The sequence below is a fragment of the Paenibacillus silviterrae genome, from assembly GCF_030167925.1.
GTDB lineage: Bacteria > Bacillota > Bacilli > Paenibacillales > NBRC-103111 > Paenibacillus_G > Paenibacillus_G silviterrae.
The window spans coordinates 1,672,474-2,133,846 of the sequence record NZ_JASKUT010000001.1 but is presented as its reverse complement, the minus strand read 5'-3'; the positions used below and the strand labels follow the sequence as shown (position 1 = coordinate 2,133,846).

Genomic DNA, 461,373 nt, shown 5'->3' with positions numbered 1-461,373 from the left:
GCAAGGAATCATTACATGGTCTACGATTCTTCAATGTCTCCCGTATGTATTGCTGGCCGTTCCGGTTGTGCTGCTGGCACATAAGACCGGGAAAACCCTGATCAGGACGGAAGCGAGGTCGTCGGTCCTATGAAGAAAGCTTCCGCAAAAAAAGAGGCCATTCTCAAAGCGGCTCTGGAATTGTTTGCAGAGCAAGGCTTCGCCGCTACAACTACCAAGGACATTTCCTTTCGGAGCGGAGTGGCGGAAGGGCTCATGTACTATTACTTTCGCGATAAGCGGGAGCTGTTAAGAGAGGTCATTCGCACGCATTCCTTCTTCGAAGCGGTCAAAGCCAAACAGAGTGAGCTGCTGCAGCTGGAAGGCGTTACAGCGCTGGAGGAATACGCAAGCCTGTACTTGTCTTTCCTCCAAGAGCACAGCTCCTTCCTGCTTCTTGTGTGGTCACCCGAGCTGCTGCGGGATGAGGAAATATCACAGGAGGTGGGAGATTTAATAGCGCAGATGGTACAGCAAGCGGCGATGATTTTGTCCCGTGCAGCAGGAGCCCACTCGATTCGGTCCGGAGCTGTGCAGACTGGGGCATCAATGCTGCTGTCGTCGCTGCTGACCTATGCCGTTGTTCAAAGCAGAATGCCGGCGGAGGAGAGCTCCACTAATCAAGACTATATTCACGAAGTGATCAAGATCGTAATCCGCGGTCTGTCCAAGTAACTATATCTGCCATACGGCCCATCCCGTTCATCTCGGGATGGGTTTTTTGCCTATGAATCGGTAACATTCGTAGTACACATTCACTATATTCGACAAAATATATATTTTTTGTGAAAGAAATGTTGAATCACCTTTTAAAATTGTATTTATATGTTATAATACGTGACATACATATTACACTTGCAGCGTTTATATTAAAGGAGGAGCAGCTATGTTTGACTGGCTGGGTTTCAAAACGGGCTTCCCGTTATGGTGGTCCTTCCGATGGAATCGGCATCTGAAAGCGGACGTAGAAGAAATATTCGAAGGAATTGCGCATACCCGGAGGCAGATTTTAGTCAGCTGGGCGGAAGAATACTGGTCTCACTTGGATCGCCTTCAGCATGTCCTGCAAGCCAACGGACTCTCGCTCAACGAGATTCGATCGGACAGCGCCAAGGTGGAGCAGATATTCACAGATACGGCCAAGCGGGGGGCCGACTTCTCGGAGCTGTTCGTGCTGGACGGGCAGTCGGAAGTCATTTATTCCACGTATGCCGCTCATAAAGGAACCTCCTATGAGGGCAGAAACTCCCTTCTCTCCAAGGGTTTGCAGGAAACGCAGTCCGGCCTTACAAAGTGCCTGTTGGGTCCTTACGCCGATCCGCTGACTTTACGAATCGGACCAAGCACCTCTTCTTTTCATGATGCGGTCACGCTGCTATTCATTCTTCCGATTATCCAGGACGGACGATGGCTGGGAGCCATTTGCGGACGGGTGCCGAATGATGTTATCGGGGACTTGATTCAACGGGAATCAGGGCATGTGTACCCCGATTCGGGTGATAATTACATATTCATGGCGAAGCCGAGCTTCAATAAACATATTGCACCGGGAACGGCGCTTTCCCGCAGCCGATTTGAGGATCTCACCTTCACGCACGGCGACAATCTGAAAGAAGGCGTTCGAACGGATTACGGGATCGTAAGAGTGAAGGATCATACGGAGCTGGAGCTGATTTTCACGGATCCTGCGACAGGGAAGCTGCATCCAGGCGTTCAAAATACGATCGATAACGGAAGCAATCTCTTCGTGGAATTTCCCGGCTATTCCGACTATCGCCACATCCCCGTCATCGGGAAGGGGATCACATTCCAGCTTCCGCACTGCCCGGACGTATGGGGGATGATGTGCGAGGGAGATCTGGAGGAGGTATACCGCATCCGCGGCATTCATTCCAGGGTCAGCCGAATGCATTGGTGGCTGGTGAGCGGAATGGTTGTGCTGAACGCTGCCTTATTCGCCGCTTTGTCCTCGGTGCTTTCCGGCGTGCTGGGTGGGGTGCTCCTGGGCCTTATCAATCTTCTGTTCGGTGCCATCGGCGTGTCCGCCATCGGCCGGAAGGTGCTGAAGCCTACGGAATCCCGGATTCATCAGATCAACCGGTTTATCCGGATCAACGCGGAGGGGCAAGGCGACCTTACCCAGCGGCTGCAAATTTCCGATTTCGATAACGACGAAACAAAGGAGCTGGCCAAGTGGATCAATAATATGATCGATTCCTTGGAGGGCGTTATGCTCCGTGTGAAGCAAGCAGCCGGTGAGGTTCAATCCAGCCAGCTGATGCTGACAGATTCCACGGTGTCAACCGGAGAATCCACCCAGCGTCTTAGCGACAAGGTGGGAGGGATGATCCGCGGCATAAGGCATCAGTTGAAGGACCTCGATGTGGCTAAGGATGTATCGCTCCATATGAGCAGCACGCTGCGCGACCTGGAGCAGAAGGCAGCGGGACAGATCGCCGTAGCTCAGGATGAGGTGGAGAGAATCGGCGGAAAGATGCAGAGCATACAAGCGAAGGTGGACGAAACGAACGATACGATCCGCACTTTCCTGAAGACAACCGAGGAAATCGGCGAGCTGCTGCAGGTGATCGAGGAAATTTCGGCACAGACGAATTTGCTTTCCCTGAACGCTTCCATTGAGGCGGCCAGGGTAGGCGAACACGGCAAGGGCTTCGCCGTTGTAGCGGGTGAAATTCGCAAGCTGGCCGACCTGACCAAGCAGTCGACCGCCCGAATCAGCGATACACTGCAGCATATCGGGCAGCAAGCGGAAGTGGCGTACCATTCGATGGAGGAAGGCTCGAGGGTGGTTACCGAGGGAACCCGAATGGTCGCGACAGCTGCCGAGATTTTAACTCAGGCCGGTACCGAGGATTCGCTGAAAACCCAGGTGGTGGAGGAGGTCGTCGGCCTTATGGAGAAGATCGCCGCCGTAAGCATCGAGAATCGCAAAATTTCCACCGAGGTAGAAAGCACGGTGCAGGATTTGCAGGATAACATGCGTTATGTGAGGGATACGGCCGGAGATGTATCGTCCATCACGAACTCGCTTCTGCTTGTCGTGAATCAATTCAAGCTTACCGAGCATCGCAAAAGATAACTCAAAAAGGAGCTTTACAGATCGATACGGTCTGTAAGCTCCTTTTTTCATGACGAAATTCGTCTTCTGTGATAAAGATCACAGTCCGCCTTGCTAAAATATGGCAAACTTATCTTGGCTAGAGGATAGGGTCCTGCTTACGGAAGGTTCCGGCCAAATTCTCTGCGTCGCGGTCACGATGGTTCTGCTCGTAATCCTCCAGCACATCGATCAAATATTCTTCTCCATGCTTCCGCGCTTGGAAGATGAATTTCTCGCGGTCGACGATCCCGCTAATGTCGTGCCCGCATTCCCGGAGGCATTGCTCGAAGTCCTGCGCGGTAGGCACCGCATGATCTTCGAGGAACAAGAGGCCCCGCAGCTGCTTTACTTCGCCGCCGCGGATCACCTTGAAATGAACCGTATGCTCTTTGGTCATCCTTACCACCTCACTTTTAGGTATCGTTCAAGCGGCTGAGCATCATGTTTTTTTTACACATGTGGACAGCTTCTTATGGATAGAATAATGCGAATATGAGTAAAAATGCAATGGGAGGGAACATGATGGAGGTACATCCCCTCTTATCGGTCGAACAGCTCGCGCTGAAAAAGCATAAGATCTATAAGCAAAGCAAGCTGCGCTACCTGTCCCGATCCATGCTGGCCAGCATGTTCATCGGCTTCGGTGTCATCGTAGCGTTCAAGACTGGCAACTTTTTTTATCTGGAGCATTCACCGCTGACGTATCCTATGGCTGCGCTCACATTCGGAGCGGCCATTATCCTCATCGCTTATGGCGGAGGCGACCTATTTACCGGGAACACCTTCTATTATACCTTTGCCGCCCTGCGCCGCAACATGCGCTGGACGGAGGTGGTGAAGCTGTGGGTTACCAGCTATGCAGGCAACATTCTAGGAGCCGCGGTTTTTGCTCTGCTGATCTACCTCACAGGACTGTTCGCCGATCCGAAGGTGAATGGATTTCTGCTCAGCGTAGTATCGGCGAAAATGCAAGCCCCTGCGTGGGAGCTGTTCTTTCGGGCGATTTTATGTAACTGGCTTGTTTGTTTGGCCTTCTTCATCCCGATGTCGCTGCAAGGAGACGGTCCCAAGCTGTTCGCCATGATGCTATTTGTGTTCTGCTTCTTTATCTCCGGCTACGAGCACAGTATTGCCAATATGTGTACCTTCGCCATAGCCCTTGTTCTGCACCACCCGGGTACCATCTCTTGGGGCGGCGTAATACATAATCTGATCCCCGTCACTTTGGGGAACCTGATCGGCGGATCCCTGCTAATGGGTGTCATGTACCATTACGTTAATAAACCATTTATGGAAGAGGAGCATTAATATGAAAAAAACAAGAATTGTTGTCATCGGCGTCGGAGCGGTAGGCTCTACGACAGCTTATACGTTATTGCTGCGCAACCGCGCGGATGAAATCGTGCTGATTGACGCCAATCAGGACAAAGCGGTAGGCGATGCACTGGATATGAACCACGGCATTCCGTTTATCGGAAAGAGCCGCGTGTGGGCCGGAACGTATGAGGATTGCCGGGAGGCGGACATCATCATCATCACGGCCGGCGCTGCGCAAAGACAAGGGGAATCCCGCATCGACCTGCTTAAGCGCAATGTATCGATCTTCGAGAGCATCATCGGAGAGGTGCTGAAGGTGAATTCCGACGGTATTTTGCTGATTGCGAGCAATCCGGTCGATATCATGAGCTACTTCTCTTTGAAAAAATCGCAGTGGCCCGTCCAGCGCGTCATCGGTTCGGGAACGCTGCTCGACAGCGCCAGGTTCCGGTACTTGATCGGAGAGCACTTGAACATTGACCCGCGAAGTGTGCATGCGCACATTGTCGGAGAGCACGGAGATTCGGAGCTGCCGCTGTGGAGTCTTGCGAATGTTGCCGGCACGGAGCTGGTTATCGATCAGGAGGACAAAGAGCAAATTTTCGCCAATACGCGCGATGCCGCCTATCAGATCATTAATGCCAAGGGAGCTACCTACTATGCGATCGCTCTCGCTCTGGATCGGATCTGTACGGCCATCCTTCGGGATGAAGGCGCGGTGTTGAACGTATCCACGCTGCTTGATAATTATCATGGCATTTCGGATGTGTACCTCGGTGTTCCATGCGTGGTGGACCGCCAAGGCGTACGCGAGGTGCTGAAGCTGAACATTTCGGAAGAGGAGAAGGAGCAGCTGCACCGTTCGGCGAACAAGCTGAAGGAGATTATCGCATCGATCTAACATAAAGAACGGAGCCGTGACGGGAAGCATAAACTGGTACCCATACACTGGACACTTAGAAAAAAGTGTTTAGTGTGTGGGTACCTTTTTGTTTGCAGGCTACTTGTTTTTTCATCCAGTTCCAGTGGCATGACATCTTGTTCCCACGACCAACGATAAGATGGTCATATTTTCACGGACTTATGGGAGAGCCCCTTCGCTTTTGTCCCACATACACCGTGTCCACAAGGCATATATATGAGGAGAGTGGAAAGGGATAAGGATGGGGGAGAGCCATATGCAGACCAAGCAAACGTTCGTCAAAGGGACGATACTTCTCACGCTCTCGGCCTTTATTACGAGAATACTGGGCTTTGTGAATAGCATCGTGCTGGCCCGATTCCTGGGTCCCGAAGGGATCGGGCTTCTGATGATGGCGCATCCGCTCGTACCGATGCTCGTTACCCTGACGAGTCTAGGCTTGCCGGTAGCCATTTCGAAGCTGGTGGCGGAAGCGGAGGTTCGGAAGGACCGAGCCAAAATTCGTAAAATCATGACGGTCTCTCTGTCCATTACGGGCACCATGAGCATCGTGCTGACCTTGCTGGCTGTGCTCGGAGCGGATCATCTCGCGGGATGGCTTTTAACGGATTCCAGGGCGTATTATGCGATGCTGGCTACCTTGCCGATTGCACCGCTGGTCGCCGTTTCCGCGGTTCTTAAGGGATACTTCCGGGGCAAGCAAAACATGAAGCCTTTGGCCCTATCGGATGTGATCGAGCAAATCATTCGTGTGACGCTGATTGCCGCATTGGTGCAAATGCTGCTTCCCTACGGGGTGGAATATGCCGCGGCGGGGGCGATGATCAGCTCGGTTATCGGGGAAGGAGCCGGTTTGCTCTATTTGATCGTATCGATCCGTTTGCATCAGCATCAAACGCGGAGCAGAACCGCTATTGCAAGGGAACAAGCCGACGGAGAAGTACGGGGAACGGCCAAGGAGCTCCTTCAGATCGGGCTGCCGACAACAGGGGAAGGCTTTATTCATTCGATATATCGGGCCATTCAGCCGATGCTGATCACCAAGAGTATGGCTATAGCCGGAATCAGTACGGTGGTTGCTACGAAGCAGTATGGGCTTCTGGTCGGATATGCGTTTCCGCTGCTCATGTTCCCCAGCTTCATCATGCATTCGCTGGCGACCGCACTTGTACCGGCGATCAGCGAAGCCAATGCGCTTCGTCAGCGTGCGCTCATCCATGACCGGATTGATCAGGCCATACGAATCGCCGTAATGATCGGTGCGCCATGCTCTCTGATTTTGTATGTGTGGGCGGTACCGCTTACCACCATGGTATATCATGTGCCGGAAGCAGGGCCGCTGCTGCAGCTTCTGGCGCCGGTGTTTCTGCTGCAGTACATCGAGCCGCCGCTCCATGCCGTATTGCTCGGAATGGGTCAGGTTAAAGCGGTCATGCGCAATTTTATTTTGACCACGGTTCTGAAAGCAGCCGCCATTTTCTATCTCGGCTCTCAGCTCGGAATTGTCGGCGTCGTGTGGGGAATCAATATCGGGCTGATCTTGATCACCTTCCTGAATATGCTGTCGATTTCCCGATGCATCGGCTTTTCATTGGATTTGCGCAGCTTAGTCAAAACGGCGCTTTGTTTAGCCGCAATGCTGCTCGCAGGGCAGGTTACCCTATATATTGCCCGTCATGCAGGGATTCCATTACCATGGTCGGTCGTCTCCGCTATTCTTGCTTCCCTGTGCACCTACATCTATTCCCTTATTGCCACGAATACGATCAAACGTCGCGACATGAGAAAAATTCCCGTTCTTCGTCGTATGTTTACCTAATTATTCAAGCTTGCGAAAGAGACTGCTTCGGCAGTCTTTTTGTGCTGTCCAGGGTCCGAATTAGTAACCAATAAAAATTTGATTTGCTGTCAAAAAAATTGTGTTATACTAGCGTTGTTGTTTACAAAACGTTTACGGGAATTACATGAAAAATTAATATTGGACGTGTGGTGAGTATATGGGGGATCTTCAGCTGCTGCTTAGAGAAACCGGGCTGAGAGCGGCCCGCCGTTTGCCTCTATTTTTATGGTCGGTTTGGATTGTATTGCTTGTAGAGCTGCTTAGCAGAGGGCAGTGGGGAGCTGCTTTCAGCTGGACCTTTCACAAAATACCGGAGCTTTCCTTGAATGCTTTGGTTGTACTGAGTTTAATGCTCTTATTCACTTCCATCATTTCGAATGTTCGGATATCGTTTTGGCTGGTGGCAACGGTTTGTTTGGCCTTTGGCCTCATAAGCGGCGTGAAGCTGTCCATCCTCGGGGTACCGTTCGTTCCGTGGGACCTGTTGTTGACTAGCGAAACCAAAGACATGGCACAGTATATCGGCGGGCTGCTCAATTTTACAACCATCTCCGGGCTGCTGTCATTCATTGGAATAAGCTTATTGCTCCTTTACAAGCTGCCGCCGGTGCGTCTCGTTTTTCGCTGGAAGCAGCGGCTCATTATGGGGGTAAGCTCGCTGATTCTGCTGTCTGCTATTTACAGCGACGACTTTCTATCGCTCAAGAAAATGGTGAACGTGCAGAATTTGGCATGGGACCAGACGGAAAATGTAAAAACCAACGGGTTTCTTCTTTCTACCATCATGAACTTGAAGTTTTTGATTCAAAAGGAGCCCGACGATTACAATGAAGAATCGATCCGGTCGATCGCCTCTTCGATTCCTCCCGTCGTTACGGAGCCGGGGGAAAAGAAACCGAATATTATTGTCGTTTTGAGCGAATCCTTATTCGATATCACGCAAATCAAGAGCTTGAAATTCAGTCAGGATCCGCTGCCCTTCTACCATTCCTTAATGGAGAAATACACCAGCGGCACAATGCTTTCTCCGCAATTTGGCGGAGGTACGGCGAATGTTGAATTTGAAGTACTGACCGGTAATACCATGCGGTTCCTGCCGCAAGGCTCTGTGCCGTATAATCAGTATGTCGATAAAGGGATTGATTCGTTAGCCAGCATTTTGGCGCGGCAGGGCTACGAGACGACAGCCATCAACCCGTTCCATTCCTGGTTTTATAACAGTAAGCACGTGTACGAGAACATGGGCTTTGCCAAGTACATTTCGCAGGAATTTTTCGAACCGGACTATGAAGGTCCCTATATCGCCGACCGAGCTGTAGCAAAGTACATTACGGAAACGACGTCGTCGACCTCAGGACCGGATTTTATATTCGCGAATACGATGGAAAATCATTATCATTACTACCCCGGCAAATTCGAAAAGAACACGATCGAGGTTACCGGTGTCACGGAGTCGAAAGGACTTTTCGAAACGTACGCTCAGGGACTGCTCGGTGTGGATGATATGCTGAAGCGCCTCGTGACGTATTACGAAAACTCGAACGAGCCGACGATTCTGCTGTTCTTCGGCGATCATCTGCCAAGTCTCGGTGACGATTACCTGGCTTACAAAGAAAGCGGTTATCTGAAGGAGAACGATCCTGATTTTGTCAACAAAATGCATCGTGTACCTGTGCTGATTTGGGATAATTATTTGCCGCGGGACCGCAAGGAGCACATCAACATGGACACCTCCTTGATCGGCTCGTATCTTCTAAAGCTGGCGGAGCGGCCGGGCAGCTATTATACCGATTTCTTATATCACCTTAGTCAGCAAACCCCGATTCTGCCTTCAAAGCAGGAAAGCGCAAGGGACGAACGGATGAAGGTGTATGAGAAGCTTCAATACGATATATTGTTCGGCAAGCAATATGCTTATGGGGACATGAAGAACAATATTAAGAAAGAAAATTATGTCATCGGTCTTGGGAAAATGTATGTACGCGATGTCAAGCTGGAAGGCTCAGGCAGTGAGCAGACCCTGAAGGTGCAGGGGGAAAATCTGCCGTATGGCAGCATCCTGCAGGTCAACGGCCAGCCGCTGGAAACCAAATGGCTCGGAACGGGCGAGATCACGGCGGTCGTAAAGAAGGAGCTGCTGACGCAAGCGCCGATGCGGATCGAGATCCTTGTGAAGGATTCGAAGGATGCCGTCGTTGGTAAATCGAACGATTATGTATATACCGGCACAAGTCTGACAACCGCACAGCCTGATACGTATTAATAACGATTCAAAAAGCCGCGATATTCCACGGGAATACGCGGCTTTTTTGTTCATTCGGCGGGAGGCCGCAAGCCCTCCCCAGCGTAAGAAATCAGCGGCGAAATTTCCAGCCTGTCGTCGGACCAATTTCTTGTGTCCACCCCCGCTGCCTGCCGCCAGCGTTTGTGGACGTCCAGTACCTGACGTGTTGCCGTTTCCGGGCTGTCTTCTCCCGTCCTGTTTTTCACCGGAGCGAACTCCTCCTTCCGGTCCATGACAAGCACCGTCATTTCGTCTGCCAGAGGGAAGTAGTCGAAAATAAACTGCTCCAGCTTATACCCGTTCGGTGATTCCGGCATCATAACCTGTCCGGCTTCATCGACCGTCTGCAGCTTTTTGTGCGCGGCATGATACGAAAGCGGATGACCCAGATGACGCTCAACAAAATCCATCCGGAACAGGTGAATGGATAAATTCCCAAGCCCGTATAAATACTGTCCGTCGGCATCGCGCTGCTGAGTCAAGGAGAAGGGAACTTCCGTATATTCCAGAACAGCCGGCCGCCCCTCCCGCTTGCAAAGAATGCCGACCTTCTCTTCGGGAGAGACCTTGTAAGCCGCCTTGGTGGCGATGGGACGGCCATAATGAGCCGCAACACCGACGAAACGCGGGTCGGCTATCTTAATGATGGCATTGTCTACGTTGTAATAAAACAGCCATTCCACGCCTCGTCGCTTGAGCTCCTGAAGGATCCCGGAACGATCCAAAGCATGGAAGGCTTCCCCGTTGCCGCTCGGGGACAGATTCAGCCGATCCTTCTCGGCGAGCAATACTTTCCCTTGTTCATCCATAGCAGGAAGCTCACCCTGTATAAAAAAGAACAGGTCCTTAGGGGAGTAACCAAAATACCGGTGATTTTCAAAAAAACGCACCGTCTCCTCATGGTTATCCGGGCTGGTCATGATACACCATGGAATCGGGCAGCCAGCCCGCGCTGCCAAATTCAGAAGACGCTCCGCCTGAAGCTGAAATAGGGACTTGCCGGAAGGCAAACCGATGCTGAAGGTGCCTTTCGGTCCCGGATGTCCCAGACGGCTTCCTTGCCCTCCTGCAGCCACGATGGCGACAACCTTGCCCATCCGCAGCTTGCTCCAGCCAAGCTCCTCGAAGTACCGCTTCTCTTTCGGAGAATAAGTCTCCCAAGGATAAGCTTCCATTGGGGAAAGCTCTCCCGGAACGGAAGCTTCCTTCCCCAGGGTTTCCTTTGTCAATCGCTGAAGCCGTGCCCAATCCATGCTTTCGACCTGGTCCAGCAGCATCTTGCGGGAGCTGTCAGATAACTCGTGATAAAACCGCAGGATGTGTTCTTGACCCCTCATAAGAAGCTCATGATAAAGTACTTCGTATCTTGAGTTCATGCGGCAAACCTCCGATAAAGTAAGATAAGGATTATTTTACAGCAATTTAATGAAATGTCATCACCTTCCGCAAGCATGAAAAACATTCTTTCTTGTCAATTGGTGTAAAACATATTACAATAGTCCTAGATCAAAAGTCTCCTAAAATTATATGACACCAACCGATAACGGCAAACCATTCGAAAGGATGGGACGCAAAGCCACAGGCCTAAAGAACGCGTGTTCCACGGCAGCTGGGTTACCGAAGAAGGTAAGGTATTCTCATTTTGAAGCCGCTTCCTGTTTTCGGGGAGCGGTTTTTTTATCATGTCAAGCCAAGGTGGGAAACAACAATGTATCAACGTTATATCTTACAAGTCTTGCTCAGCAGCCTGTTGCTTCTGGTTCCGATTCTGCATTTTGCCGATGTTTTTCCTTCCGATGTTTTACAGTTGGTTGTTGGGCTTGCGTTTGGAGGGATTGGGGCGGCAATTGTGATTCGGCTTAGCAAGCGAACAGCAATCATGGAAGAGCATACGCAGCGCTATCAATCGCTGTTCCTACATAATTCAGATGCTGTTTTTATGATGGATTTAAACGGCAGGTTTACGAGTGCCAATAAGGCATGCGAGGTAATTTCCGGTTACTCGTTACATGAATTTCTCAAGCTAACCTATCATCAACTCATTTCACCGGAAGATCTTGAGCGGGGAATGACTTATTTCAACGCCAGCCTGCTAGGGGAAAAGTCGACCTACCAGATGTCGATTCATAGTAAAACGGGTGTCAGGGTGGAGCTCAGCGTTCGCAATGTGCCTATTTATGTTCATGGCAGGCTTGTGGGCGTTTACGGGATTGCACGGGATATATCAGAGACCGTGAACCTGCAGAAGGAGCGCGATGAGGTTCAGCTCTATTACCAATCACTTTACCGAAACAGTCCGGACGCCATCTTCGCTATCAACCTGAAAGGTCAATTTATCAGCTTCAATCCGGCGGCGGAAGTGATTACCGGTTACAGCAGCAGCGAGATGCTCGGACAATCCTTACTAAACTTGCTTAAACGGCAGGATGCGTCTGTAATGGAAGAAGCCTTCCGCGAGCTGAGAACGGGCTCTCCTTGTTCCGAGGAAGTCAAGATTGTTCATAAGACGGGAAGAGACGTAATTGTGCAGGTTGTGGCTGTTCCGCTGCAAATCGATAATGAGCTTGCCGGCATGATCGGTATCGCCAAGGATGTTACCGCCTATAAGCAGTCATTAGAACGTATCGAATATATGGCCTATTATGATTCCTTAACGGGGCTGCCTAACCGCAGCCGGTTCATTGAAGCTACGGATCAAATGATTGTATCTGCGGAAAGCCAACCTGGGAAAGTGGCGGTGTTTTTTATCGATTTGGACCGGTTTAAGGGGATTAATGACTCTCTCGGTCATCAAGCGGGCGATTTCTTCCTGCAGGAGACGGCCAAAAGACTAAAGGAATCCATTCCGGGTTCCGGCATCATCTCCCGATTCGGCGGAGACGAATTTACGGTTGCCCTTCCGGTAACCGATTCGCAAGAGGCAAGTCAAATCGCCGAGCGCATTCGGGAGAACATATCGGAGCCGTATCGCTTTTTGCGGAAATCGTATTATTTGTCTCCCAGCATTGGCATCAGCTTATTCCCGGAGAACGGCGAGCAGACCGTTTCCTTGATCCAGCATGCCGACACGGCGATGTTCTATGTCAAGCAGCAAGGGAGAAATCACTACGAATTTTATAAATCCGAGTATCACACAAAGCTCAGCAAAAAATTACAGATTGAGCAGCTGATGCGCGAGGCATTGCAAAAAGAGGAATTTGAGCTTCATTACCAGCCGATCGTTCATGCGGCAACCCAAGAGATCGAAGGAGTGGAATGCCTGCTTCGCTGGCACAGCCCCGAGCTGGGGCCTATGGCTCCTTCGGAATTCATTCCGATTGCTGAGGAGTCCGATTTGATAGCGGAGCTGGGTGAATGGGTGCTGCGCAAAGCTTGTCGTCAAGCCAAGCGGTGGCAGCTTATGGGACTGGAGCCGATGAGGATCTCCGTCAACCTATCGATCCGACAGTTTGAGCAGGCGGATTTAATCGATAAGGTGGCCGGCATCTTGAAGGAAACGGGATTGGAGCCGAGATGGCTGGAGCTTGAAATTACGGAATCGATGACCATGGATATCTCGAAAGCTATGACGGTTCTGCAGAAGCTGAAGCTGCTTGGCGTCGCTGTTTCCGTCGATGATTTCGGCACGGGCTACAGCTCGCTTAACTATATTAAGAAGCTTTCGATCGACCGGCTCAAGATTGATCAATCCTTCATTCGAGGCTTGCCTACTAGCGAGGAGGATGCCGCGATCGTTGCAACCATTCTGACGCTGGCGGACCGGCTGAGCTTAACGGTTGTTGCCGAGGGCGTCGAAACCGAACAGCATGCCCGTCTTCTGCAGGAGCTGGGGTGCGGCTACATTCAGGGCTACCTCATCAGCCGGCCGGTGCCGGCGCACAAGCTGGAGAGAATGCTTGCCAAGACCATACATAAGATCGGTTAAGGGCTGCCTGCGGGCGGCTCTTTTTTCTATGGAAAAGAAGCCAGATTATTAGCAATGACGATGGCCAAGTTATCATAGTATACTCAGTCTCGTAGCAAATGATACACGCAAGCGGCAAGCCGAGAATGACCCACAAATCCAACAACAAACGGAGGAATTACACCTATATGAAAAAAAGCGCAGCTTTGATTTTGTCCCTGGCAATGGCCTTCTCGATGTATTCTTCCGCTGCATTCGCAGCGGCTTCAGGAACAAAATCGGCTACGACCACAGGTGTGAAGTCCATTGCGGATTTTACCGATTTGCAGCAGCTGGATGCGGCTGCGAAAGCCAAGTTCGAGGCAATGATCGCTGCGGGCGTGTATAACGGATTGACAGATGATACCTTCGGCTTAAAGGAAAAGATGAACCGCGCGCAATTCGCTAAGGTTGCGGCATTGATTTTCGGTTTGGACGTGGATATGAGCTTGAAGAGCTCCAGCTTTAAGGATGTTACGGGCCAGGACCCTGCGAACGGCTATGCACTTCCCTATATCGAAGCGATCGTAAAGGCAGGCATTACGGACGGCGTAGCGCCCGGCATGTATGATCCGGCAGGGGAAGTGACGAAGGAACAGCTGGCGGCGTTCTTAATCCGCGGTCTTGGGCTGGAGTCGCAGGTAAAGGCACCGGCTGAGAAGGCTGACAAGACCATCAGTGACTGGGCTCGCGGCTATGTAGCCCTGGCCCTCGAGAAAAAGCTGCTTTCTAATGGAGAAGACGGAACTTTCGGCGGTACAAGCTTTGCTCTTCGTGAACAGCTTGTGTTATCTTCCTATGAAGCGAAGCAGCAGTTCAAGCCTGTATTTACAGGCAATTATGCAATAGCTTCCTTGAAGGCGACGGATGCCAATGTGTTGTCTGTGGAACTGAACGGGGCCGTTGAGGATCCGAAAGCGGTGAAGCTGGATATCACGAAGAACGGGGCCGTATTGACCGGCGGTTTCACCACAAAATGGAGCGAAGACAAGAGGACGGCGGTGCTGACCTTCGATTCCAAGCTGGATGCCGCGGAATGGACGGTAACGCTTGGCGGACTCTCCAAATTGGACGAAGCGGGGAAGACAGCGAAGCTGAAGACGGATAAAGAAAAAATCAGCAAGCTGGAATTCGTGACGGCTGGAGACATGATGCCGAACAGCCCGGGCAAGAAGCTTCGCGTTGAATTTAAAGCGACCAACCAGTACGGAACCCAATTCTCTTCTCCGGCAAGCGATTTTACCATCTACACCAGCAGCGGGACGGCGGCTCCGATCGGCGGTGAGCAAGCCTTCTACGTGACGCCGGGTGAGGGTTTGAACCGAGGGGCCACCGTATCGATTTCCATTCTTCACAGCGCTTCCGGCAGTCAGGCCAATAAAGTATTTACTGTCGGGGAGCAGCAGCTCATCTCGAAGCTGGAGCTTGGCGAGCTGGTGAACGGCTCCGGCCAGAAGGTAACTACGCTTGATGCTAAAGGCTTTGCTTACCTTGACGTGAAGGCTTACGATCAATATGGCTTCCGGGTGGAAGACAGGAATGACTTGAACAGCGGAATCACGGTAACAACGACGGATATCGACCTGGAAAAAGGCAATCCTGGAGAGGTCGGAGGCTTCGTAGAGAATGCCGTTGGCGATTCCGGTGCGGATCTCAAAATTCGCTCGGTCGGCGACAAGTCCAAGGAAGTGAAAATTTCTTTGGTCGCTCACGGTTCGGGGCAATCGGTTGAAAAGAGCATTGCGATTGTTGCTGCGGGTGTACCGGCAAGCGTGCAATTCGGCGCGTATAACCAAACGCTGGCGAAAGGCGATGTCGTAACGGGCGATGATGCCGTCGATGCAAAAATGTATGTACCTATCATCGTAAAGGATGCTCAGGGGAATGTCCTTACAGCGCAGCAAATTTATGATAACCGCGATAAATTTATGGTGATGGCCAGCGGCGGGGTGACCTTAGCGGATCAGCCGATCTCGGGCAGCGGTAAGTATAAAGGGATGATTGCTTTGAAGAATGCTACCGCAGTCTCCCCGGTTACATTAACGGTGCAGTTGAAGGATTACCCGCAGGGCATGGTGCAAGCGAACCTTGCGGTGAAGGAAGAACGGAAAGCAAACGCAATTCGTTTTGCTCAGACTCCGAAAAATTATATGACGGCAGGGGCCGAGAATGAACTGAAGGTAAAGCTGTACGATCAATATGGCGAAGAGCTGAAATATGATACGAATAAGCAGTATTTGGTACGATACGCTTTAACGGCAAATACCGGTGATGCCGCTACATTGGCAGCCACAAGCTTGTCGAGCAAGCAGCGTGTTGAACCGAACCCGGCGTCGGGCAGAAAGTATGTGCTGCAGCCTACAACTTTAGGGTCCACAGTAACGCATGACTTTATGCTGGCGCAAAATAGCTCCGACCTCTCGGTGGATTCCGTATTCGACAAAGCGTTTGTCTTTACAGCAGGTCCGAATGCCAAGTCCGCAAGCTACACAATGAAAGCGACTCTGTATAAAGAAAGCACCGCAGGTGTGACCGTAAATGGGAAAACTTATGCCGAAGTTAACAGTCTCTCGACAACGATGGAAGTGATTGATGCGGCGGATACCAGCCAGAAGCTGACCTATGAGGTATACATGGATTCCCCGAATCAAACGCTCCTTGCTGCCCATGATTATTTTGCAACAGGCTTGGGGGCGGCAGGCGCTGCAAATGTATTCGATCATTACAAAGGCTTTGCGAAGCAAGTGAAGGTTCGTGCGAAGAAATCGAGCGGAGAAGAGGTTCAGGTACCTTCGAATATCGTATCGGTGTCGTCTACAGATACTCAAGTGGCGGATACAGCCGGTCTTTCCGCCGATGCCGACGGTTTGCGATATGTAGTTGGGGGCAAGGCGGGAACAGCCAAGCTGACCGTAGTATACCGTGTAGGCGGCGGCAATATGCAAACGGCGACGCTTGATGTGACGGCAAAGAACGAGGGTCCGGCAGTAAGCGGCATGACTTTGCAAAGCACGGCGAAAACAGTAAGTGCCTCTGACTTGACGAACGGCGGCAGCGGCTTGTATATGTGGGATGCGAAGCTGGCAGAAAAAATGGTGGTAAAGGATCAATTCGGCGATGAATTTACTGCGATAAACGCTCCGGGCTCCTTGAACGAGGAAGGTCACCTGAACGAACAGGGCTTGGTCAAGGCTCCGGCTCAAGCGGGCTACAACACCAATGAGCTTCTGAAGCTGAGCTTCTTCGTTTCCGATATTACGGGAACGAACCCGGCTGCCATTACGGTGGACGCGAAGACGGGTCTAGTGAACTATACCGGCGCAGCGGGAGATGTCACCAGCTTCAAGCTGAATGTTCTGGCACCGAGCGGTGTGAAAGCTACCTTTGATGTAACCGTCAAATAAGATGAGCTTGGAAAGGGGCTGTCTCATCAGTCCGTGAAAATATGACCATCTTATCGTTAACCGTGGGAAAATACCTTCAGCCTAAGCTCAAACACTTGGTTGCCGTCAATAGATTAGATTTTTATGGAAATGACGGCAATCCAAAACTCGCGCTAAAGCTATTTTCCCACTGACTCGCAGATGAGTCCTATTTTCAAGGTTCCTAGGCCAGCCCTATTTTAGGGAAATAAAAAAAGAGCGATTTTGGTAAAAGGGGCTGTCCCATATGGACAGCCCCTTTTTTAAAACTATAAGAAAATGCCCTTCACCGCGGGCAGTGGGCAAAGGGCAAAGTGATGTTAAGCGTTGACCCCGTTCTGCCGGGCCAGCACTATCGTACTTAGCCAGGCTACCTCCGTTACGGTCAAATCCTTGCGGTAGGCGCGCTCCGCCCAACGGTAATCGGTAAGCAAGCCTTTTTTATACAACCCGTCAAGCGCATCTCCAAGCTGTTTCCACTGCCAATCATGCTCAAGTCTCATCGGAATCCAACCCCCTTCTTCAGCAGCCTGCACGTCAAGCTCATAAAGACGATACCTTTCGATGATGCTGATTAGCTTCGCAGCGTATTGCGGGTCGGTTGCATAACCTGCCGTTTGGAGAGCCCGGGCCGCACCCTGATAGTCCAATTCCCGGCTCCGTTCGAAGAAGCCCGCTCGGGCATAGATTTGATTTTGCTGAAGAAACAAGCTGTGATCCTTCACGCTGTCCGTCCAGCTGTTGTACACGCGAAAGCCGTCCACGATCTCTACCCAGCGTCCGTTCAAATACTCGGATGTGCTGTGCCTCAGCGCCTCTTCATCAATCCCCGTTGCTTTGATGCCGAACAAGTTATTTCCTTTGGCGTATTTTCCGTAGCCGGTCTCTAGGGCGGCTTGCGCAATCGTGATGGACGCCAGCACTCCGGTTTCCACTTGGTCTCTGATGACGGCGGGTGTCAAGGCATCGATAAATTCCTGCGGTGTCAAGCAAGTCACCTCCTCGCAAAGCTATGGCTTTACCATAGTATGCTGGCAGCTGCCCAGAGGTGTTAGTGAGTGTATCGTGTCCGATGAGCGTAGATCCAGTTTTTTTTCATATCCCTGACAAGACCTTCATGACCTCGCAGTACACGACCGACATAAAGATCGAAGGTTGCGAACTCCTGCGGAGTCGGCTCCGTCCAGCGGATTCCCTTAACCGTTTCGTATTGCAGCAGCAATCCGTGTTTTCCTGCAAGGTAGTGCGTAATATGCATCAGGAGGAAGTCCTCCCACGTTGTGGCATCGATCTCCCGTGTGAAACGCCATTCTGCGGGCTGTTCTTCAGCCGAAATGCCGTGAATGGACATCAGGTATTCCGGCTGAAGGAGATAACCTTCCGCGGTGCGTCGAACGGTCAAATCCCAGGCTTCGCTAAAGAGCTGAAGCTCGTCCGCCAGCTCGTAATCCCCTTTAGGCACAATGATAGTAATCATGCATGATTCCTCCCCAACAGATAAAAGTAGATGTGACTTATCATACCACAGCCGGAAGAAAAGCTATATCCTTCCAGTAAGCGAATGAGGTATGATAAATGACAAAAGCAACCAAACGGAAAGGTGGGATTCAGATGCCGGACTGGTCGTATCAAACCTTATTTCGGCCGCTGCTATTTCGTTTGCCCGCAAGGGTGGCGCGCGGTTTCACATTAGGAGCTATGGGGGCGCTGAGCCGCTTGCCGGGGGGAACCTTCGTCATTCGAACGCTCGGCCACATGGAGCTGTCTCCTCTGCTGGAGAGCCGCCGCCTCGGGGTGCCGCTGCGCTACCCGATCGGACTCAGCGGCGGAGTGGATCCGCAAGGGATTGCCCAGAAGGCGCTGTCGCCATTTGGCTTCGGATATTTTGAGGTGGGTCCGATCACTGTAGATGGCTTGGAAAGAAAGGGAACCGTACGGCTGGAGAGGGAGTCGGAGGCGATCCTTTATCAGGACCGATATGGGAATGACGGCCTCGAGCGGATCAGCGAGCGCCTTCGGCAAAAGCAAGGCCACACGGTTCCCCTGATGCTTCGCTTGCGCCACGGCCCGGATCGTACACCGGCTGAGGCTCTCGGCGAGTATGTTCGGATGATGGAGATAACAGCGCCTCATGCCTCCGGTTTTTTCCTGGACTCCATAGACGAGCGTTGGACGATAGCCGAAACGGTGGCATTGCTCGAAGAAGTGGCCGACAGAGCCTTACTCCATAGGAAGCCTATGCTTCTCTATGTTCCGCTTGGCATGTCATTGGAGAAGCTGGTGCCGATAGCTGCCGGCGTCAGGCATGATCGCTGGACAGGATATGTCATTGGGGACACCTTGTACGGACCGGAGGGAGACGTCGTAGGCAAGGACGGAAAGGTTCCGGGACTGATGAAGTTAGAAGCTCTTAGGCAATGGGTCGGCAGTGAGCCGATCATCATTACGGGCGCCGGCATTCACGAGCCTCAGGATGCATTGGAGGCGTTATCCCACGGGGCGGATTACGTTCAGCTGCATAGCGGCTTGATCTATTCAGGTCCCGGTTTGCCTAAGCGGATCAATGAAGCGATTTTGTATCAACGCGTGATGGCGTCCGAGGAAGAGGCTGCCGCCAAGCCACTATCCTTCTGGCATAGCTGGGGCTGGATGTGCTTGCTGGGGGTAGGAATGGTGATCGGCGGGATCCTGGCCTGGTGGATTGCGGCAACGAGTATATTGCTCCCTTACGATGAAGCCTTCTTAGGTATGACGAGGCAGGAGATCGGGCTGGTGAGCGAGAGGCTGCTGCACTTTATGTCGCATGACCGGATTACGCTTGCCGGAACGATGATTTCCATCGGTATTTTATATTTTTTTCTTGGCAGGTTCGGTTTGCGCGAGCAGCAGCATTGGGCCAAGACGGCACTGATGGCCTCCGGGACGGTAGGCTTCTCCAGCTTTTTCTTATTTCTTGGCTACGGTTATTTGGACCCGCTTCATGCGCTTGCCGCTGCGGTGCTGCTCCCGATGTTTATTCTGGCGATGCGAGGGCCCGCGGAGCGTCCGCCCCGCGAGAAGCCGAATCTGCATAACGATGCGTTATGGCGCCGCGCCCAGTGGGGACAGCTGATGCTGGTAGCGCTAGGCTTCGCATTGTCGATAGGGGGGATGACCATCTCCTTGATCGGGATCACGAACGTTTTCGTGCCGGAAGACCTGATGTACTTACAACTGACGCCGGGCATGCTGGATGCCGTTAATCCGCGCTTAATTCCATTGATCGCTCACGACCGGGCAGGCTTTGGCGGAGCGCTTCTGTCCGACGGGATTGCTCTGACGGCGGCGGCGCTGTGGGGGATAAGCCAAGGCCGGCGCTGGCTGTGGTGGATGCTTTTGCTTGGCGGTATTCCGGGCTTTGCGGCAGGCTTCGGCGTCCATGGGGCGATCGGCTATATGGATGTTTGGCACTTGCTGCCGCCGGCGATCGCGGTTTTACTTTATGCAGCAGGGCTGATATTGCTGTATCCGTATATGGCAAAGAAAGGATGACGGCGGCGTATTAGCTTCCTTTGGAGGCAAGAAGTCGAACCGCAGAAGGCAGCTCCTTCATGGACTTGACGGTCACATCAGCAAGATGGAGGCCGTCTGTGGCGACGAGTGAGCCCGGCGGACAATACCAAATGGTTCGGATTCCGGCAGCCCGGGCACCTGCGATATCCTTCTGAAGATCGTTGCCTATCATGATGCATTCGGCAGGGCTGAAGCCTATTTTGGCGAGTAGTGATGAGAAGAACAGAGGCTCCGGCTTGGCCGCACCCAGCTCGCTGGATGTATAAGCGTAACGGAATAGATGTCGTACATGGACGCGCTCCAAAGCTTGACACATGAGCTCGGCGTTGGAATCTCTGGCGTTGGAGGCGATACAGAGAGTGTAGTCCTTATGGAGCTGGAGCAGCGCAGGGTGGATGTAGGGTACAAGACGGACCTCCTCCCACGTTACCATAGGTTCATGCTTGGCGGGATCGTCCGCCATCACGGTGTCCCCCCAATCGAATAGAAGTGCTTTGATGGTGTGGGGCATAGGACTTCCTCCTTATAAGTTGCATTAATATACATGATTATGAATTAATATACATAGCATAGGTTGAGAAAGCAAGACTCATATTGAGCAGTATAAGGCCGATTTGCTTTGTGCCATGCCGGATGGTAGGGTGATAGAAGAGTGTACATAAGAAAGATAGACTACGAAGGAGAGTTTCTATGTTGCTTGATATCAAATCAAGAATGCAGGAAGAAAGCGTCCTGGAGCTAATGGAGTATGCCGTACTGGCCGACTCGGGAGAGCTGGAGCAGGTAACTGCGGAGTATCGGGAGGATGAGAGCTTGGGCCTCTTCGGCTACGTGGAGGAAGAGGATACCATCGGTGTCATCGGCTTCCGTAAAACGGGGGACGAGCTGCGGATCAAGCATATGGCGGTGCAGCCCGAGTACCGCGGCATGGGGTACGGCAGGGGACTGCTGCTGGAGCTTATGCTGCTGACAAAGCCGGAGAAGGTGGTTTGCGAAGCCTATGCGGATGCGGTTGATTTTTACCGGAACCTGGGCTTTGAAGTAATAGCCATAGATGAAGGTCCGGGCGGGGAGCGGTTTGTATGCACCTATGAGGTGCATGCGGAAGAAGAGGAGTGAGCAGGCAAGGCGATAAGCGGTGAGTAGTGATAAGCGTGCAGCAACACCAAGAAGCCGCAGCAGCCTCGAAAGGCCGCTGCGGCTTCTTGCGTGTTACCCGTGTGCGCGGCCGCGGATCCACACGCGCTGAAGCTCCAGCTCGCGGCTGAGCAGCACCGCGTCGGCCTGCTTGCCGGCGGCGAGCTCGCCCGTTACGCCGCTTAGGCCGAGCACGCGCGCGGGATTGCCGCTCGCCATGCGGCTCGCCGCCGGCACGGACACGCCCGCCTCGCGCACCGCGAAGCGAAGCGCGGCGTCCATCGTCAGCGTGCTGCCGGCGAGACTGTCGCCCTGCTTCAGGCGGGCGACTCCGCTGCGGACGACCACGTCGAGGCCGCCCAGCGAATAATCGCCGTCCCCGAGTCCGGCGGCGGAGATGGCGTCGGTGATCAGCACGAGGCCGCGATCACCCTTCGCTTGAGCCAGCAGCCGCACGCCCGCGGCGTGCACGTGATGCCCGTCGGCGATAACCTCCGCCGTGATGCGCTCGTCGGTGAGCACCGCACCGACGGTACCGGGCTCGCGATGGTGCAGTCCCCGCATCGCGTTGAACGTATGGACAGCGTGGCTCAGCCCGCTGTCCGCCGCCGCTTGCACCTGCGCATACAGCGCGTCGGTGTGGCCGCAAGCGGCGACAATGCCGTGCTGCACGAGCGCACGGATATAATCCGGCGCCCCGTCCGTCTCGGGCGCCAGCGTCTGCATCCGCACCAGGCCGGGGTAGCGGGAGGTCCAATCGTCCAGCCAGGTCGTCTGCGGCGGGACGATGAAGGCCGGGTTCTGAGCGCCGGGCCATTTCACGCTGATGAACGGGCCTTCGAGGTGCACGCCGGCAAGCTGTGCATAAGGCATGTCACCGCTGCGGTAGTCGGCTACGCGCTCAAGGACGCCGTCGATGGCTTCCTTCGAAGCCGTGACCGTCGTAGCGAGCATGGTTGTCGTACCGTGGGAAGCATGGAAGCGGGTGATGGCATCCAAACCCTCACGGCCGGCATCCATAAAGTCGTGGCCGTAGCCGCCATGGACATGGATGTCGATGAAGCCGGGAAGCACCCAGCCGCCGCCGGCATCCACCGACTCCCCGGCGCCTTCAGGCAGCGGATCGGATGAGCTTCCGATCTCCCGGATCAGCCCGTTCTCCAGCAGCAGCCAGCCGCCGGAAATCACGCCTTCCGGTGTGACAATATCACCATTATGAATGAGTGTGCGTACCTGCGACATCGCGCATCAGCCTCCCCGCTTCGGAATCGAGCAGCACTACGAGATTCGCATGCGTTTGCAGCAGGGAAGCCGGGCAATCCGTAGTGATCGGACCGCACAGGGAGCGGTGCACAATCTCCGCTTTATCGGCTCCTTTGGCGATAAGCAGAATCGTCTTCGCCTGCAGAATACCGCCGACGCCCATCGTCAGCGCGTGCGTCGGAACCTCCGCTTCGCTTGAGAAGAAGCGCGCATTGGCCTTCCGCGTATTCTCGGCCAGCTCGACAACATGAGTCTTGCCGACCAGCTCGCTGCCAGGCTCGTTAAAGCCGATATGCCCGTTATGGCCAACACCTAGCAGCTGCAAATCAATGCGTCCGGCGTCCTCCAGCAGGGCATCGTATCGGTCGCATTCCTGCTCCGGATCCGGAGCGGAGCCGGAAGGAATATGGATGCGGTCCGGAGAAACATCGATATGACGGAATAAATGCTGCTCCATATAGTATCGGTAGCTTTGCGGATGATCCGCCGCGAGACCGACATATTCGTCAAGATTAAAGGTCGTCACGCCGCGAAAGCTAAGCTGACCCTGGGCGAAACGGCGTACCAGCTCCTCATAAATCCCTACCGGGGTTCCCCCTGTCGCCAGACCGAGAACGGCACGCGGATGGCTGCGAACGAGATCGGCTACAATCGAGGCGCCGGTATCGTTCAGTTCCTCTGCAGTGCGGCAAATGTGAATTTGCATAGACTCCTGCCTCCTTGATGATAGTTTTCTTAAAAATCACCTGTATTTATGATTGAAAAAATCATAATTATGATTTAAAATTTCATTATCTTGATTATATGATCGCAAAAATTGGATGTCAATGTACATTTCCAACGGTTCAATGAAAAGGGGCTGAAACAAGATGAGCGATACTCCCGTATCGAAGGGCGATCAGCGCCGTCAACAAATCATGACGTATTTGAAGCTTCATGGAAGAATAACCATACAAGATATGATTCAACACTTCGGCTGCTCCGAAGCAACGGCAAGGCGCGATTTGGATTTGCTGGAGAAGAAGAGCGGACTTGTAAGAACTATCGGAGGCGCGCTTCTCGAGAGCTTTCCGGTCGTGAAGGAGACCTCCTTCAGGGAACGCTCAGGGCGTCTGTGGGCGGAGAAGGAAGCGATTGCCGCCAAGGCCATGGAGCTGATCGAGGAAGGCGACATCATTGCGCTTTCCGGGGGTACGACGAACTACTTAATCGCACGTAACCTGAAGGAACGGAAGGCGCTCACGGTAGTGACCAATGCCGTCAATATCGCTATGGAGCTTGCCGAAAGCGAGCATATTCAGGTAGTCGTTACCGGCGGGGTCATGCGCAATAAGAGCTTTGAGCTGTGCGGGCCCTTAACGGAGAAGCTGATCGAACACCTGAACATCGGCAAGCTGTTCCTCGGGGTCGACGGATTGTCCGAGCAGGGCATCAGCACGTTCTCCGAGCTTGAGGCCGCTACCGCCCGAACACTGATCCGTAAAAGCCGGCAGACGATCATCGTTTTCGACCATACGAAGGTCGGCAAGCCGTCCTTGTTTCATATTTGTCCGTTAAGCGACCTGGACGGATGTGTCACCGACCGGCCGCTGCAGGCGGATTATGAAGAGCATTTAATGAAGTACGGCGTACAGATTCATGTAGCTCAAGGACAATTACCAACATCCAACGATTGAAGGGAGCTTGGCCCGAATGAATTATGTCATCGGCTTTGATATTGGCGGAACGAATATAGTAGGCGGAATTTTGAACGAAAAGCTGGAGCTGCTGCAGCAAAAAAAGATATCGACGGAAGCGGACAAAGGTCTTGAGCATGTGATCAACTCGTTAACCCAGCTGGTGGATCGTTTACTGCAGTCCGTCGATGCGGGCAGGGAGGAGCTGCTTGCCGTCGGAATCGGCACACCGGGCTTGGTCGATCCGGTAAAGGGTGTCGTAATCTTTGCAGGAAACCTCGGTTGGCACCATGTCCCGCTGGCGGAAAAGCTTCAGGCGCTGCTTCAAGTCCCGGTCACCATTGATAACGATGTCAGAATGTATGGCTATGGAGAGAAGCTGAAGGGAGCCGGACAAGGAGCGGAATGTATGCTAGCGGCTACCCTCGGTACGGGAATTGCGGCGACGGTCATCGATAAGGACGCTATCTTTTATGGCAGCGGCTTCATGGCGGGTGAGATGGGCCACATTCCGATGCCGGGCGAATCGACAACCTGTGTTTGCGGGTTAACCGGCTGTCTCGAAACGGTGGCTTCAGCTACCGGAATCGAGCGACAAGTTCAGGAGGCGCTGGATGCGGGTGAGACGAGTCTCTTAAGCGAGCTTCGGCAGGAGCACGGACGTATCACGGCCGCCATGGTATCCCAGGCCTACGATCAAGGAGACGCGCTGGCTGTTCGTGTTCTTACTCATACCGCGCATGTGCTGGCCCGAGGGCTTTCCTGCGTGATCCCTATGATCAGTCCCGATGTGATTGTACTGGGAGGAGGCGTTTCCTTAGCCGGTGACCGATTGTTTGCACCGATGAGAGAGGAGCTTTCCAGACTGGTGTATCGCGGCTACTTGGAGCGTTTGACAATTGTGCCCGGGCAGCTGATTGATACGGGCGGGGTCATCGGCAGTGCGGCCTTGGCTTACCATAAACGAAACATTTAGCCATCCGGTTCTCTCGGATGAGCCATACTTGGGAGTACGTTTTATGAAGCGTATTCCTTAGGTAGGGCTTCATCTGAGGAGAACCGGATTTTTTTTATAAAATCCCGCTAGAATTGACATTGGAGAAGCAGGAAAATCCTTCTTCCTTGAAGAAAGGATTACACGTCTGAAACCATGGGATCGGAGTTGCTATGGAAGCCGATGAAACGGGATATCGGGTTGGAGCTGAACACAGAGCTATACCAGAATGCTTTTGACCATGCGGCAATCGGTATGGCGCTTGTTGCATTGGATGGCCGATGGATTAAAGTAAATCGTGCATGGTGCGATATGGTAGGGTATAGCGAGCAAGAGCTCCTTTCCATACAGGACGTAAGCATTACGCATGAGGAGGACCAAACGCTAGGAGAAGATTTTGTCGGAAGGACGCGCAGAGGCGAGCTGTCCCAGTTCCGGTTGGATAAACGGTATATCCATAAATCCGGGGGCATCCTCTGGGTACAGCTGAACGCTTCTGCGGTGCAAAATCAAACCGGTGAGGTGCTGTGCATTTTCGCCCAGCTGCAGGACATTACAAGTCTCAAACGAATGGAGCAGCAATACCGCTCTCTCATCGCTTATAATCCCGCGGGCATTTGCTCCCTTGACCGGGCGGGTATCATTACCGGGGTGAATCCTTCGATGGAAGCAGTCACCGGCTTTTCCGAGAAGGAGCTGGTGGGGAGGTCCTTCCGGAGCCTGCTCATGAATCCCGATTCATGCCCGAATTTGCCTACAGCAGATAAGGAAGAAGAGATACATCCCAGTAATATGGAAATGGCGGTTCGGGATAAGCTCGGCCGTCGCGTAGAGCTGGGAATAAAAAAAGTGCCTATTCTGATTGACGGCCGGTCGGAAGGCTTATATCTCATTGCCCGGGATATTACCCCGGACAAGGCAGCCGAAAAAGCGCTGCTCCACATCCAGCAGGACTTTCAGGAGGTCGTCCGCCAGCAGCAGGGAATGACCTTTAAGTTTACCGAGAAGAACGGCAAGTTCATTCATACCTTATGCGACGGGGAGCTGATGTATCGGCTGGGGCTGCGCTCAGAGGACGTCGTAGGTAAGGACCTGAGCAGAATTCTCCCTCCCGAGCAGGTCGACATCAAGGAGCAGTACTACCGCCGCGCCTGGGAAGGCGAAGAAAAGGTGCAATATGAAGGGACGCTGAACGGTATCACTTATATTGCCTCCTTGCGGCCGATTATGAGGGACGGACGTGTTGTTGAGGTCATCGCCTCCTGTGTGGATATTACGGATCGTAAACGCGCGGAAGAGCTTCTCCGCAAATCGGATCGATTGGCCGTCGCCGGGCAGCTGGCAGCGGGACTTGCTCACGAAATCCGCAATCCCCTGACATCCTTGAAGGGCTTTCTGAAGCTGATTCAATCGAAGGAAAGAAACCAATCGCAATTTTTCGAGCTGATGAGGGTCGAGCTGGATCGGATACATTTTATCGTAAGCGAGTTTCTCGTCATTGCGAAGCCGGAGGCCATCAAGCTGGAGTGTAAGAAGCTATCGGACATTCTGGACGATGCGGTTGCAGCGATAAAGCCGGAGGCTATTGTCAACCAGGTGGACATTCAATGGACCGCCCATCCGGCACTGCCTGTAATGGAATGCTCGGAGATCCAGATCAAGCAAATGCTGCTTCATTTATTTCAAAATGCCATCGAAGCGATGCCGGGCGGAGGCGTCCTAAGAATCGAAGCCGGATATCAGTCCGGGCATGCGGTCATTTGTATTCGGGATAACGGGAAGGGGATGTCGGAGGAACGATTAAAAACGCTGGGTGAGCCGTTCTATACAACCAAAGAGAAGGGTACCGGTCTTGGACTTATGGTATGCTTCAAAATTATAGAAGCCCATAAAGGGAGCATTAGCTTCCGCAGCAAGCCGAATGCAGGCACTGAAGTGGCAGTGATGCTTCCTTGTACAGAACAGAGGGATGTTTAATGGAAACTAGAGTATATATAAGAGACGCGCTGGAGCAGGGGAAACGAAATATTGTCGGGCGCTGGCTTGATGCGGTTGATGCTGAGTTTCCGGGGGTGTACGATAGAAAGCAGCTTGAAAAAAACGGAGGCCTCTACTTTGAGCTGCTGGCGGACGCACACATTCCTTTAAAGGAGCATCCTGATGTTTCGTTCCTAAGAAGCTTGTGCGAATATCATTCGGGTATTGGGACACCGCTGGTGCACATGCTGCACAGCTCCCACATATGGCGCAAATGTGCCATGGACGAAATTCTCCGTCACGATGCCGTTAGCATAGAGCGGAGCGGACGAATCCTCATGGAGCTCAATAATCGGATCGATGAAATCCAGCGGCACATCTGCGATATTTATTGGGACTTTGCCCAGCAGGGATTAGCCGACCGCGATCAGCAAATCCAGGAGCTGCACCATGACCGTCTGAATCTGGTGGGCAAAATGGCGGCAAGCCTGGCTCATGAGCTGCGCAATCCGCTTACTTCCATCGGCGGCTTCCTGAAGCTGATACGCGCCAAGCTGCCAAGCGAGACGGACAAGCAGGTAAACAAATATTTAGATGTCATCGAGCATGAATTTGCCAGCTTTCAGATGCTGATTACGGGCTTCCTAAGCTTCTCCCAGAAGCGCGCTTCCGAGGAGCCGTTCATTACCGTGTCTGCCGCGGAGCTGCTTCGCCCTGTGCTGACGCTGATCGAACCGCGGCTCATCAATGAGAATATTGAGCTTAAGGTGCTGGAGCAGGACCGTATTCTTCTGAATGTGCAGAAAATGGCGCTGCAGCAAGTCATTTCGAATATATTGAACAACAGCATTGATGCTCTGCTCGAGTCCGTCAAGCCCACTAGGGGAATTGTTATTCGCTTTTGGGAAGATGAGATCACATCCTATATCGGGATCAGCAACAACGGACCGCGAATTCCGGATCACATCCGGGACCGGTTGTTTGCCCCTTTTGTAACCGGCAAGGAAACGGGGACCGGTCTCGGTCTCACCATATGCCAGAAAATTATGGCTCAGAACAACGGAGAAATTTCGTATGCCTCTACAGAGGAGGAGACGACCTTTGTGCTTGCGCTTCGCAGACAATAAACACAAGGTGCGGCCCCAGGTTTGACTTTCATCTGGTACAATTTGTATAATCATACCGATTCTGCCACAGGGAGTGAGAAGCGTTGAACATTTTGTTTCATGGACATTCCTGTTTTCAGATCAGTGATGGTGAGCATTCGTTACTGATTGATCCGTTCATTTCGGGCAATTCTCTGGCCGTCACGAAGCCGGAGGAGATCAAGACAGAGTACATCCTGCTGACCCACGGCCACCCGGATCACATTCTGGACACGGTGCCGATCGCCAAAGCGAATGATGCCAATGTCATTGCGACCTTCGAGCTTTCCACCTACATGGGATGGCAAGGGCTGAAGACCCGGGCCGTCAACATCGGAGGGCGGCTGTCGCTCGGTTTTGCAGAGATTCAGATGGTACAAGCCTTTCACAGCTCCGGCATTATTGATGAAAAGGAGCAAAAGATCATTTATGCCGGGATGCCGGGAGGCTTTCTCATTCATTGGAACGGGAAAACGATCCTGCACACCGGAGATACCAGTCTGTTCTCGGATATGAAGCTGATTGGCGAGCGCAATGCTATCGATGTGGCGTTTATCCCGATCGGTGACGTCTTTACCATGGGACCGGAGGATGCCGCTGTTGCGGCGGAGTGGCTTCAGGCCAGATGCGTGGTACCGATGCATTATGATACGTTTCCGCCGATTGCACAGCAGCCGGACCGTTTCGTTCAGCTCCTGAGCGAACGGGGAATCGCGGGCAAGGTGCTCCAGCCGGGACAATCGTTGAAGCTGTAAATGCAGGAGGGCCGTCTTCAAAGGCGAAGAGGCTCTCTTTTTTAAAATTGACTTTTTAAACTAATATGTTTATTATATATATAAAGTAATCATTACATATTGAGGAGTGTGACGCTTCCATGTATGATGTTGCGATTATAGGTGCCGGTCCGGCCGGAGCCAGTGCAGCGCTGTTTACGGCCAAGGCAGGCAAGAAAACGCTCGTTATCGACAATGATAAGAGCATCACCAAAAGGGCTTGGGTTGAGAATCATTATGGCGTCATGGAGATCACAGGACCTGATCTTGTGGAGATAGGGAAGAAGCAGGCAGCCAAATTCGGAGCGGACTTGATTGCCGCTACTGTGAACCATATTACGAAAACCGATGCGGGCTTTACCGTAGAAACGGATCAAGGCGCGTATGAGGCGGCCCATGTGATCGTGGCAACCGGCTTGTCCGTGGATCTGGCGGATAAAACGGGAATCAAGACCAAAGAGGGCACGGAGCCCCGAATCAAAACCGTGTTCGATGTGGATGTACAGGGCAAAACGAACATTCCAGGCATCTGGGCAGCCGGTACGATTGCGGGCGTGAGCATGCATACCATCATCACCGCAGGCGACGGCGCCAAGGTAGCGATCAACGTCATCAGTGAGCTGAACGGCGAACGGTATGTCGATCATGACGTGCTGAAGTCTTAAATCGAATTAGCAGCATTTCTCGATCCGCAGGGCGATAGCCTGGCGGATCGTTTGCATTTCATCGTTATAACGATTCTCGGTCTTGACGGAAAGAAGCCGCACGTGCCATCATATAGGTTACGTTAAGGAGAGGGGAAGAAACGCAGCATGAAGAAATCTACATTAAAGATCATTCCTGTTCAAACGATAGAGCAGCTGGAGGAATGCTTTTCGATCCGGTTTAAGGTATTCGTGGAAGAGCAGCAGGTGCCAAGGGATTTGGAAATCGATGAATATGATGCTTCCCCGGAGGCTTGCCGTCATTTTGTACTTCGAGACGGTGAGATTCCTGTGGCTACCGGCCGATGGAAGCCGTTCGAAGGGAATGCTGCCAAGCTGCAGCGCATTGCCGTTCTGCCGGATTATCGCGGTCAGGGGGTAGGAAGACTGGTGCTCCGGGCGTTGGAGGAAGATGCCGCCGCCAGTGGCTGTACTTCCGCCGTATTGGACGGACAGATTCAAGCGGAGGCCTTTTACCGGAAGCTAGGGTATGAAACGATATCCCCGGAGCCTTTCCTCGATGCGGGGATTTGGCATGTACGTATGAAGAAAACAATAGGCTAATAGGAGCCTTCATCAGTTAGGGGGAGAAGCCAGAGCCATGAAGAGGTTTTCCAAAATACCGGTCGGCGAGTACAGCCGGTTATTGAAGCAGTACTTGCAGTCCCAAAGGAAGAGCATCATTTGGCTGTCGGTGCTGCTGCTAAGCGGCATCCTGCTGCAGCTGGTGCACCCCCAGATCATTCGGTACTTTATCGATACGGCCCAGTCTCAAGGCAGTATGGAACCGCTTTGGTATGCAGCCCTTCTGTTTCTTGGCGCTACGCTTGTGCAGCAGCTGGTGTCGGTTGCCGCCGCATATGTAGGGGAGAACGTAGGCTGGGTGGCCACGAACCAGCTTCGGGGCGACGTCGCCGCGCATTGCCTGAAGCTGGATATGTCGTTCCATAAATCGCATACCTCGGGGGCGATCATTGAACGAGTGGACGGCGACATTAATAACCTGGCGAATTTCTTCTCCAATTTTGTTATCTCGCTGCTGAGCAATCTGGTGCTCGTGATCGGCATGCTTGTGCTTCTTTTCCGCGAGGGCTGGCAGATCGGAACGGGGATGCTGGCCTTCGTCGTGTTTGCCCTTCTGTCGATCAACTACATCCGTAAGTTTGCCGTACCTCACTGGGGACAGCTGCGGCAGATGAGCGCGAAGTTTTTCGGGTTTCTGGGCGAGCATTTGGAGGGAACGGAGGACACCCGGGCGAACGGGGCTACAGGTTATGTGATCCGCAGGTTTCATGCCCTGCTGCGAGAGTGGCTGCCTCTGAGGGTCAAGGCTTTCATGGGCTGGGCAGCGATGTGGATTACGACCATTGTCGTATTTACGATCGGGAATGCCGTTGCTTTCGCGGTATGCGCTTACTTGTGGAACAAGGGCTCGATTACACTGGGAACGGTGTATATGGTGTTTTATTATACCGAGCTCATGGCGAAGCCGATCGAGAAGATTCGGACACAGATGGAGGATCTGCAAAAAGCCGATGCCAGCATTACTCGTGTAAGGGAGCTCCTGCAGACGCAGTCCGCCGTTCAGGACGGGATCGGTGCCCCTATTGCGTCGGGAGCCTTGTCGGTTACGTTTGACAAGGTATCGTTCGGATATGAGGACAACCGTGCGATTTTGCACGAGGTGGATTTTCATTTGGAGAAGGGCAAGGTGCTCGGTTTGCTCGGCCGCACGGGCAGCGGGAAAACGACAACGGCACGGCTGCTGCTTCGCTTCTATGATCCGCTGCAGGGAACAATCCTGCTTGAGGGCACGGACGTGAAGAAGGCAAAGCTTCATGAATTGCGCAAACGTGTCGGCATGGTAACGCAATCGATTGAGATCTTCCAAGGGACCATTCGCGACAATCTTACGTTTTTTGATGAGAAGGTGGAGGACACCCGTGTGATTGCTGTTCTGGAGGAGCTTGGCATGGGCGCTTGGTACCGTTCTTTGCCAAACGGCTTGGATACGCAGCTTGAATCCGGAGGCGGCGGTCTGTCGGCCGGGGAAGCCCAGCTGCTGAGCTTCGCGAGAGTGTTCCTGGCCGATCCGGGGCTCGTCATTCTGGATGAGGCTTCGTCCCGGCTCGATCCCGCAACGGAGCAGAGGATCGAACGTGCCATAGGGCGGCTTCTGCAGGACCGAACCTGCATTATTATCGCTCACCGGCTCGCCACGATTGAGCGGGCAGACCGCATTATGGTGCTGGATAACGGCCGGATTGCGGAATACGGCGACCGGAAGGCGCTTGCAGCGGATCCGTCATCGGCTTACAGCCGGCTGCTCGAAACGGGGATGGAGGAGATGCTCGTATGAGTACTTGGTCGTTTCTATGGAATTTGACCCGATACCGGCTGGGGATGTACACGCTGAATGCACTGGCATGGACGCTAATCTATTTGGCGCCGATCGTTCCCGGTTTGCTGACGAAACAGTTTTTCGATACCTTATCGGGACAATCTCCTTATGAGCTCGGGGTCTGGGCTCTGATCGGGCTGCTGCTTGCAGCAGCGCTGGGGCGGGTAATGCTGATCATTTTCGGGTTTATTACCGATGTTCAGTTTCGTTTCCGCGTCGGAGGCCTGCTGCGCCGCAATCTGCTCGTGCATGTGTTGAAGGAGCCGGGAGCTCGCGCGATTCCTTGCTCTCCGGGGGAGGCAATCAGCAGCTTTCGCGATGATGTCGATCAAGCGGAGGAGACGATCAGCTGGTCGGTGGATGCGTTCGGGATGACGTTCTTTGCCATCGTGTCCTTCTTCATTCTCATTCAAATCCATGTCCAGATGACGCTGTGGGTGTTTCTTCCGTTGGTTATGGTAGTGACCGTCGCCCAGCTGTCCACAACCTTACTGCAGAAGTACCGTGCTGCCAGCCGGGAGGCTACTGCGCAGGTGACCGGAGCGATCAGCGAGATGTTCTCCGCCGTGCAGTCGATACAGGTTGCCGGGGCGGAGGATCGGGTAATCGGCCGGTTCCGCCGGCTTAACGAGCAGCGCCGTGAGGCGACAGTGAAGGATAAGCTGCTGACCTCGACGCTCGACTCCGTGTTTTCCAATACGGTCAATTTCGGAACGGGATTCATTCTGCTGCTGGCCGCATCGGAAATGCGCAGCGGGACGTTCTCCGTCGGGGACTTTGCCCTGTTCGTCTATTATTTAACCTTTGTCACTCAATTTATCCAAAATTTTGGTAAATTCATTACGTATTACAAGCAAAGCAGCGTTGCCAAGGACCGGCTGGTGGGGCTGCTTCAGGGAGCCGATCCGCACCGGCTGACGGAGCATCATTCGCTTCATCTTCGCAGCGCCGGCAAGGAGCAGGAGGAACCGGCGAATGCCGGAAGCATGGCGGCTTCCGATCCTCTGGAGCGGATGGAGGTGCGGGGGCTGACGTACCGTTATCCCGATACGGGCCGGGGCGTCGAAGGAATTAGCCTGAGTCTCCCGCGCGGCTCCTTCACGGTTGTTACCGGACGAATCGGCTCCGGCAAAACGACCTTCGTCCGCGCGCTTCTCGGCCTGCTGCCGATGCAGTCGGGCGCCATTTATTGGAACGGGAAGCAGGTGGAGGCGCCGGGCGACTTTTTCATTCCTCCGCACAGCGCTTATACTCCGCAGGTGCCAAGGCTTTATAGCGATACGCTGCGCAATAACATTATGCTGGGACTGTCGGCTGACGAAGCGAGGCTGGAGCGGGCGCTGCACTCCGCGGTGCTGGAGCCGGACCTGGAGCGGCTTCCCTCCGGGCTGGAGACGGTCATCGGCCCGCGCGGGGTGAAGCTGTCCGGCGGCCAAGCGCAGCGAACGGCAGCGGCGCGGATGTTCGTTCGCGAAGCGGAGCTGCTCGTGTTCGACGACCTATCCAGTGCGCTCGATGTGGATACGGAGCGCAAGCTGTGGGAGCGTCTGGATGAGCAGCGCCAAGGAGCGGCTTGCCTTGTCATTTCCCACCGGAAGGCCGCACTTGCGCGTGCGGATCAGATTGTGGTGCTGAAGGACGGCCAAGTGAACGGCATAGGCACGCTGCAGGAGCTGCTCAAAGAGAACGAGGAGCTGCAGCGGCTTTGGCACCGGGAAGAAGGGTGACGCCCTTTGGATTTGATTTCAGGTGCTAACCGCATTTCCCGGGCAAGCGCACAGATTGACAAAAATCCCGAGCATTCGTCTTTGAAGGACCGAATGCTCGGGATTTCGTCGTTATAAGCAGCCGGATAGCCGCACCTTATCGCAATGCATTCACCAGAAACGGAGCCGTATCCGATTCTGCAATCACCTGCTCCTTCGAATCGATTACCTTCACCTGTACGGAATGCAGCCCTGCGCGAGTCAGAATGTCCTTCGGCACTTCGGCGCTTAGAGTCCCCTCGTCATGCCACTTCGTTGTAAGCTTCTTGCCGTCCATGAACAGCGTGCTGCCTATGCCGAAGCGATGGCCTCTTACCACCATAACCGAACGGCCATGCTCCGTGCGGAACGATTCACCCAGCATCACCGAATTTGGCGATACGGAGTCAATGGCCTGCTCATAGCCGTGCTGATACCCTGGCGGATCAATCAAACCGGCGGCTCCGCCGATCTCCGCTTGAAGCCCCGCTTCCTGCAGCATCCGATATTCCTCCACCAAGCTCCGATCCACGCTATATTCGGCATAGTGGCTCTCCGGGGGCACAATCGGCATCCGCTTGGATAGCTGTTCCAAATAATCGGTAAAGGCATTTCCTTGCCGGCCCGCTGCCTTCAGGACGTAAGGTCCGAGGAAGGAGGGACTCATATTCAGTGTCTCTGTCGGAAGCGTAACCGCGTTACTCCATACGAGCAATGGAACGCGGTGCATTTTTTCCAGAAAATCAGGATCGTTCTCCCCGCTGATATAGTGCGTGTCACGATAGATGAAATAGTCCTTATCGAAGTACGGCAGATGATCGCCGAACCACACCAGCACCACCGGCTCGCCGGACCGGTTGAAATAATCGACAAGCTCCTGCAGCATGTGATCCGCACCGGAGCTGCCTTGCGCATACGTCTCCAGCACTCCTCGGGCCTCACGTCCCAGGCTGCCTTTCACGTCGATCGTGTTTTTGTCAAACTTGCCTTCAAAGTAATGATAGTGGTTCTCCATTGTGTTAGCAAAAATAAAATCGGGCCCCTCGGTCTGCCGGGTTTGCTCGATAATCCGTTTGGCTACTGCGTGATCTCCGATATACGGGCCTACGAATTCGTCGGGGTTGAAGTAGTCATAGCTGATGAACCGCTGGAAGCCTAGATGCTTGTACACCTCGGAGCTCCCCAGATGCCAATGATGGTAAGAACTAATGGCGGCGGTGGAATATCCCTGACCGGCCAAAATATGTGCAAGCGAGCCTGTAGGCTGCTTGATGACGGTTTCATAAGGATTCGAGCCATCCTCGAAGAACCGGTACGATTTGCCTGTCAGCACCTCCAGCTCCACATTTGCCGTTCCGCCGCCGAACATGGGGGAAAGCATCGTTCCGCTCGGGTATAGCTCCGCCAGCCGGCGAAAGGTTGGGATCGGATCCCGGGAAAATTTCACGTTCGGCAGCCGGGTCATGTCCCAAAAGGTTTCGCTTAGTACGATGATGATCGTCGGCTCCTTAGACAGCGGTCCCGTCGGGACTACGGTCGTATCGAAGCTGGTCGGTGCTGCGGTCGGCGATTTGGCCGCTTTGTTCAAAATGGAGGAGGATTCTAAGGTGAGCAGTGCAACAGCACAGGTGATGATTGTCAGCAAGCGTAAATAAAAGGGCATCCACGGCCACCCGCTTCATAGGAAATGAACTTTCATGAGTGACATTATATCATGTCCGGTCGGAGGTGGGAATTCCTCGGCAGGCCGGTTTGAGGCAGGTTATTCTTGGATAAAATGAGGAGACGGCAACGAACCCTACTACAATAAGGAGTGTTGAACTGTGGAAAGAACCTTCCTGATGATCAAGCCGGACGGAGTGCAACGAAAGCTGGTCGGCAAGCTTGTACAGCGATTTGAAGAGAAGGGCTTCGAGCTGCTGGGGGCCAAGCTGATGCATGTAACAAGAGAGCAAGCGGAAGCCCATTATGCGGAGCATCGCGAGAAGCCGTTTTTCGGTGAGCTGGTGCAGTTTATTACGTCGGCTCCTGTGTTCGCGATGGTATGGCAGGGGACTAATGTTATCCAGCTGTCCCGAGCAATGATGGGGAAGACGAATCCGCTTGACGCCGCTCCGGGAACCATCCGGGGAGACTTTGCCGTAGAGGTGGGCTCCAATGTGATTCACGGCTCGGATTCCAGAGAAAGCGCCGAACGGGAAATTGCGAATTTCTTCCCTGAAGCAGCATATAATCAGCCTATACCTACAGAACATGGTATCAGTGAAACAGGCCTTCCTCTTCAATAGGAGGCCTTTTTTTATATGGTTATGTGCGCCCACTGGTGATGGTTTGAAGCAATGTGTGTGGGGTGCAATGCTGTTACACAAGACAATTTCATAATAATATTGACTTCAATCGCACCAATTGAGCTTTGGCAGCGCAAATCTGCTTGCGACTTCTGCCCATTAAGATGATTTTCATAACGTTACAAGGAGCATTACCGACCCGATATAAGCGCTAGACGCCTGTAACGCGATTTTTTCATTTTACGGTGGCAGATGAACACATTTTTGGTACAGTAAGATGATTTCATAACGTTACAAGGAGCGTTACCGGGCCGTGTTAAGCACCATACGCATTGTAACGCGATTTTTTCATCTTACAGTGGCAGATCAACACATTTTTGGTACAGTAAGATGATTTCATAACGTTACAGAGAGCATTACCGGGCCGTGTTAAGCGCCAGACGCCCTGTAACGCCATCTATCTGCCACAGGTAACCGATTTCGAGTTGTACAATTAGTTCGAGATCGACAAAAGCCCGTTTTTTTGCGCCTTCGTGTTGCCCATGACATTTGGTAACCTTAGCTTCGAGAATGTGGGGAGGTACTCCTGCTTTTGTATGCCGAATAACCTTATTCCACAAGGGTTTTCTAATTATGTAATTGACTTATACTGCAGAAATCAACGATCCTAAATGAGGCTCATAACGGGATTTGTGACAATAGGCATCTTTTTGAGAAGCACAACTGCTTGAAACGAGTCAAACGGTGTTGGCATGTTGTATATTCGCAGAAATCTTCGTGCTCTGCAACCTCCTCTTCACGTGGAAATGTGCATCTGCCGCTGTCCATCCGTACAATCCACCTCCCTTCCTCCTTCATATCATGAATTATCTTGAGTCGAGGAGGTGATACATGTGGACTTTACTCGCATTGCCCGTATTTGCTTACGTCCCCTTCGTTCACGCCGCCGTGTTTGCTTAACCTTCTCCGGTCGCGGAGATGTCGCCTATCTTCGCAGGGTGGTGAGAAAGCTTCGCCGTCTTGGACTTCTTCGCCTCCTGCTGGTAGCGATTTTGACTGGAGATGTGCTCGGCATTCGCCGCATCCTGGCACTTGTCAGCCGTTTCCCTGTCCGCATTCGCTTCACATCCGGGAGAACCGTTCGGATTTTCTTCTGCCGTAACGGCGTCGAATTCGCCGTACTTCGCGTAGGCGTAACCTTCGTTCGCAGCTCGAATCGCAGCTGCTAAGACAGGTTCTAATCGAGAGGGCTTGCTTCCTGATCTTTACAGGGGGCAGGTCCTTTCTTCGCATTTCATTTGAAGTTTTTGTGAAAATTGGGTACAGTGAAGAGTAGAATTTGTAATGAAACCTTGAAGGAGGGATCATATCCCATGCGAGATCCAAGACTTAAAACATTTGCCCGCAACCTGATCCGGTATTCGGTTGATCTGCAGCCTGGAGAAACGATTTTGCTTGAAATGATCGGACTTCGCGATTATGAATTGACCAAGTGTTTAATAGAAGAGGTTTACGCCGCAGGCGGCTATCCTATCGTAGAATATCGTGATCCTGCCGTAACCCGCAGTATTATGCTGGGTGGCTCGGAGGAGCTGTACCGTCGTATGGCGGAGCTTGAGCTTCACCGCATGAAGCAAATGGACGCCTACCTTGGCGTGCGCAGCGGCGACAACATTACCGAGACATCGGACGTTCCTTCCGACAAAATGCAGCTGTTCACCAAGCTGTATCAGCGGCCGGTTACGGATCAGCGCGTCAACCACACCAAATGGGTGATCATGCGTTATCCGAGCCCTTCCATGGCTCAGCAGGCCAATACGAGCACCGAGGCGTTCGAGGACTTTTACTTTCAAGTATGCAACCTGGATTACAGCAAAATGTCCGAGGCCATGGAAAGCCTCGTAGAGCTGATGAATCGTACGGACAAGGTTCGTCTGGTGGGACCCGGAACCGACCTCAGCTTCTCGATCAAGGATATTCCTGCCATCAAATGCGCAGGCAAGCTGAATATTCCGGACGGCGAGGTGTTTACGGCACCGCTGAAGGAATCGGTCAACGGAGTCATTACATATAACGCCCCGACGATTTATGCAGGGACTTCCTTCGAGAATATTATGCTTCGCTTCGAGAATGGGAAAATCGTAGAAGCTACGGGAAGCGACACGCAGCGGCTGAACGAAATATTGGATACGGACGAGGGAGCGCGGTATATCGGCGAATTCGCGATCGGCGTCAATCCGTATATCAAGAAGCCGATGAAGGATATCTTGTTCGATGAGAAGATTGACGGCAGCATCCATTTCACGCCGGGTAATGCCTATGAAGAGGCGGATAACGGGAACCGTTCCTCCGTCCATTGGGATATGGTGCTGATCCAGCGCCCGGAGTACGGCGGCGGAGAAATTTACTTTGACGACCGTCTGATCCGTAAGGACGGACGCTTCGTAGTGCCGGAGCTGGAGAAGCTGAACCCGGAAAACTTAATCTAATCAGCAGGAGAACCCCTTTCGGCATTTGGGCCGGAAGGGGTTGCTTTGCCTGCTTATGCGAAAGGGGAGGGAGCAGTGATGCTGCGTTTTTTGGAAACGGTTCTCATTACAGTCGTCTTTGGGCTGCTCTTTACTTGGCTTCGTGTACCGCTAAGCTGGATGCTCGGACCGCTTGCCGGAGTGCTTCTCTGGACCGGCTTCACCCGCCGCCAGCTCAGCTTCCCGCTATGGCTTCGTAACGTCGGACTGGTGCTGCTCGGTTATGCAATGGGACTTGCCTTCACGGCCGATAGCGCCCGTCAGATCGTGACGCAGCTGCCTTGGATGCTTCTCGCAACCGTGCTGACGGTCGGCTTCAGCCTCCTGATGGCTGGATTGCTGACTCGTTTTACAGGAATTGATGCCGCTTCAAGCGTCATCGGCTCGATCCCCGGCGGATTGTCCCAGATGGTGGTTTTGGCGGAGGAAGTGCAAGGGGCGGATCAGACGGTGGTAGCTTTTCTGCAGACGATCCGGCTGCTTACGGTCATCTTCGTCGTTCCTTTCTTGGCGGTGCATTCCCTGACAAACGGTCCAGACGATCTCAGCACTTCTTCGCCCGCATCGGCAAGCGGGGTTTCATCGATCTTCGGCGAGCCCTACACCTGGGTGCTGCTCGCGGGCTTCGTCCTGGCGGCTGCCTTGCTATCGGTTCGACTGAAGCTGCCGACGCCATGGTTCCTAGGACCGCTGGCTGCAGCCGCGCTGCTTACGGTATCCGGGTTTCCGCCGCCTCATCTGCCAAGCCCGATGATTCTTGCCGCACAGTGGTGCCTCGGCGTGTACCTGGGCCTCGGTATCAAGCTAACGTCGCTTGCGGGCTGGCGCAGGCTGCTGCCGCTTTCGGTCATCAGCGGACTGTTCATTGTCGGTTTCTCGCTGGCGCTGAGCTTCTGGTTCAGCAGCATGCAGCAGATGAGTGTGGCTACTGCCTTCCTGGGCACATCCCCCGGCGGGATGACGGAGATGGGGGTTACGGCAACGACGGTTCACGCCGATGTTTCCCTTGTGGTCGCGTATCAAATGTTTCGCATTCTTTTTATTTTATTTATTGTTCCCTATGGGCTAAGGTGGGCGTTTCGCGCAAGAAGCACCCGGTCGGAGAACGAGTAGCCCTGCTCATGAAACAAGCCGCTCCAAACCCAATGATCAGGGATGGAACGGCTTGTTGTTTTGCTAGGACTTACCGTCAATCAAGAGCAGGACGATGGACGTCAGACCGAAGCATGTATTGATCAGGCAAAGGAACAGTACTACCTGCTTTGGATTCAGTCCGGTTCGCAGCAGACGATAATGCGCTTGGGTGGCGTCCGCCTGGTAGATCGGCTTTCCGGCAAGCAGTCTTTTTACAACGACAAAGACATTGTCAAAAATCGGTACGCCCAGCGCCAGAATCGGGATGAACACCGAGAGCACCGTCGCCCCTTTGAAGGCGCCGTCCAAGGCGACGACGCCCAGCATAAATCCAAGGAAGGTCGCGCCGGCATCGCCCATGAAGACCTTAGCCGGAGGCTTGTTGTACTTAAGATAGGCTATAGCGGCGCCAACAAGAATGATCGCAATCATCGCCGATTCCGATTGACCCTTGGCCAGAGCAACGACGAAGAGCGTTATGGCCGAGATAGCCGAGATGCCTCCGGCCAGTCCGTCCATGCCGTCGGTAAAGTTGATGACGGTAGTCACTCCGAAAATCCACAGCACCGTCAAAACAAACTGCAGCCAGGCGGGTAGAAGGACATCGGTCCCCGTCAGCGGGTTCGAGAAGCCGTAGAAAACAATGCCCGATTGGTACACAAGTACGGCAGCCGTCATCTGCACGAGCATTTTCGGCAGCGCCGGGAATTCCTTGCCATGAGTTTTGAACCAATCGTCCACCATGCCGATTCCGAGCACCAGTAAGCCGCCGCCTAAGACAGCCCCTGTTCTCAGCCAGCTTTCTTCTTGCACGAAGATAACGAAGCTCACGACGAACCCGATAAAAATGGCGATGCTCGCCGTAAGCGGGATGGGCTCCCGGTGAATTTTGCGCTCAACCCCCGGCTTGGGCTTGTCCACAAAGTCGATGCGAAAGGCCAGCCTGCGAAGCGGGGGAATGAAGAGGAGGACGATGGTAAAGGATAACAAAAATGCGGCCAAGTAACTGATAATGCATCCCTCCCAGGAAAATAAAACCACAGGTAGGATCATTATAGCACGGCCGCCATACATGAGATCATGATAGAATGCTGATAAATGACTGATTATCGGGAATGCTTGCGAAAGTGGATCGGGGTCTGCTTCGTCAGCTTTTTGAACATTCGGCCGAAGTGGGCGATATTCTCAAAGCCGACCGCCTCGGCAATGCGGATGATTTTGAGATTCGTCTCCTTCAGCAGCCGCTGCGCTTCCTTGATTCGGGTCGTGTTGACATATTCGATGAAGGTAAAGCCAGTCACATCTTTAAAGGCGCGGCTTAAATAATAAGGGCTCATAAAAAAGCGCTCCGACATCGCCGACAAGGTCATCGGTTCGCTGTAATGCTCATTAATGTAACGGACGATTTCCGATATTTTCTTATGCATCGGGCTGGCATGCTCGAAGGAGACGGCCTCCTGACGCTCGGCATAACGGCTGGAGAACAGCAGCAGCTCGGCGAGCAGCAGCTTGACATACGTTTCGTAGCCCGAGGCGCGCTCCTTCAGCTCCTTCGTCATCTTGTTCATAATGGTCTGCACGAACAGCTGATCCGGCAGCTTGAGGCTGAATACATTTGTTGGCTGCTGAAATACGGCGAATAAAGCCGGATGGAACAAAGGATGATCCGCTCCGATAAACTTATCGCTGAAGTTGATGACGATCCGCTCGTAGCCGGAGGGTCCGACATCGGAGGTTTTATGCACATCATGCTTATTTATAAACACCAGATCGCCGGGCGAAATAAGGTAGGAGCGGTCCTTAATGAAGTATGCCCGCTGACCGGCCATGAGGTAGAAGATTTCGTAGGTTCCGTGAAAATGATTCGTCCGCTCGAACGGCTCGGTACGCTTCACGTGCTGAAAGTAAAAGTCGCCTTCCTCGGCGCCATAGGTAAGCGGCATCGGTTCATTCATTGTTCAGGCACCTCCTGTGTAGACTTTGCTCTCATTGTATCAAAAATCACTATCAAGTCAACGCAAGAAATGCATACATTCTTATTTTTTAAGCAAAAATAGCGAAGATTATCATCTTATTTTGCATTAAAATCGAGATGAGAGAATACCGGTATGTCCTACAAACCAAGGACACCGTAACATTAAAGGAGGACCCCGATCATGGGTAAGTTCCAATTCGTCGCGGAAGCGATCCAGCAAGGCCAAACACCACAAGACAACGCACAAGTGAAGGTATATCCATTGTCCGTCTCCAGCGCTAACGGCACCTCGCTCGTTATGGTGAAGGATAAGGAGCAGCACGGCAAATATTTGATCGCCGTAGGCGAAGGCCCGCTGTTCGATGAGCTCGAGGGCGAGGTGGAAGGCGGCTACAAGGCAGCTCCGCTGTCCCATGCTAACCGTCTGGTACTGAACAAGTACTTCGATTACACCGTTCCGCGTGCTTTCGGTACGCAAATTGCTACCATCGGTCTCGGCGACCGTCTGGGCATTGCTTCTCCAGGCCACATCCAAACCGTACGCGGCCGTAACGTGCGTCCGATTCTGGCACAGCAAAGCATCCGTGAGCTGAACCTCACAGGACGAGACTACAAGCAAGTCGTAGATGCCGCTTGCTTCGCAGCATTCCAAGAAGGCTACAAGGACGGCTTCGGTGCCGACGGCGACCACTTGAAGGTGGAAGCGGACATCGAGATGGCGCTGGGCCTTGGCTTCACTATGCTGACGCTCGACTGCTCCGAGAAAATCGACAACACGGTAGAAGGCACGGATGCAGCGGCACAAGCAGCAAAATATGCACAGCTTCCCGAATCCGTACGTAATCACTATGAATCTCGTTACTTGAACCAAACGTTCGAGGTAGCCGGAACTTCCATCACGTTCGATCGCGAAACGCTGATCAAGAACGTGCTGATCTACGGCGCCGCGGTCGACTTCATGGAGCACATTTACGTTACTTATATCAAGAACGCTTCCCGCGAAGTGGACTTTGAAATTTCCATCGACGAAACAGCTACGCCTACTGCGCCGGAATCCCACTTCTTCGTTGCAAAGGAGCTGTACAGCCGCGGTCTGACGATCTACAGCATGGCGCCGCGCTTCATCGGCGAGTTCCAGAAGGGTATCGACTACATGGGCGACATCGAGCAGTTCGAGAAGGAGCTTATCATTCATGCCGGTATCGCCGACGACTTCGGCTACAAGCTGAGCATCCACTCCGGAAGCGACAAGTTCAGCGTGTTCCCGATTATCGGCAAATACACCAAAGGCCGCTTCCACGTGAAAACGGCCGGAACCAACTGGCTCGAAGCTGTTCGTACGGTAGCCAAAGTAAATCCTTCCTTATACCGCCGCATGCATCAGTATGCGCTGGAGCATTTTGAAGAAGCTACTGCTTACTATCATGTAACAACGGATCTCAGCAAGATCGCACCGCTGGATAAAGTGTCCGATGCGGATCTGGCGGATGTGTACATGAACGAAGACAACGCGCGCCAGGTAATCCACATTACGTACGGCATTCTGCTGCAAGCGAAGGATGCGCAAGGCAACTCGCTGTTTAAGGATGAGTTCTTCCGCACGCTGAGCGAGCAGGAAGAGGCTTATGCGGATTCTCTCAAAGCCCACATCGGCAAGCACTTGGATTTGCTCGGTAAGTAAGACCAGCGTCACTACTCCAAATTAGAGGTGAGTTCCTTGGCTAGAGCGTTCCTGGACGATAATTTCTTGTTATATAACGATACGGCCGTTAAGCTTTATCATGAGTTTGCTAAAGCGATGCCGATCATTGACTATCACTGCCATTTAAGCCCGCAGGAAATTTACGAGAACAAAACGTATAAGAACATTACCGAGGTTTGGCTGTATGGCGACCACTACAAGTGGAGAGCGATGAGAGCGAACGGCTGCGAGGAGAAGCTGGTAACCGGCGGTGAGGGCGTAAGCGACTACGACCGTTTCCTTGCGTGGGCGAAAACCGTTCCGATGACGATCGGCAATCCGCTCTATCACTGGTCTCATCTGGAGCTCCAGCGTTACTTCGGAATCTATGAGCTGCTGAACGAGAAGAACGCGCCGGCGATCTGGGAAAAAGCGAATGCACAGCTGACCGGTCCTGGCTTCGGCGCCCGTGACTTCATCACCAAATCCGGCGTGAAGGTCGTCTGCACAACGGACGATCCGACGGATTCGCTGGAATACCATATCAAGATCAAGGACATTCCTGGCTTCGACTGCAAGGTGCTTCCTTCGTTCCGTCCGGACAAAGGTCTGGAGATCAACCGCGCCGGCTTCGTTCAGTGGGTTGGCAAGCTTGCGGAGGTATCCGGCCAGCAGATCGGCAGCTACGATCAGCTGCTGACGGCCCTGGAATCCCGCGTACGCTTCTTCCACTCTGTAGGCGGCCGCGTATCCGACCATGCGCTTGACTATGTTCCTTACGCAGAGACTACGAAAGAAGAAGCGGCGGCGATTTTCGCCAAAGCGCTGCAGGGGCAACCGGTTTCGTTCGAGGAAGAGCAGAAGTACAAGACCCACACGCTCGTATTCCTTGGCAAGCTGTATGCCGAGCTTGACTGGGCGATGCAGTTCCACATTAACGCACACCGCAACAACAACACGCGGATGTTCGGCAAGCTCGGTCCGGATACCGGCTTCGATTCCATCAACGACAGCGATATCGCACAGCCGCTTGTTCGTTTGCTGGATGCGCTGGATAAGGACAATGCCATTGCGAAGACGATTCTTTACTCGCTCAATCCGAAGGACAACTTCGTGCTGGCGACGATCATCGGCAGCTTCCAGGGCGGCGGCACACCGGGCAAGATCCAATTCGGATCGGCATGGTGGTTCAACGATACGAAGGACGGCATGATCGACCAAATGGAGAATTTGGCCAATGCCGGTCTGCTGAGCCGTTTCGTCGGCATGCTGACGGATTCCCGGAGCTTCCTGTCTTACACAAGACATGAATACTTCCGTCGAATCCTTTGCAACCTGATCGGCGAATGGGTCGAGAAGGGCGAAGCGCCTGACGACATTGAGCTTCTTGGCAGCATCGTAGAGAACATTTGTTATAACAACGCAAACGAGTACTTCCAATTCGCATAAAAACGTATCCCGGGCTCACTTCCTAGAAGCGGACCCGGGATTTTTTCTGAACAAAAAAAGCCCGTTCTTCGAGTGTCGAGTGAACGGGCTTTTCATATGGAACGGCTCCGCATATACTGCTTGATTACAAATTTCGCAGCGACCGCAGCTCCTGCTTCAGCTTTCGCATCTGCTCCAGCTTGGTGCGGGCCAGCTCGTAATTCATCTGAAGCCTTTCGGCATGGATGATGGTTCTAGAGTCTTCATAGCGATAGTACTGAGTCTCCTTATTCGTGGTGATCAAATTTAACCATTCTATTATAATGCTCCACAAAGAAAATCAATGTCAAATTACGTCGCCGTGTTGGGCTCTATATTTGCGGAATACTGTCGTAACGACCTCAATGGATTGGCCAATCAAATCGTATGATCCGAACATACCGGAGCCGGGCGGCATATACTGTGGGCGAATGTCCCGTAGGCGCATAAAGGAGTGTGATACGTGTGAGGACAGAACGGCCGGAGAAATGCGGAAAGCCACACGTAGGTGAAGCCGCTTGGATAAGGGGGTGTTCCGAGTGAGCCTTGAAGCATTGCTGCGCAAGGCCATCTTTGCTGTAGCGGGGAACAGGCGGGTTCGCAGCATATTCGAGATCTACGGCATGCGGGTTGGCGTAAGCCGGTTTGTGGCGGCGGAATCGCTTGAGGATACGGTCCAGCGGGTTCAGAGCCTCAACGGCGAGGGCTTGATGGTGACGCTCGATTTTCTAGGGGAAAGCGTTGCAAATAAAGCTCTGGCTCGCCAGGCGGCGGATATGGTTGTCCTGACCATGAAAACAATACGGAAGTATGGCCTGCAGGCGAACGTCTCGGTAAAGCTGACCCAGCTGGGACTGCAGATCGACCCGTACTTTTGTCTGCAAAATATGCATCGGATCACCGCGAAGGCGAAGGAGCTGGGTCAATTCGTAAGGATTGATATGGAGGACTCCTTCGTAACGGGCGAAACGCTCGATATTTTCCAGATCCTGCTTCACAAATACGGGAAGGAGCATATCGGGATCGTAATACAGTCCTATCTTTACCGTTCGGAGCAGGATCTGCGGAAGCTCGGGGCACAACAGGTGAATGTAAGGATCGTCAAGGGAGCCTACAAGGAATCGGCCGATGTGGCGTTTCAGAGCAAGAAGGACGTGGACGCGAATTATATGAAATTGGTCGAGCGTCATATGGAGAACGGTTGTTATACGGCCGTAGCGACGCATGACGAGAAGCTGATTCGCAAAGTAAAGCGATTTGTCGATGAGCGGAAAATTACAAGAGACCGTTTTGAGTTTCAGATGCTTTATGGGGTGGCGGGCAAGCTGCAGCGCAGGCTGGTGAAGGAAGGGTACCGCGTACGGATTTATACCCCCTTCGGGAAGCAGTGGTATCCGTATTTCACCAGAAGAATTGCCGAGCGGCCGGCGAACCTGTGGTTTGTGATCAAGAGCATGTTCCGTAAATAAAAAAAACCGGCCGTCCGTGAAAGACGGTCAGCCGGTGATTTGCTTCGGCTTGGCGGCAGTGCCGGGCGCGCGCTTACTTAATCGGAGTGACGCTTTGCGAAGGAGAACGGCTGCGCCTACCGAGATACCGCTGCACAAGGCAAACGCAACGAGTGTCAGCAGGGTAGGAACGGCTCGCGGCAGCAAAAGATCGGTCAGCTCGGTGGCGGCCACTAGAAGCAATGCATGCGCTAAGTATGCCGTGTAGGAGTATGCTCCGATGAAGGACAGGGCTCTTCTCCACCTCATAGGAGCGCTCCTTCCAAATTCGACCGCTGCCGCCAGCATGGCGGGCAGGGAAAGGGTCAGAAAGAGAGCCATCGGCGGGTTGACGAGAAACGTATCGTTATAATGGATGGTCAGCTCTGGGCCCCATGTAAAATGGTTAATGATACGAAAGCCCATAACCGTCACGGCGATGCCGAAGAAAGTCCAGATCGCAGCTCTCCAGCGATACACGGCCTGAAGCACGTGTTGTACATACAGCCCGGTAAACGCGCCGAGTACGAAGTAAAAGAAAAAGAAAAGGGCATTCCGATCGATGTACTCGGTGAACAAAGGCGTGATCACCGGAATCGCTAGTGCGGCCGCAGCTGCTTCGAAGGCGGATTGCTGCGTCGTCAGCCAAGCATAGAACACGCCTGTCGCTATCAACACCATATACAAGGCATAGCGGTTCTGCAGCTTCTTATGTGCCCATAAAATACCCGAACGTAAAAACGGATACGCCAAGTAAAATTGAAAGATCATGACAATGTACCATAGATGATAGCTGGCCTTGCCCGTCACCAGATCCAGCCCAAGCTCCCGCAAGAATGTCCAGTCCGTTAAGGCTGACCGATTGTCAATGATAGAGTAGAGAATACTCCAAAGCAGATAAGGGAGCAGGATGTCCTTGCTGCGCTTGCGCAGGAACGTTCCGTACGGTACCTTCCCTTTGTCATTATAGAACAGGACAAGTCCTGTAATGAAGATAAACATCGGCACGGCAAATTTGGCGGCCAGCAGCAGGAAGCCGAGCATAACACCGTCGGCCAGCGAGGTTCCCTGGATATACGCGTAATGGCCGATGGTGTGCTGCAGGACGACGGCCAAAAAGGCAAAGGCACGCAAATATTCGATTTCGGTCAAGCGCTGTTTGTTCATAGTTCTTCCCCAATCCATCCTTATCCAATAGCATAAAGATCATTATATTCGCTTTCAGTATTTTTTTCACTCCCTAATATTAACCGTTTGTAAAGGAGGTGAAGCGCATTCCATGACTTATGGATAAGAGTCCGGTTCGCGGCGGAAGCTAAATGAAGCCAAGGAGGGGAAAGGAGGGGAGGCAACCGATGGATCAGCTTAAGGAATATAAGTCCCGCAAGGAAGGCAAGGTCACGCCGAAGTATTTAATGGAGCATGTACTGGGTGTAATCGAGGAGGACGACTCCATCGAGTCCATCACCTATGTGGCGAAGCTGAAGGACGGCACGATCTCCTCCGGCTGGACCGATATGATGCATACGGAGGTCATCGGAATGTATGAGGTGGGCAAGCTGCAGGTCATTAAGGATATGTGGAGCGAATGGGAGCCCCGCTGAAGCCCGCTGAAGGGCTTCTATTTTTTTTCATACTTTTTTAAAAGACGGTCCTTATTTTCCTTATATTCCGGTCATGTTTGTAGTTTAAAGTAATACCTACACCGGGCAGCTTGGATCGCTCAGGTGAGACAAAGACAGGTTTCCAGGATAGAAAGGAGCGGATACATATGAAAAAAGGTCTTATGGTCATTCTAGGAGCGGTAGCGGCATTCGGCATTATGACGGGGTGCTCCGGCAACACGAGCGAGGCGCCGGCAGGAACGAATACGCAGGAGAAGTCAAGCGTACCGACAACGGCGCCGGCACCGAAAAGCTCGGATACCGGGTCCTCTTCATCCTCTAGCCCAGCTACCGGTTCCGGCGCATCCTCGCCGTCTTCCTCGACGCCGGCAACCACTACGCCGAAGTCTACGGACTCGAAGACGACGACTCCAAGCACGAGCGGCTCAGACAGCAAATCGACTACAACCGATAAACCGTCTGCAGGCACAGATGCCGGAGCAGGCTCGAGCACTACTTCCCCAAGCACCTCCTCCGGTGCGACCGGCAGCATGAAGGAGCCCTCGAAAGCGAATTAACTTCAATTGAAAAAATGAGGCGAAGGTCCCTTACTCTATGTAAGCGAGGCTTTCGCCTCTTCGTCATGCCCCCGGAAAATGGAGCCGTGAGGAGAATATATATAGTTACTCATTCTGAAGGACCGGAAGGAGGAAAATTAAGAATGAAGCTTTGGAAGGTATTGGTTGCCGATGATGATCCGCATGTGCGTGAGATCATAAGGCTTTACTTTGAAAAGCAGCAAATCGGTTTGATTGAAGCGGGCGACGGGGAAGAAGCTATCGCGCTGATCGAGCGGGAGGCGCCGGATATGATCATACTTGACGTCATGATGCCGAAGCTCGACGGCTATGAAACGGCTAGAGAAATAATGAAGCGTTGGGACATCCCGATTATTATGCTGACGGCGAAACGCGATGAGTTCGATCGAGTGCTGGGGCTTGAGCTGGGAGCCGATGATTACGTGACGAAGCCGTTCAGCCCGAGGGAGCTGGTAGCCAGGATCAAGGCGATCTTCCGGCGGATGCAGCCGAGAAGGACTGCTGGGGAGCAGGAAACGGCCCCGAGCTACGAATATGAAGGCTTGCGTGTCTGTCTGGACCGCAGGGAGGTGCTGATACGCGGGGAGGAGCGGGTTACGCTGCGGCCGAAGGAGTTTGATCTGCTGGCGCATCTCATCAAATCGCCCGGCAGCGTCTACACCCGGGAGCAGCTACTGGAGCATGTGTGGGGGTATGATTTTCTAGGGGATATCCGCACGGTGGATGTGCACGTGAAGAAGCTTCGGGAGAAGCTTGGCGGCTGGAATCCCGAGGGGATCGTTACCGTATGGGGCGTAGGCTATAAGCTTGAGGTGCAGCGATAATGTTCGGATTTATACATAAAAGCATATTCCGCAAGCTCCTGTTCAGTTATATGCTGACCGTCCTGCTTGGACTTTTCGCCGTAGGGCTGCTGCTGTCCTGGCTCGCCAAGGATTACATTTTCGATGCAAGGCAGCAGGAGCTGCTAAGACAGGCTAAGCGGGTCAATCTAGCCATGCAGGATGCGATGCTGCCGGAGGAGCAAGTAAAGGACTTGCTGGCTTTCTTCGATCAATCCTATGATACGCGCATTTGGATGTTTGACCGGAATGGCCGCATCCTCGCTACCTCCTCGAAGGAAGAGGTATATATCGGCAAATCGGTGGACGAGTCCGTCGTGAAGAAAATTAGCCTTGGTGAGGACGCGGTGCTCAATCTGGAGTTTGCCGGCCTGAAGGAGCCGATGCTGTCGGTTGTTGTTCCTTGGGGGAAGGGGGACCAAATCTATGGCGGCATTGTGCTGCATGCCCCGGTCAAGGGGATGAGCGACACGATCGCCGGCTTGCGGGAGACGATCCTCTGGATCACGTTGATCGGGGTACTGATATCGGCAGGGATCGCCTCTTACCTCTCGTGGTCCATCTCCAGACCGCTGCAGCTGATTGACCGCACCGCCGCCAAGATCGGCATGGGGGATTATACGGAGCGTATCCGAATTGACGCCAAGGACGAGATCGGCGATTTGGCCGCTACGATCAACCATATGATGGAGAAGCTGGAGCGCATGGATATCGATAAGCGCAAGCTGGAGCAGATCCGGCAGGATTTTCTGGCCAATGTATCCCATGAGCTGGGAACCCCGCTCACTGCGGTTCAGGGCTTTCTGGAAGCGCTGCAGGATGGGCTCATTGATGAAGAGGCTAGGCCGAAATACTACGATATCATGTACAAGGAAACGCTGCATATGACGCGGCTCGTTGATGATATTTTGGATTTGGTCCGCTTGGAGAATAAAGAGATTACGCTAAACCTGAAGGCGGTGGAGGTAGAGCCGCTGCTGGCGCGGGCCGCGTTCAAGTTCTCCACGGAGGCCGCGGAAAGAGGAACTTCGATAGGTTATGAGCTGCAGGAGCCGGCACTCAAGGTCCAAGCGGATCCGGATCGGCTTGAGCAGATTGTCAACAACCTGCTGAAGAATGCGGTTAAGTTTACGGAGGCGGGGACGATTCGATTGGAGGCCATGCGAAGCGGGGATCGGGTGCTGCTGCGAATCGTAGATACCGGAACGGGGATTTCCCCGGAGGATCAGGAGAGGATCTGGGAGCGATTTTTCAAGGTGGACCGGGGGAGATCGAGGAAAAACAGCGGCACGGGCTTGGGGCTGGCCATAGTGAGAGAGCTGGTCGAGCTGCATCAAGGGAGCATTGGGGTGCACAGCGAGCTTGGAAAAGGGACGGTCTTCGAGCTGGCGCTTCCGCGCGCGAATTGACAATAGGCACACCTTTGCTTCATGATGAGCATAAGCTCACTAAGTAAGAAGAAGGTGTTCGTTATGAAGCGGATGCTGCGCTCCGGCGTTTTGTTTTACCGCAAATTCATCTCACCGATCAAACCGCCGACCTGCCGGTTTTATCCCACCTGCTCCGCGTATGCGCTGGAGGCTCTGGATAAGCATGGTGCGGCTAAGGGCTCCTGGCTTGCTGTCAAGCGAATTTGCAAGTGCCATCCGTTTCATCCGGGCGGGATCGACTACGTGCCATAACTTGACAGGGGCAGGGAGTTTCGATATATTTGTGCATAACATCCCATGAACGGATAAGTACTGTGGAGGAAGCCACAACAGAGAGCCGGAAATGCTGAGAACCGGTTGGCGGAAGCCTCAGGAAGATGGTCCGGGAGGATATGAGGGTGAGCGTTGGCATGGTGCTGCTGTGTTTCGGAGGCAGGCACGAATGCTCGTAAGCCTTCATCGTGAATCCAGCGTTAATGGAGCGTCTATGTGACGGCTGAGCCCTGTAGAGGAGCATTTTTACAACAGGGGAAGTTGGGTGGTACCACGTGAGCACAAGCTCTCGTCCCAAGCGGACGAGGGCTTTTTTGTATTTTCATTTGAAGGAGATGGGTTTACTATGACACAGAACAATTTCTACATCACGACGCCGATTTACTACCCGAGCGATAAGCTTCATATCGGGCATGCCTACTCGACGGTAGCCGGGGATGCAATGGCGCGTTACAAGCGGCTTCGCGGCTATAACGTCCGCTACTTGACCGGAACGGATGAGCACGGCCAGAAGATCGAGCGTAAAGCGAAGGAAGCGGGCACGACACCGCAGCAGTTCGTCGACAACATCGTGGCGGGCATCAAGGAGCTGTGGAGCAAGCTGGATATTTCATACGATGATTTCATCCGTACGACGGAGCCGCGGCACAAGCAGGCGGTTGAGAAGATTTTCTCCAGATTGCTGGAGTCGGGGGACATCTACCTTGGGCAATACGAAGGCTGGTACTGTACGCCTTGTGAATCGTTCTTCCTCGAGAACAAGCTCGACAACGGCAACTGTCCAGACTGCGGACGCCCTGTGGAGCTGGTGAAGGAGGAAAGCTATTTCTTCCGTTTGCAGAAGTATGCGGACCGTCTTATCCAGTATTATGAGGAGAATCCCGATTTCATTCAACCGGAATCGCGCCGCAACGAAATGATCAACAACTTCATCAAGCCCGGGCTGGAGGATTTGGCCGTATCCCGTACGACGTTCGAATGGGGCATCAAGGTGCCGGGCAATCCGAAGCATGTCATCTATGTGTGGATCGACGCGCTTTCGAACTACATTACAGCTCTGGGCTACGGCAGCGAGGATCAGAGCCTGTATGAGCAATTTTGGCCGGCGGATATTCATTTGATGAGCAAGGAAATCGTCCGTTTCCACACGATTATTTGGCCTTGTATGCTGATGGCGCTCGGCGAGCCGCTGCCGAAGAAGGTATTCAGCCACGGCTGGCTGCTGATGAAGGACGGCAAGATGTCGAAGTCCAAGGGCAATGTCGTGGATCCGGTGACGCTGATTGACCGCTACGGCCTGGATGCGCTTCGGTACTATTTGCTTCGGGAAATCCCGTTCGGCTCGGACGGTACGTTCACACCTGAAAGCTTCGTAGAGCGGATTAACTTCGACCTCGCGAACGACCTCGGCAATCTGCTGAGCCGTACCGTAGTGATGATCGATAAATATTTTAACGGGGTCATCCCATCCTATATCGAGGGCGCAACGGAGTTTGATGTGGCGCTGCTGGAAACGGTCCGTACTTCTACGGCTAAGGTGGAGGAAGCGATGGAGAAGCTGGAATTCTCCGTAGCGTTGACGTCCATATGGCAGCTGATCAGCAGGACGAACAAATATATCGACGAGACGCAGCCTTGGTCGCTCGTGAAGGATGAGACGAAGCGGCCGGTGCTCGGCTCCGTGCTTTATTGCCTTGCCGAGTGTTTGCGGATTGCCTCCGTCATGCTGCAGCCGTTCCTGACCCGAACGCCGCAGAAGATGTGGCAGCAGCTTGGCATCGTCGACAGCTCCTTGACGGCGTGGGATACCATCCACAGCTTCGGTACGCTCCCAAGCGGCACGCGCGTGGAGAAGGGCGAAGTCATGTTCCCTCGCCTTGAGGTGGAGAAGGAGGTCGCCTACATTGCCGAATCGATGAGCGGCGGTGCTGTACCGGCGGCAGACGAGCCGAAGGCGGAGGCTGCAAAGCCTGTTGAGGCTCCACCCGAGCAAGCTCCGGAAATCTCCATCGATGATTTCTTCAAGGTCGAGCTTCGCGTAGCGCAGGTCATTGCGGCTGAGCCTGTGAAGAAGGCCGATAAGCTCTTGAAGCTGCAGCTGGACCTTGGCTTCGAGCAGCGTCAGGTCGTATCCGGAATCGCCAAGTTTTACACCCCGGAGCAAATGATCGGCCGCAAGGTCATCTGTGTGACCAACCTGAAACCGGTAACGCTTCGCGGGGAGCTGTCGCAGGGAATGATCCTGGCCGCTTCGCAAGGAGATCAATTAACTTTAGCTACAGTTTCTGATGAAATTCCTAACGGATCTGTGGTAAAATAAGTATTGTTCACGTTAACAATGCGATTTTACCAATTTGGGGAGGCCATCATTCATGCAAACGAAAGACGGAATGAATTATGCACCGCAGGGGAAGCCGAATCCGGTAGTAAAGCCGGGTGAGTTCGCCTTCGCGGCAGTCGCGCTGGACCACGGTCACATTTATGGAATGACGAACGGCTTAATCGAAGCCGGTGCGGATCTGGTTGCCGTGTATGACCGCGATCCTGCCAAGGTCGAAGCGTTCATTAAGAAGTTCCCTCAAGCGAAGCCGGCTGCTTCGGAGGAGGAAATCCTGAACAATCCGGCCATCAAGCTCGTGGCTGCAGCGGCAGTACCAAATGAGCGCGGTGCCTTGGGCGTTCGTGTGATGAAGGCGGGCAAGGACTATTTCACGGACAAAACGCCATTCACAACGCTGGAACAGCTTGAAGCTGCGAAGCAAACCGTGAAGGAAACCGGTCGCAAGTATATGGTTTACTACAGCGAGCGTTTGCACGTGGAGAGCGCAATCTTTGCCGGCCAGCTGGTGCAGCAGGGCGCCATCGGCCGCGTAGTTCAAGTTATGGGCTGGGGTCCGCATCGTCTGAACGCGCCGTCCCGTCCGGAGTGGTTTTTCCAGCATGAAAAGTATGGCGGCATCCTCTGTGATATCGGAAGCCATCAGATCGAGCAGTTTCTGTTCTACACCGGTGCGAAGGATGCGCAGGTCGCCAGCAGCCGGATTGCGAACTATAACAACAAGGACTATCCGGAGCTCGAAGACTTTGGTGACGCTACGCTGGTAGCGGATAACGGCGCAACCTTCTACTTCCGCGTAGACTGGCTGACGCCGGACGGTCTGGGCACTTGGGGCGATGGCCGGACCATTATTCTCGGTACCGAAGGCTACATCGAGATCCGCAAGTACATCGACATTGCCCGCGATCCGCAAGGGGATCAGCTGTATCTGGTAAACCAGGAAGGCGAGAAGCATTTCTCCCTGAAGGGGCAGGTAGGCTACCCTTACTTCGGGCAATTGATTCTCGATTGCATCAATCGCACCGAGAATGCTATGACTCAAGAGCATGCCTTCAAGGCTGCCGAGCTCTGTATCAAAGCTCAAATGCAGGCGATTCGCGTCGAATAGCTTAGTTTCTAGACTGGTTTCAGGTGGATTAAAGCCTGGAGCCGGTCTTTTTTTTTAATTGTGTAACGGTTTCGCGGGAAGCCGAGAAGGCTATCTAGCATCCAATATGGGATGGAATGCTGCTAATGTGCAGAAATCCACCATCCCAAGCGAAGTTCAGAACGAGATTTGTGAGAATAGGCATCTTTGAGAGGCGGGATGGCTGAAAACAGAGTAAAAGGCTATGGAGTTACAAGGAGCATTACCGGCCCGATATTAGCGCCGGATGCCTGTAACGCGATTTTTTCATCTTACGGTGGCAAATGAACACATATTTAGTACAGTAAGGTGATTTCATAATGTTACAGGGAGCATTACCGGGCAGTGTTAAGCGCCATACGCATTGTAACGCGATTTTTTCATCTTACGGTGGCAGATGAACACATTTTGGGTACAGTAAGGTGATTTCATAACGTTACAGGGAGCATTACCGGGCCGTGCTAAGCGCCAGACGCTCTGTAACGCCATCTATCTGCCACAGGTAACCAATTTCGAGTTGTACATTTAGTTCGAGATCGACAAAGGCCCGTTTTTTTGCGCCTTCGTGTTGCCCATGCCATTTGGTAACCTTAACTTCGAGAATGTGGGGAGGTACTCCTTTTTTGTATGCCGAAAAACCTTATTCCACAAGGGCTTTCTAATTATGAAATTGACTTTATTCGCAGAAATCCTCTCACTTGAAAACAAATCATGGAAAAAAGTTGTATTATTGCAGAATTGTGCTGCTCATAGATTAAGAGGCCCAGAACGCCGGGTTATACAAAGGGATCCGATGGATACAATTACTGGTAATGGAAGTCTCGAGCTGGTTTTTGTTAGATCATCCCGACAGATGACAATCCTTTTTCCCTGTTGACAACCCAAGGAGGCGCACGTATAATCATGCTTGTTAATAAAAATTACGATTTACATGGATGAGGAAGTGAATGAGGATGAAAATGAATTACAAACGTCAACGACATATGATGATTTCTTTACTCGTTATCATGATTGCTGCTATGTTCTTATCCGCCTGCGGCGCAGCCCGTCCTGCCTTGGTACAGGGGAAAACCAATATCGTAACCAGCTTTTATCCGTTATACGATTTTGCATCGAAGATCGGCGGGCAGCATGTCAATGTCGTGAACCTGGTACCGGCCGGTGTGGAGCCGCATGAATGGACGCCGAAGGGCCGTGACATTAAGACGCTGAAGGATGCCGAAGTGTTCGTCTATCTGGGTGCGGGTTTCGAAGGCTGGGTAGGAGACACGCTAAGCAGTCTTGAGAAGGATGCCAAGGTGCAGGTCGTTGAGGCCAGCAAGGGTCTGACGCTGTTACCGGGGATTGAAGAGGAAGGCCATGCCGATGACCATGGGCACAATCATAAGGAAGACGCACATGAAGCGGAGTTTGACCCGCATGTGTGGCTGTCCCCGGTCAATGCGAAGCTTCTGGCGCAGAATATCAAGGATGCTTTGGTAAAGGCGGACCCTTCCCATCAAGCGGATTACGAAGCCAACTTCAAGCAGCTGAGCGGCAAGCTGGACCAGCTGCATGACAAGTTCAAGCAGCAGCTGAGCAAGACCAGCAAGAAAGAAATCGTGGTAACACATCAATCGTTCGGTTATTTGGCTAAGGAATACGGTTTGACCCAGAAAGCGATCATGGGCCTCGCTCCGGATGCTGAACCTACTTCAAAAGATATGAAGGAAATTCTCAGCTTCATTAAAGAGAATGATGTGAAGTACATTTTCTTCGAGGAGCTTGTCTCGGATAAACTGGCGAAGACACTGGCGAAGGATGCCAAGGTAGAGACGCTTGTGCTTAGTCCGCTTGAGGGCTTAACGGAGGAGCAGGCGAAGCAAGGTATGGATTATGTGTCGATTATGGAAAGCAATTTGAATAATTTAATAAAAGCATTACAATAGAAGGTAGACCTTCCGTATGCGGAGTAAGGAGCTTACCATATGAATTCTCATACTCATTCCGGATGTCATCAGCAGATCGTTTCGATCGATGGCGTCTTTTTTTCTTATGAAAACAAGCCTGTCATTGAAAACCTTAATTTCAATATCCTGGAGCGTGATTTTGTAGGCTTGATCGGATCGAACGGGGCGGGGAAGACGACCCTGCTCAAAATGATTGTCGGCATTTTGAAGCCTGCCCGAGGCGAAATCCGCCTGTTCGGCGTTCCGCTGCAGCAGTTCAAGGATTGGCATCGCATCGGCTATGTGCCGCAGAAGAATGCCTTCAACCCGCTTTTTCCGGCGACGGTTCGCGAGGTTGTCACTTCGGGCTTATTCGGCAAAAGGAACATGTTTCGTCGCGTCTCGAAGGCGGATTTGCAGCGATGTGACGATGCACTGTATGCCATGCGGATTGAGGACTTGGCTGATCGCCGAATCGGGCAGCTTTCCGGAGGTCAGCAGCAGCGGGTGTTTTTGGCCAGGGCGCTTATCAATAACCCGGAGCTGCTTATATTGGACGAGCCCACGGTAGGGATCGATGCGGAGACGCAGGCGGATTTTTTCCGGATGATCAGGCATATGCATCAGCACCATCATATCACCTTCCTGATGGTGTCCCATGATATGGATATGATACAATCTTATCTTGGGGAGCAGCCCATTCAGAAAAGCGGCAAGCTGGCTTTCTATGTGAAGCATACGCATGAACCCGAAAATTGCCGGGAGACCAATTTGACGCATTCCATGCATCAGCTGCGAGATTCGCTGGAGCCGAAGCCGTCCGAAACAAGCGGACTGGTCCCGAGCTCTGTGGAATAGAATAGGAGAGAGCGGAGTTGGATATTTTCACAGAGTATTTTTTTCAGCGTGCCTTGCTGGGCGGGGCATTGATCGGACTTACAGCACCGCTTATGGGGGTATTTCTAGTCCTAAGGCGCTTATCGATGATAGGGGATACGCTTGCCCATGTCTCGATAGCCGGAGTGGCTCTTGGTTTTTTGCTCAACATTTACCCGATCGGCGTGGGCCTGATCTTCGCTTTGCTAGCGTCCTTTGCCATTGAGAGGCTGCGCAAGGCTTACAAAACCTATGCGGAGCTGTCCATAGCCATCATTATGTCAGGCGGAGTAGCGCTATCGACCTTTCTTTTCACAGTAGGGAAGGGCTTTAACATTAACGTCATGAGCTACTTCTTCGGCAGCATTTATACGCTGGACAGTACGGACTTATGGGTGGTTGCCGGTGTTACCACGCTTGTTGTCGCCGTTATTGCCGTGAACTACAAGGAGCTGTTCCTGATGTTTTTCGATGAGGATGCCGCGGAGGTGAGCGGGCTTCCGATTCGTTTCTACAATATTATGATTACGATGCTGACTGCCCTCGTCATAAGCGTATCCATTAAGATATTGGGGGCATTGCTTGTTTCCTCGCTGCTTACGATCCCTGTCGCCTGCAGTCTGCTAATCGCACGAAGCTTTAAGCATTCCGTTTTCTGGGCCATTCTGTTCTCGGAAATAGCCGTCATCGGAGGCTTGATTGCTGCGGGGGTGTGGGATCTGGCTCCTGGCGCTACCGTTGTTTTGCTGCTTATTGCCATGCTCATCGGGATTTTATTTATTAAAAGAGGCTTGAGGCTTTAACCATATCGTACATCACAGGAGGGTGAATAGGCCGTGGAACTGAATGTGTGGATTGCCTTGTGGGCCGGGTTTGCCTCGTTTATTTCTCCTTGCTGCTTGCCTTTATATCCTTCCTATTTATCCTACATAACCGGGGTATCGGTCGGTGACTTGAAGAATCAAACGGCAGCGAACGCGAAGGAAATTCGGTTGAAAACCGTTACGCATACGTTATGCTTTATTCTCGGGTTCAGCATTATTTTTTACAGCTTAGGGTTCGGGGCGGGGCTTGTTGCGAATACGTTTCAGGAATATCGCGACCTGCTCAGACAGCTGGCGGCCATTCTCATCTTGGTAATGGGACTGTTCCTGTTAGGCATTTTTCAACCGCAATGGCTTATGCGCGAGCGTAAAATGCAATTCAAATACAAGCCGGCCGGTTACATCGGCTCCGTCTTGATTGGAATCGGCTTCGCGGCCGGGTGGTCGCCATGTATCGGCCCGATTTTGTCGGCTATGCTCGCGCTTGCCGCAACCAACCCGGATGCCTGGCTTCCGCTGATTACCGCTTACTCGCTGGGCTTCGCGATTCCATTCTTCGTACTGGCCTTTTTCATCGGCTCGACCAAGTGGATTCTGAAGTATTCCTCCTTGCTGATGAAAATCGGCGGGGGGCTCATGCTGCTCATCTCGGTGCTGCTCTATTTCGACCAGATGGCCCGAATCACCGTGTGGCTGTATGAGCTGACCCCGGATTGGTGGAAGTTCTAATCAAGTGAAATAGTCGATATTCGTGTTAGGGAAGGCTTCGAATATACGCTCCGTGATAAATTCGCGCAGCGCCGTCGCCTGCTCGTCCTGGTACACATATTTGCCTTGGCCCCAGCGGCCCCACTTGTATTTGCGCTTCGCTTCATCCATCTCCAGCTTCGTTTTGGGATAACGCTGCATGATGATGTTTTTGGCCGTTTTGGTGAAGCGGTGCTGGATCAATTCAAACGTTAAATTGGAGGTCGCTTCCGTTGGAAGGGCCTCTTTTAATTTGACCAGCAGCTCGGCGTAGCCGTCCTCCCAGCCTTCATGCCAGATGATTGGAGCTATGATGAATCCCAGTGGATAGCCGGCCCTGGCAACCTTGCCAGCCGCGATGATGCGATCGTGGAAGCTGGAGGTCGCCGGCTCGAAATTTTTGATGACGTAATCCGCGTTGACACTGAAGCGGAATCGGGTGTGGCCATTGTGCTTTGCGTCAAGCAGCGGCTCCACGTTAGCGAATTTGGTAACGAATCGAAGGCGTCCCAGCGGCTCTTGTCCCATGAATTCGATATATTCCTTCAATGACCCGGAGATATGCTCCAGGCCCACAGGGTCGGAGGTACAAGCGGCTTCGAAGCGGGTGATTTCCGGTGCCCGCTCTTCAATATATTGTTTCGCCTGCTTTAGAATATCATCCGTGTTAACGTAAACCCGGATGTAAGGCTTGGCTCCAAGGGTCGTTTGAAGATAGCAGTAATGGCAATGCGCCATGCACCCGGTTGCAACAGGGATGGCATACTCGGCCGACGGTTTGGATTGGTCAAATTTCAGCGTTTTCCGAATGCCTACGACCAAGGTTCGTTTGGCAATGCGGTACTTTTCCAAATCACTGTCACCCGGCAGGTTCGTAATCCGGTTATGCGATGAAGTCATACGAATGGGGAGTCCTTCTTTTTCGGCCCATTCCATAATTTTTTTCCCCTTCGGATAATTCAGTGCGTCCGGTTCAAAATAAACAAGCTCGGGTATAAAAACTTGTGTACCCCGCACGGGGGGCGCCAGCAGGTCGGTTGCCACAACAGCTCACTCCTTCAGTTTGACGAATTGTCTCTATTCTGTGACAAGCTTGCTTACGTGGTTTGGGCTATGGTATAGTAAGTAGCGCTCATAATGGACTTAGGATATGCCATGCAGCAGGCAGCCAACCGTGGAATATCATGCGAAATGTGTTCTCATCCGGCTTGCGAACTGCAGGGAGGAAAGGTATCATTACGTACATAGAGACTTGTCAGCGGCATTGGAGGAACGCGAATGGCTACGCCGAGCATGGAAGATTATCTGGAGAAAATTTACAAGCTCATCGACGAAAAGGGCTATGCGCGTGTGTCCGATATTGCAGAGGGCTTAGAGGTTCACCCTTCATCCGTCACGAAGATGATCCAGAAGCTGGATAAGGATAATTACTTGGTTTACGAAAAATATCGCGGGCTCGTGCTGACCTCCAAAGGTCAGAAAATGGGGAAGCGCCTTGTCGATCGCCATGCACTGCTCGAGGAGTTCTTAACCATCATCGGGGTATCCGAGGATACCATTTATAAAGATGTCGAAGGCATCGAGCATCACCTGAGCTGGGATTCGATTACCTGCATTGAAACGCTGCTCGAGTACTTCCGCCGCGATCCGTCACGCGCGGAGGATCTCATGAAGCTGAAGAAGGAAATGGAAGAAGCATAATTTTTTACTGTGGAACTCCCTTCATCGGGAGTTTTTTTGTTATGTCATGTTCGAGACATAAGTACAAACCTTGCCCTCATAAGACGTAAAGAGACGGTGTGCGGCGGAAGCCGGCGTGGAGGAGAGGGTCAGCTACATGAAGATTAATGCGGTATTCGAGGGCGGCGGTGTGAAGGGGATTGCGCTTGCAGGTGCGGTTGCTGCGGCAGAGCAGCGAGGGGTTTCATTCCATCAGGTGGCGGGGACGTCATCGGGCTCCATCATCGCGTCGCTGGTTGCGGCGGGATATCAGTCGCATGAGATGCGGCAGATCATTGAAGGGACGCCATTCAGCTCCTTCCTGCAGCGTTCCAGACTGTTCGACACGAAGATTATCGGTCCGCTCACGCGATTGTTTATCAAAAAGGGGCTATACTCCGGGGAAGCTTTGGAGAGTTGGATCTACCAGCTGCTGCTGGCCAAGGGCATACGTACGTTTGGGGATCTTCAGCCCGGTCAGCTGCGCATCATCGCGTCGGACATCTCGCAGCGTAAGCTGCTTGTGCTCCCGGATGATATTGCTCAGTACGGTATTGACCCCAAGCTTCTCCCCATTGCCAAAGCCGTACGTATGAGCACGAGCATTCCTTATTTTTTCGACCCGGTTATTATTCGCAAGCCGCTTTCCCACCGAGTGAAGGGAGACAGCTTCGCCAGCCAGTTTATCTATATCGTGGATGGGGGTCTTCTCAGTAACTTTCCTTTGTGGATTTTCGATAAGGACGTGAACCCGTCGCTGGAGCGGATGATTCCGACCATCGGCTTCCAGCTGGTTGGCCGCGGAGCCGGGGCGCCGAATACAATTTCAGGGCCAGTTACCATGATGAGGGCTTTATTTTCCACCATGCTGGATGCTCATGATGAGCGTTATATTGCTGCTCATAACCGTTTTCGAACGATTAAGATCCCTACGATGGGCGTAAGCATTACCCAATTTGATATTTCAAAAGAGCAGAGCATGGAGCTTTATGAATCCGGATTTCAATCCGGCAAGTCGTTCTTCGACCGTTGGAAGCTGACGGATTATAAGAAGGAGTATATGGATCTGATCACTCGTAAATTGCTTCACCCTCCGAGGGTCATGTAAATAAAAAAGCAGCGAGTCCTATGCTCACCACATAGGAACCGCTGCTTTTTTCGTAATCAATGGTATTTCGGAGGTTCATCCTGGTTGTCCCGGTTCCCGTTTCCGTTGATGACGCGGAAGGTTGCGTTCTTGCGCTTCGGCGGCTTTTTGAATCTCGTGCCGTAGCTGGAGGATTTTTTCCAAGTATGCGGCGGGTATTTATAAAGCAGGAACACGGTTCCGAAAATAAGGACCGGGATTAAGAAGCTGGAAGGGCTGGTAAACAAGCCGGATAATATCCCAATCGCTATCAATCCGAACACAACATACGTAAGGATGGGTTGTTTTCTTCTCATAACGTGTCCTCCTATAGAAGATGGTTCTATGCTTGGCGGTCCAGCTCTCTCATTCGGTTGAAGGAAGCGATCGATACTTCGACCTGGGAATCGTCAGGCTCCTTCGTTGTCAGGAGCTGCAGCCAAAGGCCGGGGTACCCCATAAAGCGGAGCACAGGTACTTCCCGCAGCGTATTTGTAAAGCGAAGCACCTCGTAGGAAACTCCAATGACGACCGGAAGCAGTATAATGCGCTGAATAATGCGCTCGATAAAGCTGTTATATTCGAAGAACGAGTAGATCACAACCCCGACGATGACGGTAAACACGATAAAGCTGCTGCCGCACCGGTAATGCAGGGTATTGAACTTCTGCACGTTCTCGACGGTTAATTCGAGCCCGGCTTCATACGCGCTGATCACTTTGTGTTCCGCACCATGGTACTGGAACAACCGCTTGATCATCGGTGTTAACGAGATGAAATATATATAACCGACGAGCAAAATAATCTTAATGAGTCCTTCGATCAGATTATGGCCGATTTGGTTCTCAAACATGTTCTGGAACAGAAACTGTTCGATGGCTGTAGGGACCAGAGTGAACACAAATTTACCGAACAGGAAGGACAAAATACCGACGAACGCGACTCCGAGAATCATCGTGAGCTTGCTTTGGAAGGTTTCCTGCTTTTCGGACCTGCCGCCCTCTTCTTCATCGGCGAAAACCTCCGCGGAGAAGTTCAGGTGCTGCGCCCCTTTGGCGCTGGCCTCTATAATTCCGACAATTCCACGAATAAAGGGAATTTTCTTCAGGGCCTGAACCCATCCGATTTCCTTCTTGGGCACCTCGAAAAATTCGATGGAATTATCTTTACGGCGGACTGCCGTTACATGTACCTTCTGGCCGGCGAACATCACGCCCTCGATAACGGCTTGGCCGCCATAGATTGCACATTGCTCTGACTGCTGCTGCGACAAATTCTTCACCTTCACTTTCTGTTGAATGCATGGCGGGATATACCCCTTATTGTATCGAATTGGAGCGTATAAAGCTACCGTTTAGTCTGCAAAGATTTGCACATACTAACGTTATCCGATTTCATAGGGGGTATACGTTCATCATGAAGGTTCAGGATCAAACGGTGCAGCATACGAATCCTTGGTACTTCGCCATCTATGTCGGCTTCTTTGCAGGGATCTTCTGGGGCGGACTGAAAATGCTTGAGAATTATTTGCATTTTACCAGCTTGTCTCCCGGTTTTCTTGTGGAGCCCTTCTTTAAGCACTCGTTTTTGATGAGTACGGGAGGATATGTGCTGGGCTGGCTCTTCTTCATCCTTTTCTCGGTTGCAGCTGCGCTGGTCTATGCCCTGTTTTTCCGAAAAGTGAAGGGTCCATGGATTGGCATGGCCTACGGACTTGCCTGGTGGGGTTTGATCTATCTTCTTGTGGGACCGGTAACAGGAATGAATCAGCCGATCGGAATCATTGAAATCAACACGCTGATTACAGATGCATGTCTGTTCCTGGTGTGGGGTTTGTTTATCGGGTATACCATTACCGTGGAATTTACGGATGAACGCGTCAGAGAGCCGTTCAAGAAAAATACACATAAACCGAAACTCGGTTGAGAAAAAAGTTCTCAAATCGGGGAAAACTATGGTAAAATAGATAGGTATGTGCAGATTATGCCATACAAAGTCGGTTTTGCTCGGCAAAGCCCTAGGAGGTTCCTCTTGAAACAGGTACTATTGTTGAATGGACCTAACTTGAATATGCTCGGCGTGCGAGAGCCGGGTGTGTATGGGTCCACTTCTCTGCAAGACATAGAGAATCGGATGACCGACTTAGCGGCTGAGCTCGGCGTTCAGCTCGAGTGCTTTCAATCGAATCATGAAGGGGCTCTGATCGACAAAATCCATGAAGCTCATGGACGTAAGGACGGAATCGTGATGAATCCGGGGGCGTTCACGCATTACAGCTATGCGATTCGGGATGCGATCAGCGCCGTAGGTATTCCCTTTGTTGAGGTTCATATTTCGAACATTCATAAGCGGGAGGCATTTCGTCATGTGTCGGTGCTTGCTCCGGTCGGCCTTGGTCAGATCTCTGGGTTCGGTGCGGACAGCTATGAGCTTGGGTTACGGGCATTAGTTATGCATATGCAGCGGACGGAGGGGTAACATGCAGCAGCAGGAACGGATTCGGCGTCTACGCGAGGTAATGCAGCAGCAAGGCTTGCAGGCATTATTGGTTACCGGCGATATCAACCGCCGTTATATCAGCGGCTTTACAGGCTCGGCGGGATATGTTCTCATCACGGATCGCCGCGCGATTTTGCTTACGGACTTCCGTTATATGACTCAAGCTCCCCAGCAGGCTATCGGTCTTGAGGTCATTGAGCATGCTCCGAAGGCCATGGAAACGGTAAGGGAATTGCTGACGCAGGAGAAGGTTACCGCTCTTGGTTTTGAACAGAATGATCTGTCTTACGGTGCATTCCGCTCGATCAGCGAGGTCTTGTCTGGCATTGAACTGATTCCAACGGACAACCTCGTCGAAAAGCTTCGCATGGTGAAGGATGCAGGCGAGATCGAGATTATGCAGGAGGCTGCCGACCTGGCTGATCGGACCTTCAGTCACATTCTCGGATTTTTAAAGCCGGGTGCAGTTGAAAAGGACATCGCTCTGGAGATTGAGATGTTCGTCCGTCGGCATGGGGCGGCTTCTACGTCCTTTGAGACCATCGTTGCTTCAGGCGAACGCTCCGCATTGCCGCACGGCAAGGCTAGCGACCGGGTGCTTGGCAATAATGAATTTGTCAAATTGGATTACGGAGCTTATTATAAAGGATACTGCTCCGACATTACCCGCACCGTTGTTGTAGGCAAGGCGTCGGACCAGCACAGGGAAATTTATAGAATCGTGCTGGAGGCGCAGCTAGAAGCGCTCGATAAGATTCGTCCGGGCATGACAGGCCGCGAAGCGGATGCCATTGCGCGTGACGTAATCAAGCGGCATGGATACGGAGACAAATTCGGTCATGGCACCGGACATGGTCTCGGGATGGAGGTTCATGAAGCGCCGCGGCTGTCCATGATGGGAGATATTGTCCTGGAGCCGGGGATGGCGGTAACGGTCGAGCCGGGGATTTATATTCCGGGCTTCGGAGGCGTAAGGATTGAGGATGACATTATCATCACCGAAACGGGCATTCGGATTTTGACGAAATCGACCAAAGAGCTTCTGGAGATTTGATTTTGCATCATTTGCGTTGATTTCAGTGGCAGTCACGATTTATTGCAATATAGCTTTTGACGCGGCTGTCTGCTTACATTATAGGGAGGTTTTGTTCCAGTGATCTCAGTTAACGATTTCAAAACAGGTTTGACTATCGAAGTAGAAGGTGATTTGTTCACCGTCATCGACTTCCAACACGTAAAGCCAGGCAAAGGGGCCGCGTTCGTACGTTCCAAGCTGAAAAACCTGCGCAACGGTAACACCGTTGAGCGTACATTCCGTGCCGGCGAGAACGTAAGCCGTGCGCACATCGAAAACCGCCAGGTTCAATACCTGTATGCTAGCGGTAACGAGTTTTCCTTTATGGATACCGAGACTTACGACCAGTTCACTCTTGAGAAGAAGCAAATCGAGTGGGAGCTGAACTTCCTGAAAGAAAACATGATGATCCACATCATGAGCTACCAAGGCGAGATCCTCGGGATCAACCTGCCGAACAGCGTAGATTTGAAAGTGATTGAGACAGAGCCGGGCATCAAGGGGAACACGGCTACCGGTGCTACGAAGAACGCAAAGGTCGAAACCGGCTTGAACGTGCAAGTGCCTCTGTTCATCAACGAAGGCGATGTGCTCCTTATCGACACTCGCGAAGGCAAATACATTTCCCGTGCTTAGTTAGCGGATCAAGACCCATGCTCCACCGGTTGGTGGGGTGTGGGTCTTTTTTGCTTATTATGGTATAATATGTTAAATACTAGCGTTTCGTTCAAGGAGACACTATGAATCCAAATATCGAGCAGGTACAAGAAATTCATTCAAAGCGAATTGGAGGCTGGCTGCTCCTTTATTTGATCATGATAATGGTGAGTACCGCTTTTTACCTGTGGGGATTGCTGTATGAAATCACTGGTGTTAAAGACTTATCAAATGGTTATCAGGAAGAGAATGCTTTTGTAATTATTAATTAAGATTAACCGGGATGGCAAGTGTTGTCCTTAGCAATCATCTCTTCCCGAAGACGTACTTTGTATCTTTATTTTTTGTAATCGTAAGTATAGCTTGGATATTGTACTTTTGGAAATCATCCAGGGTGAAAGAGACCTTTATTTCCTGATGACGAACGCAGGCGGACATCCCGTCCCAGCCAATGATATAGCCAAGTGTACTCTTGCAAAGCTGCAAAAGCACACAAATTAACCCCCCGAGAAGAGGTTCTGAACGAGATTTGTGAGAATAGGCATCTTTCGTAGCAGAAATTGGCCGAAAACGAACCAAAAGGTTTTGGAATGTTGTATAAACGCAGAATTCATATATTTTAAACTGGAAATCGTTGAAAATGTTGCATTTTTGCAGAAATGCGCCGTTCAGTAGCTCAAGTATGGATTTATATGGCGAAAAGGAGGGAGGTTAGTCCATGAGTAACGATTATTTATTTACCCGTATTGGCTATGTTTATATGCCAACTTCGGATATAGAGAAATCCATTGAATGGTATACGTATCACTTGGATTTTAGACTGATGCAGAAGTTTGCGGACCGCGGTTCACTTTTGGCCGTGCTGCACCATCCTCACACGCATTCCATTGCCTTATTGCTTATCGAGACGGAAGACAGCCGTCGTTTGGAAATCCTTCGTAACGGAAAGCCGTTCCCTATCATGGCTTTGAATTGCCCGGATATTGAATATACACATAGCGAGCTAAGAAGGAAAGGTGTCATTGTTGAGGAGCTTCAGACGCTCGGGGCGGGGGAAGCGAAGTATTTTTATTTTAGAGACAACCAAGGAAATCTATTAGAAGCAGCTTGGTCCATATGGGATCCAAAGGATACGATCAAAGAAGATTTCTAGATTCTCTAGAAAAGCCCCTCCACAGGGGCAATTAGAACGGAGGTAACATGTATGGTGCCGGAAAGAGTAAGTCTGATAACCCTAGGAGCGCAAAACCTCCCGGAGCTAAGAAAATTTTACCAAAGGTTAGGCTGGAGTGAGACGGAAATCAGCACCGACAGTTATTGCGTGTTTAGAACTGCCGGCGTGTTGCTTTCCTTGTTTCCGATGGAAGAGCTTCTAAAGGATGCGGGCTTGGAGTCTGAACCGTCCGTAACAGGCTTTAAGGGGATTACCTTGGCAATCAATGTGGATGAGCCTCATCAGGTAGACGCTGTAACCGAAGAAGTAAAAGCTGCCGGGGGCAAAGTAATACGAGAAGCAAGCGATGCATTCTGGGGAGGAAGAACCTCGTATTTCTTAGATCCCGAAGGGAACGCTTGGGAGGTTGCGTGGAACCCGACAGCAGTGTTCGATGCCCGCGGAGCGATGATACATTTTTAGCAATTAAGGTCTCGGATCTAAAGAAAAGGGGGCATTACGTTGGCCGTTACCATAAAAGATGCACAAACCATCGATATGGAATTAGTCCACAGGATCATGCGGCAAGCCTTTGAAGAATATGCAGGAAAGCTTACACCGGAATCCGGTGCTTTGAAGGAAACGGTAGACGATATCATCGCAAAGACTTCGAATCGGGGCGGCGCTATACTTGCATATCAAGATCCTGATGCAGTCGGTTCCGCCCAATTTTATTATCAGGACACCTACATGTACATAGGCAGGGTTTCCGTTATTCCAGAGTGCAGGGGAATGGGAATCGGCGGAAAGATGTTAAAGTATTTGGAGAACAAAGCGATCGAACGGCACTATGCGGAAACAAGGGTAGAGGTTCGATTGTCGATCCCCGAGAACGTGAAGTACTATCTTGATCGGGGCTATTCGATCATTCAAGAGCAGGAATACTCGGAAAAGACGGATCGCTGGTACGTCATGAGAAAGAGGTTGATGAAGCATGACCATACGTTATAGTACGGACGATCGATGTACGGTTGAAGAAACGGCAAATATATTCATGTCCTCTGGGATTCGGCGCCCATGCCATGATATCGACCGGATTCGTAGAATGCTGGAACATGCCGATGAGATCGTAACCGCAAGGGATGGCGAGAAGCTGGTTGGACTTTTGAGGGCAATCACGGATTATTCGTATTGTTGTTATATATCCGATTTGGCGGTTAATCGGAGCTATCACGGTCAAGGAATCGGTACGGAGCTTGTCGGACAGCTGAAGTTAAAGCTGGGAAACGAAGAAATTCAGTATGTTTTGACATCAGCTCCGAAGTCGTCCGGTTTTTATGAGAGGATCGGATTCGCCAAAGCGGAAAATGCGTTTGTCATCAAGAGACAGATCAATTAATCAGTAGGAGGAATTTCCAATGGGGGAAAGGACAACCGTTTATATGGTTCGGCATGCGGAGTCTCCGTTTGTCTTTGGCCAGGAACGAACGCGGGGACTGTCTGAGGAAGGCCTGCTGGCTGCAAAACTAGTAGCTGACAAGCTTAGCGGTGTAAGCATAAACCATGTTGCTTCCAGCAATTATACTAGAGCGGTCCAGACAGTGCAGTACGTGGCAGACAGCAGGAATCTCCCGATCGAGCAGTTTGAGGAGTTAAGGGAGAGGGCGATCAAAGGTTTAGACTACAAAGCCCCGTGGGAGGAGCTGGAGGCTGCCATCGAGCGTTCCTTTACGGATATCGATTATGCACTGGCGGGTGGGGAAACCACACGGCAGGCACAGATGAGATCGATTCCCATTGTCCAAAAGCTCTTGTCTGAGCACCGCGGCGGCAATATTGTGATCGGGACGCACGGTAACATTATGACGGCCATCATGAACTTTTATGATAACGCCTACGGCGGCGCATTTTGGAAACGCACCTCGAAGCCGGACATATATCGACTCGCGTTCGAAGAAAATCAATTGGCGGAAGTAGAAAGAATTTGGAAGTAGCAGTCAATGTAAGATACCGCTGTAGGCAATTATTCCTCATCGTCATCGTCAGTGACCGAATGAAGCATTTCCTCCGTCTCCTCATCAAGTCCGTGCTGAGGCATATTGTTCATATGATCCAAAGTGCGCTGCTTCAGCCTTGCAGCCAATCCCTTCCAATATTCCGTACTTGCGCGTGGAATTCGATTAGCTACCCACGTCTCGGTTGTCTGCTGACGCGCGGAGGGACTAAGCTCTTCGTCCCACGCCATGACATTTACCTCTTGCCTGGCACCTTCACCTTGGGAGGTTACGGCGTATTGAATTTTTTGGGACGGGGCGGTCCAGGTTTGCACGATGTCATCCTTGCTGTCCTTTCCTGTGGCTGCTGTGAATTGCATTCCTGCATAAACAGAGGATGGAAGCTCGGAGACAATCTTCTGCAGCAGCTTGTCGCGTGATACTGATGTTTTTCTACCTGCGGTTAGTTGCTGTTCTTTGCGATGGGCGGCATTGAGCCAGTGCCTCGCTTGTTCTTGAGAACCTTCGGATCCGCTGGGGCGCACAAGCTGCGTGGCGATGATCGGTGTTTCGGGCTGCTTGGAACCCTTCTTCTTTCCGGCGAAGTCCTTCGTTGTTGAAACAGTCTCTGATGCCGGCTCTTCGTTGTCGTTCTCATCGTGCTCCGGGAAGCTTCCGGTTGCCAGCAGTCGGGTAAGCGACTGATTCCCCACTAAACCTTGCAGCTCCATGAGATGTGCAGAGGCACCGGAAGCCATGGAACCTAAAGAGCCGGTCAAAGCAGCCGCACGGCGCTTGCCGCCTTTTGATTTCGATTCCTTCTCTTCGGTCTTCCGTTCCATCCTCTCACCTCCTGACAAGTAGTACTTCCAGCATACCACAAATTGAAAAAATTAGAATATACAGAAAATTATTGTTTCCAAAACTGCCGTTATTCGATAAAATTAGCTAAACGAGGACTTTATGTCTATATATTTTTCGCCTAAACCTGACAATGGCTTGATGGAACGGGTAACGGGGGATACTTCAGGCTGAACGGTAAGAGAAACTATGAAAAGGGGAGAAATGATGAGAGAGCAAGCGCGTAGGGAACCCTCATCAGCTAGCGTGAGGAAAAGCAGCGCGGCAAAACCCGTTGTAACTCCGAAGGAAACACAGCCCGGAGCCTCAATAAGCAGGCCGATCCAACGCAAGGGAAAAATGCCTGAAAATGTGCAAGCACAAATGGAGTCTGCGCTCGGCAGCGATTTTTCCGACGTGAATATCCATGTTGGCTCGAAGGCCCCGGAGGTCGGGGCATTGGCCTATGCCCAAGGGAACGACATTCATTTTGCACCCGGCCAGTATAATCCGGATTCTGCCGCAGGACAGCAGCTGCTGGGACACGAGCTGACCCATGTAGTTCAGCAGCGACAAGGGCGCGTGAAGCCGACTATGGATATCGGTGGCATGCCCGTCAATGACGACCCTTCCCTAGAGAAGGAAGCGGATCGTATGGGGGCAAAGGCAGCTCAAACGAAGCTGGATCCTGGCCGTTATGCTGAGAGCTTTAAGGGCTGATAAGAAAAGGACGGAATCGGATGGCATCAAACGAAGCAACGCGAACTTTGACTGCGTACAAAGGCTCTTGGGATTTTTATGCGGATGCCGGGGAGCTGCTGGACTTGCGCATCCTTCTGGCCATGAGACGGATGGAGGGGATTAACGGACCGAGTGATCCGGCCCTGGAGCCCTTCAAGGGACTTGTACTGACACCGGAAGAGATGTACCGGCTGCTCAGCCCGGATTCGGGCAAGGACGCGGATCCGGAGCTCTCGCAATTAGCTAGACTCGTCGCAGAGGCTGAAGCGCGAATGGCCCAAAGAATCAGTCTGACCCGAGCGCAGGATGTTTTTATACCGCTGCTCTATTTGGCGGACGTATTCGAGCTGGATTCGTTTGAGCTTCAGGTAGTTTACATGCTCTTGGCTGCCGAGTTGGATCGTAAGTACGATAAGCTCTACGCCTACATACAAGATGACGCCAATTGCAAGTACGCAACCCCGGATTTGTGCGCTCAATTGAGCGGCGGCCCCTTTGAGCCCAAACGCTCCGTTACAGGTTATTTCGTAAGCGGCGGCAAGCTGAGGACCTGGCTGCTTCAACCGGCGGCGACCGGCTCGCTGCATTCGCTGCTGGCCCTGCCGTTAAAGCTGGATGAAAGAATTCTGGCTTTCCTGCTCGGAATTGGCTTGGAGGACAAGAAGCTTTCCGGCTTGGTGAAGCTGTACAGCTTGAGCGAGGAGCCTCCTGCTTTGGAGACGGGTCAGGAGCTGCAGAGCAAGCTGCGGCAATATGTGGAGACCGGCGAGCAGCAGAAGGTTGTCTTTTGTCTATGGGGAGCGCAAGGGGCGGGAAAGAAGCTTCAAGCGCGACATGTTGCATACGGGCTTTCTCAGACGCTGCTTGTAGTGGATATCGCTGCTCTGAACCGTCACGAACGGGCTGCAGAGGAGCTGCTGCTGCGGATAAGAAGAGAGGCTAAGCTTCATGGAGCCCTTCTGGCATGGGATCGATTCCACCTGCTGCAAGGGGATGCCGAAGCGACGACCGGAAAAAAGCAAGCCGTTCTTGACGTGATTCGGCAGGAAGCGAGTCCGTCCTTTCTTTTGTCTGCAGAACCATGGAATCCTTTGCCGTGGCAGGAAGGGATGTTGTTCCTAGAGGAAGAGATTCCCTACCCCGACACCAGTGAACGGATGCGATTGTGGCACACCTTCAGCAAGGAGCGAGGGATGGAGAATGCCGCAGACTGGGCTTCCTTGGCTGGAAAATTTCGTCTCCATCCGGGACAAATTACGGGGGCGCTGGATTACGCCCGGCAGCTGATTGACTGGGAAAGGCTGCCTGCGGCGGATGATCGACTGATCCATAAGGCGTGTTATGCCTTTATGCAGCATAACCTGAAACGAAAGGCCGTTCGTATTGAGGCGCGCTATACTTGGGATCGGGTGGTCCTGCCGCCGGAGCAGAAGGAGCAGCTCGAGCACGCGTGCGCCAGGCTGAAGTATCGTCAGCTTGTTTACGGTGAGTGGGGATTCGATCGCGCTTTAGCCTATGGAAAAGGGACAAGCCTGCTCTTTGCCGGACCTCCGGGCACAGGGAAAACGATGTCGGCCCAGGTCATTGCGAGTGAGCTCAATCTGGAGCTGTACCGTATCGACCTGTCGCAGGTCATCAGTAAATACATAGGGGAAACGGAAAAAAATCTCCATGAAATCTTTCAAGAGGCAGGGCAAAGCGGAGCGATCCTGTTCTTCGACGAGGCGGATGCCTTGTTCGGGAAGCGCTCGGAGGTGAAGGATGCTCAAGATAAATATGCCAATGTGGAGACGGCCTATCTTCTTCAGAAGATGGAAGAGTACGAGGGGATTACCATTCTGGCGACGAACCTCCTTCACAACCTCGATGAAGCCTTCATGAGACGCTTCGGATTTATCGTAAAATTCCCGTTCCCTGATATCGATCACAGAGAGCTTCTCTGGCAAAGCATCTTCCCCCCACAGGTGCCGCTGGAGCCTGATATCGATTACCGGTTTCTTGCAAGCCGTTTCGAGATGGCGGGGGGGATTATCAAGAACGTGGCCGTATCGGCGGCTTTCTTGGCAGCAGGGGCGGACAAAGAGGTTGGGATGAAGGAAATTCTGACTGCGGTAAGAAGCGAAATGCGCAAAAACGGAAAGCTGCTGCTGCCGGCAGATCTGGGTGAATATGCGGAGCTGCTGAAAGACTAACGAATCAGGAAAGGGAGATGCGCTATCGCAGATTATACAGTCATCTCGGATGTTGGCTTAACGCTGGTGAAGCTGCTTCGCGAGCAGCTGGTGCCGGAGCTGATCGCCGCGCCCGAGTCAATCGGGCTTGCTTCTCCTGCGGACAGAGGAGATTTGCAGCTCGTACTTTTTCTCTATCAAATTCATGAAAATGCGGAAAACCGCCGTACAACGATGACGGGACGGGGCACGGAAGCGCTGCAGTATCCGCCTCAGGCTCTGAACCTCTCCTTCCTGCTTACCTGCTACTCCGCTTCCGATGTAGCTTCCAGGGCATTGGACGAGCAGCGAATCATGGGGAGAGTCATGCAGCTGCTGAACGACAATTCCGTCCTTCGGGGATCCCAGCTGCACGGCTCGTTGGCGGATAAGAGCGAAGAGCTGAGGATTTCAAAGGACGACCTGTCGGCGGAAACAGTCATCGGCCTGTTCGGAGATGCTCCGTACAAGCTGTCCATCGGCTACACCGTCGGTCCTGTATTTCTGGACTCGAAGCGCACGAAGCAAACCAAGCGGGTTACAGAGGCCAGGTTCACCCTGGAGCAGCAGGAAGGAAGCGGGCTATGAACAGAAGCAAGCCGGTATCGCTTCAGGTTTCCTGCGCTGTGCTTCCCATAGACGTGGCCACAGGCCAGCCTCCTGCAAGGGTGAATCCGAAGCTGACAGTGAAAGAAGCGTATGGCAAGGTTCTGTATAAGCAGGACGGAACGCTGATTGTCATAGGACTTTCGGCAGGTCTATATTCTCTGCAGCTGGAAGCACCGCATTATTCCATTGCTGCAGTTTCGGTAGATACGCACACGCTCGATGTTCGGGAGCCCCTTGTCGTTCCTTTGATTCCTATGCCTTCCATGTCATTTGCCCCTGGTACTACCTTATTGCGTGTGGTTTTAAGAAGGAATTCAAATCTCCCTGAAGGCTGTCATCTGAGAGCTGCCATCACGGACGAAGGCTTACTGACCGGCAAACTGGCGGCGGCCTCCAAAGGAAGCCTTTCCTTCACGTACACTGCGGGGACGAAACTGACGCCGGGCTGCAGCTATTATCTCCTGGACGGTTCAGCCTCCAACCGGGAATTTGTCCGCATCGTTCGTGTGGATTCGGTGACACGAACCGCGTGGGTTCAGGAGCCGCTTTCATTTGAGCATCCGAAAGGGACACCGTTAACGGAGACTGCGGAAGGCATGACCGATCGGAGGGGGGAATGTGCGGCTGCTTTCCCTTCGCAGAGGAAGAAACAGTTTACTGCCATGGTGGAATTGGAGTGGAATGGGAATCGATCCGTCCTCTTTGAGGAGGTGATGGTGGAGGAGGGCCGGACGACTCAGCTGGAATGGTAACAAAACTCACACTTTAGGTCATTTTACTAAAAAAAGTCATGTCAAGTCTTTATTTCTTAGCAAATAAAGTCGATAATTATTTATGTTCGATCAATGGGAAGGAGGGAACTGATTTCAAGCCGAGGTTTGGGATCAGGAACAAATGGCTGAGTACTTGTCACCAGGGGTGTACGTAGAAGAGTTTGACAGCGGCGGCGTGCCGCTAGGAGGGGTCAGCACAAGCACCGCAGGCTTTATCGGTGTCGCTGCAAGAGGTCCTGTAGAAGGAGTCCCTCAATTCGTAACGAGCATGAACGATTTCACGCGTCAATTCGGCGGGTACTTGTCCGAGAACCAGTTCGGTACCTATCGCTTTTTGGCGTATGCGGTGGAGCATTTCTTCGTGAACGGAGGAGCCCGCTGCTTTATCATGCGTGTAGCTCCATCGGATGCGAAGCCTGCTTCGAACGGTGCCGAGTCCGCACTCGGTGTGTTTGCCAAAAACCCCGGTCAATGGGGCAACCGGGTACGTGTGGTGCTCGAACCGGTAAGCAAAGCCAAAACGCAAATCTATGAGGTGCTTGAGCAAACGGATAAATCCGCCAAATACCTCGTGAAAAGCGATGCAGGCTTCAAGCCTGGCGACGTTGTCGCTTTCGAAGGGGCCGGCAAGAAGCAGTACAACCGCGTCATTTCGGCGCAGGACAACATTCTGGAGCTTGAATCCGCTTTCGAAGGCGATGTGACCGACAAAAATCTTCTTCCCTCCAAAGTAGTCACTACCTGCGAATTCACGCTTCATGCGTTCTATGGTGACGAGGCGGAAACCTATGAGCGTGTCTCGTTAAACGTTTCGGCTGCCAACCATGTGGAAAAGGTGCTCGCTAAATCGAACATCATTCGCGTTGTGGATCGCAGCGCCGACAATGGCGATCTCGGCGCCGTACCTCCGTTTGAAGTCATCTCCGGCGAGAGCGAGGAAGCGAAGAAGCATGTCATCGAGCTTTCCGGCGGCAGTGACGGCAATGTGGACTCCTTAAACGCAGGCGATTTCATGGGCGCCGACAACGGCCCCGGCAAGCGTACGGGCATTCAAGCGTTCATCGACAACGATGAAGTCAGCATCATGGCGGTTCCGGGTGTAACGGATCCGAATGTACAGCTCGCGCTTGTTGCACACTGCGAAAACCTCGGCAGCCGTTTTGCGATTCTGGATATTCCCCGCGACAAGACGAAGGTATCCGACGTGCTGACGCACCGCGATATTTTCGATTCGCAATATGCTGCCATGTACAATCCTTGGCTTCAGGTATTTGATCCGCTGGATAAGCGCAATATTTTCATTCCGCCTTCAGGCTCGATGGCCGGAATTTATGCCCGCAGCGATACGACGCGCGGAGTACATAAGGCGCCGGCGAATGAAGTCATTCGCGGCTGCGTAGGTCTTGATGTGCAGTACAACAAAGGGGAGCAGGATGTGCTGAACCCTCGCGGAGTGAACCTGATCCGGCATTTCACCGGACAAGGCATTCGCGTGTGGGGCGCCAGGACGACCTCCTCGAACGGACTTTGGAAATATGTGAACGTTCGCCGTTTGTTCATTTTCCTTGAAGGCTCCATTAAGAACGGAACGAACTGGGTTGTATTCGAGCCGAATGACGAGAAGCTGTGGGCGCGGGTTCATCGTACGATCGATGCCTTCCTGACCCGTGTTTGGAAGGACGGCGCGCTGGCCGGCACAAGTCCGGGCGAAGCGTTCTACATCCGGATCGACCGCAGTACGATGACGCAGGACGACATTGATAACGGACGCCTCATTTGTGTCATCGGTGTAGCACCGGTGAAGCCGGCTGAATTCGTTATTTTCCGTCTCACGCAAAAAACCGGCTCCGAGTAATCTGAGCAGCGAATATGCCTTAGCAGGTTAGTTCATGAACTGGAAAGGGGTTTATCATGGCAGGCGAACGCAATGATCCATACAGAAAGTTTCGATATCGAATAGAAGTCGAAGGTATACAGCAGGCCGGCTTTAGCGAAGTATCCGGCTTCGACGCTTCCTTAGACGTAGTGGAATACCGTGAAGGCAACGAAGTCATTACCCCGCGTAAGCTTCCCGGTCTGGCCAAATACGGCAACATCACGCTGAAATGGGGCGTGACGGACTCGATGGATTTGTACGACTGGATTTCCGAATGCATCGAGGGAACCGTTACCCGCAAAACCGTTACCATTATCGCCATCAACGAAGAAGGCGACGATGTAGCGACATGGCAGGTTATCGAAGCCTGGCCTTGCAAGTACACGGCTCCGGATTTTGACGCTTCCGCATCGGAAGTGGCCATCGAGAATCTTGAGCTGGCGCACGAAGGCATGACACGCACCCAATAATAATAGTTTCGTAAGCGATAGCCATTTTTTGTACCATCACATGATCATTCAGTTACAAGGCTTCATGGGGGCGAAGCTTGTCCTCATGAAGCTCCTACAATAAAGGAGGCGAATCCGTTGTCTTTCAGAACAGAGTATGAATTTGAACTGCCCCGAGGATATGTGGATGAGAACGGAACGCTGCATAAGCGCGGCATTATGCGATTAGCTACGGCTGCCGATGAAATCCTGCCGATGCGCGATCAGCGCGTACAGAGCAATCCGGGCTACTTGAGCATCATTTTGCTGGCACGTGTGATCACGAAGCTGGGGGATTTGCGTGCAATCGACACCAAGGTCATTGAGCGGATGTTCACGGCGGATCTGGCCTTTTTGCAAAATTTTTACCGCCAAATCAATGAAGTGGAGAAGCTGAGCGTACGCACCGCTTGTCCGAAATGCGATCATGAGTTTGAGGTGGATATCTCTTTTTTATCCGAGACGGAAGGGGTCTAACGGTTTATCCCATGGAGAAGATCTATGAGGAGGCCGCGTTTTTGGCTTATTACTTTCACTGGCAGCACGACGATATCATGAACATGGAGCATCGGGAGCGCAGACGCTGGTGCTCGGAGGTATCGCGTATTAATCGCAGCTTGAACGATGAGCCGAGCAACCCCTTCGACGTATTCGGTAAAAAGAGGTGAGTGCATTGAATACGGACGCTTTAGGAAATGCGTTTCGTTTTAACGTGGAAATTGAAGGACTGTTGGTCGGCGGGTTCACGGAGGTCAGCGGGCTGGAGTCGGAGATCGAATATGAAGAGTATGCCGAGGGCGGAGTGAACGGCTATACACACAGACTCCCCAAGCGTACCAGCTACCCTCCAATTGTGTTGAAGCGCGGAATTACCAAGTCCAACGAGCTGTGGGACTGGTATGCCGGCAACGCCGGGGGCAGGATTACGAGAAAGCAAGGCTCTATCATCATGTGTACCGTTACGGGTGAGGAGCTTATCCGATGGAATTTCTTCGAGGCTTATCCTGTGAAGTGGAGCGGACCGGAGCTGAATTCCACGAAAAGCGAGGTCGCTGTGGAATCCATCGAGATCGTACACAACGGATTGAAAACGGTGGGATCGTAAGGCGGACCAGCGGACTAACGGGGCAAGGGGCATAGGTGATGAGAACGACGACAAACATGGAAGCCGGGCTTCAAACCATTCATCCGAGAGTCCACCAAGGCTTCGCCGATTCGATTACAATCAAATATGGCTTTGCCGCAGGCAACTATCTAGGCAGACAGTCGCTTGTCTATTGGGAGCCTAACGAGGGAACCGTGATTCAGCCGCCGCCTGTACAGAAGGTGTCACTCCAGCAGTATGTGGTGAATTTGAAGCTGCAGCTGATGGCTATGCAAAAGGAAGAACAGCTGGTGCTGGGCAATCAGCGGGCCATGCTTCAGATGCTCGAGAAAGTAACGGAGCGGCAGGCTGCGGAGAGTAAGCGAGCGGAACGCCGGGAGGAGGCTTCCAGACAAGGAGCGCAAGGTCGGAGCAAACAAGCCGGCAGCAACGCGGGCAGAGGAAGCCGAAGCGCAAAGGTAAAGGAACCCCTCAAGCAAGAGCAAGCCGTGCCGAAACGGACGAGAGCCGCAAAGCGGCCGAGCGAGGAGAAGCCGCAGGACGAACGGTCATCTTTGGAGACAAACGAAGGTACAGCAAAGCGCAGCCCGAGAAAAAGAAGCGGCACCGCACCACAGCAAAAAGCTGACGATTCGTCGGCTGCAGAGTTGATTCCAAAGAAAAGGTCCCGCTCGAAGAAGGAAGAGAGCAAGGAAAATAAACAGCTCGATGAGTTGCCTAAGGAGACGGGAAAAAAGCCGGGTAGAACCAAGAAGGCGAATGGAAAAACCGGGGACCAGGTTCATCAGGAGATCCATGCGATCGGTGGTAACGATACCGGAGACAACCACGCAAGGGCATCGGCTTGGATTTCGAAGAAACCGGAAGCGGCCCGGACCCGAGGGAGCTTGAATCCGCGCTTGACGCAGGGCAATGTAGCTCAGTTGGCGGGTAAGGCGGAAGCCGGTTATAGAGCTCAGGGACGAATGGTAAAAAGACCCGTTCAGTATGCAAAACTTATCGGAAGTCAGCTGAATCAGGACGCAGATGATGTTAGTCGTTCAATCTTAGGGCAAAACCGGCAGAGGCAGGTCCAAGTACGTAAAGCCGGCCAAGGCCCGGCTGCAATGTCCCTTATCAATCCGGTGGTGCTTCAGAGGTTTGCCGCACAAGGCATTCGGCATGTATGGATGCAGCGGAAAGGAAGCGGTGCAGAGCAAGTTCACCGCATAGTAAGACGACGAATAGAAGAAGGAGCAAATGGCGGCCGTTGGTTTCGTAACCATGAAGCTGCAGCTGTCAAGCCCGGAAGGAGCACGCAAGTAAGCTCCGTACCGGCGAAGCGAAAAGAGTCCAAGGGGAATGCGAGTGCTAATGCGGTTAGCCGCAGGCCCGAACCCGAATCCGGACTCGGCTATACTCAACCGGTCCAAACGTATGATATCAACAAGAGCAGCAGTTCACTACGTGAACGGTTCATGTGGAAACCTACTTTTTATAAGCAACTAGGCCGTAAGGCACATCCCATCGAAAATAATCAAAATCATATAGATGCCGTTACCGTACGTATACAAAGAATCAGGGAACAAGAAGGAGGCCGTCAGGCCTCAGCCCAATCGTTTTTCGGTCAATCCTCATCTCCGATGACGGATCTCCGTTTATCGGCAGCAGCCAGACTGTATCACCGGGAAACGGCAGGGAGCAGCAATGATAACTTTGCCCGATCTGAAGGGAAGGTACAGTATAGGCAGGCTTCAGCGGTAACCGGTGCTCCAAGCAATGCTCGTTCCTCGCAAGCCGCAACGATGAGCGGAGCACGAGCTCCATCAAATGGCAATCAGGAATGGCAACGTCGGTCTTGGGAAAAAAGCATTTCGTCTTCAGAGAGTTCCAGGCAGCAGGATACAGCTTACATAGACAAAGGAAGCGAGGTATTCCCTGCTGGTGTTTCCCGTACAGGGGCACGCGGAACCGTCTCGTATTATCGATTGGCAACGGATCGACTGGGCCCCTTTGGGTCAGGGCGCAGCCATACGCCGCCTGGAACGATCCTACAGTACCGGCTCGCTCCAGGTCGGATGAGTTCATTTGAATCCGGATCGCCGACTGGAAACCGACATGTATCGGCATCCATTTTCCGAAACGGTATGTTAATTGAAGCCGGCGCTGCGGCGGGTCGCAATATCGCTCTACCGGCGGATGCGAGTGCAGGAAGGAACCAATCTACATACTTTGCTTACCCTGTAAGCAGGGGAGCTTATAACATAAAACAGCTGCAGCCTACCGGAGCCGTTCATCCGTTGCAGAGAGTCCGGACGATGTTCCCCGGTAACGTCTCTTTGCTGCACCGACATGCTCCAGGGATGGACTCGAGGGAAGCCGGGCTTGCAAAAGAGAAGCTAGCTCAAGTGAAGAATGGCAGATTACCCGATCGGAATCGGAACGATGCCGTCAGGACAATGATGAAACCGGTCAGGCAGCTAAGAACGGATCAAAGCTCATCCCATGGGGAACGAGGCATCTTCACAAGCATCCTAAGAATGAGCCCGTTGCATGCAAGTACAATGCTGACAAGCCCTGCAAAGCCACTAAGCTCACAGCATGAAGGGCTGGTAGCAGCCGCAGGACGGGATTCGTCGTCTCCCGTTTCCCAAAGGATACTATTATCACATCCTGCGTTGTCGGCAACCGGTGCATTCCAAAACAGCTCATCCATAAGGAACATAGCTTCTGTAATAGGATTAACAGGGAACGCATCGGGTAGGGTAGCGCCGACAAGCACCGTAAGTGCAGCCCGGCCGAATACATACGGTTCCTCCCATGCCGCGCACGGCTATGTGACAATGTTAGGCCAAACAAGGCAGCCTTCCGTAGGGAAAGCGACTCCGGTTTCAATTGTTCAGCGCAGTAATGTAATGCGCCTCCTTGAGGGAAGTAATCTTCCCGTTAGAAATCAACGTCAAAGCCATGGGAATCGTTCGTCGAGCGTAACCGCAAGCGTCCCTAAGCGGCGTTCGAGCCAATCGGCCAGCACGGGGCATCGTACTGGACGAAGCGGTGCTTTATCGGGCACGCAGGGAAGGGAAGGTGGTTCCGCTCGTAACCAAGCGGTGGCCGGAGTCTCCATGCTGTCCGCAAACACCTCCTGGGCTCCTGCTATGTCCCAAGCGGTGGCGGCAGCACTTTCGTCAACTGAACGTACGGTCCGAAAGCCGGCTTCCACGGCAACGGCCGCAGCACCGCAAGCCAAGTTTGCCGAGCCGTCACCTAAGCTGGAGTTCGCCCGTACGGAGCAGGGTGCCATCTACGGCGAACTGGCGACGCACTCTAACAGAGCAAGAGACCTCCTTGCACTACCGGTATCGGCTCAAGACAAGGGACGAGGAGCGGCTCACCGGCACGAGCAACAGACACAGCTTCAACAGGGGCGTTATCCGGGCGCAGGGCCGTTCGGTGGCAGCTTCATTGGAGGCACTAAGTTCCGCCATGCAGCAGGAACCGCACATACTCCAATGTCCACGCTTCATACAGCATGGAATCACACAAGCGCCCACGGTCAAGGGGAACGGATTGGCACTCTGAATTCAGGTGCGGGCCGATGGATACAACGCCAGCCCGTTCCGACCATCGGAGCATTTCAACGGACGGCCGATGAGCGTTTGGGAATGACCCACTCGGATTCGCAGGTAACGAATAGCTTCGCGACACGCTTTGGGGTACCACCAGCTGCAGCTGTCCAGAGTGTTCCTGGAACTGCTGCCGACAGCAGGGCCACATCCACGAGTCCGGTGGCTTACGAACCGTTGGCGCTTCAGAACCGCGCTCCGAAAGCTGAGACCGTTGTCGTTCAGACGGCAAGCTCACCACGGGGCGGCAGTTCGGCGGTAACCCAGTTGGAGCATCACAAGAGCAAGAGATCGAATCCCGATGAGCTGGCCGCTCAAGCCGCGACCAAAGCGATCCGTCAGGTGGAAGAGAAGCTAAAAACGGTCGAAGTGGAAATTACCAAAACGGTTCAGGCGGCCCAAGCCTCTCTTCCGAACATGGGACGGTTCGTGGATAAGGTGTATAAAGAGCTGGAGAAGAAAATCAAGTTTGAGCGTCAGCGGAGAGGACTTTAAGCGATGGCATTAACCAAAGCGAAAATATTTGTTGAAGCTACCAATCCGTACGACTTCGAGGTCCTGTTCAATCCGAGCGAATACGAGCTTGAAACGACCAACTCGTTTGCTTTTCAAGAATCACCCGGGGCTAGTGCGCCTACAGCGCAATTTCTCAGCGGGGATGAAACGGTGCTCACGATGGATCTGTTCTTCGATACTTATGAAGCGAGCAAGGACGTGAGGGAGGAAACGTTCAAGATTGTAAAGCTGCTCGAAGTGGACAGCGATCTGCATGCTCCCCCATACGTCCGTTTTGTCTGGGGATCTTTGAATTTCAGGGGTGTGGTAGAGAAGGTAAAGCAGAAATACACCATGTTTCTGGATTCCGGAATTCCCGTCCGTGCCACACTCGCCGTAACGATCAAGGCGGTTATGACGCTGACGGAGCAGCTGCAGCTGACGCCGCGGCAATCGGCGGACCGTACGAAGCAAAAGCCGTTTAATCAAGGGGATCAGTTGTGGATGATGGCAGCTCATGAGTATGACGATCCCGGCAAGTGGCGCGACATCGCGCGTGCCAATCGGATTGACAATCCGAGACATATCGAACCGGGCCGAAAGCTGATCGTTCCGAGACTCGAATAGCAGGCAGCGGAAGGAGGATCAACCATGCCGCTCTCAACAGCATCCTACCAGGTCAATAAGCTGGCTGAAAAATATGCTCAATTTTTTGCACCTGCCCATGAAATCTTGATCGACGGCACGGAAATTGTGAAGCAGAAGCAGGTTGCCGTCTCCTCCATTACAGTGCAAACGAGCGTTGAGCCTGAAGCGAATATGGCTGAATTTACCGTTGTCAATGCCTATAAACCGGCCGAAGAGGATTTCCAGTGGCTCGACGACGTGTTTGTTCTGGGCAAGACGATGGAAGTCAAGCTCGGCTATGTGGATAAGCTTGAGCTGATGTTTCATGGCGTGATTTCTTCGGTAGCGATCGAATATCCCGAGGGGGGAACCCCAACCATTCGGGTCAAAGGGCTGGACAAGTCCTCTCTGATGATGAAAGGAACCAAGTTCCGCTCCTGGACGGAAAAAAAGTACAGCGAGGTTGTCAAAGAGGTTGCATCGACCTACGTATCCGACCTTGTGGTCGACGATACTACGAACAAAATCAGCACGATCGTCCAAAGTCAGGTCAGCGATTTTAAATTTATCGAGCATTTGGCGTATATATGCAATTATGATTTTTTTCTGGTGGACAAAACGCTGTATTTCCGCAAGCCGCTTACTTCGATGACCCCGGTGCTGACGCTTAGCTACGGCCAGTATCTGCGAAGCTTCACAGCGGATATGAATTTGGCGGAGCAGCTGACCAAGGTGACGGTCCGAGGCTGGAGCGACAAGGAGCAGAAAACTGTGGAGTCATCTGCGGCTACGATTACCAAGCTGGGCTCTAACGCCAAAACGGGCAAGGATTTGTTAGCATCGCTGGGCGAATTCGAGGAGCACTTGTATACCAACGTCGATTCCGCGGATGAAGCCAAAGCGAAGGCGGAGGCGATTCTTGGACGCAAGGCGATGAAGCTGATTACGGGTGACGGAGAATGCATCGGCATCCCGGAAATCAAGGCAGGCCGATATATCAAGCTGGATGGCTTAGGCAAAAAGCTGAATCAGCCCTTCTATGTTACGGGAGCTACCCATCGTATGGATAGCGAGGGATATTCAACAAGCTTTCAAGTCCAAGGAAATGCGGTGTAACGTATGAACGATTTCCCCTTTGCGGTACCGAATGAAATCAGAATGCCGCGTATTGAAGGCGTAATGGTCGGGATTGTAACCAATAACAAGGATCCGGAGAACTTAGCCAGGGTCAAGCTCAAGCTGCCATTGCGCGAAGGCGAAACGGAGACCGATTGGGTGCGAATCGCCACCTTAATGGCCGGGAATGAACGCGGAAGCTTGTTCATCCCGGAGGTTGGAGATGAGGTTCTCGTTGCGTTCCATCTGGGAGAGGTGAGGCAGCCCTATGTAATCGGCACGCTTTGGAGCTCCAAGCTGAAGCCGGCCCCCGGGAAGAACGAGAAGAACGACGTTAGAAAATTCAAGTCCCGCGCCGGACACGAGCTCATTTTCGATGATAACGATTCGGACGGCAAGGTAACGCTGAAGACGAATAAGGGTCAAATAGTTGAAATGCTGGACAAGGACAGCTCCATCAAAATCGCCGATTCCTCAGGCAATCAGTCCGTGCTGATTAAAGGCGGCTCCGCCAATGAAATTACTATCAGCGCGGGAACGTCGAAGATCATGATGAATGCGAAGGGAGATATCCAAATCGAGAGCACCAAGGAGATCAAGGTGAAGTCGACGCAGCTTAACCTGGAGGCTTCCGCTACGATGGAGCTGAAGGCCGGAGCGTCCATCAATATGAAGTCGGACGGCATCATTAACATTAAAGGCAGCATGGTCAAAATCAACTGATAAGGAGGTCTGTGATGTCCAAATCCTTTTTGGGTCGGGGGTGGAAGTTTCCTGTTGAAGTCGATGAAATGACAGGCCGCATCAAAATGGTAGAGCATGAGGACGACATCGCGGAAGCGATTCGGATTATCGTATGGACGGGGAAGGGGGAGCGGATGATGCGCCCGAGCTTCGGCTGCGGTTTGGAGCGGTTTTTGTTCGGCTCCACAGACGATACGACGCTGAAGCTGATGGAATCCACGGTTGAGGAGGCCATTCGGGCATGGGAGCCCCGTGTCTATGAGGTCAAGGTACGTGCCGAGCGGGACGGCTCGGAGCCCGGTAAGGTCCTTTTGAACGTGGCGTACGCGGTGCGCTCAACCAACAACCTGTTTAACCAGGTGTACCCGTTCTATCTGAATGAAGGGGCGAAATAATGCCCAACTACACGAAGAAGTGGAGGTGAAGAGCAAGTGCATGTTCCACCGATTGATCCGCGAACCATGGCGTCCTTAATTGAGCAAATGAAAGAAATGGCTCCCCATTATACGCCGGAATGGAGATTTACGCCGGAGGACCCGGACCCGGGAACCGCCTTGTTTCTCCTCTTCGCCCGGATGCTGGATGAAAATATAAAGCGGCTGAACCGCGTTCCTCATAAAAATTTTATAGCTTTCTTGAATTTGCTTGATATTTCGCTTCAAGCTCCAAAGCCGGCCGGCGCTTACTTGACGTTCCATCTTAGCGAAGGAGCCGACAGGCATGTACTGGTACCGGATGCGACCCGGGTGGCCGGGCTGCCGACCGATGGCGGTGCCGAGCCGATCATTTTCGAAACCCAGGGACCGATGGTAGTAACACCCGCCAAGCTCACTCAGATGTTCAATGTGAGCTCCGCACACGATCGAATCGTCAGGCTAAGCTTGGATGGCAGAGAGGAGCCTTCAGTTTCTCTGTTCGATACGGAGGAGGGCTCAGGCAGGAATCTGCAGGAGCATACCTTGTATCTCAAGCTGAATGATTTGTTCCTTGTACGCCATGGCGCTGCGTTGGAGCTCGAGCTGTCCCACACGCAAAAGAGATATACGGAGCCGTTGGCCTGCGAGCTGTTAGCCAATCCCCTGATGGTCGAATGGCGCTACTACAGCGAAGGAGCTTGGATCCCTTTCGATGAAGTGTCGTGCAGCGGAAACAGGGTGCTTTTACAGAAGAGGACAAATAAAGTATGGAGCGAGCTGGAGCTCGAAGGCGTGCAAGGGAGATGGCTGCAGTGCGCTGCCGGTCCGATCACGGCTGAGAGCGGAACGTTACCCTTGGCTGAGCTGGAGCTGGACGGCCTTAGGCTGAAGGGCAGCTACCTGGATTTCGCCGAGGAGGTCGGTATTGCTCCACAGCGAATGTATTTTAACGACATCCAGGTGGAAAATGACGGATTTCATCCTTTTGGTGAAATGTTTGCGCCGTTTGGCATCTTTTACGCAGCCAGCGATGAGGTTCTAAGTAAGAGAGGTGCCTGGATCACGGCGGACTTTACGCTGTCGTTCAAGGAGTACAGACTGTATCCCGAGAAGCCGCAGGAAGTGAACTGGAAGATGATCATGAGGCGGGAGGAGGTCGACAAGGTTGACATCCCGGACCGAATTTCCGTCGTCCGGGTAGTGTGGGAGTACTGGAACGGAAACGGCTGGGTGAGGCTGCCTGTCGCCAAGGAAGCGGAAAGTATCTTTTTCCCATGGACAGAGGAAAGCAGGCAAGTACAGATTGCCTTCCGCTGCCCTGAGGACGTGTCGGAGACCTTCGTCAATTCCGATTGGAATTATTGGATCCGCGCCCGGGTATTGAACATAGACAATATGTACTCGCCTAATGCCGTTTACATCTCACCTTGGGTTGAGAATGTTCGATTCACCTACGACGATTTGGAACAGCAGCGGCTGCCTGAGCACTGCCTCACGCGAAATCACGTCGAGACGCTGGACTACTCTAGGAATCTCGAAGGAACAGGCAATGTGTTTCGACCCTTCCTCGCCCTGCCCGGGCAGCGGCCTGCGCTTTATCTGGGCTTCGACCGCAGGATGGAGCGCGGACCGATCAGCATCTACTTTTCGCTGCAGCAGCAGCGGATGACGGAGCAGGAGGCACCGCTGCTCGATTGGGAGTATTTGGAGGCCGGATGGGGTTCAAACGAGTGGCGGCCGCTGAAGGTTCGGGACGGCACCGGCGGCTTCGTCCGTTCGGGAACGGTCCAGTTTCTGGCCCCCTCCGATATGGGGGAAGCGAGCTTATTCGGCACGAAGGGCTTCTGGCTCCGGGTGCTGAACAAGGACGGCAGGCTGGACCAGCCGATCGGCTTAATTCCCAAGCCGAAGGTGAGGGGGATTAGACCGAATACGGTGCTTGCCCTGCAGCAGGAGAGCATCGTCATGGAATCTCCCGAACGATCCATTCCGGAGTATGTCTATGAGGATGAACACACGGAAGTGATACTGGCGCGCAGCCCGGTCGTGTCGGAGGAAGTATGGGTCGACGAGACCGAACAGCTGCATGAGGACGGAGTGGAGCTGTTGACTGGCTCAGACCGTCCGGTACAAGTGCTGAGGGATTCGGACGGCCGCTTAATGAAATGCTGGGTGAAGTACGACCCCGTAAGTCATTTTCTTGCCTCCGGCCCGGAGGACCGCCATTACGTTATCGATCGTACCTCGGGCAGACTGAAATTCGGCGACGGTGTTCGCGGGAAACGGCTTCCTAACGACGATACGGAGCGTATAAAAGTGAATTACAAAAGCGGCGGGGGAGAACGCGGCAATCTTCCTCGCCACCGAATACAAAGCCTGCAAAGCTCCATCGCCTTTCTCCAGGGGGTTACGAATGAGGAGCCGGCTTCGGGCGGCTGTGATGCCGAGACAATGGAGCAGGCGATCCGGCGCGGCCCTCAAAGGCTGAAGCACAGGGACCGGGCCGTAACCTCAGAGGATTACGAATGGCTTGTGAGAGAGGCATATCCGAATATCAGCAAGGTCAAATGTCTGCCGAATGTCAACGTCCGCTTGGAGAGGGAAGCCGGCTGCATGACCGTCGTTGTTCTCCCCAAGGGAGAAGGGCAGACGGGAGCTGCTTTTCAAGAGATCAAGAATCAGGTTGAGTCTTATCTCTATGCACGAGCGCCTCACGGCATATGCTTTCCCGGCAAAATCGGAGTGATCGAGCCTGCCTATCTTGAGGTCGGCGTACAGGTCGTGCTTGCGGTTAAGTCGATGGACGAAGCGATACAAGCGGAGACAGACGCGTTAGAGCGAATGGAGAGGTTTCTCCATCCCCTTCACGGCGGCTTTGATGGTCGAGGCTGGGATATTGGAAAGGCGCTGCATGCGTCGATGTTCTATGCGCTTTTTAAATCCATAGGCTCCATTCATCACGTGATTCGTCTCTCTCTGTCGGTACTAAAGCTCGAGGACGGGGTCCGAACGGAAGTGCTTCCCGAAAAAATGAATGAATATAAGCATGGCGTCATTAAGAACGGACTACATAAAGTAACGGTGCAGATCGTCTGATCTGCGGGAGAAAGGAGGAACTCTGCATTGCTGAAGCTGCCGAATTTAGATGATCGCGTATATGAGCTGATGGTGGAGGAGGCTCGCAAGCAGATTCCCTCCATCTATCCAAGCTGGACCGATGAGAATGCGCATGATCCCGGCATCACGATGCTGGAGCTTTTCTCTTGGCTCACAGAGATGCAGCAGTATTACTTAGATCGGATTACGGAGAGGAATGAAAGAAAATTCCTCAAGCTGCTCGGCATCCGGCCGAGGGCGGCAGGAGCGTCGTCAACGGAGGTGCAGTTTCATGGGGTTGCTCGGCAAGCTGCCCTGCCGAAAGGGACGAGGCTGCTTGCCGGCGATCAAATCTTTGAAACGGAAGACCCTCTGCTTCTCGTGCCTGCGAATCCGGAGAAGCTGATCGTCCGAACATCAACCGGTATGACGGATTATTCTTCAGCGAATGAAGGCCGCAACGTGGCTTTCCCTGCCTTCGGCCCTCGGGCGCATGCCGGAAGTGTGCTGTATATCGGCTTTGGGAAGCCGCTTCCCGTAGAAGAGACCGTGACGATGTCCGTTCGGTTAGACGAGAACTACCCGGTTCGTCCGGTCAAGGATGTTCTAGGCGAGCGGGTGCCTTCGGCCAAGGTGCAGTGGCAGGTGTACGTGGGGGGCGAGCTTGGTCAAGAACCGACGGATGGCTGGGCGGAGCTTGAGCTTGTGAAGGACGAAACGAATCAGCTATCGGGAAGCGGAACATTGACATTTCGATTGCATGCTCCGATGCAGGCAACCATCGTGCAGCCTGCGGTAGACAAGCCGAGATACTGGATCAGCTGCTGGGTAGTAGAGGAGGGCTTTGAGCTCCCGCCGAAAATCGAGCGGTTGGCGCTTAACGCAGTCACAGTCAGACACCACCATACGATGAGTGTTACCGAGCTGTTTGACTGGCACGGAGAACCGGATCAAGCGGTCGTTTCCAGCCATTACTTAGCGTATTTCGGCAGGCATCAGGTTCAAATCCGGCAGGAAAGCGGCGCTTGGGCACAGTGGCAGGAGGTTTCCAGCCTCGATTCCTGCGGCTCGGAAGACCTTGTCTATACTCTGGAGCGGAGAGACGCGAATAAAACGGTGATCATCCGCTTCGGAGACGGAACCAAAGGAGCAGTCCCTCCGGCAGGCCGTTCCCGTGTGAGGCTGATCAGCTACGAGCCTGATTTTGAAACCAAACGGAAGATCGGGGCCGGCAACGGCTTAGCGGGCCAAACCATCGAATATTTGCCGTCGCCAGCCATTTCAGCGGGAGTTAGCCTGCAGACCGGAAGCAAGGATCGCAGCGGGACTTGGCAATGGCATGACTGGAAGCAGGTTGACGATTTTGACAGCTCCGGTCCTGAGGATCGCCACTATATATTGGATGCCGAGCAGGGAACGATCCGCTTCGGAGACAATGAACGCGGCCGGGTTCCGGAGAAGTCCGATGTCCCGAATATGGTGTTGACCGCATATCGAATCGGCGGAGGCGCGGCCGGCAATATTAACGCAGGGATGATCGACCGGTTTGCGGAGCCATGGCCGGACGTTTATGGCGTGCAGCCTGCCAATCGATTCGCCGCATCGGGAGGAAGCGAGCCTGAAGTATTGGAGCAAGCGAAAGTCCGAGCGCGGCTTGCTCTCCAGCAGCCGGCGACAGCGGTAACGGAGAAGGATGTCGAACGTGTAGTCAAGCAAACCCCGGGACTGCGCATTGCAAGGGTAAAAGCCATTCCGCTTTATTGTCCGGGGATGCGGAATTATCCGGTGGAGAAAGCCCCGGGACGTCTCTCGGTGGTAGTCGTGCCTTACAGCGAGAATCCCCGGCCGGTGCCAAGCAAGGGGTTTCGCGAGACGGTCAGACGCCATCTGGATAAATACCGGCTGCTCTCGACAGAAGTGGATATTATTCCGCCGGAATACATACAAGTCAGCGTCAATGCGGTCATCATCGTCGAGCCCCATTTCAAGGATGAGAAGATGACGATTCTCCGGGAGTTAAACCGGCTGCTTCAGCCCTTTGACAATTCCGATGGAGGCACGGGCTGGGCTTTCGGCCGTACGGTGTATAAGGGGGATATATACGGGGTCATCAACCGAATACAGGGTGTAAGCTACATTCAAGACGTATGGATTTCCGCTGAAGGCAGAGGCTTTCGGAAGGAGCCCGGCGGGGATATTGTCCTGCCCCCGAATGGGCTGGTGTGCTCCGGAGAGCATGATATCGAATTGATTAGTGTGGCGGAGCTATAAGATTGAAAACAGGCAGTAGTGCGAAACAGAAAGGAGGATCTCGCGCATGATGGAGCCTTTTCGGTTTTTCTCGCTGAATAAACCGTCCGATTGGCAGCAAGGGATTACGGACAATATCGACATCGACAGCGCTCTCGGAATGGGTCTCGCGAAGACGAAGAAATACAACGTCACGCAACATTTGGACTTGGCGGAGCTGGAAGGAATTCCTGAGATCATCGATGTCGCCTTAGGCCGCCAGGGCCGATTGTACTTGATGGACGAGGATGCCGCGCTATGGATATTCGATACGGACAATCTGCACCTGGAGCCGCTGATCGCACGAAACCATGGAATCTACACGCCAGGAGCCCGAATCACGGCTTGGGGCGACCTGGTGTTAATCATTGATGCTGCAGCGGAGGAGTCCATTACGGCGTACTCCGCGTCCAACGGCCAGGCTGTTTGGAGCCATACCGTGCACCGGGGCAAACGAATCTATCCTATCCTGGCCGTTTCGGATACGGAAGATGGCTTTGTCGTTTTAACGGCGCTGGAGGGGGAATCCGGATACCGCCTGCTGCGCTATCACCGGTCCGGAAGGCTGATCGATGAACGGGACATTCGTCCGGGCAAAATCGAAGGACTGGAGAGCTGGCCCGGGTCAGAAGAAGAGTGGCCCGCTTTCCTTGACCTCATGCGAAGACAAATCTCAATGACTTCCGCACCTGACGGGACCGTGTGGCTGCTGCAGCCCGCCGAAGGAAGGCTGTACCAGTATCCCGCGGACGGACTTGCTCCGATCGAACAGTCATACAAGCTGCAAAATCAGCATCAGGTTCAGGTCATTGCAGCCGACAGGCAGGGCAAGCTCTTTGCAGCAGCTCGTTCGATTGGATCCGACCTTGACATGTCGGGCTCCGAGCGGGAAAGCTTTCTTTACAGCCGATCGCACCCTGGAGAAGCAGCATTGCCCGCCTTCGAAAGGCTGTCTTCGTTCCCGGGGGCATGTGACCGGCTTTTCATTGACGAGAAAGGGATCCTGTATGCCCTGCATTTACAAAATACGTCGCTGCTGATCCTCCGCTCTCAGCAAAGAACCCGGCTTCATCCAAGGACCGGCTTCTACTCAGGAACCTGGATAAGTGCATCGCTTGACAGCTATGAGAACGAGCTGGAGTGGCATAAGCTTTCGCTGGATGCAACCATCGGTGAAGGCATGCAGCTGCGAGTTTCCTGGTACGCTTCCGACCGGAAAACGGTAATGCTCGGAGACTCGACCTACATCGATATCGACGAGCTGCTTGCCGACCCGGACCGAACGGCGGAAGAAAAGCAGCGGCTGCTCCTGCCCCTCTGGTCAGCTCCTATGGACAATCCGAAGGATGCGTTGTTTTTCGGCGCTAAAGGCCGTTATCTCTGGATTCGGCTGGAGCTTGTGGGAAGCGAGCAGGGAACGCCTGCGCTCAAAAGATTGAGAGTGTATTACCCGAGGATGTCGTACTTGTCTTATCTTCCTGCCGTGTATCAACACGATGAGAAGAGTCGGAGCTTTCTTGAACGTTACTTATCTCTCTACGCTTCAATGATGGAAGAGACGGACGAGCGGATTGCTACGATTTCCCGCTATTTTGATCCCGATGCGCTGGACGGACCGTACCTCCGCTGGCTGGCGGGCTGGCTCGGCCTTGCGGCGGAAGACTATATCAGCGATCAAACCTTGAAGCTGCTTATGCGTGAAGCGTCGTTTCTCTACAGGCACCGCGGCACGCGGGCTGCCCTGGAGCGAATCATCGAAATTTTTACAGGGGAAAAGCCCATTATTGTGGAGCATCATCAAATACGTCATTTGCTTGAAAATGCGGAGCAGCGAGAGCGCATAGCGGAGCTGTACGGCGACGATCCCTACACCTTTTGCGTCATGGTGCAGCCGGAGCATGCGCAAACCGACAAGCAGCGATACTTGCTGGAGAAGCTGATTCATGAACAGAAGCCCGCCTATACGGAGGCGAAGCTGATTGTGCTGCAGCCATGGATGAATATGGATATGCATACGTATCTGGGAATCAATACGAAGCTTTCGGAGCCTACGCTCTTAACGCTGAACCAGCAAGCCACATTACCGCATCATTCCGTATTGATTGATGTCGACCGCGATCGCCGTATGGACATTCACACGAGGCTGGGTCTTGATTCGGAGCTCGAATAAACCAGGGAAAGAGGAAGTAGAGAATGAAAAAATCAAGGTATTTTCCATTCGAACGCAACCGGTATTTTTACGGCAAGCTGCTGACGGTCCGGGACTTCGAGTCCGAACAAAAGTATTTCAACGATAAAAGACGGCTTCTCAACCGCCTTCTGTACGGGAGCGGAGTGATCGCGGGTCTGCAGGTCATTGCGGTGGATGACAAATCGGTATCCGTCGAATCCGGTGTAGCGGTGGACAGCCTGGGACGAGAAGTAATTGTAGCTTCTCCGGTTACTTTGAAGCTTTCCATGATGGAGGGCTTTAGCAACAACGAATATGCCAAGAATGTATACCTATGCATTGCCTACGACGAGAAGGGAAAAGAACCGGTTCACGCAGTCACGAGCAGCTCGGTTCGTCAAGAGGAAGTCAGCGAGTATAACCGTGTCGTCGAGAGCTATCGGCTGTTTATTCGTGAGGATGCGCCGGAGCCCGCCCAGTTCGATTGGAACCAATTCAGCAAGGAATCGACGCTGATTCATGATGACGGGCAGGTGCGCGTGGTTCAGTCTGTCCCGCGTTATGTGGCGGAGGGGGAGACGTTCGAGGTGGAGCTCCGGGTCGAGAAGACGCTGCAGTCCTCGCGCATTACCTTTGAATACGAGCCGCTAAGGGATCACTTCCGCTTTCTGGACGAAACGGAGCAGGGAAAGCTGCGCTTCGTCGAGCCGTCCGACAGCCGTTCGGGCGACTACACCGTCACCTTCCGTGCCGTGGCGAAGGGGAAGGCCGGGGAGCGCGGCGAGCTTGGGAACAAGCCGGGCAGCGCTCTCTTGATGGTGGGTGACCGGCGCATTCAATTGACGCATTCCTTCACAAGCCAGGTAGAGATTGTCCGCGATGTGGAATCCCGTCTCTGGGATGCATACATCAATCGACCGCTGGATACGGTACTTAGCTCCCCGGCGGATCCCTATTTGGTGCTGGCCAAGATCAGCCTTCTCCAAATGGGCCCAAGCTATGTCATCGAACGGGTGGACCCGCTTCCGTTCGGAGAGCTTGTGGTGAATTCGCCGATGCTTAGCGAGCTTGTGCGCCGAAGGGGCAGCATAGCCGGATCGAAAGCCTTCTCCGCAAGCGCGGAGACCAGGCAGCTGCCTCCGGAGGAGAAGCCGCATTTTTCCGTGGACTTCGAGGAGGAGACGAACCGGTTCGAATTTACCCTCGGTCTTCCGCAATCCCAATCGATTGAGGAAGAGGTAGCCACAGGAGTAACGGAGATTTCGCTTCTATCGCAGGATGGGAAGCAGGATAGTAAAATTCCTTTTCTTCGTCAGGGCAAAAGCTTCTTCTCCGGTGAAATCGAGCATGGACTAGGGTCTGGACCGGTATTGATTACGGTGGGCGTTGAGCTCGACAAGGGGGAAGGCGTCGTATCGGAGCTGCTTGGAACGAGTGAATGTGTTATGTACGGTTCCCAGGACGTGTTCCAGGACAGCGAATTTGAGCCGAATTTGCCGAAGCTATCGATCGGGACCATGGTTTATCCGCAGAAAGGGACATTTCGTATCGGTGTAAAGCTTCTTCCTGCACCGGAGATTCCTTCCATAAAGCTGCGCTGGTGGGCAGTGCGGAAAAACACTAACGTCGGATCGGATTCGGCGCACGAGCAGCTGGATTCCTCCGAGCAGGAAGCGGCGGCCGGTACGGACAGCTAGAAAGGAGGGAAGCGGTCAATGGGACAACTGGTATGCGGCGGAGCCAATATTAAGTGCAGCTTCGGCAATGCTCCCGGCACCCTGATGGTGCTTCCGGCGAACCGGGTGATGCACTCAATGCCGGTAGCTACGATAATGGACGGCAAGCCGATGGTGAATGTACTGCCATTCGGCATGTGCAGCTCCATGGCGAACCCGACGGTCGCTTCGGCTACGGCAGCGGCCTTCGGAGCGCTGACTCCGATGCCCTGTGTGCCGGTAACTCCGGCTCCATGGGTTCCGGGCTCGCCCACCGTACTGATCGGCAATTTTCCCGCGTTAAATAAAGACTCAAAGCTTATGTGCGCTTGGGGCGGCGTCATTGAAGTATTGAACCCCGGACAGGCCACCATTCAGGTTCCCTAGGATAAGGAGCGAACCGACGTGATTGAAGCCATTATCAAGCCGTTTATTACACCGATTCAGAAGCGCATTATTGCCCCGATCATGAGGGCAAGGGCGCTTCCTAAGCTGATCGTCAAATGGATCAAGGCGTTTTTCAAAAAGATTTTAAATGCGAAACAAATATCGAAAGAAAGCTACGTGCTGATCGGCAATTACTATATACAGAAGAAGCTCATCGTCATCTGCATTTTGGTTATGTTGGCGCTGGTCTACTTCATTTTTATTAAGCCGCCCGCTCTTGTGAACAGATGGTTTCACTTCACGCCGAAGCTGGTCGAGCAGACAAGCGCGCCGATCACTTATACCGGAAAAGCTCAAGTATTTACGGAAGCCAAGGTACTCAGGTACGAAGGCGAGCTGGCGGAAGGAATCTACCAAGGCAAAGGCAAGCTGTTCGGAGAAAACGGGCAGATCGAGCGGCAGGGCGATTTTGATAAAGGGCAGCTGAAGCAAGGGGAGCATTACGGTGCAGACGGCGTGCTGCTCTACAGCGGCGGCTTCTCAGAGGGGCTCTATTCCGGACAGGGCACGCTTTTCTATCCCAATCGTTCCATCCGGTATCAGGGTGAATTTCAAGCCGGCAAGCCTACGGGGAAGGGCAAGGCGTTCGATGAAGGCGGCAGGCTGCTGTACGAGGGGAATTTTGCCTCAGGCTTATACGCCGGAGAAGGCATCGAATATTATCCCGGCGGCGCGGTGAAATACCAAGGGCAATTCCTGGCGGGGAAATATAACGGTCCGGGCAAGCTGTTAAACGAGGCGGGGGCGCTGGTGTACGAGGGCGGCTTTGCCGGCGGACAGTACTCCGGGGAAGGAACGGCCTTTTATCCGGCTGGAACGGCGCAGTACAAAGGGCAATTCATGGGAGGCGCTTATAACGGGGCCGGACAAGCCTTCTACGAAAGCGGCAAGCTGAAATATGAAGGCGGCTTTGCCGGCGGTGTCTACCATGGCGACGGCATGGCCTACTCGGATGCCGGGCTGCCTGTGTACAAGGGCAAGTTCGTCAATGGCCTTTACGAAGGACTTGGCGAGGAGCTTGGTGCGGACGGAAAGGCTGTTTACAAAGGGTACTTCAGGCAGGGACAGCCGCATTACGGCGGGTTTCTCGGTTTATCCGGCGCAAAGCTGGAGGAGCTGCTCGGCAAGCCGCAGGATACCACCATTGCGGATCGTGCCGACGGAAATCCCGAGCTGATCATGAATTATCGGGACTATGGGATGCGAATTGTCATGCGGGTTTCAGAGCAGGATCCCGCCGTTACGTATGTCGGCTCGGTTGCTCTGACGAAGGCGCAGGCTTTCGAGCAGCTGCAGGCTTCCATGACCGCGTTATACGAGAAGCTGAAGAAAGAGGATCCGAACCAGGTAAAGCTTGTCTGGTCGGAGCTGGTTGTATCCGAGCTGGAGCGGACCGAGATGTTCCTGTATGAGGAGCAGTTTTACCGTTTTACATTCATACCGAGAAATACGCTGCAGCGTGCTGAAATTTACCTTAGCGAATAATAGGACGCTGCTGCGATACACGGAAGGGGGAGAGCGTGATGAATCATAACCGGGTTGCGGCGGCGCTGCTGGCAGCTGCTGTGCTCTGTGCCCCCGTCCTTCCGTCGCAAACTGCCTTTGGTGCCGGATTGCTCACACTTGAAGAGGCGGTTGCGAAAGCGACGGAGCAATCGAGTGAGCTGGGGGAAGCCCGCATCCAGATGAATGCAAAGGTTATTGAGCTGTCGCAGGCCCAAGCGGCCGTCAACCATCAGGCGGAAAAGGATTTCAGCTTATTCGCCAAGCCGCATAGCTTATCGAAGGACTTGGAGCTGAAGCTGAAGGTGCCTACCGCACGCAAGCAGCTGAACGAAACGAAGCGGGAGCTGGCCGGCAAGGAGCTGGCGCTGCGTGCCGAGGTCGAAAAGCTGTACGAGGGTGCCATGCAGGCTATGGAGTACGAAGCTTTGGTGCTCCGCAAATGGAATGATGCGAAGAAGTCCGCCGAGGATGCGGAGAAGCTGGCGCGCTTCAAGGTCAAGACGCAAGAGGAGGCCGATAAGGCCAAGGAAGCCTTCGCGAAGGCCGAGTCGGAGCTGAAGCTGGCGAGACTTGCGCTCAAGGCGGCCAAGCTGCAGTTAGGAGAAAAGCTTGGCATCGATCCGGAGAGCGACTTCTCGCTCGGACTGGAGCCGAGCTACGCGGTATTGACACAGGAACAAATGTGGAGGTTTATTTCCCACGCGGAAAAGAACGACTTCACGCTGTATAAGGATACGGAAGCCCGCAAGCTGGCGGAGGAAAAGGTCATCGTCACACGCCGGCTCTACGCCTCGAAATTCGGACAAAACGAAATGCGGTTGATAGAAGCGATGTATTCTTCGCCGTCGATGGATTATGAGCTGTTCATGGCGAACTATGACATCCTCTTAGAGGATATCAAGCGCAAATGGGAAGGCATCTTCCTGATTCCGATCCCGTTTCTGCCGATTATTCTTCCGATTCCGAAGGTCATTCTGCAGGGGGAGTACGACGGCCTTCGTTATTTTGACGATATCCGTTACTCGCTTCCGGTTTCCATGCTGGAGCAGGATAAAGCGCGCCTGAAGGAACGGGACACCCGGGGGAAGCTGGTAAATAAAATCAAGAAGTCGTTCCTTGACGCCAAAGGTGCGGAGGAGTCGTACGCCCAAGCCTTGAAGCAGGCGGACCGCATGAGGGAGGAGCTGGAAGCGGCTCGCAAGAAGCATGCGGTCAAATGGATCACCGACGAGGATTTGGCTAAATCGGTACAAGCGTCGGAGGAGGCAGACAAAGCGGCCATGACGGGCTATTACGCCTACAAAAGCGCTCTGTCGGCACTGAATCTGGCTGCTGCGGGCGCCGTGGATGCTGCACTGAAGCCCGGTGTGCTCCCGTATCAGGACATTGATGACGGATTGGCTCCGATGGGCGAGCCTCCGGCAGACCCGAATGCAGCGAAGCGGCTGGTCGGCAGCTGGAGCGTGAAGGAGGCAGTGGAAGGCATTACCTCCGAGCTGACTATCAAAGCGCCGAAGGAGCTTGGCGCCACCCACTTCGCCTTAGTCACCTGGGATGGTAAGCCTGTCGGCTTGAAGGTGCCCATCGATGGAAAGGTAACGCATATTTCTACCGTCTTCGGTGACATGAGTCAGTTGAAGGTAGTGTTGTACAAGGACAATACCGTTTTGGCGTCGGTCGTCCCGGAGGGGAACGGCTCCACGGGTACTCTGACGATCGAAGCGTCCGGAAAAGAGGAGTAGGGCTATGCACGGAAATACAATCCCATCCAAGCTGATCGTTGCCGTGCTGGCCGTCTCCTTGCTTCTGCCGGGAGGCTCCGCCTATGCGAAGCTCCCGCCGGAGGCGGCAAACGGATCAGGGTACTTGATCATCGGAAACTTTCTCATTCACCGGGGCGCCGTCAATAAGGATAATACGGCCGCCGCCCGGGCCTCTATGGCGGATTCCGGCCAAGGGATGTTCTACCAATCCGAGCTGGCGGACGGTACATGGTATGATCTCGGCTCCGCAAGCAGCGTGAAGGACATCATGGACCCTAAGAGCAAGAAGGCGCTTCAGGCGGCAGCGGTCGATAAGCTGAAGCTGGAGGTTTGGATCGACGAGAAAGGGACCATCCGGGGGCTGCTTTCCGCTGCGGAGGCGGCCAAGCGTGTCGAACAGCTGGCGAAGGATATCGAGAAGCTGAAGGAGCAGAACGAAGAGGCGGTAGAGGATAACAAGCAGAGCGAGTCCACCCGGCTGCAGATGCAGCAGGAGCAGCTGGAGGCCGAGATGGCTTTCCTTAAGGCTGTGGAAGGCGGTAACCAGCCCCTTGCGGAGCAGCTGATGGCCCGCATGGCCGGCGATCCTGCGGCCATTCTGAGCAGCCTTCAGGAGAAGGCTGCCGCCCTCGCGGGCTCGCTTGGCCAAGAGCAGCAGAAGCTGGCGGAGGCTTTGAAGGCGGCGGAGGCCGGCGGCAATGCGGCGCTCGTCGCCGAGCTGTCGGCGAAGCTGGCGGAGACGCAGGCTGCCGCAGGCGGGACGGCCGAGCCGAAGAGCGCCGCGGATGCCCTCGCGGAGCTTGCGCTGCTGCAGAGCAGGCAGGCGGAGCTCGAGGGCATGGCGTACCGCGCGGCGGCCGGCGGCAGCGCCGAGCTCGCTGCGGAGCTGCAGCTGCAGGCCGCTGCGGGCGCGGCGAAGCTTGCTGCCGCCCAGGCGGCGGCCGACGCGCTGCAGCAGGCGCAGCTGCAAGGCGAGCTCGCCGCGCTGCAGCCGCAGCTGGTCGCTGCGCAGGGCGACGCCGCTCTCGCGGCGAAGCTGCTGGCGCAGGCGGTACGCGCGGAGGCGCAGCTGAAGGCGCTGGAGAGCGGCCTCGCCGCGCAGCTGCGGTCGCTCGAGGCCGCCCTCGCGAAGCTGCAGACCATCGCCGCTCTCGCGAGCGGCGGCGCTGTCCCGGCGGAAACGGGCCTGCCGCCCGCAGGGCTGCCAGTCGAGCTGGCCGACAGCTGGAAGCAGCTTACGCTGCAGCTTCTTGCCGCCGAGAAGGCGAAGCTGTTCCTTCAGCTGGATCTGGCGGAGCAGCAGACCGGCAATGCCGTAGAAGCGGTGACCGCCCAATTGATACCACAGCTGCAGGCGCTGCAGAAGGAGCAATATACAGCTAAACAGCTTGCAGCAATTGCTGAGCTGTCAAGCCAAATAGCCGGCAGCATCGACGCCCGGGCTGTCCCCCTGCCAGTAGAGAGCATTCTCACAGAGGGGACGTCGTTATCCTTCGAAATGCCCCCTGTGCTTATTGACGGGTCGGCCTATATTCATATCCGACCGATCTCGGAAGCCTTCGGTTCGAAGGTGATATGGAACGATTTTGAACGTACCGTGACGATTCTCAAAGAAGGTACGGTGCTCTTTTGCCGGGTGGACGATCCGGTAGCTTATTTGAACGGTAACAAAATCCTGCTGGATGCGCCGCCTCGACTCATCGAAGGGCGCACGATGGTACCGCTTCGTTTTGTCGCGGAGGGATTGGGCTTATATGTCGGCTGGGATGCACCCACGGCGACTATTAGAATCGAAGGGCTAGACGGATAGGGAGGGGACCCTGAACAAATGAAAACAAAACGGTGGCCGCTGCTCGCTGTACTGGCTCTCATGATCCTTGTCGGTTGGGGAATTTACCGCTCATGGGCCCAGCTTACACCGCTTCCATGGGTGCAATCCATGCCGTTTGACGGCTTGTCCGAGGTTTCTGCAGAGACACCTCAGGACTCAGGCGGCAAAGGGAGCATTCTGTTGATCGGCGATTCCAAGCTGAGCTTAACCAAGATGACGGCTGACGGGGAAATCGTCTTTAAGCGGAAGACGGAAAACAAGGCAGGGGAAGGACTAATCCATTATGACGGAGTCACAGCAGACCGCAGCGGAAACGTCTATGCCCTGCAGACGCTGCTTGACTCGAACGGTCTGTACGTTGTAGGAGAACGAATTCACAAGTACAGTCCGACCGGAGAGCTGCTGAGCACCGTCGCGGAATATCGGTATGAGTCTACGCTGCTCCCAAGAATGATGCGGGTCGGCAAAGTGAAAGCACTGATGACGCAAGGGGATACGCTGTACTTTTATTATGCGGACGGCGCAACAATGACGCTGTACCGGGCGGCCGCTGACGGAACTCCGTCTCAGAAAACAAGGGAGACCAAGCTGCCTTCGGATCGCTTGCTGGCCGACGTGGTAGGAATGGAGGGGGATCGAGTCTTCATTTCCACCAAGCAGGGGGAAATTTACCAGCTTCTTGCTTCAGATGAAATGAAGCTGATTTATCCGCTTCCCGGTGTGGCGCGGTCCGACCGGAACGTTCCATTGAGCCTCCAGGTGGATGCCCGAGGGCGGCTCGTTTTTATCGATCAGCTGCTGAATGAAATCAGCCGGATTGACATCGGTTCTCCATATATTGTCGAATCGTTGCTGAGCGCGAAGTCGTTTCAAGCTTCAGGGTATGGCGAGCTTTCTTCCCTTAAGCATATTTATGGGAGTCCGGAGGGCAGTCTTTATGTCGTGACGGAAAGCCAATATATGCAGCTGCTTCCGGACGGGACGATTGTCAACCAGCTGACATCGGATAAGTTCCCGGCCACGGCTAGGATGACAAGATATGGCGCTTGGGTGCTCGTCCTGGCGGAACTCCTCCTTTTGCTTCTGCTTTTGCGGCTCTTCTACACTGGCCCGCTGCAGCGGCGTGTCCCGTTAATGCTGAAGTTCCTGCTTGCCTTCGTACCGATTGTGGTGGTATCGATGATCATTCTGTCCAATCTCGTGTACAACGATCTTTCGACCAAGCTGGAGGACGAGATTCGCCAGAACCTGGCCCTGCTTGCGTCGAACGGGAAAAATGCCGTGAGCGGCGACCTCTTGGAGCGCTTGACAACGCCTAAACATTACATGAATGAAGATTACAATCGAATCCGTCAAAGCCTCAGCTCTCTTTACAGCAAGGACAAAGGTGCGCCTCGAGACGGGCTTTACACTACCATCTACCGAGAGGAGAACGGCGAATTAAGCATCATCATGGATGATGACGACAGTGTCACCATGTTCCGCCCGTATCCGATCGACGACGATAACAAGCAGGTGCTGGAGCAAGGGAGAATCATCACCGGTAAGGTGGAGGATTCCAGCGGTTCGTGGCTCTATGCCATCGGGCCGATATACAACTCGGCTAACAAGGTCGTCGGCATTTACGAAACAGGGAAGGATTTTAACGCCGTTAAGCAGCATAACCAGCAGGTCATGGTCAAAATATTATGGTATATGATCGGCATTACCTTCATTATTCTGATCGTGTTCCTTGCTATCGCCTTGTCGGTATCGATCGCGGTTCGCCGGATGCGCGGAAGCGTAAATGAGATTTCGGGAGGCAAGTGGGACGCGTCCGTCGATATCCGGACCCGGGATGAGCTGGCGGACCTCGGCGAGCGCTTCAACGCGATGGTTGCCCATATTCGCAATTATATCGTTCAAATTACAAGGTTCAGCGAAGCGTACTACCGTTTCGTTCCTCAGCAATTTTTGAATTTTATCGGTAAGGAAAGCATCGTTCACGTACAGCTGGGAGATCAGGTTCAAAGAGATATGACGATTCTGGTGTCCAACATGCGGAATTTTTATCGCTTTTCCCGCAAGCTGACGCCGACGGAAAATTTTCATTTCATTAACTCCTTCCTGAAACGGTTCGGTCCCGCCATCCGCAAGTATGACGGCTTTGTCAGCCGTTATCTGGGAGCGGGAATTCTGGCCTTATTCCCTAACGATGCGGATCAGGCCTTGAGAGCTGCCGTGATGATGCGCAGAACGCTGGAAGAATACAACGAGCATCGTCAAAGCGTGGACTATGTGGCGATTGATATCGGCATTGCACTTCACCGTGGCCCTCTTATGCTCGGCGTGATCGGGGAGGAGAAGCGGCTGGAAAACAGCGTCATTTCGGAGCATGTTAGCCTCGTTTCCCAGCTGGAGCAAATGACGGAGAAGCTGGGCGTATGCATTCTGATCACGGAGGAGCTGCTGCAAGGCTTATCCAATCCGGGGGGACGGCTGTACCGCTCCTTAGGACTCATTCATCTGCAAGGAGAAGAGCAGCCGCTGCAGCTTTACGATGTGTACGAAGGGGATCCGGAGCAAATTCGCAGGCTGAAAAAGGAAACGCACGAATTGTTCGAAGCTGCGGTGTCCATGTACCAGAACGGCCGCTTCTATGACGCCAGGGAGGCCTTCCTCGAGGTCATCCGGCTCAATCGCTGGGACCAAGCGGCACGACTCTATTTCTACTTGTGTGATGAATTCTTTCAGAATGGAGCACCAACCGAATGGAACGGAACCTTAAATGTGAGTTAATGAATGCCGATGGAGCCATGGCTGCTTCTGAGCCTGCGGAAGCGTTTCGCATTGTGCGGATGACGACGGAGGAGGAAGCGAAGCGGGTTTCCGAGTTTCTGCTGTCCGACTACAGCTTTGATGACCTACACCATACCCCAGGGGAGCTGCACCATTTTCGTACGAAGCCGTTTCTTTGCTTAACCCAGGATCGCTATTATTATTTAATGGCTATTGATAATAAGGGAGAGCTGATCGGAACGATCAGTTTCCTGGAGAATGAACACCATACGGGCGGGTACATTCTCGACTATCTGGTTGTCCATCGCAGCTGCCGACATTTGGGTGTAGCTACGGCATTAATGAATCAAATGACGGAGACGCTTCGCTCGATGTCCGGACGGTATATCGAAACGTTTACCTGCGATATGAAGGAGTATGAGCCGGTACGGAAGCTTTTCCAAAAGAGGGGCTTTCGCCTGCTGTGCCACATGCCGGATTATTATTACGAGGGCGAAGGAAAAATGTTGTATTATTTGCAGCTATAGCCGAAACATCCTATTCCCATTTGTCGTTCTGTATAGTACATTGATTAGTACAAGAAGCTGTCAGTCATACAGAATCGGGGGATTCCTATGAGAGTGCATGAGGTAACCATTACTCAGGTGCTGCATCCGCAAGACTTACAAACGGTGGCACAGAAAGCGAATTTATTTCGGTCGGATATTGTTCTCAAGCTCGAAAAGGAAGGCCTTGAGTTCGATGCTAAGAGTATTCTGGGCATGATGCTGCTGTCGATTCCGCAAGGGACGCGGGTCCGTATTCAAACGAGAGGCAACGACGAGGAAGAAGCAATCGAAATGATGTGTCATCTCTTGGAAAATAACAAGTAGGAGAATAGGATGCGAGATTCGCGTTACAGCAAGTTGTACGTGTTTGCCGGCACGTTGTCCGTGCTGACCTCACTTCTGTACTGGCTCACAAGCTCCGTAATCAAAGATACGTACTATCATTTCCTGGCATGGAACTTGCTGCTTGCATGGATCCCTTGTTTGTTGGCTACGGTTATGATCTATATCCATTCCCGCGGCTTCGGTTCCGGTTTTAGTAAACTGCTGATGCTCGGCCTGGGAGCGGGCTGGCTTTTGTTTTTTCCGAATTCGCCATACATTGTTACCGATTTGATCCATTTGACGCTCAAAAAGAACATGTATACGGCTTTCGGGGACTACTCGATCCGGTATTGGATCGATCTCGTATTGATCCTGTTGTTTGCGTGGAACGGGTTGCTGCTCGGGTTCCTTTCGCTTTATCAAGTGCAATCCATCCTTCATCGCAGGGGAAGACGATGGGCTTCATGGATTTTGGTCGGTTCGGTCTCCCTCTTGTCCGGTTACGGTATTTGGCTAGGCAGAGTACCTAGGCTGAACAGCTGGGATCTCCTCACGGACGGAGACCGGGTGATGGGTTTGATCGCCCGAAGCCTCTCGGTGCAAACCTTGTTGTTTACCCTGTTTTTCGGGATTTTGATCTTTGTGGTCTACATAACGTTCTATCAGCTATTACACGTTGCGCACGAAACAAAGCAGCAAGCATCTCCGTCAACATGAGGAGATGCTTGCTTTGATTTGGAGCAAGGTCCTTAGGCAAGGTGCTTTTGGACCATATTTACGTAGGCTTCCTTCGAGCGCAGACCTACCAGCTTATCCATCGGTTGACCGTCCTTGAACAGAATGACCGTAGGCATGGACATCACCCCGAAAGCAGAGGAGGTCACGGGCGATTCTTCAACATCAAGACTCAGTACGGATAAGCCGGAAGCCTCGCTCAGCTCATGCTCCAGCTCCTCTAGAATGGGAAGCAGAACCTTACAGGGGGGACACCATGCGGCCCCGAAATCCACCAGGGTGATACCTGACCCCGTAAGCTCTGTGAAATTGCTATCGTTCGCTTGCTTCAATGACATGCCGATCAGCCTCCGTCTCGTTTCGTATGGATCGAATCCGCTCGGCTAGGTTGCTTCGGATTAGCAGAAGCTGCTCGATCTGGGAATCAAGCTCCAGCAGCTTCTGCTCGTAGATCGGCAGCACCTGCCGGCAGAAGGCCTCTTTGTTTTGCAATACGCAGTGCAGGAAGCTTGCAATTTGCTCCGTCGTCAAACCAAGGCTAAGATAGAACTTAATCGTATTCAGCTGGTCGATATGAAGCGAATGATACAAGCGATATCCTTTCTCAGAGCGTCCGGAGGCAATTAAGCCTTGCTGCTCGTAGTAACGTATGGATCTAATGCTGACACCGGTCAACCGGGATAGCTCACCAATCTTCATCCTTCGCGCTCCTCTATCGTAACGGTTCGATGAATTCATTATAAACTCTGACATTAATGTCAGAGTCAACACTATTTATTTGCGAAGCTTATGCAGAAGTTAACTACCGAATGGGGGGATTATCATGTGGAGCTCAAGCTCGTACTGGCTGGGGTACATCGCGCTCGCCGTCGTCGTCGCCGGACTGATTGGATGGCTGACGGTCCGGGCACGAAGGAGCAGCAAGGTTACTTCTTTAACGAAATACAAGAAGACCAGGCACACGAAACAAGCATGCTCCTATTGCAGGAAAAAGGCAAGCGGCCTGACCTTTTATTCCGCCGGCGAAGGCAGGGTGGTGGGGATATGCCGGGATTGCAAGCCGAAGGCGGAGCGTCAAGAATTGCTGCCAATCTAGAGTCGTAAGACGAGCGAGCGCCGCATACAATGATTACCACTTATAATGGCGAGGTGGCGGCGAATGGAGCTCTTATTTGTAAGGCATGGGGAAGCGGAGCATCGAAAACAGAGTTCGGCCGATTATGCAGTTAAGGACCCGAAGCTTACGCAGAGCGGGCTCCAATATGCGCTGGAGCTTAAGAAAAGGTATCCGCTTACGGATGAGGATGCGGTCATCTCGGGACCGACCGTACGCACACTGCAGACAGCCCGGCTGTGGGCGGAGGGAACGGGCTGCTCCCGGTTTGTCCATCCGCTGGCAGGACCGAGACAGCATCCGTTCCGCTATGATTTTCACACGCTTCCCTGCGATTATTCCTTGGAGCCGGAGCGGATCGTTCAGGAATTCGGCGACTTCCTGCCGGCCTCTCATCTCCCCACCTATTTATGGCTTCAGGGAATTCACACGCTGCCGAAGCTCCTGTTTACCCAGCAGGCGGAACGCTTCCTCGAATGGTGCGGAGGCTTGGAGAAAGCGAGAGTGTGGGTCATTACGCATGCACGTACGATTCAGGCATTCCAGGAGCTGCTGCCCCCGGGCTCCGAGCGTTTAAAGGACGAAATGAAGCCGGTTGCCTTCAGCAACCAGGAGCCATGGAGATGGCCGTTGATCGGCTGATATCATTTCGACATTTTTCTACTTCAACGTTGGGTTGGCTTATGGTATAATCATACATTGTGATGTGCAAAAGTTTCGGTAGGGAGTGAGCAGCTTGTCTCTGATAGTTATGAAGTTCGGCGGAAGCTCGGTAGGAGATGCGGAGCGTATGAAGCGCGTGGCCGGCCGTATTGCTGAGGTTAGCGCACAAGGCCATAAGTGCGTAGTCGTCGTTTCCGCCATGGGCGATACAACGGACGATTTGATTGATTTGTCCAAGCAGATTTGTACCATTACTCCTCCAGCGCGTGAAATGGACATGCTGCTGACCACAGGCGAGCAGGTATCGGTTGCATTGCTCTCCATGGCGATCCAGAGCTTGGGTCAGAAGGCGGTTTCCTTTACAGGCTGGCAGGCGGGTATGTATACCGAAGCGGTTCATGGGAAGGCAAGAATTACCGATATTCAGCCCGAGCGTGTTCTGAAGGCACTTGATGCAGGGAATGTCGTCATTGTGGCCGGATTCCAAGGGATGACCGAGGAAGGGGAAATTACGACACTCGGCCGAGGCGGTTCGGATACAACGGCCGTTGCTTTGGCCGCAGCGATTCAAGCGGATGTCTGCGAAATTTTCACGGACGTTGATGGAGTCTACTCTACGGATCCGCGTGTTGTGAAGGTTGCCCGCAAGCTGAATGAAATTTCCTACGATGAGATGCTGGAGCTTGCTAATCTTGGCGCGGCTGTTCTTCATCCAAGAGCGGTGGAATATGCGAAAAACTACAATGTACCGCTGGTCGTCAGATCCAGCTTCAATCATAATCCAGGAACGAATGTGAAGGAGGAAGCAGCCATGGAACAAGGAATCGTGGTGCGCGGCATCGCTTACGATAAGAACGTAGCAAGAATCAGCATTTTGGGAGTGGAAGAGAAGCCGGGTCAGCTGGCGAAGGTATTTACGGCGCTCGCGAAGGAGCAAATTGACGTGGATATCATCGTTCAGAGCGGCACGCGCGACGGTCAGGCTGACTTTTCCTTTACCGTATCCCTCGGTGATAAAGAGAAGGCGCTGCAAGTGATCGAGAGCATCCGCGGAGCGGTTGGCTTCCGTGAAGTGACTTCCGAAGAAAACCTCGTGAAGGTTTCCATCGTAGGCGCGGGCATGGTGAGCACACCGGGTGTTGCGGCGAAAATGTTCGAGGTGATCTCCGACCTTGGCATCAGCATTATCATGGTCAGCACTTCCGAAATCAAGACCTCCTGTGTTATCGACAATACTCGTCTGAACGAGGTTGTGCAGGCGCTGCACACGGCGTACGGCTTAGACACAGACAAGGCCGCTTTCGTAGGCGGACCTTCAGAGAGACGATAAGTCAGGCGCAATAAGCATAGTCGCGCTTACCCTGAAGCCATGGAAGGCCGCAGGGAAGCCGCGAGCGTTCGCAAGGCCCACATAGAGATGTGGGTCTTTTTTTTTTAATGAAGGAGATTCTGCTGCCGGACCCGTCGGTTACTCTATGTTTATGAAGGGGGGCTTGGTTTAGAACCCTGCCGGCTGCGAGCTTAGACGAGCTGAAGCTTACCTTGCTGCACCATGGCAACCAGCGGCATCGTATTCACTTGGGAGCAGTATGCGACGTCCTCGGGAAATCCGATTTGCATCAGTCTTTTGCCGTTGGAGCATTGCTGCAGAGCCGCCAGTACATTGTCCTGAACTTGTCGATACGCATGAAGCATACTAAGTCCAAAGTCGTTCACCTGCACGCCGTCCCCTGCAAGCTCTATTAGCTCCTGCACTATAAGGCCGGCACAAAGACCGTCTTCTAAGGAAAAGACGTCTTGTGTGCCCGAACAGACGATCGCGATATCTTTACCCAGCTCGGCAGCCTTCATCGCACAAGCCCTGGCATTCAAGAGAGAGCCGATGAAAATATGGCTCGCCTTGGCCGACTTCTCAATGGCTCGGGTACCGTTCGTTGTGGTGATGACCAATGTTTTGCCGGCCACATGGTTGTCTTGATATTCGAGCGGAGAGTTGCCGAGGTCAAACCCCGGGATTCGTTTGCAATGTCGTTCTCCACCCAGCAAAAAACCAGGCTGATAAAGCTGCTTCGCTTGCTGTACGGTCTCGACGGGGTATATTTCCTTCGCTCCGTTCGCTAAGGCCGTAAGCATTGTGGATGTAGCCCTGAGTACATCGATCACGATGACAACCTTCTGCTGAACATCCTCCGCCTGCGCTTCATTGACGCTGGGAATCACATGAATGTACACGAATGAGCGCCTCCTTTTCATTGCCGCCTGCCTCAGATCAGCATCGGGATTACGATTCCCGAGATACCGCATCCGGAGTTTTCAGAGCCGTACGCTCCTTCCCCAAGTGCAGAGTGTCGGATCGGAGTCCGCGGCGAAGGGCTTCCAAGGAAATGACGTCGCTCGGGGCGATATTCCCAAGGTGGATCTCCGTTCCGAGCATATTCAGCAGATGCACCTGCTGATCCTTATGCGGAGCCTCCCATAGCAGAAGATCGCGGCTCGGAACTTGCTCCAGCACCATTTCGATATCCTTATCCTTACATTCCCCGTTATCATCAAAAATTCCTACGCCTTTGCCGGATTCCCTGCCTTCAATCGTGATCAGTCTGGCCCCCAGCTCCGAATCGGTCACAACCGTCTCAATAAGCTCCGTCATTTCGATCGTCGAGCCCCAGCACTTTTTTCCGTACTCCGTGATTACCGTAAAGCCTGCTTCTTTGCCGCGGACGATCAGCTCGCTGCGAAGGCTGCGATCGATCTCGATGGTTCCGTCGGATACCTCCACCGCATTGAAACCGAGGGCCGCGATCGTTTCGAAATACGCATCGATCAGTCCCTGCCGGATGGCGACCTCCAGAAACGTTCCGCCCGGATAGACCAATATGTCGTGCTCCTTGGCCTTTTCGATTTTTTTCTTCAGCAGTTCCAATGTATATAGCGGAGAGGTGCCAAAACCGATTTTGAGCATATCGATATGAGCCCCGGCCGTTTCAAGCAGGTCATCCAAAGCGTTCCACCCAAGCCCCTTGTCAATGACCATCGTCATGCCTTTGTCCCTGGGCTTCGCTTGTCGTGTCTCCGTGGGATCACTGAGCAGGGGATGCCACTGCAGTGGGGAACTAACCTCCATGATTATCGCCTCGCTGTAAAGAGAATTGGAATTTCTGTGTCATCATATGCATTTTTTCATGGGTGTGTGCCCTAATGAGGCTAAAATGAGACGGGCCTGCATAGATTGGAAGGGAAGGACATGTAGGGTGACTTTAAGGGAGGAGAAAGTGGAAATGCTGAACAAAATCGTATTGAGCATGGCGTCGCTAAGGCTGATGTCCGGAACGATCGAGATTATCGCCGCACTGATCATGCTGCGCTTGAACCAAATCGATAAGGCGTTGATGGTCAATTCCGGACTCGCTCTTGTGGGACCGCTGGTGCTTCTCGCGACGACAACGATCGGGCTCGTGGGCCTTGCAGATAAGCTCTCCTTTGGCAAGATGATGTGGGTTCTGGTAGGAGTTAGCTGCATTTTTATCGGAATCTTAAAAAAGTAATTAGCATATTTCAGTAGACAAGGCATACATATGGTTGTAAAAGATGGACAGGTCAGCCGACGTCTGCGTCAAGACACGCATGAGGTACGCTGGACCGGGGAGGTGCGATTCAGCATGAGATCCTTGCTCCCGTTGTTTTCTGTCCCTATGCAGCGCATTCTATCAAATCTACCAGATGAATGGCAGGAAGAGTTGCAAGAGATTCGCGTAAGGCAGGATCGGCCGCTGGAGCTGATCCGGGGCGCAAGCTACGGCTTCGTGCAACGGAACGGAAGCGTGAGCCCAAAGACGGAACAAGCTTATCGGCCTTCGCAAGAGGAATGCAGAACCCTGCTGGAGATGCTCACACAGCATTCGCTCTATACCTTCGAAGAGGAGCTGAAACGGGGCTTCATCACCGTCTCAGGCGGTCACAGGGTGGGACTGGCCGGGAGAACCCTGGTAGAGCAGGGAAAGGTCAAGCATCTTAAGGAAATCACCGGCTTCAATATCCGTATAGCACGAGAGTGGAAGGGCGTAGGGGAAGCGGTGCTGCCTTTCCTGATCGACCCTCTGTCCGGTTCCGTCAGGCATACGCTGGTCGTGTCTCCGCCGGGCGTAGGAAAAACGACGCTGCTTCGGGATATAGCGAGGCTGCTCAGCCAGGGGCATGCTCCTGCACGAAGCGGCTTCAAGGTGGGCGTCGTCGATGAACGATCCGAGCTTGCCGCCTGTGTTAAGGGAGTTCCGCTCTTCGATTTGGGACCGCGGACCGATGTGCTCGACGGCTGCCCTAAGGCGGAAGGGATGATGATGATGATCCGCTCGATGTCTCCGGAGGTGCTGGTAGCCGACGAGATCGGCCGGCCGGAGGATGCTTCGGCGGTTCGCGAGGCGCTCCATGCCGGCATCAGTGTCATCGCATCGGCGCATGGCCGGGATCTGGCGGATGCGAAGCGCCGGCCGATCTTGAAGGAGCTTCTGGAAGCGGGCATTTTCGAGCGAATTGCGGTGCTGGAGCGCAGGGCGGGAGAGAAGCGGCCGGGAATCTTCATCTGTAAGGCAGACGGTGCGAGATTGAATGAACAAAGAGCGTTCACGATCAAAGGAGGGAAGCCCTGATGAGGAAAGGCAAGCCGGCGCCGTCATTATGCTGAAGCTGTTCGGTGCAGCGCTGATCCTGCTGGCCGGTACGCTGTTCGGCTGGTACCAGGCGCTTCAGCTGTCTCGCAGGCCGACGCATATTGCCGAGTTGATCCGCGGACTTCAGCGGCTGGAAACGGAAATCGTTTACGGCTTCACCCCCCTCTCCGAGGCGCTCCGCTCCATCGGCGAACGCAGTCCCGGCCCGGTAGGAGCCGTATTCGCCCAAGCGGGTAAGGAGCTGAGCGAGCCCGCGGGAAGAAGTGCCCGGGACATCTGGCAGCATGTCATCGCCCAGCAGTGGCGCAACACCTCCATGAAGCCTTCCGAGCGCGAAATTGTATCCCAGCTGGGAGCGACATTAGGGCTAACCGACAGGGACGATCAGGTCAAGCATCTGCGGCTCGCCATTCTCCAGCTCCAAGGCGAAAACGAAACGGCCCGCGAGGAGCAGGCGAAATACGAGCGGATGTGGAAAAGCCTGGGGGTGCTGCTCGGTGCGCTCATCGTCATCATCATGTACTAGGGATGTAAGATTTTTGAAGGGCTTGAGGTGAGGTGCCGCCAATGAACGTGGATGTTAACGCGATATTTCAGATTGCCGGCATCGGCATCATTATCGCCATGATTCACACTGTGCTGAAGCAGATGGGAAAGGAAGACATGGCCCACTGGGTGACGGTCATCGGGTTCGTCGTGGTGCTCTTCATGGTGGTGAGTCTTCTGGACAGCTTGTTTAAAGAAATCAAAACGATCTTTCTATTCCAGTAGGTGAGCCGATGGAAATCATACAAATCGTAGGCCTCGGCCTCATTACGGCCATCCTGGTGCTGATCATTAAAGAGCAGAAGCCGATGTTCGCCTTCCTGCTTACCGCCTTCACAGGGATTACGATCTTCCTGTTTCTCATCGGGAAAATCTCAGCGGTGATCGAGGTGCTGGAGGAACTGGCGAATAAGGCTGACGTCAATATGGTGTTTCTGAAAACCGTGCTGAAAATCATCGGCATTGCCTATATCGCCGAATTCGGTGCACAGATCGTACGCGACGCCGGACTTGAGGCCGTTGCCTCCAAAATTGAGCTATCCGGCAAAATTCTCATTATGGTGATGGCGATTCCGATCGTATCGGTCATTATCGAAACCGTAGTCAAGCTTCTGCCCGCATAGGCGCGGAGGAAGCGGCAAGCGAACTAGGAGATGAAGCCATGCTGCAGCCATTGTTACACTCGAATCGACCCAGGCGGGTTCCGGCGCTATGGATCTGGATCGCACTTTTGACAGCGCTGCTGCTGGATACCGGAGGCGGGTTCGGCTGCTGGAAGCCGGGGAGCTGCCCAAGCACCGTTCATGCGGCAACGCCGGTAGAAGAGCTGATCCGCGAGCAAGCGGAAAGGCTGCCGATGGACCAGGTGGAGCAATTCTGGAGCCGGCTGGTAGGGCAGTACGGCGGATACTTTCCCGATAACCGGGCACCTACCTTCACCCAGCTGCTTCAAGGCAAGGCGGAGCTCAGCTTCACATCCTTTTTCTCCGGCTTGTTCCGTTATTTCTTTCATGAGCTGGTGCATAACGGCAAGCTGCTGGTGTCTATCGTGATCCTCTCGGTATTCAGCATGCTGCTGGAGACGCTCCAGAGCTCCTTCGAGAAAAATGCGGTCAGTAAAATTGCTTACGCGATCGCCTTTATGGTACTCATGATCATCGCCATCAACAGCTTCAGTGTTGCAATCGGTTATGCCAAAACGGCAATCACCGACATGATTCATTTTATGGTGGCCGTCGTCCCCTTGCTGCTCACCCTGCTGGCCTCAATGGGGAATGTCGTTTCGGTCTCCGTGCTTCATCCGCTGATCATCTTCATGATTCACGCTGTGGGAACCGCCATTTACTTTATCGTTTTTCCACTGCTGTTTTTCTCGGCGGTACTGCATATCGTCAGCTCGCTTTCGGATAAGTACAAGGTCACACAGCTGGCCAATCTTCTCCGAACAGTAGCTCTTGGCTGCCTGGGGGTATTTATTACCGTCTTCCTCGGTGTCATTTCGGTCCAGGGTGCGACGGGGGCGATTACGGACGGCGTTACGATCCGTACGGCCAAATATGTTGCCGGCAATTTCGTTCCGGTCGTAGGCCGCATGTTCTCGGATGCTTCGGAAACGGTTATCGGCGCTTCCTTGCTGGTGAAGAACGCGGTCGGGCTCGTCGGGGTCGTTATCATCCTGGTGCTCTGTGCCTTTCCTGCTTTGAAAATTCTGGCATTAGCCTTCATATATAACTTTTCAGCAGCCGTCATGCAGCCCTTGGGCGACAACCCGATGATCTCCTGTCTGGAAACGTTAGGAAAAAGCTTGATTTATGTATTCGCCGCGCTGGCGGTAGTCGGGCTGATGTTCTTTCTTGCCATTACGATTCTGATCGCCGCGGGCAATGTATCCGTCATGATGAGGTGACGCTCGCAGCCGCCGCGGTTCATTCGCAAAGCGCTTGGAGGTGAGAAGTCCCATGGACTGGTTAAGCGGCTGGCTGAAATCGATCATCCTGGTCATCCTGCTGGCCACCTTCATCGATCTGCTGCTTCCGAATCAAACGATGCAGCGTTATGTCAAAACCGTCATGGGCTTGTTCATTCTTTTGACGTTGCTTCATCCCCTGTTCTCCCTGTTTCAAAAAAATAACCAGGTAGAAGAAATGCTGGCCGGCGCGCTGTTCAAGCAGGATGCGTCAAACAGCGGTCCATTCACCTTAACGGCCGGCAGCTCGCCGGTAACCGGGCAGGTGGAGTCGCTGCCGTCGATACAGCAGCAAGCGGAGGCGCTTCGCGCAAAGCAGGAGCAGCAGGCCCATCACCTGGTGCAGCAGCAGGCGGCCGAGGTGATAAAGCGAAGCATTGAACAGAACCTCGGAGTCAAAGTCGGGCAGGTACAGGTGGAAACCACGACGGATGCGAGCGGGAATAAGGTGATCGGTCATGTCGCCGTTGCGCTGAATGCCGAGGTCAAGCCGCAGAAGAGGGAAGGCAAGGCGCTCCCGTCAGAGCCGATTCGCCCTGTCCAGCCTGTGCAGATCCAGATCGAATCCGGGGCTGCCCTCCCGGCCAAGACGAAGGAGGCTCCGGCGCAGCAGGCTTTGGAGGCATCGGCTCCGGAGCTGGAGCAGAAGCGAACGCAGGTAGTTCATCTGCTGAGGCAAAATTGGCAGCTGCAGGAGCAGCAGGTCACGGTCAGCTGGCTGGATGCCAAAACGAAGTACTAAGGCTAGTAGGGCAGATTTCACACTGGAGGTGAACCGATGGGCAAATGGCAATGGATGGAGAAATGGCTCGGCGGCGGAACGGGCGGAACGAAGCGGTTGAATACGTTTCGCTGGCTGCTTCTTATGGGGCTGGCAGGTGCAGCGTTTATGATACTGAACTCTTTTATCACGGTAAAAGAGGTCGATCCCATTGGTGAGGGCAGGGCATCCCCGCCGCAGGAAACTAAGCCGGTTTTCGGCTTGGGCGGCAGCAAGGAGCAAACCTCCTTTCGCGAATACGAAGAGGCGTATCAGCAGCAGTTAAAGGAAATCTTAACGAAAATCGTCGGTGTCGGAGAGGTCGAGGTGCTCGTAACGATCGAATCGACGGAAGAGATCAATGTAGAGCGCAATACCAAGGAGGATCAGCAGGTTACGAATGAGCGGGACCAGCAGGGGGCGACCCGGAATATCACGAATGTGACACGGTCAGGCGAGGTCGTCATCTACCAAGTGTCAGGGGGTCAACAGCCGCTGATCGTGAAGACCATCAAACCAAAGATACGTGGGGTTCTGGTGGTAGCGAAGGGCGCAGAGAATTTGACGGTGAAGAAAATGATATCCGAGGCGGTGGAACGAGGACTGGACGTTCCCGCACACCGCATCTCGATTATGCCGAGAAAGCAATAAGCTGTTTGTAACCATATATCATCCTAAGGACAATTTAAGGAGGAATAAGAAATGAATACAAAGCGTCAAACCGTTTGGCTGGTATCGATGTTAAGTTTGATGGTCGTGCTGTCGGCCTACTACTTGTTCACGGAGGATGTCAACGATCTGAACTTTAACGCAACGGGAACCACATCGAAAGAAGTCGTCGTCACAGGACTTGAGCCAAAGACTAACGCGGCGCCGCAAGCGGCTCCTGCTGCCGAGGACAAGAAGCAAGCGCCAGCCGATGCAGCCAAGACAGATCCGAAGGCAGATCCGAAAGCAAGCAGCACCAAAACCGACCAGCCGTCCGCCGCACAGCCTGACGGCAAATCCGGTGCCGCCGCACAGCCGGTTTCCTCGAATCAAGCAAGCTCTGACGCGAAGATCATCCAGCAGGTTCAGGCTTCGGCCCAAGCAAAGTCCGGCAGCGACTATTTCGTGAATCTCCAAATGAAGCGCAACGAGGAGTTTACCAAGCAATTCGAGAAGCTGATGGCGATCATTGTAGAGCCAGCTAAGAACAGTGCGGAAGCGACAGCGAAGGCGCAAGAGGATCTGCGCAAGCTTGAGGATCTGGAAGCCAAGTTCACCAACCTGGAAGAGACGCTGCTTAAGGATTTCCCGCAAGCCGTCGTAACGCAAGAGGCAGGCAAGTATAAAGTAACGGTTCAAGCGACAAAGCTGGAGAAGAGCCAAGCTCTGAGCATCGCCGATAAAACGATGGAGCAGCTGGCGATCGGACCGGACAACATTGCCATCACCTATGTACCGTAAACCCGAATGAAACCAAGCCGCAGATGCCGAAGCATCTGCGGTATTTTTTCCTCTGCTCCTTGCCTTCCGCCATTGTCGAGAAACGACGCTTTATGACTAAGTACTAAGAAAGTCTTCCCTTCAAACAAGATTATGATATAATAACAACGTCGTTTATGTTTCACCAACGTCCGAAGGAGTGAACGTATTGTTTAAACTTAGCGAAATCAAAGAACTTATTAAACTAGTAGATCAAACCTCGCTGCAGGAGCTCGAGATCGAAAGCGAAGGCTCGCGCCTTTTCATTCGTAAACCGAATAAAACCGAATCTGTCGTCGTCGCTTCCGCACCGGTTCAGCAGACCTACGCGCCTGTCGCTGCCCAAGCCGCGCAGCCTGTTGCTGCTGTACAAGCCGCTGCGACGTCTGCTCCGGAGGCGGACAAGAAGCCGGCAGCTGACGCCAATTTACATAAAATCGTATCTCCTATGGTAGGAACCTTCTATGCCGCTCCGTCCCCTGGCGCAGCCAACTACGTATCCAAGGGCAGCGAAGTGAAGGAAAAGACGATTGTTTGTATCATCGAAGCGATGAAGCTGATGAACGAAATCGAAGCGGAAGTAAAAGGCGAAATCGTCGAGGTGCTGGTTGAGAACGGTCAGCTGGTGGAATACGGACAGCCGTTGTTCCTTGTGAAAACAGTCTAGCTTGTACTAGGAGGATACCGACTTGAAGTTTCATAAAATATTGATAGCGAACCGCGGCGAGATTGCCGTCCGGATTATTCGTGCCTGCAAAGAGCTCGGGATTTCTACCGTAGCGGTTTATTCCGAGGCTGACCGGGATTCGCTTCACGTGCGATTGGCTGATGAAGCGTATTGTATCGGACCGACTCTGTCCAAGGACAGCTATTTGAACTATACCAATATTATGAGCGTGGCCACGCTTACCGAGACGGATGCCATTCATCCGGGCTATGGCTTCCTTGCGGAGAATGCGGATTTTGCCGATATTTGCGAAAGCTGCAACATTACCTTCATCGGGCCGTCGCCGGACGCGATCAGCCGGATGGGCGATAAATCCGTAGCGAAGCAGACGATGAAGGACGCGAACGTACCGGTGATTCCGGGCTCCGACGGCCTCATCGAGGACATGGACGAAGCGATTCGTCTCGGACGGGAGATCGGTTACCCGCTGATCATTAAGGCAACGGCCGGCGGCGGAGGCAAGGGAATCCGGATCGCCGAGGACGAAGAAGCGCTGGTTCAGCAAATTACGCAGGCGCAGCAGGAAGCACAGAAAGCTTTCGGCAATGCGGGCGTATATTTAGAGAAGTATTTGACCGGCATGAAGCACGTTGAGATCCAGATCCTGGCGGATAAGCACGGCAATGTCGTGCATCTGGGCGAGCGGGATTGCTCCGTGCAGCGCCGTCGTCAGAAGCTGGTAGAGGAAGCTCCGTGTCCCGTGCTGACGCCGGAGGTGCGGGAGCAGATGGGCGAAGCGGCGATTCGCGCAGCGAAGGCCGTTGATTATTCCGGTGCCGGTACGCTCGAATTCCTTTTGGGTCCGGACGGGCAGTTTTATTTTATGGAAATGAATACAAGAATCCAGGTAGAGCATCCGGTCACCGAGATGATCACCGGAATCGATATTATCAAGGAAATGATCCGCATCGCCGAAGGCGAGCCGCTCTCGTTCACTCAGGAGGACGTGGTCATCAACGGCTGGTCGATCGAGTGCCGCGTCAACGCAGAGGATGCAACGCGCAATTTCATGCCTTCTGCCGGGCAGATTCAGTTTTATTTGCCTCCGGGCGGCTTTGGGGTGCGTGTGGATAGCGCGGCGTACCCGGGCTATACGATTTCTCCTCACTATGATTCGATGATCGCGAAGCTGATCGTATGGGGCAAGGACCGGGACGATGCCATTGACCGGATGAAGCGCGCCTTGGCGGAATTTACGATTGAAGGGATTCACTCCACGATTCCGTTCCATATGAAGCTGCTGGAGCACAAGAAATTTATCGCCGGCGACCATGACATCAAATTTCTGGAAGAGCACGATGTAAACGATCCGAATTCGTAACACCGCTCATTTCGTTGTCATAATTTTGCGAGAATGGTATAGTATACAATAAGACAAAAAGACAAGTTTGGAGCTGCTGTTGATAGCAAGTGCTAGCCCTGCATGCATTAAACTTGGAGGAGGACACAATCCATGAGTATCATTGCTGCGGATTATGAGAAGACCGAGATGGGCACGATTCAGATCGCTCCAGAGGTGATTGAGATCATTGCGGGAATGGCTACGGTTGAAGTGCCGGGAGTAGCGGGAATGAGCGGCGGATTCGCCGGAGGCATTGCTGAGCTTCTCGGACGGAAGAACATGTCCAAAGGCGTGAGAGTCGAGGTAGGGCAGCGGGAAGCTTCCATTGACGTGTCCGTCGTTATCGAATTCGGCACTCGTATTCCTGAAGTGGCAAGTGCGGTTCAACAGAATGTGAAGAACGCCATCGAGTCGATGACAGGGCTTCACGTCGTACAAGTGAATGTGCATATTCATGATGTGATTTTTAAAGGCGCGGAGAAGCCGGTGGAAGACATCGAAGTGACCCCGAATCGCGTGAAATAAAGCAAGTTCGAAGACCCGCATATCGTAAGGTGGAACCCCCTGCTCAAGTACAGGGGGTTTCCGCCATATAACGGAAGGAGTCAGGCCCCGTGGTCAAAGTATTGGACAGACTATTACTTGTGCTGTACAGCCTCGCTGTACTTCTCGTTTCGCTCGTAGTACTAACTGCTGCCTTTGGTCTGATTTCGTTTAACCAAGCAGGAAATTTCGCGCATGACGTCTATTATGATTTAGATACGGCGCTAGTATTCATTTCGGCAACCGTAATTATCGCCTTGCTGAGCATTCGATTCCTGTATATCTCCCTTCGCAGGGGAAGAGCGGCGGTGCCTTCGATCGATCAGCGCAACGAATTCGGCGATATACGGATTTCCCTGGAGACGGTTGAAAATTTGTCGCTTAAGGCGGCGAACCGTACGCGCGGAGTTCGGGATCTGCGTTCCCGAGTTAGAGTGAACCAGGCTGGGCTGGAGCTCGAAATTCGCGCAATCGTAGAGGGAGACAGCCCGATACCGCAGCTTACCGAAGAGATGCAATCGAACGTGAAACAGCACATTGAAGACATTACCGGCATTCCTGTGGCTTCGGTTACGGTGTTTATTGCGAATATCGCGCCGTCGTCACCAACCTTCAAGAGTCGAGTGGAATAGAGGTGAGCTCCCGGGATGTGGAAGCAATTGTGGGAACGGCTACTCGAGAATCATCGGGGGAAAACCCTCGGTTTTCTGGTCGGCATCATCCTGGGCTTTATTTATTTGGTCTGGGGACTGTGGGATATGTTAATCTTTGCCCTAATCGTATATACTGGATATTATATAGGGAAAAAGATCGACCGGAATGAGCCGGTGTTTCCCGCTGAAGACACTTGGCGCTGGCTGATGGACAGATGGAGATTGTTCCGATAACATCCTTGGGTTACGCCTAAGGGTGTTTTTCTTTAAGTGACAGAGGAGGCCTATGATGAGGCGCAGATTAGCAAGAGAATTGGCAGTGCAAAGCTTGTACCAAATGGAAATGAACGAAGTACCGCTCCGGGAAGCGATCGTGCATGTTATCGAAGAAGCGAGTAACGAGGACGAGGCACAGCTTACCAAGGAAAAGGATCAGATTGCCCCTCAGTTCGTAACGGAGCTCGTGGAGGGTACGGTGCAAAACAAACAGCAAATCGACTCGCTGCTGGCCGACTATTTGAAGGGCTGGCAAATGGATCGTCTGTCCCGGGTGGATCGGGAGATTTTGCGTTTGGCTACATACGAGATGGTGTATCGCGAAGACGTCCCGCCTAAGGTAGTAGTGAACGAAGCCATCGAAATGGCCAAAAATTTCGGTACGGAGGAATCCGGTAAGTTCGTAAACGGCGTCCTTGGCAAAATGATTAAGGACCTGGACAAGCTGCGGGAGAAGCCGGTAACGGAACAGCCATAACATTATTGAGATAAGGGTAAAGGGGGAGCCATATCATGTCTGCACATGTTGTCAACGGAAAGGAAATCGTCAGCTCATACCGGGCTGATATTAAGGAGCAGGTCGAGCAGCTGAAGGAGCGGGGAATCCAGCCGGGCCTGGCTGTCGTCATCGTCGGAGACGATCCTGCTTCTCACGTATATGTACGCAACAAAGCGAAGGCCTGTGAAGAAGCGGGGATGCATTCCGAGGTGTACAAGCTCCCTGAGGCCACTCCGGAATCGGAAGTGATGGAGCTGATCGGGAAGCTGAACCGGGATGACAAAATTCACGGCATTCTGGTGCAATCGCCCTTGCCGAAGCATATCAACGAAGAGCGGCTGGTTGAGGGGATTGCTCCCGAGAAGGATGTCGACTGCTTCCATCCGGTAAATGTAGGGAATTTGGTCATCGGCAAGGAGGGGCCGGCTCCTTGTACGCCTGCCGGAGTGATCGAAATTTTGAAAAAGGAAGGCGTCGAGCTCGCCGGCAAACACGCCGTCGTAATCGGACGAAGCAATATTGTAGGCAAGCCGATGGCACTTCTGCTGCTTAGGGAGAATGCGACTGTGACGGTCTGTCATTCCCGTACGAAAAATATGGAAGAGATCACGCGTCAAGCCGATATTCTCGTCGCAGCTGTCGGCAAAGCGAAGATGATCAAGAAAGAGCACGTGAAACCGGGCGCTGTCGTCATTGATGTAGGGATCAACCGTCTGGATACCGGCAAGCTGGCGGGCGATGTCGATTTCGACGATGTGGTCGATACGGCCGGTATCATTACGCCGGTACCGGGATGTGTCGGTCCGATGACGATCACCATGCTGCTCCGCAATACGCTGGAGTCTGCCGCTCGTACGGCCGAAGCTCAAGTGAGCCGATAACGCATGAAGGATCAGCGGCAAATTCTCTCTATTAAAGAACTGAACCGATTCATCAAAATGCTGCTGGAGAGCAACAACCGGCTACAGGATGTGTGGGTGAGGGGAGAGATTTCGAACTTCACGCACCACTCCAGCGGGCATATGTATTTTACATTGAAGGATGCCGACAGCAGGCTCAAGAGCATCATGTTTGCTTCGCATAATCAAAGGCTCGGCTTTATTCCCAAGGAAGGCAGCAAGGTACTTGCTTGCGGGAACATTTCCGTCTATGAACGCGACGGGGCTTATCAGTTCTATGTGACCCAGATGCAGCCGGACGGGATCGGCAGCTTGTACCTTGCCTTCGAGCAGCTGAAAAAGAAGCTGGAGGCTGAAGGGCTGTTCGCCAAGGAGCGCAAGAAGCCGCTGCCGCGGTTTCCCCGGGCGATCGGCGTCATTACCTCCCCGACAGGGGCTGCGGTTCGCGACATTATGATTACGCTGCAGCGGCGGTATCCTTCCGTCCCCATTTTGCTGCACCCTGTGCTGGTACAGGGTACGCAAGCAGCTCCTTCCATCGTGAAAGCGATTCAAACGATGAATGCAAGGCAGGAGGTCGACGTTCTCATCGTCGGCCGTGGCGGCGGGTCGCTTGAGGAGCTGTGGGCCTTTAACGAAGAAGCGGTGGCCCGTGCCATTTACGCTTCGGCTATACCAATAATATCCGCTGTCGGTCACGAGACGGATTTTACAATCGCTGATTTTGTAGCGGATTTACGCGCGGCAACGCCTACAGCTGCTGCGGAATTGGCCGTGCCGCATCAGCTGGAGCTGAAGCAGCAGCTAAGCTATATTCAGCAGCAGCTTTACGGGGGGCTCAGCAAGCAGCTCAAGCAGCGTCAGGAGCAGCTCAAGCGGCTTCAGAGCTCTCCCTATCTTCAGAATCCGAAACGTCAGCTGCTGGTTCAGCCAATGCAGCGTCTTGACCGGTTGAAGGACCAGCTGCAGTATAAGATGACCTCGCGTATGGCCAAATCCCAGGAGAAATTGATGCGGACGGAACGGAGACTGGCGGCGTTTAATCCTAAAGACCAGGTTCTTTTTGCACGTAAACGATTGGCAGCAGCGGGCCATGGCTTGCGGCAGTCCATGCTGGCGGTTCATAAGGAAAAGCAGCGTGAGCTTGTTTCCGCCATGAGACATTTGGATGCCCTTAGTCCGCTGAAAATTATGCAGCGAGGGTACGGACTCGTATATGATGAGAAGGAAAAGCAGTTGATTAAATCGGTGGAGCAGGTGCAGATCGGTGATGTAATTAAGCTCCGGCTCATCGACGGCCGGGTTGACTGCCATGTTTGGTCGATGGAGGAGAAGAAGAATGACAAACCAGGAAACAACACCTAGCTTTGAGGAAGCCATGGATCAGCTGGAACGCATCGTCGCGATGCTGGAAAGCGGAGATGTTCCTTTGGAGAAAGCGATTGAGCTGTTTCAGGAAGGGATGAAGCTGTCCCAGCTGTGCGGCCAGAAGCTAGAGCAGGTGGAGCGCAAAATTGAAGTGCTGCTGGAGCAGGAAGGCGGATTAGTGAAGAAGCCGTTCCAGCCCGGGACAGAGGGTGAAGCGCGATGAGTACGGAAACGGCGCAGATTCAAACGTATTTAGCGGAGCAGGCTGCCTTGATTGAGAAAGAGCTGGCCGATTCTCTGCCGAGCGACTGGAAGGTACCGGCACCTCTAAGAGAAGCTATGATGTACTCCCTGCTTGCAGGAGGCAAACGTCTAAGACCGGTTATGGTACTCGAAGCGGCGAAGGCGCTCGGCGGGGATGAGAAGGCGGCGCTCCCCGTCGCATTGGCAGTGGAGATGATCCACACGTATTCCTTGATCCATGATGACCTTCCGGCAATGGACAATGACGATTACCGGCGCGGCAAGCTTACGAACCATAAGGTTTACGGGGAAGCGATGGCCATTTTGGCCGGGGATGCTCTGCTGACCCATGCCTTTTATTCGATCGTTCAAGCCTATCGTACTCACGGGGTATCGGCGGAGAGCGTTGCCGATATCGTAGAAGAGCTGTCCCGTCTTGCAGGCGCACAGGGCATGGTGGGCGGCCAGGCGGCCGATATGGAGGGAGAGCAGGGCTTAACCAGTCTGGAGCAGCTGGAGTACATCCACTATCACAAGACAAGTGATCTGATCGTCTTCTCGCTGAAGGCGGGCGGGCGTATTGCTTCGGCTTCGAAGGAGCAGCTGGCTGCGCTCGAGCGGTTCGGCTCGAATCTGGGGCTTGCTTTTCAAATTCAAGATGATATTCTCGATCTAGTAGGCGACGAACAAAAGCTGGGGAAGCCGGTACAAAGCGATGTCAAACAGCAGAAGGTCACTTACCCTTTCTTTATTGGTATTGAGGCCTCCAAAGCGAAGGTCGAAGAGTTGACCAGACAGGCGAAGCAGGCTATTATCGAGGCTTCCTTCCCGCATCCGGAGAGACTGCTCCAAATCGCCGATTTCTTGATGCGGCGGGATCACTAAACGGCTGCTTGTACAACTTTTGTACTAAGATTGATTTGAGACGTTGCTTCCGCGTATGTTATAATGAGGAAAGTCTGGAGTTACAGGAGATTTGCACATCGCAATGAATATCATTTCTTTTCACTCTAAGTTCTCCCACCGTTCGGGAGAATTTTTATATCGTTACGACAACAACCTATGGAAAGCGAGGAAACGTGAGTGCTGCTTGATCTGATACATCAACCTGAAGACCTGAAGCGCTTCTCCCCCGATCAGCTGGAGCAACTGGCTGCAGAAATCAGACAGTTCTTGGTGGAGAAGCTTTCGGTCACCGGCGGACATCTCGCTCCTAACCTGGGTGTAGTCGAATTAACGATCGCCCTGCATTATTTATTTAACAGTCCGCAGGACAAATTTATTTTTGACGTGGGTCATCAATCCTACGTACATAAGATTCTTACCGGACGGAAAGACCGTTTCGATACGCTTCGCAAATACAAGGGACTATGCGGCTTCGTAAAGCGCTCCGAGAGCAAGCATGACGTGTGGGAGGCGGGACACAGCAGCACCTCCTTATCGGCTGCGATGGGGATGGCTACGGCCCGTGATCTGAAGGGTGACAATAACAGGGTAGTGGCGATTATCGGTGACGGTGCTCTTACAGGCGGTATGGCCTTGGAGGCACTTAATCATATCGGACACGAGAAGCGCAACCTGATGGTTATCCTGAATGACAACGAGATGTCTATTGCTCCCAATGTAGGGGCTCTGCATAATTATTTAGGAAAAATCCGTTCCGATAAGCATTACGTCAAGGCGAAAGAAGAAGTAGAGCACCTGATCAAGAAAATTCCCGCCATCGGCGGAACGTTGGCCAAGACGGTAGAAAAGCTGAAGGACAGCCTTAAATATCTGCTCGTTTCCGGCGTCCTTTTCGAGGAGCTCGGATATACGTACTTAGGACCGATTGACGGACATAATCTTCCGTTAATGCTTGAGACGCTACGTCGGGCGGACAGCATTACAGGACCTGTATTGGTTCATGTCGTTACAACAAAAGGAAAGGGCTATTCGCCGGCTGAGGAGGATTCGCATACTTGGCACGGGATTAGTCCATACAAGATCGAATCGGGCCAAGTGCTGAAGACGGCAGGACCTCCGATGTATACCGAGGTGTTCGGTAATACGCTGATAGAACTGGCTAAGAAGGATCCTCGGATTACGGCCATTACACCGGCGATGCCCGGCGGCTCGGGGCTGCTGAAGTTTGCGGAGCAATTCCCCGATCGCATGTTCGATGTCGGGATCGCGGAGCAGCATGCGGCTACATTCTCCGCAGCGCTGGCCAGCGAAGGAATGAAGCCGGTATTCGCTGTCTATTCGACCTTCCTGCAGCGTGCCTACGACCAGGTAGTACACGATATATGCCGCGCTAACCTGAATGTAATTTTTGCCATTGACCGCGCCGGCTTCGTTGGTCCGGACGGGGAGACGCATCAGGGCGTCTATGACATCGCGTATCTTCGCAGCATTCCGAACATGGTGCTAATGATGCCTAAGGACGAGAATGAGCTTCGTCACATGATGAGGACGGCCGTTGACTACAACGACGGACCGATTGCGATAAGATATCCGCGTATTAATGGCTTAGGAGTGTCCATGGACGAACCGATGACTCCGCTGCCGATCGGATCCTGGGAGGTGCTGCGTCAGGGTGATGCGGCTGCCATTCTCGCGATGGGACCGATGCTTCCGGTCGCTCTGGAAGCGGCGGAGCTGATGAGCAAGGAAGGCCAGCAGGTCCGCGTCATTAACGCACGGTTCATCAAACCGATGGATGAAGCGATGCTGCTTCAGCTGGCGAAGGAGGATCTGCCGATCATTACGCTGGAGGAAGGCGCTCAGCAAGGCGGCTTTGGCAGCGCGGTGCTCGAGTATTATTCCAACCAGAACCTATACGGTATGCGTGTGAAGGTCATCGGCATTCCGGATTATTTCGTCGAGCACGGCTCGGTGAAGGAGCAGCGGCAAGAGGTCGGGCTAACGTCCGAGAGAGTCGTCGCGGAGCTTCAGTCGTTAGTACCCCGCAAACGTCAAAGAGCTTAGCCGACTAACTGGCATTTCCGCAGCATAATAACTGGTAGGAGCAATTCCATTCATGGCAGCAGATAAGGAACGGCTTGATGTCCTGTTGGTGGAACAGGGATTATTTGATACAAGAGAAAAGGCGAAGGCTGCTATTATGGCAGGTCTGGTGCTGGTGGATGACGAACGGATCGACAAGGCTGGAACCAAAATCGCCCGAACCGCCCGCATTATCGTGAAGGGGGCGCTTCACCCCTACGTCAGCCGCGGCGGACTCAAGCTTGCGAAGGCATTGGAGCAATTCCAAATTGATCTTCAGGGCGTTACTATGCTGGATATAGGCGCATCAACTGGAGGCTTTACGGATTGCGCGCTTCAGAACGGGGCTTCCTACGTATATGCCATTGACGTCGGTTACAACCAGCTGGACTGGTCGATCCGTAATGACGCCCGAGTCCATGTCATGGAGCGGACTAACTTCCGCTACATGACGCCGGAGGATCTTAAGGGACCTTCCCCTACGTTTGCGTCCATTGACGTATCGTTTATTTCGTTAAAGCTCATTCTTCCCCCGCTGAAAGCACTGCTTACAGCGGAAGGAGAAGTCGTGGCGCTGATTAAACCGCAGTTTGAGGCCGGGCGCGAGAAGGTAGGCAAGTCCGGCGTGGTTCGCGACCCTTCCACCCATAGAGAAGTGTTAGAATCGACGCTGGCCTTCGCCGCGGCTGCCGGCTTTACCTTGAAGGGACTTACGTTCTCGCCGATCAAAGGCGGAGAAGGAAACGTAGAGTTTCTGGCTTATTTCTCTGTAAACCCGAATACGGAGCAGGCAATCGGTCCTGAGGAACAGGAACGACTCATACAGCAAGTGGTCAGCGAAGCGCAAAACCTGCAAAACTCATCCCTCGGATGAGTTTTTTGGCGTTTTTAAGAGGAGAATCCGGTGATGTCAGCGAATACTAATCCGAGGTGATTCCATGCAGAATGGAGACGGTGTCGTCATTTTTCTGCTCATTGCGGCGCTTATGGCTTGGCTAATTTTGTACATCAAAAAGAAGATGCAGGAAACGGTTGAGGCAGGAGGACCGATCGGTCTGATCCAGGAAGAGGAAGTTCCCGAGGATGAAACGACGATATTGCTTGAGGAGCATGGGTACCGAACCGTCTGCGGGAAGAAGCGAATTCCTATTGATATTCAGGTCAATGGAGTCGAAGTGCTTCAAAGCCGGTTGTTTTTGGATTATATTGTAGAGAAGGACGAGCAATATTATGTGGTAAAGCTAGCCAAGGAGCGAAAGCCGATGGAGATGACCGGCAGCTCCGTACGAGAGCACCTGCTCATATATCAGTATATTGTCCCGAAGATGAACGGAGTCATTTATGTACAGCTGGCCGCAAGGCAAATCGATGTTTTCGAGTTCCGCACGGAGCTAACGGATTTATAATCATAAGCCCGTAAAGGGCAGGAGGCTTTGCATGAAAGGTCAACGACATATTAAGATACGTGAAATCATTACGAATAACGAAATCGAAACGCAGGATGAGCTGGTGGAGCAGCTTCGCGCAGCGGGGCTTCATGTAACGCAGGCAACCATTTCACGCGATATTAAAGAGATGCATCTCGTGAAGGTCCCTCTTGAAGACGGACGCTACAAGTATTCAATGCCGGCTGATCAGCGCTATAATCCGACACAGCGGCTGAAGCGGGCGCTGAACGACCACTTTATGCACATTGATTATACAGAGAATCTGGTCGTTCTCAAAAGCTTGCCTGGAACCGCTAATGTCATCGGCGCATTGATAGACAGCCTGGAATGGAATGAGATCATGGGAACGATTTGCGGTGACGATACGATTTTGATCATCTGCCGCAACAAGGAACATAGCACGCACGTCGTGAATCAAATTTTGGGGATGCTTAGCTAGTCTTCATAAGAGTATGCTGAGTGATTTCATTAAGAGGTGTAATCAAACATGCTGCTGGAGATGACCATACGGAATTTGGCGGTAATCGAAGAGGTCCATTTGCATTGCAAGCAAGGCTTTCATGTCCTGACGGGGGAGACGGGTGCAGGGAAGTCGATCATTATCGATGCCTTAAGCCTGATTGCAGGGGGGCGCAGTTCCTCGGATTTGGTTCGTTACGGTAACGACAAGGCTACAATCGAAGCGCTGTTTCAATTGGACGACAAACACCCGGTCAGGGAAGTTTTGCGCAGAATGGGTATAGAAGCGGCCCCGGAGGAGCATCTTATCATTCGCAGAGAAATAACGGCGCAAGGAAAAAGCACGAGCCGTATCAACGGGCAGCTCGTGAATTTATCCATGCTGAAGGAAGTCGGCGAATATTTAGTCAACATTCACGGTCAGCATGAGCATCAATCCTTATTTAAGGTGGAAGAACACATACGTTGGCTGGATGCCTTCGGGGAATCGCAGATTCGCCCGAAAAAGCAAGCCTATCAATTGATATATGACGAGTATATGCAAATTCGCAAGGAGCTTAAGGATTTACAGGAAACGAGCCAGCAATCGCTGCAAATGATGGATTTATATCGCTTCCAGATGGAGGAAATCATCACGGCAAAGCTGAAGCCGGGGGAAGATGAAGCACTATTGGAAGAGCGGAAGAAGCTCTCCAATGCCGAGAAGCTGTATCAGAACGCTGCGGATGCTTATGAGCTTTTGTACGGGGGCAAAGGGGTCGGACTTGACGCGATAAGCCGAGCGGTACAGAAGCTGCAGGATATCGCAGCATTGGATCATACGCTCCAGCCGCTGGTGGAGCAGGCGCAAGGAGCATTCTACCAACTGGAGGATGCCGCTTATCAGGTGCGCGATTATCGCGATAATATCGAGTTCAATCCGTCACGGTTGGATTATATCGAGCGACGTCTGGATACATTGTCTTCCTTGCGAAGAAAATATGGGGATACGGTCACCGACATCCTTGCCTATTTGCAAAAGATTACGCAGGAGCTCGACAAAATCGAGAATAAGGACGAGAAGCTTCAGCAGCTGCAGAAGCAGGAGAAGGAAGCGAGGGAGCGGCTTCAGGTTACTGCCGCCGAGCTGACGAATGCCAGAGGGCTTGTGGCCTTGCAGCTAGCCGACGAGATCGTTAACGAGCTGCGCGATCTCCAGATGGAGCGCACGCAGTTCAAGGTTCAAATTGCACCGCTCCAGGAGCGGTTCACTCGCGACGGTGCAGATCAAGTCGAATTCCTTATCTCGGCGAACCCTGGGGAACCGCTGAGATCGTTAAGCAGGATTGCCTCAGGCGGTGAGATTTCCAGGGTTATGCTAGCGTTGAAGTCCATTTTTGCCCGTGTCGATCAAATTCCTGTACTGGTCTTTGACGAAGTCGATACGGGGGTCAGCGGACGCGCGGCGCAAGCGATTGCCGAAAAGCTGTCGGTGCTTTCGAGGGAATGCCAGGTGTTCTCCATTACCCATCTTCCTCAAGTGGCCTGTATGGCCGACGCGCATTATTACATTAATAAAATGACCGATGGAGACCGGACCTTTACCCGAATCGACGATCTGCCGCTGCAGGGACGAATCAGTGAGCTGGCCCGGATGCTCGGCGGCGTGGAGGTAACTGGCAAAACCATGGAGCACGCGAAAGAAATGCTGAACCTGGCCGACGAAAAGAAACGGCAGTTGGCATAATATCTCGTGGCATCATTTTAAAGTTATAAAACAAAAGGCGAGGGGTTACCTTAAAGGTACACAAACGGCGGTACTGCCAAAGCAGCCAGGCCGGGCGCACACATCAGCAGCCCAGGTGCCGCTAAACAAAGGAAGCAAGGGAGCGTGAGCGAATTGAGTTCCAACCAGAGAAAAAGATTGATTGGATTAATGCTCGTCCTCTTCGTTTGTTTGGGTAGCCTATCCTCGCCTTTCCGTAGTTTTGCCTCATTCCCCGAGGAAATTCGCCTTTTCACAGGCCAGCAAACCAATTTGCAACTGGACATGCCCGTTAGTGCACAGGTCACGCTGAACCACCCGGAGATCCTGAAGGTCAACGGCACGGCTAAGCACTCATTCCAAGTGGATTTACATCATCCGATTTCGGTGGAGTCTTACAAAGCAGGGCAAGCGGAAATGAAGCTGAAGCTGTTCGGCAAAATTCCGTTGAAAACCGTCAAGGTAAACGTGGTTCCCGATCTGAAGGTTATTCCCGGCGGTCAAACGATCGGCGTGAAGCTGAAGTCGGCAGGTGTGCTTGTCGTGGGTCATCACTTGGTTTCAGTTGCGGAGGATAAAAAAATTTCTCCGGGAGAGGAAGCAAAAATCCAGCTTGGCGATTTGATTGTAAAGATGAATGGGAAAGCTATTACCGATGTCAGTAAGGTGGCGGATTTGGTGAAGGCGGCCGGCGAAGCGAAGAAGCCGCTCGAGTTGACAGTTCAACGCAATGGGCAAACCATCGATATTCCGTTGCAGCCTGCATATGATGTTGTGGACAAAGCTTACCGTCTAGGACTATATATTCGTGACTCGGCAGCCGGAGTCGGCACGCTGACCTTTTATGCCCCGGATCAGGGCGTTTACGGCGCTCTAGGGCACGTAATAACCGATATGGATACCCAAACCCCTATTGTTGTCGGCGGTGGGGAAATCGTGCACTCCAATGTGACGTCCATTTCCAAGAGTCAGAACGGAGAGCCTGGGGAGAAGCGGGCCCAATTCTCTAAGGAAAGCAAAGTGCTTGGGAATATTGAGAAGAACACGCAGTTCGGTATATTCGGCAAAATGTACGGGGCCCCTGATCACAGCTTAACGAATCAAGCATTGCCGGTAGCCTTTGCTGAAGAGGTGAAGGAAGGTCCCGCTCAAATCTACACGGTGCTAGGCGGACAAAAGGTCGAGAAGTTCGATATCGAGGTTGTTCACGTAGCGAAGCAGGATTTCCCCGCGACCAAAGGGATGGTCATTAAAATTACGGACCCTCGACTGCTTGATAAAACGGGAGGAATCGTTCAGGGCATGAGCGGCAGCCCGATTATTCAAAACGGTAAAGTGATCGGCGCGGTAACTCATGTATTCGTGAATGACCCTACAAGCGGCTATGGCTGTTTCATCGAATGGATGCTGCAGGATGCCGGTATCATGCTGAGGCCATCTCAAGGATCAGAACTAAAGGCGAGCTAAATGCCTTTGGTTCTTTGCTTTTTTTAGGGGATGAAAGGGGCTTTTGTCGAAAAATGTATAAAGATGAAGTAAATTATTCATTATATCGAATAATTGAAAAAAAATCTAGAAAAATAATTATCGACAGAAGGAATTGTATTAGACATGTCGAAAGTATACTATAGGAAAAACATGCTAAGTAATTGTCGACTTTGAAGGGAGAGCTTACCGTTGCAAACTATTGAAGTTCTGTTAGCTGATGATAATCGTGAATTTACAAACCTCTTATCCGAATTTATTGATGATCAGGAAGATATGCGGGTGACCGGCGTTGCTTATAACGGAAATGATGTGCTCCGTTTGATTGAACAGGGCCAGCGGATTCCTGATGTATTAATTTTAGATATTATCATGCCACATCTAGATGGATTGGGCGTGCTTGAGAAGCTCCGTGAAATGGACTTGAACCCTCAGCCTAAGATCATCATGCTGACTGCTTTTGGTCAGGAGAACATTACCCAGAAGGCAGTACAGCTCGGCGCATCGTACTACATTCTTAAGCCGTTCGATATGGAAATTTTGACAAATCGCATTCGTCAGCTGGTGGCTCCTAACCAATCCTCCATGCCGATGATGACCAGCTCCTCATCGATGAGGACAAATGTCGTTCAGCTGCCGAAAGGAAAAAATTTGGACGCCAATATCACCACCATCATCCATGAGATCGGCGTGCCTGCACACATCAAAGGCTATCAATACTTGCGCGAAGCAATCACGATGGTGTACAACAATATTGAAATTCTAGGCGCAATCACGAAGACACTGTACCCGGCGATTGCCGAAAAGTACAAAACCACGCCGAGCCGCGTCGAGCGTGCCATTCGCCACGCGATTGAAGTCGCATGGACGCGCGGCAACATCGACAGCATCTCCCACCTGTTCGGGTACACCATCAACATCAGCAAGGCGAAGCCGACGAATTCCGAATTCATCGCCATGGTCGCCGATAAGCTGCGGATTGAGCATAAGGTGTCGTGAAAGGGTAAGGAGGAGTGAGCGAGTAAGTAATGACCCAATGAACCTATATGGTTTGTTGGGTCATTTTTTATCGGGTCAACGATCGGTTTTTCAATTTCCAAATGCATGCGTTTGCACGTTCCCAGCTCTTCAGGTTTAGGTACATAATGGAGATAATCATGGTGCAACATGGTGCTGCTGGTGGAAAGTTACAGGACAATAGAGGTAAATTATGGGGAATAATGCGCTTGTCCGGGACTGCTGGGAATAACGCTCAATCCTTTGTTCTCAAGGTGTTCGCTATGTTGGCAACACGGATTGCATACGAATCTGGTAAATGCTGTGGGGTTTTGCCTTTTGCGGATGTGTGCTACCATCGTTACACATTCCAACAGAAAGGATGAATACCCTTGATCAAAAAGCTAGCTTTAAGTGTTCTGGTATCCGCCGCCTTTTTCTCTGCAGCTGTGACTCCTCAGGAGGTATCTGCTTATTCTGTATCGGAAGCTAATGATATTATCTCTACCGGAAAGCGCTATCTAGGTACACCTTACCAATTCGGAGCCGATTACGGGCAAACGCGTACGTTTGATTGCTCCAGCTTCGTGAAGACCGTTTACGCCAGGAACGGCGTCTATTTGCCCCGTTCCTCCCGCGAGCAAGCTCAGAAAGGATATTGGGTCGCCAAGCGCAACTTGAAAAAAGGGGATTTGATATTTTTCAAAAGCGCGGGGTCTTCCTCCAATCGAATTACGCATGTAGCGATTTATGCGGGGAATGATCGTCTGCTTCATACGTATGGCGCCGGCGGTGTCCGTTACAGCGACTTTAACAGTTATTGGGACAAGCGTTACGTGAAAGCAAAGCGCGTTTTATAATCCGAATAAAAGAAAGCCGCGTCCTCCAAAGTGAGAGTCGCGGCGATCCATTCGAAGCTAAGGACGAATATCGCATTTGTTTTTAATAAAGTGAATTTGATTTTCCAGACGGTTCATCAGATCCTTCGTTTCCTTATCAGGATTCACGCTTGTAGCTTGCATGGTAGCCAGCTCATGCTGAAGCTGTTCCAGATCTTGACCGGCATTAGAGCAGTCATAGTTGCTTTCCAGGTTGTTGATCATACAAGTACATACCCCCATACTCAGCTGAAGTTAAAATTACATCCTTAGTATGGGTTCATCCGTCGATTGTATCCCAAAGGCGGTATTGCAATAACAGGATAGAGTGGTTACTTCAACACGGATACCTCATGCCGCTTGTCCTCCTCCTGCCCCGCTGCATACGTTTCCTCCGCCCATTCCAGCCATCCCTCAGGCAAGTACTCCTTAAGCATCTCTAGGTTGTCTTGATGAGTTTGCGCCAACTCAAGCAATAACCTCTCGTATGTTTCCAGAATGCCTTGAAAATCGAGTCCGATATCGTCCAACAGCAAATCCTTCAATGCTTTGTCATTGTCAGAGAAGCTTCGCGCCACCAACCCGTCAAAAATTTCCGTAATCCGTCCATCCTGAACACGAACAATTTTTTGACATGTTTTTTGCATTGAATCTACTCCTTGCGCTAGGATAAGCTTGATTATAACATAGGACAAACTAGGTTATTGTAGAAATTTGTAACCGCTTACGTGTTATTTTGTAAAATTTGTTGTTTGCTGTATACGCTCTTTGTCGTAAGGGAACGGTAATGGGAGAAGGTAAGGAGGTCTTATCAAATGAATCAAGCAGCGATGCATCAAAAGGTTGATTCCTACAAGATCGGCGTAGGCCACATGAAAGAACTTATGCCGGCCATGGTGAACACATACCATGATTTTACAGGTGCTTGTTTTGCCGGCGGCGCGCTCGAGGAGAAGCAAAAGCATTTGATCGCGCTGGGGATCAGCTTATTCGCCAATAACGAAGTATGCACGTACTATCATGTTCAAGAAGCATTGTCCAAGGGTGCAACGGCGCAAGAGATCACCGAAGCTACGGCCGTTGCCGCGGCAGTGGGCTCAGGGCATACCTTGTCTCAAGGCGTAACTCGGGTGCAGCAGGCGCTGGACGGGCTTGCTACCATTAAACAGTAGGCAGGCGGGCATAAAAAAAAGGAGTTGCTTGCGGCACAGCCAAGCTACTCCTTTTTGCGTTTGGCCCGAAAGCGGGGCGCTACATAATTGCGCTTACGGTCCCGAAAGAACGTCCAGCCTCCGATGAAAGCGACACCTAAGCCGAACAGGACGAAGCCGAGCAGAAATTTGCCCCAAAGCACGGAGCCCGTATCAAACTGCGCGAACCAGGCGTCCTTCATGGCTAAGAAGCCATAGGTAGCCGTAATGCCCGGAACGACGAGCATCATAATGGCAATAAAACGGTAAAAAACGGCTTGCATAATCATCCCTCTTTACTTGACATTCTTCCCCTACGTTATCATAAAATCAAGAAGTTTTCATGTGATTTTCGCAATTCGACAAGAAATAGACTATATTTCTCCGGTGAAATCAGGTTAAAATAGAAAGAATCATAGTCCTTAGGAGGAATGACTGTATGTCACAGGCTTATGATGTCATCGTCTTAGGCGGAGGCACCGGCGGGTACACGGCCGCGATTCGCGCGGCACAGCTCGGGAAAACCGTAGCGATCGTTGAACAGGACAAGCTCGGCGGCACCTGCCTGCATCGCGGGTGTATCCCCAGCAAAACGTTGCTGCGGAGTGCGGAAATGTTCGCGGCCATGAAGGAAAGCGAAGCCTTCGGCATTTCGGTTGAATCGGCCAAGCTGGATTTCGGCAAAGTGCAAAAGCGCAAAGCTGCGATTGTGGAACAGCTCCACAGCGGCGTTCAATATTTGATGAGGAAAAACAAAATCGATGTTTACCACGGGAAGGGTCGGCTGATTGGGCCGTCTATTTTTTCGCCCAGAAGCGGAACTGTTTCCGTTGAGCTGCCGGATGAGGAGATATTAAACCTTGTGCCGCAGCATCTGATTATTGCCACAGGCTCCCGCCCAAGAAAGCTGCCGGGTCTGGAGGCGGACGGCACCGTTGTGCTGACCAGCGACGAAGCACTGCAGCTTGAAGAGCTGCCGAAGTCCATTCTCATTGTCGGCGGAGGCGTGATCGGAGTAGAGTGGGCATCGATGCTGAATGATTTTGGCGTAGAGGTCACGGTCGCGGAATACTCTTCAAGGCTGGTGCCGACGGAAGACGCGGACATTTCTCGAGAGCTCGAGCGCTTATTGAAAAAACGCGGCGTCCGTGTGCTCACGAATGCGAAGGTGCTGGCGGAAACTTTGGTTACAAGCTCCGAAGGGGCAGTCTTGTCAGTGGAGACAAAACAGGGCTTGCAGGAGCTCAGTGTAGAGAAGGTGCTGTTGTCCGTCGGACGTGAAGCCAATATCGACTCCATTGCACTTGATAATACCGATGTACGCGTAGAGAACGGCTATATTCGGGTCAATGAGCACATGCAGACCGCTGAGAATCACATTTACGCGATAGGCGATTGCATCGGAGGCTTGCAGCTCGCTCATGCTGCAGCTCATGAAGGGATTACAGCGGTTGAGCACTTGGCGGGGCGGCAGCCGCATTCTTACGGCGCCCATCAGATTCCGCGCTGCATTTATACGAGACCGGAGATTGCAAGTATCGGCTATACCGAGCAGGAGGCGCTCGACAAGGGGTTTGAGATCAAGACGAGCAAGGTTCAGTTCAAGGCACTTGCGAAAGCTATGATACTGGGAGACAGTGACGGCTTCGTGAAGGTCGTTGCGGATCGGAAAACGAATGATATTCTCGGCGTGCATATGATAGGGGCGCATGTGACGGATTATATTTCGGAGGCTGCTTTGGCTCAGCTGCTGAATGCAACGCCTTGGGAGGTAGGCCGCACGATTCATGCTCATCCGACGCTGTCGGAGATTCTTGGTGAAGCGATGCTGGCAGTGGACGGACAAGCCATCAATTTATAAAACTAACGTTTAAGAAGCTTGGGCTGTATCTTTTAAAATTGTTTTCATAATCTATTCCGTTTATAATATAATAATTGTATCTTAGTATTAGCACCAGGTATTAAAAAAGGAGGCGTTCGCCCCATGTCCATCGGTCAATTAACAAAGCATCGACAGCTTGGGCTTACCGACCATCAAGCCATCGAGATGTATACATATATGCTGAAGGCCCGAATGTTCGACGAAAGGGGCTTCGTTCTGCAGCGCTCGGGAAAAATTGCCTTCCACGTCTCCGGGATCGGACAGGAAACGGCGCAAGTCGGGGCTGCGTTTGCCTTAGAGCGGGGGACGGATTATTTTCTTCCCTATTACCGCGATTATGCCTTCGTCTTATCCGCAGGGATGTCCTTGAAGGAACTGATGCTTTCAGTCTTCGCGAAGGCAGAGGACCCAAGCAGCGGAGGCCGGCAAATGCCCGGACATTTCAGCCATAAGAAGCTGAATATCGTAACGGGCTCCAGTCCGGTCACAACGCAGGTGCCTCATGCAGTGGGCTTTGCCCTTGCCGCGAAGCTGAAGCGCAAGAGCTTCGTTTCCTTCGCGACGTTCGGCGACGGGTCCAGCAATCAGGGAGATTTTCACGAGGGCTGTAATTTCGCCGGGGTGAACAGGCTTCCTGTCATTTTCATGTGCGAAAACAATCAATATGCGATTTCGGTGCCTTTACATAAGCAGATGGCCGGAAGCATCGCAGAACGCGCAGCAGGCTACGGCTTTCCCGGCGTGAAGGTGGACGGACGTGACCCGCTTGAGGTGTACCGGGTAGTGAAGGAAGCGAGAGAGCGAGCTCTTCGCGGGGAAGGACCTACGCTGATCGAAGCCGTAATGTACCGTATCTCGCCCCATTCGACCTCGGACAACGATATGCTGTACCGCACCAAGGAAGAAGTAGAGGAAAATCGCTTGAAGGACGGCTTGCCCCGATACCGGCAGTATTTGTTGGATTGCGGCATTTGGGATGAGGAGCAGGACGCGCAGCTGGTTGCGGCGATTAAGCAGGAGTTGACCGAAGCAACGAACTACGCGGAGCAGGCGCCGTTTCCGAAGCCTGAAGATACATTGAAGCACGTTTATGCCGAGGAAGGGGGGCGGTAGCAGTGGCGGTTATCACGTATTTGGAAGCGATTCGGACGGCCATGCAGGAAGAAATGGAGCGCGATGAGAACGTCTTCGTGCTTGGAGAGGATGTCGGCAAAGGCGGTGTCATGAATGCTACAAAAGGACTGAGGGATCAGTTCGGCGAAGAGCGCGTCATGGATACCCCGCTTGCCGAATCCGCCATTGCGGGTGTTGCCATCGGAGCGGCGATGTACGGCATGAAGCCGATCGCGGAGATGCAGTATGCCGATTTTATTTTTCCGGCGACGAATCAGATTATTAGCGAAGCGGCACTGATCCGCTACCGCTCCAACAACGATTGGAGCTGTCCGGTGGTCGTCCGGGCTCCCTATGGAGCGACCGGCGGCGGAGCGCTTTATCACTCTCAATGTCCTGAGGGGGTATTCTTCGGAATTCCGGGCTTGAAAATCGTGGCTCCGTCGGATCCCTACGATGCCAAAGGTCTGTTGAAGGCAGCTGTGCGCGATGCCGACCCGGTTCTGTATTTTGAGCATAAGAAGTGTTACCTGGGGATTACGGGAGAAGTGCCGGATGAGGATTACATTGTACCGATCGGGAAAGCCGCGGTGAAGAGGGAAGGGACGGACGTCACCGTCATTTCCTATGGCATCACGGTACAGTATGCTCTGAAAGCGGCGGATGAGCTTGCGAAGGAAGGCATCAGCACGCACGTGCTTGACCTGCGTACATTACAGCCGCTGGATAAGGAAGCGATTCTGGAGGCCGTTGCCAAGACCGGCAAAGTGTTGATCGTCCATGAGGATAACAAAACCGGTGGTGTCGGCGGCGAGGTGTCGGCGATTATTTCCGAAGAGCTTTTCTTTGAGCTGGATGCGCCGGTTACGCGTCTGTGCGGACCGGATGTTCCTGCCGTAGGCATGAATCCGCCGATGGAGAAGTTTTTCCTGTTAAACTCGGATAAGATCAAGGATGCCATTCGGAAGCTGGCTCAATTCTAAGAGCTTCGGCTTCGCCTAGCTTGGAGGGGAAGGTAATGAGTAAAGGGACTGCGGTAAACGTACCGCACCTGGCGGAAAGCCTCGTGTCGGCAACCATCGGCAAATGGTTGAAGCAGCCTGGCGATTATATTGAACAATACGATGTGTTATGTGAATTGATAACGGACAAGGTAACCGTAGAGATGCCTTCGCCGATTGAAGGAACATTAGTCGAGCTATTAGTGAAGGATGGGGATACGGCGGCGGTCGGCGCTCCCATCTGCCTTATTGCGGAGCCGCAAGCGGCGGGAGCCTCCAACGCGGTTGCAGCAGCGATTTCGCCTGCGTCAGGTGCGGTAGAGGCGGTAGGCAACAGCGGGAGCATGCGCGGGCGTTATTCGCCGGCCGTGCTGCGGCTGGCTTCGGAGCATGGGATCTCGCTTGATCAAGTTCAGGGAACCGGCTTTGAGGGCAGAATTACCCGGAAGGACGTAGAGGCCTACGTTGCCTCCGGACCGGCGAAGCAGCCAGCCGGCGTCTCCGTAGAGACTGTGAACACAGCGGCCGCGGAAGCCGCGGCGGACGCAGGTGTGTTTATTCCGAATACGCCGCCTGTGCCGGTCCGCTCCTCTGGACTGCATATGTCGCAAACTCCGGCGGTGCCGAATGTGGAGAAGACGGGGCAGCCTCTCGAGGGCCGCAGCGAGTATTTGATGGACGTATCGCCGATCCGCAATTTGATCGCCACTCGCATGCGCCAGAGCGTATCCGAGATTCCGCATGCATGGACCATGATCGAAGTCGATGTAACGAATCTCGTCATGCTGCGAAACAAGCTGAAGGACGAGTTTTTGCGAAAGGAAGGCATCAACCTGACCTATCTCGCCTTCGTCATTAAAGCGGTCGTTAATGCGATTAAGGACTATCCGATCATTAACTCCGTCTGGGCCGTCGATAAAATTATCGTCAAACGCGATATCAACATATCGCTCGTTGTCGGTACGGAGGATTCGGTCGTTACGCCGGTTATCAAAAAGGCCGACCAAAAAAACATTGCCGGGTTGGCCCGGGAAATCGACGATTTAACCCGAAGAGGCCGTGCCGGCAAGCTGACGCTGGAGGATATGCAAGGTGGAACGTTCACGGTGAACAACACGGGCTCGTTCGGCTCGATCCTCTCGTATCCGATTATTAATTATCCGCAGGCGGTCAATTTCACGTTCGAATCGATCGTGAAACGCCCGGTTGTGATTCAAGACATGATCGCGGTGCGATCCATGGTCAACCTATGCTTGTCCCTTGATCACCGGATCCTGGACGGCGTCATCTGCGGCCGGTTCCTGCAGCGGGTGAAGGAGAATCTTGAGGCATACAATCAGGAGACGAAGCTATACTAGAGTGAGCTTACAAAAATAAGTTCAGGGTAAAGGCCAGAGTGGATAATAGCATAGAAGCAATCATGACATAAATGACAACCTTGAATATCAGTTTGTTGCGACGCATCAATTTCAACTCCTCTTCATGGGAATACTATATGATATTTTAACCTACAGTTGCATTGGAGGAAAGACATGATTCAGCAAAATCGATTGGTAGCGGAATTTGTGGAATTGGTGCAAATCGACAGCGAGACGACGAAGGAGCAGGAAATCAGCCGTATCCTGAAAGAAAAGTTTACCTCCTTAGGGCTTACCGTGCAAGAGGATGATTCGTCGGAGAGAACGGGTCACGGCTCGAACAATCTGTTCTTCACGCTGCCTGCGACGGAGGGGGTTTCCGCACCGAAGCTGTTTTTTACCTCACACATGGATACCGTTACGCCAGGCGCCGGTATAAAGCCCCAGATCGGAGACGACGGTTATATCCGCAGTGACGGTACCACCATCCTGGGTGCGGATGATAAAGCGGGCATCGCCGCCATGCTGGAAGCGATCCGCGTGCTGAAGGAAAACAACCTGCCGCACGGACAAATTCAGTTCGTAATCACAGCGGGAGAAGAAGCCGGGCTTAAGGGCTCCAGAGCGATGGACCCGAAGTGGATGGACGCCGATTTCGGCTACGCGCTTGACTCGAACGGAGACATCGGTGACATTGCCGTAGCGGCACCGACCCAAGCGAAGATCCATATTACCTTCTGGGGCCGCTCGGCCCACGCGGGAGTGAATCCCGAGGCGGGCATCAGTGCCATTACCGTCGCTAGTCGAGCCGTATCCAAGATGCCTCTCGGCCGTGTGGACAATGAAACGACGGCGAATATCGGCCGCTTCGCTGGTGGCGTCGAGGGCGCTACGAACATCGTAGTCGATCGAGTTACGCTGGAGGCCGAAGCCCGATCCATCGTGAACGAGAAGATGTACGCGCAGGTGGAAGCCATGAAGCAGGCGTGCGAGCAGACGGCTGCAGACGCCGGAGCGAAAGTGGAGTTTAAGAGCGAGGTCATTTACCCGGCTTATATGTACGATGAAACGGCCCCTGTCGTTAAGCTTGCCATGCAAGCCTTGGAGAAGGCGGGCTGCACACCTCGCACCTTCCATTCCGGAGGCGGCAGCGACGCGAATATGTTCAATGGCTTCGGCATCCCGACCGTCAACCTGGCGATTGGATACATCGATATTCACACGACGCAGGAGCGTATCAAAATAAGCGATATGGTGAAATCGACCGAGGTGGTCCTTTCGATCGTGCAGCAGGTTGCACAAGGCTAATCCATCAAAATAACATAGAACGCCGGTCTCTCGCGTTGATGCGGGGGCCGGCGTTTTGTTTGCGTGGAAAGAGCTACTTGCGTTGGAAAGGGAGTACGCGGCCGGCAGATTGCTTGGCAGGCAAGGCGGGACGGGAGCCTCGAACCGGGAATTTGAGCACATTCCCCTTATCGAAAACAGGAAGCGGTCTTAAAGCAGGGATAGCCTTAGCACCGCTCGGAGGCCGGCCATTTCCCTGCTGATAGCCGATTTGCTCATGTAGAAAATCGGTCAGCAGCATGTCTCCCTCCAGACGCTGCAGCGCCAGCTGTAAATAGCGCCGAATCTCCCATGCTTTTCCTACCAAACGAACTTGATTTGCGGCTGTATATGATTTCATCGATATCATCCTCCGGTATTTGATAGATTGCTAGATTGGATTTGTTACACTTTATGCGGCAGCGAGACGGATTATGCTATAATCATTTGGTGAACGAAAATAGATGGTTTCATAGAGAGGGGAAATCATAGATGTCTTCCTTGATCCCAAAGAAGTTTGAAGAAGTAACGATCAGCACCGAGCCCATATTTCAGGGGAAAATCATATCCCTTCAGGTAGATACCGTACAGCTTCCGAACGGAGGCACAGCTACAAGAGAAATCGTGAAGCATCCCGGAGCCGTGGCTGTGATCGCTCTAGTAGAGGATCGCATGATCGTGGTAGAGCAGTATCGCAAGCCGCTGGAAAAAAGCCAGGTTGAAATTCCGGCCGGCAAGCTCGATGCGGGAGAGGAGCCGATCGAAGCCGCCAAGCGGGAGCTGGAGGAGGAAACCGGCTACCGCGCAGGCTCCATCCGCCATGTCAGCTCGTTCTATACGTCCCCCGGCTTCGCTGACGAGATTCTCCACCTCTACCTTGCCGAGGATCTGCAGGCGGGACAGGTGAATCCGGATGAGGATGAGTTCTTGGAGTGCGAGATGATCACACTTGAGCAAGCACAGCAATATATCCGGGAGCAGCGCATCAGCGATGCCAAGACGATCATGGCGGTATATGCATGGCAGCTGTATAAGCTGACGGGAACGATCTGATGATGAACCGATATTACGCAGACCTGCACATACACATTGGACGCACCGAGACAGGACTGGCGGTAAAAATCAGCGCAGCGAGCAATCTCACCTTCTATAACATCGCTAGAGAAGCGGCGGACCGGAAAGGGATGGATATCGTAGGAATCATCGACTGCCATTCGCCGGGTGTACAGGAGGAAATGCTCCATTATCTCGACAAGGGAGAAATGGAGGAGCTGGAGGGCGGAGGAATCCGCTACCATCAGTCGACGATCATTCTAGGCTGCGAGATCGAAGTTCGGGACCCGGGAATGGGAACAGCGCATTTGAACGCGTATTTTCCTTCCCTTGCCGATATGCAGTCCTTCACCGATTGGCTGCGCAAGCATATGAAAAATGTTCAGCTCAGCTCACAGAGAATTTATGTCCCTGCAAGAGAGCTTCAGCAGGAAGTCATCGACCGGGGCGGCATCATGATTCCGGCGCATATTTTCACTCCGCACAAAAGCGTTTATGGGAGCTGCTCGACCCGAATGGAGCATCTTTTGGACCTGGACCGGATCGCGGCAGTGGAGCTTGGCCTAAGCGCCGATTCGGAAATGGCCGGTTATGTAAGCGAGCTCGATCGGTACACGTTTCTAACGAACTCCGACGCCCATTCGCTTCCTAAGATCGGACGGGAGTACAATCTACTCCAATTGGCGGCACCGACCTTCACCGAGCTGCGCAAAGCTTTGGCCAGAGAAGAAGGCCGGGGCGTGATGGCCAATTATGGGCTGAATCCGCGTCTAGGCAAATATCATCGGACATACTGCGACGGCTGCGGCTCCATTCTCGATGAATCGGAGACGGCCGTGGAGCGGTGTCTGTACTGCGGCAGCACGAAAATCGTACGGGGCGTGATGGATCGAATTCTCAGCATCGCCGACCGGAATGAGCCTTTCGTGCCGGATTACCGTCCGCCATATCATTATCAAGTGCCGCTGGAATACATTCCCGGCCTTGGCAAGAAGACGTTCGAGAAGCTGCTGAGCCGCTTCGGCACGGAAATGAACCTGCTGCACAGCGCCTCTTATGAAGCCTTGGAGGAGGCGGCAGGCGAATCCATAGCCCGCTATATCTTGTCGGCCAGGGAAGGCACGCTTCAGCTGGAAACCGGCGGCGGCGGCCGCTACGGCAAGGTGAAAGCTTAATCCGATCCTAAGCCTTACCACGGTGCTATTTGCCGGGGGTGAGGCTTTTTTTTCGTCATACAACGGGACAGCCTCTCATATGGTGTAGTAATCGGACAAGGGGGGCTTGGCAGCATGATGCGTAATGGAGCGCTGCAGCGCTACTGGAAGGAGCATATGTCGTTCTATTTATTTGTCGGTGTGATCTTCGTAACAGGCGTCGTGTTCGGTGCCGTGATGGTTCATGCCCTGTCTCTTGAGCAAAAACAAGAAATTATGAGATATTTAAGCAATTTTTTTACAAATGTGGAGCAGGGTAGCATCGGGACGGATGTTAGAGCATCGTTCCAGGATACCTTCGCCATGCATATCAAATGGATTCTCATCATCTGGGTTCTGGGCATGTCGGTGATCGGGCTTCCGTTGATTCTGATTTTGGATTTCTTGAAAGGAGTGCTCGTCGGGTTCACGGTATCCTATCTGGTGGGACAGTTATCCTGGACAGGCCTGTTGTTTGCGCTTGTATCCGTCGTGCCTCCGAACCTGATCATTATCCCGGCGCTGCTCATTTGCAGTGTGACGGCCATTGCTTTCTCCATCTATATGGTCAAAAGCAGATTCATTGCACGCCAAGGGAAGGTCTATGAGCCCTTTATGCGATTCTCGGGGACCATTCTTGCTTCCGGGGTGCTGCTTTGCGGGGTTGCTTATTTCGAAGCGAAGGTGTCGCCGTTGATGATGAAATGGGTAACGCCGATGCTGATGAGCCTGGCAGGCTGATGTTCGCTTAGGAAAACTGATTGACTTTCCCGTCCCCCTCCACCTATAATGTAAGCAAGGTATGCTGGCACTCACGAGTTGTTAGTGCCATTCGTGCCGCCTGCTCGATAGTAACGTAAGCACCCGGAGGGAGAGGGGCATGGAATCTCGCATTGAAAAGATTAAACAGCAGCTGCAATCGCAAGGCTATAAGCTGACGCCACAGCGGGAGGCTACCGTCCGGGTTCTCCTCGAGAACGAGGAAGATCACCTCAGCGCAGAGGATGTCTTTATGCTGGTGAAGGATAAGGCACCTGAGATCGGACTTGCCACCGTATATCGAACGCTCGAATTGCTAAGTGAGCTGCATGTGCTGGAGAAGATGAATTTCGGCGACGGCGTAGCGCGCTACGACCTTCGCAATGACAGCAATCATCACCACCATCATCATTTAATTTGTGTACAATGCGGCGCAGTGGATGAGATTATGGAAGACTGGCTCGGTCCGCTGGAGGAACGCCTGGAACGTGAATTCGGATTTAAGGTGCTGGATCACCGGTTAGACTTCCAGGGCATCTGCCATCGCTGCAGCGATAAACATAAAGCTTAAACCGGAAACCTTCGACTTGGGACTTGCTCCATAAGCCAGAAGGTTTTTTTGCTATTCGGAAATAGATTCGGGGAAAGTTGGCAAAAATGAAACAACGGATATAAGCCTAAGGAGGAAACTGCCATTATGATTATCGGAGTGCCGAAGGAAATCAAGAACAACGAAAACCGGGTAGCCTTGACCCCGGGGGGAACGGCCATGCTGACAGCGGATGGCCACACCGTAGTGATCGAGGCGGGAGCGGGAGCGGGCAGCGGCTTTTCGGACGGGGACTATGCACGTGAAGGGGCGACCATTCTGCAGGAAGCCTCGGAGGTATGGGGACAGGCGGATATGATCATGAAGGTAAAGGAGCCGCTGCCTGCGGAATACGGATATTTCCGGGAAGGTCTAACGTTGTTTACGTACCTTCATCTTGCGGCGGAGCCCAAGCTGACGGAAGCACTAGTCAAGAGCAGGGTGACCGGAATCGCCTACGAGACGATTCAAATGCCGAACGGAAGCCTCCCGCTGCTAACACCGATGAGCGAGGTGGCCGGGCGTATGTCGGTGCAGGTCGGCGCCCAATTTCTCGAGAAGTTTTACGGAGGGAGGGGAATTCTTCTGGGAGGCGTACCCGGCGTACCGCCTGCGGATGTCATTATCCTCGGAGGGGGCATCGTAGGTACGAATGCGGCGAAGATGGCATTCGGGCTCGGAGCCAACGTGGTCGTGATCGAACGGAATGCGGAGCGCATCCGTTATTTGGATGATGTCTTCTACGGACGGGTTCATACCTTGATGTCCAATCCCTACAACATTGCCCAAGCGGTACAAAAGGCGGACCTCCTGATCGGCGCCGTACTGATTCCCGGGGCTAAGGCGCCGAAGCTGGTCACCGAGGAAATGGTGAAGACGATGAAGCCGGGAGCCGTCATCGTTGACGTTGCCGTGGACCAGGGGGGCTCGATCGCCACGGTCGACAAGGTAACGACTCACAGTGAGCCGACTTACGTCAAGTTCGGTGTGATCCACTATGCCGTAGCGAATATGCCCGGCGCCGTGCCGAGGACGTCCACGCTCGCCTTGACGAATGTGACGATCTCCTACGCGCAGGAGCTGGCTAATAAAGGCGTAACACGGGCGCTTTACAGCAATCCTTCCTTGCGTCTTGGCGTCAATACGTATCAAGGGCACGTTACGTATCCCGCGGTGGCGGAAGCCGTGGGAATGCCTTACACGGGACTAGACTCTTTACTTCCCATCAGCTAATCATATTTGTCCCGATCGGATCATAGTCTACTCTTAGGAACAGGAGGGTACAGGCTATGATCTTTCATTTACGCAAATGGATGAATCGATTGCGCTTCGCCATTGTGTTTGCTGCGTTTACCTTCGTGATATATCACATCCTGGTGCTCGTGACGAATTGGATCGAGCCGACGCAGAAATACCGGGAGCCGCTCGGGCGGGCCGTCAAGGTATTTCATCCGGAGGATCACATCTCTTTTCAGCAAAGCACAAGTATGCGAGAGCGGTTGAAATTATTTTATTGGATCGGGGAATGAAGAAGCTTGCTTGTCCTAGCAGGAAAATGCGTGTTCGTGTTGAATTGTAGTAAATAGTTAACATTGACTCGCTGTGATCAGGTCGAAGCACGGACGATGGCGAGCACGGTGCTGCATACGTAAAGGGGAACAGCCAAGCATGAAGAACGAATTACAAACCTTTATACACTACTTATCCGTCGAACGGGGACTGGCGCAGAACACACTCTTCTCTTATGAACGGGATATTACACAATATTTGAATTTTCTGGAGAAGGCGGGTATCACTTCCCTTAAGGAATCGACCAAGGTTCATATTTCCAACTATCTGATGAAGCTGAAGCAGCTTGGTCGTGCCTCGGCTACATTATCAAGAAGCATGGTTTCGATTCGCGCCTTCTATCAGTTTCTCGTTCGGGAGCGAATGCTGGACCACGATCCGTCGCTGCACATGGAGACGCCGAAGCTGGAGAAGCGACTGCCGAAGGTGCTGACGGTGCAGGAGGTCGAGACGCTGCTGGAGGCACCCCAAACGACCTCGCCGAACGGAATGCGGGATAAGGCGATGCTCGAACTGCTTTACGCGACGGGCATTCGGGTGTCGGAGCTGATCTCGCTCGATTTGCAGAGTGTGAATCTGGGCATGGGCTTCATCCGGTGCATCGGCAAAGGCTCGAAAGAACGGATCGTACCGATCGGCCGGATGGCAAGCCACTTTTTGACCGCCTATATCGAAACCATGCGCCCGAAGCTGCTGAAGCAGTCCAAGACGGAGGAAGCCTTGTTCATTAACCACTTGGGTACGCGAATTACGCGCCAGGGCTTCTGGAAGATCATTAAGCGTTATGCCATGGAAGCGAATATTATGAAGGAAATTACCCCGCACACGCTGCGGCATTCTTTCGCGACTCACTTGCTGGAAAACGGAGCGGATTTAAGGGCTGTTCAGGAGATGCTGGGCCATGCGGACATTTCGACGACCCAGATTTATACCCATGTGACGCGCTCCAAGATGAAGGAAGTGTATGACCGTACCCATCCCCGTGCCAAAATGTGACCCGAAACCGTTCAGCGACCGGCTGTGCGGTTTTTTGTTTGGGCGTTTTTGCAAACGCGGAGGCGTTTTGCGATAATAAGATAAGCTTCCGTCGAATACGAGGGAGCAGGGTTGGAAGCAATGCTATTACATGAATCGGTTTGTATAGATCTTTAGGGAGGTGCCGCATGAAATTTAAACGCATAGGTGTCATTGTACTGGATAGTGTAGGCATCGGAGAGCTGCCGGATGCGGAGCGGTTCGGCGATGCCGGCTCTCATACGTTGGGTCATATCGCCGAAACCATTTCGACGTTGTCACTCCCTAATCTGCAAAGGTTGGGCCTCGGTAACATTGCGGCTCTGCAGCGGGTGGAAGCGGTAGAGAGTCCTTCTGCTTACTACGGCAAGATGGCTGAGGTATCGGTCGGGAAGGATACGATGACAGGGCATTGGGAAATTATGGGCCTCAAAGTCACCGTCCCTTTCAACGTATTTCCCGAAGGGTTTCCGGCTGAGCTGATTTCCCGGTTTGAGCAGGAGACAGGCAGGAAGGTCATCGGCAATAAGCCGGCCTCGGGTACGGAGATTCTGGATGAGCTCGGTGAAGAGCAAATGAAGACCGGTGCGTGGATCGTCTATACCTCAGCGGACAGTGTGTTCCAGCTCGCCGCCCATGAGGAAGTTATCCCGCTGGAGGAGCTTTATCGTGCTTGTGAAATCGCGCGCCGCTTAACGCTAGTGGAGCCTTATGTCGTTGGCCGTGTCATCGCAAGGCCTTATATCGGGCAGCCGGGCGCCTTCAAGAGAACGCCGAATCGTCACGATTATGCGGTGAAGCCTCCGGCGCCTACCGTCATGAATCAGCTGAAGGAAGCCGGCAAGGACGTAATCGCCGTCGGGAAAATCAATGATATTTTCGATGGAGAAGGCGTCACGGCAGCATGGCCGACCAAAAGCAATCTGGACGGAATTCATAAGACGATCGAGCAGCTGAAGGGCAGCTTTGAAGGATTGCTGTTCACAAATCTCGTGGACTTTGATTCCTTATACGGACATCGGCGGGATCCGGAGGGGTACGCGAAGGCTCTAATGGAATTCGATGAATGGCTCCCAGCGATCATGGAACAGATCGGCGAGGACGACTTGCTTATCCTAACGGCCGACCACGGCAATGACCCGGTGCATCCGGGGACGGATCATACTCGGGAATATGTGCCCCTGCTCGTCTATAGTCCGAAGCTGCAGGCGAACGGCTCCCTCGGTATTCGTTCGACGTTCGCCGATGTAGGAGCGACCGTGGCGGAGAACTTCGGCGTTGCCGGTACCGGGAACGGTGTCAGCTTTTTGGCGGAGTTGAAATCATAGGTTGGAAAGAGGAGGGGTGCTTGCAAATGCAAACCAAAACATATCTTGAAAAAATCAGTGAAGCGGCAGCCTATATTCAAGGGTTATATCCGCATACGCCCGATATCGGCCTGATTCTTGGCTCGGGTCTCGGCGTCATTTCCGATCTGGTTGAAAATGCCGTCGTGGTCGAGTACGACCGGATTCCGCATTTTCCGGTGTCTACCGTAGAAGGACACGCCGGGGAGCTGCTGCTCGGTACGATTGCAGGCCGCCATGTGCTGCTCATGAAGGGCCGGTTCCATCAGTATGAGGGCTATGACGGAGACACCGTCTCGTTTCCTGTGCGGGTCATGAAGCAGCTCGGCGTCAGCAAGCTGATTGTGACCAATGCGGCCGGCGGTATCAGCACCTCGTTCGAGGTGGGCGACTTAATGCTGATTAAGGACCATATCAACTTTACGTTCCGCAATCCGTTGATCGGTCCGAATTTCGCAGAGCTCGGCGTCCGTTTTCCGGATATGTCGGAGGCGTACAGCAAGCGGCTGCGCGATACGGCGAGAGAGGTCGCCGATAGTCAAGGCTTGACGCTTCAGGAAGGGGTCTACGCCGGTCTGTTGGGCCCCACCTATGAGACGCCTGCCGAAATCCGCATGCTGCGCGCCCTAGGCGGCGACGCGGTGGGGATGTCGACGGTGCCTGAGGTGATTGTGGCAAGGCATGCGGGTATCGAGGTGCTGGGCTTCTCTTGTATCAGCAATATGGCTGCAGGGATATTGGATCAGCCCTTATCCCATCAGGAGGTAATGGAAACGACCGAGCGGGTAAAGCCGAAGTTTTTAAAGCTCGTTCTTGGAATTATAGAGAAGCTGTGACGGGTGAAGCAGTCTCCAATGCCAGTGTATACAAGGAGCGAATACGATGGAAAAAACATACATAGAGCAAATTAAGGAAGCCTCTGACTGGATTCGTCAGCGGACGCAAGGAAGAGAGCTGGCGATCGGCATGGTGCTCGGCTCCGGTCTCGGCGATTTGGCGGAGCAGGTTGAGAACCCCGTCGTCATTCCTTACGATGAGGTGCCGCACTTCCCGGTGTCCACGGTGGAAGGACATGCCGGACAGTTTGTGATCGGAGCTCTCGGAGGCAAGCAGGTCATCGTCATGCAGGGCCGGTTCCATTATTATGAGGGCTACTCTATGAAGAAGGTCGTCTTCCCGATCTACGTGATGAAGCAGCTCGGCGTGCAGGCGCTTGTCATCACCAATGCGGCCGGGGGCATGAACCGTACCTTCCAGGCGGGAGACTTGATGCTGATCTCCGATCATCTCAACATGACGGGAGATAACCCGTTAATCGGGCCGAATCACCCTGAGTTGGGCGTACGCTTCCCGGATATGTCCGAAGCATATAACAGGGAGTTCCGCGCGGTTGCCAAAAGGATTGCAGAGCAAATGGGACAGGAGCGCGGCGAAGCGATTCGCTTGCAGGAGGGTGTATACAGCGGGATTACCGGCCCGAATTACTTGCCGCCCGCAGAGCTCACCATGCTGGCGAAGCTGGGCGGAGATGCGGTAGGGATGTCCACGGTCGGAGAGGTGATCGCGGCGCGTCACGCCGGCTTGCGAGTGCTGGGTATATCCTGCATTACGGACATGGCGATCGGGGAGGAATTGGAGCCGCTGACTCACGAGCAGGTGGTGGCGGTAGCGAACCGGACGAAGCCGGTGTTTATCGAGCTGGTGAAACGTTTCGTCTCCGAAGTGAATTTGTAGTTCTTAGAAGGCTGCTTTCTCCCGGACGGTTAACACGATCGGGGGAGACGGCCTTTTCTTTTTGGGAGTTATAACTTCCGGTCGGAAGGAATAGAAATAAATGGGGATATTTCCTTGTTATAGACATGGAAGGCAGAAGAAGAGGGAGCTGTGATCCTGGATCAGGCTCCCTTCTTTTCAAGCTTACTTCGACTTTTTAGAGCTTTTGTCCTCTGTGCGGGTGGTTGTGTTCTGGTTGCCATGACCCTGCTGTTTGTCGCCCATTCGATTCACCTCCGAGGTGCATACAATCTAAAAACGAATTTAGTATTTTCTGTGCCTATGTATCTATACTGGAAATAGGGTCCATGTTATAATTAGTCACAAAGAACTAATCCTATAGTCCCCTCGAATGTCGAGACATTTATTAGGTGAGGGAGTGACCTCTATTGAGTATGCTGATGGTAGCCCATTGTCCGAAATGCGGCAAGGTGTATCAGAAAAATATAAGAAATATGTGCAAGGATTGCACCGCAGCGCATGACAACTTGTTGAATGCTTGCCATACTTATTTGCGGGATCATCGTAAGGCTACCAATGAGGAGCTGATAGAGGCCACAGGAATTACGGAAGCGCAGCTTACCGCTTTTATCAAGGAGAGCCGGCTGCCGCTGTATAGTCATCCGAATTTGACTTATGCCTGCAGCTCTTGCGGAGGCCGTATTCGGCAGCACCAGCTTTGTGCCCATTGCCGTGCAAGAATTACGGAAGACATCCAACGAATGAACGAGAGAGAAGCCAAGCAGAGGGCTAACGTTTTTCATTATCGCGACCGGTAGAAGACATGAATGCACTTCTGCGAACGGCTATGCCGGCCGTCACGTGTCGGGCAAGGGATGCAAAAAGCTGCTATAGTGCAGAAATTGACGATCCCAAGTGAAGTTCAGTACGAGATTTGTGCGAGTAGGCATCTTTGATCGAGCACGATGACTGAAAACAGGCAACTAGGTCTTGGAATGTTGTATAAACGCAGAAAACTTCTTGATATTGATATAGTTCTTCGGGGAAAATTGTATTTTTGCAGAAATGTGCCATTGAAGATGATTAGATCATGTATGCACCGAAAGTATGGATTAGTACATAGAGATTTTATAAAAGACCGGCCGGACTGGCCGGTTTTGTATTTTCGGCGAAGAGGCGAGACGGCGATTTTGTCGTTTTAGAAAATCTATGCTAAAATGTCCTAGGATGAAGCTGCCTCTGTGAACATTTTTGTCACAAAGTGTTCACGCGTTCGTCAACAAAAGGCATGTGTAAAGTTATTTTCATTATGTACAATAGGACTATACGTCCTTCAGGGTGAACAGTAAGGGGGGAAATACCAATGCAAAAGTGGCTTATGTTTACACTATTCATCGTTGCTTGTCTGCTCGGTACGGGCGTTCTGTTCCAGAACATTTCGGTACGCCAGCAGGAAGCGGCACACCAGGCTCAAGCAGGTCCTTCGCTGAAATTCGTAGCGTCGAACTACCAATTCGATAAGCCGGAATACACAGTGAAAGCCGGTGAGAAGATGACCGTTTCCCTGCAAAACAAGGAAGGTCTTCACGCCGTTGAAATCAAAGGCTTGAACGTGAAGCTCGACAACAACACCAAGTCGATGGAAGTGACCTTCGACAAGCCAGGCACGTACGAAGTGATTTGCGCGCTGCCGTGTGGTCCAGGCCATGCTCAAATGGTAACGAAGCTCATCGTGCAATAATAGAGCGAAGGAAAAGGGAAGTTCGAAGGCTGCGGCGAAGCTGCGGCAGACGGGCTTCCTTTTCTTTTGGCCGGGAGAGGCATATAATACGGGATATATCGGATAATCATGAGGTGATGGCCATGAGAACAGTGGATTTGATACATAAGAAACGGGACGGGCAAGAGCTTACGAAGGCGGAGATCGATTACCTCATTGAGGGGTATTCGACAGGAACGATACCGGATTACCAAATGGCGGCGTGGGCTATGGCCGTGTACTTCCGAGGGATGACCTCAAGGGAGACGGCGGACCTCACGATGGCCATGGCACGCTCCGGAGAGCAGGCCGATCTTAGCTCCATTCCCGGGGTGAAGGTGGATAAGCACTCCACCGGCGGCGTAGGCGACACGACGACGCTGGTGCTGGCGCCGCTGGTGGCTGCGGCCGGAGTGCCTGTAGCGAAAATGTCGGGCCGCGGACTGGGACATACCGGCGGCACCATCGATAAGCTGGAGGCCATTCCCGGCTTTCAGGTGGAGCGGACGAAGGAGCAGTTTCTTTCCCAGGTCCGCGATATCGGTCTTGCGGTAGTAGGACAATCGGGCAACATGACGCCTGCGGATAAAAAGCTGTACGGCCTGCGCGATGTAACGGCTACGGTCGAATCGGTTCCGCTCATCGCGAGCTCCATCATGAGCAAGAAAATCGCTTCCGGCGCCGATGCGATCGTACTCGACGTGAAAACCGGCCGGGGTGCCTTCATGAAATCGCTCGACGCTTCGATCGAGCTGGCCCAGGCAATGGTTGCGATCGGTACCGAGGTCGGACGGGAGACGATCGCGCTCATCACGAACATGGATGAGCCGCTGGGACCGTCGATCGGTAATGCTCTGGAGGTGCGCGAGGCAATCGATACGCTGAGCGGCCGGGGTCCGCGGGAGCTGACCGAGCTGTGCCTGGAGCTGGCTGCCCACATGGTGCAGCTGGGCGGCAAGGCCGGCACGTACGCGGAAGCGCAGCAGCGAGTGCGCGAGCTGCTGGACAGCGGCGCAGCGCTCGCGAAGCTGCGCCAATTCATCGACGCGCAAGGCGGGGACGCGCGCGTCGTAGACGAGCCCGAACGCCTGCCGCAGGCGGCGTTCGTGATCCCCGTACCCGCAGCCGCAGGCGGGTACGTGGGGCGCATTGACGCCGAGGCGCTCGGCGTCACGGCGATGCTGCTCGGCGCCGGCCGAGCAATGAAGGAGGACCGCATTGACCTTGCGGTCGGGATTCGGCTGCTGAAGCGGGTCGGCCAGCCGGTCGCAGCGGGCGAGCCGCTGCTGGAGCTGCACCTGAACAGCAGCGATCCAAGTGCGGCTGAGCGCTTCGGACAGCAGGCGCTGCAGGCGATCACGCTGCAGCAGACGCCTCCGGCTGCGCAGCCGCTGCTGTACGCCGTGGTGACCAAGCACGGCGTCGAGCGAAAATAACTAAGCCTTTTCAGCCTTTCTTAGGAAAGGCTTTTTTTGTTTTTCCTAAATCCCTCGGTCTATGGAATATTTTCCACGGAAATCGTCAACAATGATTAGCAGTTTGATCATTACGAATGAAGCTGCGATTATCAGGAGGGGTAGAACAGGTATGTGGAACAGAGTATGGAAATGTGCGCTAGTTGTCCAATTGGTGCTGATGCTTGCCATTCCAGCCGCGCTTGCGGAGGAGAAGAAAGCGGAGCCGCAAGCGGTCGATTTGGCCCCGAACGCAACCTCCGCCGTCATTATTGACGCTGACACCGGAACCGTCATTTTCGAGAAGAACAAGGACGCGAAGCTGCCGCCTGCCAGTATCACCAAAATCATGACGATGCTGCTGATCATGGAGGCGATCGATCAAGGCAAAATCAAGATGGACGAGAAGGTCCGCACCAGTGAATATGCCGCTTCGATGGGAGGCTCTCAGATTTTCCTGGAGCCCGGCGAGGAAATGACCGTTCACGATATGCTCAAGGGCATCGCGATGGCCTCGGGGAACGACGCTTCGGTGGCGATGGCTGAGAAGATCGGCGGCTCCGAGCAAGGCTTCGTTCAAATGATGAACGAGAAGGCGAAAGAGCTCGGCATGAAGAACACGCACTTCGTGAACACCAATGGGCTTCCGGCCGAAGGGCATGTATCCTCTGCGTATGATATCGCCATCATGTCTCAAGAGCTGCTGAAGCACGAGGAAATTACCCAGTTTACCGGACAATATCAGGATTATCTCCGCAAAGATACCGCCAAGCCGTTCTGGCTGGTGAATACGAATAAATTGGTTCGCTTCTACACAGGGGCAGACGGCCTGAAGACGGGGTACACCAGTGAAGCGAAATTTTGCTTATCGGCCACGGCCAAGCGGGATCATTTCCGCGTCATTTCCGTCGTGATGGGCGAACCGGATACGAAGACGCGCAACGCCGAAGTAACCAAGCTGTTCGATTATGCTTTCTCCCAATATACGAACCATCCGATCTACAAGACAGGCGACGTGCTCGGAGATTTCGAGATCAGCAAGGGCGAGCAGCCGATGCTGCAGCTGACGGCAAAGCACCCTTACAGCATTTTGCTGAAAAAGGGTGATGCGGCAAGCGGCATCCGTCATGAGGTTCAAATCGATCCGGAGCTGAAAGCACCGATCCAGGTAGGACAAATCATTGGCAAGATCGTAGTGTACAAGGATGATCAAGTATTGAAGGAGTTCCCGATCGAATCGCCGGTTGATGTGCAGAAGGCCGGCTGGTGGACGCTCATGAAGCGGACGACGAAGAAGCTGTTCTTCTTAGATTAGCATCCTAGAATCCCCGTTGATGGCAAGGCTTCTAAAGCATCATCGGGGATTTTTGTATCTTTTTCTCCCTGCACAAGTTGTCGCTTTTCTTCTTTTTGTAGCACTTTTCTTCTAGTTTTGTCGGGGGGCAGGATTTGGAAATCCCGGCGTAGAAAGTAATGGGCACAAGGTTGACTGCGGAGGGCGGATCATCGCCGGTACCGCAGCAACGGGGAAGGAGTGAGCAGCTTGAGTCTGCAGATAGAACTGGAACATTACCGAAGAGCACTGATTGTACGGCTGAAAGGTGAGCTTGATCATCATACCGCCGAAACCGTCAAGCAGCGGATGGAGGAAGCGATGCTGCGCAGCGATTGCACCCACATCGTCCTTAGTCTGAAGCATCTGTCATTCATGGATAGCTCCGGTCTTGGGGTCATTCTTGGACGTTATAAGCAAATTACCGCCAAAGGCGGGAAAATGGTCGTATGCGATGTAAACCCTTCCGTATATCGATTGTTCGAGATGTCAGGGTTGTTTAAAATTTTGTCCATCCAGGATAACGAAAGACAAGCGTTAACCAGTTTGGAGGTCGTATCATGAGTGAGCGGAATTTTATGACTCTGCAATTTGCGAGCCGTTCGGAGAATGAATCGTTCGCCCGTGTAACCGTTGCCGCATTCGTTTCGCAGCTTGACCCTACGATGGATGAGCTGACCGATATTAAAACGGTCGTATCCGAGGCCGTGACCAACTCGATTATTCATGCTTACGACAACCGTCCTGACGGGATCGTGACCATCTCGGCCGAAATCGAGCATGATACGGTATACATTACCGTGGAAGATCAAGGCTTGGGCATTGAGGACCTGGAGCAGGCCAAGCAGCCGCTCTACACGTCGAAGCCGGAGCTGGAGCGTTCGGGCATGGGCTTCACCATCATGGAGAATTTTATGGATGAGGTGGAAGTCACCACGGCACCCGGCGTTGGGACCAGAATCAAGATGAAGAAGCGAATCGAATCGAAAAAAGCTTTGTTTAACTAGAGGGCAATGTCGCATGGAAAACCGAGAAGGATGGGTAACGAAGCGGGATTGCCATCCTGAGAAATCCGATCAGGAATGGGGTCTGTTGCTATGGACGTAGACTTAAAGCATGCCTCACACAGCTATTTGGACGACACCGAGGTCAAGCGTTTGATTGCACTGAGCCAATCCGGGGATGCGCTGGCCCGGGAGCGGCTGGTGAACTCCAACATACGCCTCGTCTGGTCCGTTGTACAGCGCTTTTTGAACCGGGGCTACGAGGCGGAGGATTTGTTCCAGATCGGCTGTATCGGCTTGCTCAAATCCGTGGATAAGTTCGACCTTTCGTACGATGTCAAGTTCTCGACCTACGCGGTGCCGATGATTATCGGGGAAATTCAGCGATTCCTGCGCGATGACGGGACGCTTAAGGTCAGCCGTTCCCTGAAAGAGACGGCGAACAAAATACGGAAGACGAAGGATGAGCTTTCCAAAAGATTGGGCCGTTTGCCGACGATTAAAGAAGTGGCGGAGGAGCTGCAGATTACTCCCGAGGACGTCGTATTTGCGCAGGAAGCCAACAAGCCGCTGTCTTCCATACATGAGACGGTCTTTGAGAATGACGGGGATCCCATTACGCTGATGGATCAAATCTCCGACGACTCCCAAGACCGCTGGTTTGAGAAGCTGGCGCTGAACGAAGCGATCGGTGCGCTGAGCGAGAGGGAGCGGCTGATTGTGTATCTCCGTTATTTCCGGGATCAGACGCAATCGGAGGTAGCCAATCGGTTAGGCATATCGCAGGTGCAGGTATCACGTTTGGAGAAAAAAATATTGCAATCGATAAAAGACCAGATAGCTCAATAAGCTGTCTGGTCTTTTTTTTTCGTGCGGAAAGACTCCGGTATTTCATTAAACGTTCGTACGACGACGATCTGTATCTACTGCCAGGAAACGGGTGCTGATCAAGCCGGCAATTCCAACCAAAGTATAAACGATTCGGCTGAGTCCCGAGGATTCACGGTGGGAATCACCGCCAAGCAAGGCAGCGACCAAATCCCATTCGAACAACCCGACGAGAAGCCAATTGAGGGCACCGATGATTGTCAAGATCAATGCTGCTTTAGCCATGAGTGTCACCTTCCATCGTTTGGTTTATGTTGTGCTTGTCCTTACTATTCCATGGGAAAGAGCCGTTTATGCAAAGGGAAAGGAGAATTTTTTGGCAATCTCCTGCCGGTTTAGATTGCTGGATTGTCTTCCATACTACGGGTAAATGCAGGAAGGGAGTGACTTACCGTTGCAGACCGCTTCCAATCCTACGTTATACATTCGTCTGCGCAAAAAAATGCAAATTCGCCGCGGGGAGGTCATTCGCTTAGGGGATGTGGCCCAGCTTCTGGCTGAACCGGAGCAGGAAGCCCGGATTAAGGACCTGGTGCTTTGCAGGCCGAAGCCGGAGGAAGGCAACCGCGTGCTTCTGGATATGATGCTGATTGTACAAAAGGTAAAGCAGGCGTTTCCGCATTTGCAAATCGAACATTTCGGAGAGCCGCATGTACTTGTTGAAGTGACGGAAACAGTGAAAAAGCCGAAGCTGATCATCATTGTACTCGTTTGGACCCTTCTTTTTGTCGGTTCGGGTCTGGCGATCATGAACTTTCATGCCGATGTCAGCATGGCCCATGTGCATCGCAGGATTTATGCGCTGCTCACCGGCAGAGAGGTGGAATATCCGCTGCTGCTGCAAATTCCGTACTCCTTCGGCATCGGCTTGGGGATGATTTTATTTTTCAACCATCTTTTTCAGAAAAAATTCAATGAAGAGCCAAGTCCCCTCGAGGTAGAGATGTATATGTACCAGGAGAGCGTGAATGATTATGTAATCAATGAAGAATATGCGAAGCTTCACGAGAAGAAGGAGTCGCCATGAATGCGATGGAGCTTTTGTCCGATCTGCTCGTGGTTTTTATAGGGCTGGCCGGAGGAATTGCCGTGGGGAGCGGTATGGTAGCTTTTCTGGTCGTCCTCGATATCATTCCGCGTCTGGTACAAATTACCGGCTCCTACAAGCACATCCGTCGTTATGAGGGAGCGGTGGTAGCCGGCTCGCTGTTTTTTACATTAACGGATTTTTTCCAGTGGTCGTACCGGTTTTTTCCGATGGCCGCCGCAGTGTTCGGCATATTCGCAGGAGCCTTTGTCGGTATGCTCGCCGCCGCGCTAACCGAGGTGATCAATGTGCTCCCCATTTTGGCCAAGAGGGTAGGGCTGCACGCTTACATGCTGTGGCTGCTCATGGCGATGATTTTGGGCAAGGTCTGCGGATCGCTGATCGATTGGCTGCACATTTTAAAATAGGACAGGGACCCCAGGACATAAGAAGGAAAGGAAGGTTGTCAGCATGAGAATCATTCGGCGTGCGAAGCCGGTGAAAAGCTCCAAGGATAAGGAGCTGCCGAAGCTTGCGATCGACAAGGAAGGAAACATCGTAGGGCCAGTCACCGAAGCGGGTCATGAAACGCAAGCCGCTACGCAAGAGATCGAAGCCAAGCCGAAAAAAGAAGCTCAAGGCAGCAGCCCCGAATCTCGCTCGGACGAAATTTTAACGACACGGGAGCAGAAGCTGAAAGCGGAGGATGCAATATATTCGGATTTCGCGATACTGAAGAGAGAATTGGAGGAGAAGGTCGGGCTGAACAAAAGCTTTGACGTCGTGTTCCGCGAAATGGTATTCGGCGGGCAGCGCACCGGAATTTTCTATTATAACGGATTCGCAAAGGACAACGTTTTGACCATGGTGCTGGAGCGCTTGTCCTACGCGAATCAGGAGATCAAGCATCACCATAATGTGCTTGCTTTGTTCGATCAGGCGCTCATTCCCCATGTTCAGGTGTCCCAAACAAGCAGCCTTAACGAGGCGATTGATTACGTCGCAATGGGCGGTACCGCACTGTTCTTCGAGGGGAAAACAGAGGCACTCCTTGTGGATGCGAAAAATTTCCCTGTCCGTTCTACGGAGGAGCCGGATCTGGAGCGCGTCGTCCGGGGATCCCGGGACGGCTTCGTGGAAACGCTCCTGACGAATGTTACCTTAGTTCGCCGGCGAATTCGCGATCCCAGACTGAAGCTGGAAATGACCAAGGTCGGCGAACGGACCAAAACGAACGTATGTATCGCTTACATACAGGATGTATGCGATATGGAGCTGGTCAAGGCGGTCCGGAAAAAAATCGATGCTATTAAGGTAGATGGGATTCCGCTTGCGGAGAAGCAGCTGGAGGAGGCCATCGTAGGGAAGAGCTGGAATCCGTATCCTATGGTTCGCTACACCGAGCGTCCGGACGTTTTGTCGGTACATCTGCTGGAGGGACACATCGCCGTGTTCGTCGATACGTCTCCATCCGTCATCATTTTGCCGACGTCCTTCTTCCATCATGTGCAGCATGCGGAGGAATATCGCCAAACCCCCATGGTCGGTACTTATTTGAGATGGGTGCGTTTTGCAGGCATCCTTATGTCGCTCTTCCTGCTGCCGTTATGGATGCTGATGGTGACATCTCCCGAGCTGAAGCCGGCTGGGCTTGAATTTCTGGGCCCGACCAAGGATGCGAAAATTCCGCTGTTAGGCCAGTTCCTGATTGCGGAGTTCGGTATTGATCTCATGCGGATGGCGGCTGTGCATACCCCCTCTCCGCTGGCAACCGCAATGGGGCTCGTAGCTGCCATTCTGATCGGAGATGTGGCCGTAGAGACCGGCTTTTTCGTCAAAGAGGTGATCCTGTATTTGGCGGTTGCCGCGGTAGGCACGTTCGCGACGCCAAGCTACGAGCTCAGCCTTGCAAACCGGCTGTATCGGCTGGGGCTGCTGGTGGCGACAGCCATTTTTAAGGTTCCGGGGCTTGTCATCGGCTCAACGCTATGGGTGCTGCTGCTCACACTGCAGCGTTCCTATAATTCGCCGTATTTTTGGCCGTTTATCCCGTTTAATGCAAAAGCGCTGTTTGATATTGTCATTCGACGCCCGTTTATGTCCGAGAGGACAAGACTAAGCTTAACGAAGCCTTACGATCGAACGCGGCAGCCGCAATAAACCTAACCGGTTTGGTGTTGTCATCTCCCGAGGCATATGGTACTTTAGTAGTAATGTCTTGAGGGAAGAGGAGAACAGCATATGTACCTACATGGGACGAGTACGATTAACGCGAACGGGCATCTGGAAATCGGCGGGTGCGACACGGTTGAGCTGGCTGAGAGGTTCGGCACGCCGTTATATATTATGGATGAAGCTCTGATCCGGCAGCGCTGCCGTGAATATATGGAGGCGTTTCGCGCCTCCGGTTTGAAATTTCAAGTGGCTTATGCCAGCAAGGCGTTCTGTGTAATGGCCATGTGCCGTATTGTGGAAGAGGAGGGCATGTCGCTGGACGTAGTATCCGACGGCGAGCTTTATACCGCCATGCAGGCAGGGTTTCCTGTAGAACGAATTCATTTCCACGGAAACAACAAGTCGCCCCATGAGATTGAAATGGCGATTGATGCCGGCATCGGGTGCTTTGTGGTCGACAACACGGTAGAGCTTCATATGCTGAACGCCATTGCGGCGGAGAAGCGGGTTGTGGTGAAGGTGCTACTTAGACTGACGCCAGGGGTCGAGGCTCACACCCACGAGTTTATTTCGACAGGGCAGACCGACTCCAAATTCGGCTTTGATATGGGCAACGGAGCGGCTTATGAGGCTGTGAAGACGGCACACGAGCTTTCGCATTTGGAGCTGCTCGGCATCCATTCTCATATCGGCTCGCAAATTTTTGAGGTCGAGGGCTTCAAACTCGCGGTCGATAAGGTGGCTGCCTTCTCCGTTAAAGTTCGGGATGAGCTCGACATTACCTTCTCCGTCATCAATCTCGGGGGAGGCTTCGGAATCCGTTATGTAGAGGGAGATACCCCTCTGCCGGTTGCCGAGTATGTAGCGGCGATTACGGGCTCCATCAAGGAGCACTTCACCAAGCATGCGTACCCGCTGCCGGAAATTTGGACGGAACCGGGCCGCAGCATCGTGGGGGACTCCGGGACGACGCTTTACACCGTGGGAACGCATAAGGACATTCCCGGCGTTCGCAAATATGTCTCTGTAGACGGCGGCATGACGGATAACCCGCGTCCGGCGCTCTACGAAGCGCGTTATGAAGCGATGCTTGCGAACCGCGCGGAAGCTTCTTGCGAGGAAGTCGTCTCGATTGCCGGCAAATGCTGCGAATCCGGTGATATGCTCATCTGGGATGTGGAGCTTCCGAAGGTGCAAACCGGCGATTTGCTTGCGGTTGCCTGTACTGGAGCCTATAATTATGCGATGGCCAGCAATTATAACCGGATTCGCCGCCCGGCCGTCGTTTTCGTCAAGGACGGGCAAGCGGATGTTGTCGTGAAGCGGGAATCCTACGAGCATCTGGTCGGCAACGACTTGATTCCTGAACGGATGAAGCAGGTTACCCGATCTTGCTAGTGACCGAGAGCCCGAGGCATTGCCTCGGGTTTTTACCTTTTGGCGGAGAGCAGCGTGCTTAGCTAAAGCCTCGGAATTTGTGTTTGCCGGGCGATTCATAGTAGAATGGAAAGGAAATACATACCTGCGTTCCCTGCAACGTATGGACTATATCACGGATTAAAGGAGTCAATACCATGGCGAAAAAAGGTACCATCGAGCTCGAAAACGGCAACAAGGTTCACATCGAATTTTTCCCGGACGAAGCACCGAACACCGTCGCTAACTTCGAAAAGCTGGCGAACGAGGGTTTCTATAACGGCCTTACCTTCCATCGTGTCATTCCGGGCTTCGTAGCGCAAGGCGGCTGCCCTCACGGCACTGGCACCGGCGGCCCGGGCTACACGATCAACTGCGAGGTAGCGACGAACACCTCCAAGCATGAGCGCGGCACGCTGGCTATGGCCCATGCCGGACGCAATACGGGCGGCAGCCAGTTCTACATCTGTTACGCTCCGCAGCCTCACTTGGACAAGCAGCATACCGTATTCGGTAAAGTGACCGAAGGGATGGAGCACATCGACCAAGTAAGGCAAGGCTCCAAGATGAAAGAAGTTAAGGTTTGGGACGAAGCGTAAGAACCTATTTCTTATGAGGGACACTTGATGTGTCCCTTTTTTTTGTGTGGTTTGGTGTAGTAAGCTAAACTGGCCGTAAAATAGAAAGGAATACTTTGAATCAGGCAGGTAAATTCTAAGATACAAAGGAGTGAAGGGAAGATATGTCGTTAAAAAATCAATGGATATTTAATATTTCGATGGTCTTACTATCATGGCTAACACTTCCCCTAGTAGGAAAACGGAGCCTGAGAAGGTTTTTTCCAGCAACGCTCTTTACCATCCTTTTAACCTGCTTTGATATCCAAATCGGTAAAAAACGCAGATGGTGGTCTTTCTATAATAAACCGAAGTCTACCGTTTCCAATGAACTTCCATTTCTCATCGGCCCCATGTTAGTCATGTCTTTATTTTCATTAAAATGGACCTACGGTAATTTTAAAAAGTTTATTGCGCTGAATGCTCTATTTCAAGCCATTTTTGTATTTCCGCTTACAAGGTTGTTTACAAAATTTAAATTATTTAAATTAGTTAGGTTTAATGAATTTCAATTCTTTTTGTATTTCTTTTATAAAGCCTTTATCTTATATGGATTTCAGTATGTATTTGAAAAGAGGGAAAAATTGTTCGGCTTGTTCCATATAAAGGACAACGAAGCTTCAATTAATCCCATGGATAAGCATGTACATGCACTGCACGACCATGATCACCGTAAAGAGTTAGCCTTAAACTAAATGCTGGCGGTATATGAACAGTCATAACGAAAGTCAGGCGAGCCCTTGAACCGGGAACGGATGGAGGGCTTTCTTTTTTTAGCCGAAGCGGGTTACTAACAAAAAGTAAGAAAATTGTTGCAATATTATTTTTACAGTGTTATTATTCCATATTATGCGGAATCTTCGATTCCCATATAGATTCGCAACCACTTCGGGGCAGGGTGAAATTCCCTACCGGCGGTGATATAAGCAGCCCGTTGGCGCTTATTCAGTCCGTGACCCGTGCCGCGCTTACGCGCAGCCGGTGGACTCGGTGCAATTCCGAGACCGACAGTATAGTCTGGATGGGAGAAGGGGAAAGCGTGCGAAGACAGTCAGTTACATATCGACGCAGGTTGTGCAGGATTTCACATGGATAGGATGACCCGGCTACGGTAGGGCTAATTCCCTGTGAGATGAAGCTGAGCCGGGAGCGAGACCATTGTCTCTTTATCGCAATCAACGGGAGTGCCAGTTTTTGTATTGGGCACGGTTTTTTCCGTATGGGCGTTAAGGGCAGCCAGGTCACCGCTAGGTCAGGCTATAAGCTGCTGCCGATGTCGTATGTTTTTCGTACACGTATGGTTTCATACGCATTCCCAAAGAAGCCAAGCCCCTTGCCAAGGAGATGTGCCTTTACTCCTTGTGCCTGATCGGGCTTTTTTTGTTACCCGTGACCGCTGCTGGAGAATGGAGGAACGCAGATGGAGCTGCTGAACGACGAGTATTACATGCGACTTGCCTTGCAGATGGCGGAAGCGGCGACCGGACAGACAGGCATTAACCCCGTCGTCGGCTGCGTACTGGTGAAGGACGGGCGCATAGTGGGTATGGGCGCGCATTTGCGCCGAGGCGAGGCGCATGCGGAGATCCAGGCGCTGCGCATGGCCGGAAGCGAAGCGGAGGGCAGCACGGCGTATGTGACGCTGGAGCCCTGCAGCCACCACGGCAAGACGCCTCCCTGCAGCGATCGGCTCGTCAGCGAGAAGGTGAAGCGCGTCGTCGTCGCGTGCACCGATCCGAACCCGCTGGTAGCCGGCAGCGGGATCCGGCGCCTGCGTGAGCACGGTCTCGAGGTGACGGTAGGGGTGCTGGAGCGCGAGGCGGTCCGGTTGAACGAAGTGTTCAACCATTTCATCCTCACGCGCCGCCCCTTCGTCACCTTGAAGACCGCCAGCACGCTGGACGGCAAGATCGCCGCGCACACGGGCGACAGCAAGTGGATCACGAACGGCACGTCCCGTTCGTTCGTCCACACGCTGCGCCACCGCCACCAGGCGATCCTGGTCGGCATCGGCACGGTGCTTGCCGATGACCCGTCCCTGACGACCCGGCTCCCCGTGCCGGGTCTGCACCCCACGCGCGTCGTCGTCGACTCGACGCTGAAGCTGCCGCACGACGCTGCGCTCGTGCGGGACGGCGCCGCGCCGACGGTCGTCCTGACGACCGAGCAGGCGCCGGCGCATAAGCGCCGCGAGCTCGAAGCGCGCGGCGTGACGGTGCTCGACTGCGGCCCGGGGCCGGCAGTCGATCTGCGCGCCGCCATGGCGCGGCTCGGCGAGCTGGAGCTCGCCAGCGTGCTGCTCGAGGGCGGCGGGAAGCTGAACGGCGCGATGCTGGAGCAGCGCCTGATCAACAAGCTGGTGCTATTCTACGCACCGAAGATTATCGGCGGCGGGGCTGCCGCGCCGGGGAACTTTGACTTCCCCGGCTTCGCCAAGATGAACGAGGCGATCACCCTCGACCGGATGCAGGTGCAGAACATGGACGATGACATTTGCATCACGGGCTATCCGGTATACGGAAAGGAGGACTGAGACGCGATGTTTACCGGCATTATTGAAGAGCTGGGCGTCATGAAACGAATCACCAAGCAAGGCCAGGCGATGGTCCTGACGATCGGGGCGAAGAAGATCTTGGAGGACGTCAAGCTGGGGGACAGCATCTCGGTCAATGGCGTGTGCCTGACCGTCGTAGCGTTCAATGACAGCTCGTTCTCCGTTGACGTCATGCCCGAAACGTTTCGGCGGACCAACCTGGAGCGCCTTTCCGTCGGAGCGCCGGTGAACCTGGAACGGGCGATGGCGGCGAACGGACGTTTCGGCGGACATATCGTGCAAGGGCACGTCGACTCCACAGGAACGATTACGGCCAAGGTTCCCGAAGAGAATGCGGTCGTATTTCGAGTGGAGCCTGCGGATACCGGCATTTTGCGGTATGTGATCGACCACGGCTCCATTACCATTGACGGCATCAGCTTAACGGTGGTGCAGGTCACCGAGCGCTCGTTCACGGTCTCGATCATCCCGCATACCCTCGCTGAAACGGTGCTTCAATTCAAGAAGGCGGGCGACGAGGTGAATTTGGAGTGCGATGTGTTGGGAAAATATATCGAAAAGCTGCTTCAGGGACGAACCGCCCCTAAAGGCGGCAGTCAGCTGTCGGAAGCGTTCCTGGCGGAGCACGGATTTATGTAAGAGAAAAGGAGTGTGGGAGCGATGACGGAACCGATTAAATTCCATCGGATAGAAGAAGCGATCTATGACCTGATGATGGGTAAAGTGATCATCGTCGTGGACGACGAGGATCGCGAGAACGAAGGCGACTTCGTGGCTCTGGCGGAGAAAGCGACGCCGGAGGTCATTAACTTTATGATCAAGGAAGGCCGCGGCCTCGTCTGTGCCCCTATCACCCAGGAGCGGGCCCAGGAGCTGGATCTGCCTCCGATGGTACAGCGGAATACGGATTATCACGGAACGGCGTTCACAGTTTCCGTGGATCACATCGAGACGACGACAGGGATTTCAGCTGCGGAACGCTCGTATACGATAAAGTCGCTGATTGACCCCAAGACGAAGCCGCAGCACTTTCGGCGCCCGGGGCATATCTTCCCGCTGATTGCGAAGAACGGAGGTGTACTCCGACGGACCGGGCATACCGAGGCGGCGGTAGATTTGGCGAGAATGTGCGGATCCTATCCGGCCGCCGTGATCTGCGAGGTCATCAAGGAAGACGGAGAAATGGCGCGGGTTCCGGACCTTATGGAAATCAGCCGTCAGCATGACCTGAAGATCATCACCATTGCCGATCTGATTCAATACCGCAATCAAAAAGAAAGGCTGGTCAACCGCGAGGTTGAGGTAAGGCTTCCAACCGATTTCGGCGACTTCCAGGCGATTGCGTATACGAACCAGATTGACAACAAAGAGCATGTCGCTTTGGTCAAAGGTCAAATCGACAGCGATAAGCCTGTGCTTGTCCGCGTACACTCGGAATGCTTGACCGGCGATGTATTCCACTCGCACCGCTGCGATTGCGGTCCGCAGCTGGCTGCCGCACTGAAGCAAATCAACGAGGAGGGCTCCGGCGTTCTGCTCTATATGCGCCAGGAGGGCCGAGGCATCGGACTCATCAACAAGCTGAAGGCTTATGTGCTGCAGGAGGAAGGGCTGGATACCGTGGACGCCAACTTGAAGCTTGGCTTCGCGGCGGATTTGCGCGACTATGGAATCGGCGCTCAAATCCTCAAGGATGTCGGCGTTCGCCAAATTCGATTGCTGACGAACAACCCGCGTAAAATCAAGGGACTGGAAGGCTATGGTCTCGAAGTGGTAGAGCGCGTTCCGATCCAAATGGAAGCGAACGAGGACAATACGAACTATTTGCACACGAAGCAAGCCAAGCTGGGACACCTGCTTGATTTTTCCAACGAAAAATAATTTCTTTGTCGAAAGGATGTTGTGACACACATGGCGAAAGTATACGAGGGACATTTAGTATCGCAAGGATTGAAATACGGAATCGTAGTAGGCCGTTTTAATGAATTTATTACCGGCAAGCTGCTTGCCGGAGCGCAAGACGCGTTGAAGCGTCACGGAGTGCAAGAGGATGAAGTCGAGATTGCTTGGGTGCCGGGTGCTTTCGAGCTTCCGTTGATTGCTCAGAAGATGGCGGAGAGCGGCAAGTATGACGCTGTCATCACGCTGGGTGCGGTAATCCGCGGATCTACTCCGCATTTTGACTATGTATGCAATGAAGCGGCGAAGGGCGTTGCGGCGATCGCGCTGAAAACCGGCGTACCGACCATCTTCGGCGTGCTGACAACGGATTCCATCGAGCAAGCCGTAGAGCGTGCCGGAACCAAGGCCGGCAACAAAGGCTGGGAAGCGGCGGTAACCGCTATCGAGATGGCCAATTTAACGAAGCAATTTTCCTAATATTTCAAGCTGAAGGGCAGTAAGGGGGAACAAAGAACAAGGTGAAGGTAACGGTGAAGCTGGAAACGTTCGAGGGCCCCCTGGATTTACTGCTCCATCTGATCGATAAAGCGGAAGTTGATATTTACGACATTCCGATCAAGGACATCACCGATCAATACATGTCTTATCTGGACGCGATGCAGGAGCTTGAGCTTGAGGTAACCAGCGAATTTCTGGTTATGGCGGCCACGCTGTTATCGATCAAAAGCAAAATGCTGCTGCCGAAGCCGCCGGTCATTGAGCTTGAGTATGATGATTATATGATGGACGATGATTACGATCCGCGGGCGGAGCTCGTCGCCAAGCTGATCGAATATCGAAAGTATAAAGCGATTGCCGACCATCTCCGGGACAAGGAGACGGAACGCAGCTTGATTTATACGCGAGAGCCCGAGGATTTGACGCCGTTCGTTCCGGCAACGATAGAAAATCCGGTTAAGGGCCTGCATGTGGGCGACTTGGTCCGGGCTTTCCATAAAGCCATGCGCCGAATGCAAAGCCGGAACACGATTGCCAAAATCCGCAAAGACGAAATTTCGGTCAAGGATCGCATGGTTGAGGTGCTCGACGTGTTAACCCGCACCGGCGGCAAGGTGGTATTCTCCAAGCTGATCGACGAGAAGGCGACGAAGGATACGATCGTTGTTACCTTCCTTGCGCTGCTGGAGCTGATGAAAGTGAAGAAGATCGTTTGCTATCAGCATCGTTTATTTGACGATATTGTGATACAGGCAAGAGAGGATGGAGCAACGGATGGATTTTGGACAGCTGAAATCAATTATTGAAGGCTTGCTGTTCGCGGCTGGGGATGAGGGCCTTGACGCCCGTCAGTTATCCGAGGTGCTGGAGCAGGATGCCGCCTTTGTCCGAGATTTGGTCTATGAGCTCCAAGCCGATTTGAAACGAGACGGGCGGGGCATGCAGATTGTTGAGATGGCCGGAACCTTTCAGCTCGCTACATTGCCCGAGCATGCGCCTTACTTTGAACGGCTGGCCTATTCCCCATCCCGCTCTTCCTTATCGCAAGCGGCGCTGGAAACCTTGGCTATCATTGCTTATAAGCAGCCCATAACAAGGGTGGATATCGAAGAAATTCGCGGCGTCAAATCGGATAGGGCCCTGCAAACGCTCGTGGCTAAGGATTTGATCCAGGAGGTGGACCGGGCCGATGCACCTGGACGACCGATCCTGTATGGGACGACAAAGGCGTTTCTCGATTATTTTGCCTTACCTAGCATTCAGGATCTACCGGAGACCGCGATGTTCGAAAGTGACGACAACCTGGAAGAGGAGACCCGTCTTTTGTTCGAGAAGCTCGATGGGAAGCAGCTCACCTTCGAGGAGGTCGGGGAGCCGGAATAGCCAAGCACGCAACCATATAAAATGAAAAAATCACCTTACAAGCTCATGCTAGGCGCATGGAGGAATGGTAAGGTGATTTTTTGTGTTTACAGGTGGAATTTTCCCCGCGCATCAATGGTATCAGGGGTTGTAAGATGATTTTATAACGCTACTGGTCGACATTCGTCTGAACTCTACTGTGTAAAGTGATTTTTTCGCGTTAACGCCGCAGCCAAGCGGATCCTGAGCACCGGGGATACGGTTCTCATCGTTGTGAAGCTGCAGCACAACTAAGCAGCGGCGTGACGGTTATCGGCAGCAACCGCAGCCGCAACTGAATAACGCATGTTTTGGCAGCTGTGGGTCATACTAACTTTCGAGAACAGAAGCTTGATGCTTCCGTGGATCGGGAGTTTTTTTGCTTTTAAAGGAGGAGGAAAACATATGCTTTGGCTCTGGGTCCTCTTAGCTTTGGTGCTGTTGATCATCTTTATCGTTTTGGCAAGCAGCCTGCAGATTCGTTTCTCCGCTGCCCGGCAGGGAGAGAACGACGAAGCCGTTGTGGATGTGAAGGGATTGTTCGGCTTGTTTAAATACCGTCTCCATATTCCCTTTGTAAAGTTCAAAAACTTCTCGGAAGGGGTGGAAATGAAGCTGGAAACCGTCAATCGTTCACAGGGCAGCCTGCTTGCCGAAGGGGAGCCGAACATTACAGGCGAGAATATTAAGAACGCCTTCGAGGATTTGAAGGATCTGCTCCGCCATACGTTCCAATTCAACAGATGGCTGACCGGCATGCTGTCGCATGTACGATGTACGGATTTCCAGTGGACCACGAAGGTAGGAGTAGGGGACGCCCCCAGCACGGCTGTCACAACAGGTATGGTTTGGGGACTGAAGAGCTCGTTCCTCGGCTTTGCCTTCCGATATATACGCTTGGAGACGCAGCCGCGGCTGAATGTGGTTCCAAATTTCAATCAGACGGAGTTTACTTCGGTAGCGAAGGGTTTGCTGTACCTGCGGAACTGGCATCTTATGGTAGGCTTAGTATCCTTGCTCCTTCGCGTAACTAAAGTTAAGGGCGGCATGAAGGTATGGCAGCAGGTCATTCAAAAGGCAATACATGCCAGACCTCTCCATAAGACCTAATGCATAGCCGACGCGATCGCTGGCAACGATATGATAAGACCACAGAGAATACTCTTTCTCTCTGTAGGGAATTTTAAAACTGCTTAGTCTTTTACATTCAGTCTTAGGAGGGAACAGCAATGGCGACAGAACATCCGATTCAAGGCTTAATGAAGACGGCCATGGAAAACATTAAAGAAATGGTCGACGTAAATACGATCGTCGGCGATCCTGTAGAAACACCGGACGGCAGCGTCATTATGCCGATCAGTAAAGTAGGCTTCGGCTTTGCCGCCGGAGGCAGCGAATTCGTTTCTGCAGATGATACTACCGTTGTAACGACAGGAAATGCTACAAGCCGCATCAGCGATGCTCACAATGCCAATGTAGCCTTGCCGTTCGGCGGCGGAAGCGGCGGCGGCGTGTCCATTACCCCGATCGCATTCCTGGTTGTAAGCAAGGCAGGAGTAAAAATCGTACCGCTTGACAATCAAACGCATTTGCTGGAGCGACTGATCGATTCGGCTCCTCAGGTTGTGGATAAAATCCAAACCATGATGAAGGGCGGCGCTGCATCATCTACCGGAATGGGCACAACCGGATCCGCCTCCGGCACAACGGGCTCCAGCTCGACCAACGTAACGAATATTGAAAATCAGAACTTCATCGTGTAAGGCAAAATCTGCTTGACCTGCCAGCAATATGCGGTTGCCGAGCGCAGCCGAATGGGGCATAATCAAGACAGATAGAGAACATATGAAAAAGGTTAATGACCGATATAAAACACGAGCTGCTCCTTTGGGGCAGCTTTACATATTTTTGAGTGGTTAGGAATACATTGACTCTTTCTTTCAAGTTGGTCTATAGTAAATTTATGACTAGCCCGATGAAAAGAGGTACGTTAGCGTGCGATTGATTCCTACCCGATCCTGTGCACCCGGAATGCGTTTGGGTAAATGTATTTATAGTGAAGACGGCCTTGTGCTGCTGAACCGCCATGTAGAATTGAATGTCGCCTTGATCAATCGCCTTGTGCATTATGGCGTGGATTTTGTCTATATCGAGGATGAAGCGACCTCCGACGTTGTGGTAGAGGACCCGATTTCAGATGAAACAAGAATTAAAGCGCTTACAGAGGTCCGTTCAAATTTCCGTGCTTTTATGGAAACAAGCAGCAAGCCGAAGCTTTCTAAGGGACCGGTGCTTGGCCGCGCCTTCGGAAATGTGATCAGCATGATTATGGATGATCTCAGCAGCCATCAAGGCACCCTTATCATGCTCATGAATATGAACGTGATGAATAATTACCTTTATCAGCACTCCCTTAACGTTTGTATTTATGCGACGATGCTCGGGATGGCGAACGGCTACAGTAAAGATGATTTGCGGACACTGGCGATGGGGGCGCTGCTGCATGACATCGGCAAGACCAAAATCAATCAGGACTTATTGAAGAAGAACGGTAAGCTGACCCCAGAACAAATGGAAGAGATTAAGAAGCATGCGGAAATCGGATATAAGCTCTTGAAGGACGAGCCCGGCGTTCCGCTGCTTGCCGCGCACTGCGCCTTTCAGCACCACGAGCGACTGGACGGAAGCGGGTACCCCCGGGGCATTGAGGACAAGGAGATTCACGATTTTGCCAAGTGGCTTGCCATTATAGACAGTTATGACGCCATGACGACACACCGGGCTTACCGGCACGCCATGCTGCCGCATCAGGCGTTGGAGGTTTTGTTCGCCGGAGCAGGAACGTTATATGATATCAAGAAGGTTTCAATGTTCAGGGACAACGTTGCGGTTTATCCTCTTGGCTTAACGCTAACGCTCAGCACAGGGGAGCGAGGGGTTGTTGTGCGTATCAACCCGAATGTTCCTCAAAGGCCGGTCGTTCGCGTATTGACGGACCCGGAGGGACGAGCTTTAACGCAGCCGTATGAAGTGGATTTGGCTGTAAAGCTTACCGTGTTTGTCAGCCAGGCGGACGAATTGTAAGCGACGGTTCGGGAGGGGGATGCCTTATGTGCGGAAGATTCACTATTACGGTATCATGGGATGAGCTCATTTTGCGGTTTTTGCTGGACAGCCGCCCAGGCAAGTACCAGCCGCGCTATAATGCGGCGCCGGGCCAATGGATTCCTGCCATCCTGGGAACGGATCGGAGGGAAGCCTCATGGAACCGGCTCGGAGAGCTTCGCTGGGGACTTGTTCCCTCCTGGGCTTCGGATGACCGGGCCGGCGCCAGAATGCTGAACGTCCGTTCCGAAACGGTCTCCGAGAAGCCTGCTTTTCGACGGCTGCTTCAGCGTAAGCGCTGCCTCATTCCGGCTGACGGCTTCTACGAATGGAAGGGAAGCGGACGACAAAAGCAGCCTTACCGATTCCTGTTACGGTCGGGCGAGCCCTTTGGAATGGCCGCATTGTATGATACTTGGGCAGCTTCAGACGGAAGCAAGCTTCACACCTGCACCATCTTAACGACCAACGCCAATGAGCTGGTGTCGGAGGTTCATCATCGTATGCCGGTCATTCTTAGTCCGGAAGGGGAGAAGCTTTGGCTGGATCGGGAAATCCAAGCTTCTTCGGAGCTGACTTCTCTTCTACAACCCTATGCTTCCGATCAGATGCGCAGCTATGAGGTCGACGCCAAAGTAGGCAGCGTTCGATGGGATGAGCCCGCCTGCATCGAGCCGATGCGGGGTTTACTGTAACGTTTCTGCTTCGAATGCAACCCTGTGTCACCCGTTTGCGGGAGGCACAGGGTTTTTTCTTGCACCGACATATCCCGAATGGATAAGCCATATACATGTACAAGATGTGGCGGCGACGTGAGCTTGGCGCCTATAACTCGGAGGAGGTTCATCATGCATAAAGGATGTTTATGGTTGTTGTCGTTTTTGCTCATTTTCACTAGCCTTTTGCTCCCCCAAGGGGTACAAGCCGCACCGGCTCCCGGCCTAAGTGCAGAGGCTGCCGCGCTGATAGATGTGACCTCGGGCCGCGTGATCTACAGTCGTCAAGGCGATAAGCAGATGCGAATCGCCAGCCTGACGAAGATTATGACGGCGATTGTTGCGATAGAGCACGGCAAATTGTCGGACATGGCGAAGGTCAGCAAGAACGCCTTCGGGAAGGAGGGTTCTTCCATCTACCTGAAGCTGAATGAGGAAATGAGCCTGCATCATTTGCTGTACGGCATGATGCTGCGTTCCGGCAATGATGCGGCGACAACGATTGCCGAGCATGTAGGGGGCAGCGTGGAGGGCTTTGCCTACCTGATGAACGAAAAGGCGAAAATGATCGGCATGTCCAATTCGAGCTTCAAGAATCCGTCGGGTCTGGATGAGGAGGGTCACTATTCCACAGCCAATGATATGGCCAAGCTGACAGCGTACGCCTTGAAAAATCCGGTTTTTCAAGAGATCGTCAAAACGAAGGTGAAGAAGGTCCCGAACCCGAACGAATCGTGGGACTATGTTTGGCTCAATAAAAATAAGATGCTGAACCTCTACGAAGGCTCCGACGGTGTCAAGACAGGGTATACGAAGCTGGCGAAGCGCTGCCTGGTTTCCTCCGCCACACGGGGAGGGCAGCAGCTTGCAGTTGTTACCTTGAACGATCCGGACGACTGGATCGATCACGCCAAGCTGCTTGATTACGGCTATAAGAATTACCCGTTGCAGCAGCTTGCAACGAAAGGGCAGCCGATCGAGGGAACTGATTTGGTAGCCGGCGCTTCGTTCGCCTATCCTGCGGAGAGCGCGGAAGTTTCGAGATTTACGCAGCAGATGGAGCTCCATCAACCGACCTCCACCGAATACCGCTTGGGGGATCTCGGGCATCTGCATATTTCCTTAAACGGCAAGCCGGTCGGCACCATCCCTTTAGTAGCTAAGGATAGTCCGCGGCTAAAGCTGAAGGAGCATTCCGCCTTCTCCTTCCAGGAGACGGATTATAGCTCAGCGAATTGGATGCAAAAATGGCTTTACTTCATGCAGTCGTTCGTTCGCGTATTGTTCACCGGTCAAAGCTAGGCTGTAACCGATGCGCTTAGCGGGAAGAGAGGGAATCCATGGTTAACTATATATGGCTGTTTTTTATGGTGGCGGGGTTTGTCGTTGCAGCCTTTAACGGAAAAATCGAGCTGGTGACCGAGGCCGTCTTCGACGGGGCGAAGAGCGGCGTCACCGTCTGCTTCGGCTTGATCAGCATTATGGTATTCTGGCTCGGCATGATGCGAATCGCAGAGGATGCAGGGCTGCTGGAGAAGCTGGCCATTCTGCTTCGGCCGGTCGTCCGCTTCCTGTTTCCCAGCGTGCCGAAGGATCATCCGGCCATCGGCTACATTATGTCTAATATGAGCGCGAATGTGCTCGGTCTCGGCAATGCGGCGACGCCGCTGGGCATCAAGGCCATGCAGGAGCTTCAGAAGCTGAACAAGCATAAGGATATCGCCAGTCCGGCGATGTGCACGCTGCTCGCATTGAATACGGCCAGCATCACGCTGATTCCCACCACGCTGATCGCGATCCGTATGAGCTTCAATTCCGCCAGTCCTGCCGAGATCGTCGGCACGACACTGCTCGCTACGTTTGTGTCCACGCTGGCCGCGATTTTGGTAGATAAATGGTACCGCAAGCACAGCACACCGATTGATATTGGGAAAGGATGAATCAGAGGTGTACGAAATTGTTAATGTCATCTCCGCCTGGGCGATCCCGGTCATCATTGTCTTTATCCCCTTATTCGCCACCTACCGGAAGGTACCCGTCTATGAGTCGTTCGTAGAAGGGGCCAAGGATGGCTTTGATACGGCTATCCGGATCATCCCGCATCTGGTCGGAATGATGGTGGCGATTTCCGTGTTTCGTGCGTCCGGCGCCATGGAAATGATGATCGGTTGGGTGAAGCCCTTCTGCGACGCCATCGGCGTCCCCAGCGAGGTGCTGCCGCTTGCGTTTTTGCGGCCGATTACGGGGGCCGGATCGCTTGCATTTACTACGGATTTGATCCAGCAGTTCGGACCGGACTCCATGATCGGCCGAATTGCCTCCACCGTACAGGGCAGCACAGATACTACACTGTATGTAATCACCGTCTATTTTGGCGCGATCGGCATCCGCAAGGCAGGCTATGCCTTGAAGGTCGGTTTGATTTCCGACGCCGTCGGTTTTATTGCTTCCATCGTCATATGTTACCTTGTCTTCGGATAAACAAGCCCTTCCTCTGCACCCTCGTTTTTCTGTGCACATATACTGTAGCAGCCAGCCCGAAAGAGGTGAGACTGTGCAGTATTACGGCATCATCATCCATCACTCCGCTTGCTACTCCATTAATGGAAAAGGGTATGATTTCTTCATTGCCAAGAACGGCACGATCATTCCCTCTTCCGATCAAACCGATCCGCTGTATATTCATATTTGTCTGGAAGGGGATTTCTCCAAGGCTCACTCGGAATTTACGAGCGAGGAAAAGGAGCAGCTCTTTCTGTTGAATAAGCTTGTTGTACGGCTTGCCGAAACGTTTCAATTTAAGCCGAATGAGCTGTTTCCGCATACCATTTCATGTCCCGGTACTTTTTTTCCCTGGGGCCAACTTGTGATTTCCTCTGAGGATCGTTATCATTAGCCTAGGGTAATTACAAATTGAGGTGAAATGGCTAATGGAAAGATTGCAGAAGGTGTTGGCTGAAGCGGGAGTCGCCTCCCGTAGAAAGTGTGAAGAATTGATTACGGCCGGACGGGTTCAAGTCAATGACGAGGTTGTTACGGTGCTGGGCGTGAAGGTCAATCCGGCCTCAGATACGATCAAGGTAGACGGGCGGCTGATTAAACAGCAGAAGAAGGTATATGTTATTTTCAATAAACCCAAAGGGGTCATCACGAGCGCAACCGATCCCGAGGGCCGAAAGACCGTGACGGAATTTTTCAAGGATATTAAAGAACGCATCTACCCCATCGGACGTCTCGATTACGATACGGAGGGCTTGCTGCTGCTGACGAACGATGGGGACTTTGCCCATCTGCTTACCCATCCGAAGCATCATGTTCCCAGAACCTATTTGGCTACGGTGAAAGGAACTCCGCACGGTACGCTGCTGGACAAGCTCCGCGAGGGCGTACAGCTGGAGGACGGCATGACGGCGCCGGCGGAGGTGGAGTATCACGATATTGATCCGGACAAAAAGGAAACTGTCGTTCGCATTACGATCTATGAAGGCCGCAACCGTCAGGTACGACGCATGTTTGAAGCGATCGGCTTCCCGGTCATCAAATTGCGACGTATTCAGTTCGGTCCGCTAGCGTTGACCGGCGTTCCGCGAGGGAAGTACCGTCACTTGAATAAGGATGAAATCAAGGATTTGATCAAGAGCGCCCAAGAAGCCGGGAAAGCTGATGTCAAGTCACATAATATTCAAAAAGGCGAATAAATGCTGTGACAATTTTCGCTATAATGAGGGTAGGACCAACCCACATTAGTTTGAAGGTGTGTGAAGATGGGAAAACATAGAAAATGGGTGCAAATCGTTATTTTTGCCGCCGTTGTCATTATCGGCGCATTAACGCTGGGGAACAATTTGTTTTTAGCCGACAAGAAGCCGGTTCAGGGAGGGAAGGCGCCTGAATTTAAGCTGGTCGGCCTGGACGGGAAGCAGCATCAGCTTTCGGACTACAAGGGCAAGATCGTCGTGGTCAATTTCTGGGGAACGTTCTGCGAGCCATGCCGCAACGAAATGCCCGCCTTGGATCGCCAATATGCGAAGTGGAAGGACAAGAATGTAGTAGTGCTTGGTCTTAACATCGGCGAACGGCCTGTCTCGGTCCGGACGTTTGTTGAGCAATACAATGTGAAGTTCCCGATTCTACTGGACGACAACGAGGAAATTCGCAAGCGCTTCGGAGTACGGGATTATCCGACCACCTTCTTTATCAATCCCGACGGCCGAATCGCCCGCATCCAGGTCGGCGAAATGACCGAAAGCTTCATCGAACAAACCATTACTTCTCTACAATAATTACGTGTTTATAAAATAATCTTTTTGGAATTTGGGTTTTACCTTGGATTTGCCCGAGCGTAGGTGAGGTATTCCCTGTAGGAGTTTACGTCCGCCTTTGAAGCCCGTGAATTGACATCCCTTGTCTAATCAAGAATTCACGGGCTTCAAGGAGCGGCCGGAGGGGCATATCTCACCGGGTTTACTTGGGCAACCTGCCTTTTGGGAAAACCCCAATTCCAACATCCATTATTTTATCAACACGCAGGAGGTCACATGATTCAAAACACAAAGTGCGAATGCGGCCACCAAAACCACGTTGGCACGGTACTATGCGAATCCTGCGGCAAGCCTCTGTACGATGACAACGGAACCGCACTCCTGGAGATGAAGTACGACGGCGTAGCCCGCCGCTCCCAGAGGGAGAACCCGGGAATTCTCGACAAGGTCTGGAACTTCTTTTCCTCCGTCAAGATTGCCATCTACCTTATTGTCATCACCTTGATCGGCTCTGCACTCGGTACGATTTACCCGCAGGAGAATACGTTTCTTAATATTGATCCGTCAGTGTATTACAAGGAAACCTACGGCACCACCGGATATATCTACTACTTGCTCGGGCTCTCCCATACGTTTGAATCCTGGTGGTTTATTACGCTGCTGTTTATGATCGGCACCTCGCTGGTCGTATGCAGTCTGGACCGGGTCCTTCCGCTTTACCGGGCGCTCAATAAGCAGCAGGTCCGCAAGCACCTCAGCTTTATTTTGCGGCAAAAGGTAGCTTATACGGGGGCGCTTCCCGTCGAGTCGGGACAGGAGCAGGAGTGGGTAAAGCAGGCGGCGCAGACGCTGACGAAGCAGCGATACAAGGTTCACCTCAGTGAGGACGGAACCGCATTGTTAGCGGAGAAGTACCGTTTCAGCCGCTGGGGCCCTTATATCAACCATATCGGACTTATCATTTTCCTCATGGCCGTGCTGATGCGAAGCATCCCCGGCTGGCACATGGATCAGCATGTAGCTTTTCCGGAGGGACAAGCCGTTAAGATTCCTGAGACGAACTATTATTTGAAGAACGAGAAGTTTACCATCGAATTTTACGGTGACGAGGAGCTTTCGCCGGAATTCCGCGCCAAGAAGCAGGACGTCCCGAAAATTTATGAGACGAAGGCGGTCCTCTATACATGTACCGCGCAGTGCGATGACCCGACGAAGGATCCGGTGCTAACCGAGGTGCATCGACAGGATATCATTGTAAATAAGCCTTTGAATTACGAAGGGCTGATGGCCTATCAATTCGACTTCAAGTCGAATCCGATGCTTTTGGCCGTAAAACCGTCTCTGAAAAACCGCCAAACCGGCGAGGTATACGGCAGCTTCGAGCTCTCGATGGATAGGCCGGCCGAGCAAGTGCAGGCAGGCCCCTATGAGCTGAAGCTTCGGGGGTATTATCCTGAATTCTCGCTCGACAGCAAGGGGGTACCGATCACCCTTTCCAATGAGCCTAAGGTTCCTGCTTTTATTTTTACGATCAAAGGTCCGGGCCTGCAGGCGCAGGGAGAGCCTTATCTGTACTTCCCGCGGCAAGTTGATAAGGAGAATTTCCGTCAGGACGAGATTAATGGAGCCATTGGCCAAAAGCTTGATATTTCCGTAGGCTCCATGCAGGACGTTACGATATCCGAGTGGATCAGCTATTTGAACATTCGTATCGACAAAGCGATGCCGCTCGTTTGGATCGGTGCCGCCATTTCTATGATAGGCTTGATCATGGGCTTCTACTGGCATCACCGCCGTGTCTGGCTGCGGATTGATAACGGGAAGCTTTCTCTGGGAGCGCACACCAACAAAAACTGGTTTGGCATTCGCAAGGAAGTGGCGTCCATGCTTCAGAAGAACAGCATCCCTGTAGATGACAAGTCGCTGGAAAAGAAGGAGTGATATAACGCGTGAACAGCAGTTCGTTTTTATTGATTTCCTTTTTTGTATATTGCTTCGCCTTTGTCGGCTTCGTCATTGCGATTGCCGGCAAAAAATTTGGGGTAGACGACCCCGAAGCCTATGCGAAGCGCTGGGGATGGATATCCTTCGGGCTCACCTCGGCAGGCTTTGCCGCTCATTTGGCCTTTTTCTTCCTTCGATGGGCGGAAGCGGGACACATTCCTACGAGCAACATGTTTGAGTTCATGACCTTCCTCGGCATGATGATTGTCCTGGCCTTTCTGATAGTATATTTATTATATCGAATCGCAGTGCTTGGCGTGTTTGCCGTTCCGGTGGCGGTCATTATTATCGCCTACGCTTCGGTATTCCCCAAAGAAATTCAGCCGCTGATTCCTGCACTGCAGAGCTACTGGCTGAAAATTCACGTTACGACGGCAGCGCTGGGAGAGGCCTTCTTCGCCGTAGGCTTTGCCGCCGGCTTGATGTATTTGCTGCAGAGCGTGAATTTTACGGGAACAAGCAAGGGAGACCGCCGTGAGCAGCGCGGTGTGGAGTTTACAATTTTCTCCCTGATTATGATTATTGCTTTCGTGGCCGCCATTTTCGGGTTTAACGCGTCGGGCTATAAGGCGGTGTTCTCCAACAATGTAGAGGCGGTTGATCAGAACAACAACCCTACGACGGTGAAGCAGAACGTCACTTACGTGCTTCCGCCGATCGTTAAGCCTTATGAGGGAGAGACGGTCGAGATGAAGCCGTTCCTCGGCATGACGGAGCCGCTCTTCGAATCGCCTAGCTGGATGAAGGGTGCCAATGCGGGCAGAAAGTTTAATACCGTCATCTGGTCCGTCTTGTGCGGGGCGATCTTGTATGCCATTCTTCGGTTGATCATCCGAAAGCCGCTCGGACAGGCGATTCAGCCTTACTTGAAGGGCATTGATCCGGAGGATGTGGATGAAATCAGCTATCGCGCGATTGCGATCGGGTATCCGATCTTTACGCTAGGCGCTTTGATTTTCGCGATGATCTGGGCTGCCGAGGCATGGGGACGTTTTTGGGGCTGGGATCCCAAGGAAGTATGGGCGCTGATCGTTTGGCTTTTCTACGCCGCCTATTTGCATTTCAGGCTGTCCCGCGGCTGGCAGGGAAAGAAATCCGCCTGGCTGTCCGTGGTCGGTTTCCTGGTGGTGATGTTCACGCTCGTGGGCGTGAATCTGGTCATTGCAGGCTTGCACTCTTATTCCGGGGCTTAATCGCTGGGGGATAACTAATAGAGAGGGTTGAGGACGATGTCAGATACGAAAGCCACTATTTTGGTTGTTGATGATGAAGAGCGCATTCGCCGCTTGCTTCGCATGTATCTGGAGAAAGAGAACTACGTGATCGACGAGGCGGAGGACGGGGAAACCGCCCTTCGCAAAGCGGTCGAGACCGATTATGATTTGATCCTGCTGGATGTCATGCTGCCGGGGATCGACGGCAACGAGGTGTGCGCAAGACTTCGCCAGTTCAAGTCCACCCCGGTCATTATGCTTACCGCAAAGGGAGAGGAAACGAACCGCGTGCAGGGCTTCGAATCGGGAGCCGACGATTATGTCGTCAAGCCGTTTAGTCCTCGTGAGGTAATCTACCGGGTGAAGGCCATCCTGCGGCGATCCTCGGTTACGGCTTATTTGTCCAAAGAAGTGAACTCCAGCAACAACATCGTGTTTCCGAATTTGGTCATTGAGCATGACGCTCATCGCGTGACCGCCGGGGGACAAGAGGTAGCGCTAACGCCGAAAGAGTATGAGCTTCTTCATTATTTGGCGGTATCGCCGGATAAAGTGTTTTCTCGCGAAGAGCTGTTGAAGGATGTATGGAACTATGAATTTTTCGGAGATCTGCGTACCGTGGATACGCATGTGAAACGTTTGCGCGAGAAGCTGAACAAGGTATCGCCGGAGGCGGCCTCCATGATCACCACCGTGTGGGGCGTAGGCTATAAGCTCGAGGTGCCGAAATAACGTGTTTCTACTAAAAAGTGTTGTAGGTAAGCTTTGGCTGACAATCACCACGATGGTTATCGTCGTTTTGTTGATCCTCAGCCTTTTTTTATTCCAGTTCATCGAAACCTCCTTCCCGAAATCACAGGACCAGACGGAGAATCTTCAGCGTCTTGCGCTCAAGGTGGCGGGCGGAATAGCAATGCATATGGAGGACCATCGCTACATCCAAGTGGTGGGCGAGCTGCTGAGCGCTCAGGATGCTTCGATTATTCTTCTGAACTCGGCCTATCAGGAGGCTCCGGTTTCCGTCGAGGGAGTGCGGGAGGGGAACCTGCATTATCAGGATTTCTTCACAAAACAGGAGCTTCATGAGGTTTTTAGCGGAGCTTCAGGCTCGGTATTTTCCATGGTCAAGGATGACTATATCGCTGTGGCTGTACCGCTTGTGTCCGAGGTCAATCAATCGATCACCGGCTCGGTGATTTTGTATCAGCTGACGCAGTCCTTTGAGGAAACGCAGTCGTATGTAAAAAAGCTATTCGTTGTCGTTGGTGTCATCGGCTTTTCCATGACCACCTTCTTTGCCTTCTTCCTGTCGTCGAAGATCACACAGCCCTTGCTGCAGCTGAAAAAGGCTGCCGATCTGATCTCCCACGGAGAGTATGGCACGCGAGTTCCCATCGGGTCCTCCGATGAAATCGGCGAGCTCGGCAAAACCTTCAACCACATGGGAGAGGAGCTGTCGGACACGATTAAGGCGTTAAGCCACGAGAAGGAGCATCTCTCCAGCATTCTGCGAAGCATGGCGGACGCTGTCATCACCTTTGATGCTGATGGCCATGTCATCCTGATGAACCCTCAAGGGGAAAAGATCATTCATGATTGGAAGGAGCTTGGCTGGGGCGAGGATGCTTCGGAACGGATGGATGCGGATGAGCTGATGTTTGTGAAGGAGTCGGTACCGGAGCCGATGAGGCAGCTGTTCGAGGCCGTAATCCAGCATGCCAAGGAGATGACCTCCAAGCTTCATGTGCAGAACGAGGTATGGTCCGTCGTGATGGCTCCGCTTTATTCTCAAGATGTCGTTCGAGGAGTAGTCGCCGTTCTTCGTGACGTGACGGAGGAGCATCGCCTGGATAAGCTGCGCAAGGACTTTGTGGCTAACGTATCTCATGAACTGAGAACGCCGCTCTCTATGCTTCAGGGCTACAGTGAAGCGTTGCTCGACGATATCGCCGCTTCTCCTGAGGAACGCAATGAGCTGGCTCAGGTGATCTATGACGAGTCGCTTCGTATGGGCAGGCTGGTCAGGGATTTGCTTGACCTGGCTAGGATGGAGACGGGGAATATCGAGCTTCATTTCCGGGAGCTGGAGATAGTCCCCTTCCTGAAACGAATTCATCGCAAGTTTGCGGCGCTTTCCAAAGAACGGGGCATTTCCATGCAGCATGATCTGCCTGAAGGCGAGCTGATCCTGGAGCAGGCGGACGAGGATCGGCTGGAGCAGGTGCTGACGAACCTGCTGGATAACGCGCTTCGCCATACGCCTTCCGGGGCCCAGATCCGCATTAGCGCTGAACGCACGAAGTGGAAGGGGGAGGACGCGGCATTGATTGAAATATCCGATCAGGGCCAAGGGATCCCGCCGGAGGATTTGCCTTTCATCTTCGAACGCTTCTACAAGGCGGATAAAGCTCGTACACGCGGCGCTTCGGGCGGGACAGGGTTAGGCCTTGCCATCGTCAAAAACATCGTAGAAGCGCATCATGGGGCCGTACAAGTGAAGAGCCATGTCGGACAAGGGACGACATTTTCTATCACCCTTCCGCTCCGACTGTCATAAAAGCAAAGAGAGAGCATCCGGGAATTCTCGGATGCTCTCTCTTTTTGTTGAAAAAACATGCTTTATCTTGTTGCTTGTGAAACAATCGAATTAGAGCGAAAGCTCACGAACGTGATCGATCTCAGGAAGCTGCGTCAGCTGATCAATTACCGGCTTCGGTGTTTGCTTGTCAGTCGTGAGCACCATGATCGCGGAGCCGCCGACGACCTTACGCCCAACCTGCATGGTGGCGATATTGACATCATTGCTTCCGAGCAGCGTACCTACCTTACCGATAATTCCCGGACGGTCGTTGTGGGAAATGAGCAGCAGGTTGCCGGCAGGTGCGATATCGACAGGATATTGATCGATTTGCACGATGCGCTCGCCGTAGCCTGCAAGCAGGGTGCCTGCCAGCGTGCGCTGCTCGTTCTTCGACTTCAACGTAACGGAAACAAGGTTTGTGAACGTCTTCGATGCCGTAGACTGCTGGGTCACAATGTTCACACCGCGAGTTTTCGCCAAGTGCATGGCATTAACCAGGTTGACGCCTTCCAGCTGATGATCAAGAACACCCTTTACGATATATCTTGTGAGCGGCGCCGTATCCACATCGCTAAGCTCACCGGAGTAGCTGACGATAATTTCATTCACCGCGCCTTCAATCTCTTGGCCGAGGAATTGTCCCATCTTCTCGCCGAGGTTGAAGTAAGGCTGCAGCTTGTTCAAAATATTCGCAGGAACCGGAGGCATATTAACCGCATTCTTGAACGGCTCGCTGCGCAGAATGTGAAGCACTTCTTCGGAAACGTCGATCGCCACGTTCTCTTGCGCTTCCACTGTCGAAGCTCCGAGATGAGGGGTTACCACAATCTTTGGATTATTCAAGAACGGATGATCTGCTTGAGGCGGTTCCTGCTCGAATACGTCGAAAGCGGCTCCGGCTACAATACCGGAATCAATCGCTTCTACCAGGGCCATCTCATCGATAATGCCGCCGCGTGCACAGTTAATGATACGGGCGCCTTTCTTCATGATCTCGAATTGCGGACGGGAGATCATATGGCGTGTTTCGTTCGTAAGCGGAGTATGAACGGTAATGAAGTCAGCCTGGGCGCAAATTTCATTCACGGTGGCCAGCTTGATGCCGATCTTCTCGGCGCGCTCTTCCGTCAGGAAAGGGTCATAACCCATAACCTCCATACCGAATACCTTGGCGCGCTTGGCAACCTCGCTTCCGATACGGCCCATTCCCATAATTCCAAGCACCTTATTGCGCAGCTCGACGCCGACGAACGTTTTGCGGTCCCATTCGCCGCTAACGGTTTTCTTGTACGCCTGAGGAATGGAACGGGCGATGGACATCATCATCGCGAAGGTCAGCTCACAGGTAGCGATGGTGTTACCGTCAGGTGCGTTGATGACGACAATACCGCGCTTTGTAGCGGCTTCCAGGTCAATATTATCTACGCCTACACCCGCGCGTCCGACAACCTTCAGACGGGACGACGCGTTCATGATGCGCTCCGTCACTTTCGTCGCACTGCGAACGAGCAATGCGTCATAGCCATCGATAATGGCAACGAGCTCGTCCTCGCTTAATCCGTTTTTCTTCTCTACCTCTACATCCGGTGCATCATACAGCAATTGAATCCCCATATCGCTGATGCCATCCATAACCAATACTTTAAACATGTTCTCTCCAACCTCCACTTTGTATTCTAAAAAAATAAAAACTCCCCAATCCCGATACGTCTAGCGTATACAAGGGACGAAGAGTTAACTCTCGTGGTACCACCCTAATTCACCGCATGCTCACGCGTGCGGCCTCAGTCGGTCAAGCTGACCTGGAAGGGATAACGGGTTCCAACCGACTGCACCTACTAAGGTTCAATGCAGCAACTCGGGAGTGCTTAAGCATAAGGAATGCGACCGGTTCGCACCGTCCACCGGCTCTCTGACGTATTCGTTTCATGCTTTGCTCCGTCAAGGCTTTAAAGCGGGATGAAGATTTTTTACTAGCGTACCATGGGAATTTTAGCCTTGTCAATAGGTGTCGTTTTGATTATTCTTGTAAATAGTCGAAATCCACAGGGGGGATAAATATGGATCCGTTTTCAAGTATTGAGCCGGAGGAATTTTTACAGAAGCTGGAGAAAGAAGGGCTCAAGGACGCTCTGTTCATCGACGTGCGCGAGCCGATGGAATGGGATTACTATCATTTGGAAGAGGCTGTTCTCATGCCGATGAACACGATCCCTGCCAGACTGCCGGAGCTTCCCCAGGATCGGACGATTTATGTGGTTTGCGCACATGGCGTTCGCAGCGCCAATGTTTGCTATTATATGCGGCAGCGGGGCTACGAGCTCGTTACGAATGTAGAGGGCGGGATGTCAGCGTTAGCCCAGCTGAAAGGCTTCCAGTACGATTAATGCGCAAGGAAAAACCGTCCGGCTGCTGAAGCCTGGACGGTTTTTTCATGTACTAGTTCGTGAAGAACGGAAGCTGCGGTAATGTCTCGTTGGCGTACCATTTGCTGCCGCCGCGCTGATAGTCGCCCGGGCGGACGGCGTCTGTCGCGAGCAGAACCTCCATTACTTGCTGTACGTTGGCAAGATTCATTTTGGCCGCTTGACCGGAGGCAATCATTTCGTCGATCCGGACGGTCAGGTCCTGAGGGGTAAACGCCTTGTAAGCTTTCGTTTGAACCATAAGCTGCGCGACATAGTCGTTTTTCATGTTCAGTCCGATGCCGCTCCATTCCTTGACGGTCAGAGCCTTGCTTACATCAATCGGATGAAAGCCGGAGCTCACGGTTTCGTTCCATTTGACGATAGCGTCGTAATATTCCTTCTCGGCCTTCAGAGCAAAGTTTTTAGCTTCACCGAGGTAGGCGTCCTGGTTCAAGAGGCTGACCAATTCCTTGCCGGGCGTTGCGTTAGCCTTAGACTGGTATGTACGAAGTCCTTCCCCGAAGAGCTTCAGTCCCTTCATGTAGTTCGTAAGGGCTTCCTTCAGCAGCGGAGAGGAATCAGGCATCGTTTTTTCCTGCAGCTTCGTATAGGTTTCTTCCGCCAGCTTGGCCAGATCCTTTACAATAAGCGACGCATCCGCCGAACGGTTCGTGTCGAGCTCGGCCATCTTCTCAAACCACTTTTTGTGAAATTCCCTGTACGGCTGATAAATGGTATGATAGAAGGATACCAAATACTGCTGATGGTAGGCCGTGTAGCCTTGCTTTGCCTCATTTTGCTTGGCGATGAATTCTTCATACTTGGCGGTAGCCCGGTTTTGCCCGACCTGAAGTCCGTAAAAGAAGGCTCCTAGGGCTACGACAAGCATAAAAATAAAGGTGACGGCAAACAAATAGTCTGACTTGGTCAGCCTTTTTTCCATACATCAAACCCCTTATCTTATAATCTTGTTACATATGACCTATAACTCTTATATGTAGTATAGGTGATAATGTCGAAAAAAGGAACAAACCATGAAAAAATTTAACTTTGATCGTTTTAGGCTCCGTAAAGTCCGGTTGGACGAACTGAATGACCGCGTTCTTTTACTCAATCTTTACCTTACTCAGGCGGCCGTTCTGATATTGGGGTTGTTGATCCTCTGGTTCCAGAAGCCTTCGCTGCAGATGATGTTTTCCTTGATGAACCCGGGTAGAATCGCGCTTTGGGGCATTCTATTTGCACTGGGCGTCATCCTTGTCGATTTGCTCGTCAGCCGCTGGGTCCCCCCGGAAGTAACCGATGACGGCGGCATCAACGAAATGCTGTTCAAAGAGCGCCCGCTTTGGCACATTATTCTTATTTCTTTTGTCGTGTCCGTGTGTGAGGAGCTGCTCTTTCGCGGAGCGATACAAGCGGCCTGGGGACCTTATTGGACAAGCATCCTGTTCGCGGCGATCCACGTTCGTTATTTGCAGCACTGGCTCATGACGGGAATGGTGTTCGGGATCAGCTACGGACTTGGCTGGATATATATACAGACTGGCTCGCTTTGGACTCCCATCGTGGCACACTTTGTCATTGATCTGGTGATGGGCTGCATTCTTAGATACAGGAGAGAGGAATAAATGCGTTCAAGAACGACTTCAAGGGAAACCGGCATCGGAGTAGGCCAAGAAGAAAGGGACTTGCTGCTCGGAGGGAAAGGTCAAGAGGACGACCACTTCCTTCCGCCGCGCAAAACGGTACATCCGACGGAAAGAGAACGATGGATTCGCATCTTTTATCGGACGCTGCTGTGGTTATTCATTCTGCTCGTTTGCGGCATGCTGTTCTGGGGCTGGCAGCTCGTTCGGTCATCATCCGGTTCGTAAACCGGTTCCACGTCCTTCAGTTTCCTTTATTTATGATGCATGTTTACGAAAGTTGCAGTGGAAAATAAGGGGGAACACATTTCAAAACAACGGAGGGATGGGCATGAGACTTGGAGCTTTCTTCCTAGGCGGAATAGTGGGCGCCGCGGCGACCATCTATCTGAGCAACAAAAATAAGAACATGATGATGTCCGCATTCAGCAGCAAGAACGATTCCTTCAGCGACCTTGTAGACCAGACGGTAGACAAAGCGAAGAAAACGTTCATTGAATTTATTCCTGAGAGCAAATCGACTTCCGCCTCAGCATCGGCTTCCGGTACGAACAACAAGTCGGCTTCCGCATCCAAAAGCAATATGAAAGCGGGTAAGTCCGACGAAGCCGGCTTGGATCGGGTAGAGGATATTGTTGCTAAGGAGCCGAAGCTGAAATCGCAGGTGGACGAAATTTTGAGCAAGAACGGCGAGAAACCGACCTCCTCATACCAGCTTCAATAGCATCTGCATTTCATGAAGGCACATTCGCTCTTTGGGCGGCTGTGTCTTTTTGTTTTTTCCGGGTAAAACCCGTTCTTTTCTGATTAATATGTGATATAATAGTCATATAATTGAATACAAGCTGTTTCATTGGTTATTTTGCTTTGGTCTTTAACAGACATAGCTCACCTTTTTGACTCAACTTCATAAGCTGTTATTACAGTCGGTAAGGGAGGAATCCAGTATGAAAATGGAGCGTTTAAGTCAAGACAAGATACGGATTTTCCTCACATTCGATGACTTAACGGAACGAGGCATTCAAAAGGATGACATGTGGAGAGAAATTCCCAAGGTTCATGAATTGTTCAGTGAGATGATGGACCAAGCCTATACGGAACTTGGCTTTGACGCAAGCGGACCCCTTGCCGTGGAAGTATTGGCTATGCCGGCTCAAGGAATGGTTGTCATCGTTACACGCGGGAATATGAACTTCTCTCATGCCGAGGACGCCTTGGAGGATGAGATGGAGGATGTTTACGAGCTCGAAGTCACGATGGATGAAACCGACGAGATCACGTATGCGTTCCATGATTTTGAAGATTTGCTTCGCATGGCCAAGGTGGTCAATCCGTTGTTGATCGATGGGGGAACGCTGTTCTCTTATAAGAACAAATGGATTTTGCATCTGGATGCAGTCGAGATGGATGAGAATCGTCTTCAAAGCGTAGTAGCGATCCTGTCGGAGTTTGGTGAAGCGACCTCCGTTACGCATGCCGTTCTTGAGGAATACGGGAAAACCGTCATCGCATCCGACGCAGTAAAGGTACTGTGCGCAAGCTTCAAATAAACGTTTAGAACAAGCTGCGATTAGGGTAATAAGCATTCTCAAAAACATTTGTTTTTGCGGATGCTTTTTTTATCGCCAAGTTGGGCGTTCTGGGAGATGTATTGGGGGGAATAGCGGATGTCGGCAATGAATATGGGGGCTGCGAAGTCTTCGCTTGATTTAGAGGAAATGGTAGCTTACTACCAGAAACAGCTTCACGACGAAGCGTTTTTTTATTTGCAAAAAAGGGGCATTGAGCAAGAAACGATCGAAAATTACCGGATCGGCTTTGATCCAGGCAAAATTGGATTTATCGTATATCCGAATAAGCTGGGAGACTTTTTCGAGAATCGCGTCATTATACCTGTTACCAATGCCGAAGGAGTAACTGTGGATATGGTCGGCCGATCCGTCGATCACCGGGAGCCGAAATACAAAGCGCTACTCGGCATGGAGGACATCATGTTCAATGAAGAGATACTTGAGGAAACCGAGGATGTCATCTTATGCAACGGGGTTTTCGATGTCTTAAGCTTAAGCCAATCCAGGCTTCCTGCGGTTTGCGTGCCTTACTGGCTTACCTTCAAGGAATGGCATGCCCAGCGGCTCAAGGATAAGCGCGTATTTATCTGTTTGGGGAATGATGAATTAGGCAGGCGGGAAAGTGTAAGAATACAAACGATGCTGCAGGAATCGGCAAAGGAAACTTACATTGTCAATCTTCCGGAAAGCATTCGCGATGTAAACGACTTTTTCGTACGTGTCCAAAATCCGCTGGATACCTTCATGCAGATGTTGAATCAGACGATGGAGGAGACGCTGCTGGTTCCCATCGCTCCCGATGTGAAGAATATTACGGTGTATACTGAAGAATATATGAAGCGTTACCGTGGTCAGGTGTCGGGTATTCCAAGCGGATTCAAGAGTTTGGATGAGACGTTGTACGGCGGCTTTCGCACGGGCCTGTATTTTATCGTCGGCGGGGCTTCCACCGGCAAAAGCATGCTGATGAAGCAAATCGCCGACCACATGGCCGGCGAGCAGACACCTGTTGTCTATGTTTCATGGGATATGACCGGCTTCGAGCTGTGGGCTCGCAGCATTGCCCGCCTAGCCGGCATCGAGCCGCAGAAGGTTCTTAGCGGCAAAGTGGAGCCGGATGCGATTAATGAAGCGAATAAAACCTATGTTCACATCAGCAAAATGCTTTGGACATTGGAATGCTCTCTGGATACGACCTTAGATAAAGTGTTCGCCTCCATCGAACAAATTGCCGTGCTTGTAGGTAAGACACCCGTTGTGTTTATCGATCATTTGCAGCGCATTCCCGCGGCTGAGCTGCTTGGAACAACGCGGAGCTGGCAGGAGAGGCAAACGCTGCTCGCTTATACGCTCAAGCAATGGTCCCGCGAGAATGGAGCGGCGGTTATCGCCGCCATTCCGGCGGAGCTCGGAGAGGAACGTTTGCCGGATGGAGTGGAAGCCTCAGCGGACGTTATCATGCACTTGAGGGCGCTGGAGGCAACGAAGCAACAATCGGAGCCGAATGCAGCCTTGGATTTAGTGAAACATCGCAATGGAACACTGGCATGCATTCCGTTACGATTTTACGATGAAAAAGCACTGTTTGCAGAGCTGAAGTCGGAGACGGAAATAACCGGAGAGCAGTAAGCAAAAGCTAGTAGAAGACCAACCCTTCCCAGCAAAGGATGTGCTCTGATGACGGAAAATCTAAATGTCCTGCACTCAACACAGTTGATCATTGAACAGGCGTTGACCAAGCTCGGCTATACCCAGGCGATGATAGATTTGCTGAAGGAGCCGATGCGCGTATTAACGGTCCGGATCCCTATCCGTATGGATGATGATACGGTTCGCGTTTTTACCGGCTACCGGGCCCAGCATAACGATGCGGTGGGGCCGACCAAGGGAGGCGTCCGGTTTCACCCGGATGTAAACGAGGATGAGGTCAAAGCGCTATCGATTTGGATGAGCTTGAAATGCGGCATTGTGGATCTTCCCTACGGAGGCGGGAAGGGCGGTATTATATGCGACCCTAGGCAGATGTCCTTCCGCGAGCTGGAGCGCCTAAGTCGCGGCTATGTACGGGCGATCAGCCAAATTGTCGGACCATCGAAGGATATCCCCGCGCCGGATGTCATGACCAACTCGCAGATCATGGCTTGGATGATGGATGAGTACAGCCGCATCCGCGAGTTTGACGCGCCGGGCTTCATTACAGGAAAGCCGATTGTGCTTGGGGGCTCTCATGGCCGGGAAACGGCTACAGCCAAAGGAGTTACCATCATGATCGATCAGGCCCTAAAGAAAAAGGGGATTCCGCTGAAGGATGCTCGGGTTGTTATCCAAGGCTTCGGCAACGCAGGCAGCTATCTGGCGAAATTCATGCAGGATGCGGGAGCGAAGGTTTGCGGGATTTCTGATGTCTATGGCGCTCTGTACGATCCGAACGGACTGGATATTGAATATTTGCTGGATCGCCGGGATTCCTTCGGGACGGTGACGAAGCTGTTCAAGAATACGATCACCAATCAAGAGCTGCTGGAGCAGGAATGCGACATTCTGGTACCGGCCGCCATTGAGAATCAGATTACGTCGGAGAATGCCGACCGAATCAAGGCTCCTATTATCGTCGAAGCCGCTAACGGCCCGACAACCCTCGAGGCAACCCGAATGCTGACGGAACGGGGTATTCTGCTTGTTCCCGACGTCTTGGCCAGCGCCGGGGGGGTAGTGGTCTCCTACTTTGAATGGGTGCAAAATAACCAAGGGTATTACTGGACGGAAGCGGAAGTGCATACCAGGCTGCAAGAAATGATGGAAAAAGGGTTCGAGAATGTTTATAATGTTCACATGACAAGAAATGTCGACATGCGCTTGGCCGCCTATATGGTCGGTGTCCGCAAGATGGCGGAGGCCGCCCGATTTAGGGGTTGGGTCTAATATATAACGGCTAGGTTTGAGATTTATTTTTTTCATTAGCGTTTATTAGTGTAGTACAGTGTTTTGCCGTAGAGTTTACGAGCCGCCTTTGAAATGGAGTTATTACCGACAGGTAAGTTCAATGGAACTCCATTTCAAGAGCGGCCGGAGGCAAAATAGCTGTACGGAACGTACAAAGCGAAAATGAAAAATTATTATATCTCAAACCCGGATAGGAGGGGGACAGATGAGCGTACTATCATTACTCACGGCCGCGGTAGCGCCCGGAATCGCTCTGCTGTCTTATTTCTATTTAAAGGACCGCTACGATACCGAGCCGATTGCTTTGGTCGCCAAGATGTTCGTCCTCGGGATGCTGCTTGTGTTTCCCGTGATGGTGCTTCAGCATACGTTCTTTGAAGTGCTGGGAAGCCATCCGTTTTTATATTCCTTTGTACTTTCCTCCGGCTTTGAGGAATTTTTTAAATGGCTTCTGTTGTACTTGCTGATTTATAAGCATGCATCCTTCGATGAGCCATACGACGGCATTGTTTACGCGGTTACCGTATCGCTTGGCTTTGCTACGGTGGAGAACGTGTTTTATGCGTTCATGGAGCAAACCACCTTCTCTTCCTTACTGATGAGAGCACTGCTTCCGGTTTCGGGACACGCGATGTTTGGCGTCATCATGGGATACCATTTAGGCAAAGCGAAGTTCACGAATCAGACGGGCAAATACTTGCTTTTATCCATCTTCATCCCGGTCTTTTGGCACGGGGTATTCGATTTCATTTTGCTCTCCGTACAAACGTATTGGGCTTTGTTTATGCTCCCATTGATGGCTTTCCTTTGGTTTAGAAGCCTCTGGAAAGTAAATCGCGCGAATTCAAGATCGCCGCTTCGTATGGTAACCCGGGAAGATCAGGTTAAAATCTGACATCGCTGTCTATAATGAAGGATAAGGACAGCAACATGTTGGAGGGAAACGGTGATGATCAGCAATCGGGTGAAGGTAACCATTCGCTGCAGAGCTTGCGGCGAGCGTTTCATCCTGAAGGGGAAGCGGGAGAAGGGGAAAATCGATACGGGGTTTAAGCAATGCATCTGTAATAATGACAAGGATTTTGATTGGGAGACCAATGAAATGTAAGACATAACATCAAGCTGGCCCAAATGGCCGGCTTTTTTTGTAGAATGGTATAAAGAATTCCCCCTCAAGCGTAAACTAAGCCCAAGTTTTGCTGATGAAGGGAGATTTCACGAACATGTACAAAAGGCTAAGCATCGTCATGTTTCCATTCCTGCTGGTCGCGCTCATCGGCACAGGAATCTGGGGATATCTGGAGCACCAGGAGAAGAACTCCGTATTGATCAAGGCGGAAAATCAGTACCAGCGTGCCTTCCATGACTTGTCCTTCCATATGGACAAGCTGCATACAGAGCTAGGGAACACACTGGCTGTTAACTCCACCACGCACGACGCTTACAAGAAAGGTCTGATCAACGTCTGGCGGATCACAAGTCAAGCTCAAGGCGAGATTACACAGCTGCCGTTGACCCTGATGCCTTTCAACAAGACGCAGGAATTTTTGGCGAACATAGCAACCTTCTCGTACCGCGCGGCCGTAAGGGACTTGTCCAAGCAGCCTTTGGATGACCAGGAAATGAAAAACCTCCATTCGCTCTACGAGTACTCCGGGCAATTATCCGAAGAGCTTCGGGGGCTGCAATCCAAGGTGCTGCAAAGCAATCTGCGCTGGATGGACGTAGAGCTTGCCCTGGCTACCCAGAAGGAGCCCTATGATAACGCGATTATCGACGGCTTCCAAACGGTAGAGAAGAACGTTCAGGAATACCGGGAGCTTCAATGGAGCCCCGCCATTCTTAGCATGTATCGTAAACACGATGTGAACACGCTAAGCGGTTCTGAAATGACGGCGGAAGAGGTTCGGCAGAAGGCCGCTCAGTTTCTTGGCGTTACCGATACGTCAGGCATGAACGTGATTGAGAACGGTGGAGGGACGGAATATCAATCCTTCTCGGTTTCAACGGCTAAGGATAACACCCATGACGGAATTCATATGGATTTTGCCAAAAAGGGAGGACAGCTTCTATGGTTCTCCGCTTCGCGAGATGTTCCGAGCAAGACGGTTGACGTGCGCAGAGCTAGAGATATTGCAGCGCAATTCCTGGACTCGCACGGCTATAAGGACATGACTCCGGTCAGCTACGATGAATATTCGAATGTAGCTAACATTACCTTCGCGACGCGCAAAAACGATGTGATTAACTATCTGGAAAAGGTAGCCGTCAAGGTGGCGCTGGACAACGGCGAGGTTACCGGCCTGCAAGCAACGGATTACGTATTTGAAAATAAGGATCGGCAGCTGAAGACACCGAAGCTGTCGGCCGAAGAAGCAAAGAAAACGTTGAATCCGAGCTTCCAAGTGGAAAGCGTGAGCCAGGCGTTGATCCGTAATGACATTGATGAAGAGGTTCACTGCTATCAGTTTATCGGACGCGTGAACGGAAGCAGCTACCGGGTTTACGTCAATGCGGAAACGGGAGCAGAGGAGAAAATCGACCAATTGCCGGAAGCCCAGAAACAGGTATCCGGCTGAAACAAGAAGAGGGCCTGATGAGGGCTCTCTTCTTTTTTTTGCCGAATAAAAGCGTGCATATTTATGCTTCCCATATCGACACGACATGCTATAATGAAGCATAAGTCTTTTGAACTAATTGGAGGTGCCGGATTTGCTTCCCAAAGTGAATCAAATTCTATACATACAAGTCAATTCCATTGACGAAGAAGAGGCAAAGGAAGTATACAAATCCCGGATTGCCGATGTGTCCGACACATATATTAGCATGGAAGTGCCGCTCAGCGAGAAAACAGGAAAGCTGAAACGGCTGTACCAAGGCGATGAAATGTCGATTTATTTCATTACGGACGGAGGCGTAAAGAACTATTTCACTTCCTCTGTCATGGGATTTTCGGATGATGTCGTCCGTCTCGTTCTTATCAAGAAACCTGAGCCCGATGCCATTACAAAGGTACAGCGGAGAAACTTCCTCCGGGTGCCGGCGGAGCTGGAGATCGCAGTCAAATATTCGGAGCAGCTCCAGTTGGTCTCCCTTACGGACGATGTTGGGGGCGGTGGAATTTCATTCCTTAGTGAAGGGCACATTCCGCTTGCTTCGGGCATGTTCGTAGCCTGCTGGCTGCTCATTCCGTTTAAGAACGGACAGATTGAGCACGTTCCGTTCAAGAGTGAAATTGTTCGTATCAAGCAGCTGGAAAGCGGTAAAAACCAGGTGATGATGCGCTTTACCGACATTACGGACCGGGACCGCCAGAAGATTATCCGGTACTGCTTTGAACGTCAGCTTGATTTCCGTAAAAGATAATGCATAGTATTCGTCCTACGAGGACACACTACCTTCCAAAATTAGGAATGGGTGTTTTCCATGGAGGACCATAAGGCTGGAGAAGCAGGTAAAAGCGGGTACGAGGATCTGTTCATACGGTTCTCCGCGCGAGTGGAGAAGGTATTGATCATCCTTGTGTCCGCACTTTTGTGTGCGCTCATGCTCTCCCAGCTGCTGCTGCAGCATCCGCAAATCCGGTATGTCATGGTAAAGGTGGAGCAGCTGGAAGGCAAGCTTTACAGCGAGTCGAAGGCACTCGGATCGGACGGGAAATAGGACCGACGCAGGTTTTGCATTCCTTCCTGCGCTTATGGTATAATTTTCAACGTTCGAGGCTGTAGGACACTTAGGTGCCGACTCGCTTGATCATCGTGTAGGAGGCCACATCTTGGAAAAATTTAACATCGCAATCGACGGCCCTGCAGGCGCCGGGAAGAGCACGATCGCCCGTCTCGTTGCCGAAGCACTTGGTTTTGTCTATGTGGACACAGGAGCTATGTACAGGGCAGTGACATGGAAAATCATGGAGGAGGGCCTGGCTCCGGATCAAACGGCGGAGATGATTGCCGCGGCACGGCGGATGGACATACGGCTTGCACCGGGAGACCGCGGCCAACTGGTCTATGTGAACGGCGAGGAGGTAACCGGACAAATTCGTTCGGCTGAAGTAACGGGCAATGTGTCCCGCATCGCTTCGATCGGGGAGATTCGAGAAATTCTTACCGCGAAGCAGAAGGACATGGCCAAGCATAAGGGTGTTGTCATGGACGGCCGTGATATCGGAAGCCATGTGCTCCCGAATGCGGAAGTGAAGGTGTTTTTGACGGCAAGTGTGAGGATTCGTGCGGAACGACGCTTTCTGGAGATTCGCGATAGTCAGCCTGGCGCCTCGATCGAGAAGCTGGAGAAGGAAATTGCGGAAAGAGACCGAATGGATGAACAGCGTGAGGTGTCGCCACTCGTCAAAGCCGTCGACGCCGTACTGATTGATACTTCGGACTTGTCCATTCCGGAAGTGGTGGAGCGCATCCTTTCCTTATGCCGCAGTCACGTCGGTGGAGGGAAGTAGCATGCTTTATCGTTTTTTACGGCAATTATTTCGCATCATGTTCGGCACGTTATACCGATTACAAGTAAGCGGCTTAGAGAACATTCCAAGACAAGGCGGAGTGGTGCTCTGCGCCAACCATACAAGCAATTTCGATCCGCCGCTATTGGGAAGCCCGCTTACCCGAGAGGTACACTACATGGCCAAAGCAGAGCTGTTTGACGTTCCCGTGCTGGGCTGGGTGCTGCCCCGAATCCGTGCGTTTCCTGTCAAGCGCGGCGGTGTCAGCAAGGAATCGATAAGGCTATCCCTTCAGCTTCTGAAGGATGGCAACATCCTCGGCATCTTCCCGGAAGGCTCCCGCAGCAACGAAGGGGGAATGGGGAAGAAGGGCGCGGCGATGTTCGCGCTGAAATCCGGTGCGACAGTCATTCCTGCCGCGATTGTCGGAGGGTATAAGCTGTTCCGGCCGATGAAGGTCATTTACGGTCCTCCCGTGGATTTAAGCGAGTTTGCAGAAGGCGGAAGCGACAGCTTGGAGCAGGCCACAGACAAAATTATGACGGCCATTCGATCCATGGTAAAAGAACACGAATCGAAATGAGCAAATGTGGCATACTTAAAAAAACAATGTAGATCTACCACTTTTTAATACATTATGTTGTCAGGTTGCTAAGGAGGGTATTAACCATGTCTGAAGAAAACAAAAACGTTCAAACCGCTGAAGCGGAAATGTCCCAAGAGGAATCTATGGCGAATGTCAACATCCTCAAGAAAGGCGATATCGTTACCGGTAAGGTGATCAAGGTAGACGCGGATCAAGCGTATGTTGACGTCAACTACAAATATGACGGCGTTGTTCCTGTTCGCGAGCTTTCGAACGTATCCATTGACAATGCGGCAGAAAGCGTTGAAGTGGGCCAAGAAGTTCAATTAAAGGTGCTTCAAATCGATGATCGTAACGAGAAGCTTGTTCTGTCCAAGCGCGCGATCGATTCCGAGAAGTCTTGGGATAAGCTTGCAGCCGATATGGAAAACAAGACGATCCTGGAAGCGAAGGTTGCTGAGGTAGTGAAGGGCGGTCTCGTCGTTGACATTGGACTGCGCGGCTTCGTTCCTGCCTCCATGGTAGAGCGCACTTTCGTGGAAGATTTCAGCGATTATAAGGGCCGTACTTTGCGTCTGCGCGTTAAGGAAATGGATCGCGAGAAGAACAAAGTCATTCTTTCCCAGAAGGATGTTCTGGATGAAGAGTTCAATGCTCAGAAGAAAGATGTGCTCTCCAAAATTTCCGTAGGTCAGGAGCTGGACGGAACGGTACAACGCTTGACGCAGTTCGGTGCTTTTGTCGATATCGGCGGCGTAGACGGTCTTGTACACATTTCCGAAATGGCTTGGCACCATGTGGAAACACCGGGCGAAGTTGTGAAGGAAGGCGACAAGGTAAGAGTGCAAGTGCTTAAAGTAGATCCGGAGAACGAGCGGATCAGCCTGAGCATCCGTGCCACTCAGCCAGGTCCTTGGCAGCAGGTGGCAAGCTCGATCAACATCGGCGACATCGTAACAGGAACCGTGAAGCGCCTTGTTCAGTTCGGTGCTTTCGTTGAGGTTGCTCCTGGCGTCGAAGGTCTCGTGCACATTTCCCAGATCGCTCACCGTCATGTAGGTACTCCTCATGAGGTGTTGAAGGAAGGCCAAGAGGTAAAGGTGAAGGTGCTCGATATGAATGCCGACGAGAAGCGTATTTCTCTCAGCATCAAGGAAACCGAAGAGGCACCTGCCCGCGAGCCAAGACAAGAGCGCGAACGCGGAGAGCGTCCTGAGCGCGCATCTCGCAAGGAAACGGTTCACATCGAAGAGCCGCAAGGTTTGAACCTGACGCTCGGCGAGCGTTTTGGAGATAAGCTGAGTCAGTTTAAGAAGTAATGAACACAGCCTGAGGGAAAAGGGGAACCATTGGTGCGCATTCCAAGAAAGATGGAGCATGTGCATCATGCTCTAGCGCTAGGACAAAGCGGCAAGCAAGGCTTCGAGGACTTGAAGCTTGTGCCGAACAGTCTCCCGGAAACCTCTACGGAACATATATCGTTGCAAACAAGGATCGGCGAGCTCGTTATGAGTTCGCCGATTATTATTAATGCAATGACCGGCGGAGCAAAGGAGACAGAGGAAATCAACAAAGAGCTGGCTGTAGCGGCTAGGGAAACCGGACTGGCCATGGCGGTAGGTTCGCAGATGGCTGCTATAAAAAACCCGGAGGTAGAATCCAGCTACCGAACGGTACGGGAACATAATCCTGACGGCTTGGTCTTCGGCAATCTCGGCAGCGAGGCAACGCTGGAGCAAGCTCTTCGTGCTGTGGACATGCTGAGAGCGGATGCGCTCCAAATCCACTTGAATGTGATGCAGGAGCTCATCATGCCGGAAGGGGACAGAGATTTCCGCGGACGTCTGGAACGCATCGCTACTATAGTGGAAGCGGTGGGCGTTCCGGTGATCGTTAAGGAAGTAGGCTTCGGCATGGCGAAGGAGGATATAGAGCTTCTGTATCAAGCTGGAGTACGCATCGTCGATGTCGGCGGATCCGGCGGAACCAACTTTGCCGCGATTGAGAACGCAAGAAGGGCTGTCCCGATGGATTGGCTGAACGATTGGGGCTGCACGACGAGCACCGCTTTATTAGAGGCCATGGAGTCAAACGGCAGCCGATCCGAAGCAATGTCAATCATCGCATCCGGCGGCATTACCAGCGGACTGCACATTGTGAAGGCTTTGACTATAGGAGCCAGCGCAGCAGGTGTGGCAGGCACTTTATTAAAGGTGCTGCGAGCAAAGGGCACGGACGCTTTAATCGAGCGAATCCGCGAAATTGAACACGAAATTCGCTGGGTCATGACAGCAGTTGGTGCTTCGTCTATTCGCGATCTGCGAGCACGGCCGATCCTCATTATGGGGGAAACAGCTGATTGGTGTTCACTTAGAGGAATTGATGTAACGCATTATGCGAGAAGGCACCATTGAGGAATATGGAGAGTAAAACAGAATAACCCAAGCCATACTAAAGAAAATGAAAGCAACTCTTTAGGTGGGTGTGAATGAATCCGGGCTATCTCTCTTTACTGCTACTTGTGATATCGCTCATTTTATTCGCCAGCGGCTGGAAGGATTTCATCTTAAGAGGTATTACTCATCCGAGTCTACTTCTTTTTTTTGTTTGCTGGCTGCTTGCGACACCGTTGTCCGTAACTATTGGGTCGTACCGTGTGTTTCTTTGTGTGCCGCTGCTGCTGTGCTGCTACTTACGAATCTGGTACCAGGTGCGGGCGTGGATGGTCCGACTTCACGCGCTTTCCGTAAGCCTTCTTCTCGGATCGGTAACTTTCTTCCTGCGGGAAACCTTACACTTGCTCCCTTCGATGATTATCGTAAACCAACAGGTAACGATGGCCTTATTCATAGGCATCCTTGCTGCTGGTCTTATACGGAATCCGATCGTCCAGGTGGCTAATGTTTCAATGGGGCTGCTCATTGGAGAGACCATGTTTCATTACTCACATCTTCAGCAGGCACCGTTTGTTTTGGGAGGGACATCCTTTCAGGATTTGTGGTGGACAACCGTGTTCGCCGCCAGAGGCAGCTCCCTTGTACTAAGCGGTTTTCTCTTCGGAATTCGCCGTTCGGCCGAAGGCATATGGGAGCTTGTGAAGCAGCGAAGAGACTAATGCGAAGGGGCGATGCTTTATGTTGGAGTGGATCGCAGAACAAAAGTATACCGTAGGCATTATTTTAGGAGTGATTTTCGGTCTATTGGCGAGAATCAGCATGCTGCGGACCGATTATCGGCAGTATCCGACCTATCCGCATGGAAAGATCATTCATCTTTCCTTAGGCTTCATCGCGGCGGGGCTCGGTGCCGTAGCCGTTCCCTCTCTGCTGGATAAGAACTATACCGCGATCACGTTTCTTTCCTTGGCGGCTCAGCAGTTCCGGGATGTCCGCAACATGGAGCGCCAGACGCTGACCCAAATCGACAGCCATGAGCTGGTGCCTAGAGGAGCCACCTATATTGAAGGGATCGCGATGGTATTTGAAGGGCGAAATTACCTGGTCATTTTTACAGCCTTCGCAACAGCCTTGTTCAGCATCCTGTTCCCTTGGTATTGGGGGATCGTCGCGGGTCTCGGAGCCATGCTCATCACCAATTATTTTAAGACGGGGAAAAGTATATCCCATATTGCCGACGTGCAAATTGCAGAGGTAAAGCTGGATGGCCCGGATCTATTTGTGGATGATATTTACATTATGAACGTTGGACTTGAGGATACGCGAAAGCTGATTCAGCGGAAGGCGATAGGGCTTGTCGTAGCTCCGAAGAATAAAAATTCGCGTGTAACCTTGGCCAACCCAGGGCAGCGTCAAGCCATACTTCATGATATTTGTACGATTATGGGTGTGTATCGCGACGAAGGAGAGCCCTCATTGGTTCCTTTGGCGAAGCTGGATATGGAAGACGGAAGACTGGCCGTTTTTTTACTCACGCAGGAGCAAGATAAGGAGAAGGCAAGGCAAGTTATTCTGCGAGCTCCCGTACTGGAAAGTGCCGTCAGGATGCCGTCCGAGGCGCATGTACAATCCCGGAATTCAGGAAAGGCGGGGGCTTGATGGGGAAAATCATGGCGGTCATTACCTGTGACAAAGGAAAAGTAGGGGGAGGCGCTCCTATTTTTATTGCGGACAACCCGGATGAGCAGCAGAAGCTCGCCTTCAGTCTTGAAAAAATTTTGGACGCTTCCGCACATGATTTGAAGAACGGAACATTGATCATTGTCAAGCATGATTGATTTATGGCTGCCAATTAGTATATAATATCATAGCTTACAGGCAAGATTTGGTTGGCTTGCAAGAAGGGAATGAGAGAGCTATGGCAAGACCTATTGTTGCGATTGTAGGACGCCCGAATGTGGGGAAATCTACGATCTTTAATCGAATTATCGGAGACAAGCTGGCCATTGTAGAAGATAAACCGGGCGTAACCCGGGACCGTTTGTATGGACGCGGCGAATGGCTGGACCATGAATTCAGCATTATCGATACCGGCGGTATCGAGGTTGACGGCGAGGATCAAATGATGAAGCACGTCCGTGCCCAAGCAGAGTTAGCCATTGATGAGGCCGACGTGATCATCTTCATGGTAGATGCGAAAGCCGGCGTAACACCGACGGACACGGAAGTGGCGCAAATGCTTTTCCGTGCCAAGAAGCCGGTTGTCGTAGCTGCGAATAAAGTGGATAACCTGGCCCGACAAGATGATATCTATGAATTTTACAGCCTGGGCTTCGGTACGGTCATCGGCATATCCGGTTCCCACGCAACGGGCATCGGCGATTTATTGGACGAGGTAGTGCAGCATTTCCCGGATACTGAGGAAGAAGAATACGGCGAGGATGTCATCAAGGTAGCACTGATCGGGCGTCCTAACGTCGGCAAATCCTCACTCACGAACGCTATTCTTGGGGAAGAGCGCGTCATCGTGAGCGATGTGGCCGGGACGACCCGTGACGCTATCGATACCCCGTTCGAGAAGGATGGTCAGAAGTATGTGATCATCGATACGGCCGGGATGCGCAAGCGGGGCAAGGTGTACGAGAACACGGAGAAATACAGCGTCATGCGCGCTATGAAGGCGATTGAGCGGGCGGATGTGGTGCTCGTACTGATCAACGGCGAAGAAGGAATCATTGAGCAGGATAAGCATGTTGCCGGTTACGCACATGAAGCAGGGAAGGCTTGCGTCTTTGTTGTGAACAAATGGGACATCGTAGAGAAGGACGAGAAGACGATGCATCAGTTTACGCAGAAGATCCGCGATCACTTCTTATTCATGACCTATGCGCCTGTGGTGTACCTTTCCGCCAAAACGAAGGAAAAGCTTCACAAGCTGCTGCCGGTCGTGAACCATGTGGCGGAGCAGCATGCGCTGCGGATCCAAACGCATGTTCTTAATGATGTCATTTCCGATGCGGTGGCGATTAATCCTCCGCCGACGGATAAAGGAAAACGTCTGCGCATTAACTATGCTACACAGGTGGCCGTGAAGCCGCCTACGATTGTCTTATTCGCCAACGATCCGGAACTGATGCACTTCTCCTATGAGCGCTACCTGGAAAACAAGATAAGGGCTGCGTTCGGCTTTGAAGGAACACCGGTGCATATCATCACCCGGAGAAAATCGGAAGACGATTAGGGAGAGATACGACATGGTAAGTACTATATTGCCTGTGCTGGTCGGGTACTTGTTAGGCTCGATCAGCTTTAGCTTTCTTGCGGGGAAGCTGCTGAAAGGTATCGACATCCGGAATCACGGCAGCGGGAATGCCGGAGCCACCAATACTCTGCGAGTGCTTGGTAAGGGTCCGGCTATTGCCGTGCTGCTGCTCGATGCGCTGAAAGGGGTAGCTGCCGTATGGATCGGAAGCCGGTTGAGCGGCGGAGATGCTCTTATTACCGTGCTGTCCGGAGTAAGCGTTATCGTCGGCCATAACTGGCCGGTCTTTTTTGGCTTTCGCGGAGGCAAGGGCATTGCAACTACGATCGGCGTAATGGCTACGCTGAGCTTTTTGCCTGCGTTGTTAGCCGGGATTGTTGCTATTATTTCTATTGTTATTACCCGATATGTTTCTCTTGGCTCATTATTGTTTACTGCACTTTTACCTGTGTTGATTTGGTTCATGGGCCATGATGTATACGTATTTGGACTTAGTCTGCTGCTTTTCTTATTCGCTTGGATTCGCCATCGCAGCAATATCGCGAAGCTTCTGAAAGGGCAGGAAAACAAGATTGGCGCCAAGAAGAATGCATAATTGAATTGTATCGAACGGGAAGGGGATGCACAGGATGCCACAACCGACGAAAGTTGCCGTTCTAGTAGCGGGAAGCTGGGGGACAGCCATCGCCTCCGTCTTGACGGAAAATGAGCATGAAGTTGTGCTTTGGTCGAGAAATCGGCAGCAGGTGGATGAGATCAACACCGAGCACCGCAATCGGCGGTTTCTAGGAGATGCCGAGCTTTCGCCAGGATTGAGAGCAACCGATTCAATGGAGGAAGCGCTGCGAGGAGCAAGTGCGGTTGTCATCGTGGCACCTTCAAGCGCTATGAGGGAGGTTGCAGCGCAGATGAATCCGTTCCTGGATTCGTCGACGCTCGTCATCCATGCAACCAAGGGCTTCGAGACAGGCACCTTGCTTCGGATGAGCTCGGTGCTTGCCGAATCGCTTCGGAACTATGATCCTAATCGTATCGTGGTGCTTTCCGGGCCAAGCCACGCCGAGGAAGTCATAGGACGTAAGCCTACGACTGTGGTGGTTGCCGCCAATGATCTGGAGGCAGCGGAGCAAGCCCAGGATCTATTGATTACTTCCTATTTCCGCGTCTATACGAACCCCGATATTGTTGGCGTTGAACTCGGCGGAGCGCTGAAGAACATCATTGCCCTGGGTGCCGGCCTTTCCGACGGACTGGGCTTCGGCGATAATGCGAAGGCTGCTCTGCTGACACGGGGTCTGGCCGAAATCGCCCGTCTGGGAACGGCCATGGGAGCGAATCAGCTTACTTTCGCCGGACTTGCCGGAATCGGTGACCTTGTCGTCACGTGCAACAGCAAACATAGCAGAAACTGGCGTGCCGGTTACATGCTCGCGCAAGGCCAACTGATTGAAGAAGTGCTGCAGCAGATGGGGATGGTGGTTGAAGGGGTGAAGACGACTCAAGCGGCCTATGCATTGTCTGCGCAGCACGGCATTACGATGCCGATCACGAACGAGCTGTATCATGTGTTATTCAGCGGCAAAGACCCTAAAACCGCAGTTGAGGATTTGATGGGACGCGGACGAACGCATGAGATGGAGGATGTAGCCCGAGGCGGTGCAATGAACTGGTTCCGCTAGGGCAAGAGCCTACACGAACGTCCTGCTCTTCACATATACTACCTCAGATCAAGTTACCAAGCGCACGAGGTGCTTGACTTGAACCTGGGGGAGGTTGAAGGAATGAGCGGGAAGAACGTATCCAAGGATGTATTGAACGTCGTTAAGAAGAAAACCGGTAAAAATGTAACCGAGAAGGATATTCAGAAGCTTGCCAGCGGGGTGAAGCCCTCCACCATGCAAAGCGAGGCGCAATTGCGGCAGCTGATCAAGCAGGTGTCCAATATGGTGAACGTGCCGGTATCGGAATCTACGGTCAATGACTTAATCAAGGCCATCAAGAGCAGCAAGGGCAATCCCAACACGCTGGAACAGCTGATGAAGATGATGACCAAAAAATAAGGGATCCCGTAATAATCATAAGTTTTACGAATTGATGGCATAAGCCGCCGGCAGGCGCGCTTGTGCTTTTTTTGTGGTATACTTGCCTTATCTTTGCAGTTTTGATTGGATTTTTTGAACAAGTTGCCGGATAGGAGTTATGATGATGTCGTCACTGGATAAAATGTGGGCCTCCTTTATTGCCATAGGCCTGATGATTTTTGCCTCTTTTCTCATTACCTTTGCGAGAAATAAAACCACGGGCGCGCTGCGCGCTGTTTTATCTATCATAGCCTTTTTGATGTTCATTCCGATTTTACTGTATATGCTGCTGTCATTACTATAACAAGGAGCTTGGATTACGGATGCTGACAATCAAGGGAAGGCAAATAACCAAAACCGTGGAGGCTGAAGCCGGATTAACCGTGCTGGATCATGCCTTAAAGCATAACGTGGATTTCGGATTTTCCTGTATGCGGGGGACCTGCGCCCGCTGCCGGTGTGTGGTAACTGAAGGGGCGGAGCTTCTTAGCAAGCCGACGGATGAAGAACTTGATCGGCTGGAGCCCGAGGAGCTCGAGCAAGGGTACCGCCTCGGCTGCCAGGCGCAAATTAAGCAAGCGGGGACATTGGCTGCAGCCAATAAGCCGTATTTTTAAGAAGGTGCTGTTTTAGAATGGGTAACAAGGAAAATGAAGTCATGTTGATCTCCCCCGCGGATCCTCTTCGTGAGGCGTTGACCGTAATAGGAAATAGCTTAGAAGGGGCCTCGATTCCATGGCTTGTCGGCGGGAGTACGGGGCTGCTTCTGCAGGGAGTTGCGTTAAACCGGGCTCCCCGGGATTTGGATTTGTATGTGGACGCGAAGCATGCCGCGTCGATGCATCAAGCGTTACGAGCCTTTGCGACGGATCAGCAAGTCTCAAGTCAAACGGGAATCTATCGATCGATATTAAGTCATTACGATATTGCCGGATGCAAGGTAGAGCTGGTCGGGGGCTTTGAGGTTCGTTCCTTACATAGCGAGTATATCGTTGAAGCACAGTTCTTGTATGAGCATGCCGCGCAATCCATAGTGGTTCGTTCACTGGATGAAACGCCTCTGGAGGTTCGTCTGATGCCCTTGATGCATGAACTGATATTCAATGTGCTGCGTGACCGTCCCGACCGGTATGAAGCCATTGCGTCGTTCTGCCGAAGCGTCCATCGTACGGATCATGAGAAGCTTCTGGATACTTTGCTCATTAGAAATCGTATGGCTGAACCGCTCGCCGAGAAGCTGCGGCAGCTATTGGCGCAGGAAGGGGCGGAGGCATAATGGCGGCCCAGATCACGTTTTGGCCTGAGGTGAAACGTATCGAAGTTCGGCCCGGTACGACCGTGCTGGATGCAGCAGGAAAGGCCAGGGTTACCTTGCGTGTGCGGTGCGGCGGGAAAGCCGCCTGCATGATGTGCAAGGTGGTGGTCCGTGACGGACAAGGCTTGTCCCCCATCAGCCAGAAGGAACGGCTGAAGCTGGGAAGCCTGGCGGATCAAGGCTATCGGTTGGCATGTCAAACGAAGATCGTGGGGCAGGCAGAGGTAGAGGTGCCTGAGGATCCTCTGAAGGCGGCGATCCGTCGACAGCTGGAGCTGCAACGAAAGGAGGAGGAGCTATGAAGCGCCAAGCGGGATTGCTGTCCCTGCTGCTGATTTTGCTTCTGCTAAGCGGCTGTATGTACCCTGCCGAGCAGCGTAAGGAGAATCAGCTGACAAGCGGAGAAGGCATTATGCTCGTTCAGAATGCGGTGGATCAGTATAAAGAGAAAACCGGTGTGCTTCCGATCAAAAATAGTGAAGAGACCACGCCGATCTACGAAAAATACCCTATTGATTTCAAAAAGCTGAACGGGAGGTATTTGGGGAGCATCCCCGGAAATGCGTTCGAAAACGGCGGGACGGCCATGTACGTATTGGTCGATGTAGAAACCAAGCCTACCGTAAAGCTGATGGATATTACCTCCTTCCAAATGGTTATCGAAGCTCAGAAGCAAGTGGACGATTACAAGCGAAGCCATAACGGCGAGCTGCCGAAAGGAGCCGCGGTTGCTCCGGGCTTTTCAAAAATCGACTTCGAGCTCATGAACAAGAAAACGGTGGAAGTACCGAGTGTATATACACGCCAGCTTCAGCTTCCTCTGCTGCTTCATGACTCAGGGCAGGTGGCCATCGATTACGCGCCGGAGCTCATGCGCTTAATTGATAAGAAGCAGCTTCAGGCCCAGCTCAAGGGTGATCAGGATCTTCGGGGGCTGCTCGTTCAAGAGGCATTTTATGTTCCTGCCCGTTCGTTTCCTTACCGATGGCACAATGGACAGCCTGTACCGGTAACAGGAGCGTAAATGTTAGTTCATATAAACCTTCACCCCTTTTCGGGAGTGGAGGTTTTTTTCGTTCAACCTGAATATCCGGGAGCAAGCCCACATATATTTGTCAGAGGTGAAGCCTAAGAGGCTCTATCTTGACCATGCGATAGGGCAGCAGCAAGGAGTGATTAAAAAGATAAATATAATACATATTTTCATAAGCCATACATATATTTGTACTAGTCCGAAAGCATGTACGAGTTTCGCCTTAAACAACCTGTAGGAGGGATTCTCATTGGAAAAAGTGGATATCTTTAAGGACATTGCAGAGCGTACTGGCGGGGATATTTACCTGGGGGTCGTTGGAGCGGTCCGTACGGGAAAATCAACGTTTATTAAGCGCTTTATGGAGTCAGTCGTCTTGCCTAACATTCAAAACGAAGCCGAGCGCGCCCGCGCTGTCGACGAGCTGCCGCAAAGCGCCGCAGGACGTACGATCATGACAACGGAGCCGAAATTCGTACCGAACAATGCAGTGCAGCTGCATGTGGCTGAAGGACTGAATGTCAACGTACGCTTGGTGGATTGCGTAGGCTATGTTATTGAAGGGGCAAAGGGCTCTGAAGACGAGAACGGTCCTCGCATGATCAACACGCCTTGGTTCGATGAAGCGATTCCGTTCCAAGAGGCGGCCGAAATCGGGACACGCAAGGTCATTCAAGAGCATGCAACATTAGGGGTAGTCATTACGACAGACGGATCGGTCGCGGAAATTCCGCGTGCCTCCTATGTAGATGCGGAAGACCGGATCATCGCTGAGCTAAAAGAAGTCGGCAAGCCGTTCATCGTCATCGTGAACTCCACGAAGCCGAACTCGGATGCCGCCCAAGAGCTCCGCAGCGAGCTGCAGGCGAAGCATGACGTCCCGGTCGTAGTTACAAGCGTGGCCAATATGAACGAAGACGACATGACAGGTGTGCTCCGTGAGGTGCTTTACGAGTTCCCTGTGCATGAAGTCAATGTCAACCTGCCAAGCTGGGTCATGGTGCTGGAGGAGAATCACTGGCTTCGTTCCCACTTCGAAAACTCCGTTCGCGAAACGGTGCAGGATATTCGCCGTTTGCGCGATGTAGATCGCGTAGTCAGCAACTTCGAGCAATATGAATTTATCGATAAAGCGGCATTAGCCGGTATGAATATGGGTCAAGGGGTAGCGGAGATTGATTTGCACGCGCCGGATGAGCTGTACGACCGCATCCTTCAGGAAGTCGTCGGGGTGGAAATCCGAGGCAAGGATCATCTGCTGCAGCTGATGCAGGAGTTCACGCATGCGAAGCGCGAGTACGATCATTTCGCGGAAGCGCTGGAAATGGTCAAGACGACCGGCTACGGGATCGCGCCGCCGACATTGGCCGAGATGGCGTTGGATGAGCCGGAGCTGATCCGCCAAGGCTCGCGCTTCGGAGTTCGGTTAAAAGCAACCGCGCCTTCGATTCATATGATCCGGGTGGATGTGGAGTCGGAGTTCTCCCCGATCATCGGTACGGAGAAGCAGAGCGAGGAGCTCGTCCGCTATTTGATGCAGGATTTCGAGGACAACCCGCTCAAGATCTGGGAGTCCGATATTTTTGGCAGATCGCTGCACTCCATCGTACGCGAGGGCATTCAAGGCAAGCTCGCCATGATGCCGGACAACGCGCGCTACAAGCTTCAAGAAACACTTGGTCGCATTATCAACGAAGGCTCCGGCGGATTAATTGCCATCATATTGTAATATAACACACCAAAATGCACCCTTTAGGGTGCATTTTTTTGTTTTTCTCTTGAAAATCGGGGAGTGCTGTATTACTATAATGTTGATTTACTTGATATGTACATCACATAACATGTATATTTTTCTTTAAAACGGTGAACAAAGAGAATAAGAGGTTTGATCGCTTTGGGGGGAGGTGAATGGCATGAATAAATCGGATTTGATCAACAAGGTTGCTGAAGCTTCCGAGCTTTCCAAGAAGGACGCAACCAAAGCAGTTGAGGCCGTGTTTGACGCGATCTCGGAAGCTTTGCAAAGCGGTGACAAGGTTCAACTCGTAGGTTTTGGTAACTTTGAGGTTCGCGAGCGCTCCGCACGTAAAGGACGCAACCCGCAAACCGGTGAAGAAATCGAGATTCCTTCCAGCAAAATTCCGGCATTCAAGCCTGGTAAAGCTCTGAAAGATGGAATCCAGTAATAGTACATAGCATCTGCTGACACAAGCGTCCTTGATCTCGATAGTAAGAGGTAGGGCGCTTTTTATATGCCTTTTTTCTTTTTCTCCAGACGGGAAGCAGGAAAGGTACTTTACAACTTCAGGGGACGCAATTATAATAAAACCTAGCATTAACCAATGGCATTGATTCGGGGTATGGCGCAGTCTGGTAGCGCGCACCCTTGGGGTGGGTGAGGCCGTGGGTTCGAATCCCGCTACTCCGACCATGAGGAAGACATCGTCAAAGCGGTGTCTTTTTCTTTTTTTATGGAAAGCTGTGCCGTTCTTGACACTGAACCGCCTTTTTTGGCATAGTAGAATGTAAGTAGAGATGAGTATGGAGGAGACGAGCCAATGGAATCAGGACATAATGATTACTTTGTAGTAAAGGCAAAGGATAACGGCGTGCAGGTGATCGGACTTACCCGGGGCCAAGATACGAAGTTTCATCATACAGAGAAGCTGGATAAGGGCGAGGTTATGATTGCCCAGTTTACCGACCATACGTCGGCAGTGAAAATCCGCGGCAAGGCAGTAATTATGACCAAGTATGGGATCATTGATACAACGGAGGAATAATTTTTCATGTTCCCGCAGGCATAGCCTGCTTTTTTTCGTTGTACAATGATAAGGACAGGTATTCTTGGCCAAGTCATCGCTATCATGGCGATAGGTTTAAGTGCCCGAGGGGGAACGGTCCTTATGAAATGGTTAACGAAAATAGCGGCTACCTCGCTGATCTCCGTTCTGGTAGCCTTAGGCTTATCATGGGTAACCAGGCTGGATGAATCCAGCGGAGTATTTCAGCATCAAAAGCCACAGCCGGTGTCTGAAGAGAACATTGTGGATGTGATTACCAAGATGCCGCTGCACTTGCGGGTCCGGCGGGTTGAGATCACCCATGCGATTGTTTCGGTTGATCTGCTGGCAACCTCATCGTCGGAGCACACCGACGTCGTGAAGGATCTGTACGAAATCCCGACCTATCTTTTCGCGTCCTCGACGAATATCAATCAAGTGCTTGTCCGGGTGCTGGACGGCTCGAAAGAGCAAGCAAGCGGCGGCACACAGCTTCTTGTCGCTTCGGATGCCCGCAGGGAGAAATGGCTCCCGAATGAGCCGAAGGCCCGTCCGGCCAGCACGTATGAGCTGATGCAGTACTTGGATTCCCATTTCTGGATGACGTATTATCCGAAGTGGCAAGAGCGATACGAACAAAAAAGCTGAAGACTTTTATGAAAACCAAACGTCTATTATGAAAAAACGATCGGATTATGCTATAATAATTTAGATTGTCAGAACGTGATTTATGTTACGGTTCGGAGGCTTACATATGAACTCTTATCGCATCCCCGAAATAGCCCGGAAATATTTCGAACACGACATGATTCTTAAGCATACGGAGCTGCCGGTGTTTCCTGAATTCCGCACCCGGCTGCTGTATGCTTTTTTGAATAGGCACAGTGCGCTTTCCGGACACAGCGAGCTTTACACACTCGTGACCTCTTTGGTTCAGATGGGACTTGATACCCATGACATGGTTAGTATCACCAATGATTCCAAGGAGATGAAGGCTGCCCGCTCACGTCAGCTTAAGGTGCTGGCGGGAGATTATTTCAGCAGCCGTTTTTACTACCTGTTGTCTCATGCAGGACATATTGATTTGATCGGGAAGCTGTCGCAGGCCATCTGTGAGGCGAATCGTCTTAAGATGAACATGTATATGACGATGAAGCAGCTCAAGCTTACCGCAGAGGAGTACATCAGGCAAACCGTAGAGGTCCGGTCGCAGCTGTTCTTATCGTTTTCCGTCCTGCTGGACGAAGGGCTGCGCGGGCTGTGGCCGGAAATACTTCGGCTTTTTACCCGTTGCGAGGTGCTGATTCAGGAAATTACCCGATCGGAGAGCGCTGAGGAATTCAGGGACAGCTGGGGCTACTGGCTTATTCTGCAGACAGGCGCGAAGGATGACCGCAAGCTGCTTCAAACCGATGAACCGGATCATTCGAGGCTGCGTTATGTATGGCATAAGTACAAAGTTTCTTCCCAGCTTTATGATATGCTGGATGCTTGCCTCTCGGAGCTGCAGGACAAGCTGAAGGGGATGGAGTCGGAGAAGCTGGGAGCAGAGCTGCTGAATATCGGTGAACCGCTTAGAAAGTACCTTAACGCACCAAGAGTTATAGAAGAAGTATGAGGTGAACTTACGTGGCATCGAAATCCAAGGAACAATTCGTACATTCTGTTTTTGAAAGCATCGCCCCGAAATATGATGTGATGAACGATATTCTCAGCTTTCGCCGCCATAAGGCCTGGCGCAAGTTTACGATGAAGAAGATGAATGTTCAGCCGGGGAGCAAGGCCATCGATATTTGCTGCGGTACGTGTGACTGGACGATCAGCTTGGCGGAAGCAAGCGGGACCGGTGATGTGGTAGGACTTGATTTTAGTCAAAACATGCTGGATGTCGGGGCAGACAAAATCAAACGTCTGCATCTGGACAGGCAGATCAAGCTGATTCGCGGCAACGCGATGGAGCTTCCTTTTGCGGACAATACGTTTGACTATGCGACCATCGGGTTTGCTCTGCGGAACGTGCCGGATCTGGTTCAAGTCATCAAAGAGATGCAGCGCGTGGTAAAGCCGGGAGGCCTCGTGGTTTCGCTGGAGCTTTCGAAGCCGACATGGCAGCCGTTTAAGGGGATCTATTATTTTTATTTCCAGCGTGTGCTTCCGATGCTGGGCAAGCTGCTCGCAAAGAGCTATGAGCAGTACCGTTGGTTGCCGGAATCGCTTGTCTCCTTCCCGGATCATAAGCAGCTGGCTGAGATCTTCCGGAACACCGGACTTACTTCAGTTGAAGCTTATCCGCTTACCGGGGGCGTTGCCGCCCTCCATATCGGAAAGAAGTCCATGGAATAACCGGCAGCATGTCATGAAGGGAGTTGTAATCACACTTGCTCTGGAAAAAGACAAAAATATTCCTGGAAATGATTAAATTTGAGCATTCCATCTTTGCTCTGCCGTTTGCCTTCATGGGTGCTCTCCTAGGATCCGTCGTCGTTTTAGGACATTTGCCCAGCTGGGCGCAAATCGGCTGGGTCACGCTCGCTATGATAGGGGCCAGAACAGCGGCTATGGGTCTTAACCGGATTATTGACAAGACGATCGACGGGAAAAATCCGCGTACGGCACTCAGAGCAATTCCTGCCGGCTTAATCTCTTCGAAGGAAGCTATTATGTATGTTATTTTATCCTTTTTCCTGTTGTTTTGGGCAACATCCAATTTAAGCTCGCTGTCCATGAAGCTTCTGCCGATCGCCGTGTTTTTTCTGGTGATTTATTCCTATACCAAGCGCTTTACATGGGCGTGTCATTTGGTATTAGGCATGACGATTGCGCTTGCCCCGCTGGGCGGCTGGGTGGCCGTCACCAATGAGATTTCCTTCCCGGCGATCGTATTTTATGTTGCTATCGTCTTTTGGCTGGCCGGCTTTGATATTATTTATGCTACACAGGATGAGGAGTTTGACCGGAAGGAAGGCGTATACTCCATTCCTAGTCGTTTCGGTACGGTGAAGGCGCTCAAGATCGCCAGGTCGTTTCATATGATTACGGCTCTTGCATTTTTCGCCCTGTTCTTCTTGACGGATCTGACCTGGTGGTACCTAATCGGCGTATTCATCGCTACGGGACTTCTCATGTACGAGCATTGGATCGTAAAACCGACGGATTTAACGAAGGTGAATATCGCTTTTTTCCATTTGAACAGTATTCTCAGCATTGTGGTGTTCGTCTTTACGTTAATTGATTTGGTGGTGCATCACGGATGACGAGACCATGGGTCATCGGCTTGACCGGCGCCAGCGGAGCGGCATATGGCGTTCGGCTGTGCCGGTTTTTGCTGTCGCAAGGGGAGCATATCCACCTTATCATTACAGATGCGGGATGGAGGGTGCTGAAGGAGGAGCTCGGCTGGGACACCGGCCGCAGAGCCGATACGTTGAACCGGGAATTCGAAGGACTGCCGGGGAAGCTGCAGTATCATCCTATTCAGGATGTAGGCGCGAGTACGGCCAGCGGCTCCTTCCGTACCAAGGGGATGGTTATTATTCCTTGCTCCATGGGGACGCTGTCGGCGATAGCGAACGGAGCCTCGGACAACCTCCTTGAACGTACGGCGGATGTCATGCTGAAGGAAGGACGTCCGCTCATTCTTGTGCCCAGAGAAACGCCGCTTCATGCCATTCACCTGGAAAATATGCTGAAGCTGGCCCGCATGGGTGTGAAGCTCGTGCCCGCAATGCCGGCCTTTTATCAGCATCCGCAGACGATTCAAGATATCGTTGATTTCTTGGTCGGCAAAGTATTGGACATCATGGATTTGGATCATCAATTGTTTAAAAGATGGGGTATGACATATGAACAAGAACCAGCGGGAAATTCGCATCGGGCGGATTGATTTCACGAACGTATGGCCGCTGTTTTATTATTTTCCCGTAACTTCGTTCGGCAGCGAGCTAAAAATAGTGCAGCAAGTGCCTACCGGCCTCAATAAAGCGCTGGCTCAAGGGGAGATTGATGTCAGCGCCATATCCTCTTTTGCTTACGGAGAGCACTTTGACGACTACATGCTGCTTCCGGATATGTCCGTCAGCGCGTATGGAGAAGTGAAGTCGATCCTGTTGTTCCACAGAGTTCCTTTGGAGCAGCTGTCGGACGCAACCATTGCATTACCGACGACTTCGGCGACGTCGATCAATTTGCTTAAGATCATTTTGACGAAATTTTATGGGATTCAGCCTTCTTATGTAGATTCTCCGCCGCATTTGGAAACGATGATGAAGTCGGCCGATGCCGGGCTGCTGATTGGCGATCATGCCATCCGTGCAAGCTGGGAGGAGCAAGGTTATCTGGTTACGGATCTTGCGACGGAATGGACCAAGTGGACGGGGCTCGGGATGTCCTTCGCCGTTTGCGCCATCCGCAAACAAACGGTACGGGAGCTCCCGGACTTGGTGAAACGTGTGTTTGACGGCTTTATGGAAAGCAAGAGAAAGTCCTTGGCCGATCTGACTTCGCTTGTTCAGGACGCTCAGAAGCTGCTGGGAGGCACGCCAACCTACTGGGAAGGTTATTTCAAGAATTTATGCTATGATTTCGGTCCTTCGCAGCAGGACGGGCTGAAGCTATATTATCAGTATGCCAAAGAGCTCGGATTTTTGAAGCGGGATGTGCCGCTGCAAATCTGGAACGATAAAATAACGGTACAGGTGACGGAATGAAATTGTTGGATTTGTATGCCAAGCTAAAAAAAGATATCGGCTTTATCGAAAAGGAGCTGGAGCGCAGCATTGATGTAGAGCATCCTCTGCTGCGGGAGGCTTCGCTTCATCTGCTGAAGGCGGGAGGGAAGCGGATCCGACCGGTGTTCGTCCTTCTCGGCGCCAAGTTCGGTACCTACGACCTGAATCGTGTGAAGCATGTGGCCGTACCGCTCGAGCTGATCCATATGGCTTCGCTAGTGCATGATGATGTCATTGACGATGCCAGCACCAGACGCGGCCAATTGACCGTCAGGTCCAAGTGGGATAACCGGATTGCCATGTATACCGGCGATTACATATTTGCCAAAGCGCTCAGCATTGTAACTCAGCTGCCGAATCCCGCAATTCATCAAATCATGTCCAATGCCCTTGTGGAGATGTCGATCGGGGAAATGGAACAAATCCGTTTCTTCTTCCATGCAGAGCAGTCGGTGCGCGATTATTTGCTGCGCATCAAGAGGAAGACGGCATTGCTGATCGCTATCAGCTGTCAGCTTGGAGCGATTGCGGCGGAAGCCTCCGAAGCCAATGCGCGTAAGCTGTATTCGTTCGGATACAATGTCGGTATGGCGTTCCAGATTCGTGACGACCTGCTCGATTTGTGCGGAACCGAGAAGGAAATCGGCAAGCCGCCCGGCAGCGATGTCAAACAGGGGAATGTGACCATTCCTGTCATTTATGCTCTTCAGGATCCAGAGCTTAGACCGGAATTGCTGCGGGAATTGAACCGCATTCAACAGGAGGACGGACAATGCGATGTCAGTCATTTCCTGAAGCTGATTCGGGGCAGCTCCGGTATCCCGCGTGCGGAAAGCTTAGCTTCGCGTTATATTGATAAGGCCATAGCTGCCCTGGAGGGCCTGCCGGATATTCAGGCGAAGAAGGATTTGATCAGCATCGCCCATTTTGTAGGCAATCGGTCCTATTAATGTGTTATCAGACTAGGAAAGCTGTGGTATAGTGAATTCAGGAAGCATAGCGGCTTCCGTCTACCATATACATAGAAGAATTGCATTAGGGAGGGATGGGTCATGGAACGCACGTTGTTAATGGTAAAGCCGGATGGCGTTCAGCGCGGGCTGATTGGTGAGATTGTCAGCCGATTCGAGCGGAAAGGCTTTCAGCTGGCGGCAGCCAAGCTGATTATGGTTACACCGGAGCTGGCGGCCCAGCATTATGTGGAGCATTACGGGAGGCCGTACTACGATCGGCTTGTCCAATTCATTACTTCGGGGCCAGTGTTTGCTATGGTATGGCAAGGGGACAGGGTTATCGCCCTTTCGCGGCATATGATCGGCAAAACCGATGCGCTGGAAGCGGCTCCAGGCACGATTCGGAGTGATTTCGCCGTACATACGAACTTTAATTTAATTCACGGCTCGGATTCCCCGGAGAACGCCGAACGTGAGATTGCGATCTATTTTGCCAAAGAAGAATTGCTGGACTACAGCCGAGCCATTCAAACTTGGATTTAGTGAGCTACCATACGGGCTAAAGGCAGGAGGATCAGCATGGAGGACCAGGATTTTCTTCTGTTCATCAAGAAGGTGAAGGATTATACGTCCATCGATCTGGCACAGTATAAGGAAGCGCAGATGAAGCGCCGTCTGACGACGCTCCGGATGAAGAAGGGGTATAACAGCTTTGCCGCGTTTTTTGATGCGATGACCAAGGATAAGGAACTGTTCTATGAATTTCTGGATCGGATGACGATTAATGTGTCGGAGTTTTGGCGCAATCCCAATCGTTGGGAGGTGCTCGAGCAGCGGTTTCTTCCGGAGATGCTCCGCAAATCCCGCAAGCTGAAGTGCTGGAGTGCGGCTTGCTCGACAGGGGAAGAGCCCTATACGCTAGCCATGATTTTATCCGAGCTGAATGCCCTTCAAGACAGCCTTGTGCTGGCTACGGATATTGATGAAGGGGCGCTGGAGAAAGCGAAAAAAGCCGTATATGCGGATCGTTCGGTTCGCGATGTGCCGGCGGGTTATCTTAAGAAGTATTACCGTCAAGAAAACTTGACCTATCATATTGCGGATAGCTTGAAGAAAAGCATTCGTTTCCAGAAGCAAAATTTATTGACGGACACGTTCGATACTCAATTCGACTTGATCGTTTGCCGCAATGTAATGATTTATTTCACGGAAGAGGCTAAGCATCTGCTGTACCAGAAGTTTGCGAACGCCCTGAAGCCGGGAGGACTCTTATTTGTCGGCAGCACGGAGCAAATATTCTCTCCGGGTCAATACGGAATGGAGCCTGCGGATACGTTCTTCTATAGGAAAATATCCCAGTAATTGAATAAACCTTTCCAGACCTTCCTATACTAAGGCTATGTAGCAGCTTTAGAGATGTGCCTACAGGTAGGCAGGAGGAGCGTCATGGATAAACGAAAGGTCATAACAGCTTACCGCCGAGGTTTTATTACGATGCAGGAATGTGCACAAATTCTGGGGATTGACTCCATGCAGATCTTGGGACTTGTGAACGAGCCGGATAAGCAGGAGAGACCCTTGGGGTTCAAAAAGCAATCGGTGAACGGATAAGCACGCGGCGGCGCAAGCCGCAGGCTATGCGGTGTCCAAGGCTAACGCCTTAGGCAGCGCTTTTTTTTGTTGCTTTCAGCAGAAAAAGGGAGTTTTTATGCCCAAATCGGGTATATTTATTGTCAAACCGGGGTTGCTGTACTATAATGTTACCATTGTTGTACATAAAAGCGCTAAAGCGTGAAGGAACGTGGAAAGACACGGGATAGGATGAAAGGGGACATATTGGTGAGATACTTAACCGCTGGAGAAACACACGGTCCGCAGCTTACGACCATTATTGAAGGATTTCCGAGCAATATTTCGATTGACTTTGAAGAAGTCAATTTTCAATTGGCAAGAAGACAAAAGGGCTATGGCCGCGGCCGGCGCATGCAGATTGAAAAGGATACGGCGAATATTGTCGGCGGCGTTCGCCACGGGAAAACTACAGGAGCGCCCATAGCGCTGGTCGTTGAAAACAACGACTGGAAGCACTGGACGTCTGTCATGAACATTGAGCCGATCGAGGGCAGTGACGAAACGAAGCGCCGTGTCAACCGTCCGCGTCCGGGTCATGCCGATTTGAACGGCGGCTTGAAATATAACCAGCGCGACCTGCGCAACATTCTCGAGCGTTCCAGCGCCAGAGAAACGACGATGCGTGTAGCTGTCGGGGCAATGGCTCGCCAGCTGCTGAAGGAATTCGGCATCAAGGTGGCCGGACAAGTAATCCGCATCGGCGAGGTAGAGGTAGAGCGCAAGGAGATGCCGATTGATGAGCTGATTCGCGTAACCGAGGAGTCTCCGGTGCGTGTAACCGATAAAGCGGCGGAAGAAAAAATGATTGCAGCGATCGATGCGGCGAAGGAAGACGGAGATACGCTCGGCGGTGTCATCGAATGTATCATTGAAGGTGTACCAGTAGGTCTCGGCAGCCACGTACAGTGGGACCGCAAGCTGGACGGCCGGATCGCTCAAGCGGTGCTCTCCATTCAAGCGTTTAAGGGTGTGGAGTTCGGCATCGGGTTCGAAGCGGCCAAGCGCAGGGGCTCCCAGGTGCATGACGAAATTATGCATGACGAGCAGCGCGGCTTCTACCGCGCATCCAACCGTGCGGGCGGCTTCGAAGGCGGGATGACGACAGGGGAGCCTATCGTGGTCCGCGCGGTGATGAAGCCGATCTCCACGCTGTACAAGGCGCTGCAGAGCGTGGATATTGATACGAAAGAGCAGTTCACGGCACAAGTGGAACGCTCCGATGCATGTGCGGTACCTGCGGCGGGCGTTATCTTGGAAAATGTGGTCGCATGGGAGGTTGCCCGCGCGTTCATGGAAAAGTTCGGCGGCGATTCCTTAGAGGAAACCCGCAGAAATTATGAGGGCTTCTTGGCGCAAGTAAAGAGCTATTGATGGGTGGGGAACCGCTGATGATAAAGGAATTGACAGTTGATCTGGGCGCTCGGTCGTATCCGATCTATATCGGTGAGGGTCTCATCGACAATATCGGGCCGTACTTCGAAAAGCACGGAATAAGCAAAGCTTCCCCGTTATTAATCGTAACGGATGCTCAAGTGGCGGCGCATCACTTGTCCAAAGTGGAGACCGGACTGCAGAAGTCCGGCTTCCGTACGGCCACTTATATAGCCGATGCTGGGGAACAGTCGAAGTCGTTGTCCGTGCTGGAGCAAATCGTCGGCGTCGCTCTTGAAGCGGGGCTGGACCGCAAATCGACGGTCGTTGCGCTGGGCGGCGGTGTCGTTGGCGATTTGGCGGGCTTCGTAGCCGCCTCCTACATGCGCGGTGTTCGGTTCGTTCAGGTGCCTACGACGATCCTTGCTCATGACAGCAGTGTCGGCGGTAAGGTGGCGGTGAACCATCCGCTCGCCAAAAATATTATCGGTGCGTTTCATCAGCCGGAGATGGTTCTCTATGATACGGCTACTCTACAGACACTGCCTGATCGCGAGGTTCGCGCCGGACTTTCGGAGATGGTCAAGCACGGCTTGATCTGGGATGCCGCGTTTACGGACTGGTGTGAGGCCAATGCGGCCAAGCTGGTCGGTTTGGATCCGGAAGCCTTGCAATATGGCTTATACGTGGGCTGCAGCGTGAAAGCGGCGGTTGTTTCCCAGGATGAGCGGGAGAACGATTTGCGTGCGATTCTCAACCTAGGGCATACGATCGGACACGCGCTTGAAGCGGTTGCCGGCTATGGCGAGCTGCTCCACGGAGAAGCGATCTCCATCGGGATGGTAGGTTCTGCGAAGTTATCCCTTCGCTTGGGCCATCCGGAGTACATTTACGAGAAAACCAAACGCGTACTGAAGGCGGTCGGTCTTCCGACGAAGCTTCCGGAGCACCTGGATACGGATGAAATCATGCGCGCTATGATGCATGACAAGAAGTTCCAAGAAGGTCAAATGACGTTTATCATTCCAACCGACATCGGGAAGGTTGAAATCAACAAGAACGTACCTGCGCAATGGGTTCGCGAGGTCGTAGAACAACTAAAACGGGAGGACTGACACATGTACGTACGGGGAATTCGCGGTGCTACTACAGTTGTGAATAATGAAAAGAACGAAATTTTATCCGCAACCACGGAGCTGCTTCATCAAATTATTGCAGAGAACGAGATCGTTCCGGAGGATATCGCCAGTGTCTTCGTAACCGTTACCCAGGATCTGACGGCGACGTTCCCGGCCATGGCCATTCGCCAAATGCCGGGCTGGGATCTTGTTCCTCTTATGTGCTCGCTGGAAATCCCGGTTGAGGGCAGTCTCCCGCTCTGTATCCGCCTCATGGTGATGGTGAACACGGAGAAAAGTCAGGCGGAAATGCAGCACGTGTATTTAAAAGATGCGATGCGCCTGCGTCCCGACTTATCGAAATTGACAAGTGCATAAGTCAGATAGTATAGTATAGATAACTGCTGATTGTGGAGCACAGTCAGTGAGCCGAGCTGAGTAGAGTGAAGACGAGTAGAGTTGAGCCGAGTTTGATTGTTAGGATCCGTTATCGGAAGGTTTCCTTGAGGGTGTAAGGGTTAGGATTATGCAATTATATATATTCCTTTTAGCCCCTCACGGCATATTTTGCCATACCTTTCATAACCATTATTTCCTATCGGCTAATTAACGCCTCTACTTTGCGGTAGAGGTTTTTTGTTTTTCACGAATATGAGGCTAAGTCAAGGAAGAGACGAGAAGAGGAGAGATGACGATGTACACACCGGAAGCCAAAGAAGTGATTCGCCTGGCCAGAGAGTATAACCTGATCCCGGTTGTTCGCCATTTGCTGGCGGATACGGAAACGCCGATTCGCGTGTTTCAGCAGTTTTATCAGGAAAAACGAGCTTTTCTGCTGGAGAGCGTTGAGGGCGGGGTAAAGTGGGCTCGTTACTCCTTCATCGGTACGGATCCTTTCCTGCTGCTGGAGACGAAGAACGGGGTTACACGACTGGAAGGACCGGAAGGGACGAAGGAGTCCTCCGAGAAGCCGCTTGAGGTGCTTAAAGCTCTGCTAAGGCATTATAAGAGTCCTTCTTTGCCGGATTTGCCTCGTTTCACAGGAGGGGCCGTCGGATTCTTCGGCTACGATCTGCTGCAGTATTATGAGAAGCTTCCGAAGCACCGCCAGGATGATCTGCAGATGAATGACCTCCAATTCATGTTCTGCGATCAGGTCATCGTATTCGACCACTTCAAACAGCAGCTGAAGGTGATTGCGAACGTGCACATCCCACCGCAAGGGACGGATGCTGAAATCCTCGCTGCTTATGAAGCCACATGTGCGAAAATCGATGCCACCATCGAAAGGCTGAAAAAGCCGCTGCCGGTCGCCTCCCACAATCCGGTTCCCGATGATGTGGAGCTTGGCGAGGTGAAATCCAACCTGACGAAGGAGCAATTCATCGACAATGTGAATGCAGCCAAAGAATATATTCGCGCCGGCGACATTTTTCAGGTGGTGCTGTCCCAACGCTTCGAGATCGAGACGGAGGTGCAGCCGCTGCAGGTATACCGCATTCTTCGCACGCTCAATCCTTCGCCTTACATGTACTGCTTGAAGATGGACGACGAAGTCATTGTAGGTACTTCCCCGGAGCTGCTTGTCCGCGTCGAGGACGAGAAGGTAGAGACAAGACCAATCGCCGGTACACGTCCGCGCGGTCGGACCACGGAGGAGGATCTTGCGCTGGAGCAGGAGCTGCTGGCTGACGAGAAGGAGCGGGCGGAGCACCTGATGCTGGTGGATCTCGGACGCAACGATATCGGGCGCGTCAGCGAATTCGGCACGGTGAAGTGCGATACGTTCATGCAGATTGAGCGATACTCGCACGTAATGCACATCGTCTCGAACGTGACAGGCAAGATTGCAAAGGATAAGGACTTTTTCGATGCGTTCATTTCCTGTTTGCCGGCGGGTACGGTTTCGGGCGCTCCGAAGCTTCGGGCGATGGAAATCATTGCGGAGCTGGAGAACGAAGCCCGCGGAGCTTATGCCGGGGCGATCGGATATCTTGGCTTCTCCGGCAATCTCGATACGTGCATTACGATCCGGACGATTATTTTCAAAGGCGGAAAAGCCTATGTGCAGGCTGGTGCGGGGATCGTATGGGACTCCGTGCCTGAGAACGAGTATCAGGAAACGGTAAACAAGGCCAAAGGCATGCTGAAGGCGATTCGCATGGCGGAGGCGGTATTTACACCTAAGAAACCGGCCTATGCGCTGATCAATCACGATTATTATCAATAGGATTGATTTACTCATTACATGGGGGGCGAGGATATGGAACAGGTAGTACAACCGTTAACCGTACAGCAAGCCATTCAAAAAATTGTCAGCATGCAGCACTTGACGCGTGATGAAGCACGTGAGGTGATGTCGAACATTATGGAGGGCGGGGCGACGCCTTCCCAGATCGGCGGATTGCTCACCGCGCTTCGCATGAAGGGCGAAACGATAGAGGAAATTACCGGATTCGCCGAAACGATGCGCGCCAAGTCCAATCGGGTACTGACGGAGCAAAGCAACCTTCTGGATACGTGCGGTACCGGTGGGGACGGAGCGGATACGTTCAATATCTCGACAACCTCCGCTATCGTTGCGGCAGCCGGAGGGATTCGAGTTGCGAAGCACGGCAACCGGGCGATGTCGAGCCGCAGCGGCAGCGCGGACGTGCTGGAGGCGCTCGGCGTGAACATTCAGCTGAATCAAGAGCAGGCGGCCCGCTGCCTGGAGCAGGTAGGCATCTGCTTCATGTTCGCTCAGCTGTACCACCAATCGATGAAGCACGTAGCGGTGCCTCGCAGGGAGCTTGGCGTGCGTACGGTGTTTAATTTGCTGGGCCCGCTTACGAATCCGGCTGGGGCGGATCGCCAGGTGCTGGGAATCTTCGACCGGAGCAAGACGGAGACGATGGCATGGGTGATGCAGGCGTTGAACGTAAAGCAAGCTTTGGTTGTTGCAAGTCTCGACGGCTTGGATGAGATCAGTATCTCGGCGCCTACTCAAGTGACGGAGCTGAAAGAAGGCCACATTCAAACCTATGAAATTACGCCTGAGCAGCTGGGGCTGAAAACGTACAGCCTGAAGGAAGTGGTCGGCGGGGACGCGGTCCATAACGCGCAGATCATCCGCAGCATTTTTGCCGGGGAAAAGGGAGCCTGCCGCGACGTCGTGCTCGCTAACGCGGGCGCATGCTTCTATGTGACGGGGCTTAGCGGCTCGTTGCAGGAGGGTGTACAGCGAGCGGCGCAGGTGATCGACAGCGGCCTTGCGCTGCAAAAGCTGGAGCAGTTAGTCCAATGTACAGGAGATATGAGCCATGTTTCTTGATAAAATTGTAGCAACGAAGCAGCAGGAGGTTGCCTTACTGAAAGAAAAGGTAACCATCGGGGAGATGGAGAAGCAGATTGCATCGCTCCCCCCCTGTCTTGGTTTTGAAAGAGCCTTGACTGCAGGGCGCAAGCGCCCCATGGGTTTGATTGCAGAGGTGAAGAAGGCTTCACCGTCCAAAGGACTGATTCGTGAGGATTTTGAGCCGGTAGGTCTTGCCAAGGCGTACGAAGCGGCAGGGGCGGACTGCATTTCCGTTCTGACCGATGTACAGTACTTTCAGGGCAGCAACGATTATTTGACTCAGGTCCGAAAATCCGTCGGACTCCCGCTGCTTCGGAAGGACTTTACGATTGATGCGCATCAGATTTATGAAGCGCGCGTCATCGGCGCGGATGCCATTCTGCTTATCGCAGCGATCCTCACTACTGCTCAGATGAAGGAGTTCAGCCAAATTGCTTCCTCCATCGATCTGGATACACTGATCGAGGTACACGACAAGGAAGAATTGGATAGGGTGCTAGAGCTCCATCCGACACTCGTCGGCATCAACAACCGGAACCTGAAGACGTTCGTGACGGATCTCAAAACGACCGAGGAGCTTACCCGCCATATTCCGAAGGGCGTGACTGTAGTGAGCGAAAGCGGCATATCCAAGGCAGAGGAGATCGGTTATTTGCAATCCATCGGAGCTCAAGCCGTTCTAGTGGGTGAGCATTTCATGCGTCAGCCGAATGTAACCGAGGCGGTATACGATCTGCTGGGCAGCCGCACGGACGCTGTAAAGGAGTAGCCACATCATGCCAAGTGTGAAAATATGCGGGCTGCAGACGGCCGATATGGTACGTTCGGTCGCTTCGCTTCCCGTCGACCATATCGGGTTCCTCTTTGCCCGAAGCAAGCGCCAGGTAACAGTGGAGCAAGCGTCGGAGCTCCTACGTGTACTTCGGGAGACGGGGAAATCCGGAAAGCCTGAGGCGGTGGGGGTGTTCGTGAACCCGGCGATAGAGGAGCTTCAAGCGATTATGACGGCTGCCCCTTTGGATATCATTCAGCTGCACGGGCAGGAGAGTCCGGAGTTTTGCCGTGCGGTGAAGGAAGCTTTCCCCGGCGCAAAAGTGCTGAAGGTTTGGTCGCTTGCCGGCCAATCGGAGTCCTCCCTAACGAAGGAGCAGGTGAGCGCTCAGCTCGAACCGTTTCAGCCCTATATTGACGGAGTGCTGCTGGATACGTTTGATCCGGTATATGGCGGAGGCTCAGGGAAAACCTTTGCCTGGGATACGATACCGCCTTATCAGGCATGGTGCCGGGAAGCTGGGATTCCGCTGCTGGTTGCAGGGGGACTTCATCCGGAGAATGTGCAGGACCTGCTGCATACGTATGGTCCTGACGGGGTTGATGTTTCAAGCGGAGTGGAGACGGACGGAACCAAAGACATTCATAAAATTCGCAGTTTCGTAGAAAGGGTGAAGGCCAATGTTTAACGGACCGGATGAGCAAGGACGATTCGGGAAGTTCGGCGGACGTTATGTTCCCGAGACGCTTATGAACGCATTGATCGAGCTGGAAGAGGCATATAAAAAATATTCGAAGGACGAAAGATTCCAGCAGGAGCTCCATTACTGGCTGCACCGTTACTCCGGAAGACCGACGTCTCTCTATTACGCAGGACGTTTAACCGAGCATTTGGGCGGAGCGAAAATTTATTTGAAGCGCGAGGACCTCAACCACACCGGCGCACACAAAATCAACAACGCACTCGGTCAAGGCTTGCTCGCCAAGTGGATGGGGAAGAAAAAAATCATCGCGGAAACCGGCGCAGGACAGCACGGTGTAGCTACCGCAACGGTCGCAGCTCTGCTGGGCTTTGAATGCAAGGTATTCATGGGCGAGGAGGACACAAAGCGTCAGCAGCTCAATGTGTTCCGGATGAACCTGCTCGGCACTGAGGTAGTGCCCGTAACCTCCGGCACCCGGACGCTTAAGGATGCATGTAACGAAACGCTCCGCTACTGGGTCAGCCATGTGGAAGACACGTACTATATTTTGGGCTCGGCTACAGGTCCGCACCCTTACCCGATGATGGTTCGCGACTTCCAGCGCATTATCGGCGACGAATCCCGCAAGCAAATTTTGGAGCTGGAGGGCCGGCTGCCTCATGCCGTTGTGGCGGCGATTGGCGGGGGCTCGAACGCGATCGGTATGTTTTATCCGTTCGTGAATGACGAGAAGGTGCGTCTGATCGGTGTTGAGGCGGCAGGTAAAGGTGTGGAAACGGAAGAGCATGCCGCCACGATGACCAAGGGAAGCCACGGGGTATTCCAAGGCTCGATGAGCTACCTGCTGCAGGATGAGTACGGACAAGTACAAGAGGCTCATTCGATCTCGGCCGGGCTGGATTATCCAGGCGTCGGACCGGAGCACTCGTATCTGAAGGATACAGGCCGTGCAGAATACGTACCGATTACCGATAAGGAAGCATTGGACGCGCTGCAGCTCCTCAGCCGCACGGAAGGCATCATTCCGGCACTCGAGAGCGCTCACGCGATCGCTCAAACGATGAAGCTGGCTCCTACGATGAATAAGGATGAAATCATTGTGGTCAGCTTGTCGGGCCGCGGAGATAAGGACGTCGAAGCAATCATGAAATATTTGGGGGGGAATTCGAATGAATCGCATTGATCAAAAATTCGCCGAGCTGCGGGAGAAGCGGCAAACGGCATTCATTCCCTTTTTGACCATTGGTGATCCCGACGTTCGCACTTCCATTGATATTATCAAGGAGCTGGAGAAGGGCGGAGCCAGCATCGTAGAGCTCGGAGTACCGTATTCCGACCCGCTTGCCGACGGTCCGGTGATCCAGCGTTCCTCCGGCCGTGCGTTGAAATCGAACCGGATCTCCATCCGGGACGTGATTCATGCGGCGAAGCAGGCAAGAGAGGAAGGCTGCGAGCTGCCTTTTGTCCTGTTCACCTATTACAATCCGGTGCTGCAAATGGGGCTGGATCGTATATTCCCTATCCTAAAGGAAAATGAAATCAGCGGACTCATCATTCCCGACCTGCCGATGGAGGAGGACCAGGAGGTTCGCGAGCTGGCGGAGAAGCATGGGCTTCACCTGATTCCGCTTGTAGCTCCTACCTCAAACGAGCGAATTCAGCGGATCGTCTCCCGTGCGTCGGGCTTCGTATATTGTGTCTCTTCGTTAGGGGTTACGGGGACTAGAAGCGAATTTCATAGCGGAGTGGATGAGTTCCTGAAGACGGTAAAAAGTGTAACGGATCTGCCGATCGCCGTCGGTTTCGGGATCTCGAATCGGGAGCAGGTCGTTCGTTTTGCAGAGACCTGCGACGGGATCGTTGTGGGCAGCGCACTGGTCCGACAAGTGGAGGAAGTGCTTCCACTCCTTGCTTCGGAGCAAACAAAGTCGCAGGGACTCTTGCAAATTCGCAATTTTGTGAGAGAATTAGTGGGAGAGTAATAGCACTTTTCCATTTTCCTATACGTAGAGAGGTGACCGGCTATGCAGCCTAAGAAAAATATTGTTCATTTACCGGTTTATCAACCGGGCAAGCCGATGGATGAAGTCAAGCGGGAGCTTGGATTGACGGAAGTAATCAAGCTTGCCTCCAACGAGAATCCGTTCGGCAGCTCGCCGAAGGCGAAGGAGGCCATCGTGGCGATGGTCGACCAAGCAAGCATTTATCCGGACGGCGGGGCTGTCGAGCTGACAACGGCGCTTTCCGCGCACTTTGGCGTGCAAAACAATCAAATCATTTTCGGTGCAGGGTCGGACGAAATTATTCTAATGATCGCCCGCGCTTATCTGGAGCCGGGTAATGAAACGATTACGGCTACTCCGACATTCCCTCAGTATAAGCACAATGCGGAAATCGAAGGAGCTGTCATCATCGAGGTTCCGGTCGACGCGAACGGCAAGCACGATCTTGATGCCATGCTGTCGAAGGTTACGGATCGGACGAAGGTGATATGGCTATGCAACCCGAACAATCCGACAGGCACCATGAACACCGAACAGGAAGTTCGCGCATTTCTGGATGCGGTGCCGAAGCATGTACTCGTAGTCCTCGATGAGGCCTATGCCGAGTACAATGTAAGCGGCCAGTATCCCGACAGTATTGCCATGCTCAAGGAATACGACAACATTATCGTGCTGCGCACCTTCTCCAAAATTTTCGGTCTGGCATCACTGCGGATCGGTTATGGCATCGGGCATCAGGATGTGATTCGATCCATCAATCAAGTTCGCGAACCGTTCAATACGACCAGCTTTGCACAGAAGGCGGCATTGGCTTCTATCCAGGACTCCCAATTTATCGAGAAGTGCCGTGATGCGAACGCCAAGGGCATTAAGCAAATTACCGCACGATTCGATGAGATGGGGCTTGACTACTTCGATGCTCACGGCAACTTCATCATGGTGGACGTAAAGCGCTCCGGTAAGGCGGTGTTCGAGGCGCTTCTGCGTAAAGGGATTATTATCCGACATGATGCAGGCTGGGGCTATCCGACAAAAATCCGCGTTACGGTCGGCAGCGAGGAGCAGAACGAGAAGTTCCTGTCCGCGCTTAGCGAAGTGCTGAGTGAAGTGGCCGTGTCCTCATGACCAAAATTGCGATATTCGGCGTAGGCTTGATCGGAGGCTCGCTCGCCTTGTGCTTCAAAGGGAAGCCGGGGGTGACGGTCGTCGGCCATTCGAACAATCCTGCGTCCGTAGAAAAATATATGAAACGGGGAGTGGTGGATTATGCCACCACCTCGTTGGAGGAAGCCGCAGCCGATGCGGACTTTCTTTTTGTCTGCGTGCCGGTAGGGAACTTGGAGGAGTATTTGTTAAAGCTGACCCGGCTGCCCCTGAAGCCCGGCTGCATCATTACCGATGTAGGCAGCACAAAAGCATCCGTAGCTGCGTACGCGGCAGGTTTAGAGCTGAGAGACGTGCATTTTATCGGCGGACATCCGATGGCGGGTAAGGAAAAGTCGGGAGTGGAGGCGGCCACTTCACTTCTGTTCGAGAACGCCTTCTATGTTCTGACACCGGAAGCAAATACACCTGCGGAGGCGTATGATCGGCTGGTGGAGCTTCTCAGCTGGACGAAGGCGCATATCGTTAAGCTTGACGCGAAATCACATGATACGATTGTCGGGGCCATCAGCCATTTGCCCCACGTCATTGCCGTTGCCTTGGTGAACCAAATCGCCAATTACAACCGCTCGAACGATCTGTATCAGCTGCTCGCCGCAGGCGGCTTCCGGGATATTACCCGCATCGCCTCCAGCGATCCGATCATCTGGCGTGACATCCTGATCAATAACAAAGATGTGATGTTAAAGCTGCTCTCCGATTGGAATCTGGAGATTGCTCGATTTATCGAGTTGATTCAGACGGAGAACGGTGAAGCCATTCAGGAGGAATTCCGTCTGGCTGGAAGCTTCCGGAATAACTTGCCGGAGCGGCGTAAAGGCGTTATCCATTCCTTCTACGATATTTATGTAGATGTACCGGACCATCCGGGGGTCATCGGTCAAATTACGATGCTCCTGGGCAACCACAAGGTCAATCTGAGCAATATTCAAATTATTGAAAGCAGGGAAGATGTGCCGGGAGTGCTCCGTCTTTCATTTGGGGAAGAAGAGCACATGGACAAGGCACTCGAGCTGCTGAAGAAGGATTACACGGTTCACGTGTAATCTTTTTTTTAAATTTAAAGGTAACCGTTTTCAAAAAAACCATTGACAGATTGTAAACGGATACATATAATAAAAGTACAGTATGGTTTCTCTCCACTCCTATCCGAATAATGGCACTATGTGCAACCACCTGAAATTCAGGTGGTCTTTTTTTTTGTGATAGTTGTTTACTCTCTCGCATTACATATATAGGGGGCATCTGTTCCTTCTCATGAGCATTCCTTAGTAGGATTGCACACCTTTTTTTGGTAATTTCTCTGAAAGATGTCGGAAAAGCAGGATTTTTGACTATGTGCAACGAATCTTACACTAGAGTCGATTTATTCTAAATATTTTTTAAAATGATACCGCAACTTTTCTACTCCCCTAACAGTAAAATTAGTAACGTCACTGGGAGTAAGCAGGAATCACAAGGAGGGTCGCAAGTAATGACCGATTCCCAGTTGATCAGAGAGATCAAGGACGGCAACGTTCAGCTCTACGACGAATTGATGCGCCGATATGAACGCAAAATATTGGCTTTTATATATCACATGCTGAAAAGCTCGCAGATGGAGTCGCTGGCCGAAGACCTCTGCAACGAGACCTTCTACAAGGCGTATCGCAGTCTTCACTCGTTTCGAGAGGTGGAGGCAACGTTCTCCACTTGGCTGTACACCATTGCGCGCAATACGGTGTTAAGCGAGCTGCGCAAGCATAGGAGCATTAAGGTTTCCTTGGAGGAAAGCGGCCATACGCCGCAAACATCGTTAGATACGCTGCCGGAGCAAACCGTGCTTCGCAACGAGAAGGTGTTAATGGTCAGGGATGCGATCAACAATTTGCCCGAGAAGCAAAGATCCGCGTTGATTCTGCGTGAATACGACCAGCTCGATTACCAGGAAATCGCGAATATATTAGGGCAAACCGTAAGTTCGGTCAAATCGTTATTGTTTCGAGCCAGAGCCAGTGTGAAGCTGCAGCTTGAGCCGTACTTTGTGGAACCGATCTTGGAGGAGTACGAGGGGATGAACCGGAGATGAAATGCGAGGATATTCAAGAATTGTTCGCCGAATATTGGGATTTGAATGAGCGTGATTTGAAGCGGCAGGCCGTGGACGAGCACATCAAGCATTGTGTACAATGTGCCGAGGAATTCGAAATGTGGCGGGAGAGCGAGGATCTGATCAAATCGGTAACGGAAACGATGGGAACAGAGCGGCAAGCGCCGATCATTTCAGAGAGCGTGATGAAGCGTATTTATCAAGACGAGTCCTGGAGAGTTCCGGTAGGCGACAAGCTGTACCATTTCTCCTACAAAATGCGCAGAAACGTTACTGCTGTCGTTGCCTTCTGTCTGACCTTGTTCATTTTTACGTTTGTTTTTTCGGCAGCCGGTGGCTTTTCGTCCGATACCGTGGCAAGCCAGCAATCGTCCGTCTTCGGACGGCTTGGGGAGCCTGTCGTGATCGCAGGAAGCAGCGGGGATTCGATGAATGTGCACTCCATGCCGACGGCGGTGGCCAGTCTCAAGGGTTTCAACGAGCCGTTTATGTATAAAGTAGGACCTATTCAGACCGTGAAGGATTACATGATGTTTTTGTCGCTGCTCGGTCTAACATGCACTTTGCTCATTATGAACTGGCTTTCGCGAACCCGCTCGTAACGATAGGCGGTTGACCCCTTGCGGAGGGGTTTTTCTTTTTTAGCCTACTTATCCTTTAAGAATAGGAGCAAAGTCCATGATTCAGCTCGGATTGATTCGTCACGGTACAACGGAATGGAATTTGGAAGGCAGAATGCAGGGACAAATGGACACGCCGCTGGCCGAGGTGGGCAGGGTTCAAGCCAAGCTGCTTGCGAATCGGTTGAAACACGAAGCGTGGGATGGGATCATTGCCAGCGATTTGATGCGAGCCCATGAAACCGCGCTAACGATTGAGAAGGTCACAGGCGTTCCTTTATTAGGTGTTGACGCCCGTCTTCGGGAACGAGCCTTCGGTCAGCTGGAAGGGACTACGGTTCAGGACAGGATAGCCAAATGGGGAGAAGACTGGCGCGAGCGGGAGCACGAGCTCGGTCTGGAAAGCGATGATTCCCTGCTGCAGCGATGGGATTCGTTCGTTAGCGAAACGGAGCAGGTCCATCCCGGCAAAAAACTGCTGATTGTCAGCCATGGGGGATATATCGTACCGGTGATTACCCGTATCCTGCAGGGTCCCCTGGAGGAGCATCTGAACAATACTTCCCTAACGGTTCTCTATCGCAACGAGAAGCAATGGGATATTCGTTTGCTTAACTGTACCTTGCATTTAAATGAGCTAAGCACATAAATTTCGCTTTGTAAACGTCTGTTACCCGGGAATTCCGGCACAGACGTTTTTTTCATTTTCTCGTGAAATACCGTTTAAAACCGGAACATTTTCCCATAATGGGTAGTAAGAACAACCTTTCAAGAAAGGAGAACGCCATGAATTTAGCCGATATGCTCAGCTATGCCGATATCCATGACTTGAGCCGTATCGCAAGAACGTATGAGTGCGAATGCAACGGACATTCCAAAAATGAGCTGATCCAATCCATCTTATCGACCGTATGCCGGAAGGACGTATTCGAGCGGCAGGTGGATGATTTGACCATGGAGGATATCCGATTTTTGAATTCCCTGATCTTCGACCCACGCGGCGCTTTCAGCCTGGAGGAACTTATCGCGCGGGTCCAGCAAAGCCGGTTTGTCAAAGATGAATCTGGAGAACCATGGAACCCAAGGGACATGATTAGCAGGTTTAAGCAGCGCGGCTGGCTGTTTAACGGGTATTCCCAACAAACGAGATATTTGTTCGAGGTCCCGGCCGATTTAAAGAAAAGGTTCGTTTCGGCTTTGGCAAAGCAATTTCAACAGCGTCTGATCGAGACGGAAGAGCCTGCGGTTTATCGGGACGAGCAGCAGCTGATTGTCGAGGATATCGGAAACTTCCTTCGCTTCCTGCGCAATCAGGAAGTGATGCTTACTGCAGAGAATGTGATGTACAAGCGGAATCTTCAGCAAATTCTGGAGACGTTGTCCGTTCGGGAAGAGCTGGTCCCCAAAACGGCCTGGAGATTTGGCTACGGAAGAATGTTTCGGGATTACCCGAATCGCTTTTCCTTCATTTACGACTATTGCTATTACAACGATTTGATTACCGAGCATAATCAGGTGCTGGCGTTAACGGAGCTCGGAAAGGCGAGAGTGGACGAACGGCAAAAGGAAGATCTGCTTCAAGTGTACCGCTTCTGGTTGAGGCTGTATAAAGGCGCCATCCCCAACTTGCAATCACTGGTACAATGGCTGGATAAGCTGGCCTCCCGCACATGGGTAACGGCCGCGTCGTTAAAGGAAGCGATCGGCCCGCTCATTCGTCCGTTCTATTATGACAGCCCAGACTCCATATTGGAGCAAAGAATTTTGCAAATGATGATGCATTTGGGACTCGTGAGGATCGGAGAGGATGAAGCCGCAGGCAGGGTCGTCCAGGTGACGAAGCTCGGCTCCAGTTTGATTGCAGGCATCTATGTTCCGGACGAGGACAAGATTGTGATCCCCTTTGACAACCCGTAAGAAAGCCTGCTACAATCACTCCAAAACTTGGAGTCGAAGGAGTGTTCGTCATGCTGCACAGCTATAATGGGATCTTCCCCAAGATTCATCCGTCGGTTTATCTCGCCCCCGGAGTTCAGATCATCGGGGATGTGACGATTGAAGAAGGCGCGAGCATTTGGTTCAATACGGTATTGCGCGGAGATCTCGCTCCGATTCGAATCGGCCGGCGAAGCAACATTCAGGATGGCTGCGTAGGTCATGTGAACACGGATCAACCCCTGATAGTCGAAGAGGATGTTTCCGTCGGACACGGCGCCATCATTCATGGCTGCCTTATAGGTAAAGGCACATTAATCGGGATGGGGGCGATTATCCTTAACGGCGCCACTATCGGTGAATATGCTTTAGTAGGTGCCGGTTCGCTTGTGACGGAAAACAAGACGATCCCCTCCCGTACATTAAGCTTAGGCTCACCGGCCGCCGTCGTACGCGAGTTGAAAGAATCCGACCTGGAGCGGATGAAACGGACGACTGACGGCTACGTGCTTCGCGGAATAGAGTACCGGGAGCAGGGCGGGAATCGGCAAGCTTAAACAGACTGGCTGGCTGTATCAAGTAACATTATATGAGTTCGTATTCTTGACCCGGTTGGAGGTAGGATTCATGGGCAAAATGAACGTATCTAACGACGTGATGCTGAGCTTGTTTGCGGAAATGGTGCTCGATGAGGCGCTGCGAAGGCATAAGGAGCAATATTTGTACAAGGAAATCGATCAAGCGTTAGCAAAGGGAGACGAGTCTGCGTTTCTTGCCTACACTACTGAGCTGAAGTCACTGCGCTCCCTGGGACCTCAATAAGTGTTATATAAAATAGGCGTTTTCTTGAAAGACATATGAAGCGGATTCATATGTCTTTCTTTGTGTGCTAAAGTAGAGGGGACTAATGTATAGCAGGTACGTAGGAAGGAGCAGAGAGAAACTATGAAATTCAGCGATATTGAAGAGCAAGGCTGGGCCGAGCTTGCCCCCTTTCTGGACACTTGCTTGCTGCCGATCACGGGTATGACCGGAGCGGAGCAGCCGTGGGAAGCTACGCGGGCCTTGGAGGAGCTTAGAGACGCACTTGACGGGCTGGAACAGCCGTTTAAAGGCAGGGTGGTCACATATCCAGCCCTTCATTATTTGCCCGAAGGTGAGGCGGGGGAGCTGCTGCTCGGCAGGCTGTGCGACAAGCTGCGGAGCTCCGGCTTTCGATATGTGGTCGCCGTTACCGCCAAGTCGGAGGAGGAGCTCCCGCTCTCGAGGGGAAATCGCGATCTTCTTCTTCGCGTAACGCCGGAGGAGCTGGGAACGGCGCCCCAGGACACGAAGCGCAGGCTGATGGAAGAAGTAACGGGTCTATGGGCGGGAAAACAATCCTAAACGTCTCATGTATGTTTCGTGGGAATATTGTTAATTCTATGTAAGCAAACAGGCATTTTCTGTGAGCAGGACAGTTGTGACAATTTCGTTAAAAGTAGTCTTAGAGCTTGCGGTAATGGTGGGCAGAGACTATTCCCAATCCTTGACGCACTAGGTGTCGTAAGCTATTATTAGTAATGTCCTAAGTATATGGTGTAAAGTTATGTCGAACGACTGATATATGTTGCAAAAGGGGGTAGAACGAGAATGAACGATCACACGAATCAAGATTCGCAGCATCAGGGTCAGAAGCCGGTGAAACGTCGCGAGATGTCCAGGCGGCAGTTTCTTTCCTATACCCTTGGCGGAGCCGGTGCCTTCATGGGAGCCGGAATGTTAGTCCCAATGCTTCGATTTGCAGTAGATCCTGTCCTTCAACCGAAGACAGCTGCAGCATGGGTGAAGGTTGTGGAGGAGTCAAAGGTCACAGCGGAGCCGAAATCTTTCAAATTCAAGATTCATCAAGTGGATGGCTGGTATGAGAGCGATCCTGAGCTTGAAGCTTGGATTTCCAAAGGCGCGGACGGCAAAATCTTCGCTTTGAATCCAACATGTAAGCATCTTGGCTGTACTGTTAACTGGAACGGAAATCCGGAATTCAAGGATCAGTACTATTGCCCTTGTCACGGCGCGCATTATACCGCTGAAGGCAAGACTCTTGCAGTAGCTCCGGTTTCGCTTGACGAGTACGAAGTGAAAGTGGAAGGCGGCTTCGTCTACGTCGGTCAATTGGGGCCGAACAAGAGGCACAAATAAGGAGGCGTAACATCAGATGTTTAAAAACGTCTATAACTGGATCGATGAACGTCTTGATATCACGCCGATGTGGAGAGACGTAGCGGACCATGAGGTTCCGGAGCACGTTAACCCGGCGCATCACTTCTCCGCTTTCGTTTATTGCTTTGGCGGATTGACATTCTTCATCACAGTTATTCAGATTTTGTCCGGTATGTTTTTGACGATGTACTATGTGCCGGATATTATTAACGCATACGCAAGTGTCGACTACCTGCAGCACAAGGTAGCATTCGGCGTCATTGTACGCGGTATGCACCACTGGGGAGCGAGCTTGGTTATTGTTATGATGTTCTTACATACCCTTCGGGTTTTCTTCACAGGCTCTTATAAAGCGCCTCGTGAAATGAACTGGGTTGTTGGAATGCTGATTTTCTTCGTCATGCTGGGTCTTGGTTTGACAGGCTACCTGCTTCCGTGGGATAACAAAGCCTATTTTGCCACCAGCGTTACGCTCAAGATTGTAGAATCCGCACCGCTGATTGGACCATATGCCAAATCCTTCCTGCAAGGCGGCGAGATTGTCGGGGCCCAAACGTTAACGAGATTCTTTGCTTTGCACGTGTTCTTCTTGCCTGGCGCTTTGCTGGCGCTGCTCGCCGGACACTTCTTCATGATCCGCAAGCAAGGGATTTCCGGTCCTCTATAATCAAACCGATCTTGACAATGTAAGTTTTCGATTCGAGAAAACGAAAAGGAGGGGCAAATCGTGGCTCACGGTCCTAAATCTGACGAAAAAATTGTTTATGTTGGAGATTCCCGCGTGCGTGTCAAAACGTCGCGCCCGGTGCAACCTGATTTCTCCGCATATCCCGGAAAGTCGGAAGTCTTCATTCCGAACTTCCTTCTGAAGGAATGGATGGTAGCTGTCGTCGTGCTGGTCGGTATTCTTGTATTGACTATGTCCGAAGCAGCGCCGCTAGGTTATCCGGCGGATCCAACGAATACGGCATTTATTCCAATGCCGGACTGGTACTTCCTGTTTATGTACCAGCTTCTTAAGTACCCGTATACTTCAGAGGGCTACTTGATTTTTGGTACGGTTGCTATTCCTGGTATCGCCTTTGGATCTTTGCTTTTGGCTCCTTTCCTGGATACGGGGAAAGAACGACGCTTCTATCGTCGTCCGATCGCTTCTGCTCTTATGCTGCTTAGCTTGGTTGCTGCAGGTTACTTGACCATTGTTTCTTGGTCTCACTACCAGCACGAGCTGAAAGATAAAAACATCATCCCAGAGCACATTAAACGTGAGCAAGAGGCGCATGCAGCAAAAGGACAAGGCGGCAGTGAAGGCGGCGCACCGAAGAAGCAAGCGGCTGCTTCCATTGTTGCAGCGGATGATCCTGCTGCTGAAATTTACAAAAAATCGACTTGCGTAGCATGTCACGGCGGCGAATTGAAGGGAATGCCTTCCAATGGAGTTCCGGCGCTTCGCGGCGTAGGCGACAAGCATGACAAAGCTGCGATCTTGAACATCATGAAACAGGGTGTAGGCAATATGACAGCCCAATATGAAGCGAATATCAAAGGCGGCTTAACCGATGCCGATATGGATAAGCTGGCCGACTGGCTCGCTCGTCAAAAGAAATAAAACACCAAACCTGGTCGCTAACTCTGCGGTCAGGTTTTTTTAAATGAAGCTACGGGAGGAACCCCCTTGTCGCAATGGAGCTTGTCATACTTTTTCTCAAAAGAATTTTTAGGAAGCAGATGGATGCTGTGGGGGCTCTTCTGGACCAATCTGCTAGGAACCGCGTACGGGTACATATGGTATGGAAATCAGCTGAAATTTACGATCGAATTTTACCCGGCATGGCTGCTGCCGTTCGTCCCGGATAGTCCGACAGCAAGCTTGTTCTTTACATGGTTTCTTTTTTATTTGCTTATTTCCGGATCGAGGGAAAACGAAAACCCCTTCGAGGTCAAGAGAGGAAGCGGACTGCGAAGCTTTGTTGAGGCGTTTGCGGTCGTGACTTCCATTAAGTATGGCGTATGGGCGGTAGCCATGATCTTCTGGGGAGCTTCCCAGGGAGATCCGCTGGGCTGGCAGGATTGGATGCTTTCTATATCCCATCTGGGTATGGCGGCCGAAGCGCTGCTGTATTGGCGTTTCTTCCAATATCGCTGGCCGGCTATCCTTTTGGTTGCGGTTTGGACGTTTAGCAACGATTATATGGATTACGGAATCGGAATTTACCCTTGGCTGCCTGATGTGCTTGAGGATGATCTCAGCCAGATTGCCGCTTTCTCAATCGGCTTAACGGTTGTTTGTGTTATCATAGCGGTGCTTTTGTGGATTTGGCGAGAAAAGAGCCAAGCAGCATCTAGAAAGTCGGTCTAAAGTCGGACATCCCCCCATAGGATGAAGTTAGGAGGGGATGTCCGATGTTTTTTGCGATGAGGAGAAAGTGGACGGGCCTAATCGCTGTATTGGCTTTGGCTTCTCAGGTATTGATCGGATGCGGTCAAGCTGTGAGGTCGGAAGGGGAGGCTGCTCCGAAGCCTAGTCAGGAGCAGCTGCAGCGTGTCGAGCTGCTGAATCAAACGGCAGATGAAATGTACAAAAAAGTAATGCAGGGGGATGTGGCCGGCGGCAAGGTCGTTCTTCAGCAGCTTAGCGATCAAGTAACGCAAATTCGGTTTGAGGGGATCACTTCGTTAGAAGGGATCAATGCTTTGACCGAAACGGTTACGGAGGCCAAAAAGGTTTTTAACGCAGCTCAGTTCAGTCAAGAAGAGGGACAGGTGTCTACCGCTAAGATTCGTCTGGCCACCGATGCCTTGACTCACACCAACAATCCGATGTGGCTTCAGTATTACAAGCTGCTCCTGGAAGATGTGGAAGGTTTGGAGTCGGCAGCGAAGAATCAGCAGAAGACGGAGCTGCAAAAGGTGTATCGGAATTGGGAGCAGCATTATGGGATTATACACCCAAGCCTCTTGATTAGCCGGAATCCGTCCGATGTGGAGAAGCTGGACTCTCTTACCGTCTTCATGAAGCAGCAGGTCCTGTCGGCTCAGGATCCGTATACGCAGATGCTGCAAATCCTTCCGCAGGTACGTCAGTCATTAGACAAGCTTTTCATGAAAAAGGAGGCTACCGCCTACTTGCCGATGGCGGAGCCGCAGAACCCGATTCTTTGGACATTGACGATAGGGTCCGTCATTCTGGCAGCGCTCATTTTTGCCGGCTGGCGCCTTTCGAAGAAGGATGACGGTCTAGTAACCGTCCGAAAGCCGGAAGAAGGCTGAACTGATTACTCGGGCTTAAAGCCCTCACCCACGACGTCGTGAACCTCATCTATGATGATGAAGGCACGAGGATCGATCGATTGGATGAGGTCTTTAAGCCTTTTCATTTCATTACGGGAAATCACGCAGTATACGAGATATTTGGATTGCTTCGAATAGGCGCCGATGACGGGAAACAGCGTGGCTCCTCTACCCAGCTCCTTATGTATCGTTTCGGCAACACGGTCCGCGTGGTCGGTAATGATGGAGAACGCCCTTGCCGCGTAAGCTCCTTCGATGATAATATCGATCATTTTGGTCGTAATAAAGACGGCAACGAAGGTATATAGTATTTTTTCCTTCGGAATGAAGAAGAACGAGGCCCCGATAACCAGCGCATCGAAAGCAAGAATCACCTGGCCCATGCTCCAGCCCATCAGCTTGTTGCCGATGCGGGCAATAATATCAGACCCGCCTGTAGTGCCCCCGTACCGAAAAACAATCCCAAGACCGATCCCCAAAGTAAACCCTGCATAGGCTGTTGCCAGAAAGTAATCTGTTTCCGTACGAAACGGAACGATCCAGCCTTTATGAATGGAAACCTCCATTACCCACAAGAAGAAGGATACAGCCAGCGTGCCGACGATTGTATACAGCAAGGAGCTTCTTCCAAGGATTTTCCAGCCGAGAATAAACAGCGGGACGTTCATTACTAAGGTTGTAGCCGAAGGAGGAAGGTGGAAAATATAATTCAGCAGAAGTGCAATCCCTGTTATACCGCCTTCCATGAGCTCATTGGAAATGACAAAGTAATGTAGCCCAAAGGCATAAATAGCCGATCCTAGCAAAATAGGCAAAATATTTTTTATTTTGGACTGCAGCGATTCCTGACTCATGAAGCCTTTCCCCCAAACGTATCTATTGTCGGCATGGTTAGTTTGCCAAGTCACGTCAAAAAAAATTTGTCTTTTCCCCTCGTTTTGCGTTAACATGGTGTAGAAACTTATTTTCTTCAAGTAGGTGGGTGTTGTATCCCTAATGAATGATCGTTCGTTAAAGGACCTCCAAGCGGAGGTAGATCAATACATATCTCAGTTCAAGGAAGGCTATTTCCGTCCGATGACGATGCTGGCCCGAATGACGGAGGAAGTCGGCGAGCTGGCTCGCGAGGTGAATCACCAATTCGGCGAGAAGCCGAAGAAGCCTACAGAGGCTGACAATTCCATCGAGCTGGAGCTCGGAGACATTTTGTTCATTACGATGTGCTTTGCGAATTCGCTGGGCATCGATTTAACGGAGGCACATGACAAGGTCATGCATAAATTCCGCACCCGGGATGCCGACAGATGGACGAAAATTAACACCGACAGCTAGTCTCCTTCATATGCTGTACCATCACCCTTTTTCAGGTTATGCTTCCGAGTGAAGCTTTCCCTAAGGGAAAGGACCAAGGAGGTGATGGTTTTATGAATGGAGAAGAAGCGATCAGAAAAGCGTATGCATCCATCCTTATGCACGATTTCGAGCAAGCCATCGCCTGGTTCGAGCAAGCGATTCAATTAGACCCGAGCAATGCAGTTTATCATTATAAACTATCTATAACCTATGCTAGAAGCAATAAGCTGGAGCGTGCCATTCACCACGCGGGACGTGCAATGGAGCTGGAGCCGCGGGATGAGCACTATCAGTTTCATTATCAGCAGCTGCAGGCAAGGGAGCGTGTTCGACAGGCTGAGAAGCTGCTGGAGGAATCGGAAAACGGACATTGGATGGCCGTCGCATTGCTGCAGGAAGCCATTAAGCTGGATCCTCTTGCGTTAGAGGCATTTCTGCTGCTTGGTATTGCGAAGGCGCAGCAGCAGGAATTCAGCGATGCGATCCAGGCGATCAAGGAAGTATTGAAGCTGGATCCGCAGCATAGTCTTGGCAGTCGGTTATTGGCCGAGTATCAGAGTAAGTGGAAGCAGTATATTGAACCTATATATCCCAAGCAATCGTAATTGGAAAGGAACTGGTCAAACGCATGAGTCCAATCAAAGTAGCAGTAGCAGGCGCAACCGGCCGTATGGGCCGGGAGGTTGTCAAGCTTGCTCTAAATGATCCGGAATTACAATTGGTAGCGGCTGTCGGACGGTCCCAGAGCCTAGAGCTGGATGCCGGACGAATGGTCGGGCTGGATCCTTGCGGCGTCCTTATAAGTAGTGACCTGGAAGGAGCCCTGGTGGAATCGAAGCCAGACGTTCTGGTTGACTTCACGACGCCGCAGACCGTATTGTCCAACGCCCGCCTGGCGATAAAGCATAAGGTTCGTCCCGTACTCGGGACGACGGGCTTTACGCCCCAGGATATCGAGGAGCTGGACAAGCAATGTAAGGAACAGGGCATCGGGGGGCTGATTGCACCTAACTTCTCCATTGGCGCGATTCTGATGATGAGGTTTGCTCAGCAGGCGGCCAAGCATTTTCCGCATCTCGAAATTATCGAGTATCACGGAGACCAGAAGCTGGATGCGCCTAGCGGTACCGCGATCAAGACGGCGGAGCTGATATCGGAGGCGCGCGAGGAGCTGCGTCAGGGCAATCCGCAGGAGCACGAAACGCTGGAAGGTGCAAGGGGAGGCTATTATAACGGGTTCCGAATACATAGTGTCCGTTTGCCCGGAGTATTTGCCCAGCAGGAGGTCGTCTTCGGCGCCTTCGGCCAAACCTTGAAGATTCGCCATGATTCCTATGACCGTGCGGGCTATATGCCGGGCGTTAAGGTTGGAGTACAGAAGGTTATGGAATACACCGGTATGGTATATGGCTTTGAACATTTTATAGAGTAGAGGAAGGAGGACCAAGCGTTCCGGTATCGTGCCGGAAGCTTGTCCTCGCTGTGCAGGAGGCGAAGGTAATGGGGATGAAGATAGCATTAATCGCACACGATCGTAAAAAAGAAGAAATGGTCAATTTCGTCATTGCCTATGAAACGGTGTTTGAGCATCACCAGCTCTATGCCACGGGAACGACAGGTACACGGATCATGGAAAGCACAAAGCTGAATGTGCATCGATTTATGTCCGGTCCTCTTGGCGGAGATCAGCAGATCGGCGCTTTGGTGGCGACCAATGAAATGGATTTGATCATCTTCCTGAGGGATCCGCTTATGGCACAGCCGCACGAACCGGATATCATTGCACTGCTGCGTCTTTGCGACGTTCAGGGCATTCCTTGTGCTACGAATATTGCCACCGCCGAGATTCTTGTCAAAGCGTTGGACCGCGGAGATTTTGCCTGGAGAGAGCTTGTCCATAAATATAAGCCGGGGGCCATAGAATAATGGAAACCCTTGATATTCTTATTTTCGGGGCGCATCCGGATGATGCGGAGATCGGGATGGGCGGAACGATTGCCAAACATACCGAGGCGGGGCTGAAAGTGGGTATCTGCGACCTTACCTTGGCGGAAATGTCGTCTAACGGTACTGTAGAAAGCAGGCAAATGGAGGCTCAAGAGGCTGCCAGGGAGCTTGGACTGGCTATGCGAAGCAATTTGAAGCTGCCGGACCGCGGCTTGTTCCTTACACCGGAGTTGATTGAACGGATTGTCGCAGAAATTCGTAAATGGCGGCCGCGGCTCGTGTTCGCTCCTTATTGGGAGGATCGTCATCCGGATCATATCGCATGCAGCAAGCTCGTTCAGGAAGCGGTGTTCAATGCGAAGCTTCGTCGTTATAAACCGGAGCTGCCCGCGCATACCGTAGAAGAGACGTATTTTTATTTCATCAACGATGTATATGAACCGGATGTTATAGTAGATGTGACGGCTGTTTATGATCGGAAAACAGCGGCGCTGAAAGCGTACCGCACACAGTTTGATGCTGCGAAGTCCGGAAACGATTACGTCAATACGCCGCTGAATCAGGGCTACCTTGAACGTGTGGAAGCGCGAGACCGATTGCTGGGTCAGAAGCGCTTGTTTCCTTATGCAGAGGGTTTTGTATGTAAAGCACCATACGTAGTCGATCGATTCTGACATCGGCGAATGGGGGAGGCCAAACCATGAGTAAGCCTAAGGATCGTTTGAAAATCGGGATCACCTGTTACCCTACGCTCGGCGGCTCCGGGGTTGTAGCCACCGAGCTCGGCAAGCTGCTTGCCGAGAAGGGGCACGAGGTTCATTTTATTACGCACAGCATGCCGTTTCGGCTCGGTAAGTTCGACAAAAATATTTTTTATCACGAAGTGGAAGTCAACGATTATTACGTATTCAAATATCCGCCATACGATCTTTCGCTCGCCAGTAAGCTGGCGCAGGTCGCTAAGCTGGAGGAGTTGGATCTGCTGCATGTGCACTATGCGATTCCTCATGCGGTATGCGCGCTGATCGCCAAGCAGATGGTGGGAAGCAACCTGAAGGTTGTGACAACGCTCCACGGAACGGATATCACGGTGCTGGCGCACGATGAGTCCTTAAGCGATCTCATCCGCTTTGCCATCAATGAGAGTGACGCGGTTACGGCGGTTTCGCAGGATCTCATTAAAGAGACACGCGAGTTGCTGGCCATAGATAAGCCGATTGATTTGGGTTATAACTTTGTCGATAAAAGGGTGTATTATCCTCGGGAGGTTGCGGCGCTTAGGAAGGAATTCGCGCAGCCTGATGAAAAAATACTGATCCATATCTCGAACTTCCGACCGGTGAAGCGAGTGACCGACGTCGTCGAAGTGTTCGATCGCGTGCAAAAAGACATTCCGGCAAGACTCCTCTTTGTCGGAGAAGGTCCGGAGCTGTCCAAGGTGTTATGCAAGGTGAAAGAGCGGGGACTCCTTGACCGGGTAACGTTCTGCGGGAAGCAGGACGACGTGGCGCAGCTTCTCTCGCTGGCGGACGTTATGCTGCTGCCTTCGGAGAAAGAAAGCTTCGGTCTGGTAGCCTTGGAGGCGATGGCCTGCGGCGTACCGACCATCGCATCGAATGCCGGGGGGATTCCGGAGCTGATTACGCACGGGGAGACCGGATATTTGGCAGAGATCGGGGATGTGGAGCAAATGGCGGAATACGCCAAGATATTGCTGTCCGACCAGGCTAATTACGATAGGATCAGGGAAGCCTGTCTACACAGAGCTCGCTTCACATTCTGTAACGATATCATTACAAGACAATATGAAGAGATATACTATCGAGTGCTGCAGCGCAGCATGCCGGAGGATTTGCGGTTAAAGCCGATGAACTGTTAACAAAGAAGGAAGAGTGCATGATGGTCGATAAGGATGTCGCTTCCCGGTCCGGACCGCTGGAGCAAGGAGCGATGAAGATTGTAGAAACGCTCACAGATAGAGGCTACGAAGCCTACCTGGTGGGCGGCTGTGTTCGTGACAAACAGCTTCAGCGTCCGGTGAAGGATTATGACATCGCCACCTCGGCCCGTCCGGAGCAGGTGCAGAAGCTGTTTGAGCGGACCATTCCAACGGGGCTTCAGCATGGAACGGTTACGGTGATGATCGGCAAAGAGCCTTATGAGGTCACGACCTTCCGCAGGGAAGCGGAGTATGAAGCTTTCCGTCGTCCGACGGAGGTGGAATATATCGATAATTTGCTGGAGGATTTGCAGCGGCGCGATTTTACGATGAACGCCATGGCGATCAACCGGTCCGGTGAGCTTGTGGATCCTTTCGGCGGACGGCAGGACCTTGAGCGAGGCGTTCTTCGCTGTGTAGGGAATCCGGTGGAGCGATTCGGAGAAGACGCTCTCCGGATTTTTCGCTGCCTGCGCTTTGCCTCGGAGTATGATCTGACCATTGAAGAGGCTACGTGGGCCGGATTGCTGGCACAGGTTCCACTTCTGAAGCATATTGCATTAGAGCGTGTAAGAGCCGAGCTGGAGCGGATGATGGAAGGGAGAAATCCGCAGACAGCGCTTCGCTTACTGATCGAGAGCCGTGCCTTGTCTTTCGTGAAAGAAAAGCTGTTGCTCGCAGATTTGGACAAATTTGAACAGGACCTGCCGCTGCTTGAGGGGCTTGCTTCGGAGCAGAGGTGGGCTTGCTTATACATGCGAATAGGATTGAGCTCGGCGGAAGCGAAGGACGACCTTCACGTGCTGACGTTCTCCAATCAAAGGATTGAAGCCGTAAGCAGGATTATGCTTGCTCAGGAAACGCTCGAGGAGCTGCGTGCAGCACAAACGGACGAGTCTGCAGCCTGGAAGCTAAGTGTGCTTCGTGCAGGTATGGCAGCTGTCCGAGGACTAGCGGCCATCATCGCGAAGGAATCGGATGAAGTGACGGTCTGGCTTGACGAGATGCCGGTAACGGAAATGAAGGAATTGGAGATTACGGGGAAAGATTTAGTAGCCGCTTTTGACATGAAGGCAGGTCCATGGGTGGGCAAGGTGCTTTCGCAGCTGCTGCAGCAAGCGGTCCTGGGCCGACTGGCGAACGAGCGTGATGCGCTCTTGAACGAGGCAAAGGCGGTCTACAGCAAGGTGCAGGTGATACAGACATGAAAGATCTAGTGGAGCTGTTTGAGGACGCAAGCGGCGCTTTTCTTTCCGGCGAAGAGCTGAGCAGCAAGCTGGGCATCAGCAGGACGGCCGTTTGGAAGCAAATCGAGAAGCTTCGCGAGCAGGGCTATCAGTTTGAAGCGGCATCCCGCAAAGGGTACCGGCTGATAACGAAGCCGGACAAGCTCGAGCTGACGGATTTACTGACAAAGCTGACAACCAAGCGGCTTGGCCGAAGCATCAAATTCTACGAATCGGTGGACTCCACGCAAAACGTTGCTCACCAGCTGGTGAACGAAGGTGCGGCCGAGGGGACGATAGTTCTCGCGGATAAGCAAACCGCCGGCCGAGGACGCATGGGGCGCAAATGGCATTCTCCGCAGGGCAAGGGGATATGGGTCAGTATCATTCTCAGGCCGGCTATTCCTCTGCAATTCACTCCCCAGTTGACGCTCTTGGTAGCCGTTGCCTTATGCAGGGCGATTCGTGCGTTCACGGAGCTTCCCGTTGGCATTAAATGGCCGAACGATCTGCTCATCGGCGGCAAGAAAATTTGCGGGATCCTGCTGGAGTCCAGCGCGGAGGATGAAAGGTTAAAGCACGTAATAGCCGGTGTTGGGATCAGCGCCAATCTGGTTGCCGACGATTTTCCCCCGGACATTCGTGAGGTCGCAACCTCCTTGGCGATTGAATTAGGCAAACCGCTGGACCGCACCGAGCTCCTGTGCCGGTTCCTTCTGGAGCTGGAACAGTTGTACGAGCTCTACTTGACGGAAGGCTTCGCTCCGATCAAGCTGCTGTGGGAGGCGCTCAATGTTTCGCTTCATCGGCCCGTCCGTTCCCAGACACCCCAGGGAGTCATTGAAGGCATAGCCGAGAGCATGGACGATTCAGGCGCTCTAGCGGTGAGGCATGCGGACGGGACATTGACCAAAATTTACTCGGGTGATGTCGAATTCAGATGACGTACCCTTCGGATTCTGGTATAATCTGTGTATGCGGCGGCTGTATCCTTTTGAGGAACGGCACGCGGCATAACAGGTTGACCTCGCAATACTGGAGTTACACAACTTCATAGCTTTCGTTTTGAAATATGTCGGATTCTGCTCTGAGCCATTCGGACCGAGACAGAAGGATCATATGAGACTGCGTACATGTGAACCTTTTCGCCTCTTTTTGTAGATGGCCGGAAGGTTTTTTTGCTGTATAGAAATACTATGGATAACCATAGAGGAAGCAGGTGAACGGATGGAAACGCGCAAGCCCATAACAACTTCGAAGCTGAAGAAGATGAAGCAGGACGGACAGCCGATCAGTGTCATCACAGCTTATGATTATCCTTCCGCCCAATTGGCGGAGCAAGCAGGGGTTGACGTCATTCTGGTGGGGGATTCCCTAGGGAACGTGGTTCTCGGCTATGACTCGACGATTCCCGTTACCGTAGAAGATATGATCTACCATTCAAGAGCGGTTACACGGGCTGTGAAATCCACCTTCGTCGTAACGGATATGCCCTTTATGACTTACCACGGGAGCATCGATCGAACGCTTCAGCATGCTGGCAGAATCATGCAGGAGGGTTTAGCTAAAGCGGTGAAGCTGGAAGGCGGCCGAGAAATCGTCCCCGCAGTCAGAGCTCTGGTTCAAGCAGGGATCCCGGTGATGGGCCATATTGGCCTTACGCCGCAGTCCATTCATCAGATCGGCGGGTATAAGGTTCAGGGCAAAAACTCGGCGCAAGCGAAGCAGCTGCTGGAGGATGCTCTTGCCATTGAGGAAGCAGGCGCTTTCTCTATCGTGCTGGAGCTGGTAACGGATGAAATCGCCGAGCTGGTAACGAAACGGTTGACCATTCCCACAATCGGGATCGGGGCGGGAGCCGGTTGCGACGGACAAGTGCTTGTGTTCCATGATGTGCTCGGCTACGCCGCAGAAATTCATCCGAAACGATTCGTCAAAACGTATGCCAACGTGGGAGAAATCGTCCGCAGCGGGATCAGCCAATATGTGCAAGACGTGAAGCAGCGTAAATTCCCTGCACCGGAGCACTCCTTCCATGCCGATGCGGAACTCGCTGGAGCTTTATATGGAAACGAACGGAAAGAGTAGGAGGAACATAAATTCATGCAGGTCATTCGTGCTGTACAAGAGCTTCGAGAGTCTATTCGCACACTAAGAGCCGCGAAAGCGGGAGCAACAATAGGCTTTGTGCCTACCATGGGTTATCTCCATCAGGGTCACGCCTCCTTGCTGGAAGCTGCAAGAGCCCAGTGTGATCTTGTGGTGCTCAGCATCTTCGTCAATCCGCTGCAATTCGGACCGAATGAGGACTTTGACAAGTACCCGCGGGATGAAGAGAGAGACTTGGCCGTTGCAAAGGATGCCGGGGCGGATATCGTATTTTTCCCTCAGGTGCAGGAGATGTACCCGAAGCCGACCAAAACCAAGGTGACCGTAGAAGGGGTTACGGAGCGGCTTTGCGGAGCCTCAAGACCGGGGCATTTTGACGGAGTCGCGACCGTTGTTACGAAGCTGTTCAATATCGTCCAGCCGGATTTGGCGTATTTCGGGATGAAGGATGCTCAGCAGGTGGCAGTGATCGAGCAAATGGTTCATGATCTGAACATGCCGGTAACCATCGTGCCGCGGCCGACGCTTCGGGAAGCGGACGGTCTTGCTTTAAGCTCCCGGAACGTGTATTTGAACGAAGAGGAACGGAAGCAAGCATTGGTGCTGTCCCAGTCGCTTCGCATGGCAGAGGAGCTGTTAGGCGGGAGCTCTGCATCTTCGGTAACCCCATCCCAAGTGGTGGATGCGGTTCGCAGCCATATCGAGACGGCGCCGCTGGCCGTGATCGACTATGCCGAGCTGCTGGCTTACCCATCCCTGGAGCCCGTCGAAAGCCTGAAGCAAGTTGACCGGGTCATCCTGGCCCTTGCCGTAAAGTTCGGGAAAACCCGATTAATTGATAACACCATTATCCGCATATCCTAATACCTCAGGAGGCGATTGCCTTGTTTCGTACAATGCTAAAATCCAAAATCCACCGCGCCACCGTCACAGAAGCCAATCTGAATTATGTCGGCAGTATTACCATCGACCAGGATCTTCTGGATCTGGTGGATATGCTTCCTAACGAGAAGGTTCAGATTGTTAATAATAACAACGGTGCCCGTTTTGAAACCTATATTATTCCAGGTCCCCGGGGAACCGGCGTCATTTGTCTGAACGGAGCCGCTGCACGGCTTGTCCATCCCGGCGATACAGTTATCATTTTATCGTATGTCATGATGACCGAGGAAGAGGCACGCAAGCATACACCTCACATAGCCATCATGGGTGAAAATAATAAAGTAGTCAGTGTACTAAAGGAAGAAATTCATTCCACCATTCTGTAACAAGGAATGAAAATGAGCCGGGTTACGCACAATGAAGATACAATTCAGAGGCTCAAGGTGGGATGCAAACATGTTCAAACATCTTTTTGCTTCCATGAATGACATGTTGGACGAAGTGATGTCGCAGTACTCTTCCGCTTCCGGTTCCAAGAAACGTGAGCTTCATGAAAAGTTGCGCGCACTAAAGGCGATGAGCGACGATTGTATCGAAGAGTGGCTGCTGCTTGAGGAGAAAATGGGGCAGTTTATGAATGCCAACAGCATCAGTTTATCGGGGCCGGCAGCCTTAGGCGCGGATCCGTTTGACCCCGAAATAGCGGGGAAACGATCGGATCTGTTCATTCGGGGTCAAGGCTTCTATAAGCTGAGCATGTTTGAAGAGGCCATTCAGGAATTTGAGGCGCTCATACAGAATGAGCCGAATTTTACCCTAGGGCGTATTTATTTGGCTATGTCCTATTTAAAGAAGGGCGATGCAGAGGAAAGCTACAGCCAATTTCAGTTTCTGTCTCAGCTTACCGAGAATTTACAGATGAAGGCCATTTCCTTCAATGCCATGGGCTGTATTCAGGCGCAAAATCAGAATTTGGAGAAAGCCTGCGAGTATTTCAATTTGGCTTACCGGACCGACCCTTCCAGCGTCGAACCACTGATCGAGCTCGGGATGTGCAAGGAAAAGAAGGGCGGACTTCAGTTTACCTTCCCATCCGGCCGGCATTCGTAGGCAGAAGATAACTATTCCCTTTTCCGCTCCGAACTGATATTCTATAGGAATAGAGAGTGGAAATGAAGGGATTGACCATACAGCAATGAAATTCGCCGTATTGGATTTTGAGACAACGGGAAGCACGTCTTCCGATCGCATTATTCAAGTAGGTCTGTGCATTGTTAACGATTTAGAGATTTCGGACAGGTATACTTCACTGGTCCATCCAGGGATAAGTATACCTTCTTCAATTACAGCCTTAACCGGCATAGATGACGAAATGGTAAAGGATGCGCCTTCGATCGATTCCGTAATTGCCGAGATGGTTCCTCTGCTGCAGGATAGCGTCTTGGTAGGACATAACGTCGGTTTCGATCTTAGCTTTCTCCAGAGGGCTCTGGATGAAGAGGGGTATTACCCGTTCGACGGACGAGTGCTGGATACGATGGATACCCTTCGTATGCTGTATCCCGGTTTGTCCAGTCTGCAGCTGAGCATGGTATGCCAAGCCTTCGACATCGTTCACGAACGGCCGCATCAGGCCGATAGCGATGCCGAGGTGACTGCCTTGATTTGGCTTCGCTGCATGGAACGGCTGCAATCGCTTCCCCTGCTGACACTACAGCGGCTGGAGATGGTTTTTGAGGATCAGGTTGGCGATCTCGGTTGGTTAATTCACGAGCTGCGCACTTACAAAGAAATGCACGCCTCAGCCGGCTCCGATCCTCATGAAGACCGCTACTTCAGGCAATTCGCCTTGAATGTAAGCGATTGGGGTGAAGAGGAGGAGGAACGGGATCCTCAGGAAATCAAACGAATGCCGGATGATTTCGGAGCCTTCTACACTCAGTTGAAGGCCTTAATGCAGCAAAGCTTCGGCGCCTATGAGGAACGGGAGTCCCAGGTGCAGATGCTGAACAATGTGGAAAGCGCGTTCCAGAAGGAACAGCACCTCATGATTGAAGCGGGTACGGGGACCGGGAAATCACTCGGTTACCTGATTCCCTCCCTCTATTACGGGCTGAAGAACGAGAAAAAGGTTGTCGTATCCACCCACACGATCAATTTGCAGGAACAGCTGCGCGAGAGGGATATCCCTCTGCTCAAGGAGCTGTTTCCCGTTCCATTCAAGGCGGGAATTCTTAAGGGACGAAGCCATTATCTTTGCTCTCGCAAATTCGAGGCGAAGGTCAATACGCTGGACTTCGAGAACGGCCGCGAGGACCGCGTTACCGCGGCGCAAATGATTGTATGGCTCGGAGAAACGAAACACGGGGATGACGAAGAGCTTCATTTCTCAGGCAAGGGCCAGCAGTTTTGGTATTCGGTCTCCAGCGACGCTGAGTCTTGTTTGAACCGCGCATGTCCGTGGTTTAAAAAATGCTTCTATCATCGAGCAAGGCACGAAGCCAACAATGCGGATGTCGTTATCACGAATCATTCCTTATTATTTACGGATGTTGTGGCGGAAAATCGCGTGCTGCCGGGGTATAAGCATTTGGTCATCGATGAAGCGCATCACTTTGAGGAAGTGGCCAGCAAGCACTTGGGAATTGAGCTTCATTATCATGGGCTCTCCGGTACGCTGCTATGGCTCTATAAGGATGCGCGTACAGGACAGCTCTCCCTGCTCAAGCAGAAGCTGGCCCGGTTCGAGAAGGATATTACGCAGAAATGGTGCTCGATGATAGAGGAAATCGTTCCGAGGCTTATCGCTTTGAAGGAGCAGTGGGATGAGCTGACCGAGGTTCTTTATCAGCTGCTGGCGTCCCGGAGCGATGCTTCGCAAACCGAAGGCAATACGATGGTGCTTCGGCTGAGAAAGGACAGCCTGCCGAACGGCTGGGATAAGCTGATGATTATGGAAGAGAACATGCAGCTTCATTTTACGGAAGTGAATAAGAAGCTGGATCGTCTGCTTACGGAAGTTAAGGAGCTGCAAGATGAGTATGACGCCGCAAGCCTTGTCACGGACTTAAGCGGAACCGTGAAACAGCTGTTTCGACACAAAGATGCGCTGCACTTTTTCATGACCATGGCAGATGAGAATTATGTATACTGGCTCGAAGCGGGTCATTATAATAAAGCGCGTTCGCTTCAGCTGAGCAGCGTGCCGATGGATGTCAGCAGCCTGCTGAAGCAGTACTTCTTCGATGCGAAGGAAAGTGTTGTGATGACCTCGGCAACTCTCTCCGTCGGTAAGTCCTTTGACTATACCTGCGAGCAGCTTGGACTTCAGACAAAGGACGACAATAAGCTGGTGACCGTTCAGCTGCCGTCTCCGTTTAATTACCGTGAGCAAGCCTTGGTGGTTATTCCGAGGGATTTTCCAAGTATTCGGGGCAACGTTGGGGAGAAGGAGTTTGTGGACAAGCTGATTCTATCCCTTGCGGAGGTCGCCCTTGAGACCAAGGGACGCATGCTGGTGCTGTTTACCTCCAACCGGATGCTGAAGGCAGCTCACGCCGGACTTAAGGATATGCTTTCTCCCTTCGGCATTCAGGTGCTGGGACAAGGCGTAGACAGCAGCAACCGAAGCAAGCTGACACGGATGTTCCAGAATTACCCCGCAAGCGTATTGCTCGGCACCAGCAGCTTCTGGGAAGGGGTTGACATTCCGGGGAATGCGTTAAGCTGCCTGGCCATTGTCAGGCTTCCCTTTCAGCCTCCGAATCATCCGCTGGTGGAAGCGAAAACGGAGAACCTCAAGAAGCTGGGCCAAAACCCATTCATGAAGCTTTCCGTACCGCAAGCGGTCATTCGCTTCAAGCAGGGCTTCGGCCGGTTGGTTCGAACGGCCTCCGACCGCGGCATCGTGCTGGTGTATGATACTCGCGTGATCGATACGAACTACGGCAAATATTTTTTATATTCACTGCCGGGCCCCAAAATAGAGCATATGAACACCAGTCAGCTCGTACCGAGAATTAAGCAGTGGATGGGTGAGAAGGAACAATGAAAACACCGAAAATTTCAGAAGCGGTCGTACGTCGGCTGCCGATTTATTTACGATTTCTAAATGAATTAAGCAAAAATCATGTTCAAACGGTATCCTCGCAGGATCTGGGACAAAAGCTTGACTTAAATCCTGCGCAAATCCGGAAGGATCTTGCCTACTTCGGCGAGTTCGGAAAAAAAGGGATCGGGTACGACGTTGATTACCTCATTGAGAAAATAAGACAAATTCTTAAGCTGGATAAAGTTATCCCCGTAGGGCTTGTAGGAGCGGGAAACCTGGGGAGAGCTCTCTGCAATTATAATGCCTACTTGAAAGACAATATGAAAATTGTAGCGGTGTTTGACGCTCATGATTCGAAGGTTGGGGAATCCATAAACAACCTGAAGGTGAAGCCTATGAAAGAGCTGAAGACTACAGTTGAGGCGCACCGCATACGTATAGGAATCATCACAGTTCCGGCCGTAGAGGCACAGCAGGTGGCGAACCAGTTTGTAGAGGCCGGAGTAGAGGCGATTCTGAACTTTGCTCCAATTATCATCAAGGTTCCCGCCGACGTTCGTGTCCATCATGCGGATTTCACAACCGAGCTGCAAAGCTTGGCTTACTATTTGGATGATGAAGCAGATAAATAAAAATGAAAAAGCCCGGTCAACTCTTAGGAGTGACCGGGCTTGTCTGTCTTACGAGAAGACGAAGACAACCTTGTACAACAGGAAGGCGAGAATCATACTAATCGGGATCGTAATGATCCATGTCATGACCATTCGTGTCACGGTCGCCCACTTCACGTCATGGAACCTCAAGACGGCTCCAGAGCCGATAATGGAGGAGGAAATGACATGGGTCGTGGAAAGCGGCATCCCCATGGCCGTAGACGTCTGAATCACAATCGATGAGTTCAAATCGGAAGCGAAGCCGTTGATCGGCTCGATTTTTAACAGCTTGCGGCTCATCGTTTTGATAATTCTCCAGCCCCCGATGGAGGTGCCAAGACCCATGGCAGTCGCGGCCGAAAGCTTAACCCACAAAGGCACATCCAGCGAGCTTTGGTATTGCAGCGCGACTAAACCGAAAACGATGATACCCATTGCCTTTTGTGCGTCATTCCCGCCATGGGAGAAAGAAAGCAGCCCGGCGGAAAGGATTTGGAAGAACCGAAAGGTTCGATTGAGCTTGGATCTGGAATTATTACCGGATACAAGTACGATTCTCTTAATGATCCACATGATGATAAATCCTGTAGCAAAAGCCACGATCGGGGACAGGATCAAGATCACGATGATTTCCTTAAAGCCCGCCCAGTTGACGGCCTGGATTCCGGCGCCGGAGATAACGGCGCCTGCCAAGGAGCCAATCAAAGTATGCGAAGAAGAGGAAGGAATCCCATAGTACCAAGTGAGCAGATTCCAGATGATCGCGGAAAGCAGAGCGGCGATAACGATATAAACTCCATTTTCGATCGTAGCCGGGTTGGCAATTTTACCGCCTACGGTTTTCGCAACCTCCGATGAATAAACGGCGCCGACAAAGTTTAGAACGGCAGCGTAAATGACAGCGAATCGGGGAGATAACGCCCGGGTAGAGATGGACGTAGCAATGGCATTGGCCGTATCGTGAAACCCGTTGATGAAGTCAAAGAGCAGGGCAAGGGCAACGACAACGATAATTAAGGTTAACATGATTTCCTCCTACGTTTACTGTAGCGCATTCCCGCGCTTTAGCTTAGGAATAACGGAGTACGACGCTATCCAAAATATTGGCGACGTCCTCGCAAGCATCGGTTGTTTGCTCCAGGCGCTCATACAGCTCTTTCAATTTGAAATCATGATAAGGATCCGTCGGGTTTTTGAAGATGTCGCGAATACCCTCCCGCATGAGGCGGTCGCCTTCGTTCTCCAAGCTGTTGATTTTGACGGTGTGCTCCGTAATTTGCATATATTTCTTCTTGGCAAGGAGTTTAAAGGCATCCAGAATGTGCTGGCAGCTGGCAACGATGACAGCCGAAAACTCCTGCATATATTTATCGGAAACATGCAGGTCCATATAATCGAAACGGGCAATGGTTGCCTCGATGCCGTCAAGCACATCGTCTACCTTGGAGGTAAGCTCAAGGATATCCTCACGGTCGAGCGGAGTTATGAAAACCTTGTTCAGACCCTTGAAGATGGTGTGCGTAATTTCATCGCCCTGATGCTCAAGATCACGCAATTGCGGGTAGTACGTTGCGGGGGATTCGTTGCCCATAACCGCTGTGCGGAACATTTGAGCTGCGTGAAGCGTGTTCTCTGCCGCCTTGATAAGAAGAAGCAGGAAATCCGTGTCGTTCTTTTTGGTGAAAAGCATGGATGAAAATCCTCCTTAGGGATGGAAATATATATTGATTAACAAAAGCTTAACAATATCGTTCGAGTTATGTAGACAAGAATCCTCAAATTTACACAAAATTAAAAATAACATAGGTGGAAGGGGCAATGCAATCTTAGTTTATCCAAAATAAGATATGTACATGAAATGAGAATCATTATTCGAAAGTTTGTAATAAGTTGATTTTGCCCCTGTAAAGTTGTACAGTGAAATCGATATGCTCAAAAGCAAGGGGAAGGATAGATACCAATGGCAAAAACGATCATTACCAATGGAACCTTTATTACTATGAATGAAGAGACACCGATTCTCCAAGGATGCCTAATAATGGAAGACAATCGGATCTCTTACATCGGAACGAATGCTCCTGAACCGATAAATACATACGATCACGTAATCGACGGGAAGGGAAAGCTGTTCCTACCGGGCCTTGTGAATACCCATTGCCATGCCGCCATGTCTCTGCTTAGAGGATATGGCGATGATATGGCTCTCCAAGTATGGCTGGAAGAAAAAATGTGGCCGATGGAGGGACAATTCACGGCGCATGACGTGCGTACCGGCACAATGCTGTCCATCCTTGAAATGGTAAAAAGCGGCACTACCACCTTCGTAGATATGTACGACCATATGAATGAAGTCGCGAAAAGCGTTGAAGAAACGGGAATGAGGGCTGTCCTCACCCGCGGCGTCATCGGGCTGTGTCCTCCTGAAGTGCAGGACGCCAAGCTGAAGGAAGCGGTACAGTTCGCCAAAGATTGGAACGGACAGGCAGGAGGACGGATCACGACCATGATGTCACCTCATGCGCCGTATACGTGCCCTCCCGATTACATCGAGCGGATCGTAGCTGCTGCTCATGAGCTTAATCTTCCGATCCATACGCATATGTCCGAAACAGCCAGGGAAGTGCAGGGGAATGTGGATCAGTACGGACTACGGCCGGTTGCCCATCTCGAAAAGCTGGGAGTATTCACTAGACCGACTCTGGTAGCCCACGGCGTACATTTGACCGATGAAGAAATCAATGTTTTGGCCAAATACGATGTGAGAGTGTCCCACAATCCTAACAGCAACCTGAAGCTGGCCAGCGGCATTGCCCGTGTACCGGAGCTGCAGCGCGCAGGAGTGCTGGTGTCCCTGGGCACGGACAGCTCGGCAAGCAATAATAACCTAGATATGTTCGAGGAAATTCGCTTGGCTGCTCTTCTGCATAAGGGAGTCACCGGTGATCCGGTTGCGGTGCCTGCTTCCGCCGCGCTGCGCATGGGCACGCTTGACGGGGCACGTTCGATCTGGTTGAACGATGTAGGTGCGCTGCAGCCCGGCATGAAAGCGGACATGATCGCCGTAGATATCGAGCAGGCTCATTATTACCCAAGAACGAATTACATTTCTCATGTCGTGTACGCAGGCAGCGGCAAAGATGTAACTGACGTGTGGGTGGACGGCAAGCAAATTATGCGCAAGGGCGAATGCTTGACGATTGATGAGGAAAAGGTTTTGTTTGAAGCACAGCGCTGCTTTGAGCGGTTGACGGGAGCTTCCTCGTAAGCCGAACGAACGGCGGCGGGAGGAGGTAAGCAAGTTGATTGCAAAACGTTGGAAGTGGATCACGTTGATAGTGGTTGCGGTCTCGCTTGGAATATTTCTAAGTGCAAAAATGTTCACCGGCATTATGGAGCCGGAATGGTCGGTCCAGCGTGCAGCCGTTCAACAAGCTTATGAGAAAACGATTCTTGCTAAGGCCGACAAGGTGGAACGGTTTGTCGGGGACCAAATTTATACGGTGATACAAGGGAAGGACAAAATCGGGCAGCCCGTTATCGTCTGGGTATCGGAAAACGATATCCGTACCGAAATGGCTTCCTCCGGTATCACGTCGGAGCAGGCGAAGCAAGGGCTGCTTTCCCAGCAGCCGGATGCCGAAATCCTGCGTATACAACCGGGTATTCTGGACGGACAGCCGGTTTGGGAAGTGTTCTACAAACGCGAGCCTGAGGGAGAGAAGGAAAAGCACTATTATACGTATTATAAGTTCACGGATGGTTCTTTGATCGATACATGGAGGCTCAATATCCAATAAGGGAGGGAATGGGGGTGAAGCGTCACGCTGTTGTTGCTATCATGAGTTTGCTGTTATTGTTAGGCTGTCAGCAGGGGAGAGAGCTTTCACCTGCCGTCCTGCCTGATAAAGCGATGCCACCGAAAGGGAATGAGGCATGGCCTCCGGGTAAAACTCAGCTTGATGAGCAAAAGCCGCGAACTTCAAACAAGCAGCCTTTTCGCTTTATTGTGATGGGGGACAGCCGCGGCGGCATCGGCGATGCTATTAATGAAGCTACACTGCGCCGGCTGCTGCAGCAGCTCAAGACGCTTCAGCCTCAGCCTTCGTTTATCTTGTTTACCGGAGATCAAATCAAAGGGAGCAACGTTGATGCGGAGCTCGCAGAATGGAAAAATATCGTCGATGATTATTATCCGGTCCATTTGTATTACCCTACCTTAGGCAATCATGATGATGACGAAGAGTTATTCAGTAAGCACTTCGCTTATTTGCCTAACGAACAGCTGGAAGGCTATCGGAAATCGGTGTATTCATTTGACTACCAGGATGCACGTTTCGTTGTGCTCAATTCCAATCGGACGAATGAGAAAAAGCAGTATATTATTGATGACAAGCAGCTGGCTTACTTGGACGATCGTCTTCAAACAAGCGACAAATCCTATGATTTCGTAATATTTCACGTTCCGGCCTACCCTGCCAGTGCCCATTTCGGAAAATCTCTAGATGCGGATCCCGTTCGGCGCGATGCTTTGTGGGGCTTGCTTGACCGCTATCAGGTTACGGCGGCTATGGTCGGTCATGAGCATAATTACAATCGGCGGACGGTAGACAGCTCCTTTAACCAGCAGTTCAAGCATTCCATTTATCAGCTGACGGTCGGAGGAGCGGGAGCACCGCTTTATTCAACGGTAAAAGATAAGAAAAATGTGATTGCCGGGCCGAACCCGGTGTATCATTATATGGTGGTTGACATTGGTGCAGGAAAAGCTGATTTCAACGTATATGATGCGGACAATAAGTCCATCGATCGCTTCAGCGTATCCGCGCGAGCAAAGGAATGAGTCTGGGCAAGCTTCCACACATTACATCCGCATAAGTGATAGATCATGTGCTATACTCTGAGTATAGCATTTTTTGTTGCGTATAAAGATGTTTATCTAAAATATATTCGTAGAAAGGGGGACGTTAGCTTATGAAGTTACGTCTCTTACCTGTTATATTGAGTGTTGTCGTGTCAGCCAGCGTATTGTTCGGCGGATATTTCGCATATCAAAGTGTTGCCATGGAGAACCCGCTGCAAAATGTGGTTACCAGCATTCCGGGAGTGGAGCTGGTCCAAATGAACTTGAGCGGAACGAAGGCGGAATTGGAGCTTAAGCTGGCTTCCGATACGAGTCTGCGTGATGTATATCAACAGATTCAGAAGCAGGGCGCATCCGTCATTGGAGATAAGCAGCTGCTCGTCACGATTGCCGGCGATTCTTCGCCGCGGCTGGAGCAGTGGTGGTCCTCGGCCTTGTTTGAGGTTGCGCAGGCCATGGAAACGAAGCAATACGCGGATATTCCGAAATCGCTGCAAGCGAAAGCGGAGGCGTCTGGGGATGGACTGACCGTCTCTACGGAGATGGATGACAAGTATGTATATGTCACACTGAAAGACGGTGAATCCAGCAAACATATCATGCTTCCTCGGACACCGGCAAAAATGGGGGTGTGGCCGAATGAGTAAATATGGTAAAGAAATTTTACTGGGATCGATCCCGGTTTTGATTTTGTTTCTAGTATTCCTTGGGGTGAATGTCATTCCCCTTGTATTTATGTCTGCGATTTTAGGTACGTTTCTCTATATGAACCGTGCTCGCAGCGGGATGAATGTCGGTTCGGAACGGAAAACCCGCAGCAAGCAACCCAGCTTCCTGACGTTCGAGGATATCGGCGGTCAGGACAGGGCGAAGCGGGAGCTTCAAGAGGCGCTCGATTTCCTCATCCGGGCTGAGGACATCAAGAAGCTCGGAATTCGTCCTATGAAGGGGATCCTGCTTACCGGACCTCCGGGGACGGGGAAGACGTTGATGGCCAAAGCTGCAGCGCATTACACGAATTCTGTATTCCTGGCGGCTTCCGGTTCGGAATTCGTCGAGATGTACGTCGGTGTAGGTGCGAGCCGAGTCCGCGATTTATTTAAGGAAGCACGTGCGAAGGCAATTAAGGAAAACAAAGAAAGTGCGATTGTTTTCATTGACGAAATTGATGTGATTGGCGGCCAGCGGGCCGGAGGCCAGCAGCGTGAATACGATCAGACCTTGAACCAGCTTCTTACGGAAATGGACGGTATTCATACGAGCGAACATCCGCGCGTGTTGATCATGGCCGCTACGAACCGTAAAGAAATGCTGGACAGCGCTTTGCTTCGTCCAGGACGCTTCGACAGACATATTGAAGTGGATTTGCCCGACAAAAAAGGACGTATGCATATTCTGAACATTCACTCCAAAAATAAACCGCTCGCGGAAGATGTAAATTTGGAAATGATCGCTCAGGAAACGTTCCATTTTTCCGGTGCCCAGCTGGAGAGCGTCATGAACGAAGCGGCGATCTACGCGATGCGCGACAATAGCGAGCTGATCACGCAGAAGCACTTGTCGCTGGCGGTGGACAAGGTGATGATGGGCGAGAAGACCGACCGTGAATCGACCAAGGAAGAGCGTGAGCGTGTGGCCATTCACGAGCTGGGTCATGCGATCGCGGCCGAGGTGTTGAAGCCGGGATCCGTGTCACAGGTCGCTCTAAGTCCGCGGGGAAAGGCGCTTGGTTATGTGCGTCATAATCCGCAGCAGGATCAATACCTGTACACGAAAGAGCAAATCGAACAGCAAATTATGGTTGCCCTGGGAGGAGCCGTTTCGGAAGAAATGTTCTACGGCGGCCGTAGCACCGGTTCGCGCAACGACTTCGAGCAGTCTCTGAATATGGTGCGGACGATGATGGATTCCGGCCTTACTAAGCTTGGCATTATCGACAGAGATATGGTGACGAAGGAAGAGCTGATGAAAGAAAATGCTTCGATTCTGGAGGAGCTGACCGCTTCTACAAGAGAAATGCTGGAGCAATACCGTCAAGTATTCGAGCAATCGCTGGATATTTTGATTCGTGAAGAGACGTTAACCGGCGAGCAGTTCCGTCAGCTTCTAAGGGAACAGACGGACAGCAAGCATATTGCCTAGATCTAATTAAGCCATGAGGCGCAAGGAGCGCTTCATGGCTTTTCTTTTTATAAAGGTGCAACTTTTCTACAAAAAACAAGTCTAATATATTGGTAGATTTCGGCACAAAATGATAGAATTCGTGTAAAAGAGAAACCAAGTTACAAACGTTTACATAAATGACATATCCATTCCAATACATAATGAACGAGGTGCATGATGAGATTTGTAGCTTATTGGTGTTCGTTGCTGATTACCTTATCCTTGCTGATCGCGGGTCAAGCTTCCGCCGCGGAAGCTCAGATTCAATTGTTTCTAAACGGAAAGGCGCTGGTGAGTGAAGTCCCGCCGAGGATCATAAAGGAGAATACGATGGTGCCGATCCGCGTCATCGCAGAGTCGGTCGGTGCGAATGTGACCTGGGACGGTAAGCAGCGGAAGGTTGGAGTGAGTAAGGAGGATACCAATATCCAGCTGACCATAGATAAGGCGGATGCCGTAGTGAACGGCAGCGTGCTTCGTCTTGAGTCGGCGCCCGTCATTGTAGAAGGGAATACGCTCTTGCCGCTCCGCTTCGTTAGTGAGCAGCTTGGCGTCAAGGTGACCTGGGATGAGCTGACCCGCTCTGTATTTCTCTTTCAATCCGAAGGCACGGATGTAGCACAGACTGGCGCGGACAAGCCACAGGCAAGCGCAGGCTCCCAGGACAAACCGTCAGGCAAGCCTGTCGAGAAGCCTGCCGATGTACCGGCCTTCGTTCCGAGCAGCCCGGATAAGGTACCTGCGGGAGAGACGGCCAAGCCTTCCGCAACAGCTCCCACCAAGCCTGATGTGGCAGTGCCTGGGAAGACGGAGGAGCCGGTCATCATTAAAGCTGTTAACGTGACCGGGGACAAGCTCTCCATCAATACTGCAGGCGGCATGGTGAAGCCGAATGTGACCATGAAGGCGGAAACGAATCAGTTGATCATCGACATGCCCGGTACGGTGCTCGATAAGGAGACGATGAAGACAGCCGCAAATGGAGAAGGGAAGATCGACATCAAAGCCGACTCCGTCTCGCAGGTTCGTTATTTGCTATTTGCAAAAGAGTCTTCAATCGTTAGAATAGTAGTAGATTTATCGAAAAAGGTAGATTGGAAGCCTATCGATAAGCCTGCCGCAGGCGAGTATGCCTGGAAGCTGATCCCGGTTAAAACCAAGGCGCTTGTGGTGATTGATGCAGGTCACGGCGGTAAAGACACGGGAGCCATTTCTCAGGCTACCAAGAGAAGGGAAAAGGACTTCGTTCTACCGGTGAGTATTAAGGTCGCTGAGCTCCTGGCCAAGGAGCCGCAGATTGAAGTGAAGCTGACCCGCTCTGACGATACGTTTCTGGAGCTGGCCGAGAGAGTCGCTATAGCCAACGAGCAGAAGGCGGATGTATTTGTCTCTGTCCATGCCAATTCCACTACCAAGGAAACGATTCGCGGCACCGAAACGTATTACTATACGGAGCAAAGCCTGAATTTTGCCGAAATCATGCATAAACATGTGCTGGAAGCTACAGGCTTTCCGGACCGCAAGGTGAAGCAGGGCAATTTCCATGTCATTAGAAATACAGAGATGCCTTCGGTGCTGCTGGAGATTGGATTTTTATCCAATCGAACGGAAGAGTCGACGATGTTTCAGGAGGACTTCCAGCAAACGGTTGCCGCTGCTATTGTGGCCGGGATCAAGGAACAATTACATCTAAAATGACAGAGGAGTGAGTGAAGGATGGCTAAAACCAAATGGATTCAGACAACAACCGTTGCTGTCGTCGCTCTGCTTTTGGCAGCCGGATGCGGCCAAACGAAGCAGCCTGCCCAGGTTCAGGGCAATGCAGGTACGGCTGCTCCCTCCCAAACGCAGGAGAATGCCAAACCGCCCGCTCAGCAGGCGCCGGCAGCCCCGCAAACCCCGCAGGAGAAGCAGCTGAAGATTAAAGCTTACTATGGGGATTCCGAGATGGAGAAGCTTCTGGAGCGTGATGTAACCATTTCCTATAAGCAGGATTCGGATAAGTATGCTGCGGCGCTTCAAGCTCTGCGTGCTAGTGAAGACAGCAAGTTGACTCCTCTATTTAAGGGGATTGAATTCAAATCCGTGTCGCTCAAAAACGGTCAGTTGAACGTAGACATTACCATCCAGCCGGAAGGCAGACTGGGCTCCGGAGGGGAGAAGCTGCTGCTGGATGCACTGGGTCAAACGGTGTTCCAATTCCAGGAAATTCAAGCTGTGGATGTACTGGTGGACGGCAAGCAGGTGGAGAGCCTTATGGGGCATATGGATCTGCCTCACCCTATCAAGAGGAAGTAGCTTTCAAGCAAGCACTAAGCAGAGGAACCGGCAGATTTTGAGAGGAGCAATCGTAATATGAAAAGAAGACGAAATAAGCAGCTGCGAAAATTATCCGCCACGGTACTGGCGGTTTCCTTGTTAATGAGCAGTACGGCCTATGCCGATACGATAATTCCATCGAGCACTACACCATCGGCGGCTGCGGCCGCCGGACTGGTACTCAGCTTCTCCGATGTAACGGCACAGCACTGGGCCATTAAGCACGTTACAAAGCTAGCTTCGCTAGGTATCATTCAGGGCTACGAGCGTAATGAATACCGTCCCGAAAACTCCGTTTCGCAGCAGGAAGTCATTGTCATGGCGCTTCGGATGATGGGACTCGAGAATGAAGTGAAACGGAGCCGCACGGAAACGGTGCTTCCTTTTGCCGTAGATGATTTCTTTAAGCCTTATGTAGCTTACGCTTTTGACAAAGGCTTGATCACCGTTCAGGAAGAGACGCAAGGGACGACAACCAAAACGGCATGGGGCTCCAGAGAAGCGACACGGGAATGGGTGGCCAAGCTCGTTATTCGTGCCATCGGGAAACAGGCTCTGGCGAATCAGCTGAGCTCGGCGCAGACGAGCTTCTCGGACGGACAAGAATTCTCCTCGTGGGGGGGAGGATACATTAACGCCGCCGCCTCGCTAAAGATCGTCCAGGGCTTCGAGGATAACAGCTTCCAGCCGAAGGGTAAAGTGACGCGGGCGCAGATGGCAACCTTCCTCAGCCGGGCGGATGCGCATATGACGACGCGCTCGGAGCGTGTCACGATCGGTTATGTCATGGAGCGAACCGACAATAAGCTGGTGGTACAAAATGCGATCGGGGAACAGTACGATTTCAGCCTGTCGGCGGATACCGTGTTCTACAGCGGCAAGGACGACAGCCGCATTCCTTCGACGAATCTGAAAATTACGAATGAAGTGTACGTAGTTTCGTATGGCAATAATGCTTTATACATAGAGCAGACGAACGATCAAGAGAAGCTTGAGGTTTTCGAGGGTACGCTGAATGAGGTGTTCGTCAACCAGATGGTACTGTCGCTTCAGCAGGCGAACGGGAAAAATTTATTTGAGCTGGACGGCAAGGTAACGGTTACCGATGCGGAAGGCCGCGGCTTGAGTCTCGGCTCCATTGTGCCTGGCAGCATTGTCGAGTTAAAGCGAAATCCGCTTGTCAAGAGCACAAAAATTACGCAGGTTGTAGTGAAGCAGGCTCCGGTGAGCAAGGTGGCGGAAGGAACCGTAGTCTCCGTCAACCGTGAGCAAAACCAAATCACGTTCCTGGAAGCGACGGGAAATCAGAACGAAACGTATCCGATATCGGCTAGAGTGTTCGTAACACTTCCGGACGGTTCGGCTGCAGAGCTATCCAAGCTGCGGGTGGGCGATTTCGTATCCTATGATGTTAAGGCCAATGAACTCGCCTCCGTTACCGTCCGCAAGCAGGCCGATGTTACGGTCAGTACTCAGGGCAAGCTGGTGAGCATTAACCATGACAGCCGCATCCTGACGGTAACGGACAGCTCTTCGAAGCTGGGGTCGTATTATCTTGCCGATAACGCGATCGTGGAAATTGAAGGACTGACGAACCCAAGCTTCTACGACATCGAAGTGAATGACGATCTGCGGCTGGATATTTTGAATAATAAGGTAGTGAAGGCAACCGTGACCAGCCGTTCGGTGGCTCCTTATGTGTTCGCCTCCATCCTGAGCTACGACCCGGATACGAAAGCGCTGATGATTTCTACCGACAACGGCTCCATTGCCGCTTACCGGTTAACGGATTCCACCATCATCAAATACGGAGAATCCACTCTGCCGTTAAGCAACTTCCAATCGATGTTCACGAAGGGCAAGCGTGTGGACCTGAAGGTTTCCAAGGATAAGGTCGTATCCATTCAGTACACGTTGGCCTTGGAGGGAACCGTATCTTTGATTAACGCCGGGGCTACTACCGCAACGCAGGGAGAAATTACGATTCGCACGGCAAGCGGACAAAGCATCGTGATGAAGACGAACTACAGTATTGCTGTAGACTCGCAAAGCAAAGCGAACGGCACGCTGGCCGATTTGAAGGTGGGAGACAACGTCAAGGCAACGCTTAGCTATGGACAGGACTACGTGACGGCTATTGCGGTCAAGCGGGTAGGCGTCTATAAGACGATTATGACAAACGCTTCTTCGCGGCAAGTTACGGTGAAGGACGAAACCGGTGCGAACCATATCGTTGTGGTCGATACGGACGACAAGATCGTCAATCCGGGGAAAGCCACCCATGCTTTCTCGGATATTGCGGTTGATGAGTATGTGAAGGTTTCCTATGACGGCTCGAAGCTGGATAAGGTCGTGCTCATGTCGACGACGCGAGGCAAAGTGACGGCGGTGGATGCGGCAGCCGGTACGATTACCGTGCAGGACTTCGCGAACGGTGTGCAAGTCGTTCCTGTAGGCCAGCAGTATATCATTAAGCAAAACGGCACAACCACGGCGGCTCTTACGAATATTAAGGTTAACGATCGTGTGGAAATTGCCAAAGATGCGAATGACAAGGTGACGATTTATGTTGCGACGGCGATGAAACGGACCATTCAGTCCTATGATGTCGTGTTGAATACCTTGTTCCTTAAGCCTGCTAACGGCGTTACCCAAAATTCCTTTAACTTCTTTTCTAAGGCGTATTTGCACAAGGGAACGCAGCAAGTGGCCGCCAATGCCTTTATGGAGAACGAAGAAGTGACGATCTATTTAATTGACAACAAAATTGTGGAAATTGAGAAATAATCGGCCTTATTGTGTAACCTTTTTTATGGAAAATCCGTCTAAAGCGGCATAGGGCTGCGAAGACGGATTTTCTTTTTTTTCGGAAAAAGTTCGTAATTTGTCAGCATCGGTCATTGATTCGTCCGGCAGGATTGAGTAAACTGTTACTATACCGTCAGAGGAAGGGGCGTTAGGGCCATGAATGCAAAGGTGCGCCATATACTCGACACGATTGCGGAAATGTTCCCCGATGCCCACTGCGAGCTGAATCACGCCAATCCGTTTGAATTAACGATTGCCGTACTGCTCTCGGCGCAATGCACCGATGAGACGGTCAACAAGGTGACGGCTGCGCTCTTTCAGAAATACAAGCGTCCGGAGGATTACCTGGCTGTGCCGCTTGAGGAGCTGGAGCAGGATATTCGCCGCATCGGTCTGTATCGCAACAAAGCCAAAAATATTCAGGCGCTTTGTGCGCTATTGCTGGACAAGCATGGCGGTGAGGTGCCTCGGGAGCACGAACTGCTCGTGGAGCTGCCCGGGGTAGGACGCAAGACGGCCAACGTCGTCGTTTCCAACGCCTTCGGCGTTCCGGCTATCGCCGTGGATACGCACGTGGAACGGGTATCCAAGCGATTAGGACTTGCGGGTCCGGACGATTCGGTATTAGAGGTCGAGAAGAAGCTGATGAAGAAGGTCCCCCGTGAGGAGTGGACGGATACGCATCATCGGTTAATCTTCTTCGGTAGATATCATTGCAAAGCGCAAAATCCGAACTGTGAAGCGTGCTCACTACTTGATTATTGCCGAGATGGAAAAAAACGTATGAAAACCGCCGTAAGCAGGAAACCTAGAACAAAGGCGATCAAGGAGAAGTCCGCCAAAGCTTGAAATCGAAGGGATTGAATCGTATGAAATGCATTTCTGTGTATACGAAGGATTTTGAAGTATTTTCCGACATTTATGAAAAGGTGCTCAGCACTCCATTAGAGGAAAACGAAGAGAAGCAAGTGGAAGGCGTTATGGTATCGGATTCGGGCAGCGTACCGGAACATTACCTCGACCGGATGAAAACCCGTCCTGAGGTTGTCGTGATGAAGGTGCGCGATAAAGATATTACGATTCTTCAGCATCGCGATTTGTTTGAAATTTTTATCCCGGAAACGGAAAATATGGTACACTAAAAACCGAAGCGATTCGGTTTTTTTGTTTGTTTGCGGGGAACAAGAGAGAAATGAAAAGTGGAGTGGGAGTAGGGGAGCTATGAACAGCGTGATGACAACAGGGGATTTGATGCAGCAGACCGTCAAAGGACTGCTGACACAGGTAGAGCAGGCCTCGGATGGGGAGCATGCCAAGAAAGTAAAACAGCTTCTGGAGAAGGCGGAAAGCGAAAGGCTGTTTATCGCGTTCTGCGGACACTTCTCGGCGGGGAAGTCGAGCTTGATCAATCGGCTGTGCGGGCATCCGCTGCTGCCGTCGAGTCCGATCCCGACAAGCGCCAACATCGTACGCATCGCGAGCGGGGAAGCCGGAGCCCATGTGGTGTATAGGGATGAAGCGGGGTCCAAGGAACGCGTGGAGCGCGTCCCGCTTGAGGGATTGGCCGAGCATTGCCGAAACGGAGAGGCGATCGAGACGGTCGAGATTCGTTACCCGATTCCTTTTCTCGGGGAGCACGCAGCGCTGCTGGACACCCCGGGGATCGACTCGACGGACGATGCGCACCATTTGGCGACGGAATCGGCCTTGCATTTGGCGGACGTCGTCTTTTATGTGATGGATTATAACCATGTGCAATCGGAGATCAATCTGTCCTTTACGAAGAAGATGAAGGAGTGGGGCAAGCCGCTCTATCTGATCATTAATATGATCGACAAGCACAGGGAAGCGGAGCTTCCTTTTGCGGCGTATCAGGCCGGGGTTCGCGACGCGTTCGCGAACTGGGGGGTTCAGCCGGACGGCATCCTCTACACCTCGGTGAAGGAGCCGGACCATCCTCACAGCGAGTGGGGCAAGCTGGATTGGCTGTTGAGCCGGCTGATCTCGCTGCGGGAGCCGCTGATGCGGCTCAGCCTGGAGAAGTCGGCGAAGGCCCTTGCCGCGGCTCATGCGGCGAAGATGGCCGAGCGGAACGAGCCGGCTAAGGAAGCGCTGCGCGCGAAGCTGGACGCCGACGAGGGGCTCGAGGAGGCGCAAAGGCTCTACGCGGAAGCGAGCGCCGAGCTGAAGCGGCTGGAGGCGCTGCCGCAGGAGCGGGAGGCGGCGATGCGCAAGGACGTGACGGCGGTGCTCGACAACGCCAACGTCATCCCGGCCGTGACGCGCGACCTCGCGCACGACTATTTACAAAGCCGCAAGCCCGGCTTTAAGGTGGGCTGGTTCGCCGGCGCCGCCAAGACGGCGAAGGAGGTGGAACGCCGGTTAGAGGCGTTCCATAAGGACTTTGCCACCCAAGTGGAAACGCAGGTGGCCCGTCATGTTCAGCAGACCGTCAAAGCGGGCTTCGAGGGCAGCGGTCTGCCCTCGGCGGAGCTGATCTCGGCAGCGGAATCGATCCATGTAAACGTCACGGCGGATTGGATGGCGTCCCTGGTGAATGAAGGCGCCGTCTTCGGCAACGAGTACACGCTTACCTTCTCCAAGCAGCTTTCGGCTGAGGTAAAGGGCCAGTACCGCAAGGAAGCGTTCGCCGTGCTGGAGGCGCTGGCCGCGCAGCTGGCCGAAGCGCTCGCCCCGCGGCGCGCGGAGCTGCAGCGGCAGCTGGCCGCGCTGCAGGAGCGCCTCAGCGGCCTGCAGCAGCTCGAGCGGCTAGCCGCCGAGGAAGCCGCCTACGCGGCTTCCCTGGCGACGCCGCTCGCTGCGCTGGCCGCGCCTGCGCCGGCGCTGCCGGACCCGGCCGCCGCCCCTGCGGAGGCGGCAAGCGCCCCAGCCGCGCGCAGCAGCAGCGCGGCCCCTGCCGGCGAGCCCGCCGCGGGGCTCGCCTGGATTGCGCCGGCGGCCGCAGGGCCCGCCGGCGAAGCGCCCGCGCAGCGGGCGCGGCGACGCTCGCCGGGGGCGAGCATCGCCGCCGCTTGCGCGAAGCCGCCGCGCGGCTGGACGCCGCCGCGCAGGAGCTCGCGGGCGTGGCGCCGCTCGCGTCGCTCCGCCGCTCCCTGCGGGAGAAGGCGGAGCGCCTCGGGCAGAGCCGCTTCACGATCGCGCTCTTCGGCGCCTTCAGCGCCGGCAAATCGTCGTTCGCCAATGCGCTGATCGGCGAACGCATCCTGCCGGTGTCGCCGAACCCGACGACCGCGGCGATCAACAAAATCATGCCGCCGGAGCCCGAGGCCGGCTGGCCTCACGGCACGGCGAAGATACGGATGAAGAGCGCCGAACGGCTCGCTTCCGACGTGCTGTACTCGCTGGAGGTACTGGGCTTTCCTGCTTCCGATATGACGGAGGCTCTTCAGGTGATCGCGAGACTTCGGGCAGACCAGATTCCGGGCAAGGGCAAGCCGCATTACTCCTTCCTGAAGGCGGTGGAGAAGGGGTGGTCCGAGCAATCGGCCTATTTGGGGCAAGAACGGAAAGCCTCCTTGGAACAGTTCCGGGAATACGCTGCCGAGGAAGCCAAGTCATGCTTCGTGGAGCTGATTGAGCTCTACTACATGAACCCGCTGACCGAGCAAGGGGTAGTCCTGGTCGATACGCCGGGAGCGGATTCCATCAACGCGCGTCATACCGGGGTTGCGTTTGAATACATCAAAAATGCGGACGCCATTTTATTCGTGACTTATTATAATCATGCCTTTTCCCATGCGGATCGCGAATTTTTGCTGCAGCTCGGCCGGGTGAAGGACAGCTTCGAGCTGGATAAAATGTTCTTTATCGTCAACGCGGCGGATTTGGCCTCCTCGGCGGAGGAGCTAAGCGGGGTGGTAGCCCATGTCGAAAGCAACCTCGTGCAGCACGGCATCCGCAAGCCGAGAATTTATCCGTTATCGAGCTATTACGCGCTGGAGGGGAAGGTCGATCAAAACGAAACACTTACCGCCCAATCCGGGATCACGCAATTCGAACAGGAGTTTATTCGGTTTACGTTCGAGGAGCTGACCGAGCTGGTCATCAAGGCAGGCGAAGCCGATATGCGCCGTGCCATGGAGGTGCTCAAGCGGTGGATCGCCAGCGCGCAATCGGACGAATCGGAGCGGCGCCGTGAGGCGGAGCAGCTTCGTGCCGACGTTCAGCTGTCCCTATCGTCCCTTCAGGGCTCGGATCCGTCCGCGGAGCGAAGGGAGCTGACGAAGGAGATCGAGGAGCTTCTCTATTACGTAAGGCAGCGGACGTCGTACCGGTTCGGCGAATTTTTCGGGCACTCCTTCAATCCGGCGGTCTTCCGTGAGGAGGGCAAGGACGCCAAAGCATTGCTGCAGGGAGCATGGGAGGAGCTCAAGCGAATGATTACCTTCGATTTGTCCCAGGAGGTACTCGCCACAACCCTGCGGATTGAGAACAAAATTAACAAGCTGATGGATTTGGCTGTCCAAGAATGGACAGCAGCCATTCGGACGCGGATCAACTCGTTCGACCCGCCTTCGCAGCCTGCCTTGAAGCTGGAAACACCCGAGCTGAAGGCATCGCTGCAGGCGGATGAAGTTACGGTGAAATGGCTGCAGAGCTTCTATAAAAATCCGAAGCAGTTCTTCGAGGGGGACGGACGGCAAAGCCTGCGTAAAGAGCTGGAGGCTAAGCTGGTAAGACCGATGAGTGAGTTTGCCGAGGCCCAAGCAGCCCAGCTCGTCCGCGCTTATCAGGACCAGCTGGAAGCGGCCTATCGTTCTCGCAGCAGCTTCCTCACGGAAGCGCTGCAGGAGCATGCAGACGGACTGCTAGCGGCCTTGGAGCAGCCGATCGACCTGCCGTCGCTCCAGAGCAAGCAAAGCCGTCTTCACGATCTTATCGAATCCTAAGCGCAATACACCGGGCTGTTCCTTTGGGGACAGCCCGTTTTACAAGATATTTGTGAAAAGGCTTACATCAAGGGGAATTGGCACTATATGCATGAAATAAGTGGATTGTATCCCCATAATGTGAGCAAATGGAGAAATTCCCCACGATAAGCAAGTTTACGGGAGCCAGCACTGTTGCCGCTCTCTACGTATGGTGATAGACTTCAATTCAAGCAAAGCGCTTTCTTAAGTGAGGTGAATCACAGCTTAGGATGTATTGGTTTTTCAAGGATTAAAGCGTTTTAATTATGAATGAGGAAGCTGCGCCGAAGAGCTCCGTTTACCGGACTCAAGACCAGGAATGGACGCAGCCGGCTTTGCCGCGGACATAGGTGGAGCTGCATAGGGGAGGGTCATGCGTTGGAAGTTTTTAAACAGCTGCGAGAGTATTATTGGAACGAAAAAAAGTTTTTCTTCGCCTCCTTCTTCAGCTTGATGGCGGCAACGGCACTAGGTTTGGTGTATCCGAACCTGCTGCGCTATTTGATCGATGAAGTGATCATGAAATCACAGTTTCAATCCGTGCCGATGCTCGCCCTGCTCGTCGTAGGCGTTATGGCCGTGAAAGCAACGTTTCAGTTTCTTCATGGCGCGTCCAGCGGCCGGCTCGGCAATCAGGTTGCCTTTAACTTGCGGAAAGCAACCTATCATAAACTTCAATATTTGTCGTTCCAATACTACGACAAGGCGCGCACAGGCGATTTGATGTCCCGTTTGACGGCGGATCTGCAGGCGGTCCGGGATTTTGTAGGCTTCGGCTCGGTGCAAATTCTAAACGTTTTCATGATGTTCACCTTCGGGACCATCATGATGATGACGATCGACTGGAAATTGACGCTGCTCACCATGGCTTCCATGCCGTTTCTTGTATTTACGGCTATTCGGTTTGAAGGAAAAATTCATCCGGCGTTTCGTTCGATTCGCAAATCGATGAGCTCGATGACGACCTCGGTTCAGGAGAATATCACGGGAGTGAGAACCGTGAAATCGTTTGCGCGCGAGCCGCACGAAATCGACAAATTCTCGGAACGCAACGAGGATTATCGAGTGAACAACGTATCGACCGCGGGAATATGGGCGACCTATTTTCCGGTGATGGAGCTGTTTGCGAACCTCAGTGTGGTCATCCTCCTCGGAGTCGGGGGCTATATGGTCATTCAGGGCTCGATATCGCTTGGAGAGCTCGTTGCCTTCTTCAGCCTAATCTGGTACATCATCGGACCTTTGTGGCAAATCGGCTTTCATATTAACAACTTCACCCAATCCAAGGCGGCAGGGGAACGGCTGCTCGAAATTCTTCATCAATATGTTCATGTGAAGGATAAAGAAAACGCCATCAAGCTGACAACAGACCGGGTGAAAGGGCATGTGAAATTTGAAGGGGTAACCTTTGCCTATCCGGAGAAGAAGCCTGCGCTCCAAAGCTTTGAGCTGAACGCTCCTGCAGGGTCCGTGATCGGCTTGCTCGGCGGTACCGGTTCGGGAAAATCCACTGTGATTCAGCTGCTGCTGCGTGCGTATAACGTGAAGGAAGGCAGGATCTCGCTGGACGGCGTGGATATTCGCGATGTCACTCTGGAGAGCCTGCGCGAGCAAATGGCCGTTGTTTTCCAGGAGACGTTCCTGTTCTCCTCGACGATCCGCAACAATATTGCCTACGGAGTGAAGGAAGCCTCCATGGACGAGATTATTCGGGCTGCGAAGCTGGCCAAGGCACATGATTTCATTATGGAGCTGCCTCTTGGCTATGATACGATCGTTGGGGAACGGGGTCTCGGACTGTCCGGCGGTCAGAAGCAGCGGATTGCGATTGCAAGAGCCATTCTGAAGAATCCGAAAATTTTAATTCTGGATGACGCTACAAGTGCAGTCGATATGGAAACCGAGCATGAGATTCAGAGGGGCTTCCAAGAGGTCATGGAGGGCAGAACGACCTTCATTATCGCTCACCGGATTTCCTCGCTGAAGCATGCGGATGAAATTATTGTGCTGGAGGAAGGAAAGATAGTGCAGCGCGGCACCCATGATCAGCTGATGAAGCAAGAGGGACCTTATCTGGAGACGTACAAAATTCAGTTCGCCGACCATCCGGATGAAGTGGAAGACAGCGCAGCGACGGAGCCGTCCGGCCGCGTGTCCATGGCGGTGCAAGAGCAAGGCGAACAGGAAGCGGCGGCAGCTGCGCAGCAGAAGGTCAGGGGGGTCGTGCATTGAGTAAGAATGCCAAGCAACAGACGGAGCTAAATCAACGGTTCGTTTACCAGGATGACGAAGAGCTGGATAAAGGCTTTGACTGGGGACAAGTGAAACGCCTCAGCGTTTATATGAAGCCGTATGCCAAACAAATTATTTCTGTCATTGTCACGATGATGTGTGTGGGAGCGCTCACGAAGCTGCTGAATCCGCTGTTGATCGCTTATGCGATCGACAATGCTTTGACCGGCGACGGAGATCAGAAGCTGCTGTTTTATTGTGTCGGAGGCATGCTGACTCTCTATTTGATCCAATGGTTTGCCAACAGCTTCCGGATCCGGTATACGAATATGATCGGGCAGCGCGTCATTTATGATTTACGGCATGATTTGTTCAGCCATATTCAGCAGTTATCCTTTAAATTTTTCGATAAGCGTCCGGCCGGCTCGATTCTGGTTAGAATTACAAACTATGTAAACTCTTTGCAGGACCTGCTGGCTAACGGGGCGGTCAACCTAATGATCGACTGCGTGCAGCTTGTTGGGATCGTTGCGATATTGCTCGTGTACAATGCGAAGCTGGGGGCTGCGATCATCATCACAGTGCCGATCATGTTCGTAATCTCCACCAAGCTGAGAGTACATATTCGCCGCTCCTGGCAGGTCGTTCAGACGAAGCAGTCCCGAATCAACGCCCACTTGAACGAGTGTATTCAGGGCATTAAGGTGACGCAGGCTTACACGCAAGAGAAGGAAAACATCGCTTACTTTGACGAAATGAACAAGGACAATCACCGTATTTGGAATCGCGCTTCGACCTTGAACCAGAGCTTCAACCCGCTGATCGAGGTGACGGGAGCGATCGGTTACTGCATCTTGTTCTGGCTCGGCGCTTATTTGATTCAACAGGAGCAAATTACCGTCGGTACGCTGGTTATGTTCGCTACGTATATCGGCCACTTCTGGGAGCCGATCAACCGATTGGGCCAGATGTATTCCCAAATGCTCATTGCGATGGCTTCCTCGGAGCGGATTTTCGAATTCATCGATGAACAGCCGACGGTGGCGGAGCATAAAGACGCTAAGACGCTCCCTGCGATCCAAGGCAACATCCGGTTTGACGCCGTTGAGTTTGAGTATGAGCCGGGTCGTCATGCGCTGAAGCGAATCGATCTGGATGTCAAGGCAGGCCAGTCGATTGCGCTTGTCGGTCACACAGGCTCCGGGAAAAGCACCATCATCAACCTGCTTTGCCGTTTCTATGACGTTACGAACGGGGCGATCCTGATCGACGGGCACGATATCCGGGATGTTACGATCCAGAGCCTGCGCTCTCAGGTCGGCATTGTTCTGCAGGACACATTCATCTTCTCCGGGACGATTCGGGATAACATTCGCTTCGGCCGTCTCGATGCTACCGATGCGGAGATCGAAGCGGCAGCCAAGGCGGTACGGGCGCATGATTTCATCGCTGCTCTTCCGCACGGCTACGATACCGAGGTTCAAGAGCGAGGCAACGTGCTTTCCATGGGACAGCGGCAGCTGATCTCCTTCGCGCGGGCTCTGCTCGCGGATCCTCGCATCCTCATTCTGGATGAAGCTACGGCCAGCATCGACACGGAGACCGAGCTGAAAATTCAGGAGGCGCTGAAGACGCTGATGGCCGGTCGTACTACTTTTATCATCGCTCACCGGCTATCTACGATTCGCCATGCCGATCATATTCTCGTGCTTGATCACGGGAATATTATGGAGCAGGGCAATCACGAGCAGCTTATGGCTCATAAAGGGATCTATCACGGGCTCATCCAAGCCCAATATCGTTTCCTCCGGGAAGTGGTATAATCCCGCTGCGCACGGTCTGAAGCGTTCGTTTTCTTAACCGCCAAAGCCTCTTGTTCCCCCTCTCGTAAGGGGGAGCGGGAGGTTTTTTCTCTTTTTCTCGGCTTTTTTCGGAAGGGTCCGCATAGAATGAAAGAAATAGGCGAAGGTTCGCCAATTCATAGCAACCGGGAGGTAAGTAGACGTTGATAATGCGTAAAGGAAGCTTGAAATGGATCCTGGAAGCCGTTCAATGGTTGATTGCCTTAGTTGTTATCCTCAGCACCATGCTGACCGGGCGTTGGTATGTCAAAGCCCATGTGGAGGAGCGCTACGACGTGTATTTGGACGACCAGCCGCTTGGAACCGTATCCAATCCGGAGGAGATAAAACAATGGGAAGAAAAGCAGCGTCAGGCGTTTCTGGAGTCGTGGGGACTTACCAATGTCCAGGTGACCTCGAATCTGGATCGCTTACGATTTGAGATAAATCAAAGCTTCTCCCAAGAAAATGCCATCGATGTGGTGCTTTCCGAGTTGGGCGGCCGCATCGTTTTTGGCGTGCTGGCTACGGAGCTTCGGGTGGACGGTAAATCGCTGGGGTTTCTCAAGGACCGGAGTACCGCCGAAGCGCTGCTGGCGGAGCTGAAGCAGCCCTTCGTAGGCAAAACTAAGAAGGTGACCGCTTTATCGGCTGACGCGGTGGAACCGGTGAGCGCCCACATGGAAACATACGCCGATTTCGTTCAGAAGGTCGAGCTCATCGATACGCCGGTAACTCCCGATCGGATTACACCGGCGGAACGCATCCGGGAAACCATTGCCGCAGGTGAGGTACAGCCGGTCAGCTATACGGTGGAGAAGGGCGATGCCATTTCGAAAATCGCGAAAAAGTTCAACATTCCGCAATCTCAAATTTACGCGAATAATCCGGAGCTAAAGGGCGATTTTATCAAGATCGGCCAGGAGCTGAATATTACGGTTCGTCAGCCGCTGCTTGCCGTGAAAACGATGGAATCCCGTAAAGAAAAGGTAACGGTTCCAAGCGGGATTGTATATGAGAAGGACGATAGTCTGAAGCAGGGGATCATTCAGATCGTTTCGCAGGGCAAGCCCGGCGCCAAGCTGAAAACCTACCAAACCACGCGGATCAATGGCAATGTGGTGGAGGAGGTCGTTACGGAAGAGCAGGAGCTTGAGCCGCCTGTGCAAACGGTAGTGAAGCAGGGAACGAAGGTTGTTCCGGGTGTCGGCACCGGACGCTTCTCCCTTCCGGTGTTATCTCCCCGAGTTACCAGTGAATACGGGCAGCGATGGGGGAGAAAGCATTCCGGGATGGATCTGGTATCCGATAAGAAAACCATTTTGGCCGCAGATCATGGGAAGGTGGTATTCGCCGGCGTGAAGTCCGGTTACGGGAATACGATCATCATCGATCATCAGAACGGATATGAAACGTTGTATGGACATTTGAGCAAAATTGAGGTTCGCGAAGGGCATCCCGTCGAAAAAGGGGAGAAAATCGGCATCATGGGGAGCACCGGAAACTCTACCGGCGTGCATCTGCACTTTGAGGTGATGCGCGACGGACAGCAGGAAAATCCGATGAAATATTTAAGCATCTAGCGAAAGCTGCGCAGCGGAGGCGAGGAGCGATGTTGAGTAAAAAGCTGTCAGTAGGCATCGTTAACTGTGAAAAGACGTACGCCTATTCCCTTCCAACTGTCAAATCCAAAGTGTTGGCCTCCCTTTTACGGGAGGAACAGGCCCCCATTTTATCCGAGAGCCAATATTATTATAAAATCCGTTTAGGGGGAAGCAGGGTCGGTTGGGTTCGGAAAAAGCATATCATTCGGGAGCATCGCGAGCGTCTGATCGTCGGCTGGCATGCGTTCGGCACCACAACGGATTATATGGAGCGTACGGAGCGTGCGGCACCCGTCGAGATCGTATCCCCCCGGTGGATGATGCTGCAGCAGGAGGCACCCTATGTGACTCATACGGTGGATGCGAAGTTCGTTGCCTGGTGTCGTGAGCATGGCAAAAAGGTTTGGGCGATGCTGGGCAACCGGTTCGATCCGGAGCTGACGGATATGATTTTGAGCGATGCCTCCAAACGTGAAGAGCTGGTGAAAGCATTGGTCGAGCTGTGTTCAGTTTATCAGCTGGATGGGATCAATGTGAATTTCGAAAACATCAATCCGCGGAATAAAACGCACTTGGCAGAAACGGTTTCGGCGCTTAGGGAGGCCTTGCATCCGCTTGGAAAAACCACAACGGTCGGTGTCACGCGGCATAACCCTGATCCGCATTCGGGCTCCTACGATCGCAGGGAGTTGGCTAAAGCAGCCGATTATCTTATCCTGATGGGTTATGAGGAGCACTGGCCGGGAGGAAGCAAGGCCGGCCCCGCCGCTTCTTATCCCTGGGTGGAGGAAGGGATCAAGCTGCTGCTGAAGGAAGCGCCGGCACATAAGGTTTTGCTGGGCATTCCTCTCTATACGAGAAAGTGGACCTCCGATTCGGGAAAGGGAACCTTGACCAGTGAGCAGCTGTCCATGACTCAGGCCCGAAACGAAGCGGAACGCAGGAATTTGTCACTCCGCTGGCTTCCTATAACGAAGCAGCACTACGCAGAATATACGGTAGGCAGTCAGCGGCACCAGCTATGGGTGGAGGATAAAGCCTCCTTGGAGCAGCGGCTCCAGCTTGTGGAGCAGTACCAGCTCGGCGGCGCTGCCTTCTGGTATTTAGGCATGGAATCACACGACATTTGGTCCCTGCTGTAGCACTATCCGCTCATGTCTCGAATATAACTCCTCGGCCTCAAAGTCGTGTTTGCCCCTCATCGACATTCCTCTATTTCAAAAAGGTAGCGTTACATCTGGGTCCTCCCCGATTTGGGTAAAGGTTGCTCCGTTGTACCGGATGTGGCGGCTCTTAGGGCGGAATACGGAAGGAGAGCATACGGTATTGTCGCGTGTTCAACGTATTCATTCCGTCAGGTGACCATCCGGGATTGCAATGCTGCTATAGTGCAAAAATCCACGATGCCAAGGGAGTTTCAGAACGAGATTTGTGAGAATCAGCATCTTTAAAAGTGCACAATGGCTTTGAACCGAGACAAATGGTCTTGGAATGTTGTACATACGCAGAAATCCTCTTGCATTGGACACCAATCATGGAAAAAAGCTGTCTATTTGCACAAATGTCCAGTACTATAAAGGAATCCATGGATATATAAGCAGGAGTAGATCCGGAAGAGAAAGACTATGGGGTGGAGCTTATTATCTCCGATCCCAAGCAGCACAAAGGACCGTCCGAAATCGGACGGTTTTTCCTATTCTCTCCCCCATTTCCGATGGGGCTGTTTTGATGGTTTAGAAAGTGACATCCTCGGAATAGCGGGAAAATATCTTCAGCCGCGAGTTTTGGCTTGCCGTCTACACCATAACATTCTAATCAAATGACGGCAAACAAGATGTTTTAGTTGAGGCTGAGGATATTTCCAGCGAAATATTGAAGCTGTCCATTTCTTTAACCCCACAACAGCCCCATTTGCAAATCCCCTCGTAAACCGCTACTCTAAAAAGGAAAGTAACTTGCAAATTACCACGGGGGGAGCTACGTAACGCATGAACTCGGCAAAAAGACTATGGCGCGTGACAGGAGCTGCCGTATTGGTCTCAACCGTCGTCTGCGCGGTCGGCTTCGGTTATGCAATCAAGGAAATCATGTTTCCTTCACCCATCACGGGTACGGAAACCTCGGTTCCCGGAGGAGCGGCAGCTAAGCCCGTAGAAGAAAATTGGGCTGCGAAGCAGCAAATTCGTATCGTCGCCTTAGGGGATTCTCTGAGTGCAGGGACTGGAGACTTGTCCGGCAGGGGTTATGTAGGGCAGGTGAAGGAGAAGCTTCAGGAGCAGCTGGGCAAGCCTGTATTCGTTTATAATAATTTCGCGATCCCGGGGTTTCGTACGTATGATTTATTGAAGGATTGGGATGCGAAGAAGGATATCGATAAATCGCTGTCGGAGGCGGATTTGGTGCTGTTCACCATCGGGGGAAACGACCTGTTCGAGGGGGGACAAGATCTGTTCACGAATCCGCAGACGGGAGAAGGCTTCAATTCGCAGGCTGCGGCGCAGCGGCTGCCGGAGGCGGTCAAGCGGCTGGAGCAGGTGATGGATCGAGTAGCCAAAGCAGCCCCGAAGGCCAAAATTATGTATGTCGGCTTGTATCATCCGTTCCTGGATCTCGACCCGAAGCGGGAAGGCTCGCCGCTCGTACAGCGCTGGAATACGGCTGCCTTTGAGATTGCGAATAAATATCCGAATGTCACGGTAGTACCGACGTTCGATTTGTTCGAATTGAATCTCAATAAATATTTATATACCGATCATTTTCATCCCAATCAGGACGGCTACGAGCGGATCGCCGGGCGTATTGCCGACATATTGAAGTAGTGGGGAGGCAGAGCTTATGCCAGAGGTTGTTTTATCCGTCGACCGGGTGAAGAAGCGCATCAAAAATCGGGAAATCATTAAAGGGATCAGCTTCGAGGTGTATGCGGGGGAAATCTTCGGCTTTCTGGGGCCCAACGGCTCCGGGAAAACGACGACGATACGTATGCTCGTCGACCTCATACGGCCGACGGAGGGCACGATTCAAATTTGTGGCTACGACGTACATAAGCAGCATAACCAGGCGCTTCAGTATGTCGGATGTATCGTAGAGAACCCGGAGCTGTATTCCTATCTTACCGGCTGGGAAAACCTGGAACACTTCGCCCGGATGCTGCCGGGCGTGAACGAGAAACGCATTAGTGAAGTCGTGGAGATCGTAGGCATGGACAAGCGCATCCACGATGTGGTTAAGACGTACTCTCTTGGCATGCGGCAGCGTTTAGGGATTGCGCAAGCGCTCTTGAACAACCCCAAGCTGCTCATATTGGACGAGCCGACGAACGGACTGGATCCGCAAGGGATTAAGGAGCTGCGTGAATTTATCCGCAAGCTGGCGGATGGTGGTCTCAGCTTGTTCGTATCCAGTCATTTGCTAAGTGAAATTCAGCAAATGTGCGACCGGGTCGCCATCATCAGCCAGGGCGAGGTCATTCAGGTCGGCGAGGTATCCGCGCTGGTCGACCGATCCGTCAGCCGGGTGCTCTGGAAGGCATCGCCGAAGGAAGCAGCCTTGCAGGTGCTGTCTTTTTTTCCGAATGTGAAGGTGCTGAACTCCCCGCAGCCGGACGATCATTCGGATTCTGCGATAACGACGGAGTTAAGCCCGGAGGACGTTCCTGAGGTTACCAAACGAATGATCGAAGCCGGAATCGAGCTGTATGGCATTGAAACGAAAAATCCGACCTTAGAGGATTTATTCCTGCAGCTGACGGAGGGGGAGCGCATTGGTTAGCTTGTATCCGCTTGTCGTGAACGAATGCATCAAGATCGTCAAGAAAAAGCGATTGCTGGTCGTCTTATTAATACTGGCGGCCATTATCCCAATGTTTACTTATGCGCAAATGAAGGTCGCCGATAATGCCCGCAAGCAGTTCGGCACGACGGATTGGCGAGTGGAGCTTAGACAAAAAATTACGGATTACCAGCGAAGCCTCTCCAGCGGCCGCATGCCGGAGGAATGGAAGCAGTGGCGTCGTGTCGAGATTAAGCAGGCGCAATACTATTTGGATAAAGATGTGAATCCGTCCAGTCCGAACGGGGTAACCTTTACAAGAGAATTTGTAAAAAATGCGATCGGCCTTTTTATCCCTCTTATGGTTATGGTGATTGCCGCAGACCTCGTCTCCGGCGAGCATACGACTGGTACGATCAAGCTTTTATTGACAAGACCCGTGCAGCGCTCCAAAATTTTACTGAGTAAGTACATCACGCTGGTTTTGTTCGTTTCCTTTACGGTGATAGCCACAGGTCTCATTGCTTATGGGATTTCCGGCGTTGTCTTTGGATATGGCGGCTGGGATATGCCGGTATTTATGGGCTTTCAGGTGAATGGAACGGAGGTCGATTTCTCCTATGTCCGGGCGGTCGATCAATGGTTCTATCTGCTGATGGAATTCGGGCTGGTTTGGTATACCGCGCTGATTGTGGGCATTATTACCTTAATGGTGTCCGTCCTTGTTCGAAGCACGGCGGCAGGTATGGGGATCATGCTCGCGGTGCTCATCTCGGGTACGATTTTGACCAGCATGGTCTCGTCCTGGGAGACGGCGAAATATTTGTTTATGGTCAATTTGAAGCTCACCGACTACTTAAGCGGCGCCTTGCCGCCGATCAAAGGCATGAGCCTGCTCTTCTCCTTAACGGTGCTTACCGTGTGGGGATTGCTGTCGGTCATTGTCTCTTTTACTGTCTTTACGAAAAAAGATGTGTTGAACTAAGCGGATCAAATGTTATAATGCAGATTAGCTGTAAAAACTGTTGACAACTGACATGTTCGGTTGCAAGTGGATGGACCGACAACGGATCTTGTGATTCCACGCTGTAACAGTTGCAACGGAGATGACTTACTGTTTGGGGAGGCTGCGATGGCGGAACAACTTGATTTGTTTGCAAAAACCGCAGAAAAGCCGGTCGACTATGGTGCAGATGATATCCAGGTGCTTGAGGGCCTAGTGGCCGTTCGAAAGCGTCCGGGGATGTACATCGGCAGCACCAGCTCCTCCGGTTTGCACCATTTGGTGTGGGAAATCGTCGATAATGCGGTAGATGAGCATTTGGCCAAATTCTGCTCGCAGATCGATGTCACAATTCATAAAGACAATTCGGTCACGGTACAGGACAACGGCCGCGGTATTCCTACTGGCATGCACAAAACGGGCATTCCGACACCGCAGGTGGTGTTTACGATTCTTCACGCCGGGGGAAAATTCGGGGGCGGAGGCTACAAGAAATCCGGTGGTTTGCACGGGGTAGGGGCTTCGGTCACGAATGCGTTGTCCGAATGGCTTGAGGTGGAGATTTATCGTGAAGGCAAGGTTCACCGCCAGCGGTTTGAATATTGGGTCGATGATCAGGGCAAAGAGCATGTAGGGGAGCCCGTTACGGACCTGGAGGTTCTGGGCAACACGCGCAAATCCGGGACGAAGGTTACCTTCAAGCCGGATAAGCGGGTGTTCCAGGCAGGAACGACAATCAACTATGACACGCTTGCCGAGCGATTACAGGAAATTGCATTCCTCAACTCCGGCCTGAAGGTGACGATTACGGACCTTCGTACGGACAAGCAGGAGGAGTTCCAGTATGAAGGCGGGGCAAGCCAATTCGTCCAGTTCCTGAACGAGGATAAGACGGTGCTGCACGATGTGATCCACTTCGTGTCGGAGAAGGATGAAATTGAAGTGGAGGTGGCGCTGCAGTATAACGACGGTTATACGGAAACGCTTGCTTCCTTCGTCAACTCGATTCCGACACGCGGCGGGGGGACGCACGAGACCGGCTTCAAGACGGCCTATACGCGGGTAATGAACGACTACGCGCGCAAGACGGGCATTCTGAAGGAGAAGGAGAAGAACCTCGACGGACAGGATCTGCGCGAGGGGATGATGGTTGTCATCAACATCAAGATGGGCGAGGTCGAATTCGTCGGGCAGACGAAGGACCAGCTCGGCAGTGCGTCGGCGCGCAGCGCGGTCGATGCCGTGGTGTCGGACAAAATGGCCGTCTTCCTGGAGGAGAATCCGCAAACGGCGCAGATGATCATGAAGAAGGCCATTCAGTCCGCGAGAGCGCGAGAAGCGGCACGGAAGGCGCGGGAGGAAATCCGCAGCGGCAAGAAGGGCAAGAGCGAGAGCTCGAATCTTGGCGGCAAGCTGACACCGGCTCAGTCGAAGGATTATACCAAGAATGAGCTGTTTATCGTAGAAGGCGACTCGGCTGGCGGCTCCGCGAAGCAAGGGCGGGATTCCCGCCATCAGGCGATTTTGCCGCTGAAGGGCAAGCCGATGAATCCAGAGAAGGCCAAGCTCCTTGACATTATGAAGAACGAGGAATACAAGGCGATCATTGCTGCGATCGGAGCGGGCGTCGGTCCGGAATTTGACGAATCGGAAAGCAATTATGCCAAAATCATCATTATGACGGATGCCGATACGGACGGCGCGCATATTCAAGTGCTTCTGCTAACCTTCTTCTACCGTTACATGAAGCCGTTAATTGATGCAGGGAAGGTATACATCGCCCAGCCGCCGCTGTACAAGGTAACGAAGAAGGCGGGCAAAAACTCGGCAGTCCGGTATGCGTGGACCGATGAGCAGCTGGCTGCGTTAACCAAGGAGCTCGGCAAAAATGTAGAGCTTCAGCGGTATAAGGGACTTGGCGAGATGAACCCGGATCAGCTGTGGGAGACGACGATGGATCCTACGACTCGGACGCTGCTGCAGGTGAAGATCGACGATGCCGCCAAGGCGGAGCGTCGCGTTTCCACCTTGATGGGCGATAAGGTCGATCCGCGCAAGCGCTGGATCATTGAGAACGTTGATTTTACCGAGTATGTAGAGTAATGAGTAAGGGAGCGTTTTAAGACGTGAGCACACTCGAAAATTTTTTACCGGCCTATCTGGAAGAGGTTGTAGGCGACCGGTTCGGCCGGTATTCCAAATATATTATTCAAGACCGCGCCATTCCCGACGTTAGGGACGGACTGAAGCCCGTACAGCGGCGGATCCTGTATGCGATGTATGATGCAGGCAATACGCCGGACAAGCCGTATCGCAAGTCGGCTAAGACCGTCGGTGATGTGATGGGTAACTACCACCCGCATGGCGATTCGTCCATATATGAGGGCATGGTGCGGATGGCGCAGCCTTGGAAGATGGGGCACGTTCTTATCGACGGCCACGGGAACTGGGGCTCGCTGGACGATGACCCGGCAGCGGCGATGCGTTACACCGAAGCTCGTTTGTCCGAAATTGCATTGGAGCTGCTTCGCGATATCGAGAAGCGGACCGTTCTGTTCAAGGACAATTTCGACAATACGACGAAGGAGCCTGTCGTGCTGCCCTCGCGTTACCCGAATCTGCTGGTGAACGGCGTCAGCGGCATTTCGTCCGGCTTCGCTACGGAAATACCTCCGCATAACCTGCGGGAGGTTGTGGATGCGTGCATCGCATTGATCGACAACAAGGAGCTAACGCTCGAGGAAATCATGACGATCATGAAGGGGCCGGATTTTCCGACAGGGGGCATCATTATGGGCTCCGAGGGGATCAAGGAAGCGTTCCGCACTGGCCGCGGACGGATCTATCTGCGTGCCCGCACCGCCATCGAGGATATGCGCGGCGGCAAGCAGCAGATCGTCATTACCGAGATTCCTTATCAGGTCGTCAAATCAAGGCTCGTCACGGCCATGGAGAACATTCGGCTCGAGAAGAAGATCGAAGGCATCGCCGAGGTTCGGGACGAGAGCGGGCGCGAAGGCTTGCGTATCGTTGTGGAGCTGAAGAAGGAAGCGGATGCGCAGGGAATTTTGGCGTATTTGTTTAAGAAGACGGACTTGCAGGTCACGTATAACTTCAACATGGTAGCCATTGTGAACAAAACGCCGAAGCAGCTTGGCGTGAAGGACATGCTGGAAGCCTATATCGGGCATCAGAAGGAAGTTGTGACCCACCGCTCGCAGTACGAGCTGGAGAAGGCGGAGGATCGCGCTCACGTCCTCGAGGGTTTAGTGAAAGCGCTGAACATTCTGGATGATGTGATTGCGACGATCAAGCGCTCGAAGAACCGACAGGACGCCCAAAACAATTTGGTTGCGGAATACGGCTTCACCGAGCGTCAAGCGGACGCGATTCTGACCTTGCAGCTGTATCGCTTGACCAATCTGGAGATTCATTCGCTCGAGAAGGAACTGAAGGAAGTTCAGAAGACGATTGCTTACCTGCAGGGGATTCTGGGCAGCGAGAAGAAGCTTCAGGCGGTCATCAAGGAAGAAATGAGCGTCATTCGCGATAAATACGCCGTAGCCCGCCGCTCCGAGATCCAGGACGAGGTGGAGGAGCTGAAGGTAGGTCTTGAAGTGATGGTCACGGCCGAGGACGTGTATGTGACCTTGACGAATGAGGGCTATATTAAGCGGACAGGCTATCTGTCGTTCGCCCGTTCCGGCGGCGAGATCGATAAGACGGGGTTGAAGGAAGGCGATTACCTTCGTTACCTGCTGGATGTGAACACGCTGGAGAATCTCCTGATTTTCACACAAAAGGGCCAGTGTTATTTACTGCCTGTCCATCAAGTACCGGAGTACAAGTGGAAAGAGAACGGAACGGCTATCGTGAACGTAATTCCGATCCCGAAGGACGACAGGATCGTTTCGGTCATTGCTGTGAAGGATTTCGAAGAACCGGGCAAATCGCTGGTGTTCGTTACCCGTAAGGGGCAAGTGAAGCGGACGGAGCTGAAGGAATACTTCACAAACCGCTCCAGCGGCATTGTCGCGGCTAAGGTAGCTGACAACGATGCGATACTGGACGTGAAGCTGAGCACCGGAGATAAAGACCTGCTGCTGGTGACGAAGCTTGGTATGAGCATTCGCTTCAAGGAAGCGGAGGTCAACCCGATGGGACGCGCAGCTGCGGGGGTTCGCGGGATTGCGCTTCAGGAGAAGGACGAAGTGGTCAGCGCGGATTGGCTCTCGGGCGATGAGGGAGAGCTGGTTGTTGTGTCCGATCTGGGTTATGTGAAGCGTACCCTAGTATTCGATTACATGGTGCAAGGTCGTGGCGGCAAAGGCTTGCAAACCTTCGAATTCAAAGAAGGCAAACGAGTGAAGCCGAACGGAGATGCCTTGGTTCGAGCCTTTACCGTAACGGAGCCCTTTGAGCTTACTGCGGTGCTTAGCACCGGCGAGAAGGCAGCCTTCTCAACCGAGCAGGCGCCGATCGAGGATCGGAAATCCACAGGGAAGCAGCTGGTTTCACTAAATAAGAATGAAACCGTAGTTGATGTGCTGAAGCTCGTTACCGCCGCGGCGGCTCAATCGTAGCTCATGTATTCCTCGGGCTCGAGTCGATCGAGCAGCTCCAGCATCAGCTGAAGCACGGCCCACACTGGCATCGAATCGTCCAAACGTTCGAGCCATTGTGGGTCTTTGATTACACCTCGCTGCAATGCCGTTTCACCGAGCCGCTGTTTCCAGTCTTCCATAGGAAATCACGCTCCTTCCACCGTTTGACAAGCTTTGCCTATAGGCGACGATCCTGCTTGCAGCATATGTAGAATAGGCTCGTCTGGTACCTGTTTTTATCGATTTATGTCCTAAACTATTTAGGTGATTAACCTTTCTTTCCCTGTCGCCTAGTGGTATAATTAGGATAAAGAAATCGGTTTACAGGAGTGATTCGCATGGTAACCCAAGATTTTGCCAGGCTGTGGTGGAAATTGTCCAAGGACTTGCGTACGCATATGGAGGCGGAGCTGGCGCCAACCCTTACGGAAGGTCAGCTGACCGTATTGGAGCTGCTGATGTATTCGGGCCAGGAACGAATGAAGCCGTCGGATTTCATCGAATATTTGGCAACGACGCCTGCAGCGATCACGACGTTGTTAGACCGGATGGAGAAGAGCGGATTGATTATCCGGGAGCGGGATGAGAAGGACCGGCGCATTGTGTGGGTGCTGGTCACGGAGAAAGGGCAATCGGAATGCGAACGGGGGATGCAGGTGCGCGAGCAGTTCCTGCAGTCGTACCTCAGCCGTATTTCGTCTCATAATCAGCAGCTGCTGGTGTATTTGCTGGGCAAGGTGACAAACACGGAGAAGCCGACGAGCGTGTCGGTGTGATGAATAGAAGCGGCTGTTCCTTTCTTTCTGAGGGAATGGCCTTTTTATTGTGCGGGCAAAGCAAGGAGGGAGATTCGTGCTGCATATTGTGAATGGTGATACGGTAGGGGAGCGCTTAAGGCAAGGCGGCGCCCAAGGGGACATCCTCGTTTGGCGGGAAGTGTATCCGTTCGGACCGATCTTCGAAGATATGGAGGAGGAAGGCAACCGGTCTGTAAGAGCAGCGTTTTTGGAAAAGGGTATCGGATTACCGAGCTCCGACTATATTGCGTTCTGTGAGACGCAGGAGCAGGCTCTCAAGGAGTTCAGGAAGTATAACGAGATCGTATTGTGGTTCGAGCATGATCTCTTTGATCAAACGATGCTATGCTATTTGCTTCGTTGGTTTGCACGACAGTCTCATGGAGACACGAGCTTGAGTTTGGTATGCATCGGAGGCTATCCAGGCATTGCGGATTTTCGAGGACTAGGGCAGCTGACATCGGAGCAGCTCATCGCATTGTTCGGGATAAGGCAGGCTGTAGGGGAGCCGGAATTTGAGGCGGCCAAGAGGTTTTGGAGCGCTTATTCCTCCGGTCGATTGGATAGGCACATCGCAGTCCTTCAAGAAGATACCTCGGCGCTTCCATTTGCCAGGGCGGCCTTTGAGGCGCATTTGTCTCGCATTCCTTCGGATCCGAGCGGCCTAGGGTCGATTGAGCGGACCACACTGGAATTGCTGGAGGAAGGGATCACGTCGCCTCATCCTTTGTTTCATCAGGCGGGTGGTCGTTTGAGCCTGCTGGGAATGGGCGATTTGGAGTACTGGTATCATCTGGAGCAAATGTCGGAGGGGCCTTATGCGCTAGTGAGTATCCAAGGAGAAGCGGGATTTCCAAGCTTTCTTCGAGCAGAGCCGACGTTTAGGGAGCAAGTTATTTCCCTAACGGAGCTAGGCAGGAAGGTTCTTGCGGGAGAAGTGCGTTGGAATGCCGTAAAGGCAAGAGAGGCGTGGTTTGGCGGTATTCATTGGAAAAGCGGCTGTTCCCCCTTCTAATGGGCGGGGTACAGCCGCTTTTTATCCATCATGCCTTTTCCCACAGCAGCCAAGGGAAGCCGCGCGGCGGGTCGGAGGTGAAGCGGAGCTGCTCCTTCGTGGTCGGATGCTCGAAGCTGAGCCGCGTGGACCACAGCGCGATCTGCTGCCCGGGCTTCGTCAGGTGCGCGCCATAGCGCTGGTCCCCGACGAGGGGGCAGCCGATCGCGGCAAACTGCACGCGGATTTGGTGCGGGCGCCCGGTATGCAGCTCGATTTGCACGAGCGACAGCCCTTCGAGGCTGCCCAGCACGCGGTAATCGAGCAGCGCCTCCTTGGCGCCCGGCTTGCCCGCCGGCACGACGGACACTGTGTTCGTGCGCTCATCCTTCAGCAGGTGGTGGCGCAGCGACCCCTGCGGCTCCTTCGGCCGGCCGTTTACGACGGCCGTGTATTCCTTGCGGATCGTGCGCGTGCGCACGGCATCCGACAGCCGGGACGCCGCCTTCGAGGTCTTGGCGAACACCATGACGCCCCCGACGGGGCGATCCAGGCGGTGCACCAGACCGAGATAAACGTTGCCCGGCTTCTGATGCCGGATCTTCAGATCCGCCTTAATCAGCGTCAGCAGGTCAGGGTCCCGAGAATGGTCCTCCTGGGTAGGCACATTCGGCGGCTTGACAACCACGATGACGTGGTTGTCCTCATACAGCACCGGTATGTCCGGCTTGCTGCCTCCAGCCATCGGCTACGCCTCCCAACGTCCCAGAATGCCGCACGGCAGCGCGAGCTTGGATTCGGTAATCGGCAGGCCGATCTCTCCATGGGTAATGGAGCCGCCGAACTTCGAGCCAAGCGAGATGCTCAAAATATTTTTCAATACCGTTGAGGATATTCCTGTCGTATAAGAGTTGATCAGGAAGAACAAAGGCTTATCCGTCAGAATGCTCGCGCAGGATTCCACGAAAGGATATAGATCTGTCTCCAGCTTCCAGGTTTCCCCGTTCGGACCTCTTCCGTAGGAGGGAGGATCCATAATAATCGCATCATACTTGCTGCCGCGGCGCTGCTCGCGCTGTACGAACTTGAATACATCGTCTGTGATGAAACGGACGGGGCGGTCGCCGAGGCCTGACAGCTGCAGGTTTTCTTTCGCCCAAGTAACGACGCCCTTCGAAGCGTCGACGTGGCATACCTCCGCTCCGGCGGACGCACAGGCTACGGATGCACCCCCGGTGTAGGCAAACAGATTCAGCACCCGAATCCGGCGGCCGGAATTCGCAATCTTGTCCATCATCCACTGCCAATTGATCGCCTGCTCGGGAAACAGCCCCGTATGCTTAAAGCCGGTCGGCTTAATATGAAACTTTAAGTCCCGGTACGAAATTGTCCAACGCTCGGGGATCTTTTTCTTATACTCCCAGTTGCCCCCTCCGCTTGAGCTCCGGTGATAATGGGCATCGGCTTGACGCCACGCATTCGTTTCCTTCACCATCGGCCAAATCACCAAAGGGTCGGGACGGCGCAACACCACGTTCCCCCAGCGCTCCAGCTTCTCTCCGCCGCCGGTATCAATCAATTCATAATCCTTCCAATCTTGAGCTGCAAACATGGACTCCGAACCTTCCTTCATCTGTGGATACACGTATTATCTTCAACATTTTACACTACTTGCCCAAGGGATGCCAGAATGCTGCAAAGGTGTACGGTAAAAACAAAAGACCAAGCCCACGGCTTGGTCTCCAGTCGCTTATTCCAAATGAGTTGCCTTCATCTTCGTCGGCACTTCCACCTGCATAAAATGCTCGAAGGCATCGTTAAGGAGCTGATGCTGTTCGTACGTATCCAGCTTATCAAATGGCGTCACGGAGCGGTTCTCCACCCGGATGATGTGGTAGCCGTAGTCCGTTTCGACCAGTTCGCTGATCTTGTTCAGCTCCAGTTCAACAGTAGCCTTCTTGAACGGCTCTACCCAATTGTTGACATCGGCATTGGCGTACAAGCCGCCGTTGTCCTTCGAGCCCGGGTCCTCGGAGTACTGCTTGGCAAGCGCGGCGAAATCTTGACCGGCCTTCAGCTTCGCAAGAATTTCCTGCGCCTTCTTGGAGGCTTCTTCCTTCGTGCGTTCCTTGCCTTGCTCGTCCTGGAAGCCGATCAGAATATGGCGGACGGAAGCCTTCTGAATTCCCTTGGAGGTTGCTGCAAGCTCCGACAGCATCGTCTTATCCGAAGCGATCAGCAGCTCCATATACCGGTTGAAATCCTCGTCCGTCAGTCCGTTCTTCGTCAGCAGCCCGGCGAAATCCTTGCCCGGAGCGGCGGCTACCAAGCTTTGCTTCGTTTGCTCCAGCTGCTTGCTGACCGCTTCCGGCAGCTGAGCCTTCACAGTGTCATTCGCTCTGCCATGCAAAATCGTGTATCCAACCAACTGATTCAGCATGTACTCTCGATACTGCGGATCCTCTTCATACTGTACGTTCTGCGGATTCAGAAGGCTGCGGAATTTCAAAAATTTCAGCAGCTCTCCCATCGTCACCTGACCGCCTTCATATTCAGCGGCAACGGAAGCGGGATTGATTTTCTTCCCGACGTAAATGGTTTCCGTGTCGCCGTCCCAAGCCACATCCTTGCCGAGAGCTTCACTTACGAAGCGCAGAGGCACGTATGTGGTGCCGTTATAAATGAAGCCCGCGCCTTGCTCGGCCGTCGGTTTTTTCTCAATTCCGTCAAACATATATTTGAGGTTTTGGAAATATACTTCAATCTGTGTCCCACTCGCGTAGGCAACGGAGCCGCTGATGGCAAGCCCTAAGGTTAACCCCAGCACAAGCCCTTGAAACTTATCCTTCATCATTCCTATCCAACCTTTCGACAGAGTATGTAGAAGTATTCCACATCCGAGGGGGAAATCCTTTTTTGTGAAAACGCACAATTTGTTTTCAAAGATTTACCGAAAATTTGGAGGGGCAGAAAGGATTTCTCACCTGCGTGTAGTATGTTTTTATGTAGAGCCCGAAAAATTGAAGTAAAGGGGGATGACACGAATCGTGAAAAGCTTGATCCCCGGTCCGGAAGACTTGTATTTGTTCCACGAGGGAAGCTTGTTTCAAAGCTACCGCATGCTCGGGGCGCATATCATGGAATCGGAAGGCGTTAAGGGCGTCCGATTTGCCGTATGGGCACCGCATGCAAGAGACATTCGAGTCGTAGGAGATTTCAATTGCTGGGACGGCACCCGCCACCGTATGGAGAAGATCAGTACCTGGGGCGTCTGGTCGCTTTTTGTCCCGCATGTACGGGAGGGAGAATACTACAAGTACGAAATTGTGACATCCACCGGAACGACACTGTATAAGGCCGACCCTTACGCCTTTCATTCCGAGCTGAAGCCGGGAACGGCGTCCCGCGTATATTCCTTGGAGGGATATGATTGGGAGGATCAAGCCTGGCAGGAGAACAAGCAGAGGCAATCGGTCTATAACGAGCCTCTCAATATTTATGAGGTGCATCTCGGGACTTGGAAGAAGAGGCCGGACGGTGCCTACTATACGTATAGGGAGCTCGCGGATGAACTGGTTCGGTACGTCAAGGATATGGGTTACACCCATATCGAGCTCATGCCGCTGGCCGAGCATCCGTACGACCGTTCCTGGGGGTACCAGGCAACAGGCTATTTTTCCGTGACGAGCCGTTTCGGGTCACCGAAGGACTTCATGTATTTCGTAGACCGATGCCATCAGGAAGGACTCGGCGTCATCATGGACTGGGTGCCGGGACATTTTGTAAAGGATGAGCACGGCCTGCGCCAGTTCGACGGGGAGCCCTTGTATGAATACAAGGATCCGATTCGGGCGGAGAAGAAGGATTGGGGAACACTCTCCTTTGATTTTTCCAAACCGGAGGTTGTCAGCTTCCTGATTTCCAACGCCGTGTTCTGGATGGAAGTGTTCCACATTGACGGATTACGCGTTGATGCCGTCGCCAGCATCCTCTATCTCAATTACGGCAAGCCCCGGGAGGAGTGGATCACGAACCGGTTGGGTGGCGACAGCAACCTCGAGGCCATTGAATTTATCAAGAAGCTGAATATGACCGTTTACGGTTATTTCCCTCATGCCCTGATGATGGCTGAGGATTCCACGGCATGGCCCCTGGTAACCTCGCCGGTCCATGAGGGAGGCCTTGGTTTTAACTACAAATGGAACATGGGCTGGATGAACGATATGCTGAAGTATATGGAGACCGATCCGTATTTCCGCCCGGGCAGTCACAATTTGCTTACGTTCAGCTTCATGTATACGTACTCCGAGAATTACGTGTTACCCTTATCGCATGATGAGGTAGTGCACGGCAAGAAATCGCTTCTTAATAAAATGCCGGGTGACTACTGGCAAAAGTTCGCCAATCTGCGGACGCTCTACGGCTATATGATGGGGCATCCCGGGAAGAAGCTGCTTTTCATGGGCGGCGAATTCGGGCAATTTGACGAATGGAAGGATCTTGAGGATCTTGATTGGGAAATGCTTGACTTTGACAGTCATCGAAGCATGCAGCGCTACGTCCACGATTTGAACCACATGTACTTGCAAGAGAAGGCCTTATGGCAGCTCGACCACTCACCTGACGGCTTTACTTGGATCGACCCGCACGATAACAAGCAGAGCATCACCACCTTCATGAGAAAATCACAAGATTCTGACGATTTCCTTATCATCCTGTGCAACTTCACTCCTGTTTACCATTCGGAATATCGTATCGGCGTGCCTGTACAAGGCCAATACGTCGAGCGCTTTAACAGCGATGCAGGCCAATACGGCGGCTCCGGCAAGCTGAACAGCGGCATGCTGGGAACAGAGCCCATCCCGTGGCACAACCAACCGTATAGTCTGACGATCGCCGTACCACCGCTGGCTGCCGTGCTGATCAAGCCGGTGAAGCTGGTAAGAGAATCCGCGACCAGCACTGCCAAACGGGGAAGACCCCGAAAAAAAGCCGAATAACCAGAAGAGAGAGAGGTAGTGCCGATGCGCAGTAAAGAATGTGTAGCGATGCTTCTAGCAGGCGGCGAAGGCCGAAGATTGGGGGCTCTAACGAGCAAGCTGGCGAAGCCGGCCGTCCACTTTGGGGGCAAGTACCGAATCATTGATTTTACCCTTAGCAACTGCACGAACTCAGGCATTGACACCGTAGGTGTATTGACTCAATATCAGCCGCTTGTATTGAATAATTATATCGGTATCGGAACCCCGTGGGATCTGGACCGAAAGAACGGCGGCGTCTCCGTGCTTCCACCGTTCATGGAGCAGAGCGGCGGCGACTGGTACAAGGGTACCGCCAATGCGATCTATCGCAACATCTCATTTATTGAGCAGTTTGACCCGGAATACGTGCTGGTCATCTCCGGTGACCATATTTATAAAATGGATTATGATCTGATGCTGGACTTTCATAAAAGTAAGGGTGCGGATGCCACCATTGCCGTAATCGAGGTAAAATGGGACGAAGCAAGCCGCTTCGGCATCATGAGCATCGACGATGAGAACCGGATCACTGAATTTGCAGAGAAGCCGAAGGAGCCCAAGAGCAATCTGGCCTCCATGGGGATTTATATATTCAACTGGCACATGCTGAAGGAATACTTGACCAAGGATGAAGCGGATCCGGATTCGAGCAAGGATTTCGGCAAGGATCTCATTCCGCGGATGCTTAGAGAAGATAAAGGCATGTATGCATATCCGTTCGAGGGCTACTGGAAGGACGTCGGTACGATCCAGAGCTTATGGGATGCCAACATGGATCTTCTGGAGGAGCAGCCGGAGTTTAACCTGAACGATAAGGAATGGCGCATCTATTCCGTCAATCCTTGCCAGCCGGGGCAGTATATTGCTCCAACCGCGCAAATCAAGCGTTCTCTGATCAACGAAGGCTGCTGGGTTTCCGGCACCGTGGAGCATTCGGTCTTGTTCTATGGCGTTCAGGTAGGCGAGGGGAGCCTGATCAAGGATTCCGTGATTATGCCGGGTGTTATCATCGGGGAGAACGTACAAATCTATAAAGCCATCATCGGCGAAGGGACGGTCGTGGAAGACGGATGTGTCATCGGCGAACCGGATGGAAATCAGGATATTGTCCTGATCGGCAATAACGAGCATATCTCAGCGGCGACCGCGTCCACGAAAGGGTGAGTGCTTTATGAAGCGACTTATGGGAGTTATCAATCTGGTGAACGAGCCGGATGAATTGGAAGAACTGACTTATTCCCGATGTGTAGCCTCGGTGCCGTTCGGCTCCCGCTATCGTTTGGTCGATTTTGCTTTGTCGAATATGGTGAATTCCGGTATCGAGAATGTGGCGGTGTTCACTCAACATAAATATCGTTCGCTCATGGACCACTTAGGGTCCGGGAAGGAATGGGACCTCGACCGTAAGCGCGGCGGCTTGTTCCTGCTTCCTGCAGTGCTGCATGAGACGACGGGAATGGCCCGCGGTGATTTGTTCCAATTCTACAGCCATAGAGATTACTTCTATCGCGGCCGCGAGGAGTATGTAGTGATCTCCCGCAGTCATATGATTTGCAATATCGATTACAATGCGGTGCTGGATTATCATTTGGAGAAAAATGCGGATGTCACCGTCGTCTACAAGAAAGCGGACGAGGAGGAATACGCGAAATTTCGCCGGATGGCAGTCAAGGATGACGGCCTAGTGACGGTAATCGAGGATCAAACCGGACGACTGCGCACGGACAACATTTCGCTGGAAATGTACGTCATGAGCAAGGAGCTGCTGCTCGATATGGTGGAGTCCTGCCTGGCACAGGGCTACGATCACCTGGTGCGTGACGGCATTATGAAGAATATCGACAGGCTCAGCGTTTACGGCTATCTCCATCAAGGCCATACTGGCATTGTAAATACGATTCAAAGCTACTACAAACACAGCATGCAGCTGCTGAATCCTAAGATTTGGCGGGAGCTGTTCTTCCAGAAAAATTTGATCTATACCAAGGTCAAGGATGAGCCTCCGGCACGATACTCGGAGAATGCGAACGCGAGGAATTCTCTTATCGCCAACGGATGTGTCATCGAGGGCAAGGTCGAGAACAGCATCCTGTTCCGCGGAGTGAAAATACGCAAGGGCGCCTATGTCAAAAACAGCATTATCCTGCAAAACTGCGAAATCGAAGAAAATGTCATCATCGAGAATGCCATCCTGGATAAAGACGTGTTCATCAGCAGAGGGCGAGTGCTCACGGGTGACAAGCAAGCACCGTTTATCGCTTCCAAGACCAAGGTCATTTAAAAATCGGCACGGCGTGAAGGGTGTCTCTATCCGAGTGAGACAGCCGGTTCGGCAGCAGGAGACCCCCTTTTTTTACGCGCCGCGTACAAATATAAAGGAGTGGTAGGAAGCCATGAAAGTGTTATTTGCCGCGTCAGAAGCAGTACCTTTTGTGAAAACGGGAGGACTTGCCGATGTTATCGGCTCGCTCCCCAAAGAGCTGGTGAAGCAGGGGCTGGATGTGCGCGTCATGCTTCCGAAGTACGAAGACATCCCGGAGCGGTTTGTGGAGTTGATGGAGCCGATCACCTCCTTCCAAGTGCAGATGGGCTGGCGCTCGCTGTATTGCGGGGTATTCCGGCTGGAATGGGAAGGCATCACCTTTTATTTCCTCGACAATGAATTTTATTTCCGCCGCAAGGGCTGTTACGGGTACGGGGACGACGCGGAACGATTCGCCTTCTACTGCCGGGCCGTACTCGATTCGCTGCTGCACATCGATTATATGCCGGATGTCATCCACTGCCACGATTGGCAGGCTGGCATGATCCCCGTACTGTATAAAGCGCATTTTAGCCATCAGACGGCATTCCAGCATGTAAAGACGATCATGACCGTACATAATTTGAAGTATCAAGGCGTTTTCGGCAAGGAGCAGTTCAAGGATTATTTCTCGTTAGGGGACGAGCATTTGCACGGCTATGCCTTGGAGCAGCATGGGGGCGCCAGCTTCCTGAAGGGGGGCTTGCTGTATTCCGATCTCATAACTACGGTGAGTCCTACCTATGCGGAGGAGATCCAAACACCGTATTACGGGGAAAATTTGGACAGCCTGCTGCGCAGCCAAAGCTATCGTCTGAGCGGTATTATTAACGGCATCGATTATGATGAATTCGATCCGATGACAGATCCCAGGATTGAGGTGAACTATCGGGATTCCCTCTCCAAGAAGCTGCAGAATAAGCTGAAGCTTCAGGAGCGGCTCGGTTTGCCGATATCGAAGGAAACGCCGGTGATCTCCCTCGTGACGAGGCTTGTCGATCAAAAAGGGCTCGATTTGATCGACCGCGTGATTGCTGAGCTGCTCAGCTTGGATGCCCAGTTCGTCATTCTCGGGACGGGAGAAGAGCGCTTCGAGCAGCTGTTCCGCTGGGCCGCTTCCGAATACCCGGACAAGCTGTCAGCGAACATCTTGTTCGATGAGGCTCTGGCGAGACAAATTTATGCCGGCTCCGATCTGTTCCTTATGCCGTCGCTGTTCGAGCCTTGCGGCATCGGCCAGCTGATCGCGATGCGTTACCGCACCGTCCCCATTGTCCGGGAAACGGGCGGCTTGAAGGATACGGTACAGCCTTACAATGAGGTAACCGGAGAGGGGACCGGCTTCAGCTTCGCCCATTATAACGCCCATGACATGCTGTTCACGATAGAGCGCGCCATTCAGCTGTACAAGCAGCCGGACGCTTGGTCGAGCTTGCTTGCGAATATGAAGAAAAAAGATTTCAGCTGGCGCAAGTCGGCTCAGCAATATGCCGGATTATATGAGCAGCTGACAACATAACACAGTTAGCGGGAAACCAATATCCTCCTACGGGTATTGGTTTTCCCCATTCAGAGGAGGAAGACGGCATTATGAAGGTAAACATCCGATTGTCCGTGCTCGGCGAGTTACTAAAGGAAGCAACCATCGAAATTGACGATTATAAAATGGAGGAGCTTACGGAGGAAGAGAAGGAGGGCGCCATCGAGATTCTGGTAAGGGATTGGGCTGCCCGCAGCCTCCAGATTGAATGGGAAGCCGCAGAATAGTAGGGGAGACACATGGAGCTGCCGCTTTCATTGAAGACCCGTGAGCGGGAAACCTAGGCTGAGGCCGTCAGGGAACTCCCTGACGGTTGAAGGCCAAGCTGAAGGGGTCGTTAGCCGACCTCTTCATAATACATGGTCTCTTTATTAAACGATCGGTTAATATGCAAAAAGGTGTGCATCAGCTCGAACAGCTCGGATTGATTGAGCTCCAGCTGAACCGGGTTCCCTTCCGAGTCGGAGGAGGCAACCTGGAACCGAATCGATTTGTCATTCGAATTTACATGAATCTCCAATTGCTGCTTTTTCAATACGCTTTCCCACATAAAACTTCTTCACCGATCCTTTCATTAGTAAGGACTTGCTTTTTTTGGACACAAAATTATATGTATGCCCGCAGCGCAGTGATTATGTTTAAAAAATGAACTATTGCTATTATTTTTCATTCGTGGTATAATAAAATATCTACTTGAAAAGCATGCGCTGGGTGTCCAGCCGTATCACATATAGCTTAGACTTATCTGTTTTTGTTTTGGATCAACCCGATTCTCACTGGCGCGGTCTTCGGAGCCGCAAGGATGGAAGAGAGGCAGGGCTTTCGTTGTTTTAGGTGTTTCAAGGTTTGCAGTTAAGGTTTGTGTAAGTGGTTAGTTGTTGGAATTTGAGGTTCGGATTCAAGTAGAAGGTAAAGACCATCCGCCGAGCGAGGAGCGCCGGTAAGGGTGGTCTTTTTTGTTATTGCTTATTACAGAACCGGGGAAGTGGATAGGCCTGTTTTCGTAATCTCCACGCCTCTCTTGATCGCCTTCAAATCGTTGTTTGAATTGATCAGCAAAGGCAGCATTTTCATCTCACTCGTCATCGGGGATGCACAGATACCACAAATCGGCTCTCGTGCGAAGGCAAAATTATCACGCATCCAGCCTTTGCAATCTTCCTTGGTGCAGGACCATACTGCCGTATCTTCTTTCGGGAGTTCCTCGATATGCTTGTTGCGAAAGTTTAAATACATTGTAAATCCCCCCAATGGTTTGATATGAAAAAAAGCTGCTCCCGAAGGTTGTTCAGGAGCAGCTTTCGTTTCCAGCTTAGTAAATTTTAGTTACGTTCTCGGCTTGTGGTCCACGATTGCCTTGAACTACATTGAATTGTACGCGTTGACCTTCATCCAAAGACTTGAAGCCTTCTTCCTGAATGGCGCTGAAGTGTACGAACACGTCGCCGCCGCCTTCGCTTTCGATGAAGCCAAAGCCTTTCTCTGCGTTAAACCATTTCACTGTACCTGTTTGCATAGTGTGATTACCTCCAATAATTTTTTTTAACATGTTCATTTTCCTTAAAAACAAAAAAATTCACACATTGAAAAAAGTACCATCATAAAAATGAGACCTTTTTCAATATGTGAATTGGTTTCCATTTGAATAATTAACTATATCTTACTACAAAAAAAGGATAAATGCAAGTGTGTCGGTTACAAACGTTTAATCAAGGAATAATAACGAATGTCTCATTACGCTGATTGGAGGGATCCCTTTTGAATGATAACAAAACAGCGGACTCCCGATATATTCAACAGCATCTTGCCAACGAACGAACCTACTTGGCTTGGGTGCGTACCGGCATTGCTATCGTTGGGCTAGGCTTTCTAGCGGCCGGTGTGGTCTTCCGAGCGACGTCCTTCGAGCATATCGGGCGCTGGATCGCAGCCATAATAGGGGTGGGGGCGGTTTTGTTTGGAGCGATCATTATGACATGTGCCACCAGAGATTATATGGTCAAGCAGAAAGGAATTAATCAAGAAACGTTCCGTTCTCCAAGGGTTTCCGTATGGGTTACGTTTGCCAGCTTAGGACTCATGGACATGTTTCTGTTAGCGCTGGTTATCATTTTATTGATGTATTGATTCGTTAGTAACGATTGCCATTTTCGTATATACTTTTAACAGATAAAGCTGATTATTCATATTACTTCATTTTTATTTGAATACGAGGGTTGTTCATGTCCATCACTATGACGAAGCATTACATCGCACGACAAAGGCTGCTGCATCAAAGGATAGCAAGCGATTTTTTCGGGAAGCCGGAGCAGGTTGTTCAGTATATGGGGGCGTTGCAGGCACAGGATTACCACCAGGTACTCTGGGCCGTAGGATCTCGTTTGCAGTCCGCATCCGTTACCGAGGTGGAGCAAGCCATTGCGGCGGGCAAGATGGTCCTGACATGGCTGCTGCGCGGTACGATACATATGGTATCCTCCGATGATGTCCGATGGATGTTAAAGCTGGTCGCTCCGCGGCTGCAGGCTAGAGAACAGAAAAGACATGAGCAGCTGGGGCTCACGAAGGAAATGGTGGAACGCAGTCGGGATATTATAGTCGACGCGCTGCAAGGGAACCAACGCCTAACCAGGGATGCGTTAATGGAGCTGCTTGAATATTCAGGGATCGGCACAAGCCATCAACGTGGTTATCATCTGTTATGGTATTTCGCTCAGAGCGGACTTATTTGCATGGGACCCAAGGAAGGCAAGCAGCAAACATTCGTTTTGTTGGAGGAATGGATACCGAGAAGTAGGGACCTTTCGAGAGAAGAAGCGCTAGCCCTGCTGGCGGAACGCTATTTCTATGGACACGGTCCCGCAACGGTGCAGGATTTTGCCTGGTGGGCAGGGATTACCCTGTCGGATGCCAGGAAGGGCTTGGAAGCCGTTTCATTTTCATTAGAATCAATGGAGTTGGAAAATCAGGTTTATTGGGTTAGGGCGGATGGATTTGCCGGGCACGAAGGACAAGTGACGTCCGTTCACCTTCTCCCCGGATTTGATGAATATGTCCTGGGTTATAAGGAACGCGATGTCGTCTTAGAGGCGGAGTTTGCACCGCGTGTGGTGCCTGGTAATAATGGCGTGTTTATGCCGACAATTGTCATCGATGGGCAAGTCAGCGGAATATGGAAGCGTACGTTGAAGAGCAAGGGCATACATATGGAAATCGACCTGTTCATACCTCAAAAGGAGAGGAAGAATGACATCGAGGAGGCTGCCCGGCGCTATTGTTCGTTTATGGGTATGCCATTGCTTGACCTTTCGATATCCTCATAGCAGCATTAAGAAAAATTTACACAATGGTAGTTCGGGAGAATCTAATTCTTTGACAATAATAGATGCTGTGTATATAATTGCTATAGCAAATAATTAAATCCGGGAGGTCATTTTACTTGAAGCTGGAGGATTCGTTCGGGTTTCTTATCAATCATGCAGGACGGAGAATGAGCCAGCTGTTGACCCTGCATTTTCAGGCTTATGATATTACAACCGAGCAATGGACCGTCCTTCATCGGCTAGCCGAGCAGGATGGGATCAGCCAGAAGGAGCTAGCCCGCCGAACGGAGAAGGATCAGACGAATATAACCAGAATACTGGATCATCTTCAGCGCAAAGGTTTGATTGAACGGAGAGCGAATGCGTCGGACCGGCGTTCCTTTCTTACGTACATTACAGACAAAGGCAGGGGGCTTGACCAGACGCTTGTTCCGATTGAGCAGCGAGTCATTTCCTCCGTTATGCGAGGTTTTACTGAGGAGCAGATTCACATCCTGCGGGAGTTATTGATCCAAATGACCCAAAATACGAACCAAGACATCCGAGAACGGGAGGAAGCTGAGTGAATACCGCAGGTGAACCTAAGCTATGGAATCGTAATTTTGTTGCTGTCTGCTTCAGCAGCTTTTTTTTGTTTATGACGTTTTATATTCTTGCTGTGACGCTCCCTGTCTTTGTAACCGAAACAATGCACGGAGGACAGCAGCAGGTCGGTTTAATCATGACTTCATTTATTATTTCGACAGTTATTTTGCGTCCGCTGACCGGCAAGTGGCTTGATCAATATCAACCTAGATGGATTCTCTTATTCGGATTGCTGCTGTTTTCGGCTTGTACCGCAGCATATATGTACACGGAAGGCTATTTGCCTCTCCTGCTGCTTCGGTTTGTACACGGCATCTCGTTCGGAATTGCGGCGACAGCTACTGGTGCCATTGCCGTCGAGCTTGTACCCGAGAACCGCAAGGGCGAAGGGGTTGGCTATTTCAGCTTATTTATGAGCTTGGCCATGGTTGTGGGACCTTTCTTAGGCTTAACGATCATTACTTACTCGAGCCATTGGGTTCTGTTTATCGTTTGCATAACCTTTGGACTTATGGCCTTGTGCTGCGGGGTGATGATACGAATTCCCCATAAAGCCAAATCAGTGAAGGCTGCGCAGCCGGCGGTGAAGGGCTGGAGAAGGTATATTGAGCCTAAGGCGCTGCCGATCTCGGTGACGGGGAGCTTTCTGGCATTTTCGTACGGGGCTATCACCACATTCTTATCTGTCTATGCGAAGGCCATCGGGCTTGGGAAGCACGCCAGCTTTTTCTTTATGGTGTTCGCGGCAATGATCGTCATTTCCAGACCGTTCACCGGCAAATGGTTCGACCGCTCCGGACCGAATACGCTAGTGTACCCGGGAGTATTGCTGTTTACTGCGGGGATGATCACCTTGAGCTTCGCTAATTCCGCCGCTATCTTCTTCACAGCTGCCGCTATGCTGGGACTGGGCTTCGGTGCGCTGCTCCCGAGCTTTCAAACGATAGCGATCCAAGCTGCACCGCTCCATCGAAGAGGACTGGCTACAGGAACATATTTCCTGCTGTTCGACCTCGGATATGGACTTGGCTCTTATGTGCTGGGAGTCGTGGCTGACCGCACCAATTACCATACGATGTATTTCGTAGCAGGACTGGTCGTTGCATGCTCTGCCGCATTGTACTACGTTTTGCATCACCGTAAGCAGATCGTTCCGGCAGCGTTGACGGAATAAGAGATTCCAAGAGAGATGCAATGAAAGTGCGTCTCCTTTTTTTGCAGATTAGTTATTGACCAATCACTAACTATGCCATATAATAACATCAATAATTGATTGATTAATCACTAACTAAAGTGAAATGGGGATGAGATCATTGAATAAAGCATTGGTGTTAGGTGCAACAGGCGGAACGGGTTCGGTAATTACAGAGGAACTGATCAAACGGGGAGTGAATACGGTCATTTTCGGCCGTTCTAAGGCGAAGCTCGAACAGCTTGCCATGCGGCTTGGAAATCCTAAGCATTTGACACTATACGTAGGCGACGCTTTTCGGTCAGAAGACATTTTCTCGGCATCGGAAGGAGCAGAAGTGTTGTTTCATTGCGCGAACGTACCTTACCATGAAATGGTCAGTAAGCTGATCCCTTTGGGAGAAGCGGTTATGGAAGCGGCCAAACAGAGGGGCTTGAAAGTAGTTGCCGTTGACGGAATCTATCCCTACGGGAGAAAGAGGATGGAAAGAGTAACCGAGGAACATCCGAAGCAGCCGCATACCAAGAAAGGAAAGACACGACTGGCATTCGAACAAATGATATTTAGTCACCGCTGGGATAATGTGCAGCGTTTGATTGTCCGACTGCCTGATTATTATGGCCCTACTGCCAATGAAGCTTCCTATCTCGGTTCGACTCTTGAGGCCATTGCAGCCGGTAAAATGGCTTTTTTTATCGGGAACATGCACATCCCTAGGGAGTATGTTTACTTGCCGGACGCCGCTAAGATGATCGTCGAGCTTGCCTGGCGTGAAAGCACATATGGACAAAATTGGAACATTCCGGGAACAGGGATCATCTCTGGCCATGACATTGTTCGCATCGCGAGAGCGGCCAGTGGGAAAAGCAAACCCGTCATTTCACTTGGCAGAGTAAGCTTGTCATTACTCGGACTATTTGTACCGGTAATGAAAGAAATTGTGGAGATGTTGTATTTAACGGAAGAGCCTCTGATACTGAGTGGAGAGAAGTACCAACGTCAGATCGGTCCGATACCGTCAACTGGCTTTCAAGAGGGGATTACGGAAACGATTCGTACGCTAATGCAGGCTCAGAAGGAAAAAAAGTGATTGATTAATCAATAACAACAGATATACATCCTCCGTTATGGTTATCATGCTGGAGGATGTATTGGTGAGGTGGCTGCAGGGAAAAGAAGGAGGGCATTTCTTCAGCTCGATCGGATTATAAGGACTGCTGCTGGAGCAGGTAATGATAGATACCCTTCTGCAGAAGAAGCTGATCATGCGTGCCGCTCTCGACAACGGCGCCTTGGTCCAGCACGACAATCAGGTCCGCGTGGCGTATCGTGCTGAGCCGGTGCGCGATAATCAGCGTCGTTCTTCCTTGCAGCATCTCGCCCATATTCTGCTGGATAATTCGCTCCGATTCGGTATCCAGGGCGCTTGTCGCTTCATCGAAGATGAGGATCCGCGGATTATTAATGAGTGCACGCGCTATGACAATCCGCTGGCGCTGTCCTCCGGACAAGCGGATGCCCCCTTCGCCAATCATTGTATCATAGCCGAGCGGCAGCGCTTCGATAAACTCATGGGCACCGGCAAGACGGGCTGCACGCTCGATCTCCTCCATGGTGACGTTCTCGCTGCTCAAGCCGATATTGTCGCGAACCGAGCCTCGGAACAGCATCGTCTCCTGCTGCACGACGCCGACCTGTTTGCGAATCGAGGCAGCATGCACCTCCCGCAGGGGGTAGCCGTCAATATAGATGGCTCCGCTTGACGGCTCCAGAAGCCTGAGCAGTAAATTGGCTATGGTCGATTTGCCCGAGCCGCTTCGTCCGATTAGAGCTACCGTTTGCCCGGGTTGCAGCTCCAGGTCCAGATTTTGAAGGATCATCTTCCCTCCGCGGTAATATTGGAACGAAACCTTCTCAAAAAGGATATGACCTTGAATGGACGGAAGCATTCGCATTTTACCCGGCTCAGGGTGCTCCGGAGTGGATTCATATACATCGTTGAGCCGCTCCATGGAAATGCGTGCCTCCGAGAGCTCTCCGCTTCGCTGCGAGATCATTTCCAGTGCGAACAAAAAAGAAGTGAAGAGCACGGTGTAAGCAACAAGCTCACCAACGCTCAGCTGCCCTTCCAGAACGAAGGTGGAGCCAAAATACAGCAAGGCCACCTGGCTTATGGATCGCAAGCCCGATGCCGCAGCCTTGGCGGCAGCCTCAAGCCGATTGCCTTCCAGTCGCAGCGCCAGTAATCGGCTTAGCTTGTTTAGCAGCTTGCCACGGATGGCACGCTCCATAGATAAGCCTTTAACGGTAGCGATGGCTTGAACTGCCTCGACGATCTGCGTCTGGGATTCTCCCTCGGCAATGAGCTGTTTACGAACATTGCGGCGCATCTTTGGCAGCAGGTACGCATAGAGGCCGATATATAGCGGCATAAGAGTGAAGGAGATGAGAGCAAGACCTAGATGGTAATAAGCCATCAGTCCTCCATAAACGAGCAGGGTCAAAATATCAAGCAGCAGCTCTATGGCACTGTCGGTCATTAATCTGCGTATCTTTTCGTTCTCGTAGACTCGTGTCAGGATGTCCCCTGACGTTCGTTTCGTAAAGTACGAATAGGGCAGGCGAAACAGCTGACGGTAGAAGCTGTCCAGCATGGAGTGATCGATCGCTTGGGCAAGACGTCCGATCAGCTTTTGCCGAATGGCGATACTAGCGGTATTGAAGCAGACTAGCGCAAGCATGGCGACGACAAGAATATGGAGCAGAGACCAATTCGCCGTGTCCAATACACGGTCGAAAATTTGTTGTGTCATTACCGGAAAAATAAGAAAGACCAGCTCGATCATGACGGATAAGCCTAAAGCGGACAAGAGCAGCTTCTTGGAAGGCTGAATATAGTCTAGATACCTTTTCCACAGTACTTCCCTGTCATTCAGCAAAGCAAGAGGACCGGCGGGCTGCATCGTGATAACATAACCGGACCAATGATTACGAAAAGTATCGAACGGGACGGTATCGATATACCCGAGTGCCGGGTCCGCGACAATGACCCCGTCCTTTCCGACCTCGTACACGACAATGTAGTGATTGCCATTCCAATGCGCGATGAAAGGCGTCGGCAGCTCGTTCAGAAGGCTGCTTGTCGTATTCAGCCCTTTGGCCGAGAATCCGAGAGACTCAAGGGTTTCGATCAGCCCGAGCATGGAGGTTCCTTCGGCTCCTACATTGCAGCGTTCTCGCATCCGGTTTACGCTGGCGTTCAATCCGTAATAACGGGAGATCATGGTTAAACATGTGGGGCCGCAATCCATCTCGCTCTGCTGCATCAGCACAGGGAATCGGCGTCGCCATTTCCAAGACCTCCAGGAATTCCAAAGCTTAGCGGTACGCGAGATGGATGGTGCCGATTCGTCGGAAGGATGCAAATCACTCTGCAGTGCAGCTGCCGGTTCAGCCTCCTCCGGGGCCTCAACCATCACCATCGCTTGGGCAGTATAGTGGGCGGAGATCCGGCGGATCGATTCCAGGATGACGGGATACTTCTGGATCAGCTCATCGAAATCCGTCTTGGACAGACGGAAGGCGGTCACAGTCTCTGCGGCACGAATCGTCGCCTTGCGCGGTTCTCCGGTAAGCAGCGCCAATTCGCCAAAAAAATCTCCGGGATAAAGCCGGTTGACTATGGCAGCCTCAGGCCCCTTCTCCACAAGCGCGGAGCCGGTCTTGACGATATAAAATGCGTCGCCGATCTCTCCCTCGTTGACAAGACAAGAGCCTGGTTCGTAAATGCGAACCTCCAGCAGGTCGAGCAGCGAACGTAGTGCGGCATGGTCGACATGGGTAAGCACCGTGTTGTTTTTCAAAAATGTACGGATGACATCCGAGGAAATAAACTGCCTGAAATAATTATCTATGGCAGGGTGCTGGGCAACCATGTCCTGAAACTGACGGCGACCGAGGCGCAGTACTTCCAGTGCCGTGGATGCACGGATCGTAATAGGGGGGGCCGACTCCCCGTCCAGCAGGCTGTGCTCACCGAAATGCTCCCCTGGCAGCAGCAAACCGAGATTCGTTTCCCGCCCTGCAGCGGAGAATCCTATTTTTCTAGCTTTGCCGCTCACGATGATATAAAAGGAATCCGCGGGACTAGCTTGGTCCACTATCATTTGCCCCATGGAAAACGTCTGCGGCTCAAACTGCTCGGCAAGAAGAAGCTTCTCTTCCGTAGTAAATACATCGAATAGGGGAATGTGATGCAAATAATGTAGGCCGTTTCCGTTCACAAGCTTCATCCCTCACCTAAGCTCCATAGATCTTCATGTATTTCGAGTGTACGCTGATATGCTTCCAGCTTATATTGAAAAAGCTCTTCTCTGATCCTTTCTTTGAGAGCCTCGTTCAGCTCGGCCGGATAAAGCTCTTCAACCAGCAGAACGATGTGCCCGCGTTTCCGTTCGAACGGGCCAAGTACGGAGCCCGGTTCTGTGTTAAATACGGCTGCCGCCGTTTCCGGCTCGACATCCTCGCGGCTGACAAGACCGACGTATCCCCCGGCTTTGGCCGTTGCCGCATCTATGGAATACTCGCGCGCCAGCGCATGAAAGTCGGAGCCCTCTTCCACCCGAAACAGCAGTTCCTGTGCAACGCCATGTTCACTCGTGACAATGATAGAAATCTCGGCGAGATCATACCGGCTTGCATTTTCTAGAAAATGCCGATGAATCTCTTCATCGGATATGGTGTGCCGGGCTAAAGCTGCTCCAAGCACCTGCGGCTTTTGCAATGCGACAAGGTCATCCAGTGACATCGACCTTCGCTCCAGCCATTCGCTTGTCTGAGCGGTCGTAAATAACCCGTTGTCGCGGCGGAACCGGTTGACCGCGGATTGCAGGGCGGCGGTGTCGGCAGTAAGGCCAAGCGTATCGGCCCAGCATTCTATCGTCAAGTCCTCCTTACAGCGGCTGATCGCCGCCAGAGAGGCGTCAATCCGTAGCCTTTGAAGCAGCTGCTTCAGGGTCATTGCTCTATGATTAATGCGTAGTGCAAATGTGTTTGCCGTGTCCAAAGTTACATTCCTCTCGTCATCAGCTCTTGTATTTATTCTAGCATGCAGTGCGGATTTATAGCGATTCTTTTATTTTTTATGACTTAAACCAAACTTAAACTAGAGGAAGTATAATGATGCCATCATGAAAATGGAGGTAATTATGATGACAGAAAATAATGAGAACAAGCTGAATGAGAAGGAGTCCGTCGAGCTGACGGATTTGTCGCAGGAGGTTTCCGCGGAACAGCTGAAGGACGTTAAAGGCGGGGACCTTCACACGAGCACCAAACCTATTATAAAAAAGGTAACGATTCGTCCGTAACAGTACAGCAGAAAAGCCCCAAGCGGAATGTATGTTCCCTTGGGGCTTTTCCTCTTTCTTTACGATTCGATGCCGAATTTGTAACCAAAGCCGCGGATCGTCAATATATATTGGGGGCTTGCGGGGTCCTTTTCAATTTTTCGGCGGAGATGGTGGATATGAACCATGACGGTCCGTTCGTCGCTCATTCCGTTCAAGCTCCAGATCCTCTCGTAGAGCCTGCTTACACTAAAGACCTGTTTCGGATGCTCCAATAGAAGAAGTAGTAGCTGAAGCTCTTTGGCGGGCAATGTGATCGACTTACCATTCACAAGCACCTTCAACTGCTGCTTATGCACGGTAAGCCATCCATCCGTCCATACATCCGAGCTGTTCCCGACAGGGGGCTTCTGGTCGGCAGAACGATAGCGTCGGAGAGCAGCATGAACCCTTGCAACAAGCACCTCCGGCTCAAACGGCTTCGTTACATAATCATCTCCGCCGACGTGTAATCCCGCTATGATGTCTTGCGGCCCCTTTTTACTGGTAATGAAGATAATGGGAAGATCCGAGCGGCTGCGAACCAACTCGACCAGCTTCATTCCGTCCATTCCGGGCAGCATGATGTCCGATATCATCAAGTCGTACGCCGCCGATCGTTCAAACAGCTCCAGCCCTCGCTCCCCACTTAGGGCAATATCCACGTGAAACCCTTCCTTCCGCATATAGATGGCGACTAGCTCACAGATGTCCGGGTCGTCTTCAATTAGCAGAATACTCGTGGTCATGTTATCCTCCTTCGGTATTTTTCCCCGTGTTGGCCGAGGAATCTCCAAGCTTAGCCGGAAGGGAAATAAAGAAGTCGCTTCCTTGGCCGGGATGGCTCCTGACGCCGATTTCGCCTTGATGGCGTGCTATGATCTCCGTGCAGATGGCCAGCCCCAGGCCGCTTCCTGTCGTGGACTGCCGGATGCCGGGAATCCGGTAGCGGCGCTTGAAGATATGCTCGAGCTCGCCTTCCGGGATACCAATACCGGAATCCTTCACATGGATCGTAACATGCCCGTGATCCGAACCTTCCGGTATCCGGAACTCGATCCAAACCCGAATATGCCCGTCATTCGGGGTGTATTTTACCGCGTTGGAAATGAGATTGGCAAAAACCCGCTCGAACCGGAAACGATCCAAAGCAGCGAGGAGCTCTCGCTCCATGGGAAGTGTTAGATCGTGTTCTTCCCATGTCAGAGTGATCCCCCTTACCATTGTATCGGCAGCATATCTTTGACACAATTGGCGAAGAAAGGGAAGCAGCGGCACTTCATCCAGCTGAAACGGTGTTTCCCCTGATTTCAATTGGCTCAGCTCGACAACATTATCAATCAGCTGTTCCAGCAGCAGACTCCGCTCATAGATGCGTCCGGCATACGCCGGCGCTTCCTCCGCTGCAATGACCTCCGTGCTAATAGCCTTGGAATAGCCTTTGATAGCCGTGATCGGTGTCGATAAGTCATGATGAACCTCTGCCAGCAGCTTGCTGCGTGCTTGCTCGATGCGGCACAATTCCAGATTTCCCTGCTCCAGCTGCAAATTGAGCGCCTGAAGGGAGGAGGTTCGCTGCCGAATCGTCTCTTCCTGCGACGCAATCACTTGGTTCAGCTCCATCGAGAGCATTTCGGACTGAGTGACAGCCCTTGTGAACAGCAAAGATAAGTTAAGCAGCTGAGTCAAGAGGAAGAACAGCAGACCGAACGACACGAGTCCCCCATTCGATAAGTAACCGGTATAATACAATACCTCGTGGATTACGGTGAGAAAGAATACGAGAAAGCCCAGCATGTTGGCCTGCGATCCGATTCTTCGTCGAAACGCAGCGCGAATGTAGACATACATAACGTAAAGAAATACAGGGAACAGCAGCACGATGACGTAGGGAACCATGAGCTGTGTATATACTTTAGCGGGCGTTGCGAGCACAAAGGCCCCAAACCCGGCTAGAGCAACGGCAAACGGGAGAAAGATGCGAGGGACCGCATCCTGTGGATACTGCTTATTCACAAATGCCGCTAAGCTGATAATGGTGACGATTTCCGACAGGTATTCCAGCTTCACTCCCCATTCCCAAGAAAGCCCTGGGAACAATACATAAATGAACGATTCTCCAAGCAGAGAAGACCTTATGCAGATGGCCAGACATATAAGTCCAAACCATAAGGCGCCACGCTCCTGCCTGCGGAATAAGAAGAGGAAGGCAGAGAAGACGGTCATGAGCAGCAAGCACCCGGTCCCAAAGGTCCAGAGCATGACCCGGTTTCTTTGCAGCGCCGCAATGTCTTCAGCATCTCCCAATTCGATGCTCTCCCAAATGCCTCCCGTACGCTGAGCAAAGTTAGACACCTGGATTATGATTTCGTTGTCTCCGGGTCGAGGTTGAAAGAAGTATACCTTCGGGTAGCTTCTCGGAACCATGTGCTTGGCATCAGTGCCGACCGTCCCGTTGCCGTCCCCCCCCTCGCCGTTGATCCAAAACCGGTAGGCTGTGGCGACGTTATTAAAATACAGACCGAGCGGCTGTCCTGCCACCTCGCTGGATACGACGAATTGCATCCGATATGTCGCATAGCCTTCATTGGATAAGGCTTGTCCATTGTTCTCATAAGACTTCCACTGGGCGGGTATGGTAACGGTCAACGCATTCCCGGGCGCCCCCTCGGTGAAATCACCGGGCTCAAAAAGCCGGTTCCAATACAGCTCCCAAGGTCCGTTCAAGGAAACGCTCCCGTCTTCCCTTGGATGCCATTGCTGCAAATCTTGTTTATTAGAAGCAGCGTTGTATTCGGGTGACGTTGCCCAAGCTGATGTAAGTGTACTGCACCCGATCAGGAGCCCTATCAGTAAGCAGGCAGCGAATTTCATCAAGTCCACTCCCCAGTTACTATGTATTTTGACGTATCTTCAGGTGTATTATCGGAGAATTCCAGATGGAATTTAAGCAAAAGTTGGGGGGGAGTGGAGAGGAGAGACAATTTTTTTCATGTATACAAGTTTTGAACGGCTTCTACCTTTTGTTTCATGAGCATAATGGCTTCATCAGGTCCTACAATTTGTGCATCCTCGGCCATTTTCCAAAGCTGATCCACATAAAATTGCAGATCCTCTTCTGCAATATGCAATACAGCGTGACCGCTCCCGTCCTCATTACGTCTAATGAAAGGGGCGAAACGAGGGTCTGATTCCAATATCCATACCCCCTTCATCGTAAGAGTAAATCGAAGCTCTGTTTGTTCCAGATGGGTTTTTGTCGGCTTGTCCAGTAATGTCAATTGATTAATATCCTCTCTCCATGAAACCGATTCGTCGAACGAAGCGGACAAGATCCGATCGGCCCTGAATTGCCGGATATCTTCCTTCAGAAAGCAAAAGGAGGGACAGTACCAAAATCCGGAGCTGGCGTAAATACCAATCGGCTGTATATTCCTTCGGGTGACGCCGGTACTCGATTTATATTCGATCGAAACTACCTTCTGCATCATAATGGCACTCAGCAAGGTTTGAAGTATTTCTGGTGACATCCATCGATAAGGACTCCATATCATGATTCTATTCTCTAAGCGATCGATATGTTTTTTTGTATCGGCGGGTAAATGATGATAGAACTTGTGAAGTGCCGAATCCCCACCTTCATCGAAAGGAAGCGCACTGATAAACTTCAGCGATCGGCACGCAAAAAAAATGGCGACAGCTTCACTCTCAGTGAAGCTGATCGGGGGTAGAAGCCTTTCATGGAGTAACCGATATCCTCCGCCTCGACCTTGGATGGAATAAATCGGAACCCCGAGCTCCCCTAATTCTTGCAAGTCTCTTGCGATGGTTCGAGTTGAGAGGCCAAACTCATCCGCCAGTTCCTTTACAGTAAATGACTTTTTAGCATTAATTCTCATCATCATCAGGATCAATCGCTGTGACTTCTGCATCGATTCCCTCCACACATCCATGATTAATTTGATAATACCACAAAAATAAGACATAAACTGTCATATTTATATGATATAGTCGCCTTGTTGGACAGTTAAAGGAATCGGGGGAATGAAAATGGATGGGAAAGCAGGAAAAGGAGATAAAGTTGGAATTGTTTTTATTGCGGGAGCGGGCTTGGAGCCATGGATATGGCATAAGGTAGCGAAAGCCATGGATTACCCCTTTTTGATTATTGACGCTTCTACCGGAAAAGACTTGATTCGATCAAGAAAAAACTTCTCCTTTGATGATTATATTTCGACTATGAAGAAACAAGTGGAGGAATGGGGGGTAACGAGCTTTGTCATTGTGGCTCATTCGCTCGGAGGCGTTCTCGGACTACAGCTGGCATCGGAATTGAACGACAGACTGAGGGGATTCATAGCCGTTGGAGCTGTTATTCCCCCGAAAGGAGGCTCCTTTTTGTCCGCCTTTCCATTTACTCAAAGAATGTTCGCCTCTGCCATCATGCGGCTACTTGGGACGAAACCGCCTGACTTCGCTATTCGGGATGGTCTTTGCAACGATCTGCCGGCGGAGCTGACGGATCAAATTGTCGGCCAATTTATTCCCGAGTCAATTCACGTGTATACGGAGCGAGTGGAAGCGTCTCTTCCAAACGTCCCGAGGTTATATGTTAAGCTGTCCAAGGATAAGCAATTAAGCTTGTCGTTACAGAATCAAATGATCTCCAATCTGGCGCCACAAGAAATTAGGAGCATGGAAACCGGCCACCTGCCGATGCTGGCAAATCCGGAAGCTTTGCTTAACATCCTGACAGAATTCATGAGGGATCATGCTGACGTCCAAACAGATATAATTACGAACCAATGAATGACCTTCCTAAACGCTGTCTCTGCAAAAAGCCCACAGTATCGTTTGTTAACGATCCCGAGGGCTTTAAGGAGGGCTTGCTCCTGACATTTACAATTCGGTGGATGAATTCCCATGCTTGGAGGAGGCTTTCGAAACAACGCGATTTGATTCAATTCTCCGGGTTGTGAGAGCACCACTTTTACTATTAACAATCCAAATTCCTATCAGTACGAGCACAATCCCTACAAACGTGACCATTTTTATATGGTTTCATGCAAAAATATCAGTCCGGAGATGACGCCAACAACCGGTACAAGCAACAAAGAAATGGATGCTTTACTGGCTTCGGTACGACTTAGAATACGATTCCACATCACAAACGCCAATGCAGAAGCGACAATGCCTGAAAAGAGAATATAAATAAGCGACATGAATCCCCATTGAAAATGCCCTTGTTGAAATGTTAGAGCACACAATAATAACCCCGCAGCTCCAATCGTCATTTGCCAAGTAGTATATTGAACAGTATCACAGTGCCTTAGTTTCAATTTAAATAGTAGATTGGCTACTGCCCATGAAATAGCAGAACTTAAAGCCAATAACAGAGTCCAAAAGGATCCGCCTAAACGGATATTCATAGCAAGAAACAAACCGACCAGACCCAGTCCAATTCCAATGGTCTTTCTTGGAGTCAACTGTTCTCCAGGAATCCACTTGTGGGCCAAAAGCGATAGAAACAGCGGCATGCTGTAAGTTAGAACAGAGGTAAGACCTGCACTGATATAGTTAAGCGATATTTGAATTGCAATGTTAAAGTAGGTGGTTTGGAACAGTCCGCAGAGAACGTACCACTTGAGATCTGATTTATTCGGGAGGGGTATCTTTTTTATATAGCACACACCTAAGAGGACGACGGCACCGATCAGAAAACGCAATGCTGCAAACAGGACAGGAGGTAATTCGCCGTTGCCTAATTTCATGATAACAAAATTAATCCCCCAGATTAGACACAAAACAATCATCGAAGCATTCATAAGCAGATTCTCTCCAAGATATCTATATGGATTGACCAGTCTCTGTTTCCTCATTAATTGTTAACAACACTTTACAATGAGATTGAACTAGTGTCTAATATATAAATAACATAGTATTAAGTCGTAGTACGACTTAATAGGGAGTATAATATTATGGAGCTACGTCAGATTGAATATTTCACAGTAGTGGCGGAGGAATTGCATTTTGGCCGCGCGGCAGCGCGCCTGCAAATGACACAACCCCCCTTAAGTCAGCAGATTATACAACTTGAAGGGGAGCTCGGCGTGAAATTGTTTGAAAGGTCAAAACGACACGTAGAATTGACGAATGCAGGAAAGGTTTTCTTGCATGAGGTTCGCACCGTCCTTACCCAATTAGATCAGGCAAAGGTTGCAGCTGTAAGAGCACAGATGGGGATGGCAGGCCGGTTAGTGCTGGGATTTGTCGGATCTGCGATTTTTGATATTCTTCCCAACATTGTCCGGGCGTTTCAAGAACAGTTTCCAGACATAGATCTGGTTCTTCGCGAGATGCCTACACCAATGCAAGTTGAGGCATTTCACAGAAAGGACATTGACATTGGCTTTGTAAGAACCCCTGTGGTCGATCCGCTGATATCCCTCATGCCCGTTTATCAAGAGACGTGTGTGGCTGTCGTACCGAAGCTGAATCCACTGGCGCAGCGCGCTTCCATATCGATGAGCGTTCTAAGCAAAGAACGATTCATACTAGTGGAGAGGGAGGTTTGGCCGAGTTGGTATGATGATATCCTCTCACAGTGTCGTAATGCCGGTTTCAGCCCAATCATCCGTCAAGACGTGAAAGAAATACAGACAGTTGTCGGGTTGGTTGCGGCAGGTCTTGGCATAAGCATCGTGCCCAAATCAACAGAGAACTTACATGCGCGTGACGTCGCTTATATAACCATCGAGGAAGGAGCCCCGCGTGCAGAAATGAGTATCGCCTGGCGAACGGATGATCATTCTACAATAGTTAAACAATTCCTCTCTACAGCGACACGACTAATCGGAAGCGTTACCTAAGGAATCTTATTAATTAATAAGAGGTGGTGTCCCATGAGAACAAACAGCAAACCTAATCGCTTAGCCAAGGAAAAATCACCGTACTTGCTTCAGCACGCAAACAATCCGGTCGATTGGTTCCCTTGGTCGGAGGAGGCTTTCGAAACAGCTAAGCGTGAGAACAAGCCGATCTTCCTTTCCATCGGGTACTCCACTTGCCATTGGTGCCACGTCATGGAACGGGAATCCTTCGAAGATGAAGAGGTCGCTTCGCTGCTGAATAAGAACTATGTATCGGTCAAGGTGGACCGGGAGGAACGGCCGGACGTCGACCATTTGTATATGTCCGTTTGTCAAGCGATGATAGGTCAGGGAGGCTGGCCGCTCACGATTATTATGACGCCGGAGAAGAAGCCGTTCTTCGCGGGCACGTATTTTCCGAAGGGACGCAAACTGGGCCGTGCGGGACTTCTGGAAATTTTGCCGCAAATTGCGGAGAAGTGGCGGGACAATCCGGAGAGGGTACTGCTGATCGGCGATCAAGTGGTGGAAGAAACGCAAAAGCGGCTTCTCGGTAACATCGAGGGGGAGCTGTCGGAGGAGCTGCTGGAGCAAGCCTTTCGCATCAATGAGAAGCTGTACGATCGTACCTACGGCGGCTTTGGCGATGCTCCGAAGTTTCCGACCTCGCATAACCTTTCTTTCTTGCTGAGATATTGGCGCAGGACAGGGGAGGCGAAGGCGCTGGAGATGGTAGAGAAAACGCTTGATGCAATGTATCGCGGCGGCATGTATGATCACATTGGCTTCGGTTTTGCCCGATACTCCACAGATCGGCAGTGGCTGGTGCCTCATTTTGAAAAGATGCTCTATGACAATGCGCTGCTGACGATGACTTACATAGAAGCTTACCAGGCCACGGGAAAGCAGCGGTATGCGGACGTCGCCGAGCAGATCATTGCTTATGTGCTTCGCGATATGACGGATGCGGAAGGGGGATTTTATTCCGCGGAGGACGCCGATTCGGAAGGCGTGGAAGGCAAATTTTACGTCTGGAAGCCTTCGGAGATCATGCAGGTGCTTGGCGATGAGGAAGGAGAGCTCTTCTGTGAAGTGTTCCACATCACGGAAGAGGGGAATTTTGAGAGGAACAGCATCCCCAATCTTATCGAGCGTACTTTAGAAGACTCAGCGCGACTGAAACAGCTGGAGCTCGGTGATCTTCAAGTCAGAATCGAATCGGCAAGGCAAAAGCTGTTCGCTCACAGAGAAAAACGGATACACCCGCATAAGGATGATAAAATTCTTACCTCATGGAATGGGTTAATGATCATGGCTCTGGCCAAGGCGGCTAAAGCACTGCAGAAGCCGGAATATGCCGCGGCTGCCCGTAAAGCAGCGGACTTTATTCTAACCAAGCTGCGCAGGGAGGATGGCCGGCTGCTTGCCCGATACCGGGACGGAGAAGCTGCGTACTTGGCGTATGCGGATGATTATGCTTTTCTCATATGGGGACTTATTGAGCTATATGAAGCTGCCTTTGACATAGAGCTGCTGAAGCAGGCGGTACAGCTGAATGAAGACATGCTTCGCCTGTTCTGGGATGAGGATGAGGGAGGCTTCTTCTTCTATGGCCAAGACGGTGAGCAGTTGTTTACCCGGCCGAAGGAAATTTACGATGGAGCAATGCCGTCAGGAAATTCGGCTGCGGCGCTGAATCTGCTCAAGCTGTCACGCTACACCTACAATGCGAAGCTTGCGCAGAAGGCAGAAGTGCAGCTCAACGCGTTTGCGGGATCGGCTCAGCGATATCCTTCAGGACACGCCTTATATTTGATGGCGCTCGATTTCTTCTTGACGGCTCCGGCTGAAATTGTCATTGCCGGCGATCCGGGATCGGAGGATACCCAAGAAATGATCAGCGCGGTGCAGCGGATGTTTATTCCGGAAGCAATGCTTATGCTGCATCCGAAGGGAGAAGCCGGAGCACAGGTAAGCGAGCTCATTCCGCTTGTTGCGGATAAGCTGCCACTAGGTGGGCGTGCGACAGCGTACGTATGCGAAAATTTCGCCTGCCAATCGCCGGTTGGAACAGTGGAGGAGCTGGAAGAGCTTTTGCTGGGATCGCCCATCGAATGAAAGCATCATAGTCTTACAAGTCTGCGTCGATTCGTAATCGGCGCTTTTTGCATTTTCATAAAAAGCTGCGGAATGACAAAACCTAGAAACGAGAAGATCAGCTTGGCTTCCTAACAATTCCGTGGAGGATATCGACTATGCAAATCGGCTTAATCGGCTTAGGGAAGATGGGCTATAATCTGTCCCTGAATTTACTCGACCATGGATATGAAACGGTTGTTTACGATGTCAATGCAGAGGCGGTACAGCGTTCGATTCAAGCAGGAGGGGTTGGAACCGGATCCGTCGAGGAGCTGGTGCTGAAGCTTACCCCGCCTAGGGTCATCTGGCTCATGGTTCCTGCGGGTGAACTGACGGAAAGTGTACTCCGCGAGCTGGTACTGCTGCTTTCCGAAGGGGACATTGTGATTGACGGAGGGAACTCTCATTATAAGGATTCTATCCGAAGAGCGGCTGAGCTGCGGGAGCGGGGTGTCTATTTGGTCGATGTGGGAACGAGCGGAGGCATAGAAGGCGCAAGGAACGGAGTCTGCACCATGATTGGCGGAGATAAAGAGGTTTTCGATCGGGTGGAACCGATTTTTCGAGATATCTCGGTCGATCGAGGCTACCTGTATGCAGGACACTGCGGGAGCGGCCACTTTCTGAAAATGATTCATAACGGAATTGAATACGGGATGATGCAGGCCATAGCCGAAGGCTTCGAAATCCTGCATAGCAGTCCGTTTGCGTTTGACTATGAGCAGGTAGCCCGGGTTTGGAATCACGGCTCCGTCATTCGCTCTTGGCTCATGGAGCTGACGGAGCATGCCTTCTCCAAGGATCCGGAGCTGGACAGCCTGAAGGGTGTCGTTCAAGCCTCAGGGGAAGGCCAGTGGACGGTGGAAACGGCGTTGGAATACGGAACGGCGGCGCCCGTCATCGCGCTATCCTTAATGATGCGTTTCCGTTCGCAGCAGGAGGATACTTTTTCCGGTAAGGTTGTTGCGGCCATGAGGAATGAATTCGGCGGGCACCGAGTGGTCTCGTCGGAGGAATCGCCTGCTCGCGGATCATGACAAAAGCCCCGGACCACTCTGAACTGAGCGGGCACGGGGCTTGATTGTATTCCTATTTTTCCTGAAGCATCATTTTCCATAAATCGGCGGTTTCATAGCCGAGCCTCCACGCGGCTACGCCGGCCAGGTCATACTTCTTGGCAATCTCGATGCGGGCCTTCATGCTGTCGCTGTTCTCCATCCAGAACACCCGGGTATTGCCGTCCTCGCGATATTCCACCTTGTATTGATTGAAGCGGCTGTCCCATGTGAGGGAAGCGTTCTTGGCCGAGATGAGTGCATCCAAATCCTTCATCAGCAGGGCCCGGTTGCTCAGCAGCTCACCCGCAGGAGAAACCGTCCATTCTCTAACATAATACGGAACGCCCATGATCAGCTTATCCCGAGGGATGCCGTAGGAAAGAAATTCCTTCACGCCTTCCTCTACCCATTGCAGTCCGGCCACAGAGCCGGGCTCGGTGCTTCCCTTCCAGTGCTGATCGTACGTCATGGTAATGATGTAATCGACAATGCCGGCAAGCTTCTCATGGTCAAAAGCTGTCTGCGCATTCCACTTCACACTGCCGCGGGGCAGGTCAATCGAAACGACAAGGCGCTTCTCGTGAGCCGCGGCCGTTAAGTCGCTGACGAACTGGGTAAAACGTGTACGGTCCTTGCCGTTCAAGCTTTCGAAATCGATATTGATGCCGTCGGCGCCGATCGCTACAGTTCGATCCACAAGCGCTCTAATAAACTTGGATTGGGCCGCAGGGTTCGCAAGGAATTGTGTCGTCAATGCGGAATCGAACTGATTCGCTACCAATGGATAAACGGTAATTCCTTGACTTTTGAGCCAAGCGACAGTTTCTTTGTTAGAGGTGTCCGTCAGGTTGCCGTCCGAATCCGCGAGCTGGAAGTAGGTAGGCGAATCTACGTCCATGCCTACCGTATTCTTCACATGGCTGCGAATGGTGCTGTCACTGGAGCTTCCGTTCCAGCCCCAATACTGAAGCTTACGGAAGTTGTCCCAAACCTTCAGCTTGTCATCATATAAACGGATCGAAGCGTTAGCATACTGCATCGCGTAGCTAAGGGCTCCCTGAATGGTGGAAGCATCGCCGATGAGACTGGAATTTTGGTATACCTGGTAGTAAGGATAATTATTCCATATGGTGCGTTGTAAGTACTCGGGCAGCTCATGATTCACAATTTTCGTATGATCGTATTGCTTGGCATAAGCAATGGCGTCGCCGATATCGAGGAATTCCTCTAAGTAATGATCGTACTGGTACACCTTGTATTTCTTCAGATTGGAAAAGACGACCTGCTTGTTCTTCTCCAGATTGACCACGGTGGAATTGCCCCAGCGCAGCGATTCGTTAATTGCATCCTCCAGCAGGGCGAACTTCCAATCGGCTTGCGTGTAGTTTCCTTGGTAAACCTGATAGATGGGGGAGCCGGTGCTGCGAATTTCTTCTTTCCGGTTGGACGAAATGTTATCCCAAACCCAGCGATGTGTGGATAGGTCGATAATATGGGAGTTGGCCCATTTGGCCGCTTCTGCCGTCGCTTGCTGCAGTGTAGGGAATTCCCACGAATCTAACGAAATCTCGCCTTGATATACACGGTACTTCGGGTAATTGTTCCATACCCAGCCGCCGTCCTGCAAATCTCTGACGCTGGCATGTCCCCAGCGCTGAGCTTCCCGGATCGCCTGATCGAGTGAAGCGAATTCCCATGAGGCGGAGCTGTAGCCGTTCTGATACACCTTGTACCTCGGGTAATTGCTCCACAACCACTTGCGAGTGCCGATCTCTTCGACGTGGCTGCCGGCAAACTGTCTTGCATACGCTTCCGCGGCTTTGTAGTCGGAAAGCTCTTGCAAGAGCTTATCGTCCTGATAGACGCGATATTTGGTCGTCTTATCGGCGGCTTGGACCGGAAGGGCGGCGGAGAAGAGCAGCGCCAAAACGGATAAGCCTATCACAGTCTTGCGTCTCAACATGCATCAGCCTCTTTCTAGCAATCTACTCTATTAAACGCAGAAAGAGTCGAAAGGTTGCATGGGAGATTTTTCATGAAGGGGAAAAAGCCTACAGTCGGGTCATGGAAGATACCGCCTGCGAAGCAAATGGGGTTCGCTTTACGCTCAAACATCTTATGAACCATCCTAGATTATCAATGTCCAAGTGGGCAGGCTGGTTAATAAAACTCGCGCGAACTCCCATTTTCCTCTCCGGCGGCTCCTCCCCGGACTCGAACGGAAAGCAAAACCCCTTCACGAAAAACTCGCGAAGGGGTGGAGGGGAAGCCTCAAATGCAAAATACGTTACACAATATCCGCGTAAATCTCATCCTCAAGGCCGAGGCGGATCTGATCGCGGAAGACACGAACGTTGCGGTAATCCAGCAGGAAGCGCTCAATCGATTCCAGAATGTTCGCCGCGATCAGGATTTGGCTCCGGCCTTCGGCGAACACCTCGGCGGAGAAGCCGTGATCCTCATCCCACATCAGCTCGACCTCAACCTGTTCGGGCTTAATCTGCTTGCGCGACGCCATATGAATACAGATGGCATCGATAATATCTTGCTCGCTTAGTCTCATCATATCTTCTTATCCTCATTCGACCTTCAGTATTAATAGTTGCGAGGCTGTTCATTTACTTTTTTCTTGTCGCGGAAATGAACATAAATCTTACGGATGACAACAAACAGTACGACCAATGCAAGGACGTTGACCATCATACCGAGCATATCGCCGAGGAAGCCCATGCCGCCGAACAAGCCGCCGAACAGAAGACCTGCCAGACCGCCGATCATCAGGCCCTTCATCAGGCCGCCGCCGCTGAAAAATCCGCGCTTTTGCTGAACGGAATTCGTGGTTGCAGGTGCTTTGGTCGCTGCAGCCGGATCCGTTTTGGTGACCCCGGAGTTATTGGTTGGTGTCTGATTCGTGGCCCCCGGTGAAACGCTCTTCCGCGAGGATTTGTACTTGGCCGCATCTACAACGCCAGGCGCCGAGAAGGAGAATGCAATCATGACTGCCAAGCAAAGCATAGAAATTTTCTTCCACATAAAAATCAATTCCTCCGTATGTTTATGTTTGTGGTAACATTCATTTATACGAATAGGTTTGACGATGGTTTCAGATTTTAATCGAACTTGTTACAATAGATAAAAAAAAGCTTACTAGAAATGAGCGAGTGGGGGAGCTATGACCAATTATCCGTTGGCCTATATTGATTATTTGGTTTATTTTCACGGGGATCGCGATTATTTTGAATGCCATGAGGTGCTGGAAGAATATTGGAAGGAGCATCCGGACGACCCGCTCAGCGGCATCTATGTCGGACTTATTCAAGTGGCGGTTGCGCTGTACCATCAGCGGAGAGGCAATAGGAACGGCGCCGTCAAAATGCTGAAGCAGGCTATAAGCGGTTTACATAACCCGCTCGTGGAGCAATTGGGGATCAACGGTGAACAGCTTCAAGCCCGTCTTAAGCAACGGCTGGAGGAACTCGAGACTTCACCTGAGCTGCCTTACACGGATTTGGAGCTCTGTTTGTCGGATGTCGAGCTTACAGAGCGGTGCAGCAGGATTGCCTCCGGCCGCGGGAAGACTTGGGGACAGCCAAGCGATATGGGGAACCGGTATCTGATGAACAAGCATACGCTGCGGGACCGCAGCGAGGTGATTCGGGAGCGGGAACGGCAGAAGCAGCGGAAACAACAGATTAAGATAAAGAGAGATGAGCAGGATGCAAGGTGAGAATGCAGCGAAGCAGGCCAAAATTTTAATCGTCGACGACGAGCCGAATATAGTGGAGGTCATCCGGCTCTACCTTGAGCATGCTGGATACGAGCCGATGATACTGTATCGCGGAGGGCAGGTGCTCGAAGTCGTTCAATCGGAGCGCCCGGATCTGGTGCTGCTGGATATCATGCTGCCGGATTTGTCAGGCTTCGAGCTGTGCGGCCAAATTAGAGAGCTGGTGCCGCCGCTGAACGGAACGCCGATCATTTTTCTAACCGCCAAAGGGGAATCAATCGATAAGCTTCGCGGCTTCCATTTGGGCGTGGACGATTACATCGTGAAGCCGTTCGACCCTAATGAGCTGGTAGCCCGGATTAAGGCGGTGCTGCGGCGGACCCAGGTCAGCCAGGCGGCAGCGGTCAAAACCGAGCAAGCTAAGATGAGCAAGATGCTGCGAATCCATAACCTCGTTATTGACCCGGGGCAGTATAAAGTCACCGTGGACGGGACGAAGGTCGATTTAACCCCGAAGGAAATCGAGCTGCTTCATTTTCTGGCGTTAAGCCCCGGCCGTGTATACACGCGGGAGGATCTGCTCGGCTACGTGTGGAGCTTCGATTTCAGCGGGGGGACGAGGACGGTGGACGCTCACGTCAAAAATTTGCGCAAAAAGCTTGGTACGCAGCCGGGCTGGACGATTCAGACGCTGTGGGGTATCGGTTATTCCTTTGAGGTGAGCTAGGGGGAGCAGCTATGGTCAAGCGTTTGTTGGGCAGTTTGTATATCAAGATGTTTCTCTCCTTTCTCGCCACCTGCGTGTTGTTCTTTGCGGGGCTGGCTTTTTTCTGGAATGATTACTTTACGGATTTCTTTTATAAGGATAAAAAAGCGATGCTGACGGCCAGAGCCGCTGAGGTAGGCCGATTGCTTGCCTCGGTGCAGGATGGGAGCGTAACCGCGAAGGAGCTTCGCTTCGGAATGCGCATCATTGCCCGCGGCATTAACGGCACGGCTTGGCTGGTGGATACGAAGGGAACGCTGCTGTACGGCTCCTCGGAGAAGGAGGGTACGGCTATTCCGAAGGCGATGGAGCCGCTGCTTTTGGACGGGCTGAAGGGGCACACGGCCTTTGTGGCGGACCAATATCCTTTTGGAAGCGGCAGCAAGGAAGGCTTGCTTACCTATTATGCGCCTGCCCAGCACCAAGGACAACCGATTGTCATCATGCTGCAGGTACCCGCTTATGAGATCAATGAGGCGATCAAAGCGGTGAGGTGGAACATATTGTCCCCGCTCCTGTTTTCCTTAGTGGCGGTAGGCCTGATTCTGTACGTGCTGTCCCGCAAGCTGACAGGTCCGCTGCAGCAGATGAATAAAGCCGCGCTGGAGGTAGCCGGAGGGGAGTTCACTACCCGGGTCCCTATCTCTACGGATGATGAGGTGGGAGAGCTGGCGAGAAGCTTCAATTTTATGATCGATCAGCTTGAGGAATGGGAAGGGACAAGGCAGGAGTTTCTGACGAATGTGTCTCATGAGCTGAGGTCTCCGCTAACGACGCTGCGCGGACTCATTCTGGCCATGAAGGATCGTGTCATCCCTGAGGACAAGTATTCGCATTATCTTGAAATCTGCGAGCATGAGGTACAGCGGCTGCAGCGGCTGGTCAGCGACTTGCTCGATCTGGCGCGAATCCAGAACGGCATCGATGTGTTTCGTACTCGACCTGTGGTGCTGAAGGAGAAGGTCATTGAGGTGCTGGAACTCATGAACAAGCCGATTGCCGATAAGGGCCTGCAGCTGGTGACAACGCTGCCGTCCGAAGGGCGGGAGCCGCTCTCGGCGGAGCTGGATCCGGACCGGTTTGCCCAGATCCTGCAAAATTTGCTGTATAATGCGGTACAATTCACTCCGGCAGGGGGTCGGATTCAAGTGGAGCTGACCTCGGACGACGGTCATACGGCTCTTCTCAAAGTACGCGATACCGGAGTGGGGATGAGCGAGGAGGAGCTGCACCGCATTTGGGACCGGTTCTACAAGGCGGAGCATTCCCGCGTCTCCCGATCGGATGGGACCGGGCTCGGATTGACTATCGTGAAGCATCTGGTCGGAGGCATGAAGGGCACGATCTCCGTCGAGAGTGAGATAGGGAAAGGAACGGAATTTACCGTGGCGTTCCCTATATTATCCAAATAAAAAAAGAGGCAGTGATTCGAGCTTATTCCCTCCGAATGCACTGCCTTGTTGTCATCCTCTACGAGGCATCCGATTGGCTGCCTCAAAGTAGCTTGGGGCAAGGCTGTCCGTAAACTGAATGGCGGTTTGTGCTCCGGTGAAGTCGTTGCCGACCACGAACAGCTCATCCGGGGGAACTCCGTCAAGAAGAAGGAACGTGCCGGTGCCTGTTGACGCCTTGCAGCCTTCAACGGAGAGTCCACGCACATTCGATAGCCCGATGGCATGTCCGCCCGCGTAAGCAGGGCCCCCGGTAAGATCCTTCAACCGAAGTTGTTCAATGTTCTCCCCCTGAACCGCGCAGGTCCAATTCGGCTTGACGTCCCCCGCCCAGTCGATCTCAATGTCATGCAGGGATACCTTCCTCGCATTTCTGCAGAATAGGCCAGGCGTCGTATGAGCATAAACGCGGCGAGGTGAGGGGTTCGGATCGAACACGCCTCCCGGATAGCCGCTCTTGTCGCGAAGCGTCAGCTTCAGATTGCGGATGGCGATGTCTTCGATAACGCTATCCTCCATGCCCTCAAGATAAACGGCATTCTCGGCATCGGCGAGAATATGATCGAAGCGAATGTTGCGGATCGTTCCCGGGAAGCCGCCGCTGTCACGTTGATCTACGGAGATGAATATCGCCTCGCCTTTCCCCCACCATTTGCGCTTCCGGGTTTGCTCAAATTCGTCGCTGAACAGCCGCGTATCCACGACAATATTCGAGAACAAGATATTCTCAATCGTCCCGCCGTCGCGCGCCCATACCCCCATACCGCGGTTCGTGTGAGTAATCACGCAGTTTTGAAAGACGACATTGCGGATGTCGGCATGTGTCTCGGTACCGATCTTTAATGCCGACGAACGCGAAACCAGCGTACAATTCGTCACGGTAATATTCTCGCAGCTGCCGTAATGAGCGGCCCCGTGTTTAGTCGTTTTGAGGACGATGCAATCGTCGCCGGCTTCAATATGGCAATTCGAGATGTGTACATTCTTACAGCTGTCCGGATCAATCCCGTCGTTGTTCGGTCCGCGAAGCTGACCGAGAATTTTGATCCCGTGAACGTCTACCCGATTGCAGCCTGTCATATGCAAGCACCATGAGGAGGCGTGACGAAGTGTGACGTCTCGGAAGACAACATCGCTGCAGTCTTCCAGATCTATTAATTTAGGCCGAAAGTTGACCAGAGGAACGAGGACGTGATGACCGCAGCCGTCATCCTCTTCGACGAAGCGGGGACCTTGTCCGTCGATAGTCCCGGGTCCCGTCACGGAGATCCGGTTGGCGCCGCGCGCCGTCAGCAGTCCTGCCGCCCCCGTCTCCGGGAAAAAGGCAAAGTCGTGCTCCTCCATGCTGCTGACGATGGTCGCCGTAGCCTCCAAATGCAATTCTACGTTCGGTTTCAACAGGAGGGTTCCCGATAAATATCGTCCCTCAGGAACGATAACGGTTCCTCCGCCTTCCTCCGTACAGCGGTCAATAGCCGCTTGAATGCTGTTCGTGTCCATGGAGATTCCATCGCCAATGGCTCCGAAATCGCGAATGTTATACATGCTCATACGTTGGTTCCTCCTTCAGGGTATGGGTGCAGCTTAAGCAGCAGACTTCCGTGCGGGGGGAGCTCCGCGGTGAACGAATCGGTAACAAGACCCAACTCCTTACGCTCCCATAGGCTACGGGCCTGCATCGGTGAGGTCAGTCCCAGTTGATCTAAGCTGATACTTACCGAAGTCAGGTCCTCTCCGAGGTTGAACAGCGCCGCATAGGTGCTTCCGACTCCATCCGATGCCGTCCAAACAATGCGCTCTCCGTCGCGGTAGAGCAGCCGGTTGCCGCTGCTGCGTTGATGGACCGCAAGCACTTCTTCGTTCGTAATCAATGACAATGTCCACTCATCGTTGCTTCGAAGCTCGCCCCCGAAGAAGAGGGGAGAACGGAAGATGGACCACAGGGTCATCATAGTCCGCTGTTCGTCCTGGGTAAAACGGGTCATACGATTGGCGCCTCCTCCATCGACGGAGCGGATGCCGATATGACCGAGCGGGAGCATGTCGCAATCGGCATACCGGCCGGGGCCGGTATGCGGATACCATTTCTCACATCGTTCAAACATGCCGTACAAGTGGTCCCACTTGTCCCAGAAGTCGTCCGTCATACGCCACATATTGGCATGACAGCTAAGATGCTCTGCATATTCCAGGGGCGCCGGACCGGGGGAAAGACTAAGCACGATATCCCTTCCACAGGCATTGATGGCATTGCGAATGAGCTCAATTTCCTGCCGGTGATAGCCGTACAGCCGGGATGCGGCAATATCGTCAACCTTGATAAAGTCAATCTCCCATTCGGCGTACAGCTGAAACAAGGAATGGTAGTATGCCTGAGCACCGTCCTTGGATGCATTCACTCCATACATATCCGTGTTCCAAGGGCAGATGGAATTCGTATGAGCAATAGAGCACGCTGTGGCTAACGTTCCAAGTATCGGCGTGTCCGCATGGACCGCCTGACGGGGAATCCCTCGCATGATGTGGATGCCGAACTTCAGGCCGAGTCCGTGAACGTAATCGGCGAGCGGCTTAAAGCCTTTTCCCCCGGCGGAGGAAGGAAATCGGTTGACTGCGGGGATCAGCCGTGAATACTCGTCCATTTCTAATGGAACGAAAGGCCGGTACTGGGACGAAGACGCGCCCGGCTCATACCATTGAATATCAACAACGACATATTCCCAGCCGTAGGGCTTCAGCTCCTTAGCCATATAGTCTGCATTGGCTCTTACCTCTTCTTCCGTTACACTGGCACCGTAGCAGTCCCAGCTGTTCCAGCCCATGGGCGGCGTGGGGGCATAGAGATGATGGTTCACTGTTGCGCCTCCTTAGATAGTGTAGAATCGACTTCAGTATATTGCGGAACAGGGGACGTTTCACTAGTGTAGGCCGCATTCCTGCTGTAAGGATCACAGAATGTTCCCCCGGGATTATACATTCGGCATGACTTCTGCCCTACGGATTATCGATATGAATTGAACGCTTGGAGAGGATTCATTATAATGAAGAAACTCTTAACCTATCGAGGGGCTGACATGTGGAAATCTAAATACCTGCAAAGACTCATTTTATTTAGTATGATTCTAGTCACTGTTCCGGTCGTTTCCCTTGGTTTGCTGTCGTATTTCAAGGCCAGAGGGATCATCGAGAGCAAAGTCATCCAAGGGCAGATGCAGCTGCTCCTCCAGACTCAATTAAAGGTTGAACAACTGCTCGGTACGATTGATAATTCCATGATCCAATTTATTAACAGCCCGTTAGTGACTCAGAACATCTATACCCCCATGGGGCCGAAAGATTTTCAGAAAATCCGTGATTTAACGGAGGGCCTTCATAAACTTCAATCGTATGATGCGGGAATTTTGAATATCCAGCTGGCCAGCTTGGAGGGGAAATGGCTGCTCGATAATCACGCGTACCTTGAATCCATGCCGGAAGAAATGAACGCCGTTTTTCGCAAGCTCGCCCAAATGAAGGAAACCTCCCTCTGGTTGACGGATGAACCGACACACACCGTTCAGCTGATCAAGCTGCTGCCGCTCAACACCGTACTGCATCCGGCAGGCATTCTTAGAGCCATGGTACCGAAGGCACGGCTGCAACAGCTGGTCCCGGACATGACAAGTGAAGCGGAGACGGTGATATTGGACGAAAATTACCGTTTGCTGACGGATGAAGTGCAAAGTCCCACCTTTTCAGAGAATATATTGAATCAAACGATTGCTCGGTTGAAAACGATGGAGCCGGAAAGCGGATTTGCGACCTTGGATGTCGATCACCGGTCTATCGGCATGACCTACAGGAAGTCATCTTTTAATGGATGGATCTATCTCTCACTCGTTTCGATTGAGGAAATTACGAAGGAGTCGAGAGCCATTGGCTGGTATACGCTGTTGATCTCGACGACCGTGTTCCTGCTTCTGGTAGCCTTCTCGCTTCTGATCTCCAGGAAGATGTACCTGCCGATTAGACAAGTATTCGATGCGGTGGTCGGGAGCTTGGAGAAGGAGCAGCCCCCTCCCAAGGACGAGCTGCAGGCGATCGGTGAGCATATCCGGTCAATGAAGCTGTCACAGCGGAAGCTCCTGGACCAAATTCAAGGCCAGACAGGGCAGCTGAAGGAGTTTTTCGTGCGGAAGCTGCTTCTCGGAGAGCTGAGTGCGAAGGAGGTACAGGAGAAGCTCACACAGTATCAGTATGATCCTGAGCCCGGCTGGTACAGTGTCCTGACTATTCAAATCGACACGTTCGAGGGAACGAGATTCCGGGAGGCCGACCGCGATCTGCTCATGTTTGCCGTCAACAATATCGTTTCGGAGCTGCTTCCGAGCGGGGCGAGGCTCGAGCCTGTCGTCATCGGAGGGAATCAGGTGACCTTAGTCAAGCATGTCACGACGACCCCGGAAGCAGCCAAGAATGAGGTTTACTTTCTTGCGGAAAATATTCAATCAACAGTTAAGAACATTCTTGAGCTCAAGATCAGTATTGGAATCAGCCGCGGCTTTGCCAGTCTGACGAATGCAGCCCAAGCCTACAGGGACAGCCTCGAAGCACTGAAATATCGGATCCGCTTCGGGGAAGAGGCGATTCTTCATATGGAGGACGTGCTGCCGGACAGCAGGGTACAGACGATTTACCCCGAATGGATCCAGAAGCAGCTGATCGATGCTTTGTTGATTCCCGATCTAGAGAAGGCTCGCCAGCTGCTGAGCGAGTTTTTAACCGTAACGTTACGGGAAAACATTCATCATCAAGAATATCAAATTATCCTCTTACGGCTGCTCTCGGATATGATTCGGGAGCTTCAGAATACCGGAGAAGTGCTCCCGGCGATGCTGGACGGGGATGGAGAGCTATTCCAGCAGCTGATCGATTTGAAGACGGTGCAGGAGACGGAGCAGTGGTTCATGAAAACCGTCATGGAGCCGATGGTTTCCGTCATGAGCCGTAAGTGGGAGGCACGTAATCATAATATTTCCGAGCAGATGATGGACATTATTCATCATGAGTTCGAATCCGACCTGACCTTGAATGTGTGCGCGGAACGGCTCAATTATCATCCGAACTATTTGAAGACGGTATTCCGCAAGGAGACGGGCATTAATTTTAGCGATTATTTATCCCAGTACCGTTTGAATCAGGCGAAAAAATGGCTGCTCGAAACCGATATGAAAATATCGGAAATAGCGGAGCGGCTGCGATACCAAAATTCGCAAAACTTTATCCGGTATTTCCGCAAGATGGAGGATATGACTCCTGGGGATTATCGAAAAAAATACAGAATGAGCTGAACGCGACCCGGGCCTTAGGCCCGGGTTTTGCTTATTCTCTCCAGCTGAAGCCTTCCCCAATGATTATTCGAATGACCTGAAGATTATTTGTCTGCCGTCATGCACCTTCTGCCGCGCTGATTATAGTCAGGAAGCAGCTATCCCATTACAGTAGGGGTACAGGGCCAGCAGGGCATGAATCCAAGGATTCATCCGTATCGTAAGGCTCGAAACACAGCAGAGTAAAGGGGATTGTTCATGAAACAGTCATCGTTTCAACCGGTATGGAAGGCTGATCAAGGGGACGGAACGTACCGCAACCCGATTCTGTATGCAGATTATGCCGACCCGGACGTGATCCGCGTCGGTTCCGATTTTTACATGGTTTCGTCCAGCTTCTCGCATGTGCCCGGAATTCCGGTTTTGCATTCGAAGGATTTAATCCATTGGAGTATTTTGGGCCATGTATTGGATCGCCTTGATCTTCCGTGGCTTGACAGGCCGCGACATGGAGAAGGGGTATGGGCGCCCAGCATCCGTTATTATGACAGCAGGTTCTGGGTATTCTACGCTACACCGGACGAGGGCATTTTTATGTGCACAGCTGAAAAAGCCGAAGGCCCTTGGAGCTCCCCGCATCTTGTGCACGAGGTAAAGGGATGGATTGATCCGTGCCCTTTCTGGGACGAGGACGGGCGCGCCTATCTCGTCCATGCATTTGCCCATAGCCGCTGTGGTACGAAGGACAGGCTGCAGCTTATCGAAATGTCTCCTGACGGCAGAGCGCTCATAGGAGAGGGGAAGCTTGTGTTCGACGGAGAGCAGTGCCACCCGACGATCGAGGGACCCAAGCTGTATAAACGCGGCGGTTACTATTATATATTCGCCCCTGCCGGCGGGGTCGTTCCGGGCTGGCAGACCGTCCTGCGTTCGCAGAGCATCGAAGGACCTTATGAAGATCGCATCGTCCTGCATCAAGGGAATACGGAGATTAACGGTCCTCATCAAGGGGGCTGGATCGAGCTGGAGTCGGGAGAGTCTTGGTTTCTCCACTTTCAAGATCGCGGCGCTTACGGTCGGATCATTCACCTGCAGCCGATGCAATGGGTCAACGATTGGCCGGTGATCGGAATCGATGACGATGAGGACGGTATCGGCGAACCCGTCCTGCATTGGACGAAGCCGGATGTAGGGCGGTCCTATCCGGTTCGGGTGCCCGCTACTACGGATGATTTTACCGATGCCGTTCTTGGGAAGCAGTGGCAATGGCAGGCTAACCCTGACGCCAGCTGGTACTCTCTGACCGAGTGCCCCGGGCAGCTGAGACTGTACGCAGTCCCCTTACCGGAAGGAAGCACGACGCTTTATTCGGCGCCGCAGCTGCTTCTGCAAAAGCTGCCTGCACCACATATTCAAGTGACCTTGAAGCTGAGCTTTCAACCCGAAGCGGCTCAAGAGCAGACCGGTCTGACCGTATTCGGAATCACTTATTCCTGCTTGGCGATCACCTGTCATGAGGGTGGCTATCGACTGGCGCTCCTTGAAGGTGCTCCGGGAGAGGCGGCAAGGACGGAGCGGGAGCTGTGGGGAGAGGATCGGGCAGGGGGCGTTACGGAGATGTATCTTCGAGTAACGATACAAGATGACGCGGTATGTCAATATAGCTATAGTCAAGATGGACTTGAGTATCATAAGGCGGGAGAGCCGCAACAGGCTGTTCCCGGCCGCTGGGTCGGTGCCAAGGTTGGCATGTTCGCCGCAAAGCGGGACCGGCAGCCGGGAAGAGGCTATGCCGATATCGATTGGTTTCGAATCGACGAGCTTCCCTAGAGATTGCCGGAGCATCTCTAATGATTATCTGCCTGTGCCGCAAGGACGGGTAAGACTTACAAAACGGTGCGGCAGGCATCATCTGCTATCCGGATTATAGACGGAAATCTTATACTCGGGGTATGGTTACCTTATCACAAGCGCAACGAAGGAGTGATGCATAATGCACACCGCAGCAGCTGACAACCGAACGGAGCTGAAAGTCTCCCGCTCCGTGTTCTTCCGACGACTCCAAAAGCATCGCTGGTTTTATCTGATGCTGGCACCCGGTTTACTATATTTTCTTCTATACAAATACGTTCCGATGTGGGGTATTCTGATTTCCTTTCAGGATTATCAGCCTTTTCTCGGCTTTGCTCAGAGCAAATGGGTCGGACTGAAGCATTACCAGACCTTCTTCGGCGATGAGATGTTCTGGACCTTGTTCCGCAACACGTTCATGTTAGCCGTCTATAACATTGTCTTCTTCTTCCCGCTTCCAATCGTCATTGCATTAATGTTGAACGAAGTGCGAACGGAAGTCTACAAGAGGACGATCCAGTCGCTCATCTATATACCGCATTTTGTCTCTTGGGTCGTTGTGGTCGGGATCAGCTTTTTGTTTTTCTCCGCTCAGGGAGGAATTGTGAACAATGCACTCGCAAGCTGGGGAGGCGAGCCGATCAACTTCCTTCTTAGTAAGGACTGGTTTCGGACGATGATTACCTCCCAGGTCATGTGGAAGGAAACGGGATGGGGAACGATCATTTTCCTTGCAGCGCTTGCCGGCGTCGATCCCGGGCTTTACGAAGCGGCGCGTATGGACGGAGCCGGACGCTGGCGGCAGCTGTGGCACATCACATTGCCTGCGATACGAAGCACCATCATCATTTTGCTGATTCTACGGCTCGGCCATTTTCTCGATACCGGCTTTGAACAAATTTTCTTGATGATTAACGCGATGAACCGTGAGGTAGGAGAAGTATTCGACACCTATGTTTATACTACGGGAATTACACAGGGAAAATTTAGCTACAGTACGGCCGTTGGGGTGTTCAAGTCGGTCGTCGGACTGCTGCTCGTCGTCTCGGCAAACTATTTGTCCAAGAAATTCGGCGAGGATGGCATCTACTAAAAGAAAGGAAGAACCGTCATGGTGGATAAACGCTTCTTGAGCCGTCTGTTCGACGGAGTGAACTACTTGCTGCTCGCGCTGCTCGCGGCGGTATGCGTACTGCCCTTCATCTATATACTGGCCGCTTCCTTAACTGCGCCGGAGGAGCTGTTGAAGCGAGGCTTCATTTTATTCCCGACAAAATTTTCACTTGCCGGCTACAAGTACATTTTTTCGACGGACATTATTGTCCACAGTCTGATGATTTCGATTCTCGTTACCGTCCTCGGCACGTTGGCCAATTTAACCTTTACGGCATTGATGGCATATCCGCTTGCGCAGAAGGATCTCATGGGCAACAAGCTGTTCATGCGGCTGATCGTGTTCTCAATGCTGTTCAGCGGAGGAATGATCCCTACCTTTCTTGTGGTCAAGTGGACCGGATTGCTCGACAACTTCACAGCCTTGATTGTTCCGGGATTAATCAGCGCGTTCAACCTGATCATTATGCGCAATTTCTTTCAGCAGCTTCCCGACGGATTGGAGGAGGCCGCCCGAATCGACGGCTGCAGCGATATCGGCATTCTGTTCCGCATCGTGGTACCGCTTTCCGCACCGGTGCTTGCTTCCATGGCGCTGTTCTATGCAGTAGGGCATTGGAACGCTTACTTCAGCGCCGTTCTCTATATTAACGATTCGTCGCTATGGCCGGTTCAGGTGTGGCTGCGACAAATCGTGATATTATCACAAGGGGGGATTGGAGATTCGACAACGTTTGAGGAGGGCTATATGGCTCCTCCTGCGGAAACGATCAAAATGGCGGTCATCATTGCTTCGTCGCTGCCGATTTTACTGGTCTATCCGTTTTTACAAAAGCATTTTGCCAAAGGCGCGTTATTGGGGTCTGTGAAAGGATAATTTTCCAAAACCAGAGGAGGAAATATGGATGAAAACGAAACAAGGTAGAGCGCTGAAGGTAGTTTCTGCAGCCATTTGTTTGACCTGCTTGTCCGCGGTGCTGCTTGCAGCATGCAGCTCGCAGAAGGAGAGCGCCTCCCCGCCGTCCGGCGGAGCAGCACCGAAAGGACCGCTGGAGCTGTCCGTTATGCTCATCCAGCAGGCTGCGGAGCCGCCTAAAGCGGACAATCCCGCCATTAAGAAGCTGCAGGAATATACGAATACGAAGCTGAATTTCACGTTTGTACCGGCTTCAGCGTATGACGATAAAGTGAGTGCAACCCTTGCTACGGGGAAAATGCCGGAAGTAATGCTGATCCGCAAAAACAAGGAATCGGCCATGCTAAACGCTCAGCTGTCGGGTGCCTTCTGGGATTTGACACCGTTCCTGAAGGATACGAAGAACCTGAGTAAAATGAGTGAAGTCGCCGTGACAAACGCCAAGGTCAGCGGCAAGCTGTACGGCATTCCGCGCGATCGTACGCTTGCACGCTACGGCATGATCTTCCGTAAAGACTGGCTCGACAACCTCGGCCTACAGCAACCTAAAACAGTGGATGATATTTACAATATAGCCAAGGCCTTTACATTAAACGACCCGGATAAGAACGGCAAGAACGATACGTTCGGGATCCAAGAGGATGCCACGATGGAGCTCTTGAAGCAGCTGACCGTCTACAACGGCGGACCGAACGGGTGGGGGCTGAAGGATGGCAAGGTAACCCCCGATTTCCTATTTCCCGAATTCAAGTCCGCCCTCGACCTGTATAAAAAAATGGTCAGCGAGAAGCTGATCAGCCCGGACTTTCCGATTGCCAAGAAATATGATTACTTCAACCAGGGGAAAGCGGGAATGTACTTCTCGGTGCTGGATGACAGCATTACACGCCACAATGATCTTCCGAAGCTGGATCCGAAGGCCTCTGTCGATGTCGCGCAAAATTTCGAAGGGCCGAAAGGGCAGAAGGTTCGGGCTACGAATGGGTATGATTCCTTAATTGCGCTTCCTAAGCAAAGCGTCACCTCGGAAGCAAAGGTCAAAGAGATTCTCGGCTTCTTGGATAAGCTGGCTGAGCAACCGATGCAGGATGTATTCGCATGGGGGGTAGAAGGCGTCGATTACACACTCGACAACGGGGCGGCAAAGAAGAAGGATGGCGCCCTGATGGCGGCGGATGCGTGGAATCTGAGATGGGATGGGGGCACCTCCAGCATCAAGGGGGTAACTAAGCCGATTGAAGAAAAAGTGCAGAAGCTGTTCGCAGACAATAGGCAGATCGCTGTCGTAGATCTCAGCGCCTCGTTGGTGTCGGATACGAATACGCAGAAGGGAGCCGATCTGAAGAAGGCTATTACGGACGCCCAAACCAAATATATATTGGGGGAGCTGGACGAGAAGGGCTGGAACGACGCCGTTGACAAGTGGCGCAAAGGCGGCGGCGACAAAATCATGGAGGAGTTTTCGGCGGATTATAACAAATCGAACGGAAAATAATGAGCTCGGTCCACTGAAGCACTTCGGTGGGCCGCTGTTTTTCATAGAGGGATTACGACACCGATTCCGTTATGTTAGGGATACATCTTTGGTATGATTACGGATGATGGAGCGAGTGGGCCGCTACCCGAATCAGCGTGCGGATCCGTGGTTTACAAGCATACTGATGGATGGTACTATTTTACAGCAACGGTAACTACGGTTGACCTGATCGAGCTGCGGAGCGGCCGGATGGAGGCGTCCTTCGCTCATCGTTTGGAGAAGATCGGCTATCCGGTGAACGAGCATCCTGCCCATTTGATTCGAAACGGCAGCGTTTTCATCAGTTACTCGGCGAGCGCGACGGATGCAAACTACCATAAGCTCGGTTGGAGGCCGGAGGGGAAGGCGTGTTTCGGCATCCCGCTTCCCGATGAATCTAAAAGGAGAGTGTAGGCATGTTTTGGACGATTGAGAAGCTCGAAGCAAGAATCGTAGAATTGCAGCCCTACCGATACCGGGATGCAGTTCCGCTAGAGAATTTGCGAATGAAAAGGGACGATGAGGGGGCCAACGGCAGCTATCCGACCGAGGAGGGAGACTGGTCGGCGGTTAAGCTCGGAGACCGCTGGAAGGGCCGCGATATATACCGCTGGCTGGCCGCGGACGCATTCGTTCCTTCCGGCTGGACTGGACGCAACGTACTGGCCAGATTCGATTTGGGCACCACGGGAGGCGGGGGCAACAGCGGCTTTGAGTCGTTATTGTTTCTGAACGGACAGCTTTATCAAGGGGTGGATACGAATCACGGCGAGGTGTTCCTCCCGGAAGAGCTCATCGGAAGGCAGGCTCGCTTCCGGCTTCGGCTTTGGTCGGGGATGGGCGGGTATCAACCCGCAGCCGTCATGGAGCATCAGCTGAAGCGTGCGGAGCTGGTTTGGCTGGACGAAGCGGCCGATGACCTCTACTATACGGGCCGTGCCGCACTCGATACGGCAAAGCAGCTTGGCGATAGCCAGGCGGAGCGCCATGAACTGCTGTCGGTCCTTGATCAGGCTTTCCGGCTGATCGATTGGTCCCGCCCCAGTTCGGCTGGCTTCTATGAATCGGTATCGACCGCACGAGAACAGCTGCGCACGGCATTGGCTGCTCTGCCGAAGAGGCACCCCGTTGAGGTGCAGTGCATCGGCCATACGCATATTGATGTGGCATGGCTATGGAGGTTGACGCATACAAGAGAGAAGGCCGCACGCTCCTTCTCTACTGTGCTTCGCCTAATGGAGCGATACCCGGAGTATGTGTTTCTCCAGACGATGCCGCAGCTATATGCATATGTGAAGTCCGATTACCCCGAGCTTTATACTCAGATCAAGGAGAGGGTGCAGGAAGGACGGTGGGAGGCGGGCGGCGCCATGTGGCTCGAAGCGGACTGCAATCTGACGTCAGGCGAATCGCTGGTGCGGCAGCTGCTTTACGGTACCCGCTTCTTCCGTGAGGAGTTCGGCGTGGAATGCAAATATTTGTGGCTGCCGGACGTATTCGGTTACAGCTGGGCGCTGCCGCAAATTTTGCGGAAAGCCGGAATTGAAGCGTTCATGACAACCAAAATCAGCTGGAATCAATACAACCGGATGCCGCATGATACGTTCATCTGGCGGGGAATCGACGGAACGGACATATTGACTCATTTTATTACGACACCGGACCCGGGAGGCCGGGAGGGAGCCTTTTATTACACGTATAACGGCGGCATAACGCCGTTCTCGATTCAGGGGATCTGGAACGCTTATCGGGATAAGGCTCTCAATCAGAAGCTGTTGCTGTCGTATGGCTATGGCGACGGTGGGGGCGGGGTGAACCGGGATATGCTCGAAATGCGCCGACGATTGGCGGACATGCCGGGCTTGCCGCAGGTGACGACCGGGCGAGCGGACTCGTATTTCGATGAGCTGAAGGAACGTGTGGAGCAGACGAAGGAGTATGTGCATACCTGGGACGGGGAGCTCTATTTGGAGCTGCACCGGGGGACGTATACGAGCCAGGCCGAGACGAAGCGGTCGAATCGCAAGCTGGAGCTGGCGCTTCGTGAAGCGGAATGGATGAATGTCTTATCCGCCGTTCAATCAGGCAGCTGGACGCAGTACCCGGGGCAGGCCCTATACGACGCTTGGATCCTTGTGCTTCGCAATCAATTTCACGATATTATCCCGGGCTCGTCGATCCGCGAGGTGTATGAGGACAGCCGCGAAGAGTATGCGGAAGCGAAACGCCTGACCGACAACGCATGGAAACAGGCGGCCGAAGGATTGGCAGCCTCCCGGGGAAGCTCCACAGAACTTGGCGTAACCGTGCTGAACAGCGCCGGCTGGGAACGGAGCGGCTTGGTCCAAGTGAGCGGAGATGCGGCGGAGGCATCCGGGAAGTGGACAAGCCCGGAAGGCGAACCGCTGCTAGCACAGCGGACGGCAGGAGGAGATTGGCTTATCGAGGCCAAAGGCCTTCCGTCGCTCGGGTATTCGTTTCTGCGCTACATGCCGGCCGATAGCAGCGTCGCGGCCGCTTCCCCTTTTGTTTGGAGTGAAACGGGCATCCATACGCCGTATTACGAGCTGGAATGGAATGATGCGGGCCAGCTCACTCGAATCTATGACCGCCAAGCAGGCCGTTCGGTACTCGCTCCGCAATCCCGCGGCAACGTCTTTCAGGTTTTCGAGGATAAGCCGAAGAGCCGGCATGAAGCGTGGGACATCGATATTTACTATCAGGAGAAAATGCGGGAAGTGACGCTGTTCGAGGGCGCGACTCTGCTGGAGGAAGGGCCGCTGCGTGCCGTGATCCGGTTCCGCTGGAAGTACATGGATTCCACACTGGAACAGAATCTCATCGTATATAGCGGCAGCCGTCGTATGGACTTCGTGACCAGGGTGGATTGGCAAGAGCGGCGTCAGCTGCTAAAGGTGGCTTTCCCCGTTGAGGCTCGCGCGGTGGAAGCGACCTACGACATTCAGTTCGGCAACGTGAAGCGGCCGACGCACTGGAACACGAGCTGGGATTATGCCCGCTTCGAAACGGTAGGCCACCAATGGGCCGATCTATCCGAGCGTGGCTACGGAGTCAGCCTGCTGAACGATTGCAAGTACGGCTACGATATCAAGGACAATGTCATGCGCCTCACCTTGATCAAATCGGCCATGGTCCCTGATGCTACAGCCGATCAAGGACTGCATGAGTTCACCTATGCGCTCCTTCCTCACGAGGGTGACTGGGTGCAAGGAAATACGGTGCGTGAGGCATGGGACTTGAATCAACCGCTAAGCTATTCGTTAGCTCAGCCCGAGCTTGGAGCCTTCTCGCTGCTGCAGCTAACGGCTGATCATGTCCTGGTGGACGCGATAAAGAAGTCGGAGGATGAGGACGCGATCGTCGTCCGTTTGCACGAGTACACCGGACGCAGGGGACAGGTGACGATGAAAGCGGGTCTGCCGGTTTCCGGCTGGCAGGAGTGCGATCTGCTCGAACGAGCGGAGGGAGCGCGTGTAGCGGGGCAGGAGCTGACCTTCGACATCAAGCCGTACGACATCCGGACGTTTTTGATTTATTTACAGTAGCTTGAGGAGACCGTGCCTTCTATGGAGGGGACGGTCTTTTATTCGTGTTACGGGATATACTGCTTGCGAAACCGCAGAGGTGAAACGCCTGCATATTGCTTGAAGCAGCTGGAGAAGTAGGGTGCATACTGGAAGCCGCACTGCTCGGCAATTCGCGCGACAGGCCAGTTCGTCTTTATAAGCAGCAGCTTGGCCTGCTCCAGCCGGTACTCGTGCAAATATTCCATCGGCGTACAACCGTACGTTTCTTTCATACATCTCACGATATAATTCGAGTGATAATGTAGAGCCTCGGCTAGAGTGTCATAGGTTAACTCCTCTTGATAATGCTGGCGCAGGTAAGCCTCCGTCCTTTCTGCGAGCCGTAAGGCGGGGGAGGCGTCTTCTCCATGGTACCCTTCCTCAATCAAGCGAAGCAGCTCCATGAACAGCTGCTGCTCATGCCAGAAAGACTCGGAGCGGCGCCTGTCCGTTGACAGAAGCAAGGTTCGCAGGTGCCGCTCCGCCAGCGGGAATTCGAACGGTGAGGCGTACTGCTTCAATCGCAGCGAATACGGATTTTTCCAAGCGTGCCGTATGGGATAGGGGAGACCTCCCCCGCTTTCGACCGAATGCTCCCACCTCCCGCTATAGTCAAAATGAATCCAATAAAAGCGAGTCTCCGTATCACAAGGCTTGACCGCATAATGATACGGTTCGGGAAGCAGCAGCAGCGTTTGGCCGGCGGCTACCTCCCATTGTAGATCCTCTTCCCCCATAAAAAGCGTTCCCTGCGTTACCCACAGCAGGTCAAAAATTCCGATATTCCTGCGGTTCGGATGCTGCTCCCCCGGCTGCAGTGTCGTATGACCGGTTGTTATGTAATAGGGAAGCGGGGGGAGCTCCAACGAGATGATGCCGGTTTCAGTCACAAATATAAGCCTCCCGAAAGCAGTGTGATATTTTATAAAAAATGGGTTCGATTTATTCGTAGTGCAGCTTTCCATTCCAGAATAAACTGAAGAAGTGTAATATTCAAATAGTATATAAATGGAGGGACGGGAAATGAGGCAGGTACATATTCGGGATCCGTTTTGGAATTCCTATGCCGAGCTGGTTCGCAAAGCGGTTCTACCTTATCAATGGGAGGCGCTCAATGACCGGATCCCCGATGCGGAGCCGAGCTACGCGATTCGAAATTTTCGAATTGCCGCCGGCCTGGAGGAGGGGGAATTCGGGGGAATGGTCTTTCAGGACAGCGACGTGGCCAAATGGCTTGAGGCGGTCGGTTACTCGCTGGCTGCCCATCCGGACCCCGAGCTGGAAGACATCGCTGACGGCGTCATTGAGTTGATCGCCAAAGCCCAGCAAGAAAACGGCTATTTGAACACGTATTTTACAATAAAGGAAAAAGACAATGCGTGGACGAATCTGCACGAAGCGCACGAGCTGTACTGTGCCGGCCATATGATAGAGGCAGCGGTCGCTTATTACGAGGCTACGGGGAAACGACGGCTGCTTGAGGTCGTATGCAAGCTTGCGGACCATATCGATACCGTATTTGGCAAGGAGCCGGGTCAAATCCGGGGGTATGACGGACATCAGGAGATCGAATTGGCGCTGGTCAAGCTGTACCGGGTGACAAGGGAGCGGAGATACTTGGAGCTGGCGCAGTTTTTTATTGATGAGCGCGGGCGGGAGCCGCATTTTTTCATCGAGGAGTGCAAGCGGCGAGGCGGGTACAGCCATTGGGCCAAGAAGGCGGTGCCGATACCGTCTGCCCAGAGCCTGGCCTATAATCAGGCGCATCTGCCCGTTCGCGAGCAGGAGGTGGCCGTAGGGCATGCCGTGCGGGCTGTGTATATGTATACAGCGATGGCGGATCTCGCCGGATTAACAGGTGACAAGGAGCTGGCAGAGGCTTGTCGTCGCCTATGGAACAATATGACCCGGAAGCAGATGTATATCACAGGCGGCATCGGGTCAACCCATCACGGAGAAGCCTTCTCTTTCGACTATGATCTTCCGAACGATACGGTTTATGCCGAGACGTGCGCTTCCATCGGCTTGATTTTCTTCGCCAGACGTATGCTGGAGCTGGAAGCCAAGAGCGATTACGCCGATGTGATGGAGCGGGCCCTGTACAATAATGTCCTGGGAAGCATGTCGCAGGACGGCAAGCATTACTTCTATGTGAATCCCCTGGAGGTTTGGCCGCAGGCTTCTCTGCATAATCCGGGGAAGAGGCACGTCAAGCCGGTAAGACAGAAGTGGTTCGGCTGCTCCTGCTGTCCGCCGAATGTAGCCCGGCTGCTGACCTCCTTGAACGACTATATTTACACGGCGTCCAAGGACGAGAACAAGGTGTATACACATCTATTCATCGGAAGCTCCGCGAAGCTTCAGCTGGCGGCGGGCCAAGTGGAGCTGGAACAGCATTCCCGGCTTCCTTGGGAAGGCTACGCAAGGTTCGAGATGACGGCTGTGCCGGACGATGCCTTCACTCTCGCCCTGCGAGTTCCTTCCTGGTGCAATGGGCAAGCGGAGCTGCTAGTTAATGGAGCCGCCATATCCTACGACACGGAGGCGGGCTACGCCGTTGTGACCAGGAGATGGGCAGCCGGGGATATCGTGGAATGGATGCCGGCCCTGGTGCCGCAGTTCATCGAGTCCCGTCCGGAGATCCGGGCCAATGCAGGCAAGGCGGCCATCGAACGGGGTCCGCTCGTGTATTGTCTGGAGGAAGCGGACAATGGAGCTCTGCTTTCGAATATATGCATTGATCTGAGGGAGGATTTGCAGGCCTCGTTCGAGCCGGAAATGCTGGGCGGGGCGGTTGTCATTACAGCGAAGGGCTTCGCAGGGGAGCTATCCTCCTGGCAGGAAGATGAGGCAGCCTACCGTCCGGCTGCGAGGCTGTCGGCATCGGAGCCGATAACTCTGAAAGCGGTGCCCTATTACCTATGGGGCAACCGGCAGCCGGGGGAAATGACGGTGTGGATCCGCAGCTGCATGTAAAAAAAGGGGCTGTCCCATAAGTCCGTGAAAATATGACCATCTTATCGTTGGTCGTGGGAAAATACCTTCAGCCTAAGCTCAAACACTTGGTCGCCGTCAATAGATTAGATTTTATGGAAATGACGGCAATCCAAAACTCACGCTGAAGTAGCGAAAAATGTTCGAGGTCGAAAGCGTCTTTGGCCAAGTAAAGGGGAATCGAGGATTCCGTAGGCCTAAAGTCAACATCGAGGTAGGTCTGCTTAGTCTTGCCCATAATTTACTCAAGAAAGCGGCAGTGGGAGCCAAAGGAGCTCCAAATTCGGGGGGAAAGGCTCATCCTTCCACTATTTCAAGCGAAATTTAGTTCCACAAAAGCAAACGGGGTGTTCCCCAAGTAGAATTTCTACTTATGGGACACCCCCTTACTTCAAGGATTACACTTCATACCCATTATCAATTAAGTCCAAGCGGCCTGTTTCCGGATGGATAATCATGCCGTGGACCGGGAGATTCTTAGGCAGCAGAGGGTGCTTACGAATCATCTGCACACTGCTTACGACGCCGTCATGGACGTAATCGAAGCCGGTGAGAAACTTATTCAGATCGACCCCGGCGCTCTTCAGCGTATCGATCATTTCGGGGGATACGCCGCGGCTTTGCGCTTTTTCAAGCACCTGCTTAGGCTCCATTCCCGTCATACCGCATTCATAGTGCCCTACGACGAAAACCTCTTGCGCCCCCAGCTCGTACACAGCGACAATGATGCTCCGCATGATAGAGCCGAAAGGGTGAGTGACGAGCGCTCCGGCGTTCTTGATGATCTTCGCGTCGCCGTTGCGCAGGTTCATTGCCCGCGGCAGCAGCTCTGTGAGACGGGTATCCATACAAGTGACGATAACCATTCGTTTGTCAGGAAATTTCGTTGTAATAAACTCCTCGTATTGCTTCGTCTCCACAAATTGCTCGTTGTGCTGGATAATTTCATTTAATAAAGACATAACTAGCACGCCCTCTCCTAGTGAATATTCCTGATCCTTGATTTCTCTTTTATTTCTTATATGATCAAGCTATGCCGTTACATGGCTGCGCTTGTCAATCAGCCTCATGCTGGCCGTATAGATTTGGCCGGTGCTCTTCAGCACGAAGGCAATGCCGTTCGGCTGCAGGTCCACCGTCATGAGCTCCTCGAAGAACACCTCATGCTTGCGATCCATCCAAAGCTCGAATTCCTCATTCTCCAAGCGAAAATCATTCGGTCCGGGCTCGTCGACCAGCCATAAGGTAGGTACGCCGCTGACCGCGCAGCCGCAGCCCTCCGAATCGTAAGCGAGCTTCAGCACGCCGCTCTCGGTAAGACTCAGGAAGCCGCTGATTCGTGCAGCCGCTTGCTCTGTGAAATTGATTCTCATCTTCAACCACTCCTTTGTCTATTATTACTGTAGCCGGATTTGCTTCTCATTTCAAGAGAAAGTATGATCAAGAGGTAAGGAAATTGAGGAAAGGGGAATGACCGTTGACCACTGAAACCCATGAAACCAAGCTCGCTGCATTTCGGGACTATTTGAAGAAAATGAAAAGCTACGAGGAAGCCGTCGGACTCATTTATTGGGATATGCGGACGGGCGCCCCGAAGAAAGGCCTGGAATCCCGCTCGGAAACCGTGGGCGTCCTCTCCGGCGAGCTGTTCCGGATGTCGGTATCCGATGAAATGGGAGCGTATCTGGATTATTTTATCACACCTGAAGCCAATGAGCGTTTAAGCGATCTGGATCGCCGCATCGTTCGCGAGTGCAAGAAGGATTACGATCGCAGCAAAAAAATTCCTCCGGCCAAATATCAGGAGTATGTCGTTTTGACCTCCCAGGCGGAATCCGTGTGGGAAGAGGCGAAGCATGCAGCGGATTATGCGATGTTTCAGCCTTATCTGGAGCGGATCGTACAGACCAATCTGGAATTCATTGAGCTGTGGGGCTATGAAGGGCATAAATACAATACGCTTCTCGATATGTATGAGCCGGGGATGACCGTGCAAAAGCTGGATCAAGTATTCGGCGCACTGAGAGAACAGGTGGTTCCGCTGCTTGCGGCCATTCAGGCATCGCCTCATGCTCCGAAAACGGACTTCCTGAGACAAACATTCGAGAAGGAAAAGCAAAAGAAATTCAGCTTATACATATTGGAGCAAATGGGCTATGATTTCGAAGCGGGACGGTTGGACGAGACGGTGCATCCGTTCGCGACCGGCCTGAACCCGGGAGATGTTCGCATCACAACCCGCTATCTGACGGATGATGTGAACAGTGCGTTGTTCGGTACGATCCATGAAGGCGGCCATGCGCTGTATGAACAGAATATCTCCAAGGAGCTGCTTGGAACACCGCTCTGCACAGGCACCTCTATGGGAATCCACGAGTCCCAATCCCGCTTCTGGGAAAATGTGATCGGCCGCAGCCGTCCATTCTGGAGACGTTATTACGGCGATCTTCAGAAGAACTACCCGGGCCAATTCGATCAGGTGGCCGTGGAGGATTTCTACCGGGCGACGAACGAGGTGAAGCCGTCCTTAATTCGGATTGAGGCTGACGAGCTTACCTATAACCTGCACATCATGGTTCGTTATGAGATCGAGAAGGCGCTGTTCAGCGGCGAGGTGAAGGTGGCCGATCTGCCGGAGGTATGGAATGCCAAGTACCAGGAATACTTGGGCGTCGTGCCGTCGAATAACGGCGAAGGCGTATTGCAGGATGTGCATTGGTCCGGCGGTGCGTTCGGGTATTTCCCATCGTATGCGCTAGGCAATATGTATGCGGCGCAATTCACGCGGACCATGGAGAAGTCACTGAATATCGACGCTTTGGTCGAAGAGGGCAATCTCATTCCGATCAAGGAGTGGCTGACCGAGCAAATTTATCGATACGGTAAGGCGCAGACGCCGAACGAGATCGTGAAACGGGTGACGGGAGAAGAGCTGAACCCGGATTACCTGGTAGAGTATCTGAAGAAGAAATATGCGGACATTTATAAGCTATAAAAAAGAAATCGCCCCTTCCGGCCCGAGGGTTTTCCCTCCGGCTGGAAGGGGCTTTTGGATCATGGCATCGGCTCGTAGATCGAGCCCATGAACAGCCAGGCTCCGGTCTGCCGATCCTCGATCGCGAAGAAGAACGGGCGGTCGACAGTCAGCGAGAACCGCTGCTTCGGAGGGGCGCTTCCCGCCTCCATGAGCACGGCGGTTGCCGCGGCGGCCTCGGTTCCTTTCTCGTTTACCTCCAGGAAGGTCTTATGCACAATCTGTCCGATGAACAAATTCGGAGGCGATGGAGCCATGGCGGAGAAATCGGCCTTTGTCCGGTCAAAAGGCAGCTTCATGCCCATGGCTTCCAGCTCCTCTCGAAGCTCGGCCCCGTACTCCGCCTTAAACTTCGGCAGACGCAAATCTCCGGGAATCGCGGGATAACGCTGCTGCCATGGCGTCGGGTCCTGCCGCAGCTTCGCTTGAACCGCGTCTAATCTTACCCCCTCTTTAGGAACGATGAGCAGCATCGCCATTTGACCGTCCCCATAAGGCAGGCGTACCGCCTCCGCTTCATCGGTTTCCAAGTATTCCAGCTGCTGTCCGAGCGACATCAGGGGTACCTTCTTCTCGCCTCCCCCCGCCAGCTTGAACACACCTTCTCTCGTCAGCGAAGGATCGAATTCATGCTTCCAGCCTCCCTGGAAGGAGATCGCATTCACCAGCACCATAACCGCTTCCGGCGGAAGCGGATTCGTCAGAAGAGAAGGGATGCGATGGTTGGTTTTCTTGTTCACCCAGCCATTGATCGTTCCGACAGCGTTCTTCCCCTGTAAATCAAGGCTCCGCACTTCCGCCTCGTAGCTGCTTCGAACCGTGTCGAGAAAGCTGTCGTGAAACTTCCACTTATTGTTCAGCCACAGCGAGTTCGCCGTGTTCAGCTTCACCCTTGAGCCGGGCTCCCGGAGAAGCGCCTCCAGCTTCTTGTATCCTCCGTTCAACTGTTCCAGCGGAAGATCCTGCCAGCCGAGGAAGGTGGCCATCGCAGCCTTAGTCTCGCCCTCGCTGCCGTTATAAGTCATCGCCATCGCTGTAGAAAGACTGACGGGGGAGAGGATCACATTGGTCTCCGGCTTCGATTCGGACAGCTGCTTATGAAGGCGCAGCCCGAAGCTGTTGGAAGCTTGCACAATAGGCGGCTCGAGCGCGGAAGCGAGCAGCTGCCTTTCCTTATAGGATACGGCCGGTTTGGAGAACGGGCTGGTGCAAGCGGCCAGCAGCACGAAGGCGAGGACGGCGCCTGTATTTCTTATCCGCATGAAGATTCCCCCTCGAACTTTATTTACCTTCCTAACGAAACCTTAGTCTCTTATGTTGCCGATTCGCCGCACCTTGCACCTTTTTCTGGGCGCGTGCATAAGATATCCCACAATCTTACAAACGCATGGAGGGCTTGCCATGAACAACAAAAGGGCTGGACGGTGGTTCACCGGGGCGGTAGCGGCCATTGTAACGGCTGCTGTAGTGTTGACCGGCTGCGGAACAGGCAATTCAGGACAAGAATCGACCAAAGTACGAATCGGCGAGGTGACACGCTCCATTTTCTATACACCTCAGTATGTGGCCATCAGCAAAGGATTTTTCAAGGAAGAAGGGCTCGACGTCGAGCTGACCACTACCTTCGGCGGGGACAAAACGATGACGACCCTGCTATCGGGCGGCATTGATGTCGCGCTGGTCGGCTCGGAGACGTCCATCTATGTACATCAGCAGGGAAGTGACGATCCCGTCATCAACTTTGCGCAGCTGACACAGACGGACGGTACGTTCCTCGTAGCGCGTAAGCCGATCCAGGGGAAGTTCGACTGGAACCAGCTGAAGGGCAGTACCTTCCTTGGTCAGCGTAAAGGCGGTATGCCGCAAATGGCCGGCGAATTCACGCTGAAAAAATACGGCATCAATCCGCAGAAGGATTTGAATTTGATTCAGAACGTCGATTTCGCCAATATTCCAACGGCTTTCGCTTCGGGCACAGGGGAGTACGTGCAGCTGTTCGAGCCGCAGGCGACGATGTTTGAGAAGCAGGGCAAGGGCTACGTGATTGCTTCCTTCGGGGTTGAGAGCGGCAAGCTGCCTTATACCGTATTCATGGCGAAGAAAAGCTACATGGACAAAAATGCGGCAACGGTGCAAAAGTTCACGAACGCGGTGCAGAAGGCTCAAAACTGGGTGCAGAGCGCGAGTGTCGATGAGATTACCGAAGCGATAGCCTCCTATTTTACCGACACCGATAAGGAGATCATCAAGGGCGTGGTGAAACGCTACAAGGATCAAGGCTCCTTCGCTACGGACGGTATTGTCGATGAGCAGGAGTGGAACAACCTGCAAAATGTCATGGAGGCTGCAGGCGAGCTGAAGTCCAAGGTGGACCATAAGACACTGGTAAACAACCAGTTTGCCGAGAAGGCAAAGCAAACGGTGAAATAAACCGCATGGGATGCGTTGTGGGGTGCTGTCGTGAGAGCGGGGCGCCCCATTCGCGTCAAGGCCTTCGGAAATTCAAGATAAAGGAGTGAGAGCGATATGGTGCATGCGGTTGAGCTGGATCACGTTTCTCACGTGTATGTTGGGAAAAGGGGAGCGACACTCGCCTTGGAGCAAATCCAGCTCCAGGTGAGGCATGGCGAATTTGTCAGCCTGATCGGCCCGAGCGGCTGCGGAAAAACGACCCTGCTGTCGCTCATCAGCGGGCTGCTGCTTCCGTCAGCCGGTACGATTAAGGTGGCGGGCGAGGTGATTCAAAAGCCCTCGGCAAAGGTAGGCTATATGCTGCAGCAGGACTATTTGTTCCCGTGGCGAACGATCGGTGAGAACGCGCTGATCGGGTTGGAGCTGATGGGCAAGCTGAACGCGCAGACCAAAGCGTACGCCATGGAGCTTCTGGCGGAGATGGGGCTTGCGGATGTTGCGGGCAAGTATCCGCAGCAGCTCTCCGGCGGGATGCGGCAGCGGGTAGCCCTGGTGCGGACACTGGCTACGGAGCCGGAGCTTCTGCTGCTGGATGAGCCGTTCTCCGCTCTCGATTACCAGACGAAGCTTCAGCTGGAGGAGCTGGTTGCGGAGACATTGCGCTCCCGAGGCAAAACGGCGATTCTGGTGACGCACGATATTTCGGAGGCGCTGGCGATGAGCGATCGGGTGGTGGTGCTGGAGCCGCGGCCGGGACGAATTCGGACCGTAGTAGACGTTCCGGAGGCGATCCGGGAGACGCCTCCGCTCGCTGCAAGGGAGGCGGAGGGCTTTCATCAGCTGTTCCGGCAGCTGTGGGGGCAGTTTGAACAGATGGATGCGAAGGGAGGAGCCGAGATATGATGAAGCCTCGAACGAAGGTGCTGGAATTAGAAGGAAGCGTGGCCGCCGGCGGCGGGTCGTCGGAGCAGCTGACAAACGAGGTGCTGCGCAAGTATCGGAGCAGGGAGCGCATCCAAACGCTTTATGTTCGCACAACCCAGCTCTTCGTTCTCATTGCGTTCTTCTCCCTATGGGAAGTGGCGGCCCGGTTGAAATGGATCGACGGACTGCTTTTCAGCTCGCCGACGCGGGTGCTCGGGCTGCTGTGGACGAAGCTGAACGATAATACGCTGCTGATTCACGTTCAGGTTACGCTGTGGGAAACCGTTGTCGGCTTCCTGCTAGGGACACTGCTGGGAACGGCCGTAGCGGCGCTGATCTGGTTTTCCCCGTTTCTCTCCCGCGTGCTCGATCCTTATATCGTCGTGCTGAACAGCCTCCCGAAGGTGGCGCTCGGACCACTCTTTATCGTGGCATTGGGACCCGGCGTGTTATCTATCATCGCCACCACGTTATCCCTTACGGTGATCATCACGATCCTGGTCGTGTACAACAGCTTCCGTGAGGTCGATCCGAACTATATCAAGGTCATTCGCATATTCGGCGGGGACCGCTCCACCGTTTTCCGCAAAGCGGTGCTGCCGGCCTCCTATCCGACCATCGTTTCCACCTTAAAGGTAAATGTCGGACTTTCTTGGGTAGGCGTGATCGTGGGGGAATTTCTTGTATCGAAGCAAGGACTCGGCTACCTGATCATCTACGGTTTCCAGGTGTTTAACTTTACGCTGGTCATCGGCAGCTTGTTCATTATCGCCATTGCCGCAGCCTTGATGTACCAAGCGGTGGCTTACCTTGAGAGCAAGCTGGTAAGTAACAATTAGCCGGATAGCCTTCACCCGTCCCTGGAGTGTCCATCGTTTGATGGAAGGGGATAGGGTGTTTTTTATGTTTCATCACTTTTTCCATGGGTTAATAAAAGGATTGGGATCATTATCGGAAGGCAGGTGAATCATGATGAAAAAAGGGGCTGCCCTTTTTCTGTTATTCGTACTTTGGATTGTGGCAGGCTGTGAAGAAGGTGAGCGGGACTATTCGATTGATGAAGTAAGCGTGAAGGCTGCGGTGCTGCCCGACGGGGATCTCTATGTAGAGGAGCTGTTTACCTACTCCTTCTCCGGCACATATGAGCATACGAAGCGCGCCGTGGAGCTGGGTGAGCATAATGGAGTGGAATTTTTCGAGGCGTATGTACCTCCGTTAGGGGGGAAGCTGGGAACGTTCTCTCACGAGGGGTTAAAGCAGCTGCAGACTCGTTTCGATTCGGGCAACGATACGTTTTACGTGGATTTTCCCTCCAAGGATGAAACGAAACAGGTATACTACCGATACCGGGTGGATCAGGCCGCTTCCAAATATGTGAAGACGGGCGAGCTGCTCTGGAAATTTTTCAATAACAATGAAACGGATTTGCACAAGGTCCGAATGGAGCTGACGCTGCCTAAGCCGGCAGGAGACGGAAATGTGCATGCGTTTTTGCACGACAGGACAGGTGGGACGGTTCAATGGAAGAACGGCGCCGTCCGGTACGAGAATGAAAGGTTATCCGAATTCGGGGATGCCGAGCTGCGTATCCTGTTTCCGGCGGATGCGCTGGCGGAGTCGCCGACGAAAAGCAAAGCTATGGATGTTGAGCGGATTCTGGAATCAGAGAAAAATCAGGCGGAACGGGTCGCGAATCGGGACCAGCTGCTGCCCGCAGGGAAGAGACTGTTGATTATTGTACTGCTCATCGCAGCCCTGCTAATCCTGTGGTACGGTTTTCGTCTGCCGCAATGGACTGCACGTTGGAGCCAGCATAAGAAATCATTCGAGGAGCTTGAAGAAGCGGAGCCCTTCTGGGTTGTATACCTGTATCGCAAGGGGCGGCTTAAGCCGGGAGATTATGTGGCGGGATTATTTTCCATGATACAAAGGGGCATGCTACACGTATCGGAGACCGAGGCGGAAAATCGGCTTCGTGCGGAAACCGGGGCTCCTCATCGGGTGCTGCGATTTCTTTATCCGGGGAATGCTGCGTCCTTGCAGGGCAAGGAATCCGACAGGCTGCTGCTTCGATGGTTGTTTCGGGCCAAAAGTGAGGAAGGACGCAGCTTCTCGATGGATTCCGCGGCGGGACCTACGAAGACGGAACGGAGCAAGCAGAAGCGGGTTCATCATTACCGCAATCGCATGAGCGGATTTCGCAGGAGGTTCGAGGAATGGGCGGAGAAGGAGAAGGAGCAGCAAGGATTGGACGCTTTCTTTCAAGAGAACCGGCTGCGTAAACCGTTTCTTATCGGAACGATGATTTTCCATGTGATGTTAATCCTCACCCTGTACATAATGGATGCAGCGCCTTGGTCCGATTGGTGGATCGCCTTCGGTTTGCTGTGCCTCGGACTGCTGATCGCCGTTTGGAAGGCGGAGAAGAAGCGATATTTCATTGGGTATTATGTCTTCGGCTTCTTCATTGCGGCTCAGCTCGCTGAGGATACATATACCGCTGGATATTTGATGATCGCCATCTTATCGATCATTCTCATACCTATCCTTCCCCGAACTGCCATGTCGCGCGAAGCTGCGGCGTACCGGAGCTCGATTCTTGCTTGGCGAATGCAGCTGAAGAAGGGGGCTCCCTACGCAGATGTCGACGTTGATCGCTGGGAAAGGCTTGCGCATTACGCAGTGCTACTGGAGGCAGGAATGCCCTATGTGCGGAAGGTGCTGCAGCGAATGAAGGAAGCGGGAGTAAGCACGAATTCCATATGGCTGCAGCCGGGCGTAATGCAGGGAGTGGTATATTTGCAGAGCACGATGGCAGAGCTTGCTCCGGCCAAGGCTGCAGGCAGCTCCACGGGGGGAAGCGGATCCGGCGACTCCGGCTCCAGCGGGGGCTCGAGTGATAGCGGCTCAGGGGACGGCGGAGGAACCGGGGCCGATTAGCCGGCTTATTAGCCCTCTTTGTCATACGGCATGGAGGGCTTTTTGCAACGGATTTGCATTCGGGAAGAAAGCATGGCATTATTAAGGGTGACCTATAGCCGATGCGGCTTTCATTCTTTACTGAAGGGACCGATTTCCTTGGAAAAATTAACGACCGATAAACAGTTCGAAGATGCGATCCGCAACCAAACGCCTATTATCGTATATGCCCGGAACAATGAGAAAATTTACGGCCCCGGCGTCATGATCAGCTATTCGGATACGGAGGCTACCGTTCGGAAGGACAAGCATAACGAAAGAAGATTCCTTCGTTCGGTCAATCACTTTACGATCAGTTCGTAAGGAAAAGGAAGGGGCTGACCCGCTTATGGGTTAAGCCCCTTTTGCTGTTTATTGAGCTGTATTTTCCCGTGTTTCCCCGTAAATAAACCTTTCAATGCTCGCCGTCACTACGTCCGACAACCGCACGGCATTATCGTAGTAGAGGATCGCATCGACCGGAAGCGGCCAAGCAATGGTTCGCACGGCGAGCGATTGGCTGAACTCCTCCCAATGCTCCAGCTTCCATGCGTCGATAGACAGACCGCGCTCCTGTATTCGAAGCCTGTATAGGTCGATGTCCTTCAAGTACACGTACACGACCTTTACCTCCACTGCTTCGGAAGCCGTGTCTGCGATTCGGGCGAGCTCTTGCCGCAGCCAGTCAGGGTCCGAGGTTTCCTTTGTGAAGGGGCCAACGACAAAGGCATCGTTCCCGAGCTGCAGATTCTCGAGAGCCGCGTCCATCGTGATCCGGTAGCCCACGTCACGGCACCGGATTTTATATTGCTGCGAATCCCTGTCATCCGGATCAAGTCCCGCTTGGGTCATCAGTGCTACAGCGGCAGGTCTAAGCAGCGTATCCATATCGAAGAAGCCGGCGTGCCGCTTCGCCGCTACCGCTTTGGCCAGTGTGGTTTTGCCCGCCCCGGCCGGGCCTAGAAAGAAAACGAGTTTGCTCATGAGAAAAACCTCCAACACTTCAGTAGATTCATTATAACGAATACCGAAGCAGGAGGCGATATGGAATCGGTTCGTCAGCTAAGCGCTTTCCTGAATTCCTCCGTCAGTAGCGGAACGATCTCGAACAAGTCCCCGACAATCCCGTAATCGGCGAGCTTGAAGATCGGCGCCTCGGGGTCCTTATTGATGGCGATGATGATGCGGGACTGGCTCATCCCGGCCAGATGCTGGATCGCGCCGCTGATGCCGCAGGCGATATACACCTCCGGCGTAACGACCTTGCCGGTCTGCCCGATCTGCAGCGCGTAGTCGCAGTACCCGGCGTCGCAGGCGCCGCGGGAGGCGCCGACCGCCGCTCCCAGCACCTCGGCCAGCCGGTCCAGCACCTGGAAGCCGTCTGCGCTCTTGACACCGCGGCCGCCGGAGACGACGATTCTCGCCTCGGTGAGATCGACCTTGCCGGAGGCTTTGCGCACCACATCCTTGACCACGGTTCGGAGGTCGGGGGAGGGAGCTACGGCGATGTTCACTACATCAGCCGATGCACTGCCTTCTGCGGCCGCTTCCGCCGCGGGAAGATTGTTCGGCCGGAAGGTAACGACCATCGGCCGCGCATCCGGCAGGAACGCCTTCTGCTCGAAGGCTTTGCCGGCGTACAGCGGGCGCGTAAACAGCAGCTCTCCGCTGTCGGCGGACTTCTCCAGCGCAATGACGTCGGAAATTTGGCCTGCTCCGAGCTGTGCGGCTACCTTCGGCGCAAGGTCTCGACCGGTCGCCGTGTGCGGGAAGAAGACGGCGCGAGGCGGCTCCGACGCACCAGCCAGCAGGCTCGCGATGACCGGGTAATACGTTTCCGGATTGTAGTGCGCGAGCGATTCAGCATCCGCTGCATAGATTCGATCCAAACCATAGCTCTGAAGCTCTTCCACCAGGCTGGCGAGCTGATGACCGATCAGGATGGCCTCTATGCGGTCACCGTCCTCCTTGGCCGCTCGCGCCGCCTGGATAATTTCCAGCGTGACCTGGCGCAGCTTGCCGCCCCGGGCTTCTGCAACGATCCAATACGATGGGCTCATGCGATGGAATCCTCCTTTACAGTACTTTCGCTTCCGTGCGGAGTAACTGAACGAGCGTTGCGGCCTGGTGCTTCGGCTCGCCCTGCAGCAGCTGACCGGCTTTGCGGGCGGGTGGAAGGGAGAGGGTGCATTGTCGGGTTCGAGGGGCAATATCTGCTTCGGTTAGACTGAGGTCGTCAAGGGAGAGACGGTGGAACGGTTTTCTCTTCGCCTTCATAATGCCCGGCAGCGATGGATAGCGGGGATCGTTCAAGCCTTGTTGAGCGGTGAAGAGGGCAGGGAGAGTCACCTCAAGCGTCTCGGTGTCGCCTTCGGCATCCCGCTCGACCGTCGCCGTATTGCCGTCAATATCGAGCTTTGTGACGGAGGCGACATGGGGAATGCCGAGCAGGTGGGCCGTACGGATGGCGACCTGACCGGCGCCGTGATCGACGGAAAAGCTGCCGCCGAGCACCAGATCCGACCCGCCCTGCTGCGACAAGTAAGCGGCCAGCACCTTTGCTACCGCGTACTCATCGGCGCTGAGCCGTTCATCCGTGATGAGCACGGCCTCATCGGCTCCCATGGCCAGCGCCGTGCGGAGCGCCTCCGCGGTGCGTTCCGGTCCGACGGACACGACAGTTACTTTGCCGCCGTGCTGCTCCTTGACACGGATGGCTTCCTCCACCGCGTATTCGTCATACGGGTTGATGACGAATTTCACGCCGTCTTCGGAGACAGCGCCGTCCAGGAGAATCACTTTTTCCTCAGTATCAAACGTTTGCTTCATGAGCACATAAATGTTCATTTGGCATCGCTCCTCTCCCTACATACATATCGGGAACCTACGCTTTCAGACCTCTCAGAAAAAATTCCACCGTACCTTCGATCTGATCCGACAGCGAGTATTTCCTCCCGGAAATCAGCCAGGAGGTGACAGCCTCGTCCATGGCGCCGAATAGCAGCAGCCGTGTCAGCTTCACGTCGAGATCAGGTCGGAACGAGCCTTCCTCTACGCCTCTTCGCAGCACCTGCTCAATGAGATGAATGTACGTTTTTACCACATCGCCTATAGCGTGACGCAGCTCCAGGTTGCTTTGCCTCAGTTCAATCTGGGTAACATAGGCTAAGGGGACGTTATTCTCGAGCTCCGAATAGTGAATTCGGCACATCCGCCGAATCGCTTCCTCCGCGGTAGGGGACTCGCTGATGCTGTTGTGGAAGCGGCCGATCAGCTCGCCGAGCTTTTCCCGGAAGACGGAGATCAGAATATCTTCTTTGTTCTTAAAATAAAGGTAGATCGTCCCGTCCGCGACGCCGGCTTCTTTGGCAATGCGGGAGACCTGGGCGTTATGATAGCCGTGCTCCGCGATCACCTTCAAGGCTGCGTCGACGATCAGCTGATATTTTTCCTTTTTCTTACTTGTCATTCGGCACCTCGGATGGTATGATTCGGAATAACTGAATGAATGATCATTCATTTTTTTCTCTATCGTAAGAAAAAAGTTGCATATTGTCAACGACTTTCGCACATACACTGTTACAAAGGGGAAACATAAAACCGCTTCCAAGTGAATACGCTTCAACGCCGCAACATACCGACATCAACCGAAAGGACGGATGAGAGCATGTGGCAGACGGTGAACCTAATCTTGTTTTTGGGCGTGAGCGGATATGGCGTGTATTTATTTTACAAAGCCGTTTCCCATCGGTACCAATACATGAAGCTGGGCCAGCCTGTCGATTTTAGACGGCAAATCCGGGAGAAGCTCGGTGCTTACCTAACTGAAGTATTCGGGCAGACGAGGCTGTTGAAGGATTGGCGCAGCGGGATCATGCATATCATCATTTTTTACGGCTTCATCCTGCTGCAGCTCGGAGCACTGGATTTGATCTACAAGGGCTTGAGTATGGGGCTGCCGCTGCCGATTCCTTGGTACGACGGGTTCAGCCTGCTTCAGGAGATCACAGTGCTGCTAGTGCTGGCCGCCATGGGGTACGCCGTTTTCCGCAGGTACGTGGAGAAGCTTCCCCGATTAAAGCGCGGCTGGAAGCCGAGCCTGGTGGTTTGGTTTATTTTTTCCCTAATGCTGTCCGTTCTCTTCTCACTCGCCTTTGAACGCATATGGCTTGCACACCCTCCCAGTGAATACGCACCGATTTCCTCCCTCATCGCATCCGCACTTCCCGAACTATCCGCTCAAGCGGCGCAAGCTGCCTTTTATATCTTCTGGTGGCTTCACCTGCTCATTCTCCTGTCCTTCCTAGTGTACGTTCCCCAATCGAAGCATTTTCACATCATCACGGCACCTGTCAACCTTTGGTTACGAAGAGATGAACCGGCCGGCCGTCTTCAGAAGCTTGATCTTGAGAATGAGGAAGCCGAATCGTTCGGTGTAGGCAGGATCGAGGACTTTACGCAAAAGCAAATGCTGGATTTCTACGCCTGCGTCGAATGCGGCCGCTGTACGAATGTGTGTCCCGCCTCGAATACAGGCAAAGTGCTGTCACCCATGCATCTGATCGTCAAGCTGAGAGATCACTTGGTGGAAAAGGGGGCCGCCGTCACTTCCAAATCCCCTTGGGTGCCGGAAGCTGTATTTGGGGGTGCCGGTGCGCATGTCATGATCCCCAAGGCGCTGAACTGGGACTCTGCATTAGGGAACACCGATATACGACCGACGCTGCAGTGGCAGCAGCACTCCTGGACGATGCAGCAGGAAAAGCCGGCTACGGAAACGGAGCTGATCGGAGACGTGATGACGGAGGAGGAAATTTGGTCCTGCACGACGTGCCGCAATTGTGAGGACCAATGTCCGGTAGGCAACGAGCATGTGGATAAAATCATCGACCTGCGCAGGCATCTGGTGCTGATGCAGGGAAGCATGCCCCACGAAGGACAGCGAGCGATGCAAAACATCGAGCGGCAGGGCAACCCTTGGGGGATAAGCCGCAACGACCGAAGCAAGTGGACGGCGGATATGGAGGGGATCCCGGTGCCCACGGTAAAGGAGCGGCCGGACTTTGAGTATTTGTTTTTTGTAGGCTCCATGGGCTCCTATGATCTGCGAAGCCGCAAGGTATCCCGGGCGCTCGTCAGGCTGCTGCATGAGGCCGGCGTTTCCTTCGCCGTCTTGGGCAATGAGGAGCGTAATTCCGGCGATACCCCACGGCGTATGGGCAACGAAATGCTGTTCCAGCAGCTCTGCGCGGACAATATCGCATCCTTCGTAAAGTATGGCGTTCGCAGAATTGTTACGGCTTGCCCGCATACCTACAATACGCTGAAGAATGAATATCCTGACTTTGGGATGGCAGGGGTTGAGGTTTTGCATCATTCCGAGCTGCTCTCAGAGCTGGTACGAAACGGACGGCTGAAGCCCCGGCATGAAGTTAGGGAGCGCATCACTTATCACGACTCATGCTACCTAGGCCGCTATAACGGAGTGTACGAACAACCGCGCGAGGTGCTCAGAGCTATCCCCGGCGTGGAGCTGGTAGAGCTGGAACGCTCCCGTGAGAACGGGATGTGCTGCGGCGCCGGAGGCGGAATGATGTGGATGGAGGAAACGTCAGGCAAGCGGGTCAATCTCGCAAGGACCGAACAGGCGCTGGAAGTGAAGCCGACCGTCATCAGCAGCGCATGTCCTTATTGTCTGACCATGCTGGAGGACGGCACCAAGCTGAAGGAAGTGGAGAATGAGGTAAAGGCACGAGACATTGCAGAGCTGCTCGAGCAATCCATATTCGGAACGGTTAACTAGCGCAGCACTCATTCCTATAACATATGGAGGGATTTGCGTCATGAGAGAAATCCGTAAAGCAGCCGTCATCGGCTCCGGAGTGATGGGGTCCGGCATTGCCGCCCACTTGGCTAACGTTGGCATTCCTTGCCTTTTGCTGGATATCGTACCGGAGTCGCTCACTTCGGAGGAGAAGGCGAAAGGACTCACGCTGGAGCACCCTGCCGTCCGCAATCGCCTTGCGGCACAGGCGATCGGCCGCCTGAAGAAGTTGAAGCCCGCACCGCTGTATGACGATGCCTTCGCCGACAGGATCACGCCGGGAAATTTGGAGGATCATCTGCCGCAAATTGCCGAGGTGGATTGGGTGATCGAGGTGATCGTGGAGCAGCTGGAAGTGAAGCGGGAGCTGTTGAGCCGGATCGAGGTGCATTGGAAGCCGGGCACGGTTGTGAGCTCGAATACATCGGGCATTTCCATCAACGCGATGTCTTCCCACCTTAGCGATGCTATGCAGTCCCACTTCTTGGGCACTCACTTCTTTAATCCGCCTCGTTACATGAAGCTGCTCGAGGTCATCCCCGGACAACGGACGGATCCCAGCATAGTGGAAGGAATGCGCAGATTTTGCGAAAAGCGACTTGGCAAAGGCGTCGTAACCGCCAAGGATACACCGAACTTCATCGCCAACCGGATCGGCACCTACGGTCTGCTCGTTACCCTGCAGGAGATGGTGGAGCAAGGCTATACCGTGGAAGAGGTGGACGCAGTGACGGGACCGGCGCTGGGCCGGCCGAAGAGTGCCACCTTCCGAACCTTGGATTTGGTAGGGCTCGATATTTTCGTTCATGTAGCCAATAACGTGTACGGTAATGTACAGGATGAAGCGGAGAAGGCGGTATTTGCCGTTCCCGACATGCTTAGGACGATGGTGGAACGCGGCTGGTTAGGCGAGAAGTCCGGCCAAGGCTTTTACTTGAAGCAAAAGGGAGAAGGCGGCGCCAGCGTGATCCTGTCTTTGGATCTAAAGACCATGGATTATGTTCCGCAAAAAAAGCCGGCTTCCGCCTCTTTGGAGGCTGCTAAGCTGGCGAAGGGAGCAAAGGCTAAGACGAAGGCACTGATCGAAGGCCAGGATTGGTTTTCGGAGCTGGCGTGGCGCATCCTGAGCAAGGTTCTCGTTTATTCCGCCGCCAAATTCGGTGAAATCGCCGATTCCATTCGTGACATCGACGATGCCATGAAATGGGGCTTTAACTGGGAGCTCGGCCCGTTCGAGACGTGGGACGCCCTTGGTCTTGTCCGTACGGCGGAGCGCATGGAAGCGGATGGGCTACCCATACCGGCGTGGGTAAAGGAATGGATTGCGGAGGGAAATACCTCTTTCTATCGGGAGCGGGACGGCGCGCCGTTTTATATGGCGGGAGGCCGATATGTGCAGCTGGATACGCCGCCGGAGGAAATTTCACTGAAACGGCTGAAGCAGCAGAACAAGGTCATTCTGTCGAACAGCGGCGCGAGCTTAATCGATATCGGGGATGGTGTAGCCTGTCTGGAATTTCATTCACCGAACAATGCGATCGGTGCGGATATCCTGATGATGATACAGAAAAGCATGGAGGAGGTGCGCCGCAATTACGAGGGTCTGGTGATCGCCAATCAAGGACGAAACTTTTGTGTCGGCGCTAATCTGATGATCCTGCTGATGGAGGCGCAGGATGAGGAATGGGATGAAATCGACGGCATTATCCGGCTGTTTCAGAACACCATGTACCGGCTCAAGAAATTCGAGAAGCCGGTCGTGGCGGCGCCGCATCGCATGACATTGGGAGGCGGTGTGGAGGTATGCATGCCTGCAGATCAGGTCGTAGCCTCTGCGGAAACCTATTACGGACTGGTCGAGGTCGGCGTCGGCTTGATTCCTGCGGGAGGGGGCAGCAAGGAGATGGCGCTGCGGGTAAGCCGCATGGCCTCGCATCCGGAGGCAGAGCTGCAGCCGTACCTGAATCAGGCGTTCGAGACGATCGGCATGGCGAAGGTATCGACCAGCGGACATGATGCGCAGCGTATCGGGCTGTTAAAGCCGACGGACCGTATCGTGGTCAATCAGGAGCATTTGATCCACGAGGCGAAGAAGTCCGTCCTGGCGCTCGCGAAGAGCGGCTACGAGCCGATTCCCGAGGAGCGAATTCGCGTGGCCGGGGCCGAGGGCAAGGCAATACTGAAGCTTGGCGCCTTCGCGATGAGAGAGAGCGGTTATATCAGCGAGCACGATGTGAAGATCGCGTCGAAGCTGGCGCATGTGCTTGCCGGTGGAGATGTGCCCGCAGGGTCGCTTGTGACGGAGCAGTACCTGCTCGATTTGGAGCGGGAGGCGTTCCTGAGCCTGTGCGGCGAGCCCAAGACGCAGCAGCGGATGCAGCACATGCTGTCCAAGGGCAAAGCGCTTCGCAACTAATGAACTCGGAAGAGGTGAAAAAGCCAATGAGAGAAGCTGTCATCGTATCGATTGCCCGTACGGCGGTCGGCAAGGCCAAGAAGGGCAGCCTGGCCCAAACGAGAGCGGAGGATATGGGCAAGGCGGTCCTCGAGGCGGTGGTGGAGCGGACGCCGGGTCTGCGCAAGGAGGATGTGGAGGACATCATCATCGGCTGCGCCATGCCGGAAGGCGAGCAGGGCTTGAATTTTGCCCGCATCATGTCCTTGTATGCGGGCTTCCCGGTGACGGTGCCGGCACTCATCGTCAACCGGTTCTGCTCATCCGGCCTCCAGTCGATCGCCTTCGCGGCGGAACGGATCATGCTGGGAGCAGCGGATGTGGTCATCGCCGGCGGGGTGGAGAGCATGAGCCACGTGCCGATGACCGGATTCAAGCTGTCGCCGAATCCGAGGATTGTGGAGCGGATGCCGGAGGTATATATCGGCATGGGGCATACTGCGGAGCATGTGGCGGAGCGCTTCGGGGTGAGCCGGGAGGAGCAGGACCGTTTCGCCGCTCGCTCCCACGAAAAAGCGGCAGCAGCGCTGCGCGAGGGTAAATTTAAGGACGAAATCGTGCCCCTCCAGGTCGAGTGGAAGCAGGTGGAAGAAGGCAGTAAGGTCCTGGCCAAGTCGTTCCTTTTCGATACGGACGAAGGCGTCAGGGCTGATACGACGACGGAGGTGCTTGCGAAGCTGAAACCTGCCTTCAAGCTGGGAGGCACCGTTACCGCCGGCAACGCATCGCAGATGAGCGACGGTGCGGCAGCCGCCGTTCTCATGAGCAAAGAGCGCGCGGAGGCGCTCGGCCTGCGGCCGATAGCGACTTTCCGAGCGTTTGCCTTAACCGGGGTGGAGCCGGAAATTATGGGCGTTGGTCCGATTGAAGCGATACCCAAGGCGCTGCGAATGGCCGGTCTTACGATAAACGACGTGGATTTGTTTGAGATTAACGAGGCATTCGCTTCCCAATGCCTGCAGGTCATCCGCGAGCTGAAGCTGGATGAGGAGAAGGTGAATGTGAACGGGGGCGCCATTGCGCTCGGTCATCCGCTGGGCTGCACGGGAACGAAGCTTACAGCGACGCTGCTGCATGAGCTGCGGAGGCGGGGAGGCGGCATCGGAGTCGTCTCGATGTGCATCGGAGGCGGAATGGGGGCAGCAGGGGTATTTGAGGTGCATCCGTAAACTTGGAGCAAGGGAGAGATGAGCGAATGGAGAAAACCATCGGCGGAAGCTTTATTATCGACGATATCGATCATAACCGGATCGTGACCCCGGAGGATTTTACCGAAGAGCATCGAATGATCGCCCAAACGACGGAGGACTTTGTGGCCGGCGATGTAGCTCCGCATGACGAGGAGCTCGAGAAGCTGAACTACGAGCTTACCGTTACACTGCTGCGCAAAGCAGGGGAGCTTGGACTGCTGGGAGCGGATGTCCCGGAAGCGTACGGAGGAATCGGCCTGGACAAAATCAGCTCCACCCTCATAGGAGAAAAGCTCACCAAAGCTTCCTCTTTCGCACTGTCCATAGGAGCGCATGTAGGTATCGGCACCCTTCCGATCGTATACTTCGGCTCGGAGGCGCAGAAGAACAAATACCTGCCTCAGCTTGCTACAGGGGAGAAGATTGCCGCATACTGCCTGACGGAGCCTTCTTCCGGATCGGATGCGCTTGGAGCCAAAACAACTGCCACCTTATCCGAGGATGGTGAATACTATATATTGAACGGCACCAAGCAGTACATCACGAATGCGGGCTTTGCCGACGTGTTCATCGTATATGCCAAGGTGAATGGGACGGATTTCAGCACCTTTATTGTGGAGCGGACCATGGAAGGCGTGAGTGTCGGACCGGAGGAGAAGAAGATGGGCATCAAGGGCTCTTCCACCCGCCCGCTCATTCTCGAGGATGTGAAGGTGCCTGTCGGCAATCTGCTGTGGGAGGTTGGCAAGGGCCACCTGATCGCCTTTAACATCCTGAACATAGGGCGCTTCAAGCTCGCGGCAGGTTGTCTCGGGGCAGCCAAGGATTCGATCGGCTACTCTGCGGTGTATGCGAATCAGAGAACCCAATTCGGACGAAAAATCTCCTCCTTCCCCCTGATCGGCAAAAAGCTGGCTGAAATGAACCTTCGCACCTACGTGCTGGAGAGCATGGTGTACCGTACAGCCGGATTGTTCGAGGAAGGATTGGCAGAGGTCGATTATGCCAGCCCGAATGTCGGAACCCAATCCGCCAAGGCGATTGCCGAATATGCGTTGGAATGCTCCATCAACAAAGTGTTTGGGTCGGAAACGCTCGATTTTGTAGCGGACGAAGGCGTGCAGATTCACGGAGGCTACGGTTTTATCCAGGAGTACCGTATCGAACGAATCTATCGCGACTCCAGAATCAATCGCATTTTCGAAGGGACGAATGAAATCAACCGGCTGCTGATCCCTGGGACGCTCATCAAGCGGGCCATGAAAGGAGAGCTGCCGCTGATGCAGAAGGCTATGGCGCTTCAGTCCGATCTCTTGTCGCTTGTTCCGGCCCAAGGATTCGAGGGTGCTCTGGAGCAAGAAGCCCATCTGATAGGGATGGCCAAAAAAATATTCCTGATGATCGGCGCACAAGCCGTCCAAAAATATCAGCTGAAGCTGGAGCAGGAACAGGAGCTGCTAAGTCATTTAGCTGATATGATGATCGGTGTCTATGCGATGGAAAGCGCGCTGCTTCGCACGAAGAAGCTGATCGACAAGCGCGGGGAGGAGAAGTCCCGTAATGCGATCGAGATGACGATCGTGTTCGTTCAGGAGACGTTTGACCGTATCGAAGGGCTGGCGAAGGAATCTTTGGCGGCGATGGAGGAAGGAGATATGCTGCGAACGCAGCTCTCCATTCTGAAGAAGCTCGCACGCAAATCCCCGGTAAATACCCTTTCTTTGAAACGAAGAATTGCCGCACGTGTCATTGAAACAGAGCAATATACCGTGTGATTATCAGCATGAACATCATAAGGGGTGGTAGATATGTCAACCAAGCCATGGCTACGACATTACCCAGTCGAAGTGCCTGCGACCTACCCATACCCGAAGCATAATTTGGCATCTTTTCTTATTCAGACCTCTTCCTTATACCCGGGTCATACCGCACTCCATTTCTTAGGCAAAAACATTACGTATCGCCAGCTGCTGAACGCAGCCTATCGATTTGCCAATGCATTAACCCGATTGGGCCTTCGCCAAGGGGACAGGGTCGCGATCATGCTGCCCAATTGTCCCCAGGCCGTTATCGCTTATTTCGGCACCTTGCTCATGGGCGGCATCGTTGTAATGACTAATCCCTTATATATGCCGCGCGAGCTGGAATATCAGCTTAATGACTCCGGAGCAAAGCTGCTCGTTACTCTGGACATTTTGTTTAGCCGGGTCATGAAAGCGGTCCCTGCAACCGGAGTCCAATATACGGTCGTTACCTCCATCAAAGATTACCTCCCATTTCCGAAAAACATCCTCTATCCGATCAAAGCCAAAAAGGACGGCCTGAAACGAAAGGTTTTGTACAGTGAACAGGTGCTGTCCTTTATGAAGCTGCTGCATCAGGCTGACACAACACCGACTCTAGCTGTAGTCAATGCGGAGCAAGATCTGGCCCTTATTCAATATACAGGAGGAACCACAGGTGTAGCTAAGGGTGTCATGCTGACTCACTATAATCTGATAGCGAATACCATCCAAAGCCGCTTATGGGCCTATCGGTCCCAGGTTGCTTATGAACGATACTTGGCGGCGCTCCCTTTTTTCCATGTGTTCGGCTTAACGGTGCTCTTGAATCAATCCGTGTACTTGGCCGGAACCCTGCTGCTCATTCCTCGGTTCGAGCCTACTCAAGTGCTTGAGGCGATTCATCAGGAGCAGCCCACCATCTTCCCCGGTGCTCCGACCATGTACATTTCCCTGCTCCAGCACCCTAAGATTAAGCAATTCGATTTGTCGTCCATCGATTTTTGCATCAGCGGTGCGGCTTCGCTTCCCTATGAGGTGCAGGAGTCCTTTGAGAAGGCAACTGGAGGGAAGCTTATTGAAGGGTATGGACTGACCGAAGCTTCTCCCGTAACTCATGCGAACAACATTTGGGAAAAACGAAAGGTCGGCTCCATCGGGATTCCCTTCCCGGATACGGAGTGCCGTGTCGTCGACATCGAGACGGGAAAGGAGCTGCCGGTTGGCGAGATCGGAGAGCTGACGGTGCGCGGACCCCAGATCATGAAGGGGTACTGGAAGCGGCCGGAGGAAACCGCCAAGGTGCTAAAGGACGGCTGGCTTTATACCGGCGACATGGCGCGAATGGACGAAGAGGGCTTCTTCTACATCCTGGATCGGCGGAAGGACCTCATCATAGCAGGAGGCTATAACATCTATCCTAGAGAAGTGGAAGAGGTGCTGTATGAGCACCCTGATGTCGTTGAAGCGGTGGTGGCGGGAGTAGCCGACCCGTATCGAGGGGAAACCGTCAAAGCCTACATTGTATTGAAAAAAGGTTCGGAAGCCGACGGCGCCGAGCTACAGGCCTGGTGCAAGGATAGATTGGCCGCCTACAAGGTGCCAAAGCTATTTGAATTCCGGGAAAGTCTTCCGAAGACGATCGTTGGCAAGATCCTGCGCAGAAAGCTGCTGGAGGAGGAAACCGAGCAGCAGGAATAACAAACGGAACGGTTAGGATTGGATAGGGCAAACGAATCCTGGAGGACCATGCTTATGGAAAGTGTAAATTCCGATTTTCTCCAGAAATTAAAAAAATCGGCCCAAGGAACGTTTTGGGAGCATATCGGGGCTGAGATTGTAACCGTATCCCCCGAGGAAATCATCATCCGGGTGGAGCTTCGAAAGCATCACCTGAATCACTTGGGGATATTGCATGGAGGCGTGCATGCCGCATTGCTCGACTCTACTATGGGTCTTGCCGCAATGATTGCGAGGCCTGAAGATCGAGTAGTGACAACCAACCTCAACATCCACTACTTGGCCCCTGCGGACAAAGGAGCCTTGAAGGTGACGGCCGGGCTCATTCACAGCTCCCGCAAGCTCATCACGGCGCAAGGCTTTGTGTATGACGAAGAAGGGAAGCGTTGTGCGTTCGGTACGGGTACATTTCGGGTGATCCCACCTCAGAAGGGAGTGTAGAAGATGGACGTGAAGGAGCGATTACAGCAGCTTGCCGATCGAATGAATGAGAATCCCGATCCGATTCGTCCGCTGCAGTCCGTTTACCAGCTGGAGCTGGATGCGGAAATATTACAGGTACGTTTTCGATCGGGCACAGTGGAAGTGATGGAGGGCACGCCGTATTTGGCGGATTGCACTTTGACCTTGACGACGGCCAATCTTATGAAGCTGCTAAACAACGAGCTTAACGCAATGAAAGCCTTCCTATCCGGTTCGCTCAAAATCGGCGGTAATTTAAGCCTTGCCATGAAGCTTCAGGAGGTGCTAAAGCAGTATAAAAGGTAAGCTGTGAGCTGATTTGCAGGCCTCATTGGAGGCCTTTTTGTATGTAAAGAAATGGATGGCACGAAAGCTTTGTGGGTCTGAGCTTCCCTTCCGGTCATTATCCCCTTTTATCAGGATAGAATATGACCGCAGACTGGGTTGCTTTTTTGCTGCTGTTGGCCCCAAACCCCCACCTACTGGACTCTCGGAAGTCTGTCTTATTATCCCTTTGCTTCAGGGAAACGTTTAGCTAAGACGACGGTGAATGGGTCTCATCCCCATTGTTCAGGAATGATCGCTGCTGTGCGAAGGATGGAAACAACAAAAGCTTCTTACCATAAAATGATGTTTAGGTGAATGAGGAAACTATCTCTAGACCAATCACGCGATGGCATGGCAGAGAGGATAACCTCTAGCTTCGCTTTGTCAGGCAAGCATAGGTAATCCTAGGGGAATGAAAGCATAAGCGCAGCAAATTACTCATCAGGCTTTCCTCTTGAGTTGAAGTGTTCTCGAAGTTAAGGCGATAGCAGAACTCGTTTAAATAAGCTTGCAGATGCTTGCGCCCGAGACCATGAAAGGTTCGGTTGATCCACTTGCTTGCGTGAAGGACGTGTTTGATCAGATGGACAAATCGGTGCTCGCTGTAGCGCTCGGTGACCGTACGAATTTCCTCTGTAGCGGGAGCGACTTCTTTTTTCAAAAAGGCGTGAGTGCCTGAACGGAGAATTCTGCGGTGATGCATATGTTCTTTGGATACTACCCGCATTTTGATATAGCCAGGCTCATGAGGAGATTGTGATGAAGTGCCGCTTCCGATGAGAATAGGGTGCTCCTCGGGATGTCCTTCGTAGGAAGAATGGAACGAACGCCCATAGAAGGCAGCGCCTATACGCACAACACCGGACAATAGTTGTTGAGCATCCTTATGGCCTGCAGCAAAACGTATTTTGTGAAGCATTAACCAAGCTGTCTTGTAAGTAACATGAATAGTACGCTGAAGTCGAACGGCGGTAGTACCTTCATCGGTCGAAAATAAATATAAAGCAACAAACCATTTGGATAAGTCCGTTGAACTGCCTTCAAAAATCGTATTTACGGTAAGGGAGGCTTGATATTTGCAGTGTGCGCATTCAAAGAGCGGATGCTTTCTGGTGGAGATGGTATAAGCGTATCGATGATCGCAGCGGGGACAGACGAACCCCCCGGGCCATTTGAGCTGAAATAAAAGCTCCGAGCTGGAAGTCGTATTTTCAAAATGTTCAAGAAGCTGCTGAAGGTTTTCGGTTTGCTCTTGCTTCATATCGAATCCGCTCCCGTTGCTAATGTTTCAATTAACTTATATTATACAGAACATATGTTCCTATTACAAGAGAAATGTTCCAAATTCAAAATATTTTTCATTCCTGAATAGAGGGGATAGACCCCTTCACGGAATACTGAGTTGTAATGAAATACCCACAAGATAACTGACAGGCCGTGCAGTAAACAGCAGGAAGACGGGCAACTTTCGGCATATCCCCCCGGCTAATCTTCCTGATCAAAGGGGATAGTGGTTAAAAAGGAAGGCAGGACGATAGAGCAACATACTCCACAAACTATAGCGTTAAGAAGCAATTCTGATTACAATAGGTACAATATACTTACCTTATTTTACGTACTTGCCTCAGCAAGGGGGACATCTATGGGCTTCCGAGTCATCAAAACGGCACTGGCTGTCGTTATATCCATTCTCATTTCACAAGCATTGGGTCTTCATTCGCCGCTCTCCTCCGGTCTCCTGGCAATCCTGGGTGTGGACGTGACGAAACGAAGAGGCTTACGCACCTCGCTTCAGCGCTTAGCGGCTTCAATTCTAGGCTTGCTGATAGCCGCATTATTATTTTACGTGTTCGGGTTTCAGGTGTGGGTCATCGGGCTCTTTCTTCTAATTTTATTTCCCATCCTGAGTCGTTTGGAGTTAAGGGAGGGCGCGGTTACCGGCTCGGTAGTCATGTTTCATCTGTTCGCCGCGGAAAGCGTGGATCCTCATCTGATCCTGAATGAGGTTTGCCTGCTCCTGGTAGGTCTCGGTACGGCAACGCTGATTAATATTAGCTATATGCCTAAGGAGGACAAGCGTCTCGCCGGGCTGAAGGAGCGGTTGGAATACTGCTTTTCACGAATTTTCACGGAGATTGCGGGACATCTAAGGAATACGGCGCACATCTGGGACGGAAACGAGCTGCTGCTCGCACATGACCTTTTGGAGGACGGTTGGAAAGCCGCCCAACGTTCAAACGAAAACACGCTGTGGTTCGGGGAAACCGATTCCTGGTCTACCTACATAAGTATGCGCAAACAGCAAATGGAATCGGTCGACCGGATGATTCCTTTGGTCGCTCAGGTCTATCAGACGCTTTCGCACGGAGAGCTGTTGGCGAATGTTTTTGAGGAGCTTTCGAAGGACGTATTCGTGGATTATTACACAGGCAGAGCCGAACAGCTGCTGCTCCAATTGGAGAGCAGGTTCAAGCAAACGGCGCTTCCGGCCACACGGGAGGAGTTCGAGGTACGTTCGGCACTGCTGCAGCTGTTGATGGAATTGAAGCATTATTTATCTATCGCCAAACGAGAAAAAAAGAAATTTTCAAAAGAAACGATATAAAATGTAAAAGTTTTTGTCACCCTAGACGAATGTCCTGCATACACATGTAATGAATGATTGTATGGAGGAGGTAGAAAGGATGTCATTAGATAAAGACCTGCAAGTCAGAGAGATCTATACGAAGGCTGTCTGCGGCAAAGGACGCAAATTTTCTCAGGTAACCAACTCGGTCACTCCGCCTCATGCTCCGACGAGTATTTTGGGTGCTTGGATTATCAACAACCAATATGATGCGGTGAAGTCGGGGGACCATGTAGAGGTGGTGGGTACTTACGACATCAACATTTGGTATTCCTATGACAGAAATACCAAAACGGATGTTGCGAAAGAAACGATTTCTTATGTAGAGGTCGTTCCGCTTACTTATCTTGATAAGAAGCATAAGCCGACAACCGCTGAGGTGTCTGCGGTATCCACTCAAGAGCCAAATTGCGTAGAAGCCAGCATTTCCTCTACGGGAGACAGCGTGCTCATTCGCGTAGAGCGTGAGTACAAGGTGGAAATGATCGCTGAGACGAAGGTATATGTCGTCGTATCCCCTTACGGCGGTGACGACCTGGAGGACAAAGGGATCGATTTCGACGATGCCGATGAGGGTGACTTCGAGGATCTCGATCCGGATTTGCTTGACGACGACGTGAATTAAGTTAGGCCACGGTATCTGTTGTTTGTTAGCAGTATATGCCGCAGCAGCAGATTTCGGCAGAGGGCGTTAGCCCTCTTTTTTGTTGTCGGAAGGTTAATAGGTAAAAATAGGCAAACGCCGCAAGAAAGGAGGTGTCTGTATGCGTGCTTATCTGCTGCATTCCGGCGAGCCGGCGGCTCAGCAGCTGCTTCAAAAATTAACGATCCCGCACGGGACGAAGGCCCCGGAGGGGAATGAGAGGGACTGGCTTCTCATTCATTGGGGCGCCTATCATCCGGACCGCGGGGACGATGGCGTACTTCAACCGATCAAGAGCATACTGCTTGCAGGCAATCGGCAGCGGGTGAAGGAAATATTGACGCTGCACGGCATGGAGCCTTCCTGGGAGGAGCCCGGCGAGAATCGGTGGTCGCATGAGTATTTGGTTCCGGTGTTTCATTTAAAAGCGCTGACGCTGTTTTATAGAAGAAATCAAGTGTTTTACGCCGGCAAGGCTCCCAAAGGGGTTACAGCTTCGAATAAAGGGAGTAAGGAGTTCTCGGAAATCGGATTGGAGCAAACCAATTACCATACCATGCGGGCGGTAAAAGAAGCGGTCAAGGCCATTTATGCCTTGGGGCTCGATTATGGCGTAGTTCATATCGGCATTCGGCCTGGAGCCGGTGCAGCCATATTGGAAGTGGAGGCGATTCCCCGGCTCACGCCAAGATTGGCGGAGCTGTTCGCAGCGGCCATGGCGCAGCTGGATCGTGAGTTAGCGGAGGAGGAAGCGCGGCGAGGAGAGCCTGGAGAGGTCATGCTGGGCGCGGATCCGGAGTTTCTGCTCAGGGATACCAGGGGCAAGATCACCTTCGCCTCGCAGTATGCCCCTAAGGAGGGAGCGTTCGGCTGTGATTCCATCGTCCTGCGAAGCCGCCGCAAAATTTATCCGCTCGCCGAGCTGCGACCTCGGCCCAGCACGGATGTAAAACAGCTGGTGGGCAATCTGCACAAAACGATGCAGCTGGCGGCAAGGCGGATCACGGATAAAGGGCTGATATGGATTGCCGGCGGCATGCCGGTGCGGGGTTTGCCTTTGGGGGGGCATATTCATTTTAGCGGAGTCAGCCTGAACTGCTCGCTCTTAAGGGTGCTTGACAATTACGTTGCGCTTCCGATGACGCTGCTAGAGGACGCGACGACGACGCGGCGCAAGCCGGCTTACGGCTTTTTGGGCGATTTTCGCAGGCAGCGCCACGGCGGCTTCGAATACCGTGTCCTTCCGAGCTGGCTAGTGTCACCTACGGTAGCGAAGGGCGTACTGGCTTTGGCTAAGCTGACGGCTCAGCACTATCGCGAGCTGAAGCTCAGACCCCTCACCGACCCTGAGGTGCAAAAGGCTTATTATAGAGGCGATAAGCAGCGGATTCGTCCTCTCATTGTTTCGCTCTGGCGGGATCTGGAGAGGCTGAAGGGCTATGCGGAGCTGGAAGCTTATCTGCTACCGCTTCGGCGGATGATGCTGCAAATGCGCGCTTGGGATGAGCAGCAGGATATCCGGCCCAAATGGAAAATCTCACCCTATCGGTAAAAACGAGTGCACTCTATCAATTCGTGCTATAATGAAAGAGACGCCCGCAGAATCGGGAACTGGTGTTCCAGTCATGCGGGCGGATAGCACGAATCTTGGAGGATGAAACGGGTATGGCACAATATACGCCGATGATCGAGCAGTACCTCGCCGTGAAGGCGGAGGTGCCTGACGCGTTTTTATTTTTTCGCCTCGGCGATTTCTATGAAATGTTTTTCGAAGATGCGGTGCAGGCTTCGCGCGAGCTGGAAATTACGCTGACCGGACGCGGCGCCGGCGGGGATGAGCGCATTCCGATGTGCGGCGTTCCCTATCATTCCGCTGAAAATTACATAGCCCGCCTAGTAGAAAAAGGATATAAAGTTGCGATTTGCGAGCAGGTGGAAGACCCTTCGGAAGCGAAGGGCGTCGTGCGCCGCGAGATCGTGCGCATCGTTACTCCGGGGACCGTAATGGATTCCCGATCGTTAAGCGAGACAAGCAATAACTATATCGCAGCCGTTACCACGAAGGACGGCGCCTACGGCTTAGCAGCGTGCGACATTTCCACAGGAGAAATGTACGTTACTCGTCTGGACGGCTCCTTCGAGCTGCTGCTGGACGAGCTGAACGTATATAGTCCGTCCGAGCTGCTCGGCCATGCTTCCTTGCTCGAGCAAATTCGCAGCGGGACGGCTGCTTGGCTGAAAACCACAGTCATGACGCATAGGGAAATGGTGCAGGAGGGTGGCTTCTCTCCGGAGGACCACTTCAACAACTCCGAGCTGGTCAAGCTGCCCGCAGGAGGTCGTGAAACGGTAGCGGTCTTGATGGGTTACCTGCAGGAAACACAGAAGCGCTCGCTGTCCCATATCAAGCATATCCGTGTATACGAGCCGAGCCAGTTTATGATTATGGACCCGTTCACACGGCGGAATTTGGAGCTCGTGGAGACGGTCCGCGACCGTTCGAAGAAGGGCTCGCTGCTGTGGCTGCTGGATAAAACGGTGACGGCCATGGGCGGACGGCTGCTTCGCCGCTGGATCGAGAAGCCGCTGATGAACACCGGCTTCATTCAAGATCGGCTTGAAGCCGTGGAGCGGCTGTACAACCAGCTGATCGTGCGCGAGGAGCTGAAGCAAGCGCTGCGCGAGGTGTACGACCTGGAGCGGCTTACGGGGCGCATTGCCTACGGCAGCGCCAATGCCCGCGACCTGGTCGCGCTGAAGCAGTCGCTGCAGCAGGTACCGCTGCTGCGGCAGCTGCTTGAAGAGAGCGGCTCGCAGACGCTCTCCAGGCTGGCGGCACGGATCGACCCGTGCCGGGACCTGCTCGAGTGGATCGAGAGCACCATCGTGGACGAGCCGCCCGTCTCCGTACGGGACGGCGGCATGATCCGCGAGGGCTGCAGCGAGCGGCTTGACCAGCTGCGCGAGGCGAGCACGAACGGCAAGCAGTGGCTTGCCGAGCTCGAGCGTCAGGAGCGCGAGCGGACCGGCATCAAGTCGCTGAAAATCGGCTTCAATAAGGTGTTCGGTTATTTTATCGAGGTGAGCAAGGCGAATCTTTCCTCTCTGGAGGAGGGGCGTTATGAGCGTAAGCAAACCTTGGCGAATGCGGAGCGCTTCGTCACGCCGGAGCTGAAGGAGAAGGAGGCGCTCATTCTCGACGCTCAGGAGAGCATGGTGGATCTCGAATATGAGCTGTTTGCGGCGCTGAGGGACAAGCTGACGCAGCATATTTCCCGATTGCAGCAGCTCGCCGAGCTGATCGCTACCGCGGATGTATACCAATCGCTGGCGCAGGTGAGCGCGTCGAACCGGTTCGTTCGGCCCGAGGTAGGCGACTTCTACGAGCTGTTGATAGAAGAAGGACGCCACCCGGTCGTAGAAGCGGTATTGGAGGATGGGGTATTTATCTCCAACGATACGCGCATTTCGGCGGATGAGGGCACTATGCTGCTGATTACCGGTCCGAACATGGCCGGGAAGAGCACCTATATGAGACAGGTAGCGATTTTGTGCCTCATGGCTCAAATCGGCTGCTTCGTGCCCGCCAAGAGAGCGAGAATGCCGGTGATCGATCGCATTTTTACGCGCATCGGCGCCGCGGATGACTTGATCGGCGGCCAAAGCACATTCATGGTCGAGATGATGGACATCCAGGTGATGACGGAAAAGGCCACGACAAACAGCCTGGTCATTATCGACGAGCTGGGACGCGGCACCTCGACCGGCGAGGGTATGGCGATCGCACAGGCGGTCATCGAATATTTGCACGATCACGTCGGGTGCAAGACGCTGGTCTCGACGCATTTTCACGAATTGGCGCATCTCGAGGAGAGCTTGTCCGGCCTTCGCAATTACTGCATGGCGGTAAAGGAGAGCGGCCAGCAGGTCACCTTCCTGCGGAAGCTGATTCGCGGCGCGGCCAGCACAAGCTACGGCATCTATTGCGCTCAGATAGCGGGTCTGCCCGGCAGTATCATCGACCGTTCCTATGAGCTGCTCGGCGCCTTCGAGACGCGAAGCGAGCTCAAGCTGGCGGCAGCGGAGAATGCGGTGGCTGCAGAGCCGAAGCCGGAGCCGGAAACGAAGGGCCCGGTAGAGCAGCTCAGCTTGTTTACGGAAGAACAGCCTTCTCCGACGATCCACGAGAAGAACAGGAAAAAGCCCGACGCGAAAACGGAGCAGCTTCTGGACCAGCTGCGCTCGGCAGACCTGATGAATATGACACCGATGATGGCGATGAACTTTTTGCACGACATCAAAAAAATGCTGCCTTAAAAAGAAAGAAAAGGATGATCCGTATGAAAAAGCTAACCAACCGCACCCTATGGCGCCGTTCCGCCGCTATGCTCTTATCCGCTTCGCTGCTATTGTCCTCACCGATGGCCCTATGGGCTGCGGATGCCAACACGGATCGTATGAATGAGGTCAAGCTGCTTCTGGAGCAAGCGCATGTGAGCGCACCGGCTGCCAATGTATTGGCAGGGAAAAGCATTGAAGAAATGATTCAAGCTTTGGATGACCCCTACACGCAATATTTTACTCCGGAAGAGCTGAGGAGCTTTGAAAACTCGGTGGAGAACAACTATGTCGGCATCGGGGTTAGGATTAGTGAAGACCCTGCGGGTATATATATAGAGGACTTGTTTGAGGACTCTCCGGCTCTTAAGGCAGGGATGAAATCCGGGGATATCATTGTTCGCGTGGAGGACCAGTCGCTTGTGGGTAAAACGACGGAGGAAGCGATGAGGCTGATTCTCGGACCGGAGAATACGAAGGTGAACGTAACCGTTCTAAGGAACGGTCAGGAGCTGAAGCTGCAGCTGACGAGAAAGCAGATCCATATTCCTCCCGTTTCAAGCGGCTGGTTCGCGCCTGGTGTAGGTTACTTGAGCGTTTCTACGTTTTCCAGCGACGCGGATGAGCTGATGGAGCAGCATCTTAAGGAGCTGAAAAGCAAGGGCAGCGGGCTGACCGGTTTAATTGTTGATCTTCGCAATAACGGCGGCGGGCTGCTGGATACCGCTGTTCAAATGGCCAAGCTGTTCGTGGAGAAGGGGGTCCTGATCCATACCCGCGACCGGGACAATATCGACGAAAAGGTTGAGTTCAGCAATGGACAGAAGCAGCCGTTTCCAGTGTTTTTCCTGGTGAATGAGTATAGCGCGAGCGCTTCGGAGGTGCTGACCGGTGCTCTGCAGGATTATCACGCCGCTACCGTAATCGGAAAAAAGACCTATGGAAAAGGCAGCGTGCAGACGGTATTTGATTTGAAATCCGGCGGTGCCCTGAAGGTAACGGTGGAGGAATATTTAACGCCGAACCTGCGAAAGGTGAACAAGGTCGGTCTCCAGCCGGATCAAGAGATAGAGGGCAGTGTTCCGCAAATGATTACGGCACTGCGGATGGCGGGCGTTCCTCGTTTGGAAGTGTCGAAAACCCGTGAGAATGTATACATGAATGGTGTGAAGGTGAATGACTGGTTCCCGGTACTTCGTGAGCAGGGTGGCATTTATGTTCCGTCGCGAGTATTGGCTGCCGTTCTGGGCGGCAAAGTATCATGGGATCAAGAGCGCAGTGCTGTGGAGATTGCCACGGCGGACGGAACTCTTCGCTACTCTCCGTCCGGGGAGGATTGGATTCTGCGGGAGGGTACAAGCTTCATCGACGTCCGCCGCTTTGCGGAGGCATTCCCTTCGTTTCATTGGAGCGAAGAAGGCTCTACGGTGAAATTCAGCACGTCTAAGGAGTAGGCGTTATGGGTAAAATTAACATTTTGGATGAGCATATTGCCAACCAGATTGCCGCGGGGGAGGTTGTCGAACGGCCCTCCTCCGTTGTCAAAGAGCTGGTCGAGAATGCGGTGGACGCAGGCGGTACCCGGATCGATGTGACGATCGAGGAAGGCGGCCTCCAGCTGATCCGCGTAGCGGACAACGGCTCGGGGATGGACAGCGTGGATTGCGAGAGGGCCTTTTTCCGTCATGCGACAAGCAAAATCATCAGCGCGCAGGATCTGTTCGCTATCCGCACGCTCGGCTTTCGCGGGGAGGCTCTGCCCAGTATCGCCGCGGTAGCGAAGGTAGAGTGCGTTACCAGTCCGGATACGACCGGACTCGGGACGCGTTTTGTGATCGAAGGCGGCAGCGTAAAGGTCAAGGAAGAAACGGCTGCGCCGCGCGGAACGGATATTGCGGTACGTGAGCTGTTTTATAACACGCCGGCAAGGTTAAAGTATATGAAGACCATCCAGACGGAGCTCGGTCATGTCACGGATTACATCTACCGTCTGGCATTGGCTCATCCGGGGATCGCCTTCACGCTGAAGCACAACGGGCATACGCTGATCCAGACGCTGGGTAATGGCGACTTGCTGCAGGTAATTGCAGCGGTGTACGGCACGGCTGTGGCCAAAACGATGCTTCCGATCCGCGGGGAATCTTTGGATTATAAGATCGACGGCTATATTGCGAAGCCGGAGATGACGCGTGCCAATCGTAACGGACTGAGCACAGTCGTCAACGGGCGCTACATCCGCAACTTCCTGCTCATTCAAGCGATGCTGCAGGGCTATCACACGCTGCTGCCGATCAATCGCTTCCCGCTGGGCGCGGTGCATATCCAGATGGACCCTACGCTGGTCGATGTGAATGTGCATCCGGCGAAGCTGGAGGTTCGCTTCAGCAAGGAAGCCGAGCTGATGCACTTCCTCGAGCAGCAGGTGCGAGAGGTGCTGGGTCGCCAGCGGCTGATCCCGGCGGGGGCGAAGCCGGTTCGCGAGGCGGTCGTGCAGGAGCAGCTCGAGCTGAGCCGGCCGGCTGCCGAGCCGGCGAGCGGCACAGGCGCCGGTGCGGGCACGAGCGGCTATACGGCGCGCGAGACAGCGGCTAGCTATGCGGCTGCACCGCTGCCGGAGCCGCCTTCGGCGGAGCGCGGCGCTTGGAGCGACGCCTCGCGGCGCGGCGAGCCTGCGCAGGCGGCCCGCCGCGAGGCAGCTGCGACGCAGCGGCCCGCGCCTGGCGCCCGCGAGAGCGCGGCCGCAGCTGAGGCGCTGCTGCGCTCGCTGACACCGCCGTCCGCCGCGCCGGAGCCGCCTGCGCTGCCGGCGTTCCCGAAGCTGTATCCGATCGGGCAGATGCACGGAACGTATATCGTCGCCCAGAACGAAGAGGGATTGTTCCTGGTCGATCAGCATGCCGCGCATGAGCGGATCAACTACGAGCATTATTACGAGCTGTTCGGCAAGCCCGTAGAGGCGAGCCAGGAGCTGCTCGTTCCGATTACACTGGAGTTCACCTCTATCGAAGCCGCCCGGCTGTCGGACAAGCTGCCTCAGCTTGAGCATGCGGGGCTGTATTTAGAGCCCTTCGGCGGCAGCTCGTTCCTGGTGCGGGCTTACCCGCATTGGTTCCCGCAGGGGGAGGAGCAGGCCATCGTCGAGGAGATGATCGAATGGCTGCTCCAAGAGAAGAAGCAGGTCGATGTGGGCAAGCTTCGCGAGAAAGCGGCGATCATGTGCTCCTGCAAGGCGTCGATTAAGGCCAATCAAAACTTGAGTCATCTTGAAATAGAAGCGCTGCTCGACCGGCTTGCCGGCTGCCGCAATCCTTATACGTGTCCGCACGGCAGACCGATCGTCGTCAGCTTTTCTACCTATGAGCTGGAGAAAATGTTCAAAAGGGTGATGTAATGTTAGTAACGACCTCCTATGATCCGAACCCGGAGCAGCTCGCGGAGGCACAACGTTTGGCCCGGGAGCTGGGCGGCCGGGCGGTGGCGAGGCGTCAGATGACGTTCGCGATGCTGCGGCGCCGGTTCGGTGACGAGGACATCCTCCTTGTGTCCAAGGAGCGAATCGAGTATCATCATGAACAGCGGCAGCCGCTGTTCTTTCATCCCAGCACGGCAGCTGTGCGTATCAAGCGCCTGAACAACGGCGAGAACGATCCGCTTCTGGAGCTTGCCGGCATCCGGCCGGGGGACCGCGTGATCGACTGCACGGCAGGGCTTGGCTCCGATGCGATCGTTTTCTCCTTCGCTGCGGGCAACGATGGCAAGGTAACCGCGCTGGAGAGCGCTCGTATGCCCGGATTTCTGCTGAAGCAGGGGCTGCAGACGTACGAATCCGATGTGCCCGGGCTGAATGAGGCGATGCGCCGCATTCAGGTGCTGCATGAGGATCATTTGCCGTTCCTGCTGCGTCAACCGGATCAATCCGCAGAATTCGTCTACTTCGATCCGATGTTCCGGAAGCCGATCACGGAATCGGCCTCGATCCGTGCCATCCGGGGCATTGCCGATGAGCGGGCGCTATCCTCAGAAGCCATCCGGGAAGCCGTTCGCGTGGCGACGAAGGCCGTTGTGCTCAAGGAGCACCGTGACAGCGAGGAATTCGAGCGGCTTGGGTTCACGGAGGTGCAGCGCTCCGGCTCGAAACTAGCTTATGGAGTGATCAGATGTTAACGGAAGCAGCCTATGCCGGCCCGCAGGAGCAGAACAAGCCGCGCTTGCTCGTTCTGGTAGGTCCGACGGCGGTCGGCAAGACGAAGCTCAGTCTCGCCTTGGCTCAGGACCTTCATGCCGAGATTATCTCGGGGGATTCCATGCAGGTATATCGCGGCATGGACATTGGGACAGCCAAGGCCAGCCCGGAGGAGCTGGCGACGGTGCCGCATCATCTCATTGATATCCACGAACCGGACCATCCTTTCTCGGTCGCGGAGTTTCAAGAGAGGGCCCGCGAGATTATCGAAGAGATCCATCATCGCGGCCGCTTGCCCTTTATCGTGGGCGGGACCGGCCTCTACGTGGAATCGGTCTGCTACAACTTTCAGTTCAGTGAGGCCGGCTCCGATGAAGCTTATCGCGCGGCACAAGAAGCGTATGCAACGGAACATGGAGACGAAGCGCTTCATGAACGACTTCGGGAGGTCGACCCGGAAACAGCCTCCCGGCTGCATCCGAACGACAGGCGGCGAATCATTCGTGCGCTGGAAATTTTCCACTTGACCGGGGAACGGTTGTCCGATCGACTGAGGGTACAGAAAAAGGAATCGCCTTACGAATTGTGTATCGTCGGGTTGACAATGGATAGAGCTTTACTATATAAACGTATTGAAGAACGCATCGATCTGATGCTGGAGCAAGGGCTGGTCGATGAGGTTCGCCGGCTTCTGGAGCAGGGGTACGGTAAGGAGCTGATCTCTATGCAGGGACTCGGCTACAAGGAAATCATTACATACCTCGAAGGACGCTGTACATTGGAGGAAGCGGTCGAGCTGCTGAAGCGGGATACGAGAAGGTTCGCCAAGCGGCAGCTTTCTTGGTTCCGTCACATGAAGGATATCTACTGGGTAGATGTGAGCGATTTGGCAAATTTTTCTGCCCATTTGCAGCAGATCCATGCTATAATAGCTGGAAAGCTGACCTATGACCGTTAACTATTTGGAGGGGGCCCATTCATGAACAAGTCGATTAATATTCAGGACACTTTTTTGAACCAGCTTCGCAAGGATAGTATTCCCGTAACCGTTTATTTGACCAATGGGTTTCAAATCCGCGGCGTCATTCGGGCATTCGATAACTTCACGATCATCATTGACAGCGAAGGCCGTCAGCAGATGGTGTACAAGCACGCGATTTCCACCTTCACACCGCAGCGTGCCGTTTCCTTAATGCCTCAGGAAAGCGCGGAGTAATGCAGCTCGTCCGTTAACGGCAGATCGATTGGGCTCAGGCCGCAAGCAACTTTTTGTTCTGTCCTATCGTCTAATTCAATACAATCCCTAAAGAGCAACCTTAGCCATCTAGGGTTGTTCTTTGTTTAACCCACAGAAATCAGGGGTAAGCACCCTGAAGAAGACAGATGTAAGGAGAGGGAGCTCCATGACGGAACAACCGGGGAAAAAAACGCCGGCCAAAAAACCGGCACAACCGAAAAAAAAGAAGAAAAAAGGTTTTAGCGCAGCCAAGCTGTTCGGCTGGACGTTCGTCGCTGCCGTGATGGCTGCCGTGTGCGCAATGGGTGTGTATATTTTTGTCATCATCAACGGTCATAAAATTCTTAAGGAAAACATCGATAAGCTGGATATGGATGAAGCCTCTCACGTCTACGACGTGAACAACAACGAGGTCGCCGTGCTGTACCGTGAGAACCGGGAGGTCGTCACGAGCGCCGAGATTCCGGATCGGATGAAGCAGGCGTTCATCGCTACGGAGGATAAGCGCTTCGGCGAGCATGCCGGCGTCGACTTCTTCGGGATCGGGCGCGCGCTCGTCAAGGACGTCGTAGCCCGAAGCATGGTGGAGGGGGGAAGCACGATCACCCAGCAGCTGGCGAAAAACGTCTTCCTGAATGCGGACAAAACCTTCTTCCGCAAAGCAACGGAAATGTCGATTGCAGTAGCGCTGGAGCAGGAGTTCTCGAAGGACGAAATTTTGGAAAAATATTTAAACCGGATTTTCTTCGGACAAAAGGCGTACGGTGTGAAAGCGGCGTCGAAAAAATACTTCGGCGTGTCCGATCTGAAGAAGCTGGAGCTGTGGCAAATCGCTACGCTGGCAGCGATGCCGAAGGCGCCGAGCACTTACAATCCGATCGCCAATCCGGAGAAATCAAAGGAGCGGCGTGCCGTTGTCCTAAAGCTGATGTATGACCAGGGATATATTACGGAAGCGGAGAAAAACGAGGCGGCTGCCGTAGACTACACGCCCCTTCCAAGCACGGATAAGAAGGACTATCAGGCCTTTCTCGATTATGTGGTAGATGAAGCACAAGAGCGTTATGGCATCGAAGAGGATGCTCTGCTTCGAAGCGGCTATAAGATTTACACGACCATGGATGCCAATGCTCAGAAGATTATGGAGCAAACGTTCGCGCAGGATAAGTTTTTCCAGAAGCCGGGTCCCGAGCAGAAGATGCAGGGCTCCATGGTGATCGTCAATAATAAGGACGGCGGGATTGTCGCGATGGTCGGCGGCCGGGACTATGTCCCGAGAGGCTTGAACCGGGCGGCGGATCCGAGAGCTGCGCGTCAGCCGGGCTCCTCCTTCAAGCCGCTGGTCGTATTTGCGCCGGCGCTGGAGTCGGGCAAATTCACTCCTTATTCCAGACTGAAGGACGAGGAGATGTCTTACGGCAATTATTCGCCGCGTAACTACGACGGCGTGTATAAGGGCGAGGTCGATATGTTCGACGCGATCAAGCGCTCGGTGAACTCGGCTGCGGTATGGACTCTGAACGAGATCGGTCCGATGACTGGTGTTAATTTCGTCAAGAAGATGGGCATCGAGCTGGATCCGCAGAAGGACCGGAATCTCGCCATCGCCCTCGGCGGCTTGACCAGAGGGGTTACCCCGCTGCAGATGGCGCAGGCGTACAGTGCGTTCCCGAATAACGGATTTATGAATACGGCCTTCTCCATCCTTAAGATTGAAGACGATCAAGGCTCTGTGGTTGCTTCCGCCAAGCCGGAGCGCAAGTCGGTGATGAGCAGCAAGACAGCTTGGTACATGACCCAAATGATGGAGGGCGTTGTGAACGGCGGTACGGGCTCCGCAGCGAAGTTCGAGCGTCCGGTAGCCGGCAAGACGGGTACGACGCAGCTGGATCTGAAGGGGCTTGAGAAGTTCAACCGCGACCTCTGGTTCGCCGGATATACGCCGGAGTGGACCGCCGCCGTATGGCTCGGCTTCGACAAGACAGATACGAAGCATTACGTATCCATGTCCAGTGCCGGTCCTGCCGTCATCTTCAAGGAAGTGATGCAGAAGGCGCTGGCCAAACGGCCGGCGACCAAGTTTACGAAGCCGGACGGTGTGGAGGAGCTTGGAGCACCGCCGAAGACCATAGGGGATTTGAAGGCGGAGTACAACCAGGAGAAGAAAACGATGGTGCTCAGTTGGTCTCCTGTCGGCGATAAGGTCGTGTATCAGCTGTTCCGCAAGGAAGCGCAGGAGAAGGAATTCCCTGCCGAGCCGTTCATGACCTCCGCTTCGACGCAGGTCAATGATATGACACCAACGAAGCCTGGAGCTACTTATCACTTCGTCGTAGTTCCGCTGAATCAAGAAAGCAATGTCGCAGGAGCCAAATCGAATATCGCCGAGGTTCAAATTCCTGCGGATGCGGGAGCAGCTCCTCAGGTGCCGGGTCAGACAGGTCAGCCGGGGCAGGGGAATCCGAACGGAGGCACCCAGCCGGGCGGAGCTAACGGCGGAACCGGTACGGGAGCCGGAGGTACGGGACCGGGCGGAAATACGACTCGTCCGGGCACGGAGCTTGGAACCGGAACAGGCGCCGGAACAGGCACGGGCACTGCACCGGGGACAGGTACGACGCCAGCCCCGGGGACCGGTACAGGCGGCACGGGTGGCACAGGCGGTACGCAGCCGCCGGCAACGACGCAGCCGTCTACAGGCACCGGCACGACAGCTCCGACCACAGGAACGGCTCCGGGTACCGGAGCACCGAAGCCGACGCCGACGACCCCGCCGGCAACCTCCGGCACCTCGGGCGGTGCGACGACGACGCAGAAGGAGCCGGTCACGTTACCGGCAGCCGGCACGCGTTAAGCCGGGAAGTTAGTGACGATTTTCATTTTTTCGGATATTCGTAGTATAATAAGGGGTAGCTGGAAAGGTTATCCCTTCCCTTAGATGACGACATGATGGAGATGAATTCGGAGTGATGAACGCTGCTATGATTCGTAAGACGACCAACATTCTAGCGATTGCTGCATTGTTCTCTGCACTGATGACCGGCTGCGGTACGAAGCCTGCACAGGATAGCGGGGCGGGCGCAGGCCAGCAGGGGAATACTTCGTCCGGCGGACAGACGAATGCCTCACAGCCGGCACCGGCCAATCAGGAGCCGCAAACCGCAAAGCAGTGGGCCAAGGCACCGGAGATGAAGATTGATCAAAACAAAAAATATACCGCCACGGTAACGACGAACAAAGGCACGTTCACGATCGAGCTGTTCGCGAAGGAAGCGCCGAAGACAGTGAACAACTTCGTGTTCCTGTCGAAGGAAGGCTTCTATAATAACGTTACCTTCCACCGGATTATGAAGACGTTCATGGTGCAGACAGGCGACCCGACGGGCACAGGCGGTGGCGGTCCGGGCTACCGGTTCGAGGATGAGCTGAAGACGCCTTACAAATACGAGCCTGGCATTGTCGCAATGGCGAACGCCGGCCCGAATACGAATGGAAGCCAGTTCTTCATCTGTACGGGTGAAGACAGCAAAAGCTTGAACAGCAATCCCAACTACACGATTTTCGGGAAAATCACGGAAGGCATGGATGTAGTCCAAAAAATCGCCGAAACGCCGGTATCGAAGAACTCTCGAGGCGAAATGAGCACACCAACGGAAAAGGTGACCATCCAATCCGTACAAATCACAGAGAAGTAACGACGAAGCAGCGTGGATTCCACGCTGTTTTTTTCTCAGCAGCTTTAAGCGGTACATAGGGAACAAAATCCTGCTCAATTTCGTCAAACAAAGGAGAGATGGACATGGATCTACAAAGAAGGAATCGTTACCGGGGCTGCTTGCTCGGGTTAGCGGCAGGCGACGCATTGGGCACAACGCTGGAATTCAAATCTCCGGGCACCTTCGAGCCCCTTACGGATCTGATAGGCGGGGGGCCCTTTGGTTTAGAGCCGGGCGAGTGGACCGATGATACCTCTATGGCGCTTTGTCTGGCGGAGAGCCTGCTCAAGTGCGGCATGTTTCATCCTCTCGATCAGATGCGCCGATATGTCCGGTGGTACCGCGAGGGATACCTGAGCAGCACCGGCGTCTGCTTCGACATCGGCAATACGGTACGGCAAGCGCTGGAACGTTTCGAGCAGACGGGGATTCCCTTCAGCGGCTCGCTGCATCGCATGTCAGCCGGCAACGGCTCGCTGATGCGGCTCGCTCCGGTGCCGATGTATTATGCTGAGCAGCCGCAAGAAGCTATCGTCCGTTCCGGGGACAGCTCTCTGACTACGCATGGCTCGGTGCTGGCAGTGGATGGCTGCCGATATTTCGGCGGTCTTCTGGTCGGTGCGCTCGCAGGCGAGGATAAGGAGCAGCTGCTTTCGGCCAAGTATTCTCCTGCGGGAGGGGGCTGGACGCAGCATCCTCTGGTGCCTGAGATCGAGGAGGTTGCGTTAGGCTCCTTCAAGAGAAAGCAGCCTCCCGAAATTCGCGGCACCGGCTATGTAGTGGAGTCGCTGGAGGCTGCCTTATGGGCATTTTACCACAGCGCTACCTTCGAGGAGGGAGCCTTGCTCGCCGTTAATCTGGGAGATGACGCCGACACCACGGGAGCCATCTACGGACAGCTTGCCGGCGCGTATTATGGGTATGAGGCGATCCCTGAGACTTGGCGTGAGAAGCTGCATAGGAGAGTACGCATGCTCGAGTTGGCAGATCAGCTGTATGAGGCATCGCTAGAGAGGGGTTTCAACGAGAATGGCTGAGCGTCATTGTTTATTGCTTCACGGCTTTACGGGCGGGCCCTACGAGGTATTACCGCTCGCAGAGCACTTGGAAGGGCTGGGTTACGTCTGCCATGTCCCTACCTTGCCGGGGCATGGCGAAGAATTCAGTGTCATCGGAAAGATTCCGTTTCATCACTGGTTGGACAGTGCTGCCGAGCTGACGGAGCGATTGACGAGGGAGTATGGCGAAATCGATCTGGTCGGATTTTCCATGGGCGGCCTGCTCTCTATGTATCTCGCGAATCGTTATCCGGTTCGTCGCCTCGTGCTGCTGAGCGCTGCGGCGATTTATGTCAGTCCGGTACGACTGGCACGCGATATGGCTTATCGTATCCGGATCAAGGACTGGGAGCAGCTCGGCAGAGTGAAGCGGACCCCCTTCAAGGCGGCGGTTCAGTTCATGAAGCTGGTCCGGCTCGTGAAGCAGCAGGAGCTTCGCAGGGTGACCGTTCCGACGCTGATCGTCCAAGGCAAGCAGGATCATATCGTTCATCCGCGAAGCGCACATTACATCTACCGGCGAATCCGGGGAGAGCGGGAGCTTTACCTTCTGGAGCAATCGAAGCATATGATATGTACGGACCCGGAAGCACAGCAATTATTTCATAAAGTGGAGCAATTCCTTGTCCATGCACAGCAAGAAGGAAGGTGATATACCATGAAGGTGACAGGGTTTAATCATGTGACGATACGCGTATCGAGCCTGCAGCAGGCGCTTCATTTTTATCAGGGTATTCTCGGCATGCGACCGGTTCATCTGGGGAGGACGGATGCTTATCTGGAGTGGGGGAACGCATGGATCTGCTTGATCGAAAAGGTGCAGGGGAGCTCCGATCAGCAGAGGACGGGTGTCGACCATGTGGCCTTCCATATCGACGCGGCGGATTTTCCGGAGGCGGTCGCCAGGCTTAAGGCCAGCCAAGTAAGTATCGTCAGGGGGCCGCTGCATCGGGGCGGGGGAGACAGCGTCAATTTCCTCGATCCAGACGGCACGGAGCTGGAGCTGTTCACCGGCACGCTCGCGGACCGAATGAAGGTATGGGTATGAACACGATGATGAAGCGCCGAACGCCGCGGACCAAGCGAGGCACACGGATCGCGAGAAACAAAAGGTCCTCAGGCGGTTTTTTTAAGCGGGTCTTCCGCGCAGCACTCCTGATAACCGCCGTATGCGTGGTGTGGGTCGGTTCGATTTTTTGGCGCATGTGGGCGCTGCCGGAGGAGATGGCGGCGCCTAAGGAGGTTGGCATTGTCCTTGGGGCTGCGCTCTGGCAGGAGGTGCCGAGCCCGGCGCTCCGGGAACGGCTGGATCGGGCCGTAGAGCTGTATCAGACGAAGAAGATTCGACATATCATTGTCAGCGGCGGCTACGATCGCAGGGACTCCAAGCTTACGGAAGCGGAGGGGATGCGCAATTATTTGGTCAAGCAAGGGATTCCTGCCGCTGCGATTGTTTTGGAGAATAAAGCAACCAGCACTTATGAGAATTTACTATTCAGTCAGCAGTTAATGGAGGAGAAGGGCTGGACCAGCTCCGTGATCATTACGCACCGCTATCATGCCGTACGGGCGCTGGATATCGCCAAGTTCATCGGCATGCAGGGGCCGACGGCCTCGCCTATGGATTCGAAGGTGCTGATGATGGCCTGGCATAAGGGGAGGGAGACGCTGGCGCTCACGAAATGGCAGTGGGACAAGCTGCAGCTGAGCTTCGGCATCAGCCCTTCCAGCTAAGCAAACAACACCCAAGCGACCCGGGAGACCCCGTGAAGCTTGGGTGTTGTATTTCTATCCGTCTATCCGTTCACAATGACGCCGCCGTTGACATGAAGAATTTGCCCCGCCACGTAGGAGGAATCCTCGCTGGCGAGGAACACGTAGCTCGGCGCCAGCTCCTCCGGCTGGCCGGCCCGTTTCATCGGCACGTTCGCCCCAAACTTTGCGACCTGCTCCTTCGTAAAGGTCGACGGAATCAGAGGCGTCCAGATCGGTCCCGGTGCGACGCCGTTGACGCGGATGCCGCGGCCGATCAGCTGCTGGGAGAGCGACCTTGTGAAGGTAACGATGGCCCCCTTGGTAGCCGAGTAATCCAGCAGCTGTTCATTGCCCTCATACGCAGTAATGGAGGCTGTGTTGATGATCGTGCTGCCGGATTTCATATGCGGCAGGGCGGCCTTCACCAGGTAGAACATCGAGAAGATGTTCGTGCGGAAGGTTTTTTCCAGCTGCTCGGCCGTAATATCTTCAATGCTTTTCTGCGGATGCTGCTCGGCCGCATTGTTGATCAGGATGTCGATTTTGCCGAATTGCTTCATCACTTCATCGATGACCTGCTTGCAGTACGCCTCGGAGCCGATGTCACCGCCGAGCCGGATGCAGCGTCGGCCCTCCTCCTCAACTTGCCGTTTTGTCTCCTCGGCATCGCTGTGCTCGTTCAAGTACACGATCGCCACATCGGCGCCTTCCTTCGCATAAGTGACGGCGATGGCACGCCCGATCCCGCTGTCTCCTCCTGTGATAATCGCCACCTTGTCCTTGAGCTTACCGGCTGCTTTATAAGTGCCGCTTTCGAATACGGGCCGCGGATTCATCTCGGTTTCAATCCCCGGCTGATGATTCTGGTGCTGCGGGGGAAAGGTTTGCTTGGTTTCTGTTGTGGTAGCCATTTGTGCTGCCTCCTTCATTTTCCACTTCCCCTTTAGGATGCTACTTCAGGCCGGAAATCATCCGGGCTGCCCCGCTCCGCCATGCCGAAAGGTTTCACGGTAAGCCTTCGGCGTCATGCCCTTGTACTGCTTGAACACCCGGTGGAACGTTTTGACGGATTGAAAGCCGGCTTCCATCGTCACATCGGCAATGGCGAGGTCGGACGAGAGCAAGAGAGAGCTGGCATGCCGCAGCCGGATCTCGTGAAGCAGCTCGACGAAGGTTTTCCCTGTCGTTTGCCGAAGGATCGTGCTGAGGTAGGTCCGGCTCACATGAAATTGCTCCGCCAGCTGTTCCAGCCTCAGCTCTTCCCGGAAGCTTTGGTGAAGATACACCAGGAGCCGCTGGGCGAGAGGATCATGAGCGGTGGATTTCCCCTTTTGTCCAAGTGCCGTTCTTGATCTGTACCGTTCCAGGTGGATGACAATCTCCGTCAGCTTCAGCTTCAGCATGGATTGCCGATACTTGCTCGTCCCTGCGAACTCCCGAAGCAGCTCGGTAAAAAGCACCTCCACCGTCTGCCGCTCCGTCTTCGACAAGCTGAGAACATAGGGCTCGGCAGAATCCGTTGACATGAGGTCGCTTACGAGCTGCCGCTGCTCGGAGGAAGGGGAAGACAACAGCAGCTCCAGTCCGAACATACAATTCAGCAGGGTAAGCGGTTCGGATCCGGTGCTTGATATTTCATGGAATTGATACGGCATGATGAACGTTGCCGTACCGGGTATCATCCGATGGGGAATCCCGTTGATCCACTCGGTTCCTTCTCCACCGACCACTAAAGAAAACTCCATGACATCATGCCGGTGCGATGGAAAATGGTGATGTATGACATTACGAGTTACCACGAGCGGTGTTGAAGAACCCAGCACGGGATAAATGGAGGCGTCAAATGTCTGCGGATACGTCATGAGACAACTTCCTTTACAAAATGAGATATATTGTGTACGAAATGAGATCAATGGTGCGCGCTCTTATTTTAGCATAGGAGGAAAGGGAGCGTGAATGAAATGAGGCAAACAATCGATCTTAACGGAGCCTGGAGTATGCGTCCGGTGGGTGATGAGGAATGGATTCCCGCCAAAGTCCCCGGGTCGGTGGCGTCCGATTTGTTAAGGGCCGGTAGGATAGAGGATCCGTATTACCGCGACAGGCAGTATGAGGTGTTCGACATCTTCCTTAAGGATTATGAGTACGAGAGAGAGTTTGAGCTGGAGGCCGCGCAGCTGGAGGCGGCACGGTTGGAGCTCGTCTGCGAAGGCTTGGATACGATTGCAGAGCTTCGCCTGAACGGGAAGGAGCTTGCCCATACGTGGAATATGCATAGAACGTACCGCTTGGATCTTAAGGGGTTGGCGGTCGCCGGCCGTAACAAGCTGCAGGTGACGTTCCGTTCACCGGTAAATTATGTGGTCAATATGCAAAAGGAGAGATACCTCTGGGCGGCTAATGACGACTATGTGGTTCAGGGCTACCCGCATTTGCGAAAGGCGCATCATATGTTCGGCTGGGACTGGGGTCCGAAGGTGCCGGACAGCGGCATTTGGCGAAACATTTACATAGAAGCTCACCAGGTCGGTCGCATTGAGGATGTGTATGTCGTACAAAAGCATGCGGAAGACGGCACCGTAACACTCGATGTTCGGGTACAGACAGAACGCTTTACGGGCACCGAGCTGCAGCTGGATGCCGTTCTTCTTGCACCTGACAGCACAGTTGCCGCCTCATCGGAGCTTACCGTAGGGGAGACACCGGACCGGATCCTGCTGAGTGTGAGCGAGCCGGAGCTTTGGTGGCCTAACGGGCTAGGCAAGCAGCCCTTGTATGAGCTGAAGCTTCAGCTGATTAGCGAAGGAGCCGCCGTTCACGAGCAATCGTATAAGCTAGGCTTGCGAACGCTTACGGTGAGGCAGGAGCCCGACGCCTGGGGGGAATCCTTCGAATTCGAAGTCAACGGCATCTCGATCTTCACTATGGGAGCGAACTATATCCCGGAGGATAATATTCACGAAAGACTGAGCCGTAAGCGTACGGAGCAGCTGATCCGCGATTGCGTGAAGGCGAATTTCAACTGTATTCGCGTCTGGGGCGGCGGGTTTTATCCGGATGATGATTTCTTCGAACTGTGCGATCAATACGGATTGATTGTGTGGCAGGATCATTTGTTCGCTTGTGCCGAGTACGAGATGACCGAAGCCTTCACGGCTGAAATCAAGGCCGAGGTCGCCGATAATGTAAGGCGGATTCGTCATCACGCTTGTCTTGGTCTGTGGTGCGGAAATAACGAGATGGAGTGGGCCTGGATGTCATGGGGGTTCCCGAAACGGGAGAAGCTGCGGACCGACTATATCAAGCAGTTTGAAATTTTGATTCCCGAGGTGACCAAGGCACACGATCCCGAAACGTTCTACTGGAAAGCCTCTCCTTCCTCCGGCGGCGGCTTCGATGATCCGAACGCATCGGACCGGGGGGATGTCCATTATTGGGAAGTATGGCACGGGGGCAAGCCGTTCACGGAGTACCGGAAGCATTACTTCCGCTTCTGCTCGGAATTCGGCTTTCAATCGTTCCCTTCGCATAAGACCGTAGCTGCCTTTACGGAGCCGGGCGACCGCAACATCTTCACTCCGGTGATGGAAAGCCATCAGAAGAACGCCGGCGGCAACGGAAAAATATTGTTCGGGATCAGCGAAAACTTCCTGTACCCGAAGGACTTTTCATCCCTGCTCTTTGTATCCCAGCTGCTGCAGGCGGAGGCGATGCGCTACGGGGTTGAGCACTGGCGGAGGAACCGGGGCCGCTGCATGGGCTCCGTGTATTGGCAGTTGAACGACTGCTGGCCGGTAGCCTCTTGGTCAAGCATCGATTACTACGGTCGCTGGAAGGCGCTGCATTATGCCGCCAAGCGGTTCTATGCGCCGCTTCTCCTATCCGCGGAGGAAACGGGGGCTCAAGTGAAGCTGGTCGTGACGAACGATACGTTAAACGAGGAAGCCGGTACGGTCGTATGGAAACTGAGAGAGGCCGGGGGCCGCATCGTGGAGGAAGGCAGTCTGAATGTATTGTCAGGCGCGATGTCGGCACAGCCGGTCGCAGATCTGGATTTCTCTGAAAGCGTGCAAGGCCGGGAAGATGAGCTGTATTTGGAATACGCCCTTCATCAAGGGGGGCAAGAAGTGAGCGAAGGCTGGGTACTCTTCGTTCGACCGAAGCATTTCCGGTTGTCGCCGGAGCCAAAGCTAATCTGCGACATCGAAGAAGCGGAGGATCGGTTCATCCTTACGCTTCATGCCGAGTCGCTTGCCCTGTTCGTGGAGCTGGATTTTGCTCAGCTGGACGCCCGCTTAAGCGATAATTTCTTCCATGTGTCCGCCGGTAGACCGAAGCGGATCGAGCTGATGAAGTCCGATCTTTCTTCGCCGGCCTCGGCCGATCAGCTGCGCAGGGAGCTCCTGCTTCGCAGTCTCGCCGATTCCTATGTTTGTTAGTTGTGCTCCAAGCTCCTCTGCTCAGAGGAGCTTTTTTCTTTGTGTCGGGCTGCCTCAAGTCAGCACCAGTGGCTAGCAGGATTGAACAATCTTTACAAATACTTCATATGCAATTAACACTTGCTTGATACTCACCCACTATGCTTGTCTATAGCAACATCACACCAAACAAATGTATGGGGAGTTGTACGAATCCATGGACAAACAGATCGATCGCCGCACGTTTTTATCTTATCTCGGTACCGGCGCTGCAGCGCTTGCCGCAGCTTCTGCAGGACTTGGCGTATTGGATGGGAAAGCTTCGGCTGCATCCGCCACGGCAGACCACTTGTTTGGCTTCAAAACAAATAAGGTGAGCGGTTATTTTGAACCTATCGCCGCGTCCAAGGAAGACCAGCTGATCCTTCCGAAAGGATATTCCTACGACGTGGTGGCCGCATTCGATGACATTATTAACGAAGCGGGCGAACGTTTCGGCACCGGCTCCGATTACAATGCCTTCTTCCCGATCGACGGGTCGAATTCCCATGGGTTGCTGGTGAATAACCATGAATATACGAACCTGTTCTCCGTAGGTCCTGTTAAGGACGGGAAAATGACCAAGGAGCAGGTTGAAAAGGATTTGTATTACCAAGGCATGTCCGTTATCGAAGTAGCTCAGGACGAGAAGGGCACTTGGAGAATGGACACGAAGTCGAAGCATGCCCGCCGCATTAACGGCTTTTCCAAATTCGAATTGACAGGTCCTGCTGCGGGAACGTCTGCACTGAACAACGCAACCACGGCACAGGGCACCTTCGCCAACTGCTCCGGCGGTATCACCCTGTGGAACACTGTCCTCTCCTGTGAGGAAAACTTCAGCGAGACCGCAACGGCTGCCGGCTTGCCGCTGACTCATTACGGATGGGTTGTCGAGATCGATCCGTTCGACGGAAGCTACCTGAAGAAGCATACGGCTCTGGGTCGCTTCAACCATGAGAATACGTGCATGGGTCTTACGAAGGATAACCGCGTTGTGGTGTACATGGGCGATGACAAGAAGGATGCCTGCGTATACAAGTTCGTGTCCAAGAACAAGTATGTAGCGGAATTTGGCCGTAAAAATGCAGATCTGCTGACAGAAGGGACGCTCTACGTGGCGAACCTGAAGTCCGGCAAATGGGTTGCCTTGACTTATGAAGCCGTCAGCAAAGCACTTGCTAACGAAAGCTTCAAAGCACCGACCGGCGTCAAAGGCACTCGCGAGGAGCTGCTCAAGAAGTTCCAAAACCAAGGCGATGTTGTCACCAACTGCCATGAGGCGGCTTTAATTCTTGGAGGAACGCCTACGGACCGTCCGGAGGATATCGAAATTTCACCGTTTGACAACACGGTATTCATTTGCCATACGAATAACGATAATCATGGCAACATTCACGGGCATATTACACGCATCTTTGAAAAGGACAACGATTTGGGCGCAACGGAATTCGATTTCGAAATTTTCGCTGCGGGCGGCCGGCAATCCGGCTTCAGCTCCCCGGACAATCTTGCTTTCGATTCCAACGGCAACCTATGGGTCGTAACGGATATTTCGACCAGCAGCATGCATAAGGGTGTGCACACTCCCTTCAAAAACAACGGTTTGTTCGTCATTCCTACTCACGGTCCGAGCAAAGGCATCGCTTTGCAGTTCGCTTCGGCTCCTATCGATTCCGAGCTGACGGGGCCGTTCTTTACACCGAATGAGCAAACGCTGTTCCTTTCCGTTCAGCATCCTGGGGAGAACACGACGGAGGTCAACAAGCCTACCAGCCTGTGGCCTCATCGTGACGGCGACAAAATTCCACGCTGCGGTGTCGTAGCGATCAAGGGCTTTAAGCTCGGCTAAAGCTTCTGCAACGAATATAGGCAAACCAAGAGCGGGGGCTGGTTCTGTAGCAATTCTATAGAGCCGGCTCCGTCACATCTGACGATAAAAGGGGAAAACCATCATGCCATTCGGTAATATCGGAGTCGGCGGACTCATTCTAATCCTGATCATCGCACTGATTATTTTCGGACCCTCGAAGCTGCCGGAGCTGGGTCGTGCCTTCGGCCGCACCTTAAGTGAATTCAAGAACGGTACCCGCGAGCTGCTGAACGGCGATAAGGAAGAGAAGGGCGAAGAGAAGAAGGGCGAGGAGCTTAAGCCTACCGTTGCAGCGGCAGCTGACAAAAATTAAGGTAAAGGCTGTGACGGTCCCGTTATGATGCCAATTCAACAAGAAGTGTCCTTCGTAGCCCACCTGACGGAGCTGCGCAAGCGGATCATCATTACGCTCACCGCTTTTCTGAGCGCGTTCTGTCTCGGCTTCGTCTTTGTGAAGGAGCTGTATACCTGGCTCGTCCGCGATGTGCAGGGCAAGCTTGCGATCCTGGCGCCTTCCGATGTGATCTGGGTATACTTCATGCTTTCCGGCGTATTCGCCGTTGCGGTGACGATGCCTGTGCTGGCCTGGCAGGCGTGGCTCTTCGTGAAGCCCGCGCTTCGTCCGTCGGAGTACAAGGCGACCATGTCGTTTATCCCGGCGCTTGCGGTCTTGTTTCTTGCAGGCATATGCTTCGGGTACTTTGTGATTTATCCGATGGTTTACACCTTTTTGGAGACGCTGGCGGTGGACTTCGAGACGATGTACACTGCGGAAAAATATTTTTCGTTCATGATCAATATGACGGTGCCCTTCGGCTTGCTTTTTGAGATGCCGGTGATCGTAATGTTCCTGACCCAAATCGGCGTTCTTACTCCCGCGAGGCTGGCGAAAGCACGAAAGCTTTCCTACTTCGGTTTGGCCGTTACGGCGATAACAATCACTCCGCCGGATCCGATGTCCGACATTCTCGTGATTATACCGCTGTTCTTGTTATACGAAATTAGCGTGTCGATCTCCAAAATGGTGTACCGTAAAAAGCTTGCTTCCTCCTAACCAAGAGCCGACGTTCCGCGACGTTGGCTCTTTTTCTGCGCTTTACATCAAAATAGGATTCCATTATGATATTCCATGGTCGAAACGACTTAACAATAAGGAATGATGATAGAGAAGAGGCTGGGAGAAAGCATGACATATGTAGCCATTATTATTTTTCTTCTTACATTGGTGCTGGTCATTTGGCAGCCTAAAGGGCTGGGCATAGGATGGTCCGCATCCGGGGGAGCCGTTCTGGCGTTATTGTTTGGTGTAGTCACCTTGTCCGATGTTGCTGCCGTTACGGGAATCGTATGGAACGCCACCCTGGCGTTTGTCGGCATTATTTTTATTTCCTTGGTGCTCGATGAAATTGGATTTTTCGAATGGTCGGCCTTGCATATGGCCCGGCTGGCGCGCGGCAACGGAACCCGGATGTTCGTCTACATCATCCTGCTGGGGGCGGCGGTTTCCGGCTTGTTCGCCAACGACGGTGCTGCGCTTATTATGACCCCGATCGTTCTGGCTATGGTTCGAGCCTTAAGCTTTCAGGAGAAGATGATCCTGCCATTTGTTATGGCCAGCGGTTTTATTGCGGACACGGCTTCCGTGCCGCTTGTCATCAGCAATTTGGTCAACATTGTATCTGCGGATTATTTCGGGGTCGGTTTCGCGGAATATGCGAGCCGCATGGTAGTGCCGAACTTCTTTTCTATCGGCGCCAGTTTGCTAGTTTTGTATCTATATTTCCGTAAAAGCATTCCACAAAGCTACGATGTCTCCACCTTAAAGAAGCCAAGCGAGGCTATCAAGGACATGAGATTGTTTCAGCTCTCCTGGGTCATTCTCATCGTGCTGCTGGCGGCCTATTTCCTGAGCGAGTGGATGGGGATTCCCGTGTCGATTATCGCAGGCGTGGCGGCACTTTGCTTTCTTTTAGCCGCTCGGAAAAGTCCCGCAATTCACACGACCCGGCTGATCAAGGAAGCGCCCTGGGCTATCGTCTTCTTCTCCATCGGAATGTACGTTGTGGTTTACGGTCTCCGGAATGCCGGCTTAACGGACATGCTCGGCTCCGTCATCCAGTATGTTGCCGATCATGGACTGCTGGCGGCCTCCGTTGGAATGGGGTTTCTTGCCGCCATCTTGTCCTCCGTTATGAATAACCTGCCTACGGTGATGATCGATGCGCTTGCTATCCAAGGCACGCAGACGGAAGGGGCCGTTCGTGAGGCATTAATTTACGCCAATGTCATCGGATCCGATCTCGGACCGAAGATCACGCCGATCGGGTCGCTCGCCACCTTACTGTGGCTTCATGTGCTTTCCCGAAAGGATGTAAAGATCGGCTGGGGCTACTATTTCAAAATCGGAGTGACCCTCACGGTTCCTACGCTGCTGATCACTTTAATCGGATTGTATGTATGGCTTACCGTCATTCATTTCTAAATGTTCATGGGCTGACGCAAATGCGTTAGCTCAAGGCGACGATTACGACGCCCACCGCAATCATAAAAACCCCGATTCCGTTCATCAGACTGATCTTCTCCCCAAGAAATAGAATCGCCGCAATGGTGGTCAGCACTACGCTGAGCTTGTCTACGGGAGCGACCTGGGATACTTTGCCGTATTTGATCGCAAGGAAATAAAATATCCACGAGGTCGCTCCGGCAATTCCGCTTAACGTCACGTAAAACAGAGCCTTTCTATCGCCGATCAGCTCCGGAATTTTCCCGAGGTTGCCTTGCAGAGCGACGACCCCGAGGATAAATAGACACATAATTGCGGCACGTACCGCCGTTGCCGTGTTGGAATCGACGGATTCCAGCCCGATTTTACCAAAAATACTGACCATCGCAGCCGTAACGGCAGATAAAATCGCATACGTTAGCCAAAGCATAAGCAGCCTCCCGGATTCAACTGTGCAAACCGTAGTTTGACCGAATTCACATCATTTCACTCCAAAATTTGTGTGTGAGAATCGGACGTCCTTGATTTGCCTAGACTCGGCGGATAGTTTTCCCTATAATAATTGGATAAACAACCGGAGGTTAAGCCATTGCGTCGTCCTTTCTTTCAGAAGTTCAAACAAATTACACCCGCTCAATTCATTGTTCTTTCGTATTTAGTTGCCGTCATTGTGTCCACAGGACTGCTAATGCTCCCTATCAGCCAGCAGCCCGGTGTCCGTCTTCAGGCGTTCGACGCACTGTTTACAGCGACAAGCGCCGTTAGTGTTACCGGTCTAACCACCGTCAATGTATCGGAAACCTTCAGCCACTTCGGCATCGTAATGATCATGGGAATGATCCATTTCGGCGGGATCGGCATTATGGCATTAGGCACATTCATCTGGATTTTGCTAGGGCAAAACATTTCATTATCTTACCGCAGACTGATCATGGTCGACCAAAACCGTACGCAGCTTTCCGGGCTCGTGCATCTGATGCGGACCATTCTCCTGCTTGCCCTGATCTTTGAGCTTGGCGGCGCTCTTGTGTTCGGGACTTATTTTATAGCGGCAGGTTATTATGACAATTGGATTACAGCATATTATCACGGATTATTTCATTCTATCTCGGCGTATACGAATGCGGGACTCGATATGTTCGGAAACTCGATGTATTCCTTCTCCGGCGATTATTTTGTGCAGCTGGTAACGATGCTGCTGCTGGTGCTTGGAGCGATTGGTTTTCCCGTGCTGATTGAGGTGAGGGAAAAGCTGCTGCGCCGCGACAAGCAGTTTAAATTTTCCTTATTTACCAAGCTGACCGTCACGACCTTCGTTCTGCTCGTAATCCTCGGCACAACCGGGATCTGGATTGTAGAGAGCAGCGTTTATTTTCAAAATATGTCTTGGCATGAGAAGCTCTTCTACTCCCTTTTTAACTCCATCTCTACGCGAAGCGGCGGCTTGGCCACCATGGATGTGGCTGAATTCACGACACCGACCCAGTTCCTGCTGTCGATCCTGATGTTCATCGGAGCCAGCCCGTCGAGTGTAGGCGGGGGCATAAGGACAACCACGCTCGCCGTCATTATGCTCACTTTAGCGACCTATGCGGTGGGGAGAACGGATGTTCGAGTGTTCCGACGGACGATAAGGCAGGAGGACATTACGAAGAGCTTTGTCGTGTTCTCTACTGCGGTTATGATCGTTATCGGAGCTACGATGTTCCTCGATGCCGTGGAAAGGCAGCATTTCTCGCTGAACAAAATTATTTTTGAAGTATGCTCCGCCTTCGGTACCTCCGGTCTCTCCACGGGAATTACGGGCAGCCTTTCGGGCACGGGCAAAATGATCCTTATCGTGCTGATGTTCATCGGCCGTATTGGAATCTTGTCCTTACTGTTCCTGTTCCGCACGAAGGTGACGAAGGACCGATATCATTATCCGAAGGAAGAGCTGATTATCGGGTAAAGGAAGGAGGGGGACACCATCCAATGAAAGTCATAGCTTTATATTTGCTGTTGATCAATCTCTTCGGACTTCTTATCATGGGAGCGGATAAGCGCAAGGCGAAGCGCAAAAATCGCCGAGTCCCCGAAAAAAGGCTGTTTTTCATTGCCCTTGCGGGAGGGGCTGCAGGGGTATGGATCGGCATGCAGCTGTGGCGGCACAAGACGAAGCACGAATCGTTTACGGTCGGCGTACCGTTTCTTTTTATTCTCAATGTGCTGTGCGTGTACTTATTGCTCAAGTGGCTCTATTTTCCAGAAATCTGAAATGCAGTATACTATTGCTGTACGTCCATTTAAGCTGGAGAGAGGGATGATGGCATGTTCGGTAAAGTCGCGGCGGATTTGCTCGGCCTCAGTGATGTAGGTGCGGTCATTAAGCCGGAAAATTACGACAAGGTGGACTCGGACGATTACGTCCTGCATGAGGATCAGGAGAAAATTTATTTTTTGATCAAATCCAAGACGGATGAATACTGCTTTACGAATCTGGCTTTGATCCATCTCGACGGTACCAGCGCGGTCAGCAAGAAGCGCACGCTGCAGCGTTATCCTTACAGCACGCATCGGATCTCGAATGTATCGCTGGAGACGGCCGGTACGGTCGATCTGGATGTGGAGATTAAATTCACCATGGGATCGATTCCTTACTCGATCGACGTACATAAGAAGCATATTGAAGAGCTAAAGGATCTGTATAAAGCGTTGGTGAAAATTTCCGAACTGACTCACGATAACGACACGATGCTGCAGTATGCGCGGGAAAGCGTGAACTTGGCGTCTACCGTCATGAGCCGGGTTTCAAACGAGCAGGCCAACCTGGTGGAGCAGTTCAAGGGCTTGAACGAAGCCGCCTTTACTTGGCTGACCGAGACCCGAAAGCAGTATCACGTGAAGGATTTCGGCTCTGTCTTCGAACGGTATTTGAACTTATAACGTACATCCGGACCGTGTCTCTTGAAGACATGGTCTTTTTCTGGGGAGGCAGCCATGATTCAAGCGATCGTTTTTGATTTTGACGGACTGGTGCTCGATACGGAGACGCCGGAATTTCATTCGTTTCAAGAGCTGTTTACGGAGCATGGAACGGAATTGACTCTGGAGGTATGGGGCGCGTGCATCGGCACGCAAGGAGGGTTCGACCCTTATGGGCATCTTGAGACCTGTTTGGGGCGGCCGGTTGACAGAGAGCAGCTGCGGCTGCTTCGTAAGGCCAAATATGATGTGAAAATGCAAGCTGCCGACGTCAGGCCGGGAGTAAGGACGTATCTGCAGCGGGCGAAGGAGCTTGGACTTCGGATCGGATTGGCTTCCAGCTCCAAGCGGGCTTGGGTGACCGGGTACTTGGAGCAGTATGGACTGTTGTCGTATTTCGACGTGATCCGCACCTCGGAGGACGTAGAGCGGGTGAAGCCGGACCCCGCTTTGTATTTGAAAGCTCTCGAGAGCCTGGGGGTACCGCCGGAAGCAGCCGTTGCCTTCGAGGATTCGCCCAACGGGTCGCTTGCGGCCAAGAGGGCAGGTATGTATTGCGTGATTGTGCCGAATGAAGTTACCTCGCAATTGCCATTCGGGGTTCATGATCTGAGGATGGACTCCATGGCCGACCGGAGCTTGGATGACGTTCTCGGTGCGCTGGAGGATCGGCCGAAGGCGCTGAACGCCGTTTAATCGGAAAATGGAAAGAAGACAGGGGCAGGTATCGTTATCCATGCACCCCTGTCTTTTTTTTTGCTGTGACCAGTCAGTAAATGACATTCGGCTTCGGCTGTTGAGGCTCCTCGTGAATGACGAAATCATCCGCAATCAAATTAATCAAGTCTTGCTTCGTAGGTTTGAGGGACCGCTTTCTGAGCAGCCGCACGGCCTGGAAGCGAATGGCCTTCTCAATCAGATTGCGGACGTATCGCGCATTGCTGAAATTGAGGTCGCCATACTTGACGACGGCCAGATGCTCGGTGATCTTTTTAATGGATTCGGGGAGTATGGTGTACTCGCGCTCAGCTGCCATTTTCTCAGCGATCTTGATTAACTGGCTTACGGTGTAGTCGGGGAAATCCACTTGAATCGGAAAGCGGGAAGGCAAGCCGGGATTGGTGAGCAGGAAATTGTCTATCTCATCGGGATAGCCGGCCAATATAAGTATGAAGTCGTTCTTGTGATCCTCCATCGCCTTGACCAGGCAGTCGATGCACTCCTTGCCGAAATCCTTCTCCCCGCCGCGCGCCAGACTGTAGGCTTCATCGATAAATAAAATGCCGCCCAAAGCTTTCTTCACCATCTCGCGGGTTTTCAGAGCCGTATGGCCGATATATTCGCCGACCAGATCCGCACGCTCCACCTCTATCAGGTGTCCCTTGGAAAGCACTCCCATTGCCTTAAACAGCTTTGCAATAATTCTTGCGACGGTGGTTTTGCCGGTTCCCGGATTGCCTTTAAAAATCATATGGTATACATGGGAGCCCGCCTGCAGGCCGGCTTCCACCCGGAATTGCTTTATTTGAAGCATTGCATATATCTGGAAAACCAACTCCTTGACTTCCTCCAGTCCGATCATTTCGTCAAGCTCCTTGAAGATGTCTGAGAAGGCCTCGAAATGCTGCTTCAATTCCACCGGGTTCTCTTTCGATTTGGGCTTCGGATCCGTGGCTGTCTTAAAGGTAACATTGATTTGTCTGTCCCGGGTTACTATTTGACGCGTATCTTCATCCATCTCCACTCCACCCCCGATATGTATATTTTTATGCCTCACCTCTCGGGAAACATGACTTGAATTGCGTAACCTTCGCAAGTAATTCGGATTCGGGCGTCAGGAAAGAATGGATCCTACATGAACTGTGCATTGTAATTAAGAGAGGGGACGTTTACAATGAACGTGAACGTTCCTATTGTCGTTTCCTGAATCAGGAAGTCGGCAGTAGCTATGCGTGATGAGAACTCATGCGGTGCGGCTGCGGAAGAAACGCATGCCCGCACGAAGGCAGAAGGAGACGATAAGTTATCCATGAGATCCAATACACATGATGTAACGACGCTGATAAAGCCGCGGGCTATTCTCGTCAGCCTGGTTACCCAGGAGCTGAAGCGTCAGGATGAGTATGATCCGGAATACTCGCTGCAGGAGCTGATCGCCTTGTCGGAAACGGCAGGCGTTGAGGTGCTGGAGACGATGACCCAGAATAAGGAAAAAGAAGATTTCCGCTGGCTGATCGGCAAGGGGAAGGTGCAGGAGCTGAAGCAGCGGATCGATGAGCAGGGGGCCAATACGGCCATCTTCGATCAGGAGCTGTCCGGAGCTCAGGTGCGCAACCTGGAGGAAGCGCTGGATGTCAAAATCATTGACCGCACGCAGCTGATCCTCGACATTTTCGCACAGCGGGCGAAAACGCGGGAAGGGATCATTCAGGTGGAGCTGGCACAGCTCAGCTATTTGCTGCCGCGGCTGTCCGGTCAAGGCAGCAACTTGTCGCGGCTCGGGGGCGGCATCGGGACGCGGGGACCGGGGGAATCCAAGCTGGAGACCGACCGCCGGCATATCCGCGACCGGATCAGCGAGCTGAAGCGCCAGCTGTCGGAGGTGGTGCGCCACCGCAATTTACATAGAGAGCGGCGCAAGAAAACGGGCGTATTTCAAATCGCGCTGGTCGGCTATACGAACGCGGGAAAATCCACCATGCTCCGTCAGATGACCAACGCGGATGTCTATGTAGAGAACCAGCTGTTCGCCACGCTGGATCCGACCTCCCGAGCCTTGAAGCTTCCAAGCGGCAAGGAGGTTGTGCTGACGGATACGGTCGGCTTTATCCAGAACCTGCCGCATGATCTGGTTGCTGCCTTCCGCGCCACGCTGGAGGAGGCGAATGAGGCGGACTTGATCCTTCATGTCGTGGACAGCTCCTCTCCCATGATGGCGATCCAAATGCAAGTAGTGGATCAAGTTTTGGAGGAGCTCGGCGCTCACGGGAAGGAACGGATTACGATTTTTAACAAGCTCGATTTGTGCACGCAGGCTCAACGGGAGCTGCTGACTACAGAAGGCGAGTTTTTGCGTATATCCGCATATCAAGAAGACGATCTTGCGCGGGTGATGGAGGCGATCGAAGCCAAGCTTACCGGCGGGGATATAACATACCGCATCCCGGCGGACAAAGGCGATGTGATCTCCCTTGTGTACAGGGTGGGCGAGGTGCTGGAGAACGATGTGGACGGTGACGATATGCTGTTCAAGGTAAGGGTAAACAACAAGGAATTCGATAAGATCGGCTATATGCTGGCGGCTTACGATATGGCGCAGCGGCTTCAGGGAGAAAGCGGAGGAGAGACGACGGACCATGTTTAACGAACGGGTGCTCAGCCTGATGGAGCAGGCTGAGCGGAAGGCTATGGGGAAGCTTCAGGAAATCGACCGGGTTGTCGACCATAACAGCTGGAAGGTCATCAAGGCCTTCCAGAAGCATAAGGTAAGCGATTATCATTTTGCCGGCTCGACCGGATACGGATATAACGATCGCGGGCGAGAGGTGCTCGATCTCGTGTATGCGGATGTGTTTGGAGCTGAGGCCGCCCTAGTGCGGCCGCATTTTGTGTCGGGGACGCATACGATCGGCACGGCGCTGTTCGGTGTACTGCGGCCGGGTGACGAGCTGCTGATGATGACCGGGCGTCCGTACGACACGCTTCATAAAGTGATCGGCGAGCCCGGAGACGGGAAAGGTTCCCTTCAGGACTGGGGGATCGGCTACGGGGAGGTGGAGCTGCTGGAAGACGGCTCCGTCAATTTCGAGGAGGTGTCCCGGCGAATCGGCCCCAACACGAAAGTGGTCGGGATTCAGCGATCCCGCGGCTATTCGTGGAGGCCGTCCTTCACCGTAGAGCAGATCGGTGACATGGTGCGATTCGTCAAAGAAATCAAGCCGGATGTCATCGTCTTCCTGGATAACTGCTACGGTGAGTTCACGGAGCGAATGGAACCGACAGAGGTTGGCGTCGATCTGATGGCCGGCTCCTTGATCAAGAATCCCGGCGGAGGCTTGGCACCTACCGGCGGTTATGTTGCGGGGAAAAGCAAATACGTCGAACTGGCTTCCTACCGGCTTACGGCTCCCGGCATTGGCGGGGAGGTCGGGGCTATGCTCGGCACGACGCGGGCGATTTACCAAGGCTTGTTCTTGGCCCCTCACCTCGTCGGACAAGCAGTGAAGGGCTCGGTCTTCGCCGCCTCGCTCTTCGAGGAAATCGGCTTTGTAACGCACCCGCGCTGGGACGATCCGAGGACGGATCTGATCCAGGCCATCCGGTTTACCGGCGCCGAGCATTTGATTGCATTCGTCCAAGGAATTCAGCAGGCCGCTGCGGTAGATTCGCACGTCGTTCCTGAGCCTTGGGATATGCCGGGCTATGAGCATCCGGTGATCATGGCCGCCGGCACATTCATACAGGGAGGAAGCCTGGAGCTGTCTGCGGATGCGCCGATACGTGAGCCGTATATCGCCTACATGCAAGGTGGGCTCACGTTCTCCCACTGTAAGCTCGGAGTGCTTACAGCCATCCAGAACATGGTGGATCGGGGACTGTTGAATTTGTAGTTTTTGTTTTCGAAAATGAAAGCCTATATGTGCAAACATCTCGCACAAACCTGACATGACTTGACATGTTTTTCCTGTAAGGTTACAATAAGGGTAAGGTTCAGACTGCACAGGAGTGATAAGTCATGAGTGATGAGATACGCCGTAATATGGCGCTTTTTCCGATAGGCATCGTCATGAAGCTGACGGATTTGACCGCCAGACAAATACGTTACTACGAGCAGCATGAGTTAGTGATCCCGGCGCGTACGGGAGGCAACCAGCGCTTATATTCCTTTAACGATGTGGAACGCTTGCTGGAGATTAAGGATCTGATTGAGAAGGGCGTCAATATTGCCGGGATCAAGCAGGTGCTTCTGCCGGTGAACAAGGATTCCGAGGAAGCTACGGTTTTGACGGAGCAATCGGAATCGAAGCGTCGTGAATTAAGCGATACGCAGCTGCGTAGAATGCTGAAGCAAGAGCTGCTCGGGGCCAGACGCCCGGGTCAGGTGTCCTTGATTGAGGGACAAATGTCACGCTTTTACAAGAAGTAGGTTTTACCGGAGTACAGAGGGCGGCAGGCACAGGCAGGCTCCTGAAGTGCTCCGTTACCTTTGTACATAGTCTAAGGAGGAGAGATTCCAGTGCCAGACAAGAAGTATACGAAAGAAGATATTCTGCGTATTGCCAAGGAAGAGAATGTAAGATTTATTCGCTTGCAGTTTACCGACCTGCTGGGCACCATCAAGAACGTGGAAATCCCGTTAAGTCAGCTGGAGAAGGCTCTCGACAACAAAATGATGTTCGACGGCTCCTCGATCGAAGGCTACGTTCGTATTGAAGAGTCCGACATGTACTTATACCCTGATTTGAATACTTGGGTTGTGTTCCCTTGGGTTACGGAAGATCGCGTTGCCCGTTTGATTTGTGACGTTTATTTGCCGGACGGCCGTCCGTTCCCGGGAGACCCTCGCGGCATTCTGAAGGCGGCGCTGAAGGAAGCCGAAGAGATGGGCTATACCGCGATGAACGTAGGTCCGGAGCCGGAATTTTTCCTGTTCAAGACCGATGAGAAGGGCAACCCGACCATGGAGCTGAACGATCAAGGCGGTTATTTCGATCTTGCTCCTACAGACCTTGGCGAGAATTGCCGCCGCGAGATCGTTCTAACACTGGAAGAAATGGGCTTCGAAATCGAAGCTTCTCACCATGAGGTAGCTCCGGGTCAGCACGAAATCGATTTCAAATATGCGGATGCCTTGAAGGCCGCTGACCAGATTCAAACGTTTAAGCTTGTAGTGAAAACCGTAGCCCGGCAGCATGGGCTGCATGCCACTTTCATGCCAAAGCCATTGTTCGGTGTGAACGGCTCCGGTATGCACTGTCACCAGTCTTTGTTCCGCGGCAGCGAGAACGCGTTCTATGACGAGAGCGACAAGCTGGGTCTGAGCGCTACGGCCAGACAATATATGGCAGGTATTTTGAAACACGCGCGCGCGTTCGCTGCGATCACGAACCCTACCGTTAACTCGTATAAGCGTTTGGTGCCAGGCTATGAGGCACCTTGCTACGTAGCATGGTCAGCGAGCAATCGCAGCCCGATGATCCGGATTCCGGCATCCCGCGGCGTGAGTACACGCGTAGAAGTGCGTAACCCGGATCCGGCAGCGAATCCTTACTTGGCACTGGCGGTTATGCTGAAGGCGGGCCTCGACGGTATCAAGAACAAGACCCAGCTGCCGCCTCCAACCGACCGTAACATCTACGTGATGACGGAAGAAGAGCGCGAAGAGCAGGGGATTCCGAGCTTGCCGGTGAATCTGAAGCAAGCGATAGACGAGCTGCTGCGCGATGACGTCATCTGCGATGCATTGGGCGATCATGCGCTGGCTCATTTCGTTGAGCTGAAGGAAATCGAGTGGGATATCTACCGCACGCAGGTTCACGCATGGGAACGCGAGCAGTATTTGACTCTGTATTAAGCTAGTCTTGCCTATAGACCCGGAGATCCTTTTGTGATCTCATCCGGGTCTTTTCTTATTTGCCCGATTTCTGCAAATGCACAACAAATGGATTGCGAAAGGGGGGCATTGGTGCATTTGTGCGATTGTGCAAAAATGTATGGGGAAGTAGGGCGTTGATAGCAATTCACCCTGTATATTGGTGCTTATTCGCAGAAATATGTCTTAAGTGACCATTTTGAAGGCTTCAAAGTTGTACTATTGCAGATTTCGGGAGAGTCTTTCAGTTGCCACGGACCCGGTACAGGCAAAACATGGCCGAATAAAAAACGCTCCTTCTACCGTGAAGTAGATTGGAGCGTTTGCGATGTTTAATGAATATCTCTAAAGAGGCCGATGACTTTGCCGAGAATGGTGACATGCTTCAAGCGGATCGGCTCCAGTGCAGGATTCTCCGGCTGAAGTCGAATGTGATCCTTTTCCTTATAGAAGGTTTTTACCGTAGCCTCGTCTTCCTCTGTCATAGCCACCACGATCTCTCCGTTATTCGCGGTCTGCTGCTGGCGGACGATGACATAGTCCCCGTTGTGAATGCCGGCCTCAATCATGCTATCCCCGATGACGCTGAGCATAAAAACCTTATTGTCGCCAACGAAGTGGCTTGGCAGAGGGAAGTAATCCTCTATGTTCTCCGTAGCGGTGATCGGGACGCCTGCCGTAACTCGTCCGATTAAAGGCACGCGGGCAACGGACACCGAATAAGCGCCGTCATTCTCCGTACCGTCCAAAATCTCGATAGCCCGCGGCTTGGTAGGGTCGCGGCGAATTAACCCCTTCTTCTCCAACCGCTCCAGATGTCCGTGTACCGTGGAGCTGGAAGCGAGTCCGACCGCTTCGCCGATCTCTCTAACCGAAGGGGGATACCCCTTGTCCCGAACTTCATTCTTAATGAAATCCAAAATCGCCTGTTGGCGGTTGGAAATCTTGCTCATTCGTATCAACTCCAATTTTGGTAATCATTACTTGGAGTATAACACAGAACCGGAGTTCGTACAAACATGAGTTCGAAAAATCGTTGACACAAACATTTGTTCGTGTTATATTATGAACAGAACAAATGTTTGGGGGCGGTTACTCATGATTCAAAATCCTACTCTTATTCGTAAATACAATTCTGCTGACGAGTCTAAGCAGTTACATAGCAAGAAGAAGAACAACGGCTTAAATGCTCGTGTGATCTTTACCGTGACGGCCTTATTGCTTTTCTTATCCTTCGGAGCCTTCGGTGCTTCGCTGTTCGGCGATCAGGACGCTTATGCTGCGACTGAAAATGAGCCCGAGCAGGCTGTGGTTATCGTGGATCAAGGGGAGACGTTATGGTCGATTGCTACCGAACACGCAGCAAGGGGAACTGATGTTCGTAATTATGTGCATGAGCTGAGGAAGATGAACGGGCTGAAGAACAGTAATGTTAATGTGGGGCAGAAGCTGCTGCTGCCGTGAGCGGGTTTAGCTCTGACCAATGTAATTTAGCTGTGATAATACGCAGGTATTACTATAAGATGAAGGTGCTGTGGAATCCGAAGCAGCGCCTTTTTTCTATGCTTGGTATTACCGATCATTCCCTTCTCGTCACTTGACAATCCTACCCCTTAGTGTCAAAGTATTAAGGGACGATGAGGTAGGTCTCCTTCATCACCATTGGACAAGTCATAACTTGGAGGGTAGTCATGAGCGAACACGAAAGCGAACACGATGCGAACGTCAAGCGGATTAATGAGCTGGCCCGCAAAGCGAAGGCGGACGGACTCACCGATGAGGAAGTGGTAGAGCGTAACGAGCTAAGAAGGAAGTATATCGACGCGTTCAAATCTTCGTTACGATCCCAGCTGGACAACATTAAGTTTGTCGACGATGAGGAAGAGAAAAAATAGGGTAAACGGACAATAAGGGGTATTGGAAATGGCGCGTAACTGGGAACGCATGGTCCGACGCAATCGTAAGATGGCGAACAAGCATCGGCAGAAGTACGGGAAACAACAAATATCCGCTGCGACACCAACGGAGGAGTCCGCGGTTTATCGGGGAAGAAGCTGGTTTTTGCCAATCCTGCTCGTGCTGACAGGGATTTTTTGCTTCATTATTTTCCGTGAAACCAGGCAGGACGATAACCTGTACTGGATCACCGGGGGCAGCTACATTTTCCTCGGCTTGTTTATTTTCTGGCTGCGTCGTCCTTATTTGAAGGTAGGGAAGGATTCGATTACTTCCCGCCGGTTTGGCGGAGATCGTACCTTCAAGCATGATGACATTAGCGAGTTTGTGTTTCATAAGGATAGTGTCACTATTGGCTTCAAGGGGAAAAACACCCGTTGGGTGTTCACCCGAATGTTTCACCGCTTTTCCATAGCTTCCATGCAGGAAGGCTTGAAGGAATTTGCCGGCCGTCATTCGATTCCGGTTAAGAATGAGGCCTAGACAAGTAAAACATATTTATGGGTTTTGGGGGAGACAAGGGAAATGGCTATTAAAGCGGTTTTGTTTGATCTGGATGATACGCTGCTGTGGGATGAGCGCAGCGTGAAGGAAGCGTTCGCCGCAACGTGCGAGGAGGCGGCTAAGCATTATGCCATTGAGCCTGCTCATCTTGAGGAAGCGGTTAGAAGTGAAGCCAGGGCATTGTATGAGTCCTACGAGACGTTTCCGTTCACCAAGATGATCGGGATCAATCCGTTCGAAGGATTGTGGGCACGGTTCAGTCAGGGCGAGCAGGAAGAGTTCCGCAAGCTGGAGGCGCTGGCCCCGGAATACCGCAAGCAGTCCTGGACAAAAGGACTGAAGGCGTTAGGGATAGAAGATGCGGAGCTGGGTGCCCGATTAGCGGAGCTGTTCCCGGCTGAGAGACGCAGCCGTCCGATCGTTTATGAGGAAACCTTCGAGGTGCTGGAGCAATTAAAATCCAAATACCAGCTGCTGCTCCTAACGAACGGCTCTCCTGATCTGCAGAAGGAGAAGCTGGCCGGTGTACCTGAGCTGGCTCCTTACTTCAACCATATCGTGATCTCCGGTGAATTTGGGGAAGGCAAGCCGGCTGAAGCCATTTTTCATCATGCGATGAAGCTGCTGAACATCTCCGCAGAGGAAGGCGTTATGATCGGAGATAAGCTGACTACGGATATTTTGGGCTCGAACAAGGTCGGTATGCGCAACATGTGGATCAACCGTCACGGTCTGACCCGCGGGGACGAGATCGCTCCGGCTTTCGAAATTACCAGCTTGCGTGACATTCAAGGTGTTATTGATTCGCTATAATTCATTTATTCAATAAACAAAGCCCGTCGGCCGAATGAATCGGTGACGGGCTTTCATTATGGTAATGAAGCGGCTTATGCCTGTTGGAAAGCAGGATCTTCAAACGGATGAGCGATCCAGCCTTCTGTCTCAATGAAGAGTCGAACGGCTACAATCTGGCGATTTTCCATCAGAGTGAAAAAATGAGGCTTATGCTCCGGAACGGAAATCACGTCTCCTGCCGTCAGCTCAACATCGAAGTAGCCGACATCGTCCGTGCCTTTAATAATAAAGATGCCTTTGCCGGCAGTAATAGCACGAACTTCATCTTCCGTATGCGTATGAACCTGCTCGAATTTCTTCAGCAGCTCATCCAGATTCGGAGTCGCGTCCGACAATGCCACGATATCCCAGGTGCGGTAGCCGCGGCGGCTGGCCAGGTCGCGAATTTCTTCGTCGAAGGTAGACAGGATTTGCGTCTTCTCCTCATCGGACAAAACAAACTTCTCTTGCAGCTCGGCCGGCAGCTTCTTCTCATTCCAGTGCTCGTAAAGTACTTCTTGTTTATTCAAAAAGGCCTTCACCTGCTCTTCGCCGGTGATGCGTTCATTGGTGCTGCGGATACGGATTTCTGCCATACGGATCCCTCTTTCCCCTTGGTATTCAATTCCTACTAAACAGTATTATAGTGGAAGGAGGGGCATCTGTCGATAGTGCTAATGCGACCAAACCGATCGGATATATAAAGAATCAAGACAATCACATGATTTGTCGCTTTTCATCATGTCACATTTCTGTTACACTATGGGTTAAATTAGAAGTCACTTTTTGTTGATTGAGGGCGGCATTTGAAAGGGGTTTGGCAATGACTAAGGTTAGTTTGCAAGAACAGCTTAAGAAGAAGATTCTCATTCTTGACGGTGCGATGGGAACCATGATCCAACAGGAAAACCTGACCGCAGAGGATTTTGGCGGAGAGGACCTGGAAGGCTGTAACGAATACTTATGTATTACTCGCCCGGATGTCATCTCGAAAATTCATGAGGCGTATTTTGCGGCGGGCGCTGATATTATAGAGACGAATACGTTCGGCTCCACTAGCGTGGTCTTGGCTGAATATGATCAGCAGGACCGTGCCAGAGAGCTGAACCTGATCGCAGCGAAGCTGGCGGTGGAAGCGGCCAAGAAATACAGCACACCGGAGTGGCCTCGTTATGTCGCGGGCGCCATGGGTCCTACGACAAAGACGTTATCCGTTACCGGCGGCGTGACGTTCGAAGAGCTGGTGGACAGCTATTATGAGCAGGCTCTGGCTTTGATCGAAGCGGACGTGGATGCGCTGCTGCTTGAGACCTCCCAAGACACGCTGAACGTAAAGGCGGGCAGCATCGGGATTCGTAAAGCGTTCGAAACGCTCGGCCGTAAGCTGCCGATTATGATCTCCGGTACGATTGAGCCGATGGGAACCACGCTGGCGGGGCAGAACATTGAATCCTTTTACATTTCCCTAGAGCACCTGAACCCGATCTCCATCGGATTGAACTGTGCAACCGGACCGGAATTCATGCGCGATCATATCCGTACGTTATCCGACATCGCAGGAACGGCTGTGAGCTGTTACCCGAACGCGGGGCTGCCGGATGAGAACGGACAATATCACGAATCCCCCGATTCGCTTGCGAAGAAGCTGGCCGGCTTCGCCGAGCAGGGCTGGCTCAACATTGCCGGGGGCTGCTGCGGAACGACGCCAGCCCATATTCAGGCTATGGCAGAGACATTGCAGAACTACAAGCCTAGAGAACAGAAGGGTACGCACCCTCCGGCGGTTTCCGGAATTGAGACGACTTACATCGAGGATGCCAACCGTCCCGTCATGGTTGGTGAACGGACGAATGTTTCCGGCTCCCGGAAGTTCAAGCGTCTGATCAAGGAAGGCAAATTCGAGGAAGGCTCCGAAATCGCCCGTGCTCAGGTAAAGAACGGCGCTCAGGTTGTTGACATTAACCTCCAGGATACGGATATCGATGAAGCGTATGCGATGGAGCAATTCCTTTCGCAGGTCGTCAAGAAGGTAAAGGTCCCACTCATGATTGACTCCACTTACGACCATATCATTGAGCTGGGATTGAAATATTCGCAAGGGAAGGCCATCATTAACTCAATCAATCTTGAGGATGGCGAAACGAAATTCGAAAGCATCGTTCCGTTGATTCATAAATACGGCGCCGCTGTCGTCATGATCCTGATCGATGAGCGGGGGCAAGCCGTTTCCCGTCAGGCCAAGCTGGAGGTTGCAACGCGCGCCTACGATCTGCTGACAGGGAAGTATGGAATGAAGGCAGAGGACATAATTTTCGACCCGAACATGTTCCCGATCGGCTCGGGTGATCCGCAATATATCGGTTCCGCTGTGGAAACGATCGAGGGGATCCGGATGATCAAGGAAAAATATCCGGCATGTAAGACGATCCTCGGCTTAAGTAACATTTCCTTCGGTCTTCCGCCGGCCGGCCGCGAGGTGCTCAACGCCGTTTACTTGTACCACTGTACCAAGGCCGGATTGGACTATGCGATTGTGAACACGGAAGCGCTGGAGCGTTATGCTTCCATACCGGAAGAGGAAAGACAGCTGGCAGAGAACCTCATTTTCAACACTACGGATGAAACGCTTGCAGCTTTCGTCGCGCATTTCCGTGAGAAGAACGTAGAGAAGAAAGAGAAAATCTCCAATCTTTCTCTGGAAGAGCGACTCGGTTCCTATGTCATTGAAGGTACGAAGGAGGGTCTCATTCCGGATCTGGAGGAGGCGCTTAAGAAATATTCGCCGCTGGAAGTCATCAACGGTCCGCTCATGAGGGGAATGGAAGAGGTTGGCCGTTTGTTCAATAACAACGAGCTGATCGTCGCCGAGGTGCTCCAAAGCGCCGAGGTTATGAAGGCTTCCGTAGCGTTCCTTGAGCAGTTTATGGAGAAGAATGAGTCCGCCGTTAAAGGGAAAATCATTCTGGCAACGGTCAAGGGCGATGTGCACGACATCGGAAAAAATCTTGTTGAGATTATTTTGTCCAACAACGGCTATCACATTATAAATCTTGGGATCAAGGTACCGCCGGAGCAGCTGATCGAAGCGTACCGGAAGGAAAAGCCGGATGCGATCGGTTTATCAGGTCTTCTCGTGAAATCCGCGCAGCAAATGGTCATCACGGCCCAGGATTTAAAGAATGCCGGCATCGATGTGCCGATTCTGGTCGGCGGCGCGGCCTTGACCAGAAAGTTTACGAAAACGCGAATCGCCCCAGAGTACGATGGAATCGTTGTGTACGCTAAGGACGCGATGGACGGACTGGATATCGCCAACAAGCTGAGCGATCCGGAGCAGCGTAAAGTGCTGATTCAGCAGCTTCGAGAGAGCGTGGACTCGGATGTCAAGGAAGCCGGACGCAAGGAAGATCAGATGCCGGCGCTGACCCGGGTGAAGAGCTCCGACGTGGACCGCACGGTACCGGTACAGGTACCGCCGGACCTGGAGCGTCACGTGCTGCGTGATTATCCGATCAGCCACTTGATCCCTTACATCAACATGCAGATGCTGCTGGGTCACCACTTGGGTCTGAAGGGCAAAGTAGAGAAGCTGCTGGCGGACAAGGATCCGAAGGCGGTACAGCTGAAGGAAACGGTGGATCAAATTCTGGAGGAGGCGCAGCGCGAAGGCGCCATCAAAGCACACGCCATGTACCGCTTCTTCCCAGCTCAGTCGAACGGCAACGAGGTGCTTGTGTATGATCCTCAGGATCATACGAAGGTGCTGCAGAAATTCACGTTCCCGCGGCAAGGAACGGAGCCGTTCCTCTGCTTGGCCGATTATCTAAAGTCGGTTGACAGCGGAGAAATGGACTACGTAGGCTTCCTGGTTGTTACGGCAGGTCATGGCGTTAGCGATCGTGCTACGATCATGAGAGATAAGGGGGATTATCTCCGCTCTCACGTGCTTCAGGCGACGGCGCTTGAGACCGCAGAGGCGTTCGCTGAGCGTGTTCACCAAATGATGCGCGACGTATGGGGCTTCCCGGATCCGGCCGATATGACGATGCAGGAGCGTTTCGGGGCGAAGTACCGCGGCCAACGGTTCTCGTTCGGTTATCCGGCGTGTCCGGATCTGGACGACCAGAAGCAGCTGTTCGCTCTCCTCAAGCCGGAGGATATTGGAGTGGAGCTGACCGAAGGCAGCATGATGGAGCCGGAAGCTTCCGTATCGGCCATTGTTTTTGCTCATCCGCAGGCAAGATATTTTAATGTGGAAAAAAGTTAGGCATACTACACAGGGTGGGGCATGAGCTGCCTCACTCTTTCCTTTATCGATAAGAAATCATCATGAAACGGAGTCGGTCGGTTTGGAGCTTTATTTTCTCGGCACAGGGGCGGGAATGCCATCTAAGGAACGCAACGTAACCTCCGTTATGTTGAATCTGCTGGCCGAGCGGAATTGTTACTGGATGTTTGACTGCGGGGAAGGCTCGCAGCATCAGATTTTGCGATCCCCTGTCAAAATGAGCAAGCTGGAGAAGCTGTTCATCACACATCTTCACGGAGATCATCTCTACGGATTACCGGGTCTTCTGTCGAGCCGTTCCTACCTTGGAGGAGAGCAGCCCTTCACAATTTATGGTCCTAAGGGGATTAAAGCCTTTATTGAGATGGTACTGCAGATCAGCCAATCCCACTTGATCTATGAGCTTACCATCATTGAACTGGAGAAGGACCGGCAAGGCTTATTGTTCGAGGACGCAGGCTTCGAGGTACATGTTGCTCCACTTGTTCATCGGGTGGAGAGCTTCGGTTATCGAATCGTTGAGAAGCCGCAAAAGGGACAGCTGCAGGTACAAAAGCTGAAGGAGCTTGGGCTGGCATCGGGTCCCTTGTTCGGCAGAATCAAACGGGGAGAAGATATCGCACTGGACGACGGAACGGTGCTGAAGGCAGCGGACTTCGTAGGTCCTTCAAGCGCCGGCCGGGTCGTGACGATTCTGGGCGATACGCAGCCTTGTCCTGGCAGTCTAGAGCTGGCGAGAGGGGCGGATGTTTTGGTGCATGAGGCAACTTTCGCGGAACATAAGAAGCAGCTGGCCATAGATTACGATCATTCCACTGCGATGGATGCGGCCAGAACGGCCCATGAGGCGGGCGCCAAGCACTTGATACTGACTCATATCAGTTCCAGATATCAAGGAGCGGAGGCGGAGCTGCTTGTGCAGGAGGCCAAAGAAATTCATGAGAACACCTATTTGGCGCACGATCATTTTCGATTCGAAATTCCAGCTGTGAAGCGGGATGCATCTTTGTAATGGAGATGAGGCCCCCGTCCCTTGAAGGGAACGGAGGTCTCCGATAAAGCAATACCCTATTGATTTCGTTGGTTAAGCGCCTCATCCCTAATTTCGGAACGGAAAGAGCTTAAGCTCTCGCGGCGGCGGGCATTCTTCTCAAGGATTTGTTCCTTGTCTTGAGGCGTAATCTCGTCCGCATGCTCGGCAAGATACTCTTCCGCTTCTTCCAGGTTGGCGATGGTATGGTTAATATTGCTTTGCAGATGCTCTACATTGTCGGCTCGGTTATCCGGTTTGGCCATGTTGCGATCAACTCCTTCGAAATAGTGGTTGCTCGGCGCATCAGCGCCACCATTACGATGCCACTTCGTTAGGGTCTATATGCACAGTAAGTTGCAGGAAGGGGACTTGTACAACGTGCAAGGCTTTGCTATTTTACTTGGTTATTATTTGCTTGGAACTTGGCTTCAAGGGGCACTTCAGCTTCCGCTGCCGGCCAATGTGATCGGACTCCTGTTGTTTACCTTAAGTTTATTTGCAGGCATTGTGAAGCTCGAATGGGTGGAGCAATCGGCACAGTTTTTGATACAGCATATGCTTTTATTCTTTACCCCCTTCGTCGTGGGGACGATGGTATTTTTTCCTCTAATCGGCGAGCAGGCCGTGGTCATTCTGATCAGTTTGTTCGGTAGCACGATTGGCGTTCTGCTCATTACCGGGTGGACCGTTAAGCTGACTCGGCTTCGTGGGAAGGAGAAGCAGCATGATGCTGGCTGAGCTTTCAAATACACCGCTGTTCGGCGTCTCACTGACGGTCATCGCCTATGCCTTATCCTTGTCGGTACATAACAAATACCGAAAACTGCATCCGCTATTTCTTTGCTCAGCCGTAATCATCGTGGTATTACTTCTATCAAAAATACCATATGAATCTTACCGCCGTGGCGGCGATTATATCACTTTTTTCCTGGGACCTGCGACCGTTGCCTTAGGTGTTCCTCTGTATAAAAACGCGAGTAAAATCCGCAGCAGCTTCGTCTCCATCGTAACCGGTATTACGGCAGGCACGCTTAGCGCTTTGCTGCTGTCGGCCGGACTTGTTTGGAGCCTGGGCGGCTCGATGGAGCTTCTCATCACAATGATGCCGAAGTCGGTAACCTCTCCCATTGCACTGGAAATTTCTCGACAAGCCGGAGGGATCCCGGAGCTGACGGCTGTTCTTACGGTGCTGACGGGTCTTATCGGCAGTATGTTCGGACCGGGTCTGCTGCGGGTGGCAGGCGTTCGGGACGATATTGCTCTCGGCACGGCTATCGGCACCTCGGCCCATGGCATCGGCACGGCCCGGGTCATCCGAGACTCCGAGCTGCAGGGCAGTGTCAGCGGCTTTGCCATGGGGGTAACGGCGATTTTGACCTCATTCCTATTTATTCCTTTATATGCTTGGCTTCATTAAAATGTGGAAGGAGCTGCTCTGACGAGCAGCTTTTTTGCATTCTCCTATTTTTTCCATCCTTACAAAAGCTTAAAAATCCGAAAACGTTCGCTTAATATTCGAATGCTACGCTGAGCTGGATAACATCTTCATCCATCCAAGCCTCAGAAAGAGGGTGCCTATTGATGATTGAATCCGCTGGCAGTCTTACCGCGCCGCTATCCTATCTTACCGTAGCCCTGGCGGCAAATGATCAGGAAGTGGAGCAGGCATTGCGGCTCCGGTATCAAGTGTTCGTGGAAGAAGAAAAAAACATGCTGATGCGCACGGAATCAGGACTAGAGCGGGATGAATACGACGTTTATTGCGATCATCTGATCGTTAAGGATGTGCAGACGGACACGGTCGTCGGGACTTACCGGCTGCTTCCCGGTGAACGGGCCATCCGGAATATCGGATTTTACTCAGAGACGGAATTTGACCTCAGCTCCTTCGGCGACTACAAACGCCATGCCTTGGAGCTGGGCCGAAGCTGCATCGATCCGGCTTATCGCGGCGGCCGGGCGATTCAGCTGCTGTGGGAAGGCATTGCCTCTTATATCACCGAGCATAACTATCAATACTTGATCGGCTGTGCCAGCGTACACCTGCATAAGCTGGAGGAGCTGAACCCTATCTATACGATGCTCAGGAAGAAGGGGGTCATCACGGACCGTTACGGTATCCGGCCGCTGGAGACTCACCGGATTCAAGGACTGGGCATGATGGAGACCGAGCAATCGGAGAAGGAGATTTTCCGCCAGCTGCCGCCGCTGATGAAGGGCTACCAGTGGCTTGGCGCAGAGATCGGGGGAGACCCTGCTTACGACGCCATTTTTGATACGGTCGATTTTTTCATCATTCTAGAACGGGATCGCGTGACAAGACGATATAAAAAGCACTTCCTGAACAGGTAAGGTGATGGTGTTTGTACGAATGGATCGGGAAGGTAACGGGAAATGAGCAGAAACGAAGGCAGCTGGCTGCTCTGTGCAGGCGGCTTCCAGACAGCCTCCTGCTGTTCCTGTGCAGGGCATCGGCCTTTATGCTATATGCTTTAGCCGGCAAAAACGTAAAGCGAACGGTTCTATCCAACATGTCCGATTTGCTTCCCGGACGTACGCCGCGCGAGCTGCAGCGATATCGATACAGATACTTTGAAAATATTGTGATAACGCTCTACGAGCTGCTTATGGAATCATTTGAGTTGGAGGAGAGCGGCGCGCGGCGTTTTCAGGTAGAAGGAGAGGAACACCTGTCGGAGGCACTGCGGCGGGGACGGGGGGCTATTGTCTATACGCCGCATGTCGGCAACTTTTTCTATTACTACTGGTACTTGTGTCAGAACTATTCCTGCCTCACCGTAGTCACAGCGGGAAGTCCTGAGCTGCGACCGTTGTATCTTACGTTTCAGGCCATGGGTTGTACCGGCTTAGATTATGATGAAACGCCTCCGCTGGAGCTGTTTCGCAAGCTGCGCAGGCATCTTCAGGCAGGAGGGGTCGTGTTTCTCCTCGGTGATTTCTGGAGACCGTCGTTTCCCCGGTCCCGCTTCTTCAGTCGGGTAACACGCACACCGGATGGGGCTGCAACGCTGTCGATCGATCAGCTGGCGCCGGTGATTCCCTTCTACGGCTGGCGGGAACAAGGCTTTACACACAGGCTGCGGTTCGAGCCTCCGCTTCATCTCTATACGTCCTACTCAAAAGCGACACGGTCGGATGCGACGAGGGTTTTGAACCGCTTCATGGAGCGGGTGATCCGGGAGCGCCCGGAGGAATGGTTTTACTGGTTTAATGCTCAGGAGCGCTGGGAGGAGGAACAGGAGCCGGGAATGGCCGATGCTGCTAAGGAGAGTTCGGCTCATACGGCGTAACGGAGGTGACTGGCATGGATACGGGAAGCCATTTGTTGTTCGGAGCTACACTAGCCGGTTTAGCGATGCTTCATCCGGTCGCAGCGGCAGAGCCCGAGGTCGCTCAAGCGATACTCGTTGCAGCATTAGCGGGGTCACATGCTCCTGATTTGGACACGATTGCGAGATGGAAGGGATATGCTGCCTACATTCGAGTACACCGGGGGGTTACGCATTCCCTTCCCGCGCTGTTGGCGTGGCCCTTACTTTTATCCTTGCCGATTGCGTGGCTGTTCGGTGTCATGCAGCATTGGCTGCTGCTTTATGGATGGTGCTTCGCGGCCGTCGGGTTCCATGTTTTCCTGGACTGGTTTAATGCGTATGGCGTGCAGTGCTTTCGTCCGTTTTCCAAGCGGTGGCATCATTTGGATGTATTGGCTTTGTTCGAGCCCTTTTTGTTTGCGCTGCATGCGGCGGGCTTAGTGGCTTGGGTTGCGACGGACAGCAATCCCGGCGTGATGTTCCTGACGATCTATGTGATGACCTTCCTCTATATCGGGATTCGGACGCTTCAGCATAGTCAGCTCATAGGGTGCGTGAGACAGGAGCTGAGCCCGGACGGCGTTTGTCATGTGGTGCCCAGCATGCATTGGTTCCGATGGCAGTTTGTGCTTGAGACAAAGCACTGCTTTTATACCGGGATCATTCAAGGGCGAAGGATTGTCGTAATGGATGTATATCGTAAGGACGAGGACAACGCGATCGTCACGGCTACACTTGGAACCGATGGGGTGAGGGCGTTTTTACATTTTGCCCAGCGTGTATATGTGAAGTGGACCGAGAAGAAGGATGGCTACATCGTGGAATGGAGAGACGTCCGCTTCTGGTATAATCACAAGCTTCCGTTCGGGGTTGATGTACAGCTGGATCGCGATCTGAACGTGGTGCATCAGCGAGTTGGCTGGCGGAAAAAAGCTTGGGATCCGCCCTTTGTCTAGCTAAATACGAATGTGTATTTCAAGTAGCAGCTGCTCGTACCGGACATCGATTCCTTCGGGGAACGCATTTCGCTGTATAAATCGTCGAATATCTCGTAATTGGCATGTATAACGGGTACGCAAACGGAGATAATAGATTGGGTGAAAAACCCATCACGATATCGAACCAGGGAGGTACTGCGTCATGGACTTTACGAGTCAGGATATCGCTGTGATTGAACAAGCTCTGCAATTGGCAATGAAGGTGCAGGGAAACGAGTCGAAGGCTCATCAATTTCGCGAGGTGCTCGCCAAGCTGCAGGCGAATGCAACGAGCGCGCTCACTGCATCGGTTGGCCATGAAGACAGTGCAAGGGAAGACGGGTTTCGATACGATTACGATGATTCCTCCGACCTGCTGTAAACCGTGGGTACTTTTCCCGGGAAAGCGCAGGATACGACAGCCTTCCGCCTATTTCGGCGGCGGACGGAGCGGAGCTTCGACGCTATTTCTGTTAAAAAGACCCGACTCGGCGTTACAGCGCCGTTCGGGTCTTCTTTCTATGTCGAGCGGAGATGAGCTCCGCCGCCTGGATGCCGCTAAGGGTCACCATAGGGGTGCCGCCGCCGGGATGCGTCGTACCTCCAACATAATACAAGCCTTGCACCTTACGGTCGGCAAGGGAAGGGCGGAAGAAGGTCGGCCCCCAGCCATGCGAAGCGTTACCGTATAACGCGCCGGCGAAGGCACCGGTCTGATCGGCAATGGACTGAGGCGTGTAAATTGCCTCTTCCTCAATAAGCGGCTCTATTGTGTCCAGCTTCAGGCAGTCGGCAAGCCGATTGAGGATGAACGCCCGGTAGGCGCGGATTTCCTGCACCGACAGCTGTTTGAGAGGCGAGGAAGGCGTCTTGGCCAGTGCCGGAACATTGGTGAGCACATAAAGATTACTTCCCGCCCCATTAAGTCCACCTCGTTCAGGCTCGCTGTAGGAAGAATTACACACATACAGCGCCGGGGAGGAAGGCCAGCAGCCTGCATCGAACATGTCTGCGAATTCCGACCCGTAATCCTTCGGGAAAAATAAGTTATGGTGGTGAAGCCCTGTCATCGGCTTCTTTAGGCCCAGCAGACAGAGGAATCCCGAGCTGGACAGCGAAGCGCGGCTTTGCTGCGGCTGATCGTATAGAAGCTTTTGCGTTGTGTGAACGTCAACATTGGAGACGACGAAATCCGCCTCGAACCGCATCCCGGCTGCTTGAACCCCTAGTACAGTCCCACGCTTATGCTCGATTCGCTCTGTTACAGCCCCCTTGCGGATCGTCACGCCTGCTTTGCGGGCCAGCCGCTCCAGCACCTCAATGAGCTTGTAATTACCTCCCTTCAAGTAATAGACCCCCCGGATCAGCTCGAGATAAGCAATCATGGAGAGGGTTGCAGGGGTTTGACCGGGTGAAGAGCCTACATAAGTTGCGTAGCGGTTCATCATCGCAAGAAGACGCGGATCCCGAAAGAAGCGGCGGTGGAACGCATCCATCGCCGTAAAGGGATGTACGGATAGCAAGGCCACGCCCAGCTTGGGGGAGACGTAATCCTGCCACCCTGCGAAGCTGCGGCTGAAAAACTGCTCCTCGGCGATCGTATAGATCCGTTTCACCTCTTGCAGATAACGTTGAAAGCCTTTGCGATCGTCCGCGGAGAAGGTGGAGAGCTGCTCCTGCATTCGGTCCGGATCGGTGGACAGATCGATGACGCTTCCATCCTCGAAGTGATTGCGGCTGTTCACGTCCAGCTTCAGGAAGTGCAGCTCCGGATCCAGAGGCTCGCCGGCCGCCTCGAACACCTTTTCGAATATCCAAGGCATCGTCAGCGTCGAGGGTCCGAAATCAAATGCATACGCTCCGAGCTTCACCTGCTGAAGCTTTCCTCCCAGCGTCTCGTTTTTCTCCAGCAGCGTGATGTTGAAGCCGCGGGAAGCGAGCAGGATGGAAGTAACCAGACCGCCGATGCCGCCTCCGATAATGACGCCTTTCCCAGTAGCACTCATGAGAAATATCTTCTCCCTTTCCAATGATAACCAAGCTTTCGAACGGACAAATACCAGGAACGAAGCGCAAGCGCAATGATAGAAATAAAGCTCACGGGGAGCAGCAGGCACCAGCCCATGGGTACCCCGAAACGCCGGTCGACGATAAGCTTTTGCAGAACTCCCGCGGTTAGCGCTACGGCACTTAGTGCCGCAAGCATGATGTGCCCCTTGTACAGCGCTATAGGCAAAAGAAGCAGAGGTGATACATAGATCAGCAGATAAAATAACAGCAGGGCGAACAACAGTACGGCGGAGCGTCCCAGCCCGGTAAACATGTTTTTGGCGAAGCCCTGCCATACTCCAGAGGGCGTAGCATACATCTCGCAGCCGACCAGACCGCTTACATCGATAAGGCTGACCTTGCTTCCGGCTGTTTTTACGGCCGTGGCCATGTCCATGTCCTCAATGAGCGAGCTGCGGTGTGCGGCATGCCCTCCGATCAGCTCGTAGGCCTCACGGCGATACAGCATATATGCCCCATGAGCGGCAACGAAGCGGGGATCCGAGGAGCGCTCCACGAAGCGCAGCGGCAAATGCAATGCGATTACGAAGTGCAGCATCGGCAGTACCAGCCACCCGAACGCATGGCTTGAGATGATTCGAGGGAAGCCTGTGACGAGCCCGGCCTTTCGCACCATGCCTGTCCGAACCAACGACGAGAGCATCGACGGAGAGTGAACGGTATCGGCATCCGTGAACAGCAGCCATTCTCCTTGCGCCGCCTCCGCCAGTTGGTGGCAAGCATAACATTTGCCAACCCAGCCTTCGGGAAGAGGGCTTCCGTGCAGGATCCGTAGCTTGGGAAACCGCAAGGTTAGCTCCTGCAGCATTGTGGGAGTAGCGTCCTCCGATTGATCATCGAGACAGATGACCTCATAGGAAGGGTACTCCTGCCGAAGCAGGCTTTCCAAGCAGCGCGTGATATTGTCCTGCTCATTGCGGGCCGGAACGAGAACCGAGACATAGGGAAGCGGCTCGCCGGTCCCTTGTACTGCAGGACGCGGCCAACCGCGCAGATTCCAAGCAACCCACAGTGTAAGCAGGATCGAGACCCCGGCAAGAATAGCAGCCAGTACGATGATCATTGTGTAAACTCCTTTATTAGGCTCTGCGGAAAAAGCGGACAAAACGCTCCGAGGTAGAAGCGCAGCCCGTCAGCAAGGAGGTGTATCCTGCGGCCTCGCCCTGAATGACTCCGAACCGCAGCTCATTCAGCTGCCTGGTGAGATGCTCCTCGATAAACGCTAGCTTATCTGCGCGAATGAGCTTATTGCTGATCCAATTCGGCAGGGGATCCCCCAGACAAACAAAGGCTTCCGGCCTCTGGTCCTCCAGGAAGCTGTAATAGAGCGATACAGGCACGGTCTGTACCTCAGGCAAACGTTCAAGCAGGAATCCGATGCCGGGGCGGCAATCGAGCGGCCGGATGTCCTGATGCCGAATTTTCCCTTGCGGGAACAGCCAAAGCGAGGTTCGCGGACGGGAGAGCAGCCTAACGCTGAGCTCCAGGGCTTGTCTTGTTTCCCGTAACGAATCCGGATGAATTGAGAAGGCGCCCAGCCGGCGAAAAAAGCGGAATCGGCGTAAGCCCTCTTCACTCATCATGACGTGAGCGTCCTGAAGCAGCAAGCCTCGATTCACTTGGAAAGCAAGCAAGCCGTCCCACCAGCTGCAGTGGTTAGCAACATACACGGTAGGACGGAGCGGATCAATGGCCAAGCTGCTCCGGACATGGATTTTGTGAAAGAAGCGTCGAAGCAGCCTGCGGTTGTAAAGCTCGAATAAGGCTTCGAAGCGGGCGTTCTTGGCAGGCGTGATCATGCGGCCTCCTCCTTGCGCTTCCAAAGAAACAGGATCGACAGGAGAGCGACATTCGCACCGGCTGCCCACCACAAGCCCGTACGAAGGGCCAGTGTCAGGAAGAGCGACTCCAAAGTCAACAGCAGCAGCCACGGGATAAAAGGGCCATAGGCTGAGGAGCGTCCGGCCTCCCGGTCAAAATATTCGTCATGCAAAAAATTAATAATATTAATAATGAGTAGAGCTGTAACTAACCAGCAGACAAAGTTGCTTAAGGGCACCGAGTAAAAATCCGGCAGTGTGGGAGTGCCGTGGTCGGGAGCCGCCCAGCTCCAGTACCTTTTCTGACTGGCTACCGGGTCCAGCAGGAGATCCATGGAGGTCACCATGATGGCAGCCCAAACGGCCGGAAGCCAGAAGTGGCGGCGCCGCGCCCGTCTGCGGCTGCGGAGCAGGCTTTCTTTGTCCGGGGACAACGCCTGCTGGACCGTAAGTCCCTTCCACAGCTTGCGGCCTGCCTTCACCGGTGCAAATGCCTTGGCGATAACAAGAAGCATGATCCATGCGAACGGGATCGCCAGCGGCACGCCGAATACCAGCGGAGCAAAGGAGGGGCCGTAGCTGTAGGAGCCGAACCAGCGTCCCGTATGGACGCCGATCCATTCGGCCGTATAGGATATACTGGCACAAACAACGATGAGAATCAGCGCCTGCCGGACCCCGTACCTGCCAATATACCAAATACCGGCAGTAACGCCTCCCAGAATCAAATAAAAGCTGTTGGCCCACTCCAGCCAAGCAGGCAGCAGGTCCCCGGTAATGAGGATGTATCCGCAAAGAAACCACAGCACATAAAGGACCGTGATACCGTTCGACCAGGACCTCAGCATGTAAATCGCCCTTGCGTCTCCAGTTCAATGCTCGATTTGCTCCATGTATTGCGTTTGGCCAATAAAGAAATCATCAGGGTCACCTTCTTCATGTTGGATACTCGGACACGGGAGGAGAAGACGTCGCCATGACGCAAGCGGCTCTCGACCAGAATCTGACGGTAGATCAAGGCGGCGGAGGCCAGAGCCAGTCGGCTGTCCCGCGGGTAGTGAAGCTGTGCAGATAAGCCTTCGTTATAACACTCCTCGGCCCATTCGGCCAAATGACGGAACAGCGGCGCCCAGCCCCGGGCACTGCTTCCGGCGGCGATATCCTGCTCGCTGTAACCATACCGGCTCATGACATCCTCAGGCAAGTAAACCCGGCCGCGCTCGTAATCTTCCGCCACATCACGGAGAATATTCGTAATTTGCATGGCGACGCCGAGCTTGACAGCCTTGCGCTTCATGTCATCGGAATGTACGGGTGAGAGCACCGGCAGCAGCATCAGCCCTACCGTCCCGGCTACCAGATAGCAGTAATGCTCCAGCTCCGCCTGAGTCCGATAACGAAATTTCTTAAGGTCCAGGCGCTGGCCGAGGACCATATCCCAGAAGGGGGCGGCATCCATCGGATACCGGTCGAACACATCCCGTAAAGCCAGCCAATGCGGGTGCGGTTCGGGTCTGCCTGACAGCATGCGGTCAAAGGATATTTCAAATTCATTCAACAAAGGGACAGCCTGCCCGGGCTGCCCGTCGACGATATTGTCCACGGTACGGCAAAACGCATAAATCGCCCATACCGCATTGCGCTTATCCACGGGAAGCACGGAGAATGCCCGGTAAAAGCTGGAGGAATGCTTCTTCACAACCTCCTCGCAGACTGCGTAAGCATCCGTTAACGTACTTTTCATGACCATCACCTCGTGATAGATTCCGGCAGTGCCGGTATGGAATCATTTAATGTTATACAAACTTTGTACATTGAAAAGGGATACTTCCCAAATCAAGTGTATAACGTTATACTAACATTATACAAATAAGTTTGACAAAGTCCATACAAAATAAATGACTATCCGGGAGATGGCGAACATGAACAAGCGCAAGGTCATTATCGTCGGTGCGGGACCTGGCGGGCTTTCGGCGGCCATGCTGCTGGCCTCGAAAGGCTACGAGGTCGATGTGTTCGAGAAAATGCACTACTTGGGCGGAAGAACCTCCGGCCTGCAGCTGGGCGAATATCGTTTCGATCGTGGTCCGACCTTTTTAAATATGCCCCATATTCTGGAGGAGCTCTTTCGAGAGTCGGGACGCTCCGTTCACGATTACGTCAAGCTGGTGCCGATTGAACCCTTCTATCGGCTTGTATTTGAAGGGGCTCCCTTCTATGTATATAAGGAACCTGTACAAATGATACGGGAAATTACAAGGATGTTTCCTGGGAATGAGGAGGGCTATGAACGCTTCCTGCAGCAAGAGTCCCGGAAGCTGGAAGCGCTTCTGCCGATTTTGCAAAATAAGCATGATTCCCTGCTCGATTATTTGCATCCGAGGTTTCTGAAGGCACTTCCTAAGCTGACCTTGACCCAAAGCCTGTATAAGTGTCTCTCGGAATATTTTGACGACGAGCGGCTGCGGCTTGCGTTTACCTTTCAGTCCAAATATTTGGGGATGTCGCCTTGGGAATGTCCGGGAGCGTTCTCCATTCTTTCCTATATCGAGCATGCTTACGGAATTTATCATCCGATCGGCGGCTTGCATCGAATCACGGAGGCCATGGGAAATGTCGTTCGTGAACATGGGGGGAGGATTCATCTGGGTAAGGGAGTGAAGCGGTTGATTACGGCGGACCGCGGAGTGATCGGTATTGAAATGGAGGAGGGGGAGGATCGGTACGCCGATGAAGTCATAGTCAATGCGGATTTTGCGAACGCCATGTCCACGCTGGTGGATCCGGCCGCATCGGGCAAGTATACGGAAGCGAGGCTGAGGAAGAAAAATTACTCCTGCTCTACCTTCATGCTGTACCTTGGCGTGAAGCGGACCTACGATTTGCCGCATCATACCATTCTGTTTGCCAAGGATTATAAGCAAAATGTCGAAGAGATCGCCAAAACCAAGGTTCTCTCCGCCGATCCTTCGGTTTATGTGCAGAATGGCTCCGTCACGGACCCGACACTGGCTCCGCAAGGGAAATCTGCGATCTACGTGCTCGCCCCGGTCCCTAACAATCAAAGCGGGATTCGGTGGGAGCTGGAGAAGGAGGATTTTCGCAAACGCGTGCTGGAGAAGGTCATGACGGAGGGCGGATTTGCCGATTTGGAGGAGCACATTGAAGTAGAACATATGATTACTCCCTTGGACTGGGAGAGAAAGCATCATGTGTTTGAAGGGGCGACCTTCAATCTCGCACACCATTTGACGCAAATGATGTACTTACGTCCCCATAACCGGTACGAGGAGCTGGACGGCTGCTGGCTGGTCGGCGGTGGAACGCATCCCGGCAGCGGCCTGCCTACCATTATGGAATCGGCGCGCATTACGGTTCGGGGCATTCTTAAGAAGCATGGCGCATCGCAGGGAGAACTGCAATCGGTCGGAGGTGGCAGCCTATGATGGTGAAGCGGGAATCTCGTAAAATTGCCATCGTCGGCGGCGGGATTGGGGGCTTGACCGCGGCTTTGCTGCTCTCGTACCGGGGCCATAAGGTGACGGTATTGGAAAAGGGCTCGCGGCTCGGAGGACGGATGGCCTATGAGTCGGTGAAAGGCTTTCGAATCGATCAGGGACCGACCATTGTGCTGCTGCCCGGCATGATTCGCGGAGCGCTGCAAGCCGCAGGCGTAGACCCGAACCTTTTCGAGTTTCAGCAGGTGGACCCGCTCTACCGCATTCATTTCGAGGACGGACGGACGCTCACAAAGTGGACAGACAAACGCCGGATGGCACTTGAGATCGAACGAATGTTTCCTGGTGAAGGCGGCTCCTTTCTGAACTACATGGAAGTGATGCAGGAGCGGTTCAATTTGGGGTATAAGCAGTTCTTGAGTAAGGATTTCGTAAGAAAGCGCGATTTCTGGACTCCCGGCAACGTAAGGTCGTTGGTGAAGCTGAAGGCTTATTCCTCGGTACGGCAGGATGTCGCGCGATTTTTCCACGCTTCCCGGCTGCGGGAGGCTTACTCGTTTCAAACGTTATACATCGGAGGAAATCCGGAAGCTACTCCTGCGTTGTATTCGTTGATTCCCTTTTCCGAGCATGCGCACGGGATCTGGTATGTGAAGGGCGGCTATGCGGGCATGATCGGGAAGCTGGCGCAGCTGCTGGAGGAACGGGGTGTGGAGGTGAGGCTCAATACCGCTGTGGAGCAGGTGCTCGTCAGGGACGGCGAGTGTTACGGGATACGTGCTAAGGGCGTGTCGTGGGCATTTGACCAGGTGGTGCTGAACGGCGATTTTCCCATGACCCGTGCATTGCTTGGCGGGCAGAGAGGGAAAGGATGGGGAATGGCCAAAGCGTATGAGCCGTCCTCCGGGTGCTTCCTCATGTATTTAGGACTTAACCGTGTTTACGAGTCGGCTTCCGTACACCAATTCTTCTTTACGGACCGGTTTGCCGAGATGCTGAAGGATGTGTTTGTATCGAAAATCGTTCCTGAGCATCCGTGCCTTTACACCTTTCATCCATCGCTGATCGACAGCTCCCTGGCTCCCCCGGGCAAAGGGGTCCTGTATGTGCTTGTCCCTGTGCCGTCGGGCGACGGGGGGGCATGGGAGACGATGCGCGAGGCATTTGCCGACAGGATACTGGAGGAGCTTGAACGGCGCGGTTTTCCCGGTTTGCGGCAGGCTGTGGAGTGGCGCAAGGTAAGAACTCCGCATGAAGCGAAGCAGGAGGGCTTATATCAAGGCGGAAGCTTCGGCTTGGCGCCTACGCTGCGGCAATCCGGAGTGTTCCGGCCCCAGGTGCAGCCTTATGGGATCAAACGGCTGTTCGCGGTAGGAGCATCGATTCATCCTGGCGGAGGTGTGCCGATTATCATGCAGGGCGCGCGCCTGCTGGCAGAATTTATGGAAAGGCAGAGGGAAATTATGCATTGAACTGCGAACATGCATTCGATATAATGAAGGTATCGTGATTCCGAGAGGTGTATGATACCATGAACCGTTTAACGGGTAAGGTTTCTTCTATAGATGAAATGATCGAACTGATCCGCAACACCCCCGAGCTGATGGAGCAGGTGACCCACTGGCATACGATTCCTCCGCGGGAGGGACAGTATGACGACTTTCCCGATGGGCTGCACCCGCTGCTCCGGGAGGGGCTGGCGTCCAAGGGCATCCATCGCTTATATACGCATCAGGCCGCTTCGTTCCGCGAGGTGGCAGCCGGCAGGCACGTCGTAACCGTAACGCCGACTGCCTCCGGCAAGACACTGTGCTACAACCTGCCGGTGCTGCAGGGCATATTGAACAACGAGAGCGCGCGGGCGCTCTATTTGTTTCCTACGAAGGCGCTGGCGCAGGATCAGGTGGCGGAGCTTCACGAAATCGTGAACAAGATGGAAGTCGATATCAAGACGCATACCTATGACGGCGATACCCCGCCGACGGTTCGGCAGGCCATCCGCAACGCCGGACATATCGTTGTAACGAACCCCGACATGCTGCATTCCGCTATTCTTCCTCATCATACGAAGTGGGTCAAGCTGTTTGAAAATATTAAGTTCATCGTCATCGACGAGGTGCATTCGTACCGCGGCGTGTTCGGGAGCCATGTAGCGAACGTCATTCGGCGGCTGAAGCGGATTTGCCGGTTTTACGGCTCCAATCCACAGTTTATTTGCGCTTCCGCCACGATCGACAACCCGAAGGAGCACGCGGAGCGGCTTATCGGAGAGCCGGTGGCGCTTGTCGACCGCAACGGCGCTCCAGCGGGGGAGAAGCACTTTGTGTTCTATAATCCGCCTGTGGTGAATAAACAGCTGGGCATCCGCAAGAGCAGCGTGCTCGAAACCCGGCGCATCGCCGGGATGCTGCTGAAGCAGGGGGTGCAGACGATCGTCTTTGCACGCAGCCGGGTGCGCGTGGAGATTCTGCTGACCTACCTGCAGGAGCTTATTGCACACGAGCTGGGCACCAAGTCCATCCGCGGCTACCGCGGAGGCTATTTGCCGAAGCTGCGCAGGGAGATCGAGAAGGGACTGCGCAGCGGCGAGATTCGCGGCGTCGTCAGCACGAATGCGCTGGAGCTCGGCATCGATATCGGTCAGCTGCAGGCTTGCGTGCTGAACGGGTATCCGGGAACGATCGCAAGCACGTGGCAGCAGTCGGGCCGCGCGGGGCGGCGCCAAGAGAGCTCCATCACCTTCATGGTGGCGAGCAGCAACCCGCTGGACCAGCATATCATCCAGAACCCCCGCTTTTTCTTCGAGCGGCCGCCGGAGCAGGCCTTAATTCATCCGGATAACCTGATCATCCTGGTTGACCATGTGAAATGCGCGGCCTACGAGCTGCCCTTCGAGGAAGGGGAGAAGTTCGGAGACGAATCGCTCAAGGATATTCTGGAGTTTCTTACCGAGGAGCATATCCTGCACCGCGTGAAGAACCGCTGGTACTGGATGGAGCAATCGTTCCCTGCGCATGACATTTCTCTTCGTTCGGCTGCCCAGGAAAATATCATCATCATCGATATGACGAATGGAGCCCGCGTAATCGGCGAAGTGGACCGCTTCAGCGCCTTGACGATGGTGCACGAGGAAGCGATCTACATCCATGAAGGGGTTCAGTTCCAGGTGGAGAAGCTCGACTATGAGGAGAAGAAGGCCTACATCCGTGAGGTGAGCGTCGATTATTTCACGGATGCGAATTTGGCGGTGCAGCTGAAGGTGCTGCATGTGCACCGGGAATCGATGGATTTCGGGCTGCAGCGGCAATTTGGCGAGGTGACGGTCAATGCGAAGGCGACGATTTTTAAGAAAATCAAGCTGAGAACGCACGAGAACATAGGTTCCGGTCCGATCCATTTGCCGGAGGAGGAGCTGCATACGAGCTCCTATTGGTTTACATTCTCGGACGAAGCGGCGGAGGGCATGACGAACAATGACATGCAATTCGGCTTGCTGGGCTTGTCGAACGTGCTGGTACATATTGCTCCGATTTATTTGATGTGCGATCCGCACGATATTCGCGTGGTGCCTCAGGTCAAGGCGGTTCATAACAAAAAACCGACGATCTTCTTTTATGACCGCTACCCGGGCGGCGTCGGGTTAAGCGAGCGGCTGTACGAGGTGCATGGGGAGCTGTTGAAGGAAGCGAAGCGGCTGATTTCCTCCTGCGGCTGTTTAAGCGGGTGTCCGGCGTGCGTCGGTCCGATCGAAGAGGTCGGGCTGACCGGAAAGCAGCTGGCCCTTGCGCTGCTGCAGAAGGCGGAGGGAGCGCGATGAGCTCGCTTCGGGAACGGCTGCTGAGGCACAAGAAGGGGGAGGCTGCAGGCGGTTCGGGTGCTGCGGCGGAGAAGGAGGCGCCACGGGCTGACGAACGGGTAACGGCGTCCGAGTGGGCTGTCATCCAAGGGGAGCTGTACGAGACCGAATGGGGCTCCTTCGTGCTTCGCCGTGTAGTCTACGAAGAGGGTAAGCGGCACGGCCGATACGAAATTGACGATCTCCGCGGACAAGCCGGCCCTTTAAAGCTGCTGATGTCCGATAGTGAGGTTAGGCAAGCTGTGGAGACGAACGGAATCAGGCACGATCAGCTGCTGTTTTTGGACACGGAAACGACAGGCTTAGGCTTGGGTGCAGGGAATGTGCCTTTCATGATCGGGATCGGATATTACACTGACAACGGCTTCCAGGTAGAACAGATGCTGATCCGCCATCCGGGTGAAGAGCACGCCATGCTTTGCTATTTGCAGCAGAAGCTGGCCAAGCATCCGTATCTCGTTTCCTACAACGGGAAGACGTTCGACTGGCCAATTATTAAGAATCGTTATGTAATGAACCGGCTGAAGGCGGAGCATGAGCCGCTGGAGCATTTGGACTTTCTCTATCCGTCACGCAGCTTGTGGAGGAATACGCTGCCCTCCTGCCGGCTTGGGAAGGTAGAGGAAGCGAGGCTTCAGGTATTTCGAGAGGACGATGTGCCGGGTTCGCTGGCGCCGGAGCTGTATTTTCGTTATTTGGCGGAGCGTGATCCTTCCGTGCTGCAAGGGGTGTTCGTGCACAATGAGCTGGATTTGCTGTCGCTGGCGGGCTTGGCCATTCACTTTGTCAACCTGCTGCAGGGGCGTGTTCCTCTGCACGAGCTTCGTTCCTTTGGGTTCGAGGAGGTTTACCGCTTCGGGCTCTGGCTGGACAAGAACGGTTTGTCCGAGCGTGCGGAGCAGGTGCTAGATCAGCTTGCCTATGAGCTGCTTGAGACGGAAGCAGCAGACGGCGAGAAGGATGAACTCGTATCTGAGGATACAGGGTGCCTGCTGCCACTCGCCCAGTATTACAAGGGGCGGGAACGATACGCGCTGGCCTGCCGCTTGTGGAAACGGTATATTGCTCTCAAGGGAGAGAAGCCGACCTGTTCCTTGGAGCCGTATGTCGAGCTTGCGATGTATTACGAGCATAAGGAAAAATGTTATGAAAGTGCAATTGGCTACGCCGAGCAGGCTTTGAATAAGGTGTGGCAGCGGAGCGCCTTGAAGCGCTCGACACGGGGCAAAGGTCCGTCGACGGGGCGCCGGGCCTCGCAGGAGACCAAGGATGAATCGGCCGACCTGGAGAAGCGTCTGGAGCGATTGAAGAGAAAGCAGCTTTCCGGCTTGGGCCGGAATGGCCCCAGGAAGAACCGTGCTGCTGTTACGGATAAGAAGCCGCCGTCACTGACGTCACGCAACCTGCTGCGCAAGGCGTCGTCTGATGAGCAGCTGAGCTTCACTATCGAATAGACGTATAAAACCGCCTCTTTATGGGAATCTAGTGGAAATGACTTTGCTTTTTTATATAAGCTGCATTTCTACTTAGACAATGGAGGAGGAACGCCTATGCCGGAGCTTCCGGAGATGGAGAACTACCGCAGCCTGCTGAGCGGACGTATGGTAGGCAGAACGATTACCGGCACGGAGGTGGAGCGGGAGAAGTCCATCAATGTGAACCCTGCCGACTTTCATCGGCTGGTAACGGGTCAATCGGTCCGTTTCATCGAGCGGAGAGCCAAGCATTTGCTGTTTCATCTGACGAACGGGTATGTGCTTCTTCTGCATCTGATGCTGGGCGGTTCCATGTTCTTCGGCAGGCATGAGGAGAAGCCGGAACGTTCCGTACAGGTACGGTTAAGCTTTGGAGAAGAGCATTTGTTCTTTATCGGCTTGCGGCTTGGTTACTTGCACCTGCACGAAGAGCATGCAGTAAGGGAGCTGCTGTCCAAGCTCGGACCGGAGCCCTTCGATCCCGCACTGACGGTGGAGCGCTTCACAAAGCTGCTGCGCAGCCGTAAGGGAACGCTCAAGAGTAATTTGGTGGACCAAAGCTTCCTATCGGGCATTGGTAACTGTTATTCCGACGAAATCTGCTTCAGTGCGGGACTGCTGCCGGCAAGACAGACTGCAGCACTTACCGAAGAGGAGAGCGGCAGGCTGTACGCTTCCATGCATCAGGTGCTGCGGGAAGCTACCGGCCATGGCGGTTACATGGATATGCCGTTGTTTGAAGGCGATCGGCTGACCGGAGGCTTTGACAGCCTATGCCGGGTGTATGATCGGGAAGATGAGCCCTGCGTCCGCTGCGGCCATCCGATCGTTCGCCAGGATGTCTCTTCCAAGAAATCGTACTGCTGTACGAATTGCCAGCATTGACGGGGGGAGGGAGTACTCTATGAAGATCGGCTGTCATATCAGCATTCGGCACGGTTATTATGATGCGGCTCGTACGGCGGTGGCTATTGGGGCCACCGCATTTCAGTATTTTCCGAAAAATCCCCGCAGCCTTACCGTAAAGTCCTACAACGAGCACGATGCCCGTAAATGTTCGGATTTTTGCAAAGAGCACGGCTTGGCGTCCATCGCCCATACGCCTTACCCGACCAATCTTGCCGCAGACGAGGGACCGCTCCGGCAGGCAACCGTTGCCTCGCTGAAGAATGATCTGGAGATAGCCGACGCGTGCGGCTCGCTGGGGATTGTGGTGCATTTTGGCAAATATAAGGGAGCAGACCCGTTACAAGGCTATAAAAATATTATACAATGTATCAATGAGGTGCTGAAAGGATATGCGGGGCAGGCTCTGCTGCTCATCGAGAACCAAGCGGGAGAAGGCTCCAGAATGGGGACGACGCTGGAGGAGCTGGTGCAGATTCGCAGTCTGTGCGCAAGGCCGGAGCAGGTCGGGTTCTGCCTGGATACATGCCATGCGTTCGCAGCCGGGTTATGGTCCGATGCACCGGACGGCTGGCAGCGGCTGGAGCAGCAGGCGTTATCTCTTGGCTATATGCAGCAGCTTCGGGCGATCCATCTGAACGACTCCGTCTATCCGAACGGCGCAGGCAAAGACAGGCATGCCATGATCGGCCGAGGGGAGATCGGAGAGCAGCGGTTTCGTACCATGCTTCGTTCCGTTCATGTCGCCAGGCTGCCTATGGTGCTCGAAACATCCGTTCCGGAAGGCGGCACGCATGCCGGAGAAATAAGCTATGTGAAGGAGCTGGCCGGAATATGATTCATGTCTATTTGGACGATTACCGTCCTTGTCCCCGAGGGTTTACCCTTGCTACGAATGCAGAAGAGTGTACCTTACTGCTTCAGGAATGCGAGGTCGATATCTTGTCCTTGGACTATGATCTCGGCTGGGGACAGGAGACCGGGATGGACGTTGTCCGCAGACTGATCGCTTCCGGACGTTATCCGAGACGCATTTATTTGCATACCTCGAGTGTGAGCGGCAGGCTTCGAATGTTTGAAGCTCTCTATATGAACAAGCCTCCGCAGGTGGAGCTGACGAACGGGCCGATGCCCGTGGAATTAATCATGGAAATAGCCAAATACATGGAATAGGTAGTGGTAGCTAATGTCGCAAGTTGTGTCCTTATCGCAAATTTCGTTTATTCGTGAAAACCGCAGCATTTTATCCGAAGTGGAATGGAACGTTAAGCCTGGAGAGCATTGGGTCATTCTTGGGAAGAACGGCTCCGGGAAAACAACGATTCTTGAATTGATTACCGGGTATCAATTTCCAAGCCGCGGACGCGTGGAGGTACTGGGCAATATTTTTGGCCAGTGCGACGTACGCGAGGTGCGCAAGCGGATCGGCTACGTCAGCCAATCGCTGTTTGAGAAGCTCGGACCGTCGGATTCGGTCTGGGAAGTGGTTGCTACAGGAGAGTACAGCTTCCTGCGTTTCTATGAGGAAATTCCGGAAGAAGTGAAGGAAAAGGCGCTCACGATGCTGGAGCGGGTTCGGATCCGCCACCTCGCCGGCCAGCCGCTTATCTCCTTATCGCAGGGAGAGCGGAAGAAGGTGCTCCTCGCGCGCGCTTTGATGACGAACCCGTCGATTCTAATCATGGACGAGCCGTGTGCAGGGTTGGACTTGTTCGAAAGAGAGCGTCTGCTGCAGGATATTAACGAGCTGGGCAGGCAGCAGCTGACCGTAGTGTATGTGACGCATCATATTGAAGAGATTGTGCCGATGTTCACTCATGTGATGCTGCTGAGCGACGGACAAGTGATTGCGCAAGGAGAGAAGCAGCAGGTGCTTACGGAGGAAAATTTAGTAAAGGCGTATCAGGTGCCGATCCAGCTGGAATGGTTCCGAGAGCGCCCTTGGATTAAGGTGCTGTAATGAGCGAAAACGGAGCTGTATTCATAGGTACATCAAATCACGGCTTTGCTCAACAGGCTCAAGAGGAAATTCGCCGTTTGTTCGGAGGAGCGGTAAAGTACCAATGGCTCGTCCCCGGAGAGGTATTTCTGGCACGGCTTGAGGAGGCTTCCTGGGAAGAAACGGTACGGGTCGTGACGGAAAGCGAGCCTGTATTCTTAAGACATCTGCATCCCGTAAACGGGCAAGAAGCGTGGAACGGGAGCTTGGAAAGCTTGGTAGAGGCTCTTCGGGAAAAGCTGGTGCAGCACTCGGCTATCGCAGCGGGGGAGCGGGTGGCCGTTCAAGTCCGAAAAACGGAGCACGCGGCACCCGGGGTTTCGCCCTCGTCGGTGAAGCACGCCTTGGACGAGGTGCTGACGGTGAAGCCTGGAATCGTTCCCGTCGTTAGGGAAGCGGAATGGATCATCTCGCTTTTTCTTACGGAGGACTTGATCTACTGGGGCATCTCGAGGCCTTCCGATAACTTGTCCGATTGGCCGGGGGGAGCCGTCCGGTATCGCAAGGAGGAAGGGCAGGTATCTCGCGCCAAGTTTAAGCTGCTGGAGGCGGAGCAGACGTTCGGGCTTGATTTTACCCAATATCGCGCTGCACTTGATGTAGGAGCAGCCCCCGGAGGCTGGACCTCTCTCCTGCTCGAAAGAGGGCTCGACGTTACCGCAATTGACCCGGCAAAGCTGGATCCGGGCGTTCTAAAGCATCCGAAGCTGACGTATTATCAGAAAAACGCAGGCGATGTTAAGCTGAAGCCGGACTCGTTCGATTTACTCGTGTGCGACATGAGCTGGAGTCCGCGTCAGATGGTGAAGCTGATCCAAGGCTTGCTATATTCGCTCAAGCCGGGCGGGACGGCGATTATTACGCTGAAGCTGATGCACGGTAAGGCGCTGCAGTCGCTGCGTGAGGCGACGGAAGACTTCGAACCGCAGCTGTCGCTCCAGAAGGCGAAGCAGCTGTTCCACAACCGCGAGGAGCTAACGCTCTTTCTCGTGAAGAATGGGTAGGGATCCCCAGTTGAGTATAGAGCATCGACCGGATAAGCAATTTTGGAACGACATTTATGTTCGCAGCAGCGTTCGCGCGGCGGCCTACGATTCATGGCTGGATAAGTACAGCGGCGAGCTGGAGCATTTCCGAATGACGCCTGTTTTGGATTTGGGCTGCGGCGCAGGAAATAACACGCTGTACTTGAGTGAGAGAGGCTTTCCCGTTATCGCGTGTGACTTTTCGGAAGAGGCGCTGCGCTGTGTTCGCACGATCGTTCCGGCTGTGGAGACACTGCTGCTGGACTTGACGGAACCGCTGCCTTTTCCCGACGAATCGGCTCAGCTGGCGATAGCAGATCTAAGCCTGCATTACTTTCCTTGGGAGCAGACAAAGCATATTGTCAGTGAGATACGCCGTTTGCTTAAGCCCCGTGGAGTATTACTGTGCAGGGTGAACTCTACGAAAGATGTGGCTTACGGAGCTGGACAGGGCGAGCTGCTGGAGCCGGGCTATTTTTTATGGGAGGGTCAGCGCAAGCGATTCTTCGACGGCGCTATGCTCGAAGAGCTGTTTCAAGACTGGCAAATAAGCCGGATGGAGGAGCAAGTGCTTCACCGCTACAGTAAACCCAAATGGGTCTGGGAGCTCTGTGCATATACGAAGAAGTAGGGGAGAGGTTTCGATGGAAGAGTTAATTCGTCATTATGGGGAAGGCTTTACCCGTTTATCAGCAGCTCTGGAGGGGGTCGGCGAGGAGCTGCTGAATTTCAAGCCTGCGCGGGACAAATGGAGCATCAAGGAAGTGGTGCTTCACCTGTGCGATGCGGAGATCAACGCCATTTACCGAATGAAGAAGGTCATCTCTGAGGACAATCCGTTGCTGTTCAAATTCGATCCTGACGCTTGGGCAGTGCGTTTAAATTATGAGGGAATGGACTTGAACCTATCATTGCAGCTGTTTCAAGTACTCCGCTTGAGTATGATTCCTGCGCTGAAGCAGCTGAAGGAGGAGGACTGGAGCCGCACTGGGGTCCACAACGTGACGGGAAAGCTGACCCTCAAGGATCTGGTTCAGCAATTTAGCGGTCATGTAGACCGCCACGTTCAGCAGATTGAGCGAAATAAGCAAGCATTTCAGGCTCGGGGGTAAGTGATGCTGCTGCGCCGGCTGCTAGTGCCGTTCGTTCTGTTCCTGCTCATCTTAGGGATGGCTGCTGTTTTTTTGCCGGCGAAGGAAACCAATCTGGGCGTTGATTACCTTGTTGCAACGGCGGCTGCCGAGGAAAGCTTGGCTGTGCCGGAGCCGATTCCCGGTATGCTTCCGCCGCCGGAAGCAACGGTAAATGTCGATTGCCGCCGGCCTTCGGATCACGAAACGGGGATGAAACAGATTGCGGTATCCGTGGCAACCCTCTGGGCCGAACCGGGCGTCGCTCGACCGAAGGACGAGCGTTCCTTGCAAAATCCTGTGCTCTTAAGGGACTGGCTGGAGCCGCTGAGCACGAGGGAGAAGCTGTGGTTTGTCGGTAAGCTGGAAACTCAGGCTCTCCTAGGAACGAATGTTTTTGTTTTGGAGGAAGGCAATGAGTGGGTGAAAGTTGCCATTCCCGAGCAAAATACGCCGAAACGGGAAGAGGGCTACCCAGGCTGGATGCCGAAATCCCAGCTGGCTGAGGTCGAGTTTTCATACGAAGCATGTCCGAAAGCAGTGGTATCCCTGCCTACCGCTTTTCTTCACGAGGCACCGGATCCGTCCAGTCCATCCGTTGAAATCAGCTTTAACACCCTGCTCCCGGTTCTCGGGGAAGAGGAGACATGGCTGGTCGTTGATGCTCCGCAAGGAACGCGTTATGTGGAAAAGGCGTCCGTCTTGATGGAAACCGACATCGAAGCCTCAAGGGAAAAGCTGGTAGAGACAGCTCAGTCCTTCCTTGGATTGCCTTATATTTGGAGCGGTGCTTCAGGCTTTGGCTTTGATTGCTCGGGCTTTACCTATTCGCTGTATCGCTCTATAGGAATTGCCATCCCGCGGGATGCGAAGGACCAGGCTAAGGCGGGGGAGCCAATTCCAAGCAGCGAGCTGCTCCCGGGAGATCTGCTCTTTTATGCTTATGACAGAGGAAAAGGGAAGGTACACCATGTGGCGATGTACATCGGAGAGGGCATGATGATTCATTCTCCGAAGACGGAGTGCCCGCTCGAAATCATTCCAATGAACACACCTGCCTACGCAGCCGAGTTTGCCGGAGCAAGGCGATTTTTTCCATAAGGGTTGATTCTTCCGAAGATTTTGCTATAATACTAATAAATCCCATACTACATAAGCGGAAGCACCGCTGTTTGAAGAACCATTGTTCTTTTTACAGCGCGTGCTTTTTTTTGTGTTTGGGCGATCATTGACGGGAGGAGGTGGAGTATGACGAAGCTGAAGCTCGTGCTGCTGGATGAGGACGCATATTTTAGCGATATGCTGGCGATGTTCATCCGAACAACCGATTACAGTGAAAGGTTTGCCGTGCAGCGATTTACTTCCAGGGAGTCGGCGATGCACTATGTCGCGCGGGAAAGGGAACCGTTCCTGCTGCTGGTTCACGAAGCATTCCTGCCCCTTCCCGATCATGTATTTGAACTGAGGGCAGGAAGCATGATGGTGCTCAGTGAGGCGAATGGTAGCGGCGGAATTGTGGAATACCCGGTTCTATTCAAATACCAGCCCCTGGATCAGATGTTGTCTACGGTAAGCGGACATTACAACGAATTATGCGAGGCTGCCCCTTTGCATGGCCAGAGAGCTTCTCAAATCATCGGATTGTACTCGGCTGTCGGCGGCGCCGGTAAGACGGTCGCAGCTTCCCATCTGGCAAGGCATTGGGTACAGCAAGGGGAGAAGGTTATGTGCGTGTCCCTGGAGCAGCAGCCCTCCTATGCTTGGTATCCCCAAGAGATGCTTGCCGGAGGTCTGTCGGCAGAGGATCCCTTTGCCGAGCTGCTCTACTACATCAGAGCCCAGCCTAAGCAGGTGCCTGCTAAGCTGGAGCAGGTGAAACGCAGACATCCGCGAGGCAGGTACGATTATCTCATCCCTTCTTCAAGCTGGAGGGAGCTGTTGGAATGGCAAGCGGAGGATGTAAGAGTACTGCTGGAATCGTTAGCGGTTTTAGGGGGATATGATCGCATTGTTCTCGATTTGGACTCTTCCTTCCATCCCTCGAACCTGGAAGCAATACGAAGATGCGATGCCTTGTATTGGCTTTTGCTGGACGATGTGGTGCATTTGGACAAGGCTGCGCTCTGCCTCGAACGCATGGGAGCGCAGCTTGGCATACGGGAAGGAGCTTCGCTAGGGGATGATGTCATCTTTGTGCTCAATAAAAGCAGGGGTGCTGTTTTGAACGTTGGCTCGGTCCAAGGCTTTCGCCTTAGGGGAGAGCTCCCCTATATTCCCGAATGGAAGGCTGTTGATCGGGTGGAGGAGTTGTATTCCGGTGCCTTGGCGGAAGCATGGGGACGAATTGTTTCACGGAAGGAGGGAATGGTCAAGTCGCATGTGGTCAATGGAAACGAAGCAAGAGCTGAAAGCCAAAATTCAGGAGCAGCTGGATCTCGGGCAGTCATTGACGGATGAGCAGCTGCTGGGACGGATCGAGCAGGAGGTGTTCGCTTACTCCAGGCTAAGCTTCTTAACCGCGGGAGAAAAGGTGCAGGGCGTGCGGGAGCTGTTTCACTCCTTTCGCGGGCTTGATGTACTGCAGCCGCTGGTGGAGGACAAGACCGTAACCGAGATTATGATCAATGCCCATGACCGAATCTTTATCGAACGTGCCGGGCATGTCACGGAAACCTCCCTCCGTTTCGAGAGCAGAGAGAAGCTGGAAGATGTCATCCAATCCATCGTGGCTAAGGTAAACCGGGTTGTGAATGAGTCTACTCCCATTGTGGATGCCCGTCTGGCGGACGGTTCCCGTGTGAATATCGTGCTTCCGCCCATCGCTCTCAAGGGCCCTGCCATGACGATCCGTAAATTTCCGGAAAAGCCGATGACGCTGGAGGATTTGATCCGCAAGGACGCGCTTTCCGAGGAAGCGGCCCAGCTGCTAAGCACCCTGGTTCGGGCCAAATACAACGTATTTATAAGCGGGGGAACCGGCTCGGGAAAAACGACCTTTCTCGGCGCGCTTTCCCAATGCATCCCTTCGGATGAGCGAATCATTACGATTGAGGATTCGGCTGAGCTGCAAATTACGGGCATACCGAACCTGGTCAGTCTCGAGACTCGGAATGCCAATACGGAGGGCCGGGGCGAAATCTCGATCCGAGAGTTGATTCGTTCCTCGCTGAGGATGAGGCCGAATCGAATCATTGTCGGGGAAGTACGGGGGGCCGAGGCGCTGGATATGCTGCAGGCTATGAATACGGGGCATGACGGCTCGTTGTCGACGGGCCACTCGAACTCTACTGCAGATATGCTCAGCCGATTGGAATCGATGGTGCTGAGCGGAGCACCTCTGCCGATTGAGGTCGTTCGAAGTCAGATGGCCTCCGCGTTGGACATCATGGTCCACCTGTCAAGGCTCCGTGATAAATCGCGACGTGTGACCGAAATCAGTGAGGTTATCGGTCTAGACCAGGGAGCGATTGTGCTTCGCCCTCTGTATCGATTCGTTGAATCGGGCACAGCAGAGGATGGACGAGTTCAGGGAGAACTGAAGTGTACCGGTCAGAAGCTATTTCACACGGATAAGCTGGTGATGGCCGGCCTGCAGCTTCCAGGGGAAGGAGATCTATCATGAGCTTGCAGCTTCTGGTTCGAGCTTCCGCGAAACCGGCAGCCGATGCAGCAGCAAAAGGCTCGCTGCCCGACTATCGACAGTACGCTTTGTCCACCCGGCAGCGTTTCCTATCAATGCTAATCGGGTGGGCGTTCATGGGAGTTACGGCATGGATTTTCTACAAAAGCTTCTGGATGGTTCTGTTGTTCATTGCGGCGGGCTCGCTTTTTCCGGAATGGAGACGCAGGCAGCTGCTCAAGAACCGTAGGGCGCAGCTGCAGCTTCAATTCCAGCAGCTCATGGCTTCCTTATCCTCTTCGCTTGGTGCGGGCAAATCCATCGAATCCGCTTTTGCCGAAGCGCTGGCCGATTTGAGGCTGCTCTATACCGGTACGGAAGCGATGATCATTCGGGAGCTGGAGATCATCCTGCGCCGGATGGAGAACGGAGAAACGATTGAGCGGGCCTTGGCGAGCTTCAGCGAACGGGCGCAGCTTGACGATATCCGGCAGTTCACGGAGGTGTTCATTACCTGCAAACGGACAGGAGGCAACCTCGTCCAGGTCATGCGCCGCACCTCAAGCATTATCCAGGACAAGCTCGCCATCCAACAGGATATCCAAGTGCTGCTGTCCCAGAAAAGATTGGAGTCAAGGGTGCTCTCGCTGGCCCCTGTCGTTATGATCGCCGTGCTGGGGATGACGACGCCGGATTACATGGAGCCCATGTACAGCGGTGTGACCGGTAGGCTGATCATGTCGTTTGCCCTGCTCGTCTTCGCAGCCTGCTTCGTTCTAACGAACAAAATTATGGACATTAGGGTGTGAACGGCATGATGATGTATCTTTTGTTCGCTGTACAGGTTGCGGGAACTGCGGCCGTCTACGCAGCTGCTTCGAAGCGCTACACCGGGTGGATACGTGACCATCCTCCGCATTCGAACCGAATTTGGCTCGCGCCGGTAGGCTTATGGCTGCTTGACCTTATTCGTCCCGGAGACCGGCTTCCGGAACAGGTGGGACGCGTACATCAGATCATGGTGGGTCTTAACGGTGCTAAGGCTGCGCCAGCGCAAACACGCTGGTTTTTGGCCAAATCGTCCGAGGGGATGATCTTTGGGGTTATGGCCGCTACGCTGCTTGCTGCAGCTGCCGATAATTACGAGCTGTTGGTTTACGGAGCCCTGCTCAGCTTACTGCTCCCGATCGTGCAATACCAGCAGTGTAGCCTGGAGCTGAAACGAAGAAAGCTCGATATGCTGATCTCTCTGCCGGAGCTGCTGAATCAATTGATGCTGCTGACAGGAGCAGGAGAAACCGTGCCCCAGGCGCTCATCCGTATTGTGGAGGGCCGGCAGCAGGACAAGGATCCGCTCCTGCAGGAGCTGCTTCCCGTAGTGCAGGTGCTTCGAATGAACGGTTCCTTTGCCAAAGGCATGGAGGACTTCAGTAAGCGGTGCGGACTGCAGGAGGTTTCGCTGTTCACGACGACGCTGCTCTTGAATTATAAACGGGGCGGCGACGATCTGGTCATGTCGCTGCGCGAGCTTTCCGTTACCCTTTGGGAGAAGCGCAAGGCGGTCGCAAAGACGCTTGGGGAGGAAGCCTCGTCGAAGATGGTGTTTCCGATGGTTTTGATTTTTTTCATGGTGATGGTGGTTGTAGCGGCGCCCGCTATGCTGATGATGAATTTGACTAGTCCGTAGAGGAGGAATACAAATGCAATGGGTGCAATTGAGCTGGAAAAGGTTTTGGAAGGAAGAAGAAGGATTAGGCACGTTAGAAATATTACTTATCGTAGCTGTTCTACTAATTATAGCGATCGCGTTTAGAAAATGGATCATGAAATGGGTGAAGGCATTGTTTGATTCGGCGGACGCGCAAGTGACGAATCAAACCGGTACGGTCGGCTCGGACGCTACGTCGATCAGCCCGAACGCAACGCCTTAAATGCGTCTGTGGCGCGAGGTCAAAGGGAGCATTACGCTGGAAGCCTCTCTGGTGCTCCCCGTCATCCTGTTGTCTACTTGTACGCTGCTGCTGCTCTCGCTTTTCGTATACAAGCAGGCTGCCCTGCAGCAAAGGGCGGAGCTCGCGGCTGAGCGTACGGCTTACGCCTGGGATAACAGCAGGAAGGAGCTTGCAACGGGAAGTGTGGCGGCAGGTCAGCATGATAGCCTCTACTGGCGTCTTACCCAGGACAATGTGTTGAATTTATTTCAGTTTCTGCTACCGACAGGAGCGGTAAAAATAGCGCTGCCTTCTACAGTGGAACAAGGCAGCGGTCAAGAGCCGAGAGGCAAGCTGTTGAAAACGGCCGAAAGTCTGGGGGGCATTTGGTCCGGGGAATTGTCCTACCGGAACCTGGGACTGCTGCGCTCGACCCAGGCTCTGCTCCGTTCCGGCTTCCATGCCCCCTTGGCCGGACCGCCGCGGCAGGTGGAGGCACTGGCTACCTCCTATGTGATCGATCCCGTGGAGACGATCCGGCTGGTTGACCTAACGTGGACGTTCGTCCAGGAGATACAAGGCAAAATAAAGCCGAGGCAGGCACTGCAGCTGATGACGGATCCTAAATCGGTGCCCGACGAGCCGGTGCGAATAACAAGCCATGCCCAAGCGGCAGCACATCTTAGAACCTTGGTTGGGGGTCAAGCGACGACGCTTCAGGTAAATCCGACCACCAAGCGGGAGGTGGATGCGCTCGACGCGCAGAGGGTAGCCCATCAAGCGTTTTATACCTTCAACGAGGCGCAGCTGAGGCAGAGCCAGATGCCTAAGGATGTGGAGCTTTTGAAGAGCGGTCAACAAGTTCAGGGAGTCGTTTGGCATTTTTTCAAGCTGTCGAAGCAGCAGAAGGTGAAGCTGTCCCAGGGACTGAAGCAAGAACTGGAACGACAAGGCATTGTAGTCATGATTCATGAATGAAGGGGGGGTGTATTTGCTCCGTAGTGTGCAGCGCTTCTGGAAAGGGAAGCAGGGATCGGTTTCAATTTATTTGGTTCTGATCATTGTGCCGATTTTGCTCTTCTGCGGCGTCCTGATTGATGTCATAAGGTACAAGACGGCGGCGAAGGAGGGAGAACAGGCGGTAAAGGCGGGATTGCGATCGTCCATGTCCGCCTTCTCGCCTCAGCTTCAAAGCTATGGCCTGTACGGACTACCTTCGGAGGAGGAGGGGGAAGCGGCAAATTTTCCGCGTGTTGTAAGCGCCAATCTATCGGATGCCGTCGACTCCAGCCGCTTCCGTTTTATCGACCATAGGCTGGAGGAGGGGACGGCGAAGACGACGCCGGTTTACTCGCTTGCCAATCATCAGGTTCTGAAGCGGCAAATTCTTGAGGAAATGAAATATCGCGCGCCCATGATATACACGCTGGAAATAAGCGATAAATTCAAAAAATCAAGCTTGCCCGTTCAGCTGAATCAAGCGTCCGGCTTCGGAGAGAATGCTGCCAAGATCGAAAAGCTGCTGGAGGAAAGGGACCAGGAGCTGTCTTCCGCTTGGGAAGAGCTGGAGCAGCTGCAGCACAAATCGTCGGATATGTATCCATTTTATAAAACTCAGCTCAGGGATTTGAATGAGCTTAGCGGGCGAATCGGGATTCATACGATTGAGGACGTTCGCGCCACCCTTCAGACCGCCAAGCAGCAGGTGGCTGCACTGCAGGAGCAAATTCGCGGCATCGATCTGTCACTGATGTCGCTTGTTCAAGCAGGTCCTGCGGCCGTTCAGACCATCATTGCCCTGAATGAGTCTCGAAACGCGCTTATGCAGCAGCTTTCGGAAGCAACGCAGCTGGTATCGCAGTACGAGCAGCTGCTGAGCGATTTGCTCCAATATGCGAAGCTGCTGGCCATGCTGAAGCTAAAGGCGGCTCAAGATCAGAAGGATCTTGCGGGACTGCACGAAGCGTTCAAAGAAGCTATGGGGCGGGCTAAGCAGGCTAACGATCAGTTGAATACCGAGCTGCGGCGCATTCAAGGAACTGCTGCGGGATCATCGAATCGGTCGAATGCGGCATTTCAGAGCATCATGCTTATAGAACGCTCCGAGCTTGAGACGTATGAAACCGATGTAGGGGCAGCAGTTGCCTTATTCTCCGGTTTGGAGGTGCAAATCGGGGACGGACTCATGTTTACGCAAGCAAAGTACAGCTCTACGGATTCGGCGCTGGAGTCGTTTCGACTGAAGCTGCACGAGGTTTACACAAGGGAGCAGGTCAAGGAGAACGAGCGAGCGTCAAGAAGCTCTGCGAATCAAAGCGCCAAACGGGAGCAGCGGAGGCAAACGCAAGCGGTGCTGGATCAAGTGAAACGAAGCATGGGCGTTTGCAGCTTATCGGACAGCGTCGATCCCTTCGCTTCCAGCTATCAAGAGCTTCAGGGCGATCCGAGTCGCGGGACAAAGGGTTATTACCAAGCCTATTTGGCTCTTAATGCCGCATCGGGCGTTTTGCAGCCGGTGCCTGAGATAGAGCTAAGCCATCCGGACCGAGCCGGCCTGGGAGCGTTGAAGCTGTTTGCCGGCCTGGAGGAATTTTTTACTGACGTGCGCGATGAGTTTTATATCGATGAATTTGCCGTCAGCAAATTCAGCTACCGCACCCTGGGACTAGAGAAGGATTCTCAGGGAAAGGTGAAGATATCCAAGGAGCTGTCTGCTCCTGAGCAGCACGTGCTCGCCAATCAGGAGCTGGAATATTTGCTCTATGGAGGCGGCTCCTGTGCGTCGAATTATACGATGGCCTATGCAGAGATGTTCGCGATACGCCTGGCGATCGGCACCACAGAAGCGCTGCTGGAGCCGCGTAATGAAGCATTGGCGGCCGGATCCCCGCTGTTGGTTTTTCTAGCCGCCTTGGCTGAAGGAGCCGTCCGAGCGCAGCAGGATATGTTTAAGCTTCTCCAAGGGGAGGAGGTTCCCTTGTCCCGTAAGCTCAGCGGAGCTATCACACTCAGCTACAAGGACTATTTGAGATTGTTTTTGCTGCTCCACAGCAAGGACAAGGTGATGCTATCCAGGCTGCAGGCGCTGGTTCAACTCAATACGGGGCAGGATCTTTCGAAGGCCGCAACGTACATATCCGGAAGGGCAACGACATCCATCCGCTTATGGTTTTTACCGGAAGTTATGAAGCTGATCTCACGGACAGGGTTCTCGGGCTGCGATATGGATAGGAACCGCTGTAAGCTAACCAGCACAGCTGATTTTACTTACTAAGGGGAAAAGCGTATGCAAAAGCGGCAAGCGGAGGAGGGGAGCATGGTCGTAGAGGCGGCGCTGGTGATGCCCTTCTTTCTGACCTTAATCATGCTGCTTGTATCCTTCATTCAAATTTCATTGGCGGAAATGGCGCTACAAACCGCCGTATCGGAAAGCTCCAAGGTCATCGCCTCCAATATGTATCCGGTTCGCCACCTATATTTGCAGGGGCAAGCCCGATGGCAGCAGAGCGCCGCCGGTGTATGGCTGGAGCAGATCGTCTCGCAGGTGCAGACGGCAAGACAAACGGTGACCGATGCGGAGGCATTTGCGGATGACTATGCCCAGTGGATCCCTGAGCCATTGCTCATGGCGGTCAAGTGGGAGAAGGAACGGAGAGAGAAGCTGGAAACCCTAGGGCAGGACGCAGCTCAAACAGTAAAAGACCGCGTCAACGAGGGGCTTCGGGACGCAGCGACTCCCATCGTGGCAGCCTTTGCCGACGAACGCAGACTACGGCGCGAGAAGCTGAAGGTAACGAAGCTGGTTTTTCCAAGCTTTGAGAATATGGGGGAGGCCTATCTAGTGATTGAAGCGCAATACGAGCTTACTTTACACATTCCCTTTTACCGCAAGACGATCTTGCTGAAAAAACAAGCCATGGAAAGAGCTTGGATCGGAGGTGACGGATGATCGCTTATGGCGTAGCTGGGGCCCTCATAATAATTGCCTTTTACAGCGATATCCGTACCCGTAAAATATCGAATGGACTTACGGTGACATGTTTCGTCTTGGGGCTGCTGGTGCATCTTTACCTTAGCGGGTTTAACGGGTTGTTGTTTTCCTTGCTTGGCGCCGCAGCCGGGTTTGTTCCCATGCTCATGCTGTATATGACCCGCGCGGTGGGGGCAGGCGATGTCAAGCTGTTTGCCGCACTCGGCGCGCTGATTGGGACGGAGATGACGCTGCAGCTCGTTTTTGCATCACTAATGGCTGCAGGTATAGTAGCGCTGCTTATTCTCCTGTGGAGGAAGGAAATGGTTATTCGTGGTCAGCGGCTTCTGTTTTCCATGTTTCGCATCGGCGTTTTGCATGACAGGGAGGAGCTCAGAGACGTGGTTCGTGCAGATGGGTATTTGCGGTTTCCGTTTATGTGGGCTGTGCTGCCCGCGTCAATAGGTCTATATTTTCATATGACAGGATAAGGAGGCTCATGCGTGAAGGAGCAGTTGTATGGCTTGCAGGTTGATTTTACCAACGAACACGGACAATTTATGGTCTTATCCGATCGGGACGGGTTAGTACAAGAGCAGCTGAATTCGTTTCAAGTCAAAATGCTCACGTGGAATCGGCTTCCGAGGCTGTTGCCGCTCCAGCTTGACTCCAGAGACGGAAACATTCAGCTGTATTATTCGATCGAGGGCAAGAGGATGCTGTCCGCATGGTTGAGGCAGGAGAGCTTAACCTTAAAGCAATTTTATCAAGTGCTGTATACACTCACTGAGGTGCTGGACGACAGCAGAGCCTGCATGCTTCAGCCGGGAAGATATATCTTAATGGAGGACTACATATTTTGCGGGCGCGGGCTGGACGATCTTTATTTGACCTATATTCCAAAGGAGCAGCTTGAAAATAAAGGCTCGATTTCATCCGATTTGCAGCATCTGGCTTCACGCCTGGTTTACAGGGTGAAGGAGCTTACGGGCAGCGGATTTCAAGAGCTTATGAGCTATTTGCAGGAGGAATCGTTTTCCGTATCGGAATTGAAGAAATTGCTGCACAAGCATATTGCCCAACTGGAGGAACCGTACAACACTGTAAATCCCGATCCAAGGCCGCGGACATTCACCTCTCCGCAACCTATGTTTGAAGAGGAGCTGCACCGCCAAACACCTATAACGGCTTCACCTATGGGCGCGGTGACAGCAGATTCGTTTCTGCAAGAGGAGCGTGCGGACGATTCGAAGAATAAGATTAAAAGACAATGGCTAACCGCAGCCATGTTTGTATTGCTCCTTGCACTCATCTGGCGCTTGTATGCCGAGAATCCGACGGAGCTTTACCTGTATATATGTTCAGGTATAAGCCTAGTTAGTGTAGGATTGGCGTTTGTTCTATTCAAAAAGCTCTCCTCCTCTGCCGTATCGACGTTGCCGGATGAGCCGTTCGAGCCCTTTTTCTTCGACGATTCACACTCAAAAGCTGCAGCAATAGGTCACACGCCATCGATCCCCTTGGCTCAAGATGGCGCTCCGGACAGCTCTCAGCATACCGTGCTGCTGGCGCATTCCCAAGCCACTGTATTGTTATCTCCGTCTGCCATAATGGAAGAGAGCTTATACCCTCGGTTGGAATACATAAAGAACGGGAAGCAAGAGCAGGTGGAGCTTCGAAAATCACATTTCGTCATCGGCCGCGCCGGTGTCGAGGTAGACTTTGTGCATGAGGACAAGGGGGTGTCCCGAATCCATGCGGAAATCATCCGCGAAAACGGCGTATATGTGGTGAAGGACTTGGGATCCCGCAACGGAACGATGCTGAATGGCACAGCTTTGGTGCCTTACAGGGTGTATTCTTTGCAGGATGGTGATATAGTTAAGATCATACGAACTGATTTTACGTTTCGAATGGGGTCTTAACACGTGAAAACCAAAATTGCGGTTCACTGGCAATATGGAGCGGCCACGCATTCCGGCTGGTTCCGCACGACGAATGAGGACCGCTCCTTGCTGCGGATGGGTACTACGGCTGCCGGCATGCCTTATGCCGCCGCTGCCCTCGCGGATGGCATCGGCGGCGTAGGGGATGGCAGGACAGCCAGTGAAACGGCCATGCAGGCCGTAAAGCAATGGCTGGATGAGCGGCTTCCGCAGCTTCTGGAGGACAAGCACCCGATAGATCGGGTGGAGTCTTCCCTGCAGGGACTGTTCCGGGCGATTCATCGGCTGCTGCTTGAACGGGGAACGGAGACGGGAACAACGCTCGGGACTACGTTAACCGTGCTGTTTTTGATGGACGAAACCTTTCTTATTGCGCATGTTGGAGATTGCCGCATTTACTATATTCCTTGGCGCGGAGGACTTAAGCGGCTGACGAAGGATCATTCCTGGGTATCGGAACAGATGCGGAGAGGGAGAATGACCCGCAGTCAAGCACGTACGCATCCCAAGAGACACGTGCTGATTCAGACGCTGGGCATACGTGTGGAGCCAAGCGTTTATATCCGCCGTGGAATGTACACCCCACGCTCCGTCTTTTTGTTCAGCAGCGACGGCTTCCACGACCGATTCACCGATTTGAAGCTGTCGGAGCTGCTGAAGTCTGCAAGGGAGCCGGACCGTGATCTTCAAGAGCTTGCGGATGAGCTGCTGGATAAGGCACTGGACAGACAAGCGGAGGACAACATCAGCCTTATGCTGATCAGCCCTATGACACGGACCTGTACGGATCGGGTACGCTGGACTCGCCGTTTGAAGAACGTCCACCGTCAAGTGAAAAAGTTATTGGAGCTTATTCCGGTCTATCTTCGAAAGTGATATAATAGAATTTCATTTACTTTACCATTGGATAACCAGACTGCCACGCCCAATAAGAAAGCCGCTCCTACAAGAGCGGCTTCATGATCATAAGCCAAAGCATGACGAACAGGACGAATAAATAAATGTACAACGATCGGCTTAGCTTGGCTACAAGAGCACTGCGGTCGTGATCCGGCTCGCGGAGCCGCCGCAGCGTGGGTGAGAAGGCCCGAGCAAGAAAGAACAGGGAAGCGAAGAGGACGACGAACGTTCCGAAGATCCACGGTGTCGTCCAAGGCCATTTGCCGATCCACATAAGCAGCAAACCGGAGAAGACGAGGACATGTCCGGTATGCTTGGACAGTCTGACAACATATTGAAACGAGTCCAAATAAATCAGCAGCTGGGTATCGTCCGCCGTCCGCAGCCTGCGAAGCATGGGGATCAGCACAAGGAACGGCCCTACGGCTGCAAGAGCGCTTAATACATGAATGAAGACGAGCAGGGAGTAGATCATTGTCATGGTTACAAATGCCTCCGAAGAAGTGGATAGAAAAAAACAGTGTAGCGGCGCTGGCAACTACACTGTTTTTTGTGTCATGTTAGATCGCGCGAAATTCGTGAACCCAAACCTTCATCTGAGGCATCCAAGGCATGCCGGCATGCATCGATAAGATATAGTTTTTGTACTCTTCGAGGGAGCTGTAGCCTTCGGATTTAATGTTCTCATCGTTAAGCTCGCCCAGGGATTGCTGATACACGCTGGTAACCTCGAACTTCTTTCCTTGAAGCTCCATAATTTCGCCGATATCGGCATAACGGCCGTTTCTGCGTGTAGCGGTTTTCTCGCCGCTCAGTACCTTTTGGATGTCGGCATCAACAGTAATCATACGCTCGATCGAGCATGTTTTTGGCGGCAATGTTGTTTCAGACACAGGACTCATCCTCCTAGAACTTAATCACAAGTAGCTTACACGAAAAATGTCGACTATGCAAATGCTGGAACATGTGGAGTCCAGCCGGAAAGGATGATCCAAATGAGCGCGTTTCAAGACCGTATGAACAAGACCTACGTACGGCAGCTTCTTGAGCAGCTGCTGAATACACCAAGCCCTAGCGGTTACTGCAGACAGATCATGTCTATGCTGAAAGAAGAAGCCGCTAAGCTAGGGTACCCAATGACGTTTACGCCAAAGGGCAACGGCATCATCACGGTACCGGGGCAGCAGGATTCCCGAGTGATCGGGTTATCCGCTCATGTCGACACGCTGGGGGCGATGGTCCGATCGATCAAGCCGGACGGAAGAATCCGGTTCACCTTGATCGGCGGATACATGATGGGCTCCGTGGAGAACGAGTATTGTATCGTGCATACTCGGGACGGACTTACGTACGACGGGACCATCATGACGACCAAGCCGTCAGTGCATGTATTCCCTGACGCCAGAGATTTCAAGAGGGATGAGGAAGCCATGGAGATCCGTCTGGACGAACGGGTGACCTCGGCGGCCGAGGTGAAAGCGCTTGGAATCAGCGTCGGCGATATCATCTCCTTCGATCCTCGTACCCACTTCAAACCGAATGGGTATATCAAATCGCGCCATCTGGACGATAAAGCGGGAGTTGCCGCTCTTTTCGGTCTGCTGGGGCTCTTCCAGCGAGAGGGCATAAAGCCCGCATATACGCTGCAGCTGCTTATCAGCACCTATGAAGAAGTGGGGCATGGTGCAGCTTGGATTCCTCAGGAAATCGAAGAAATGATCGCAATCGATATGGGTGCGATGGGTGCGGATCTCACTTGTACCGAATACGATGTGTCCATTTGCGCCAAGGATTCCTCGGGTCCCTACGATTACGCAATGACTTCGAAGCTGATCGAGCTGGCTAAACGCGACGGTCTGAGCTATGCCGTCGATATATATCCGCAATACGGCTCCGACGCCTCTGCGGCGCTTCGCGGGGGAAGCAACATCCGGGCGGCTTTGATCGGTCCCGGAGTTCATGCCTCTCATGCCATGGAGCGTACTCATGAGGAGGGTATCATGAATACCATTGCTTTGCTTGCAGCCTATGTAACGGAGCCCGCGGAGCCATACAAGACATAATCGAACTGCTTCAAGGTGTGACTGAAAGGAGTGTAATGAACGTTGAACATCGTTACGGTAGAAAATTTATATAAAAGCTATGGCGAAAAGGTGTTGTTCGACAACATCCATTTCCAAATTAACGAGAAGGAACGTATCGGTTTGGTTGGTGTGAACGGGACGGGTAAATCATCCTTACTTAAGGTGATAGCGGGACTGGATCCGATTGAGAAGGGGAAGCTGATCCACTCGAATCATTTTCGGGTGGAATATCTTCCGCAGCAGCCTGATTTTGATCCGGAGTCTACCGTGCTCGAACAAGTGTTTCATGGGGATACGCCGCTCATGCAGGCGCTGAGAGAGTACGAATGGGCACTTGCCGAGCTTCAGCTGAAGCCGGAGGATGAAAAGCTGCAGTCTAAGCTGTTCAGAGTCCAGCAGCAAATGGACAACCTCAATGCTTGGGAAGCCGGTACTGTCGCGAAGACCGTTTTGACGAAGCTGGGCATTACAGACTTTTCCCAAAAGGTAGGTCAATTATCGGGCGGGCAGCGCAAGCGCGTAGCTATGGCCCGTGTACTTATCCAGCCGGCCGACCTGCTGATTCTGGACGAGCCGACGAACCATATCGATCACGAAACGGTGGAGTGGCTGGAGGATTTCCTTAGCAAATGGAAGGGAGCGCTGCTGCTCGTTACCCACGACCGATATTTTCTGGACAGAGTAACGAACCGCATCTTCGAGCTCGATCGGGGCAAGCTGTACAGCTATGAGGGCAACTATGCGGCCTTCCTGGAGAAAAAGGCGGACCGTCTTGAGCGGGAGGCTGCGGAGGAGGATAAGCGTCAGAACCTGCTTCGCCGGGAGCTTGCCTGGCTGCGCCGCGGCGCAAAGGCGCGGACGACGAAGCAGAAGGCAAGGATCGACCGCGTCGTCGAGCTGAGGGACCGCAAGGCGGACGGTCCTGGTGAGAAGCTGGATATGGCGCTCGGGGCAAGCCGGCTCGGCAAGAAGGTGATCGAGCTCGATCACATCAGCAAAAGCTTCGGCTCCCGGCAGCTTGTCCGGGACTTCAGTTATATCGTCATGCCGGAAGACCGAATCGGCATTATCGGACCGAACGGAACGGGGAAGTCGACATTCCTGAATCTGCTAGCCGGACGAATGCAGCCGGACGGCGGCACGATGGAAGTAGGTACTACGGTCAAGCTATCGTATTATACGCAAGAGAATGTGGAGATGGACGAGAAGCAGCGCGTCATCGAGTATATTAAGGAAGCGGCCGAGGTCATCCGAACGGCGAACGGCGAGTCCATTACCGCTGCGCAAATGCTGGAGCGCTTCCTCTTCTCCCCGTCGCTGCAGTGGACGCCGATCGGCAAGCTGTCGGGCGGAGAGAAGCGAAGGCTGTATCTCCTGCGGACGCTGATGGGCGAGCCGAACGTGCTGCTGCTTGACGAGCCGACCAATGATCTTGACATTCAGACATTGACCATTCTGGAGGAGTATTTAGACGATTTCCCCGGAGCCGTTATCACCGTTTCCCATGACCGGTATTTCCTCGATCGTACGGCGGATCATCTATTCGTATTCGAAGGAGACGGCCGCATTCGGCGTTATCACGGAAACTATACGGAATATATGGAAGCTCAGCAGCTCGAGAAACAGGTGGAAGAACAGGAACGGCGGAAGGCAGCGCAGCAGCAGCCGGCTCCAGGCAAGCAGGAAGAGGCCTCGGAGCGACGCGAATCCAGTCGGCCGAAGAAGCTGTCCTTCAAAGATCAGAAGGAATGGGATGAAATTGAAGGGAAGATCGCCGGCTTGGAAGCGAAGCTGGAGCAAATCAAAAACGACATAGAGAATGCGGGCAGTGACTTCGGCAAGGTCCAGACCTTGTACCGGGAGGAGCAGGAGGTTTCGGCACAGCTGGAGCAGGCGATGGACCGCTGGGCGGAGCTTTCGGAGCTGGTGGAGCAGATTGCGCAAAACAAATAATTTTGCCGAGGTTTGGGAAGCTGCCCTAAAGTATGCTATAATATACGTTTGGAAGAACTAAACAACGGGACATGGATAGAAAGTGGGTTATCAAATATGATTACAGTAACGGGTGTTACCCTGCGATACGGCAAGCGGGCGTTGTTTGAAGATGTGAACATCAAGTTTACTCCGGGCAACTGCTACGGCTTGATCGGCGCGAACGGGGCGGGCAAATCGACGTTTCTCAAAATTTTGTCCGGGGAGATGGAGCCGAACAAAGGAGAAGTCAGCATCAATCCGGGCGAGCGGATGGCTGTTCTGAAGCAGAACCATTTCGAGTACGATGAGGTGGAGGTGCTTAAGACCGTTATCAAAGGCCACGCGCGTCTGTTCCAAATCATGGAGGAGAAGGATGCGCTGTACGCGAAGCCGGATTTCTCCGAAGAGGACGGCATGAAGGCCGCGGAGCTGGAAGGCGAATTCCAGGAGCTGGACGGCTGGCAGGCGGAATCCGATGCGGCTGAGCTGTTGATCGGACTCGGCATTCCCAAGGACTTGCACGATCTGAAGATGAAGGACCTTGACGGCAGCCAAAAGGTACGCGTGCTCTTGGCTCAAGCGTTGTTCGGCAACCCGAACATTCTGCTGCTTGACGAGCCGACGAACCATTTGAACATCGAATCCATCAACTGGCTGGAAAATTTCCTTGCGAAATTTGAAGGAACCGTTATCGTGGTATCCCACGATCGCCACTTCTTGAATCAAGTTTGTACACACATCGCGGACATCGACTTCGGTAAAATCCAGATGTATGTCGGTAACTACGACTTCTGGTACCAGTCCAGCCAATTGGCGCTGCAGCTGACCCGTGAATCCAATAAAAAGGTAGAAGAGAAACGCAAAGAGCTGGAGGAATTTATCCGCCGCTTTAGCGCGAACGCTTCTAAATCCAAGCAGGCAACCTCCCGGAAGAAGCAGCTCGAGAAGCTGACGCTGGAGGATATCAAGCCTTCCACACGGAAATATCCGTTCATCAAGTTCCAGCCGGAGCGAGAAGCAGGCAAGCAGCTGCTGACCGTAGACCGCCTTTCCAAGTCGATTGACGGCGAGCTGGTGCTGAACAACATCAGCTTCACTGTAAACAAGGGCGACAAGATTGCGCTGGTCGGACCGAATGAGCTGGCAAAGACGACCTTGTTCCAAGTGCTGATGGGCGAGCTGGAAGCGGACTCGGGCGAATATACTTGGGGGGTTACGACTACGCAGGCGTATTTCCCGAAGGAGAACTCCCAGTATTTCAACTCGGACCTGAATCTGGTGGATTGGCTGAGACAATATTCCAAGGAACAAGATGAGTCGTATCTGCGCGGCTTCCTGGGCCGGATGCTGTTCTCCGGAGAAGAAGCGCTCAAGAAAGCCAGTGTTCTGTCCGGGGGAGAAAAGGTTCGCTGCATGCTCTCCAAAATGATGATGAGCGGCGCAAATGTGCTGCTGCTTGACGAGCCGACGAACCACTTGGATTTGGAATCGATCACGGCGCTAAACAACGGCTTGATCGATTTCGACGGTACGTTGCTGTTCGTATCGCATGACCATCAGTTCGTGCAAACGATCGCGAACCGGATCATCGAGATTACGCCGAACGGCATCATCGATAAGATCATCACTTATGACGAGTACCTCGAAAGTGAAGACATAAAGAAGCAGCGCGAGGCGTTGTACGCATAAGCTTGCATGAGAAAAAGGATGAGCCGCTAACCGTACCCTTAAGGGGACGTGCGCTCATCCTTCTTTTCTTCAAGCCTTCGTACTTGTTTTAGCTTCCGCCGGTACGTCTACGCTGATTGTTCGGCTTCTTGTTGTTCTGGCTGCGCATCACAGCGCTGTTGCCTCCGCGCATCTGCTGTCCGCCGCCGCTTTGCTGGGCTTGTTTCTTCTGAGCAAGCTTGTTCTTAATGGCGTCGGCCAAGCTGACCTTTTTTGGCTCGGACCCGGCCTGCTGCTCTTGATTCTCATGATTTTCCGTCATTCTCATTACACCTACCTTGCTTGTCTATGCTCTTATTGTATTGATTTATGACGCCGGAAGCAATACGCAATCGAAAGAGAAATGAGGTAAACCGCATGAGCCTTTCGGAATGGACGGAATCGGATCTCTTGAATCGGCTTCAAGGCAATCCGGCACCGCTGCGAACGTGGCATGTGCTCTTCTATACACTCATGTGCGGGACGTGCAAGGTGGCAAACCGTATGCTGGAGATTGTCCAGGCGATGGACCCGACCCAGGACATCGGTCGCTGCAACATTAACTTCAGTCCTAAGATGACGCAGGAGTGGAAAATCGAAAGCGTTCCCTGTATAGTGAAAGTGCAGAGGGGTCAGCCCCCTGTGAAGCGTTATCGCATGCAAGCGGTTGATGAGCTGTACCGCTTTATTCAAGAAGACGAAGTAAAAAACCTATAATGATTCGCGTAAAGAGAGGAGTCTGTGAAGCGAACATGAACGACAATATGGCTGTATATCCGATCGGATCCCTTGTGACGGCTTCGTATAAAACCGGACAATATATCGGGGAAATCGTCGAGCAATCATCTACCATGAAGGCTACCGTGAAAATATTGGCGGTAGTCAAACATCCGACGCAGGGGGATCTCCATAATCCGATGGACCCGGACGTACCCTTCTTCCATCAGAGACGTGCCTTGGCTTACCAGGAAATCGCTCTTATGCCGGTTCAAACCATTCGTCCGTACGAAGGCTTTGTTCCCGAGTATGCCGAATCCCTGAGCCGAGCGCTTGCGCAGGAGCTGCAGCAGCTGGACCGGGCTATTCGTTTCGCGCAGCGCTGCCGCGAGGAGCTGGAGCAGCTTCAGCAAGAATATAAGCTGTAAAGGATGAGGCCCGATGCTTTTTGTACTGGTCGGTCTTTGGACGATCGGCTTCTTACTGCTTGTTACCGACCCGAAGCGGGCGACGACCCGCTGGGTGAGCAGCATTGCGTTTACCGGCGGCTCCGGGGGGCTTTCGGCAGTCATTGCGGACAATGTGAGACCTCACTTCCTGCTTCGCGGCTGGTTGACCGATAACGTCAGTGATTTCCTTCTTCACGCGGAATATATAAGCTCACTGGTATGTTATTACGGATTGCCTTATACCTTTCTCATGTTTACTTTGGTTTATCATCCGTCTTTTCCTTTTTGGAGAGGCAAGCGATGGGCTCCTTGGATCCTGCTGGTTCCGGTACTCATCTCCCTGTTTATGGAAACTAAGCCGGCGGATCCGATCCCTTACACCTATGTCGCCTTCTGGGCGACGCCTTATATTTTAGGCGGAATCGTCCTATTGTTTATTTCCGCATGGAGGGAGCGCAATTCCTTCCTCCGGCGAAGCCGGATGCTCGTGACGACCGCTGCAGCGCCAACCTTATTTTTTGCTCTATTTACCTTATACTTGCTTCCGCTCTTCTTTGGCTTGTACGAATGGTGGCGCTACAATGCTTACGTTATCGCCTTTACACTCGCCGTCATCCTTGTTTCCAGCTTCCGCTACGGCTTCTTGGGTCTGCAAATCTCGATTCAAAATCAAAAGCTGGATTATACGCTCCGTGCGATCACATCAGGAACCTCCATTTTGAATCATGCCATCAAAAATGACGTGGGCAAAATCCGGCTATTCGGAGAAAAGATCCAGTCGGATGTGCAGGAGGAGGGTCCTATCGACAAGGAGGCCCTGGTTGCGGATATCCAAGTAATCATGAATGCCTCTCAGCATATCTATGATATGATTTACAGGATTCAAGGCCAAACTCAGGAGGTAGAGCTGGTGCCGGAGGAGCTGCGTCCGGCGGAGCTGCTGCAGCAGTGTGTCCGTATGCTGGCTCCCGGCCTGGCGAGGGTCGAAGTGATAGAGCAGCTGCTGTATCAGGGGACGCTCTGTGGAGACAGGGCGCAGCTTACGGAGGTCGTAACGAATGTGATAACAAACGCGCTTGAGGCGATGCCCCAAGGAGGAGTTCTCACGCTGCGATTGACTGAAACCAAGCGTAACATCGTAATGGAAATCAAAGACACCGGCACTGGAATGGATAAAAGGCAGCAAAAACGGGTGTTCGATCCGTTCTATACAACGAAAACCGGGAAAAAAATGAACTTCGGATTAGGCTTATCCTACTGTTATAATATTGTTCAGAAGCATAAGGGCTCGATGAGCATTCACAGTGTGCCGGGACGAGGCACTAGCGTATTTCTGCAATTTCCCAAGAAAAAAGCTCCGATAACAAGGAGGGAGTCGGTCTAGTATGGAACCAAACACAGCAAACACCAAAATACGTGTAGTCATTGTGGAGGATGACATGGATTGGCTGCGCGGGCTGCAGAGCTATTTGAACAAGCAGCCGGATATAGAGATAATTGGCCATGCGTCCTCCGGCGAAACTGCGGTAGAGCTGCTCGAGAGGCTTGATGCCGACGTCGTGCTGATGGATATTATGATGTCCGATAGTCCTGAAGGGCTATGGGCGGCGGCCGAGATCGTGAAGTGCAGCGGAGCCCGCGTCGTGATGCTGTCCTCCATGGAGGAAAAAGAGTTTATTTTTGAGGCGTTTAAAGCCGGTGCGGTCGATTATATGGTCAAGTCCAATTATACGGAGATCCCGGACGTCATTCGAAGCGCTTACGTCAACCGGAGCGCCATTCATCCGAGCGTCGCGGCCCAGATGAGGGAAGAGTTTCGCCGGCTGAAGCAGCTTGAGCATGAGGTTAGAGTAAAGGAGCTGCGCAATCTGTTGACACCTACGGAACTGCTGGTGCTGGATCTGATCGAGAAAGGGCACACCCAAACGCAGATTGCCGATACGTTCGTCGTATCCATTCGTACCATCAAGGTGCATGTAGGGAACATTCTAAAAAAGCTCGGCGGCAAAAGCAGCAAAGAAGCTGCGCAGAAAGCGAAGGATATGGGCCTTTTGTAGATGTTAATAAGGAAGGAAAGCGACAGGAAGGGGGAAAGACAAATTTCCCTGCGGATGTCGCTTTTTTTGATAACGCACTTCGGGAAATTATGGTATAGTAGGTACAGTTTATTTACATCGATCATCACTTTTATCGTACAAGGAGAGAGGAAAATGAGTGCAAACGACAAGCTTCAGATCGGCGTCATCGGGGCCGGCAATATTGGAAACGTGCACATGAAAGAGTTCATCAAGCTGAATGATGCAGCTATTGCCGCAGTAACGGACGCTTATGCCCCGCTGGCCGAGCAGCGCGCGAAGGAATATGGCATTCCGAAGGTCTATTCAAGCTATGAAGCGTTACTGGCCGATGCTGAAATCGATGCCGTAATCGTCTGCGTTCCGAATGAAATGCATGCACCGATCTCCATCGCCGCGCTGCAGGCCGGCAAACATGTGCTGCTGGAGAAGCCGATGGCGGTTAATGCGGCTTCAGCCAAAGCGATCGTTAGAGCTCACCGGGAGTCGAACAAGGTGCTGATGATGGCTCATCAGATGCGCTGGGAGCCTCTGAATCTGCAGGTGAAGGAACAGGTAGAGAAGGGGGCCCTCGGGAAAATCTATAACGTGAAGACCGGCTGGCTTCGCCGCAAGGGGATTCCAGGCTGGGGAACGTGGTTTACCCAGATGGACAAAGCCGGCGGAGGGCCTCTCATCGATATCGGCGTACATATGCTGGACCTTTCTTTACATCTCATGGGAAGCCCGAAGCCGGTGTCCGTGTTTGGTACGACCTACGCAGAGTTCGGACCGAAGAAGAAAGGGATTGGCACATGGGGCAAGCCGGATTGGAACGGAGCCTACGATGTAGAAGATTTGGCAACCGCCTTGATCAAAATGGAAGACGGCAGCACCTTGTCGCTGGATGTAAGCTGGGCGGCACATACCAGCTTTGTTGATAATGGGCCCTACATCTATCTGATGGGTTCCGACGGCGGCGCCTCTTTGTCGGGAGGCAAAGGCAAGCTGCATACCGAGCTCTTCGATCGGACGGCGGATGTCGAGCTTACGGCTCCGGCGAACGATGAAGGAGCGCGTCAGCGGTTAAGCCGGCATTTTATCGATTGCATTAAGGAAGGAAAGGAACCGATCACTTCGGCCATGTCCGGACTGACCAACAGTCTTGTCCTGGAAGCCATCTACGAGTCCTCTCGCAGCGGCGAGGTCGTAAAGCTGGATTGGAGCTTGTAATCAGAACATCATGGACAGCATGCTTGAATTAAATTTACAGATTTTCAGCATTATCGGAACGATTGCATTTGCAACCTCCGGCGCCGTTGTGGCGATGGAGGAAGAATACGATATTCTTGGCGTCTTTGTACTAGGCTTTGTTACCGCCTTTGGCGGCGGGGTCGTCCGTAATGTATTGATCGGGATCCCTGTCCCTACCTTGTGGAACCAAGGCTTTTATCTCAAAACAGCGCTGATTGCCGCTTTTATCGTTTTTATTTTTCCCGTGAACTGGATTCGAAGGTGGAAGTCGTGGGAGATTATTTTCGACGCGATAGGGTTATCCGCCTTTTCCATCCAAGGGGCGCTTTATGCGACGCAGATGAATGTGCCTCTAAGCGCTGTTATTGTTGCGGCCATGATGACAGGGATCGGCGGAGGCATCATTCGCGATGTGCTGGCCGGCCGTAAACCGCTGGTGCTTCGGGATGAAATCTATGCGGTTTGGGGCATGCTGGCAGGTCTTGTTATCGGGCTGGGATGGTTTCAGGGCTCTTGGCCCCTGCTCGCCTTGTTCGCTCTCATCGTCATTCTCCGGCTCATGTCCGTGTATTTCAAGTGGCGTTTGCCGCGGCGCACCTTGCGGCTGCATGAGGAGCCGACACCTAAGAGAAACTAAATCCCGACAGGAGGCTCAATGCGACAATGAGCGATTCGTTTAAGGAAATGACACGGGTGCCGTCGGAGCTGCTTCAGCAGAGGATATCCACCGTTCACGAGCTTCGTCAGGACGAGCTGGAGCTTTATGAAATATCGAAAGATTCCGATACCGGCGAGCATTATTTGCATTACGCATACGTTCACAGAAATCTGGCAGCTATAGGACCGGGGGCAGGGGAGGAGGAAGTGTTCCACCACCTGATGCCTTTGGACAGCGATGCTGTGCTGGGTATGATGTTTGGAGAGCAGCCATACTCATATCCCGACTTCTGGGATCATGCTTTTCTGCGCAACGGTCCGGAGGGAGACTATGTCTGGTTTGACCCTTCCTACATGAACGACCAAGACGAGAGTGAAATTGTGGGACGTTCGATCGTCGAAGAGCTGCAGCGGTTCAAGCAGTCCGGCGAACGGTCGGAGGAAGCACTGCGCAAGCTGCTGGAATCGTTTGATCCTCCCGAGAAGGAATAGGACATTACATCTATGGGTTTGTCTTTTGGCCGTTAGGCCGAGGGCAAGCCCTTTTTTGTTAAGGGTCCGCATGATTTCTTCGCCGGTGATTCATCCTAATGAAGAGATGTTCCATTAGCAGACAGGAGGGACTTGCAGCATGAACCAATCGAATGGAGCATGGCGTTGGATACGGATGGGCGTCATCGCAGGGTGTATAGCGGCTGTCACTGCTTGCGGTCACAGCCAACCGGGGGACACAAGTCCCGGGGGAGGAGCGGAGGATCGGCGCACTCATGCGCTCTATGACCGAGATAGCCGAAATAACGAAGATAATTCGCTGGGCGTGAAAGAAAAGTGGGTCAAGGATCAGCAAAGAGGGCAGGGCGAGGAATACCGCGGCTGGGCCGCGCTCGACTACAATAACGTCCATTTGACGAAGAAATTACGCTTTGATCCCCAATTGGCGGCACGGTTGAACCAATTGCCCGGGATTCAATCCACCATCGTACTGCTAACCGAAACCAATGCGTACGTGGCGGCGGTATTGGACGGGCAAAACCCGGACCATCAAGCCAACCCCGAGCTTATGGCCTATCAGGTAACGGATAAAGGAGGCGTCAGTCTCTTTGGTGCGGATGGGGCGCTGGGAACGCAGAAGATCAATTGGTATGACCCGAACGGGATGACCTATTCGCTGCAGGATCGCATCAAAATGGAGGTGCTTAAGGCGATGCCTGATCGTCAGCGAGTGTTTGCGACCTCCAATGCGAACTTTGTTCAGCGCCTCCGCTTCTACGCGAAGGAAGAGCAGGAACGCGGCACGTTCCAGAACTATGTGAATGAGTTTAATACGATGGTTCAATACGCTTTTCCTGAACGTTAAAAAAACTCCCTTGGCCTGTATGCACTTCACATAAGGGCTGAGGGAGTTTTCATCTCTTCCGATAGCTTATACCTCGAATTTATAACCGACGCCCCATACGGTTTTGATATGTTTAGGCTCCTTCGGGTCGGCTTCCATTTTTTTGCGGAGGTTCGTAATATGCACGTCAACCGAGCGCTCCGTAACGAAAGAATCGATGCCTCGGATATTGTTCAATAGCTCCTCACGGGAGTACACTTTGCCTGGATGGATCCAGAAGCTTTTCATAATTTCGAACTCGGAGAACGTCGTTTCCACCGGCTTGCCGTGAACGTAAATACAACGCTTCTCCAGGTCCAGCATGATATCCTTTGCTTTCTCGGGAGTCTCCGCGGCTTGTCCGCCGTACGGCTGTCTCATCGAAGAACGACGGAGAAGAGCGGTCGTCCTGGCTGCCAGCTCGCGCATGCTAAACGGCTTGCATAAATAATCGTCCGCTCCGACCATGAGGGCGTTTACCCGCTCGGAAACTTCATTTTTGGCGGAAACGATCATGATCGGCACCTCTGATACCAAGCGAAATTCCTTGCATAGATCAATCCCATTGGCATCCGGAAGCATAATATCGAGGATAACCACATCCGGCTGAAGCTCCTGAAACAATCGTTTGCCTTGTTGTCCGTCGGCCGCACTGAAAACCAAAAATTGTTCCTCCGACAAATATATGGAAATCAAATCGACAACACTCTGATCATCCTCAATCAGCAGCACTTTAGACACCGAGACCACCTCAATTGTTAGGGAAATGTTAGGACCGTCGCAAAAAAATTAACGAAAATCCAATAAGCGGCTGAATGTTATTGAAAGATTATCCTTCATAATGAAAGCATCATAAGAGATCGGGCACAGGACAAGCGTAACCCGGTATCGACCACAGGAGGAATCTATATGATGTACATACCCCCCCAATTGCAGCAGCACATTCAGTCCTGCGTAGATGATCTGGATCAGCTTGTTAATGGTCAAGGCTGCTCCTTGGTCGATCCTGAGGTTGTCCGAAAGAGCATGGAGCTCGACGAGCTTATTCTTCTAGCGATGAAACGACAGAAGGAAGAACGTAAAGCCTCTTCACGTTGTGCAAGCTAAAATAGAAATGCATGGTTACCTGTTTGCTTGTGAATAAAACAGCGGCAGTCCGGGCAAACCTAGTGGGCAGGACGGTTTACGGTTTTGAAGCCCCGTCCCAATGATGCCGGACAGGAGTGCATGCTTCCTATGAACAGCTGTTATAAAGTAAGAGCCTGCTGCAGTAACCGGGAATGCGATTATGTATACCATAAGGATGTCATTCAGACGATTAATCATGAGTCGTCTTTTTCTTTTGCACTCATGTTGAATGACATGGAACGTCAAGGTTCAAGGATGAAATGCCCTGCCTGCGGTGAACGTATGTATTATTACCCGGTAACGACGATAGCCGAACCAGTACACTATGAATAAGTGTATCCATGGCGCGGCTATCCATGTGCGGGTACTGCTTGCCTCATTATCTTTGAACCCACGATTCTCCCCATTGCTGTACAGCTTCCATTACAGGCTGGAGAGCCTTACCTTTCTCCGTTAGCTCATATTCAATTCGTACCGGCGTTTCGGGGTATACGTGTCTGCTGATCAGTCCACACGCTTCCAGCTCTTTGAATCGCTCCGCAAGCATTCGATCGCTCATGCCGGGTATCATCTCGGAAATATCTTTAAACCGCCGAGGGCCCTCCAGCAGGGCACGGATGATCAGACCGGTCCAGCGCTTGCCTAATATTTCGAAAGCGGCTTCGAACTTCGGGCACATTTGGTGATGGTGCGGTTGTTCTGCCATGGGTATCACCTCTTTTTTCTCCCTATATTTTATCATATTTTAATGATCTATGTTAGCTTTTTGTTTCTTCCCAAGGTAATCCGGGCAAAGAGGAAGGTTTTGGTTGAAATAATTGTCGGATTACAGTATAACAACCTTAGACACCCTTGGAAAGCAGGATCAAATGGCTAGCTATCATTACTATATGGATTTGGAGGATTTCCTTATGTATGGATCTCCCTACTCGGGACAAGCGAAAACAATGATGTTACTCGGCTCAGGCGAGCTGGGCAAGGAGGTCATACTCGAGGCGCAGCGCCTAGGCGTTGAGACAATCGCCGTAGACCGCTATGCGAACGCTCCCGCCATGCAGGTGGCGCATCGTTCTTATGTTATTAATATGCTTGACGGTGCGGCTCTTCGCGAGCTCATTGAGAAGGAAAAGCCGGATTTGATCGTGCCGGAAATCGAGGCGATTGCAACGCCTACGCTGGTAGAGCTGGAGGCGGAAGGATACCGCGTCGTACCGACGGCGCAGGCTGCAAGGCTGACGATGGACCGCGAAGGCATCCGCCGCCTTGCTTCGGAAACGCTGGGACTGCCTACGGCCCGCTATGCGTTCGCTGATAGTTTGGAGGAGCTTAGGTCAGCGGTTGCGGAGATCGGCACGCCCTGCGTCATTAAACCGATCATGAGTTCCTCGGGGAAAGGGCAGAGCGTATGCCGGACTCCGGAGGATGTGGATACCTCCTGGAACCTGGCCATGGAGGGCGGACGGGCAAAGAAGGCTCGTGTTATCGTAGAAGAATTCATTCGATTCGATTCCGAAATTACTCTGCTTACCGTCCGTTCCGTGTCCGGTACATCGTATTGTGCTCCGATCGGCCATATTCAGAAGGACGGCGATTACATCGAATCGTGGCAGCCTCACGAAATGAGTGAAGCACAAATTGCCGAAGCGCAGCATATCGCCAAGACGATTACCGATGCGCTGGGAGGCGCAGGCATTTATGGTGTGGAGCTGTTCCTGGCGCCTGACAAGGTATATTTCAGCGAAGTCAGCCCTCGGCCTCATGACACGGGAATGGTGACGATGGCGTCACAGGACTTGTCGGAGTTTGCGCTTCATGTGCGTGCCATTTTAGGGTTCCCAATCCCGTCCATTCGATTACTGACTCCGGGAGCTTCCTTCACGCTGAAGGCGGACCGGGAAGCGCAGCAATTCCGGATCGGCGGAGTGGAGAAGGCGCTTGCGCTTCCTAACACACAGGTGCGTGTTTTCGGGAAGCCGGAGACGAAGGTGGGCCGCCGGATGGCCGTCGCCCTCAGCTCGGGCGAGACGGTAGAGGAAGCGCGGCGGTTGGCTAAGGAAGCGGCCGGCCTGCTTCATATCGAATATTAAGGCGAGAGGAAGAAACCGAAGATGAACGCACATGAAATCGATTATCAAATTAATGGTTCGGAGATGCAATATGTGGAGATCGAGCTCGATCCGGGCGAGAGCGTCATTGCGGAAGCGGGCAGCATGATGATGATGGACCAGAGCATCCAGATGGAGACGATCTTCGGCGACGGCAGCGATCAAGGCAAGGGACTCATGGGCAAGCTGTTTGGTGCCGGCAAGCGGCTGCTTACAGGGGAAAGCCTGTTCATGACCATCTTTACCAATCGCGGTTCCGGTAAAGAACGGGTAAGCTTCGCTTCACCTTATCCGGGACGAATCCTGCCTATGGATTTATCCGTGCTTGGCGGTAAGCTGATCTGTCAGAAGGATTCCTTTCTTTGCGCAGCAAAAGGCGTATCGATCGGCATTGACTTCCAGCGCAAGCTCGGTGCGGGCTTCTTCGGCGGAGAAGGCTTCATCATGCAGAAAATCGAAGGCGACGGTCTTGCGTTCGTGCATGCCGGAGGTACAATCTGTGAGCGCGTTCTGAAGCCTGGGGAAATGATCCGGGTGGATACAGGCTGCTTGGTAGCGATGACCCAAGAGGTCGATTACGATATCGAATTCGTTAAGGGCGTCAAAACCGCGCTGTTCGGAGGCGAAGGACTCTTCTTCGCTACGCTTCGCGGACCCGGTCGGGTATGGATTCAATCGCTACCCTTCAGCAGGCTGGCAGATCGCGTCCTGAGCGCTGCAGGACCGGGCGGCCGCAAGGAAGAGGGCAGTATTCTGGGCGGACTCGGCAACTTGCTTGACGGAGACAGATAAAAAAGGCTATCATTCAGTTACAACCTTTCCCTGCAGGTTCTTGCGGGCAATTATTTGAAAGAGGTGCTGTTAGATGGCATATAATCCACAAGTCGTCGATGCCAAAATTGTGAGTCATAATCCGAAAAACGGATTGTTCGAGGTTGTTGCCGAACTAAAAGACCGTACCGTCTGCCGTCTTACTTTTGAAATCGGCTCGGAAGGACAGCCGCCAAGAGTAACGCACATTAACCGTATGGAGAAAGAGCCTTGCCCGATCTGCCGCAAGGATTTCCTGTGCAATTGCATGTCGAAATTCGTTGTGCCGATCTCGGATCAGGCGCTGAGCTTAACCGGAACACCGTAAGGAACAACGGAAACCCGCAGGCGCTGCTAAGCCTCGCGGGTTTTCTTCTATACTACCGTTCGAGGTCAGGGAGAGAGAGCCATTGTTTCGCTTATTACTATATCTCGGACTTTCATTTCTCCTGCTCCTAACCGTTACGACCGGCGCCGTCTACCTGCTGATGAGGTCGACTCACTTGCAGGATACCCGGCAAAGTCTTCAATCCTGGCAGAAGCAAACCAATGCACGTATTGAGCAAAAGGTAGGTGAGCTGGATCTCCTAGCCCGTCATCTCGCAGGCGAGACCGCGGTTCAGCGCTTTACCCTGAGCGGCGGCAGTACGGAGGACAAGCCGGCGAGGGAGCTGCTGGACGCCTTGCTGCGCAGCTATGCAGGCGACGTCAGTTATGTGAACGAGCTTTGCTTGATTCGGGCACAAGACAGCGGAGTCTTCTGTACTCCCATTGATCCGGGAGGAGTCCAGCTAAGCTCACAACCCTTTCCCGCGATGACGAGAAACGAGCGACTTCTGTTTCCAGCCGTTCAGCAGCCAGGGGAGCAAAGCCGCGCGGCGGAGCTCATTCATGCAACACCGGTGTGGGATCGCGGCTCCGGCGTGGTGAAGGGGGTGCTGCTGCTCTCGGTGAACACGAGGATGCTGCTGCAGGACATCTTCGACGGTCCGGCGATTTCCAGTCTGCTGTTATATGATGAGAAGGGAACGCTGCTGTTTTCCCGTCATCCGGAGGACCGGGAGGATATCGGCTCCCGCATCATCACTCCAGCCGACTATGATACGGGTTTGGTACAGGAAGGAAGCCGGTATGCCTTTCGCGAAAGGCTCGATGTTCCGCAGGTGGCATGGTACACTAGAGTGGAAGCGGTTACGCAGTTTTCTTTTTACGAACGGAAGCTCCTCTATATGACTCTGACGATTTACGCTGCGGGCTTCATGCTGCTGCTCTTAGTAAGCTGGTTTTTGTATAAAAAGCGGTTTGCCGGACCACTGGAGCGATTGCGTATTCTCATGAAACGGGCTGAACTCGGAGATCTTAAGGCCTATTGGATCGGAAGACAGGCCGGCGAGCTGAACGAGCTTGGCGAAGGCTACAATCAGATGCTGAACCGTTTGGAGGAGCTGATCAAGCAGGTTAAGCGCGAGGAAGGCTTAAAGAAGGAAGCGGAGATGGAGGCGCTGAAATATCAGCTGAATCCGCATTTTTTATACAATACATTAAATACGATAAAATGGGTTGCCAAAATGCACCGCACGCCGCAAATCGGCGAAGTCGTAACGGCACTCGTTCGCTTGCTGCAGGCGAGCCTCGGCAAGAAGGGCGATTTCATCACGGTTCGGGAAGAGGTCGAGCTGCTCCGTGATTATATGCATATACAAACCTTTCGTTATGGGGAAAAGATCAAGCTGAGTATCGAGGTAGATCCTCTATCGAGCGATTGTCTGCTGCCCTGCATGCTGCTTCAGCCTCTAGTGGAGAATGCGATTGTGCACGGGATTGAGCCCGCGAAGAAGGACGGCCTCATCTCCATTCGGGTCTGGGTGGAGCCGGAAAGAGAGCTGCTGATCTGCGAGGTGGAAGATAACGGGATCGGCTTGAACGAGCCCAGGCAGGAGGAAGCGGCGGGAGGCAGGGCCGCAAGCGGGGTCCGCGAGCGAATGAGCGGCATCGGACTTCGGCATATTCGTGAGAAAATCAAGCTGTACTACGGCAACGGGTACCATATGCATTTATTCGGTAAGCCGGGGGAGGGAACGCTTGTGCGTTTAACGCTTCCCGTACATCATAGCGGAGGGCAGCGCGCATGAACGTATTGATTGTCGACGATGAGCCCATCATCCGGCAGGTGCTAAAGACGATGATGGATTGGGAAGCCCATGGCTTCTCCTGGCACGGTGAAGCGGAGGATGGCGCGGAAGCGCTCAAGGCGGTGAAGGAAGACGGCGTGGATATTGTCGTCACCGATATTTTGATGCCGCGGATGGACGGCCTTGAGCTGATCAAGCAGCTCCAGGAGGAGCGGTTTGACGGTGCGATGGTGGTGCTCAGCTGTCTTGATGACTTTCATTATGTCAAGCAGGCGATGAAGCTGGGCGCACACGATTATATTCTAAAGCCGACCATGGAGCCCGAATCCTTGATGAAGGTGCTGCTGGAGGCGAAAGAGGCGCTGCTGGAAAAGCGCCGGGGAAGGCTTGAGCGCGAGCTCTGGCGCGAAAGCAGTGAACGCACCCGGGCGGTACAGCTCGGTCTATCGCTTAGACCTTGTCTGGAAGGCAATGCTTCTCAAGAAGCCATGGCGGAGCTTCAATCGGCGCTTTTCCCCGCCCAGTCGGCTTCTGCCTATGCATCCATGCTTTTGCGTCATGCAGGCGATGACCAGCTTGGGATAGAACGGGCATGGCCGGAGGCGGAGGTATGGTGCCCTCTCGGAGAACGGGAGGTATTGGTGTTATGTACCAGTCATTCAGAAGCTCCGGAAGGATTGTTCCTGACTTATGCAAGGGAGTGCTGGGGTATTGCCGCTAAGGAGTGTGAGATCAGCTCGGTGGAAGGCATTGCGACGCTGCAGGAGCTCATTCTTGCGTATCGTCGGCATCTGCAGATACACCGAAGCCGGTTTTACGGAATTGATTTCTCCGCGGATGAGCGGACGGAAGCATCTCTTCCGATGGAGGAGCGGCATAATCTGCTCCGTGCCGTAGCAGGTAATAATCAGGAGGCGGTGACGCATTGGACGGGAGAGCTTAGCCGCAGGCTTCAGACGGAGCGGCCGATGCCGCGGCGAGCCGTCGCCTTTCTGAAGGAGACGGCGGCTTTGGCGGCAGCGATGACCCGGAGAGAGACTCCGGAGTTTGAAGAGCTGAACCAGTTGGCCTTAGGGGAGGCATTTCTGCATTTTACCGGCGTGATGGCGTGGTTTGAAGAGGAGCTCTCCCTATTGATGCGCAGCTCAGCCCTCGATGGGAGCGGGAGCGGACAGCGAAATCCGTTTATCCGGAAAGCGACGGACTATATGCTGGCGCATTTCCATCTGCCGATCAGCACCACCGATATTGCCGAGCATGTGCGGCTTAGCCGAAGCTATTTAAGCGATCTTTACAGCAAGGAGACAGGAGAACCGTTATCGGAGGCGTTAACCCGGATTCGCATGGAGGCGGCGAAGAGGATGCTGGTGGCGGGGAGCAGTAAAGTGTACGAAATTGCGGAGGCGGTCGGTTTCTCCGATGCCAAGGCCTTTACGAAGACGTTTAAACGTTACACCGGCTGCAGCCCGAAGGAGTACGCAGACCGGGCCTAGAGCAGGGACGATGTCCAACAAACAGACACCTTTTCCAACAAATTGGTGTCTGTTTTTTGTTTCGGAATAAGTTTACAGTAAAGTAAGATAACGCTTACATGTATAAAAGGGGAGGAACAGGCTTCTATGGATTATTCATATCCTGCGGCAGCGGCGCAAGAGCCCATTATTGAAGCTGCTCATGTTACGCGCACCTTCGGCAAAGGCTCCTCCGCCGTGCATGCACTACGCGGTGCCAATCTGTGCATCGCCCCCGGCCGGTTGGTGGCGCTGAGGGGACGCTCCGGCTCCGGCAAAACTACGCTGCTTAACATGCTCGGAGCGCTTGACCGCCCTACGGAAGGGGCGATCTACTACCGTGGGCAGGAAATGTCGGGTTGGCCGGACAAGAAGCGGAACGAATTTCGGCGCACACAGCTCGGACTCATATTTCAATCGTTTGCGCTGGTTCCCTTCATGTCGGCCTACGAGAATGTGGAGTTTGGACTGCGCATTGCCGGCATCGCGAGCGGCAAGCGCAGAGAATATGCTGAGCAGGCGCTTGAATTCGTAGGCTTAAAGGCCCGGATGAAGCACCGGCCTTACGAAATGTCCGGAGGAGAGCAGCAGCGCGTGGCGATAGCTAGAGCTATTGCTCACAGGCCCTCCTTGCTGCTCGCGGATGAGCCGACGGCAGAGCTTGACAGCAAGATGGGGCTGCAGGTCATGAAGGTGTTCAAGGATTTGGTGCATCAGGAAGGAATGACGATCATACTGACTACGCACGATCCGGCGATCATGGAGATTGTGGATCAGGTGTACGCATTGGAGGATGGACACATTGTGGAAGAATAAGAGACTGCGGGCAGGCCGTCTGAAAATCGCAGTTCCTTTGCTGGTGTTGATAGCACTTACCGGCTGCGGTCTGCTGCCGAAGGAAGAACAGGCGCTAAAGCCGCCCTTGGTAAAGCCGGTCAAGGAAAATTTCGAGCTGTATGAGGTG

The 461,373-nt window shown here is 52.8% G+C and carries 451 protein-coding genes, 1 tRNA gene, 2 pseudogenes, 2 riboswitches and 1 other annotated feature (2 of these 457 cut by a window edge); of the genes and pseudogenes, 379 read left to right on the top strand and 75 right to left on the bottom strand.

What is annotated here, in order from left to right:
- The 3 genes from QMO62_RS09490 to QMO62_RS09480 all read left to right on the top strand — a co-directional run.
- Positions 1-133 carry the end of an HXXEE domain-containing protein gene (locus QMO62_RS09490; protein WP_284640620.1) on the top strand. It extends 431 nt beyond the left edge of the window, so the window shows 133 of its 564 coding nt (coding positions 432-564); its start codon lies off the left edge, out of view; it ends in the stop codon at positions 131-133.
- A complete protein-coding gene (locus QMO62_RS09485) occupies positions 130-714 on the top strand; it encodes a TetR/AcrR family transcriptional regulator (RefSeq protein WP_284640618.1) in 585 nt (194 codons plus the stop codon). The genes QMO62_RS09490 and QMO62_RS09485 overlap by 4 nt, the downstream gene beginning before the upstream one ends.
- Before the next feature lie 211 nt (positions 715-925).
- Positions 926-3,139: a methyl-accepting chemotaxis protein gene (locus QMO62_RS09480; protein WP_284640617.1), complete on the top strand. Its 2,214-nt coding sequence runs from the start codon at positions 926-928 to the stop codon at positions 3,137-3,139.
- A 118-nt stretch (positions 3,140-3,257) separates the two neighbouring features.
- On the opposite strand, the gene QMO62_RS09475 is transcribed toward QMO62_RS09480, so the two are convergent.
- Positions 3,258-3,557 carry a hypothetical protein gene (locus tag QMO62_RS09475; RefSeq protein ID WP_284640616.1) on the bottom strand — a complete coding sequence of 100 codons (300 nt, stop codon included), beginning with the start codon at positions 3,555-3,557 and terminating at the stop codon, positions 3,258-3,260.
- A gap of 125 nt (positions 3,558-3,682) precedes the next feature.
- Between QMO62_RS09475 and QMO62_RS09470 the strand changes: the two genes are divergently transcribed.
- The 4 genes from QMO62_RS09470 to QMO62_RS09455 all read left to right on the top strand — a co-directional run bounded on the left by QMO62_RS09470 (position 3,683) and on the right by QMO62_RS09455 (position 9,502).
- Positions 3,683-4,468: a formate/nitrite transporter family protein gene (locus QMO62_RS09470; protein ID WP_284640614.1), complete on the top strand. Its 786-nt coding sequence runs from the start codon at positions 3,683-3,685 to the stop codon at positions 4,466-4,468.
- Position 4,469: 1 nt separating this feature from the next.
- Positions 4,470-5,378, top strand: a complete 909-nt coding sequence (locus QMO62_RS09465; RefSeq protein ID WP_284640612.1) for an L-lactate dehydrogenase — start codon at positions 4,470-4,472, stop codon at positions 5,376-5,378.
- Between the two features lie 277 nt (positions 5,379-5,655).
- Positions 5,656-7,218: a stage V sporulation protein B gene (gene spoVB / locus QMO62_RS09460; protein WP_284640610.1), complete on the top strand. Its 1,563-nt coding sequence runs from the start codon at positions 5,656-5,658 to the stop codon at positions 7,216-7,218.
- Positions 7,219-7,396: 178 nt separating this feature from the next.
- A complete protein-coding gene (locus QMO62_RS09455) occupies positions 7,397-9,502 on the top strand; it encodes an LTA synthase family protein (protein WP_284640608.1) in 2,106 nt (701 codons plus the stop codon).
- Positions 9,503-9,552: 50 nt separating this feature from the next.
- On the opposite strand, the gene QMO62_RS09450 is transcribed toward QMO62_RS09455, so the two are convergent.
- On the bottom strand, positions 9,553-10,899 hold the full coding sequence (locus QMO62_RS09450) for a UTP--glucose-1-phosphate uridylyltransferase (protein ID WP_284640606.1): 1,347 nt from the start codon (positions 10,897-10,899) through the stop codon (positions 9,553-9,555).
- 159 nt (positions 10,900-11,058) lie between these two features.
- A riboswitch (cyclic di-GMP riboswitch) is annotated at positions 11,059-11,145 on the top strand.
- Positions 11,146-11,231: 86 nt separating this feature from the next.
- Between QMO62_RS09450 and QMO62_RS09445 the strand changes: the two genes are divergently transcribed.
- Together QMO62_RS09445 and QMO62_RS09440 are read left to right on the top strand one after the other, a co-directional pair.
- Positions 11,232-13,448 (top strand): sensor domain-containing protein, encoded by a 2,217-nt coding sequence (locus tag QMO62_RS09445; protein ID WP_284640603.1) that lies wholly within the window; start codon positions 11,232-11,234, stop codon positions 13,446-13,448.
- 167 nt (positions 13,449-13,615) lie between these two features.
- A complete protein-coding gene (locus tag QMO62_RS09440) occupies positions 13,616-16,870 on the top strand; it encodes an S-layer homology domain-containing protein (RefSeq protein ID WP_284640601.1) in 3,255 nt (1,084 codons plus the stop codon).
- Between the two features lie 338 nt (positions 16,871-17,208).
- On the opposite strand, the gene QMO62_RS09435 is transcribed toward QMO62_RS09440, so the two are convergent.
- Both QMO62_RS09435 and QMO62_RS09430 read right to left on the bottom strand, forming a co-directional pair.
- A complete protein-coding gene (locus QMO62_RS09435; protein WP_284640600.1) occupies positions 17,209-17,877 on the bottom strand; it encodes a glycoside hydrolase family 73 protein in 669 nt (222 codons plus the stop codon).
- A 62-nt stretch (positions 17,878-17,939) separates the two neighbouring features.
- Positions 17,940-18,365 carry a hypothetical protein gene (locus QMO62_RS09430; protein ID WP_284640598.1) on the bottom strand — a complete coding sequence of 142 codons (426 nt, stop codon included), beginning with the start codon at positions 18,363-18,365 and terminating at the stop codon, positions 17,940-17,942.
- A 98-nt stretch (positions 18,366-18,463) separates the two neighbouring features.
- Between QMO62_RS09430 and QMO62_RS09425 the strand changes: the two genes are divergently transcribed.
- Positions 18,464-20,419 carry a dihydroorotate dehydrogenase gene (locus QMO62_RS09425; RefSeq protein WP_284640596.1) on the top strand — a complete coding sequence of 652 codons (1,956 nt, stop codon included), beginning with the start codon at positions 18,464-18,466 and terminating at the stop codon, positions 20,417-20,419.
- 10 nt (positions 20,420-20,429) lie between these two features.
- Here the strand turns inward: QMO62_RS09425 and QMO62_RS09420 are convergent, their stop codons facing one another.
- Entirely contained in the window at positions 20,430-20,951 is a 522-nt protein-coding gene (locus QMO62_RS09420; RefSeq protein ID WP_284640595.1) for an HAD family hydrolase, read from the bottom strand.
- A 179-nt stretch (positions 20,952-21,130) separates the two neighbouring features.
- Between QMO62_RS09420 and QMO62_RS09415 the strand changes: the two genes are divergently transcribed.
- A complete protein-coding gene (locus tag QMO62_RS09415) occupies positions 21,131-21,559 on the top strand; it encodes a GNAT family N-acetyltransferase (protein ID WP_284640592.1) in 429 nt (142 codons plus the stop codon).
- 93 nt (positions 21,560-21,652) lie between these two features.
- Here QMO62_RS09415 and nagA read toward each other — a convergent pair whose 3' ends face one another.
- Both nagA and nagB read right to left on the bottom strand, forming a co-directional pair.
- Complete coding sequence (gene nagA, locus QMO62_RS09410; protein ID WP_284640590.1) at positions 21,653-22,819, bottom strand: N-acetylglucosamine-6-phosphate deacetylase; 1,167 nt, start codon at positions 22,817-22,819, stop codon at positions 21,653-21,655.
- On the bottom strand, positions 22,791-23,546 hold the full coding sequence (gene nagB, locus QMO62_RS09405) for a glucosamine-6-phosphate deaminase (protein ID WP_284640588.1): 756 nt from the start codon (positions 23,544-23,546) through the stop codon (positions 22,791-22,793). The genes nagA and nagB overlap by 29 nt, the downstream gene beginning before the upstream one ends.
- 163 nt (positions 23,547-23,709) lie before the next feature.
- On the opposite strand from nagB, the gene QMO62_RS09400 reads away from it, so the two are divergent.
- The 9 genes from QMO62_RS09400 to QMO62_RS09360 all read left to right on the top strand — a co-directional run bounded on the left by QMO62_RS09400 (position 23,710) and on the right by QMO62_RS09360 (position 34,237).
- Positions 23,710-24,516, top strand: coding sequence for a DeoR/GlpR family DNA-binding transcription regulator (locus tag QMO62_RS09400; protein ID WP_284640587.1), 807 nt, complete (start codon positions 23,710-23,712; stop codon positions 24,514-24,516).
- A gap of 16 nt (positions 24,517-24,532) precedes the next feature.
- Complete coding sequence (locus QMO62_RS09395) at positions 24,533-25,492, top strand: ROK family protein (RefSeq protein WP_284640584.1); 960 nt, start codon at positions 24,533-24,535, stop codon at positions 25,490-25,492.
- Between the two features lie 174 nt (positions 25,493-25,666).
- The gene (locus QMO62_RS09390) at positions 25,667-27,487 is read left to right on the top strand and encodes a PAS domain S-box protein (protein ID WP_284640582.1); all 1,821 of its coding nucleotides are present in this window, start codon (positions 25,667-25,669) and stop codon (positions 27,485-27,487) included.
- On the top strand, positions 27,487-28,614 hold the full coding sequence (locus tag QMO62_RS09385) for an ATP-binding protein (RefSeq protein WP_284640580.1): 1,128 nt from the start codon (positions 27,487-27,489) through the stop codon (positions 28,612-28,614). The genes QMO62_RS09390 and QMO62_RS09385 overlap by 1 nt, the downstream gene beginning before the upstream one ends.
- 83 nt (positions 28,615-28,697) lie before the next feature.
- The gene (locus QMO62_RS09380) at positions 28,698-29,387 is read left to right on the top strand and encodes a metal-dependent hydrolase (RefSeq protein ID WP_284640577.1); all 690 of its coding nucleotides are present in this window, start codon (positions 28,698-28,700) and stop codon (positions 29,385-29,387) included.
- 119 nt (positions 29,388-29,506) lie between these two features.
- Positions 29,507-30,070: an FAD-dependent oxidoreductase gene (locus tag QMO62_RS09375; protein WP_284640575.1), complete on the top strand. Its 564-nt coding sequence runs from the start codon at positions 29,507-29,509 to the stop codon at positions 30,068-30,070.
- Between the two features lie 147 nt (positions 30,071-30,217).
- Positions 30,218-30,673 carry a GNAT family N-acetyltransferase gene (locus QMO62_RS09370; RefSeq protein ID WP_284640573.1) on the top strand — a complete coding sequence of 152 codons (456 nt, stop codon included), beginning with the start codon at positions 30,218-30,220 and terminating at the stop codon, positions 30,671-30,673.
- 37 nt (positions 30,674-30,710) lie between these two features.
- Positions 30,711-32,468 (top strand): ABC transporter ATP-binding protein, encoded by a 1,758-nt coding sequence (locus tag QMO62_RS09365; RefSeq protein ID WP_284640571.1) that lies wholly within the window; start codon positions 30,711-30,713, stop codon positions 32,466-32,468.
- Positions 32,465-34,237 (top strand): ABC transporter ATP-binding protein, encoded by a 1,773-nt coding sequence (locus tag QMO62_RS09360; protein WP_284640569.1) that lies wholly within the window; start codon positions 32,465-32,467, stop codon positions 34,235-34,237. Before QMO62_RS09365 ends, QMO62_RS09360 begins: the two co-directional genes overlap by 4 nt.
- Positions 34,238-34,373: 136 nt before the next feature.
- On the opposite strand, the gene QMO62_RS09355 is transcribed toward QMO62_RS09360, so the two are convergent.
- Complete coding sequence (locus QMO62_RS09355; RefSeq protein WP_284640567.1) at positions 34,374-35,900, bottom strand: LTA synthase family protein; 1,527 nt, start codon at positions 35,898-35,900, stop codon at positions 34,374-34,376.
- A gap of 178 nt (positions 35,901-36,078) precedes the next feature.
- Here QMO62_RS09355 and ndk (QMO62_RS09350) point away from each other — a divergent pair, with 178 nt between their 5' ends.
- The 4 genes from ndk (QMO62_RS09350) (at position 36,079) to QMO62_RS09335 (ending at position 40,184) form a co-directional block, all read left to right on the top strand.
- Positions 36,079-36,543, top strand: a complete 465-nt coding sequence (ndk, locus tag QMO62_RS09350; RefSeq protein ID WP_284640565.1) for a nucleoside-diphosphate kinase — start codon at positions 36,079-36,081, stop codon at positions 36,541-36,543.
- Between the two features lie 893 nt (positions 36,544-37,436).
- Positions 37,437-37,772: a hypothetical protein gene (locus tag QMO62_RS09345; RefSeq protein ID WP_284640563.1), complete on the top strand. Its 336-nt coding sequence runs from the start codon at positions 37,437-37,439 to the stop codon at positions 37,770-37,772.
- 144 nt (positions 37,773-37,916) lie between these two features.
- Entirely contained in the window at positions 37,917-39,032 is a 1,116-nt protein-coding gene (locus QMO62_RS09340) for an aminopeptidase (RefSeq protein ID WP_284640561.1), read from the top strand.
- A 78-nt stretch (positions 39,033-39,110) separates the two neighbouring features.
- Positions 39,111-40,184 carry an AbrB family transcriptional regulator gene (locus QMO62_RS09335; RefSeq protein ID WP_284640559.1) on the top strand — a complete coding sequence of 358 codons (1,074 nt, stop codon included), beginning with the start codon at positions 39,111-39,113 and terminating at the stop codon, positions 40,182-40,184.
- A gap of 63 nt (positions 40,185-40,247) precedes the next feature.
- Here the strand turns inward: QMO62_RS09335 and QMO62_RS09330 are convergent, their stop codons facing one another.
- The gene (locus QMO62_RS09330) at positions 40,248-41,258 is read right to left on the bottom strand and encodes an MraY family glycosyltransferase (RefSeq protein ID WP_284640558.1); all 1,011 of its coding nucleotides are present in this window, start codon (positions 41,256-41,258) and stop codon (positions 40,248-40,250) included.
- A gap of 53 nt (positions 41,259-41,311) precedes the next feature.
- Positions 41,312-42,160: a helix-turn-helix domain-containing protein gene (locus QMO62_RS09325; RefSeq protein WP_284640556.1), complete on the bottom strand. Its 849-nt coding sequence runs from the start codon at positions 42,158-42,160 to the stop codon at positions 41,312-41,314.
- A gap of 201 nt (positions 42,161-42,361) precedes the next feature.
- Between QMO62_RS09325 and QMO62_RS09320 the strand changes: the two genes are divergently transcribed.
- The gene (locus QMO62_RS09320) at positions 42,362-43,861 is read left to right on the top strand and encodes a tagaturonate epimerase family protein (RefSeq protein WP_284640554.1); all 1,500 of its coding nucleotides are present in this window, start codon (positions 42,362-42,364) and stop codon (positions 43,859-43,861) included.
- A 36-nt stretch (positions 43,862-43,897) separates the two neighbouring features.
- Positions 43,898-45,310, top strand: a complete 1,413-nt coding sequence (gene uxaC, locus QMO62_RS09315; protein ID WP_284640552.1) for a glucuronate isomerase — start codon at positions 43,898-43,900, stop codon at positions 45,308-45,310.
- Between the two features lie 124 nt (positions 45,311-45,434).
- Here uxaC and QMO62_RS09310 read toward each other — a convergent pair whose 3' ends face one another.
- On the bottom strand, positions 45,435-45,593 hold the full coding sequence (locus QMO62_RS09310) for a hypothetical protein (protein ID WP_284640550.1): 159 nt from the start codon (positions 45,591-45,593) through the stop codon (positions 45,435-45,437).
- Positions 45,594-45,867: 274 nt separating this feature from the next.
- On the opposite strand from QMO62_RS09310, the gene QMO62_RS09305 reads away from it, so the two are divergent.
- Positions 45,868-46,797 (top strand): proline dehydrogenase family protein, encoded by a 930-nt coding sequence (locus QMO62_RS09305; RefSeq protein ID WP_284640548.1) that lies wholly within the window; start codon positions 45,868-45,870, stop codon positions 46,795-46,797.
- A 27-nt stretch (positions 46,798-46,824) separates the two neighbouring features.
- On the opposite strand, the gene QMO62_RS09300 is transcribed toward QMO62_RS09305, so the two are convergent.
- Entirely contained in the window at positions 46,825-47,982 is a 1,158-nt protein-coding gene (locus QMO62_RS09300) for an acyltransferase (protein WP_284640546.1), read from the bottom strand.
- A 188-nt stretch (positions 47,983-48,170) separates the two neighbouring features.
- On the opposite strand from QMO62_RS09300, the gene QMO62_RS09295 reads away from it, so the two are divergent.
- The 11 genes from QMO62_RS09295 (at position 48,171) to QMO62_RS09245 (ending at position 59,384) form a co-directional block, all read left to right on the top strand.
- Positions 48,171-48,419 carry a hypothetical protein gene (locus tag QMO62_RS09295; RefSeq protein ID WP_284640544.1) on the top strand — a complete coding sequence of 83 codons (249 nt, stop codon included), beginning with the start codon at positions 48,171-48,173 and terminating at the stop codon, positions 48,417-48,419.
- Between the two features lie 167 nt (positions 48,420-48,586).
- Complete coding sequence (locus QMO62_RS09290) at positions 48,587-48,997, top strand: hypothetical protein (RefSeq protein ID WP_284640543.1); 411 nt, start codon at positions 48,587-48,589, stop codon at positions 48,995-48,997.
- Between the two features lie 143 nt (positions 48,998-49,140).
- Entirely contained in the window at positions 49,141-49,842 is a 702-nt protein-coding gene (locus QMO62_RS09285; RefSeq protein WP_284640540.1) for a response regulator transcription factor, read from the top strand.
- On the top strand, positions 49,842-51,269 hold the full coding sequence (locus tag QMO62_RS09280) for a sensor histidine kinase (RefSeq protein WP_284640539.1): 1,428 nt from the start codon (positions 49,842-49,844) through the stop codon (positions 51,267-51,269). Before QMO62_RS09285 ends, QMO62_RS09280 begins: the two co-directional genes overlap by 1 nt.
- Positions 51,270-51,332: 63 nt before the next feature.
- Positions 51,333-51,542, top strand: a complete 210-nt coding sequence (gene yidD, locus QMO62_RS09275) for a membrane protein insertion efficiency factor YidD (RefSeq protein ID WP_284640538.1) — start codon at positions 51,333-51,335, stop codon at positions 51,540-51,542.
- A gap of 367 nt (positions 51,543-51,909) precedes the next feature.
- On the top strand, positions 51,910-53,883 hold the full coding sequence (gene metG / locus QMO62_RS09270) for a methionine--tRNA ligase (protein WP_284640536.1): 1,974 nt from the start codon (positions 51,910-51,912) through the stop codon (positions 53,881-53,883).
- A 52-nt stretch (positions 53,884-53,935) separates the two neighbouring features.
- The gene (locus tag QMO62_RS09265) at positions 53,936-55,009 is read left to right on the top strand and encodes a Gfo/Idh/MocA family protein (RefSeq protein ID WP_284640534.1); all 1,074 of its coding nucleotides are present in this window, start codon (positions 53,936-53,938) and stop codon (positions 55,007-55,009) included.
- 971 nt (positions 55,010-55,980) lie between these two features.
- Positions 55,981-56,955 (top strand): metal ABC transporter substrate-binding protein, encoded by a 975-nt coding sequence (locus QMO62_RS09260; RefSeq protein ID WP_284640533.1) that lies wholly within the window; start codon positions 55,981-55,983, stop codon positions 56,953-56,955.
- Between the two features lie 39 nt (positions 56,956-56,994).
- Positions 56,995-57,813: a metal ABC transporter ATP-binding protein gene (locus QMO62_RS09255; protein WP_284640531.1), complete on the top strand. Its 819-nt coding sequence runs from the start codon at positions 56,995-56,997 to the stop codon at positions 57,811-57,813.
- A gap of 17 nt (positions 57,814-57,830) precedes the next feature.
- The gene (locus QMO62_RS09250) at positions 57,831-58,634 is read left to right on the top strand and encodes a metal ABC transporter permease (protein ID WP_284640530.1); all 804 of its coding nucleotides are present in this window, start codon (positions 57,831-57,833) and stop codon (positions 58,632-58,634) included.
- Positions 58,635-58,667: 33 nt separating this feature from the next.
- The gene (locus QMO62_RS09245) at positions 58,668-59,384 is read left to right on the top strand and encodes a cytochrome c biogenesis CcdA family protein (RefSeq protein WP_284640528.1); all 717 of its coding nucleotides are present in this window, start codon (positions 58,668-58,670) and stop codon (positions 59,382-59,384) included.
- On the opposite strand, the gene splB is transcribed toward QMO62_RS09245, so the two are convergent.
- Positions 59,385-60,446, bottom strand: coding sequence for a spore photoproduct lyase (gene splB, locus QMO62_RS09240; protein WP_284640526.1), 1,062 nt, complete (start codon positions 60,444-60,446; stop codon positions 59,385-59,387). It abuts the gene before it with no gap.
- Positions 60,447-60,680: 234 nt separating this feature from the next.
- Here splB and mntR point away from each other — a divergent pair, with 234 nt between their 5' ends.
- Together mntR and QMO62_RS09230 are read left to right on the top strand one after the other, a co-directional pair.
- On the top strand, positions 60,681-61,103 hold the full coding sequence (gene mntR, locus QMO62_RS09235) for a transcriptional regulator MntR (RefSeq protein WP_284640524.1): 423 nt from the start codon (positions 60,681-60,683) through the stop codon (positions 61,101-61,103).
- 136 nt (positions 61,104-61,239) lie between these two features.
- The gene (locus QMO62_RS09230; RefSeq protein WP_284640522.1) at positions 61,240-62,229 is read left to right on the top strand and encodes a patatin-like phospholipase family protein; all 990 of its coding nucleotides are present in this window, start codon (positions 61,240-61,242) and stop codon (positions 62,227-62,229) included.
- Between the two features lie 56 nt (positions 62,230-62,285).
- Here QMO62_RS09230 and QMO62_RS09225 read toward each other — a convergent pair whose 3' ends face one another.
- Both QMO62_RS09225 and QMO62_RS09220 read right to left on the bottom strand, forming a co-directional pair.
- A complete protein-coding gene (locus QMO62_RS09225) occupies positions 62,286-62,564 on the bottom strand; it encodes a hypothetical protein (protein ID WP_284640520.1) in 279 nt (92 codons plus the stop codon).
- A 26-nt stretch (positions 62,565-62,590) separates the two neighbouring features.
- The gene (locus QMO62_RS09220) at positions 62,591-63,457 is read right to left on the bottom strand and encodes a DUF1385 domain-containing protein (protein WP_284644904.1); all 867 of its coding nucleotides are present in this window, start codon (positions 63,455-63,457) and stop codon (positions 62,591-62,593) included.
- A 206-nt stretch (positions 63,458-63,663) separates the two neighbouring features.
- On the opposite strand from QMO62_RS09220, the gene QMO62_RS09215 reads away from it, so the two are divergent.
- The 10 genes from QMO62_RS09215 (at position 63,664) to QMO62_RS09170 (ending at position 69,625) form a co-directional block, all read left to right on the top strand.
- Positions 63,664-64,173, top strand: a complete 510-nt coding sequence (locus tag QMO62_RS09215) for a YqhR family membrane protein (protein WP_284640518.1) — start codon at positions 63,664-63,666, stop codon at positions 64,171-64,173.
- Between the two features lie 105 nt (positions 64,174-64,278).
- Positions 64,279-64,725 (top strand): type II 3-dehydroquinate dehydratase, encoded by a 447-nt coding sequence (gene aroQ, locus QMO62_RS09210; protein ID WP_284640515.1) that lies wholly within the window; start codon positions 64,279-64,281, stop codon positions 64,723-64,725.
- A 1-nt stretch (position 64,726) separates the two neighbouring features.
- The gene (locus QMO62_RS09205) at positions 64,727-65,800 is read left to right on the top strand and encodes a M24 family metallopeptidase (RefSeq protein ID WP_284640513.1); all 1,074 of its coding nucleotides are present in this window, start codon (positions 64,727-64,729) and stop codon (positions 65,798-65,800) included.
- Between the two features lie 99 nt (positions 65,801-65,899).
- Positions 65,900-66,457: an elongation factor P gene (efp, locus tag QMO62_RS09200; protein WP_284640511.1), complete on the top strand. Its 558-nt coding sequence runs from the start codon at positions 65,900-65,902 to the stop codon at positions 66,455-66,457.
- 104 nt (positions 66,458-66,561) lie between these two features.
- The gene (locus tag QMO62_RS09195; protein WP_284640510.1) at positions 66,562-66,750 is read left to right on the top strand and encodes a hypothetical protein; all 189 of its coding nucleotides are present in this window, start codon (positions 66,562-66,564) and stop codon (positions 66,748-66,750) included.
- Positions 66,751-67,196: 446 nt separating this feature from the next.
- Positions 67,197-67,631 (top strand): VOC family protein, encoded by a 435-nt coding sequence (locus QMO62_RS09190; RefSeq protein ID WP_284640509.1) that lies wholly within the window; start codon positions 67,197-67,199, stop codon positions 67,629-67,631.
- A gap of 51 nt (positions 67,632-67,682) precedes the next feature.
- Positions 67,683-68,114, top strand: coding sequence for a VOC family protein (locus QMO62_RS09185; protein WP_284640508.1), 432 nt, complete (start codon positions 67,683-67,685; stop codon positions 68,112-68,114).
- Between the two features lie 39 nt (positions 68,115-68,153).
- The gene (locus QMO62_RS09180; protein WP_284640507.1) at positions 68,154-68,642 is read left to right on the top strand and encodes a GNAT family N-acetyltransferase; all 489 of its coding nucleotides are present in this window, start codon (positions 68,154-68,156) and stop codon (positions 68,640-68,642) included.
- Positions 68,626-69,030 carry a GNAT family N-acetyltransferase gene (locus QMO62_RS09175; RefSeq protein WP_284640506.1) on the top strand — a complete coding sequence of 135 codons (405 nt, stop codon included), beginning with the start codon at positions 68,626-68,628 and terminating at the stop codon, positions 69,028-69,030. Before QMO62_RS09180 ends, QMO62_RS09175 begins: the two co-directional genes overlap by 17 nt.
- 19 nt (positions 69,031-69,049) lie before the next feature.
- The gene (locus tag QMO62_RS09170) at positions 69,050-69,625 is read left to right on the top strand and encodes a histidine phosphatase family protein (protein ID WP_284640505.1); all 576 of its coding nucleotides are present in this window, start codon (positions 69,050-69,052) and stop codon (positions 69,623-69,625) included.
- A gap of 29 nt (positions 69,626-69,654) precedes the next feature.
- On the opposite strand, the gene QMO62_RS09165 is transcribed toward QMO62_RS09170, so the two are convergent.
- A complete protein-coding gene (locus tag QMO62_RS09165; protein ID WP_284640504.1) occupies positions 69,655-70,467 on the bottom strand; it encodes a hypothetical protein in 813 nt (270 codons plus the stop codon).
- Positions 70,468-70,732: 265 nt separating this feature from the next.
- Between QMO62_RS09165 and QMO62_RS09160 the strand changes: the two genes are divergently transcribed.
- From QMO62_RS09160 to QMO62_RS09035, 26 genes are all read left to right on the top strand, one after another.
- Entirely contained in the window at positions 70,733-71,185 is a 453-nt protein-coding gene (locus tag QMO62_RS09160; protein WP_284640503.1) for an eCIS core domain-containing protein, read from the top strand.
- A gap of 20 nt (positions 71,186-71,205) precedes the next feature.
- Complete coding sequence (locus QMO62_RS09155) at positions 71,206-73,398, top strand: ATP-binding protein (protein WP_284640502.1); 2,193 nt, start codon at positions 71,206-71,208, stop codon at positions 73,396-73,398.
- A 3-nt stretch (positions 73,399-73,401) separates the two neighbouring features.
- Positions 73,402-74,004 carry a Pvc16 family protein gene (locus tag QMO62_RS09150; RefSeq protein WP_306616033.1) on the top strand — a complete coding sequence of 201 codons (603 nt, stop codon included), beginning with the start codon at positions 73,402-73,404 and terminating at the stop codon, positions 74,002-74,004.
- Positions 74,001-74,777, top strand: coding sequence for a hypothetical protein (locus QMO62_RS09145; RefSeq protein ID WP_284640501.1), 777 nt, complete (start codon positions 74,001-74,003; stop codon positions 74,775-74,777). The genes QMO62_RS09150 and QMO62_RS09145 overlap by 4 nt, the downstream gene beginning before the upstream one ends.
- Before the next feature lie 142 nt (positions 74,778-74,919).
- Positions 74,920-76,653 carry a phage tail sheath family protein gene (locus QMO62_RS09140; RefSeq protein WP_284640500.1) on the top strand — a complete coding sequence of 578 codons (1,734 nt, stop codon included), beginning with the start codon at positions 74,920-74,922 and terminating at the stop codon, positions 76,651-76,653.
- Positions 76,654-76,709: 56 nt separating this feature from the next.
- Positions 76,710-77,144: a phage tail protein gene (locus QMO62_RS09135; protein WP_284640499.1), complete on the top strand. Its 435-nt coding sequence runs from the start codon at positions 76,710-76,712 to the stop codon at positions 77,142-77,144.
- A 117-nt stretch (positions 77,145-77,261) separates the two neighbouring features.
- Positions 77,262-77,639 carry a phage tail assembly protein gene (locus tag QMO62_RS09130; RefSeq protein WP_284640498.1) on the top strand — a complete coding sequence of 126 codons (378 nt, stop codon included), beginning with the start codon at positions 77,262-77,264 and terminating at the stop codon, positions 77,637-77,639.
- 11 nt (positions 77,640-77,650) lie between these two features.
- Complete coding sequence (locus QMO62_RS09125) at positions 77,651-77,830, top strand: DUF6760 family protein (protein WP_306611767.1); 180 nt, start codon at positions 77,651-77,653, stop codon at positions 77,828-77,830.
- Positions 77,827-78,267, top strand: a complete 441-nt coding sequence (locus QMO62_RS09120; RefSeq protein ID WP_284640495.1) for a phage tail protein — start codon at positions 77,827-77,829, stop codon at positions 78,265-78,267. The genes QMO62_RS09125 and QMO62_RS09120 overlap by 4 nt, the downstream gene beginning before the upstream one ends.
- Positions 78,268-78,305: 38 nt before the next feature.
- Positions 78,306-82,367 carry a hypothetical protein gene (locus QMO62_RS09115; RefSeq protein ID WP_284640493.1) on the top strand — a complete coding sequence of 1,354 codons (4,062 nt, stop codon included), beginning with the start codon at positions 78,306-78,308 and terminating at the stop codon, positions 82,365-82,367.
- 3 nt (positions 82,368-82,370) lie between these two features.
- Complete coding sequence (locus QMO62_RS09110) at positions 82,371-82,994, top strand: CIS tube protein (RefSeq protein ID WP_284640491.1); 624 nt, start codon at positions 82,371-82,373, stop codon at positions 82,992-82,994.
- A gap of 24 nt (positions 82,995-83,018) precedes the next feature.
- Complete coding sequence (locus QMO62_RS09105; protein ID WP_284640489.1) at positions 83,019-84,110, top strand: phage late control D family protein; 1,092 nt, start codon at positions 83,019-83,021, stop codon at positions 84,108-84,110.
- 42 nt (positions 84,111-84,152) lie between these two features.
- Entirely contained in the window at positions 84,153-84,833 is a 681-nt protein-coding gene (locus QMO62_RS09100) for a phage baseplate assembly protein V (RefSeq protein WP_284640487.1), read from the top strand.
- 14 nt (positions 84,834-84,847) lie between these two features.
- Positions 84,848-85,249, top strand: a complete 402-nt coding sequence (locus tag QMO62_RS09095; protein ID WP_284640486.1) for a GPW/gp25 family protein — start codon at positions 84,848-84,850, stop codon at positions 85,247-85,249.
- Between the two features lie 66 nt (positions 85,250-85,315).
- Positions 85,316-88,366 carry a putative baseplate assembly protein gene (locus QMO62_RS09090; protein WP_284640484.1) on the top strand — a complete coding sequence of 1,017 codons (3,051 nt, stop codon included), beginning with the start codon at positions 85,316-85,318 and terminating at the stop codon, positions 88,364-88,366.
- Positions 88,367-88,393: 27 nt separating this feature from the next.
- Positions 88,394-90,637 (top strand): putative baseplate assembly protein, encoded by a 2,244-nt coding sequence (locus tag QMO62_RS09085; RefSeq protein WP_284640483.1) that lies wholly within the window; start codon positions 88,394-88,396, stop codon positions 90,635-90,637.
- A gap of 46 nt (positions 90,638-90,683) precedes the next feature.
- The gene (locus tag QMO62_RS09080) at positions 90,684-92,825 is read left to right on the top strand and encodes a phage tail protein (protein ID WP_284640481.1); all 2,142 of its coding nucleotides are present in this window, start codon (positions 90,684-90,686) and stop codon (positions 92,823-92,825) included.
- A gap of 23 nt (positions 92,826-92,848) precedes the next feature.
- Positions 92,849-94,522, top strand: a complete 1,674-nt coding sequence (locus QMO62_RS09075; RefSeq protein WP_284640480.1) for a hypothetical protein — start codon at positions 92,849-92,851, stop codon at positions 94,520-94,522.
- 18 nt (positions 94,523-94,540) lie between these two features.
- Complete coding sequence (locus tag QMO62_RS09070) at positions 94,541-94,927, top strand: DUF4280 domain-containing protein (protein ID WP_284640478.1); 387 nt, start codon at positions 94,541-94,543, stop codon at positions 94,925-94,927.
- 18 nt (positions 94,928-94,945) lie between these two features.
- Positions 94,946-96,472, top strand: a complete 1,527-nt coding sequence (locus QMO62_RS09065; RefSeq protein WP_284640476.1) for an MORN repeat-containing protein — start codon at positions 94,946-94,948, stop codon at positions 96,470-96,472.
- Between the two features lie 38 nt (positions 96,473-96,510).
- Entirely contained in the window at positions 96,511-98,235 is a 1,725-nt protein-coding gene (locus tag QMO62_RS09060) for a TolC family protein (protein WP_284640474.1), read from the top strand.
- 4 nt (positions 98,236-98,239) lie between these two features.
- The gene (locus QMO62_RS09055; protein ID WP_284640472.1) at positions 98,240-100,066 is read left to right on the top strand and encodes a stalk domain-containing protein; all 1,827 of its coding nucleotides are present in this window, start codon (positions 98,240-98,242) and stop codon (positions 100,064-100,066) included.
- 18 nt (positions 100,067-100,084) lie between these two features.
- Positions 100,085-102,865, top strand: a complete 2,781-nt coding sequence (locus QMO62_RS09050) for an adenylate/guanylate cyclase domain-containing protein (protein ID WP_284640470.1) — start codon at positions 100,085-100,087, stop codon at positions 102,863-102,865.
- Positions 102,865-103,392 (top strand): GNAT family N-acetyltransferase, encoded by a 528-nt coding sequence (locus QMO62_RS09045; protein ID WP_284640468.1) that lies wholly within the window; start codon positions 102,865-102,867, stop codon positions 103,390-103,392. The genes QMO62_RS09050 and QMO62_RS09045 overlap by 1 nt, the downstream gene beginning before the upstream one ends.
- Positions 103,393-103,479: 87 nt before the next feature.
- Entirely contained in the window at positions 103,480-103,737 is a 258-nt protein-coding gene (locus QMO62_RS09040) for an HPr family phosphocarrier protein (protein WP_284640466.1), read from the top strand.
- Positions 103,738-103,746: 9 nt separating this feature from the next.
- A complete protein-coding gene (locus QMO62_RS09035) occupies positions 103,747-104,454 on the top strand; it encodes a DUF1361 domain-containing protein (RefSeq protein ID WP_284640464.1) in 708 nt (235 codons plus the stop codon).
- Between the two features lie 32 nt (positions 104,455-104,486).
- Here QMO62_RS09035 and QMO62_RS09030 read toward each other — a convergent pair whose 3' ends face one another.
- Together QMO62_RS09030 and QMO62_RS09025 are read right to left on the bottom strand one after the other, a co-directional pair.
- A complete protein-coding gene (locus QMO62_RS09030; RefSeq protein ID WP_284640462.1) occupies positions 104,487-104,810 on the bottom strand; it encodes a thioredoxin family protein in 324 nt (107 codons plus the stop codon).
- Positions 104,785-105,171 carry a MerR family transcriptional regulator gene (locus tag QMO62_RS09025; RefSeq protein WP_284640460.1) on the bottom strand — a complete coding sequence of 129 codons (387 nt, stop codon included), beginning with the start codon at positions 105,169-105,171 and terminating at the stop codon, positions 104,785-104,787. Before QMO62_RS09025 ends, QMO62_RS09030 begins: the two co-directional genes overlap by 26 nt.
- A 124-nt stretch (positions 105,172-105,295) precedes the next feature.
- Here QMO62_RS09025 and QMO62_RS09020 point away from each other — a divergent pair, with 124 nt between their 5' ends.
- The 3 genes from QMO62_RS09020 to QMO62_RS09010 all read left to right on the top strand — a co-directional run bounded on the left by QMO62_RS09020 (position 105,296) and on the right by QMO62_RS09010 (position 107,579).
- On the top strand, positions 105,296-105,568 hold the full coding sequence (locus tag QMO62_RS09020; RefSeq protein ID WP_284640458.1) for a hypothetical protein: 273 nt from the start codon (positions 105,296-105,298) through the stop codon (positions 105,566-105,568).
- Between the two features lie 63 nt (positions 105,569-105,631).
- On the top strand, positions 105,632-106,228 hold the full coding sequence (locus QMO62_RS09015) for a histidine phosphatase family protein (protein ID WP_284640456.1): 597 nt from the start codon (positions 105,632-105,634) through the stop codon (positions 106,226-106,228).
- Between the two features lie 94 nt (positions 106,229-106,322).
- The gene (locus tag QMO62_RS09010) at positions 106,323-107,579 is read left to right on the top strand and encodes an aspartate kinase (RefSeq protein ID WP_284640453.1); all 1,257 of its coding nucleotides are present in this window, start codon (positions 106,323-106,325) and stop codon (positions 107,577-107,579) included.
- A gap of 191 nt (positions 107,580-107,770) precedes the next feature.
- Here QMO62_RS09010 and QMO62_RS09005 read toward each other — a convergent pair whose 3' ends face one another.
- Together QMO62_RS09005 and comA are read right to left on the bottom strand one after the other, a co-directional pair.
- Positions 107,771-108,481 (bottom strand): 2-phosphosulfolactate phosphatase, encoded by a 711-nt coding sequence (locus QMO62_RS09005; RefSeq protein ID WP_284640451.1) that lies wholly within the window; start codon positions 108,479-108,481, stop codon positions 107,771-107,773.
- Positions 108,482-108,530: 49 nt separating this feature from the next.
- Positions 108,531-109,373: a phosphosulfolactate synthase gene (gene comA / locus QMO62_RS09000; protein ID WP_284640449.1), complete on the bottom strand. Its 843-nt coding sequence runs from the start codon at positions 109,371-109,373 to the stop codon at positions 108,531-108,533.
- Between the two features lie 154 nt (positions 109,374-109,527).
- Here comA and QMO62_RS08995 point away from each other — a divergent pair, with 154 nt between their 5' ends.
- The 27 genes from QMO62_RS08995 to QMO62_RS08865 all read left to right on the top strand — a co-directional run bounded on the left by QMO62_RS08995 (position 109,528) and on the right by QMO62_RS08865 (position 132,185).
- Positions 109,528-109,794 carry a YqhV family protein gene (locus tag QMO62_RS08995; RefSeq protein ID WP_284640447.1) on the top strand — a complete coding sequence of 89 codons (267 nt, stop codon included), beginning with the start codon at positions 109,528-109,530 and terminating at the stop codon, positions 109,792-109,794.
- Between the two features lie 114 nt (positions 109,795-109,908).
- Complete coding sequence (gene spoIIIAA / locus QMO62_RS08990) at positions 109,909-110,895, top strand: stage III sporulation protein AA (protein ID WP_284644902.1); 987 nt, start codon at positions 109,909-109,911, stop codon at positions 110,893-110,895.
- A gap of 28 nt (positions 110,896-110,923) precedes the next feature.
- Complete coding sequence (spoIIIAB, locus tag QMO62_RS08985; RefSeq protein ID WP_284644901.1) at positions 110,924-111,442, top strand: stage III sporulation protein SpoIIIAB; 519 nt, start codon at positions 110,924-110,926, stop codon at positions 111,440-111,442.
- A 41-nt stretch (positions 111,443-111,483) separates the two neighbouring features.
- Entirely contained in the window at positions 111,484-111,687 is a 204-nt protein-coding gene (gene spoIIIAC / locus QMO62_RS08980; protein ID WP_089199203.1) for a stage III sporulation protein AC, read from the top strand.
- Positions 111,688-111,695: 8 nt separating this feature from the next.
- A complete protein-coding gene (gene spoIIIAD, locus QMO62_RS08975; RefSeq protein ID WP_284640443.1) occupies positions 111,696-112,085 on the top strand; it encodes a stage III sporulation protein AD in 390 nt (129 codons plus the stop codon).
- Between the two features lie 38 nt (positions 112,086-112,123).
- Positions 112,124-113,368: a stage III sporulation protein AE gene (gene spoIIIAE, locus QMO62_RS08970; RefSeq protein WP_284640441.1), complete on the top strand. Its 1,245-nt coding sequence runs from the start codon at positions 112,124-112,126 to the stop codon at positions 113,366-113,368.
- 52 nt (positions 113,369-113,420) lie between these two features.
- On the top strand, positions 113,421-114,170 hold the full coding sequence (spoIIIAF, locus tag QMO62_RS08965; protein ID WP_284640439.1) for a stage III sporulation protein AF: 750 nt from the start codon (positions 113,421-113,423) through the stop codon (positions 114,168-114,170).
- 36 nt (positions 114,171-114,206) lie between these two features.
- A complete protein-coding gene (spoIIIAG, locus tag QMO62_RS08960) occupies positions 114,207-114,839 on the top strand; it encodes a stage III sporulation protein AG (protein WP_284640437.1) in 633 nt (210 codons plus the stop codon).
- A 51-nt stretch (positions 114,840-114,890) separates the two neighbouring features.
- Positions 114,891-115,637 (top strand): SpoIIIAH-like family protein, encoded by a 747-nt coding sequence (locus tag QMO62_RS08955; RefSeq protein ID WP_284640435.1) that lies wholly within the window; start codon positions 114,891-114,893, stop codon positions 115,635-115,637.
- 187 nt (positions 115,638-115,824) lie between these two features.
- Positions 115,825-116,322, top strand: coding sequence for an acetyl-CoA carboxylase biotin carboxyl carrier protein (gene accB / locus QMO62_RS08950; protein ID WP_284640433.1), 498 nt, complete (start codon positions 115,825-115,827; stop codon positions 116,320-116,322).
- Positions 116,323-116,344: 22 nt separating this feature from the next.
- Positions 116,345-117,703, top strand: coding sequence for an acetyl-CoA carboxylase biotin carboxylase subunit (gene accC / locus QMO62_RS08945; RefSeq protein WP_284640432.1), 1,359 nt, complete (start codon positions 116,345-116,347; stop codon positions 117,701-117,703).
- A 132-nt stretch (positions 117,704-117,835) separates the two neighbouring features.
- Positions 117,836-118,249, top strand: a complete 414-nt coding sequence (locus QMO62_RS08940) for an Asp23/Gls24 family envelope stress response protein (RefSeq protein ID WP_284640430.1) — start codon at positions 117,836-117,838, stop codon at positions 118,247-118,249.
- An 89-nt stretch (positions 118,250-118,338) separates the two neighbouring features.
- Positions 118,339-118,899: an alkaline shock response membrane anchor protein AmaP gene (amaP, locus tag QMO62_RS08935; protein ID WP_284640428.1), complete on the top strand. Its 561-nt coding sequence runs from the start codon at positions 118,339-118,341 to the stop codon at positions 118,897-118,899.
- Between the two features lie 15 nt (positions 118,900-118,914).
- Positions 118,915-119,154 (top strand): DUF2273 domain-containing protein, encoded by a 240-nt coding sequence (locus QMO62_RS08930; RefSeq protein ID WP_284640426.1) that lies wholly within the window; start codon positions 118,915-118,917, stop codon positions 119,152-119,154.
- Positions 119,155-119,209: 55 nt separating this feature from the next.
- Positions 119,210-119,674, top strand: coding sequence for a transcription antitermination factor NusB (gene nusB, locus QMO62_RS08925; protein ID WP_284640425.1), 465 nt, complete (start codon positions 119,210-119,212; stop codon positions 119,672-119,674).
- 35 nt (positions 119,675-119,709) lie between these two features.
- The gene (folD, locus tag QMO62_RS08920; RefSeq protein ID WP_284640423.1) at positions 119,710-120,576 is read left to right on the top strand and encodes a bifunctional methylenetetrahydrofolate dehydrogenase/methenyltetrahydrofolate cyclohydrolase FolD; all 867 of its coding nucleotides are present in this window, start codon (positions 119,710-119,712) and stop codon (positions 120,574-120,576) included.
- A 3-nt stretch (positions 120,577-120,579) separates the two neighbouring features.
- A complete protein-coding gene (gene xseA / locus QMO62_RS08915; protein ID WP_284640421.1) occupies positions 120,580-121,959 on the top strand; it encodes an exodeoxyribonuclease VII large subunit in 1,380 nt (459 codons plus the stop codon).
- Positions 121,934-122,185 carry an exodeoxyribonuclease VII small subunit gene (xseB, locus tag QMO62_RS08910; RefSeq protein ID WP_284640419.1) on the top strand — a complete coding sequence of 84 codons (252 nt, stop codon included), beginning with the start codon at positions 121,934-121,936 and terminating at the stop codon, positions 122,183-122,185. The genes xseA and xseB overlap by 26 nt, the downstream gene beginning before the upstream one ends.
- Positions 122,182-123,090 (top strand): polyprenyl synthetase family protein, encoded by a 909-nt coding sequence (locus tag QMO62_RS08905; RefSeq protein WP_284640418.1) that lies wholly within the window; start codon positions 122,182-122,184, stop codon positions 123,088-123,090. The genes xseB and QMO62_RS08905 overlap by 4 nt, the downstream gene beginning before the upstream one ends.
- Before the next feature lie 198 nt (positions 123,091-123,288).
- On the top strand, positions 123,289-125,175 hold the full coding sequence (gene dxs / locus QMO62_RS08900; protein WP_284640416.1) for a 1-deoxy-D-xylulose-5-phosphate synthase: 1,887 nt from the start codon (positions 123,289-123,291) through the stop codon (positions 125,173-125,175).
- A gap of 52 nt (positions 125,176-125,227) precedes the next feature.
- Positions 125,228-126,067: a TlyA family RNA methyltransferase gene (locus tag QMO62_RS08895; RefSeq protein WP_284640414.1), complete on the top strand. Its 840-nt coding sequence runs from the start codon at positions 125,228-125,230 to the stop codon at positions 126,065-126,067.
- Between the two features lie 64 nt (positions 126,068-126,131).
- Positions 126,132-126,599, top strand: a complete 468-nt coding sequence (locus QMO62_RS08890) for a hypothetical protein (protein WP_284640413.1) — start codon at positions 126,132-126,134, stop codon at positions 126,597-126,599.
- A 31-nt stretch (positions 126,600-126,630) separates the two neighbouring features.
- Complete coding sequence (ahrC, locus tag QMO62_RS08885; protein WP_284640410.1) at positions 126,631-127,080, top strand: transcriptional regulator AhrC/ArgR; 450 nt, start codon at positions 126,631-126,633, stop codon at positions 127,078-127,080.
- Between the two features lie 48 nt (positions 127,081-127,128).
- Positions 127,129-128,826 carry a DNA repair protein RecN gene (recN, locus tag QMO62_RS08880; RefSeq protein WP_284640408.1) on the top strand — a complete coding sequence of 566 codons (1,698 nt, stop codon included), beginning with the start codon at positions 127,129-127,131 and terminating at the stop codon, positions 128,824-128,826.
- Positions 128,827-128,979: 153 nt separating this feature from the next.
- Positions 128,980-130,311 (top strand): SpoIVB peptidase, encoded by a 1,332-nt coding sequence (gene spoIVB / locus QMO62_RS08875; RefSeq protein WP_284644900.1) that lies wholly within the window; start codon positions 128,980-128,982, stop codon positions 130,309-130,311.
- Positions 130,312-130,521: 210 nt separating this feature from the next.
- Entirely contained in the window at positions 130,522-131,328 is an 807-nt protein-coding gene (gene spo0A, locus QMO62_RS08870; RefSeq protein WP_284640406.1) for a sporulation transcription factor Spo0A, read from the top strand.
- Positions 131,329-131,717: 389 nt separating this feature from the next.
- Positions 131,718-132,185 carry a C40 family peptidase gene (locus QMO62_RS08865; protein WP_284640404.1) on the top strand — a complete coding sequence of 156 codons (468 nt, stop codon included), beginning with the start codon at positions 131,718-131,720 and terminating at the stop codon, positions 132,183-132,185.
- A 57-nt stretch (positions 132,186-132,242) separates the two neighbouring features.
- On the opposite strand, the gene QMO62_RS08860 is transcribed toward QMO62_RS08865, so the two are convergent.
- Entirely contained in the window at positions 132,243-132,428 is a 186-nt protein-coding gene (locus QMO62_RS08860) for a DUF2524 domain-containing protein (RefSeq protein WP_284640402.1), read from the bottom strand.
- Positions 132,429-132,535: 107 nt separating this feature from the next.
- Positions 132,536-132,850: a hypothetical protein gene (locus QMO62_RS08855; RefSeq protein ID WP_284640400.1), complete on the bottom strand. Its 315-nt coding sequence runs from the start codon at positions 132,848-132,850 to the stop codon at positions 132,536-132,538.
- A gap of 168 nt (positions 132,851-133,018) precedes the next feature.
- On the opposite strand from QMO62_RS08855, the gene QMO62_RS08850 reads away from it, so the two are divergent.
- Entirely contained in the window at positions 133,019-133,375 is a 357-nt protein-coding gene (locus tag QMO62_RS08850) for a carboxymuconolactone decarboxylase family protein (RefSeq protein WP_284640399.1), read from the top strand.
- 44 nt (positions 133,376-133,419) lie between these two features.
- On the opposite strand, the gene QMO62_RS08845 is transcribed toward QMO62_RS08850, so the two are convergent.
- Positions 133,420-133,677 carry a DUF2627 domain-containing protein gene (locus QMO62_RS08845; protein ID WP_284640397.1) on the bottom strand — a complete coding sequence of 86 codons (258 nt, stop codon included), beginning with the start codon at positions 133,675-133,677 and terminating at the stop codon, positions 133,420-133,422.
- Between the two features lie 155 nt (positions 133,678-133,832).
- Here QMO62_RS08845 and lpdA point away from each other — a divergent pair, with 155 nt between their 5' ends.
- The 4 genes from lpdA to QMO62_RS08825 all read left to right on the top strand — a co-directional run bounded on the left by lpdA (position 133,833) and on the right by QMO62_RS08825 (position 138,747).
- Entirely contained in the window at positions 133,833-135,254 is a 1,422-nt protein-coding gene (lpdA, locus tag QMO62_RS08840; RefSeq protein ID WP_284640395.1) for a dihydrolipoyl dehydrogenase, read from the top strand.
- Between the two features lie 123 nt (positions 135,255-135,377).
- The gene (locus tag QMO62_RS08835; RefSeq protein ID WP_284640393.1) at positions 135,378-136,388 is read left to right on the top strand and encodes a thiamine pyrophosphate-dependent dehydrogenase E1 component subunit alpha; all 1,011 of its coding nucleotides are present in this window, start codon (positions 135,378-135,380) and stop codon (positions 136,386-136,388) included.
- A gap of 2 nt (positions 136,389-136,390) precedes the next feature.
- Positions 136,391-137,371, top strand: a complete 981-nt coding sequence (locus QMO62_RS08830) for an alpha-ketoacid dehydrogenase subunit beta (RefSeq protein ID WP_284640392.1) — start codon at positions 136,391-136,393, stop codon at positions 137,369-137,371.
- A gap of 35 nt (positions 137,372-137,406) precedes the next feature.
- A complete protein-coding gene (locus QMO62_RS08825) occupies positions 137,407-138,747 on the top strand; it encodes a dihydrolipoamide acetyltransferase family protein (protein WP_284640390.1) in 1,341 nt (446 codons plus the stop codon).
- A 7-nt stretch (positions 138,748-138,754) separates the two neighbouring features.
- Here QMO62_RS08825 and prli42 read toward each other — a convergent pair whose 3' ends face one another.
- Entirely contained in the window at positions 138,755-138,853 is a 99-nt protein-coding gene (gene prli42, locus QMO62_RS08820; protein ID WP_284640388.1) for a stressosome-associated protein Prli42, read from the bottom strand.
- A 68-nt stretch (positions 138,854-138,921) separates the two neighbouring features.
- On the opposite strand from prli42, the gene QMO62_RS08815 reads away from it, so the two are divergent.
- Positions 138,922-140,055: a M20/M25/M40 family metallo-hydrolase gene (locus QMO62_RS08815; RefSeq protein ID WP_284640387.1), complete on the top strand. Its 1,134-nt coding sequence runs from the start codon at positions 138,922-138,924 to the stop codon at positions 140,053-140,055.
- 73 nt (positions 140,056-140,128) lie between these two features.
- On the opposite strand, the gene mciZ is transcribed toward QMO62_RS08815, so the two are convergent.
- The gene (gene mciZ, locus QMO62_RS08810; protein WP_284640385.1) at positions 140,129-140,434 is read right to left on the bottom strand and encodes a Z-ring formation inhibitor MciZ; all 306 of its coding nucleotides are present in this window, start codon (positions 140,432-140,434) and stop codon (positions 140,129-140,131) included.
- 131 nt (positions 140,435-140,565) lie between these two features.
- Here mciZ and QMO62_RS08805 point away from each other — a divergent pair, with 131 nt between their 5' ends.
- The 17 genes from QMO62_RS08805 to sigF all read left to right on the top strand — a co-directional run bounded on the left by QMO62_RS08805 (position 140,566) and on the right by sigF (position 155,729).
- Positions 140,566-141,126 carry an NUDIX domain-containing protein gene (locus QMO62_RS08805; protein ID WP_284640383.1) on the top strand — a complete coding sequence of 187 codons (561 nt, stop codon included), beginning with the start codon at positions 140,566-140,568 and terminating at the stop codon, positions 141,124-141,126.
- Positions 141,126-142,301, top strand: coding sequence for an endonuclease Q family protein (locus QMO62_RS08800; RefSeq protein WP_284640382.1), 1,176 nt, complete (start codon positions 141,126-141,128; stop codon positions 142,299-142,301). The genes QMO62_RS08805 and QMO62_RS08800 overlap by 1 nt, the downstream gene beginning before the upstream one ends.
- Before the next feature lie 114 nt (positions 142,302-142,415).
- Positions 142,416-143,060, top strand: a complete 645-nt coding sequence (gene spoIIM, locus QMO62_RS08795; protein WP_284640380.1) for a stage II sporulation protein M — start codon at positions 142,416-142,418, stop codon at positions 143,058-143,060.
- Positions 143,061-143,199: 139 nt separating this feature from the next.
- Positions 143,200-143,649 (top strand): ferric iron uptake transcriptional regulator, encoded by a 450-nt coding sequence (fur, locus tag QMO62_RS08790; RefSeq protein ID WP_284640378.1) that lies wholly within the window; start codon positions 143,200-143,202, stop codon positions 143,647-143,649.
- A 126-nt stretch (positions 143,650-143,775) separates the two neighbouring features.
- On the top strand, positions 143,776-144,900 hold the full coding sequence (ald, locus tag QMO62_RS08785) for an alanine dehydrogenase (RefSeq protein WP_284640376.1): 1,125 nt from the start codon (positions 143,776-143,778) through the stop codon (positions 144,898-144,900).
- Between the two features lie 56 nt (positions 144,901-144,956).
- On the top strand, positions 144,957-145,196 hold the full coding sequence (locus tag QMO62_RS08780) for a DUF4227 family protein (protein WP_284640374.1): 240 nt from the start codon (positions 144,957-144,959) through the stop codon (positions 145,194-145,196).
- A gap of 139 nt (positions 145,197-145,335) precedes the next feature.
- Entirely contained in the window at positions 145,336-146,232 is an 897-nt protein-coding gene (gene xerD / locus QMO62_RS08775; protein ID WP_284640373.1) for a site-specific tyrosine recombinase XerD, read from the top strand.
- A 167-nt stretch (positions 146,233-146,399) separates the two neighbouring features.
- Positions 146,400-147,578 (top strand): phosphopentomutase, encoded by a 1,179-nt coding sequence (deoB, locus tag QMO62_RS08770; RefSeq protein ID WP_284640371.1) that lies wholly within the window; start codon positions 146,400-146,402, stop codon positions 147,576-147,578.
- Between the two features lie 26 nt (positions 147,579-147,604).
- Positions 147,605-148,432: a purine-nucleoside phosphorylase gene (locus tag QMO62_RS08765; RefSeq protein ID WP_284640369.1), complete on the top strand. Its 828-nt coding sequence runs from the start codon at positions 147,605-147,607 to the stop codon at positions 148,430-148,432.
- Positions 148,433-148,478: 46 nt separating this feature from the next.
- Positions 148,479-149,330: a purine-nucleoside phosphorylase gene (locus QMO62_RS08760; RefSeq protein ID WP_284640368.1), complete on the top strand. Its 852-nt coding sequence runs from the start codon at positions 148,479-148,481 to the stop codon at positions 149,328-149,330.
- A gap of 434 nt (positions 149,331-149,764) precedes the next feature.
- Positions 149,765-150,148 (top strand): flagellar protein, encoded by a 384-nt coding sequence (locus QMO62_RS08755; protein WP_284644899.1) that lies wholly within the window; start codon positions 149,765-149,767, stop codon positions 150,146-150,148.
- A gap of 545 nt (positions 150,149-150,693) precedes the next feature.
- On the top strand, positions 150,694-151,071 hold the full coding sequence (locus QMO62_RS08750) for a plastocyanin/azurin family copper-binding protein (RefSeq protein WP_284640366.1): 378 nt from the start codon (positions 150,694-150,696) through the stop codon (positions 151,069-151,071).
- Positions 151,072-151,193: 122 nt separating this feature from the next.
- On the top strand, positions 151,194-152,525 hold the full coding sequence (locus QMO62_RS08745) for a pyrimidine-nucleoside phosphorylase (RefSeq protein ID WP_284640364.1): 1,332 nt from the start codon (positions 151,194-151,196) through the stop codon (positions 152,523-152,525).
- A gap of 151 nt (positions 152,526-152,676) precedes the next feature.
- On the top strand, positions 152,677-153,858 hold the full coding sequence (locus QMO62_RS08740) for a D-alanyl-D-alanine carboxypeptidase family protein (protein WP_284640361.1): 1,182 nt from the start codon (positions 152,677-152,679) through the stop codon (positions 153,856-153,858).
- A 228-nt stretch (positions 153,859-154,086) separates the two neighbouring features.
- On the top strand, positions 154,087-154,440 hold the full coding sequence (gene spoIIAA / locus QMO62_RS08735; RefSeq protein ID WP_284640360.1) for an anti-sigma F factor antagonist: 354 nt from the start codon (positions 154,087-154,089) through the stop codon (positions 154,438-154,440).
- On the top strand, positions 154,437-154,883 hold the full coding sequence (spoIIAB, locus tag QMO62_RS08730; protein WP_284640358.1) for an anti-sigma F factor: 447 nt from the start codon (positions 154,437-154,439) through the stop codon (positions 154,881-154,883). Before spoIIAA ends, spoIIAB begins: the two co-directional genes overlap by 4 nt.
- 90 nt (positions 154,884-154,973) lie before the next feature.
- Complete coding sequence (gene sigF / locus QMO62_RS08725; RefSeq protein ID WP_284640356.1) at positions 154,974-155,729, top strand: RNA polymerase sporulation sigma factor SigF; 756 nt, start codon at positions 154,974-154,976, stop codon at positions 155,727-155,729.
- Positions 155,730-155,774: 45 nt separating this feature from the next.
- On the opposite strand, the gene QMO62_RS08720 is transcribed toward sigF, so the two are convergent.
- Complete coding sequence (locus QMO62_RS08720) at positions 155,775-155,993, bottom strand: DUF378 domain-containing protein (protein WP_284640354.1); 219 nt, start codon at positions 155,991-155,993, stop codon at positions 155,775-155,777.
- 169 nt (positions 155,994-156,162) lie between these two features.
- Here QMO62_RS08720 and QMO62_RS08715 point away from each other — a divergent pair, with 169 nt between their 5' ends.
- The 26 genes from QMO62_RS08715 (at position 156,163) to QMO62_RS08590 (ending at position 181,216) form a co-directional block, all read left to right on the top strand.
- A complete protein-coding gene (locus QMO62_RS08715) occupies positions 156,163-156,795 on the top strand; it encodes a stage V sporulation protein AA (protein WP_284640352.1) in 633 nt (210 codons plus the stop codon).
- A gap of 5 nt (positions 156,796-156,800) precedes the next feature.
- Positions 156,801-157,223 carry a stage V sporulation protein AB gene (locus QMO62_RS08710; RefSeq protein WP_284644898.1) on the top strand — a complete coding sequence of 141 codons (423 nt, stop codon included), beginning with the start codon at positions 156,801-156,803 and terminating at the stop codon, positions 157,221-157,223.
- A gap of 43 nt (positions 157,224-157,266) precedes the next feature.
- Positions 157,267-158,955 (top strand): spore germination protein, encoded by a 1,689-nt coding sequence (locus QMO62_RS08705; protein WP_284640350.1) that lies wholly within the window; start codon positions 157,267-157,269, stop codon positions 158,953-158,955.
- 81 nt (positions 158,956-159,036) lie between these two features.
- On the top strand, positions 159,037-160,368 hold the full coding sequence (lysA, locus tag QMO62_RS08700) for a diaminopimelate decarboxylase (RefSeq protein WP_284640348.1): 1,332 nt from the start codon (positions 159,037-159,039) through the stop codon (positions 160,366-160,368).
- Between the two features lie 176 nt (positions 160,369-160,544).
- Positions 160,545-160,985 carry a peptidylprolyl isomerase gene (locus tag QMO62_RS08695; protein WP_284640346.1) on the top strand — a complete coding sequence of 147 codons (441 nt, stop codon included), beginning with the start codon at positions 160,545-160,547 and terminating at the stop codon, positions 160,983-160,985.
- A 143-nt stretch (positions 160,986-161,128) separates the two neighbouring features.
- The gene (locus QMO62_RS08690) at positions 161,129-161,698 is read left to right on the top strand and encodes a hypothetical protein (protein WP_284640344.1); all 570 of its coding nucleotides are present in this window, start codon (positions 161,129-161,131) and stop codon (positions 161,696-161,698) included.
- 185 nt (positions 161,699-161,883) lie between these two features.
- Positions 161,884-162,040, top strand: a riboswitch (FMN riboswitch).
- Between the two features lie 383 nt (positions 162,041-162,423).
- The gene (gene ribD, locus QMO62_RS08685; RefSeq protein ID WP_284640342.1) at positions 162,424-163,536 is read left to right on the top strand and encodes a bifunctional diaminohydroxyphosphoribosylaminopyrimidine deaminase/5-amino-6-(5-phosphoribosylamino)uracil reductase RibD; all 1,113 of its coding nucleotides are present in this window, start codon (positions 162,424-162,426) and stop codon (positions 163,534-163,536) included.
- Positions 163,537-163,542: 6 nt separating this feature from the next.
- Positions 163,543-164,196, top strand: a complete 654-nt coding sequence (ribE, locus tag QMO62_RS08680) for a riboflavin synthase (RefSeq protein ID WP_284640340.1) — start codon at positions 163,543-163,545, stop codon at positions 164,194-164,196.
- Between the two features lie 21 nt (positions 164,197-164,217).
- A complete protein-coding gene (locus QMO62_RS08675) occupies positions 164,218-165,438 on the top strand; it encodes a bifunctional 3,4-dihydroxy-2-butanone-4-phosphate synthase/GTP cyclohydrolase II (RefSeq protein ID WP_284640337.1) in 1,221 nt (406 codons plus the stop codon).
- Between the two features lie 30 nt (positions 165,439-165,468).
- Positions 165,469-165,936 carry a 6,7-dimethyl-8-ribityllumazine synthase gene (ribH, locus tag QMO62_RS08670; protein ID WP_284640335.1) on the top strand — a complete coding sequence of 156 codons (468 nt, stop codon included), beginning with the start codon at positions 165,469-165,471 and terminating at the stop codon, positions 165,934-165,936.
- A gap of 41 nt (positions 165,937-165,977) precedes the next feature.
- The gene (locus QMO62_RS08665; RefSeq protein WP_284640333.1) at positions 165,978-166,763 is read left to right on the top strand and encodes a segregation and condensation protein A; all 786 of its coding nucleotides are present in this window, start codon (positions 165,978-165,980) and stop codon (positions 166,761-166,763) included.
- A complete protein-coding gene (gene scpB / locus QMO62_RS08660; RefSeq protein WP_284640331.1) occupies positions 166,732-167,340 on the top strand; it encodes an SMC-Scp complex subunit ScpB in 609 nt (202 codons plus the stop codon). The genes QMO62_RS08665 and scpB overlap by 32 nt, the downstream gene beginning before the upstream one ends.
- 423 nt (positions 167,341-167,763) lie before the next feature.
- Positions 167,764-168,468 carry a DUF2953 domain-containing protein gene (locus QMO62_RS08655; protein WP_284640329.1) on the top strand — a complete coding sequence of 235 codons (705 nt, stop codon included), beginning with the start codon at positions 167,764-167,766 and terminating at the stop codon, positions 168,466-168,468.
- A gap of 119 nt (positions 168,469-168,587) precedes the next feature.
- Positions 168,588-169,121, top strand: a complete 534-nt coding sequence (gene ytfJ / locus QMO62_RS08650; RefSeq protein ID WP_284640327.1) for a GerW family sporulation protein — start codon at positions 168,588-168,590, stop codon at positions 169,119-169,121.
- Between the two features lie 268 nt (positions 169,122-169,389).
- The gene (locus tag QMO62_RS08645; RefSeq protein ID WP_348651699.1) at positions 169,390-170,442 is read left to right on the top strand and encodes an HD-GYP domain-containing protein; all 1,053 of its coding nucleotides are present in this window, start codon (positions 169,390-169,392) and stop codon (positions 170,440-170,442) included.
- 26 nt (positions 170,443-170,468) lie between these two features.
- Positions 170,469-171,158 carry an SOS response-associated peptidase gene (locus QMO62_RS08640; RefSeq protein WP_284640322.1) on the top strand — a complete coding sequence of 230 codons (690 nt, stop codon included), beginning with the start codon at positions 170,469-170,471 and terminating at the stop codon, positions 171,156-171,158.
- 153 nt (positions 171,159-171,311) lie between these two features.
- The gene (locus QMO62_RS08635) at positions 171,312-172,481 is read left to right on the top strand and encodes a D-alanyl-D-alanine carboxypeptidase family protein (protein ID WP_284640320.1); all 1,170 of its coding nucleotides are present in this window, start codon (positions 171,312-171,314) and stop codon (positions 172,479-172,481) included.
- A 38-nt stretch (positions 172,482-172,519) separates the two neighbouring features.
- Positions 172,520-173,119, top strand: coding sequence for a nucleoside recognition domain-containing protein (locus QMO62_RS08630; RefSeq protein WP_284640317.1), 600 nt, complete (start codon positions 172,520-172,522; stop codon positions 173,117-173,119).
- Positions 173,120-173,126: 7 nt separating this feature from the next.
- Positions 173,127-173,660 carry a spore maturation protein gene (locus tag QMO62_RS08625; RefSeq protein WP_284640315.1) on the top strand — a complete coding sequence of 178 codons (534 nt, stop codon included), beginning with the start codon at positions 173,127-173,129 and terminating at the stop codon, positions 173,658-173,660.
- 73 nt (positions 173,661-173,733) lie between these two features.
- On the top strand, positions 173,734-174,075 hold the full coding sequence (locus QMO62_RS08620; RefSeq protein WP_284640313.1) for a hypothetical protein: 342 nt from the start codon (positions 173,734-173,736) through the stop codon (positions 174,073-174,075).
- 34 nt (positions 174,076-174,109) lie between these two features.
- Complete coding sequence (locus QMO62_RS08615; protein ID WP_284640311.1) at positions 174,110-174,877, top strand: pseudouridine synthase; 768 nt, start codon at positions 174,110-174,112, stop codon at positions 174,875-174,877.
- Between the two features lie 66 nt (positions 174,878-174,943).
- Positions 174,944-175,462, top strand: coding sequence for a thiol-disulfide oxidoreductase ResA (gene resA / locus QMO62_RS08610; RefSeq protein ID WP_284640310.1), 519 nt, complete (start codon positions 174,944-174,946; stop codon positions 175,460-175,462).
- A gap of 255 nt (positions 175,463-175,717) precedes the next feature.
- Complete coding sequence (resB, locus tag QMO62_RS08605) at positions 175,718-177,382, top strand: cytochrome c biogenesis protein ResB (RefSeq protein ID WP_284640309.1); 1,665 nt, start codon at positions 175,718-175,720, stop codon at positions 177,380-177,382.
- A gap of 8 nt (positions 177,383-177,390) precedes the next feature.
- Entirely contained in the window at positions 177,391-178,638 is a 1,248-nt protein-coding gene (ccsB, locus tag QMO62_RS08600) for a c-type cytochrome biogenesis protein CcsB (protein ID WP_284640306.1), read from the top strand.
- Between the two features lie 36 nt (positions 178,639-178,674).
- Positions 178,675-179,391 carry a response regulator transcription factor gene (locus tag QMO62_RS08595; RefSeq protein ID WP_284640305.1) on the top strand — a complete coding sequence of 239 codons (717 nt, stop codon included), beginning with the start codon at positions 178,675-178,677 and terminating at the stop codon, positions 179,389-179,391.
- A 1-nt stretch (position 179,392) separates the two neighbouring features.
- Positions 179,393-181,216, top strand: coding sequence for an ATP-binding protein (locus QMO62_RS08590; RefSeq protein WP_284640303.1), 1,824 nt, complete (start codon positions 179,393-179,395; stop codon positions 181,214-181,216).
- A gap of 90 nt (positions 181,217-181,306) precedes the next feature.
- Here QMO62_RS08590 and serA read toward each other — a convergent pair whose 3' ends face one another.
- On the bottom strand, positions 181,307-182,890 hold the full coding sequence (gene serA / locus QMO62_RS08585) for a phosphoglycerate dehydrogenase (protein WP_284640301.1): 1,584 nt from the start codon (positions 182,888-182,890) through the stop codon (positions 181,307-181,309).
- A 69-nt stretch (positions 182,891-182,959) separates the two neighbouring features.
- Positions 182,960-183,194, bottom strand: a binding site (T-box leader).
- Between the two features lie 106 nt (positions 183,195-183,300).
- Here serA and QMO62_RS08580 point away from each other — a divergent pair.
- Positions 183,301-183,627 carry a rhodanese-like domain-containing protein gene (locus QMO62_RS08580; protein WP_284640300.1) on the top strand — a complete coding sequence of 109 codons (327 nt, stop codon included), beginning with the start codon at positions 183,301-183,303 and terminating at the stop codon, positions 183,625-183,627.
- A gap of 52 nt (positions 183,628-183,679) precedes the next feature.
- Here QMO62_RS08580 and QMO62_RS08575 read toward each other — a convergent pair whose 3' ends face one another.
- Positions 183,680-184,591 (bottom strand): hypothetical protein, encoded by a 912-nt coding sequence (locus QMO62_RS08575; RefSeq protein ID WP_284640298.1) that lies wholly within the window; start codon positions 184,589-184,591, stop codon positions 183,680-183,682.
- 91 nt (positions 184,592-184,682) lie between these two features.
- Here QMO62_RS08575 and QMO62_RS08570 point away from each other — a divergent pair, with 91 nt between their 5' ends.
- The 64 genes from QMO62_RS08570 to QMO62_RS08255 all read left to right on the top strand — a co-directional run bounded on the left by QMO62_RS08570 (position 184,683) and on the right by QMO62_RS08255 (position 235,616).
- Positions 184,683-185,276 (top strand): CPBP family intramembrane glutamic endopeptidase, encoded by a 594-nt coding sequence (locus tag QMO62_RS08570; protein ID WP_284640296.1) that lies wholly within the window; start codon positions 184,683-184,685, stop codon positions 185,274-185,276.
- The gene (locus tag QMO62_RS08565) at positions 185,277-185,522 is read left to right on the top strand and encodes a hypothetical protein (protein ID WP_284640294.1); all 246 of its coding nucleotides are present in this window, start codon (positions 185,277-185,279) and stop codon (positions 185,520-185,522) included.
- 103 nt (positions 185,523-185,625) lie between these two features.
- Complete coding sequence (locus QMO62_RS08560) at positions 185,626-186,018, top strand: hypothetical protein (RefSeq protein WP_284640292.1); 393 nt, start codon at positions 185,626-185,628, stop codon at positions 186,016-186,018.
- A gap of 223 nt (positions 186,019-186,241) precedes the next feature.
- On the top strand, positions 186,242-186,844 hold the full coding sequence (locus tag QMO62_RS08555; RefSeq protein ID WP_284640290.1) for a genetic competence negative regulator: 603 nt from the start codon (positions 186,242-186,244) through the stop codon (positions 186,842-186,844).
- A 117-nt stretch (positions 186,845-186,961) separates the two neighbouring features.
- A complete protein-coding gene (locus QMO62_RS08550; RefSeq protein ID WP_284640289.1) occupies positions 186,962-188,494 on the top strand; it encodes a DnaB-like helicase C-terminal domain-containing protein in 1,533 nt (510 codons plus the stop codon).
- A gap of 48 nt (positions 188,495-188,542) precedes the next feature.
- Positions 188,543-189,787, top strand: a complete 1,245-nt coding sequence (locus QMO62_RS08545) for a Glu/Leu/Phe/Val family dehydrogenase (RefSeq protein ID WP_284640287.1) — start codon at positions 188,543-188,545, stop codon at positions 189,785-189,787.
- A 226-nt stretch (positions 189,788-190,013) separates the two neighbouring features.
- On the top strand, positions 190,014-190,703 hold the full coding sequence (prsW, locus tag QMO62_RS08540; protein ID WP_284640285.1) for a glutamic-type intramembrane protease PrsW: 690 nt from the start codon (positions 190,014-190,016) through the stop codon (positions 190,701-190,703).
- 54 nt (positions 190,704-190,757) lie between these two features.
- Positions 190,758-190,916 (top strand): hypothetical protein, encoded by a 159-nt coding sequence (locus QMO62_RS08535; protein ID WP_284640283.1) that lies wholly within the window; start codon positions 190,758-190,760, stop codon positions 190,914-190,916.
- Positions 190,917-191,031: 115 nt separating this feature from the next.
- A complete protein-coding gene (ypeB, locus tag QMO62_RS08530) occupies positions 191,032-192,387 on the top strand; it encodes a germination protein YpeB (protein ID WP_284640281.1) in 1,356 nt (451 codons plus the stop codon).
- A gap of 133 nt (positions 192,388-192,520) precedes the next feature.
- On the top strand, positions 192,521-193,174 hold the full coding sequence (locus tag QMO62_RS08525; RefSeq protein WP_284640279.1) for a flagellar brake protein: 654 nt from the start codon (positions 192,521-192,523) through the stop codon (positions 193,172-193,174).
- A 60-nt stretch (positions 193,175-193,234) separates the two neighbouring features.
- Entirely contained in the window at positions 193,235-193,471 is a 237-nt protein-coding gene (locus tag QMO62_RS08520) for a hypothetical protein (protein ID WP_284640277.1), read from the top strand.
- A 112-nt stretch (positions 193,472-193,583) separates the two neighbouring features.
- The gene (gene cmk, locus QMO62_RS08515) at positions 193,584-194,264 is read left to right on the top strand and encodes a (d)CMP kinase (RefSeq protein ID WP_284640275.1); all 681 of its coding nucleotides are present in this window, start codon (positions 193,584-193,586) and stop codon (positions 194,262-194,264) included.
- A 1-nt stretch (position 194,265) separates the two neighbouring features.
- Complete coding sequence (locus tag QMO62_RS08510) at positions 194,266-194,847, top strand: lysophospholipid acyltransferase family protein (protein WP_284640273.1); 582 nt, start codon at positions 194,266-194,268, stop codon at positions 194,845-194,847.
- 86 nt (positions 194,848-194,933) lie between these two features.
- A complete protein-coding gene (rpsA, locus tag QMO62_RS08505) occupies positions 194,934-196,169 on the top strand; it encodes a 30S ribosomal protein S1 (protein WP_284640271.1) in 1,236 nt (411 codons plus the stop codon).
- Positions 196,170-196,202: 33 nt separating this feature from the next.
- Positions 196,203-197,264, top strand: a complete 1,062-nt coding sequence (fni, locus tag QMO62_RS08500) for a type 2 isopentenyl-diphosphate Delta-isomerase (RefSeq protein WP_284640269.1) — start codon at positions 196,203-196,205, stop codon at positions 197,262-197,264.
- A gap of 74 nt (positions 197,265-197,338) precedes the next feature.
- Positions 197,339-197,965, top strand: a complete 627-nt coding sequence (locus QMO62_RS08495; protein WP_284640267.1) for a hypothetical protein — start codon at positions 197,339-197,341, stop codon at positions 197,963-197,965.
- Positions 197,966-197,984: 19 nt separating this feature from the next.
- Entirely contained in the window at positions 197,985-198,905 is a 921-nt protein-coding gene (locus QMO62_RS08490) for a YIEGIA family protein (protein WP_284640265.1), read from the top strand.
- Positions 198,905-199,084 carry a capping complex subunit for YIEGIA gene (locus tag QMO62_RS08485; protein ID WP_284640263.1) on the top strand — a complete coding sequence of 60 codons (180 nt, stop codon included), beginning with the start codon at positions 198,905-198,907 and terminating at the stop codon, positions 199,082-199,084. Before QMO62_RS08490 ends, QMO62_RS08485 begins: the two co-directional genes overlap by 1 nt.
- Positions 199,085-199,164: 80 nt before the next feature.
- Positions 199,165-200,487, top strand: a complete 1,323-nt coding sequence (der, locus tag QMO62_RS08480; RefSeq protein WP_284640262.1) for a ribosome biogenesis GTPase Der — start codon at positions 199,165-199,167, stop codon at positions 200,485-200,487.
- Between the two features lie 13 nt (positions 200,488-200,500).
- Positions 200,501-201,103, top strand: coding sequence for a glycerol-3-phosphate 1-O-acyltransferase PlsY (plsY, locus tag QMO62_RS08475; RefSeq protein WP_284640260.1), 603 nt, complete (start codon positions 200,501-200,503; stop codon positions 201,101-201,103).
- A gap of 34 nt (positions 201,104-201,137) precedes the next feature.
- On the top strand, positions 201,138-202,187 hold the full coding sequence (locus QMO62_RS08470; protein WP_284640258.1) for an NAD(P)H-dependent glycerol-3-phosphate dehydrogenase: 1,050 nt from the start codon (positions 201,138-201,140) through the stop codon (positions 202,185-202,187).
- A gap of 102 nt (positions 202,188-202,289) precedes the next feature.
- The gene (locus QMO62_RS08465; RefSeq protein WP_284640257.1) at positions 202,290-202,568 is read left to right on the top strand and encodes a stage VI sporulation protein F; all 279 of its coding nucleotides are present in this window, start codon (positions 202,290-202,292) and stop codon (positions 202,566-202,568) included.
- 139 nt (positions 202,569-202,707) lie between these two features.
- Positions 202,708-202,893 (top strand): DUF2768 family protein, encoded by a 186-nt coding sequence (locus tag QMO62_RS08460; RefSeq protein ID WP_372516663.1) that lies wholly within the window; start codon positions 202,708-202,710, stop codon positions 202,891-202,893.
- A gap of 19 nt (positions 202,894-202,912) precedes the next feature.
- Positions 202,913-203,206, top strand: coding sequence for a 2Fe-2S iron-sulfur cluster-binding protein (locus QMO62_RS08455; RefSeq protein WP_284640254.1), 294 nt, complete (start codon positions 202,913-202,915; stop codon positions 203,204-203,206).
- Between the two features lie 17 nt (positions 203,207-203,223).
- Positions 203,224-203,865 (top strand): nucleotidyltransferase domain-containing protein, encoded by a 642-nt coding sequence (locus tag QMO62_RS08450; RefSeq protein ID WP_284640252.1) that lies wholly within the window; start codon positions 203,224-203,226, stop codon positions 203,863-203,865.
- Positions 203,865-204,206 (top strand): 2Fe-2S iron-sulfur cluster-binding protein, encoded by a 342-nt coding sequence (locus QMO62_RS08445; RefSeq protein WP_284640250.1) that lies wholly within the window; start codon positions 203,865-203,867, stop codon positions 204,204-204,206. Before QMO62_RS08450 ends, QMO62_RS08445 begins: the two co-directional genes overlap by 1 nt.
- Entirely contained in the window at positions 204,203-204,928 is a 726-nt protein-coding gene (locus QMO62_RS08440; RefSeq protein ID WP_284640248.1) for a YphF family lipoprotein, read from the top strand. Before QMO62_RS08445 ends, QMO62_RS08440 begins: the two co-directional genes overlap by 4 nt.
- Positions 204,929-205,187: 259 nt before the next feature.
- A complete protein-coding gene (gene spoIVA / locus QMO62_RS08435; RefSeq protein ID WP_284640247.1) occupies positions 205,188-206,666 on the top strand; it encodes a stage IV sporulation protein A in 1,479 nt (492 codons plus the stop codon).
- Positions 206,667-206,850: 184 nt separating this feature from the next.
- Positions 206,851-207,123, top strand: coding sequence for a non-specific DNA-binding protein Hbs (gene hbs, locus QMO62_RS08430; RefSeq protein WP_284640245.1), 273 nt, complete (start codon positions 206,851-206,853; stop codon positions 207,121-207,123).
- 168 nt (positions 207,124-207,291) lie between these two features.
- Positions 207,292-207,368 (top strand) — tRNA-Pro (locus tag QMO62_RS08425).
- Positions 207,369-207,495: 127 nt separating this feature from the next.
- The gene (gene mtrB, locus QMO62_RS08420) at positions 207,496-207,720 is read left to right on the top strand and encodes a trp RNA-binding attenuation protein MtrB (protein ID WP_284640243.1); all 225 of its coding nucleotides are present in this window, start codon (positions 207,496-207,498) and stop codon (positions 207,718-207,720) included.
- Between the two features lie 123 nt (positions 207,721-207,843).
- A complete protein-coding gene (locus tag QMO62_RS08415) occupies positions 207,844-208,368 on the top strand; it encodes a hypothetical protein (protein ID WP_284640241.1) in 525 nt (174 codons plus the stop codon).
- A gap of 106 nt (positions 208,369-208,474) precedes the next feature.
- The gene (locus QMO62_RS08410) at positions 208,475-209,338 is read left to right on the top strand and encodes a heptaprenyl diphosphate synthase component 1 (protein WP_284640239.1); all 864 of its coding nucleotides are present in this window, start codon (positions 208,475-208,477) and stop codon (positions 209,336-209,338) included.
- Positions 209,339-209,349: 11 nt separating this feature from the next.
- Complete coding sequence (locus tag QMO62_RS08405; protein WP_284640237.1) at positions 209,350-210,063, top strand: demethylmenaquinone methyltransferase; 714 nt, start codon at positions 209,350-209,352, stop codon at positions 210,061-210,063.
- Positions 210,064-210,131: 68 nt separating this feature from the next.
- A complete protein-coding gene (locus QMO62_RS08400; protein WP_372516662.1) occupies positions 210,132-210,974 on the top strand; it encodes a UbiA-like polyprenyltransferase in 843 nt (280 codons plus the stop codon).
- A complete protein-coding gene (locus tag QMO62_RS08395; protein WP_284640233.1) occupies positions 210,971-211,603 on the top strand; it encodes a UbiX family flavin prenyltransferase in 633 nt (210 codons plus the stop codon). The genes QMO62_RS08400 and QMO62_RS08395 overlap by 4 nt, the downstream gene beginning before the upstream one ends.
- Entirely contained in the window at positions 211,563-212,426 is an 864-nt protein-coding gene (locus tag QMO62_RS08390; RefSeq protein WP_284640231.1) for a menaquinone biosynthetic enzyme MqnA/MqnD family protein, read from the top strand. Before QMO62_RS08395 ends, QMO62_RS08390 begins: the two co-directional genes overlap by 41 nt.
- The gene (gene hepT, locus QMO62_RS08385) at positions 212,423-213,397 is read left to right on the top strand and encodes a heptaprenyl diphosphate synthase component II (RefSeq protein WP_284640229.1); all 975 of its coding nucleotides are present in this window, start codon (positions 212,423-212,425) and stop codon (positions 213,395-213,397) included. Before QMO62_RS08390 ends, hepT begins: the two co-directional genes overlap by 4 nt.
- A gap of 102 nt (positions 213,398-213,499) precedes the next feature.
- Positions 213,500-213,943 (top strand): nucleoside-diphosphate kinase, encoded by a 444-nt coding sequence (ndk, locus tag QMO62_RS08380; protein WP_284640228.1) that lies wholly within the window; start codon positions 213,500-213,502, stop codon positions 213,941-213,943.
- Between the two features lie 36 nt (positions 213,944-213,979).
- Positions 213,980-214,762 carry a CheR family methyltransferase gene (locus QMO62_RS08375; protein WP_284640226.1) on the top strand — a complete coding sequence of 261 codons (783 nt, stop codon included), beginning with the start codon at positions 213,980-213,982 and terminating at the stop codon, positions 214,760-214,762.
- Positions 214,763-214,846: 84 nt separating this feature from the next.
- The gene (locus QMO62_RS08370) at positions 214,847-215,011 is read left to right on the top strand and encodes a hypothetical protein (RefSeq protein ID WP_284640224.1); all 165 of its coding nucleotides are present in this window, start codon (positions 214,847-214,849) and stop codon (positions 215,009-215,011) included.
- Between the two features lie 228 nt (positions 215,012-215,239).
- A complete protein-coding gene (gene aroC, locus QMO62_RS08365; protein WP_284640223.1) occupies positions 215,240-216,403 on the top strand; it encodes a chorismate synthase in 1,164 nt (387 codons plus the stop codon).
- Between the two features lie 17 nt (positions 216,404-216,420).
- Positions 216,421-217,518, top strand: coding sequence for a 3-dehydroquinate synthase (aroB, locus tag QMO62_RS08360; RefSeq protein ID WP_284640221.1), 1,098 nt, complete (start codon positions 216,421-216,423; stop codon positions 217,516-217,518).
- Between the two features lie 3 nt (positions 217,519-217,521).
- Positions 217,522-217,899 (top strand): chorismate mutase, encoded by a 378-nt coding sequence (gene aroH / locus QMO62_RS08355; RefSeq protein WP_284640220.1) that lies wholly within the window; start codon positions 217,522-217,524, stop codon positions 217,897-217,899.
- 316 nt (positions 217,900-218,215) lie between these two features.
- Positions 218,216-219,751: an anthranilate synthase component I gene (trpE, locus tag QMO62_RS08350; protein ID WP_284640218.1), complete on the top strand. Its 1,536-nt coding sequence runs from the start codon at positions 218,216-218,218 to the stop codon at positions 219,749-219,751.
- A gap of 33 nt (positions 219,752-219,784) precedes the next feature.
- Positions 219,785-220,834, top strand: coding sequence for an anthranilate phosphoribosyltransferase (gene trpD / locus QMO62_RS08345; protein WP_284640216.1), 1,050 nt, complete (start codon positions 219,785-219,787; stop codon positions 220,832-220,834).
- Positions 220,824-221,627 (top strand): indole-3-glycerol phosphate synthase TrpC, encoded by an 804-nt coding sequence (gene trpC / locus QMO62_RS08340; protein ID WP_284640214.1) that lies wholly within the window; start codon positions 220,824-220,826, stop codon positions 221,625-221,627. The genes trpD and trpC overlap by 11 nt, the downstream gene beginning before the upstream one ends.
- 7 nt (positions 221,628-221,634) lie before the next feature.
- A complete protein-coding gene (locus tag QMO62_RS08335) occupies positions 221,635-222,318 on the top strand; it encodes a phosphoribosylanthranilate isomerase (protein ID WP_284640213.1) in 684 nt (227 codons plus the stop codon).
- Positions 222,311-223,516, top strand: coding sequence for a tryptophan synthase subunit beta (trpB, locus tag QMO62_RS08330; protein ID WP_284640211.1), 1,206 nt, complete (start codon positions 222,311-222,313; stop codon positions 223,514-223,516). Before QMO62_RS08335 ends, trpB begins: the two co-directional genes overlap by 8 nt.
- On the top strand, positions 223,503-224,315 hold the full coding sequence (trpA, locus tag QMO62_RS08325; RefSeq protein WP_284640209.1) for a tryptophan synthase subunit alpha: 813 nt from the start codon (positions 223,503-223,505) through the stop codon (positions 224,313-224,315). The genes trpB and trpA overlap by 14 nt, the downstream gene beginning before the upstream one ends.
- A gap of 42 nt (positions 224,316-224,357) precedes the next feature.
- Positions 224,358-225,461, top strand: coding sequence for a histidinol-phosphate transaminase (hisC, locus tag QMO62_RS08320; RefSeq protein ID WP_284640207.1), 1,104 nt, complete (start codon positions 224,358-224,360; stop codon positions 225,459-225,461).
- Complete coding sequence (locus tag QMO62_RS08315; RefSeq protein ID WP_284640205.1) at positions 225,458-226,546, top strand: prephenate dehydrogenase; 1,089 nt, start codon at positions 225,458-225,460, stop codon at positions 226,544-226,546. Before hisC ends, QMO62_RS08315 begins: the two co-directional genes overlap by 4 nt.
- A gap of 428 nt (positions 226,547-226,974) precedes the next feature.
- On the top strand, positions 226,975-227,568 hold the full coding sequence (locus tag QMO62_RS08310) for an RNA polymerase sigma factor (RefSeq protein ID WP_284640203.1): 594 nt from the start codon (positions 226,975-226,977) through the stop codon (positions 227,566-227,568).
- Positions 227,565-228,191: an anti-sigma factor family protein gene (locus tag QMO62_RS08305; protein ID WP_284640201.1), complete on the top strand. Its 627-nt coding sequence runs from the start codon at positions 227,565-227,567 to the stop codon at positions 228,189-228,191. Before QMO62_RS08310 ends, QMO62_RS08305 begins: the two co-directional genes overlap by 4 nt.
- Positions 228,192-228,267: 76 nt before the next feature.
- The gene (locus QMO62_RS08300) at positions 228,268-228,858 is read left to right on the top strand and encodes a histidine phosphatase family protein (RefSeq protein ID WP_284640199.1); all 591 of its coding nucleotides are present in this window, start codon (positions 228,268-228,270) and stop codon (positions 228,856-228,858) included.
- 137 nt (positions 228,859-228,995) lie between these two features.
- On the top strand, positions 228,996-230,126 hold the full coding sequence (locus tag QMO62_RS08295; protein ID WP_284640197.1) for a hypothetical protein: 1,131 nt from the start codon (positions 228,996-228,998) through the stop codon (positions 230,124-230,126).
- A gap of 50 nt (positions 230,127-230,176) precedes the next feature.
- The gene (locus QMO62_RS08290) at positions 230,177-230,701 is read left to right on the top strand and encodes a gamma carbonic anhydrase family protein (protein ID WP_284640195.1); all 525 of its coding nucleotides are present in this window, start codon (positions 230,177-230,179) and stop codon (positions 230,699-230,701) included.
- A 70-nt stretch (positions 230,702-230,771) separates the two neighbouring features.
- Positions 230,772-230,966: an IDEAL domain-containing protein gene (locus tag QMO62_RS08285; protein ID WP_284640193.1), complete on the top strand. Its 195-nt coding sequence runs from the start codon at positions 230,772-230,774 to the stop codon at positions 230,964-230,966.
- Between the two features lie 123 nt (positions 230,967-231,089).
- The gene (locus tag QMO62_RS08280; RefSeq protein ID WP_284640191.1) at positions 231,090-231,530 is read left to right on the top strand and encodes a DUF2487 family protein; all 441 of its coding nucleotides are present in this window, start codon (positions 231,090-231,092) and stop codon (positions 231,528-231,530) included.
- A gap of 246 nt (positions 231,531-231,776) precedes the next feature.
- Positions 231,777-232,325, top strand: a complete 549-nt coding sequence (locus QMO62_RS08275) for a QcrA and Rieske domain-containing protein (RefSeq protein ID WP_284640190.1) — start codon at positions 231,777-231,779, stop codon at positions 232,323-232,325.
- Between the two features lie 16 nt (positions 232,326-232,341).
- Positions 232,342-233,013: a menaquinol-cytochrome c reductase cytochrome b subunit gene (gene qcrB / locus QMO62_RS08270; protein WP_284640188.1), complete on the top strand. Its 672-nt coding sequence runs from the start codon at positions 232,342-232,344 to the stop codon at positions 233,011-233,013.
- Between the two features lie 60 nt (positions 233,014-233,073).
- Positions 233,074-233,955 carry a menaquinol-cytochrome c reductase cytochrome b/c subunit gene (locus tag QMO62_RS08265; protein ID WP_284640186.1) on the top strand — a complete coding sequence of 294 codons (882 nt, stop codon included), beginning with the start codon at positions 233,074-233,076 and terminating at the stop codon, positions 233,953-233,955.
- A gap of 123 nt (positions 233,956-234,078) precedes the next feature.
- A complete protein-coding gene (locus QMO62_RS08260) occupies positions 234,079-234,705 on the top strand; it encodes a DUF1405 domain-containing protein (protein WP_284640184.1) in 627 nt (208 codons plus the stop codon).
- A 44-nt stretch (positions 234,706-234,749) separates the two neighbouring features.
- On the top strand, positions 234,750-235,616 hold the full coding sequence (locus tag QMO62_RS08255) for a sporulation protein YpjB (RefSeq protein WP_284640182.1): 867 nt from the start codon (positions 234,750-234,752) through the stop codon (positions 235,614-235,616).
- Between the two features lie 5 nt (positions 235,617-235,621).
- Here QMO62_RS08255 and QMO62_RS08250 read toward each other — a convergent pair whose 3' ends face one another.
- On the bottom strand, positions 235,622-236,491 hold the full coding sequence (locus QMO62_RS08250) for a YitT family protein (RefSeq protein WP_284640181.1): 870 nt from the start codon (positions 236,489-236,491) through the stop codon (positions 235,622-235,624).
- A gap of 142 nt (positions 236,492-236,633) precedes the next feature.
- On the opposite strand from QMO62_RS08250, the gene QMO62_RS08245 reads away from it, so the two are divergent.
- The 14 genes from QMO62_RS08245 (at position 236,634) to QMO62_RS08180 (ending at position 249,776) form a co-directional block, all read left to right on the top strand.
- Complete coding sequence (locus QMO62_RS08245; protein WP_284640179.1) at positions 236,634-236,969, top strand: nucleotide pyrophosphohydrolase; 336 nt, start codon at positions 236,634-236,636, stop codon at positions 236,967-236,969.
- 92 nt (positions 236,970-237,061) lie between these two features.
- On the top strand, positions 237,062-237,595 hold the full coding sequence (locus QMO62_RS08240) for a tetratricopeptide repeat protein (protein WP_284640177.1): 534 nt from the start codon (positions 237,062-237,064) through the stop codon (positions 237,593-237,595).
- 23 nt (positions 237,596-237,618) lie between these two features.
- Positions 237,619-238,422, top strand: coding sequence for a 4-hydroxy-tetrahydrodipicolinate reductase (dapB, locus tag QMO62_RS08235; RefSeq protein ID WP_284640175.1), 804 nt, complete (start codon positions 237,619-237,621; stop codon positions 238,420-238,422).
- A 74-nt stretch (positions 238,423-238,496) separates the two neighbouring features.
- Positions 238,497-238,916, top strand: a complete 420-nt coding sequence (locus tag QMO62_RS08230; protein ID WP_284644897.1) for a methylglyoxal synthase — start codon at positions 238,497-238,499, stop codon at positions 238,914-238,916.
- Complete coding sequence (gene bshB1 / locus QMO62_RS08225) at positions 238,916-239,611, top strand: bacillithiol biosynthesis deacetylase BshB1 (protein ID WP_284640174.1); 696 nt, start codon at positions 238,916-238,918, stop codon at positions 239,609-239,611. Before QMO62_RS08230 ends, bshB1 begins: the two co-directional genes overlap by 1 nt.
- 26 nt (positions 239,612-239,637) lie before the next feature.
- Complete coding sequence (gene bshA, locus QMO62_RS08220) at positions 239,638-240,816, top strand: N-acetyl-alpha-D-glucosaminyl L-malate synthase BshA (protein WP_284640172.1); 1,179 nt, start codon at positions 239,638-239,640, stop codon at positions 240,814-240,816.
- Positions 240,817-240,833: 17 nt separating this feature from the next.
- The gene (locus QMO62_RS08215) at positions 240,834-242,084 is read left to right on the top strand and encodes a CCA tRNA nucleotidyltransferase (RefSeq protein ID WP_284640170.1); all 1,251 of its coding nucleotides are present in this window, start codon (positions 240,834-240,836) and stop codon (positions 242,082-242,084) included.
- Positions 242,081-243,046, top strand: coding sequence for a biotin--[acetyl-CoA-carboxylase] ligase (locus QMO62_RS08210; protein ID WP_284640168.1), 966 nt, complete (start codon positions 242,081-242,083; stop codon positions 243,044-243,046). The genes QMO62_RS08215 and QMO62_RS08210 overlap by 4 nt, the downstream gene beginning before the upstream one ends.
- A gap of 283 nt (positions 243,047-243,329) precedes the next feature.
- The gene (gene panB, locus QMO62_RS08205) at positions 243,330-244,190 is read left to right on the top strand and encodes a 3-methyl-2-oxobutanoate hydroxymethyltransferase (protein WP_284640166.1); all 861 of its coding nucleotides are present in this window, start codon (positions 243,330-243,332) and stop codon (positions 244,188-244,190) included.
- Positions 244,191-244,205: 15 nt separating this feature from the next.
- Complete coding sequence (panC, locus tag QMO62_RS08200; protein ID WP_284640164.1) at positions 244,206-245,075, top strand: pantoate--beta-alanine ligase; 870 nt, start codon at positions 244,206-244,208, stop codon at positions 245,073-245,075.
- Between the two features lie 20 nt (positions 245,076-245,095).
- The gene (panD, locus tag QMO62_RS08195; RefSeq protein WP_284640162.1) at positions 245,096-245,479 is read left to right on the top strand and encodes an aspartate 1-decarboxylase; all 384 of its coding nucleotides are present in this window, start codon (positions 245,096-245,098) and stop codon (positions 245,477-245,479) included.
- 70 nt (positions 245,480-245,549) lie between these two features.
- A complete protein-coding gene (locus QMO62_RS08190; protein ID WP_284640160.1) occupies positions 245,550-246,203 on the top strand; it encodes a tetratricopeptide repeat protein in 654 nt (217 codons plus the stop codon).
- A gap of 85 nt (positions 246,204-246,288) precedes the next feature.
- On the top strand, positions 246,289-249,144 hold the full coding sequence (gene dinG / locus QMO62_RS08185) for an ATP-dependent DNA helicase DinG (RefSeq protein WP_284640158.1): 2,856 nt from the start codon (positions 246,289-246,291) through the stop codon (positions 249,142-249,144).
- Positions 249,141-249,776, top strand: coding sequence for a redox-sensing transcriptional repressor Rex (locus QMO62_RS08180; RefSeq protein WP_284640157.1), 636 nt, complete (start codon positions 249,141-249,143; stop codon positions 249,774-249,776). The genes dinG and QMO62_RS08180 overlap by 4 nt, the downstream gene beginning before the upstream one ends.
- Positions 249,777-249,824: 48 nt before the next feature.
- On the opposite strand, the gene QMO62_RS08175 is transcribed toward QMO62_RS08180, so the two are convergent.
- Entirely contained in the window at positions 249,825-250,823 is a 999-nt protein-coding gene (locus tag QMO62_RS08175; RefSeq protein WP_284640156.1) for an inorganic phosphate transporter, read from the bottom strand.
- Between the two features lie 43 nt (positions 250,824-250,866).
- Positions 250,867-251,487 carry a DUF47 domain-containing protein gene (locus tag QMO62_RS08170; RefSeq protein WP_284640154.1) on the bottom strand — a complete coding sequence of 207 codons (621 nt, stop codon included), beginning with the start codon at positions 251,485-251,487 and terminating at the stop codon, positions 250,867-250,869.
- Positions 251,488-251,757: 270 nt separating this feature from the next.
- Between QMO62_RS08170 and QMO62_RS08165 the strand changes: the two genes are divergently transcribed.
- From QMO62_RS08165 to gyrA, 21 genes are all read left to right on the top strand, one after another.
- Positions 251,758-253,062, top strand: coding sequence for an amidohydrolase (locus QMO62_RS08165; protein WP_284640153.1), 1,305 nt, complete (start codon positions 251,758-251,760; stop codon positions 253,060-253,062).
- Between the two features lie 34 nt (positions 253,063-253,096).
- Positions 253,097-253,594: a cell wall elongation regulator TseB-like domain-containing protein gene (locus tag QMO62_RS08160; RefSeq protein WP_284640151.1), complete on the top strand. Its 498-nt coding sequence runs from the start codon at positions 253,097-253,099 to the stop codon at positions 253,592-253,594.
- 41 nt (positions 253,595-253,635) lie between these two features.
- A complete protein-coding gene (locus tag QMO62_RS08155; protein ID WP_284640149.1) occupies positions 253,636-254,637 on the top strand; it encodes a metallophosphoesterase family protein in 1,002 nt (333 codons plus the stop codon).
- Between the two features lie 131 nt (positions 254,638-254,768).
- Positions 254,769-255,305, top strand: a complete 537-nt coding sequence (locus QMO62_RS08150; protein WP_284640148.1) for a hypothetical protein — start codon at positions 254,769-254,771, stop codon at positions 255,303-255,305.
- Complete coding sequence (locus QMO62_RS08145) at positions 255,298-256,800, top strand: AAA family ATPase (RefSeq protein ID WP_284640147.1); 1,503 nt, start codon at positions 255,298-255,300, stop codon at positions 256,798-256,800. The genes QMO62_RS08150 and QMO62_RS08145 overlap by 8 nt, the downstream gene beginning before the upstream one ends.
- Before the next feature lie 195 nt (positions 256,801-256,995).
- On the top strand, positions 256,996-258,519 hold the full coding sequence (locus QMO62_RS08140) for an N-acetylmuramoyl-L-alanine amidase (protein ID WP_284640146.1): 1,524 nt from the start codon (positions 256,996-256,998) through the stop codon (positions 258,517-258,519).
- An 18-nt stretch (positions 258,520-258,537) separates the two neighbouring features.
- Positions 258,538-259,119: a GerMN domain-containing protein gene (locus QMO62_RS08135; protein ID WP_284640144.1), complete on the top strand. Its 582-nt coding sequence runs from the start codon at positions 258,538-258,540 to the stop codon at positions 259,117-259,119.
- A gap of 57 nt (positions 259,120-259,176) precedes the next feature.
- Positions 259,177-261,927, top strand: a complete 2,751-nt coding sequence (locus QMO62_RS08130; RefSeq protein ID WP_284640143.1) for an S-layer homology domain-containing protein — start codon at positions 259,177-259,179, stop codon at positions 261,925-261,927.
- Positions 261,928-262,104: 177 nt separating this feature from the next.
- Positions 262,105-262,797: an endonuclease III gene (nth, locus tag QMO62_RS08125; protein WP_284640141.1), complete on the top strand. Its 693-nt coding sequence runs from the start codon at positions 262,105-262,107 to the stop codon at positions 262,795-262,797.
- A 20-nt stretch (positions 262,798-262,817) separates the two neighbouring features.
- Positions 262,818-263,090 (top strand): NAD/NADP transhydrogenase alpha subunit, encoded by a 273-nt coding sequence (locus tag QMO62_RS08120; RefSeq protein WP_284644896.1) that lies wholly within the window; start codon positions 262,818-262,820, stop codon positions 263,088-263,090.
- A 79-nt stretch (positions 263,091-263,169) separates the two neighbouring features.
- A complete protein-coding gene (locus QMO62_RS08115) occupies positions 263,170-265,158 on the top strand; it encodes a dynamin family protein (RefSeq protein WP_284640140.1) in 1,989 nt (662 codons plus the stop codon).
- Positions 265,062-266,858 carry a dynamin family protein gene (locus tag QMO62_RS08110; protein ID WP_284644895.1) on the top strand — a complete coding sequence of 599 codons (1,797 nt, stop codon included), beginning with the start codon at positions 265,062-265,064 and terminating at the stop codon, positions 266,856-266,858. The genes QMO62_RS08115 and QMO62_RS08110 overlap by 97 nt, the downstream gene beginning before the upstream one ends.
- Positions 266,859-267,257: 399 nt before the next feature.
- Complete coding sequence (locus tag QMO62_RS08105) at positions 267,258-269,111, top strand: ABC transporter ATP-binding protein (RefSeq protein WP_284640138.1); 1,854 nt, start codon at positions 267,258-267,260, stop codon at positions 269,109-269,111.
- Positions 269,108-270,934, top strand: coding sequence for an ABC transporter ATP-binding protein (locus QMO62_RS08100; protein WP_284640136.1), 1,827 nt, complete (start codon positions 269,108-269,110; stop codon positions 270,932-270,934). Before QMO62_RS08105 ends, QMO62_RS08100 begins: the two co-directional genes overlap by 4 nt.
- 188 nt (positions 270,935-271,122) lie before the next feature.
- Positions 271,123-272,535 carry a M23 family metallopeptidase gene (locus QMO62_RS08095; protein ID WP_284644894.1) on the top strand — a complete coding sequence of 471 codons (1,413 nt, stop codon included), beginning with the start codon at positions 271,123-271,125 and terminating at the stop codon, positions 272,533-272,535.
- Positions 272,536-272,564: 29 nt separating this feature from the next.
- Positions 272,565-273,698: a glycosyl hydrolase family 18 protein gene (locus QMO62_RS08090; protein ID WP_284640134.1), complete on the top strand. Its 1,134-nt coding sequence runs from the start codon at positions 272,565-272,567 to the stop codon at positions 273,696-273,698.
- Between the two features lie 846 nt (positions 273,699-274,544).
- Positions 274,545-275,375, top strand: a complete 831-nt coding sequence (locus tag QMO62_RS08085; protein ID WP_284640133.1) for a GDSL-type esterase/lipase family protein — start codon at positions 274,545-274,547, stop codon at positions 275,373-275,375.
- Positions 275,376-275,391: 16 nt separating this feature from the next.
- A complete protein-coding gene (locus QMO62_RS08080) occupies positions 275,392-276,327 on the top strand; it encodes an ABC transporter ATP-binding protein (RefSeq protein WP_284640132.1) in 936 nt (311 codons plus the stop codon).
- Positions 276,320-277,312 (top strand): ABC transporter permease, encoded by a 993-nt coding sequence (locus tag QMO62_RS08075; RefSeq protein ID WP_284640131.1) that lies wholly within the window; start codon positions 276,320-276,322, stop codon positions 277,310-277,312. Before QMO62_RS08080 ends, QMO62_RS08075 begins: the two co-directional genes overlap by 8 nt.
- Before the next feature lie 147 nt (positions 277,313-277,459).
- Complete coding sequence (gene parE / locus QMO62_RS08070) at positions 277,460-279,433, top strand: DNA topoisomerase IV subunit B (RefSeq protein WP_284640129.1); 1,974 nt, start codon at positions 277,460-277,462, stop codon at positions 279,431-279,433.
- 23 nt (positions 279,434-279,456) lie between these two features.
- Positions 279,457-281,913, top strand: coding sequence for a DNA gyrase subunit A (gyrA, locus tag QMO62_RS08065; protein ID WP_284640128.1), 2,457 nt, complete (start codon positions 279,457-279,459; stop codon positions 281,911-281,913).
- Here gyrA and QMO62_RS08060 read toward each other — a convergent pair.
- Positions 281,904-282,074 (bottom strand): hypothetical protein, encoded by a 171-nt coding sequence (locus QMO62_RS08060; RefSeq protein WP_284640126.1) that lies wholly within the window; start codon positions 282,072-282,074, stop codon positions 281,904-281,906. The genes gyrA and QMO62_RS08060 overlap by 10 nt on opposite strands.
- A 198-nt stretch (positions 282,075-282,272) precedes the next feature.
- Here QMO62_RS08060 and QMO62_RS08055 point away from each other — a divergent pair, with 198 nt between their 5' ends.
- Together QMO62_RS08055 and QMO62_RS08050 are read left to right on the top strand one after the other, a co-directional pair.
- Positions 282,273-282,710 (top strand): MarR family winged helix-turn-helix transcriptional regulator, encoded by a 438-nt coding sequence (locus QMO62_RS08055; RefSeq protein WP_284640125.1) that lies wholly within the window; start codon positions 282,273-282,275, stop codon positions 282,708-282,710.
- A 76-nt stretch (positions 282,711-282,786) separates the two neighbouring features.
- Positions 282,787-283,746 carry a DUF1835 domain-containing protein gene (locus tag QMO62_RS08050; protein ID WP_284640124.1) on the top strand — a complete coding sequence of 320 codons (960 nt, stop codon included), beginning with the start codon at positions 282,787-282,789 and terminating at the stop codon, positions 283,744-283,746.
- A 28-nt stretch (positions 283,747-283,774) separates the two neighbouring features.
- Here the strand turns inward: QMO62_RS08050 and QMO62_RS08045 are convergent, their stop codons facing one another.
- The 3 genes from QMO62_RS08045 to QMO62_RS08035 all read right to left on the bottom strand — a co-directional run bounded on the left by QMO62_RS08045 (position 283,775) and on the right by QMO62_RS08035 (position 286,579).
- Entirely contained in the window at positions 283,775-284,470 is a 696-nt protein-coding gene (locus tag QMO62_RS08045; RefSeq protein WP_284640122.1) for an RluA family pseudouridine synthase, read from the bottom strand.
- Between the two features lie 3 nt (positions 284,471-284,473).
- Positions 284,474-285,337 carry a class I SAM-dependent methyltransferase gene (locus tag QMO62_RS08040; RefSeq protein ID WP_284644893.1) on the bottom strand — a complete coding sequence of 288 codons (864 nt, stop codon included), beginning with the start codon at positions 285,335-285,337 and terminating at the stop codon, positions 284,474-284,476.
- Between the two features lie 138 nt (positions 285,338-285,475).
- The gene (locus QMO62_RS08035) at positions 285,476-286,579 is read right to left on the bottom strand and encodes a peptidylprolyl isomerase (RefSeq protein ID WP_284640120.1); all 1,104 of its coding nucleotides are present in this window, start codon (positions 286,577-286,579) and stop codon (positions 285,476-285,478) included.
- A gap of 181 nt (positions 286,580-286,760) precedes the next feature.
- On the opposite strand from QMO62_RS08035, the gene glgB reads away from it, so the two are divergent.
- The 5 genes from glgB (at position 286,761) to QMO62_RS08010 (ending at position 292,815) form a co-directional block, all read left to right on the top strand.
- Positions 286,761-288,725, top strand: a complete 1,965-nt coding sequence (glgB, locus tag QMO62_RS08030; RefSeq protein ID WP_372516661.1) for a 1,4-alpha-glucan branching protein GlgB — start codon at positions 286,761-286,763, stop codon at positions 288,723-288,725.
- A 24-nt stretch (positions 288,726-288,749) separates the two neighbouring features.
- Positions 288,750-289,910: a glucose-1-phosphate adenylyltransferase gene (locus QMO62_RS08025; protein ID WP_284640117.1), complete on the top strand. Its 1,161-nt coding sequence runs from the start codon at positions 288,750-288,752 to the stop codon at positions 289,908-289,910.
- 7 nt (positions 289,911-289,917) lie between these two features.
- Entirely contained in the window at positions 289,918-291,027 is a 1,110-nt protein-coding gene (gene glgD / locus QMO62_RS08020; protein WP_284640116.1) for a glucose-1-phosphate adenylyltransferase subunit GlgD, read from the top strand.
- 112 nt (positions 291,028-291,139) lie between these two features.
- On the top strand, positions 291,140-292,567 hold the full coding sequence (gene glgA, locus QMO62_RS08015; protein ID WP_284640114.1) for a glycogen synthase GlgA: 1,428 nt from the start codon (positions 291,140-291,142) through the stop codon (positions 292,565-292,567).
- Between the two features lie 71 nt (positions 292,568-292,638).
- Positions 292,639-292,815, top strand: a complete 177-nt coding sequence (locus tag QMO62_RS08010; RefSeq protein ID WP_284640112.1) for a hypothetical protein — start codon at positions 292,639-292,641, stop codon at positions 292,813-292,815.
- Between the two features lie 110 nt (positions 292,816-292,925).
- On the opposite strand, the gene QMO62_RS08005 is transcribed toward QMO62_RS08010, so the two are convergent.
- From QMO62_RS08005 to QMO62_RS07995, 3 genes are all read right to left on the bottom strand, one after another.
- Positions 292,926-293,138, bottom strand: a complete 213-nt coding sequence (locus QMO62_RS08005) for a hypothetical protein (protein WP_284640110.1) — start codon at positions 293,136-293,138, stop codon at positions 292,926-292,928.
- Positions 293,139-293,557: 419 nt separating this feature from the next.
- Positions 293,558-293,824: a cold-shock protein gene (locus QMO62_RS08000; protein ID WP_284640108.1), complete on the bottom strand. Its 267-nt coding sequence runs from the start codon at positions 293,822-293,824 to the stop codon at positions 293,558-293,560.
- Between the two features lie 76 nt (positions 293,825-293,900).
- Entirely contained in the window at positions 293,901-294,104 is a 204-nt protein-coding gene (locus tag QMO62_RS07995; protein ID WP_284640106.1) for a cold-shock protein, read from the bottom strand.
- Positions 294,105-294,346: 242 nt separating this feature from the next.
- Here QMO62_RS07995 and QMO62_RS07990 point away from each other — a divergent pair, with 242 nt between their 5' ends.
- From QMO62_RS07990 to QMO62_RS07970, 5 genes are all read left to right on the top strand, one after another.
- A complete protein-coding gene (locus QMO62_RS07990; protein WP_284640104.1) occupies positions 294,347-294,715 on the top strand; it encodes a YidH family protein in 369 nt (122 codons plus the stop codon).
- Positions 294,716-294,810: 95 nt separating this feature from the next.
- Complete coding sequence (locus tag QMO62_RS07985) at positions 294,811-295,911, top strand: winged helix DNA-binding domain-containing protein (protein ID WP_284640102.1); 1,101 nt, start codon at positions 294,811-294,813, stop codon at positions 295,909-295,911.
- Between the two features lie 116 nt (positions 295,912-296,027).
- Positions 296,028-296,477, top strand: a complete 450-nt coding sequence (locus tag QMO62_RS07980; RefSeq protein ID WP_284640100.1) for a MarR family winged helix-turn-helix transcriptional regulator — start codon at positions 296,028-296,030, stop codon at positions 296,475-296,477.
- A complete protein-coding gene (locus QMO62_RS07975; protein WP_284640098.1) occupies positions 296,474-297,670 on the top strand; it encodes an MFS transporter in 1,197 nt (398 codons plus the stop codon). The genes QMO62_RS07980 and QMO62_RS07975 overlap by 4 nt, the downstream gene beginning before the upstream one ends.
- Before the next feature lie 124 nt (positions 297,671-297,794).
- Positions 297,795-298,778, top strand: coding sequence for an NAD-dependent epimerase/dehydratase family protein (locus QMO62_RS07970; RefSeq protein WP_284640096.1), 984 nt, complete (start codon positions 297,795-297,797; stop codon positions 298,776-298,778).
- A gap of 115 nt (positions 298,779-298,893) precedes the next feature.
- Here the strand turns inward: QMO62_RS07970 and QMO62_RS07965 are convergent, their stop codons facing one another.
- Positions 298,894-301,947, bottom strand: a complete 3,054-nt coding sequence (locus QMO62_RS07965; protein WP_284640094.1) for a peptidase domain-containing ABC transporter — start codon at positions 301,945-301,947, stop codon at positions 298,894-298,896.
- A 29-nt stretch (positions 301,948-301,976) separates the two neighbouring features.
- Positions 301,977-302,753, bottom strand: coding sequence for a peptidylprolyl isomerase (locus QMO62_RS07960; protein WP_284640092.1), 777 nt, complete (start codon positions 302,751-302,753; stop codon positions 301,977-301,979).
- Between the two features lie 145 nt (positions 302,754-302,898).
- Between QMO62_RS07960 and QMO62_RS07955 the strand changes: the two genes are divergently transcribed.
- A complete protein-coding gene (locus QMO62_RS07955) occupies positions 302,899-303,057 on the top strand; it encodes a hypothetical protein (RefSeq protein ID WP_284640090.1) in 159 nt (52 codons plus the stop codon).
- Between the two features lie 59 nt (positions 303,058-303,116).
- On the opposite strand, the gene QMO62_RS07950 is transcribed toward QMO62_RS07955, so the two are convergent.
- The 3 genes from QMO62_RS07950 to QMO62_RS07940 all read right to left on the bottom strand — a co-directional run bounded on the left by QMO62_RS07950 (position 303,117) and on the right by QMO62_RS07940 (position 306,980).
- Positions 303,117-303,824, bottom strand: a complete 708-nt coding sequence (locus QMO62_RS07950) for a response regulator transcription factor (protein WP_284640088.1) — start codon at positions 303,822-303,824, stop codon at positions 303,117-303,119.
- A 1-nt stretch (position 303,825) separates the two neighbouring features.
- Complete coding sequence (locus QMO62_RS07945; protein ID WP_284644892.1) at positions 303,826-305,949, bottom strand: sensor histidine kinase; 2,124 nt, start codon at positions 305,947-305,949, stop codon at positions 303,826-303,828.
- Positions 305,950-306,065: 116 nt separating this feature from the next.
- On the bottom strand, positions 306,066-306,980 hold the full coding sequence (locus tag QMO62_RS07940) for a helix-turn-helix transcriptional regulator (protein WP_284644891.1): 915 nt from the start codon (positions 306,978-306,980) through the stop codon (positions 306,066-306,068).
- A 145-nt stretch (positions 306,981-307,125) separates the two neighbouring features.
- Here QMO62_RS07940 and QMO62_RS07935 point away from each other — a divergent pair, with 145 nt between their 5' ends.
- Positions 307,126-307,884: an alpha/beta fold hydrolase gene (locus QMO62_RS07935; RefSeq protein ID WP_284640086.1), complete on the top strand. Its 759-nt coding sequence runs from the start codon at positions 307,126-307,128 to the stop codon at positions 307,882-307,884.
- A 242-nt stretch (positions 307,885-308,126) separates the two neighbouring features.
- Here QMO62_RS07935 and QMO62_RS07930 read toward each other — a convergent pair whose 3' ends face one another.
- The gene (locus QMO62_RS07930; protein ID WP_284640084.1) at positions 308,127-308,900 is read right to left on the bottom strand and encodes a DMT family transporter; all 774 of its coding nucleotides are present in this window, start codon (positions 308,898-308,900) and stop codon (positions 308,127-308,129) included.
- Between the two features lie 153 nt (positions 308,901-309,053).
- On the opposite strand from QMO62_RS07930, the gene QMO62_RS07925 reads away from it, so the two are divergent.
- The 3 genes from QMO62_RS07925 (at position 309,054) to gnd (ending at position 313,120) form a co-directional block, all read left to right on the top strand.
- Positions 309,054-309,944, top strand: a complete 891-nt coding sequence (locus QMO62_RS07925; protein WP_284640082.1) for a LysR family transcriptional regulator — start codon at positions 309,054-309,056, stop codon at positions 309,942-309,944.
- A gap of 33 nt (positions 309,945-309,977) precedes the next feature.
- On the top strand, positions 309,978-312,062 hold the full coding sequence (locus QMO62_RS07920) for a thioredoxin domain-containing protein (RefSeq protein WP_284640080.1): 2,085 nt from the start codon (positions 309,978-309,980) through the stop codon (positions 312,060-312,062).
- A 137-nt stretch (positions 312,063-312,199) separates the two neighbouring features.
- Positions 312,200-313,120, top strand: coding sequence for a phosphogluconate dehydrogenase (NAD(+)-dependent, decarboxylating) (gnd, locus tag QMO62_RS07915; protein WP_284640078.1), 921 nt, complete (start codon positions 312,200-312,202; stop codon positions 313,118-313,120).
- A 52-nt stretch (positions 313,121-313,172) separates the two neighbouring features.
- Here the strand turns inward: gnd and QMO62_RS07910 are convergent, their stop codons facing one another.
- The 3 genes from QMO62_RS07910 to QMO62_RS07900 all read right to left on the bottom strand — a co-directional run bounded on the left by QMO62_RS07910 (position 313,173) and on the right by QMO62_RS07900 (position 316,174).
- Positions 313,173-315,104 (bottom strand): glycosyl hydrolase family 18 protein, encoded by a 1,932-nt coding sequence (locus QMO62_RS07910; RefSeq protein ID WP_284640076.1) that lies wholly within the window; start codon positions 315,102-315,104, stop codon positions 313,173-313,175.
- 324 nt (positions 315,105-315,428) lie between these two features.
- Positions 315,429-315,704, bottom strand: coding sequence for a YxcD family protein (locus tag QMO62_RS07905; protein ID WP_284644889.1), 276 nt, complete (start codon positions 315,702-315,704; stop codon positions 315,429-315,431).
- Positions 315,705-315,736: 32 nt separating this feature from the next.
- A complete protein-coding gene (locus QMO62_RS07900) occupies positions 315,737-316,174 on the bottom strand; it encodes a hypothetical protein (RefSeq protein ID WP_284640074.1) in 438 nt (145 codons plus the stop codon).
- A 139-nt stretch (positions 316,175-316,313) separates the two neighbouring features.
- On the opposite strand from QMO62_RS07900, the gene QMO62_RS07895 reads away from it, so the two are divergent.
- The 3 genes from QMO62_RS07895 to QMO62_RS07885 are packed head-to-tail and all read left to right on the top strand — an operon-like array spanning position 316,314 to position 319,046.
- Positions 316,314-316,868: a DUF309 domain-containing protein gene (locus QMO62_RS07895; protein ID WP_284640072.1), complete on the top strand. Its 555-nt coding sequence runs from the start codon at positions 316,314-316,316 to the stop codon at positions 316,866-316,868.
- A complete protein-coding gene (locus tag QMO62_RS07890) occupies positions 316,849-317,595 on the top strand; it encodes a response regulator transcription factor (protein WP_284640069.1) in 747 nt (248 codons plus the stop codon). The genes QMO62_RS07895 and QMO62_RS07890 overlap by 20 nt, the downstream gene beginning before the upstream one ends.
- Positions 317,596-317,606: 11 nt before the next feature.
- On the top strand, positions 317,607-319,046 hold the full coding sequence (locus tag QMO62_RS07885; protein WP_284640068.1) for a sensor histidine kinase: 1,440 nt from the start codon (positions 317,607-317,609) through the stop codon (positions 319,044-319,046).
- 51 nt (positions 319,047-319,097) lie between these two features.
- Here QMO62_RS07885 and QMO62_RS07880 read toward each other — a convergent pair whose 3' ends face one another.
- Positions 319,098-320,636: a glycoside hydrolase family 28 protein gene (locus QMO62_RS07880; RefSeq protein WP_284640067.1), complete on the bottom strand. Its 1,539-nt coding sequence runs from the start codon at positions 320,634-320,636 to the stop codon at positions 319,098-319,100.
- Positions 320,633-321,940, bottom strand: a complete 1,308-nt coding sequence (locus QMO62_RS07875; protein WP_284640066.1) for a glycoside hydrolase family 27 protein — start codon at positions 321,938-321,940, stop codon at positions 320,633-320,635. Before QMO62_RS07875 ends, QMO62_RS07880 begins: the two co-directional genes overlap by 4 nt.
- A 219-nt stretch (positions 321,941-322,159) precedes the next feature.
- Here QMO62_RS07875 and QMO62_RS07870 point away from each other — a divergent pair, with 219 nt between their 5' ends.
- The 7 genes and pseudogenes from QMO62_RS07870 to QMO62_RS07840 all read left to right on the top strand — a co-directional run bounded on the left by QMO62_RS07870 (position 322,160) and on the right by QMO62_RS07840 (position 333,356).
- Positions 322,160-324,415, top strand: a complete 2,256-nt coding sequence (locus QMO62_RS07870) for a helix-turn-helix domain-containing protein (protein ID WP_284640065.1) — start codon at positions 322,160-322,162, stop codon at positions 324,413-324,415.
- A 237-nt stretch (positions 324,416-324,652) separates the two neighbouring features.
- A complete protein-coding gene (locus QMO62_RS07865; RefSeq protein WP_284640063.1) occupies positions 324,653-326,224 on the top strand; it encodes a glycoside hydrolase family 43 protein in 1,572 nt (523 codons plus the stop codon).
- 163 nt (positions 326,225-326,387) lie between these two features.
- Positions 326,388-327,338 (top strand): ABC transporter permease, encoded by a 951-nt coding sequence (locus QMO62_RS07860; protein WP_284640061.1) that lies wholly within the window; start codon positions 326,388-326,390, stop codon positions 327,336-327,338.
- An 18-nt stretch (positions 327,339-327,356) separates the two neighbouring features.
- Entirely contained in the window at positions 327,357-328,235 is an 879-nt protein-coding gene (locus QMO62_RS07855) for a carbohydrate ABC transporter permease (RefSeq protein WP_284640059.1), read from the top strand.
- 28 nt (positions 328,236-328,263) lie between these two features.
- Positions 328,264-329,769: an extracellular solute-binding protein gene (locus tag QMO62_RS07850; protein WP_284640057.1), complete on the top strand. Its 1,506-nt coding sequence runs from the start codon at positions 328,264-328,266 to the stop codon at positions 329,767-329,769.
- A gap of 106 nt (positions 329,770-329,875) precedes the next feature.
- Positions 329,876-330,000: pseudogene (locus QMO62_RS33545) on the top strand (alpha-N-arabinofuranosidase); the annotation flags it as partial.
- Between the two features lie 206 nt (positions 330,001-330,206).
- A complete protein-coding gene (locus tag QMO62_RS07840; RefSeq protein ID WP_284640055.1) occupies positions 330,207-333,356 on the top strand; it encodes an alpha-mannosidase in 3,150 nt (1,049 codons plus the stop codon).
- 47 nt (positions 333,357-333,403) lie between these two features.
- Here QMO62_RS07840 and QMO62_RS07835 read toward each other — a convergent pair whose 3' ends face one another.
- On the bottom strand, positions 333,404-334,267 hold the full coding sequence (locus QMO62_RS07835; RefSeq protein ID WP_284640053.1) for a helix-turn-helix transcriptional regulator: 864 nt from the start codon (positions 334,265-334,267) through the stop codon (positions 333,404-333,406).
- A 133-nt stretch (positions 334,268-334,400) separates the two neighbouring features.
- On the opposite strand from QMO62_RS07835, the gene QMO62_RS07830 reads away from it, so the two are divergent.
- Entirely contained in the window at positions 334,401-336,353 is a 1,953-nt protein-coding gene (locus QMO62_RS07830; RefSeq protein ID WP_284640051.1) for a glycoside hydrolase family 127 protein, read from the top strand.
- Between the two features lie 151 nt (positions 336,354-336,504).
- Positions 336,505-336,699, top strand: a pseudogene (locus tag QMO62_RS33630) (hypothetical protein); the annotation flags it as partial.
- A gap of 70 nt (positions 336,700-336,769) precedes the next feature.
- Here the strand turns inward: QMO62_RS33630 and QMO62_RS07825 are convergent.
- Both QMO62_RS07825 and QMO62_RS07820 read right to left on the bottom strand, forming a co-directional pair.
- A complete protein-coding gene (locus QMO62_RS07825; protein WP_284640049.1) occupies positions 336,770-337,333 on the bottom strand; it encodes a beta-class carbonic anhydrase in 564 nt (187 codons plus the stop codon).
- Between the two features lie 69 nt (positions 337,334-337,402).
- Positions 337,403-337,744, bottom strand: coding sequence for an iron-sulfur cluster biosynthesis family protein (locus QMO62_RS07820; protein ID WP_284640047.1), 342 nt, complete (start codon positions 337,742-337,744; stop codon positions 337,403-337,405).
- A 104-nt stretch (positions 337,745-337,848) separates the two neighbouring features.
- Between QMO62_RS07820 and QMO62_RS07815 the strand changes: the two genes are divergently transcribed.
- Positions 337,849-339,366, top strand: coding sequence for a carboxypeptidase M32 (locus QMO62_RS07815; protein WP_284640045.1), 1,518 nt, complete (start codon positions 337,849-337,851; stop codon positions 339,364-339,366).
- A 59-nt stretch (positions 339,367-339,425) separates the two neighbouring features.
- On the opposite strand, the gene QMO62_RS07810 is transcribed toward QMO62_RS07815, so the two are convergent.
- Positions 339,426-340,667, bottom strand: coding sequence for a serpin family protein (locus QMO62_RS07810; RefSeq protein WP_284640043.1), 1,242 nt, complete (start codon positions 340,665-340,667; stop codon positions 339,426-339,428).
- Between the two features lie 139 nt (positions 340,668-340,806).
- Between QMO62_RS07810 and QMO62_RS07805 the strand changes: the two genes are divergently transcribed.
- The 5 genes from QMO62_RS07805 (at position 340,807) to QMO62_RS07785 (ending at position 346,023) form a co-directional block, all read left to right on the top strand.
- The gene (locus QMO62_RS07805) at positions 340,807-341,835 is read left to right on the top strand and encodes an ABC transporter substrate-binding protein (RefSeq protein WP_284640041.1); all 1,029 of its coding nucleotides are present in this window, start codon (positions 340,807-340,809) and stop codon (positions 341,833-341,835) included.
- Between the two features lie 96 nt (positions 341,836-341,931).
- A complete protein-coding gene (locus QMO62_RS07800; RefSeq protein ID WP_284640040.1) occupies positions 341,932-342,720 on the top strand; it encodes an ABC transporter ATP-binding protein in 789 nt (262 codons plus the stop codon).
- Positions 342,720-343,580, top strand: a complete 861-nt coding sequence (locus tag QMO62_RS07795) for an ABC transporter permease (RefSeq protein ID WP_284644888.1) — start codon at positions 342,720-342,722, stop codon at positions 343,578-343,580. The genes QMO62_RS07800 and QMO62_RS07795 overlap by 1 nt, the downstream gene beginning before the upstream one ends.
- Before the next feature lie 130 nt (positions 343,581-343,710).
- Positions 343,711-345,681, top strand: coding sequence for a DUF2207 domain-containing protein (locus QMO62_RS07790; protein WP_284640038.1), 1,971 nt, complete (start codon positions 343,711-343,713; stop codon positions 345,679-345,681).
- A 72-nt stretch (positions 345,682-345,753) separates the two neighbouring features.
- Positions 345,754-346,023 (top strand): hypothetical protein, encoded by a 270-nt coding sequence (locus QMO62_RS07785; protein WP_284640036.1) that lies wholly within the window; start codon positions 345,754-345,756, stop codon positions 346,021-346,023.
- A 48-nt stretch (positions 346,024-346,071) separates the two neighbouring features.
- Here the strand turns inward: QMO62_RS07785 and QMO62_RS07780 are convergent, their stop codons facing one another.
- The 4 genes from QMO62_RS07780 to fadR form a co-directional block, all read right to left on the bottom strand.
- Complete coding sequence (locus tag QMO62_RS07780; protein WP_284640033.1) at positions 346,072-346,683, bottom strand: P-loop nucleotide/nucleoside kinase family protein; 612 nt, start codon at positions 346,681-346,683, stop codon at positions 346,072-346,074.
- A gap of 74 nt (positions 346,684-346,757) precedes the next feature.
- Entirely contained in the window at positions 346,758-347,759 is a 1,002-nt protein-coding gene (locus tag QMO62_RS07775) for an electron transfer flavoprotein subunit alpha/FixB family protein (protein ID WP_284640032.1), read from the bottom strand.
- Positions 347,760-347,775: 16 nt separating this feature from the next.
- Positions 347,776-348,546, bottom strand: coding sequence for an electron transfer flavoprotein subunit beta/FixA family protein (locus tag QMO62_RS07770; protein ID WP_284640030.1), 771 nt, complete (start codon positions 348,544-348,546; stop codon positions 347,776-347,778).
- 37 nt (positions 348,547-348,583) lie between these two features.
- Positions 348,584-349,168: a fatty acid metabolism transcriptional regulator FadR gene (gene fadR / locus QMO62_RS07765; RefSeq protein WP_284640028.1), complete on the bottom strand. Its 585-nt coding sequence runs from the start codon at positions 349,166-349,168 to the stop codon at positions 348,584-348,586.
- A 198-nt stretch (positions 349,169-349,366) separates the two neighbouring features.
- On the opposite strand from fadR, the gene QMO62_RS07760 reads away from it, so the two are divergent.
- Genes QMO62_RS07760 through QMO62_RS07730 form a run of 7 tightly spaced genes read left to right on the top strand, consistent with a single transcriptional unit; the run spans position 349,367 to position 359,457 of the window.
- Positions 349,367-351,502: a (Fe-S)-binding protein gene (locus tag QMO62_RS07760; RefSeq protein WP_284644887.1), complete on the top strand. Its 2,136-nt coding sequence runs from the start codon at positions 349,367-349,369 to the stop codon at positions 351,500-351,502.
- A gap of 40 nt (positions 351,503-351,542) precedes the next feature.
- Positions 351,543-353,939, top strand: coding sequence for a 3-hydroxyacyl-CoA dehydrogenase/enoyl-CoA hydratase family protein (locus QMO62_RS07755; RefSeq protein WP_284640027.1), 2,397 nt, complete (start codon positions 351,543-351,545; stop codon positions 353,937-353,939).
- A gap of 26 nt (positions 353,940-353,965) precedes the next feature.
- Positions 353,966-355,147 (top strand): acetyl-CoA C-acyltransferase, encoded by a 1,182-nt coding sequence (locus tag QMO62_RS07750; RefSeq protein ID WP_284640025.1) that lies wholly within the window; start codon positions 353,966-353,968, stop codon positions 355,145-355,147.
- Positions 355,148-355,173: 26 nt separating this feature from the next.
- Positions 355,174-356,943 carry an acyl-CoA dehydrogenase FadE gene (locus QMO62_RS07745; protein WP_284640023.1) on the top strand — a complete coding sequence of 590 codons (1,770 nt, stop codon included), beginning with the start codon at positions 355,174-355,176 and terminating at the stop codon, positions 356,941-356,943.
- 33 nt (positions 356,944-356,976) lie between these two features.
- A complete protein-coding gene (locus tag QMO62_RS07740; protein ID WP_284640022.1) occupies positions 356,977-358,650 on the top strand; it encodes a long-chain-fatty-acid--CoA ligase in 1,674 nt (557 codons plus the stop codon).
- 54 nt (positions 358,651-358,704) lie between these two features.
- Positions 358,705-359,130, top strand: coding sequence for a PaaI family thioesterase (locus tag QMO62_RS07735; protein ID WP_284640021.1), 426 nt, complete (start codon positions 358,705-358,707; stop codon positions 359,128-359,130).
- A gap of 3 nt (positions 359,131-359,133) precedes the next feature.
- Positions 359,134-359,457 (top strand): SCP2 sterol-binding domain-containing protein, encoded by a 324-nt coding sequence (locus QMO62_RS07730; RefSeq protein ID WP_284640020.1) that lies wholly within the window; start codon positions 359,134-359,136, stop codon positions 359,455-359,457.
- 391 nt (positions 359,458-359,848) lie between these two features.
- Here QMO62_RS07730 and QMO62_RS07725 read toward each other — a convergent pair whose 3' ends face one another.
- On the bottom strand, positions 359,849-360,739 hold the full coding sequence (locus QMO62_RS07725) for a transposase (RefSeq protein ID WP_284640018.1): 891 nt from the start codon (positions 360,737-360,739) through the stop codon (positions 359,849-359,851).
- A 381-nt stretch (positions 360,740-361,120) separates the two neighbouring features.
- Here QMO62_RS07725 and QMO62_RS07720 point away from each other — a divergent pair, with 381 nt between their 5' ends.
- The 15 genes from QMO62_RS07720 to QMO62_RS07650 all read left to right on the top strand — a co-directional run bounded on the left by QMO62_RS07720 (position 361,121) and on the right by QMO62_RS07650 (position 379,013).
- A complete protein-coding gene (locus QMO62_RS07720) occupies positions 361,121-362,083 on the top strand; it encodes an aromatic acid exporter family protein (RefSeq protein WP_284640017.1) in 963 nt (320 codons plus the stop codon).
- A gap of 79 nt (positions 362,084-362,162) precedes the next feature.
- Positions 362,163-362,729 carry an outer spore coat protein CotE gene (gene cotE / locus QMO62_RS07715; protein WP_284640015.1) on the top strand — a complete coding sequence of 189 codons (567 nt, stop codon included), beginning with the start codon at positions 362,163-362,165 and terminating at the stop codon, positions 362,727-362,729.
- Positions 362,730-362,868: 139 nt separating this feature from the next.
- On the top strand, positions 362,869-364,299 hold the full coding sequence (locus QMO62_RS07710) for a putative amidoligase domain-containing protein (RefSeq protein WP_284640013.1): 1,431 nt from the start codon (positions 362,869-362,871) through the stop codon (positions 364,297-364,299).
- A 113-nt stretch (positions 364,300-364,412) separates the two neighbouring features.
- Complete coding sequence (gene mutS / locus QMO62_RS07705; protein WP_284640011.1) at positions 364,413-367,064, top strand: DNA mismatch repair protein MutS; 2,652 nt, start codon at positions 364,413-364,415, stop codon at positions 367,062-367,064.
- Between the two features lie 23 nt (positions 367,065-367,087).
- A complete protein-coding gene (locus tag QMO62_RS07700; protein WP_284640009.1) occupies positions 367,088-368,539 on the top strand; it encodes a S41 family peptidase in 1,452 nt (483 codons plus the stop codon).
- Positions 368,540-368,544: 5 nt separating this feature from the next.
- The gene (gene mutL / locus QMO62_RS07695; protein WP_284640008.1) at positions 368,545-370,476 is read left to right on the top strand and encodes a DNA mismatch repair endonuclease MutL; all 1,932 of its coding nucleotides are present in this window, start codon (positions 368,545-368,547) and stop codon (positions 370,474-370,476) included.
- Entirely contained in the window at positions 370,476-371,249 is a 774-nt protein-coding gene (locus tag QMO62_RS07690; protein ID WP_284640006.1) for a class I SAM-dependent methyltransferase, read from the top strand. The genes mutL and QMO62_RS07690 overlap by 1 nt, the downstream gene beginning before the upstream one ends.
- Positions 371,243-372,226, top strand: coding sequence for a tRNA (adenosine(37)-N6)-dimethylallyltransferase MiaA (miaA, locus tag QMO62_RS07685; protein ID WP_284640004.1), 984 nt, complete (start codon positions 371,243-371,245; stop codon positions 372,224-372,226). The genes QMO62_RS07690 and miaA overlap by 7 nt, the downstream gene beginning before the upstream one ends.
- Before the next feature lie 21 nt (positions 372,227-372,247).
- Positions 372,248-372,484, top strand: a complete 237-nt coding sequence (gene hfq, locus QMO62_RS07680; RefSeq protein WP_284640003.1) for an RNA chaperone Hfq — start codon at positions 372,248-372,250, stop codon at positions 372,482-372,484.
- A gap of 187 nt (positions 372,485-372,671) precedes the next feature.
- The gene (locus QMO62_RS07675) at positions 372,672-375,359 is read left to right on the top strand and encodes a transglycosylase domain-containing protein (RefSeq protein WP_284640001.1); all 2,688 of its coding nucleotides are present in this window, start codon (positions 372,672-372,674) and stop codon (positions 375,357-375,359) included.
- Positions 375,360-375,486: 127 nt separating this feature from the next.
- Complete coding sequence (locus QMO62_RS07670; protein WP_284639999.1) at positions 375,487-376,200, top strand: peptidylprolyl isomerase; 714 nt, start codon at positions 375,487-375,489, stop codon at positions 376,198-376,200.
- Between the two features lie 104 nt (positions 376,201-376,304).
- A complete protein-coding gene (locus QMO62_RS07665) occupies positions 376,305-377,258 on the top strand; it encodes an ADP-ribosylglycohydrolase family protein (protein WP_284639997.1) in 954 nt (317 codons plus the stop codon).
- Positions 377,251-377,931, top strand: a complete 681-nt coding sequence (locus QMO62_RS07660; RefSeq protein WP_284639995.1) for an alpha/beta hydrolase — start codon at positions 377,251-377,253, stop codon at positions 377,929-377,931. The genes QMO62_RS07665 and QMO62_RS07660 overlap by 8 nt, the downstream gene beginning before the upstream one ends.
- Before the next feature lie 6 nt (positions 377,932-377,937).
- Positions 377,938-378,327 (top strand): VOC family protein, encoded by a 390-nt coding sequence (locus QMO62_RS07655; RefSeq protein ID WP_284639993.1) that lies wholly within the window; start codon positions 377,938-377,940, stop codon positions 378,325-378,327.
- A gap of 5 nt (positions 378,328-378,332) precedes the next feature.
- Positions 378,333-379,013, top strand: coding sequence for a YdcF family protein (locus QMO62_RS07650; protein WP_284639991.1), 681 nt, complete (start codon positions 378,333-378,335; stop codon positions 379,011-379,013).
- Positions 379,014-379,075: 62 nt separating this feature from the next.
- On the opposite strand, the gene QMO62_RS07645 is transcribed toward QMO62_RS07650, so the two are convergent.
- Both QMO62_RS07645 and QMO62_RS07640 read right to left on the bottom strand, forming a co-directional pair.
- Positions 379,076-379,945: an SDR family oxidoreductase gene (locus QMO62_RS07645; RefSeq protein WP_284639990.1), complete on the bottom strand. Its 870-nt coding sequence runs from the start codon at positions 379,943-379,945 to the stop codon at positions 379,076-379,078.
- A 57-nt stretch (positions 379,946-380,002) separates the two neighbouring features.
- Entirely contained in the window at positions 380,003-380,896 is an 894-nt protein-coding gene (locus QMO62_RS07640) for a helix-turn-helix transcriptional regulator (RefSeq protein ID WP_284639987.1), read from the bottom strand.
- A gap of 99 nt (positions 380,897-380,995) precedes the next feature.
- On the opposite strand from QMO62_RS07640, the gene QMO62_RS07635 reads away from it, so the two are divergent.
- The 5 genes from QMO62_RS07635 to QMO62_RS07615 all read left to right on the top strand — a co-directional run bounded on the left by QMO62_RS07635 (position 380,996) and on the right by QMO62_RS07615 (position 387,846).
- Positions 380,996-383,473 carry a beta-mannosidase gene (locus QMO62_RS07635; RefSeq protein WP_284644886.1) on the top strand — a complete coding sequence of 826 codons (2,478 nt, stop codon included), beginning with the start codon at positions 380,996-380,998 and terminating at the stop codon, positions 383,471-383,473.
- Positions 383,474-383,669: 196 nt separating this feature from the next.
- The gene (locus QMO62_RS07630) at positions 383,670-385,343 is read left to right on the top strand and encodes a PhoX family protein (RefSeq protein ID WP_284639983.1); all 1,674 of its coding nucleotides are present in this window, start codon (positions 383,670-383,672) and stop codon (positions 385,341-385,343) included.
- Positions 385,344-385,446: 103 nt separating this feature from the next.
- Positions 385,447-385,677 (top strand): twin-arginine translocase TatA/TatE family subunit, encoded by a 231-nt coding sequence (gene tatA, locus QMO62_RS07625; protein ID WP_284639981.1) that lies wholly within the window; start codon positions 385,447-385,449, stop codon positions 385,675-385,677.
- A gap of 24 nt (positions 385,678-385,701) precedes the next feature.
- Positions 385,702-386,418, top strand: coding sequence for a twin-arginine translocase subunit TatC (tatC, locus tag QMO62_RS07620; RefSeq protein WP_284639980.1), 717 nt, complete (start codon positions 385,702-385,704; stop codon positions 386,416-386,418).
- A 132-nt stretch (positions 386,419-386,550) separates the two neighbouring features.
- Positions 386,551-387,846, top strand: a complete 1,296-nt coding sequence (locus QMO62_RS07615; protein WP_284639978.1) for an arsenic transporter — start codon at positions 386,551-386,553, stop codon at positions 387,844-387,846.
- Between the two features lie 25 nt (positions 387,847-387,871).
- Here QMO62_RS07615 and QMO62_RS07610 read toward each other — a convergent pair whose 3' ends face one another.
- Positions 387,872-388,297 (bottom strand): EamA family transporter, encoded by a 426-nt coding sequence (locus QMO62_RS07610; protein ID WP_284639976.1) that lies wholly within the window; start codon positions 388,295-388,297, stop codon positions 387,872-387,874.
- A gap of 159 nt (positions 388,298-388,456) precedes the next feature.
- Here QMO62_RS07610 and QMO62_RS07605 point away from each other — a divergent pair, with 159 nt between their 5' ends.
- Genes QMO62_RS07605 through QMO62_RS07590 form a run of 4 tightly spaced genes read left to right on the top strand, consistent with a single transcriptional unit; the run spans position 388,457 to position 391,527 of the window.
- On the top strand, positions 388,457-389,818 hold the full coding sequence (locus QMO62_RS07605; protein WP_284639974.1) for a TrkH family potassium uptake protein: 1,362 nt from the start codon (positions 388,457-388,459) through the stop codon (positions 389,816-389,818).
- Between the two features lie 23 nt (positions 389,819-389,841).
- Complete coding sequence (locus QMO62_RS07600) at positions 389,842-390,123, top strand: DUF1294 domain-containing protein (protein ID WP_284639972.1); 282 nt, start codon at positions 389,842-389,844, stop codon at positions 390,121-390,123.
- Between the two features lie 54 nt (positions 390,124-390,177).
- A complete protein-coding gene (locus QMO62_RS07595) occupies positions 390,178-390,792 on the top strand; it encodes a PH domain-containing protein (RefSeq protein WP_284639970.1) in 615 nt (204 codons plus the stop codon).
- A gap of 54 nt (positions 390,793-390,846) precedes the next feature.
- Positions 390,847-391,527, top strand: coding sequence for an HAD family hydrolase (locus QMO62_RS07590; RefSeq protein ID WP_284639969.1), 681 nt, complete (start codon positions 390,847-390,849; stop codon positions 391,525-391,527).
- Between the two features lie 73 nt (positions 391,528-391,600).
- Here QMO62_RS07590 and QMO62_RS07585 read toward each other — a convergent pair whose 3' ends face one another.
- Positions 391,601-392,569: an AAA family ATPase gene (locus QMO62_RS07585; RefSeq protein ID WP_284639967.1), complete on the bottom strand. Its 969-nt coding sequence runs from the start codon at positions 392,567-392,569 to the stop codon at positions 391,601-391,603.
- Positions 392,570-392,860: 291 nt separating this feature from the next.
- On the opposite strand from QMO62_RS07585, the gene hflX reads away from it, so the two are divergent.
- From hflX to glnA, 4 genes are all read left to right on the top strand, one after another.
- Positions 392,861-394,195 (top strand): GTPase HflX, encoded by a 1,335-nt coding sequence (gene hflX, locus QMO62_RS07580; protein ID WP_284639965.1) that lies wholly within the window; start codon positions 392,861-392,863, stop codon positions 394,193-394,195.
- On the top strand, positions 394,188-395,441 hold the full coding sequence (locus QMO62_RS07575; protein ID WP_284639963.1) for a methionine gamma-lyase family protein: 1,254 nt from the start codon (positions 394,188-394,190) through the stop codon (positions 395,439-395,441). The genes hflX and QMO62_RS07575 overlap by 8 nt, the downstream gene beginning before the upstream one ends.
- 125 nt (positions 395,442-395,566) lie before the next feature.
- Positions 395,567-395,977: a MerR family transcriptional regulator gene (locus QMO62_RS07570; RefSeq protein WP_284639961.1), complete on the top strand. Its 411-nt coding sequence runs from the start codon at positions 395,567-395,569 to the stop codon at positions 395,975-395,977.
- Between the two features lie 90 nt (positions 395,978-396,067).
- Positions 396,068-397,405, top strand: coding sequence for a type I glutamate--ammonia ligase (gene glnA / locus QMO62_RS07565; protein ID WP_284639959.1), 1,338 nt, complete (start codon positions 396,068-396,070; stop codon positions 397,403-397,405).
- 350 nt (positions 397,406-397,755) lie between these two features.
- Here the strand turns inward: glnA and lexA are convergent, their stop codons facing one another.
- Positions 397,756-398,376, bottom strand: coding sequence for a transcriptional repressor LexA (gene lexA, locus QMO62_RS07560; RefSeq protein WP_284639957.1), 621 nt, complete (start codon positions 398,374-398,376; stop codon positions 397,756-397,758).
- Positions 398,377-398,521: 145 nt separating this feature from the next.
- On the opposite strand from lexA, the gene QMO62_RS07555 reads away from it, so the two are divergent.
- The 4 genes from QMO62_RS07555 (at position 398,522) to QMO62_RS07540 (ending at position 400,696) form a co-directional block, all read left to right on the top strand.
- The gene (locus QMO62_RS07555) at positions 398,522-398,887 is read left to right on the top strand and encodes a LysM peptidoglycan-binding domain-containing protein (RefSeq protein WP_284639955.1); all 366 of its coding nucleotides are present in this window, start codon (positions 398,522-398,524) and stop codon (positions 398,885-398,887) included.
- A gap of 227 nt (positions 398,888-399,114) precedes the next feature.
- Positions 399,115-399,318 carry a DUF896 domain-containing protein gene (locus tag QMO62_RS07550; protein ID WP_284639954.1) on the top strand — a complete coding sequence of 68 codons (204 nt, stop codon included), beginning with the start codon at positions 399,115-399,117 and terminating at the stop codon, positions 399,316-399,318.
- A 28-nt stretch (positions 399,319-399,346) separates the two neighbouring features.
- Complete coding sequence (locus QMO62_RS07545) at positions 399,347-399,862, top strand: hypothetical protein (protein WP_284639952.1); 516 nt, start codon at positions 399,347-399,349, stop codon at positions 399,860-399,862.
- A gap of 42 nt (positions 399,863-399,904) precedes the next feature.
- Positions 399,905-400,696: an HAD family hydrolase gene (locus tag QMO62_RS07540; protein WP_284639950.1), complete on the top strand. Its 792-nt coding sequence runs from the start codon at positions 399,905-399,907 to the stop codon at positions 400,694-400,696.
- A gap of 74 nt (positions 400,697-400,770) precedes the next feature.
- Here QMO62_RS07540 and mtnD read toward each other — a convergent pair whose 3' ends face one another.
- Positions 400,771-401,313 (bottom strand): acireductone dioxygenase, encoded by a 543-nt coding sequence (gene mtnD / locus QMO62_RS07535; protein ID WP_284639948.1) that lies wholly within the window; start codon positions 401,311-401,313, stop codon positions 400,771-400,773.
- A 227-nt stretch (positions 401,314-401,540) separates the two neighbouring features.
- Here mtnD and metH point away from each other — a divergent pair, with 227 nt between their 5' ends.
- Complete coding sequence (metH, locus tag QMO62_RS07530; RefSeq protein ID WP_284639946.1) at positions 401,541-404,984, top strand: methionine synthase; 3,444 nt, start codon at positions 401,541-401,543, stop codon at positions 404,982-404,984.
- A gap of 82 nt (positions 404,985-405,066) precedes the next feature.
- Complete coding sequence (rnz, locus tag QMO62_RS07525; protein WP_284639944.1) at positions 405,067-406,017, top strand: ribonuclease Z; 951 nt, start codon at positions 405,067-405,069, stop codon at positions 406,015-406,017.
- A 56-nt stretch (positions 406,018-406,073) separates the two neighbouring features.
- Here rnz and tlp read toward each other — a convergent pair whose 3' ends face one another.
- Positions 406,074-406,301: a small acid-soluble spore protein Tlp gene (gene tlp, locus QMO62_RS07520; RefSeq protein WP_284639942.1), complete on the bottom strand. Its 228-nt coding sequence runs from the start codon at positions 406,299-406,301 to the stop codon at positions 406,074-406,076.
- Positions 406,302-406,380: 79 nt separating this feature from the next.
- Here tlp and QMO62_RS07515 point away from each other — a divergent pair, with 79 nt between their 5' ends.
- From QMO62_RS07515 to QMO62_RS07490, 6 genes are all read left to right on the top strand, one after another.
- Complete coding sequence (locus tag QMO62_RS07515; protein ID WP_348651698.1) at positions 406,381-406,776, top strand: CidA/LrgA family protein; 396 nt, start codon at positions 406,381-406,383, stop codon at positions 406,774-406,776.
- Positions 406,763-407,455, top strand: a complete 693-nt coding sequence (locus QMO62_RS07510; protein WP_284639941.1) for an LrgB family protein — start codon at positions 406,763-406,765, stop codon at positions 407,453-407,455. The genes QMO62_RS07515 and QMO62_RS07510 overlap by 14 nt, the downstream gene beginning before the upstream one ends.
- A 164-nt stretch (positions 407,456-407,619) precedes the next feature.
- Positions 407,620-408,390 carry a GNAT family N-acetyltransferase gene (locus tag QMO62_RS07505; RefSeq protein WP_284639939.1) on the top strand — a complete coding sequence of 257 codons (771 nt, stop codon included), beginning with the start codon at positions 407,620-407,622 and terminating at the stop codon, positions 408,388-408,390.
- An 11-nt stretch (positions 408,391-408,401) separates the two neighbouring features.
- Positions 408,402-409,349: a lysophospholipid acyltransferase family protein gene (locus QMO62_RS07500; protein WP_284639937.1), complete on the top strand. Its 948-nt coding sequence runs from the start codon at positions 408,402-408,404 to the stop codon at positions 409,347-409,349.
- Positions 409,350-409,363: 14 nt separating this feature from the next.
- Positions 409,364-410,326, top strand: coding sequence for a metal-dependent hydrolase (locus QMO62_RS07495; RefSeq protein WP_284639935.1), 963 nt, complete (start codon positions 409,364-409,366; stop codon positions 410,324-410,326).
- A 184-nt stretch (positions 410,327-410,510) separates the two neighbouring features.
- Entirely contained in the window at positions 410,511-410,729 is a 219-nt protein-coding gene (locus QMO62_RS07490) for a hypothetical protein (RefSeq protein ID WP_284639934.1), read from the top strand.
- Between the two features lie 112 nt (positions 410,730-410,841).
- Here QMO62_RS07490 and QMO62_RS07485 read toward each other — a convergent pair whose 3' ends face one another.
- From QMO62_RS07485 to QMO62_RS07465, 5 genes are read right to left on the bottom strand one after another with little or no spacing between them, the layout of a single operon-like run.
- Positions 410,842-412,353 (bottom strand): phytoene desaturase family protein, encoded by a 1,512-nt coding sequence (locus QMO62_RS07485; RefSeq protein ID WP_284639932.1) that lies wholly within the window; start codon positions 412,351-412,353, stop codon positions 410,842-410,844.
- Entirely contained in the window at positions 412,350-413,480 is a 1,131-nt protein-coding gene (locus tag QMO62_RS07480) for a glycosyltransferase family 2 protein (RefSeq protein ID WP_284639930.1), read from the bottom strand. The genes QMO62_RS07485 and QMO62_RS07480 overlap by 4 nt, the downstream gene beginning before the upstream one ends.
- Positions 413,481-413,496: 16 nt before the next feature.
- On the bottom strand, positions 413,497-414,216 hold the full coding sequence (locus QMO62_RS07475) for a lysophospholipid acyltransferase family protein (RefSeq protein ID WP_284639928.1): 720 nt from the start codon (positions 414,214-414,216) through the stop codon (positions 413,497-413,499).
- Positions 414,213-415,085, bottom strand: coding sequence for a carotenoid biosynthesis protein (locus QMO62_RS07470; RefSeq protein WP_284639926.1), 873 nt, complete (start codon positions 415,083-415,085; stop codon positions 414,213-414,215). The genes QMO62_RS07475 and QMO62_RS07470 overlap by 4 nt, the downstream gene beginning before the upstream one ends.
- Positions 415,079-415,981, bottom strand: coding sequence for a phytoene/squalene synthase family protein (locus tag QMO62_RS07465; protein WP_284639923.1), 903 nt, complete (start codon positions 415,979-415,981; stop codon positions 415,079-415,081). Before QMO62_RS07465 ends, QMO62_RS07470 begins: the two co-directional genes overlap by 7 nt.
- Before the next feature lie 178 nt (positions 415,982-416,159).
- On the opposite strand from QMO62_RS07465, the gene QMO62_RS07460 reads away from it, so the two are divergent.
- The 23 genes from QMO62_RS07460 (at position 416,160) to QMO62_RS07350 (ending at position 440,428) form a co-directional block, all read left to right on the top strand.
- Complete coding sequence (locus tag QMO62_RS07460) at positions 416,160-417,683, top strand: phytoene desaturase family protein (RefSeq protein ID WP_284639921.1); 1,524 nt, start codon at positions 416,160-416,162, stop codon at positions 417,681-417,683.
- Positions 417,680-419,167: a phytoene desaturase family protein gene (locus QMO62_RS07455; RefSeq protein ID WP_284639920.1), complete on the top strand. Its 1,488-nt coding sequence runs from the start codon at positions 417,680-417,682 to the stop codon at positions 419,165-419,167. Before QMO62_RS07460 ends, QMO62_RS07455 begins: the two co-directional genes overlap by 4 nt.
- 59 nt (positions 419,168-419,226) lie before the next feature.
- Positions 419,227-421,512: a DEAD/DEAH box helicase gene (locus QMO62_RS07450; protein ID WP_284639918.1), complete on the top strand. Its 2,286-nt coding sequence runs from the start codon at positions 419,227-419,229 to the stop codon at positions 421,510-421,512.
- Complete coding sequence (locus QMO62_RS07445; RefSeq protein ID WP_284639916.1) at positions 421,509-423,005, top strand: ribonuclease H-like domain-containing protein; 1,497 nt, start codon at positions 421,509-421,511, stop codon at positions 423,003-423,005. Before QMO62_RS07450 ends, QMO62_RS07445 begins: the two co-directional genes overlap by 4 nt.
- Before the next feature lie 96 nt (positions 423,006-423,101).
- Positions 423,102-423,911, top strand: coding sequence for an Fpg/Nei family DNA glycosylase (locus QMO62_RS07440; protein ID WP_284639914.1), 810 nt, complete (start codon positions 423,102-423,104; stop codon positions 423,909-423,911).
- Positions 423,912-423,930: 19 nt separating this feature from the next.
- On the top strand, positions 423,931-424,770 hold the full coding sequence (locus QMO62_RS07435; RefSeq protein ID WP_284639913.1) for a deoxyribonuclease IV: 840 nt from the start codon (positions 423,931-423,933) through the stop codon (positions 424,768-424,770).
- Complete coding sequence (locus tag QMO62_RS07430) at positions 424,767-425,105, top strand: cyclic-phosphate processing receiver domain-containing protein (RefSeq protein WP_284639911.1); 339 nt, start codon at positions 424,767-424,769, stop codon at positions 425,103-425,105. Before QMO62_RS07435 ends, QMO62_RS07430 begins: the two co-directional genes overlap by 4 nt.
- Before the next feature lie 13 nt (positions 425,106-425,118).
- Positions 425,119-425,892 (top strand): ABC transporter ATP-binding protein, encoded by a 774-nt coding sequence (locus QMO62_RS07425; RefSeq protein WP_284639909.1) that lies wholly within the window; start codon positions 425,119-425,121, stop codon positions 425,890-425,892.
- On the top strand, positions 425,892-426,935 hold the full coding sequence (locus QMO62_RS07420; RefSeq protein WP_284639907.1) for an SAM-dependent methyltransferase: 1,044 nt from the start codon (positions 425,892-425,894) through the stop codon (positions 426,933-426,935). The genes QMO62_RS07425 and QMO62_RS07420 overlap by 1 nt, the downstream gene beginning before the upstream one ends.
- Before the next feature lie 10 nt (positions 426,936-426,945).
- A complete protein-coding gene (locus tag QMO62_RS07415; RefSeq protein ID WP_284639905.1) occupies positions 426,946-427,587 on the top strand; it encodes a class I SAM-dependent methyltransferase in 642 nt (213 codons plus the stop codon).
- Between the two features lie 13 nt (positions 427,588-427,600).
- Positions 427,601-428,068: a DinB family protein gene (locus QMO62_RS07410; RefSeq protein WP_284639903.1), complete on the top strand. Its 468-nt coding sequence runs from the start codon at positions 427,601-427,603 to the stop codon at positions 428,066-428,068.
- 3 nt (positions 428,069-428,071) lie between these two features.
- On the top strand, positions 428,072-429,187 hold the full coding sequence (locus QMO62_RS07405) for a C40 family peptidase (protein ID WP_284639901.1): 1,116 nt from the start codon (positions 428,072-428,074) through the stop codon (positions 429,185-429,187).
- A 147-nt stretch (positions 429,188-429,334) separates the two neighbouring features.
- Positions 429,335-430,543 (top strand): P-loop NTPase family protein, encoded by a 1,209-nt coding sequence (locus QMO62_RS07400; protein WP_284639899.1) that lies wholly within the window; start codon positions 429,335-429,337, stop codon positions 430,541-430,543.
- Positions 430,464-431,708 (top strand): TadA family conjugal transfer-associated ATPase, encoded by a 1,245-nt coding sequence (locus tag QMO62_RS07395; RefSeq protein ID WP_284639897.1) that lies wholly within the window; start codon positions 430,464-430,466, stop codon positions 431,706-431,708. The genes QMO62_RS07400 and QMO62_RS07395 overlap by 80 nt, the downstream gene beginning before the upstream one ends.
- On the top strand, positions 431,705-432,514 hold the full coding sequence (locus tag QMO62_RS07390; protein WP_284639895.1) for a type II secretion system F family protein: 810 nt from the start codon (positions 431,705-431,707) through the stop codon (positions 432,512-432,514). The genes QMO62_RS07395 and QMO62_RS07390 overlap by 4 nt, the downstream gene beginning before the upstream one ends.
- 5 nt (positions 432,515-432,519) lie before the next feature.
- Positions 432,520-433,392, top strand: a complete 873-nt coding sequence (locus tag QMO62_RS07385; protein ID WP_284639894.1) for a type II secretion system F family protein — start codon at positions 432,520-432,522, stop codon at positions 433,390-433,392.
- 13 nt (positions 433,393-433,405) lie between these two features.
- A complete protein-coding gene (locus QMO62_RS07380; protein WP_284639892.1) occupies positions 433,406-433,636 on the top strand; it encodes a Flp1 family type IVb pilin in 231 nt (76 codons plus the stop codon).
- The gene (locus tag QMO62_RS07375) at positions 433,637-434,614 is read left to right on the top strand and encodes a hypothetical protein (protein ID WP_284639890.1); all 978 of its coding nucleotides are present in this window, start codon (positions 433,637-433,639) and stop codon (positions 434,612-434,614) included.
- A gap of 13 nt (positions 434,615-434,627) precedes the next feature.
- On the top strand, positions 434,628-436,910 hold the full coding sequence (locus QMO62_RS07370; RefSeq protein ID WP_284639888.1) for a hypothetical protein: 2,283 nt from the start codon (positions 434,628-434,630) through the stop codon (positions 436,908-436,910).
- Between the two features lie 12 nt (positions 436,911-436,922).
- Positions 436,923-437,585, top strand: a complete 663-nt coding sequence (locus tag QMO62_RS07365; protein WP_284639887.1) for a TadE/TadG family type IV pilus assembly protein — start codon at positions 436,923-436,925, stop codon at positions 437,583-437,585.
- Positions 437,582-438,097 carry an A24 family peptidase gene (locus QMO62_RS07360; RefSeq protein WP_284639885.1) on the top strand — a complete coding sequence of 172 codons (516 nt, stop codon included), beginning with the start codon at positions 437,582-437,584 and terminating at the stop codon, positions 438,095-438,097. The genes QMO62_RS07365 and QMO62_RS07360 overlap by 4 nt, the downstream gene beginning before the upstream one ends.
- A gap of 12 nt (positions 438,098-438,109) precedes the next feature.
- Complete coding sequence (locus QMO62_RS07355; protein WP_284639883.1) at positions 438,110-439,531, top strand: DUF6382 and FHA domain-containing protein; 1,422 nt, start codon at positions 438,110-438,112, stop codon at positions 439,529-439,531.
- Positions 439,532-439,534: 3 nt separating this feature from the next.
- Positions 439,535-440,428: a PP2C family protein-serine/threonine phosphatase gene (locus tag QMO62_RS07350; RefSeq protein ID WP_284639881.1), complete on the top strand. Its 894-nt coding sequence runs from the start codon at positions 439,535-439,537 to the stop codon at positions 440,426-440,428.
- A 67-nt stretch (positions 440,429-440,495) separates the two neighbouring features.
- On the opposite strand, the gene QMO62_RS07345 is transcribed toward QMO62_RS07350, so the two are convergent.
- Both QMO62_RS07345 and QMO62_RS07340 read right to left on the bottom strand, forming a co-directional pair.
- Entirely contained in the window at positions 440,496-440,933 is a 438-nt protein-coding gene (locus QMO62_RS07345; RefSeq protein ID WP_284639880.1) for a hypothetical protein, read from the bottom strand.
- A gap of 79 nt (positions 440,934-441,012) precedes the next feature.
- Positions 441,013-441,354, bottom strand: a complete 342-nt coding sequence (locus tag QMO62_RS07340) for an ASCH domain-containing protein (RefSeq protein ID WP_284639878.1) — start codon at positions 441,352-441,354, stop codon at positions 441,013-441,015.
- A gap of 93 nt (positions 441,355-441,447) precedes the next feature.
- Here QMO62_RS07340 and QMO62_RS07335 point away from each other — a divergent pair, with 93 nt between their 5' ends.
- From QMO62_RS07335 to QMO62_RS07325, 3 genes are all read left to right on the top strand, one after another.
- Entirely contained in the window at positions 441,448-442,515 is a 1,068-nt protein-coding gene (locus tag QMO62_RS07335) for a M42 family metallopeptidase (RefSeq protein ID WP_284639876.1), read from the top strand.
- Between the two features lie 42 nt (positions 442,516-442,557).
- Positions 442,558-444,489, top strand: a complete 1,932-nt coding sequence (locus tag QMO62_RS07330; protein WP_284639874.1) for an ABC transporter ATP-binding protein — start codon at positions 442,558-442,560, stop codon at positions 444,487-444,489.
- A 96-nt stretch (positions 444,490-444,585) separates the two neighbouring features.
- On the top strand, positions 444,586-446,199 hold the full coding sequence (locus tag QMO62_RS07325) for an ABC-F family ATP-binding cassette domain-containing protein (protein WP_284639873.1): 1,614 nt from the start codon (positions 444,586-444,588) through the stop codon (positions 446,197-446,199).
- Between the two features lie 88 nt (positions 446,200-446,287).
- Here the strand turns inward: QMO62_RS07325 and QMO62_RS07320 are convergent, their stop codons facing one another.
- Complete coding sequence (locus tag QMO62_RS07320) at positions 446,288-446,500, bottom strand: hypothetical protein (protein WP_284639871.1); 213 nt, start codon at positions 446,498-446,500, stop codon at positions 446,288-446,290.
- Positions 446,501-446,595: 95 nt separating this feature from the next.
- Between QMO62_RS07320 and QMO62_RS07315 the strand changes: the two genes are divergently transcribed.
- The 8 genes from QMO62_RS07315 (at position 446,596) to QMO62_RS07280 (ending at position 452,705) form a co-directional block, all read left to right on the top strand.
- Complete coding sequence (locus tag QMO62_RS07315; RefSeq protein ID WP_284639869.1) at positions 446,596-446,934, top strand: thioredoxin family protein; 339 nt, start codon at positions 446,596-446,598, stop codon at positions 446,932-446,934.
- 35 nt (positions 446,935-446,969) lie between these two features.
- Positions 446,970-447,362, top strand: coding sequence for a kinase-associated lipoprotein KapB (gene kapB, locus QMO62_RS07310; protein ID WP_284639867.1), 393 nt, complete (start codon positions 446,970-446,972; stop codon positions 447,360-447,362).
- A 13-nt stretch (positions 447,363-447,375) separates the two neighbouring features.
- Positions 447,376-448,767: a sensor histidine kinase gene (locus QMO62_RS07305; protein ID WP_284639864.1), complete on the top strand. Its 1,392-nt coding sequence runs from the start codon at positions 447,376-447,378 to the stop codon at positions 448,765-448,767.
- Between the two features lies 1 nt (position 448,768).
- Positions 448,769-449,440: a response regulator transcription factor gene (locus tag QMO62_RS07300; RefSeq protein ID WP_284639863.1), complete on the top strand. Its 672-nt coding sequence runs from the start codon at positions 448,769-448,771 to the stop codon at positions 449,438-449,440.
- A 153-nt stretch (positions 449,441-449,593) separates the two neighbouring features.
- Positions 449,594-450,670, top strand: coding sequence for a Gfo/Idh/MocA family protein (locus QMO62_RS07295; protein WP_284639861.1), 1,077 nt, complete (start codon positions 449,594-449,596; stop codon positions 450,668-450,670).
- A gap of 10 nt (positions 450,671-450,680) precedes the next feature.
- Positions 450,681-451,328, top strand: a complete 648-nt coding sequence (locus tag QMO62_RS07290) for a trimeric intracellular cation channel family protein (RefSeq protein WP_284639859.1) — start codon at positions 450,681-450,683, stop codon at positions 451,326-451,328.
- A gap of 26 nt (positions 451,329-451,354) precedes the next feature.
- A complete protein-coding gene (locus tag QMO62_RS07285) occupies positions 451,355-451,840 on the top strand; it encodes a hypothetical protein (protein ID WP_284639858.1) in 486 nt (161 codons plus the stop codon).
- A 139-nt stretch (positions 451,841-451,979) separates the two neighbouring features.
- A complete protein-coding gene (locus QMO62_RS07280) occupies positions 451,980-452,705 on the top strand; it encodes a hypothetical protein (protein ID WP_284639856.1) in 726 nt (241 codons plus the stop codon).
- Positions 452,706-452,771: 66 nt separating this feature from the next.
- Here QMO62_RS07280 and QMO62_RS07275 read toward each other — a convergent pair whose 3' ends face one another.
- Entirely contained in the window at positions 452,772-453,464 is a 693-nt protein-coding gene (locus tag QMO62_RS07275) for a response regulator transcription factor (RefSeq protein ID WP_284639855.1), read from the bottom strand.
- A gap of 168 nt (positions 453,465-453,632) precedes the next feature.
- On the opposite strand from QMO62_RS07275, the gene QMO62_RS07270 reads away from it, so the two are divergent.
- Entirely contained in the window at positions 453,633-453,830 is a 198-nt protein-coding gene (locus QMO62_RS07270; protein ID WP_284639853.1) for an aspartyl-phosphate phosphatase Spo0E family protein, read from the top strand.
- Positions 453,831-454,230: 400 nt separating this feature from the next.
- On the opposite strand, the gene QMO62_RS07265 is transcribed toward QMO62_RS07270, so the two are convergent.
- Positions 454,231-454,557, bottom strand: a complete 327-nt coding sequence (locus QMO62_RS07265; RefSeq protein ID WP_284639851.1) for a winged helix-turn-helix transcriptional regulator — start codon at positions 454,555-454,557, stop codon at positions 454,231-454,233.
- Between the two features lie 205 nt (positions 454,558-454,762).
- Here QMO62_RS07265 and purT point away from each other — a divergent pair, with 205 nt between their 5' ends.
- From purT to QMO62_RS07230, 7 genes are all read left to right on the top strand, one after another.
- A complete protein-coding gene (purT, locus tag QMO62_RS07260; protein ID WP_284644884.1) occupies positions 454,763-455,938 on the top strand; it encodes a formate-dependent phosphoribosylglycinamide formyltransferase in 1,176 nt (391 codons plus the stop codon).
- A 21-nt stretch (positions 455,939-455,959) separates the two neighbouring features.
- A complete protein-coding gene (locus QMO62_RS07255) occupies positions 455,960-456,748 on the top strand; it encodes a TIGR00266 family protein (RefSeq protein WP_284639849.1) in 789 nt (262 codons plus the stop codon).
- 73 nt (positions 456,749-456,821) lie between these two features.
- A complete protein-coding gene (locus QMO62_RS07250) occupies positions 456,822-457,094 on the top strand; it encodes a hypothetical protein (protein WP_284639847.1) in 273 nt (90 codons plus the stop codon).
- Between the two features lie 82 nt (positions 457,095-457,176).
- The gene (locus QMO62_RS07245; protein ID WP_284639845.1) at positions 457,177-458,898 is read left to right on the top strand and encodes a sensor histidine kinase; all 1,722 of its coding nucleotides are present in this window, start codon (positions 457,177-457,179) and stop codon (positions 458,896-458,898) included.
- Positions 458,895-460,391, top strand: a complete 1,497-nt coding sequence (locus tag QMO62_RS07240) for a response regulator (RefSeq protein ID WP_284639843.1) — start codon at positions 458,895-458,897, stop codon at positions 460,389-460,391. The genes QMO62_RS07245 and QMO62_RS07240 overlap by 4 nt, the downstream gene beginning before the upstream one ends.
- A 126-nt stretch (positions 460,392-460,517) precedes the next feature.
- Positions 460,518-461,225: an ABC transporter ATP-binding protein gene (locus QMO62_RS07235; protein ID WP_284639841.1), complete on the top strand. Its 708-nt coding sequence runs from the start codon at positions 460,518-460,520 to the stop codon at positions 461,223-461,225.
- Positions 461,212-461,373 carry the beginning of an efflux RND transporter periplasmic adaptor subunit gene (locus QMO62_RS07230; protein WP_284639839.1) on the top strand. The gene runs 879 nt beyond the window's last position, so only the first 162 of its 1,041 coding nucleotides appear in the window; its start codon is at positions 461,212-461,214; its stop codon lies off the right edge, out of view. The genes QMO62_RS07235 and QMO62_RS07230 overlap by 14 nt, the downstream gene beginning before the upstream one ends.

Coding starts and splice junctions, on each gene's coding strand:
- QMO62_RS09485 (WP_284640618.1), top strand. CDS start 130: ATGAAGAAAGCTTCCGCAAAAAAAGAGGCCATTCTCAAAGCGGCTCTG.
- QMO62_RS09480 (WP_284640617.1), top strand. CDS start 926: ATGTTTGACTGGCTGGGTTTCAAAACGGGCTTCCCGTTATGGTGGTCC.
- QMO62_RS09475 (WP_284640616.1), bottom strand. CDS start 3,557: ATGACCAAAGAGCATACGGTTCATTTCAAGGTGATCCGCGGCGGCGAA.
- QMO62_RS09470 (WP_284640614.1), top strand. CDS start 3,683: ATGGAGGTACATCCCCTCTTATCGGTCGAACAGCTCGCGCTGAAAAAG.
- QMO62_RS09465 (WP_284640612.1), top strand. CDS start 4,470: ATGAAAAAAACAAGAATTGTTGTCATCGGCGTCGGAGCGGTAGGCTCT.
- spoVB (WP_284640610.1), top strand. CDS start 5,656: ATGCAGACCAAGCAAACGTTCGTCAAAGGGACGATACTTCTCACGCTC.
- QMO62_RS09455 (WP_284640608.1), top strand. CDS start 7,397: ATGGGGGATCTTCAGCTGCTGCTTAGAGAAACCGGGCTGAGAGCGGCC.
- QMO62_RS09450 (WP_284640606.1), bottom strand. CDS start 10,899: ATGAACTCAAGATACGAAGTACTTTATCATGAGCTTCTTATGAGGGGT.
- QMO62_RS09445 (WP_284640603.1), top strand. CDS start 11,232: ATGTATCAACGTTATATCTTACAAGTCTTGCTCAGCAGCCTGTTGCTT.
- QMO62_RS09440 (WP_284640601.1), top strand. CDS start 13,616: ATGAAAAAAAGCGCAGCTTTGATTTTGTCCCTGGCAATGGCCTTCTCG.
- QMO62_RS09430 (WP_284640598.1), bottom strand. CDS start 18,365: ATGATTACTATCATTGTGCCTAAAGGGGATTACGAGCTGGCGGACGAG.
- QMO62_RS09425 (WP_284640596.1), top strand. CDS start 18,464: ATGACAAAAGCAACCAAACGGAAAGGTGGGATTCAGATGCCGGACTGG.
- QMO62_RS09420 (WP_284640595.1), bottom strand. CDS start 20,951: ATGCCCCACACCATCAAAGCACTTCTATTCGATTGGGGGGACACCGTG.
- QMO62_RS09415 (WP_284640592.1), top strand. CDS start 21,131: ATGTTGCTTGATATCAAATCAAGAATGCAGGAAGAAAGCGTCCTGGAG.
- nagA (WP_284640590.1), bottom strand. CDS start 22,819: ATGTCGCAGGTACGCACACTCATTCATAATGGTGATATTGTCACACCG.
- nagB (WP_284640588.1), bottom strand. CDS start 23,546: ATGCAAATTCACATTTGCCGCACTGCAGAGGAACTGAACGATACCGGC.
- QMO62_RS09400 (WP_284640587.1), top strand. CDS start 23,710: ATGAGCGATACTCCCGTATCGAAGGGCGATCAGCGCCGTCAACAAATC.
- QMO62_RS09395 (WP_284640584.1), top strand. CDS start 24,533: ATGAATTATGTCATCGGCTTTGATATTGGCGGAACGAATATAGTAGGC.
- QMO62_RS09390 (WP_284640582.1), top strand. CDS start 25,667: ATGGGATCGGAGTTGCTATGGAAGCCGATGAAACGGGATATCGGGTTG.
- QMO62_RS09385 (WP_284640580.1), top strand. CDS start 27,487: ATGGAAACTAGAGTATATATAAGAGACGCGCTGGAGCAGGGGAAACGA.
- QMO62_RS09375 (WP_284640575.1), top strand. CDS start 29,507: ATGTATGATGTTGCGATTATAGGTGCCGGTCCGGCCGGAGCCAGTGCA.
- QMO62_RS09370 (WP_284640573.1), top strand. CDS start 30,218: ATGAAGAAATCTACATTAAAGATCATTCCTGTTCAAACGATAGAGCAG.
- QMO62_RS09365 (WP_284640571.1), top strand. CDS start 30,711: ATGAAGAGGTTTTCCAAAATACCGGTCGGCGAGTACAGCCGGTTATTG.
- QMO62_RS09360 (WP_284640569.1), top strand. CDS start 32,465: ATGAGTACTTGGTCGTTTCTATGGAATTTGACCCGATACCGGCTGGGG.
- QMO62_RS09340 (WP_284640561.1), top strand. CDS start 37,917: ATGCGAGATCCAAGACTTAAAACATTTGCCCGCAACCTGATCCGGTAT.
- QMO62_RS09335 (WP_284640559.1), top strand. CDS start 39,111: ATGCTGCGTTTTTTGGAAACGGTTCTCATTACAGTCGTCTTTGGGCTG.
- QMO62_RS09330 (WP_284640558.1), bottom strand. CDS start 41,258: ATGATCCTACCTGTGGTTTTATTTTCCTGGGAGGGATGCATTATCAGT.
- QMO62_RS09325 (WP_284640556.1), bottom strand. CDS start 42,160: ATGAATGAACCGATGCCGCTTACCTATGGCGCCGAGGAAGGCGACTTT.
- QMO62_RS09320 (WP_284640554.1), top strand. CDS start 42,362: ATGGGTAAGTTCCAATTCGTCGCGGAAGCGATCCAGCAAGGCCAAACA.
- QMO62_RS09300 (WP_284640546.1), bottom strand. CDS start 47,982: ATGAACAAACAGCGCTTGACCGAAATCGAATATTTGCGTGCCTTTGCC.
- QMO62_RS09295 (WP_284640544.1), top strand. CDS start 48,171: ATGGATCAGCTTAAGGAATATAAGTCCCGCAAGGAAGGCAAGGTCACG.
- QMO62_RS09290 (WP_284640543.1), top strand. CDS start 48,587: ATGAAAAAAGGTCTTATGGTCATTCTAGGAGCGGTAGCGGCATTCGGC.
- QMO62_RS09285 (WP_284640540.1), top strand. CDS start 49,141: ATGAAGCTTTGGAAGGTATTGGTTGCCGATGATGATCCGCATGTGCGT.
- QMO62_RS09280 (WP_284640539.1), top strand. CDS start 49,842: ATGTTCGGATTTATACATAAAAGCATATTCCGCAAGCTCCTGTTCAGT.
- yidD (WP_284640538.1), top strand. CDS start 51,333: ATGAAGCGGATGCTGCGCTCCGGCGTTTTGTTTTACCGCAAATTCATC.
- metG (WP_284640536.1), top strand. CDS start 51,910: ATGACACAGAACAATTTCTACATCACGACGCCGATTTACTACCCGAGC.
- QMO62_RS09265 (WP_284640534.1), top strand. CDS start 53,936: ATGCAAACGAAAGACGGAATGAATTATGCACCGCAGGGGAAGCCGAAT.
- QMO62_RS09260 (WP_284640533.1), top strand. CDS start 55,981: ATGAAAATGAATTACAAACGTCAACGACATATGATGATTTCTTTACTC.
- QMO62_RS09255 (WP_284640531.1), top strand. CDS start 56,995: ATGAATTCTCATACTCATTCCGGATGTCATCAGCAGATCGTTTCGATC.
- mntR (WP_284640524.1), top strand. CDS start 60,681: ATGGCTACGCCGAGCATGGAAGATTATCTGGAGAAAATTTACAAGCTC.
- QMO62_RS09230 (WP_284640522.1), top strand. CDS start 61,240: ATGAAGATTAATGCGGTATTCGAGGGCGGCGGTGTGAAGGGGATTGCG.
- QMO62_RS09225 (WP_284640520.1), bottom strand. CDS start 62,564: ATGAGAAGAAAACAACCCATCCTTACGTATGTTGTGTTCGGATTGATA.
- QMO62_RS09220 (WP_284644904.1), bottom strand. CDS start 63,457: ATGTTCGCCGGCCAGAAGGTACATGTAACGGCAGTCCGCCGTAAAGAT.
- QMO62_RS09215 (WP_284640518.1), top strand. CDS start 63,664: ATGAAGGTTCAGGATCAAACGGTGCAGCATACGAATCCTTGGTACTTC.
- QMO62_RS09205 (WP_284640513.1), top strand. CDS start 64,727: ATGCAGCAGCAGGAACGGATTCGGCGTCTACGCGAGGTAATGCAGCAG.
- QMO62_RS09195 (WP_284640510.1), top strand. CDS start 66,562: ATGAATCCAAATATCGAGCAGGTACAAGAAATTCATTCAAAGCGAATT.
- QMO62_RS09190 (WP_284640509.1), top strand. CDS start 67,197: ATGAGTAACGATTATTTATTTACCCGTATTGGCTATGTTTATATGCCA.
- QMO62_RS09185 (WP_284640508.1), top strand. CDS start 67,683: ATGGTGCCGGAAAGAGTAAGTCTGATAACCCTAGGAGCGCAAAACCTC.
- QMO62_RS09175 (WP_284640506.1), top strand. CDS start 68,626: ATGACCATACGTTATAGTACGGACGATCGATGTACGGTTGAAGAAACG.
- QMO62_RS09170 (WP_284640505.1), top strand. CDS start 69,050: ATGGGGGAAAGGACAACCGTTTATATGGTTCGGCATGCGGAGTCTCCG.
- QMO62_RS09165 (WP_284640504.1), bottom strand. CDS start 70,467: ATGGAACGGAAGACCGAAGAGAAGGAATCGAAATCAAAAGGCGGCAAG.
- QMO62_RS09155 (WP_284640502.1), top strand. CDS start 71,206: ATGGCATCAAACGAAGCAACGCGAACTTTGACTGCGTACAAAGGCTCT.
- QMO62_RS09145 (WP_284640501.1), top strand. CDS start 74,001: ATGAACAGAAGCAAGCCGGTATCGCTTCAGGTTTCCTGCGCTGTGCTT.
- QMO62_RS09140 (WP_284640500.1), top strand. CDS start 74,920: ATGGCTGAGTACTTGTCACCAGGGGTGTACGTAGAAGAGTTTGACAGC.
- QMO62_RS09135 (WP_284640499.1), top strand. CDS start 76,710: ATGGCAGGCGAACGCAATGATCCATACAGAAAGTTTCGATATCGAATA.
- QMO62_RS09125 (WP_306611767.1), top strand. CDS start 77,651: ATGGAGAAGATCTATGAGGAGGCCGCGTTTTTGGCTTATTACTTTCAC.
- QMO62_RS09115 (WP_284640493.1), top strand. CDS start 78,306: ATGAGAACGACGACAAACATGGAAGCCGGGCTTCAAACCATTCATCCG.
- QMO62_RS09110 (WP_284640491.1), top strand. CDS start 82,371: ATGGCATTAACCAAAGCGAAAATATTTGTTGAAGCTACCAATCCGTAC.
- QMO62_RS09105 (WP_284640489.1), top strand. CDS start 83,019: ATGCCGCTCTCAACAGCATCCTACCAGGTCAATAAGCTGGCTGAAAAA.
- QMO62_RS09100 (WP_284640487.1), top strand. CDS start 84,153: ATGCCGCGTATTGAAGGCGTAATGGTCGGGATTGTAACCAATAACAAG.
- QMO62_RS09095 (WP_284640486.1), top strand. CDS start 84,848: ATGTCCAAATCCTTTTTGGGTCGGGGGTGGAAGTTTCCTGTTGAAGTC.
- QMO62_RS09090 (WP_284640484.1), top strand. CDS start 85,316: ATGGCGTCCTTAATTGAGCAAATGAAAGAAATGGCTCCCCATTATACG.
- QMO62_RS09080 (WP_284640481.1), top strand. CDS start 90,684: ATGATGGAGCCTTTTCGGTTTTTCTCGCTGAATAAACCGTCCGATTGG.
- QMO62_RS09075 (WP_284640480.1), top strand. CDS start 92,849: ATGAAAAAATCAAGGTATTTTCCATTCGAACGCAACCGGTATTTTTAC.
- QMO62_RS09070 (WP_284640478.1), top strand. CDS start 94,541: ATGGGACAACTGGTATGCGGCGGAGCCAATATTAAGTGCAGCTTCGGC.
- QMO62_RS09060 (WP_284640474.1), top strand. CDS start 96,511: ATGAATCATAACCGGGTTGCGGCGGCGCTGCTGGCAGCTGCTGTGCTC.
- QMO62_RS09055 (WP_284640472.1), top strand. CDS start 98,240: ATGCACGGAAATACAATCCCATCCAAGCTGATCGTTGCCGTGCTGGCC.
- QMO62_RS09050 (WP_284640470.1), top strand. CDS start 100,085: ATGAAAACAAAACGGTGGCCGCTGCTCGCTGTACTGGCTCTCATGATC.
- QMO62_RS09045 (WP_284640468.1), top strand. CDS start 102,865: ATGAATGCCGATGGAGCCATGGCTGCTTCTGAGCCTGCGGAAGCGTTT.
- QMO62_RS09040 (WP_284640466.1), top strand. CDS start 103,480: ATGAGAGTGCATGAGGTAACCATTACTCAGGTGCTGCATCCGCAAGAC.
- QMO62_RS09035 (WP_284640464.1), top strand. CDS start 103,747: ATGCGAGATTCGCGTTACAGCAAGTTGTACGTGTTTGCCGGCACGTTG.
- QMO62_RS09030 (WP_284640462.1), bottom strand. CDS start 104,810: ATGTCATTGAAGCAAGCGAACGATAGCAATTTCACAGAGCTTACGGGG.
- QMO62_RS09025 (WP_284640460.1), bottom strand. CDS start 105,171: ATGAAGATTGGTGAGCTATCCCGGTTGACCGGTGTCAGCATTAGATCC.
- QMO62_RS09020 (WP_284640458.1), top strand. CDS start 105,296: ATGTGGAGCTCAAGCTCGTACTGGCTGGGGTACATCGCGCTCGCCGTC.
- QMO62_RS09015 (WP_284640456.1), top strand. CDS start 105,632: ATGGAGCTCTTATTTGTAAGGCATGGGGAAGCGGAGCATCGAAAACAG.
- comA (WP_284640449.1), bottom strand. CDS start 109,373: ATGGAGGTTAGTTCCCCACTGCAGTGGCATCCCCTGCTCAGTGATCCC.
- QMO62_RS08995 (WP_284640447.1), top strand. CDS start 109,528: ATGCTGAACAAAATCGTATTGAGCATGGCGTCGCTAAGGCTGATGTCC.
- spoIIIAA (WP_284644902.1), top strand. CDS start 109,909: ATGAGATCCTTGCTCCCGTTGTTTTCTGTCCCTATGCAGCGCATTCTA.
- spoIIIAB (WP_284644901.1), top strand. CDS start 110,924: ATGCTGAAGCTGTTCGGTGCAGCGCTGATCCTGCTGGCCGGTACGCTG.
- spoIIIAC (WP_089199203.1), top strand. CDS start 111,484: ATGAACGTGGATGTTAACGCGATATTTCAGATTGCCGGCATCGGCATC.
- spoIIIAD (WP_284640443.1), top strand. CDS start 111,696: ATGGAAATCATACAAATCGTAGGCCTCGGCCTCATTACGGCCATCCTG.
- spoIIIAE (WP_284640441.1), top strand. CDS start 112,124: ATGCTGCAGCCATTGTTACACTCGAATCGACCCAGGCGGGTTCCGGCG.
- spoIIIAF (WP_284640439.1), top strand. CDS start 113,421: ATGGACTGGTTAAGCGGCTGGCTGAAATCGATCATCCTGGTCATCCTG.
- spoIIIAG (WP_284640437.1), top strand. CDS start 114,207: ATGGGCAAATGGCAATGGATGGAGAAATGGCTCGGCGGCGGAACGGGC.
- QMO62_RS08955 (WP_284640435.1), top strand. CDS start 114,891: ATGAATACAAAGCGTCAAACCGTTTGGCTGGTATCGATGTTAAGTTTG.
- QMO62_RS08940 (WP_284640430.1), top strand. CDS start 117,836: ATGAGTATCATTGCTGCGGATTATGAGAAGACCGAGATGGGCACGATT.
- QMO62_RS08930 (WP_284640426.1), top strand. CDS start 118,915: ATGTGGAAGCAATTGTGGGAACGGCTACTCGAGAATCATCGGGGGAAA.
- nusB (WP_284640425.1), top strand. CDS start 119,210: ATGAGGCGCAGATTAGCAAGAGAATTGGCAGTGCAAAGCTTGTACCAA.
- folD (WP_284640423.1), top strand. CDS start 119,710: ATGTCTGCACATGTTGTCAACGGAAAGGAAATCGTCAGCTCATACCGG.
- xseA (WP_284640421.1), top strand. CDS start 120,580: ATGAAGGATCAGCGGCAAATTCTCTCTATTAAAGAACTGAACCGATTC.
- xseB (WP_284640419.1), top strand. CDS start 121,934: ATGACAAACCAGGAAACAACACCTAGCTTTGAGGAAGCCATGGATCAG.
- QMO62_RS08905 (WP_284640418.1), top strand. CDS start 122,182: ATGAGTACGGAAACGGCGCAGATTCAAACGTATTTAGCGGAGCAGGCT.
- QMO62_RS08895 (WP_284640414.1), top strand. CDS start 125,228: ATGGCAGCAGATAAGGAACGGCTTGATGTCCTGTTGGTGGAACAGGGA.
- QMO62_RS08890 (WP_284640413.1), top strand. CDS start 126,132: ATGCAGAATGGAGACGGTGTCGTCATTTTTCTGCTCATTGCGGCGCTT.
- ahrC (WP_284640410.1), top strand. CDS start 126,631: ATGAAAGGTCAACGACATATTAAGATACGTGAAATCATTACGAATAAC.
- recN (WP_284640408.1), top strand. CDS start 127,129: ATGCTGCTGGAGATGACCATACGGAATTTGGCGGTAATCGAAGAGGTC.
- QMO62_RS08860 (WP_284640402.1), bottom strand. CDS start 132,428: ATGATCAACAACCTGGAAAGCAACTATGACTGCTCTAATGCCGGTCAA.
- QMO62_RS08855 (WP_284640400.1), bottom strand. CDS start 132,850: ATGCAAAAAACATGTCAAAAAATTGTTCGTGTTCAGGATGGACGGATT.
- QMO62_RS08850 (WP_284640399.1), top strand. CDS start 133,019: ATGAATCAAGCAGCGATGCATCAAAAGGTTGATTCCTACAAGATCGGC.
- QMO62_RS08845 (WP_284640397.1), bottom strand. CDS start 133,677: ATGCAAGCCGTTTTTTACCGTTTTATTGCCATTATGATGCTCGTCGTT.
- lpdA (WP_284640395.1), top strand. CDS start 133,833: ATGTCACAGGCTTATGATGTCATCGTCTTAGGCGGAGGCACCGGCGGG.
- QMO62_RS08835 (WP_284640393.1), top strand. CDS start 135,378: ATGTCCATCGGTCAATTAACAAAGCATCGACAGCTTGGGCTTACCGAC.
- QMO62_RS08825 (WP_284640390.1), top strand. CDS start 137,407: ATGAGTAAAGGGACTGCGGTAAACGTACCGCACCTGGCGGAAAGCCTC.
- prli42 (WP_284640388.1), bottom strand. CDS start 138,853: ATGCGTCGCAACAAACTGATATTCAAGGTTGTCATTTATGTCATGATT.
- QMO62_RS08815 (WP_284640387.1), top strand. CDS start 138,922: ATGATTCAGCAAAATCGATTGGTAGCGGAATTTGTGGAATTGGTGCAA.
- mciZ (WP_284640385.1), bottom strand. CDS start 140,434: ATGAAATCATATACAGCCGCAAATCAAGTTCGTTTGGTAGGAAAAGCA.
- QMO62_RS08805 (WP_284640383.1), top strand. CDS start 140,566: ATGTCTTCCTTGATCCCAAAGAAGTTTGAAGAAGTAACGATCAGCACC.
- QMO62_RS08800 (WP_284640382.1), top strand. CDS start 141,126: ATGATGAACCGATATTACGCAGACCTGCACATACACATTGGACGCACC.
- spoIIM (WP_284640380.1), top strand. CDS start 142,416: ATGATGCGTAATGGAGCGCTGCAGCGCTACTGGAAGGAGCATATGTCG.
- fur (WP_284640378.1), top strand. CDS start 143,200: ATGGAATCTCGCATTGAAAAGATTAAACAGCAGCTGCAATCGCAAGGC.
- ald (WP_284640376.1), top strand. CDS start 143,776: ATGATTATCGGAGTGCCGAAGGAAATCAAGAACAACGAAAACCGGGTA.
- QMO62_RS08780 (WP_284640374.1), top strand. CDS start 144,957: ATGATCTTTCATTTACGCAAATGGATGAATCGATTGCGCTTCGCCATT.
- xerD (WP_284640373.1), top strand. CDS start 145,336: ATGAAGAACGAATTACAAACCTTTATACACTACTTATCCGTCGAACGG.
- deoB (WP_284640371.1), top strand. CDS start 146,400: ATGAAATTTAAACGCATAGGTGTCATTGTACTGGATAGTGTAGGCATC.
- QMO62_RS08765 (WP_284640369.1), top strand. CDS start 147,605: ATGCAAACCAAAACATATCTTGAAAAAATCAGTGAAGCGGCAGCCTAT.
- QMO62_RS08760 (WP_284640368.1), top strand. CDS start 148,479: ATGGAAAAAACATACATAGAGCAAATTAAGGAAGCCTCTGACTGGATT.
- QMO62_RS08755 (WP_284644899.1), top strand. CDS start 149,765: ATGCTGATGGTAGCCCATTGTCCGAAATGCGGCAAGGTGTATCAGAAA.
- QMO62_RS08750 (WP_284640366.1), top strand. CDS start 150,694: ATGCAAAAGTGGCTTATGTTTACACTATTCATCGTTGCTTGTCTGCTC.
- QMO62_RS08745 (WP_284640364.1), top strand. CDS start 151,194: ATGAGAACAGTGGATTTGATACATAAGAAACGGGACGGGCAAGAGCTT.
- QMO62_RS08740 (WP_284640361.1), top strand. CDS start 152,677: ATGTGGAACAGAGTATGGAAATGTGCGCTAGTTGTCCAATTGGTGCTG.
- spoIIAB (WP_284640358.1), top strand. CDS start 154,437: ATGAGTGAGCGGAATTTTATGACTCTGCAATTTGCGAGCCGTTCGGAG.
- sigF (WP_284640356.1), top strand. CDS start 154,974: ATGGACGTAGACTTAAAGCATGCCTCACACAGCTATTTGGACGACACC.
- QMO62_RS08720 (WP_284640354.1), bottom strand. CDS start 155,993: ATGGCTAAAGCAGCATTGATCTTGACAATCATCGGTGCCCTCAATTGG.
- QMO62_RS08710 (WP_284644898.1), top strand. CDS start 156,801: ATGGAGCTTTTGTCCGATCTGCTCGTGGTTTTTATAGGGCTGGCCGGA.
- QMO62_RS08705 (WP_284640350.1), top strand. CDS start 157,267: ATGAGAATCATTCGGCGTGCGAAGCCGGTGAAAAGCTCCAAGGATAAG.
- lysA (WP_284640348.1), top strand. CDS start 159,037: ATGTACCTACATGGGACGAGTACGATTAACGCGAACGGGCATCTGGAA.
- QMO62_RS08695 (WP_284640346.1), top strand. CDS start 160,545: ATGGCGAAAAAAGGTACCATCGAGCTCGAAAACGGCAACAAGGTTCAC.
- QMO62_RS08690 (WP_284640344.1), top strand. CDS start 161,129: ATGTCGTTAAAAAATCAATGGATATTTAATATTTCGATGGTCTTACTA.
- ribD (WP_284640342.1), top strand. CDS start 162,424: ATGGAGCTGCTGAACGACGAGTATTACATGCGACTTGCCTTGCAGATG.
- ribE (WP_284640340.1), top strand. CDS start 163,543: ATGTTTACCGGCATTATTGAAGAGCTGGGCGTCATGAAACGAATCACC.
- QMO62_RS08675 (WP_284640337.1), top strand. CDS start 164,218: ATGACGGAACCGATTAAATTCCATCGGATAGAAGAAGCGATCTATGAC.
- ribH (WP_284640335.1), top strand. CDS start 165,469: ATGGCGAAAGTATACGAGGGACATTTAGTATCGCAAGGATTGAAATAC.
- scpB (WP_284640331.1), top strand. CDS start 166,732: ATGGATTTTGGACAGCTGAAATCAATTATTGAAGGCTTGCTGTTCGCG.
- QMO62_RS08655 (WP_284640329.1), top strand. CDS start 167,764: ATGCTTTGGCTCTGGGTCCTCTTAGCTTTGGTGCTGTTGATCATCTTT.
- ytfJ (WP_284640327.1), top strand. CDS start 168,588: ATGGCGACAGAACATCCGATTCAAGGCTTAATGAAGACGGCCATGGAA.
- QMO62_RS08645 (WP_348651699.1), top strand. CDS start 169,390: ATGCGTTTGGGTAAATGTATTTATAGTGAAGACGGCCTTGTGCTGCTG.
- QMO62_RS08640 (WP_284640322.1), top strand. CDS start 170,469: ATGTGCGGAAGATTCACTATTACGGTATCATGGGATGAGCTCATTTTG.
- QMO62_RS08635 (WP_284640320.1), top strand. CDS start 171,312: ATGCATAAAGGATGTTTATGGTTGTTGTCGTTTTTGCTCATTTTCACT.
- QMO62_RS08630 (WP_284640317.1), top strand. CDS start 172,520: ATGGTTAACTATATATGGCTGTTTTTTATGGTGGCGGGGTTTGTCGTT.
- QMO62_RS08615 (WP_284640311.1), top strand. CDS start 174,110: ATGGAAAGATTGCAGAAGGTGTTGGCTGAAGCGGGAGTCGCCTCCCGT.
- resA (WP_284640310.1), top strand. CDS start 174,944: ATGGGAAAACATAGAAAATGGGTGCAAATCGTTATTTTTGCCGCCGTT.
- resB (WP_284640309.1), top strand. CDS start 175,718: ATGATTCAAAACACAAAGTGCGAATGCGGCCACCAAAACCACGTTGGC.
- QMO62_RS08595 (WP_284640305.1), top strand. CDS start 178,675: ATGTCAGATACGAAAGCCACTATTTTGGTTGTTGATGATGAAGAGCGC.
- serA (WP_284640301.1), bottom strand. CDS start 182,890: ATGTTTAAAGTATTGGTTATGGATGGCATCAGCGATATGGGGATTCAA.
- QMO62_RS08580 (WP_284640300.1), top strand. CDS start 183,301: ATGGATCCGTTTTCAAGTATTGAGCCGGAGGAATTTTTACAGAAGCTG.
- QMO62_RS08575 (WP_284640298.1), bottom strand. CDS start 184,591: ATGGAAAAAAGGCTGACCAAGTCAGACTATTTGTTTGCCGTCACCTTT.
- QMO62_RS08570 (WP_284640296.1), top strand. CDS start 184,683: ATGAAAAAATTTAACTTTGATCGTTTTAGGCTCCGTAAAGTCCGGTTG.
- QMO62_RS08565 (WP_284640294.1), top strand. CDS start 185,277: ATGCGTTCAAGAACGACTTCAAGGGAAACCGGCATCGGAGTAGGCCAA.
- QMO62_RS08560 (WP_284640292.1), top strand. CDS start 185,626: ATGAGACTTGGAGCTTTCTTCCTAGGCGGAATAGTGGGCGCCGCGGCG.
- QMO62_RS08555 (WP_284640290.1), top strand. CDS start 186,242: ATGAAAATGGAGCGTTTAAGTCAAGACAAGATACGGATTTTCCTCACA.
- QMO62_RS08550 (WP_284640289.1), top strand. CDS start 186,962: ATGTCGGCAATGAATATGGGGGCTGCGAAGTCTTCGCTTGATTTAGAG.
- QMO62_RS08545 (WP_284640287.1), top strand. CDS start 188,543: ATGACGGAAAATCTAAATGTCCTGCACTCAACACAGTTGATCATTGAA.
- prsW (WP_284640285.1), top strand. CDS start 190,014: ATGAGCGTACTATCATTACTCACGGCCGCGGTAGCGCCCGGAATCGCT.
- QMO62_RS08535 (WP_284640283.1), top strand. CDS start 190,758: ATGATCAGCAATCGGGTGAAGGTAACCATTCGCTGCAGAGCTTGCGGC.
- ypeB (WP_284640281.1), top strand. CDS start 191,032: ATGTACAAAAGGCTAAGCATCGTCATGTTTCCATTCCTGCTGGTCGCG.
- QMO62_RS08520 (WP_284640277.1), top strand. CDS start 193,235: ATGGAGGACCATAAGGCTGGAGAAGCAGGTAAAAGCGGGTACGAGGAT.
- QMO62_RS08510 (WP_284640273.1), top strand. CDS start 194,266: ATGCTTTATCGTTTTTTACGGCAATTATTTCGCATCATGTTCGGCACG.
- rpsA (WP_284640271.1), top strand. CDS start 194,934: ATGTCTGAAGAAAACAAAAACGTTCAAACCGCTGAAGCGGAAATGTCC.
- QMO62_RS08495 (WP_284640267.1), top strand. CDS start 197,339: ATGAATCCGGGCTATCTCTCTTTACTGCTACTTGTGATATCGCTCATT.
- QMO62_RS08490 (WP_284640265.1), top strand. CDS start 197,985: ATGTTGGAGTGGATCGCAGAACAAAAGTATACCGTAGGCATTATTTTA.
- QMO62_RS08485 (WP_284640263.1), top strand. CDS start 198,905: ATGGGGAAAATCATGGCGGTCATTACCTGTGACAAAGGAAAAGTAGGG.
- der (WP_284640262.1), top strand. CDS start 199,165: ATGGCAAGACCTATTGTTGCGATTGTAGGACGCCCGAATGTGGGGAAA.
- plsY (WP_284640260.1), top strand. CDS start 200,501: ATGGTAAGTACTATATTGCCTGTGCTGGTCGGGTACTTGTTAGGCTCG.
- QMO62_RS08470 (WP_284640258.1), top strand. CDS start 201,138: ATGCCACAACCGACGAAAGTTGCCGTTCTAGTAGCGGGAAGCTGGGGG.
- QMO62_RS08465 (WP_284640257.1), top strand. CDS start 202,290: ATGAGCGGGAAGAACGTATCCAAGGATGTATTGAACGTCGTTAAGAAG.
- QMO62_RS08460 (WP_372516663.1), top strand. CDS start 202,708: ATGATGATGTCGTCACTGGATAAAATGTGGGCCTCCTTTATTGCCATA.
- QMO62_RS08455 (WP_284640254.1), top strand. CDS start 202,913: ATGCTGACAATCAAGGGAAGGCAAATAACCAAAACCGTGGAGGCTGAA.
- QMO62_RS08450 (WP_284640252.1), top strand. CDS start 203,224: ATGGGTAACAAGGAAAATGAAGTCATGTTGATCTCCCCCGCGGATCCT.
- QMO62_RS08445 (WP_284640250.1), top strand. CDS start 203,865: ATGGCGGCCCAGATCACGTTTTGGCCTGAGGTGAAACGTATCGAAGTT.
- QMO62_RS08440 (WP_284640248.1), top strand. CDS start 204,203: ATGAAGCGCCAAGCGGGATTGCTGTCCCTGCTGCTGATTTTGCTTCTG.
- hbs (WP_284640245.1), top strand. CDS start 206,851: ATGAATAAATCGGATTTGATCAACAAGGTTGCTGAAGCTTCCGAGCTT.
- mtrB (WP_284640243.1), top strand. CDS start 207,496: ATGGAATCAGGACATAATGATTACTTTGTAGTAAAGGCAAAGGATAAC.
- QMO62_RS08415 (WP_284640241.1), top strand. CDS start 207,844: ATGAAATGGTTAACGAAAATAGCGGCTACCTCGCTGATCTCCGTTCTG.
- QMO62_RS08410 (WP_284640239.1), top strand. CDS start 208,475: ATGAACTCTTATCGCATCCCCGAAATAGCCCGGAAATATTTCGAACAC.
- QMO62_RS08400 (WP_372516662.1), top strand. CDS start 210,132: ATGATTAAATTTGAGCATTCCATCTTTGCTCTGCCGTTTGCCTTCATG.
- QMO62_RS08395 (WP_284640233.1), top strand. CDS start 210,971: ATGACGAGACCATGGGTCATCGGCTTGACCGGCGCCAGCGGAGCGGCA.
- QMO62_RS08390 (WP_284640231.1), top strand. CDS start 211,563: ATGAACAAGAACCAGCGGGAAATTCGCATCGGGCGGATTGATTTCACG.
- hepT (WP_284640229.1), top strand. CDS start 212,423: ATGAAATTGTTGGATTTGTATGCCAAGCTAAAAAAAGATATCGGCTTT.
- ndk (WP_284640228.1), top strand. CDS start 213,500: ATGGAACGCACGTTGTTAATGGTAAAGCCGGATGGCGTTCAGCGCGGG.
- QMO62_RS08375 (WP_284640226.1), top strand. CDS start 213,980: ATGGAGGACCAGGATTTTCTTCTGTTCATCAAGAAGGTGAAGGATTAT.
- QMO62_RS08370 (WP_284640224.1), top strand. CDS start 214,847: ATGGATAAACGAAAGGTCATAACAGCTTACCGCCGAGGTTTTATTACG.
- aroB (WP_284640221.1), top strand. CDS start 216,421: ATGATAAAGGAATTGACAGTTGATCTGGGCGCTCGGTCGTATCCGATC.
- aroH (WP_284640220.1), top strand. CDS start 217,522: ATGTACGTACGGGGAATTCGCGGTGCTACTACAGTTGTGAATAATGAA.
- trpE (WP_284640218.1), top strand. CDS start 218,216: ATGTACACACCGGAAGCCAAAGAAGTGATTCGCCTGGCCAGAGAGTAT.
- trpD (WP_284640216.1), top strand. CDS start 219,785: ATGGAACAGGTAGTACAACCGTTAACCGTACAGCAAGCCATTCAAAAA.
- trpC (WP_284640214.1), top strand. CDS start 220,824: ATGTTTCTTGATAAAATTGTAGCAACGAAGCAGCAGGAGGTTGCCTTA.
- QMO62_RS08335 (WP_284640213.1), top strand. CDS start 221,635: ATGCCAAGTGTGAAAATATGCGGGCTGCAGACGGCCGATATGGTACGT.
- trpB (WP_284640211.1), top strand. CDS start 222,311: ATGTTTAACGGACCGGATGAGCAAGGACGATTCGGGAAGTTCGGCGGA.
- trpA (WP_284640209.1), top strand. CDS start 223,503: ATGAATCGCATTGATCAAAAATTCGCCGAGCTGCGGGAGAAGCGGCAA.
- hisC (WP_284640207.1), top strand. CDS start 224,358: ATGCAGCCTAAGAAAAATATTGTTCATTTACCGGTTTATCAACCGGGC.
- QMO62_RS08315 (WP_284640205.1), top strand. CDS start 225,458: ATGACCAAAATTGCGATATTCGGCGTAGGCTTGATCGGAGGCTCGCTC.
- QMO62_RS08310 (WP_284640203.1), top strand. CDS start 226,975: ATGACCGATTCCCAGTTGATCAGAGAGATCAAGGACGGCAACGTTCAG.
- QMO62_RS08305 (WP_284640201.1), top strand. CDS start 227,565: ATGAAATGCGAGGATATTCAAGAATTGTTCGCCGAATATTGGGATTTG.
- QMO62_RS08300 (WP_284640199.1), top strand. CDS start 228,268: ATGATTCAGCTCGGATTGATTCGTCACGGTACAACGGAATGGAATTTG.
- QMO62_RS08295 (WP_284640197.1), top strand. CDS start 228,996: ATGAATTTAGCCGATATGCTCAGCTATGCCGATATCCATGACTTGAGC.
- QMO62_RS08290 (WP_284640195.1), top strand. CDS start 230,177: ATGCTGCACAGCTATAATGGGATCTTCCCCAAGATTCATCCGTCGGTT.
- QMO62_RS08285 (WP_284640193.1), top strand. CDS start 230,772: ATGGGCAAAATGAACGTATCTAACGACGTGATGCTGAGCTTGTTTGCG.
- QMO62_RS08280 (WP_284640191.1), top strand. CDS start 231,090: ATGAAATTCAGCGATATTGAAGAGCAAGGCTGGGCCGAGCTTGCCCCC.
- QMO62_RS08275 (WP_284640190.1), top strand. CDS start 231,777: ATGAACGATCACACGAATCAAGATTCGCAGCATCAGGGTCAGAAGCCG.
- qcrB (WP_284640188.1), top strand. CDS start 232,342: ATGTTTAAAAACGTCTATAACTGGATCGATGAACGTCTTGATATCACG.
- QMO62_RS08260 (WP_284640184.1), top strand. CDS start 234,079: ATGCTGTGGGGGCTCTTCTGGACCAATCTGCTAGGAACCGCGTACGGG.
- QMO62_RS08255 (WP_284640182.1), top strand. CDS start 234,750: ATGTTTTTTGCGATGAGGAGAAAGTGGACGGGCCTAATCGCTGTATTG.
- QMO62_RS08250 (WP_284640181.1), bottom strand. CDS start 236,491: ATGAGTCAGGAATCGCTGCAGTCCAAAATAAAAAATATTTTGCCTATT.
- QMO62_RS08245 (WP_284640179.1), top strand. CDS start 236,634: ATGAATGATCGTTCGTTAAAGGACCTCCAAGCGGAGGTAGATCAATAC.
- QMO62_RS08240 (WP_284640177.1), top strand. CDS start 237,062: ATGAATGGAGAAGAAGCGATCAGAAAAGCGTATGCATCCATCCTTATG.
- dapB (WP_284640175.1), top strand. CDS start 237,619: ATGAGTCCAATCAAAGTAGCAGTAGCAGGCGCAACCGGCCGTATGGGC.
- QMO62_RS08230 (WP_284644897.1), top strand. CDS start 238,497: ATGAAGATAGCATTAATCGCACACGATCGTAAAAAAGAAGAAATGGTC.
- bshB1 (WP_284640174.1), top strand. CDS start 238,916: ATGGAAACCCTTGATATTCTTATTTTCGGGGCGCATCCGGATGATGCG.
- bshA (WP_284640172.1), top strand. CDS start 239,638: ATGAGTAAGCCTAAGGATCGTTTGAAAATCGGGATCACCTGTTACCCT.
- QMO62_RS08215 (WP_284640170.1), top strand. CDS start 240,834: ATGATGGTCGATAAGGATGTCGCTTCCCGGTCCGGACCGCTGGAGCAA.
- QMO62_RS08210 (WP_284640168.1), top strand. CDS start 242,081: ATGAAAGATCTAGTGGAGCTGTTTGAGGACGCAAGCGGCGCTTTTCTT.
- panB (WP_284640166.1), top strand. CDS start 243,330: ATGGAAACGCGCAAGCCCATAACAACTTCGAAGCTGAAGAAGATGAAG.
- panC (WP_284640164.1), top strand. CDS start 244,206: ATGCAGGTCATTCGTGCTGTACAAGAGCTTCGAGAGTCTATTCGCACA.
- QMO62_RS08190 (WP_284640160.1), top strand. CDS start 245,550: ATGTTCAAACATCTTTTTGCTTCCATGAATGACATGTTGGACGAAGTG.
- dinG (WP_284640158.1), top strand. CDS start 246,289: ATGAAATTCGCCGTATTGGATTTTGAGACAACGGGAAGCACGTCTTCC.
- QMO62_RS08180 (WP_284640157.1), top strand. CDS start 249,141: ATGAAAACACCGAAAATTTCAGAAGCGGTCGTACGTCGGCTGCCGATT.
- QMO62_RS08175 (WP_284640156.1), bottom strand. CDS start 250,823: ATGTTAACCTTAATTATCGTTGTCGTTGCCCTTGCCCTGCTCTTTGAC.
- QMO62_RS08170 (WP_284640154.1), bottom strand. CDS start 251,487: ATGCTTTTCACCAAAAAGAACGACACGGATTTCCTGCTTCTTCTTATC.
- QMO62_RS08165 (WP_284640153.1), top strand. CDS start 251,758: ATGGCAAAAACGATCATTACCAATGGAACCTTTATTACTATGAATGAA.
- QMO62_RS08155 (WP_284640149.1), top strand. CDS start 253,636: ATGAGTTTGCTGTTATTGTTAGGCTGTCAGCAGGGGAGAGAGCTTTCA.
- QMO62_RS08150 (WP_284640148.1), top strand. CDS start 254,769: ATGAAGTTACGTCTCTTACCTGTTATATTGAGTGTTGTCGTGTCAGCC.
- QMO62_RS08145 (WP_284640147.1), top strand. CDS start 255,298: ATGAGTAAATATGGTAAAGAAATTTTACTGGGATCGATCCCGGTTTTG.
- QMO62_RS08140 (WP_284640146.1), top strand. CDS start 256,996: ATGATGAGATTTGTAGCTTATTGGTGTTCGTTGCTGATTACCTTATCC.
- QMO62_RS08135 (WP_284640144.1), top strand. CDS start 258,538: ATGGCTAAAACCAAATGGATTCAGACAACAACCGTTGCTGTCGTCGCT.
- QMO62_RS08130 (WP_284640143.1), top strand. CDS start 259,177: ATGAAAAGAAGACGAAATAAGCAGCTGCGAAAATTATCCGCCACGGTA.
- nth (WP_284640141.1), top strand. CDS start 262,105: ATGAATGCAAAGGTGCGCCATATACTCGACACGATTGCGGAAATGTTC.
- QMO62_RS08120 (WP_284644896.1), top strand. CDS start 262,818: ATGAAATGCATTTCTGTGTATACGAAGGATTTTGAAGTATTTTCCGAC.
- QMO62_RS08115 (WP_284640140.1), top strand. CDS start 263,170: ATGAACAGCGTGATGACAACAGGGGATTTGATGCAGCAGACCGTCAAA.
- QMO62_RS08095 (WP_284644894.1), top strand. CDS start 271,123: ATGCGTAAAGGAAGCTTGAAATGGATCCTGGAAGCCGTTCAATGGTTG.
- QMO62_RS08090 (WP_284640134.1), top strand. CDS start 272,565: ATGTTGAGTAAAAAGCTGTCAGTAGGCATCGTTAACTGTGAAAAGACG.
- QMO62_RS08085 (WP_284640133.1), top strand. CDS start 274,545: ATGAACTCGGCAAAAAGACTATGGCGCGTGACAGGAGCTGCCGTATTG.
- QMO62_RS08080 (WP_284640132.1), top strand. CDS start 275,392: ATGCCAGAGGTTGTTTTATCCGTCGACCGGGTGAAGAAGCGCATCAAA.
- parE (WP_284640129.1), top strand. CDS start 277,460: ATGGCGGAACAACTTGATTTGTTTGCAAAAACCGCAGAAAAGCCGGTC.
- QMO62_RS08060 (WP_284640126.1), bottom strand. CDS start 282,074: ATGGAAGACTGGAAACAGCGGCTCGGTGAAACGGCATTGCAGCGAGGT.
- QMO62_RS08055 (WP_284640125.1), top strand. CDS start 282,273: ATGGTAACCCAAGATTTTGCCAGGCTGTGGTGGAAATTGTCCAAGGAC.
- QMO62_RS08045 (WP_284640122.1), bottom strand. CDS start 284,470: ATGGCTGGAGGCAGCAAGCCGGACATACCGGTGCTGTATGAGGACAAC.
- QMO62_RS08040 (WP_284644893.1), bottom strand. CDS start 285,337: ATGTTTGCAGCTCAAGATTGGAAGGATTATGAATTGATTGATACCGGC.
- QMO62_RS08035 (WP_284640120.1), bottom strand. CDS start 286,579: ATGATGAAGGATAAGTTTCAAGGGCTTGTGCTGGGGTTAACCTTAGGG.
- glgB (WP_372516661.1), top strand. CDS start 286,761: ATGACACGAATCGTGAAAAGCTTGATCCCCGGTCCGGAAGACTTGTAT.
- QMO62_RS08025 (WP_284640117.1), top strand. CDS start 288,750: ATGCGCAGTAAAGAATGTGTAGCGATGCTTCTAGCAGGCGGCGAAGGC.
- glgD (WP_284640116.1), top strand. CDS start 289,918: ATGAAGCGACTTATGGGAGTTATCAATCTGGTGAACGAGCCGGATGAA.
- glgA (WP_284640114.1), top strand. CDS start 291,140: ATGAAAGTGTTATTTGCCGCGTCAGAAGCAGTACCTTTTGTGAAAACG.
- QMO62_RS08010 (WP_284640112.1), top strand. CDS start 292,639: ATGAAGGTAAACATCCGATTGTCCGTGCTCGGCGAGTTACTAAAGGAA.
- QMO62_RS08005 (WP_284640110.1), bottom strand. CDS start 293,138: ATGTGGGAAAGCGTATTGAAAAAGCAGCAATTGGAGATTCATGTAAAT.
- QMO62_RS08000 (WP_284640108.1), bottom strand. CDS start 293,824: ATGTATTTAAACTTTCGCAACAAGCATATCGAGGAACTCCCGAAAGAA.
- QMO62_RS07995 (WP_284640106.1), bottom strand. CDS start 294,104: ATGCAAACAGGTACAGTGAAATGGTTTAACGCAGAGAAAGGCTTTGGC.
- QMO62_RS07985 (WP_284640102.1), top strand. CDS start 294,811: ATGTCCATCACTATGACGAAGCATTACATCGCACGACAAAGGCTGCTG.
- QMO62_RS07970 (WP_284640096.1), top strand. CDS start 297,795: ATGGGGATGAGATCATTGAATAAAGCATTGGTGTTAGGTGCAACAGGC.
- QMO62_RS07955 (WP_284640090.1), top strand. CDS start 302,899: ATGACAGAAAATAATGAGAACAAGCTGAATGAGAAGGAGTCCGTCGAG.
- QMO62_RS07950 (WP_284640088.1), bottom strand. CDS start 303,824: ATGACCACGAGTATTCTGCTAATTGAAGACGACCCGGACATCTGTGAG.
- QMO62_RS07945 (WP_284644892.1), bottom strand. CDS start 305,949: ATGAAATTCGCTGCCTGCTTACTGATAGGGCTCCTGATCGGGTGCAGT.
- QMO62_RS07940 (WP_284644891.1), bottom strand. CDS start 306,980: ATGATGATGAGAATTAATGCTAAAAAGTCATTTACTGTAAAGGAACTG.
- QMO62_RS07935 (WP_284640086.1), top strand. CDS start 307,126: ATGGATGGGAAAGCAGGAAAAGGAGATAAAGTTGGAATTGTTTTTATT.
- QMO62_RS07930 (WP_284640084.1), bottom strand. CDS start 308,900: ATGAATGCTTCGATGATTGTTTTGTGTCTAATCTGGGGGATTAATTTT.
- QMO62_RS07925 (WP_284640082.1), top strand. CDS start 309,054: ATGGAGCTACGTCAGATTGAATATTTCACAGTAGTGGCGGAGGAATTG.
- QMO62_RS07920 (WP_284640080.1), top strand. CDS start 309,978: ATGAGAACAAACAGCAAACCTAATCGCTTAGCCAAGGAAAAATCACCG.
- gnd (WP_284640078.1), top strand. CDS start 312,200: ATGCAAATCGGCTTAATCGGCTTAGGGAAGATGGGCTATAATCTGTCC.
- QMO62_RS07910 (WP_284640076.1), bottom strand. CDS start 315,104: ATGTTGAGACGCAAGACTGTGATAGGCTTATCCGTTTTGGCGCTGCTC.
- QMO62_RS07905 (WP_284644889.1), bottom strand. CDS start 315,704: ATGAGACTAAGCGAGCAAGATATTATCGATGCCATCTGTATTCATATG.
- QMO62_RS07900 (WP_284640074.1), bottom strand. CDS start 316,174: ATGTGGAAGAAAATTTCTATGCTTTGCTTGGCAGTCATGATTGCATTC.
- QMO62_RS07895 (WP_284640072.1), top strand. CDS start 316,314: ATGACCAATTATCCGTTGGCCTATATTGATTATTTGGTTTATTTTCAC.
- QMO62_RS07890 (WP_284640069.1), top strand. CDS start 316,849: ATGAGCAGGATGCAAGGTGAGAATGCAGCGAAGCAGGCCAAAATTTTA.
- QMO62_RS07885 (WP_284640068.1), top strand. CDS start 317,607: ATGGTCAAGCGTTTGTTGGGCAGTTTGTATATCAAGATGTTTCTCTCC.
- QMO62_RS07880 (WP_284640067.1), bottom strand. CDS start 320,636: ATGAGCATGTATAACATTCGCGATTTCGGAGCCATTGGCGATGGAATC.
- QMO62_RS07870 (WP_284640065.1), top strand. CDS start 322,160: ATGTGGAAATCTAAATACCTGCAAAGACTCATTTTATTTAGTATGATT.
- QMO62_RS07865 (WP_284640063.1), top strand. CDS start 324,653: ATGAAACAGTCATCGTTTCAACCGGTATGGAAGGCTGATCAAGGGGAC.
- QMO62_RS07860 (WP_284640061.1), top strand. CDS start 326,388: ATGCACACCGCAGCAGCTGACAACCGAACGGAGCTGAAAGTCTCCCGC.
- QMO62_RS07855 (WP_284640059.1), top strand. CDS start 327,357: ATGGTGGATAAACGCTTCTTGAGCCGTCTGTTCGACGGAGTGAACTAC.
- QMO62_RS07850 (WP_284640057.1), top strand. CDS start 328,264: ATGAAAACGAAACAAGGTAGAGCGCTGAAGGTAGTTTCTGCAGCCATT.
- QMO62_RS07840 (WP_284640055.1), top strand. CDS start 330,207: ATGTTTTGGACGATTGAGAAGCTCGAAGCAAGAATCGTAGAATTGCAG.
- QMO62_RS07830 (WP_284640051.1), top strand. CDS start 334,401: ATGAGGCAGGTACATATTCGGGATCCGTTTTGGAATTCCTATGCCGAG.
- QMO62_RS07825 (WP_284640049.1), bottom strand. CDS start 337,333: ATGTCTTTATTAAATGAAATTATCCAGCACAACGAGCAATTTGTGGAG.
- QMO62_RS07820 (WP_284640047.1), bottom strand. CDS start 337,744: ATGAGAATCAATTTCACAGAGCAAGCGGCTGCACGAATCAGCGGCTTC.
- QMO62_RS07810 (WP_284640043.1), bottom strand. CDS start 340,667: ATGCGGATAAGAAATACAGGCGCCGTCCTCGCCTTCGTGCTGCTGGCC.
- QMO62_RS07805 (WP_284640041.1), top strand. CDS start 340,807: ATGAACAACAAAAGGGCTGGACGGTGGTTCACCGGGGCGGTAGCGGCC.
- QMO62_RS07800 (WP_284640040.1), top strand. CDS start 341,932: ATGGTGCATGCGGTTGAGCTGGATCACGTTTCTCACGTGTATGTTGGG.
- QMO62_RS07795 (WP_284644888.1), top strand. CDS start 342,720: ATGAAGCCTCGAACGAAGGTGCTGGAATTAGAAGGAAGCGTGGCCGCC.
- QMO62_RS07790 (WP_284640038.1), top strand. CDS start 343,711: ATGATGAAAAAAGGGGCTGCCCTTTTTCTGTTATTCGTACTTTGGATT.
- QMO62_RS07785 (WP_284640036.1), top strand. CDS start 345,754: ATGGCATTATTAAGGGTGACCTATAGCCGATGCGGCTTTCATTCTTTA.
- QMO62_RS07780 (WP_284640033.1), bottom strand. CDS start 346,683: ATGAGCAAACTCGTTTTCTTTCTAGGCCCGGCCGGGGCGGGCAAAACC.
- QMO62_RS07775 (WP_284640032.1), bottom strand. CDS start 347,759: ATGAGCCCATCGTATTGGATCGTTGCAGAAGCCCGGGGCGGCAAGCTG.
- QMO62_RS07770 (WP_284640030.1), bottom strand. CDS start 348,546: ATGAACATTTATGTGCTCATGAAGCAAACGTTTGATACTGAGGAAAAA.
- fadR (WP_284640028.1), bottom strand. CDS start 349,168: ATGACAAGTAAGAAAAAGGAAAAATATCAGCTGATCGTCGACGCAGCC.
- QMO62_RS07760 (WP_284644887.1), top strand. CDS start 349,367: ATGTGGCAGACGGTGAACCTAATCTTGTTTTTGGGCGTGAGCGGATAT.
- QMO62_RS07755 (WP_284640027.1), top strand. CDS start 351,543: ATGAGAGAAATCCGTAAAGCAGCCGTCATCGGCTCCGGAGTGATGGGG.
- QMO62_RS07750 (WP_284640025.1), top strand. CDS start 353,966: ATGAGAGAAGCTGTCATCGTATCGATTGCCCGTACGGCGGTCGGCAAG.
- QMO62_RS07745 (WP_284640023.1), top strand. CDS start 355,174: ATGGAGAAAACCATCGGCGGAAGCTTTATTATCGACGATATCGATCAT.
- QMO62_RS07740 (WP_284640022.1), top strand. CDS start 356,977: ATGTCAACCAAGCCATGGCTACGACATTACCCAGTCGAAGTGCCTGCG.
- QMO62_RS07735 (WP_284640021.1), top strand. CDS start 358,705: ATGGAAAGTGTAAATTCCGATTTTCTCCAGAAATTAAAAAAATCGGCC.
- QMO62_RS07730 (WP_284640020.1), top strand. CDS start 359,134: ATGGACGTGAAGGAGCGATTACAGCAGCTTGCCGATCGAATGAATGAG.
- QMO62_RS07725 (WP_284640018.1), bottom strand. CDS start 360,739: ATGAAGCAAGAGCAAACCGAAAACCTTCAGCAGCTTCTTGAACATTTT.
- QMO62_RS07720 (WP_284640017.1), top strand. CDS start 361,121: ATGGGCTTCCGAGTCATCAAAACGGCACTGGCTGTCGTTATATCCATT.
- cotE (WP_284640015.1), top strand. CDS start 362,163: ATGTCATTAGATAAAGACCTGCAAGTCAGAGAGATCTATACGAAGGCT.
- QMO62_RS07710 (WP_284640013.1), top strand. CDS start 362,869: ATGCGTGCTTATCTGCTGCATTCCGGCGAGCCGGCGGCTCAGCAGCTG.
- mutS (WP_284640011.1), top strand. CDS start 364,413: ATGGCACAATATACGCCGATGATCGAGCAGTACCTCGCCGTGAAGGCG.
- QMO62_RS07700 (WP_284640009.1), top strand. CDS start 367,088: ATGAAAAAGCTAACCAACCGCACCCTATGGCGCCGTTCCGCCGCTATG.
- mutL (WP_284640008.1), top strand. CDS start 368,545: ATGGGTAAAATTAACATTTTGGATGAGCATATTGCCAACCAGATTGCC.
- QMO62_RS07690 (WP_284640006.1), top strand. CDS start 370,476: ATGTTAGTAACGACCTCCTATGATCCGAACCCGGAGCAGCTCGCGGAG.
- miaA (WP_284640004.1), top strand. CDS start 371,243: ATGTTAACGGAAGCAGCCTATGCCGGCCCGCAGGAGCAGAACAAGCCG.
- hfq (WP_284640003.1), top strand. CDS start 372,248: ATGAACAAGTCGATTAATATTCAGGACACTTTTTTGAACCAGCTTCGC.
- QMO62_RS07675 (WP_284640001.1), top strand. CDS start 372,672: ATGACGGAACAACCGGGGAAAAAAACGCCGGCCAAAAAACCGGCACAA.
- QMO62_RS07670 (WP_284639999.1), top strand. CDS start 375,487: ATGATTCGTAAGACGACCAACATTCTAGCGATTGCTGCATTGTTCTCT.
- QMO62_RS07665 (WP_284639997.1), top strand. CDS start 376,305: ATGGATCTACAAAGAAGGAATCGTTACCGGGGCTGCTTGCTCGGGTTA.
- QMO62_RS07660 (WP_284639995.1), top strand. CDS start 377,251: ATGGCTGAGCGTCATTGTTTATTGCTTCACGGCTTTACGGGCGGGCCC.
- QMO62_RS07655 (WP_284639993.1), top strand. CDS start 377,938: ATGAAGGTGACAGGGTTTAATCATGTGACGATACGCGTATCGAGCCTG.
- QMO62_RS07650 (WP_284639991.1), top strand. CDS start 378,333: ATGATGAAGCGCCGAACGCCGCGGACCAAGCGAGGCACACGGATCGCG.
- QMO62_RS07645 (WP_284639990.1), bottom strand. CDS start 379,945: ATGGCTACCACAACAGAAACCAAGCAAACCTTTCCCCCGCAGCACCAG.
- QMO62_RS07640 (WP_284639987.1), bottom strand. CDS start 380,896: ATGACGTATCCGCAGACATTTGACGCCTCCATTTATCCCGTGCTGGGT.
- QMO62_RS07635 (WP_284644886.1), top strand. CDS start 380,996: ATGAGGCAAACAATCGATCTTAACGGAGCCTGGAGTATGCGTCCGGTG.
- QMO62_RS07630 (WP_284639983.1), top strand. CDS start 383,670: ATGGACAAACAGATCGATCGCCGCACGTTTTTATCTTATCTCGGTACC.
- tatA (WP_284639981.1), top strand. CDS start 385,447: ATGCCATTCGGTAATATCGGAGTCGGCGGACTCATTCTAATCCTGATC.
- tatC (WP_284639980.1), top strand. CDS start 385,702: ATGATGCCAATTCAACAAGAAGTGTCCTTCGTAGCCCACCTGACGGAG.
- QMO62_RS07615 (WP_284639978.1), top strand. CDS start 386,551: ATGACATATGTAGCCATTATTATTTTTCTTCTTACATTGGTGCTGGTC.
- QMO62_RS07610 (WP_284639976.1), bottom strand. CDS start 388,297: ATGCTTTGGCTAACGTATGCGATTTTATCTGCCGTTACGGCTGCGATG.
- QMO62_RS07600 (WP_284639972.1), top strand. CDS start 389,842: ATGAAAGTCATAGCTTTATATTTGCTGTTGATCAATCTCTTCGGACTT.
- QMO62_RS07595 (WP_284639970.1), top strand. CDS start 390,178: ATGTTCGGTAAAGTCGCGGCGGATTTGCTCGGCCTCAGTGATGTAGGT.
- QMO62_RS07590 (WP_284639969.1), top strand. CDS start 390,847: ATGATTCAAGCGATCGTTTTTGATTTTGACGGACTGGTGCTCGATACG.
- QMO62_RS07585 (WP_284639967.1), bottom strand. CDS start 392,569: ATGGATGAAGATACGCGTCAAATAGTAACCCGGGACAGACAAATCAAT.
- hflX (WP_284639965.1), top strand. CDS start 392,861: ATGAGATCCAATACACATGATGTAACGACGCTGATAAAGCCGCGGGCT.
- QMO62_RS07575 (WP_284639963.1), top strand. CDS start 394,188: ATGTTTAACGAACGGGTGCTCAGCCTGATGGAGCAGGCTGAGCGGAAG.
- QMO62_RS07570 (WP_284639961.1), top strand. CDS start 395,567: ATGAGTGATGAGATACGCCGTAATATGGCGCTTTTTCCGATAGGCATC.
- lexA (WP_284639957.1), bottom strand. CDS start 398,376: ATGAGCAAGATTTCCAACCGCCAACAGGCGATTTTGGATTTCATTAAG.
- QMO62_RS07555 (WP_284639955.1), top strand. CDS start 398,522: ATGATTCAAAATCCTACTCTTATTCGTAAATACAATTCTGCTGACGAG.
- QMO62_RS07550 (WP_284639954.1), top strand. CDS start 399,115: ATGAGCGAACACGAAAGCGAACACGATGCGAACGTCAAGCGGATTAAT.
- QMO62_RS07545 (WP_284639952.1), top strand. CDS start 399,347: ATGGCGCGTAACTGGGAACGCATGGTCCGACGCAATCGTAAGATGGCG.
- QMO62_RS07540 (WP_284639950.1), top strand. CDS start 399,905: ATGGCTATTAAAGCGGTTTTGTTTGATCTGGATGATACGCTGCTGTGG.
- mtnD (WP_284639948.1), bottom strand. CDS start 401,313: ATGGCAGAAATCCGTATCCGCAGCACCAATGAACGCATCACCGGCGAA.
- metH (WP_284639946.1), top strand. CDS start 401,541: ATGACTAAGGTTAGTTTGCAAGAACAGCTTAAGAAGAAGATTCTCATT.
- tlp (WP_284639942.1), bottom strand. CDS start 406,301: ATGGCCAAACCGGATAACCGAGCCGACAATGTAGAGCATCTGCAAAGC.
- QMO62_RS07515 (WP_348651698.1), top strand. CDS start 406,381: ATGCACAGTAAGTTGCAGGAAGGGGACTTGTACAACGTGCAAGGCTTT.
- QMO62_RS07510 (WP_284639941.1), top strand. CDS start 406,763: ATGATGCTGGCTGAGCTTTCAAATACACCGCTGTTCGGCGTCTCACTG.
- QMO62_RS07505 (WP_284639939.1), top strand. CDS start 407,620: ATGATTGAATCCGCTGGCAGTCTTACCGCGCCGCTATCCTATCTTACC.
- QMO62_RS07495 (WP_284639935.1), top strand. CDS start 409,364: ATGGATACGGGAAGCCATTTGTTGTTCGGAGCTACACTAGCCGGTTTA.
- QMO62_RS07490 (WP_284639934.1), top strand. CDS start 410,511: ATGGACTTTACGAGTCAGGATATCGCTGTGATTGAACAAGCTCTGCAA.
- QMO62_RS07485 (WP_284639932.1), bottom strand. CDS start 412,353: ATGAGTGCTACTGGGAAAGGCGTCATTATCGGAGGCGGCATCGGCGGT.
- QMO62_RS07480 (WP_284639930.1), bottom strand. CDS start 413,480: ATGATCATCGTACTGGCTGCTATTCTTGCCGGGGTCTCGATCCTGCTT.
- QMO62_RS07475 (WP_284639928.1), bottom strand. CDS start 414,216: ATGATCACGCCTGCCAAGAACGCCCGCTTCGAAGCCTTATTCGAGCTT.
- QMO62_RS07470 (WP_284639926.1), bottom strand. CDS start 415,085: ATGCTGAGGTCCTGGTCGAACGGTATCACGGTCCTTTATGTGCTGTGG.
- QMO62_RS07465 (WP_284639923.1), bottom strand. CDS start 415,981: ATGAAAAGTACGTTAACGGATGCTTACGCAGTCTGCGAGGAGGTTGTG.
- QMO62_RS07460 (WP_284639921.1), top strand. CDS start 416,160: ATGAACAAGCGCAAGGTCATTATCGTCGGTGCGGGACCTGGCGGGCTT.
- QMO62_RS07455 (WP_284639920.1), top strand. CDS start 417,680: ATGATGGTGAAGCGGGAATCTCGTAAAATTGCCATCGTCGGCGGCGGG.
- QMO62_RS07450 (WP_284639918.1), top strand. CDS start 419,227: ATGAACCGTTTAACGGGTAAGGTTTCTTCTATAGATGAAATGATCGAA.
- QMO62_RS07445 (WP_284639916.1), top strand. CDS start 421,509: ATGAGCTCGCTTCGGGAACGGCTGCTGAGGCACAAGAAGGGGGAGGCT.
- QMO62_RS07440 (WP_284639914.1), top strand. CDS start 423,102: ATGCCGGAGCTTCCGGAGATGGAGAACTACCGCAGCCTGCTGAGCGGA.
- QMO62_RS07435 (WP_284639913.1), top strand. CDS start 423,931: ATGAAGATCGGCTGTCATATCAGCATTCGGCACGGTTATTATGATGCG.
- QMO62_RS07430 (WP_284639911.1), top strand. CDS start 424,767: ATGATTCATGTCTATTTGGACGATTACCGTCCTTGTCCCCGAGGGTTT.
- QMO62_RS07425 (WP_284639909.1), top strand. CDS start 425,119: ATGTCGCAAGTTGTGTCCTTATCGCAAATTTCGTTTATTCGTGAAAAC.
- QMO62_RS07420 (WP_284639907.1), top strand. CDS start 425,892: ATGAGCGAAAACGGAGCTGTATTCATAGGTACATCAAATCACGGCTTT.
- QMO62_RS07410 (WP_284639903.1), top strand. CDS start 427,601: ATGGAAGAGTTAATTCGTCATTATGGGGAAGGCTTTACCCGTTTATCA.
- QMO62_RS07405 (WP_284639901.1), top strand. CDS start 428,072: ATGCTGCTGCGCCGGCTGCTAGTGCCGTTCGTTCTGTTCCTGCTCATC.
- QMO62_RS07400 (WP_284639899.1), top strand. CDS start 429,335: ATGACGAAGCTGAAGCTCGTGCTGCTGGATGAGGACGCATATTTTAGC.
- QMO62_RS07395 (WP_284639897.1), top strand. CDS start 430,464: ATGTGGTCAATGGAAACGAAGCAAGAGCTGAAAGCCAAAATTCAGGAG.
- QMO62_RS07390 (WP_284639895.1), top strand. CDS start 431,705: ATGAGCTTGCAGCTTCTGGTTCGAGCTTCCGCGAAACCGGCAGCCGAT.
- QMO62_RS07385 (WP_284639894.1), top strand. CDS start 432,520: ATGATGATGTATCTTTTGTTCGCTGTACAGGTTGCGGGAACTGCGGCC.
- QMO62_RS07380 (WP_284639892.1), top strand. CDS start 433,406: ATGCAATGGGTGCAATTGAGCTGGAAAAGGTTTTGGAAGGAAGAAGAA.
- QMO62_RS07375 (WP_284639890.1), top strand. CDS start 433,637: ATGCGTCTGTGGCGCGAGGTCAAAGGGAGCATTACGCTGGAAGCCTCT.
- QMO62_RS07365 (WP_284639887.1), top strand. CDS start 436,923: ATGCAAAAGCGGCAAGCGGAGGAGGGGAGCATGGTCGTAGAGGCGGCG.
- QMO62_RS07360 (WP_284639885.1), top strand. CDS start 437,582: ATGATCGCTTATGGCGTAGCTGGGGCCCTCATAATAATTGCCTTTTAC.
- QMO62_RS07345 (WP_284639880.1), bottom strand. CDS start 440,933: ATGACAATGATCTACTCCCTGCTCGTCTTCATTCATGTATTAAGCGCT.
- QMO62_RS07340 (WP_284639878.1), bottom strand. CDS start 441,354: ATGAGTCCTGTGTCTGAAACAACATTGCCGCCAAAAACATGCTCGATC.
- QMO62_RS07335 (WP_284639876.1), top strand. CDS start 441,448: ATGAGCGCGTTTCAAGACCGTATGAACAAGACCTACGTACGGCAGCTT.
- QMO62_RS07325 (WP_284639873.1), top strand. CDS start 444,586: ATGATTACAGTAACGGGTGTTACCCTGCGATACGGCAAGCGGGCGTTG.
- QMO62_RS07320 (WP_284639871.1), bottom strand. CDS start 446,500: ATGACGGAAAATCATGAGAATCAAGAGCAGCAGGCCGGGTCCGAGCCA.
- QMO62_RS07315 (WP_284639869.1), top strand. CDS start 446,596: ATGAGCCTTTCGGAATGGACGGAATCGGATCTCTTGAATCGGCTTCAA.
- kapB (WP_284639867.1), top strand. CDS start 446,970: ATGAACGACAATATGGCTGTATATCCGATCGGATCCCTTGTGACGGCT.
- QMO62_RS07305 (WP_284639864.1), top strand. CDS start 447,376: ATGCTTTTTGTACTGGTCGGTCTTTGGACGATCGGCTTCTTACTGCTT.
- QMO62_RS07300 (WP_284639863.1), top strand. CDS start 448,769: ATGGAACCAAACACAGCAAACACCAAAATACGTGTAGTCATTGTGGAG.
- QMO62_RS07295 (WP_284639861.1), top strand. CDS start 449,594: ATGAGTGCAAACGACAAGCTTCAGATCGGCGTCATCGGGGCCGGCAAT.
- QMO62_RS07290 (WP_284639859.1), top strand. CDS start 450,681: ATGGACAGCATGCTTGAATTAAATTTACAGATTTTCAGCATTATCGGA.
- QMO62_RS07285 (WP_284639858.1), top strand. CDS start 451,355: ATGAGCGATTCGTTTAAGGAAATGACACGGGTGCCGTCGGAGCTGCTT.
- QMO62_RS07280 (WP_284639856.1), top strand. CDS start 451,980: ATGAACCAATCGAATGGAGCATGGCGTTGGATACGGATGGGCGTCATC.
- QMO62_RS07270 (WP_284639853.1), top strand. CDS start 453,633: ATGATGTACATACCCCCCCAATTGCAGCAGCACATTCAGTCCTGCGTA.
- QMO62_RS07265 (WP_284639851.1), bottom strand. CDS start 454,557: ATGGCAGAACAACCGCACCATCACCAAATGTGCCCGAAGTTCGAAGCC.
- purT (WP_284644884.1), top strand. CDS start 454,763: ATGTATGGATCTCCCTACTCGGGACAAGCGAAAACAATGATGTTACTC.
- QMO62_RS07255 (WP_284639849.1), top strand. CDS start 455,960: ATGAACGCACATGAAATCGATTATCAAATTAATGGTTCGGAGATGCAA.
- QMO62_RS07250 (WP_284639847.1), top strand. CDS start 456,822: ATGGCATATAATCCACAAGTCGTCGATGCCAAAATTGTGAGTCATAAT.
- QMO62_RS07240 (WP_284639843.1), top strand. CDS start 458,895: ATGAACGTATTGATTGTCGACGATGAGCCCATCATCCGGCAGGTGCTA.
- QMO62_RS07235 (WP_284639841.1), top strand. CDS start 460,518: ATGGATTATTCATATCCTGCGGCAGCGGCGCAAGAGCCCATTATTGAA.